This is a genomic window from Streptomyces sp. NPDC037083 (assembly GCF_055606485.1).
On sequence record NZ_JBVJSQ010000003.1, the window covers coordinates 168,471 to 627,322 of the forward strand.

384 protein-coding genes and 6 pseudogenes (2 of these 390 cut by a window edge) are annotated in these 458,852 nt (G+C 72.8%); 214 read left to right on the forward strand and 176 right to left on the reverse strand.

The annotated features are described in order from the left end of the window. Positions 1–847 carry the 5' portion of a LysR family transcriptional regulator gene (locus ACZ7DE_RS09385; RefSeq protein ID WP_470759144.1) on the reverse strand. 38 nt of this gene lie to the left of the window's left edge, so 847 of the gene's 885 nt are visible here — the first part of the coding sequence; the start codon lies at positions 845–847; the stop codon falls past the left edge of the window. A gap of 131 nt (positions 848–978) precedes the next feature. Here ACZ7DE_RS09385 and ACZ7DE_RS09390 point away from each other — a divergent pair, with 131 nt between their 5' ends. From ACZ7DE_RS09390 to ACZ7DE_RS09415, 6 genes are all read left to right on the forward strand, one after another. Beyond that, positions 979–1,650, forward strand: coding sequence for a succinate dehydrogenase (locus ACZ7DE_RS09390; RefSeq protein ID WP_470760065.1), 672 nt, complete (start codon positions 979–981; stop codon positions 1,648–1,650). 1 nt (position 1,651) lies between these two features. Next, complete coding sequence (locus ACZ7DE_RS09395; RefSeq protein ID WP_470759145.1) at positions 1,652–3,598, forward strand: fumarate reductase/succinate dehydrogenase flavoprotein subunit; 1,947 nt, start codon at positions 1,652–1,654, stop codon at positions 3,596–3,598. After that, positions 3,595–4,344 (forward strand): succinate dehydrogenase/fumarate reductase iron-sulfur subunit, encoded by a 750-nt coding sequence (locus ACZ7DE_RS09400; RefSeq protein WP_470759146.1) that lies wholly within the window; start codon positions 3,595–3,597, stop codon positions 4,342–4,344. Before ACZ7DE_RS09395 ends, ACZ7DE_RS09400 begins: the two co-directional genes overlap by 4 nt. 342 nt (positions 4,345–4,686) lie before the next feature. Next, positions 4,687–5,460 (forward strand): GNAT family N-acetyltransferase, encoded by a 774-nt coding sequence (locus ACZ7DE_RS09405; RefSeq protein WP_470759147.1) that lies wholly within the window; start codon positions 4,687–4,689, stop codon positions 5,458–5,460. Next, positions 5,460–6,500, forward strand: a complete 1,041-nt coding sequence (locus ACZ7DE_RS09410) for a lysophospholipid acyltransferase family protein (RefSeq protein WP_470759148.1) — start codon at positions 5,460–5,462, stop codon at positions 6,498–6,500. Before ACZ7DE_RS09405 ends, ACZ7DE_RS09410 begins: the two co-directional genes overlap by 1 nt. 544 nt (positions 6,501–7,044) lie before the next feature. Further along, entirely contained in the window at positions 7,045–8,136 is a 1,092-nt protein-coding gene (locus tag ACZ7DE_RS09415) for an NAD-dependent epimerase/dehydratase family protein (RefSeq protein ID WP_470759149.1), read from the forward strand. Here the strand turns inward: ACZ7DE_RS09415 and ACZ7DE_RS09420 are convergent. Then, positions 8,097–10,472 carry an ATP-binding cassette domain-containing protein gene (locus ACZ7DE_RS09420; protein ID WP_470759150.1) on the reverse strand — a complete coding sequence of 792 codons (2,376 nt, stop codon included), beginning with the start codon at positions 10,470–10,472 and terminating at the stop codon, positions 8,097–8,099. The genes ACZ7DE_RS09415 and ACZ7DE_RS09420 overlap by 40 nt on opposite strands. Positions 10,473–10,950: 478 nt before the next feature. Between ACZ7DE_RS09420 and ACZ7DE_RS09425 the strand changes: the two genes are divergently transcribed. Further along, positions 10,951–13,005, forward strand: coding sequence for an alpha-L-fucosidase (locus ACZ7DE_RS09425; RefSeq protein WP_470759151.1), 2,055 nt, complete (start codon positions 10,951–10,953; stop codon positions 13,003–13,005). Between the two features lie 104 nt (positions 13,006–13,109). Here the strand turns inward: ACZ7DE_RS09425 and rpmF are convergent, their stop codons facing one another. Beyond that, positions 13,110–13,280 (reverse strand): 50S ribosomal protein L32, encoded by a 171-nt coding sequence (rpmF, locus tag ACZ7DE_RS09430; RefSeq protein ID WP_470759152.1) that lies wholly within the window; start codon positions 13,278–13,280, stop codon positions 13,110–13,112. 106 nt (positions 13,281–13,386) lie between these two features. Between rpmF and ACZ7DE_RS09435 the strand changes: the two genes are divergently transcribed. Next, entirely contained in the window at positions 13,387–13,878 is a 492-nt protein-coding gene (locus ACZ7DE_RS09435) for a phosphatase domain-containing protein (protein WP_470759153.1), read from the forward strand. A 198-nt stretch (positions 13,879–14,076) separates the two neighbouring features. On the opposite strand, the gene ACZ7DE_RS09440 is transcribed toward ACZ7DE_RS09435, so the two are convergent. After that, complete coding sequence (locus ACZ7DE_RS09440) at positions 14,077–14,292, reverse strand: dodecin (RefSeq protein ID WP_470759154.1); 216 nt, start codon at positions 14,290–14,292, stop codon at positions 14,077–14,079. 260 nt (positions 14,293–14,552) lie between these two features. On the opposite strand from ACZ7DE_RS09440, the gene ACZ7DE_RS09445 reads away from it, so the two are divergent. The 3 genes from ACZ7DE_RS09445 to ACZ7DE_RS09455 all read left to right on the forward strand — a co-directional run bounded on the left by ACZ7DE_RS09445 (position 14,553) and on the right by ACZ7DE_RS09455 (position 17,944). Beyond that, entirely contained in the window at positions 14,553–16,025 is a 1,473-nt protein-coding gene (locus ACZ7DE_RS09445) for a sugar transferase (protein ID WP_470759155.1), read from the forward strand. A 159-nt stretch (positions 16,026–16,184) separates the two neighbouring features. Further along, positions 16,185–16,820, forward strand: a complete 636-nt coding sequence (locus ACZ7DE_RS09450) for a DapH/DapD/GlmU-related protein (RefSeq protein ID WP_470759156.1) — start codon at positions 16,185–16,187, stop codon at positions 16,818–16,820. Continuing rightward, the gene (locus tag ACZ7DE_RS09455) at positions 16,817–17,944 is read left to right on the forward strand and encodes a glycosyltransferase (protein WP_470759157.1); all 1,128 of its coding nucleotides are present in this window, start codon (positions 16,817–16,819) and stop codon (positions 17,942–17,944) included. The genes ACZ7DE_RS09450 and ACZ7DE_RS09455 overlap by 4 nt, the downstream gene beginning before the upstream one ends. Before the next feature lie 71 nt (positions 17,945–18,015). Here ACZ7DE_RS09455 and ACZ7DE_RS09460 read toward each other — a convergent pair whose 3' ends face one another. Both ACZ7DE_RS09460 and ACZ7DE_RS09465 read right to left on the reverse strand, forming a co-directional pair. Continuing rightward, the gene (locus ACZ7DE_RS09460) at positions 18,016–19,215 is read right to left on the reverse strand and encodes a glycosyltransferase family 4 protein (RefSeq protein ID WP_470759158.1); all 1,200 of its coding nucleotides are present in this window, start codon (positions 19,213–19,215) and stop codon (positions 18,016–18,018) included. A 31-nt stretch (positions 19,216–19,246) separates the two neighbouring features. Further along, positions 19,247–20,227: an NAD-dependent epimerase/dehydratase family protein gene (locus ACZ7DE_RS09465; RefSeq protein ID WP_470759159.1), complete on the reverse strand. Its 981-nt coding sequence runs from the start codon at positions 20,225–20,227 to the stop codon at positions 19,247–19,249. Positions 20,228–20,457: 230 nt separating this feature from the next. On the opposite strand from ACZ7DE_RS09465, the gene ACZ7DE_RS09470 reads away from it, so the two are divergent. The 5 genes and pseudogenes from ACZ7DE_RS09470 to ACZ7DE_RS09490 all read left to right on the forward strand — a co-directional run. Continuing rightward, positions 20,458–21,969, forward strand: a complete 1,512-nt coding sequence (locus ACZ7DE_RS09470; protein WP_470759160.1) for a hypothetical protein — start codon at positions 20,458–20,460, stop codon at positions 21,967–21,969. Beyond that, entirely contained in the window at positions 21,966–23,534 is a 1,569-nt protein-coding gene (locus ACZ7DE_RS09475; RefSeq protein ID WP_470759161.1) for a YveK family protein, read from the forward strand. The genes ACZ7DE_RS09470 and ACZ7DE_RS09475 overlap by 4 nt, the downstream gene beginning before the upstream one ends. Before the next feature lie 80 nt (positions 23,535–23,614). Continuing rightward, positions 23,615–25,066 carry an oligosaccharide flippase family protein gene (locus ACZ7DE_RS09480; protein ID WP_470759162.1) on the forward strand — a complete coding sequence of 484 codons (1,452 nt, stop codon included), beginning with the start codon at positions 23,615–23,617 and terminating at the stop codon, positions 25,064–25,066. A 115-nt stretch (positions 25,067–25,181) separates the two neighbouring features. Then, on the forward strand, positions 25,182–26,729 hold the full coding sequence (locus tag ACZ7DE_RS09485) for a fibronectin type III domain-containing protein (protein WP_470759163.1): 1,548 nt from the start codon (positions 25,182–25,184) through the stop codon (positions 26,727–26,729). Next, positions 26,726–27,148, forward strand: a pseudogene (locus tag ACZ7DE_RS09490) (FAD synthase family protein); the annotation flags it as partial. The gene ACZ7DE_RS09485 and the pseudogene ACZ7DE_RS09490, both read left to right, overlap by 4 nt. Before the next feature lie 15 nt (positions 27,149–27,163). Here ACZ7DE_RS09490 and ACZ7DE_RS09495 read toward each other — a convergent pair. Further along, positions 27,164–27,865: a CDP-alcohol phosphatidyltransferase family protein gene (locus ACZ7DE_RS09495; protein WP_470759164.1), complete on the reverse strand. Its 702-nt coding sequence runs from the start codon at positions 27,863–27,865 to the stop codon at positions 27,164–27,166. 62 nt (positions 27,866–27,927) lie between these two features. Here ACZ7DE_RS09495 and ACZ7DE_RS09500 point away from each other — a divergent pair, with 62 nt between their 5' ends. Beyond that, the gene (locus ACZ7DE_RS09500; protein WP_470759165.1) at positions 27,928–29,364 is read left to right on the forward strand and encodes a glycosyl hydrolase family 28-related protein; all 1,437 of its coding nucleotides are present in this window, start codon (positions 27,928–27,930) and stop codon (positions 29,362–29,364) included. Between the two features lie 39 nt (positions 29,365–29,403). On the opposite strand, the gene egtD is transcribed toward ACZ7DE_RS09500, so the two are convergent. The 4 genes from egtD to egtA are packed head-to-tail and all read right to left on the reverse strand — an operon-like array spanning position 29,404 to position 33,807. Further along, positions 29,404–30,369, reverse strand: coding sequence for an L-histidine N(alpha)-methyltransferase (egtD, locus tag ACZ7DE_RS09505; RefSeq protein ID WP_470759166.1), 966 nt, complete (start codon positions 30,367–30,369; stop codon positions 29,404–29,406). Further along, a complete protein-coding gene (gene egtC, locus ACZ7DE_RS09510; protein ID WP_470759167.1) occupies positions 30,366–31,157 on the reverse strand; it encodes an ergothioneine biosynthesis protein EgtC in 792 nt (263 codons plus the stop codon). The genes egtD and egtC overlap by 4 nt, the downstream gene beginning before the upstream one ends. Next, complete coding sequence (gene egtB / locus ACZ7DE_RS09515) at positions 31,157–32,509, reverse strand: ergothioneine biosynthesis protein EgtB (RefSeq protein ID WP_470759168.1); 1,353 nt, start codon at positions 32,507–32,509, stop codon at positions 31,157–31,159. The genes egtC and egtB overlap by 1 nt, the downstream gene beginning before the upstream one ends. Then, positions 32,506–33,807 carry an ergothioneine biosynthesis glutamate--cysteine ligase EgtA gene (egtA, locus tag ACZ7DE_RS09520; protein WP_470759169.1) on the reverse strand — a complete coding sequence of 434 codons (1,302 nt, stop codon included), beginning with the start codon at positions 33,805–33,807 and terminating at the stop codon, positions 32,506–32,508. Before egtA ends, egtB begins: the two co-directional genes overlap by 4 nt. A 373-nt stretch (positions 33,808–34,180) precedes the next feature. Between egtA and ACZ7DE_RS09525 the strand changes: the two genes are divergently transcribed. Beyond that, positions 34,181–35,062: a TIGR02452 family protein gene (locus ACZ7DE_RS09525; RefSeq protein WP_470759170.1), complete on the forward strand. Its 882-nt coding sequence runs from the start codon at positions 34,181–34,183 to the stop codon at positions 35,060–35,062. Between the two features lie 76 nt (positions 35,063–35,138). Here the strand turns inward: ACZ7DE_RS09525 and ACZ7DE_RS09530 are convergent, their stop codons facing one another. The 4 genes from ACZ7DE_RS09530 to ACZ7DE_RS09545 all read right to left on the reverse strand — a co-directional run bounded on the left by ACZ7DE_RS09530 (position 35,139) and on the right by ACZ7DE_RS09545 (position 38,993). Continuing rightward, a complete protein-coding gene (locus ACZ7DE_RS09530; protein WP_470759171.1) occupies positions 35,139–35,585 on the reverse strand; it encodes a type II toxin-antitoxin system PemK/MazF family toxin in 447 nt (148 codons plus the stop codon). A gap of 105 nt (positions 35,586–35,690) precedes the next feature. Next, positions 35,691–37,172, reverse strand: a complete 1,482-nt coding sequence (locus ACZ7DE_RS09535; RefSeq protein ID WP_470759172.1) for an SPFH domain-containing protein — start codon at positions 37,170–37,172, stop codon at positions 35,691–35,693. Positions 37,173–37,326: 154 nt separating this feature from the next. Continuing rightward, positions 37,327–37,545 carry a hypothetical protein gene (locus ACZ7DE_RS09540; RefSeq protein WP_470759173.1) on the reverse strand — a complete coding sequence of 73 codons (219 nt, stop codon included), beginning with the start codon at positions 37,543–37,545 and terminating at the stop codon, positions 37,327–37,329. A 26-nt stretch (positions 37,546–37,571) separates the two neighbouring features. Beyond that, positions 37,572–38,993, reverse strand: a complete 1,422-nt coding sequence (locus tag ACZ7DE_RS09545) for an amidase (RefSeq protein WP_470759174.1) — start codon at positions 38,991–38,993, stop codon at positions 37,572–37,574. Positions 38,994–39,557: 564 nt separating this feature from the next. Here ACZ7DE_RS09545 and ACZ7DE_RS09550 point away from each other — a divergent pair. Continuing rightward, entirely contained in the window at positions 39,558–40,946 is a 1,389-nt protein-coding gene (locus tag ACZ7DE_RS09550) for a glycoside hydrolase family 43 protein (protein ID WP_470759175.1), read from the forward strand. 105 nt (positions 40,947–41,051) lie between these two features. Here the strand turns inward: ACZ7DE_RS09550 and ACZ7DE_RS09555 are convergent, their stop codons facing one another. Beyond that, positions 41,052–42,173, reverse strand: coding sequence for a PP2C family protein-serine/threonine phosphatase (locus tag ACZ7DE_RS09555; RefSeq protein WP_470759176.1), 1,122 nt, complete (start codon positions 42,171–42,173; stop codon positions 41,052–41,054). A gap of 170 nt (positions 42,174–42,343) precedes the next feature. Between ACZ7DE_RS09555 and ACZ7DE_RS09560 the strand changes: the two genes are divergently transcribed. The 3 genes from ACZ7DE_RS09560 (at position 42,344) to ACZ7DE_RS09570 (ending at position 43,570) form a co-directional block, all read left to right on the forward strand. Next, positions 42,344–42,478, forward strand: a complete 135-nt coding sequence (locus ACZ7DE_RS09560; protein ID WP_470759177.1) for a hypothetical protein — start codon at positions 42,344–42,346, stop codon at positions 42,476–42,478. Continuing rightward, positions 42,475–42,810: a hypothetical protein gene (locus ACZ7DE_RS09565; protein ID WP_470759178.1), complete on the forward strand. Its 336-nt coding sequence runs from the start codon at positions 42,475–42,477 to the stop codon at positions 42,808–42,810. Before ACZ7DE_RS09560 ends, ACZ7DE_RS09565 begins: the two co-directional genes overlap by 4 nt. 85 nt (positions 42,811–42,895) lie before the next feature. Continuing rightward, a complete protein-coding gene (locus ACZ7DE_RS09570) occupies positions 42,896–43,570 on the forward strand; it encodes a formylglycine-generating enzyme family protein (protein WP_470759179.1) in 675 nt (224 codons plus the stop codon). 154 nt (positions 43,571–43,724) lie between these two features. On the opposite strand, the gene ACZ7DE_RS09575 is transcribed toward ACZ7DE_RS09570, so the two are convergent. Together ACZ7DE_RS09575 and ACZ7DE_RS09580 are read right to left on the reverse strand one after the other, a co-directional pair. Then, positions 43,725–44,714, reverse strand: a complete 990-nt coding sequence (locus tag ACZ7DE_RS09575) for a helix-turn-helix domain-containing protein (RefSeq protein ID WP_470759180.1) — start codon at positions 44,712–44,714, stop codon at positions 43,725–43,727. Between the two features lie 65 nt (positions 44,715–44,779). Next, positions 44,780–45,754: an alpha/beta hydrolase gene (locus ACZ7DE_RS09580; RefSeq protein ID WP_470759181.1), complete on the reverse strand. Its 975-nt coding sequence runs from the start codon at positions 45,752–45,754 to the stop codon at positions 44,780–44,782. 243 nt (positions 45,755–45,997) lie between these two features. Here ACZ7DE_RS09580 and ACZ7DE_RS09585 point away from each other — a divergent pair, with 243 nt between their 5' ends. Beyond that, a complete protein-coding gene (locus ACZ7DE_RS09585; protein ID WP_470759182.1) occupies positions 45,998–46,969 on the forward strand; it encodes a TerC family protein in 972 nt (323 codons plus the stop codon). Between the two features lie 36 nt (positions 46,970–47,005). Here the strand turns inward: ACZ7DE_RS09585 and ACZ7DE_RS09590 are convergent, their stop codons facing one another. Continuing rightward, on the reverse strand, positions 47,006–47,953 hold the full coding sequence (locus ACZ7DE_RS09590; RefSeq protein WP_470759183.1) for an FkbM family methyltransferase: 948 nt from the start codon (positions 47,951–47,953) through the stop codon (positions 47,006–47,008). Positions 47,954–48,135: 182 nt separating this feature from the next. Then, positions 48,136–48,699 (reverse strand): NAD(P)H-dependent oxidoreductase, encoded by a 564-nt coding sequence (locus tag ACZ7DE_RS09595; protein WP_470759184.1) that lies wholly within the window; start codon positions 48,697–48,699, stop codon positions 48,136–48,138. A 119-nt stretch (positions 48,700–48,818) separates the two neighbouring features. Here ACZ7DE_RS09595 and ACZ7DE_RS09600 point away from each other — a divergent pair, with 119 nt between their 5' ends. Continuing rightward, positions 48,819–49,484, forward strand: a complete 666-nt coding sequence (locus ACZ7DE_RS09600) for a TetR/AcrR family transcriptional regulator (protein WP_470759185.1) — start codon at positions 48,819–48,821, stop codon at positions 49,482–49,484. 160 nt (positions 49,485–49,644) lie between these two features. Here ACZ7DE_RS09600 and ACZ7DE_RS09605 read toward each other — a convergent pair whose 3' ends face one another. Further along, positions 49,645–50,775 (reverse strand): FAD-dependent oxidoreductase, encoded by a 1,131-nt coding sequence (locus ACZ7DE_RS09605; protein ID WP_470759186.1) that lies wholly within the window; start codon positions 50,773–50,775, stop codon positions 49,645–49,647. A 20-nt stretch (positions 50,776–50,795) separates the two neighbouring features. Continuing rightward, positions 50,796–51,467, reverse strand: a complete 672-nt coding sequence (locus ACZ7DE_RS09610; protein ID WP_470759187.1) for a TetR/AcrR family transcriptional regulator — start codon at positions 51,465–51,467, stop codon at positions 50,796–50,798. A gap of 115 nt (positions 51,468–51,582) precedes the next feature. On the opposite strand from ACZ7DE_RS09610, the gene ACZ7DE_RS09615 reads away from it, so the two are divergent. Together ACZ7DE_RS09615 and ACZ7DE_RS09620 are read left to right on the forward strand one after the other, a co-directional pair. Beyond that, positions 51,583–52,632: a LacI family DNA-binding transcriptional regulator gene (locus ACZ7DE_RS09615; protein ID WP_470759188.1), complete on the forward strand. Its 1,050-nt coding sequence runs from the start codon at positions 51,583–51,585 to the stop codon at positions 52,630–52,632. A gap of 387 nt (positions 52,633–53,019) precedes the next feature. After that, positions 53,020–54,456: a benzaldehyde dehydrogenase gene (locus tag ACZ7DE_RS09620; RefSeq protein ID WP_470759189.1), complete on the forward strand. Its 1,437-nt coding sequence runs from the start codon at positions 53,020–53,022 to the stop codon at positions 54,454–54,456. A 61-nt stretch (positions 54,457–54,517) separates the two neighbouring features. On the opposite strand, the gene trxA is transcribed toward ACZ7DE_RS09620, so the two are convergent. After that, entirely contained in the window at positions 54,518–54,922 is a 405-nt protein-coding gene (gene trxA, locus ACZ7DE_RS09625; protein ID WP_470759190.1) for a thioredoxin, read from the reverse strand. A gap of 143 nt (positions 54,923–55,065) precedes the next feature. On the opposite strand from trxA, the gene ACZ7DE_RS09630 reads away from it, so the two are divergent. Next, positions 55,066–56,484 (forward strand): dihydrolipoyl dehydrogenase family protein, encoded by a 1,419-nt coding sequence (locus ACZ7DE_RS09630; protein ID WP_470759191.1) that lies wholly within the window; start codon positions 55,066–55,068, stop codon positions 56,482–56,484. Between the two features lie 111 nt (positions 56,485–56,595). Here the strand turns inward: ACZ7DE_RS09630 and ACZ7DE_RS09635 are convergent, their stop codons facing one another. Beyond that, on the reverse strand, positions 56,596–57,240 hold the full coding sequence (locus tag ACZ7DE_RS09635) for a peptide deformylase (protein WP_470759192.1): 645 nt from the start codon (positions 57,238–57,240) through the stop codon (positions 56,596–56,598). Between the two features lie 175 nt (positions 57,241–57,415). On the opposite strand from ACZ7DE_RS09635, the gene ACZ7DE_RS09640 reads away from it, so the two are divergent. Then, positions 57,416–58,807, forward strand: coding sequence for a PepSY-associated TM helix domain-containing protein (locus ACZ7DE_RS09640; protein ID WP_470759193.1), 1,392 nt, complete (start codon positions 57,416–57,418; stop codon positions 58,805–58,807). A gap of 72 nt (positions 58,808–58,879) precedes the next feature. Here the strand turns inward: ACZ7DE_RS09640 and ACZ7DE_RS09645 are convergent, their stop codons facing one another. From ACZ7DE_RS09645 to ACZ7DE_RS09670, 6 genes are all read right to left on the reverse strand, one after another. Continuing rightward, complete coding sequence (locus tag ACZ7DE_RS09645) at positions 58,880–59,254, reverse strand: tetratricopeptide repeat protein (protein WP_470759194.1); 375 nt, start codon at positions 59,252–59,254, stop codon at positions 58,880–58,882. Positions 59,255–59,421: 167 nt separating this feature from the next. After that, a complete protein-coding gene (locus tag ACZ7DE_RS09650) occupies positions 59,422–59,913 on the reverse strand; it encodes a MarR family winged helix-turn-helix transcriptional regulator (protein WP_470759195.1) in 492 nt (163 codons plus the stop codon). Between the two features lie 138 nt (positions 59,914–60,051). Continuing rightward, positions 60,052–61,404, reverse strand: coding sequence for an MFS transporter (locus tag ACZ7DE_RS09655; RefSeq protein WP_470759196.1), 1,353 nt, complete (start codon positions 61,402–61,404; stop codon positions 60,052–60,054). 431 nt (positions 61,405–61,835) lie between these two features. Continuing rightward, complete coding sequence (locus ACZ7DE_RS09660; RefSeq protein ID WP_470759197.1) at positions 61,836–62,801, reverse strand: pirin family protein; 966 nt, start codon at positions 62,799–62,801, stop codon at positions 61,836–61,838. A gap of 185 nt (positions 62,802–62,986) precedes the next feature. After that, a complete protein-coding gene (locus ACZ7DE_RS09665; RefSeq protein WP_470759198.1) occupies positions 62,987–63,475 on the reverse strand; it encodes a hypothetical protein in 489 nt (162 codons plus the stop codon). A gap of 25 nt (positions 63,476–63,500) precedes the next feature. Further along, positions 63,501–63,962, reverse strand: coding sequence for an ATP-binding protein (locus ACZ7DE_RS09670; RefSeq protein ID WP_470759199.1), 462 nt, complete (start codon positions 63,960–63,962; stop codon positions 63,501–63,503). Positions 63,963–64,090: 128 nt separating this feature from the next. On the opposite strand from ACZ7DE_RS09670, the gene ACZ7DE_RS09675 reads away from it, so the two are divergent. Both ACZ7DE_RS09675 and ACZ7DE_RS09680 read left to right on the forward strand, forming a co-directional pair. Next, positions 64,091–64,321 (forward strand): DUF397 domain-containing protein, encoded by a 231-nt coding sequence (locus tag ACZ7DE_RS09675; RefSeq protein WP_470759200.1) that lies wholly within the window; start codon positions 64,091–64,093, stop codon positions 64,319–64,321. A 151-nt stretch (positions 64,322–64,472) separates the two neighbouring features. Further along, the gene (locus ACZ7DE_RS09680) at positions 64,473–65,387 is read left to right on the forward strand and encodes a helix-turn-helix domain-containing protein (protein ID WP_470759201.1); all 915 of its coding nucleotides are present in this window, start codon (positions 64,473–64,475) and stop codon (positions 65,385–65,387) included. 136 nt (positions 65,388–65,523) lie between these two features. On the opposite strand, the gene ACZ7DE_RS09685 is transcribed toward ACZ7DE_RS09680, so the two are convergent. Beyond that, positions 65,524–66,342, reverse strand: a complete 819-nt coding sequence (locus ACZ7DE_RS09685) for an SAM-dependent methyltransferase (protein ID WP_470759202.1) — start codon at positions 66,340–66,342, stop codon at positions 65,524–65,526. 203 nt (positions 66,343–66,545) lie between these two features. On the opposite strand from ACZ7DE_RS09685, the gene ACZ7DE_RS09690 reads away from it, so the two are divergent. The 3 genes from ACZ7DE_RS09690 (at position 66,546) to ACZ7DE_RS09700 (ending at position 68,724) form a co-directional block, all read left to right on the forward strand. Next, the gene (locus ACZ7DE_RS09690) at positions 66,546–67,247 is read left to right on the forward strand and encodes a helix-turn-helix transcriptional regulator (RefSeq protein ID WP_470759203.1); all 702 of its coding nucleotides are present in this window, start codon (positions 66,546–66,548) and stop codon (positions 67,245–67,247) included. Continuing rightward, positions 67,244–68,218 (forward strand): threo-3-hydroxy-L-aspartate ammonia-lyase, encoded by a 975-nt coding sequence (locus tag ACZ7DE_RS09695; protein WP_470759204.1) that lies wholly within the window; start codon positions 67,244–67,246, stop codon positions 68,216–68,218. The genes ACZ7DE_RS09690 and ACZ7DE_RS09695 overlap by 4 nt, the downstream gene beginning before the upstream one ends. Before the next feature lie 140 nt (positions 68,219–68,358). Continuing rightward, on the forward strand, positions 68,359–68,724 hold the full coding sequence (locus ACZ7DE_RS09700; protein ID WP_470759205.1) for a cupin domain-containing protein: 366 nt from the start codon (positions 68,359–68,361) through the stop codon (positions 68,722–68,724). A gap of 22 nt (positions 68,725–68,746) precedes the next feature. Here ACZ7DE_RS09700 and ACZ7DE_RS09705 read toward each other — a convergent pair whose 3' ends face one another. Further along, positions 68,747–70,099, reverse strand: coding sequence for a VWA domain-containing protein (locus ACZ7DE_RS09705; protein ID WP_470759206.1), 1,353 nt, complete (start codon positions 70,097–70,099; stop codon positions 68,747–68,749). Continuing rightward, positions 70,096–70,953, reverse strand: a complete 858-nt coding sequence (locus ACZ7DE_RS09710) for an AAA family ATPase (RefSeq protein ID WP_470760067.1) — start codon at positions 70,951–70,953, stop codon at positions 70,096–70,098. Before ACZ7DE_RS09710 ends, ACZ7DE_RS09705 begins: the two co-directional genes overlap by 4 nt. A 123-nt stretch (positions 70,954–71,076) precedes the next feature. Here ACZ7DE_RS09710 and ACZ7DE_RS09715 point away from each other — a divergent pair, with 123 nt between their 5' ends. Both ACZ7DE_RS09715 and ACZ7DE_RS09720 read left to right on the forward strand, forming a co-directional pair. Continuing rightward, positions 71,077–71,655, forward strand: a complete 579-nt coding sequence (locus ACZ7DE_RS09715; protein WP_470759207.1) for a hypothetical protein — start codon at positions 71,077–71,079, stop codon at positions 71,653–71,655. 138 nt (positions 71,656–71,793) lie between these two features. Continuing rightward, on the forward strand, positions 71,794–73,332 hold the full coding sequence (locus ACZ7DE_RS09720; protein WP_470759208.1) for an FAD-dependent oxidoreductase: 1,539 nt from the start codon (positions 71,794–71,796) through the stop codon (positions 73,330–73,332). Positions 73,333–73,402: 70 nt separating this feature from the next. On the opposite strand, the gene ACZ7DE_RS09725 is transcribed toward ACZ7DE_RS09720, so the two are convergent. From ACZ7DE_RS09725 to rhaI, 6 genes are all read right to left on the reverse strand, one after another. Continuing rightward, positions 73,403–74,044: a LutC/YkgG family protein gene (locus ACZ7DE_RS09725; RefSeq protein ID WP_470759209.1), complete on the reverse strand. Its 642-nt coding sequence runs from the start codon at positions 74,042–74,044 to the stop codon at positions 73,403–73,405. After that, the gene (locus ACZ7DE_RS09730) at positions 74,041–75,528 is read right to left on the reverse strand and encodes a LutB/LldF family L-lactate oxidation iron-sulfur protein (RefSeq protein WP_470759210.1); all 1,488 of its coding nucleotides are present in this window, start codon (positions 75,526–75,528) and stop codon (positions 74,041–74,043) included. The genes ACZ7DE_RS09725 and ACZ7DE_RS09730 overlap by 4 nt, the downstream gene beginning before the upstream one ends. Continuing rightward, on the reverse strand, positions 75,525–76,280 hold the full coding sequence (locus ACZ7DE_RS09735) for a (Fe-S)-binding protein (protein ID WP_470759211.1): 756 nt from the start codon (positions 76,278–76,280) through the stop codon (positions 75,525–75,527). Before ACZ7DE_RS09735 ends, ACZ7DE_RS09730 begins: the two co-directional genes overlap by 4 nt. Positions 76,281–76,383: 103 nt before the next feature. After that, positions 76,384–77,814, reverse strand: coding sequence for a rhamnulokinase (locus tag ACZ7DE_RS09740; protein WP_470759212.1), 1,431 nt, complete (start codon positions 77,812–77,814; stop codon positions 76,384–76,386). 5 nt (positions 77,815–77,819) lie between these two features. Continuing rightward, entirely contained in the window at positions 77,820–79,859 is a 2,040-nt protein-coding gene (locus ACZ7DE_RS09745) for a bifunctional aldolase/short-chain dehydrogenase (protein WP_470759213.1), read from the reverse strand. A 114-nt stretch (positions 79,860–79,973) separates the two neighbouring features. Next, positions 79,974–81,134: an L-rhamnose isomerase gene (gene rhaI, locus ACZ7DE_RS09750; RefSeq protein ID WP_470759214.1), complete on the reverse strand. Its 1,161-nt coding sequence runs from the start codon at positions 81,132–81,134 to the stop codon at positions 79,974–79,976. 309 nt (positions 81,135–81,443) lie between these two features. On the opposite strand from rhaI, the gene ACZ7DE_RS09755 reads away from it, so the two are divergent. From ACZ7DE_RS09755 to ACZ7DE_RS09800, 10 genes are all read left to right on the forward strand, one after another. Continuing rightward, complete coding sequence (locus ACZ7DE_RS09755) at positions 81,444–82,961, forward strand: sugar ABC transporter ATP-binding protein (protein ID WP_470759215.1); 1,518 nt, start codon at positions 81,444–81,446, stop codon at positions 82,959–82,961. Next, complete coding sequence (locus ACZ7DE_RS09760) at positions 82,958–84,049, forward strand: ABC transporter permease (RefSeq protein ID WP_470759216.1); 1,092 nt, start codon at positions 82,958–82,960, stop codon at positions 84,047–84,049. Before ACZ7DE_RS09755 ends, ACZ7DE_RS09760 begins: the two co-directional genes overlap by 4 nt. After that, positions 84,042–85,034, forward strand: coding sequence for an ABC transporter permease (locus tag ACZ7DE_RS09765; protein ID WP_470759217.1), 993 nt, complete (start codon positions 84,042–84,044; stop codon positions 85,032–85,034). Before ACZ7DE_RS09760 ends, ACZ7DE_RS09765 begins: the two co-directional genes overlap by 8 nt. 37 nt (positions 85,035–85,071) lie before the next feature. Then, positions 85,072–86,154, forward strand: a complete 1,083-nt coding sequence (gene rhaS, locus ACZ7DE_RS09770) for a rhamnose ABC transporter substrate-binding protein (protein WP_470759218.1) — start codon at positions 85,072–85,074, stop codon at positions 86,152–86,154. Positions 86,155–86,206: 52 nt separating this feature from the next. After that, the gene (locus ACZ7DE_RS09775; protein WP_470759219.1) at positions 86,207–86,527 is read left to right on the forward strand and encodes an L-rhamnose mutarotase; all 321 of its coding nucleotides are present in this window, start codon (positions 86,207–86,209) and stop codon (positions 86,525–86,527) included. A gap of 105 nt (positions 86,528–86,632) precedes the next feature. Next, on the forward strand, positions 86,633–88,057 hold the full coding sequence (locus ACZ7DE_RS09780) for a BNR repeat-containing protein (protein WP_470759220.1): 1,425 nt from the start codon (positions 86,633–86,635) through the stop codon (positions 88,055–88,057). Positions 88,058–88,148: 91 nt separating this feature from the next. Continuing rightward, on the forward strand, positions 88,149–89,180 hold the full coding sequence (locus tag ACZ7DE_RS09785; protein WP_470759221.1) for a LacI family DNA-binding transcriptional regulator: 1,032 nt from the start codon (positions 88,149–88,151) through the stop codon (positions 89,178–89,180). 125 nt (positions 89,181–89,305) lie between these two features. After that, positions 89,306–90,607: an alpha/beta fold hydrolase gene (locus ACZ7DE_RS09790; RefSeq protein ID WP_470759222.1), complete on the forward strand. Its 1,302-nt coding sequence runs from the start codon at positions 89,306–89,308 to the stop codon at positions 90,605–90,607. A 54-nt stretch (positions 90,608–90,661) separates the two neighbouring features. Next, a complete protein-coding gene (locus ACZ7DE_RS09795; RefSeq protein WP_470759223.1) occupies positions 90,662–91,405 on the forward strand; it encodes a PIG-L deacetylase family protein in 744 nt (247 codons plus the stop codon). Between the two features lie 75 nt (positions 91,406–91,480). Continuing rightward, complete coding sequence (locus tag ACZ7DE_RS09800; protein ID WP_470759224.1) at positions 91,481–92,311, forward strand: pentapeptide repeat-containing protein; 831 nt, start codon at positions 91,481–91,483, stop codon at positions 92,309–92,311. On the opposite strand, the gene ACZ7DE_RS09805 is transcribed toward ACZ7DE_RS09800, so the two are convergent. Then, on the reverse strand, positions 92,273–93,904 hold the full coding sequence (locus ACZ7DE_RS09805; protein WP_470759225.1) for a cytochrome P450: 1,632 nt from the start codon (positions 93,902–93,904) through the stop codon (positions 92,273–92,275). The genes ACZ7DE_RS09800 and ACZ7DE_RS09805 overlap by 39 nt on opposite strands. 107 nt (positions 93,905–94,011) lie before the next feature. Between ACZ7DE_RS09805 and ACZ7DE_RS09810 the strand changes: the two genes are divergently transcribed. Next, a complete protein-coding gene (locus tag ACZ7DE_RS09810) occupies positions 94,012–94,626 on the forward strand; it encodes a TetR/AcrR family transcriptional regulator (protein ID WP_470759226.1) in 615 nt (204 codons plus the stop codon). A gap of 246 nt (positions 94,627–94,872) precedes the next feature. Further along, positions 94,873–95,598, forward strand: a complete 726-nt coding sequence (locus tag ACZ7DE_RS09815; protein WP_470759227.1) for a DUF2470 domain-containing protein — start codon at positions 94,873–94,875, stop codon at positions 95,596–95,598. Here the strand turns inward: ACZ7DE_RS09815 and ACZ7DE_RS09820 are convergent. From ACZ7DE_RS09820 to ACZ7DE_RS09840, 5 genes are all read right to left on the reverse strand, one after another. Continuing rightward, positions 95,566–96,843 (reverse strand): lactonase family protein, encoded by a 1,278-nt coding sequence (locus tag ACZ7DE_RS09820; RefSeq protein WP_470759228.1) that lies wholly within the window; start codon positions 96,841–96,843, stop codon positions 95,566–95,568. The two genes, ACZ7DE_RS09815 and ACZ7DE_RS09820, sit on opposite strands and share 33 nt — an antisense overlap. Positions 96,844–97,189: 346 nt before the next feature. Beyond that, positions 97,190–98,443, reverse strand: coding sequence for an FUSC family protein (locus ACZ7DE_RS09825; RefSeq protein WP_470759229.1), 1,254 nt, complete (start codon positions 98,441–98,443; stop codon positions 97,190–97,192). 94 nt (positions 98,444–98,537) lie between these two features. Further along, the gene (locus ACZ7DE_RS09830) at positions 98,538–99,032 is read right to left on the reverse strand and encodes an FBP domain-containing protein (protein ID WP_470759230.1); all 495 of its coding nucleotides are present in this window, start codon (positions 99,030–99,032) and stop codon (positions 98,538–98,540) included. 358 nt (positions 99,033–99,390) lie between these two features. After that, on the reverse strand, positions 99,391–100,032 hold the full coding sequence (locus tag ACZ7DE_RS09835) for a PAS domain-containing protein (RefSeq protein ID WP_470759231.1): 642 nt from the start codon (positions 100,030–100,032) through the stop codon (positions 99,391–99,393). Continuing rightward, the gene (locus tag ACZ7DE_RS09840) at positions 100,025–100,624 is read right to left on the reverse strand and encodes an HD domain-containing protein (protein WP_470759232.1); all 600 of its coding nucleotides are present in this window, start codon (positions 100,622–100,624) and stop codon (positions 100,025–100,027) included. The genes ACZ7DE_RS09835 and ACZ7DE_RS09840 overlap by 8 nt, the downstream gene beginning before the upstream one ends. Positions 100,625–100,786: 162 nt before the next feature. Here ACZ7DE_RS09840 and ACZ7DE_RS09845 point away from each other — a divergent pair. From ACZ7DE_RS09845 to ACZ7DE_RS09860, 4 genes and pseudogenes are all read left to right on the forward strand, one after another. Then, a pseudogene (locus tag ACZ7DE_RS09845) lies at positions 100,787–102,659 on the forward strand (cytochrome P450). A 66-nt stretch (positions 102,660–102,725) separates the two neighbouring features. Then, positions 102,726–103,688, forward strand: a complete 963-nt coding sequence (locus ACZ7DE_RS09850) for a phosphotransferase family protein (RefSeq protein ID WP_470759233.1) — start codon at positions 102,726–102,728, stop codon at positions 103,686–103,688. Between the two features lie 90 nt (positions 103,689–103,778). Then, positions 103,779–105,107 carry an ROK family protein gene (locus ACZ7DE_RS09855; protein ID WP_470759234.1) on the forward strand — a complete coding sequence of 443 codons (1,329 nt, stop codon included), beginning with the start codon at positions 103,779–103,781 and terminating at the stop codon, positions 105,105–105,107. Positions 105,108–105,256: 149 nt separating this feature from the next. Continuing rightward, positions 105,257–105,493, forward strand: coding sequence for a hypothetical protein (locus tag ACZ7DE_RS09860; RefSeq protein WP_470759235.1), 237 nt, complete (start codon positions 105,257–105,259; stop codon positions 105,491–105,493). 209 nt (positions 105,494–105,702) lie between these two features. On the opposite strand, the gene ACZ7DE_RS09865 is transcribed toward ACZ7DE_RS09860, so the two are convergent. The 4 genes from ACZ7DE_RS09865 to ACZ7DE_RS09880 all read right to left on the reverse strand — a co-directional run bounded on the left by ACZ7DE_RS09865 (position 105,703) and on the right by ACZ7DE_RS09880 (position 109,918). Next, on the reverse strand, positions 105,703–106,731 hold the full coding sequence (locus ACZ7DE_RS09865; RefSeq protein ID WP_470759236.1) for an SDR family oxidoreductase: 1,029 nt from the start codon (positions 106,729–106,731) through the stop codon (positions 105,703–105,705). A 116-nt stretch (positions 106,732–106,847) separates the two neighbouring features. Next, the gene (locus ACZ7DE_RS09870) at positions 106,848–107,816 is read right to left on the reverse strand and encodes an SDR family NAD(P)-dependent oxidoreductase (RefSeq protein WP_470759237.1); all 969 of its coding nucleotides are present in this window, start codon (positions 107,814–107,816) and stop codon (positions 106,848–106,850) included. A gap of 370 nt (positions 107,817–108,186) precedes the next feature. Then, positions 108,187–108,843, reverse strand: coding sequence for an HAD family hydrolase (locus ACZ7DE_RS09875; protein WP_470759238.1), 657 nt, complete (start codon positions 108,841–108,843; stop codon positions 108,187–108,189). A gap of 34 nt (positions 108,844–108,877) precedes the next feature. Beyond that, a complete protein-coding gene (locus ACZ7DE_RS09880) occupies positions 108,878–109,918 on the reverse strand; it encodes a PHP domain-containing protein (RefSeq protein WP_470759239.1) in 1,041 nt (346 codons plus the stop codon). A 125-nt stretch (positions 109,919–110,043) separates the two neighbouring features. Here ACZ7DE_RS09880 and ACZ7DE_RS09885 point away from each other — a divergent pair, with 125 nt between their 5' ends. After that, positions 110,044–110,280 carry a hypothetical protein gene (locus tag ACZ7DE_RS09885; protein ID WP_470759240.1) on the forward strand — a complete coding sequence of 79 codons (237 nt, stop codon included), beginning with the start codon at positions 110,044–110,046 and terminating at the stop codon, positions 110,278–110,280. 31 nt (positions 110,281–110,311) lie between these two features. Here the strand turns inward: ACZ7DE_RS09885 and ACZ7DE_RS09890 are convergent, their stop codons facing one another. Both ACZ7DE_RS09890 and ACZ7DE_RS09895 read right to left on the reverse strand, forming a co-directional pair. Beyond that, positions 110,312–110,902, reverse strand: coding sequence for a VanZ family protein (locus ACZ7DE_RS09890; protein WP_470759241.1), 591 nt, complete (start codon positions 110,900–110,902; stop codon positions 110,312–110,314). Between the two features lie 114 nt (positions 110,903–111,016). Continuing rightward, positions 111,017–111,706: a DUF4230 domain-containing protein gene (locus ACZ7DE_RS09895; RefSeq protein ID WP_470759242.1), complete on the reverse strand. Its 690-nt coding sequence runs from the start codon at positions 111,704–111,706 to the stop codon at positions 111,017–111,019. A gap of 727 nt (positions 111,707–112,433) precedes the next feature. On the opposite strand from ACZ7DE_RS09895, the gene ACZ7DE_RS09900 reads away from it, so the two are divergent. Beyond that, a complete protein-coding gene (locus ACZ7DE_RS09900; RefSeq protein WP_470759243.1) occupies positions 112,434–113,387 on the forward strand; it encodes a ribose-phosphate diphosphokinase in 954 nt (317 codons plus the stop codon). 109 nt (positions 113,388–113,496) lie between these two features. Here the strand turns inward: ACZ7DE_RS09900 and ACZ7DE_RS09905 are convergent, their stop codons facing one another. Both ACZ7DE_RS09905 and ACZ7DE_RS09910 read right to left on the reverse strand, forming a co-directional pair. Further along, the gene (locus ACZ7DE_RS09905) at positions 113,497–113,877 is read right to left on the reverse strand and encodes an anti-sigma factor antagonist (protein WP_470759244.1); all 381 of its coding nucleotides are present in this window, start codon (positions 113,875–113,877) and stop codon (positions 113,497–113,499) included. A 189-nt stretch (positions 113,878–114,066) separates the two neighbouring features. Continuing rightward, positions 114,067–114,459, reverse strand: coding sequence for a MarR family winged helix-turn-helix transcriptional regulator (locus ACZ7DE_RS09910; RefSeq protein WP_470760069.1), 393 nt, complete (start codon positions 114,457–114,459; stop codon positions 114,067–114,069). 179 nt (positions 114,460–114,638) lie between these two features. Here ACZ7DE_RS09910 and ACZ7DE_RS09915 point away from each other — a divergent pair, with 179 nt between their 5' ends. Further along, positions 114,639–116,093 carry an aldehyde dehydrogenase family protein gene (locus ACZ7DE_RS09915; protein WP_470759245.1) on the forward strand — a complete coding sequence of 485 codons (1,455 nt, stop codon included), beginning with the start codon at positions 114,639–114,641 and terminating at the stop codon, positions 116,091–116,093. A 43-nt stretch (positions 116,094–116,136) separates the two neighbouring features. Continuing rightward, a complete protein-coding gene (locus ACZ7DE_RS09920; protein ID WP_470759246.1) occupies positions 116,137–117,243 on the forward strand; it encodes an NAD(P)-dependent alcohol dehydrogenase in 1,107 nt (368 codons plus the stop codon). 76 nt (positions 117,244–117,319) lie between these two features. Here the strand turns inward: ACZ7DE_RS09920 and ACZ7DE_RS09925 are convergent, their stop codons facing one another. After that, complete coding sequence (locus tag ACZ7DE_RS09925; protein WP_470759247.1) at positions 117,320–118,288, reverse strand: NADP-dependent oxidoreductase; 969 nt, start codon at positions 118,286–118,288, stop codon at positions 117,320–117,322. 71 nt (positions 118,289–118,359) lie between these two features. Between ACZ7DE_RS09925 and ACZ7DE_RS09930 the strand changes: the two genes are divergently transcribed. Both ACZ7DE_RS09930 and ACZ7DE_RS09935 read left to right on the forward strand, forming a co-directional pair. Then, the gene (locus ACZ7DE_RS09930) at positions 118,360–119,313 is read left to right on the forward strand and encodes a GlxA family transcriptional regulator (protein ID WP_470759248.1); all 954 of its coding nucleotides are present in this window, start codon (positions 118,360–118,362) and stop codon (positions 119,311–119,313) included. A 64-nt stretch (positions 119,314–119,377) separates the two neighbouring features. Next, complete coding sequence (locus ACZ7DE_RS09935) at positions 119,378–120,232, forward strand: hypothetical protein (protein ID WP_470759249.1); 855 nt, start codon at positions 119,378–119,380, stop codon at positions 120,230–120,232. A 25-nt stretch (positions 120,233–120,257) separates the two neighbouring features. Here ACZ7DE_RS09935 and ACZ7DE_RS09940 read toward each other — a convergent pair whose 3' ends face one another. Then, a complete protein-coding gene (locus ACZ7DE_RS09940; protein ID WP_470759250.1) occupies positions 120,258–120,821 on the reverse strand; it encodes a TetR/AcrR family transcriptional regulator in 564 nt (187 codons plus the stop codon). After that, positions 120,818–121,180: a DUF1304 domain-containing protein gene (locus ACZ7DE_RS09945; RefSeq protein WP_470760070.1), complete on the reverse strand. Its 363-nt coding sequence runs from the start codon at positions 121,178–121,180 to the stop codon at positions 120,818–120,820. Before ACZ7DE_RS09945 ends, ACZ7DE_RS09940 begins: the two co-directional genes overlap by 4 nt. Before the next feature lie 92 nt (positions 121,181–121,272). Here ACZ7DE_RS09945 and ACZ7DE_RS09950 point away from each other — a divergent pair, with 92 nt between their 5' ends. The 3 genes from ACZ7DE_RS09950 to ACZ7DE_RS09960 all read left to right on the forward strand — a co-directional run bounded on the left by ACZ7DE_RS09950 (position 121,273) and on the right by ACZ7DE_RS09960 (position 122,822). Continuing rightward, complete coding sequence (locus tag ACZ7DE_RS09950; protein WP_470759251.1) at positions 121,273–121,764, forward strand: GNAT family N-acetyltransferase; 492 nt, start codon at positions 121,273–121,275, stop codon at positions 121,762–121,764. A 127-nt stretch (positions 121,765–121,891) separates the two neighbouring features. After that, positions 121,892–122,356, forward strand: a complete 465-nt coding sequence (locus ACZ7DE_RS09955; RefSeq protein WP_470759252.1) for a pyridoxamine 5'-phosphate oxidase family protein — start codon at positions 121,892–121,894, stop codon at positions 122,354–122,356. A 73-nt stretch (positions 122,357–122,429) separates the two neighbouring features. Then, a complete protein-coding gene (locus ACZ7DE_RS09960) occupies positions 122,430–122,822 on the forward strand; it encodes a VOC family protein (protein ID WP_470759253.1) in 393 nt (130 codons plus the stop codon). Between the two features lie 473 nt (positions 122,823–123,295). Here the strand turns inward: ACZ7DE_RS09960 and ACZ7DE_RS09965 are convergent, their stop codons facing one another. Together ACZ7DE_RS09965 and ACZ7DE_RS09970 are read right to left on the reverse strand one after the other, a co-directional pair. After that, on the reverse strand, positions 123,296–123,592 hold the full coding sequence (locus ACZ7DE_RS09965; protein ID WP_470759254.1) for a DUF4235 domain-containing protein: 297 nt from the start codon (positions 123,590–123,592) through the stop codon (positions 123,296–123,298). Between the two features lie 37 nt (positions 123,593–123,629). Continuing rightward, complete coding sequence (locus tag ACZ7DE_RS09970; protein ID WP_470759255.1) at positions 123,630–124,649, reverse strand: glutathione S-transferase family protein; 1,020 nt, start codon at positions 124,647–124,649, stop codon at positions 123,630–123,632. 2 nt (positions 124,650–124,651) lie between these two features. Here ACZ7DE_RS09970 and ACZ7DE_RS09975 point away from each other — a divergent pair, with 2 nt between their 5' ends. Continuing rightward, entirely contained in the window at positions 124,652–125,779 is a 1,128-nt protein-coding gene (locus ACZ7DE_RS09975; protein ID WP_470759256.1) for a cation diffusion facilitator family transporter, read from the forward strand. Between the two features lie 129 nt (positions 125,780–125,908). On the opposite strand, the gene ACZ7DE_RS09980 is transcribed toward ACZ7DE_RS09975, so the two are convergent. Next, a complete protein-coding gene (locus ACZ7DE_RS09980) occupies positions 125,909–126,358 on the reverse strand; it encodes a nitroreductase family deazaflavin-dependent oxidoreductase (RefSeq protein WP_470759257.1) in 450 nt (149 codons plus the stop codon). 160 nt (positions 126,359–126,518) lie between these two features. Then, on the reverse strand, positions 126,519–127,142 hold the full coding sequence (locus tag ACZ7DE_RS09985) for a LysE family transporter (RefSeq protein WP_470759258.1): 624 nt from the start codon (positions 127,140–127,142) through the stop codon (positions 126,519–126,521). A gap of 575 nt (positions 127,143–127,717) precedes the next feature. Here ACZ7DE_RS09985 and ACZ7DE_RS09990 point away from each other — a divergent pair. Both ACZ7DE_RS09990 and ACZ7DE_RS09995 read left to right on the forward strand, forming a co-directional pair. Further along, complete coding sequence (locus tag ACZ7DE_RS09990) at positions 127,718–128,926, forward strand: cytochrome P450 (protein ID WP_470760072.1); 1,209 nt, start codon at positions 127,718–127,720, stop codon at positions 128,924–128,926. 12 nt (positions 128,927–128,938) lie between these two features. Then, entirely contained in the window at positions 128,939–129,139 is a 201-nt protein-coding gene (locus ACZ7DE_RS09995; RefSeq protein WP_470759259.1) for a ferredoxin, read from the forward strand. Here the strand turns inward: ACZ7DE_RS09995 and ACZ7DE_RS10000 are convergent. Continuing rightward, a complete protein-coding gene (locus ACZ7DE_RS10000; RefSeq protein WP_470759260.1) occupies positions 129,114–129,704 on the reverse strand; it encodes a TetR/AcrR family transcriptional regulator in 591 nt (196 codons plus the stop codon). The two genes, ACZ7DE_RS09995 and ACZ7DE_RS10000, sit on opposite strands and share 26 nt — an antisense overlap. Before the next feature lie 128 nt (positions 129,705–129,832). Between ACZ7DE_RS10000 and ACZ7DE_RS10005 the strand changes: the two genes are divergently transcribed. Both ACZ7DE_RS10005 and ACZ7DE_RS10010 read left to right on the forward strand, forming a co-directional pair. Then, the gene (locus ACZ7DE_RS10005; RefSeq protein WP_470759261.1) at positions 129,833–130,294 is read left to right on the forward strand and encodes a nuclear transport factor 2 family protein; all 462 of its coding nucleotides are present in this window, start codon (positions 129,833–129,835) and stop codon (positions 130,292–130,294) included. 9 nt (positions 130,295–130,303) lie between these two features. Next, on the forward strand, positions 130,304–130,819 hold the full coding sequence (locus ACZ7DE_RS10010; RefSeq protein ID WP_470759263.1) for a flavoprotein: 516 nt from the start codon (positions 130,304–130,306) through the stop codon (positions 130,817–130,819). A 204-nt stretch (positions 130,820–131,023) separates the two neighbouring features. On the opposite strand, the gene ACZ7DE_RS10015 is transcribed toward ACZ7DE_RS10010, so the two are convergent. Then, positions 131,024–131,848 carry a phytanoyl-CoA dioxygenase family protein gene (locus ACZ7DE_RS10015; RefSeq protein WP_470759265.1) on the reverse strand — a complete coding sequence of 275 codons (825 nt, stop codon included), beginning with the start codon at positions 131,846–131,848 and terminating at the stop codon, positions 131,024–131,026. A 469-nt stretch (positions 131,849–132,317) separates the two neighbouring features. On the opposite strand from ACZ7DE_RS10015, the gene ACZ7DE_RS10020 reads away from it, so the two are divergent. Continuing rightward, positions 132,318–134,324: an RICIN domain-containing protein gene (locus tag ACZ7DE_RS10020; RefSeq protein ID WP_470760074.1), complete on the forward strand. Its 2,007-nt coding sequence runs from the start codon at positions 132,318–132,320 to the stop codon at positions 134,322–134,324. A gap of 9 nt (positions 134,325–134,333) precedes the next feature. Here ACZ7DE_RS10020 and ACZ7DE_RS10025 read toward each other — a convergent pair whose 3' ends face one another. Then, on the reverse strand, positions 134,334–135,590 hold the full coding sequence (locus ACZ7DE_RS10025; protein WP_470760076.1) for an arsenic transporter: 1,257 nt from the start codon (positions 135,588–135,590) through the stop codon (positions 134,334–134,336). A gap of 124 nt (positions 135,591–135,714) precedes the next feature. Beyond that, complete coding sequence (locus ACZ7DE_RS10030; RefSeq protein WP_470759267.1) at positions 135,715–138,087, reverse strand: ATP-binding SpoIIE family protein phosphatase; 2,373 nt, start codon at positions 138,085–138,087, stop codon at positions 135,715–135,717. Between the two features lie 287 nt (positions 138,088–138,374). Here ACZ7DE_RS10030 and ACZ7DE_RS10035 point away from each other — a divergent pair, with 287 nt between their 5' ends. Next, the gene (locus ACZ7DE_RS10035; RefSeq protein WP_470759269.1) at positions 138,375–141,464 is read left to right on the forward strand and encodes a glycoside hydrolase family 2 TIM barrel-domain containing protein; all 3,090 of its coding nucleotides are present in this window, start codon (positions 138,375–138,377) and stop codon (positions 141,462–141,464) included. A 110-nt stretch (positions 141,465–141,574) separates the two neighbouring features. Here the strand turns inward: ACZ7DE_RS10035 and ACZ7DE_RS10040 are convergent, their stop codons facing one another. After that, positions 141,575–142,141, reverse strand: a complete 567-nt coding sequence (locus tag ACZ7DE_RS10040; RefSeq protein ID WP_470759270.1) for a cysteine hydrolase family protein — start codon at positions 142,139–142,141, stop codon at positions 141,575–141,577. Positions 142,142–142,393: 252 nt separating this feature from the next. On the opposite strand from ACZ7DE_RS10040, the gene ACZ7DE_RS10045 reads away from it, so the two are divergent. From ACZ7DE_RS10045 to ACZ7DE_RS10060, 4 genes are all read left to right on the forward strand, one after another. Beyond that, a complete protein-coding gene (locus ACZ7DE_RS10045) occupies positions 142,394–144,634 on the forward strand; it encodes a glycoside hydrolase family 9 protein (RefSeq protein WP_470759272.1) in 2,241 nt (746 codons plus the stop codon). Between the two features lie 110 nt (positions 144,635–144,744). Next, positions 144,745–144,990 (forward strand): hypothetical protein, encoded by a 246-nt coding sequence (locus tag ACZ7DE_RS10050; RefSeq protein WP_470759273.1) that lies wholly within the window; start codon positions 144,745–144,747, stop codon positions 144,988–144,990. Between the two features lie 3 nt (positions 144,991–144,993). After that, positions 144,994–145,371, forward strand: a complete 378-nt coding sequence (locus tag ACZ7DE_RS10055; protein WP_470759275.1) for a toxin Doc — start codon at positions 144,994–144,996, stop codon at positions 145,369–145,371. 435 nt (positions 145,372–145,806) lie between these two features. Further along, on the forward strand, positions 145,807–147,447 hold the full coding sequence (locus tag ACZ7DE_RS10060; RefSeq protein WP_470759277.1) for an RICIN domain-containing protein: 1,641 nt from the start codon (positions 145,807–145,809) through the stop codon (positions 147,445–147,447). A 49-nt stretch (positions 147,448–147,496) separates the two neighbouring features. On the opposite strand, the gene ACZ7DE_RS10065 is transcribed toward ACZ7DE_RS10060, so the two are convergent. Next, complete coding sequence (locus ACZ7DE_RS10065) at positions 147,497–148,078, reverse strand: hypothetical protein (RefSeq protein ID WP_470759279.1); 582 nt, start codon at positions 148,076–148,078, stop codon at positions 147,497–147,499. 356 nt (positions 148,079–148,434) lie between these two features. On the opposite strand from ACZ7DE_RS10065, the gene ACZ7DE_RS10070 reads away from it, so the two are divergent. Next, positions 148,435–148,869 carry a protease inhibitor gene (locus tag ACZ7DE_RS10070; protein WP_470759280.1) on the forward strand — a complete coding sequence of 145 codons (435 nt, stop codon included), beginning with the start codon at positions 148,435–148,437 and terminating at the stop codon, positions 148,867–148,869. 288 nt (positions 148,870–149,157) lie between these two features. Next, entirely contained in the window at positions 149,158–149,631 is a 474-nt protein-coding gene (locus tag ACZ7DE_RS10075; RefSeq protein ID WP_470759282.1) for a GNAT family N-acetyltransferase, read from the forward strand. Between the two features lie 269 nt (positions 149,632–149,900). Here ACZ7DE_RS10075 and ACZ7DE_RS10080 read toward each other — a convergent pair whose 3' ends face one another. The 11 genes from ACZ7DE_RS10080 to ACZ7DE_RS10130 form a co-directional block, all read right to left on the reverse strand. Beyond that, positions 149,901–150,464, reverse strand: a complete 564-nt coding sequence (locus ACZ7DE_RS10080) for a GNAT family N-acetyltransferase (protein ID WP_470759284.1) — start codon at positions 150,462–150,464, stop codon at positions 149,901–149,903. Between the two features lie 62 nt (positions 150,465–150,526). Next, positions 150,527–150,736 (reverse strand): CDGSH iron-sulfur domain-containing protein, encoded by a 210-nt coding sequence (locus ACZ7DE_RS10085; protein WP_470759286.1) that lies wholly within the window; start codon positions 150,734–150,736, stop codon positions 150,527–150,529. 17 nt (positions 150,737–150,753) lie between these two features. Continuing rightward, positions 150,754–151,818 (reverse strand): iron-containing redox enzyme family protein, encoded by a 1,065-nt coding sequence (locus tag ACZ7DE_RS10090; protein ID WP_470759288.1) that lies wholly within the window; start codon positions 151,816–151,818, stop codon positions 150,754–150,756. A gap of 159 nt (positions 151,819–151,977) precedes the next feature. Further along, a complete protein-coding gene (locus ACZ7DE_RS10095; RefSeq protein WP_470759290.1) occupies positions 151,978–152,172 on the reverse strand; it encodes a hypothetical protein in 195 nt (64 codons plus the stop codon). Positions 152,173–152,284: 112 nt separating this feature from the next. Then, the gene (locus ACZ7DE_RS10100; RefSeq protein ID WP_470759292.1) at positions 152,285–153,298 is read right to left on the reverse strand and encodes a Ppx/GppA family phosphatase; all 1,014 of its coding nucleotides are present in this window, start codon (positions 153,296–153,298) and stop codon (positions 152,285–152,287) included. 128 nt (positions 153,299–153,426) lie between these two features. Continuing rightward, positions 153,427–154,929: an MFS transporter gene (locus ACZ7DE_RS10105; protein WP_470759294.1), complete on the reverse strand. Its 1,503-nt coding sequence runs from the start codon at positions 154,927–154,929 to the stop codon at positions 153,427–153,429. A 123-nt stretch (positions 154,930–155,052) separates the two neighbouring features. Beyond that, positions 155,053–157,872, reverse strand: coding sequence for an NHLP bacteriocin export ABC transporter permease/ATPase subunit (locus tag ACZ7DE_RS10110; RefSeq protein WP_470759296.1), 2,820 nt, complete (start codon positions 157,870–157,872; stop codon positions 155,053–155,055). A 1-nt stretch (position 157,873) separates the two neighbouring features. Continuing rightward, complete coding sequence (locus ACZ7DE_RS10115) at positions 157,874–160,096, reverse strand: NHLP family bacteriocin export ABC transporter peptidase/permease/ATPase subunit (protein ID WP_470759298.1); 2,223 nt, start codon at positions 160,094–160,096, stop codon at positions 157,874–157,876. Next, positions 160,093–160,899, reverse strand: a complete 807-nt coding sequence (locus ACZ7DE_RS10120; RefSeq protein WP_470759299.1) for a hypothetical protein — start codon at positions 160,897–160,899, stop codon at positions 160,093–160,095. The genes ACZ7DE_RS10115 and ACZ7DE_RS10120 overlap by 4 nt, the downstream gene beginning before the upstream one ends. Before the next feature lie 87 nt (positions 160,900–160,986). Next, positions 160,987–161,202 carry a type A2 lantipeptide gene (locus ACZ7DE_RS10125; protein WP_470759301.1) on the reverse strand — a complete coding sequence of 72 codons (216 nt, stop codon included), beginning with the start codon at positions 161,200–161,202 and terminating at the stop codon, positions 160,987–160,989. Between the two features lie 616 nt (positions 161,203–161,818). Then, positions 161,819–162,232 carry a PaaI family thioesterase gene (locus ACZ7DE_RS10130; protein WP_470759302.1) on the reverse strand — a complete coding sequence of 138 codons (414 nt, stop codon included), beginning with the start codon at positions 162,230–162,232 and terminating at the stop codon, positions 161,819–161,821. 189 nt (positions 162,233–162,421) lie between these two features. On the opposite strand from ACZ7DE_RS10130, the gene ACZ7DE_RS10135 reads away from it, so the two are divergent. Then, the gene (locus tag ACZ7DE_RS10135; protein WP_470759304.1) at positions 162,422–163,855 is read left to right on the forward strand and encodes a S1 family peptidase; all 1,434 of its coding nucleotides are present in this window, start codon (positions 162,422–162,424) and stop codon (positions 163,853–163,855) included. A gap of 174 nt (positions 163,856–164,029) precedes the next feature. Here the strand turns inward: ACZ7DE_RS10135 and ACZ7DE_RS10140 are convergent, their stop codons facing one another. After that, positions 164,030–166,168: a SpoIIE family protein phosphatase gene (locus ACZ7DE_RS10140; RefSeq protein ID WP_470759306.1), complete on the reverse strand. Its 2,139-nt coding sequence runs from the start codon at positions 166,166–166,168 to the stop codon at positions 164,030–164,032. A gap of 286 nt (positions 166,169–166,454) precedes the next feature. On the opposite strand from ACZ7DE_RS10140, the gene ACZ7DE_RS10145 reads away from it, so the two are divergent. Further along, positions 166,455–167,063, forward strand: a complete 609-nt coding sequence (locus ACZ7DE_RS10145; RefSeq protein WP_470759308.1) for a LuxR C-terminal-related transcriptional regulator — start codon at positions 166,455–166,457, stop codon at positions 167,061–167,063. Between the two features lie 234 nt (positions 167,064–167,297). Here the strand turns inward: ACZ7DE_RS10145 and ACZ7DE_RS10150 are convergent. The 4 genes and pseudogenes from ACZ7DE_RS10150 to lanKC form a co-directional block, all read right to left on the reverse strand. Next, positions 167,298–168,920: pseudogene (locus tag ACZ7DE_RS10150) on the reverse strand (ATP-binding cassette domain-containing protein); the annotation flags it as partial. Continuing rightward, positions 168,917–170,635, reverse strand: a complete 1,719-nt coding sequence (locus ACZ7DE_RS10155; RefSeq protein ID WP_470759309.1) for an ATP-binding cassette domain-containing protein — start codon at positions 170,633–170,635, stop codon at positions 168,917–168,919. The pseudogene ACZ7DE_RS10150 and the gene ACZ7DE_RS10155, both read right to left, overlap by 4 nt. 99 nt (positions 170,636–170,734) lie before the next feature. Beyond that, positions 170,735–170,851: a SapB/AmfS family lanthipeptide gene (locus ACZ7DE_RS10160; protein ID WP_054233519.1), complete on the reverse strand. Its 117-nt coding sequence runs from the start codon at positions 170,849–170,851 to the stop codon at positions 170,735–170,737. A gap of 50 nt (positions 170,852–170,901) precedes the next feature. Next, entirely contained in the window at positions 170,902–173,583 is a 2,682-nt protein-coding gene (gene lanKC / locus ACZ7DE_RS10165) for a class III lanthionine synthetase LanKC (RefSeq protein WP_470759311.1), read from the reverse strand. A gap of 206 nt (positions 173,584–173,789) precedes the next feature. On the opposite strand from lanKC, the gene ACZ7DE_RS10170 reads away from it, so the two are divergent. From ACZ7DE_RS10170 to ACZ7DE_RS10180, 3 genes are all read left to right on the forward strand, one after another. Then, a complete protein-coding gene (locus ACZ7DE_RS10170; protein WP_470759313.1) occupies positions 173,790–176,228 on the forward strand; it encodes a SpoIIE family protein phosphatase in 2,439 nt (812 codons plus the stop codon). Positions 176,229–176,278: 50 nt separating this feature from the next. Further along, the gene (locus tag ACZ7DE_RS10175; protein WP_470759315.1) at positions 176,279–176,650 is read left to right on the forward strand and encodes a DUF6479 family protein; all 372 of its coding nucleotides are present in this window, start codon (positions 176,279–176,281) and stop codon (positions 176,648–176,650) included. 61 nt (positions 176,651–176,711) lie between these two features. Beyond that, positions 176,712–176,882, forward strand: coding sequence for a hypothetical protein (locus ACZ7DE_RS10180; RefSeq protein ID WP_470759317.1), 171 nt, complete (start codon positions 176,712–176,714; stop codon positions 176,880–176,882). Between the two features lie 408 nt (positions 176,883–177,290). On the opposite strand, the gene ACZ7DE_RS10185 is transcribed toward ACZ7DE_RS10180, so the two are convergent. Continuing rightward, positions 177,291–179,222 (reverse strand): glycosyltransferase family 2 protein, encoded by a 1,932-nt coding sequence (locus ACZ7DE_RS10185; protein ID WP_470759319.1) that lies wholly within the window; start codon positions 179,220–179,222, stop codon positions 177,291–177,293. A gap of 134 nt (positions 179,223–179,356) precedes the next feature. Here ACZ7DE_RS10185 and ACZ7DE_RS10190 point away from each other — a divergent pair, with 134 nt between their 5' ends. After that, positions 179,357–179,857, forward strand: a complete 501-nt coding sequence (locus tag ACZ7DE_RS10190; protein ID WP_470759321.1) for a metallophosphoesterase family protein — start codon at positions 179,357–179,359, stop codon at positions 179,855–179,857. A gap of 245 nt (positions 179,858–180,102) precedes the next feature. Further along, entirely contained in the window at positions 180,103–181,017 is a 915-nt protein-coding gene (locus ACZ7DE_RS10195) for an aminoglycoside phosphotransferase family protein (RefSeq protein ID WP_470759323.1), read from the forward strand. A gap of 11 nt (positions 181,018–181,028) precedes the next feature. Here ACZ7DE_RS10195 and ACZ7DE_RS10200 read toward each other — a convergent pair whose 3' ends face one another. Then, positions 181,029–182,123, reverse strand: coding sequence for an XdhC family protein (locus ACZ7DE_RS10200; RefSeq protein WP_470759325.1), 1,095 nt, complete (start codon positions 182,121–182,123; stop codon positions 181,029–181,031). 150 nt (positions 182,124–182,273) lie between these two features. Here ACZ7DE_RS10200 and ACZ7DE_RS10205 point away from each other — a divergent pair, with 150 nt between their 5' ends. The 3 genes and pseudogenes from ACZ7DE_RS10205 to ACZ7DE_RS10215 form a co-directional block, all read left to right on the forward strand. Then, positions 182,274–184,262, forward strand: a complete 1,989-nt coding sequence (locus ACZ7DE_RS10205) for a GTP-binding protein (protein WP_470759327.1) — start codon at positions 182,274–182,276, stop codon at positions 184,260–184,262. Positions 184,263–184,336: 74 nt separating this feature from the next. After that, entirely contained in the window at positions 184,337–186,202 is a 1,866-nt protein-coding gene (locus ACZ7DE_RS10210; protein ID WP_470759329.1) for a cellulase family glycosylhydrolase, read from the forward strand. A 48-nt stretch (positions 186,203–186,250) separates the two neighbouring features. Next, positions 186,251–186,679, forward strand: a pseudogene (locus tag ACZ7DE_RS10215) (glycosyltransferase); the annotation flags it as partial. 7 nt (positions 186,680–186,686) lie between these two features. Here the strand turns inward: ACZ7DE_RS10215 and ACZ7DE_RS10220 are convergent. After that, complete coding sequence (locus ACZ7DE_RS10220) at positions 186,687–187,949, reverse strand: YncE family protein (protein ID WP_470759331.1); 1,263 nt, start codon at positions 187,947–187,949, stop codon at positions 186,687–186,689. Between the two features lie 181 nt (positions 187,950–188,130). Here ACZ7DE_RS10220 and ACZ7DE_RS10225 point away from each other — a divergent pair, with 181 nt between their 5' ends. Next, positions 188,131–188,835 (forward strand): TetR/AcrR family transcriptional regulator, encoded by a 705-nt coding sequence (locus ACZ7DE_RS10225; protein ID WP_470759333.1) that lies wholly within the window; start codon positions 188,131–188,133, stop codon positions 188,833–188,835. A 19-nt stretch (positions 188,836–188,854) separates the two neighbouring features. Here the strand turns inward: ACZ7DE_RS10225 and ACZ7DE_RS10230 are convergent, their stop codons facing one another. Next, positions 188,855–190,105 carry a glycosyltransferase gene (locus tag ACZ7DE_RS10230; RefSeq protein ID WP_470760077.1) on the reverse strand — a complete coding sequence of 417 codons (1,251 nt, stop codon included), beginning with the start codon at positions 190,103–190,105 and terminating at the stop codon, positions 188,855–188,857. A 208-nt stretch (positions 190,106–190,313) separates the two neighbouring features. Here ACZ7DE_RS10230 and ACZ7DE_RS10235 point away from each other — a divergent pair, with 208 nt between their 5' ends. Further along, positions 190,314–192,272, forward strand: coding sequence for a ricin-type beta-trefoil lectin domain protein (locus tag ACZ7DE_RS10235; RefSeq protein WP_470759334.1), 1,959 nt, complete (start codon positions 190,314–190,316; stop codon positions 192,270–192,272). Between the two features lie 143 nt (positions 192,273–192,415). Then, entirely contained in the window at positions 192,416–193,285 is an 870-nt protein-coding gene (locus tag ACZ7DE_RS10240) for a hypothetical protein (protein WP_470759336.1), read from the forward strand. A 324-nt stretch (positions 193,286–193,609) separates the two neighbouring features. Here ACZ7DE_RS10240 and ACZ7DE_RS10245 read toward each other — a convergent pair whose 3' ends face one another. Beyond that, a complete protein-coding gene (locus ACZ7DE_RS10245) occupies positions 193,610–193,975 on the reverse strand; it encodes a nuclear transport factor 2 family protein (RefSeq protein ID WP_470759338.1) in 366 nt (121 codons plus the stop codon). A 169-nt stretch (positions 193,976–194,144) separates the two neighbouring features. On the opposite strand from ACZ7DE_RS10245, the gene ACZ7DE_RS10250 reads away from it, so the two are divergent. Continuing rightward, the gene (locus tag ACZ7DE_RS10250; RefSeq protein ID WP_470759340.1) at positions 194,145–194,432 is read left to right on the forward strand and encodes a hypothetical protein; all 288 of its coding nucleotides are present in this window, start codon (positions 194,145–194,147) and stop codon (positions 194,430–194,432) included. A gap of 89 nt (positions 194,433–194,521) precedes the next feature. Here ACZ7DE_RS10250 and ACZ7DE_RS10255 read toward each other — a convergent pair whose 3' ends face one another. Then, a complete protein-coding gene (locus ACZ7DE_RS10255; RefSeq protein WP_470759341.1) occupies positions 194,522–196,273 on the reverse strand; it encodes an ABC transporter ATP-binding protein in 1,752 nt (583 codons plus the stop codon). 174 nt (positions 196,274–196,447) lie between these two features. On the opposite strand from ACZ7DE_RS10255, the gene ACZ7DE_RS10260 reads away from it, so the two are divergent. The 5 genes from ACZ7DE_RS10260 (at position 196,448) to ACZ7DE_RS10280 (ending at position 200,533) form a co-directional block, all read left to right on the forward strand. Then, positions 196,448–197,533: an S-(hydroxymethyl)mycothiol dehydrogenase gene (locus ACZ7DE_RS10260; protein ID WP_470759343.1), complete on the forward strand. Its 1,086-nt coding sequence runs from the start codon at positions 196,448–196,450 to the stop codon at positions 197,531–197,533. Beyond that, positions 197,533–198,162 carry an MBL fold metallo-hydrolase gene (locus ACZ7DE_RS10265; protein WP_470759345.1) on the forward strand — a complete coding sequence of 210 codons (630 nt, stop codon included), beginning with the start codon at positions 197,533–197,535 and terminating at the stop codon, positions 198,160–198,162. Before ACZ7DE_RS10260 ends, ACZ7DE_RS10265 begins: the two co-directional genes overlap by 1 nt. Positions 198,163–198,348: 186 nt before the next feature. Continuing rightward, positions 198,349–199,263 carry an SDR family oxidoreductase gene (locus ACZ7DE_RS10270; RefSeq protein WP_470759347.1) on the forward strand — a complete coding sequence of 305 codons (915 nt, stop codon included), beginning with the start codon at positions 198,349–198,351 and terminating at the stop codon, positions 199,261–199,263. A gap of 190 nt (positions 199,264–199,453) precedes the next feature. Next, entirely contained in the window at positions 199,454–200,149 is a 696-nt protein-coding gene (locus tag ACZ7DE_RS10275) for a L,D-transpeptidase family protein (RefSeq protein ID WP_470759349.1), read from the forward strand. A gap of 213 nt (positions 200,150–200,362) precedes the next feature. After that, entirely contained in the window at positions 200,363–200,533 is a 171-nt protein-coding gene (locus tag ACZ7DE_RS10280; protein ID WP_470759350.1) for a hypothetical protein, read from the forward strand. A gap of 256 nt (positions 200,534–200,789) precedes the next feature. Here ACZ7DE_RS10280 and ACZ7DE_RS10285 read toward each other — a convergent pair whose 3' ends face one another. Together ACZ7DE_RS10285 and ACZ7DE_RS10290 are read right to left on the reverse strand one after the other, a co-directional pair. Continuing rightward, the gene (locus tag ACZ7DE_RS10285) at positions 200,790–202,187 is read right to left on the reverse strand and encodes a S1 family peptidase (protein ID WP_470759352.1); all 1,398 of its coding nucleotides are present in this window, start codon (positions 202,185–202,187) and stop codon (positions 200,790–200,792) included. A 118-nt stretch (positions 202,188–202,305) separates the two neighbouring features. Then, positions 202,306–203,403: a hypothetical protein gene (locus ACZ7DE_RS10290; RefSeq protein WP_470759354.1), complete on the reverse strand. Its 1,098-nt coding sequence runs from the start codon at positions 203,401–203,403 to the stop codon at positions 202,306–202,308. A 25-nt stretch (positions 203,404–203,428) separates the two neighbouring features. On the opposite strand from ACZ7DE_RS10290, the gene ACZ7DE_RS10295 reads away from it, so the two are divergent. The 6 genes from ACZ7DE_RS10295 to ACZ7DE_RS10320 all read left to right on the forward strand — a co-directional run bounded on the left by ACZ7DE_RS10295 (position 203,429) and on the right by ACZ7DE_RS10320 (position 207,960). After that, positions 203,429–204,607 carry a MalY/PatB family protein gene (locus ACZ7DE_RS10295; RefSeq protein ID WP_470759356.1) on the forward strand — a complete coding sequence of 393 codons (1,179 nt, stop codon included), beginning with the start codon at positions 203,429–203,431 and terminating at the stop codon, positions 204,605–204,607. A gap of 227 nt (positions 204,608–204,834) precedes the next feature. Next, complete coding sequence (locus tag ACZ7DE_RS10300; RefSeq protein ID WP_470759358.1) at positions 204,835–205,128, forward strand: hypothetical protein; 294 nt, start codon at positions 204,835–204,837, stop codon at positions 205,126–205,128. Next, positions 205,125–205,343 (forward strand): hypothetical protein, encoded by a 219-nt coding sequence (locus tag ACZ7DE_RS10305; RefSeq protein ID WP_470759360.1) that lies wholly within the window; start codon positions 205,125–205,127, stop codon positions 205,341–205,343. Before ACZ7DE_RS10300 ends, ACZ7DE_RS10305 begins: the two co-directional genes overlap by 4 nt. A 48-nt stretch (positions 205,344–205,391) precedes the next feature. Then, on the forward strand, positions 205,392–206,300 hold the full coding sequence (locus ACZ7DE_RS10310; RefSeq protein WP_470759362.1) for a 5-dehydro-4-deoxyglucarate dehydratase: 909 nt from the start codon (positions 205,392–205,394) through the stop codon (positions 206,298–206,300). Further along, entirely contained in the window at positions 206,297–207,553 is a 1,257-nt protein-coding gene (locus tag ACZ7DE_RS10315; RefSeq protein ID WP_470759364.1) for a glucarate dehydratase family protein, read from the forward strand. The genes ACZ7DE_RS10310 and ACZ7DE_RS10315 overlap by 4 nt, the downstream gene beginning before the upstream one ends. Positions 207,554–207,579: 26 nt before the next feature. After that, positions 207,580–207,960, forward strand: a complete 381-nt coding sequence (locus tag ACZ7DE_RS10320) for a PPOX class F420-dependent oxidoreductase (protein ID WP_470759366.1) — start codon at positions 207,580–207,582, stop codon at positions 207,958–207,960. 74 nt (positions 207,961–208,034) lie between these two features. Here the strand turns inward: ACZ7DE_RS10320 and ACZ7DE_RS10325 are convergent, their stop codons facing one another. The 4 genes from ACZ7DE_RS10325 to ACZ7DE_RS10340 form a co-directional block, all read right to left on the reverse strand. After that, entirely contained in the window at positions 208,035–210,806 is a 2,772-nt protein-coding gene (locus tag ACZ7DE_RS10325; protein WP_470759368.1) for a hypothetical protein, read from the reverse strand. Positions 210,807–211,136: 330 nt separating this feature from the next. Next, entirely contained in the window at positions 211,137–211,550 is a 414-nt protein-coding gene (locus ACZ7DE_RS10330; protein ID WP_470759370.1) for a Zn-ribbon domain-containing OB-fold protein, read from the reverse strand. Between the two features lie 173 nt (positions 211,551–211,723). Beyond that, positions 211,724–212,392: a TetR family transcriptional regulator gene (locus ACZ7DE_RS10335; RefSeq protein ID WP_470760079.1), complete on the reverse strand. Its 669-nt coding sequence runs from the start codon at positions 212,390–212,392 to the stop codon at positions 211,724–211,726. Between the two features lie 115 nt (positions 212,393–212,507). Next, entirely contained in the window at positions 212,508–213,356 is an 849-nt protein-coding gene (locus tag ACZ7DE_RS10340; RefSeq protein WP_470759372.1) for a bifunctional methylenetetrahydrofolate dehydrogenase/methenyltetrahydrofolate cyclohydrolase, read from the reverse strand. 291 nt (positions 213,357–213,647) lie between these two features. Between ACZ7DE_RS10340 and ACZ7DE_RS10345 the strand changes: the two genes are divergently transcribed. Next, a complete protein-coding gene (locus ACZ7DE_RS10345; protein ID WP_470759374.1) occupies positions 213,648–214,475 on the forward strand; it encodes an ATP-grasp domain-containing protein in 828 nt (275 codons plus the stop codon). A gap of 57 nt (positions 214,476–214,532) precedes the next feature. After that, entirely contained in the window at positions 214,533–215,342 is an 810-nt protein-coding gene (locus ACZ7DE_RS10350) for a peptidoglycan-binding domain-containing protein (protein WP_470759375.1), read from the forward strand. Positions 215,343–215,388: 46 nt separating this feature from the next. Here ACZ7DE_RS10350 and ACZ7DE_RS10355 read toward each other — a convergent pair whose 3' ends face one another. From ACZ7DE_RS10355 to ACZ7DE_RS10380, 6 genes are all read right to left on the reverse strand, one after another. After that, positions 215,389–217,722, reverse strand: coding sequence for a SpoIIE family protein phosphatase (locus ACZ7DE_RS10355; RefSeq protein WP_470760080.1), 2,334 nt, complete (start codon positions 217,720–217,722; stop codon positions 215,389–215,391). A 147-nt stretch (positions 217,723–217,869) separates the two neighbouring features. Next, positions 217,870–218,250, reverse strand: coding sequence for a hypothetical protein (locus ACZ7DE_RS10360; RefSeq protein ID WP_470759377.1), 381 nt, complete (start codon positions 218,248–218,250; stop codon positions 217,870–217,872). Between the two features lie 319 nt (positions 218,251–218,569). Further along, complete coding sequence (locus ACZ7DE_RS10365; RefSeq protein WP_470759379.1) at positions 218,570–219,493, reverse strand: MurR/RpiR family transcriptional regulator; 924 nt, start codon at positions 219,491–219,493, stop codon at positions 218,570–218,572. A 100-nt stretch (positions 219,494–219,593) separates the two neighbouring features. Continuing rightward, complete coding sequence (locus ACZ7DE_RS10370) at positions 219,594–221,255, reverse strand: phospholipid carrier-dependent glycosyltransferase (protein ID WP_470759381.1); 1,662 nt, start codon at positions 221,253–221,255, stop codon at positions 219,594–219,596. A 94-nt stretch (positions 221,256–221,349) separates the two neighbouring features. Continuing rightward, positions 221,350–223,266 carry a phosphatase PAP2 family protein gene (locus tag ACZ7DE_RS10375; protein ID WP_470759383.1) on the reverse strand — a complete coding sequence of 639 codons (1,917 nt, stop codon included), beginning with the start codon at positions 223,264–223,266 and terminating at the stop codon, positions 221,350–221,352. A gap of 192 nt (positions 223,267–223,458) precedes the next feature. Beyond that, the gene (locus ACZ7DE_RS10380) at positions 223,459–224,367 is read right to left on the reverse strand and encodes a BadF/BadG/BcrA/BcrD ATPase family protein (protein WP_470759385.1); all 909 of its coding nucleotides are present in this window, start codon (positions 224,365–224,367) and stop codon (positions 223,459–223,461) included. A gap of 319 nt (positions 224,368–224,686) precedes the next feature. Here ACZ7DE_RS10380 and ACZ7DE_RS10385 point away from each other — a divergent pair, with 319 nt between their 5' ends. From ACZ7DE_RS10385 to ACZ7DE_RS10405, 5 genes are all read left to right on the forward strand, one after another. After that, a complete protein-coding gene (locus ACZ7DE_RS10385; RefSeq protein WP_470759387.1) occupies positions 224,687–225,820 on the forward strand; it encodes an ROK family transcriptional regulator in 1,134 nt (377 codons plus the stop codon). Positions 225,821–226,094: 274 nt separating this feature from the next. Then, positions 226,095–227,426 carry an ABC transporter substrate-binding protein gene (locus ACZ7DE_RS10390; protein ID WP_470759389.1) on the forward strand — a complete coding sequence of 444 codons (1,332 nt, stop codon included), beginning with the start codon at positions 226,095–226,097 and terminating at the stop codon, positions 227,424–227,426. Between the two features lie 48 nt (positions 227,427–227,474). Further along, on the forward strand, positions 227,475–228,452 hold the full coding sequence (locus ACZ7DE_RS10395) for a carbohydrate ABC transporter permease (RefSeq protein ID WP_470759391.1): 978 nt from the start codon (positions 227,475–227,477) through the stop codon (positions 228,450–228,452). 30 nt (positions 228,453–228,482) lie between these two features. Beyond that, positions 228,483–229,361, forward strand: a complete 879-nt coding sequence (locus tag ACZ7DE_RS10400) for a carbohydrate ABC transporter permease (protein WP_470759393.1) — start codon at positions 228,483–228,485, stop codon at positions 229,359–229,361. A 6-nt stretch (positions 229,362–229,367) separates the two neighbouring features. Next, positions 229,368–231,200, forward strand: a complete 1,833-nt coding sequence (locus tag ACZ7DE_RS10405; RefSeq protein WP_470759395.1) for a hypothetical protein — start codon at positions 229,368–229,370, stop codon at positions 231,198–231,200. Between the two features lie 169 nt (positions 231,201–231,369). Here the strand turns inward: ACZ7DE_RS10405 and ACZ7DE_RS10410 are convergent, their stop codons facing one another. Next, positions 231,370–232,008, reverse strand: a complete 639-nt coding sequence (locus ACZ7DE_RS10410; RefSeq protein WP_470759397.1) for a nucleoside/nucleotide kinase family protein — start codon at positions 232,006–232,008, stop codon at positions 231,370–231,372. A gap of 56 nt (positions 232,009–232,064) precedes the next feature. Here ACZ7DE_RS10410 and ACZ7DE_RS10415 point away from each other — a divergent pair, with 56 nt between their 5' ends. The 3 genes from ACZ7DE_RS10415 to ACZ7DE_RS10425 all read left to right on the forward strand — a co-directional run bounded on the left by ACZ7DE_RS10415 (position 232,065) and on the right by ACZ7DE_RS10425 (position 235,628). Further along, on the forward strand, positions 232,065–232,460 hold the full coding sequence (locus ACZ7DE_RS10415; RefSeq protein ID WP_470759399.1) for a YybH family protein: 396 nt from the start codon (positions 232,065–232,067) through the stop codon (positions 232,458–232,460). 64 nt (positions 232,461–232,524) lie between these two features. Next, positions 232,525–233,277, forward strand: a complete 753-nt coding sequence (locus ACZ7DE_RS10420; protein ID WP_470759401.1) for a beta-phosphoglucomutase family hydrolase — start codon at positions 232,525–232,527, stop codon at positions 233,275–233,277. Then, on the forward strand, positions 233,274–235,628 hold the full coding sequence (locus ACZ7DE_RS10425) for a glycoside hydrolase family 65 protein (protein WP_470759402.1): 2,355 nt from the start codon (positions 233,274–233,276) through the stop codon (positions 235,626–235,628). The genes ACZ7DE_RS10420 and ACZ7DE_RS10425 overlap by 4 nt, the downstream gene beginning before the upstream one ends. 89 nt (positions 235,629–235,717) lie before the next feature. Here ACZ7DE_RS10425 and ACZ7DE_RS10430 read toward each other — a convergent pair whose 3' ends face one another. Next, a complete protein-coding gene (locus ACZ7DE_RS10430; RefSeq protein ID WP_470759404.1) occupies positions 235,718–236,677 on the reverse strand; it encodes a hypothetical protein in 960 nt (319 codons plus the stop codon). 11 nt (positions 236,678–236,688) lie between these two features. Continuing rightward, entirely contained in the window at positions 236,689–238,161 is a 1,473-nt protein-coding gene (locus ACZ7DE_RS10435) for an APC family permease (RefSeq protein ID WP_470759406.1), read from the reverse strand. 328 nt (positions 238,162–238,489) lie between these two features. On the opposite strand from ACZ7DE_RS10435, the gene ACZ7DE_RS10440 reads away from it, so the two are divergent. Further along, positions 238,490–238,951, forward strand: a complete 462-nt coding sequence (locus ACZ7DE_RS10440; RefSeq protein WP_470759408.1) for a DUF5709 domain-containing protein — start codon at positions 238,490–238,492, stop codon at positions 238,949–238,951. A gap of 7 nt (positions 238,952–238,958) precedes the next feature. Here the strand turns inward: ACZ7DE_RS10440 and sthA are convergent, their stop codons facing one another. Together sthA and ACZ7DE_RS10450 are read right to left on the reverse strand one after the other, a co-directional pair. Beyond that, positions 238,959–240,362 (reverse strand): Si-specific NAD(P)(+) transhydrogenase, encoded by a 1,404-nt coding sequence (gene sthA, locus ACZ7DE_RS10445; protein ID WP_470759410.1) that lies wholly within the window; start codon positions 240,360–240,362, stop codon positions 238,959–238,961. A 50-nt stretch (positions 240,363–240,412) separates the two neighbouring features. After that, the gene (locus tag ACZ7DE_RS10450; protein ID WP_470759412.1) at positions 240,413–240,619 is read right to left on the reverse strand and encodes a hypothetical protein; all 207 of its coding nucleotides are present in this window, start codon (positions 240,617–240,619) and stop codon (positions 240,413–240,415) included. Positions 240,620–240,796: 177 nt separating this feature from the next. Between ACZ7DE_RS10450 and ACZ7DE_RS10455 the strand changes: the two genes are divergently transcribed. Further along, complete coding sequence (locus ACZ7DE_RS10455) at positions 240,797–243,040, forward strand: MMPL family transporter (RefSeq protein WP_470759414.1); 2,244 nt, start codon at positions 240,797–240,799, stop codon at positions 243,038–243,040. Here the strand turns inward: ACZ7DE_RS10455 and ACZ7DE_RS10460 are convergent. From ACZ7DE_RS10460 to ACZ7DE_RS10480, 5 genes are all read right to left on the reverse strand, one after another. Beyond that, positions 242,997–244,085, reverse strand: a complete 1,089-nt coding sequence (locus tag ACZ7DE_RS10460; RefSeq protein ID WP_470759416.1) for a PP2C family protein-serine/threonine phosphatase — start codon at positions 244,083–244,085, stop codon at positions 242,997–242,999. The genes ACZ7DE_RS10455 and ACZ7DE_RS10460 overlap by 44 nt on opposite strands. A gap of 107 nt (positions 244,086–244,192) precedes the next feature. Continuing rightward, positions 244,193–245,089: a Gfo/Idh/MocA family protein gene (locus ACZ7DE_RS10465; protein ID WP_470759418.1), complete on the reverse strand. Its 897-nt coding sequence runs from the start codon at positions 245,087–245,089 to the stop codon at positions 244,193–244,195. Positions 245,090–245,207: 118 nt separating this feature from the next. Beyond that, a complete protein-coding gene (locus ACZ7DE_RS10470) occupies positions 245,208–245,432 on the reverse strand; it encodes a hypothetical protein (protein WP_470759420.1) in 225 nt (74 codons plus the stop codon). A 71-nt stretch (positions 245,433–245,503) separates the two neighbouring features. Beyond that, the gene (locus ACZ7DE_RS10475; RefSeq protein WP_470759422.1) at positions 245,504–246,877 is read right to left on the reverse strand and encodes a type III PLP-dependent enzyme domain-containing protein; all 1,374 of its coding nucleotides are present in this window, start codon (positions 246,875–246,877) and stop codon (positions 245,504–245,506) included. Between the two features lie 144 nt (positions 246,878–247,021). Further along, complete coding sequence (locus tag ACZ7DE_RS10480; protein WP_470759424.1) at positions 247,022–248,686, reverse strand: PucR family transcriptional regulator; 1,665 nt, start codon at positions 248,684–248,686, stop codon at positions 247,022–247,024. Positions 248,687–249,088: 402 nt separating this feature from the next. Between ACZ7DE_RS10480 and bdeA the strand changes: the two genes are divergently transcribed. From bdeA to ACZ7DE_RS10530, 10 genes are all read left to right on the forward strand, one after another. Next, positions 249,089–250,048, forward strand: a complete 960-nt coding sequence (gene bdeA, locus ACZ7DE_RS10485) for a bis(hydroxyethyl) terephthalate hydrolase (RefSeq protein WP_470759425.1) — start codon at positions 249,089–249,091, stop codon at positions 250,046–250,048. Positions 250,049–250,270: 222 nt separating this feature from the next. Then, the gene (locus tag ACZ7DE_RS10490; RefSeq protein WP_470759427.1) at positions 250,271–253,420 is read left to right on the forward strand and encodes a LuxR C-terminal-related transcriptional regulator; all 3,150 of its coding nucleotides are present in this window, start codon (positions 250,271–250,273) and stop codon (positions 253,418–253,420) included. Positions 253,421–253,600: 180 nt separating this feature from the next. Continuing rightward, complete coding sequence (locus ACZ7DE_RS10495) at positions 253,601–254,980, forward strand: RsbRD N-terminal domain-containing protein (protein ID WP_470759429.1); 1,380 nt, start codon at positions 253,601–253,603, stop codon at positions 254,978–254,980. A 336-nt stretch (positions 254,981–255,316) separates the two neighbouring features. Further along, positions 255,317–256,099, forward strand: a complete 783-nt coding sequence (locus ACZ7DE_RS10500) for an ABC transporter ATP-binding protein (protein WP_470759430.1) — start codon at positions 255,317–255,319, stop codon at positions 256,097–256,099. Next, positions 256,096–256,917, forward strand: a complete 822-nt coding sequence (locus tag ACZ7DE_RS10505) for an ABC transporter ATP-binding protein (RefSeq protein ID WP_470759432.1) — start codon at positions 256,096–256,098, stop codon at positions 256,915–256,917. The genes ACZ7DE_RS10500 and ACZ7DE_RS10505 overlap by 4 nt, the downstream gene beginning before the upstream one ends. Further along, positions 256,914–257,810, forward strand: coding sequence for a branched-chain amino acid ABC transporter permease (locus ACZ7DE_RS10510; protein WP_470759434.1), 897 nt, complete (start codon positions 256,914–256,916; stop codon positions 257,808–257,810). The genes ACZ7DE_RS10505 and ACZ7DE_RS10510 overlap by 4 nt, the downstream gene beginning before the upstream one ends. Then, on the forward strand, positions 257,803–258,915 hold the full coding sequence (locus ACZ7DE_RS10515) for a branched-chain amino acid ABC transporter permease (protein ID WP_470759436.1): 1,113 nt from the start codon (positions 257,803–257,805) through the stop codon (positions 258,913–258,915). The genes ACZ7DE_RS10510 and ACZ7DE_RS10515 overlap by 8 nt, the downstream gene beginning before the upstream one ends. Further along, on the forward strand, positions 258,912–260,186 hold the full coding sequence (locus ACZ7DE_RS10520) for an ABC transporter substrate-binding protein (protein ID WP_470759438.1): 1,275 nt from the start codon (positions 258,912–258,914) through the stop codon (positions 260,184–260,186). Before ACZ7DE_RS10515 ends, ACZ7DE_RS10520 begins: the two co-directional genes overlap by 4 nt. Before the next feature lie 167 nt (positions 260,187–260,353). Beyond that, complete coding sequence (locus ACZ7DE_RS10525) at positions 260,354–261,214, forward strand: aldo/keto reductase (protein ID WP_470759440.1); 861 nt, start codon at positions 260,354–260,356, stop codon at positions 261,212–261,214. Positions 261,215–261,466: 252 nt separating this feature from the next. Beyond that, positions 261,467–261,712 carry a DUF5133 domain-containing protein gene (locus ACZ7DE_RS10530; protein ID WP_470759442.1) on the forward strand — a complete coding sequence of 82 codons (246 nt, stop codon included), beginning with the start codon at positions 261,467–261,469 and terminating at the stop codon, positions 261,710–261,712. Positions 261,713–261,785: 73 nt separating this feature from the next. Here the strand turns inward: ACZ7DE_RS10530 and tgmB are convergent, their stop codons facing one another. The 8 genes from tgmB to ACZ7DE_RS10570 form a co-directional block, all read right to left on the reverse strand. Beyond that, positions 261,786–262,772, reverse strand: coding sequence for an ATP-grasp ribosomal peptide maturase (gene tgmB / locus ACZ7DE_RS10535; RefSeq protein WP_470759444.1), 987 nt, complete (start codon positions 262,770–262,772; stop codon positions 261,786–261,788). 17 nt (positions 262,773–262,789) lie between these two features. Continuing rightward, complete coding sequence (tgmA, locus tag ACZ7DE_RS10540) at positions 262,790–262,981, reverse strand: putative ATP-grasp-modified RiPP (RefSeq protein WP_470759446.1); 192 nt, start codon at positions 262,979–262,981, stop codon at positions 262,790–262,792. A 223-nt stretch (positions 262,982–263,204) separates the two neighbouring features. Then, positions 263,205–263,492, reverse strand: a complete 288-nt coding sequence (locus ACZ7DE_RS10545; RefSeq protein ID WP_470759448.1) for a DUF1232 domain-containing protein — start codon at positions 263,490–263,492, stop codon at positions 263,205–263,207. 284 nt (positions 263,493–263,776) lie between these two features. Beyond that, positions 263,777–264,079 carry a hypothetical protein gene (locus ACZ7DE_RS10550; RefSeq protein ID WP_470759450.1) on the reverse strand — a complete coding sequence of 101 codons (303 nt, stop codon included), beginning with the start codon at positions 264,077–264,079 and terminating at the stop codon, positions 263,777–263,779. Between the two features lie 126 nt (positions 264,080–264,205). After that, positions 264,206–266,320, reverse strand: a complete 2,115-nt coding sequence (locus tag ACZ7DE_RS10555; protein ID WP_470759452.1) for a xanthine dehydrogenase family protein molybdopterin-binding subunit — start codon at positions 266,318–266,320, stop codon at positions 264,206–264,208. Then, positions 266,317–267,312: an FAD binding domain-containing protein gene (locus tag ACZ7DE_RS10560; RefSeq protein ID WP_470759454.1), complete on the reverse strand. Its 996-nt coding sequence runs from the start codon at positions 267,310–267,312 to the stop codon at positions 266,317–266,319. Before ACZ7DE_RS10560 ends, ACZ7DE_RS10555 begins: the two co-directional genes overlap by 4 nt. Positions 267,313–267,316: 4 nt before the next feature. After that, complete coding sequence (locus ACZ7DE_RS10565) at positions 267,317–267,892, reverse strand: (2Fe-2S)-binding protein (protein ID WP_470759456.1); 576 nt, start codon at positions 267,890–267,892, stop codon at positions 267,317–267,319. A gap of 118 nt (positions 267,893–268,010) precedes the next feature. Further along, complete coding sequence (locus ACZ7DE_RS10570) at positions 268,011–269,204, reverse strand: hypothetical protein (RefSeq protein ID WP_470759458.1); 1,194 nt, start codon at positions 269,202–269,204, stop codon at positions 268,011–268,013. A 607-nt stretch (positions 269,205–269,811) separates the two neighbouring features. Between ACZ7DE_RS10570 and ACZ7DE_RS10575 the strand changes: the two genes are divergently transcribed. After that, positions 269,812–270,291 carry a roadblock/LC7 domain-containing protein gene (locus ACZ7DE_RS10575; RefSeq protein WP_470759460.1) on the forward strand — a complete coding sequence of 160 codons (480 nt, stop codon included), beginning with the start codon at positions 269,812–269,814 and terminating at the stop codon, positions 270,289–270,291. Between the two features lie 965 nt (positions 270,292–271,256). On the opposite strand, the gene ACZ7DE_RS10580 is transcribed toward ACZ7DE_RS10575, so the two are convergent. Continuing rightward, positions 271,257–271,958 (reverse strand): hypothetical protein, encoded by a 702-nt coding sequence (locus ACZ7DE_RS10580; RefSeq protein ID WP_470759462.1) that lies wholly within the window; start codon positions 271,956–271,958, stop codon positions 271,257–271,259. 186 nt (positions 271,959–272,144) lie between these two features. Here ACZ7DE_RS10580 and ACZ7DE_RS10585 point away from each other — a divergent pair, with 186 nt between their 5' ends. Next, positions 272,145–273,770, forward strand: coding sequence for a serine/threonine-protein kinase (locus ACZ7DE_RS10585; protein ID WP_470759464.1), 1,626 nt, complete (start codon positions 272,145–272,147; stop codon positions 273,768–273,770). A 124-nt stretch (positions 273,771–273,894) separates the two neighbouring features. Here ACZ7DE_RS10585 and ACZ7DE_RS10590 read toward each other — a convergent pair whose 3' ends face one another. The 3 genes from ACZ7DE_RS10590 to ACZ7DE_RS10600 form a co-directional block, all read right to left on the reverse strand. Next, positions 273,895–275,259 carry an FAD-dependent oxidoreductase gene (locus ACZ7DE_RS10590; protein ID WP_470759466.1) on the reverse strand — a complete coding sequence of 455 codons (1,365 nt, stop codon included), beginning with the start codon at positions 275,257–275,259 and terminating at the stop codon, positions 273,895–273,897. Positions 275,260–275,404: 145 nt separating this feature from the next. Next, positions 275,405–278,101 carry a SpoIIE family protein phosphatase gene (locus ACZ7DE_RS10595; protein ID WP_470759468.1) on the reverse strand — a complete coding sequence of 899 codons (2,697 nt, stop codon included), beginning with the start codon at positions 278,099–278,101 and terminating at the stop codon, positions 275,405–275,407. Between the two features lie 68 nt (positions 278,102–278,169). After that, positions 278,170–280,806: a SpoIIE family protein phosphatase gene (locus tag ACZ7DE_RS10600; RefSeq protein ID WP_470759470.1), complete on the reverse strand. Its 2,637-nt coding sequence runs from the start codon at positions 280,804–280,806 to the stop codon at positions 278,170–278,172. A 121-nt stretch (positions 280,807–280,927) separates the two neighbouring features. On the opposite strand from ACZ7DE_RS10600, the gene ACZ7DE_RS10605 reads away from it, so the two are divergent. Beyond that, positions 280,928–281,776, forward strand: a complete 849-nt coding sequence (locus tag ACZ7DE_RS10605; RefSeq protein WP_470759472.1) for a DUF72 domain-containing protein — start codon at positions 280,928–280,930, stop codon at positions 281,774–281,776. A gap of 111 nt (positions 281,777–281,887) precedes the next feature. Here ACZ7DE_RS10605 and ACZ7DE_RS10610 read toward each other — a convergent pair whose 3' ends face one another. Further along, positions 281,888–282,562, reverse strand: a complete 675-nt coding sequence (locus ACZ7DE_RS10610; RefSeq protein WP_470759474.1) for a lipoprotein — start codon at positions 282,560–282,562, stop codon at positions 281,888–281,890. Between the two features lie 196 nt (positions 282,563–282,758). Here ACZ7DE_RS10610 and ACZ7DE_RS10615 point away from each other — a divergent pair, with 196 nt between their 5' ends. Then, a complete protein-coding gene (locus ACZ7DE_RS10615; protein WP_470759476.1) occupies positions 282,759–283,295 on the forward strand; it encodes a cysteine hydrolase family protein in 537 nt (178 codons plus the stop codon). A 178-nt stretch (positions 283,296–283,473) separates the two neighbouring features. Continuing rightward, positions 283,474–284,901, forward strand: coding sequence for an alkaline phosphatase family protein (locus tag ACZ7DE_RS10620; RefSeq protein WP_470759478.1), 1,428 nt, complete (start codon positions 283,474–283,476; stop codon positions 284,899–284,901). A 116-nt stretch (positions 284,902–285,017) separates the two neighbouring features. Here ACZ7DE_RS10620 and ACZ7DE_RS10625 read toward each other — a convergent pair whose 3' ends face one another. After that, the gene (locus tag ACZ7DE_RS10625; protein WP_470759480.1) at positions 285,018–285,425 is read right to left on the reverse strand and encodes a cupin domain-containing protein; all 408 of its coding nucleotides are present in this window, start codon (positions 285,423–285,425) and stop codon (positions 285,018–285,020) included. A gap of 391 nt (positions 285,426–285,816) precedes the next feature. On the opposite strand from ACZ7DE_RS10625, the gene ACZ7DE_RS10630 reads away from it, so the two are divergent. The 5 genes from ACZ7DE_RS10630 to ACZ7DE_RS10650 all read left to right on the forward strand — a co-directional run bounded on the left by ACZ7DE_RS10630 (position 285,817) and on the right by ACZ7DE_RS10650 (position 292,833). Beyond that, positions 285,817–286,524 (forward strand): hypothetical protein, encoded by a 708-nt coding sequence (locus ACZ7DE_RS10630; RefSeq protein WP_470760082.1) that lies wholly within the window; start codon positions 285,817–285,819, stop codon positions 286,522–286,524. 236 nt (positions 286,525–286,760) lie between these two features. Continuing rightward, positions 286,761–288,848, forward strand: a complete 2,088-nt coding sequence (locus ACZ7DE_RS10635; protein WP_470760084.1) for a DUF1996 domain-containing protein — start codon at positions 286,761–286,763, stop codon at positions 288,846–288,848. 200 nt (positions 288,849–289,048) lie between these two features. Next, positions 289,049–290,815 (forward strand): tetratricopeptide repeat protein, encoded by a 1,767-nt coding sequence (locus tag ACZ7DE_RS10640; RefSeq protein ID WP_470760086.1) that lies wholly within the window; start codon positions 289,049–289,051, stop codon positions 290,813–290,815. 61 nt (positions 290,816–290,876) lie between these two features. Further along, the gene (locus ACZ7DE_RS10645) at positions 290,877–292,268 is read left to right on the forward strand and encodes a diacylglycerol/lipid kinase family protein (RefSeq protein WP_470759482.1); all 1,392 of its coding nucleotides are present in this window, start codon (positions 290,877–290,879) and stop codon (positions 292,266–292,268) included. Next, on the forward strand, positions 292,261–292,833 hold the full coding sequence (locus ACZ7DE_RS10650; RefSeq protein ID WP_470759484.1) for a phosphatase PAP2 family protein: 573 nt from the start codon (positions 292,261–292,263) through the stop codon (positions 292,831–292,833). The genes ACZ7DE_RS10645 and ACZ7DE_RS10650 overlap by 8 nt, the downstream gene beginning before the upstream one ends. 6 nt (positions 292,834–292,839) lie before the next feature. On the opposite strand, the gene ACZ7DE_RS10655 is transcribed toward ACZ7DE_RS10650, so the two are convergent. Next, positions 292,840–293,472, reverse strand: coding sequence for a class I SAM-dependent methyltransferase (locus ACZ7DE_RS10655; RefSeq protein WP_470759486.1), 633 nt, complete (start codon positions 293,470–293,472; stop codon positions 292,840–292,842). 142 nt (positions 293,473–293,614) lie between these two features. On the opposite strand from ACZ7DE_RS10655, the gene ACZ7DE_RS10660 reads away from it, so the two are divergent. Continuing rightward, entirely contained in the window at positions 293,615–293,788 is a 174-nt protein-coding gene (locus ACZ7DE_RS10660; protein WP_470759488.1) for a hypothetical protein, read from the forward strand. Between the two features lie 278 nt (positions 293,789–294,066). Here the strand turns inward: ACZ7DE_RS10660 and ACZ7DE_RS10665 are convergent, their stop codons facing one another. Both ACZ7DE_RS10665 and ACZ7DE_RS10670 read right to left on the reverse strand, forming a co-directional pair. Next, entirely contained in the window at positions 294,067–295,773 is a 1,707-nt protein-coding gene (locus tag ACZ7DE_RS10665; RefSeq protein WP_470759490.1) for a C40 family peptidase, read from the reverse strand. A gap of 196 nt (positions 295,774–295,969) precedes the next feature. Further along, positions 295,970–296,305 (reverse strand): helix-turn-helix transcriptional regulator, encoded by a 336-nt coding sequence (locus ACZ7DE_RS10670; protein ID WP_470759492.1) that lies wholly within the window; start codon positions 296,303–296,305, stop codon positions 295,970–295,972. Positions 296,306–296,431: 126 nt separating this feature from the next. Between ACZ7DE_RS10670 and ACZ7DE_RS10675 the strand changes: the two genes are divergently transcribed. The 3 genes from ACZ7DE_RS10675 (at position 296,432) to ACZ7DE_RS10685 (ending at position 298,390) form a co-directional block, all read left to right on the forward strand. Then, positions 296,432–297,307, forward strand: coding sequence for an ANTAR domain-containing protein (locus ACZ7DE_RS10675; RefSeq protein WP_470759494.1), 876 nt, complete (start codon positions 296,432–296,434; stop codon positions 297,305–297,307). Between the two features lie 84 nt (positions 297,308–297,391). Next, entirely contained in the window at positions 297,392–298,000 is a 609-nt protein-coding gene (locus ACZ7DE_RS10680) for a flavin reductase family protein (RefSeq protein WP_470759496.1), read from the forward strand. Between the two features lie 24 nt (positions 298,001–298,024). Further along, complete coding sequence (locus ACZ7DE_RS10685) at positions 298,025–298,390, forward strand: hypothetical protein (RefSeq protein ID WP_470759498.1); 366 nt, start codon at positions 298,025–298,027, stop codon at positions 298,388–298,390. A 16-nt stretch (positions 298,391–298,406) separates the two neighbouring features. Here ACZ7DE_RS10685 and ACZ7DE_RS10690 read toward each other — a convergent pair whose 3' ends face one another. The 4 genes from ACZ7DE_RS10690 to ACZ7DE_RS10705 all read right to left on the reverse strand — a co-directional run bounded on the left by ACZ7DE_RS10690 (position 298,407) and on the right by ACZ7DE_RS10705 (position 308,994). After that, positions 298,407–299,429, reverse strand: coding sequence for an AraC-like ligand-binding domain-containing protein (locus ACZ7DE_RS10690; RefSeq protein WP_470759500.1), 1,023 nt, complete (start codon positions 299,427–299,429; stop codon positions 298,407–298,409). A 314-nt stretch (positions 299,430–299,743) separates the two neighbouring features. Continuing rightward, positions 299,744–301,999 carry an ATP-binding protein gene (locus tag ACZ7DE_RS10695; RefSeq protein WP_470759502.1) on the reverse strand — a complete coding sequence of 752 codons (2,256 nt, stop codon included), beginning with the start codon at positions 301,997–301,999 and terminating at the stop codon, positions 299,744–299,746. 151 nt (positions 302,000–302,150) lie between these two features. Then, the gene (locus tag ACZ7DE_RS10700) at positions 302,151–303,719 is read right to left on the reverse strand and encodes a hypothetical protein (RefSeq protein WP_470759504.1); all 1,569 of its coding nucleotides are present in this window, start codon (positions 303,717–303,719) and stop codon (positions 302,151–302,153) included. Positions 303,720–303,822: 103 nt separating this feature from the next. Beyond that, a complete protein-coding gene (locus ACZ7DE_RS10705; protein ID WP_470759506.1) occupies positions 303,823–308,994 on the reverse strand; it encodes a family 43 glycosylhydrolase in 5,172 nt (1,723 codons plus the stop codon). A gap of 575 nt (positions 308,995–309,569) precedes the next feature. Between ACZ7DE_RS10705 and ACZ7DE_RS10710 the strand changes: the two genes are divergently transcribed. The 3 genes from ACZ7DE_RS10710 to ACZ7DE_RS10720 all read left to right on the forward strand — a co-directional run bounded on the left by ACZ7DE_RS10710 (position 309,570) and on the right by ACZ7DE_RS10720 (position 315,335). Beyond that, positions 309,570–312,944, forward strand: a complete 3,375-nt coding sequence (locus tag ACZ7DE_RS10710; RefSeq protein ID WP_470760088.1) for a pyruvate carboxylase — start codon at positions 309,570–309,572, stop codon at positions 312,942–312,944. 317 nt (positions 312,945–313,261) lie between these two features. Further along, complete coding sequence (locus ACZ7DE_RS10715) at positions 313,262–314,362, forward strand: peptidoglycan DD-metalloendopeptidase family protein (protein WP_470759508.1); 1,101 nt, start codon at positions 313,262–313,264, stop codon at positions 314,360–314,362. Positions 314,363–314,612: 250 nt separating this feature from the next. Continuing rightward, on the forward strand, positions 314,613–315,335 hold the full coding sequence (locus ACZ7DE_RS10720; RefSeq protein ID WP_470759510.1) for an FAD binding domain-containing protein: 723 nt from the start codon (positions 314,613–314,615) through the stop codon (positions 315,333–315,335). Positions 315,336–315,359: 24 nt separating this feature from the next. Here the strand turns inward: ACZ7DE_RS10720 and ACZ7DE_RS10725 are convergent, their stop codons facing one another. Beyond that, positions 315,360–316,406, reverse strand: a complete 1,047-nt coding sequence (locus tag ACZ7DE_RS10725; protein WP_470759512.1) for a DUF6745 domain-containing protein — start codon at positions 316,404–316,406, stop codon at positions 315,360–315,362. A 22-nt stretch (positions 316,407–316,428) separates the two neighbouring features. Further along, positions 316,429–316,755, reverse strand: coding sequence for a hypothetical protein (locus ACZ7DE_RS10730; protein ID WP_470759514.1), 327 nt, complete (start codon positions 316,753–316,755; stop codon positions 316,429–316,431). Positions 316,756–316,929: 174 nt separating this feature from the next. Between ACZ7DE_RS10730 and ACZ7DE_RS10735 the strand changes: the two genes are divergently transcribed. From ACZ7DE_RS10735 to ACZ7DE_RS10755, 5 genes are read left to right on the forward strand one after another with little or no spacing between them, the layout of a single operon-like run. Continuing rightward, positions 316,930–317,886: an STM4015 family protein gene (locus ACZ7DE_RS10735; RefSeq protein ID WP_470759516.1), complete on the forward strand. Its 957-nt coding sequence runs from the start codon at positions 316,930–316,932 to the stop codon at positions 317,884–317,886. Next, positions 317,867–319,000, forward strand: coding sequence for an STM4014 family protein (locus ACZ7DE_RS10740; RefSeq protein ID WP_470759518.1), 1,134 nt, complete (start codon positions 317,867–317,869; stop codon positions 318,998–319,000). Before ACZ7DE_RS10735 ends, ACZ7DE_RS10740 begins: the two co-directional genes overlap by 20 nt. 52 nt (positions 319,001–319,052) lie before the next feature. Beyond that, positions 319,053–319,925, forward strand: a complete 873-nt coding sequence (locus ACZ7DE_RS10745) for an STM4013/SEN3800 family hydrolase (protein ID WP_470760090.1) — start codon at positions 319,053–319,055, stop codon at positions 319,923–319,925. Further along, the gene (locus ACZ7DE_RS10750) at positions 319,922–321,286 is read left to right on the forward strand and encodes an STM4012 family radical SAM protein (RefSeq protein ID WP_470759520.1); all 1,365 of its coding nucleotides are present in this window, start codon (positions 319,922–319,924) and stop codon (positions 321,284–321,286) included. Before ACZ7DE_RS10745 ends, ACZ7DE_RS10750 begins: the two co-directional genes overlap by 4 nt. A gap of 10 nt (positions 321,287–321,296) precedes the next feature. Next, entirely contained in the window at positions 321,297–322,199 is a 903-nt protein-coding gene (locus ACZ7DE_RS10755) for an STM4011 family radical SAM protein (RefSeq protein ID WP_470759522.1), read from the forward strand. Between the two features lie 6 nt (positions 322,200–322,205). On the opposite strand, the gene ACZ7DE_RS10760 is transcribed toward ACZ7DE_RS10755, so the two are convergent. From ACZ7DE_RS10760 to ACZ7DE_RS10780, 5 genes are all read right to left on the reverse strand, one after another. Then, a complete protein-coding gene (locus ACZ7DE_RS10760) occupies positions 322,206–324,233 on the reverse strand; it encodes an RICIN domain-containing protein (RefSeq protein WP_470759524.1) in 2,028 nt (675 codons plus the stop codon). 121 nt (positions 324,234–324,354) lie between these two features. Then, the gene (locus tag ACZ7DE_RS10765; RefSeq protein WP_470759526.1) at positions 324,355–326,400 is read right to left on the reverse strand and encodes a beta-galactosidase; all 2,046 of its coding nucleotides are present in this window, start codon (positions 326,398–326,400) and stop codon (positions 324,355–324,357) included. A gap of 89 nt (positions 326,401–326,489) precedes the next feature. Continuing rightward, entirely contained in the window at positions 326,490–327,827 is a 1,338-nt protein-coding gene (locus ACZ7DE_RS10770; protein ID WP_470759528.1) for an ABC transporter substrate-binding protein, read from the reverse strand. A 101-nt stretch (positions 327,828–327,928) separates the two neighbouring features. Continuing rightward, positions 327,929–328,879 (reverse strand): carbohydrate ABC transporter permease, encoded by a 951-nt coding sequence (locus tag ACZ7DE_RS10775; RefSeq protein WP_470759530.1) that lies wholly within the window; start codon positions 328,877–328,879, stop codon positions 327,929–327,931. 4 nt (positions 328,880–328,883) lie between these two features. After that, positions 328,884–329,810 (reverse strand): carbohydrate ABC transporter permease, encoded by a 927-nt coding sequence (locus ACZ7DE_RS10780; protein ID WP_470759532.1) that lies wholly within the window; start codon positions 329,808–329,810, stop codon positions 328,884–328,886. Positions 329,811–330,047: 237 nt separating this feature from the next. On the opposite strand from ACZ7DE_RS10780, the gene ACZ7DE_RS10785 reads away from it, so the two are divergent. Beyond that, complete coding sequence (locus ACZ7DE_RS10785; protein WP_470759534.1) at positions 330,048–331,091, forward strand: LacI family DNA-binding transcriptional regulator; 1,044 nt, start codon at positions 330,048–330,050, stop codon at positions 331,089–331,091. 216 nt (positions 331,092–331,307) lie between these two features. Here ACZ7DE_RS10785 and ACZ7DE_RS10790 read toward each other — a convergent pair whose 3' ends face one another. Continuing rightward, complete coding sequence (locus tag ACZ7DE_RS10790) at positions 331,308–331,961, reverse strand: lysophospholipid acyltransferase family protein (RefSeq protein WP_470759536.1); 654 nt, start codon at positions 331,959–331,961, stop codon at positions 331,308–331,310. Between the two features lie 326 nt (positions 331,962–332,287). Between ACZ7DE_RS10790 and ACZ7DE_RS10795 the strand changes: the two genes are divergently transcribed. The 5 genes from ACZ7DE_RS10795 (at position 332,288) to ACZ7DE_RS10815 (ending at position 337,924) form a co-directional block, all read left to right on the forward strand. Further along, positions 332,288–332,464 (forward strand): hypothetical protein, encoded by a 177-nt coding sequence (locus ACZ7DE_RS10795; RefSeq protein WP_470759538.1) that lies wholly within the window; start codon positions 332,288–332,290, stop codon positions 332,462–332,464. Between the two features lie 154 nt (positions 332,465–332,618). After that, positions 332,619–334,259, forward strand: a complete 1,641-nt coding sequence (gene pgm / locus ACZ7DE_RS10800; RefSeq protein ID WP_470759540.1) for a phosphoglucomutase (alpha-D-glucose-1,6-bisphosphate-dependent) — start codon at positions 332,619–332,621, stop codon at positions 334,257–334,259. Between the two features lie 178 nt (positions 334,260–334,437). Next, the gene (locus ACZ7DE_RS10805) at positions 334,438–335,286 is read left to right on the forward strand and encodes a PP2C family protein-serine/threonine phosphatase (RefSeq protein ID WP_470759542.1); all 849 of its coding nucleotides are present in this window, start codon (positions 334,438–334,440) and stop codon (positions 335,284–335,286) included. Between the two features lie 50 nt (positions 335,287–335,336). Then, complete coding sequence (locus tag ACZ7DE_RS10810) at positions 335,337–336,326, forward strand: MASE1 domain-containing protein (RefSeq protein ID WP_470759544.1); 990 nt, start codon at positions 335,337–335,339, stop codon at positions 336,324–336,326. 143 nt (positions 336,327–336,469) lie between these two features. Next, positions 336,470–337,924 carry a WGR domain-containing protein gene (locus ACZ7DE_RS10815; RefSeq protein ID WP_470759546.1) on the forward strand — a complete coding sequence of 485 codons (1,455 nt, stop codon included), beginning with the start codon at positions 336,470–336,472 and terminating at the stop codon, positions 337,922–337,924. A 92-nt stretch (positions 337,925–338,016) separates the two neighbouring features. Here the strand turns inward: ACZ7DE_RS10815 and ACZ7DE_RS10820 are convergent, their stop codons facing one another. Both ACZ7DE_RS10820 and ACZ7DE_RS10825 read right to left on the reverse strand, forming a co-directional pair. Next, positions 338,017–338,826 carry an SAM-dependent methyltransferase gene (locus tag ACZ7DE_RS10820; protein WP_470759548.1) on the reverse strand — a complete coding sequence of 270 codons (810 nt, stop codon included), beginning with the start codon at positions 338,824–338,826 and terminating at the stop codon, positions 338,017–338,019. A 128-nt stretch (positions 338,827–338,954) separates the two neighbouring features. Further along, positions 338,955–339,533 carry a hypothetical protein gene (locus tag ACZ7DE_RS10825; protein ID WP_470759550.1) on the reverse strand — a complete coding sequence of 193 codons (579 nt, stop codon included), beginning with the start codon at positions 339,531–339,533 and terminating at the stop codon, positions 338,955–338,957. Positions 339,534–339,713: 180 nt separating this feature from the next. Between ACZ7DE_RS10825 and ACZ7DE_RS10830 the strand changes: the two genes are divergently transcribed. Continuing rightward, on the forward strand, positions 339,714–340,259 hold the full coding sequence (locus tag ACZ7DE_RS10830) for a P-loop NTPase family protein (RefSeq protein ID WP_470760092.1): 546 nt from the start codon (positions 339,714–339,716) through the stop codon (positions 340,257–340,259). A gap of 62 nt (positions 340,260–340,321) precedes the next feature. Here ACZ7DE_RS10830 and ACZ7DE_RS10835 read toward each other — a convergent pair. After that, positions 340,322–340,450 (reverse strand): annotated as a pseudogene (locus ACZ7DE_RS10835) (SAM-dependent methyltransferase); the annotation flags it as partial. 302 nt (positions 340,451–340,752) lie between these two features. On the opposite strand from ACZ7DE_RS10835, the gene ACZ7DE_RS10840 reads away from it, so the two are divergent. Then, complete coding sequence (locus ACZ7DE_RS10840; protein WP_470759552.1) at positions 340,753–341,190, forward strand: ATP-binding protein; 438 nt, start codon at positions 340,753–340,755, stop codon at positions 341,188–341,190. 33 nt (positions 341,191–341,223) lie between these two features. Here ACZ7DE_RS10840 and ACZ7DE_RS10845 read toward each other — a convergent pair whose 3' ends face one another. Continuing rightward, on the reverse strand, positions 341,224–342,483 hold the full coding sequence (locus ACZ7DE_RS10845; RefSeq protein ID WP_470759554.1) for a PP2C family protein-serine/threonine phosphatase: 1,260 nt from the start codon (positions 342,481–342,483) through the stop codon (positions 341,224–341,226). Positions 342,484–343,092: 609 nt separating this feature from the next. Here ACZ7DE_RS10845 and ACZ7DE_RS10850 point away from each other — a divergent pair. Continuing rightward, positions 343,093–345,606, forward strand: coding sequence for a protein kinase domain-containing protein (locus ACZ7DE_RS10850; RefSeq protein WP_470759556.1), 2,514 nt, complete (start codon positions 343,093–343,095; stop codon positions 345,604–345,606). 308 nt (positions 345,607–345,914) lie between these two features. Beyond that, positions 345,915–346,716: pseudogene (locus tag ACZ7DE_RS10855) on the forward strand (VOC family protein). A 258-nt stretch (positions 346,717–346,974) separates the two neighbouring features. Here ACZ7DE_RS10855 and ACZ7DE_RS10860 read toward each other — a convergent pair. After that, complete coding sequence (locus ACZ7DE_RS10860) at positions 346,975–347,298, reverse strand: antibiotic biosynthesis monooxygenase family protein (protein ID WP_470759558.1); 324 nt, start codon at positions 347,296–347,298, stop codon at positions 346,975–346,977. Positions 347,299–347,540: 242 nt separating this feature from the next. Here ACZ7DE_RS10860 and ACZ7DE_RS10865 point away from each other — a divergent pair, with 242 nt between their 5' ends. The 6 genes from ACZ7DE_RS10865 to ACZ7DE_RS10890 all read left to right on the forward strand — a co-directional run bounded on the left by ACZ7DE_RS10865 (position 347,541) and on the right by ACZ7DE_RS10890 (position 353,797). Then, a complete protein-coding gene (locus tag ACZ7DE_RS10865) occupies positions 347,541–348,299 on the forward strand; it encodes an IclR family transcriptional regulator (RefSeq protein WP_470759560.1) in 759 nt (252 codons plus the stop codon). A 115-nt stretch (positions 348,300–348,414) separates the two neighbouring features. Continuing rightward, complete coding sequence (locus ACZ7DE_RS10870) at positions 348,415–349,563, forward strand: PP2C family protein-serine/threonine phosphatase (RefSeq protein ID WP_470759563.1); 1,149 nt, start codon at positions 348,415–348,417, stop codon at positions 349,561–349,563. Between the two features lie 30 nt (positions 349,564–349,593). Further along, positions 349,594–350,409 carry a hypothetical protein gene (locus ACZ7DE_RS10875; protein ID WP_470759565.1) on the forward strand — a complete coding sequence of 272 codons (816 nt, stop codon included), beginning with the start codon at positions 349,594–349,596 and terminating at the stop codon, positions 350,407–350,409. Between the two features lie 535 nt (positions 350,410–350,944). Next, positions 350,945–351,418 carry a carboxymuconolactone decarboxylase family protein gene (locus ACZ7DE_RS10880; protein WP_470759567.1) on the forward strand — a complete coding sequence of 158 codons (474 nt, stop codon included), beginning with the start codon at positions 350,945–350,947 and terminating at the stop codon, positions 351,416–351,418. Between the two features lie 260 nt (positions 351,419–351,678). Beyond that, complete coding sequence (locus tag ACZ7DE_RS10885) at positions 351,679–352,785, forward strand: NAD(P)/FAD-dependent oxidoreductase (RefSeq protein ID WP_470759571.1); 1,107 nt, start codon at positions 351,679–351,681, stop codon at positions 352,783–352,785. Positions 352,786–352,972: 187 nt separating this feature from the next. Beyond that, the gene (locus ACZ7DE_RS10890; RefSeq protein WP_470759573.1) at positions 352,973–353,797 is read left to right on the forward strand and encodes an SAM-dependent methyltransferase; all 825 of its coding nucleotides are present in this window, start codon (positions 352,973–352,975) and stop codon (positions 353,795–353,797) included. 454 nt (positions 353,798–354,251) lie between these two features. Here ACZ7DE_RS10890 and ACZ7DE_RS10895 read toward each other — a convergent pair whose 3' ends face one another. Next, positions 354,252–356,162 carry an acyl-CoA dehydrogenase family protein gene (locus ACZ7DE_RS10895; protein ID WP_470759575.1) on the reverse strand — a complete coding sequence of 637 codons (1,911 nt, stop codon included), beginning with the start codon at positions 356,160–356,162 and terminating at the stop codon, positions 354,252–354,254. A gap of 440 nt (positions 356,163–356,602) precedes the next feature. Here ACZ7DE_RS10895 and ACZ7DE_RS10900 point away from each other — a divergent pair, with 440 nt between their 5' ends. Together ACZ7DE_RS10900 and ACZ7DE_RS10905 are read left to right on the forward strand one after the other, a co-directional pair. Beyond that, positions 356,603–357,286, forward strand: a complete 684-nt coding sequence (locus ACZ7DE_RS10900; RefSeq protein ID WP_470759577.1) for a ScbR family autoregulator-binding transcription factor — start codon at positions 356,603–356,605, stop codon at positions 357,284–357,286. 271 nt (positions 357,287–357,557) lie between these two features. Then, positions 357,558–358,796: a cytochrome P450 family protein gene (locus ACZ7DE_RS10905; RefSeq protein WP_470759580.1), complete on the forward strand. Its 1,239-nt coding sequence runs from the start codon at positions 357,558–357,560 to the stop codon at positions 358,794–358,796. 50 nt (positions 358,797–358,846) lie between these two features. Here ACZ7DE_RS10905 and ACZ7DE_RS10910 read toward each other — a convergent pair whose 3' ends face one another. Then, entirely contained in the window at positions 358,847–359,272 is a 426-nt protein-coding gene (locus tag ACZ7DE_RS10910; protein ID WP_470759582.1) for a BlaI/MecI/CopY family transcriptional regulator, read from the reverse strand. A gap of 223 nt (positions 359,273–359,495) precedes the next feature. Here ACZ7DE_RS10910 and ACZ7DE_RS10915 point away from each other — a divergent pair, with 223 nt between their 5' ends. After that, entirely contained in the window at positions 359,496–360,590 is a 1,095-nt protein-coding gene (locus tag ACZ7DE_RS10915) for a protein kinase family protein (RefSeq protein WP_470759584.1), read from the forward strand. 186 nt (positions 360,591–360,776) lie between these two features. Here ACZ7DE_RS10915 and ACZ7DE_RS10920 read toward each other — a convergent pair whose 3' ends face one another. Then, positions 360,777–361,736: an alpha/beta hydrolase family protein gene (locus ACZ7DE_RS10920; protein WP_470759587.1), complete on the reverse strand. Its 960-nt coding sequence runs from the start codon at positions 361,734–361,736 to the stop codon at positions 360,777–360,779. Positions 361,737–361,905: 169 nt separating this feature from the next. Here ACZ7DE_RS10920 and ACZ7DE_RS10925 point away from each other — a divergent pair, with 169 nt between their 5' ends. Continuing rightward, positions 361,906–362,502 carry a TetR/AcrR family transcriptional regulator gene (locus tag ACZ7DE_RS10925; RefSeq protein WP_470759589.1) on the forward strand — a complete coding sequence of 199 codons (597 nt, stop codon included), beginning with the start codon at positions 361,906–361,908 and terminating at the stop codon, positions 362,500–362,502. 62 nt (positions 362,503–362,564) lie between these two features. Here ACZ7DE_RS10925 and ACZ7DE_RS10930 read toward each other — a convergent pair whose 3' ends face one another. From ACZ7DE_RS10930 to ACZ7DE_RS10940, 3 genes are all read right to left on the reverse strand, one after another. After that, a complete protein-coding gene (locus ACZ7DE_RS10930; RefSeq protein WP_470759591.1) occupies positions 362,565–362,738 on the reverse strand; it encodes a hypothetical protein in 174 nt (57 codons plus the stop codon). A gap of 25 nt (positions 362,739–362,763) precedes the next feature. Further along, positions 362,764–363,120 (reverse strand): PRC-barrel domain-containing protein, encoded by a 357-nt coding sequence (locus ACZ7DE_RS10935; RefSeq protein ID WP_470759593.1) that lies wholly within the window; start codon positions 363,118–363,120, stop codon positions 362,764–362,766. 80 nt (positions 363,121–363,200) lie between these two features. Next, positions 363,201–365,252 (reverse strand): SpoIIE family protein phosphatase, encoded by a 2,052-nt coding sequence (locus ACZ7DE_RS10940; RefSeq protein WP_470759595.1) that lies wholly within the window; start codon positions 365,250–365,252, stop codon positions 363,201–363,203. A gap of 226 nt (positions 365,253–365,478) precedes the next feature. Here ACZ7DE_RS10940 and ACZ7DE_RS10945 point away from each other — a divergent pair, with 226 nt between their 5' ends. The 17 genes from ACZ7DE_RS10945 to hypE all read left to right on the forward strand — a co-directional run bounded on the left by ACZ7DE_RS10945 (position 365,479) and on the right by hypE (position 381,134). Beyond that, on the forward strand, positions 365,479–365,760 hold the full coding sequence (locus ACZ7DE_RS10945; RefSeq protein ID WP_470759597.1) for a DUF6400 family protein: 282 nt from the start codon (positions 365,479–365,481) through the stop codon (positions 365,758–365,760). Next, positions 365,747–366,004, forward strand: coding sequence for a hypothetical protein (locus ACZ7DE_RS10950; RefSeq protein ID WP_470759599.1), 258 nt, complete (start codon positions 365,747–365,749; stop codon positions 366,002–366,004). Before ACZ7DE_RS10945 ends, ACZ7DE_RS10950 begins: the two co-directional genes overlap by 14 nt. 168 nt (positions 366,005–366,172) lie before the next feature. Beyond that, complete coding sequence (locus ACZ7DE_RS10955) at positions 366,173–367,945, forward strand: hydrogenase maturation protein (protein WP_470760094.1); 1,773 nt, start codon at positions 366,173–366,175, stop codon at positions 367,943–367,945. Positions 367,946–368,008: 63 nt separating this feature from the next. After that, a complete protein-coding gene (locus ACZ7DE_RS10960; RefSeq protein ID WP_470759601.1) occupies positions 368,009–369,097 on the forward strand; it encodes an NADH-quinone oxidoreductase subunit B family protein in 1,089 nt (362 codons plus the stop codon). Positions 369,098–369,182: 85 nt separating this feature from the next. Next, entirely contained in the window at positions 369,183–370,967 is a 1,785-nt protein-coding gene (locus ACZ7DE_RS10965) for a nickel-dependent hydrogenase large subunit (protein ID WP_470759603.1), read from the forward strand. Continuing rightward, positions 370,964–371,497 (forward strand): hypothetical protein, encoded by a 534-nt coding sequence (locus tag ACZ7DE_RS10970; RefSeq protein ID WP_470759605.1) that lies wholly within the window; start codon positions 370,964–370,966, stop codon positions 371,495–371,497. The genes ACZ7DE_RS10965 and ACZ7DE_RS10970 overlap by 4 nt, the downstream gene beginning before the upstream one ends. Beyond that, positions 371,494–372,156, forward strand: coding sequence for a DUF5947 family protein (locus ACZ7DE_RS10975; protein ID WP_470759607.1), 663 nt, complete (start codon positions 371,494–371,496; stop codon positions 372,154–372,156). The genes ACZ7DE_RS10970 and ACZ7DE_RS10975 overlap by 4 nt, the downstream gene beginning before the upstream one ends. Continuing rightward, positions 372,153–372,845 (forward strand): DUF6084 family protein, encoded by a 693-nt coding sequence (locus ACZ7DE_RS10980; protein ID WP_470759609.1) that lies wholly within the window; start codon positions 372,153–372,155, stop codon positions 372,843–372,845. The genes ACZ7DE_RS10975 and ACZ7DE_RS10980 overlap by 4 nt, the downstream gene beginning before the upstream one ends. After that, on the forward strand, positions 372,842–374,272 hold the full coding sequence (locus ACZ7DE_RS10985; protein WP_470759611.1) for a hypothetical protein: 1,431 nt from the start codon (positions 372,842–372,844) through the stop codon (positions 374,270–374,272). The genes ACZ7DE_RS10980 and ACZ7DE_RS10985 overlap by 4 nt, the downstream gene beginning before the upstream one ends. After that, on the forward strand, positions 374,269–374,814 hold the full coding sequence (locus ACZ7DE_RS10990; protein WP_470759614.1) for a hydrogenase maturation protease: 546 nt from the start codon (positions 374,269–374,271) through the stop codon (positions 374,812–374,814). Before ACZ7DE_RS10985 ends, ACZ7DE_RS10990 begins: the two co-directional genes overlap by 4 nt. Before the next feature lie 10 nt (positions 374,815–374,824). Continuing rightward, a complete protein-coding gene (locus tag ACZ7DE_RS10995; protein WP_373430421.1) occupies positions 374,825–374,929 on the forward strand; it encodes a DUF6893 family small protein in 105 nt (34 codons plus the stop codon). A gap of 142 nt (positions 374,930–375,071) precedes the next feature. Then, on the forward strand, positions 375,072–375,470 hold the full coding sequence (locus tag ACZ7DE_RS11000; RefSeq protein ID WP_470759617.1) for a hydrogenase maturation nickel metallochaperone HypA/HybF: 399 nt from the start codon (positions 375,072–375,074) through the stop codon (positions 375,468–375,470). Positions 375,471–375,473: 3 nt separating this feature from the next. Next, positions 375,474–376,223 (forward strand): hydrogenase nickel incorporation protein HypB, encoded by a 750-nt coding sequence (gene hypB / locus ACZ7DE_RS11005; RefSeq protein WP_470759619.1) that lies wholly within the window; start codon positions 375,474–375,476, stop codon positions 376,221–376,223. Further along, entirely contained in the window at positions 376,220–378,607 is a 2,388-nt protein-coding gene (hypF, locus tag ACZ7DE_RS11010) for a carbamoyltransferase HypF (protein ID WP_470759621.1), read from the forward strand. Before hypB ends, hypF begins: the two co-directional genes overlap by 4 nt. A 31-nt stretch (positions 378,608–378,638) precedes the next feature. Then, a complete protein-coding gene (locus ACZ7DE_RS11015; protein ID WP_470759623.1) occupies positions 378,639–378,944 on the forward strand; it encodes a HypC/HybG/HupF family hydrogenase formation chaperone in 306 nt (101 codons plus the stop codon). Then, a complete protein-coding gene (gene hypD, locus ACZ7DE_RS11020; RefSeq protein ID WP_470759625.1) occupies positions 378,941–380,068 on the forward strand; it encodes a hydrogenase formation protein HypD in 1,128 nt (375 codons plus the stop codon). Before ACZ7DE_RS11015 ends, hypD begins: the two co-directional genes overlap by 4 nt. Then, the gene (gene hypE / locus ACZ7DE_RS11025) at positions 380,061–381,134 is read left to right on the forward strand and encodes a hydrogenase expression/formation protein HypE (RefSeq protein ID WP_470759627.1); all 1,074 of its coding nucleotides are present in this window, start codon (positions 380,061–380,063) and stop codon (positions 381,132–381,134) included. The genes hypD and hypE overlap by 8 nt, the downstream gene beginning before the upstream one ends. A 60-nt stretch (positions 381,135–381,194) precedes the next feature. Here hypE and ACZ7DE_RS11030 read toward each other — a convergent pair whose 3' ends face one another. Further along, positions 381,195–381,581, reverse strand: coding sequence for a hypothetical protein (locus ACZ7DE_RS11030; RefSeq protein ID WP_470759629.1), 387 nt, complete (start codon positions 381,579–381,581; stop codon positions 381,195–381,197). Positions 381,582–381,902: 321 nt separating this feature from the next. Here ACZ7DE_RS11030 and ACZ7DE_RS11035 point away from each other — a divergent pair, with 321 nt between their 5' ends. The 11 genes from ACZ7DE_RS11035 (at position 381,903) to ACZ7DE_RS11085 (ending at position 397,383) form a co-directional block, all read left to right on the forward strand. Next, complete coding sequence (locus tag ACZ7DE_RS11035) at positions 381,903–384,392, forward strand: molybdopterin oxidoreductase family protein (protein WP_470759631.1); 2,490 nt, start codon at positions 381,903–381,905, stop codon at positions 384,390–384,392. After that, positions 384,389–384,880, forward strand: coding sequence for a hypothetical protein (locus tag ACZ7DE_RS11040; RefSeq protein WP_470759633.1), 492 nt, complete (start codon positions 384,389–384,391; stop codon positions 384,878–384,880). Before ACZ7DE_RS11035 ends, ACZ7DE_RS11040 begins: the two co-directional genes overlap by 4 nt. A 230-nt stretch (positions 384,881–385,110) precedes the next feature. Further along, positions 385,111–385,794: a HemK2/MTQ2 family protein methyltransferase gene (locus ACZ7DE_RS11045; protein WP_470759635.1), complete on the forward strand. Its 684-nt coding sequence runs from the start codon at positions 385,111–385,113 to the stop codon at positions 385,792–385,794. 39 nt (positions 385,795–385,833) lie between these two features. Continuing rightward, the gene (locus ACZ7DE_RS11050) at positions 385,834–386,706 is read left to right on the forward strand and encodes an SDR family oxidoreductase (protein ID WP_470759637.1); all 873 of its coding nucleotides are present in this window, start codon (positions 385,834–385,836) and stop codon (positions 386,704–386,706) included. 214 nt (positions 386,707–386,920) lie between these two features. Then, positions 386,921–389,128, forward strand: coding sequence for a SpoIIE family protein phosphatase (locus tag ACZ7DE_RS11055; RefSeq protein WP_470759639.1), 2,208 nt, complete (start codon positions 386,921–386,923; stop codon positions 389,126–389,128). Positions 389,129–389,380: 252 nt separating this feature from the next. After that, positions 389,381–390,550, forward strand: a complete 1,170-nt coding sequence (locus ACZ7DE_RS11060; protein WP_470760096.1) for a carboxylate-amine ligase — start codon at positions 389,381–389,383, stop codon at positions 390,548–390,550. A 110-nt stretch (positions 390,551–390,660) separates the two neighbouring features. Next, positions 390,661–392,445, forward strand: coding sequence for an N-acetylglutaminylglutamine amidotransferase (locus tag ACZ7DE_RS11065; RefSeq protein ID WP_470759641.1), 1,785 nt, complete (start codon positions 390,661–390,663; stop codon positions 392,443–392,445). Continuing rightward, positions 392,418–394,694 (forward strand): S9 family peptidase, encoded by a 2,277-nt coding sequence (locus ACZ7DE_RS11070; protein ID WP_470759643.1) that lies wholly within the window; start codon positions 392,418–392,420, stop codon positions 394,692–394,694. The genes ACZ7DE_RS11065 and ACZ7DE_RS11070 overlap by 28 nt, the downstream gene beginning before the upstream one ends. 228 nt (positions 394,695–394,922) lie before the next feature. Beyond that, entirely contained in the window at positions 394,923–395,726 is an 804-nt protein-coding gene (locus ACZ7DE_RS11075) for an alpha/beta fold hydrolase (RefSeq protein WP_470760098.1), read from the forward strand. A gap of 8 nt (positions 395,727–395,734) precedes the next feature. Continuing rightward, positions 395,735–397,024, forward strand: coding sequence for a PP2C family protein-serine/threonine phosphatase (locus ACZ7DE_RS11080; protein ID WP_470759645.1), 1,290 nt, complete (start codon positions 395,735–395,737; stop codon positions 397,022–397,024). Further along, positions 397,021–397,383, forward strand: a complete 363-nt coding sequence (locus tag ACZ7DE_RS11085) for an STAS domain-containing protein (protein ID WP_470759648.1) — start codon at positions 397,021–397,023, stop codon at positions 397,381–397,383. Before ACZ7DE_RS11080 ends, ACZ7DE_RS11085 begins: the two co-directional genes overlap by 4 nt. Before the next feature lie 168 nt (positions 397,384–397,551). Here the strand turns inward: ACZ7DE_RS11085 and ACZ7DE_RS11090 are convergent, their stop codons facing one another. Further along, entirely contained in the window at positions 397,552–398,256 is a 705-nt protein-coding gene (locus tag ACZ7DE_RS11090; protein WP_470759650.1) for a GAF and ANTAR domain-containing protein, read from the reverse strand. Between the two features lie 168 nt (positions 398,257–398,424). Next, the gene (locus ACZ7DE_RS11095) at positions 398,425–398,997 is read right to left on the reverse strand and encodes a dihydrofolate reductase family protein (RefSeq protein ID WP_470759652.1); all 573 of its coding nucleotides are present in this window, start codon (positions 398,995–398,997) and stop codon (positions 398,425–398,427) included. 387 nt (positions 398,998–399,384) lie between these two features. Between ACZ7DE_RS11095 and ACZ7DE_RS11100 the strand changes: the two genes are divergently transcribed. Together ACZ7DE_RS11100 and ACZ7DE_RS11105 are read left to right on the forward strand one after the other, a co-directional pair. After that, entirely contained in the window at positions 399,385–400,902 is a 1,518-nt protein-coding gene (locus ACZ7DE_RS11100) for a hypothetical protein (RefSeq protein WP_470759654.1), read from the forward strand. Between the two features lie 174 nt (positions 400,903–401,076). Then, on the forward strand, positions 401,077–402,264 hold the full coding sequence (locus ACZ7DE_RS11105) for a cytochrome P450 (RefSeq protein ID WP_470759656.1): 1,188 nt from the start codon (positions 401,077–401,079) through the stop codon (positions 402,262–402,264). A 121-nt stretch (positions 402,265–402,385) separates the two neighbouring features. Here ACZ7DE_RS11105 and ACZ7DE_RS11110 read toward each other — a convergent pair whose 3' ends face one another. After that, positions 402,386–402,898 carry a hypothetical protein gene (locus ACZ7DE_RS11110; RefSeq protein WP_470759658.1) on the reverse strand — a complete coding sequence of 171 codons (513 nt, stop codon included), beginning with the start codon at positions 402,896–402,898 and terminating at the stop codon, positions 402,386–402,388. Positions 402,899–403,207: 309 nt separating this feature from the next. On the opposite strand from ACZ7DE_RS11110, the gene ACZ7DE_RS11115 reads away from it, so the two are divergent. Next, positions 403,208–404,065 (forward strand): hypothetical protein, encoded by an 858-nt coding sequence (locus ACZ7DE_RS11115; protein WP_470759660.1) that lies wholly within the window; start codon positions 403,208–403,210, stop codon positions 404,063–404,065. Positions 404,066–404,290: 225 nt separating this feature from the next. Here the strand turns inward: ACZ7DE_RS11115 and ACZ7DE_RS11120 are convergent, their stop codons facing one another. Continuing rightward, positions 404,291–405,643, reverse strand: a complete 1,353-nt coding sequence (locus tag ACZ7DE_RS11120; protein ID WP_470759662.1) for an ankyrin repeat domain-containing protein — start codon at positions 405,641–405,643, stop codon at positions 404,291–404,293. Between the two features lie 101 nt (positions 405,644–405,744). On the opposite strand from ACZ7DE_RS11120, the gene ACZ7DE_RS11125 reads away from it, so the two are divergent. The 6 genes from ACZ7DE_RS11125 (at position 405,745) to ACZ7DE_RS11150 (ending at position 411,859) form a co-directional block, all read left to right on the forward strand. Continuing rightward, positions 405,745–406,278 carry a GNAT family N-acetyltransferase gene (locus ACZ7DE_RS11125; RefSeq protein WP_470759664.1) on the forward strand — a complete coding sequence of 178 codons (534 nt, stop codon included), beginning with the start codon at positions 405,745–405,747 and terminating at the stop codon, positions 406,276–406,278. A gap of 205 nt (positions 406,279–406,483) precedes the next feature. Further along, complete coding sequence (locus ACZ7DE_RS11130; protein WP_470759666.1) at positions 406,484–407,359, forward strand: universal stress protein; 876 nt, start codon at positions 406,484–406,486, stop codon at positions 407,357–407,359. 32 nt (positions 407,360–407,391) lie between these two features. Beyond that, positions 407,392–407,529: a hypothetical protein gene (locus ACZ7DE_RS11135; RefSeq protein ID WP_470759668.1), complete on the forward strand. Its 138-nt coding sequence runs from the start codon at positions 407,392–407,394 to the stop codon at positions 407,527–407,529. Beyond that, entirely contained in the window at positions 407,529–409,898 is a 2,370-nt protein-coding gene (locus ACZ7DE_RS11140) for a glycoside hydrolase family 65 protein (protein ID WP_470759670.1), read from the forward strand. Before ACZ7DE_RS11135 ends, ACZ7DE_RS11140 begins: the two co-directional genes overlap by 1 nt. Positions 409,899–410,019: 121 nt before the next feature. After that, the gene (locus ACZ7DE_RS11145; RefSeq protein ID WP_470759672.1) at positions 410,020–410,922 is read left to right on the forward strand and encodes a universal stress protein; all 903 of its coding nucleotides are present in this window, start codon (positions 410,020–410,022) and stop codon (positions 410,920–410,922) included. Between the two features lie 67 nt (positions 410,923–410,989). Then, positions 410,990–411,859: an SCO6745 family protein gene (locus ACZ7DE_RS11150; protein ID WP_470759674.1), complete on the forward strand. Its 870-nt coding sequence runs from the start codon at positions 410,990–410,992 to the stop codon at positions 411,857–411,859. A gap of 201 nt (positions 411,860–412,060) precedes the next feature. Here the strand turns inward: ACZ7DE_RS11150 and ACZ7DE_RS11155 are convergent, their stop codons facing one another. The 7 genes from ACZ7DE_RS11155 to ACZ7DE_RS11185 all read right to left on the reverse strand — a co-directional run bounded on the left by ACZ7DE_RS11155 (position 412,061) and on the right by ACZ7DE_RS11185 (position 420,415). Then, positions 412,061–412,783, reverse strand: coding sequence for a FadR/GntR family transcriptional regulator (locus ACZ7DE_RS11155; RefSeq protein ID WP_470759676.1), 723 nt, complete (start codon positions 412,781–412,783; stop codon positions 412,061–412,063). A 442-nt stretch (positions 412,784–413,225) separates the two neighbouring features. Beyond that, complete coding sequence (locus ACZ7DE_RS11160; RefSeq protein WP_470759678.1) at positions 413,226–413,987, reverse strand: SDR family NAD(P)-dependent oxidoreductase; 762 nt, start codon at positions 413,985–413,987, stop codon at positions 413,226–413,228. Beyond that, positions 413,984–415,027 (reverse strand): zinc-dependent alcohol dehydrogenase, encoded by a 1,044-nt coding sequence (locus ACZ7DE_RS11165; RefSeq protein ID WP_470759680.1) that lies wholly within the window; start codon positions 415,025–415,027, stop codon positions 413,984–413,986. Before ACZ7DE_RS11165 ends, ACZ7DE_RS11160 begins: the two co-directional genes overlap by 4 nt. Before the next feature lie 225 nt (positions 415,028–415,252). Further along, entirely contained in the window at positions 415,253–416,587 is a 1,335-nt protein-coding gene (locus tag ACZ7DE_RS11170; RefSeq protein WP_470759682.1) for an L-fuconate dehydratase, read from the reverse strand. Positions 416,588–416,696: 109 nt separating this feature from the next. After that, the gene (locus ACZ7DE_RS11175) at positions 416,697–417,740 is read right to left on the reverse strand and encodes an ABC transporter permease (RefSeq protein WP_470759685.1); all 1,044 of its coding nucleotides are present in this window, start codon (positions 417,738–417,740) and stop codon (positions 416,697–416,699) included. Beyond that, positions 417,733–419,295, reverse strand: a complete 1,563-nt coding sequence (locus ACZ7DE_RS11180; RefSeq protein WP_470759687.1) for a sugar ABC transporter ATP-binding protein — start codon at positions 419,293–419,295, stop codon at positions 417,733–417,735. The genes ACZ7DE_RS11175 and ACZ7DE_RS11180 overlap by 8 nt, the downstream gene beginning before the upstream one ends. Before the next feature lie 46 nt (positions 419,296–419,341). Then, positions 419,342–420,415, reverse strand: coding sequence for a sugar ABC transporter substrate-binding protein (locus tag ACZ7DE_RS11185; RefSeq protein ID WP_470759688.1), 1,074 nt, complete (start codon positions 420,413–420,415; stop codon positions 419,342–419,344). A 461-nt stretch (positions 420,416–420,876) separates the two neighbouring features. Between ACZ7DE_RS11185 and ACZ7DE_RS11190 the strand changes: the two genes are divergently transcribed. Together ACZ7DE_RS11190 and ACZ7DE_RS11195 are read left to right on the forward strand one after the other, a co-directional pair. Continuing rightward, a complete protein-coding gene (locus ACZ7DE_RS11190) occupies positions 420,877–423,108 on the forward strand; it encodes an alpha-L-fucosidase (RefSeq protein ID WP_470759690.1) in 2,232 nt (743 codons plus the stop codon). A 208-nt stretch (positions 423,109–423,316) separates the two neighbouring features. Next, the gene (locus ACZ7DE_RS11195) at positions 423,317–424,708 is read left to right on the forward strand and encodes an alpha/beta fold hydrolase (protein WP_470759692.1); all 1,392 of its coding nucleotides are present in this window, start codon (positions 423,317–423,319) and stop codon (positions 424,706–424,708) included. A gap of 33 nt (positions 424,709–424,741) precedes the next feature. Here the strand turns inward: ACZ7DE_RS11195 and meaB are convergent, their stop codons facing one another. Genes meaB through ACZ7DE_RS11210 form a run of 3 tightly spaced genes read right to left on the reverse strand, consistent with a single transcriptional unit; the run spans position 424,742 to position 429,737 of the window. Beyond that, positions 424,742–425,746, reverse strand: a complete 1,005-nt coding sequence (meaB, locus tag ACZ7DE_RS11200; RefSeq protein WP_470759694.1) for a methylmalonyl Co-A mutase-associated GTPase MeaB — start codon at positions 425,744–425,746, stop codon at positions 424,742–424,744. Positions 425,747–425,751: 5 nt separating this feature from the next. Further along, the gene (gene scpA, locus ACZ7DE_RS11205) at positions 425,752–427,926 is read right to left on the reverse strand and encodes a methylmalonyl-CoA mutase (RefSeq protein WP_470759696.1); all 2,175 of its coding nucleotides are present in this window, start codon (positions 427,924–427,926) and stop codon (positions 425,752–425,754) included. After that, complete coding sequence (locus tag ACZ7DE_RS11210; protein WP_470759698.1) at positions 427,926–429,737, reverse strand: methylmalonyl-CoA mutase family protein; 1,812 nt, start codon at positions 429,735–429,737, stop codon at positions 427,926–427,928. The genes scpA and ACZ7DE_RS11210 overlap by 1 nt, the downstream gene beginning before the upstream one ends. 634 nt (positions 429,738–430,371) lie before the next feature. Between ACZ7DE_RS11210 and ACZ7DE_RS11215 the strand changes: the two genes are divergently transcribed. After that, entirely contained in the window at positions 430,372–430,608 is a 237-nt protein-coding gene (locus tag ACZ7DE_RS11215; RefSeq protein ID WP_470759700.1) for a hypothetical protein, read from the forward strand. A gap of 134 nt (positions 430,609–430,742) precedes the next feature. On the opposite strand, the gene ACZ7DE_RS11220 is transcribed toward ACZ7DE_RS11215, so the two are convergent. From ACZ7DE_RS11220 to ACZ7DE_RS11260, 9 genes are all read right to left on the reverse strand, one after another. Beyond that, positions 430,743–431,390 (reverse strand): hypothetical protein, encoded by a 648-nt coding sequence (locus ACZ7DE_RS11220; RefSeq protein ID WP_470759702.1) that lies wholly within the window; start codon positions 431,388–431,390, stop codon positions 430,743–430,745. A 213-nt stretch (positions 431,391–431,603) separates the two neighbouring features. Further along, positions 431,604–432,035 (reverse strand): hypothetical protein, encoded by a 432-nt coding sequence (locus ACZ7DE_RS11225; protein ID WP_470759703.1) that lies wholly within the window; start codon positions 432,033–432,035, stop codon positions 431,604–431,606. A gap of 406 nt (positions 432,036–432,441) precedes the next feature. Then, positions 432,442–433,671 (reverse strand): PP2C family protein-serine/threonine phosphatase, encoded by a 1,230-nt coding sequence (locus ACZ7DE_RS11230; RefSeq protein WP_470759705.1) that lies wholly within the window; start codon positions 433,669–433,671, stop codon positions 432,442–432,444. Between the two features lie 356 nt (positions 433,672–434,027). Further along, entirely contained in the window at positions 434,028–434,477 is a 450-nt protein-coding gene (locus ACZ7DE_RS11235) for a response regulator (RefSeq protein WP_470759707.1), read from the reverse strand. Next, positions 434,474–436,087 (reverse strand): sensor histidine kinase, encoded by a 1,614-nt coding sequence (locus ACZ7DE_RS11240; RefSeq protein ID WP_470759709.1) that lies wholly within the window; start codon positions 436,085–436,087, stop codon positions 434,474–434,476. Before ACZ7DE_RS11240 ends, ACZ7DE_RS11235 begins: the two co-directional genes overlap by 4 nt. Before the next feature lie 40 nt (positions 436,088–436,127). Further along, positions 436,128–437,351, reverse strand: coding sequence for a PP2C family protein-serine/threonine phosphatase (locus ACZ7DE_RS11245; protein WP_470759711.1), 1,224 nt, complete (start codon positions 437,349–437,351; stop codon positions 436,128–436,130). A gap of 690 nt (positions 437,352–438,041) precedes the next feature. Continuing rightward, entirely contained in the window at positions 438,042–439,313 is a 1,272-nt protein-coding gene (locus ACZ7DE_RS11250) for a sugar ABC transporter permease (RefSeq protein WP_470759713.1), read from the reverse strand. Continuing rightward, positions 439,304–440,083: an ATP-binding cassette domain-containing protein gene (locus ACZ7DE_RS11255; protein ID WP_470759715.1), complete on the reverse strand. Its 780-nt coding sequence runs from the start codon at positions 440,081–440,083 to the stop codon at positions 439,304–439,306. The genes ACZ7DE_RS11250 and ACZ7DE_RS11255 overlap by 10 nt, the downstream gene beginning before the upstream one ends. Positions 440,084–440,142: 59 nt before the next feature. Then, positions 440,143–441,252: a sugar ABC transporter substrate-binding protein gene (locus tag ACZ7DE_RS11260; protein ID WP_470759718.1), complete on the reverse strand. Its 1,110-nt coding sequence runs from the start codon at positions 441,250–441,252 to the stop codon at positions 440,143–440,145. 306 nt (positions 441,253–441,558) lie between these two features. On the opposite strand from ACZ7DE_RS11260, the gene ACZ7DE_RS11265 reads away from it, so the two are divergent. From ACZ7DE_RS11265 to ACZ7DE_RS11285, 5 genes are all read left to right on the forward strand, one after another. Beyond that, the gene (locus ACZ7DE_RS11265; protein ID WP_470759719.1) at positions 441,559–442,644 is read left to right on the forward strand and encodes an S-(hydroxymethyl)mycothiol dehydrogenase; all 1,086 of its coding nucleotides are present in this window, start codon (positions 441,559–441,561) and stop codon (positions 442,642–442,644) included. Further along, positions 442,641–443,276 (forward strand): MBL fold metallo-hydrolase, encoded by a 636-nt coding sequence (locus ACZ7DE_RS11270; protein WP_470759721.1) that lies wholly within the window; start codon positions 442,641–442,643, stop codon positions 443,274–443,276. The genes ACZ7DE_RS11265 and ACZ7DE_RS11270 overlap by 4 nt, the downstream gene beginning before the upstream one ends. 196 nt (positions 443,277–443,472) lie before the next feature. Then, the gene (locus ACZ7DE_RS11275; protein ID WP_470759723.1) at positions 443,473–443,835 is read left to right on the forward strand and encodes a bifunctional 3-phenylpropionate/cinnamic acid dioxygenase ferredoxin subunit; all 363 of its coding nucleotides are present in this window, start codon (positions 443,473–443,475) and stop codon (positions 443,833–443,835) included. After that, positions 443,832–444,995, forward strand: a complete 1,164-nt coding sequence (locus ACZ7DE_RS11280; protein WP_470759725.1) for an NAD(P)/FAD-dependent oxidoreductase — start codon at positions 443,832–443,834, stop codon at positions 444,993–444,995. Before ACZ7DE_RS11275 ends, ACZ7DE_RS11280 begins: the two co-directional genes overlap by 4 nt. 130 nt (positions 444,996–445,125) lie before the next feature. Then, on the forward strand, positions 445,126–446,259 hold the full coding sequence (locus tag ACZ7DE_RS11285; RefSeq protein ID WP_470759727.1) for an aromatic ring-hydroxylating oxygenase subunit alpha: 1,134 nt from the start codon (positions 445,126–445,128) through the stop codon (positions 446,257–446,259). Between the two features lie 15 nt (positions 446,260–446,274). On the opposite strand, the gene ACZ7DE_RS11290 is transcribed toward ACZ7DE_RS11285, so the two are convergent. Continuing rightward, positions 446,275–447,021 carry an IclR family transcriptional regulator gene (locus ACZ7DE_RS11290; protein WP_470760100.1) on the reverse strand — a complete coding sequence of 249 codons (747 nt, stop codon included), beginning with the start codon at positions 447,019–447,021 and terminating at the stop codon, positions 446,275–446,277. A 202-nt stretch (positions 447,022–447,223) separates the two neighbouring features. Here ACZ7DE_RS11290 and betA point away from each other — a divergent pair, with 202 nt between their 5' ends. Both betA and ACZ7DE_RS11300 read left to right on the forward strand, forming a co-directional pair. After that, positions 447,224–448,894, forward strand: a complete 1,671-nt coding sequence (gene betA / locus ACZ7DE_RS11295) for a choline dehydrogenase (protein WP_470759729.1) — start codon at positions 447,224–447,226, stop codon at positions 448,892–448,894. Between the two features lie 3 nt (positions 448,895–448,897). Then, a complete protein-coding gene (locus ACZ7DE_RS11300; protein ID WP_470759731.1) occupies positions 448,898–449,734 on the forward strand; it encodes a methylenetetrahydrofolate reductase in 837 nt (278 codons plus the stop codon). An 81-nt stretch (positions 449,735–449,815) separates the two neighbouring features. On the opposite strand, the gene purU is transcribed toward ACZ7DE_RS11300, so the two are convergent. Continuing rightward, on the reverse strand, positions 449,816–450,697 hold the full coding sequence (gene purU, locus ACZ7DE_RS11305) for a formyltetrahydrofolate deformylase (RefSeq protein WP_470759733.1): 882 nt from the start codon (positions 450,695–450,697) through the stop codon (positions 449,816–449,818). 217 nt (positions 450,698–450,914) lie between these two features. On the opposite strand from purU, the gene ACZ7DE_RS11310 reads away from it, so the two are divergent. From ACZ7DE_RS11310 to ACZ7DE_RS11330, 5 genes are all read left to right on the forward strand, one after another. Beyond that, on the forward strand, positions 450,915–452,384 hold the full coding sequence (locus tag ACZ7DE_RS11310; protein WP_470759735.1) for an aldehyde dehydrogenase family protein: 1,470 nt from the start codon (positions 450,915–450,917) through the stop codon (positions 452,382–452,384). A gap of 20 nt (positions 452,385–452,404) precedes the next feature. Continuing rightward, positions 452,405–453,496: a quaternary amine ABC transporter ATP-binding protein gene (locus ACZ7DE_RS11315; RefSeq protein WP_470759737.1), complete on the forward strand. Its 1,092-nt coding sequence runs from the start codon at positions 452,405–452,407 to the stop codon at positions 453,494–453,496. Beyond that, positions 453,493–455,502: an ABC transporter permease gene (locus ACZ7DE_RS11320; RefSeq protein ID WP_470759739.1), complete on the forward strand. Its 2,010-nt coding sequence runs from the start codon at positions 453,493–453,495 to the stop codon at positions 455,500–455,502. The genes ACZ7DE_RS11315 and ACZ7DE_RS11320 overlap by 4 nt, the downstream gene beginning before the upstream one ends. 13 nt (positions 455,503–455,515) lie before the next feature. Then, entirely contained in the window at positions 455,516–456,484 is a 969-nt protein-coding gene (locus ACZ7DE_RS11325) for an ABC transporter substrate-binding protein (protein WP_470759741.1), read from the forward strand. A gap of 237 nt (positions 456,485–456,721) precedes the next feature. Beyond that, on the forward strand, positions 456,722–458,852 hold the 5' portion of the coding sequence (locus tag ACZ7DE_RS11330; protein ID WP_470759743.1) for a GcvT family protein. The gene runs 308 nt beyond the window's last position; the window shows 2,131 of its 2,439 coding nt (coding positions 1–2,131); its start codon is at positions 456,722–456,724; the stop codon falls past the right edge of the window.

Here is a 458,852-nt window from a genome sequence, read left to right on the forward strand (position 1 = left end):
CCCGCGGCGGCGCCACGTCACTGCGGTGCGCCAGCGCGATCACCCGGTACAACCCCGGCCGGGCCAGCGGAGTGACCCGCAGCCCCCGACCCGAGCGCGCGGCCACCATCCTCGGGACGACGGCCACCCCGAGGCCGGCCCGCACGAACCCGAGCACCGCGTCCATCTCCCCGCCCTCGACCGCGAAGTCGGGCTCGAAGCCCTCGGCCCGGCACGCGGCCACGGTGAGTTCCCGCAGGTCGTAGCCGTGGCGGAACATCACCAGCCGCTCGCGCTCCAGGTCGGCGATCCGGACGGTCCGCCGGCCGTCTCCCGGCCTGGACGCCTCCGGCGACGACACCACGACCAGGTCCTCGCGCAGCAGTTCCACCGTCGTCAGCGCCGGGGAGGGCGTCGGCAGCGGGAGGACGACCAGGGCCAGGTCCAGGGCGCCGCGGGCCAGCTCCCGGACGAGGTCGTGCGAACCGCCCTCCTCGATCAGCAACCGGATGCCCGGGTAGCGGTCGTGGAAGGCGCGCAGCACGTCGGGCAGCAGCCCCGTGCACAGACTGGGCGTCGCCCCCAGCCGCACCCGCCCGCTGCGCAGCTGCACCAGCTCCTGCACCTCGTAGCGGGCGGTCTCGGTGTCCGCGAGGATCCGCCGCGCCAGCGGCAGCAGCGCCTCGCCCGCGTCGGTGAGGGTGATGTTGCCGCGCGCCCGCAGGAACAGGTCCGCCCCCAACTCCCGCTCCAGCGCCTTGATCTGCTGTGACAGGGACGGCTGCGCGACGTGCACGACTTCGGCGGCCCGGGTGAAGTGCCGGGTCTCGGCGACCGCCACGAAGTACTGGAGCTGCTGGAACTGCATGCCGCCAGCGTACGCCGACGATAGCCATGTCCTATGGAATCGAGGTGCACCATGTCTTGGACCGATGTGGCGAGCCGCCCGTAGCGTCTGCAGACATGGCTCTGGCAACGCGGACGGACCGACGGCCGTCCATGGCGCGCACCGTGTGGGACTCCTCCGTCGGCAAGAAGACAGTGATGGCCGTCAGCGGACTGATCATGCTGCTGTACCTGGTCGTCCACATGATCGGCAATCTGAAGATCTTCTTCGGGCCGGGCGAGTTCAACCACTACGCGCACTGGCTGCGCACGGTCGGCGAGCCGTTCATGCACTACGAGTGGACGCTGTGGCTGGTCCGGGTCGTGCTGGTCGTCGCGGTCGTCGCGCACGCCGTCTCCGCCTACCAGCTCAGCCGCCGTGACATCAAGGCGCGCCCCAGCAAGTACGTGCACAAGAAGCCCCGGGCGAGCTACGCGACGCGCACCATGCGCTGGGGCGGGATCATCCTGGCCCTGTTCATCGTCTGGCACCTCCTCGACCTGACGACCGGCACCGTGCACAGCGGCGGCTTCCAGGAGGGCCACCCCTACCAGAACGTCGTCGACACCTTCTCCACCTGGTACGGCGACGTCGTCTACATCGTCGCGATGCTCGCCCTCGGCCTGCACGTGCGGCACGGCTTCTGGAGCGCCGCCCAGACCCTAGGCGCCGGCAGCCGCACCCGCGACCGCGCCCTGAAGACCGCGGCCGACGTCCTCGCGCTGCTGCTCACGGCCGGCTTCGTCGCCGTTCCCGTGGGCGTCATGACCGGAGTGGTGAGCTGACATGACCTACACCGAATACGTTGTCGGCGAACCCCTCGTCGACACCAAGGCGCCGTCCGGCCCCGTCGGCGAGCGCTGGGACAAGCGCCGCTTCGAGGCCAGGCTGGTCAACCCGGCCAACCGGCGCAAGCACACCGTCATCGTGGTCGGCACGGGCTTGGCCGGCGGCTCCGCCGGCGCCACCCTGGCCGAACAGGGCTACCACGTCGTCCAGTTCTGCTACCAGGACTCCCCGCGGCGCGCCCACTCGATCGCGGCGCAGGGCGGCATCAACGCTGCCAAGAACTACCGCAACGACGGCGACTCCGTCCACCGCCTGTTCTACGACACCGTCAAGGGCGGCGACTTCCGGGCGCGCGAGTCCAACGTCCACCGGCTCGCACAGATCTCGGTCGAGATCATCGACCAGTGCGTGGCGCAGGGGGTGCCCTTCGCGCGGGAGTACGGCGGTCTGCTCGACACGCGTTCCTTCGGCGGCGTGCAGGTGTCCCGTACGTTCTACGCCCGCGGCCAGACGGGCCAGCAACTGCTCCTCGGCGCCTACCAGGCCCTCAGCCGGCAGATCGCCGCGGGCAACGTCGAGTTGCACCCGCGCACGGAGATGCTCGACCTGATCGTCGTCGACGGGCGTGCGCGCGGGATCGTGGCCCGTGACCTGATCACGGGGAAGATCGACACGTACTTCGCGGACGCCGTCGTCCTCGCCAGCGGCGGCTACGGAAACGTCTTCTACCTGTCGACCAACGCGATGAACTCCAACGCCACCGCGATCTGGCGGGCGCACCGGCGAGGCGCCCACTTCGCCAACCCCTGTTTCACGCAGATCCACCCCACCTGCATCCCGCGCACCGGCGACCACCAGTCGAAGCTGACGCTGATGAGCGAGTCGCTGCGCAACGACGGCCGGATCTGGGTGCCCAGGGCCAAGGGCGACACCCGTCCCGCGCACACGATCCCGGAGGACGAGCGCGACTACTACCTGGAGCGCATCTATCCCTCCTTCGGCAACCTCGTCCCGCGCGACATCGCCTCCCGCGCCGCGAAGAACGTGTGCGACGAGGGCAGGGGCGTCGGACCCGGCGGGCAGGGCGTCTACCTGGACTTCGCCGACGCCATCGCGCGTATGGGCCGCAAGGCGGTGGAAGCCAGGTACGGCAACCTCTTCGACATGTACCAACGGATCACCGACGAGGATCCGTACCAGGTCCCGATGCGGATCTACCCGGCCGTGCACTACACGATGGGCGGGCTGTGGGTCGACTACGACCTGCAGACCACCGTCCCGGGCCTGTTCGCGATCGGCGAGGCGAACTTCTCCGACCACGGGGCGAACCGGCTCGGCGCCTCCGCGCTGATGCAGGGCCTGGCCGACGGCTACTTCGTCCTCCCGGCCACCATCAACGACTACCTCGCCCGCAACCCGGGACGCGGCGCCGTGGACGAAGGGCACCCCGTCGTGCAGGAGGTGCTGGCCGAGACGCAGGACCGGCTCAACCTGCTCCTGTCCGTCGACGGCGACCGCACCCCCGACTCCTTCCACCGCGAAGTGGGCGAACTGATGTGGGAGTTCTGCGGGATGGCCCGCACGGACTCCGGTCTGCGCAAGGCGCTGGAGCGCATCCCGCAGATCCGCGAGGAGTTCTGGCGGCGCATCAAGGTGCCCGGCACCGGCGAGGAGTTCAACCAGTCCCTGGAGAAGGCCAACCGGATCGTCGACTACCTGGAGCTCGCCGAGCTGATGTGCCTCGACGCGCTGCACCGCGCCGAGTCCTGCGGCGGCCACTTCCGCGAGGAGTCCCAGACCCCCGACGGCGAGGCGGCCCGCCGGGACGAGGAGTTCTCCTACGCGGCCGCCTGGGAGTTCACGGGAACCGGCCGGGCCCCGACCCTGCACAAGGAAGACCTCGTCTTCGAGTACGTCCACCCCACCCAGCGGAGCTACGCATGAAGCTCACCCTGCGCGTCTGGCGGCAGCGCGCCGCCGACGCCGACGGCGCCATGTCCACGTACGAGGTCGACGGCATCTCGCCCGACATGTCCTTCCTGGAGATGCTCGACACCCTCAACGAGGAACTCATCCTGCGCGGAGAGGACCCGGTCGCCTTCGACCACGACTGCCGTGAGGGCATCTGCGGCGCGTGCTCGCTCGTGATCAACGGCGACGCGCACGGCCCCGAGCGCACCACCACCTGCCAGCTGCACATGCGGTCCTTCGAGGACGGCGACACCATCGACGTCGAGCCGTGGCGGGCGGCCGCCTTCCCGGTGATCAAGGACCTGGTCGTGGACCGGTCGGCGTTCGACCGGATCATCCAGGCCGGCGGCTACATCACCGCCCCCACCGGAGCCGCTCCGGAGGCCCACGCGACGCCGGTGCCCAAGCCCGACGCCGACTTCGCCTTCGAGCACGCCGAGTGCATCGGATGCGGGGCCTGCGTGGCCGCCTGTCCGAACGGCGCGGCGATGCTGTTCACCTCCGCCAAGGTGAACCATCTCAACGTGCTGCCGCAGGGCGCGCCCGAGCGGGAGACCCGGGTGCTGGACATGGTGGCGCAGATGGACGAGGAGGGGTTCGGCGGCTGCACCCTCGCGGGGGAGTGCGCGACGGCCTGCCCGAAGGGCATCCCGCTGGTGTCCATCACGGGCATGAACCGGGAGTGGCTGCGGGCCACGCGCAAGGCGGCCAAGCGGTAGGGCGTCGAGGCGCCGGCATCGAGACGGCCGTCGTCGAGACGGTGCCCGGCGAGGCAGCGGTGGTCGAGACGGCGGTCGTCGAGGTGGCGGTCGTCGAGGCGGCGGTCGTCGACGACGCGGAGAAGAACGTTCGCGGAACAGCGCGGACGGGCGGGACCGGGAGTGGTGCTCATCCCCGGTCCCGTCTGGTTCCCGGGCCCGGACGGAGCGCCTGCCATTCAGCAGCCGCACATCCACGGGTCCCGCGGCGGTCACGCCGAGGCCAGCCGGCCGCGGAAGAAAGCAGGTGCAGTCCCCCGTGCACCGTCCCCATGCTTCTTCCGCCCGGCGCAGGAGACCTCCATGACCGCCATGCCCCTCTCGCCCCCCGCCCTCGCCGTCCCGCCCGGCGGCTCCGGCTACCTCGTGTCGCTCGCGCGCACCGAGGACGACGTCCGCGCCGCGCAGCGGCTGCGCCACCAGGTGTTCGCCGGGGAGATGGGCGCCCGCCTCGACGGCCCGGAACCGGGCCTGGACACGGACGCCTTCGACGCCTACTGCGACCACCTGCTCATCCGCGACAACGCCACCGGCGAGGTCGTCGGCACCTACCGGCTGCTGCCGCCGGAGCGGGCCGCGGTCGCCGGACGGCTCTACTCCGACGGCGAGTTCGACCTCGGCCCGCTCGACGCTATCCGGCCCGGCCTGGTCGAGGTCGGCCGTTCGTGCGTGCACCCCGCCCACCGCGACGGCGCCGTCATCGGCCTGATCTGGGCCGGCATAGCCCGCTACATGACCGACCGCGGCCACGAGTGGCTGGCCGGCTGCTGCTCGGTCCCGCTGGCCGACGGCGGCGCGCTGGCGGCGGCGACCTGGGACCGGGTGCGCGACAAGCACCTGGCGCCGCAGGAGTTCCGGGTACGGCCGCTGCGGCCGTGGACCCCGGACGGCGTCGGCCCGGTCGCCCGCGCCGAGCTTCCGCCTCTGCTGCGCGGCTACCTCCGCCTCGGCGCCTGGGTGTGCGGGGAGCCCGCGCACGACCCCGACTTCGGGGTCGCCGACCTCTACGTGCTGCTGTCGATGCGTCGGGTCAACCCGCGCTACCTGCGGCACTTCCTCTCCCTCGTCCCGGCCTGATGAGCGTCTGGCTGCCCGGCGCGCCCTGCACCCCGCGGGCGTGCGTAACGGCGACGGCGTCCCTCGCGGTGCTGCCGCGCGCCGTGCTGCGGCTCGCGACGGTGGTCGTGCTCGTCCTCCTCGGGGTCGCGCTGTCGCCGCTGGGCGGATGGATACCCGCCCGCGCGGTGCGATGGTGGAGCCGGGCCGTCGTGCGGGGGGCCGGGGTCCGGCTGCGGATGACCGGTGCGACCGCGCCCACCGCCACCGGCCTGCTCCTGGTCGCGAACCACATCTCCTGGCTGGACATCCCGCTGCTGGCGGCCGTGCGACCGGCGCGGATGCTCGCCAAGGCGGAGATCCGGCGGTGGCCGGTGGCGGGTGCGCTCGCCGCGCGCGGCGGTGTGCTGTTCATCGACCGCGACCGGCTGCGCGCCCTGCCCGCCACGGTCGCCCGGATCGCCGGCGTACTGCGCGCCGGGCGGGCGGTCGCGGTGTTCCCGGAGGGCAGCACATGGTGCGGCCGCGCCCAGGGGCACTTCCGGCGGGCGGTGTTCCAGGCGGCGCTGGACGCGCGGGCGCCGGTCCAGCCCGTGCGCATCGCCTACCGGGACCGCGGGGGAGCGGCCAGCACCGTCCCCGCGTTCGTCGGCGACGACCCGCTGCTCGCCTCGGTGTGGCGGGTGGTGTGCGCGCGGGGCCTGGTGGCCGAGGTCGAGGTGCTGCCCGTGCTCGCGCCCGGCGGCCTCCCCGACCGCAAGGGGCTCGCGGCGGCCGCAGGGGCCCGGGTGCTGGGCGTTGCGCACGAGCAGCACGTCCCGGCCCCGGTCGTCCCGCCCGGTGGTGTGCCCGGCCGGGCGGCCCACCCCCTCGACACGGGCCACGGGCACCCGCCGCGCCGCAGACCCGCGGCCGACCGCGACACGCTCCGGGGCGTCGAGGAGCCGGCCCCTCTCCCGGCCGAACGCCGAGAGCCGGTCCAGGTCCACGTCCCGGTCCAGGCGCCGGTACCCGTTGCGGCGGCGGGACCCGCGAGCGGGCGCGAACAGGAACTCCGGTAGGAGACCGGGGCGGGGGCCCGTCCGAGCGGAGTCCGGGACGTGTCCGGGCCCCGGGGGCCGGTGACCGGGTGCCCGAGGGCTCTCCCGGGCGTTCTGCGCGAGCGGGAGCTCCGGCGGGGAGACCGGGGCGGGGCCGCCTCCGGGCCGTGTCCCGCCGGGGGACGGTGGCCGATGCCCCTGCGCTCTCCCGGGCGTTCTGCGTGAACGGGGCCTCCGGCGGGAGACCGGGACGGGGGCCGATTCGGGGCCGTGTCCGGGCGGGGGCCGGTGGCCGGGTGCCGGGGCGCGTCCCGGACGTTCTGCGTGAACGGGTCCTCCGGCGGGAGACCGGGACGGGGGCCGCGTCCGGGCCGCCTCCCGGCCGGGGGCCGGTGGTCGGGTGCGTCGGGGCTCGTTCCGGGTCCGTGCCTGGCCGGCCGGTGGATGCGGTCGGCGTGTGCGTCGAGCGACTGGCCCGCCGTCCTGAACTTCTCCCGGCGTAAGGGGGGTTGCCGGTCGGTCGTGGTGGGATCATGACGCAGCCCGACTTCTGAGGGGAGCGCACGTGAGCACAAGCCCCGCCGGCCGAACGGTTCTCGTGACGGGAGGCAGCGGCTTCGTGGCCGCCCATCTCGTGCGGCAGCTCCTGGAACGCGGCTACCGCGTGCGCACCACCGTGCGCGCCACGGCGAACACGGTGAAGCTCCGGCCCCTGCGCGCCCTCCAGGACGCCCATCCCGGCCGCCTCGACGTGTTCGAGGCGGATCTGCTCGCCGACGGCTCCTTCGACGAGGCGACCAAGGGCTGCGCGGTGGTCTTCCACGTGGCCTCCCCGTTCCTGATGCCGGAGAAGATCAGGGACGGCCGGCGCGACATGGTGGAACCGGCCCTGCGGGGCACGCGCAACGTGGTGGCGGCCGTGAACCGCACGGAGACGGTCGAGCGCCTCGTCCTCACGTCCACGGTGGGCGCGATCTTCGGCGACTACGCCGACGTCCGCGAGATGGACGGGCAGACCCTGTCGGAGAAGTACTTCAACACCACCAGCACGGTGGAGAACAACCCTTACCACTACGCCAAGACCGTCGCCGAGAAGGCGGCCTGGGAGGCCGAGGCGGCACAGGACCGCTGGCGCATGGTCTCCGTGAACCCCGGGCTGATCCTGGGCCCCTCGCTCACCCCCGCCTCGGACTCGGGCAGCCTCTTCCTCCTCGACGAGCTGTTCAGGGGCTACTTCTTCTACGGCGCGCCCGACTTCAGCTTCACCACGGCCGACGTACGCGACGTGGCGGCGGCCCACATGGCGGCGGCGGAACGCCCCGAGGCGCACGGCCGCTACATCGTCGCGGCGCAGGAGATGACCTCCTTCCACCAGATGGCGACGGTTCTGCGCAAGCACCACCCCGGGAACCGGCGTCTGCCCCGAACCGCCCTCCCGCACTGGCCGGTGCGCGTCCTCGGCCCCGCCTTCGGCCTCTCCCAGGCCTACATCCGCAACCATCTGGGCATCCGCTTCCGGGTCGACAACCGCAGAAGCACCGAGGAACTGGGCCTTGTCTACCGCCCGATCGAGGAGACGCTGGTGGACCACTACCGGTCCTGGCGGGAACAACGCGGTCAGGCGCGGCGCCCGGCCGCGAGCGCCCGGGCCAGGTAGGGCGCGGTCGCGCTCCCCCGCGCCCGGGCCGCCGCGTCCGGCGTTCCCGTCACCACGACGCGTCCGCCCGCGTCGCCCCCGCCCGGCCCGAGGTCGATCACCCAGTCCGCGCCCGCCACCACGGACATGTCGTGCTCGACGACGACCACCGTGTTCCCGGCGTCCACCAGGCCGTGGAGCCGGCTCATGAGGACCTCGACGTCGGCCGGGTGCAGTCCGGTCGTCGGTTCGTCCAGAAGATAGAGGGTGTGGCCGCGGCGGCCGCGCTGCAACTCGGACGCCAGCTTGATGCGCTGGGCCTCACCGCCGGAGAGCTCCGTCGCGGGCTGGCCGAGGCGCAGATAGCCGAGGCCCACGTCGAGCAGGGCGGCCAGGCTGCGGGAGACGGCCGGGGTGTCGGCGAAGAAGTCCGCCGCCGACTCCACCGTCAGGTCCAGCACCTGGGCGATGTTCCGCTCCCGGTAGGTCACTTCGAGGGTCGGCGGGTTGTAGCGCGCCCCGCCGCAGTCCGGGCACGGCGCGTACGTGCTGGGCAGGAAGAGGAGCTCGACGCTGACGAAGCCCTCGCCCTGGCAGGTCTCGCAGCGCCCTCCCGCCACGTTGAAGGAGAAGCGGCCCGCGCCGTAGCCCCTGGCCCGCGCCGCGTCCGTGGCCGCGAAGACCTTGCGGACCACGTCGAACAGGCCCGTATAGGTCGCCAGGTTGGAGCGCGGGGTGCGTCCGATCGGCTTCTGGTCGACCGAGACCAGCCGGTCCACGCCGGGCAGCTCGTCGGTGATCTCCCCGACGAGCGTCGACTTCCCCGAGCCCGAGACGCCCGTCACCGCCGTGAACACGCCCAGGGGGACGCGGGCCGTCAACCCGCGCAGGTTGTGCCGGGTCACCGGACCGACCTCCAACCACGCCTGCGGCGACCGTACTTCGCGTACCGGCGCCGCGGAGCGGTGGAAGAGGTGGTGGGCCGTCGCCGACTCCGCGACCGACGCCAGGTCCGCCACCGGACCGCTGTGCAGCACCCGCCCGCCGTGCACGCCGGCCCGAGGGCCCACGTCCACCAGCCAGTCGGCGGCGCGCATCACGTCCAGTTGGTGCTCCACCACGAACACCGAGTTGCCCGCAGCCTTCAGCCGCCGCAACACCGTGAGCAGCGCCCGGGTGTCCGCCGGGTGCAGACCCGCCGACGGCTCGTCGAGCACGTACACCACCCCGAACAGCCCGGAGCGCAGCTGTGTGGCGAGCCGCAGCCGCTGCAGTTCGCCCGCCGAGAGGGTGGGGGCGGCGCGGTCCAGGGAGAGATAGCCCAGGCCGAGTTCGACGACGGGCGCGATGCGGGACTTGAGGTCCTCGGTGAGGACGCGCGCGGGCTCGGAGGTGCCGTCCAGGAGCCGGGCCAGTTCCGCCAGCGGCAGCGCGGCCAGTTCCGCGATCGTGCGGCCCGCGAAGGTCACGGTGAGGGCCTCCGGCCGCAGCCTGCCGCCTCGGCACGCCGGGCAGGGCGCGGAGGTGAGGAACCGCTCCGCCCGGGCCCGCAGGGTCGCGCTGCGGGAGTCCGCGAAGGTCTTCATCACATAGCGGTGGGCGCTCATGTACGTGCCCTGGTAGGGGCGTTGGATGCGGTCGGCCTCCCGCACCGGGTGCACCGTCACCACCGGCTGTTCGTCCGTGAACAGGATCCACTGCCGCTGTCCGGCCGGCAGTTCCCGCCACGGGACGTCGACGTCGTGGCCGAGCGCGTCGAGGATGTCCCGCAGGTTCTTGCCCTGCCAGGCGCCCGGCCAGGCGGCGATCGCGCCCTCGCGGATCGACAGCGACGGATCCGGGACCAGGGACTCCTCCGTGGCGCGGTGCACCTCGCCCAGCCCGTGGCACTCGGGGCACGCCCCGACCGCGGTGTTGGGGGAGAAGGAGTCGGAGTCGAGGCGCTCCGCGCCCGGCGGGTACTCGCCGGCCCGGGAGAAGAGCATGCGAAGCGAGTTCGACAGGTTCGTGACCGTGCCCACCGACGAACGCGAGGTGGGCGCCGAGCGGCGCTGCTGGAGGGAGACCGCCGGGGGCAGTCCGGTGATCTCGCCGACCTTCGGCGCGCCGACCTGGTGGATCAGCCGGCGCGCGTACGGCGCGACCGACTCGAAGTAGCGGCGCTGGGCCTCCGCGTAGATCGTCCCGAACGCCAGCGACGACTTCCCGGAGCCGGACACCCCCGTGAACACGGCCACGACGTCCCGCGGGACGTCGACGTCCACGCCCTTGAGATTGTGCTCGCGGGCGCCCCGGACGCAGACGTGTCCGGGGCGCCCGGACGGGCCGGGGCCCTGCGGCTCGGATGGGCTCGTCATGAGGAACTCCGTACAGGTCTTCGCAGGTCTTCGCAGGCCTTCGCCCGTCGTGCCGGGTTGTCGGACGCGGGCGACGGCGGGCGGGGCAAACCCCGCAAGCCTACGTTCGCGGGGCGGTCGACACCTCGCGACCTGAGCCATGCAGCCCGGGCGTCGGGCGTCGGCCGCCGGGCGCCGGGGGCCGTGCGTCGGGCGCTGTGCGCTGGGCTCTGATCGGGAAGACTTTCGTCAATAGATCCGATGTATCGAGTTGCAGTCGACGTTGCATGAGTGGTCGTTCGGGCTCGGCGCACCTCGTGAGCCTCCCACTTTTCTCCGAACTTTGGGTCAATCTCGTCTCAGCTGTAGACGCGGCCCTCGTCGTTCTCCTATAAATCCATCCGATGTCTTCTGTAGGGTGACGCGGAGCACGGCCCGCCATGCCGGCGTTCCGCTCCCAGCGCCCTGTCATCCCTCCCTTGACACATGGAGCCGCACCATGTCCTCTGCCTCCCTCAGCAGACGCTCTCTGATGAAGGCCGCCGCCCTTGCCGGAGGAGTGGCCGCCCTCGGACTGCCGCAGGCTTTGTGGCCCTCCGTCGCCGAGGCGTACACCGTCCCCTCGAAGATGGACTGGTGGTACCAGGCCCGGTTCGGGATGTTCATCCACTTCGGGTCGTACTCCCAGCTCGGCCAGGGCGAGTGGGCGTTCACCACCCAGCAGTGGAGCAAGGCGAACTACCAGACCCAGGTCACCCAGAACTTCAACCCGACCCAGTTCAACGCCGCCCAGATCGCCGAGCTGGCCAAGAACGCCGGCATGAAGTACCTCGTGATCACCGCCAAGCACCACGAGGGCTACGCGATGTGGGACTCCAACGTCCCCGGCTTCACCGACACCACCGGCACCAAGCTGTACAACCTGCACGACTACAAGGGCTTCCAGGCCGACCCGCTCATGCAGCTCAAGACCGAATGCGAGAGCCGCGGGGTCAAGTTCTGCCTGTACTACTCGATCCTCGACTGGAACCACCCTTCCCAGACGGACCGCCACGACAACGGCCTCACGACGATGTCGTCGCAGGCCGCCCGCACGGGCTACATCGCCGACATGAAGGCGCAGCTCCAGGAACTGCTGGACCGCTACGACCCGGCACTGCTGTGGTTCGACGGCGACTGGTTCAACGAGCCGTCCAGCGCCACCCTGCAGGACTGGTGGCTGGAGTCGGACGGCGTCGACCTCTACAACTGGCTGATCGCCCGCAAGCCCAACCTCATCGTCAACGAGCGGGTCAAGCGGGGCCACCGTCTCGGCGACTACGACGTCGCGGAGTTCGGGATACCCGCAGAGCCGATGGGCCGGCAGTGGGAGCGGTGCGTCACCATGAACGACGCCTGGGGTTACAACGCGTCGAAGGAGAACTCCTACCGATCCGTCAAGGACATCCTCCAGGAGCTCGTCACGGTGGTGTCGCGGGACGGCAACCTCCTGCTGAACATCGGCCCCAAGGGCGACGGCTCGGTCACCGCAGGTTCCCAGACCGTCCTGAACGGCCTGGCCTCGTGGATGGCGACGCACAGCGACAGCATTCACGGCACCAGCGGAAGCCCGTTCCTCAGCGAACCCGCATGGGGGAAGGTCACCAAGAAGAACGGCAAGCTCTTCGCGCACGTCTTCACCTGGCCCACGAACGGCCAGCTCCAGATCCCGGCGGTCGACAACGCGATCAGCCGCGTCTATCTGTTGAACAACCCCTCGGTCTCGCTCTCGTACACCGTCACCGACCAGATCAACGTCACCGTGCCGGCCACCGCGCCGAACGCCGACCTCTCCGTGGTGTGCGTCGAGGTCCAGGGCATGCCCAAGAGGGTCTCGCCGACGGTTTTCCAGAACGTCGGCTACCAAGGCACCCGCGCCGCTCTGGCGCTGGGCGGCTACACCTCCTCGCAGCTGTCCGCCGCCGGTCTGGGGCCCGCCCAGGCCTCCTCCATCCTGGTGCCCAACGGCTACCAGGTGACGGGCTACTCCGGCGACAACTTCACCGGCACCGCCTGGACGTTCACCTCGAACGCCGCCGACCTTCGGACGACCGGCAACAACGACGCCATCGCCTCGCTGAAGGTGACGTTCAACCCGGCCACGTACTTCCGCCTGGGCAACGCCACGAGCGGCCTGACGCTGGACAGCGGCGGCAGTTTCAGCAGCGGCTCGAACCTGAAGCAGTGGGAGCCGGTGGACAGCGCCAATGTCCAGTGGCAGGCGATCGAACTCGGCAACGGCTATTACCGGCTCGTCAACCGCACCAACGGCCTGGTCGCCGACGGCTGGGGCGCCACCAACAACGGCGATCCGGCCCGGCAGGGCCCCTGGAACGGCGGCCCCAACCAGCAGTGGCAGATCACCGACCGCGGCAACGGCCAGTACTCGATCGCCAACCGCAGCACGGGACTGGTCCTCGACGGCGGCGGCATGGTCCCCGCAGGGTCCGTGACCAAGCAGTGGACGTGGACGCAGAGCACCAACCTGATGTGGACGTTCAAGCCGGTCGGCTGACGGGCGAGCCCCTGTGGCATGCCGGCAGTCTTCGTCAGCGGGCGCCCGCCGGCCGGTGGGCGCCCGCTGACGGTAGGGGTGCCGAATCCATCGGGCAGGCCCGTTCAGCCCTCGGGACGCAGCAGGCCGCGTTCGTAGGCCCGCACCAGGTGCTGGGGCACCAGGTGCCGGGTGCCGTCGACGGTGACCGGCACGAGTGACGGCGTGCTCGCCTTCCACTGGGCACGGCGGTGCCGGGTGTTGCTGCGGGACGTCTTCCGCTTGGGGACGGCCATGGGAACCTCCTCGGTCGGCTCGGGGGAGCTGCCAGGAAGCTATATGAAAATGGATCCCATTAGCAATTGGGGTGAGGGGTGCGGTCGGCTGCATAGGGTGGGTGTCGTGAGCGACAGCAGCAGACGGCCCCTGGCCGTGTTCGATCTGGACAACACCCTGGCCGACACGGCCCACCGGCAGCGGTTCCTGGAGCGCAAGCCGCGCGACTGGGGCGCGTTCTTCGCGGCCGCGCCGCAGGACCCGCCGATCCCCGAGGGCGTGGCGCTGGCGCTGGCGAGCGCCGAAGAGTGCGAGGTCGTCTACCTCACCGGCCGACCCGAGCGCTGCCGGCGGGACACGCTGGCCTGGCTGGCCGCGCAGGGGCTGCCGGAAGGGCGCGTCCACATGCGGCGCAACGACGACCGCAGGCCCGCCCGGCGCACCAAGCTGGAGATCCTGGGACGGCTCGCCCGCGACCGGGAGGTGCGCGTCCTCGTGGATGACGACGAGCTGGTGTGCGACGACGCCGAACGCGCCGGTTTCACCGTCGTGAGGGCTCGTTGGGCCGCTCCGTCCGGCGCGCTGAAGCAGGCCCAGGAGGGGGAGGGCCGTACCTGAGGCCCCGGCCCACCTGGGGCCCCTGGCCGACCCGGGGCCCCCGGCCCACCTGAGACCGCTCCACCGAGGCCGCCCCACCTGAGGCCCGACCGCACCCGAGGCCCTGCCGTGCGGGCGGTCTCGGCCGTCGGGGCGGTTTCGGCCGTGCGGGCGGTTTCGGCCGTGCGGGCGGTTTCGGCCGTGCGGGCTTTCCTGCCGTCAGGCCGACTCGTCCAGGCGGAAGCCGACCTTCAGGCCCACCTGCCAGTGCGCGATCTCGCCGTTCTCGATCTGGCCGCGCACCTGGGTCACCTCGAACCAGTCCAGGTTGCGCAAGGTCTGCGAGGCGCGGGCGAGGCCGTTGCGAACGGCCTGGTCGACGCCGTCCGGCGAAGTGCCGACGATCTCCGTGACCCGGTAGGTGTGGTTCGACATCGGGGTGCTCCTCTCGACCGTGACGGCGTCGTCACATGTGCCACGCGTCACTCCACCGTGCCCCAAGCCGGGGCGGAGCGCGAGGCGTCGGTCCCCCTTCCCCTGTTCGTGGCTCTTCCGGCCGGACCACACACGGAGAGGGGTCAAAGTCCTATTTTGGTACCCATCTGATGATATAAGGATCACTTCAAGGGTGTGGTCACGCGTCGGCGGTCCAACGGCTGCGCCCGCGAACTGCGATTGGGGGTTTGAAGGAGACCATGCGGCTGTTCAGAATCCCGATGTCCCGACAGGCGCCGATCCCCGTGGCGCGTCATCCGATCCATCGTCAGCGAACGGGGGCGCTCTGGTATCGCCCGTTCTCGGTATGCGTGGACTTCCTCGCCGCGGCCCTGCCGGTCGCGGCGGCGATCGTGGAGGTCCATGAGCCCCACCCGTTGCGCCTGGCGGCCGTCGCGGCCCTGCTGTGGCCGCTGATCGGCGTGGGAAGCAAGCGGTACACCCCCCTGGCCTGGGGCGACGGGGCCGGTCTCCGGGCGGTGATACGGGACTGGCTGGTCCTGGTCGGCACCCTGGCGACGCTCCGTGTGGTCTGCGGACTCGACAGCGTCCCCGCCGAGGCCTTCACGGCGCTGATTCCGGCGCTCGTCCTCACGGCGGTGTGCCAGATGATGATCCACCGTCATCTGCTGGCCGCCCGCCGCGACGCCCGCGCCCTGCGCCACGTGCTGGTCGTCGGCGAGGCCTCGGCGCTCGACGCCGTGGTCGAGCAACTCGCCCAGCGCACCGACCACGAGTACGTCATCGTCGGCGCCTGTCCGGTGGGCGAGGGCGAGGTGCGCTCCGGGGTCCCGGTGTGCGTACGGCTGTCCTGCGAGACGCCCGAGGCGCCCGAGACGGACGCGGCGGCCGTGCTGGGAGCGGCCGACGAACTCGCGGCCGACCTGGTGTTCGTGGCGCCGGGCCCCTACATGTCCGGCGAGCGGATGCGCCGGCTGTCCTGGGCGCTGTACGACTGCGGCCGCTCCCTCATGGTGCTGCCCGGCATCACCGATGTGGCCCGCCGAAGGGTGCGGCTGACCTCGGCGGCCGGCCTCACCCTGCTGCACATCGCACCGCCCCTGCAGCGCGGGGCGCACACGCTGACCAAGGCCGTCGTCGACCGGGTGGGCGCGCTCGTGCTGATCGTCCTGCTCTCGCCGGTCCTGCTCCTGCTGGCGCTGGCCGTCCTGCTCGGCTCACCCGGCCCGGTCCTCTACCGCCAGACCAGGATGGGCCGGAACGCGGAGCCGTTCCCCATGTGGAAGTTCCGCACGATGGTGGTCGGCGCGGACCGGCTCAAGAGCGGGCTGCAGGCGGAGAACGAGAACGACGGGCACATGTTCAAGATGCGCCGGGATCCGCGGGTCACCCCGGTGGGGCGCATCCTGCGCCGTTACTCGCTCGACGAACTGCCCCAGCTGTTCAACATCCTCTTCGGTCACATGTCCCTGGTCGGCCCCCGCCCGCCCCTGCCCGAGGAGGTCGTCAACTACAACGGGATCGAGATGCGCCGGCTCCACGTGAAACCGGGCCTGACCGGGTTGTGGCAGGTCAGTGGACGGTCGGACCTGTCCTGGCGCGAAACGGTCGCGCTCGACCTGCGCTATGTCGACAACTGGTCGCTGTCCGGGGACATGAGCGTCATGGCCCGCACCGTTCGCGCGGTGCTGGACGGCCAGGGCGCCTACTGAGGACGGCAGGCCCACGGAGGACGGGTGTGACCCCTCGGGGTCACATCCTCCATCCGGGCCAGTCTGCCGACAACACGCAGTGATCGCAGGTGATCCGCCCCCGAGGGCGTGAAGGATCCCGGACGTGGACGTCTTGGGCCCCCGGGAAGGGACACCGTCATGGCACAGAGCACAACCGCACCGACCTCATCCGTACGGACGCCGGCCGTACAGCCCCCGCCCGCACGAAGATCCCTGCGCGGCTTCACCGGCGCCGGATACGACAAGGGGCGCCCCCTGCTCGTCCAGGCCGCCTGGTTCGCCGCTCTCCACCTGCTGTTCGTCAAGTGGTGGTTCCCGGCACGCCTGCGGCCGGCGCTGCTGCGCGCCTTCGGCGCCCGCATCGGACAGCGGGTGCTGATCCGGCGCGGGGTGCGGGTCCACTGGCCCTGGAAACTCGACGTCGGCGACGACGTCTGGATCGGCGAGGACGCCTGGATCCTCAACCTCGAACCGGTCACGATCGGCAGCGACTCCTGCGTCTCGCAGAGCGCACTTCTGTGCACGGGCAGCCATCGCCGCCGTTCCGCCACGTTCGAGTTCGACAACGGCCCCATCCGGCTGGAGCCGGGGAGCTGGGTCGCCGCCCGCGCGGTCGTGCTGCGCGGTGTCACGGTCGGCCGGGACGCCGTGGTGGGCGCCGGCGCCGTCGCGCACCAGGACCTCGCACCGGGTTCGGTCCTCACCACGGGCGGCCGGCCGGCGACGGCCCCGTCCGCGTCCGCCTCCGCCTCCGCGAGGGGAGTCACGGCATGAGACTGGTCCATGTGGTCACGCTCGTCAGCGACGACGGGGCCTTCGGCGGTCCGACGAGTGTGGCTCTCGCCCAGCTCGAGGAGTGCGCCGCACGAGGTCACGACGTGACGCTGGTGTCGCTGTGGCGGGGCAGGGAACGGGCCGCGCGACGCATCGGCGCCGTGCGTTTCGTCTCCCGTCCGGCGCGGCGTTTCGTCCCGGGCCGGGGATGCCTCGGACTCATGAACCCGCGGCTGCTGGCGGATCTGTGGCGGGCCATGGGGCGCGCCGACACCGCTCACCTGCATGCGGGACGCGACCTCGTCTCCCTCGCCGGACTCGTCGTCGCCCGGCTGCGCGGCACCGAGTTCGTCACGCAGACCCACGGCATGGTCGAGCCCCGCACGGGTGTCGTGGCGCGCGTCTTCGACGCCGTGTACGTGCCTCTGCTGCGCCGGGCGCGCTGCTGTTTCGTGCTCACCGAGCGGGAGCGGCGGGCCCTGACCGAGGTGCTGGGCCCCGACGGCCCCCCGCTGGTGTCCCTGCCCAACGGTCTGCGCACGTCCGCCGAGAGGGCGGGCACGCGCTCGCGCGACGAACACGAGGTGATCTTCCTCGCCCGGCTGCACCCGCGCAAAAGGCCCGAGGCGTTCGTCGAGATGGCCGCCCTGGTCCACAAGGAGATCCCCGAGGCGCGCTTCACGCTCTACGGCGCGGACGAAGGGTCCCTGCCCGCGGTGAACCGGCTCGTCGCCGACCGTGGCGTGGGCGAGTGGGTCTCCTACGGTGGCGCGCTGGAGCACTCCGCGGCGCTGGAGGCCTACCGCAAGGCCGCCGTGTACGTTCTGCCGAGCGTGGACGAGCCGTTCCCCATGACGGTCCTGGAGGCCCTGGCCGAGGGAACCCCGGTCGTGTGCACGGACAGCAGCGGCATCGCGGCCGAACTGGCCCGCAGACAGGCCGCACTGGTCACCGACGGCAGTCCGGAGGCCCTGGCCGACGCGGTGGCCCGGCTGCTCGTCGACGAAGACCTGCGCCGCCGGCTGGCCGACGCCGGCCGGCGCGCGATCGACGAGGTCTTCTCCATCCGCGCTGTCGTGGACCAGCTCGAGGACGTCTACCGGAACGGACCGGGACAGGTGTGACATGAGCGCGCGGCCGCCGGCCGCCCCGGATCCGCCCCGGCAAGGGGGGACCGGGGCGGCCGGCGGCCCGTTCAGCGTGCCGGCGTCCGGCTCACCGTGCGGAGGATGTCCTCGAAGCGCGAGGCGCAGTCCTCCAGGGCGAACTCCCGCTCGGCCAGGGCGCGGCTCTCCTTGCCCAGGGCCTCGGCGCGCGCGGGGTCGGCCAGGATCTCCTGGACCCAGGCGCCGGCGTCGTCGAGCGAGGACTCCTGCGGCGGGAAGACCGCCGAGCCCGCCTGACGGAGCAGTTGCGCGGCCAGGTTGTCCTCGGGCATCAGACCGAGGACGGGACGCCCGGCGCACAGATACGACAGCGTCTTGGACGGGACCGAGAACTGCCCGGCGTCCGCCGCGAGGAGAACGACGAGGAGATCGCCCGTGCCCAGCACCTCGGGCAGCCGCTCGTAGGGCTGGAAGGGCAGCAGGGTCAGCTCGACGCCGGCGGCGGCCGCCGCCTCCCTCAGGACGGGCACGGCCGGACCGTCGTTGACGACGACGAGCCTGACCGGTGCTCCCCGGTCACGCAGTCGCTCGGCCAGCCGCACCAGCAGGACCGGGTTGTGCTTGAGGCCCAGCGTGCCGGAGTACAGCACCGTCCGTTCACCGGTCAGCCGGTGCTCGTCCGACCAGGCGTTGTCCCGCGCCACCGGGACGATCTCGTCCAGCGGGGCCCAGTTGGGAATGACGGTGACCTTGTCGGCGGTGCCCCACTGCCGGTGGATCCGCACGAAGGAATCGGCGATCACCACGATGGCCGAAGCCCGGCGCGCGGACCACTTCTCGCCCGCCTCGAAGACCTTGGCCGCGATACCCATCGCCTTCGCGACGCCCTCGGCGGCGAAGCTCTTCAGCGCGACCGCGGTCACGTCCTGGTGCCACAGCACCCAGGGGATGCGCAGCCGCCGAAGCGCGGCGGCCGCCACGACCAGCGTCGGGATGGGCATGTTGGACAGCATCACCACCTCGGGCTTCTCCTGCCGCACCTGCCGGGCCAGTTCGAAGCCCAGCGCCGTCTCCTGACGGAGCCGGTGGAAGTACGCCTCCTTCCTGAGCGCGGTGCCGTCCCCGATGGTGACGAAGCGGAGTCCGGGGGTGTCTCCCGCGAGGTTGCCCTTGCCGGAGACGTAGGCGGTGCACGTCGAGTGAACGACGTCGTGACCACGGCGGGCCAGTTCCCGGCTCAACTGGGCCTGGAACGGATGCCCGCTGTAGTCGTGGACCAGGATCCTCATCTGCTCTCCCTGTCCCGGTGCTCGATCGGGCTCACTGGTGGGAGCGCTTGACCTGGTCGTAGACCCACGCGTAGGTCTTCTCCAGGCCGTCGACCAGGGGGATCGACGGTTCCCAGCCGTGGATCTCCCGGATCAGGGTGTTGTCGGAGTTGCGCCCGCGCACTCCCTGCGGGGCGTCGAGCAGATGGGTGCGCTCGCAGCGGACGCCGGCGATCTTCTCGACGATGTCGACGAGCTGGTTGATGGTCACCAGCTCCGACGACCCGAGGTTGACCGGGACGCCGCTGTCGCCGCGCATGATCATCTGGGAGCCGTGCAGGCAGTCGTCGATGTACATGAACGAACGGCTCTGCAGCCCGTCGCCCCAGATCTCGATCCGGTGGTCGCCGGAGAGGACCGCCTCGGCCACCTTCCGGCACACCGCGGCCGGCGCCTTCTCCCGGCCGCCGGTCCACGTGCCGTGCGGGCCGTACACGTTGTGGTACCGGGCGACACGGGTGACGAACCCGTAGTCCTCGGTGTAGTGGCGGCACATGCGCTCGGAGAAGAGCTTCTCCCAGCCGTAGCCGTCCTCCGGCTGCGCCGGATAGGCGTCCTGCTCCTTGAGCGCGGTGACGTTCGGGTCCGTCTGCCTGTCGGCGGCGTACACGCAGGCGGAGGAGGAGTAGAAGTAGCGCTCCACACCGGCCTCGTGCGCCGCCTGCAGCATGTGGGTGCTGGTGAGCACCGACATCATGCAGGCGGCCTTGTTGTTCTCGATGAAGCCCATGCCGCCCATGTCGGCGGCGAGCATGTACACCTGACGGGCGTCCTGGACGCCGGCGCGGGCGCTGTCCAGGAGTGAGAGGTCGGCGATCACGTTCTCGGCGTCGGGGTGGACCTGGTACCACTCGTGACGGGGCTTGACGTCGATGGAGCGGACGGTCAGCCCCTGGGCAAGGAGGTCGCCCACGAGATGACCACCGATGAATCCCCCGCCTCCGGCGACGACGACGTCGACCTGCTTGCTCATGGCACAACTCCTCTGGGAATCCGGAGATCTGATGTGCGGTCAGTGAGACCTGCGCCGACAAGCAATGCATATTTGTCATGATTTAGGACAAAAGGCGCGCCGTTCGGTTCCGGGTGTCACCCGATGGCTTCGTCACGAGATCGACCCACAAGGATTTAGTGTGTTGAACCTGATGATTTGTGCGCGTCAGCTCTGATTCAGCAGATATGAGCGCTATATATCCTTCGGTGATGTTTCAGCCTAAATACCCGCTCGGCAGAGAGGTCGGGATGCAGGACGCCCGCTTCCGCAGTGTGGCCGGGGTCTTCCTATGGGCCGTGGCGCTGACCGTCCTGCTGCCGGGGCTGATCCTCCAGTCGCGCGGCGTGCACGTGTCGGCCGCACTCGCTGTGCAGGGCGCCGTCGTGGTCCACGCCGGGATCGCCCTCGCCCGTGTGCTCACCGCTCCCACGCTGCGGTTCGTCGCGCTCGGATTCTGGGTCTTCTCCTACATCTGGCTCGGTCTGGCGCCCCTGGCCATGCTCGCCGTCGACACGTACCCGTGGCCCTACCGCACCGGTGAGGGGACCGCGCTCGCGGCGGCGGCGGTCATCGAGCTCGGGCTCCTCGCCTACAGTGCCGGCACGGCCCTCGCCGCCCGACGGGAGCAGGCCCGCGCGGCCACCGCCCCGCCGGGACTCCTGGAACGCCTGCTGTCCCGCCGTCTCGCCCCCTGGCGCCTGCTGGCGCTGTGTGGGCTCGCCCTCGCCCTCGCGGTGCTGGTGATCTCCGGCCAACCCGGACGGCTGGGCGCGTACTTCACCAGTCGTCAGGCCATCATGGAGACCGGCGGCGAGGACGCGACCCTGCGGTCCCTGGTCACCTGGTCGCTGTCCGTGCCCGCGTTCTGGGCCCTGCTGGGCCTGCTGCGCGTACGGCTCCTGCCCGGCGGCGACCGATGGCTGCGCGGCGTCCGCTGGCTGCTCCTGCCGGTGCTCGTCGCCCTCAACGTCGTCGTCAACAACCCCATCAGCAAGCCCAGGTTCTGGGCCGGAATGGTCCTGCTGACCCTGCTGGCCTCGATCCCCGTGCTGTGCCGGCCCCGCGCCTTCCGCCTCATGGCGGCCGGCCTCGTCGCGGCGCTCCTGGTGGTCTTCCCCTACAGCGACTACTTCCGCTACAGCGACCGGGAGGACGTCGCCGTCGTCTCCCTCACCGACCAGTTCACCGGCAACGGCGACTTCGACGCCTTCCAGCAACTGCAGACCGGCCTCGACTACGCCCAGGACAACGGCTTCTCCCCCCAGGGCGTGCTCGGTCCTCCCCTGTTCATGGTGCCGCGCTCGATGTGGCCGGAGAAGCCCGAGGACACCGGCATCACCCTGGCCCGGTTCGCCGGATACGACTTCCACAACCTCTCCGCGCCCCTGTGGATCGAGAGCTACCTGTGGGCGGGCCCCTTCGCGGTGGTCCTCGTGTTCTGTCTGCTGGGCGCGGCCGGACGACGGGCGGACGACGTCTGCCACCGGCTGCGCGAAAGTCCGGGCACCCTCGCGACGCTCCTGGTCCCGGCCTTCGCCTTCTACCAGATGGTCTTCCTGCGCGGCAGCCTGCTCGCCATCGCGGGCCCGCTGACACTCCTGGTGGCCGTCCCGCTGCTGATCAGCACCCCCACCGCCCGGGCATCCCGGTTCCCCGCAACGGCCATGCCGACCGCACCCACCCGTCACGCATCGATTCCCGGAACAGGAGGGCACCCGTGACCGGACCCATCCACATCGACGACCGGTACGACGAGCCGGACCAACTACGCGACCAACTGCGCCGGCTCCTGCGCCACCGCGTCCTCATCGCCCTAGGGATCCTCCTGGGACTGCTGGGCGGGTTGGCCCTCGCCCTGCAGCGCGCCCACACCTACAGCGCCGTCAGCGAAGTCCTCGTGCGCTCCACCGCCGACCCGTTCGGCGCGGTGGGCGTCAGCGCCGACAACCAGGTCAGCATGACCACGGAGCGGCAGATCGCCGGCAGCGCGGCCGTCGCCCTGCGCACGGCGCGCCTCATGGGGCGGCCCGACCGGCAGGCCGCCGCGCTCGGGGACCAGGTGCGGGTCACCAACCCGCAGAAGTCCCAGGTGCTCCGCTTCGAGTTCACCGCCGGCAGTCCCAAGCGCGCGGCGCACGGCGCCAACGCGTTCGCCGAGGCCTATCTCGCCGACCGCAAGAGCCGTAACCAGGCCACGGTGCAGCGGGCCGCCCACGCCCTCGAAGAGCAGATCACCGTGCTCAACCAGCAGCTGGCGGGCGGTCAGCTGGCCGCCAAGACCGCCGCGCAGAACCAGCTCTACACCCTGCAGAAGCGCGTCCTGGACATCCGGTCCCGCGACACCGACGCCGGCGACGTCGTCCGCAGGGCGGTGGCCCCCACCCTGCCCGTGGGACCGGGCCTGCGGACCCTGCTCGCCATCGGGCTGGCCCTCGGTCTCCTGCTCGGCATCGTGCTGGCCTGGGTGCGCTCCTCGCTGGACACCCGCATCCGGTCGGTCGCCGAGGCGCAGGCCGCCGTGGGCGCGCCGGTCCTCGGCATCCTGCCGAAGGAACGCGGCGCCGGCGACGATCTGCTGAGGGTCGGCCGCAGCGAGGGCGTGCGCGCCGAGGCCTACCGGGCACTCGCCTTCCGCCTGCGGCGGATCGCCGCCCCCGCCGGTCTCGGCAAGATCCTCGTCGTGGCTCCCCGGCACGCCGCCGCCGCGGAGGAGGTCGCCGCCAACCTGGCCGCTGCCCTCGCCGACGACGGGGGAGAGGTGCTGCTCGTGGACGCCGCCCCCGACACCTCCGACCTCGTCGCCCGCATGCCGCTGATGCCCTACGAAGCCCCCACCCTGGAGGAGGCGTTCCTCCCGGCCGGGAGCGTCCTCGTCGACGCCGACATCACCGGCCGGCTGGCCTTCTGCTCGAGCGGCGCCACCGGGGCGCACGCCCGGGCGACCCACCGGGCGCTGCCCGACGGCGACTCCTCCACCGTCGTCGTCACGGGACCCTTCATCGGCAACGCGGACGCGCTGGTGGTCGCCCAGCGGGTCGACGGCATCGTCGTCGTCGCCGACCTGGGCGACTCCCGGCGCGACGACCTCCGCCAGGTGAAGGACCTGATCGGCTGCGCCGGCGGACGCCTGCTGGGGGCCGTGCTCGACGCCGGACGCCCGCGGCCGCGTCTCACCCTGCGCCGCGTGCTGGGCCGTCGTCCCAAGTACGTTCCCGCATCGTACGGCGACCCGACGGGCATGGAACTTCCCCTGCAGGACGGCAGCCTCACGGTCTCGCCCCGGTGACGGCGCCCCGAGCGACCGCCCCGCCCCGCGCCGGAGTCCCGAGCGGGGTGGCCGCGGCCGCGCGGGGCGGATGGTGGGGCATGGCGGGCTCCGTCACGAACGCGGTCTTCTCGTTCCTCCTCGTCGGACTGATCACACGGGCCGTCGGAGCGGACGGGGCGGGAGCGATCTTCACGGGCGTCGCCCTGTTCACCATCGTGAGCAGCGCCTGCAAGCTCGGGGCCGACACCGGGCTCGTCCGCTTCGTGCCGCGCGACCTCGCCGTCGACGGCGGCCGAGCGGTCGACGCGCTGCTGCGGGGGGCCGTGCTGCCGGCGGCCCTGGCCGGCGTCGCGGCCGCGACGCCGCTGCTGCTCTTCCCCGCCGTGGCCACCAGGCTGCTGCCCCAACTGCCGCCCGCGGACGCCGTCGCCCTGGTGCGGCTCTTCGGGCTGTTCCTGCCCGCCGCCACCGTGGGCGCGGTCCTGCTCGGCGCCACCCGGGGATTCGGCACGGTGGTCCCGTTCGTCGGCGTGGAACAGATCGGCAAACCGGTGCTGCGGGTGCTGATCGCGGTCCCCGTGGCCTGGTACGTGCCCGGAGTGCTCGCGCTGGCCTCGGCCTGGCTGCTGCCCGCTCTCGCGGGCTCCGTCGCCGCGTGGTTCGCCCTGCGGCGCTGCCGGGCCGGGCACCGCGTCGCCCGTTCCCCGGGGCGCACGCCCGTGCCCTGGCGGACCTTCTGGGGCTTCGCCGCACCCCGCGCCGTCTCCTCCGTGTTCGACATCGGCGCGGTCTGGGTCGGCGTCATCATGCTGTCGGTGCTGGCCACGGCCGGTGAGGCGGGGGTGTACACGGCCGTCGCCCGCGTCGTCACCGCGGGGACCCTCGTCCAGCTCGCGGTCCGGCTCGCCGTCGCACCGGAGATCAGCCGTCTGCTCGCCGTCGACGAGGCCGCCGAGGCCCAGGGCCTGCACCGTGTGTCGACCTGCTGGATCGTGCTCTTCTCCTGGCCGCTGTTCGTCCTCGTGGCCGCCTTCCCGCGGACCGTTCTGTCCGTCTTCGGGCCGGAGTTCGTCGAGGGCGCGCCCGCCCTGGTGGTGCTGTGCGTCGCCTCGATGGTCAACGTCGCGGTCGGCAACGCCCAGACCGTGCTCCTCATGTCCGGCAAGAGCTCCTGGCATCTGGGGATCACCACGGCGGCGTTCGCCGTGCAGCTGACCGTCGGCGTGCTGGCGATCCCGGCCTGGGGCGTGGTGGGCGCAGCCGTGTCCTGGGGGGCGGCCATCGTCGTGGAGAACCTCGCGGCGGCCGTGCTCATCCGGCTGCGGCTCGGCTTCAGGACGGTGGACCGCGGCTACCGCAGCGCCCTGGGCGCCGGACTGCTCGCCTCGGTGGCGGCGACTGCCGTTCATACGAAGCTGGGTGACACTCCGTCAGGACTCGCCGCGGGAATGGCTTTGGGGACTTGTGTATTTACGATTAGTTTGTGGCGATATCGGACGTCGCTGAGCGTGGGCGAGCTGGTCGGAGTACTGCGTCGCCGCGCTGCCTGAAGACCGAGGCGGCGTCCCCTCCCTCGTACCACTCCACCACTGCAATCCGGGGTTTCCCTTGCGCCTGAGAAAGCTTCGTACGAAACCGGTCACGACGGCTGCCGTCGCAGCCTTCGTGTGCACCACCGCCCTGCTCGACGCCTCCCACGCCGCGGCAGCCGGCCGTGATCCCGGGACGCTCGCCGCCGACGCGCTGGCCACCTGGCAGACGGACGGCATCGTCTGGTCGCTCGCCGCCGCGAACGGTGTCGTCTACGTCGGCGGGACCTTCGACTCGATCCGCCCGCCCGGCGCCGCGCGCGGCCAGGGCCAGGTGGCACGCCACAACTTCGCCGCCTTCGACGCCGCCACCGGCAAGCTGCTGCCGTGCGCCCCGTCGTTCACCGGTCTGAGCCACACCGTGCGGGCGATGAAGGCGTCGCCCGACGGCCGGGTGCTGTACGTCGGCGGTTCCTTCAACCGTGCCGGAACCGCCCCGGTGGCCAACCTCGCCGCCGTCGACACCGCCGGCTGCTCCGTACGCAAGGAGTTCCGTCCGGCGGTGTCCGCCCCGGTCCGGGCGATCGAGGCGACGGGCGGCGCGGTGTACCTGGGGGGTGACTTCGTCCGGGTGGACGGCCAGGTCAGGAAACGTATCGCGGCAGTCGCCCCCAAGGGCTCCCTGCTGCCGTTCAAGGCGGACATCGACCAGCCGGTGCGTGCCCTGTCGGCCGCGCCCTCGCACGGAAGGCTCTTCGTCGGAGGCGACTTCGAGTCGGTCAACGGACGGCCGGCGCGCTCGCTGGTCGCCCTGAACCCCGTCAGCGGTGCGACGGTGCTCTCCTACCCGGGCTGGTTCCCGTCCCAGTCGTCGGTGAAGACGATCGCGCGCGACGACAGCCGCTTCTTCGTGGGCGCCGAGGGCCATGGGCCGGGCATCTACGACGGCCGGATCGCGGGCCGGCTCGCCAACGGCACCATGGTGTGGAAGGACACCTGCTTCGGCGCCACCCAGGCCGTGGTGCCCTTCAAGGGAGTCCTCTACAGCGCGTCGCACGCGCACAACTGCAACGAGACGCCCGGCGGATTCCCCGAGCGCGGAGACCGTCAGCATCTCCTGGCGCAGTCCGTCACGGACCGGAAGATTCTGCACTGGTTCCCCGACACCGACGGCGGACTGGGCGAGGAGGTGGGCCCCCGCGCCCTGGTGGTGTCGAAGGGAGTCCTGTGGGTGGGCGGTGAGTTCACCAAGGTCAACGAGCAGTCGCAGCAGGGACTCACCCGCTTCGGCAGCCGCGACACCGGAGCCCCGAAGGCGCCCGCTCTCTCCCTGTCGTCCGCCACGGCCGGCAAGGTCACCCTCGCCTGGCGCGCCACCTGGGACCGGGACGACGCGTCGCTGACATACAGGATCTACCGGGACGGCAAGCTGGTGGCACGCCAGACCGAGCGCTCCACGTACTGGGACCTTCCGAAGATGACCTACACCGACTCGGTGAGCCCCGGCAGTCGGCACAGTTACACCATCGAGGTGACGGACGGAACGAACACCTCCGCGAAGTCCCGCCCGCTGAGCGTGACCGTCCCGAAGAAGGTCACACCGAGAGCGGTGAACGAGGAGACGACCGCGCCGTCGAACGCCACGGAGCCCGTCACGGAGCCCGTCACGGGTGAGGCGCGATGACACGCATCGGGTTCGCGCCGGGGGTCTACGACCTGTTCCACATCGGACACCTCAACATCCTGCGAGAAGCCCGCCGGCACTGCGACCGGCTCGTCGCGGGGGTGACCTCCGACGCCCTGGTCAAGCACCTCAAGGGCAAGCCTCCGGTCGTTCCGCTCGCCGAGCGTCTCGACATCGTCCGCAGTGTGCGGTTCGTGGACGATGCCGTGGTGGAGTGGGACGTCGACAAGCTGAAGACGTGGGCGCGGGTCAACTTCAACGTCATCTTCAAGGGCGACGACTGGAAGGGAACGCCCAAGTGGGAGGAGTTCGAGCGCCGCTTCGCACGGGTCGGCGTCGAGGTCGTCTACTTCCCGTACACCATGCACACCTCCAGCACCCTGCTGCGCGGAGCCCTGGAACTGCTCTCCGCGCAACCGTCGCCGGAGATCCCCTCAGCTCAGCTCCCGGTACCACTTCACGAGGAAGGCGGCCATGAACAGCACGTGGGCCACCAGCAGCGTGCAGTACACCGCGAGGAAGAGGTCCTGGCTCCCCAGGAATAGGAAGCTGAGGCAGGTCAGACCGTAGTCGACCGGCAGCAGCAGCACGGACCGCAGGGCCGGGGGCGGCCCGGCCGGGGCTTCGCCCGGTGTCAGCCGTTTGAGCTTCTCCGTCAGGATCCCTGCGAAGAAGATCACCACGGCCGCGAGCTGGAAGAGCATCGGCGCCAGCAGAAGGACCGGGCTGGGCAGGGCGAAGAACCGGTAGAACGCCACCAGCACCACCAGGTGGAGGGTGACGATCTTGACGCAGTCCAGGACATGGTCGAGCCACTCACCCGTCGGACTCCCCGAGCGCTGACCTCGCGCCAGCTGACCGTCCGCCGCGTCCAGGGCGAACCCCACCGCCAGGGACGCGGCGACGCAGACCGGCATCGCCGGTCCGGGCGGCACCAGGGCCACCGCGGCCAGTGCCGGAAAGGTGAACACGGCCCCGAGGACGGTCAGCTGATTCGGTGTCGCCCCCATCCGGTAGGCCAGCGCGGCCAGGAGGCGGCCGGCCGGACGGTTGACGAACCGGGTGTAGAGCGATGCCCCCTTCGGCGGCTTCTGCGCCGCCGACAACTGCCTGAGTACCTCGGCAAACTCGGTCATTTGCTCCCTTAAACCAGAAAACCGCTGGAAAGAAGGCAATTATGGCAGAACGGGAAGGCGGGATGTCTCGTGTCAGCCGTCGGCAACTTCTGCGTGGCGGACTGACGGTGCTGGGCGCGACGGCCCTCACCGGCCACAGCGCGTCCGCCGCCGCAGGACCTGGAGGCGGCCTCGTGGGACCGGCCGCCGTCGACGCACGCCGGGACCGCTTCTCCGCGGACCTGCGGTCGCGGGTGATCAGTGTGGCCGGCCTCGGAGCGGTGGGCGACGGACAGGTCGACGACACCGCGGCCTTCGAGCTCGCCTACTCGCTCGCGGCCGCCCGGGTCATGCGCGGGGTCGGGCGCACGGTCATCGAGATCCCCGCCGGCGAGTACCTCATCACCCGTCCCCACGCGCTGCTGAACGGCGCCCCTCCGCTCCGGTCGGTCAACGGACTGCGCTTTTCCGGCGCGGGCAAGCGCATGACCACGCTGGTCTTCCGCCCCGCCGAGGGCCCGGGCTCCTTCCTGTGCCGCAACGAGGACGTCTGGTCCAACGTGTCCTTCGAGCGCATGCAGTTCCGCTCGGCCACGCCGGGCGCCTCCTTCTTCAGCTCGTACTCCACCGGGCAGGCCCAGGACTACCGGTTCTCCGAGTGCGAGTGGATGGGGGAGTGGGAGTACGGGCTCGCCCTGGACGGCACGGACACCAACTCCGAGATGCGGTGGGACGCCTGCCGGGTCGGCGGCAGCTACCGCCGGGCCTTTCTGTACTCGGGGGTCACCGGGCGCAGGCAGGAACCCAACGAGCAGGACCAGTTCCTCAACTACTGGTTCACCGACATGAAGGTCGAGTACGAGTGGGGGAACTTCCTCGAGTTCCCCTACGGCGGATCCATCGCCTGTCGCGGCGGCTCCTACATCGTCACCGGCACACGCCCGCAGAGCACCGAGGAGTACGGCACCAGCAGTACCTTCTTCCGCTTCCCGGTCGCCCAGCACCACGACTCGGTGCAGCGGTTCCACGCCCAGGACATCCGGTTCGAGGTGCGCAACCCGGACGTGCGGATCATCGACTGCGAGTGGAAGAGCGGCACGGTCCACTTCAGCGACTGCGACGACACCGGCGTCGCCTTCAAGGACTTCGCCTCCGACGTCCGTCCGCACCGCTACACGGTGGGGCCGAGGGGACCGCTCATCCGCTACGACTCCTGCCAGTTGGTGGGCCGGCACGAGTACCGGACGGCCGGTCAGGAGGAGTCCCTGCCGACCGTCGTCCGCTACGACATGTGTCTGCTGCGCAGCCACGAGACGGGCGCCTTCGTGGTGGCCCAGGGCGTCGACCGACGTGATTTCGTCAGCTTCGTCGACTGTCTGGACACCCCCGCCGCCGACGGCACCCCCGCGCCGGCCGTCCCCGACGGTGCGGCGACGACCCCGAGCACACCGCTCGCGGATCAGGCCGCGCCGCCCGTTCCGGACCCGTCTCCTCCCGCCTCGGCGGCGGCCGGCAGATGACGGGCCGGAGGGCGTGCGCTTCCGGTGCTCAGCGCGCGGTCATGGGCGCACCACGCTCAGCGACAGCGCGAACCGCGCCGCCCGGTCGGTCCACCAGTGCGTCAACTCCATCCCGACGGCGGCCAGTTCCGCGCGTACTCCCTCCTCCCGGAACTTCGCCGACACCTCGGTGCGCAACTCCTCGCCGGCCGCGAACTCGACGGCGAGGTCGAGCGCGGGCACCTTCACGGTCTGCGCCCTCCGGGAGCGCAGTCGCATCTCGATCCATTCGTTGTGCGGGTCCCACAGCGCGACGTGGTCGAAGGCGGCGGGATCGAAGTCGGCGTCCAGCTCACGGTTGACCACGGCCAGGACGTTCTTGTTGAACAGGGCCGTCACCCCGGCCGCGTCGTCGTACGCCGGCACCAGCACCCGCTCGTCCTTGACGAGGTCGGTGCCCAGCAGCAGGGCGTCGCCCGGCGCGAGCAGCGCGCGCACGGAGGCCAGGAACACCGCGCGCTCGGCCGGCGGCAGATTGCCGATCGTGCCGCCGAGGAAGGCGAGCAGGCGCGGGCCCGGGGTGTCGGGCAGCGTCAGGCGCGCGGTGAAGTCGGCGATCAGGGCATGGACGTTCAGCCCGGGCCGTTCGGCGATCAGGGCCTGCCCGGCCTGGGTGAGCGCGCTCTCGCTGACGTCGACGGGCACATAGGTGTCCAGGCCGGTCAGCGCGTCGATCAGGTGGCGGGTCTTCTCCGAGGAGCCCGAACCGAGTTCGACGAGCGTGCGGGCGCCGGCCGCCGCGGCGATCTCGTCGGCGCGGTCCACGAGGATCTCGCGCTCGGCGCGCGTCGGGTAGTACTCGGGCAGTTCGGTGATCCGCTCGAACAGCTCGCTGCCGTGCGCGTCGTAGAACCACTTGGGCGGCAGCGACTTGGGATTCGCGGTGAGGCCGCGGCGGACGTCGTCGCGCAGGGCGGCGTCCGTGGCGTCCTCGGGGAGGGTGCGGGTGATCTGGAACGGGCTCACGTGCCGGTCTCCTCGGGTGGTGCGGATGCCGCGTCCGGGCTCGGGTCCTTGAGCGGGGTGAGCAGGACGTCGGCGCGGCTCGCCACGAGCAGGGTGCGGTCCGGGACCTCCTGCCAGTGCGGATCGTCGTCGTACGGTTCGGACGCCACGACCGTGCCCCGGCCGGGCTCCGCCCGATACCAGAGGGTGTCGCCCCAGGCGGTCGCGGCGATGGTCGCGCCGTCGGTGAGGAGCAGGTTGAGGCGGGAGGCGGGGGCCGCGTCGGCGACCTCCAGGACGGTGTCCGCCAGCGCCTGACCCCCGGTGTCCCCGGCGCGCAGCCGGGCCAGCACCAGCGCCCACACGAACGCCGAGTCGTTGCGGGCCTCCATCGACAGCAGTTCGGCGGCGGGCAGCGCGCCCACCAGCGGCTCCAGCGAGCCCGGCCAGCCGACGACCGCCCCGTTGTGGCTGAACAGCCAGGTCCCGGACGCGTACGGCGCCGCGGCGGCCTCCGCGTCGGCCCCCGCCAGGGTGGCGTCCCGGACGGCGGCCAGCAGCGCCCGGCTGCGCACGACCCGCGCCAGGTCCGCGAAGGACAGGTCCGCCCAGATGGGCCCGGCCCGGCGGTAGCGGGCCGGCACCGGGTCGCCGTCGGCGTACCAGCCCACCCCGAAGCCGTCGGCGTTGACGGTTCCGTACCGCTGCCGCCGGGGCGCCCACGACTGGCGGTACAGGGCGTGCGGGGGCTCCACGAGGATCCGTCCGAGCGGCTGTTCGGGCCCCAGGTAGGCGAGATGACGGCACATCAGACGGTCTCCGAACGGGCCGTGCGGAACCCGGAGAAGATCTGCCGCCGGATCGGGTAGTCCCAGTTGCGGAACGTGCCCCGGCAGGCCACCGGGTCGACCGCGAACGAGCCGCCGCGCAGCACCTTGTACTCGGGGCCGAAGAACACCTCCGAGTACTCCTTGTACGGAAACGCCCGGAACCCGGGGTACGGCAGGAAGTCGCTCGACGTCCACTCCCAGACATCGCCGATCAACTGCCTTACTCCGAGCGGGGATTCACCGGCCGGGTAGCTGCCCGCCGGGGCCGGGCGCAAGTGGCGCTGGCCCAGGTTGGCGTGCTCGGGCGCGGGATCGGCGTCGCCCCACGGGTAACGCGTCGACCCGCCGGTCGCCGGGTCGAAGCGGGCGGCCTTCTCCCACTCGGCCTCGGTGGGCAGCCGGCGTCCCGCCCAGCGGGCGTAGGCGTCGGCCTCGTACCAGCACACGTGCAGCACCGGCTCCTCGGGCGGCACGACCTCGGTGACCCCGAAGCGGCGGCGCAGCCACTGCCCGCCGTCGCGGCGCCAGAACAGCGGCGCGTGGATGCCGTGCCTGCGGATGTGCGCCCAGCCCTCCCGCGTCCACCAGCGTTCCTCGTCGTAGCCGCCGTCCTCGATGAACGCCCGGTAGGCGGCGTTCGTCACCGGGGTCGTGTCGATGTGGAAGGGCGCCACCTCGCGCCGGTGGGCGGGGCGCTCGTTGTCCAGCGCCCAGGGTTCGCCGGAGGTGCCCATGGTGAACGGCCCGCCGGGCACCAGGACTTCGGCCGGGCCGGTGAACAGCGGCACCGGATCGGGGTCGGGGGCGGTCAGGGCCGCCGGGCCCGTGCGGAGCTGATGGGTGATCAGCATGGTCTCGTCGTGCTGCTGTTCGTGCTGCGCGATCATCCCGAAGGCGAAGCCGGCCTCCGTCAGACGGGTGCCGTGGAAGTCGGCCGACTCCAGCACGTCCAGCACCCGGCCGCGCACCTCGGCCGCGTACCGGCGGGCCTCGGCGGGCGGGAGCAGCGGCAGCGACGGCCGCTCGGCGCGCGAGTGCTCGAAGGCGTCGTACAGGCCGTCGATCTCGGGGCGGATCGCCTCCCGGCCGGCCACCGCGCGCAGCAGCCACAACTCCTCCTGGTTGCCGATGTGCGCGAGGTCCCACACCAGCGGCGACATCAGCGGGGAGTGCTGTGCGGTCAGGTCGGGCTCCTCGACGCAGCTCGTCAGCAGCGTGGTGCGCTCGCGGGCCGTGGTCAGCGAGGCGAGCACACGGGTGCGGAGGGTCTCCGCGTCCGGGGCCGGCTCGGCGCTCGGCGCGGGCTCGGTGTCCAGGGCGGGCTCGGTCATGAGCGGAAGTCCTTCCCGTACGCGCGGGTGTCCGTGCCGCGCAGGCGGTCGAGCTGGTCGTCGGCGGGCGTGCGGCCCCTGAGGACGTAGCGGTCCAGGTAGTCCGCCACGGCCGCCACGACGTCGTCGTCGGCGCCGAGGCGTGGCAGGGCGCGCAGAGCCGTGGCGAAACAGGCGACGGCGGTCTCGTGCAGCTCGGGGTCGGCCAGCCCGTACCGGGCCGCGTCGATCCACAGCGGATTGTGCGGCGCCGGCAGCGGCTGGGCCCGCTCGGCGAGCGGTTTCACCGTGCGGTAGGCGATCTCGGCGGCCTCCGGATCCTCGAACAGCGCCGCCGTCACGGCGAGCGGGACGATCCAGCCGTCGTCGCCGGGCTGCGCGTCGATCATGCGCAGCTCCAGGTGGCCGCGCGGTCTGACCGGCGGGAACAGGGTGGTGAGGTGGTAGTCGAGGTCCTCCCGCGTCGGGGCCCCCGTCCGGGTCCACTCCCGGAAGGTGAGCCTGTCGGGCACGTCCCAGGCGCCGCGCTCGCGCCTGACGCACATCACCGGCGCGTCCAGTACGTGCCGGGCCCAGGCGGCGCGCGGATCGCCGTCCAGGGCGGGCCCGCCCGCGCGTCCGGCGCCGATCTCCATCCACAGCAGCTGCCGGGTGGAGCGCCAGCCGGTGGGGGCGCCGCCGAGCATCGGGGAGTTCGCGAAGGCCGCCACCAGCACCGCGCCCAGCGTGTGCGAGAGCCACCAGCGCCGCCCGAACCCCAGCGGGCCCGGCTCCTCGTGTCCGGCGTCGAGGCAGACCTGCACGGAGGCCGAGGTGCACATCATGGCGCGGCCGGACGGGCCGGTGCGGTCGAGGCAGGCCTCCATGGCGTCGTAGCGGGGCTCGTGCAGGAACCTGTGTGGGCTGCGCCAGGGGTCCGTGCCGAGGCCGGCGAGGGCCAGGCCGTGCTCGCTCAGGACCGTGCGGACGGCGGCGAGGTCGGCGGAGACCGTGCCCACGCACTCCATCAGGGAGGCGGCCGGCGGCGAGCTCAGCTCCAGCTGACCGCCGGGTTCGACGGTGAGGGGGGAGCTCAGCGGCACGGTGCGCAGTGCGGCGTAAGCGGTTTCAAGCCGTTCAGGTGTGACGGGGACCTGCGGTGAGCGCAGCTCGTGAACGAGCCATTCCACCTCGACCCCGACGGTGCGGGGCGGGCCGGTCTTGAAACAGATTCCCCTGACCAGCGCCTCCACCTCGGCTTCGGTGAGGGCGGTACGGGGCTCTGCTCCGTCGGTACAGTCGCTGACCGAGTCGGACATGTCGGGATCCTCCTGAGATTCCACCATGCCACCGGTCCGGCCTCGGTGCGGCCGGACCGGCATAGCTCGTTCCACCCAAGACCCTCGATCCGATCCGCACAAGGGTGCACAACGGCACTTTCAGGACCGTGGATCTCGCATTCCGTGTCGATTCCCTGCCGTTTCACTGTCGGTTTCCCGGCGGCTCCGCGCCGACGGGAAACTGTTTCCCGGTCGTTCCCGGCGTACGCGTCAGGGGTTCCCGGCACCGGGAAACTCTGTTGCACGCGATGTCCAGGATCACCCACGATGCGTGCGTGAGCACGACGGGGGAGACGGGCGGGGCACGAGAGCCCGCGGGGCAGGCGTTCATGGAGTCCACGGGGGTGGCGCCATGAGCGCCCGGCTGCGCGGGATCGCCCGGGAGACGGAGGAGATCGTCGCGGCGGGCCGCTACCTCGCCTCCGACGGACGTGAGGTGGCCCTCGCCGCGGCGGTCGAGGAGGCCCGGGCGGGTACGCGCATGCTGGGACCGGGACCGGTCGAGCCACCGGAGGGGTCGGTCGTTGACTCGGCGGCGCAGCCCTTCGGTGGCACGCTCGTCGAGGTCACCGGCGAGAGCAGCCTGGAGGCGGCCCGGCGGCTGGTCGGCGCCGGCCCGGTCGCCGTCCTCAACTTCGCCTCCGCCCGCAACCCCGGCGGCGGCTACCTCAACGGCGCCCAGGCGCAGGAGGAGGCCCTGTGCCGGGCCTCCGCGCTGTACACCTGCCTGCTCGCGGCCCGACAGTTCTACGACCACCACCGCGCCCACCGCGACCCGTTCTACACGGACCGCGTCATCCACTCACCGGGCGTGCCCGTCTTCCGGGACGACCGGGGCCGTCTGCTGGACGAGCCGTACCGGGTGGGCTTTCTGACGGCCGCCGCCCCCAACGCGGGCGTGGTGCTGCGCACGGCGCCGGAGCGCGCGTCCGAGTTGCCGCGCGCGCTGGCCGTACGGGCCGAGCGGGTCCTGGAGACGGCCGCCGCGCACGGCTACCGGCGTCTGGTGCTGGGCGCCTGGGGCTGCGGGGTGTTCCGCAACGATCCCGCGCAGGTGGCGGGTGCGTTTCGGACGCTGCTGGAGAGGGGTGGACGGTTCGGGGAGACCTTCGGGCACGTGGTGTTCGGCGTCCTGGACCGGACGCCCGGCACGGCGGTTCTGGGAGCCTTCGAGGAGGTATTCGAAAAGACTTCCGGGCGCCCGCCCGGTTCGGGAAGCACACGGGACCGGTAGAGCTTGCGGGCCAGTAGGGCCCGCGCGACCTGCGGAGCCCGAGGGACCTGCGGGGCCCACGGGGTCGCGGCGAGGCTCAGGTCCAGCCGTAGCGCTGGTGCAGCCGCTGCCGCACCAGGTTGAACCGCATCCGGTCCAGCGCGCAGGCCTCGCGGCGCATGCCGTCCTCGTGCAGCCTCAGGACACGGTCGACGTCCACCCAGGAGTCCCGCCCGGTCCGGTCCCAGGGTCCGCTGCCGATCGGCACCCACTCACGGTCGCCGTCGTGGCGCTTGCTGGAGAGCTGCACGGCGAGGAAGGTCCCGCCCGCCTCCCGGGCGACGACGAGCACGGGACGGTCCTTGCCCCGGCCGTCGTTCTCCTCGAAGGGCACCCAGGTCCACACGATCTCGCCGGGATCGGGGTCGCCGTCGTGCGCGGGGGAGTACTCGGTGCGCACCCGGCCCACCTCGCGCGGGTCGGCCTCGACGGTGGCGGAGGGGCCGGAGCGGCCCGGAACGTCTGCATCGGTAAACGCGGTCACGGGGGCACCTTAAGGGCTGGCTCCGTGACCGCGTTTCACCGGCGTGGACTCACCCCGGTCCCACCCGCGGGCACACCCGAGGTCTCCCCGCGGGTCGACCGGTGATCACTTCTCCTCGACCGGCACCTTCTGCGAAGGCGGGCTCGCGATCCCGTTGAGCGACGAAGTCCCCTTCGGCGCCTGCCCGTTCTGGTTCATCGAGGCGAGCAGCTGACGGGCCAGACCGAGCCCCGTCCCGCCCATGGTGAGCGCCTTGGCGAACACGTCCGCCATACCGTCCGCGCCGTTGAGCAGCACCATGTTGTCGACGTTGCCGAAGGCGGACGCGCCCGCCCGCACGATCTCCGGCCAGTTCTCGGCGAGTTGCTGGGCGACGACCGCCTCCTGGTTCTCGGCGAGCGCGGCGGCCCGGGCCTTGATGGCCTCGGCCTCCGCGAGCCCCTGCGCCTTCGTCGCCTCGGCCTCCGCCAGACCCCTGGCCTGGGCGGCGGCCGCCTCGGCCTCACCGGTGGCCCGGGTCGCGGCCGCGGTGGCCGCACCCCGGGTCTTGGTCGCCTCGGCCTCGGCTCCGGCGGCCTGTTTGACCCGGGACGCCTCGGCGGCCGCCGCGAGCTCGGTCTCCTTCGCCTTGGCCTGAGCCGCCGAGATCCGGGCGTCGCGCTCGGCCTCGGCCAGCGTGCGCTTCTCGTACGCCTTGGCGTCCGCGGGCTTGCGCACGTCCGCCTGGAGTTGCTGCTCGCGACGGTGCGCCTCGAGTTCGGCGACCCGCGTCTCCTGCACGACGACCTCCTGCCGGGCGGCCGCGTCGGCGAGGGGCCCCGCCTGACGGGCCTTGGCGCCCGCCTTGTCACGCTCGGCCTGGTATCCGGCCTGCAGGATCTCGCTGTCCCGGGTGGCCTCCGCCATCCGTGCGAACGAGGCCTGCTCCGCCTCCGTGGCGAGACGGTTCGCCTCGGCCTGCGCGATGCGCGCGTCCCGCTGCACGGCCGCCGCGTGCGGCATCGCCAGGTTCTGGATGTACCCCGTCGGGTCCTCGATCTCGTGGATCTGCAGCGAGTCCACGATCAGGCCCAGCTTCTCCATCTCCGTACCGCAGGCGGCACGGGTCTGCCCGGTGAGCTTCTCCCGGTCGCGGATCATGTCCTCGACCGTCAACCCGCCCACGATGGAGCGCAGATGACCGGCGAAGACGTTGTGCACCCGCTCCGACATCAGCTTCTGCTGGTCGAGGAAACGCCGGGCCGCGTTGGCGATCGACACGAAGTCGTCGCCGACCTTGAAGATGACCACGCCCCGCACCTTCAGCGGGATGCCCTGATGGGTCACGCAGTCCACATGCAGCTCGGTCTCGTTCAGGTCCAGCGACAGCTTGCGCACCACCTGGACCCCGGGCATCACGAGCGTGCCCCGCCCGGTGACGATACGGAAGCCCATCCCCGCTTCCAGGCCCTCGGTGCGGTGGTTGGAGCCGGAGATGACGAGCGCCTCGTTGGGCTCGGCGACCCGCCACATCATCTTGAACAGACCGATCAGAACGAGCACGGCGACAACCGCCGCACCCGCAACGACGCCGACGACCATCGGCATTCGCCCCCTTTGCATGGTGCCCTTTCGGCACCGAACGAAGGGAGTGTGCGCCTGCCCGAGCCCAGGGTGAAGGCGACGGCGAATCCTTGTTGCAATCTTGACGCTTACGTTCCCGAAGGCTCACGAAGCGACTCTCACCTGGGCCGCAGCGGGCTCAACTGTCGTACGCCCGTGTGACGTAGACCGTCCTGGGCGGCAGGTGCTCCACCACCATCACCACCGTGCCGCACTCGATGCGGCCCGTGCCGTCCGCCGGGTGGGCGAGGAAGTGCTCGGCACCGCCGCGCACCCGAACGATCACCTCGCCTACGAGCCCCGGCCCGATCGTCCCGGTGACCCGCCCCATGAGCCCGACCATCGACGCGTCGTCCATGGTCACAGGGTACGGGCGGAACGCGCTCACCGGGCCGGGGAGTCGGCGACCGCCTCGCCCGGCCACAGCTCGTGCCAGCGCAGCTCCGCCTCCAGCTGCGCGGCGAGCGAGACCAGCAGCGGCTCGCTGTTCGCCGGACCGAGCAACTGCGCACCGACCGGCAGCCCGCCGCCCGCGAAGCCCGCGGGGACGTTGACGCCGGGCCAGCCCAGCACGTTCCACGGCCAGGCGTACGGACACGCGGCGATCATCGCGCGGTCGGTCGCGAATCCGCTCAGATCCAGCATGGCTCCGACGCGGGGCGGGGGAGCGGCCGTCGTCGGCGCGAGGACCACGTCGTACGTCTCGAAGAAGGCGCCGACGCGGCGGTGCAGGACCGCCTCGGCGCGTCGGGCCGCGCGCAGCGGCGCGCCGCCGAGCAGCCGGCCGAGCCGGGCGGCGTCGCGGGTGCGCCGGTCGAGGAGCGTGGGGAAGGGCGCTTCGGCGACCCGCTCCGCGATGCCCGCGGTCGCCCGGGGCACGAAGGCGAGCCCGATCGGCCCGTACGGCGGGTCGGCCTCCTCGACGGTGTGGCCCAGCCCGGCCAGCCTCTCGGCGACTTCCAGGACCCGGGCCCGCACATCGGGCCGCAACCGGGCGGGCGTGGCGGTGAACGGAGGCTTCAGCGCGAGCGCGATCCGCAGCCGGCCGGGGTCGCGGCCCACCGCCGCGGAGGCGTCGACGGCGGGCGGCCGGTGCGGGTCGCGCGCGTGGTTGCCGCTCGCCGCGTCGAGCAGCAGAGCCGCGTCGGCAACCGTCCTCGCCAGGGGCCCGTTGACGGTGATGCCGTGGAAGGACTCGCCGCGCGGCCAGGTCGAGACGCGCCCGCGCTGCGGCTTGATGCCGACCAGATGCGTCCAGGAGGCCGGGATGCGGACGGATCCGGCCCCGTCCGAGCCGAGCGCGGCCGGCACCAGACCCGCCGCCACCGCGGCCGCCGAGCCGCCGGAGGAGCCGCCCGGGGTGTGCTCGGTGTTCCACGGGTTGCGGGTCGCGCCGAAGGCCGGGCCCTCGGTGAAGGGCCACTGGCCGAACTCGCAGGTGTTGGTCTTGCCGACGATCACGGCCCCGGCCGCGCGCAGCCGCCGTACCGCCTCCCCGTCCTCGGCGACCGCCGGGTGAACGCCCTGGCAGCCGAAGGCGGTCGGCTCGCCCGCCACGTCCATGTCGTCCTTGACGGCGACCGGGACGCCGAGCAGGGGCCTGCGCACCCCGGCCGCCAACTCCCGGTCGGCCGCCTCGGCTTCGGCGAGCGCGGCCTCGGCCCGGACGATCCGGAAGGCGTTGAGCGTGCCCTGGCTCGCCTCGATCCGGGCGAGGGTGCGTTCCACGAGCGCGCGCGAGGACACCTCGCCCTCGGCCAGCGCGCGGGCGGCGGCCGTCAGACCTGCGGCACGGTCGGGCGTCATACGGGCACCTCCGGGACGACGATGTCTACCGCACGGTAACCTCTGCCGGCCGACCGACGGAACAACGCGCGGACGAGGGCGAGTTGCCGACGACGGATCGCCGGCGGTCGCCGTCCTCCAGCCGGTGCGTGATCGGCGGATCGCCCGCGGATCACCTGCGCCGCGCTCGGATCACCTGCGGTTCGTACTCGGGTCGCGGGTGCGGCCGGCTCGCGACTCTCGAGGCCGGTCGGCGGATCGCTCGCGGGTCGGCTGCGCATGCGCCCGTGATGTGCCTGTCGTTCCCGCCTGCGCATCGCCCGTGTGCGGTTCGCGGTTCGCCCGGGGCTCGCGCAGGGGCCGCGGGCGTCGGTCGGCGGGCCGGCGGGCGTCGGCCCGGCTGTCCGTCCGTCATGTGGTGTCCGGCCGCGAAGGGGCGGGCGGGTCCGTCGCGCACAGGTGCCCCACAGGCGTTCCGGGTTCCTGCGCAAAGGATTGACGCACTCCTGCCCCACCCCTACCTTCTGATCGACTTTCCGAACTTTGTTCGGGATTTCGGACCTTGAGCCGTAGGAGAGCCGCACCATGACGACCCGCCCCCGCACCCCGTCCCGCCGTTCCCTGCTGCGCGCGATGGCCGCCCTGCCCGCCGCCGCACTCGTGCTCGGCGAGGCGCCCGGCCTGCTCGGCACGGCCCTCGCCGCCGCGCCGCCCGCCGGATCGGCCACCCGGTACACCATCGTCCCGTTCCTCAACAGCAACGACGGCACGGTGAACGTCTACCAGTCCGACGACGCCACCGACTTCCGGCTGGTGCAGTCCTCCGCCTACACCCCGCCCAGCAACCGCATCCGCGACGCGAGCCTCTTCAAGCACGCCAACGGCTACTACTACATCACCTACACCACCCACACCTGGCAGGACACCAGCACCACCATCGGCTTCGCCCGCAGCTCCGACCGCGTCAACTGGACGTTCCTGTACGACTACACGGTCCCGATCGCCAACCTCTCCCGCGCCTGGGCGCCGGAGTGGTTCGTCGACAGCGACGGCAGCGTCAACGTCATCGTGTCCTGCTCGACGACGAACGACGAGTGGATCTTCACGCCGTACCTTCTCAAGGCCACCAACTCCGCCCTGACCACGTGGAGTTCACCAGTCGTCCTGTCCGGCATCGGCGCGAACCACATCGACACGTACATCGTGAAGACCGGCTCGACGTACCACGCCTTCACCAAGAACGAGACGGCGAAGTACATCGAGTACGCGACGGCGCCGAACCTCGCCGGCCCCTACACGATCAAGAAGACCGGCGACTGGGCGGGCTGGGGCAGTTACCGCGAGGGCCCGAGCGTCATCCAGCTCGACAACGGCGGCTGGCGGATCTTCTTCGACGGCTACGGAGACGGCAACTACTACTACAGCGACAGCTACGACGCCTTCGCCACCTGGACCGCGCCCAAGGCGCTGCCCGGCATCTCCGGCACGGCACGTCACTTCACGGTCATCAAGGAGACGGTGACCGGCGGCCCGACCCTGACGAAGAACGCCACGCGCTCCCTGCGCTCCGCCAACTACACCACCCGCTTCTGGCAGGAGCAGTCCGCCCTGCTCAACCTGCCCGTGGTGACCAGCTCCAGCACCACCGCCGAGAAGCAGGCGTCCACCTTCACCGTCGTGGCGGGACTCGCGGACGCGAACGCCTACTCCTTCCGCGACGCGGCCGGCAACTACCTGCGCCACTACTCCTTCCGCGGCCGCTTCGACGCCAACGACGGCACGTCGACCTTCGCGAAGGACGCCACCTTCATCGCGCGGACGGGCTCGACGAGCGGTTCGATCCGCTTCGAGTCGTACAACTACCCCGGCTACTACCTGCGCCACTACAACTACCAGCTGCGTGTGGAACAACCCGACGGCACCGACCTGTTCCGCCAGGACAGCTCGTTCGTGCCGGTGACGCCCTGGGCCTAGCAGGCCCACACCCTCCGGGCAACGGAAGGGGGACGGTTCCGGGACGGTCTCGCCGTCGGCCGTGAAGAACCGGTGCGCCGAACGGGTGTGCGCCGGTCTTCGCGGTCAGCGGGCCGGGGACCGGCGGACGGTCAGGACGGCGACGTCGTCGTGCCGGCGACCCTCGCCCGCGAACGCGCGGGCGTCCTCGTGGAGCACCACGGGCAGTTCGGTGGGGGAGAGGTCCAGGTAGGTCGTCAGTCGCTCGTCGACCGGGTAGAACGCGCCGTCGTCGGCGCGGGTCTCGGTGAGTCCGTCGGTGGTCAGCACCAGCGTCGAGCCGTCCGGGAACGCGAACCAGTCCACGGTGGCCGGCTCGACGGCCAGTTCGGCGAGCCCGAGCGGGACGCTCGTGTCCAGCGACGGAATGGTGACGGCCCCGTCGTGCACCAACCGGGGCGGCACATGACCGCAGTTGACGACCTGCGCGTCCGCCCCAGCGTCGACGCCGACGACGAGCGCGGTGACGAACCGTTCGTCCTCACCGGTCTGTTCGGCGTAGGAGTTGTGCCGGACGACCGCCGCGTCCAGGGCGTCGACGAGCGCCGTGAGCGTCGGCTCGCGGTACGCCGCCTCACGGAAGGCGCCGATGACGGCGAACGCCGCGCCCACGGCGGCCAGTCCCTTGCCCTGCACGTCGCCGATCAGCACCCGCGTGCCCCAGGGTGAGGCGACCACGTCGTAGATGTCGCCGCCGACCAGCCGGTCCTCCTGCACGGGTACGTAGACGCCGTTGACCAGGACGTCGTCGGTGAGCAGGGGCAGCGGGTGCAGGATGTGCCGCTGCATGGCGGCGGCGGTGGAGCGCAGCCGCAGCATCTCGTGCTCGCGCCCGATGCGCCGGTGGCAGGCGTACACGGAGGCGGCGCCCAGGGCGAGGGTGAGCAGCACCAGCAGCGCCCGGTCGAGCCAGCGGCCCCCGTCACCGGCGCGCACCAGCAGGGTGAAGGTCACGAAGAGAGTGGTCCACGCGGCGACGAACTTCGTCTGCTGGACGGTGCACAGCGCCGACGCCGTCCCCGGCAGGAAGACCAGGAGCCCCAGGAGCCACACCTCGGAGCCGGACAGCACGCCGAGGACCTCCACCAGGACGGTCACCGCCAGCACGCCGACGACCGTCTCGGCGTTGCCCGGGGGCTCGATGGCGTCGAGGGAGTCGGCGGCTCTCTTCCGACGGATACCGGTCATGGGAACTCCCGGGCAGACGGTGATCTCTCTGTACCTTAGACAGGCCGCCGTCCCGGCCGCCGCCACGGCGTAGCAGGTGAACAGCCGCGGGAGTCCGGCCGTACCCCTTGTCGAACGCCCGTCCGCCGGAGCGGGGACAACGGCGCCGGCACCCGACTACGGAGTGGTACGTGTTTCTGCGGCCCACGGGCCGCCGCGCGCGCGGCGCCGCACTGGCCGGCGGCCTGGCCCTGCTCTCCCTAGCCACCGGGTGCGGCGGCGATGACGACACCGCGGAGAAGAGCGCGCCGAGCCGCCGGCCGTGACCGCCGCTCCCGCGGCCGGGGTCGTGGCGCCGGCGAAGGCCGAGGTGATCGCCGGGCTGACCGGCTGCACGGCCAAGATCCGCATCGAGGCGGACGAGCTGCGCCAGGGCGTCTGCCACACGAAGGAGGCCGACTACCTCGTCACCACCTTCCCCGAGGAGCAGTACAAGGAGGCGTGGCTGGACGCCGTCCACTTGGGCCAGTACCTGGTGGGCACCCGCCGGGTCGTCAGCGCGCAGCCGAAGATGCTCACCGAGTTCCGGCCCAAGCTCGGCGGAACGATCCGGCAACTGGGCGGAGCGGGCCCGACCCCTGCCCCGCAGGCGCCGTGACAGGTCCGGGCCCTCGCGCGCCTCGCCGGCCTGCCCCGCCGCTGCCGTGCCCACCCGGCGCGGTCGGCGATGAGATCATCTGCTCATGGACGTGGGGGCGCTGGGCCGGACGATGATCGCCGTACCGCCGGGGAGGGTCACCCTCTCGGACCGGCGGACGCAACGCACGTGGACGGTCGACGTGGCGGGCCACCGGCTCGCGGCGCACCCGGTGACCCGGGAGCAGTACACGCGTGTCACCGGCCGGCCCCCGGACGGCCCCGGGTCTGACCGGCTGCCGGTCGAGGGCGTGTCCTGGTGGGACGCCGTCCACTTCTGCAACGCGCTCTCCGCGAGCGAAGGGCTGGCGCCTGCGTACCGGGTCCGGGCCGACGGCGAGGCCGTCGACGTGGACGGCTCGGCCGACGGGTACCGGCTGCCCACCGAGGCGGAGTGGGAGCACGCCTGCCGCGCCGGCACCACGGGACCGCGCTACGGGCCGCTCGACGACATCGCCTGGCACCGGGGGAACTCCGGGGAACGGATCCACGAGGTGGGCGGCAGGCTCCCCAACCCGTGGGGTCTGCACGACATGCTGGGCAACGTGTGGGAGTGGTGCTGGGACCTCTACGACCCCGAGGTCTACGGCGCCTACCGGGTCCTGCGCGGCGGCGGCTGGTTCGACGAGCACTGGAGCTGCCGGGCCTCGGTGCGCCGCCGCAGTCACCCCACGTTCCGCGTGGACGACGTGGGTTTCCGTCTCGCACGGACGATGCGCTGACGGCCGTTCGCGACCAGTGACCTGCGGCCTGCGACCTGTGGCCCGTGACCTGCGCGGCCTGCGATCCGGGATCCGCGATCACGGGGTGGTCGGAGACGGGCCCGCCGACGGCCGCCGGACCCGTCCCGCCGGGGACCCACGAGCGTGGCGGGCGCTAGGAGCGCGACAGCCGCCGCATGGTCAGCGCGAGGTGCAGCCGCAGCCGGCCCTGGGGGGTGCGCACCGGCCACCCCAGCAGATGCTCGGCGTGGGCCAGCCGGTCCTGGAGCGTGGAGTGGTGGACGTTCGCCTCGGCCGCCGCCGCCCGCAGACTGCCCGTGGCCGTGACGGCGTGCAGGGTGGCGAGCAGCCAGGGGGCGTCCGCGGCGGCGGCCTCGAGCACGAGGACGTCCGCGGGGGGCTCGGCCCCCGCTGCGACGAGGTCGGCCAGCAGGGCGAGGCCGCCGAGTTCGTCGGCGTGCACGACCCGGGGGCCGGGGTCCTGCGCGGTCCCCTCCGCGGCGAACCTGAGCGCGGTGCGGGCGGCGGCCCAGGAACGCGGCAGGTCGGCCACGGGCACGGCGGGCCCGACACCGGCCCGGCCGGCGGGAACGGTGTGCGGGGCGTCCGCGGGCAGCACCCTGGGACGTTGGCCGTGAACGGCCAGCGCGCGGGCGGGGACGGCGGGGTCGAGGCCGAGGCGGCGGGCCGCGTGCAGCCGGGCCGGTTCGGCGGCCGTGGCGTCCAGGAGGGTCTCGACCAGGGCGGGATCGTCCAGCGGCGCCCGACCGCGGGTGCGGTCGAGGACCAGGCGTGCCGCGACGGCCGCCCTTTCCAGGATCACGGCGTCCACCACGCCGGGTTGCGCACCGGCGCGTTCCAGCCACAGCGCGGGAGCGCCGCCGGGCGTCAGGGGCGCGGACGGCCAGTCCTTGTCGGGCGGCAGGTCCGTGTCCCGGCGGGTGCCGTCGGCCTCGACCCGGATCCGCACCAGCCGGTCGGCGTCGACGAGCCGCGCGGGCGCCCCGGACAGCACCGCGGCCCCGCGCACCAGCGCCTCCACCCCGGCCCGTGACTCGGCGAGCCGGTCGAAGTAGGCGATGACGCGCACGGCTGCCCCGGCGTCGGGGTCCAGGGCGGTCAGGCGTCCGGCCAGCTCTTTCATACGGACATGATGCGGCACCCGCGCCCCTGCGAGGAGGGCGGCGGCCCCGCCGCATCGGCCGGGTGCTACTCGGCGAGCAGTCGGCGCAGCCAGTCCAGGTGGGCCGCGCGGGCGGACTTCGACAGTGCCGCCTGCGGTGCGAAGCCGTCGAAGCCGTGGAAGCCGCCCGGCCAGACGTGCAGTTCCGCGATCCCGCCGGCCTGCCAGATGCGGGACGCGTAGGTGACGACCTCGTCGCGGAAGGTCTCGGCGGAGCCCACGTCGAGGAAGGCCGGGGGCAGCCCGGACAGGTCCTCGGCACGGGCGGGAGCCGCGTACGGGGAGACGTCCGGGCCGCCGCGCCGCTCGCCGAGCAGGGCCGTCCACCCGGTCTCGTTGGCCGTGCGGTCCCAGACGCCGATGCCGGCCATCTGGTGACTGGAGAAGGTGTCGTTGCGGTCGTCCAGCATCGGACACATCAGCAGCTGCCCGATCGGCCGGGGCCCCCGGCGGTCGCGGAGCAGCAGGGCGAGGGCCGCGCTGAGACCGCCGCCGGCGCTGGCACCGGCGATCACGATCCGCTCCGGGTCCGCGCCCAGTTCCTTGGCGTGCTCGGCCGTCCACAGCAGGCCGGCGTACACGTCCTCGACCGGGGCCGGATGCGGGTGCTCGGGCGCCAGCCGGTACTCGACGGACACCACGACCATGTCGAGGTCACGGGCCCAGTCGAGGACCACGTCGATGCCGACCCGGTTGTTCCCGATCACCATTCCGCCGCCGTGCACGTGGTAGACGACCGGACGCGGCCGGTCCGGGGCCGGCGAGGTCGGGCGGCAGATCAGCAGCGAGATCTCGGGGGAGCCCTCCGGCCCCGGCACGGTGCGGTCCTCGACCTCGAAGGCGCCGCCCGCGGTCAGGTCGAGCTGGGCGAGCAGCTCGATGCCCGGTCCCTGGCGGACGGTTTCGATGTCCTCCGGGGACAGCCCCGGCTGGATCATGTCCTTGATGAGTTCCAGGCCGGCGGCGAGTTCGGGGTCGAAGGGCGGCGGCAGGGACGTCATGGGTTTCTCCTTCACGCGGAACGCTGATGCGCGGCGGGGCCGTGCCGCTCATGTTCGGTGCATCCACCGCCTTCCGGAGCACCGCCGTACGGCGGAACCTGCCCGCCATTCGGCGGGTGACACCGTCCGGGCTCCTGGAGATTGCCAGGACATGACCTTTTGTTCACCGGTGCGGGGTGGAAGGAATCCGGCCGGCGCGACAACGTTTTCCATCCCCCCCCACACAGTCCGGGAGTACCACCGGTGGACGTCTCGACCTCCGTCTGGCTGCTGACCGTCGCGGGTCTCTGCCTGCTCGTCGCCGCCGACTTTCTCATCGGCCGCAGGCCCCATGACGTGTCGGTCCGGGAGGCCGGGGTCTGGACGGTCGTCTGGGTCGTTCTGGCCTGTCTGTTCGGCCTGGGGCTGTTCGTCTTCGCGGGCGGCGGGCCGACGGGCGAGTTCTTCGCCGGGTACATCACCGAGAAGTCGCTGAGCGTGGACAACCTCTTCGTGTTCGTGCTGATCATGGGCAAGTTCGCGGTGCCCACGCAGTACCAGCAGCGGGTGCTGATGGTGGGCGTGCTGCTGGCCCTCGTGCTGCGGGCCGTCTTCATCGCCGCCGGTGCGGCGATCATCTCGACGTTCTCCTGGGTGTTCTACCTTTTCGGCGCGTTCCTGATCTGGACGGCCTGGAAGCTGGTCCAGGACGCGCGCAAGGACGACGAGGCGGAGTACGAGGAGAACAAGCTGCTCAAGGCCGTGGAGCAGCGTTTCGGCGTGGCCGACCGCTACCACGGCACGAAGCTGTGGATCGAGCAGAACGGCAAGCGGGTCATGACGCCGATGCTCGTCGTGATGCTCGCGATCGGGTCCACCGACGTGCTGTTCGCGCTGGACTCGATCCCCGCGATCTACGGGCTGACCGAGGACCCGTACATCGTCTTCACCGCCAACGCCTTCGCCCTGATGGGCCTCAGGCAGCTGTACTTCCTCATCGGCGGTCTGCTGAAGAAGCTGGTGCACCTCAGCTACGGCCTGTCGATCATCCTCGGCTTCATCGGCGTCAAGCTGCTGCTGCACGCGCTGCACGAGTCCGGCGTCCAGGTGCCGGAGATCGGCATCCCCTTCTCGCTCGGCTTCATCGTGCTCGTCCTCGCGGTCACCACCTTCACCAGCCTGCGGGCCGCGCGGCGGCAGGAGGCGCAGGCGTCGCACGACGCCCCCGCGGTGTAGGCGCGGCGACCACGCCACGGTGTGGGCGCGACCCCGCTACGGTGCGGGCGCCGCGTCCGCGCGCATCAGCACGCAGTCGAACTCGATCACCCGTCCCGTGGTCGCCTCCCGCGTCACCGGGTACATGCCGGTGATGCCGAACCCCGCGCCCTCGTACGTGGCGACGGCCTCGCCCATGCCGGGGCTGCCCTCGTACAGCTTGAGCACCGCGACCTCGGACTGCATCCCCACGAACTCCGCGATCCGCTCCCCGGCCCCGGCGAAGACCTCCAGGTCGTAGCCCTGGGTGTCCATCTTGAGGAAGGGGCGCGGTTCGGTGAGGCCGTCCAGCGCCTCGTCCATGACGTCGGCCAGCCGGCGGACGCGGATCTCCTCCGTGTCGGCCTTCGTGAAGCGGCTGTAGCGGCCCTTGCCGTAGTCGCTGGCCGACAGCAGGGAGTTCATGGTCTTCCAGCCGATGTGGATCTCCGCCGTCGTCTCCTCACGGCCCAGTCCGCACTGGTACACGTGCCAGGCGGGGTCGTCCGCGGCGGCCTTCTCCAGCCGGGCGAACGTCTCCGACGTGGGCTCGAAGGACACGATCCGGCCGGTGTAGCCGAGCTTGCGGAGCCGCTTGGCGTACTGGCCGGTGTTGGCCCCGACGTCGAAGACGCAGTTCACGCCGTACAGCTCCAGCATCGCGGTGACGTGCTGGGTGCACAGGTATTCGGCGGCCGCCAGCTGGAGTCTGCGCTCGTCGCGCCGGTCCGGGGCGTCCATGAGGAGGACGGCGCCGGTGTCGCCCAGCCGCACGGCGTCGCCCTCGGCGATCCCGGCCCGCTCGTCTTCCCGCGTCCGCCTGAGGATCCAGGTGTCCTTGCCCGCGCCCGTCGCCAGATACGGACGGCCGCGCCGTGAGACCACCGCCGTACCCGGTCCGAGGTCGGTCACCTGGACGCCGATCCGGGGCATCAGAGCCAGCAGTCGTCGATAGAGGGTCTGCATTCCCCAGCCCTATCAGACGGGACGCCGAGCGGTCTGCGGCTTGAACGACTTTCGTCCCTTCCGACACCCGACCTGCACTCGTCCGGGGTCCGGCTCCGCGCCGGAGCGGCGGCGCACACGGCGAACGGGGCCCGGAGAAGATCTCCGGACCCCGTCCCGCGCCCCTGCGGGCGTCAGGCCGTTCAGGCGGCCGCGACCTCGCCCGCGTGGCCGTGCAGACGGGTCACGACCTCGGTCAGCTGGGCGGCGACCTCGGCGTCGTCCACCGGGTGGGTCTCGGCGAAGCGGGTCAGGGAGCCCGGGATGGAGAGCTTGAGGTCCTCGATCACGTTGCCGCCGGCGATGCCCACGGCCTTGCGGGCCTCGTCCTGCGCCCATACGCCGCCGAACTGGCCGAACGCGGTGCCGACCACGGCGACGGGCTTGCCGCCGAAGGCGCCGGCGCCGTAGGGGCGCGACAGCCAGTCGATGGCGTTCTTGAGGACGGCCGGGATGGTGCCGTTGTACTCGGGCGAGAAGAGCAGGAAGGCGTCGGCGGCCTGGGCGGCCTCGCGCAGCTTGGCGGCGGCGGCCGGGACGCTGCCCTCGACGTCGATGTCCTCGTTGTAGAAGGGGATCTCGGCCAGGCCCTCGAAGAGGTCGACCTCGGCGCCCTCGGGAGCGACCTTGACGGCCGCCTCGGCGAGCTGGCGGTTGGTCGAACCGGCGCGGAGGCTGCCGACGAGCGCGAGGATGCGGACAGACATGGGTTACTCCCAGAGGCTGAAACGGTGCCGTAACGAATCCGGACCGAAGTCCGTTTAATGTTCTAGCATCCCAACCGGACCGCGGTCCAGTTTCATTCCCAGTGCTTTACGCTGAGTTCATGTCCGCCGTTCTGCCCCCCTGTCCCGATCCCGAGGAGACCACCGGCGAGCCCGAGCTGCTGCACTTCGGGGCGTCCGGCGACGAGCCGTGCCTGCGCGCCGACGCCGCCCGCAACCGGGCCAGGCTGCTCGACGCCGCGGCCCGGCTGATCGCCGAGCACGGCGCCGCCGGGGTCACGATGGAGGCGGTGGCGAGCGCGGCGAACGTGGGCAAGGGCACCGTGTTCCGCCGCTTCGGCGACCGCACCGGGCTGCTGACCGCGCTCCTCGACCACTCCGAGCGCAACTTCCAGGCGGCTTTCCTCGGCGGCCCCGCCCCGCTGGGCCCGGGCGCACCGCCCGTGGAGCGGCTGCGGGCCTTCGGCGAGGCGATGCTGAGGCGCACCGTCGACGAGCTGGACCTGCAGCTGGCGGCCGAGCCCGGCCCGGAGCGCCGCTACTCGGTGCCGCCGCGCCGCGTCCATCACGCCCACGTGGTGCTGCTGTTGCGCCAGGCCCTGCCCGACGCGGACGCCGAGCTGCTCGCCCACACGCTGATGGGATACCTGAACCCCGTCCTCGTCCACCACCTCACCCGCCAGTGCGGTCTGCCGCCGGCGCGACTGGAGGCCGGCTGGCGCGAACTCGTCGACCGTGTGACGAGCGGGGAGTCGAGCCGGGAATGACGTCCGTCGGGGAATGACGTCCGGCCGAGGGTGACATCCGTCCGGGGCGACGGCCTGTCGCGGGTGGCGTCGGGTCGGGATTGACGGGCTGCCGCGGGTGGCGTCCGGCTGGGGGCGACGGCCAGGTCGTGCGTGGCGTCCGATCAGGGGCGCCGGCCGGTCAGGGGTGGGCCGTGAACAGGTCGACGACGGCCCGCGGCGCGTCCTCGGCGAACAGGGCCGCGCCGCTGTCGGCGGACGCGGCGGCGGCCGCCGCGCTGCGCGGGAACAGCTTCTCCTCGTAGGCGGCCAGCGCGGCCTCGGGCTCGCCCGGGTGCGCGGCGAGGGCCAGGCCCAGTTCGGCGCCGTCCAGCATCGCGAGGTTGGCGCCCTCGCCCGCGAACGGCGACATCAGATGGGCCGCGTCGCCGAGCAGGGTGACGCCGGGGACGCGGTCCCAGCGGTGGCCGACCGGCAGGGCGTGGATCAGGCGCGGCACCAGCGGTCCGTCGGCGTCCGCGACCAGCGCCCGCAGGCTCTTGTCCCAGTCCGCGAAGTGCTCCAGCACGTACGCCTTCGCCGCCTCGGTGTCACGGAAGTCCACACCGTCGGCCCACTCCTCGCCGACCCGCAGCGCGGTGTGGACGTGAAGGCTGCCGTTGGGTTCCCGGTGGGCGAGGAAGCCCTTGCCGTGGCCGAGCGCGAAGAGGAAGCCGCCGCCGACGACCCCGGCGCTCACCGGGTGGCGCACGTCCGCCTCCAGCAGGTCCGTCTCGACGAACGACACGCCCGTGTACGCGGGACGCGCGTCGGACAGCAGCGGGCGGATCCGCGACCAGGCGCCGTCGGCGCCGACCAGCAGGTCCGTGGTGAAGGCGGCGCCGTCCGCGAGGGTCACCTCGTGCCGCCCGCCCTCCAGCGGCCGTGCGCCGGTGACCTTGGAGCCCCAGCGGACGGTTCCCTCGGGGAGCGAGCCGAGCAGCAGGTCGCGCAGGGCGCCCCGGTCGACTTCTGGGCGCTCGCCGGTCCCGTCGTCGGCCTCGGCGTGACGGACCACGGCGTCCTTGTCGAGGACGCGGACGGCCTGGCCGCCGGGCAGGACCAGGCCCCTGAACCGCTCGTGCAGTCCGGCGGCGCGCAGGGCCTCCTGGCCGGAGTCCTCGTGGATGTCCAGCATGCCGCCCTGGGTGCGGGCGGCGGGGGAGGCTTCCAGATCGAGGACGGTCGCCTCGACGCCGTGCACGTGCAGCACGCGGGCCAGGGTGAGGCCGCCGAGTCCGGCGCCGATGATCGCTATGCGGTGATGTTCCATGGTGAGGTCTCCTTCGTCGGTCATTCGGGTGCGCCGGTCCGCTCGATGCCGCTGATCAGCGTCTGGATCCCCCAGGACAGGCGGGCCTCGGGCGGGCCCGACAGCAGGGGGTCGGCGAGTGCGGCGATGCGCGGGTGGGTTCGCTCCGACGCGCCGTGCACCGCGTGCCTCAGGGCGTCCCAGTCCTCCTGGGAGGCCTCGTCGGTGTGCTCGGCCGCCGTCGCGGTGGCGTGCTGGAGCAGCAGGTCCACGCCCCACGCGGCCTGCGCGTCGGGCACCCCGCCCTCGTCGAGCAGTGCCAGCAGGGTCTCGATCAGGTTCAGGTAGTGCGGGCCGCTGGGCCGGGCGGTGAGCGCCGAGCGGGCGAGGTCCGGATACTCCAGGAGCATCGCGGTGTACGTGGTCAGCACCCTTTCCAGCCGCTCCCGCCAGGCGCCCCCGGCCGGGGCCGGACCGACCGTGCCCAACAGCTCGTCGAGCACGGCGGCGTGCAGCTCCGCCGTGCTGCGGACGTACACGTAGAGGGAGGCGGGGCCGGTGTCGAGCTCCTCGGCCAGGCGGCGCATGGTGACCTTGCGCAGACCTTCGGCGCGCAGCACCGCCACGGCGGCCGCCACGATGCCCTCCCTGGTCAGGGCTGGCTTGGCCGGGCGCTCTCGACGGCTGCGCGGAGTTTCGGGGCGTGCTGTCATGCGCCCAAGATAACGAACATGTTCGTCGCGAACAAGTACGTCACGAACATGTTCGTTGACGGGCCATCGGATCTGGGGTCCCCCGCCCTGAATCCCGGGCGGGGCTTCTGCCAAGATGCCGTACGTCATGGTGCAGATACCGAACACGCCCGCGCCGACGAAGTCGCCGGCCCCGCGCCCCGTGCCCACGAGCGCCGACGTGGCCCGCCTGGCCGGCGTCTCGCGCGCGACCGTCTCCTACGTCCTGAACAACACCAGCGCCGTACGCATCAGCGAGCCCACCCGCCGCCGCGTCCACCAGGCCGCCGAGGAACTCGGATACGTGCCGCACGCCGCCGCCCGCACGCTGCGCGCCGGACACAGCCGCATGGTCCTGATGCCCACGCTGCCCGTCCCGGCGGGCCCTCTCTACAGCCAGTTCGTGCACGACTTCCAGGGGGCGCTCACCCGCCTCGACTACACCGTCGTCCAGTACGGCGCCACCGGTCTGGGCGGCGACGACGCGGCCCGGGCCTGGGCCGAACTCCGCCCGGTCGCCGTGCTGGTGCCCACCCCCGGCATAGGCCCGGACGGGGTCGCCATCCTCAAACGGTCCGGCGCGCGCGCCGTGGTGACCCTCAGCCCCGGGGCGGTCGAGGGCGCCCACGCGCTGCGCCTCGACCACGCCGACGTCGGCCGCAGCGCCGCCGCACACCTCTACGCCCGCGGCCGCCGCCGCATCGGAGTGGTCGTCCCCGAGGAGCGGGGCATGGAGGTCTTCTCCGCGCCCCGCCTGCACGGGGCCCGCGAGGCTCTGCACGGCACCGACGCCACGGTCACCGAACTGCCCCTGGCCTACCGGGAGGAGTCCGCGGCCGCCCTCGCCGCCCGCTGGCCCGGCCTCGGCCTCGACGCCGTGTTCGCCTACAACGACGAGTACGCCATGCTGCTGATGCGCGCCCTGCGGGACGCGGGCGTACGCGTCCCCGAGGACGTGGCCGTGATCGGCGCCGACGATCTGATGCTGGGGCGGTTACTGCGGCCCCGGCTCAGCACCGTCCGGATCACGCTGCCCTCGGGCCGCGACCTCGCCTCGCTGGTGGACCGGGCCGTCCGCCACCCCGGCGCCGCCCCCGAGTCGCACGAGCTGTTCGGGGCCACGGTCGTGCACCGCGAGTCCAGCTGAACCGGAGTCCCGGGGGGAGTGCGTCACGCGCCCGGACGGAGATCGCGACACCGCCGTCACGACGAAGTGCGCTGCACTGCCGACGAGTTGGCCCGTGCCCGTCACCCGAGCGGCTGTCCCGCGTTGCGGCGCCCGCTCCTCTCCGGTCGCGGTGAGCCGTGTCCGCGGTGCACGCTGCAAGAGACCCTCTTTTCCAGCGACATGACTAAGATGTTGCGTGCTCAACCAGATGGGGATGCGTTCGGCCATCGGATGCAGCTCGCCCTGCTGCGCCGGGTCACCGCATCCCGCCATGCCGCCGCCGAACCGGCGGCCACCTGCACGGAACTTCCCCTCCCCCCGGGGAGTGCGGTGAGTCCCCCGCGGGTCACCGATCGGAGAGCCTTCATGCCGTTGCTCGACCCCCAGAACTGGCAGCCCCACCCCCTGTCGGGGCCCCGGTACACCGTCACCGAGCCCGCCACCGGCGACCCGCTGGGCACGGTCGTCCTGGCGGGCGGCGCAGACGTCGGTCCGGCCGCCGAGGCCGCCCGCGCCGCCCAGACCGAGTGGGCCCGCCTCCCGCACTTCGTCCGCGCCGGGGTGCTGCGCAAGGCCGGCGACCTGTTCGCCGCGCACGCCGAGGAACTGCGCGAGTGGATCGTCCGCGAGTCCGGCTCCATACCCGGCAAGGCCGACTTCGAGCTGCACGTCGCCGCCCAGGAGTGCTACGAGGCCGCCGCCCTCGCCTCCCGCCCGGCCGGACAGGTCCTGCCCAGCGAGGCGCCCCGGCTGTCGTACACCCGGCGCGTCCCGGTCGGCGTGGTGGGCGTGATCTCCCCGTTCAACGCCCCGCTGATCCTGTCGATCCGCTCCGTCGCCCCCGCTCTCGCGCTCGGCAACGCCGTCGTCCTCAAGCCGGACCCGCGCACCGCGGTATGCGGCGGACTGTCCCTGGCCGCGGTGTTCGCGCAGGCCGGGCTGCCCGAGGGGCTGCTGCACGTCCTGCCCGGCGGCGCCGAGACCGGCGCGGCCCTGGTCGCCGACCCGCGCGTGCCGGTGATCTCCTTCACCGGCTCCACCGCGGCGGGCCGCGCGGTCGGCGAGGCCGCCGGACGTCACCTCAAGCGCGCGCACCTGGAACTGGGCGGCAACTCCGCCCTGATCGTCCTGGAGGACGCCGACCTGGACGCGGTGATCTCCACGGCCGCCTGGGGCTCGTTCTTCCACCAGGGGCAGATCTGCATGACCACCGGCCGTCACCTGGTGCACGCCTCCCTCTACGAGGAGTACGTCGAGCGGCTCGCGGCCAAGGCCGACGCCCTCGCCGTCGGCGATCCGCACCGCGCTCAGGTCCACCTCGGACCGCTCATCGACGACGGCCAACTCACCAAGGTGCACGGCCTGGTGGAGGCCAGCACACGCGCCGGGGCGAAGCTCGCCGCGGGCGGCACGCACGAGGACCTCTTCTACCGCCCGACGGTCCTCGCGGGCGCCGACGACGACACCCCCGCCTACGCGGAGGAGGTCTTCGGCCCCGTCGCTCCCGTACGCCCCTTCAGCACCGCGGACGAGGCGGCGGCCCTGGCCGCGCGCAGCTCCTACGGTCTCTCGCTGGGCATCGTCACCCGGGACGCCGCCCGCGGGCTCGACCTCGCCGAGCGCGTGCCGACCGGCATCGTCCACATCAACGACCAGACCGTGAACGACGAGGCCGTGGCGCCCTTCGGCGGGGTCGCCGCCTCCGGCACCGGCGCCCGCTTCGGCGGCGACGCCAACCTGGAGGCCTTCACCGACGTGCGCTGGACGACGGTGCGGGGCGACGTGGCGCCGTACCCGTTCTAGAACCCCTTGGGCTCACTCGTCCGAACCCCTCGGGGCTCACTCGTCCAGAACCCCTCGGGGCTCACTCGCCCGGGGCGGCCGGGGAGCCGTCGGCCTCGCTCTTGGCCTGCTGCTCCTCGATGGACCTGCGGACCTCGTCCATGTCCAGCTTGCGCGCCTGCCCGATGACGTCCGTGAGGGCGGCCTCGGGCAGCGCGCCCGGCTGGGCGAAGACGGCGACCCGGTCCCGCACGATCATCAGCGTCGGGATCGACTGGATGCCGAAGGCCTGGGCCAGCTCCGGCTGCGCCTCGGTGTCCACCTTGCCGAACACCAGGTCCGGGTTCTCCTCGGCGGCCTTGTCGTAGACCGGCGCGAACTGACGGCACGGCCCGCACCAGGACGCCCAGAAGTCGATCAGGACGAACTCGTTGTCGGTGACCGTCTGGTCGAAGTTCTCCTTGGTGAGCTCCACAGTGCTGCTCATGGCCTGATTCCTTCTTCCCGGTGCTTGCTGTCAGGTGCTTCCCGACATGGGTGAAGCCGTCCGCAGCAACACGGCCGGCCGATCGCGTATTCCGCGCCCCTACCCGTGTGGCCTCACCGCACACCACCCACCAGACTGACCCCATGACGGAAACGGAAACCAACCTGTACGACGTGGTTGTGCTCGGGGCCGGACCCGTGGGGGAGAACGTCGCCGACCGCACCCGTGCCGCCGGTCTCACCACCGCGGTCGTGGAGAGCGAACTGGTCGGCGGCGAGTGCTCGTACTGGGCCTGCATGCCCAGCAAGGCGCTGCTGCGCCCGGTCATCGCCCGCGCGGACGCCCGCCGCCTGCCCGGCCTGCGCCAGGCGGTGCAGGGGCCCCTCGACACGGCGGCCGTCCTCGCCCGCCGCAACTGGTACACCGGGGACTGGACGGACGACGGCCAGGTCGACTGGCTCAAGAGCATCGGCGCCGACCTCCACCGCGGACACGGGCGACTGACCGGCCCGCGCACCGTGACCGTGGGGGACAGCGTGCTCACGGCCCGCCACGCGGTCGTCGTCGCCACCGGCACCCGCGCCGCCCTGCCCGACCTGCCGGGGCTCGCCGAGGTCGAACCCTGGACGAGCCGGGAGGCGACCAGCGCCCAGTCGGTGCCCGGCCGGCTCGTCGTGGTCGGCGGGGGAGTCGTCGCCGCCGAGATGGCCACCGTCTGGCAGGCCCTCGGCGCGCAGGTCACCGTCCTCGTCCGGGGCAAGGGCCTGCTCGACCGGATGGAGCCCTTCGCCGGCGAACTGGTCGCCGAGGCGCTCACCGAGGCCGGCGCGGACGTGCGCACGGGCACCTCGGTGGCATCGGTGACCCGCACCGACGGCGTCGTGCGGGTCGTCACCGACACCGGCGAGCACATCGAGGCCGACGAGATCCTCTTCGCCGTCGGCCGCGCCCCGCGCACCGACGACATCGGCCTGGAGACGGTCGGCCTGGAACCCGGCTCCTGGCTCGGCGTCGACGACAGCCTGCTCGTCACCGGCACCGACTGGCTGTACGGGGTGGGCGACGTCAACCGCCGTGCCCTGCTCACCCACCAGGGCAAGTACCAGGCCCGGATCGCGGGCGCCGCCATCGCCGCCCGCGCCGCCGGCACGCCCCTGACGAAGACCGAGGCGTGGAGCGCCCACGCCGCCACGGCCGACCACCAGTCGGTGCCCCAGGTCGTCTTCACCGACCCCGAGGCGGCCGCCGTCGGCCTCTCCCTCGCAGAGGCCGAACGGGCCGGACACCGGGTGCGGGCCGTCGACGTCGACATGTCGTCGGTGGCCGGAGCGGGCCTGTACGCCGAGGGCTACCGGGGCCGCGCCCGGATGGTCGTCGACCTGGAGCAGGAGATCCTGCGCGGAGTCACCTTCGTCGGCCCGGGCGTCAGCGAACTGATCCACTCCGCGACGATCGCCGTCGTCGGCCAGGTGCCGATCGCCCGGCTGTGGCACGCGGTCCCGTCCTACCCGACGATCAGTGAGGTGTGGCTGCGCCTGCTGGAGGCGTTCCGGGACAACTGACCTCGAGCCACCGGTTTCACGGCAACCGGGCCGCGGGAGCCGGTCCGCGGGCGCCGGACCGTGCCGGCCGGGCGAGTCCGGTCCCGTTCGACCGGTCCGTCGTGAACCGGATCACGGCAACTCGAAGTTCAGGGCCCTGGCCGCCTCCGACGGGGTCGGCTGGGCCCAGCGTTCCAGCACCGTCTGGTTGGCCGAGAGCGAGCGGAGTTCGGCCCGGTCGAGGTAGAGCAGGCCGTCGAGGTGATCCGTCTCGTGCTGGACGATGCGGGCGGGCCAGCCGCTGAACACCTCGTCCAGCGGCCGTCCGTGCTCGTCCTCGCCGGTCAGCCGGACCTCCCTGTGCCGGGCCACCACCGCCTGGTAGCCCGGCACGCTCAGGCAGCCCTCGAAGAACGCGGCACGGGCCGAACCGACCTGCTCGTACGACGGGTTGACCAGGACCCGGAAGGGCTGGGTCACCCGGCCACGGGCCAGCCGCACCTCGTCCGGCACCGGCGCGGGGTCCTCGATCACCGCGATCCGCAACTCCACTCCGACCTGCGGCGCGGCGAGTCCGACGCCGGGCGCCGCGAGCATGGTGACGCGCAGGGCCTCGACGAACCGGGCCAGGAGGGCCGGGTCGAGCTCTCCGTCGTAGCGCGCGGTGCCGGCGCGCAGGACCGGGTCGCCGGCCGCGACGATGGGCAACGGGCCGCCGGGGGCGAGGAGTTCCTCGATGCGCTCGGCAAGTGGAGCGCGAGGACGGGGAGATGCCATCGGCCCAGCATGCCACGACCGGATCAGGTGTGATGCAGGTCACTCGAAGTGGCGGGAACTCGGCGGTGCCTCGCTCCGACTACTGGTTCGTCACGGCTGCACGGGCGTGGCTGAAAGCCCGCCCCCGTCCACGCCGTTCACCCCGTCCGCCCTTCGCCCCCGGAGAAGCCCGCCGATGTCCACCGCTCCCCCGTCCACCGTGGACGAGGCCCCGCAGTCAGCGGCCTCCGCTCCCGGATCTCGCGGCCCATGGGCCCCGCTGCGCCCGCTGGTTCTGCGTCTGCACTTCTACGCGGGCCTGTTCGTCGCGCCGTTCCTGCTGGTCGCCGCGGTCACCGGGTTCCTGTACGCCGGCGCGTTCCAGGCCGAGAGGCTCGTGTACTCCCACGAGATGACCGTGCCCGTCGGCGACACGAAGCTGCCGATGTCCCAGCAGGTGGACGCCGCCCGCAAGGCCCACCCCGAGGGCACGGTCTCGGCCGTGCGGCCCTCTCCCGAGGACGACGCCACGACCCGGGTCATGCTCGCCGGGGTCGAGGGGGTCGACGCCGCCCATACGCTGGCCGTTTTCGTCGACCCGTACACCGGCGAGGTGCGCGGCGCGCTGGAACAGTACGGCTCGACCGGCGCGCTGCCGCTGCGCACCTGGATCGACGAGTTCCACCGGGATCTGCACCTCGGTGAGAACGGCCGCCTCTACAGCGAGTTCGCCGCGAGCTGGCTGTGGGTGATCGCGGGCGGCGGCCTCGTGCTGTGGTTCTCCCGCCGCCGCGCCCTGCGCAAGGTCCGCGGCACCGGCGGACGGCGACGCTCGCTGGGCCTGCACGGCACGATCGGCGCGTGGACCGCGGTCGGCTTCCTCTTCCTGTCCGCCACCGGACTGACCTGGTCGACGTACGCGGGCGCCAACATCGACGAGCTGCGCACCTCCCTCGGCCATTCCACCCCGTCGGTCTCGGCGGCCGTGAGCGGCGGCGAGCACGCCGGTCACGACAGCGCGTCCGGCAGCGGCGGCGACGCCGAGCACGGCGTCGGCCTCGACAAGGTCCTGGCCGCAGCGCGGGCCGAAGGGCTGGGCGACCCGGTCGAGATCGTCCCGCCCGCGGACGCCTCCTCCGCGTACGTGGTGAAGCAGGTGCAGCGCAGCTGGCCCGAGAAACAGGACTCGGTCGCGATCGACCCGGCCACCGGCGAGGTCACCGACGTGCTGCGGTTCGCCGACTACCCGCTGCTCGCCAAGCTGACCCGCTGGGGCATCGACCTGCACACCGGCGTCCTGTTCGGGCTGGTCAACCAGATCGCGCTGATGCTCCTGGCGCTCGGCCTGGTCCTGCTCATCGTGCTCGGCTACCGCATGTGGTGGCAGCGCGGACGCGGCTCCGCCTTCGGACGGCCGATCCCGCGCGGCGCCTGGGCCCAGGTCCCGCCGTACGTCCTCGTCCCGTTGATGGCGGCGGTCGCCGTGGTCGGCTATTTCGTGCCGCTGCTGGGGATCCCGCTCGCGGGGTTCATCATCGTGGACGTCGTCCTCGGGGAGATCGCGCACCGGCGCCGACGGACCGTCTGAACCCGAACGGCCCGGGAAGCCCGCCTCGTCGGCGCGCTTCCCGGGCCGCCGCCGTCCGGGGTCCGAAGCGACTCAGCTCTGGGGGAAGTCTCCCGACAGCGCCGCCGCGAGACGCAAGTGAGGTCCCGCCTCCTCGTGCCGTCCCTGTCGCTCCAGGGTGCGGCCCAGCATCAGCCGGGCGTAGTGCTCCACCGGGTCACGTTCGACGATCGTCCGCAACTCGGCCTCGGCGCGCCGCAGTTGGGCGGAGTGGTAGTAGGCGCGGGCCAGCAGCAGCCGCGGGCCGGTCTGCTCCGGCACCTCCTCGACCAGCCCGACGAGCACCCGCGCGGCGGCGGTGTACTCCTTCGCGTCGAAGAACAGCTGCGCCCGTTCCCACCGCTCGGCCGCCGGTCCGTGGGCGTAGTACGCGGTGGCGTCGGTCGCGGTGTCGTATGTCGTGTTCACTCGTGACCTCCTTCGAGGCCGACAACCGAGGCTATTGGTTGAATATTCCAGCACCCTGAGCGTGTCCGTGAGGAAGACCGTCAGTCCGGCCCGGCGGCCGCAGCCTCTGCGGCTCCTTCGCGGCCTTCTCCGCCTTCTCGGTCTTCGCGGCCTTCTCCGCCCCCTGCTTACTTCGCCGGCTGCTGTGTCGTCTCGGCGGGGAGGTCGAGCGGTGCGTCGAGCAGGGCCGTCAGCTCGCCGGTGAGGGTGCGGGTGCGGGCGCCGTCCAGGCCCCCGAGCGGCTCCAGCAGCTGCTCCAGCAGTCCCTGGACGACCGTCACCGCGCGCCGGGTCACGTCCTGCCCCCGCTCGGTGAGGGCGAGTTGGACGGCGCGGGGATCGCGCGGATCCCGGGTGCGCTCGATCAGCTCCGCGGCCTCCAGGGCGCGCGCGAGCTTGGAGACGTAGAGCGGCTCCAGGCCGGTGTGGTCGGCGAGACGGCGCTGGCTGGGACGCTCGCCGTCGCGCTGCATGCCGTACAGCGACGCGACCAGCGAGTACTGCGCGTGGGTGAGCCCCAGCGGCGCGACCGCCCGGTCGACGGCCACCCGCCACTTCATGGACAGGCGCCACACCAGGAATCCGGGCGTCGCCTGTTCATGGCCCCTGCTCTCGCTCATGCGCGATACGTTACATGGCTACTATGCCCACGGCTCTCGCCCGGGCCGACCCGGCCTCCGGCTCCCATGGACGGGACGAGCACTACGGAGAGCACTACGGAGCGCACCATTGGTGACCGTCCGGCAACCGCACCTGCGTCAGACCGCTTCCGGCTGCGCCTGGTCCACCGCCGCGGGTTCGCGTTCGTCGGCGACCGGGTAGCGCGGGAGCAGGAAGACGAGGGCCAGCGTGAGCACGCTCACCGCGGTCAGGACGATCAGGGGCCCGGTGTAGCTGCCCGTGGCCTCGGCCGCTCCCTGTGCGAGGACCGGGGACAGACCGACGCCGAAGAGAGCGACGACGCCCAGTGTCATGCCCTGGAGCTGTGCGAAGGCGCGCAGGCCGAAGTAGCGGGCCACCAGGAACGGCGCGACCGAGGACTCCGCGCCCATCACCACGCCGAGCGGCCACATGGCCAGGAGCAGCGCCAGGGTCCCGCCCCGGGCGGCGAAGATCGCGACCGTGCCGGCCACGAGGCATGCCACGAACGGCGCGAAGGTGCGCGCGCTCCTCGAACGGTCGATGGTGACACCGGCGAGGAACTGTCCGACGATCGAGGACACCAGGAGCACCGACAGCGACAGCGACACGGTCGTGGCCGAGTAGCCGCGGTCGCCGAACAGGGAGACGGCGTTCAGCCGCACGCTCATCGCCACCGCTGCGATCATGACCATGACCGCCGCCATGAGCAGCCAGCCCCGGGAGCGCAGCGCGGCGCCGAGCGGCACCCCGGGAAGTTCCTTCCCGCCTCCCGCGGCCGTCTTGGCCCCGCCGTCCTCACGCACCCGCGTCGGCTCGGAGAGCAGGAAGTACTGGGCGGGGAAGACGATCACGAGGATGCACAGCGCGATCAGAAGGTAGGTCTGACGCCAGCCGAAACCGTCGATGGACAGCCGGCACAGCGGGGCCGTGATCGCTCCGCCGAGGCTGGTGGCGGCGCCGATGAGCAGCGAGTAGCCCGATCCCCGGTGGTGGGGGAACCACTCCGCGACGACCTTGTAGAACACGCCCATGATGGCGACGTAGCCGAAGGCGGTGGCGGCGAACAGCGGCAGGAGCAGGAACACGACGTTGCCGCCGGCGAGCGCGGTCGTCGCGGTGAAGAGGGCATACAGCGCGGCGCCCGGCACCGCGACGGCGCGGGCGCCCCAGCGGTCCACCCAGCGTCCGGTCAGCGGCAGGACGAACGGAGCGGCAATGGTCGGGATGGTGAAGATGGTCAGCGTCTGCGACTGCGACCAGCCGAAGTCCCGTGCGACGGGCTCGATGAAGAACGTGATGGTGGAGTTCAGGGCGGCCGGGCTCAGGGCCATGGCCGTCACGCAGGCGATCGCGGCCTTCCACGCGGGCGTGGGGTAGCCCCGCAGGGAGGTCGCGTACTCGCGCAGGGAGTGCGGGCCGCGGTTGGGCCTGTCGGATGCCGTGACGTCGGCGTGAGGGCTCGGGGACATCGTCGTCCTTCCGCGGGCGAGGTGTGACGCACGCCCGCCTTTCTTTCGGTCCGGGGCCGGTGCGGTGTTGCGGGGGAGTACTCCACGGCACCGAGCGGCGTCGGTCGACAATGAACTGTACGGTCCAGTGCATGAGGGGAGTCAAGAGGCGTGCGAGCCTCGGCGAAGTTCTCCGCACCGGCCCCGCGCCCGAACGCATCCAGGGCGTCCCGCACGGCGCGCACGAGCCGACGTGTCGGCCGTGCGGCGAGAGGGCTCAGGGAGCGTTGCTGGTGACGGTGACGGTGACGGTGCCGTTGCAGGCGCGGCGAGTTCGTCGAGCACGGGCGGTGCGCACGGTGCCCGGCCCCCGCGACGGAGGGGTCGCCGAAGGGCCGGCGGCCGAGGCGGCGACTGCTCCCCGGCCGTTCAGCCCGCAGCTTCTTCCCGGGTCAGCGCACCCGTCCCCGCGGTTTGAGCGGCACCTGCGGCAGCTCCGGTGCGCGCAGCGGAGCGCCTTCGTAACCGTGCACCTCGCCGAAACGAGTGCCCGTCGTCCAGTCCTCGCGCGCCTGCTCGATCTCTTTCTGGGACCGTCCGACGAAGTTCCACCACATGACGAGCTCCTCCTCGAACGGCTCGCCGCCGAGCAGCATCAGCCCCGCGTCGGACTCGGCCCGCAGGGGCAGTTCCGTGCGGCCGCAGCCGAGGTAGAGCATGGAGCCGGGGAGGACGGGGACACCGTCCACGTGGACCTCGCCGGACATCGACAGAACGCCGTACTCGAAGTCGGGCAGCAGCGGCAGCCGGACGTCGGCGCCCCGGGCGAGCGCGAGGTCGGCGCCCACGATGGGGGTGTACGCCGTTCCGGGTGAGGTGGAGCCGTCGAGGTCGCCCAGGAGCACGGTGGCCGTGAGGCCGGGGGCGGTGACGGTGGGCAGTGCGGCGTGGTGCTCGAAGCGCGGGTCGGTGTGCCGGTGCGCGTCCGGCAGCGCGACCCAGAGCTGCGCCCCGTGCAGGAATCGGGCATGCGCCCGGGGGCTCTCCTCGGAGTGGCTGATGGCACGCCCCGAGGTCATCAGCCCGAGTTCCCGGGGCCGGATGGTCTGCAGGCTGCCGGTCGAGTCGCGGTGCAGCACCTCGCCCTCGTGCAGCCAGCTGACGGTCTGCAGACCCATGTGCGGATGCGGCGGGACCTGCATGCCGGGTTCGTCGGCGATGTCGTCGGGGCCGTAGTGGTCGACGAAGGCCCAGGCTCCGATCATGCGCCGACCGAGGTTGGGCAGCAGCCGGCGCACCTCGGTCGACTCGCCGAGCTTCACCTGTCGGGGGCTCAGCAGCTCGCGGACGGGTTCTGCGACGACGAAGCCGCGGCCGCCGCACACACTCGCCACGGGCGAGCGGTCAAGGTTGCTCATGCGGTCAAACCTAGCGGTCGTGCGGGGTGCGCGCGGCGGGGGAGGTGGCGCAGGCGGTCGGCTCCCCGGGTTCTTCGCGGCCCCCGTCCTCCGTGGCTATCCCTCTCCCTTTCCTTCTCCTCCCTATCCTTCTCCCTCTCCTCTGTCCTCCGTCGTGCTCGGACCTCGCGGGTCCTCCCGGTCGGTCAGTCGGTGAGGGTCGCGGCGAGTTCCGTGGTGGCCCGTGCCAGCTCGGTGTCCGGTTCGGCGCGCAGCTGACGCAGCACGTCGCGCTGGGCGCGGACGGCGCGATGGGCCGCACGCTCCCACGCCACGTAGTTGCCGGGGTGATGGAGCAGCTTGGGGTAGGCGGCGGCCGTGGTCTCCCACTGCCGTGTGTCGGCGATGCTCTTCAGCAGGCGCAGGATCCCGGCGCGACAGGTGACCTGGGGGAGCCGGACGAGTTCCCAGAGGAAGGGCACCGTCGCCGCCGTCGCCTCGTCGACCACGAATCCGAACTGGCAGATTCTGCGCCGAAGTTGGCCGAGGGCGGAGGAGGCGCTGTCGGCGTCGCCCCGAGCCAGTGTGGTCAGCAGGAAGGGGATGTCCGCGGCGGATCCGGTGGAGTCCTTGATCTCGGGCCACGGAACGTGTCCCAGGTCCGCGAGCGGTGCGGTTCTCTTCGTGGCAGTCATGTCCGGTGTCAGGTGTCGGTCGGGATCAGGGCTGGTGGCGGGTCGGCAGCATGGCCCAGACGGTCTTGCCCGTCGGGAAGCGGCGGGTCCAGCCCCAGTGCTCGGACAGGGCTTCGACGATGCGCAGTCCGCGGCCGTGCTCCAGGAGGGCGTCCCCGGTGTGCGGACAGAGGGGCAGGCTGTCGCTCGGATCGGTGACGGCGCACACCAGGTGGGAGCGGCGCAGGGTGAGTCTGAGCCGCACGTGGAACTCGTCCGCCGAGGTGTGCGGGAGGCCGTGCAGGACCGCGTTGGCGGCCAGTTCCGTGACGACGACGAGCGCGTCGTCCGTGCAGTGGTCCAGGGACCAGCAGTCGAGGGTGCGGTGGGTGAAGTCCCGGGCCTGGGCGAAACCGTCGCGACTGCCCGTGAGGTTCAGGGCGGCGGTTCTGGGCGAGTCGCGCACGGAGACGGACTCGTGGCTCCGGAACTGCGCAGGTGATGACACGGCATCTCCCTGAGACGACGTCAGGACGGGCGGCCAGAAGTGCGGTTGACGACATGGTTATTATCCACGCTGACGATGTCCTCGTGCAATTTCACGGGAAATTGCGCGCACGAAGCGAGGAGAGTGCAGTGCCGTCAGTGCCGAACGGAGTGCGGGCGAGCTCGCTGGGCGCCCGCTGGATCAAGAGCAGTCACAGCAACGCCGAGGGCAACTGTGTCGAGGTCGCGGCCCTGGACGGGGGAGGGGTCGCGATGCGCAACTCCCGTGATCCCGACGGTCCGGCCCTGGTGTACACGCCGGCCGAGGTGGCCGCGTTCGTTGCCGGGGCCAAGGGCGGGGAGTTCGATCATCTCGTGTGAGGTTCGCGTGCAGGCGGCGTGAGGGTCCGGTGCGGACTCGAAGGGGGCCGCCGAGGGGCTCGTCGGAACCTCAATTCCCCTGCCGCGTGCGGCCGGAGGGCTTGGGATGCGATACTGCGGTCTGTCGTCTGCCGGTCCACGGGGAGTCAGGATGTCTGCCGAGTCACCTCGCGTGTCCCGCCTCGAACCGTATCTGAACCGGGCCGAGCCCGCCCCGACCTTGCTGAAAACACTGGTGGGCGTTCAGCTGGCGGGTATCCGGGAGGACGCCGGCCTCTCCCAGGAGCAGGCGGCTCGTTCCCTCGGGTTCAGCCCGGCGAAACTGTCCCGCATCGAGGCGGGCAAGGGGCGCAGGCCTCCCGTGGAGGCGGACGTCCGGGCTCTGCTGTCGCTGTACGGGACCGACGACCACGAGGCCTCCGTGCTGATCCGGCTGCTGCGGCAGGCGGGCGAGCCGGGTTGGTGGCAGCGCTACGACAAACGCCTGATGCCCGAGTGGTTCGACCGGCTGGTCGGACTTCAGGAGGCGGCCACGGCGATCCGCACCTTCGAGATCCAGTACGTGCCCGGCCTGCTGCAGACGCCAGCGTACGCGCGTGCCGTCGTGGAGCGCGGGCTGCCGTCGGCGACGTCACGCGAGGTCGAGCGCCGGGTGGAGCTGCGGACGCGGCGCACCGAGCTGCTGCGGCGGCCGGACCCGCCGCGGGTGTGGGCGATCCTCGACGAGTCGGTGCTGCTGCGGGTGCTGGGCAGCCGTGAGGTGATGCGCGAGCAGCTCGACCGCCTCGTGGAGCTGGCCGCGCTGCCCCATGTCACGATCCAGGTGGTGCCGTTGGACGTCACGCACGCCTCGGCGCCGGCCATACCGGTCACCTATCTGCGCTTCGGCGGCGTCGATCTGCCCGATGTCGTCTATCTGGAGCAGATCCGCAGCGCCACCTTCCTGGAGGACCGGGACGAGACCGAGGAGTACCGCGTGGCCCTGGACAGACTGGCCGACGAAGCGCTCAACCCCCGCGAGTCCGTGGCGCTGTTGGAGGAGACCGCGCGCGGGCGCTACGCCTGACGCCGCGCAAGTGTCGCGCCCGACGGCCAGTGGTCGGCGCGGCTGCGGCGGGGCGCGCAGGCGTTGCGCCCGACGACGTGACGGCCGGCCGCGACGACGGGCCCGCCGCGCTGACCGTCCGCCGTCCCCGGACGCTCTAGACCAGGCGGCCCACGCCGCCGAACTCGATCCACTCCTGGGTGAGTTGGCGGGGCGCGACGTCCGTGTCGGGGCGCCAGGTGGAGACCTCGACCAGGCCCGGGTCGAGGATCTCCAGGCCCTCGAACAGCGCGGCGACGTCCTTCTCCTGGCGCACCCGGCCCCAGTGGCCCTGGGTGGCCTTGTCCATGAAGTCGGTGACGAACTCCCTGACCGCCGGGTCCTCGCTGACCAGCTGACACATCAGCAGGAAGCTCCCGGGGGCCAGGCGTTCGGTCACCCGGCGCACCACGGCCCGGGGTCCGTCGGCGTCGCTGTCGGGGATGCAGTGGAAGACCGAGTTGAACAGCACGGCCACCGGCTGGGAGAAGTCGATCAGGCGCTGGGTGTCCTCGTGGGCGAAGACGGTCTCGGTGTCGCGCATGTCGGCGTGGATGACGGTGGTGCGCTCGTCCTGCTCCAGCAGGGCCCGCCCGTGCACGAGCACCATCGGGTCGTTGTCCACGTAGACGACGCGCGTGCTGGGGTCGACGCGCTGGGCGACCTGGTGCACGTTGTCCTGGGTGGGCAGGCCGGAGCCGTGATCGAGGAACTGGCGGATCCCGTATTCCTGGCTCAGGGTCTTCACGACCCGCTGCAGGAAGCGCCGGTTGTTGAGGGCGAGGACGCGGGTGCTCGGCACGACCTTGTCGAGTTCCTCGCAGGCGGCGCGGTCGGACGCGTAGTTGTCCTTGCCGCCCAGGTAGTGGTCGTACATGCGTGCGGCCGTCGGAACCGTGGCATCGATCCTCGTGGACGGCTGCTTGCCCGGCTGCATCTCTTCTCCCCGGATCCCCGCCGTGCCACGGGCTGGCGCGGCCGACAACTCATCCTAGGGAAAGGGTAATTGGCGGCACCACCCCAACCCCCTTGATCGACGGTTCCCCGAAGGCGTCCTCCCGGCGCTGTCGGCCGGGTATACGGCCGGATCCTCTCTCTGGACTATTCATCCAGCCTCTGGACGTGTGGTCTAATGAGGCCATGGATGCAAGGGACGCCCGGGAATCCGAGCGGGACGCGATCCTGCGCGCGCTGACCCCCGTCGTCGACGGAATCGCGGCGACCTTCGGCCCGGTGTGCGAGGTGGTGCTGCACGACTACCGGCGCCCGGAGAAGTCCGTGGCCGCCGTCGCCGGGGCGGTGACGGGGCGGACGGTCGGCGGCGCGATGAGCGAGATCGGCATGCGGGTCCTCGCCCGCGGCGACGACGCCGTCGACGAGCTGAACTACGTCACCCGCACCCGCGCCGGAAAACGGGTGAAGTCGTCGACGATGGTGCTGCGCGACTCCACGGGCGCGGTGTTCGGCGCATTGTGCGTCAACGTGGACGTCACCGAGGTGGACCGGGTGCAGGGCCTGCTGGCGGCACTCGCGGGGGCGGCGGGAGCACCGGCCGACACGCCGGTGACCACCTTCGGCGACGACATCGACTCCGTCGTCGAAGCCCTCCTCGACGCCCATCTGCTGCGCCAGGACCAGACCTGGGCCGGCCTCGACCGCTCCCGGCGCCTGGCGCTCTTCCGCGGCCTGGACGAACGCGGGGTGTTCGCCGTGCGCCGCGCCGTCGAGCAGATCGCCGCCCGCCTCGGCATCTCCCGCGCCTCCGCCTACCACTACCTCTCCCAGTCCAGAGCCGCGCGCGACGCCGGCGCCGACGACACTCCCGAGGGAGCACACCCGTGACGACCACACCCGCGCCCATCACTCTCGACGACGTGCGTGACGCGGCCGCTCGACTCAAGGGCGTCGCCCACCGCACGCCCGTGCTCCGCTCCCGCACCCTCGATCGGATCGTGGGCGCCGAGATCCTCCTGAAGTGCGAGAACTTCCAGCGCGTCGGCGCCTTCAAGTTCCGCGGCGCCTACAACGCGGCCTCCCGCCTGACCCCCGAGCAGCTCGCCCGGGGCATCGCCGCGTACTCCTCCGGCAACCACGCCCAGGCCGTCGCGCTGGCCGCACGGGAGCTGGGCTCCAGCGCCGTGATCGTCATGCCCGAGGACGCGCCCCGCTCCAAGCGGGCGGCGACGGAGGGCTACGGCGCCGAGATCGTGACGTACGACCGCTACAGCGGCGACCGGGCGGCCATCGCCGAGGCGCTGGCCGCCGACCGGGGCCTGGCGCTGATCCCGCCCTACGACCACCCGCACGTCATGGCGGGCCAGGGCACCGCCGCGCTGGAACTCCTGGAGGAGGCGGGCGAGCTGGACGCCCTGCTGGCGCCGGTCGGCGGCGGCGGCCTGATCGCCGGCAGCGCGACCGCGGTCAAGGGACTGCGGCCCGGCGTCCGCGTCGTCGGCGTCGAACCCGAGGCCGGGGACGACACCAGGCGGTCACTGGAGGCCGGCCGCCGGATCGAGATCCCGGTGCCGCACACCATCGCCGACGGCCAGGCCCTGCACACTCCCGGAGAGCTGACCTTCGCCGTGAACCGGCGGCTCGTGGACGAGATCGCCCTGGTCTCGGACGAGGAGATCCGCGCGGCCATGCGGTTCGCCTTCGAACGCCTGAAGATCGTCGTCGAGCCCAGCGGCGCCACTCCGCTGGCCGCCCTCCTCGCCGGCCGGGTCGGCGCCCTGCCCCGGCGCGTCGGCGTGATCGTCTCGGGCGGCAACATCGACACCGGCCGCTTCGCCGAGCTGTGCGGCGGCGCCTGAGGGGGGAGCGTGCTCCGATTGGCGGCTCCCGGTGGACAGGCGGACCATGGACGTGTGGGGCTCGACCCCACCGGTGACGCCCTGCCGCCGGGGAGACGGGCCCCGGCCGCAGTGCGGAGCGGCCGGAAGGGAGGAGCGTCATGCTGGAGATCAAGACGCTCGACAAGCCGGATGAGCGGCGTGACTTCCCCCGCGGTCACCTCGAAGCCGTCCACCTGTCCGGGTGCGACTTCGCCGTGGGGACCTTCGAACCGGGTTGGCGCTGGACCGAGTCCGTGGCGCCGATCGCGGGCACGAAGACCTGCCAGATGAACCACAACGGCTACGTGGTCCAGGGCCGTATGCACATCCGCATGGACGACGGCGGTGAGCAGGAAGTGGGCCCCGGCGACGTCTTCGTGTGCACGCCCGGACACGACGCGTGGGTCGTGGGTGACGAGCAGGCCATCGTGTACGACTTCGAGGGCCAGACGGCCAAGGAGTTCGCGAAGGCCGACCAGGGCTAGGCCGCAATCGCCCGGGGTACGGCTAGACCGGGAGCAACCTGCCTACCAGGACGCCGAGTTGGTGGGCGTTGCGGCACTCGTGCATCGCGACCAGCTCGGCGTACTCGGGCGCCGCCGAGTCGCCGGTGCCCCACAGGGAGCGCGGCTCCGGGTTCAGCCAGTACAGCCGGCGGGCCCGTCCGGCGAGTTCCCGTGCGGCCGCCAGGTTCGGATCGCTCATGTTGGTGCGCGCGTCCCCGAGGACGAACACCGTCGTCCGGGGGGTCACGGCCGCGCCGTACCGCAGCACGAACTCGCCCAGGGCGACGCCGTAGTCGCTGCTGCCGTGGTAGCCCGTCAGCGTCGCCTCGGCCCGGATGCGCGCGCCGAGCCCCTCCGGGTCGGCGGCGCCGTGCTCCAGCAGCCCCGTCACCTCGTCGATCCGGTTGACGAAGGCGAACACCCGTACCTTGCTGAACTGGTCGTGCAGCGCCTGCACCAGCAGCATGGTGAAATCGGAGAACCCCGACACCGAGCCCGACACGTCGCACAGCAGCACCAGTTCGGGGCGGACCGGGCGCCTGCGGCGCAGCACGGGCCGTATCGGCACCCCGCCCGTCGACAACGAGCCGCGCAGCGTGCGCCGCAGGTCGATCGTGCCCCGGGCGGCCCGGCGGCGGCGCGCAGCCATGCGGGTGGCCAGCTTGCGCGCCAACGGCTGCACCGTCCGCCGCAGTTCGGCCAGCCGGTCCTTGCCCGCGTACAGGAAGTCGACCCGGTCGGCGGTCGGCGCCACCGCCCGCCGGGCGATCTCGTCGCGCCCCCGCCGCTCCGCCACCCGGCGCCGTGCCTCCTCGGCCACCAGGCCACGGAAGGCCTCGATGCGCCGCCGGATCTCGTCCTCGAGCAGCCGGCCGGCGAACCCGGCGCCGCCGCCCCGGGCTCGGACGTCGTCCCGCACGCGCGCCAGCAGCGTCTGCGGGCGCAGCCGTTCGAGGGTCTGGTGCGAGGACCAGCCGTCCGCGCCCGGTGAACTCCCGTAGCCGCCCAGCCCGTCGACGGCCTCGACCGCCAGCCGGCCCAGCGTCGTCTCGTCGTCCGCGGCGAGCGCGGCCGCCAGCCGGTCGCGCAGGTCGTCCCGTTCGCCGGGCTCGTTCAGGGGTGCGCCGACGGCACGCGGGAAGTACAGGTCGAAGACGGTGTCGAACACCCGTCGCTGGTCCGTCGAGTGCAGCAGCGTCGCGGCCAGTCCCTCGCGCAGCAGTCCGCGGTCGGCGAACCCCAGCGCCGCCGCGGCCTCGGCGGCGTCCACGGTCTCGCCGGTGCCGACGCGGACGCCGTGTGCGCGCAGCGCGGCGACGAAGCCGACCAGCCGGTCGGCGACGTCGGCGCTCACCCGGCGTCCAGGTCGAGCTTCGCGCCGGCCTTGAGGATGTCCTCCTGATGCTTGAGGATCACGCCGAGGGTCTCGCGTACGACGCCCTCGTCGAGGCCGTCCGCGCCGAGGGCGAGCAGGGTGCGCGCCCAGTCGATCGTCTCGGCGACCGAGGGCGCCTTGCGCAGGTCCATCGCGCGCAGGGCGCCGACCACCCGGACCACCGACTCGGCCAGCGTCGCGTCGATCCCGGGCACCTTCAGCCGGACGATCCGCCGCTCCAGCTCCTCCTCGGGAAAACCGATGTGCAGGAACAGACAGCGGCGGCGCAGCGCCTCCGACAGCTCCCGGCTCGCGTTGGAGGTGAGGACGACGAAGGGGCGGCGGGTGGCGGTGACCGTGCCCAGCTCCGGGACGGTGACCTGGAAGTCGCTGAGCACCTCCAGGAGCAGGCCCTCCACCTCGACGTCGGCCTTGTCGGTCTCGTCGATCAGCAGGACGGTCGGCTCGTCGCCGCGGATGGCGGTCAGCAGCGGGCGGGGGAGGAGGAACTCCTCGCTGAAGATGTCCGTGCGCGCCTCGTCCCAGGTCTCGTCGCGGCCCGCGCTGATGCGCAGCAACTGCTTGGCGTGGTTCCACTCGTACAGCGCCCGGGATTCGTCGACGCCCTCGTAGCACTGCAGCCGCACCAGCCGGGCCTGCGCGACCTGGGCCACGGCCTTGGCGAGTTCCGTCTTGCCGACCCCGGCCGGGCCCTCCACCAGCAGCGGCTTGCCGAGCCGGTCGGCGAGGAAGACGGTGGTGGCGACGGCGGGCGAGGCCAGGTAGCCGCTCTCGGCGAGGCGGGCGGAGACATCCTCGACGGATGTGAACAACGGGGCCTCCGAGCGGTCGGTGCGGTCAGCGGGCAGCATCCGGCAACTATCTAAGCGCTTGTTCACCGGCTTTGTCATCAGGGTTCGGGGCGGTTGTCGGTGGCGGGCGGTACCTTGCGGATCATGGGTGTGTATCTGGTGAGCGTGGACGCGGTCGAGTGGCTCGGCCGGCACGAGGGCGGCCACGGCGACCTCGCGGAGGCGCTGAACGAGGAGTTGCGGCGGCGCGGACAGTCGCCGTACCGGCCGGGGGAGCCCGCGCGGAAGGCGTCCGGCTGGTTCGAGGAGAAGATGAGTCCGTCCATGGACGGCTTCGCCGCGCTGTGCCGCGCGCATCTGACCCCCGCCGAGGAGGAGACCCTCTGCGGCTGGTCCGCCCTGGTGCCGGTCTCCCTCGACCCGGAGATCTCGCTGCCGATCGCCACGGCGTACACCAATGAGTCGCTGGTCGCCGGCGCGCCGCAGGTCCTCGCGCTCGCGGAGCGGCTGGCCGGCGTTCTCGACCTGCCCCTGGACGCGATACCGGCGACGGGCGGCAACCTCGAACTGACCCTGTGGTTCCTGGACGGCGAGGGGAGCCAGGTCGCGGCGGCCCGGCCCGGCCCGTGGAGCGAGGACCTGGCCACCGCCTTCTACGTGGCGGTGTACCTGCGGGCTGCCCGGTACTCCCTGGACCACGGCTGCCCGATGGTCTACAGCTGACGGACCCCGGCCGCCGGGCCCCACACACCGCCCCGGCGCCTGCGCCACCCCGCAGGGCCGTCTACGGGGGTGCGCGGTCCGGTCCCGCACACCTGTCCGGTGGTGTGTGGCCGGGCCCGGCGCGGGAACTCGTGCGCCATGGACGAGCAGGCCGCCACCCAAGAGTCGTACTGGCTGCAGACCGCCCCGCCCGGTGATCCGGCACCGCCCCCGAAGGGGCCGTTCACCGTGGACGTCGCGGTCGTCGGCGGAGGCGTCGCCGGGCTGAGCGCGGCCTGGGAACTGGCCCGGCGGGGGCGTTCGGTGGCCGTGCTGGAGGCGGACCGCATCGCCGCCGGGGTCACCGGCCACACCACGGCCAAGCTGAGCGTGCTGCACACCCTCGTCTACGACCGCCTGCGCCGCACCCGCGGCCCGGAGGCCGCCAAGCTCTACGCCCGCTCCCAGACGGAAGCCATCCGCCACGCCGCCCAGATCGCCGCCGAACTCGGCGTCGACTGCGAGTGGGAGGACACCGCCGCCTACACCTACGCCGAGGATCCCGGCCGCACCGACGTCCTGAAGGCGGAGGCGGAGGCGGCGCGCGAGGCCGGGCTGCCGGCCGAGTACGTGACCGAGACCGAGCTGCCCTTCCCCGTCGCGGGCGCGGTCCGCGTCGCGGAGCAGGCGCAGTTCCACCCCCGCAAGTACCTGCTGGCCCTCGCCGCCGACATCCGGCGGCTCGGCGGCGCGATCCACGAGCACACGCGCGTCACCGGTCTCGTCGAGGGCGATCCCTGCACGCTGACCGCCCGCTCCCCGGCCGGGGAGACGAAGGTGACCGCCGGATCCGTCGTCGTCGCCACCCACTACCCCGTCTTCGACCGGGCGCTGCTCTTCTCCCGGCTCTCCCCGCGCCGCGAACTGGTCGTGGCCGCGCCCCTGGAGGCGGCGCGCGCCCCGCTCGGGATGTACATCACCCAGGAGCACAACACCCGTTCGCTGCGCACGGCGCCCCTGGAGGACGGCCGCCGGCTGCTCGTGGTGACCGGCGAACACTTCACGCCGGGCGCCGGCGGGGACGTCGAGGAACGGTTCGCCCGCCTCCGGGAGTGGGCGGCGGGACGCTTCGGCGACCTGACCTTCACCCACCGCTGGGCGACCCAGGACAACGACTCCACGGACTCCGTCCCGCTCGTCGGCCCCTTCCACCCCGGCAGCAGGAACGTGTACGTGGCCACCGGCTTCGGCGGCTGGGGCCTGAGCACCGGCATCATGGCGGGCAGCCTGCTGGCCGAACGCATCAGCGGCGGCGCCAGCCCCTGGGACGACCTGTACGACCCGCGTCGCATCGCCTCCGTGGTCCGCGAGGGCGCCGCCTTCCTCAAGCAGCAGGCCGACGTGGCACGGCACTTCGTCGGCGACCGGCTGCCCTCGCCCTCCGGCCCGACCGTCGACCGGATCGCTCCCGGCGACGGCGCGGTCGTCCGCGTCTCCGGGGAGCGCTGCGCCGTCCACCGCGACGCGGACGGTCAACTGCACGCCCTGTCCGCCCGTTGCACCCACCTGGGCTGCCTGGTCGCCTTCAACCGTGCCGAGCAGGCCTGGGAGTGCCCGTGCCACGGATCGCGCTTCGACGTGCGCGGGCGCGTGGTGCAGGGCCCGGCGGTCGAACCGCTGGAGCCCCGCGACCTCTGAGCGAGACCCCGCGACCTCCGAGCGGACCGAATCGCCGAAGCCTCGCGCCCGCCGAGCGGGCGCGGGTGCCTCAGCCGACCAGGATCACCTCCAGCGTGCGCGGACCGTGCACCCCCTCCACCCGGTCGAGCTCGATGTCGCTGGTCGCCGAAGGACCGGAGATCCACGTCAACGGACGCCCCGGGTCGAGGCGTTCGAGCGCCTGCGGCACGGAGGAGACCACCTGGTCCGCAACGCGCACCACGCAGATGTGGTGATCGGGGACCAGGGTGATCCGACGCCGGCCCTGGTCGGGACCGCCGTCCAGCACGATGGTCCCGGTCTCGGCGACGGCCACCGCGCAGGCCGTGACCACGCTGTCCACCTCGTCGAGTTCGTGCGGACCGGCCTCCGCCCGGTCCGCCACGCGCGTGACGTCCGTCTCCGCCAGCCACGCCTCTTCCAGCCCGGGCGGCACGAGCAGGGTCGCCGCCTTCCGCTCGGCGAGCAACCGGGCGAGCACGGAGGACAGTTCACCCTCACCGCACCGGTGCACGACGGCCCGGTAGTCCGCCAGGTTCTCCGCCAGCAGCTCCACCGTCTCCTCGACGCCGCGCTCGCCGTGCTCGCGCAGATAGTCGCGGGCGACGGCGTCCTCGTACGGCGTGTCGTCCTTCGGCACGTCGGCCAGCGCGCGCCGCACCCGGCCCAGGATCAGTTCCCTGCTGCTCACTTCGCCGTCCCCTCTTCCGTCTTTCCGCCGTTCGTACGCTGCCACCAGTCACGGAACGGCTCCGCGGGCACGGCGGGCAGATCGCGCGAGGCGCTCCATGCCTTGCCGGGACCGGGCAGGCTCCGGGGATGCAGGCCGCGCGTGCGGGACGCCATCCGCTGCCCGGCGCGCAGCACGCCGGGGTGGGAGAAGGCCCAGCGCGCCGCCCGCATCGCCGCACGTTCGGCGGCGTGGCCCTTGGCCGGCTTGAGCATCACCTTGTTGCCCGCGCGCGTGGCCGGGCCGCCCTCCACGACGCGCTCCCGCAGGTGCACCAGCACTTCGGGGATGTCGATGGCGACCGGGCACACCTCGTAGCAGGCGCCGCACAGCGAGGAGGCGTACGGCAGCGAGGCGTCGATCTCGCTCGCCGTGCCCCGCAGCTGCGGACTGAGGATCGCGCCGATCGGGCCCGGGTACACCGAGCCGTAGGCATGGCCGCCGGCCCGCTCGTACACCGGGCACACGTTCAGACAGGCCGAACAGCGGATGCAGCGCAGGGCCTGACGGCCCACCTCGTCGGCCAGGGTGTCGGTGCGGCCGTTGTCCAGCAGCACCAGGTGGAAGGTCCGGGGACCGTCGCCGTCCGTCGTGCCGGTCCATGTCGACGTGTACGGGTTCATGCGCTCGGCCGTCGAGGAGCGGGGCAGCGTCTGGAGGAAGACCTCCAGGTCGCGCCAGGTCGGCACGATCTTCTCGATGCCGACGACGGAGATCAGCGTCTCGGGCAGGGTGAGGCACATGCGGCCGTTGCCCTCGGACTCGACGACGACCAGGGTGCCCGTCTCGGCGACCATGAAGTTCGCGCCGGAGATCCCGACCCTGGCCCGCAGGAACTTCTCGCGCAGGTGGAGACGGGCCGCCTCGGCGAGTTCGGCGGGCGTGTCGGTGAGCCCGTCCGGTGCCGGGCGTCCCCACGCGCCCATCTCCGCGCGGAAGATGTCCCGGATCTCGCCCCGGTTGCGGTGGATGGCCGGGACCAGGATGTGCGAGGGACGGTCCTTGCCCAACTGCACGATCAGCTCGGCGAGGTCGGTCTCGTAGGCCCGGATGCCCTCGGCCTCCAGCGCCTCGTTCAGTCCGATCTCCTGCGTCGCCATGGACTTGACCTTGACGACCTCCGTCTCGCCCGTCTCCTTGACCAGACGGGTGACGATCCGGTTGGCCTCGTCCGCGTCGGCCGCCCAGTGGACCGTGCCGCCGGCCGCGGTGACCGCCTCCTCCAGTTGCACCAGGTACCGGTCGAGCCGTGCGAGGGTGTGGTCCTTGATCCGCTTGCCCGCCTCCCGCAGCGCGGGCCAGTCGGACACTTCGGCGACCGCCGCCGCGCGCTTGGCGCGGATGGTGTGCGTGGCGTGCCGCAGGTTGCCGCGCAGGGTCGGATCGGCGACCGCCTCGCGCGCGGCCTTCGGAAACGCCGGCATCCCGACGAACGTCCCGCTCACAGCGCCGGCTCCGCTTCCGTGCTCGCCAGGATCTCCGCGATGTGCACCGGCCGCATGCCGGTCCTCAGCCGGGTCATGGTCCCGCCGATGTGCATCAGACAGGAGTTGTCCGCCGCGCACAGCACCTCCGCGCCCGTGGACTCGGCGCTGCGCACCTTGTCGGCGCCCATCGCCGCCGAGACGTCCGCGTTCTTCAGCGCGAAGGTCCCGCCGAATCCGCAGCACTCGTCGGCCCCGGGCAGCTCGACCAGCTCCAGGCCCTCGACGGCCTGCAGCAGCCGCCGGGGCCGGTCCCCGAGCCCCAGCCCGCGCAGACCATGACAGGTCGGGTGGTAGGTCACCGTGTGCGGGTAGTACGCGCCGACGTCCGTCACCCCGAGCACGTCCACCAGGAACTCGGTGAGTTCGTACGTCTTGGGGACCACGGGGGCCAGGGTGGCGGCGAGCGTGTCCCCACGCCCTTCCGCCCGGGCCCGCTCGCCCATCCGTGGATACAGCTCCCGCACCATCGCCCCGCACGAGCCCGACGGGGTCACGATCGCCTCGTACTCACCGAAGACATCGGAGAAATGACGGGCGAGAGGCTCGGCCTCATGACGGTAGCCGGTGTTGTAGTGCGCCTGGCCGCAGCAGGTCTGAGCCATCGGGAAGTCGACGTCGACACCTAGCCTGGTCAGCAGTTTCACCACGGCACGGCCGGTATCTGGATACAGCGTGTCGTTGACACAGGTCAGGAACAGGGCGACACGCATCGCGGCTCCTCATGGATCGGTCATCGGATGAGTGAAGAGTAGCCCGGCGCAGGGATCCATGGGAGACCCCGGTTCCCCGAGCGGTGGAACCGGGATCTCGGCCTCAGACGAGCCGGGCCTGGGCCGCACGCCAGCGCCCGGTGCCGCCCCGCGGCTCGTAGCGCGTCAGGGGCTGGGTGGCGGCCAGCAGCCCGCGCATGCCGGCGCGGTCGCCGACCAGGCCGTGCGCCCGTGCCTGGACGAGCACGTTGCCGAGCGCAGCCGCCTCCGTCGGACCGGCCACCACCGGCAGCCCGCAGGCGTCCGCGGTGAGCTGGCACAGCAGCGCGTTGCGGGTGCCGCCGCCCACGATGTGCACGACGTCGACGGGATGGCCGGCGAGCCGCTGGGCGTCCTCGATCGCCCGCCGGTGCGCCAGCGCCAGGGAGTCCAGGATGCAGCGGGTGGTCTCGGCGGGCGTGCGCGGCACCGGCTGCCCGGAGGCGCGGCACGCCTCGGCGATCCGCTCCGGCATCCGCCCGGGCGCGAGGAACACAGCGTCCCCCGCGTCCACCACCGACCGCAGCGCGGGCACGGCGGCCGCTTCCCGCAGCAGCCCGCCCAGCTCCGGGTCGCCCCAGGCCCGTACGCACTCCTGGAGCAGCCACAGGCCCATGATGTTGCGCAGGTAGCGGACCGTGCCGTCCAGTCCCAGCTCGTTGGTGAAGTTGGCGGCCCGGCTGTCCTCGGTGAGCACGGGCGCCGCCAGCTCCAGCCCGGCCAGCGACCAGGTTCCGGTGCAGATGTAGGCGAACCGCTCGCCGGTGGCCGGGACGGCGGCCACGGCCGACGCCGTGTCGTGCGAGCCGACGGCCGTCACCGGCACGGGCCCGGTCAGTCCCGTCTCCTCCAGCACCTCCGCGCGCAGCAGCCCCGCCGGGTCGCCCGGCCGCCGCAGCGGCGCGAACAGCTCCAGGTCGATGCCCAGCCGGGCGGCGACGTCGTGGGACCAGTCGCGTGTCCGGGGATCGATCAGCTGGGTCGTCGAGGCGTTGGTCAGCTCGGTGCCCTGTTCGCCCGTCAGCCAGTACGTCAGCAGGTCGGGGATGAGCAACAGCCTCCGTGCCTGCGCGAGTTGGGCAGAGGAGGCGGCGGCCGCCAGCTGGTAGAGGGTGTTGAAGGGCGCGTACTGCAGGCCGGTCGCCGCGTACAGCTCGGCGGCCGGGACGCGTTCCCACACCTTCTCGGCGACGCCCTCGGTCCGCGCGTCCCGGTAGTGCACCGGGTTGCCGAGCAGTGCCCCGTCGGAGTCCAGCAGGCCGTAGTCCACGGCCCAGCTGTCGATGCCGACGGAGTCCACCCGCCCGGCGGCCCGCAGCCCGTCCAGCACCCCCGCGTACAGGGACAGCACATCCCAGCGCAGCCCCTCCGGCACCCGGACCGGCCGGTTGGGGAAGCGGTGCGCCTCTGTCAGCTCCAGCGAGTCCGGGCCGACCCGGCCGACCATGACGCGCCCGCTGGACGCGCCGAGGTCGACGGCTGCGTACGACTTCACGGCCGTCACCGCAGGAACGCGGCTGCCACACCCGCGTCGACGGGGACGTGCAGCCCGGTGGTGTGGGTGAGCTCGCCGCCCGTCAGCGCGAACACGGCGTTCGCGACGTGCTCGGGGAGCACCTCGCGCTTGAGGATGGTCCGCTGCGCGTAGAACTCGCCCAGCTTGTCCTCCTCCACCCCGTACACGGCCGCGCGCTGGGCGCCCCAGCCGCCCGCGAAGATTCCGGAGCCCCGCACCACGCCGTCGGGGTTCACGCCGTTGACGCGGATCCCGTGCTCGCCCAGCTCGGCGGCCAGCAGCCGCACCTGGTGGGCCTGGTCGGCCTTGGTCGCGGAGTAGGCGATGTTGTTGGGCCCGGCGAAGACCGCGTTCTTCGACGCGATGTAGACGATGTCGCCGCCCAGCCGCTGCGCGATCATCACGCGGGCCGCCTCCCGAGACACCAGGAAGGAGCCGCGGGCCATGATGTCGTGCTGCAGGTCCCAGTCCCTGGCCGAGGTCTCCAGCAGCGGCTTGGAGATGGAGATGCCGGCGTTGTTGACCACCAGGTCGACCCCGCCGAAGGCGAGCGCGGCTGCCTCGAAGGCACGGGCGATCTGTTCCTCGGACGTCACGTCGACGGTGACGGCGACGGCCTTGTCGGCGCCGCCCAGCTCCTCGGCGACGGCGGCCGCGTTCTCGGCGTTCAGATCGGCGACGACGACGCAGGCGCCCTCGGCCGACAGCCGGTGCGCGATCGCCTTGCCGATCCCGCTGCCGCCGCCCGTCACGAGGGCCACCCGGGTGGCCAGGGGCTTCGGCTTCGGCATCCGCTGGAGCTTGGCCTCCTCCAGGGCCCAGTACTCGATGCGGAACTTCTCCGACTCCTCGATCGGCGCGTACGAGGACACCGACTCGGCGCCCCGCATCACGTTGATCGCGTTGACGTAGAACTCGCCGGCCACCCGGGCGGTCTGCTTGTCCTTGCCGAAGGAGAACATGCCCACGCCGGGCACGAGCACGATCGCCGGGTCGGCGCCCCGCATGGCGGGGGAGCCGGGCTCGGCGTGCCGCCGGTAGTAGGCGGCGTACTCCTCGCGGTACTCGGCGTGCAGCTCCCGCAGCCGGGCGACCGCGTCCTCCACGGCGACGGTGGTCGGCAGGTCCAGGACGAGCGGCCGCACCTTGGTGCGCAGGAAGTGGTCCGGGCAGGAGGTGCCGAGCGCGGCGAGCCGCGGGTGCTCGGCCCGTGCCACGAAGTCGAGGACCGCCTCGGAGTCGGTGAAGTGCCCGACCTGAGGCCGGTCCTGGGAGGCGATCGCCCGTACGTGGGGGGCGAGCGCGGCGGCCCGCCGCCGGCGCTCGTCCTCGGGCAGCGCCTCGTACCCGGCGACGACCGGCCCGAACGGCTCGGCCTTCCCCTTCTGCGCCAGGAAGGCCTCGGCGGTGCGGATGATGTGCAGCGAGTTGCGCTCGCACTCCTCGGCGGTGTCGCCCCAGGCGGTGATCCCGTGGCCGCCCAGCACGACGCCGACCGCCTGCGGGTTGGCCTCCTTGATCGCGGCGATGTCCAGGCCGAGCTGGAAGCCGGGCCGTCGCCACGGCACCCAGGCGACCGTGTCCCCGAAGCACTCGGCGGTCAGCTTCTCCCCGTCGGCCGCACAGGCCAGCGCGATCCCGGAGTCGGGGTGCAGGTGGTCGACGTGCGCGGCGTCGACCAGCCCGTGCATGGCGGTGTCGATGGACGGGGCCGCCCCGCCCTTGCCGTGCAGGCAGTAGTCGAACGCGGCGACCATCTCGTCCTCGCGCTCGACGCCCGGGTAGACGTCGACGAGCCCCCGCAGCCGGTCCAGCCGCAGCACGGCGAGCCCGGCCTCGGTGAGCGTGCCGAGGTCGCCGCCCGACCCCTTCACCCACATCAGCTCGACGTCCCCACCGGTGACGGGGTCGACGTCGGCGCCCTTGGCGGACGCGTTGCCGCCGGCGTAGTTGGTGTTGCGAGGATCAGCGCCGAGGCGATGCGACCGAGCGAGCAGGGCCTCGGCTTCGGGGTGGGTGGACATGGAGTTTCCTAACTTCTCGAACGTGGGTGAGGGAGCGCCCTGAAGGGGCGCGGGGAACTACGCGACCAGGAACGACGGGCCCGCAGTCGGCGGCGGACGGGCGGCGGCGGACGCTTACGCCCCCCACCCCGCCTGCTCCCCGCCGACCCGCTCGGCGACGATCCTCTCGGCCCACCCGGACCGCCGGTACGCGGCCATCGGCTCGGGGTCCAGCCCCATCTCCTCGCGTACGTCGCGCAGCAGCGGCCGCACGTCCGTGTTGTACGCGTCCATCAGCACGGCGTTGGCCTCCAGCACGTCCCCGCAGGCCTGCGCGGCGGCCAGCGCCGACCGGTCGACCAGCAGCGCCTTGGCCGTGGCCTCCTGCACGTTCATCACGGACCGGATGATCGCCGGGATCTTCGCCTCGATGTTGTGGCACTGGTCGAGCATGAACGCGACGTCGGACGTGAAGCCGCCGCCGCGCACGACCTCGTACATGATCCGGAACAGCTGGAACGGGTCGGCGGCGCCGACCATGAGGTCGTCGTCGGCGTAGAAGCGCGAGTTGAAGTCGAACCCGCCGAGCTTCCCCTCGCGCAGCAGCGTGGCGACGATGAACTCGATGTTGGTCCCGGGCGCGTGGTGTCCCGTGTCGACCACGACCTGCGCCCTCGGTCCCAGCTTCAGACAGTGCGCGTAGGCGGTGCCCCAGTCGGGGACGTCCGTGGAGTAGAAGGCCGGCTCGAAGAACTTGTACTCCAGCAGCATCCGCTGCCCGTCCCCGAGCCGTGCGTACACCTCGGCCAGGCCCTCGGCCAGCCGGTCCTGCCGCTCGCGGAGGTCGTCCTGACCGGGATAGTTGGTGCCGTCGGCGAACCACAGCTTCAGATCGGTGGAGCCGGTCGCGTCCATGATGTCGACGCACTCCAGCAGGTGGTCGAGCGCCTTGCGCCGTACCGCCGCCTCCGGGTGGCAGATGCTGCCCAGCTTGTAGGCGTCGTCCTGGAAGGTGTTGGAGTTGATCGCCCCGAGTTTCACGCCCCGGTCCTCGGCGTGTTTCGCAAGTGCGGAGTAGTCCTCCACCTTGTCCCACGGGATGTGCAGCGCCACGGTCGGGGCCACGCCGGTGAACGCGTGGACCTGCGCGGCGTCGTCCAGTTTCTCCTGCGGGGTCCGGGGGACGCCCTGCTGGGCGAACACCTTGAAGCGGGTCCCCGAGTTCCCGTACGCCCACGACGGTGTCTCGACGGCCTGGGTCTTCAGCGCGGACTTCACCGCTGCGAGGTCGGTCACTTCGGGCTCCTGTGACATCGGTCCGGAAGAACATCCGCAACGGCTTCCAGAAGGGCTTCCGGGAAGGCTGCCGATGAAACGATTCAGAACGGGAAGCTATGAGCCCGTCGGGGGAGTGTCAAGCCCTGCGGCCAGGCGGGTTGTTCGTGACCGCCGCGTGACCTTTGGCTATCGAAAACTTTTCGAGACGTACCCATTGACGTGACATGCCCGCCATGCCTAACGTCCCGGCAATCCAGTTGAAACCTTTCACGACGTCGTGACGGCCCCCGTGGGCATCGGTTCGCGGACGTTGTCGAGGAGCCACCCATGACCCACCCGTCCGACACGGGACCGGCCCCGGTGCTGGCGCTGAGGGACGTAGCCAAGTCCTTCGGCGCCGTACGCGCCCTGCGGGGCGTCTCCCTGGAGCTGTTCCCCGGCGAGGTCCACGCCCTCGCCGGGGAGAACGGCGCGGGCAAGTCGACCCTGATCAAGACCCTCGCGGGGGTGCACCGACCGGACGCCGGCCGGGTGCTGCTCGACGGCGAGCCCGTCGTCTTCCACGGTCCCGGCGACGCCCGCGACGCCGGCATCGCCGTGATCTACCAGGAGCCCACGCTCTTCCCCGACCTGTCGATCGCCGAGAACATCTTCATGGGCCGCCAGCCCCGGCGCGCCCTCGGCCGCATCGACCACAAGGCCACCCACGCGGCCACCGCCGCCCTGATGAAGCGCCTCGGCGTCGACCTCGACCCCGACCGCCCCGCGCGCGGCCTGTCCATCGCCGACCAGCAGATCGTCGAGATCGCCAAGGCGCTCTCCTTCGACGCCCGCGTCCTGATCATGGACGAGCCGACCGCGGCCCTCACCGGCAGCGAGGTCGCCCGTCTCTTCGGCGTGGTGCGCACCCTGCGCGAGCAGGGCGCGGCGGTCCTGTTCATCTCCCACCGGCTGGAGGAGATCTTCGAGATCTGCCAGCGGGTGACCACCCTGCGCGACGGCGCGTGGATCGCCAGCGAACCGGTCGACGGCATGACCGAGGACGACCTGGTCCGCCGGATGGTCGGCCGCGACCTCGACGAGCTCTACCCCAAGCAGGACGTCACCCCGGGCGAGGTCGCCCTCAGCGTCCGCCGGCTGACCCGGGAGGGCGTCTTCACCGACGTCTCCTTCGAGGTCCGCCGCGGAGAGATCGTCGGCCTCGCCGGACTCGTCGGCGCCGGCCGCACCGAAGTCGCCCGCGCGGTCTTCGGCATCGACCGCTGGGACGCGGGCGAGGTCTCGGTGGACGGCCGCCCGCTCACCAACGGCGCGCCCTCCACCGCGATGTCCGCCGGCCTCGCCCTGGTCCCCGAGGACCGGCGCGCCCAGGGGCTGGTGATGGACATGTCCATCGAGCGCAACATCGGTCTGACGGGCCTGCGCACCACGGTGAAGGCCGGTCTGATGGACCGCGGCGCCGAGCGCAGCCGCTCCCTCGACTGGGCGGTCAGGCTCCAGGTGAAGTACGCCCGGATCGCCGACACCGTCAACACGCTCTCCGGCGGCAACCAGCAGAAGGTCGTCCTCGCCAAGTGGCTGGCCACCGGCCCCAAGGTGCTGATCGTCGACGAGCCGACGCGCGGCATCGACGTCGGCACCAAGGCCGAGGTGCACCGGCTGCTGTCCGAACTGGCCGCCGACGGGGTCGCCGTCCTGATGATCTCCTCCGACCTGCCCGAGATCCTCGGCATGGCCGACCGCGTGCTGGTGATGCACGAGGGCCGGCTGGCCGCCGAGCTCCCCCGCACCGAAGCCACCGAGGAAACCGTGATGGCCGCAGCCACCGGGAGGGCCGCCGCATGACGGTGACCACCTCCCACGAGGTCCCCGTCGCCGAGGTGCCGAAGTCCAGCGGCACCCGGCTCGTCGACCGCGTGTTCAAGATGCGCGAACTCGCCATCCTGGTCGTCTTCCTGGTGATGATCGCCGTCACCCAGGCCGGCAACAGCGAGTTCCTGTCCGAGCAGGGCATCAAGGACCTGCTGCTGAACGCGACCATCCTGGTGCTGGTCGCCACCGGCCAGTCCCTGGTCGTCATCACCCGCAACGTCGACCTGTCGGTCGGCTCCACCCTCGGCATCAGCGCCTTCGCCGCCGGCACCTATCTGCACGGCGGCGGCGACCCGGTCGTCGCGATCGCGCTGGCCGTCCTGGTGGGCGTCGGCTTCGGGCTCCTCAACGGACTGCTGGTCAGCCTCGGCCAGGTGCCCGCCCTCGTCGTCACCCTCGGCACGCTGTACATCATCCGCGGCATCGACTCCGTCTGGGTCGGCTCCCGCCAGATCACCGCGGCCGACCTGCCCGACTCCTTCGTCGACTTCGGCTCCGGCGGACTGTCCGCGGTGCCCTGGCTGGCGCTGATAGCGCTCGTCGTGCTCGTGGTGGCCGCCTACTACCTCAAGCACTTCGGCAGCGGGCGCGAGCTGTACGCGCTCGGCTCCAACCCGGAGGCCGCCCGCCTGGCCGGCATCCCGGTCCGCAAGCGGATCCTCGCCGCCTACACCTTCTGCGGGGGCCTCGCCGGCCTCGCGGGCGCCATGTACCTCGCCAGGTTCGGCAACGTCGACTCCAGCACGGGCAACGGCTACGAACTGACCGTCGTCAGCGCCGTCGTGGTCGGCGGCGTGGTGTTCACCGGCGGTTCCGGCAGCGTCTACGGCGCCGCGCTCGGCGCCCTGCTGCTCACCTCCATCAACAGCGTCCTGCCCGCCCTCGGCGTCAGCTCGGTCTGGGTGCTCGCCATCAACGGCGTCCTGCTCCTGCTGGCCATCGCGGTGGACCGGATCGTGGCCGTGCGGGTGGCGTCCGCGCTGAAGAAGAAGTCGGCCGCGGCGAGGACCACCGCCGCCGTGCAGACCCCGATCAAGAAGGGAGACGCGCACGATGCCTGAGTCGCTCACCCGCGCGATCCGCTGGGACACGGTCGTCGGCGCCCTCCTCATCGTCCTGCTGCTGTTCTCCTTCACCTTCGTCGACGGCTTCGGCAACGCGCTGAACCTGTCCTTCCTCATCGGCAACACCCTGCCGATCGCGCTGGTCGCGCTGCCGATGACCCTGCTGGTCGTCTCCGGCGAGATCGACCTGTCGGTCGCCTCCACGGCAGGTCTGTCCGGCGCGGTGATGGGCGCCCTGTGGAACCAGGGCATGACGATCGAGGCGATCATCCCCGTCTGCCTGCTGCTCGGTGTGCTCTGCGGGCTCGTCAACGGCCTGCTGGTGACCCGGCTCGGGCTGCCCTCGCTCGCCGTCACCATCGGCACCCTGGCCGCGTACCGGGGCATCGCGCAGATCGTGCTCGGCTCCGACGCGGTCACCGACTTCCCCACCCAGTACCTGGACTTCGCGGCCGGCCGTCTCGGGGACACCTTCCTGCCGCAGGCCTTCCTGCCCTTCGTGGTCCTGCTCGCGATCGCGGTGGTCGTCCTGCACGCCACCCCGTTCGGCCGCTCGCTGTTCGCGACCGGCGCCAGCGAGGAGGCCGCCCGGTTCGCCGGCATCCGGGTCAAGCGGCAGAAGCTGATCCTGTTCACGGTGACCGGCCTGATGGCCTCCCTCACCGGCGTCTTCTGGGCGCTGCACTACGCCAGCGCCCGCTACGACAACGCCACCGGCCTCGAGCTCTCCGTGATCGCGGCCGTCCTCCTCGGCGGCATCGACTTCGACGGAGGCAAGGGCACGCTCGGCGGCGCGATCGCGGGAGTCTTCCTGCTCGGCGCGGCACAGAACGTGATGAGCCTCCAGGACGTCTCCGCCCAGTCGCAGATCGTCGTCACCGGCGTTCTGCTCGTCGTCTCCGTGCTCGGCCCCCGGGTCGCACGGCAGATCTCCGTCGCGAGGGCGGGCCGCCAGACAGCCGCCTCGACGCCGACGTCGTAACCCGCTCCGCTCACCCTCGTAAAGGACCCACACCATCATGCGCAAGTCATCGCTTCGCCGTGCCTGCGCGGCCCTCGCCGCCGTCTCCTCGCTCGCCCTCGCCGCCACCGCCTGCGGCGGCACCACCAAGGAGGACGTGAAGAACGAGAGCACCGGCGCCGCCGCCTCCGCCGGCAAGGCCGACCCGAACGCGGCCACCAAGAAGGGCCTGACCGTCGGCTTCCTGCCCAAGCAGGTCAACAACCCCTACTTCACCTCCGCCGACAAGGGCGGCGAGGCGGCCCTGAAGGAGCTGGGCTCCAGCTACAAGGAGGTCGGCCCGTCCAGCGCGACGGACACCTCGGGCCAGGTGTCGTACGTCAACACCCTCACCCAGCAGCAGGTCGACGGGATCGCCGTGTCCGCGCAGGACCCGGGCGCGCTGTGCACCGCGCTCAAGCAGGCCATGAGCAACAAGATCAAGGTCGTCACCTACGACTCGGACACCAACCCCGAGTGCCGCAACGCCTTCGTCTCGCAGGCCTCCGCCGAGGACCTCGGCCGCACCGAGGTCCAGCTGCTCGCCGAACAGATCGGCTACAAGGGCGAGATCGCGATCCTGTCGGCCGCGCAGACGGCGACGAACCAGAACGTCTGGATCGACTTCATGAAGAAGGAGCTGGCGGACCCGAAGTACAAGGACGTCAAGCTGGTCAAGGTGGCGTACGGCAACGACGACGCCCAGCAGTCCTTCCAGCAGACCCAGGGCCTGCTCCAGCAGTACCCGAACCTGAAGGGGATCATCTCCCCGACCACCGTCGGCATCAAGGCCGCCGCCCAGTACCTGTCGGGCTCCAAGTACAAGGGCAAGGTCAAGCTGACCGGCCTGGGCACCCCGAACGACATGCGCACCTACGTCAAGAACGGCACCGTCGACGCCTTCGAGCTGTGGGACCCCGCGAAGCTCGGCGCGCTCGCCGCGCAGACCGCGGTGGCGCTCGTCTCGGGCCAGATCACCGGCAAGGAGGGCGAGACCTTCAAGGCCGGCGGCACCACGTACACCATCGGCAAGGACGGTGTGATCAGCCTCGGCAAGCCGACCGTGTTCGACGCCAAGAACATCGACCAGTTCAACTTCTGACCGGCCTCCGGGCCGCCGGTCGCTTCGACCCCCCACCGAGGAGCGGTACTTCATGCAGCGCGTCTGTTTCCTGCTCAAGGTCCGTCAGGACAAGCTCGCCGAGTACCGCGATCGCCACGCCGCCGTGTGGCCGGAGATGCTCGACGCTCTCTCGGCCACCGGCTGGCACAACTACTCGCTCTTCCTCAGGGACGACGGCCTGCTCGTCGGCTACCTGGAGACCGAGGACTTCGCGGCCGCCCGGGCCGCGATGGAGGCCACCGACGTCAACGCCCGCTGGCAGGCGGAGATGGCGCCGTTCTTCGAGTCGCTCGACGGCGTCCGGCCCGACGAGGCGATGAAGCCGCTCACCGAGGTCTTCCACCTCGCCTGACCCCCGACCTTCCCCGCGCGCATCCTCCCGGCGCACCCCGCCCCGCACACCCCGCCCCGCGCACACGCCCCGCTCCCGCTCCCGTACGACAACGGAGTCCCCGAGATGAGACGACGCACCCTGCTGGCCGGCGCCCTCCTCAGCGCCGCGGCGTCCCCCGTTCTGGCCGCCGGCACCGCACGCGCCGCCGACCCCGGCCCCTCGGTCACGAAGAAGACCACCACCCGACTCGACCCGCAGGCCGTGTTCTTCGTGTCGTACGACGGACTGGTCAACAACAACTCGTTCCAGAAGAACGGGCTGCTGACCTACAAGGGCTACCAGTACGCCACCTGGTACACCTCCACCAGGAACGCGGTCGTCGCCCGCCGTGTCCTCGGCGGCGCCACCTGGTCCACGGTCACCCTCGCGCACCGGCTGAAGTCCGACGACTCCCACAACGTCATCTCCATGGGCGTGTCGAAGACCGACGGCCGGCTCCACCTGAACATGGACTCCCACAGCGACGGCTTCTTCTACGTGAAGTCGGTCGCCGGCCTCCTCGACAACCCGGCGACCACCGCCTGGACCTCCGCCGCCTTCGGCGCCGTCCAGACCACCCTCGACGGCCTCGCGCTCACCACCCAGTTCACCTACCCGCAGTTCATCGCCACCCCCGAGGGCAGGCTGCAGCTCAGCTACCGGACCGGCATCTCCGGCAACGGCCGCAACGCCCTCGCCGAGTACGACGGCTCGGCATGGACCGCGCTGGGCGAGTGGTCCAGCTCCACCGGCACCTACACCAGCGAGCACGGCTCCTCGACCGCCCGCAACATGTACCTGCACGGCATGGACTACGACGTCAACGGCCGGCTGCACTCCCTCTTCACCTGGCGCGAGCAGAACGGCGCCGTGATGTGCTCCGGCGGCGGCATCACCAACCACGACACCGGCTACGTCTACTCCGACGACCGCGGCCGGACCTGGCGCAACGACGCGGGCGCGGTCGTGGGCGTCACGGGCGGCTCCGACAAGGTGGCCGTCACGGACGGCGGGCTCGTCGTGGACGCGCTCAACCCCGACCACTCGCTGATGAACCAGGAGAGCCAGGCCACCGACTCCGCCGGCCGGCCGCACGCGATCATCAGCTACGTCCCCGGCCGCTTCGGCCAGTGCACCACCAGCTACGTCAGCGACCGCACCGCCAACGGCCGCGCCTTCCATCTGCGCAAGAACGCCTCCGGCAGCTGGCAGAAGACGGAGATACCGGTCGTCCTCGGCTCGAGCCAGCGCACCAAGCTGGTCCTGGACAAGTACGACAACGCCTACGCGGTCTTCCCCTTCGGCCGGATCGCCGGCGCCTCCAGGGCCTCCGGCCACACGGACTGGAGGCTGCTCTTCGACGGAGGCGGCCTCAACGCCTTCGGCGAGGTCGTCATCGACGAACTGCGGGTCAAGGCCGACAACACGCTGTCGTTCATGTACCAGGAGAAGTCGAGCGGGACGACCCCCTCGGCGCTCCACGTCGTCGACTTCGCGCTGCCCGCATGATTCGCCCGACGACGCGGACGGGGGTGCGGCTGCGTGACGGTAGTGTGAAAGCCGTCCCGCCGTACCCCGTCCACCTGGAGGTCTCCGCCTGATGGCCCAGTCGGTGGGTATCAAGGACGTCGCCCGTGCCGCCGGAGTGTCCGTCGGCACGGTGTCCAACGTCATCAACCGCCCGGACACGGTCGCCACGGAGACCCGCGCCCGCGTGCAGTCGGCGATAGACCGGCTCGGTTACGTCCGCAGCGAGTCCGCGCGCCAGCTGCGCGCGGGGCGCAGCAGGATCATGGGGCTGCTCGTCCTCGACATGGGCAACCCGTTCTTCGTGGACGTGGCCCGCGGCGCCGAGCGGGCCGCCCGGGACGCCGGGCTCGGCGTGATGGTCTGCAACAGCGCCGAAAGCGCCGGCGAGGAGGCCGAGTACCTGTCGCTCTTCGCCGAGCAGCGGGTGCGCGGCGTGCTGCTCACCCCGGCCGACGCCACCGGCCGCAACATCGAGTCCTTCCGCCGGCACGGCATCCCCTTCGTGCTCGTGGACCGGGTCTCCGAGGGCACCGCCGAGTGCTCGGTGTCCGTGGACGACGTGGCGGGCGGCGCGCTCGCGGTCCGGCATCTGGTCGACGCCGGGCACCGCTCCATCGCCTACGTCAGCGGCCCGCCCGGCTTCACCCAGGTCCGCGACCGCCGTACCGGCGCGCTGAACGCGCTCGCCGAGGCGGGCCTCGGCCCGGAGTGCCTGCGCGAGCTGCCCACCGAGCGGCTCGACGTCGCCGCCGGACGCGACGCGGGCGCGCGGCTGCTCGGCCTCGCCGACCGCCCGACCGCCGTGTTCTGCGCCAACGACCTGCTCGCCCTCGGAGTCCTGCAGGCCATGTACGCGGCCGGCGTCGGCGTCCCCGACGATCTCGCCATCGTCGGCTACGACGACATCGAGTTCGCCGCCGCCGCGGCCGTCCCGCTCACCTCCGTGCGACAGCCGGCCGTGACCATGGGGGCGCTGGCCGCCGAGATGCTGCTGGAGGAGACGGAGGAGGAGCCCGGGGGCGGGAAGCGGGCGCACGAACACCGCCGCGTGGTGCTCCAGCCGGAGCTGGTGGTGCGCCGGTCCAGCCTGTCCGCGCGCTGAGCGGCGGTTCAGTACGCGCTGAGCGGCCGTTCAGTAGCGCCTCTTGATCCCCCGGGCCCCGGAGCCGCCCGGACATGTGCTGAACTGGGACGCGGTCCGTCCACCGATCGTCCCGGGAGCCTTCGTTGTCCGTCAGCTACCGTCAGCCCGGCGTCGTCCTCACCGACCGCCGTTTCACCGTGCCCCTCGACCACGCCGACCCGGCCGGGGAGACGATCGGGCTCTACGCCCGGGAGGTCGTCGCGGGCGACAAGGCGGACCAGGACCTGCCGTGGCTGCTCTACCTCCAGGGCGGCCCGGGCTTCGGCGCCCACCGGTTCGTCGGCAGGCCGGCCTGGCTCGGCCGCGCGCTGCAGGAGTACCGGGTGCTCCTGCTGGACCAGCGGGGCACCGGCCACTCCACCCCGGCCAACCGCCAGACGCTCCCGCTGCGCGGCGGCCCGGCCGCACAGGCCGACTACCTCGCGCACTTCCGCGCCGACTCCATCGTCCGCGACTGCGAGCTGATCCGCGCAGAGCTGACCGGCGGCGCGCCCTGGACGGTCCTCGGGCAGAGCTTCGGCGGCTTCTGCACGCTCACCTACCTCTCCACGGCCCCCGAGGGCCTCGCCGCAGCCCTGATCACCGGCGGCCTGCCCGCCCTCGACGCCCACGCCGACGACGTCTACCGGGCCGCCTACCCGCGCATGGAGCGCAAGGTCGCCGCGCACTACACCCGCTACCCGCACGACGTCGAACGCGCCCGCCGCATCGCCGACCACCTCCTGCACCACGAGGTGACGCTCCCGAACGGCTACCGGCTCACCGCGGAGGCCTTCCAGACGGTGGGCATCCTGCTCGGCGGCGGCGAGGGCAGCCACCGTCTGCACCACCTCCTCGAGGAGGCCTTCGTCCCCACCCTCCGGGGCCCGGAGCTGTCCGACGCCTTCCAGGAGGAGATGCAGGGACAGCTCTCCTACGCCGGGCACCCGCTGTACGCCCTCCTCCACGAGGCGATCTACGGCCAGGGCGCCCGGCCCACCGACTGGTCGGCCGAGCGGGTGCGCGCCGAGTTCCCGCAGTTCGACGCGGCGAAGACGCTCACCGGCGACGGACCGCTGCTGCTCACCGGCGAAACGATCCACCCGTGGATGTTCGACGTCGACCCCGCCCTGCGCCCGCTGCGTGAGACCGCCGGACTCCTCGCCGCCCGCACCGACTGGCCGCAGCTGTACGACCCCGCCCGGCTGGCCGCCAACGAGGTGCCCGTCGCGGCGGCGATCTACCACGACGACCTGTACGTGGACACCGCGCACTCCCTGCGCACCGCCCGCGCCGTCCGCGGCCTGCGCACCTGGGTCACCGACGAGTTCGAGCACGACGGCGTCCGGGCCGGCGGCCCGCGTGTCCTGGACCGGCTGCTGGCCCTCGTGCGTGACGAGGTGTGACGTCCCCGTCCCGGTCGGGCCGTGTCGGACCGTGACGCGGCCTATCCTGCGGGCATGACCGAGCCGACGATTCCTCAGCTCCAGCCCATGCCCGAGGACTGGCAGCGCGCCCTGGCCGTGGTGGCGCACCCGGACGACCTGGAGTACGGGTGCGCCGCGGCGATCGCCGGGTGGACCGACGCCGGCCGGGAGGTCGGCTATGTGCTCGCCACCCGCGGCGAGGCGGGCATCGACACGCTCGCACCGGCCGAGTGCGGTCCGCTGCGGGAGCGGGAGCAGCGGGCGAGTGCGGCCGTGGTGGGCGTCTCCACGGTCGAGTTCCTCGACCACCGGGACGGTGTCGTCGAGTACGGGACGGCCCTGCGCCGTGACATCGCCGCCGCGATCCGCCGGCACCGGCCCGAGCTGGTGATCACGCTCAACCACCGCGACACCTGGGGCCGGGTCGCCTGGAACACCCCCGACCACGTCGCCGTCGGCCGTGCCGTCCTCGACGCGGCGGGGGACGCGGGCAACCGCTGGATCTTCCCGGAACTCGTCGAGCAGGGACTGGAACCCTGGAACGGCGTGCGCTGGGTCGCCGTGGCCGGATCCTCGACGCCCACCCACGCCGTGGACGCGTCGGCGGGCCTGGAGCGCGCGGTCCACTCGCTGCTCGAACACCGCGCCTACATCGAGGCGTTGACCGACGAGGAGCCGGAAGCCTACGCGAGGGGGTTCCTGACGGGGGTGGCGCAGTCCGTGGCCGAGCGGTTCGGCGGCCGGCCGGCCGTCGCCTTCGAGCTGTTCGGCCGGTAGCCCCGAGCGGGTGGCCGGGGCCGGGGGCCGAAACGCATGCGCGGGGCTCGGCCGCAGGTCAGTAGGGTGGACGGTATGCGAGACAAGACGGTGGACCGGGCCGGACTGCGCGGCGACTGCGCGAACTGCTTCGGACTGTGCTGTGTGGCCCTGCCCTTCGCCCGCTCCGCGGACTTCGCGATCGACAAGCCCGCCGGGAAGGCCTGCCCCAACCTCGGGGAGGACCACCGCTGCGGCATCCACGCGTCGCTGCGGGAGAAGGGCTTCACCGGCTGCACGGTCTACGACTGCTTCGGCGCCGGGCAGAAGGTCTCGCAGCTCACCTTCGGCGGCCGGGACCGGCGGACCGCCTCGCCGGAGGACGCCCGTCGCATGGCCGAGGTGTTCCCGGTGGTCCGGCAGCTCCACGAACTCCTCTGGTACCTCGCCGAGGCGCTCGCGCTCCCCGCCGCCCGCCCGGTCCACGGCGATCTGCGCCGGGCCCTGGACCGGACCGACGAACTCACCCGGCTGTCCCCGGACGAGCTGACCGCGCTGGACGTCCCGGCGCACCGTCAGGACGTCAACGCGCTGCTGCTGCGGACCAGCGAACTGGCCCGGGCCGGGCTGTCCGGGCGCGGGAAGGAACGACGGGGCGCCGATCTGGTGGGCGCCCGCCTCAAGGGCGCCGACCTGCGTGGCGCGAACCTCCGCGGCGCCTGTCTGATCGCCGCCGACCTCACCGGCGCGGACCTGCGCCGGGCGGACCTGATAGGCGCCGACCTGCGCGACACGGACCTGACGGACGCCGATCTGACCGGCGCGTTCTTCCTGACCCAGCCGCAGCTGACCGCGGCCCGGGGGAGCGCCGGCACCCGGCTGCCGGAGTCAGTCGCCCGTCCCGCGCACTGGACAGCGCGGCGCTGACACCGGCGCCTCGCTCTCCTCGCAGGCCGGGCCGCCGGACGGTGCCGGCGTGCGCCTCTCCAGGTGCATCCGCAGTCCCTCCGGCATCAGCGTCAGCCGTTCCGTGATCCGCAGCCGGTAGGCGGGGTCCGGCCGCAGCTCGTACCGGCGCAGCAGCAGCCCCAGCACCAGCACCGCCTCGTGCAGCGCGAACTGCCGCCCGATGCAGGCCCGGGCCCCGGTGCCGAACGGCTTGTAGGTGTGCGGGGCACGTGCGCGCACGGCCTGGGCGTCGAAGCGGTCGGGGTCGAAGCCTTCGGCGTCCGGCCCCCACACCGACGGGTCGCGGTGCAGCATGGCGGTGAGGACCAGCGCCCACCCGCCGCGCCGCATCGGGTGCTCGCCTCCGAGCACGGTGTCCGCCCGTGCCTCCCTGGCGAACGCGGGCGCCGTCGGCCACAGCCGCAGCGCCTCGTCGAGCACCCGGCGCACATAACGCAGCTTCGCCACCTGCTCGTAGCCCGGCACGGCCGTGTCCCCCCACACCCGGTCGACCTCCGCGCGGGCGCGGGCCGCGATGTGCGGGTTGAGGGAGAGGTAGTGCAGCGCGAAGGAGAGCGCGCCCGAGGTCGTCTCGTGGCCGGCGACCAGGAAGGTGATGACCTGGCGGCGCACGTTCTGCGCCGACAGGCGTTCGCCCGTCTCGGGGTGGGCGGTGTCCAGCATGCGGTCGAGCAGGTCGCCGTCCCCGCCGCCGTGCGCCCGGCGTGCCCGCACCAGGTCGTCGACCGTGCGGTCGAGGTAGGCGATGTCCGCCTCGTTGCGGCGGGTGGCCCGGCGCAGCAGCGCGGGGGAGGGCACGGTGTTGAGGCGCTGCGCGTAGGTGAGGGTGCCCACCATCGCCGTCACGAAGGGGTGCAGTCTGGTGCGCTCGAAGGACCCGAAGTCGTGCCCGAATCCGGTGCGCGCGATGGTCTCCAGGGTCAGTTTGGTCATGTCTCCCGGCACGTCCACGGGCCGGCCCTCGGCGAGCCGCGCGTCCCAGTGGCCGGTGAGCCGTTCCGCCACGTCCAGCATCATCGGGTGGTAGGCCGCCATGGCCTCCCGGCTGAAGCCCGGGGCCAGGACGTCGTGCGCCAACTGCCAGTTCGGCTCGTGGTTGTACGCCGTGAACAGGGCGTCCCCGACCACGGGCCGCAGGTTGGCGATGCCCAGCCCCACGTGCTTGGCGAACCGGGTCTCGTCCGCCATGTCGGCGGCCAGGTCGGCGCCCCACACGAAGACGAACTCCCGTCCGAACGCCTTGCGCCGGAAGATCGGCCCCAGCTGCCAGGCGTAGTGCAGGGTGTCCTGCAGGGGCGTGCGCCTGCTCGCGCCCAGGACGTCGCCGAGCAGCGGGAGCCGGCGCGGCGGATGCGGAATGCGCTCCAGCTCGGGCCAGCCCAGCTCCGCGCCGCGAAACCCCTTCGGCAGGTCGCCCTCGACCGACTTCCCGGCCGTCCCGGTCGCCCCAGCCGTCCCGGCAGCCGCGGTCGTCCCGGCCGTTCCGGTCGTTGTCCGGTCCGTCGCCCCCGTCGTGGCCGCCGTCCCCGTCGTCCCCGTCGTCTCCGCCATGACGCGATCTCCCTTGATGCAGCGGCAGGTTGAGCGTGTTGTACGTGGGTTCAATAACGCGCTCAGTCTGATCCCGTCGCCGAACCGGCGTCAAGTAAGGTGCGGGCATGGCCGCGAACCAGGGCGAGCGCACCCGGCGCCGACTCAGCACCGAGGAGCGCAGGGAGCAGCTCCTGTCGGTCGGCGCGCGCCTTTTCTCGGAGAGCCCCTACGACGAGGTGTGGATCGAGCAGGTCGCGGAGATCGCGGGCGTCTCGCGGGGGCTGCTGTACCACTACTTCCCCGCCAAGCGGGAGTTCTTCGCGGCGGTCGTCGAGCGCGAGAGCGAGCGGATGCTGCGCATGACGGCGGCCGTGCCCGGCGTCCCGGTCCGCGAGCAGCTGGCGTCGGGACTGGACGCCTATCTGGAGTACGTGGAGACGCACGCCCACGGGTACCGCGCCTTCCATCGCGCCGACGCGGCCGGCGACCAGGCCGTGCGCAAGGTGTACCGGCGGGCGCTCGCCGCACAGGAGCGGCAGATCCTGGCGGCGCTCGGCGCCGACCCGGAGTTCGGCCCCGTCTTCGAGGAGCGGCCCGACGTGCACCTCGCGGTGCGCGGCTGGCTGGCGTTCATCACGGCGGTCTGTCTGGAGTGGCTGCGCGGGCCGGAGCTGTCGCGGGAGCAGGTGCGGGAGTTGTGCGCGCGTGCGCTGCTGGGGGTCATCGCGCCCCAGGCGTGAAATTTCCTTCGTTGCGGGATCACGGTCCTCCTTCTGTGCGAGCGCCCGAGGGGGGAGGAGTCTCCTGCTGCCTGCTGCCTGCTGCCTGCTGCCTGCTGCCCGCCGCCCGCCGCCCGCCGCCCGCTGTCGGCGGTGAGCCGTGGGCCGATGCCGATGTCGATGCCGGGGCCCCGGAGGCCGCCCTCGTGGTTGGCGTGACCACGGATCTCCGATAGGTTAGGCAAGGCTTACCTAAGGAGGTTCAGGATGGGCGACAGCCAGAGCTGGGCAGCCGTGCCCGCAGCCGCCGAGCGGGCCCGTTCGGTACTCGCGGCCTCGTGGTCCTGCGCGGTGACCGCGGACGGCGGACGCGAGGAGTTCGTCGGCGCGCACACCGTCGACGAGGACGGGCGGGTGATCCTGCACGTGCCGCAGGACAGCGCCCTGCTGACGGCGGCGATCTGCGCGCCTCGCGGAGAGCCGTCCGCCGTGCTGGAGTTCGCCGACGTCGCCCCCGTCCCCGTGCGCAGCCGTATCCGCTCCCGGCTCTGGCTCGCCGGCTGGTTCACCCCCGAGGACGATCACCTCGCCTTCCAGGCCACCCGTGTCGTGCTCAAACCGCCCACCGGCGCGGTCGTCGTCGCCCTCGACGAGTTCGCCCAGGCCGAGCCCGACCCCCTCGCCACCGCCGAGGCCCACCTGCTCACGCATCTCGCCGACGCGCACCCCGACGCGGTGGAGCGCCTCACCCGGCTGGTCCGGCACGACAGCCTGCACGGTGCGGTCCGGGTCCAGCCGCTCGCCGTGGACCGGCACGGGCTGACGCTGCGCGTCGAACGCGCCCGCGCCCACGGCGATGTGCGGCTGCCCTTCCACGCGCCCGCCGACGACGTCGCCCAGCTCACGGAGCGCATGCACGTCCTGCTGACGCAGGCCGCCGCCGTCTCCTGCCCCCGCGCGCTACAGCGGCAGCGCGCAGACGGCGACGGGTGACGCGAACGGCTCGCCCGCGAGCCGCAGTTCGCCGTTCGCGGCGTCCACGTGGAACACGCTGACCGTGCCGGAGCGCTGGTTGGCGGCGAAGAGCAGGCCGCCGTCGGGCGAGAGGGCGATCTGCCGGGGGAAGTCCCCTTCCACCGGCGTCGTGCCGAGCAGCCGAAGCCGGGCCCCGTCCGCCTCCACCGCGTAACGCGCGAGGCTGTTGTCGCCGCGGTTGGCGAGGTACGCGTACGCGCCGTCCGGGGTGACCGCAGCCTGCGCCGGATAGTTGGTGTCGGCCTTCGAGCCCGTGGACTGCGGCCTCCCGACGGTCAGCCGGCCGCTCGACGGGTCGTAGGCGCACACCGCGACCGTGTCGTCCGCCTCGTCGGCCAGGTAGGCGTACCGGCCGCCGGGATGGAACGTCAGGTGGCGCGGGCCGGCGCCCGTCCGGGTGTGCGCCTGCGCGACCTCCGTGAGCGTCCCGGCCCTGTCGTCCAGGCGGTAGCTGTAGACCGTGTCCGTGCCGAAGTCGACGGCGAGCACATGGCCGCCGTCCGGGGCCGTGATGAACTGGTGCGCGTGCGGCCCCTGTTGCCCCGGCCGGGGAGCCGGACGGGTGTGCGTGACCTTGTCGGTGCGCTCGCCGAGCGCTCCCGAGGCGTCGATCGGGTGCACGGCCACACTGCCCGAGCCGAAGTCGGCGCTCAGCAGCCACCGCCCGCCCGGATGGACCGACAGATGGCAGGTGTGCGCTCCGCCCGTGGCGCGGCTGCCCAGCACCTTCTCGTCGGAGAGCCGCACGGCGGTCACCGCGCCCCGCTCGCGTTCGTTCACCGCGTACAGCGTGTGGCCGTCCGGGTGCACCGCGAGGTACGACGGGTCCGGCACACCGGTGATGGCGCCCCGGCCGGTGATCCGCCCCGAGGCGGGGTCGTACGAGGCGACGCCGACGCCCTTCCCGCCGCCCTCCGCGGAGGTGTAGGAGCCCAGGTAGAGCGGGCGGGGGCCGGGGGCGCCCGACGAGGCGCCCCGCGAGGCGGACGACGACGGCTGCCGGGGAGCGCCCCGCTGCGCCTCACCCGTCTCGGAAGGGCCGCCGGCCTCCGACGGGTCGCCGTCGGCGTCACAGCCGGCCAGCGCCGACGCCGCGGCCGCGCCGCCGAGCGCGCCGACGAAACGGCGCCTGCTCCAGGCTCCCCCGCTCCCGGCTTCCGCCGAAGGGGAACCCCGTCGCGACGCTTCCGTCCCACTGCCCATGCCCGCACCTCAGGTCGTCGTACGCCTCCGCCGTGACAGCCACCTTGACCCGGACCCGCCGTGGAACGCAAAAGCGGACGCCCGGCGCGGGAGCGCGGACGGAGGGGCCGCGGCGCCACCGGTCGCCGTCCTCCGCGGGCCCGCCCGGCGCGTCCTCGAGGTGGTGCACCCGGCCGGGGCGGGCGGCTGTCACGGGTCGAGGCCGGCGCCGAGCCGGTCGCCCACCGGCTGTACGGCGGTCAGGGCGTCGCCCGGGGCCTCATCCCGCGTGTCCTGGCGACATCTCGCGGGTCCTGGTCGGTCCCACGGTCGCCGGCGCCCGCGACGGCCCCGTCCCGGCGCTCCCTCACAGAGGGCGCCCGTCGATCCCCGTACGGTTGCGCCACAGCTGCTCCTGAACGCCCAGGCGCTCGCGCAGCCGGGTGAGCCGCGGCAGGCGTTCACGCTGTTCCCGTGACACCTGGTCCAGCTCCTCCATCAGACGGCGGGAGCGGTGCTCGGTGTCGAGCTCGTCGAGGATGCGGTTCACCTCGGTCAGCACCGCGCCGTGCAACTGCCACTGGCGGGCGTCGTGCTGGAGCTGCTCCAGCAGTAGCTGGGCGAGCTTGTCGCGGGTGGCGGCGGCCTGTCGCAGCTCGGCGGTGAGCCGCGCCTCGGCGGCGTCCGCGTTGAGGCTCACGCTCGTGGTCACCAGCACCGCGAAGCTGACCACCGCGTCGGCGATCTCCGACAGCAGCCGCTCCACGGCCTCACCGGTCTCGGGCGGGAACAGCGGCTGCGGATCGCGCTCCTTGGCGAGGTCGGTGAGGGTGCGGGCGAGCACCCGCAGCACGACCGTGCAGATCTCCAGGGTGTCCAGACCGGTGCGCAGCACCACCCGGTGCAGCAGCCCCTCCCGCACGCGTGGATTGAGCCGCAGGCTGTCCTCGGCCTGCCGCAGGGCGGCGTCCACCTGGACGACGTCGTGGTCGAGACGGCGCGCCTCGTGCAGCCGGGCGGCCGCCTGCTCCACCGGGGTGCGGCCGGCCGCCTCCTCGCCGATGCGCAGCATCAGCTGGCGCAGCCGACGGGCCAGCCCCTCGATCGACTCGCCGGCCTCCTCCACCCACACCGGGGGAGGCAGCAGCAGATTGCAGCTCAGGCCGACGACCGCGCCGATCAGCGTCTCCACCACCCGCGCCCAGGCGGTGTCCCCGACGGTGGTGACGCCCAGCACCAGCATGGCGCTGATCGCCACCTCCGGGACGTACTCGTCGACCCGCACCAGATGCCCCACCCCGAGCGAGGCCACGATCAGCAGCGCGAGGCTCCACCAGGTCAGACCGACCAGGAGGCTGAAGGCGATGGCGACGAGCACACCGGCCACCACCGCGTTCACCCGGCGTACGCCGTTGGTGAGCGTCGCGTACAGGGTGACCTGGACGACGAGCAACGCCGTCAGCGGCGCGGTGAGCGGCAGCGCCTCGGGGCTCAGGCGCAGCGCGATCACATACGCGATCGTGGCCGCGGTGGCGGCCCGCAGTGCCTGGACGACGACGGGCTCCCGGTGGCGCTGCACCAGCCGGACAAGCGGCGCCGCACGCTGACGTACATCTCGCATCCCCAGACCAGTTCCCCTTCCCCACCATGCTCGAACGTTTCTTCAGCCCCGGGATCGGCCGGATGGCCGACGGCCGCGTCGGTCGCGAACCGGCTCAGTCGTACAGCCGGTCGAGGAAGGCGGCCAGGTTGCCCGTGGTGCGGGCGATCTGCTCCTCCAGGGTGAGACTCTCCTCGAAGCGGGCCCCCGCCTCCAGCGCCTTCCTGCCGCGCAGATAGAGGGAACAGGCCAGGTCCGTGCACATGTACAGGCCCACCGAATTTCCCTCGCGGCCCGCCGCGCCCGCCTTGCGGGCCGTCATCAGGGAGACCCCGCCGCCGGGGTGGGTGGTCAGGCACAGGGAGCACATGCTGCGGTGCGCGAAACCGCGCTGCGAGGACGGGAAGCGCAGGGCGACGCCCACGAGTCGGCCGTGCCGTTCGGTGACGAGACAGCTGCGGTCGGGTGCGCCGGGATCGCGCCAGCCGAGGAAGTCGAGGTCGTCCCAGGGCAGCCGGTCGAGATCGCGCGGGACGGCCATCCGGGCGGCCTCGCCCTTGGAGCAGTTGATGAACGAGGTGCGGATGGCGCGTTCGTCGAGTGGCCTCATGGGATTCTCCGGGTGAATGGGTGAATGGGTGAATGGGTGAATGGGTGACTGGGGGATCGGTTGACCGGTCGACAGGTGAAACCTAGATGTCCTAGGTTTTGGCCTAGGGTAGGAAGGCGGCGTGGGGGGACGCCAGTGGTTTTCGAAGAGCGCGGCGGGACCGGCCGTCGGCGCGGAGCCGTGCCTCACGCCCCGCGAGATCCGAGCACGGTGCGGCGCACCCTTGCCCGCTTCGGGGACGCCCCGAGGAGCGGGCACGGCCGAGTGCCGCAGACCGCGGACGCCCGTCCCCGTCCCGTCCCCGTCCCGTCCCCTCCCCGGGCGGACGCCGCGCGGTGAACGCCGTGGTCGACGCGGGCTACTCGTCGCCGGCCGGCGACGGCGGCCACGTACCGGGCGCCAGCACCCCCAGCGCATAGGCCCGCGCGACCAGTTCCGTGCGGTTCGCCGCGCCCCAGCGCGTGGACAGGCGCCGCAGGTGATAGGTCACCCCGTCCGGGGTGAGGCCCGTCTCGCGGGCGGCCCGCGCCGTCGTGGCGCCCCCGGCGAGCAGGGCGAGGATGCGTGCCTCCGCCGCCGTGACCCGGGCCGGGGAGGCCGCCGTGCACGGAGCGGGTTCGCCGAGGACGCGCAGCATCACCAGGAGCGCCGGGGTCTCCTCCACGGTGTCGCCGACCGGGTCCGCCGTGAGCTCCCCGTGCCGTTCCGGGCCTCCGGGGACCCGCCAGCACACCGACACCTGGTAGCGCGAGCGGTGCCGCAGCCGCAGCGCCTCGGCGATCCGCTCCACCTGGGTCGACTCCTGGGGCCGGAACAGCTCCAGCACGTTCCGCCCGCGCAGTCGCCCCGGACTCGTCCCGCACTCCGCGGCCATCGCCGGATTGGCCAGCAGGACCGCGCCGTGCACGTCGCACACCGCGACCGGCACCCACACCCGGTCGAAGAGCGTCAGCGCGCGGTTGCGCCACACCACCGCGTCCCGCTCCGCCCCGTCACCCATGGACGGGATGGGCCGCCTGCCAGGCCAGCCGAAGGTCGGCGCCCTCGCCCAGGTCGGTGAGGAACTCGTCCAGGTCGAGGAACTCCTGCCACACCGGCCGTCCGCCCGCCCGTGACAGCTCCGCCACGATCAGGTCCTCCAGCCCGGGAACCCGCTTGTTCTTCCACACCTTGTCCGCCAGGCTCACCAGCAGGTCCTCCAGCCCGGCCTGCGCGGACCCCCAGGAGGCGTGGGTCGCGGCGAACCGGGCCAGCCCGGGCCTCACACCATGGGCCAGCAGCAGCTCCCGCCCGGCCTCCTCGTGCCGGGAGCCGGGGCCGGACAGCTCCCCGGGATGCAGGGTCTTGCCGATGTCGTGCGTGGCCGCGCCGAACAGCACCGCCTCCCGGTCCACGGGCGGCGCCGGATCACGCCGTCCCACCCAGTCGAGGAGCCGGACCGCGACGTCGTGGACCGCCCGGAGATGAGCCACCAGCCGGGGCGGGGCGCCGACCTCGTCCAGGAGCGCCGCCACCTCCCCTGGCAGCGGACGCAGCTCGGGGTCGGAGGTCTCGTCCAGGGCGATGGACAGCACGGTCGGGACGGTGGTCATCCGCCAAGCCTAATAACCCCCGGCGCACGCCCCTGCAAGCGCTCGCGCGTCCTTCCGACTGGACGAACGTGCAGTCCGGCGGCACGGCCCGCCCCCGCGAGTGGATCACGCTGGAGACCGGTCCGCCCCTACGCCCTTACAGCGAAAGGCAGTTGTCGCGCCATGCCCCCCGCCGCGCCGCGCACCCCCGAGACCCCCACCCCCGAGACCCCCGCCCCCGAGACCCCCGCCCCCGAGACCCCCGCCCTCGAGACCCCCGCCCTCGAGACCCCCGCCGGTGTCCCCGTCGTCGACATCAGCGCCACCGGCCCCGGCAGCACGCCCATCCAGCAGGCCATGGAGCTGATACGGGAGCACGGGCCGCTGCTCGTACGCCGGTTGCCCGGCCGGGACACCCTGTTCGTCGCCGACCTGGACCTGGTCGCCGACCTCGCCGACGAGCGGCGGTTCGCCAAGCACGTCGGACCCGCCCTGGAGAACGTCCGAGAGTTCGCCGCCGACGGCCTGTTCACCGCCTACAACGACGAGCCCAACTGGGCGAAGGCGCACGACATCGTCATGCCGGCGTTCGCGCTCGGCTCGATGCGCACCTACCACCCCGTGATGCTCATCGACGCCTGGGACCGCGCCGCCCGCACCGGGCAGCCGGTGAACGTCCCCGACGACATGACCCGCATGACCCTCGACACCATCGGACTCGCCGGATTCGGCTACGACTTCGGTTCGTTCGAGCGGGACGAGCCGCACCCCTTCGTCGAGTCGATGGTCCGCTGCCTGGAATGGAGCATGACCCGGCTCGCCCGCGTCCCGGGCGAGGACCGCACGGCCGCCGACCGCCTTCAAGGCGGACGCGGACTACCTCGCCCAGGTCGTCGACGACGTCATCGCCGCCCGCACCGGGGGCGACGGCGACGGCGCGGGTGACGACCTCCTCGGGCTGATGCTCACCGCCGAACACCCCGTCGACGGCACCACGCTCGACACCACCAACATCCGCAACCTGGTCATCACCTTCCTGATCGCCGGCCACGAGACCACGTCCGGCGCGATGTCGTTCGCGCTGTACTACCTGGCCAAGCACCCCACCGCGCTCAGGCTCGTCCAGCGCGAGGTGGGGCGCCCTGTGGGGCGACACGGCCGACCCCGAGCCGGCGTACGACGAGGTCGGCCGGCTGACCTACACCCGCCAGGTGCTCAACGAGGCGCTGCGGCTGTGGCCCACGGCGGCCGCCTTCAGCCGGAAGGCGCTCCAGGACACGCTGCTCGGCGGGCGGGTGCCGCTGAAGGCGGGCGATTGCGTGGTCGTCCTCGCGCCGATGCCGCACCGCCGGCCCGTCTGGGGCGACAACCCCGAGCTGTTCGACCCCTCCCGCTTCACACCCGAGGCGGAGCGGACCCGGCCGGTGCACGCCTTCAAACCGTTCGGCACCGGCGAACGAGCCTGTATCGGACGGCAGTTCGCGCTGCACGAGGCGACCATGCTGCTGGCCCTGCTGATCCACCGCTACCGGCCGCAGGACCACGCCGACTACCGGCTCACGGTGAAGGAGACGCTCACTACCATTCCACGCCCGTGGTCATGGTGGCCGCCGGCACCGGCCTCGCCCCGTTCCGCGGCGCCGTCGCCGACCGCACCGCCGCCCTCGCCGCCGGAGGTCAACTCCCTCCCGCTGTGTGCTACTTCGGATGCGACGCCCCGGACGCGGACTTCCTGCACGCCGACGAGCTGCGCGCCGCCGAGGCCGCCGGCGCGCTCTCTCTCCGCCCGGCCTTCAGTGCGGCCCCCGAGGACGGGATGACGTTCGTGCAGCACCGCCTGGCCGCCGAGGCCGACGAGGTGTGGCAACTGCTCGCCGACGGCGCCCGGGTGTACGTCTGCGGCGACGGTTCGCGGATGGCGCCGGGCGTGCGGGACGCGTTCCGTACCCTGTACCGGGACCGCGCTCCCGGCGCCGACGGGGAAGCCGCCGGGGCGTGGCTCGACGAGCTGATCGCGGGCGGACGTTACGTCGAGGACGTGTACGCGGCCGGCTGACCGGGACGGCCGATCCGGACAGCCCGACCGGGAGAAGCCGGCCGGGGAGAAGGGGAGGGGTGCACGGTGACGGACTCCTGGGAACGGGCCCGCGGCATTCTGGAGGCGGCGGGCGTCTCCTCCGGCCGCCTCGCCCGGATCCGCCCGCTCGGCGGCGGCACGTACAACACCGTCGAGGAACTCGGCCTCGCGGACGGCAGTCGCTATGTGCTGAAGGCCGAGCCCACGGCGGTGGGCCTGCGCCACGAGAGCCGACTGCTGGTCGGTGAGGCGGAGTTCTGCCGGCGCGCGGCCGAGGCCGGCGTGCGGGCGCCGCGTGTCGTGGTCCTCGACGGGTCCTGCCTGCTGATGACGCTGTGCCCCGGCGAGCCCTGGGACGATTCCCTGCCGGAAGCCGAACAGACGGTGCTGCGCACGGAGTTGGGTCGTCAGGTCGCCCGACTGCACGAGGTGACCGGGACCGGCTTCGGTTATCCGACCGGCGCGCTCGGCCCGCTTGCCGCCGACTGGCGCACCGCCTTCGAGACGATGTTCGGCGCGGTCCTCGACGACGCCCGCCACTACGGCGCCCGACTGCCCCGCCCCGTCGACGAGGTGGCCGCCGTGGCCCGGTCCGCCTACGGCGCTCTCGACGAGGTCACCGTCCCGCGCCTGGTCCACTTCGACCTGTGGCCGGGCAACATCCTCGTCGACCGCGCCGGCGGACGGGCCCGCCTCGGGGGCATCATCGACGGCGAGCGGATGTTCTGGGGCGACCCCCTCGCGGACTTCGTCTCCCTGGCGCTCCTGGGGGACATCAGGGAGGACGAGGCGTTCCTCGAGGGCTACCGGGAGGCCGGAGGCCGGGCCGCGTTCGGCGGATCCGCCCCGGTGCGGTACGCGCTCTACCGCGCCTACCTGTACCTGATCATGCTCACCGAGACGGTCCCGCGGGCGGTCGGCGCCCAGCACGTCCGCTGGGTGCAGGAGAGGGTCGGACCGGAGCTGCTCGCGGCGCTGGACGAGATCGCCGAGGCGGACGTCTCTTAGCTCACATCGTGAACTAAGGGTTGGGGGAATGTCGCGCGCGCCTTCCCGCAAGGGTATGTTGCAGGCCGGGCAGGGTTCGGAGGGAGCGACATGACGGGGCGGAACGGACGCACGGTACGCGACCTGAGGCGGGCCAACCGCACGGCCGTGCTGCAACGGCTCTACTTCGACGGACCCCTCAGCCGCTTCGAGCTCGGGCCGGCCACCGGGCTGAGCTCCGGTTCCATCAGCAACGTCGTCGCCGACCTGGTCGCCGACGGACTGGTGGAGGAGGCCGGCAGCGTCGACTCCGACGGCGGCCGCCCCCGCATCCTGCTGCGCGTGGCCCCCGGCAGCGGGCACATGATCGGCGTGGACGTCGGCGAGACCCGCGTGCGGATCGAGCTGTTCGACCTCACGCTCACCGAACTCGCCCGCACGGAGCGGCCGTTGGAGCAGTGGCGGTACGAGGTCGACGGCATCGTCGGCCACATCCGGGAGGGCGTCGCCGAGGTGCTGGCGGCGTCCGGCGTCGCCGCCGGGCAACTCCTCGGGGTCGGCATCGGCGTCCCGGGCATCGTCGAGCACACCCCCGAGCGCGGGGCTGTCGTGCACGGCCAGACCATCGGCTGGGACGCGGTCCCGTTGGAGGCGCTCCTGCGTGAGGGGTCCTTCCTGCCCGAGACCGTGCCCTTCTTCATCGACAACGGCGCCAAGACCCTCGGCCAGGCCGAGATGTGGTTCGGCGGCGGGCGAGGGGCGCACAGCGCGATCGTCGTCCTCTTCGGCTCGGGTGTCGGCGCCTGCCTCGTCACCCCGGAGGTGGAGCACGGCCGGGCCGTCGAGTGGGGGCATCTGACGGTCCGGGTCCGGGGCCGCCGCTGCCGCTGCGGCGCCCTGGGGTGCCTGGAGGCGTACGCGGGCGCCGAGGCGCTGCTGGAGCGCTGGCGCGAGCAGGGCGGCCGGCCGCCCCGGGGCGCCGACGAGGAGACCGCGCTGACCGCGATGCTGGCCGCCGCCTACCCCCCGGACGCCGGGGAGCCCACCGACGGAGAGGGCGCCGTCGGCGCAGGGGGGAGCGCCGATCCGGTCGCGCTCGCCGTCCTGGAGGAGACGGCGGAGTACCTGGGCGCCGGTCTGTCCGACCTGATCAACCTCTTCCAGCCCGAGCGCATTCTCATCGGCGGCTGGGCCGGCCTGCAGCTGGGCGCCCGCTTCCTGCCCGCCGTACGCCGCCACGCCACCGCGTACGCGCTGCGTCACCCCGCGCGGAAGGTCACCGTCGAGCTGGGGCGGCTCGGCCCCGACGCGGTCACCGTGGGGGCGGCGATCCTCCCGCTCGCCGACTTCTTCGGCCGCGGCGGGCGCCGCCCCGAGCCCGCGCCGAGCGGCCCGTCGCCGGCCTGGCAGACGGTGCTGGAGGAACGCGCCCCCCGCTGAGCCCGCCGTGCGGCCGGCGTCGCCCCGCGGTGACCTGGCCCCCCAACGTTTCACCGGCCACCGCGGAGGTACTCGCGAGGCGCCCGGACGACCGCCGTCCGGCGATGTCGCCCGCGCTCGGCGCGGCGTGACCGTGAAGGGAGGACGTCGTGGCCGAACACCGTCTCGAAGGCCCGGGCGAGAACGGCACACCGGTCCCGCGCGACCTGCCGGACCAGCAGGCCGACGGGGGAGAGGACCACTGGGACGCCGCCGAGCCCGAAAAGCCGAAGAAGCCCGCCGAGGACGTCCCCGACACCGATGAGGCGGGTACCGGCCGGCAGGGCGCCCCTCAGGCGGACCGCGGCCAGTCCGAGAGCCCCGTGCCGGAGGAGCCGACCGGCTGACAGGCCGGCACCCCGACGGGCCCGACCGAGTACGTCCCGGTCGGGCCCGACCTGTGCCGGCTCACCGGGGACGGCTGACTCACCGGGAACGACCGGTTCACCGAAGACGGCCGCACCGGCGCGCCGACCGCACGGGCCAGGGCCAACAGGCGAACCGGCCGGGGCGAGCCGGGCGCACCGGCCCTCGCCGCACTCGGTGCGCGCCGGCGTCAGCCCACCTTTCGGCCGCGCAGCGGCTCCGTGGCCTCGCCCGCTCCGGCGCGCATGTCCAGCAGGAACTCCTCCAGCACTTCCGGCGCCGTGTGCTCCGGGCGCCAGCCCAGTTCGACACGGGCGCGGGTGCAGTCCATCAGGGGCAGCCGCAGGACCGCGTCGAAGAGGTGCGGCGAGGCCGGGAGCAGGTGCATGCCCCAGGCGGCGGCGATGGCCGAGCGGGCCGCCGTCCGGGGCAGCCGCACCGGCTGGGCGTCGAACATCTCGCCGAGCAGCTTCGCGTCCACGGCCGGCTCCGCGGCCAGGTTGAAGGCGCCGCGCACGTCCGTGCCGAGGGCGAGCCGGTACGCCTGGGCCGCGTCGTCGGTGTGCAGCGCCTGGACCCGCAGCCCGGGGATGTCGGGCAGGAAGGGCAGCAGCTCGGGGCGGGCGAGCCGGCCCGGCAGGAACCTGCCCCCGAAGATGCGCCGTTGTTCGCTCGCCGACTCCCGCTTGAACAGGAACGCGGGCCGCATCCGCACCACCCGGGTCGTCGGCCGCTCCCGCTCGAAGGCGTCGAGCGCCCGCTCCAGGTAGGCCTTCTCCCGGCAGTAGGCGGCGTCCGGCCAGCCGTGCGTGGGCCATGACTCGTCGACCGCGTGGTCCTTGGGGCCCGGCGAGTACGCGCCCACCGAGGACGCGTGCACCAGCACCGGCACGTTCGCGGCGGCCACGGCCTCGAAGACCCGGATGCTGCCCAGGACGTTGGTCCGCCAGGTCACCGCCGGATCATGCGTGGGCTGGAACGCCCAGGCCAGATGCACCACCGCGTCCGCGCCGCGGAAGGCGCCGGCGAGGTCGGCCCGGTCGGAGGACAGGTCCACGGCGGTCCACTCGGTCCTGCGCGGGGACCAGTCCGGGATCCGCCGGGCCAGACCCCGCACCGAGGCGACCTCCGGATCCTCCGACAAGAGCCGCACCACACTCGTGCCGACGTTGCCGGTGGCGCCCGTGACCACGACGTTCATGCCCGTTGCGCTGCTCACCTTCGGCTCCTCTCGGCGCTCCCGTCAGGGCGAGCGACCGAGTACCCCGGCCGTGGCCGGCGTACCGGGCGACGCCCCGGAAGGCGATCGGCGTCCGCCGGGTGGAGCGAGCGGGGTCATCCCCGTGCGGGGAAGGCGTTCACCCCCGTCAGCTCGGCGGACAGCTCCCACAGCCGCGCGGCCTGCTCCGGATCCGTCGCCCAGTCCCTGACGCCGTACCGGTCGCCGTCCGCGGTGGCGGGCTCGGCGATGTCGCAGTCCTCCAGGTAGACCCCGCCCAGCCCGTCGAGCTGCGGGGACGTCGCCGCCCACACCTGGGTGGCGGCGCCCTGCCGCGGAGTCTTGAAGCCCTCCTGGGCGATGACGTTGCCGTCCTCGTCGATCCACCCGCGCTCCACCATCTCCTCCTTGGGGAGGTGCCGCTGCAGCGGAGTCATGATGCCGCCGGGGTGCAGCGAGAAGGCCCGTACGCCCCGGTGCCCTGCCAGCCGGTCGAGATGGACGGCGAACAGCACGTTCGCCGTCTTCGCCTGTCCGTAGGCCTCCCACTTGTCGTAGCCCCGCTGCCAGTGGACGTCGTCCCAGCGGATGCCGGAGAAGTGGTGGCCGCGCGAGGACACCGAGACCACGCGGGCCCCGCCGGGCTCGATCGCGGGCCACAGCCGGTTGACGAGGGCGAAGTGGCCGAGGTGGTTGGTCGCGAACTGCGCCTCCCAGCCGGGCCCGACGCGGGTCTCGGGGCACGCCATGACGCCGGCGTTGGCGATGAAGAGGTCGACGGTGCGGCCGGAGGCGAGGAAGCGCTCGGCGAAGCCGCGCACGCTGTCGAGGTCGGCGAGGTCCAGTTCGTCCACCTCGACGCCGTCGAGCCCGTCGAGGGCTTCCCGGGCGGTCGCGGGGCGGCGGGCGGGGACGACGACACGGGCGCCGGCCCTGACGAGCGCACGGGTGGTCTCCAGGCCCAGCCCGGAGTAGCCGCCGGTGACGATCGCGAGCCGTCCGCCCAGGTCGATGCCGGCGAGAACGTCGTCGGCGGTGCTGTGGGCGTCGAACCCCGAACCGATCTTGTGCTGTGCAGTGCTCATGTCCGAGACGCTATGAAGTGAAGTGCACTCGAAGTCAAGCGCGCCTGCCGCGCCTCGGGGAGTCCGGGCAGAAGAATGCCCCGACCGCGACGGGGGAATCACGGTCGGGGCGGTATGGGCGTGGGTGCGGACGGCGGTCGCCTCTCGGCGAGACGCTCCACAGGGCTTCAGCCGGACGATCGTCCCTGTGGGCAGAAGGTGAGGCCCGGGGACACTGTCCCGTCCACACCCACGGTTTGTTCAACGGGTAACTACCTATGCGTGTTCCCCCGCCGGCCGCAGTATGCAGTGACGTCCGTCACCCTGATCGTCCGTCAGTCGGCGGGGGCCGCCCCGGTGGTCGTCGTCCGGGCCGCCGGTCGCCGGGAGCTCAGGCCAGCGGGCTCGCCGACAGGGACCTCAGGAGGTCGGCGGGATCGTCGTAGACGGCCTCCGCGCCCGCTTCCAGCAGGTCGGCGCGGGGGATGCCGCCGCACAGGACGCCCACGCAACGCACCCCGGCCCGGCGGCCGGCCCGCATGTCCCACACGGTGTCGCCCACGAACACGGCCCGTTCGGCCGGCGCGCCGACCAGTTCCAGGGCGTGCCGCACGGGCTCCGGCGCGGGCTTGCCCTCCTCGACGTCGTCCGCGCTGGCCGTCGCGGCGATGACGTCGTCCGCGTCGATGGCGCTGCGCAGGGCCGACAGTTCGGCGCCGCTCGCCGAGGTGGCGAGCACGACCGTCCAGCCGTCGTCGTGCAGCCGGCGCAGCAGCCGACCGGCGTCCCGCAGTGGCGGCAGCCGGTCGAAGTACTGCCCGTAGAGGGCCTTGTGGGCGGCGCTGAGCCGGGCGTCCTCGTCCTGGTCCCGGTCGTCGCCGAGCAGGCGGGCGACCAGATCGTCGGACCCGAGTCCGACCGCCCGGTGCACGGCGTGCATCGGCACGTCGTGGCCCGCCTGCCGGAAGGCCTCCCACCAGGTGACGACATGCAGGTGGTTGGTGTCGACGAGGGTGCCGTCGACGTCGAACACGGCGGCGCGCGTCATCTCGGTCCTTTCTCCAAAACGTCCGGGTACCACCTCACGGGCCGGCCACGCCCGCCGGCACGCGCCCTTCCCGCGTCCAGGCCAGCAGGTCGTCCAGCGGCCAGGCCGTCACGATCCGCTCCGCGGGCACCTCGCACTCCTCGGCCCGCGCGCAGCCCAGCACCTGCCAGTCGAGCTGGCCCGGCGCGTGCGCGTCGGTGTCGACGGAGAACAGCACGCCCGCCTCCATGGCCCGGCGCAGCAGCCGGCGCGGCGGGTCGAGCCGTTCGGGCCGGCTGTTGATCTCGACGGCGGTGCCCGACTCGGCGCAGGCCGCGAACACCTCGTCGGCGTCGAACTCCGACTCCGGCCGCCCCCGCCCGCTCAGCAGGCGGCCGGTGCAGTGGCCGAGGATGTCGGCGTGCGGATCGCGCACGGCGTTCACCATGCGGCGCGTCATCGCGCGGGCCTCCATCCGCAGTTTGGAGTGCACGGACACGACCACCACGTCCAGCCGCTCCAGCAGTTCCGGCTCCTGGTCCAGCGACCCGTCGTCGAGGATGTCGCACTCGATGCCGGTCAGCAGCCGGAACGGCGCCCAGGTCGCGTTGAGCTCCTCGACCACGTCCAGCTGGCGGCGCAGCCGCTCGGGGGACAGCCCACGGGCCACCGTCAGCCGCGGCGAGTGGTCGGTGAGCACGGTCCACTCATGACCGAGCGCGGCAGCCGCCCGGCCCATCTCCTCGATGGGGCTGCCGCCGTCCGACCAGTCGGAGTGGACGTGGCAGTCCCCGCGCAGAAGGGCCCGCAGCCGGGTCCCCGCGCCGTCCGTCAGCGGGCGGCCGGCCTCCTCCTCCAGCTTCTCCAGGTAGGACGGCACCTGCCCGGCGAGCGCCTCGCGGGCCACCTGCGCGGTCTTGGGCCCCACGCCCTTCAGCGACTCCAGCGTCCCTGCCGCCGCCCGCTGCTCGACCTCCGGCGCGGGCAGTCCCGCCAGTACCCGCGCCGCGGTGCGGAAGGCCCGCACACGGTAGGTCGGCGCCAGGGACCGCTCCAGCAGGAAGGCGATCCGGTCCAGAGCCTCGACGGGATCCATCGCCACCTCCTGGCTCCAGAGTTCCCCAGCCGCGCCTCGACCGCACGACGAACGGAACCGTTCTTTCCCGGCGAGGGGCAATCCCGATGATTCGTACTGGCCGGTTCCGATTTACCCTCTATGTCATGACCGAAATCGCGAGCCTTCGTGTCTCCCGGCCGCGGATCATGGTGCTCGGGGTGCAGCCGGGACGTGTGCCGTTCCGCATCGTGGAAATCGACGCCGAGGTGGTCGGTGAGGCGAGAGACGTGACCGACGTCCTCGAGATCGCCGCCGCGTACGGCATCACGGTCCATGATCTCGACGACCCGGACACCGTGCGCTGGGTGGGCGGGGACAGGTACACCTGGAAGCCGCACTGACCGGCCTCCGGGTTTCGTGCCCCGCGCCCCGTTACGCGCGCCGCTCCCGCGCGTGCACCGCGCGGCTCACCCGGCGTCCCAGGAGCAGGTAACCGATCAACGCCCCCGTGGTGTTGAGGATGACGTCGTCGATGTCGAAGGCGCGTCCGGTCACCAGCGCGCCCTGGGCGAACTCGACCAGCAGCATGACGGTCGCGGTCAGCAGCAGCACGCGCAGCATCCCGCGCGCCCGGGGCGCGACGACCGGCACCAGCACCCCGAAGGGCACGCCGAGCAGCAGGTTCCCGCCGATCTGCTTCACGGCGTCGCGCAGTTCCGGTTGATCCAGGTAGGCCCGCAGCGAGTCTCCCGGACGCAGGTTGGAGTGCACCAGCGCCGTGGAGGCCGGCGACGGCTCCAGGGTGATCCGGGCGAGTACGACGGCGAACGCCACCATGAACCCGAAGGCCAGCAGCATCGCCAGCAGCCGGAGCGGGAACGGCAGCGGCCGGTGATCGGCGTCTGCCTTCCCCGCCCTGCTGGGCTTCTCGGGCCTGCCCCGGGGGGCGGCGGGTTCGGGTTCGGCGGTCTTGGCGGTGCGCAGGCGGAACGCGGTGAGCGGACGTAGCGCTGCACGGGCCATTCGGTCCTCCAGTCTTCAACATCCCCTGAGTGATAGGGCGGTTACCCGCGAAAGGCCCAGGAATGCGGGCGGCCTTCCCGGCCCCGCCCACGTCGCCGCGCCCGGCCGCCGGTGTCAGGTGCCGTAGGACACCTTCACCTCCTCGAAGCCGAGGGAACGCAGCAGCCCCTGGAGCATGTCGGTGGTGTTGGTCTCGGCGCGCGCGGTCAGCTCGCTCTCCTTGGCCGCCTCGCCGATGTGCTTGACGGCGAGCTTCTGCACCGCCTGCTCACCGCCTGGGTTGTCCGAGAAGAGGTCGCCGAGGCGGTCGAAGAGACCGCGCTGCTTGGAGACCGCGTAGGAGCGGTCGGGGTCGAGCGCCGGCTTGCCGAGCTGGGCGTGCGGCAGCCGGAGCGTGGCCGAGGTGCGCTCCTCGTCGACCGTCACGTTCTTGTCGCTGACCTTGCCGAGGTCGACATAGGCGTCCACGGTGCCCGCCCCGACGTACAGCGTGCGGGTGCCGCGGATCGCGTCGGGAAGGTACTTGGCGTCCTTCTCCAGGTCCACGACGACCTGGAAGTTGCCGGAGGCGGCGTCGTAACGGCTCATGTCCTGGATGGACTTGAGCAGGGCGGGGCCCGAGCGGTCATGGGTCTCGGTGCCGAAGAAGTCGCGCAGTCCCGGCAGCAGGCTCAGCCGGATCCCCGCGAACATCACGACGAGGACGACCACGACGGCGGTGAGCACCTTGGCCCAACCGGGCATACGACCGGTCTGACGCCGGGTGGGCTTGGTGTCCTTGGTGGGCTCGATGGAAGTCGTCATGCGGACAGCCCTCCTTCCTACCTGACCGGATTCCCGTCAATTCCCCCGTCAGACCGGTCCGTTGACAATCTGTGACAGGAGGGGACCGCGCAGCTCGCGGATGATCACCGCTGCGGCCCGCCCGGTCGCCGCCGCAGTGCGGCAACCGCGTGACCCCGGGCGCGCGGCCGGACCGGGCCGCAACCCGGCCGACGTGCTACTTCCGGGCCGCCTCGCCGAGGTCCGGTCGGGCCTGGGCCAGCGGGCCGTCTCCGACGCGGGCGCGCCGGGGGTGACCGGCGCGAACTCGACCGGAACCCGACGCCCGACCCGGGCCGCGAGGAAGCCGATGCATGGACACAGGGCCACGAGAAAGCCGTCGGCTGACGCCGGCCCCGAGGACGTGCCACCGCACCCGCGGGTGGCGAGCGCCCGGCGCCGGTGACCGTGCCGCACGGCGGCTGCGGATCTTCTCCGAACCCGGCTCGGCCCCGACCCCCTCACCCGGTTGGCCCATCCGGCCGGCCGTCCCGGCCGTCCGAGGGCGGCTGTCCGACGGGCGGCTTTCCGATCGGTCGCCCGGCCGGTGCTGAACGGCACCGGGCGGCACCGGGCGGCATCCGGTGCCACCGGGCTCCGCAGGGCGGGGCGCGGACCGCGGGGGTAGCCCTGCGGGTGGGGGAAACGGGCCTGGTCCGTAGCATGAGAGCTCCCGCCCCGGCCGGACATGATCAGCGAGGAGCCGATCGTGCGAGACATCTCCGTGTTCAGCGGCAGTGCCCACCCCGAGCTGGCAGCCGAGGTCTGTGCCCACCTCGGCGTGCCCCTGAGCCCCACCCGCCTCAGCCGGTTCGCCAACGACTGCCTGGAGGTCCAGCTCCAGGCCAACTGCAGAGAGCGTGACGTCTTCCTCGTCCAGCCCCTGGTCCGGCCCGTGCAGGAACACCTCGTGGAGCTGCTGCTCATGTGCGACGCGGCCCGGGGCGCGTCGGCGGGCCGGATCACGGTCGTCATGCCGCACTACTCCTACGCCCGCTCCGACAAGAAGGACGCCCCCCGGATCTCACTGGGCGGGCGTCTGGTCGCCGATCTGATGGCCGCGGCCGGCGTCCACCGCGTCCTCACCATGACGCTGCACTCGCCCCAGGTGCACGGCTTCTTCTCGATGCCCGTGGACCACCTGCACGCCCACCGGGAACTGGCCGCGCACTTCCGCCGCTACGACCTCACCCGCACCACCGTGGTCTCGCCGGACCTCGGCAACGCCAAGGAGGCCGCCGCCTTCGCCCGGATGATCGGCGCCCAGGTGGCGGCGGGCGCCAAACAGCGGTACGCCGACGACCGGGTCAGCATCAGCGCCGTGATCGGCGAGGTCGCCGGGCGGGACGTCATCGTCCTCGACGACGAGATCGCCAAGGGCAGCACGGTTGTGGAACTCCTCGACCGGCTGAGGGAGTTGGAGCCACGGTCGATACGGGTGGCGTGCACCCACGGGCTCTTCGCGGCCGGCGCCCTGAAACGGCTGAGCGAACAGCCCGACGTGCTGGAGATCGTGTGCACCAACACGGTTCCGGTGCCCGTCGAGGAGCACACCGACAAACTGCGGGTCCTGTCCATCGCCCCCGCCCTGGCGGAGGCCGTGCGCCGCATTCACAACGGTGAGTCCGTCAGCGCCCTGTTCGACGCGGAGTGCGGCCACTAGCGGGGGCGCGCGGCCCGGAGCGGGGCCGGCCGGGCGGACCGTGCGGCAGGCCGGACAGGGCACGGCAGGCCGGGCGGGCAGGGGGATCGGGGAGCGCTTCCGAGCGCCGTCATAACGTGCCGGTCGTGGCCCCGGGCCGTTCCAGGGCCGCGTCGAGCGTCGTGGCGGGCGGCAGCAGCCGGGACAGTCCGGTGGCCCGCAGGATCCGCAGGGTGAGCGGGTGGGCGCAGACGAGGTGCAGATGACCGCCGCGGTCGAGGATCCGCCCGCGCGCCCGGTACAGCAGGCGCAGTCCGGAGCAGTCGAAGAACTCGATCCCGGTCAGGTCGATCACGATCCGCGGTGCGGGACCGGCGGTCGCCTCGTCGAGCAGCGGGCCGATCTCCGTGGCCGCCACGAGGTCGATCTCGCCGTGGAACTCCAGCACCGTGAATCCCCGGTCCTGGCGGATGCGCAGATGCGGGGTGTCCGCCGCGGGTTCCTGCTGCACGACGACATCGCCTCCAACCCGCTCCACCGGTCGGGAGCTTCCAACGGGCGGGGAGCATGCAGCAGTTCCCCGCTCCAGCAAGTTACCCCCGATGGAGTGAATTCCAGCATGTTCGATTGACATATGTCTTCGAAATGCAACCGAGTCTGGCCGAGTTTTTTCGCGTCGTGAGCGAAGGGGGGCGCGGCGCTACGACAGCGCGTGCCACGCCTTGGACAGAGCCGCCCGGAACTGCTCCGTCTGGTGTGCCGTGAGCTCCCGCACCATACGCTCCTCCAGCTCCCGTACCGGCCCGGCGTGGCGCTCCAGCAGTGCGCGGCCCTCGTCGGTGAGCAGGATCAGCAGTTCGCGCCGGTTACGGGGGTTGCGCTCGCGCCGGATCAGGCCGCGCCCCTCCAGGGAGCGCACCAGATCGGCGATGGACTGGGCGGTGACGAAGGAGTCCCGGGCCAGCTGGGCGGCGGACAGTCCGTCGTGCCGTTCCAGCACGGTGAGCGCCGTGTACTGCAGGGCCGTGATCCCGGACGGTCTCACCAGCTCGTCCAGGTGGGAGCGCACGACCAGCTCCACCTGCTTCACCATGTAGAGCAGGGACGGGGGCGTCCTCTGCGGCTGGGACGCGGATGCTGCTGTCTGGGTCGTGTGGGTGCCGGCCATGACCGCGAGCGTAGACCATTGACAGGAAACCTGTCCGTAATGAGACTGCGAACCAACAGGAATCCTGTTTGTTGAAATCTTGGCGACGATGCTGAGGAGTGGCGATGACCACCTTCGAGACCGACCCGGGCAAGCTGTTCGTCGGGGGACAGTGGCGCGAGGCCGCGGACGGAGCGCGAACCGAGGTGGTCGACCCGTCCCGGGGTGCGGTCGTCACCACCGTCGCGGAGGCGGGCGCCGCCGACGTGGACGCCGCCGTGCGGGCCGCCCGGCAGGCCTTCGACGCCGGACAGTGGTCCGGCCTCAGCGGCCGGGAGCGCGGCCGTGTCCTGCTGCGCGTGGCCCAGCTGATCCGCGAGGAGGCCGACGAGATCGCCCGGCTGGAGAGCCTGGACGTCGGCAAGCCGATCACCCTGGCGCACGCCGTCGACGTCACCAACGCGGCCAACGACTACGAGTACTTCGCCTCTCTCGCCTTCAGCCTGGACGGCGCCAACCGCGACACCCCCATGAACGCCCTCGCCTACACCCGGCGGGGCCCGATCGGCGTGGTCGCCGCGATCACCCCGTTCAACTTCCCGCTGATCCTGGCCGGCTCCAAGATCGCCCCGGCTCTCGCGGCCGGCAACACGGTCGTGCACAAGCCCGCCGACGAGACCCCGCTCAGCGCCCTGTACATGGCGGGGCTGCTGCAGCGGGCCGGCGTCCCCGACGGCGTCGTCAACGTCGTCACCGGCAGCGGCCCGGTCGCCGGCGAGGCGCTGCTGCGCCACCCCGGCGTCGACAAGATCGCCTTCACCGGTTCCACCGCGATCGGCCGGCACGCCGCGAGCATCGCCGGCGAGAACCTCAAGCCGGTCACCATGGAGCTCGGCGGCAACGCGGCGCACATCGTCTTCGAGGACGCGGACCTGGAGAAGGCCGTCGGCGCGGTCATCAAGGGTTTCGTCTTCAACACCGGACAGTTCTGCATGGGCGGCCCGCGTCTGCTCGTGGCCCGCCCGGTCTACGGCACCCTGCTGAACATCCTCGCCGAGGCCGTCCCCGGCGTGCCGGTCGGCGACCCCCGGCAGCCGGAGACCGTCGTCGGCCCGATGGCGGGGGAGAAGCACCTGCGCAAGGTCGAGGAGTACGTCGACCTCGCCCGCAAGGAGGGCGCCCGCATCGTCTGCGGCGGCGAACGCCTCGACCTCGACGGCGGCTACTACTACAAGCCCACCGTCATCGCCGACCTCGCCAACGACTCCCGTGTGGTGCAGGAGGAGATCTTCGGACCCGTCCTCACCGTCCAGCCCTTCGACGACGAGGACGAGGCCGTCGCCCTGGCCAACTCCACGCCGTACGGCTTGGCTTCGGGCGTCCAGACCGGAAACCTGGCCCGCGCCCACCGCGTCGCCGACCGCCTCCAGGCCGGCATCGTCTGGGTCAACGACTGGGCGATGCTCGACCCCGCCGTCCCCTTCGGCGGCGTCAAGGACTCCGGCTTCGGCCGTGAGTACGGCCCCGAGGCGCTCCACTCGTACACCAAGGTCAAGTCCGTCGTCGTCTCGCTCGACTGAGTGCGCCCGCCGAAACGCCTGCAAGAACAAGGGAGTTCCATCGATGCCCATCACCACCCGCGCCGCCGTCGTCGAGTCCGCCGGAGCGCCCTTCATCCTCTCCGAGGTCGTCCTCGAGGACCCCGCCCCGCACGAGGCGCTCGTCCGGCTCGTGGCGACCGGGCTGTGTCACACCGACCTCGGCGTGGCGAGCGGCGGTCTGCCGTTCCCGCTGCCCGGAGTCCTCGGCCACGAAGGCGCGGGGGTCGTCGAGGCGGTCGGCTCCGCGGTCACCGGCGTTGCCCCCGGCGACCACGTCGTGCTGTCGTTCACCTCCTGCGGCGACTGCCGCAACTGCCACGGCGGCCATCCCGCCTACTGCGCCGGATGGCTGCCGCTGAACCTCCTCGGCGGTCGCCGCGCCGACGGGACCAGCACCCTCAGCCGGGACGGCGAGGCGCTGGGCGGTCACTTCTTCGGCCAGTCCTCCTTCGCCGAGCGGGCGCTGGTGGACGAGCGCAGCCTCGTCAGGGTCGACCCCGACGTACCGCTGGCCTCGATCGCTCCGCTGGGCTGCGGAGTGCAGACCGGCGTCGGCGCCGTCTGGAACGTGCTGAAGCCGGAGACCGGCAGCACGGTGGTCGTCCTCGGCGCCGGTGCCGTCGGTCTCTCGGCGGTCATGGCGGCCGCCCTGACCCCGGCCACCTCGATCATCGCCGTCGACAAGGTCGCCGAACGCCTGGATCTGGCACGGGAGTTGGGCGCCACCCACACCATCGACACCGGCCAGGCCGCTCTCGGTCAGGCCGTCGCGGAGATCACCGGCGGACAGGGCGCCGACGGTGTCGTGGAGACCACGGGCAGCACGGCCGTCCTGCGTCAGGGCGTCGACGCGCTCGCCGCCCGCGGCACCCTCGTCGTCGTGGGAGCGCCGCCCTTCGGCAGCGAGGTCGCCCTGGACGTCAACGGACTGCTGGGCGGCAAGCGGGTGGTCGGACTCACTCTCGGCGACAGTGAAACGCAGACCTTCATCCCGGCCCTGGTCGACCTGGTCAGGACGGGCCGGCTTCCGCTGGACCGCCTGATCGGCACGTACGCCTTCGCGGACATCGGTCAGGCGGTCCAGGACATGACCTCGGGCAAGACCATCAAGCCGGTCCTGACCTTCTGACGGCCCGCCGGTCGCCGGCTCGCCGCCGGCACGCCGCCGGCCCGTCATCCGCTCATGCCGTCATCCCCTCATCCCGTCAGTCCACGGTGAGGACCAGCTTCCCCGTGGTCCGGCCGGTGTCGCCGAGCCGGTGCGCCTCGGCGGCATCGGCGAGCGGGAACGTGCCCGCGATCGTGGCGCGCAGCAGGCCCGACTCGACCAGCCCGGCGATGGCGCGCATCCCGGCCCGGTCCGCGTCCACGAGCATCCGCACCGCCCGCACCCCGAGCCGCTCGGCCTCCTCGTGGAACTCGTCCGAACCCACCGGGAGGATCGACACCACGATCCCGCCCGGCCGCAGCACGCCCAGTGACCGCACCGAGGTGTCGCCCCCCAGGGTGTCGAGGACGACGTCGACGTCCTTCACGGCCTCGGTGAAGTCGGTCTCCCGGTAGTCGATCACCTCGTCGACGCCGAGCTCGCGCAGGAAGCCGTGCTTGCCCGCGCTGGCCGTCCCGATCACGTACGCGCCGCGCGCCTTGGCGATCTGCACGGCGACATGTCCGACCCCGCCCGCCGCGGCGTGGATCAACACCCGCTGCCCCGGACCGAGTTCGGCGGTCTCCACCAGCGCCTGCCAGGCGGTCAGCGAGACCAGCGGCAGCGCGCCCGCCTGGACGTGGTCGATGCCCTCGGGCTTGTGCCACAGGGCGCGGACGGGGGCGATGACGTACTCGGCGTGCGAGCCGTGCCCGAACGGGTACGGCAGCATCCCGAAGACCTCGTCGCCGGGCGCGAACGCGGCGACGCCGATGCCGACGGCCTCCACCGTTCCGGAGACGTCCCAGCCCAGGACGAAGGGCGGCTCGCCCAGGAACCCGCCCGTGGCGCGGTGCTTCCAGTCGGTCGGGTTGACGCCGGCGGCGCGCACCCGGACCAGTACCTCGTTCGGACGCGGCGCGGGGCGCGCCGCCTTCACCTGCTTCAGTGCCTCGGGACCGCCGAGGACGTCCTGACCGATGACGCGCATGGTGTTACCGGAGCGCGACGTGTTCACAGTGCTCATGGTGAACCAGCCTGCCGGGCCCGGCCCGGCCGGGAAATGGCATGATTGCCAATATCCGATAGAATCGTGCCATGCCCATCGGAGACCCGCACCGTGTCGTCGTCCTCGCCCTCGACGGCGTCTACCCCTTCGAGCTCGGCATCCCGAGCCGTATCTTCGGTGCCGCCGACGGTCACTACGAGGTGCTGACCTGCACGGTCGACGGCGGTCCGGTGCGCACGAACGCCGACTTCACGGTCGGCGTGGAGCACGGCCCGGAGGCGCTGGAGACCGCCGACACGGTGGTCATCGCGCCGGTCGCGCCCGATCGGGTGACGGAGCACCTGCCGGACGGGGTCGCCGAGGCCCTCGTCAGGATCCGTCCCGAGGCGCGCATCGTCTCCATCTGCACCGCCGCCTTCGTCCTTGCCGCGGCCGGACTGCTCGACGGCCGCCGGGCGACCACCCACTGGCATGTGGCGGACCTGTTCCGCCGTATGCACCCGCAGGTCGACCTCGATCCGGACGTCCTCTTCGTCGACGACGACCGCGTGCTGACCTCGGCCGGAGCCGCCTCCGGCGTCGACGTCTGTCTGCACCTCGTCCGCAAGGACCACGGCAGCGAACTCGCCAACAAGGTGGCCCGCCGCTGTGTGGTGCCGCCCTTCCGTGACGGCGGCCAGGCGCAGTACATCGAACAGCCCGTGCCCGAGACCGGCGCGGCCGGCACGGCGGCGACCCGCGCCTGGGCCCTGGAGCGGCTCCACGAGCCCCTCACCCTCGCCGACCTCGCCGCGCACGCCCGGATGAGTCTGCGCACCTTCGCCCGCCGCTTCCACGACGAGGTCGGCCTGAGCCCCGGCCGCTGGCTGATCCAGCAGCGCGTCGCGCACGCCCGGCACCTGCTGGAGGCCAGCGACCTCTCCGTGGATCAGATCGCCGGCCGCGTCGGCTTCGCCACCGGAGCCTCCCTGCGCCAGCACCTGCACACCGCGATCGGGGTCTCGCCGCAGGCGTACCGCAGGACGTTCCAGACGGCCCGCTGAACGTTCGCGGCCGCCGCGCCGTCGAAGGGGCGGCAGGAGAGGGTGACCGAAGGGGAGGGCGGACATGCGCAGAGGGTTCGTGGCGGTGACGGCGGCGATGCTCGCCGTCGTGGGATGCGGCGGGGACGGCGACGAGGGGGGCCTGGTCATCGACCATGGGCCCGCGGCGTCCCCGTACGCGGGCCCGCTCGACATCGCCACCGAGGAGTTGGACGAGGACACCCCTCAGGCCGCCCTCCGCGCCTCGGGCGCCGCGGGCCGGGCACTGGAGTGCGACGGGGAGATCCTGCGCGGCGCCGGCCCCGACGGATGGGGGAGGGGCGACGGCGGCGACAGCCCCGAGGAGGGGCTGCGGCTCTACTTCGACATGTTCGACCCGTCGGGACCCCGCTCCGGATTCCGTGTGGAGCGCGAGGAGGCCGACCGCGTCCTGTACTCGTACGACGTCGGCGGCCGCACCAAGGTCGCGGTCGTCGTCGCCCGGGACCAGAAGGACCGGCCCGGCTGGGGCCCGGAGACCGAGGCCTCCTGCGACCCGGCCGAACTCCCGGCGAGCGTCACGGACTCCGGCGAGGAGGAGGTCTGGACCGACCGTGCCGGGAAGCGGGTGCCGACCACGACGCTGAGCAGCCACGCGGGTGCCGAGCACTGCGGCTGGCAGAAGGCGCACTTCCTGGGAATGGGCCGGGGCGAGGAGTACCGGCAGTACGTCCGCGACCCCGGCGGCCTGCTCGAAGGCGAGCAACTCACCGCCCCGTACGACGGTGACGTCCCGTTGCCCGCCGACGCGCACGACACCGGATACCGTTACGGGGACTGGCAGTTGTGGCTGACCGACGACCCTGCCACGGCCTATGTCCGCACGCCCGACGCCGTCGAGGCCTGGCCCCGGGCGAAGGCGCCGGTGGCCTGCAAGTGACGCCCGGCCTGCAAGTGACGGCCGCTCAGCGGCTCGCGTGCAGCGCGACCAGCAACTGCCAGACCTGGTCGGCGATTTCGCCGGGGGTGCCGTCGAGATCGCCGTGCAGCCAGTCGGCCAGCACCCCGGCGAAGGTCGCGGCGACCGCCGAGGCGACCAGGGGTGCGTCCGCCGCTCCCGCCCGCTCGCGCTCCCGCAGGCTGTACGCCCGCAGGTCCCGGTGGAGCACCCGGCCGAGCGGTCCGCCGCCGCCCGGCGCCAGCAGCGTGCGGTAGAGCGCGGCGTGCGGGGTCAGCGAGCCGAAGAACTCCGCCAGCGCGGCCGGCGCCCGGACCGGATCCGGCCGCCCCCGCCAGGCGTGCAGCGCCTCCACGGCCTCGCGCACGACGTCCGCGCAGGCGTCGACGGCCAGGGCCTCCAGGTCGGGATAGTGCACATAGAAGGTGGCCCGCCCTACACCGGCCCGGCGCACCAGCGCGGCCACCCCGACCTCCTCCAGCGGCCGCTCGGCGCACTCCTGGAGCAGCGCGGCCCGGAGCCTGGCCCGGGTGCGGGCGGCCCGCGGGTCCTCGGGCGCGCCGCGCGTCACTGTGCGACCAGGACGGCGGCCAGGGCGAGCGCGCCGGGCAGGGCCTGCGCGAAGAGGATCCGCCGGTTCGCGGTCACCGCGCCGTACACGCCCGCGACGATCACGCAGGACAGGAAGAACACCTGCGCCCTGAACCCGGTCGGCTCGGCCGCGACCAGCCCCCACACCAGGCCCGCCGCGAGGAACCCGTTGTAGAGCCCCTGGTTGGCCGCCATCGATGCGGTCCGCTTCGCCAGGTCGGCGTCGAAGCCGTGGAACGACATCCCCGCCGGCTTCTGCCACAGGAACATCTCCATCACCAGGATGTAGAAGTGCAGCGCGGCTACCAGCACGACCAGCACGTTCGCCAGGATTTCCATGATCTCCCTCAACTTCTTGGACAGGTGCCCATCATAGCGGGACACCTGTCCAGGAAGTCCAGATGTCAGAGGCGGTCGCTAACCTGCCGCGCATGACCGATCACGAGACGAGTGACTCGCGGGCGGACGTCCGCACGGCCCTTCCGCAGGACATACCGGGGCTCGTCGCCTCAAGCTCCGCGCTCTTCGCCGAGGACGCCGGCAGCCGCGACCCGAGCGTCGACGCCGACTGGCCGCGCCGGCACGGCGCAGCGTCCTTCGCCGCCACCCTCGACGACCCGTCCCGCCTGGTGCTGGTCGTGGAACACGGCGGACAGGTCGTCGGCCATCTCACAGGGACGGTTACCGAACCCTCGGCGATGCGGCCGGTGAAGTCCGCCACCCTCGTCGGCATGTACGTGCGCCCGGCCCACCGCAGGGGCGGGGCGGGCGCACGGCTCGTCGGGACCTTCCTCGCTTGGGCCGCCGAACAGGGTGCCCACCAGACCGAGGTGACCGCTTATACGGACAATGTCGACGCCCTCCGCTTCTACGAGCGTCACGGCTTCGCCCCGCGCTCCCTCACGCTCCGCCGCTCGCTCTGACTCCCGTCAGGCAGCACGAGGTCCCTCTGTGGTCCTCTGCCGCTCCGCGCGGCGACGCGGGGGAAACCGTCACCTCCCGGTCGGCGGAACGGGAGCGTCGGGAGGGCGGGGCGCTCACACTGGGATCATGACGCCAGTACCCGTACGCCCCGCGAAGCAGCGCAAGCTCGACACCCTCCACCGGCTCGAACACGACGTCGACGCGTGGGTCGCCACGGCCGCCGAGGACGGCACGGCCCCCTATCTGGTCCCGCTCTCCTTCGTCTGGGACGGTGCGACCCTCCTCTTCGCCACCCCCGCCACCAGTCCCACCGGCCGCAACCTGCTGGCCACCGGCTTCGCCCGCATCGGCGTCGGTCCGACCCGGGACGTCGTCATGATCGAGGGCACGGCCGTGGCGGTGTCGCCCGCCGAGCTTCCCGAGGAGGACGCCGAGATCTTCGCCGGCAAGACCGGCTTCGACCCGCGCGAACTGTCCGCGCCCTACCTCTACTTCCGGGTCCTCCCCGGCCGGATCCAGGCCTGGCGTGAGGCCGACGAACTCCAGGGGCGGGAACTGATGCGGGACGGGCAGTGGCTGGTGGCCGACTGAAACGGGGGTATCCGCAAGGTCCGGGGACGGGATACGCCCGCCCCGGCCCGGACCTCGCGGAGGAGACGACGACATGGCATTGGTGAAAGCGGGCGTCGTGGTGCTCGACTGTGCCGAGCCCGAGAAGCTCGCCGAGTTCTACAAGGGGCTGCTCGACGCAGAGGAGACCGACGCGAGCGCCAACCGCGTGGAGATCAGGGGCGCCGACGGCACCCGCCTGGCCTTCCGGCGCGATGTGAACGCCACCCCGCCGAGCTGGCCCCGCCCCGAGAACTCCCTCCAGGCCCACCTGGACTTCATCGTCGACGATCTCGACGAGGTGGAGCGCAGGGTCGTGGGTCTGGGCGGCCGCCCGCTGGAAACCAAGGGCGCCCCCGGCCCGCACGAGGAACGAGGCTACGCAGACCCGGCCGGCCACTCCTTCACTCTCCGCCTCGAACCCTCCACAGCCCCGAAGCAGGGTTAGAGCCGAGCCGGACCCGGGCCCCATCGCAGACCCTGACGCCCCGCCGAAGGACCATTGCCCCTACTGCCCCCATGCCCAGCCTCCGACGCCGTCCGGCCCTTCGGTCCGGGCGGCGTCGGGCCGGACCGGGGCACGCTGCGCGGCGGATGGGCGGACGGGCTGAGGGGCCGAGGAGTAAATGGGCCAAGGGGGCGCGAGACCGAACCCGGGCCTGCCCCGCCATCCCTGGCCCTGCCCCGCCCTGAGCCGGGCCGGGCTGCCCGCAGCGGGGGAGGCCGTCCACCCTCTGGTCCACCCCCTGGGATCCCCCCGACTGACCCTGGCAACGCCCCGCCCCGCCCCGCCCCGCCCCCGCCCGGCGGCGGTCGGCGGCGGGCGGCCGCGCTCGCGACACTGGGCGCCCAGCGTCGCGAGCGCGGCCGCCCGCCCCCGGCTATCCCGGCCCCGTCCAGGAGACGACCGCGGCCGGTGCCTCAGTCCCGGCCGCCCTTCTCCTTGGCGGGCCAGACACCCGTGGAGCGTTCGATCGCCTTGGCGCCGGTGCGGTCGGCGGCGCTGCGGGCCGCCGCGAAGATCGCGCCCTGCACCGCCGCGGCCAGCAGCACCTCGCCCCAGCCGCGGTCGCGGTCCAGCGCGTCGGGGGCGTCGTCCTCGTGTCGGATCATCTTCCACGCCTTGCGGAACGCGAGGCCCGCCAGCGCGCCGCTGGCCCAGCCGAGCGCGAAGCCCACGGGCTGGTAGACAAGGGGGAGTTTCCTCTTCTTGGACACGTCGGTCTCACTCCTTCTGTGATGGGCGGACGGGGTCTCAGGGCCGTCCCGGGGCCGGAACCTGTTCGTCGGCGCGCACCGGCCCGGGCGGTGTTCCGTCGCCGAAGGGGTGGCCGCCGAGTTCCTCCCGGTGGTGCGCGGAGCGCCAGCCGGCCAGGTCGGGGCCGAGGGGGACGATCCGGGTCGGGTTGATGCCGGTGTGCACCTGGTAGTAGTGCCGCTTGATGTGGTCGAAGTCGACGGTGTCGCCGAAGCCGGGCGTCTGGAAGAGGTCGCGGGCGTACGCCCACAGGACGGGATTCTCCGCCAGCTTCCAGCGGTTGCACTTGAAGTGACCGTGATAGACGGCGTCGAAACGTACCAGCGTGGTGAAGAGCCGGATGTCCGCCTCGGTGATCGTGTCGCCGACCAGGTACCGCTGCCCGGTCAGCCGGGAGGCCAGCAGTTCCAGCCGCCGGAAGACGTCCGCGCACGCCTGCTCGTACTCTTCCTGCTCACTGGCGAAACCCGCCCGGTACACCCCGTTGTTGACGTCCTCGTACACCCCGGCCATGACCGTGTCGATCTGGTCGCGCAGCCGCTCGGGGTAGAGGTCGGGTGCGCCGGGACGGTGCAGGGCCGTCCACTCGGTGGCCAGGTCCAGGGTGAGCTGCTGGTAGTCGTTGGTGACCAGCCTGCCGCTGGGCACGTCCACCATCGCCGGCACGCTGACCCCGCCCGGGTGCTCGCTGTCCCGTCGCTCGTAGGCCTCGCTCAGGTAGCGGATGCCGAGCACGGGGTCGCGGCCGTCCGGATCGAGGGTGAAGCGCCAGCTGCGATCGTCCTGGATGGGGTCGGCGATCGCCATCGACAGCGCGTCCTCCAGACCGAGGAGCCGCCGGGAGATCACCGCCCGGCTCGCCCACGGACAGGCACGGCTGACCACCAGACGGTATCGGCCCGCCTCGACGGGCCAGCCGTCGCGGCCGTCCGCGGTGATCCGGTCGGTGAAATGACTCTTTGACCGTTTGAACGCCGTGTGCCCGTACGCGCTGTTGTCGTCGCCCCCGCCGCCCATGCTTGCCTCCTGGTGATGATGCGTTTCCTGCTCAACGCGTTCCCCGATTTCCGCCGACGGCACGGTGTGAGCGCCATCGGCCGGGGCAAGCGGCGAACGTGACCGGGACACCTTCCACACGGAACGACCATCGGACAGCAGAAGAGACGACGCGCGGGAAAGGAGATCGCAGTGCCGAAGGGAAAGCCGATCGGAGGACGCGCGTCACGATCCTGGTGGCTCTCGCCGCCAACCTGATCATCGCCGTCGCGAAGGCGGTGGGCGGCCTGTTCGCGGGCTCGCCCGCGCTGCTGTCGGAGGCCGCGCACTCCGTGGCCGACAGTCTGAACGAGGTCTTCCTCCTCGCCGCGCTGCGCCGCAGCCGCCGCCCCGCCGACCGGCGCCACCCCTTCGGCTACGGCAAGGAACGCTTCTTCTGGTCGCTGCTCGCCGCCGTCGGCATCTTCGTCATGGGCGGCTGCTTCTCCTTCTTCCAGGGCATCGAGGCCCTGCGGTCGGGCGCCGACGAGACGATGAGCGGCTATGTGGCCGGCCTCGTCGTGCTCGGCGTCGCGTTCCTGGCCGAGGGCGTCTCGCTGCTGCGGGCCCTTCACCAGGTGCGCAAGCAGGGCGGGCGGGTCGCCGGCCTGCGCGACCCGGCCCTGCGCACGGTCGTCGCCGAGGACGGCACGGCGGTGCTCGGAGTCACCCTGGCCGCGATCGGGATGGCGCTGCACATGGTCACCGGGCAGGTCGTGTGGGAGGCCTCCGCATCCCTGGCGATCGGCGCGTTGCTCGTCTACGTCGCCTACGGGCTCGGCCGCGAGGCCCGCGACCAGCTCATCGGCGAGGCCGCCGACCCGGAGACCGGCGGGCGCATCCGCGCGCTCCTCGACGCCCAGCCCGAGATCGACAGCGTGGAGGCGCTGTTCACCATGAAGATGGGCCTCGACTCGGCGCTTGTGGCGGCCCGTGTCGACCTGATGCCGGGCCTGGACAGCGAGCGCGTGGAGGAGGTCGCCGTGCGCATCAAGCGCTCGATCGCCGGCGTGATCCCCGAGGCGGACCAGATCTTCCTCGATGTCACTGATCGTCCCGCGCGCGAGGCAGAGGAAAGCCCCGCCGCGACGGGGGAACGCGGCGGGGCCTGACAGTCGGCTGCCCGGTGCGAACGCCTTCATGCGTCCCGGCCGACAGATATTTCTACGAAAATCTCGGACCGAAGCCCTCCGCGCCGGCGGAGGGCTTCGGCGCACCCGGACACGGCGTCCGTGATCCGCTCAGCTGCCGTCCACCGGTTCCACGACGAACACCGGGATCTCCCGGTCCGTCTTCTTCTGGTAGTCGGCGTACGGCGGATAGGCGGCGACGGCTCGCTCCCACCACTCGGCCTTCTCCGCGCCGGTGACCTCACGGGCCGTCATGTCCTGCTTCTTGGGCCCGTCCTGGAGCTCGACCCGAGCATCGGCCTTGACGTTGTGGTACCAGACCGGGTGCTTGGGCGCGCCGCCCAGGGAGGCGACCAGGGCGTAACGGCCGTCGTGCTCGACCCGCATCAGCGGCGTCTTGCGGATCTTCCCGCTCTTCGCACCCCGGGTGGTCAGCAGGATGACCGGCAGACCGGAGTCCCGCAGCGTCGTGCCCTCCGTGCCGCCGGAGCGCTCGTACAGCTCCACCTGCTCGCGCACCCACTGCGTCGGGCTGGCTTCGTACTCGCCTTCGAGAGGCATGGCATCCGTCCCCTTCGTCATGTCGTCCTCGTCGAACGTCGCGTCGTCCGCGCGCCGTACTCGAACTCCCGTGCTTCGACCCGGTGCTTCGACCCGCGTTCTCCGACTCGCGTCGTGCACAACACCGGTACCCGCGTGATTCATCCGCATGGCGTCAGGCCTAGGCCACCATCCGCACGGCCAGCACCGTCATCACCGCGCTCGACGCGAGGGCCGTCACCAGTCGCCCGCGGTGTCCGGTCAGGGCCCGGCCCAGCAGCGCGCCGCCCCCGGCCAGCAGGACCTGCCAGCTCGCGGACGCGACGAAGGCCGCGAGCACGAAGACGCCCTGTTCCAGCGGGCGTACGGGATCCTCGGCGCCGGCGCCGAGGACGAGCGCGGCGAAGTAGACCACGGTCGTCGGGTTGAGGAGGGTGATGCCCAGCAGGCTCAGGTAGGCCCGCCCCGGGCTCGGCGCAGGCGGCACGGCCCGGGTGCTGAGCCGGTGGGCCCGGTACTGGCGCAGCGCCGTCACCGCCCCCCGCGTCGCCAGCGCGAGCAGGACCAGGGCCGAGGCCCAGCGCAGCGGCGTCAGCACCGGCCGCAGCACGGCGGCGACGGCCGCGCCGCCGACCGTGGCGACCAGGGCGTACAGCCCGTCGGCGGTGGCGACGCCGAGGGCGGCGCACACCCCTGTGCGCAGGGATGTGCGGGCGGTGAGGGAGACGAGGTAGGTCGCGACCGCGCCGACGGGTACGGCGATGCCGTATCCCGCGACCAGGCCCGCGACGAGCGCGGCCGTCACGATCGCGCGGTGTCGGGCCTCCGGGGAGCGCCGGGCTGCTGCTGGACCGGCACCGGCAGAGCGGCGGCGGACGTCGGCAGCAGGAGGGCTTCGTAAGTGGCCATGGCCGGATCCTGCGGGTGCCCGCAGGTCGACCGCAACCGTTTTTCGTCGGCCGCTCCCAGCCCGACCCCGAAGCCGCTTGCGAAGCCGCTTGCGAAGACGTCACGGATGTCCCCCGATGCCGCTGCCGTGGGCCTCCCGAAGCTGTCCGACGTCTCCCCGAGGAGGTGCTCGGAGCGAACGGTTCCGGCCGCATCGCCCCATTCGTCGATCTGGCCGAACTCTGCGTCGTCTTATAGGTGCCTGGGCCATCTAATGAAGATCGGCAGGACGCACCCCTCCTCTGCGAGGTCACCATGACGGACACCAAGGTCACCCCGGACACCGAAGACACGACGAACGCCCGAGACGCCACGGACACCCAAGAGACCGCGAACGCCCAGGACACGCCGAACACGGAAGACACGCCGGACGGCAAGTCCACGGCGCACGGCCGGGTCACTGCACACAGGGCGGAGGCAGAGGCAGAGGGGATGGCAGGGCCCGGGCCGGGGTCGGCGTCCGTCGCCTTTCCCCAGGACCGCACCTGTCCCTACCGGCCCCCCGCCGCCTACGACCCCCTGCGCGCCTCCCGTCCGCTGGCCCGCGTCACCCTCTACGACGGCACCACCGCCTGGCTGGTGACCGGTCACGAGGCGGCCCGCGCCCTGCTCGCCGACCCGCGGCTGTCGACCGACCGCACCCGCCCCGGCTACCCGATGACCTCGCCGCGGCTGCGGGCGCTGAAGGGCCGCCGGGCCGCCCTGCTCAACGTCGACGACCCGGAACACCACGTCCAGCGCCGGCTGGTGGTGGCGAGCTTCACCCTCAAGCGCGCCTCCGCTCTGCGCCCGGCCATCCAGCGCGTCGTCGACGAGCGGATCGACGCCATGCTCGCCCAGGGGCCGCCCGCGGAACTCGTGAACTCCTTCGCGCTGCCCGTGCCCTCCATGGTCATCTGCGAACTGCTCGGCGTCCCCTACACCGACCACGAGTTCTTCGAGGAGCAGTCGCGACGGCTGCTGCGCGGCCGGGACCTGCAGGAGGTGAGCGGGGCACGCGACAGGCTCGAGGTCTATCTCGGCGCGCTGGTCGACCACAAGCTCGAGGCGCCGCCCGGCGACGGCGTCCTCGACGCGCTGGTCCACGAGCAGATGCGCGAGGGTGCGATCGACCGCGAGGAGGCGGTCGCCCTGGCCACGATTCTGCTCGTCGCCGGGCACGAGACGACCGCCAACATGATCTCCCTCGGCGTCCACACCCTGCTCCAGCACCCCGAGCGGCTGGCCGAACTGCGCGCCGACCCCTCGCTGATGCCGGCGGCCGTCGAGGAGTTGCTGCGGATGCTGTCCATCGCGGACGGACTGCTGCGGCAGGCCACCGAGGACGTCGAGGTGGCCGGGACGACGATCCGGGCCGGGGAGGGCGTGGTCTTCGCGACCTCGGTCATCAACCGCGACGAGAGCGTCTTTCCCGCACCGGACGCCCTCGACTGGCACCGCTCCGCCCGCCAGCACGTGGCGTTCGGCTTCGGCATCCACCAGTGCCTCGGCCAGAACCTGGCCCGTGCCGAGCTGGAGATCGCCCTGAGCACCCTGTTCGCACGGCTCCCCGGACTGCGTCTGGCGGTCCCGGCCGAGGAGGTCCGCTTCAAGCCCGGCGACACGATCCAGGGGATGCTGGACCTCCCCGTGACCTGGTAGGAGGCCACCGGCATGGACATCCACATCGACACGGACGTCTGCATCGGCGCCGGCCAGTGCGCCCTGGCCGCGCCGAGCGTCTTCACCCAGGACGACGACGGCTTCAGCACCGTGCTGCCCGGCCGCGAGGACGGCGGTGGCGACCCGATGCTCCGGGAGGCGGTGCGGGCCTGCCCGGTCGGCGCGATCAAGGTGTCCGGGACGACGGGCTGACCTCCGCCGGGTCCGGCCACCGGTCCAGCAGCAGCCTCGCCGCCTCGCGCGCCTCCGCCGCCGGGGCGGCGTCGCCGCTGATCCCCGCCGTCACCATCGCGCCCTCCGCCAGCAGGAACAGCACGCCGCTCAGCGCCGGCGGCAGTCCGGCGTCGGCCACCAGGGATCCGAGGTAGTCCCGGAACGCCCGCTTGTGCGCGCGGACCTGGCGGGTCACCCGCTCCGAGGTGGCGCCCAGCTCGCCGTACGCGTTGATCCACGCGCATCCCCGGAAGTCGGGCTCGGCGAACCACGCCTCCAGCCAGTCGAACACGGCCACGATCCGCTCGCGGGGGTCCTCCCGCAGCGCGACGGACTCCGCGAGCCGTCCGCGCCAGCGCACGTCCCGCCGTTCCAGATACGCCTCCACCAACTGCTCCTTGGCCGGGAAGAGTTGGTACAGGCGCTTGAGCGACACCCCCGAAGCGCCACGGACGTCGTCCATGCCGACGGACTGCACGCCCCGCCCGTAGAACAGCTTCTCGGCGGCGTCGAGCGCCTGCTCGCGGGCTGTTGCGCTGTCCATGGGCGACCACCGCTCCTCTGCGTTCCTTGACGCACTCTGGGTTCCTTGACGGGAGAACGTTCGTTCTCTACGTTAGCAGCCATGATGGAGAACGATCGTTCTCCGCACGTCGTGAGTCAGGAGACGCCATGTCGGACGCCCGCCCGCCCCTGCCGCCCTTCACCCGGGAGACCGCGGCGCTGAAGGTGCAGGCCGCCGAGGACGCCTGGAACACCCGGGACCCGCACAAGGTCGCGCTCGCCTACTCCGAGGACTCGGTCTGGCGCAACCGCGACACCTTCCTCACCGGCCGCGCCGCGATCGTCGACTTCCTCACCGCGAAGTGGGCGGGCGAGCGTGACTACGCGCTCCGCAAGGACCTGTGGGCCCACGACGGCCACCGCATCGCCGTCCGCTTCCAGTACGAGTCGCGCGACACGGCCGGGCAGTGGTGGCGCAGCTACGGCAACGAGCTGTGGGAGTTCGACGAGCGCGGTCTGATGACCCGGCGGGAGGCGAGCATCAACGACGTGCCGATCGAGGAGGCGGACCGCCGGATCCACGGTCCGCGCCCGGAGAGCGAACGCGGTCTGTCCTTCCCGCTTGAGTAGGGTTCCCGGGTGACCGAACAGGACGAACAGCCGCCCTTCCTCTACCTCGTGGTCTGCGCCGCGGGCGTCGCCGCGGACGTCGGCAGGCTGATCGCCGCCGCTCAGGAGCGGCGGTGGCAGGTCGGGGTCATCGCCACGCCCCTGGCCATGAACGGCTTCTTCGACGTCGCCGCCGTCGAGGCGCAGACCGGCCGCCCGATCCGATCCGCCTGGCGGCGCCCGGGCGATCCGCGGCCGTTCCCGGAGCCCGACGCGGTCGTCGTCGCCCCGGCCACCTTCAACACGGTCAACAAGTGGGCGGCCGGCGTGGCCGACACCCTCGCCCTGGGCACCCTGTGCGAGGTCGCCGGGCTCGGCGTCCCCGTCGGCGTCCTGCCCTGTGTGAACGAGACCCTCGCCCGGCACCCCGCCTACCAGGAGAGCCTGATACGGCTGCGCGCCATGGGCGTGCGGTTCGGGTCCGGGTACGACCGGGCCGCGGGCGAGGAGTTCGGCTGGGAGCGGGCGCTGGACCTGCTCGGGTGACCCGGCGGGGCGCCGGACGCGCAGCCGCCCGACCGGGTCCTCCTCTGCGAACCCCACGGCTGGGTCCGTCGGGGAGGTCCCCCTCGAGCCGGCGTCGGCGCGAGCCCCGCGCACACGCACCGAGCGGGAGCCGGGCGGCTACCCCGGCCCGGACTCCCTGTCCGCCGCGTCGTTCTCGCGGGCCGGCCGCGCGAGGGGGCGCGGCTAGTGGGGTCCCGGTGACGCGAACTCCGTGCCGCAGGGGCCCGCCCCCTCGCTCTCCGGCAGGACCACCCGCTCCCCGCTCATCGACAGCGTGCGGTAGTACCCTCCGATGCGCTCGGCCGACCGGCCCGCGTAGTGTCCGATGAACGACCGGCGGAAGCGGTCGCCGCTGCGGTTGGGGCCCGACCCGTGCACCAGGCTGCCGTTGAAGAACAGGACGTCGCCCGGCGCCATGTCGACCGCAACCGCGGCGAGTCCGGGCGGCGGCGGCACGTACTCCCGCGCGAACGACACGTCCGCGTCCGCCTGCTCCGGACAGAACAGATCCATCCGGTGCGTGCCGGGCACCACTTCCAGCCCGCCGTTGTCCCGGTCGATCACGTCGCAGGCCAGCCAGGCCGCCACACAGGTGCCCGGCTCGACCCGGAGATAGAAGTTGTCCTGGTGCAGTGCCTGGCCCCGGGCGCCCGGCGGCTTGAAATAGAACATGCTCTGCGCGGCCAGCGCCTCCTCGTCGAGCAGCACCTCCACCACCTCGCGCAGGCGCGCGTCCAGCAGGACCCGCCGGGCGAGCGCGGAGATCTCGTGCGGCTGCATGACCCTCGGGTAAGCCCGCAGCGGATCGGCGTCGCCGGGGCGCGGCTCGAAGTGCCCGGGCAGCGGGCGTCCGGCCGCGTGCAGCGCCCCGAACTCCTCGCACAGCGCTTCGACTTCCCCTGTCCCGAACAGACCCCGCACGACGGTGAAGCCGTCCTCCCGGTACTGCCGCAGCCCCGCCTCGTCCAGGATGGGAACCCCGGCGGCGTCGATGCCCGTCACTGTCATGCGTGCCCTCCTCGGTCCGCTTCTTCCGACCCCGCCACGCTAGAGCCTGACCGGCGGCCCAGTCGGGGGAAAACGCCTCCGGGTGCGTTTCGGGGCGGAATGCGCCCGGCAATTCCCTTGGGAAAGCCCCGCCGAAAGGGGTGCCAAAAGGGACACCGTTACCGTGACCGCCCCACGGTGCGATCTCGTGTTGACGTTTCGTCAAAACTTCTCGGCCCGCGGGCAATGGCTGAAACCGCGAGATCTCTTGTTCCTCCTGGTCCGGCTGTGCGAAGGTGTGGCTTGTCGGCGCACGGACAATGATTTCTGCACCGTGCGCACGAGGTGCCTCCCGTTCACACCCCCCACGCTCCAAAAGGGCTGTCCCCGCGGACGCCAGAAGCACCGAACCCCGTGCGAGCCGATCCCGCCCATGGGCGGGATCGCATACCCGATGGTATGGACTTTATGCCGCATGCCCCCGGAAGGAATGCAGACCGTGAATGACGCAGGCCTGTCGAATTCCCCTTCGACGCGCCGCTTCGACGCGACGGACGAACAGCTGAGCTCGGAGCTGAAGAAGTGGACGGGAGCGTCGCCCGCGCTGCATCCCGTCGGTGAGCTGCTGGACCGGCACTGGGAGGCCGCCTTCGCCTACGCACGGCTGTGCACCGACGGCGAGCGCGCGGCCGGCATGCTCACCACGGCCGCTTTCACCCGGCTGTTCGGCGAGACCCTGCGGCAGAACGGGCCGACGGCCGCGTGGCGCCCGCATCTGCTGGTCACCGTGCGCCGCATCGCCGCCGAGTGGGACGCCGACGGCCGCCGGGACCTGCTGCACCCCGCGCTGCGCTCCGAGGGCGAGGAGGGCGACCGTGCGGCCGCGCTCATGCTGCCGCCCGTCAACCGGCGGATGCTCTCCCGGGCGTTCCAGCGCCTGCCCCAGGCCGCCCGATGCCTGCTGTGGCACACCGAGGTCGAGGCCGAGTCCCTGGCGGTGCCGGGCGGCCTGCTGGGCCTGGAGGAGGACGGCGCCCGCGTCGAACTGCGCCGGGCCCGCGAGCGGCTGCGCGAGGAGTGCCTCCAGGTGCACCGCGAACTGGCCACCGACGACGAGTGCCACCGCTACCACCGGCTGCTGGACGTCACCTGCCGCCGCGGCGGCGTCGACCTCGACCCCGACCTGCGCGCCCACCTCCAACGGTGCCGCCACTGCGCGCACACCGCCGACCAGTTGACCCAGTTCGAGGGACTGCTCGGCGCCGCCCTGGCCGAGGGAATCCTGGGCTGGGCGGCCGCGGCCTACGTCGAGGTCAGGGTGGCCGGCGACGCCGAGGCCGCCGGTCCGGCCGCCGGGAAGCCCCGGGGATACGCCGGCGAGGCCTTCACCGACGGGGCCCTGGCCCCCGCCGCGGCCGCCGCGCCCGACGCCCCCGGGGAAGCGGCCGCGAAGCCGCGCGTCGGACTGCGGGCGGGCGCGCTGTCCAGGATCGGGGCGCGGGCCGCCGGAGCCGTCTCCCGACCGGGCCCCGCGGCCGACGCCGACTCCCGCCCCGGCTCGCCCCGTTCGGTCCAGAAGGCCGCCCGCCGGGCCCGCCGCCGCAACCTGACCGCCGCCGTGCTCACGGTGAGCGGGCTGGTGGTCCTGCCGCTCGCGGTGTGGGCCGTCGTCGGCAACGGGGACGAGACCGCCTCGGTCACGGACGACGAGGCGGCGAGGGCCCCGTCCGCGGGGACGGACACGGCCACCACCGACCCGTCGTGGGCCGGCGCCGGCGACGACGCCCAGGGCACCGTGCGCGGTCGTCTGCACAACGTCGCCTCCGGGCTGTGCATCGGCATCGTCGGCGCCAAGGCCGTCAACGGCGCCGAGGCCGAAGTGGCCGCCTGCTCCTCCGCGGCCGGCCAGCAGTGGTCGTACGAACCGGACGGCCTGCTGCGCAGCGCCGCCGACGCCGGCCTGTGCCTGGACTCCCGCCTCGGCTACTCGGTCCGGCTGGCCCCGTGCGCCGGCACCGGCCAGCCGGATCCCAGGAACGTCCGTTACGACTTCACCCTTCAGGGCACGCTCGTCCCCCGTTCGGGCCAGAACCTCGCGCTGGCGCCGGCCGCCACCGACGGGTCGGGCGCCCTCGTGCTGAAGAACCGGGTGGACAGCGCCGCCCAGCGCTGGGTGATCGACACCTCGAAGCCCGACGCGCAGATGCAGTTCGTCAACTGGGGAGCCGACAGCTCTCCCGCCGAGTCCGCGGCGCCGGCGCCCACGCCCAAGGCCGCGAAGCCCTCCGCGCCCGGGCCCGCCCCGACGCCGTCCGCCGCCTCGACGTCCACACCGCCGACGAGCTCCTCGTCCGGTTCGGACGGCACGTCCTGCTCGTACCACCACCCGGACGCCTGCTCGTGGGGCGGCCGTCCGGGCCCGTCCGGCGGCTACGGCTACGGGGGGTACGGGGGCTACGGGTACGGGGGGTACGGCTACGGCGGGGGGCGTCGCTGACCGGAACGGTCAGACGCCGACGACCTGGAGCGAGACCCACAGCGCCGCCACGGCCGGGATCAGCGCGGCCGGCACCGTGAGCAGACCCAGGCGGGTGAACTCCCCGACCCCGACGCGCTCCTCGCGCTCCTGCACCACGCGCCGCCACAGCAGCGTCGCCAGCGATCCGGCGTAGGTGAGGTTGGGGCCGATGTTCACCCCGAGCAGCACCGCGAGCACCGCCCCGGTCCCGGCCGGGGCGGCGAGCGGCACGAGCACCAGCACCGCCGGCAGGTTGTTGATCAGGTTCGCCAGGACGGCGGCCAGCGCGGCCACGCCCAGCAGCGCGAGCAGACCGGAGCCGTCCGGCAGGACGTGTCCCAGCGCACCGGCGAGCCCGTTGTCGACCACCGCGCGCACGACGATCCCGAGCGCCAGCACGAACGCGAGGAACCCCGGCGCCGCGGACCGCACCACGGCGACCGGTGTCACCCGCCGCCGGGCCAGTGCCCGCACCGCCATGACCAGGGCGCCCGCCAGGGCGGCCCACGCCGGCTCGACGCCGACCGCGGAGGCCACCACGAACCCGACGAGCGTGCAGGCGACGGTGATGAGCGCGAACAGCGGCAGTTCGGGGGCCGGACCGTCGTCGGCGGCTGACTCGGCGGCGGGCAGGTCGTCGGCGAAGAACCGCCGGAAGACCAGGTACTCGGCGCCGACCGCGACCACCCAGGGCAGCGCCATCAGGGCGGCGAACCGGGTGAAGCTCAGCCCGCTGGCGGTGAACGCCAGCAGGTTGGTGAGGTTGGAGACCGGAAGCAGTAGCGAGGCCGTGTTCGACAGGTGCGCGCACGCATAGACGTGCGGTCGCGAGCGCACGCCCATCCGGGCGGCGGTGGCGAACACCACCGGCGTGAGCAGCACCACGGTCGCGTCCAGACTCAGTACGGCCGTGACCAAGGAGGCCAGCACGAACACCGCGGTCAGAAGACGCCGGGGGCGGCCCGCGGACCGACGCGCCATCCACGCCCCGCACGCCGTGAACAGTCCCTCGACGTCGCACAGGTGAGCCAGGACCAGTACCGCCGCGAGGAAGCCGACCACCGGCCCGAGCCGTTCGGCCTCGTCCAGCGCGTGCTGCCACGACACCGCCCCGAGGGCGACCGCCACGGCCGCCGCGGGGACGGCGACGAGGGCCTCCGAGCGGCCGGCGGGGCGCACCACGGCCCACACCAGGGAGGCGGCGAGCAGGCAGACGGACAGGGCTTCGGCGAGCGGGGTGTTCAGGGAGTGCTCCGGGGGCGGGGTGGTGGTCGGGCCCGCCCATCGAACTGGTCCGGGTGTCCGTCCATGAAAACACGCCCGGGTAAAACGCCCGCCAAGTCGTCGGGGCGGCCGCGGCGAAGCCCGCTCAGTCCTCCTCGAACAGGCTCAGCTCCGCCCAGATCGTCTTGCCCTCGGTGGTGTGCCGGCTGCCCCAGCGCTGGGTGAGCTGGGCGACCAGCAGCAGACCGCGGCCGCCCTCGTCCCAGGTCTTCGCCCGGCGCAGGTGCGGGGCGGTGTGGCTGTTGTCGGACACCTCGCAGATCAGCGTCGCCGTGTCGTGGATCAGGCGCAGCCGGATCGGACGGGAGCCGTACCGGATCGCGTTGGTGACGAGCTCGCTCACCACCAGCTCGGTGGTGAACGACGCCTCGCTCAGCTCCCAGTGCGACAGCTGCCGGACGACCTGTCTGCGGATCGGCGCGACCAGCGAGGGGTCGGCGGGGATGTCCCAGGTCGCGACCTGGGCGGCGGGCAGACCCCGGGTGCGCGCCAGCAGCAGGGCCACGTCGTCGGCGGAGGCGCCGCCGGGCGGCAGCAGGGCGTGCAGGATCCGGTCGCAGGTCTCGTCGAGGGAGTCCGAGTGCGCCGCCAGCGCCTCGCCGAACAGCCGGTGACCGGCCTCGGCGTCCCTCTCGCGGGACGCGATCAGACCGTCGGTGTAGAAGGCGAGCACACTGCCCTCGGCGACCTCCAGCTCGGCCGATTCGAACGGCAGGCCGCCCACGCCCAGCGGGGGACCGGCGGGCAGCTCCACCCGCCGGGGCGAGCCGTTCGGCCGGAGCACCACGGGCGCGGGGTGACCGGCCCTCGCGAGGGTGCAGCGCCGGGACACGGGGTCGTACACCGCGTACAGACAGGTCGCGCCGACCTCACCGGGGCTGCCCTCGTTCCCGGCCTCCTCGGACAGCCTGACGACCAGGTCGTCGAGGTGGGTCAGCAGCTCGTCGGGGGCGAGGTCGATGTCGGCGAGGGTGCGCACCGCGGTGCGCAGCCGGCCCATGGTGGCCGAGGCCTGGATCCCGTGCCCGACGACGTCCCCGACGACCATGGCGACCCGCATCCCGGACAGGGGGATCACGTCGAACCAGTCGCCGCCGACCCCGGCGCGGGCGGCCGGCAGATAGCGGGAGGCCGCGTCGACGGCGGCGGTCCTGGGCAGGCTCCGCGGCAGCAGGCTGCGCTGCAGGGCGAGGGCCGTCTCGCGCTCGCGCGAGAAGCGGCGGGCGTTGTCGATGCAGACGGCGGCCCGGGCCGTGATCTCCTCGGCGAGCAGCACGTCGTCCGGGGAGAACGGGTCGGGCCGGCGGAACCGGGTGAGCACGGCGACACCGAGGGTGACGCCCCGCGCCCGGATCGGCACGGACATCGTCGAGTGGACGCCGATCTCCCGCACCCGGGCGCCGCGTACCGGGTCCCAGGTCAGCCAGGCGTCGAGATCGCCGCTGGGCACGGTGCCGACGATGGTGCGCCCCGCGACCAGCGAGTCCGCCTGCGGCGACCCCGCCGGGTAGGCCTGCGCCTCCCCGGGCTTGGCCACGGCCTCCGGTGTGCCCGGGTTGATCGAGTGGTGCGCGGTGCGGCGCAGGCTCAGCGGCGGGGCGAACCGGCTCGGTGGGTCCCCGCCGTCCTGCGGGTCGAGCAGATCGACGCTGACGAAGTCGGCGAGCGCCGGTACGCAGACCTCCGCCAGCTCCTGGCACGTCCGGGTGACGTCGAGGGTGGTGCCGACGTGCACGCTCGCCTCGTTGACCAACTGGAGCCGTTCGCGGGCGAGGTAGTTCTCGGTGAAGTCGTGGGCGGCCAGACACACGCCCCGCACCCGGCCCGCGCCGTCGGTGACCGGCGCCATCCGGGCGAGCCAGGCGTGCGCCCGGTCCTCGCCGCCGGTCTGCGTGTACATCTGCACATCCCGCGCCCGACCGCTGGTGAGCACGTGCAGCATGTGCTCCTCCAGCTCCGTGCTCTGCGGCCGGCCGCCGATCTCGGAGAGCCGCAGGCCCTGGATCCGCCCCTCGGGCAGGCCGATCACCTCGCCCATCGCGTCGTTGATCCGGCGCAGCCGCAGACGTTCGTCGTAGACCGCCACGGCACAGGGGGACTGGACCAGCGCCACCGAGGACAGGTGGTCGTCCGGGGAGTCGGGGCCGGTCCCGGTGAGCGGGGTGACGACGAGCCACCGCCCCGGGCCGCCGTCCTGGGGCGGGGAGTGATGGGCGAGCAGCCATACACTCAGCGGCCGGCCGTCACGGTGGCGCAAAGTGACCGTTCCGTCCCAGCGCGGGCCGGTGGGCACGGGCGCCGTCTCGGCCAGCAGTTCTGCCGCGGGCCGGCCCACGACCTCGGACGTCTCCCAGCCCAGCAGGGTTCGGGCGCCCTCGTTCCACCCGATCAGCGTTCCGGCGTCGTCGATGACCGCCCGGGCCGTCGCAGCCTCGTCGAACGGGTACTCCGGGCTCATCTCGGCACTCCATCGCGGACACTCACAGTGAACGGGCACGTCACTTCCGTTCCAGCCTAGTGCGTTCCGCTCGTGCGCGGACGAGAACCCCCGGGTGACGGCAGAGCAGCGGCTGCCTCGCACGGTCAAGGGGCAAAACCGGACGATCTGACGGGGGCGGCGCCGCGGCGGCCCCGAGGGCGCGGAGTCCCCCGCGCCCTTGACGGGCATGCGCACCCCGTCGTCAGATTCTGTTTGCAATCGATCAGTTGTGAGTACTTCTGGTTCCTGATGAGGGAGAGCCGGCCATGACGGTCACTCGCAGATCGGTCCTTCTCGCCTCCGCTGCCGCCGCCCCGGCCGCCGGAGCACTCCTCGGCGCCGGGGCGGCGCAGGCCGCCGAGGCGTCCGCGAGAGACTCCGGCCGCCGCACGGTCGCGCTGCGCGACGGCTGGCGCTTCGCACTGGTCGATCCGGGCGGGATCACCGACCCGACCGGGCAGTACGCGGACGCCGCCGCTCCCGGCCACGACGACTCGGCGTGGCGCCGGGTGGCGGTCCCGCACGACTGGAGCATCGAACAGACCCCCACCCGGCAGAACGGCACGACCAGCGGCACCGGCTTCTTCCCCGGCGGCCTGGGCTGGTACCGCCACGCCTTCACCCTGCCGCCCGCGTACGCCGGCCGACGGGTGTCGGTCGAGTTCGACGGCGTCTACATGGACGCGTACGTGTACTGCAACGGCGTCGAGGTCGGCCGCCACCCCTACGGCTACACCGGCTTCGCCTTCGACCTCACCCACCTGCTGCACACCGACGGCGAGACCGAGAACGTGATCGCGGTCAAGGTGCAGAACCGGCTCCCGAGCAGCCGCTGGTACTCCGGCAGCGGCATCTACCGCGAAGCCCGCCTGGTCGTCACCGAGCCCGTACACGTGGCCCGCTGGGGCACCCGCGTCACCACCCCCGAGGTCACCGACGAACGGGCCGTGGTGCGCGTCGCGACCACCGTCGCGAACGACTCCGGCACGGACGCGGACGTCGAGGTCGTCTCCCGGATCCTCGCCCCGAGCGGCCGCACGGTGGCCCGCACGTCGTCCACGCTCGCCGTGACCGACCGGGCCACGGCGACCCATGAGCTCACCGTGAACGATCCGAGGCGGTGGGACTTCGAGACCCCGCACCGCTACACCCTGCAGACCGAACTGCGCGTCGCCGGCCGCGTCACCGACACCTACCGCACCCCCTTCGGCATCCGCACCTTCCGCTTCGACCCGGACGAGGGCTTCCACCTCAACGGCGCCCACACCAAGATCAAGGGCGTCGACCTCCACCACGACCTCGGCGCACTCGGCGCCGCGGTCAGCGCGGACGCCGTCCGCAGACAGATGACGATCATGAAGTCGATGGGCGTCAACGCCCTCCGCACCTCGCACAACCCGCCCTCGCCGGAGATGATCCGCGTCTGCGAGGAACTGGGCATCGTGATGCTGGTGGAGGCCTTCGACTGCTGGAAGACCGGCAAGACGCCGTATGACTACGGGCGATTCTTCGACGAGTGGTGCGAGAAGGACGCCACCGAGATGGTGCTCGCCGCCCGCAACTCGCCCGCCGTCCTGCTGTGGTCCATCGGCAACGAGATCCCCGACTCCACCTCCACCGCCGGCCTCGCCATGGCGGACCGCGTCATCGCCGCGATCAGGGCAGCCGACGACACCCGCCCGCTCATCATCGGCTCGGACAGGTACCGCACCCCGCCCGCCAGGGGCTCCGCCGCCGACCTGATGCTCGCCAAACTGGACGGCCTCGGCCTGAACTACAACACCGCCAAGTCCGTCGACGCCCTGCACGCCGCCTACCCGCACCTGTTCCTCTTCGAGTCCGAGTCGTCCTCGCAGACCTCGACCCGCGGCGCGTACCAGGAGCCCGAGCACCTCAACACCGGCGAGAACCACACCCCCGGCAGACGGGCGACCTCGTCCTACGACAACAACCTCGCCTCCTGGACCATGAGCGGCGAGTACGGGCACAAGAAGGACCGCGACCGGAAGTGGTTCGCGGGGCAGTTCCTGTGGTCCGGCATCGACTACATCGGCGAGCCCACGCCCTACGACGTCTTCCCGGTGAAGGCATCCTTCTTCGGCGCGGTCGACACGGCCGGCTTCCCGAAGGACATGTACCACCTCTTCCGCAGCCAGTGGGTCGACGAGCCCATGGTCCATCTGCTGCCGATGACCTGGAACCACGGGGCGGGCGACACGGTCGAGGTGTGGGCGTACTCCAACGTCGACACCGTCGAGCTGTACCTCAACGGAAAGTCCCTCGGGGCACGCCGGTTCGACAGGAAGAGGACGGTCGACGGCCGCGCCTATCTGGAGACCACCGAGGCCACCGCAGACGACAAGACGTTCACCACCGGCCCCTATCCGGGCAGTTACACCAGCCCCAACGGCAGCGCGGGCAAGCTGCATCTGACGTGGCGGGTGCCCTTCGCGCCCGGCGAACTGAAGGCGGTCGCCCGCAGGAACGGCCGGACGGTCGCCACCGACGTGCTGCGCACGGCCGGCGCCCCGCACTCCGTACGCCTCACCGCGGACCGCGGGTCCCTCCCGGCGGACGGGCGTTCCCTGGTCTTCGTCACCGCCGAGGTGGTCGACGCGCGCGGCACCGTCGTGCCCGACGCCGAGCACCTCCTCTCCTTCGAGGTGACCGGCGGTTCCCTCGCCGGTCTCGACAACGGCCGGCAGGAGAGCGCGGAGCGCTATCAGGCCGCCACCCGCACCGCCTTCCACGGCAAGGCCCTCGCCATCGTGCGCTCCGGCACCGCTGCGGGCGCCCTGAAGGTGACCGCGCGCGTGGAGGGACTGCGCGGCGGCGCCGTCACCGTGCACACCACGCGCGCCCGCTCGACGGCGACCACCCCGGCCGCCGCCTTCGCCCCCGAGCCGCCGGCGCCCGTGAACCACCCCTACGCGGACGCCGGTTACTCGGGCCGGCCGGACACCCTGCCCGCCGCCATGCTGGACGGCGACCCGGCCACCGGCTGGTCCAACAGCTTCGCCAAGGCGGCCACGGCGCTGCTGCCCGCCTTCGGCGGCGCCCGGCCGCAGGACTGGGTGTCGGTGGACTACGGCCGCACCCGTGTCTTCGACCGGGTGGAGCTGTCGTTCACCGTCGACGCCGCGCACAGCCTGCCCGCGTCGGTCGACGCCGAGGTCTGGGACGGCCGGCGGTACGTGCCGGTCACCGGCGCGGCCGTCGACTGGGCCACCGCCTCGGACGCGCCGACGGCCCTCACGTTCGCTCCGGTGCGCGGCACGAAGCTGCGGCTGAGGCTGACCAGCAGCGCACCCGGCACGGCACACGGGGCGGTCCGCATCACCCGGTGGGAGGCGTGACGGCATGAGGGGGTGACGGCGCCGCCGGCTGAGACGTCCGACCCGCGCGCGGACCGTGTGACGCCCCGGGCCCGGCCGATCCGGACGGGTCGGGCCAGGCCCGGGGCGTCTCAGCCGGGCCCTACCGCCTCGAACGTCACCTTCGCGGTGTCCACGGTGCCCGCGCTGCGGCCGGGCGCGCTCTGCCACGACCAGTACAGGTTGGTGTGCGCCACCACCTGCTCCGGCGGCGGCGCGCCGTACTCGGTGAGGTCCTCCGTGGTGTGCGCGTCGCCGACCAGCGTCACGTCGTAGCCCCGGACGAAGGCGCCGTGCAGGGTCGAGCGGATGCACGCGTCCGTCTGCGCCCCCGTGACGACGACCCGGCCCACACCGTGCCGCGCGAGGACCGACTCCAGCTCCGTGTCCTCGAAGGAGTCGAAGTAGGCCTTGTGGACGAGAGGTTCGGACTCCAGGCGGACCAACTCCTCGACGTACCGCCAGTCCTCGCTGCCGCGCACCAGCTGGTCGTCGGAGTGCTGCACCCAGACGACCGGCACGTCCTGCGCGCGGGCCGTGCCGATCAGGGCGGCGATGTTGGCGATCACCTCCTCCCGGCGGGGCGCACCCGCCATCACGCCCCGCTGGACGTCGATGACGAGCAGGGCGGTGCGGGGCCGGTCGGGCAGGGTGGTCATGGCGACCTCCTGTTCGTCGTGGTGCGCGCGGTGAGCCCCGGCGGGCTCCGGCGCACGGGTCCTCGGACGACCCACGGTAGGACGCACCACTGACAACGGGGCCCTGAACGCATCTGCCGCGCATTGCACCGCACCGCCAACTACCGTCACGCGCGCCGCGGTTGTATTCTGCGACCCCGCCTTGGGAGCGCTCCCATGTGATGCCGCCGGATGTCGCGCGGAGCGTCCCGCACTCCACCGAGGAGCCCGGACGTGAAACGACGCAGAACCACCCTGCTGGCCCTCGCGGCCCTGCTGGGCGCGGCGCTCACCGCACTGCCCGTGCAGACCGCAGGCGCCGACGAGGTCGAACAGGTCAGGAACGGCGGCTTCGACGCCACCGCCGCTCCCTGGTGGACCAGCAATGTCACCGCCGGCCTCTCGGAGGGGCGGCTGTGCGCGGACGTGCCGGGGGGCACCGTCAACCGCTGGGACTCCGCCGTCGGCCAGGACGCGATCACCCTGGTGAAGGGATCGTCGTACCGGTTCTCGTTCCGTGCCTCGGGAGTGCCCGCGGGGCACGTGGTAAGGGCGATCGTGGGGCTCGGCGTCTCCCCGTACGACACCTGGTACGAGGCGACGCCCGTGCTGGACGAAGCGGGCGGCGCGTACTCCTACACGTTCACCTCGCCGGTCGACAGCGCTCAGGGCCAGGTCGCCTTCCAGGTCGGCGGCAGCGCCGATCCCTGGCGGTTCTGCCTGGACGACGTCTCGCTGCTGGGCGGGGTGCCGCCGGAGGTGTACGAGCCCGACACCGGTCCCCGGGTGCGCGTGAACCAGGTCGCCTATCTGCCCGCCGGACCCAAGAACGCCACCCTCGTCACCGACGCCGCCGCCAAGCTGCCCTGGCGGCTGAGGAACAGCGCGGGGACGACGGTCGCGCACGGCTGGAGCGTGCCGCGCGGGCTCGACGTCTCCTCCGGGCAGAACGTGCACTCCATCGACTTCGGCTCCTACCGCAAGCGCGGCACGGGCTTCACGCTGGTCGCCGACGGCGAGACCAGCCGCCCCTTCGACATCGGCGCGGCCGCCTACGAGAAGCTGCGTCTGGACGCGGTGAAGTACTACTACACGCAGCGCAGCGGCATCGCGATCCGCGACGATCTGCGGCCCGGTTACGGCAGGGCGGCCGGCCACGTGGGCGTCGCCCCCAACCAGGGCGACACGAACGTCCCCTGCCGGCCCGGCGAGTGCGACTACCGGCTCGACGTCAGCGGCGGCTGGTACGACGCCGGAGACCACGGCAAGTACGTCGTCAACGGCGGCATCGCGACCTGGGAGCTGCTGAGCACCTACGAACGCTCCCTCCACGCCCGTACCGGTCACCCGGCGAAGCTCGGCGACGGCACGCTCGTCCTGCCCGAGAGCGGCAACAAGGTGCCCGACGTCCTCGACGAGGCCCGCTGGGAGCTGGACTTCCTGCTGAAGATGCAGGTGCCGGACGACCGGCCGCTCGCCGGCATGGCCCATCACAAGATCCATGACGCGCAGTGGACCGGCCTGCCGCTGCTGCCCTCCGAGGACCCGCAACAGCGCGAACTGCACCCGCCGACCACCGCGGCGACCCTCAACCTGGCCGCGACGGCCGCGCAGGCGGCCCGCCTGTACCGCCCCTACGACAAGGCCTTCGCCGCGAAGGCGCTGTCGGCGGCGCGCAAGGCCTGGACGGCGGCACTCGCGCACCCCGCCGTGTACGCGGACCCGGCCGACGGCACCGGCGGCGGCGCCTACAACGACGACGACGTGACCGACGAGTTCTACTGGGCGGCGGCCGAGCTCTACCTCACCACCGGGGAGAAGCAGTTCGCCGACCATGTGCAGAGGTCGCCGGCGCACACCGCCGACGTCTTCGTCCCCTACGGCTTCGACTGGTCCCGCACGGCGGCCGCCGGCCGCCTCGACCTCGCGACCGTCCCGAACCGGCTGCCCGGACGCGACAAGGTGCGCCGGTCGGTGGTCCGGGGCGCCGACAAGTACCTCGCGACGCTGGTCTCGCAGCCCTACGGCATGCCCTACGCGCCGGACGGCAACCGCTACGACTGGGGCTCCAGCCACCAGGTCCTCAACAACGCCGTCGTCGTCGCGACCGCCTACGACCTCACCGGAGCCTCGAAGTACCGCGACGCGGCCGTCCAGAGCATGGACTACGTGCTCGGCCGCAACGCGCTGAACATCTCGTACGTCACCGGATACGGTGAGGTCCACTCGCAGCACCAGCACAGCCGCTGGTACGCCCACCAGCTCGACCCGAACCTGCCGGGCCCGCCTGCGGGAACCCTGGCCGGCGGAGCGAACTCGAGCATCCAGGACCCCTACGCGCAGAGCAAACTCCAGGGCTGCGTGGGCCAGTTCTGCTACATCGACGACATCCAGTCCTGGTCCACCAACGAGACCGCGATCAACTGGAACGCGGCCCTGGCCCGGATGGCGTCCTTCGTGGCGGATCAGGGATAGGCCGATTTCGATCGCGAGCGAGCAGGCTCGGACACCCTTCGGTACCGTGCGGTCATCAGTGTGACCTGGTGATATTTACGAGTAAGTACCCGCGCGGTACCGTGAAGGGCATGCCAGCCCTCAACGTGGAATTCAGCGATCGCGAGCTGGAGGACCTGCGGCAGATCGCCAAGGAACGCGGCACGTCGATGAAGGCACTCGTCCGGGAGGCGGCCGCGGCCGACATCGCACGGCACCGGGCGCTCCAGGAAGGCGCGGAGGCCTTCCGCCAGTTCTTCGCGTCCCACGCCGACGAGTTCGCGGCGGCCTTCCCCGACGACGAACCCACCGCCCGGAGCGAGGGGCAGGTCGCCTGACCGATGACGCCCGTCATCCACATCGACGTGCCCTGGCTGCTCCAGCGTCACGAAGAGGTTCTGCCGGAGCAGCCCACCATCAACGACTTCTCCGCGCTGGTCGCCGCCGTCGCGCGGCACCGCGTCGACCCGCCCAGGCTCGGCGTGGACTCCGACCCGGCCTGGCGGGCCGCGGCGCTGCTGCACACGCTCACCCTGCTCAAGCCGCTGCCCTCGGCCAACGCCCGCTTCGCGTGCGCCACGGCGGTGGCGTACATGTTCACCAGCGGAGCCGGCATCGACCCGCCGTACGGCGCGCTCGTGGACCTCGCCCGGGACCTGCTCGACGGCAAGACCGACGTCTACGGGGCGGCCGACCGGTTGCGGTCCTGGCAGATATAGGCGCCGGAAGGGTCTCGGGCCGCCGGCCGAGGGCGGGAGGAACAAGGCCGGCGGCCGTTTCGCGCAGGAGAGCCGCCGTCCTGCGCGGGGCCTCCGAGGAAGTGGCCGGTTCCAGCCAACTACGCGGCCCGGCGTCCGGGGAGCGTGCGCGGACCTCCGCCGCGTGCGCGTGTTTCACACGGGGCGCAAGTAAGGATTCCGGCCGGAATGCCGACGGCCGATGAAAAGGCGCGACGTGCGGCGGGAGTTGATTGCGCTTATCGACATTCCATCAATAGGCGAAGCTTCGACTCCCGTCTTGTTGCCCGCGACTCAGTTGTGCAAAGGTGAACCACCCGTGCGGGGGGTCATGGCCGGGTCCCCTGCGTTCGTCGGCGGAGGCGAATTCGCGCTCCCTGCCGCACCGAACAGGTACGTACCAAAGGAACTCGCTCAGTGCCCACCGCTCAGCCTCCTCTTCCGCCCTACCCCCCGCCGGGCGGAGGCCCCGGAGAATCCGACGAGTCCCTCGCCGCCGGGATACGCGGCGGCGCGGACAGTGAGGTCGCCCAGTCCACCGCCCTGCTGATCGCCCGGCACTGGCGGCCGGTGCACGAGTACGCGGTCATCTGCCTCGCCACTTCCGGAAGCGCCGCGTCCATGCTGACCGCGGCCGTCTTCCACCAGGCCTTCGACCGGCTCAAGCTGGGCGAGCCGGGCACCGCGCTGCGCCCCCGGCTGCTGGTGAGCGTGCGGGACACGGCCCGGCTGTGGTCCGCCGACGAGGGCCTGTCCGGCGTCCTGCCGGTGCTGCGCAAGCCGGCCGGGGCCCGCGGGATGCGGACCGCGAAGTCCCTGGTCCCGGACAACCGGGTGCTGGCGGAGCGCTCGTTCCAGGGTCTTCCCGCGGTCGCCCGCTGCGTCCTGTGGCACGTCGAGGTCGAGGCCGAACAGGTCACCGTCGCCGCCGCTCTGCTCGGCATGGACACGGACACCGTGTCGGCCGTTCTCGAAGAGGCCCGGGACAAGCTCCGCGAGGGCGTCGTGCGTGCCCACCGGGACCTCGCGCCGAGCAAGGACTGCCGCTTCTACAACCGGCTCCTCGACGTCCCCATCCGGCGTGGCGGCGACCTCCTGCCGGACGTGCGGCAGCACCTGGACGAGTGCCGCTACTGCCGTTCCGCCGCCGAACAGCTCGGCCACTTCGAGGGCGGCCTCGGCGTGCTGCTCGCCGAGGCCGTGCTCGGCTGGGGCGCCCGCCGCTACCACGACACCCGTCCCGGCCGCGCCAAGCAGCAGACCGTACGCCTCAAGGGCTCGGCACGGCACCGTGGCGGCGGCGGCGGCTCGCGCGGACGGCGCGGCAACCTGCTCTCCCGCATTCCCTCGCCGCGCCGACGGTCGACCGGGTCGTCGATGTCGCCGCGCGCGCTGTTCACCGGCGTCGGCCTGGCCTCGGCCGGACTGCTGACCACCCTGCTCGCCGCCGGCATGTGGTCGGACGACGGCGGCGCCGACCCGGCCGCCTCCACCAGCGGCAGCGTGCCCGGCACCGACTCCCAGGCGGCCTCCGCCTCGCCGACGGCCCCCGGCACCGCCCAACTGCCCACCCCGCCGCGGCAGACCCGGCTGCGCAACGCGGCCGCCGACCTGTGCCTGGACATCCGGGGCGAGGCGAAGGCCGGCGCCTCCGTCGAACTGGACGCCTGCTCGGCCGACGGGACGCAGCAGTGGTCGTACGCCGAGGACGGGCAGCTGCGCAGCGCGGCTCGGTCCGACCTGTGCGTGGACTCGCACGCGGACGCCGGCGTGGTCATCCTGGGCGCCTGCGCGGACGCCACCGACGCCCGTGCCGACGACGTCCGCTACGACCTCACCGTCCAGGGCGAGCTGCTGCCCCGCTGGGACGACGCGCTGGCGCTCACCCCGGCCGGCGAGAACGAGGGCGCCGACCTCGTCGTCAAGGTCCGCGACCACTCCGCGGCCCAGCGCTGGCTGACCGACGTCGCCTCCGCCGCTCCCGGTTCCCTCGAGGTCACCGGCACGGACGCGCCGCCGTCGGCACAGCCGGTCGACCTCGCGGACGGCACGGTCTGAGACCGGGACGTCCGGCTCTGCGCTCCCGGCTCCCGCAAAGGAGCCGGCGTCACCCTTCTTCGTCCTCGGGGGCGTCGGCGGGCTGATCCGCCGTCTCCTCCCGGTCGGGGGTCGCGTCCGGCCCCTGGGCCCGCACGCGCCGGACGTGTTCGAGGGACTCCCGCAGTTCGGTGAGCCAGTCGTCGGTGTGGCGCTGGACCAGGCGGACGCACCAGGCCAGGGCGTCGCTGCGGCTGCGGGCCACGCCGGCGGCGATCAGGGTGTCGAGCACCTGGCGCTCGGGCTGCCGCAGCCGGGTCATCACGGGTGCGGCGACATGGGTGAACAGGGCCCGCTCCCCGTCGCACACCGCACCCCAGGACACCTTCCGCCGGAACCGGTGCTCCGCGTCGCGGGCCACGGCCATCCGGGTCTCGCGGGTGCGTTCGCGGAACTCCTGGATCCGGGCGTCGACGGCCGCCCGGCGTTCGGCGGCCGGGGCGCCCTCGGCCAGCCGCGGGGCGGCGACACGACCCACCACGGTGATCTCCTCGCGATCGGCCGTGACCTCGGTCAGTTCCTCGAAGAGGCCGTCGGGCAGCCGGCCCTCGAACCAGCCTCTCAGCTTCTCGGTCTGCTCTGTCGTAATCATGTAATCACGATTACTCCGCAGGTAGGTGAACACAAGGGGTCGACCAGGAGTCCGCCGAGAGCGGAACGGGGGAGTGCGGCGCGCCCGTGAGGGCGCTGAGCGGAATGTTTCAGGCCGATTAACGAAGCTATGAAAACCGGTCATCGAGTCGATCGAAGGGATCATGTAGCGCTTGTTTTCGGCGTTGGAACGTTCGAATTCCGTGACTTCACGCCACTGTTTCAACACGCAAGGTTACTGAAACCCATGGGGTCGATGTGAGATTCGGCGGCGAACTCGGCAGACTCGCGCTCGCCGCGTTCGGCACCGATCGTCCGGGCCGGCACACCCCCGAATCGAGCGGAAGGATGCACACAATGCGGAACACCGCGCGCTGGGCAGCGACCCTCGGCCTCACGGCCGTCACCGTCTGCGGATCCCTCACCGGACCCGCGCTCGCCGCCCCGGCCGCAGCGCCGACCTCCCTGTACGCCCCGTCGGCACTCGTGCTGACGGTGGGCCACGGAGAGAACGCCGCCACCGTCAACGCGGCCCGGGCCGTCACCCTGAGCTGCGCGCCGACGCCCTCCGGCACTCACCCGGCTCCCGCCCGCGCCTGCGCCGAACTGCGCGCGGCCGGCGGCGACTTCGACGTCCTGGCGGCTCCGGGCGGCGCCATGTGCACCAAGCAGTACGACCCGGTGGTCGTCACCGTCGACGGCGTGTGGCAGGGCAAGCGCGTCACCTTCGAGCGCATGTTCGCCAACGAGTGCGTGAAGAACGCTGCGGACAGCAGCCTCTTCGCGTTCTGAGACCGGGATCGCGTGGTCCCCGTGGACGCCAAGAGAGGCTCGTGACGTGGGGAGTGCGAGCCCCTGACGCGAGGGACCACCGTGATCTCGCACCCGGAGGCCGGACGGGCGGAGTGGGGCCCCCGGCCGGCCTCCGGGCTTGTCGCTGTCATCCCCCGAGGCCGGGTGGCCCGGCCTCGGGGGAGGGCACCGGCCAGGGCGGGGCGGGAACAGGCGGCGCGCGCCCAGGCCTGCGTACAACGTGCCCCACCCGTGCGGACCTTCGCCTGTGGCGGCCGGGCGCCTGCCATGATCGTCATCATGGGGATACGCATCGCACCGGCCGCGGTGGCCGACTTCCACCAGGTCCTGACCGATCACTCCCGTTACTGGGGGGAACGCGACCTTCGGTCGCTGCACCTTCTGGCCCTGGTCCAGGAGTTCGGTTCCACCTGCTTGGTCGCCCGGGCCGAGGACGGAATCCGCGGGTACGTCCTCGGGTTCGTCACTCCGGACGGCACCGGGTACGTGCATCTGATCGCCACGCGGGACGATGCCCGTGGCACCGGTCTCGGCCGTCGCCTGTACACGGCGTTCGCTGAAGCAGCGGAACGACACGGTGCGCGGAGGTTGAAGGCGATCACGTCGGTCGAGAACACCGGCTCGATCGCCTTCCATCGCAGCCTCGGCTTCGACACGAAGATCGTCGACGACTACAACGGTCCCGGCCGGGCCATGGCCGTCTTCCGCCGAGAGCTGCCGCTCAACGTCTCGCGGGCCTGATCCGCCGACGGGCGCCGGTCATCGCTCCCCAGGCCGTCAGACGCGGGACGATCGTGGCTCGTGGCGCGTGGAGATCTGGCGGGCGAGCAATGGCCGCTGCTGGAGCCGTTGTCGCCGAGCGCAGGAAGCTCGGCCGCCCGCTTTCACCGTGTCGCAGGTCCGGGCGGATGCCAGGGAACCGATCACCTGGGACCTCAACGGAGACTCCACGATCGTGCGGCCCGCCGGCACGCCGCCGGTGCGCGTGAATCTCGCGGCCCGCCACGGGGCTACCGCCCCCGTTGCCGTCGTATACGAGTGGCTGTGACGTACCGGTCCGACGACAACTCGAACACCCGTACCCGTCGGCCGCAGGTGGGATTCACGGTCTCACGGACCGGATGCATCCCCAGTTTGGTCATGATCCGTTCGGAAGCGTCGTTGCCCACTTGAGCGATGCTGACGAGCCGCTCCAGCCCTCGTTCCTCGAACCCGAACCGTACGGCGGCCGCAGCGGCCTCGGTGGCCAGGCCCTGCCCCCAGTGGGAACGTCCCAGCCGCCAGCCGACCTCGACCGCCGGCAGCACCTCCGGCAAGAAGCCGGGCACCGAAAGACCGGTGAACCCGGCCAGCTCGCCAGTGGACCGGACCTCCACGGCGAACAGGCCGAAGCCCTGCGACTCCCACTCGCTCTCCCATGCCTGGATTCCGCCGCGAGTCTGCTGCTCGTCGCGGACGCTGCCGTCACGGATCCACCGCATGACCTCGGGGTCGGCGTGGATGGCAGCCATGGGCGCGACGTCTTCCTCGCGCCAGCGACGCAGGACCAAACGGGGAGTCTCCAGCGTGACCATCCTGTCATTCTGGACGACAGGTGGGCCCTCCACCATCCTCACCAGGCACTTTCGGCAACGCTCTAGGGCTGCTTCCGCTCCCGTTCCCGGTGGCTGGTGTCGCACCAGGGGTAGCGGCGGCTGCGCCGGCAGGTGCACAGGGCCACCCGGAAGCGGTCGGAGGCCACTGTGGTGCCGTCCTCCAGTTCCACCTCGACCGGGCCCTCGACGAGCAGCGGGCCCCGGCGCTGGACGCTGATCCGACAGGGCCTTTCAGCAGGGGTGTTCGGCACGGAAGACCACCAGTTCCTCAGGAGATGCGGGCTGTCTCGGATGTGGGGCGTCCGCCGGGCCCACCGATCCCGGGCCCACCGGTCCCGGGCCCGCCCAGCGGGGTCCGCAGGGACGACTCGCCCGAGCGCCAGGCGGTGAGCAGGCGGTCGGCGAGGCGGTCCTCCAGGAACCCGGTGACGTCGAGGCCGAAGACGATGTCCGCGGCCAGATGGGGTTCGTCGGCGAGCAGACCGCCGATCACGTCCTGTCGTACGACCTGCTCGTGGACCGCGTCGGCCTCGACGTGCTCGTCGTAGAAGTGCTCGGCGGCGGGGCCCGCGTCCGTGCGGCGCATCGCCTCCGCGAGCCGTCGGGAGCCGGGCGAGGACGTGATCTCCACCGCCGCGAAGTGGCCCACGAGGGCGCCCCTGAGCGTCCGGTGCAGCCCCAGGAGGGACATCAGGTTGACCGTGGCCAGCGTCTCGGCGCACGCGGCGTCCAGGTAGCGGCCGTAGGACGTGTCCAGACCCAGGTCCGTCATGAGATCCGCGAACAGCTGTGCGTGGACGCGGTCGGGCCGGCCGCCGCCCCACTCGTCGAACTCCACCGCAGCCATCGCCGCCTTCGCCCGCCCCCACAGCCGCGGCAGCACCCAGGCGTGCGGGTCCGCCTCCTTGAGGTGGTACAGGGAGCGCTGCGCCGCGTACTCGCGCACCTGCCACAGCTCGCCCTCGGCGGACAGGAAGTGACTGACGCCGGCGCCCTCGACGGGCTCGACGAGCAGGTCCGCGAGCGCGTCGTCGACGGACGCGTGCACCGGGGTGTCCTCGCGCAGGGCGGTCAGGAACAGGTGCTCCATCGCGGCCCGCACCCGCAGCAGGTCGGGATCCCACTCGCGCTCCGGGGCCACCCCGGCGAACCCGCGGTAGTGCAGCTCGTAGCAGAGGTACAGCGCCAGCTGGAGGTCGTCGCCGTACGGGGACGCGGCGGCGACCGTCTCGGCCGGCGGGAGCGGCCCTGCGTCCGAAAGATACGCGCGGACGGCCGCGGAGACCGGGCCGCGGGCGGTCGGCAGCCGTGGTCCTCGGGGGTCGTGTGCCATGCCGGCCGGGTACCCCGCGCGACTCGGACCACCCACCCGCGTATCGCGCACCCCGCCGGGACACCCACCCGACTGCCCCCGCCGAGCTGCGAAAACCCGGCACCCGGCGCCCCCACCCGAGCATGCTGACGCGCCTCGCGGGCCTCCGGGCTGCCCGGATCAGTCGCCCCGGGATTCCTCCTGGGCGCGTCGGTTGGTGGTGAGGGCGTCAGCGGCCTCTGCCCTGTGCCGGCTCCGCTCCCTCTCCGAGTCGTCGACGCGCTTCTCGGCGTCCTCTATCTCCCGCAGGACCTCCTCCAGCGCGGTCCGGGGGCGGTCGTGACCGGCGTCGGGGTGCTTGTCGTGGTCGGGCACGGTGGGTTCCTTCCGCTGTGCTGTGCTCGATGGCGCTCGCTCGTTGGATGGTAGGCACCGGGTGTGGGCGGGTGTGGGCCGGGGGCGGCGGGGCGCCGGTGGGCCTCCCGGGTCAGACGCCGTGTTGCGCGAGGCGCAGCGGCACGGGCTCGGACGGCGCGTCGTCCTCCTTGTCGGTGAGCCTGGAGACCTCGGCCCACCAGGCCGGGCCGTCCTCCAGGTGGCGCAGCATGACGCCCTCGCGGATCGCCCACGGGCAGACAGTGACCGATCTCAGCCCGGTCAGCTTCATGGCCGTGTGGCCGATCACCGCACCGGCCAGGCTCTGTGCCGCTCTGGGTGCGGAGATGCCGGGCAGCCGGGATCGCTCGGCCGCGGGCAGGGCGGCCAGTGTGTCGATGGCCTCGCCCAGGTCGCGGCGGCGCAGGGTGCGGTCCATGAAGGGGCCGTGCCGCCCGGGCGCGGCCCCGCACAACCGGCCGAGCTGCTGGAAGGTGCGCGAGGTGGCCACCGCGGTGCGCGGGCCCTCCCACCGGATCCGGGCGGCGACGTCCCGCAGCTGGTGGCGGATCCTGCGGCGTGCCGCGCGCAGGAGTTCCGGCGTCGGCGGGTCCACCTCGGCGAAGAAGTCGTGGGTGAGCCGGCCCGCCCCGAGGGGCAGCGAGGCGACGAAGTCCGGCAGCCGGCCCCGGCCGAAGGCCACTTCGAACGAGCCGCCCCCGATGTCCAGCAGGGCGAGCGGCCCGGAGCGCCATCCCATCCAGCGCCGGGCTCCGAGGAAGGTCAGCTCGGCCTCCACCTCTCCGGGCAGCGTGCACAGCGCGACGCCGGTCCGGGCCCGGACCGCGCGCAGCACCTCGCGCCGGTTGGGGGCCGCGCGCACCACGGCGGTCGCGAAGGCCAGCGGGCCGGTCGCACCCCAGCGGTCCGCGGTCCGGGCAGCCGCGGCGACCGCGGCGACGAGCCGCTGCACGGCTTCGTCCGGAATCGGGTCGCCGGGCGCCACCTGCTCGGACAGCCGCAGCCGCCACTTCGCCGTGTGCACCGGCAGCGGGACCCCGCCCGCCGCGTCCGCCACCACCAACCGGACGGTGTTCGACCCGACATCCAGCACGCTGATTCTCATGGACCGCGAGTACCCAGGGGTAAACCTTCACACTCCGCGCACGGCCGCACACGCGGCACGCCCGAGGGGCCGCCGTCCCCTCGGGCGGCGGCCCCTCTCCCCGGTGCGGTGCTCGATCCGAGGACCCGTCACATGTGCACCACCGGGGCCGCGTCCGCGTCCTGCTCGGGCACGCCGCGGCGGAAGAGCAGGAACGCGATCACCGCGCCCGCCGCGAAGAAGCCGGCCGACCACCAGAAGGCGGTGGTGTAGCTCTCGATGGTGGCCTGCGCCCGGACCAGCTGGTTCGTCGGGTCCTTGCCGGCCAGGTAGTCGGTCGCGGCGCTCGCGGCGAGCGTGTTCAGCAGGGCCGTGCCGATCGAACCGCCCACCTGCTGCATGGCGTTGACGGTGGCGGAGGCGACGCCCGCGTCCTCGGCGGCCACCCCGCCGGTGGCCAGCTGCATGGCGGGCGGCATGACCAGGCCCAGACCGAGGCCGATGATCACCAGCTGCGGCAGTACCGCGCTCAGGTAGGCGGAGCCGACGCCGATCCCGGTCAGCCAGGCCATTCCGCCCGCGGCGATCGCGAAGCCCAGCGGGATGACCGTCTTCGGGCCGAGCCGCGGCACCAGGGCCGTCGTGCCGAACTGTGCCGCCACCATGAGCGCCCCGACCATCGGCAGGAACGCCACACCCGTCTTCGTGGGGCTGAAGCCGAGGTTGAGCTGCAGGTAGTAGGTGAGGAAGAGGAAGACGCCGAACATGCCCGCGCCGGAGATCAGCACGGCGGCGAAGGAGGCCGCGCGGTTGCGGTCGAGCAGGATGCGCAGCGGCAGCAGCGGGTGCGCGGCGCGCGTCTGCCACCAGGCGAACGCCGTGAGCAGCACGCCGCCCGCGATCAGGAAGCCCCAGGTCAGCGCCGAGCCCCAGTCGTGCGTCTCGGCGTTGGAGAAGCCGTACACCAGGGAGAACAGGCCTGAGGCGACCAGCACGGTGCCGGGCACGTCCAGCTTGGAGTTCTCGGCGTCGCGGTGGTTGGAGAGCAGGGTCCAGCCGCCCGCGAAGGCGAGGACGGCGATGACGACGTTCACATAGAGCGTCCAGCGCCAGTCGAGCGCGTCGGTCAGGACGCCGCCGAGCAGCAGGCCGACGGCGCCGCCCGCACCGGCGATGGCGCCGTACACGCTGAACGCCTTGGCGCGCTCCTTGGCGTCGGTGAACGTCGTGTTGAGCAGGGAGAGGGCGGCCGGAGCGAGAAGTGCGCCGAAGGCGCCCTGCAGCGCGCGGGCCGTCACCAGCATCTCGAAGTTGGTGGCGGCGCCGCCGAGCGCGGAGACGGCGGCGAAGCCGACGACACCCACCAGGAAGGCCGTCTTGCGGCCGAAGAGGTCGGCGGTCCGGCCCCCGAGCAGCAGCAGGGAGGCGAACGCCAGCGCGTACGCGGTGACGATCCACTGCCGGTTGCCGTCGGAGAACCCCAGGTCGGCCTGGGCGGAGGGCAGGGCGATGTTCACGATGGTGGCGTCCAGCACCACCATCAGCTGGGCCAGTGCGACGACCGCGAGGATCCACCACTTCTTCGCGGATGCCGCGGACTGCTCCGGTCCGGCGCCCGTGCGGGTGCCGCCCGTCAAGGTCTTCGGAGACATGGGGAACCACTCCAGGGACAGGGAAGACAAAGAAGACGTAAACGAAACGGTTTCGTACACGTCGAGGCTAGACCAGTTTCAGCGAAACGGCAAAGTTTCGTTAGTGAGGGGGCTCGGCAGGCCCTACGCCAACTGCCGCCGCACCAGCTCGTGCAGCCGCCCGCCCGTGTCCGCGAGGAGCTGGGCCGGCGGACCCTGCTCGGCGACCTTGCCGTTCTCCATCACGACGACCCGGTCCGCGTCCATCACCGTCGACAGACGGTGCGCGATGACGACTCGCGTGGCGTTGAGCTTGCGGGTGCTCTCGATGACCGTGCGCTGCGTCTCGTTGTCGAGAGCGCTGGTCGCCTCGTCGAAGAACAGGATGCGCGGACGGCGGATCAGCGCCTGGGCGATCATCAGGCGCTGCCGCTGACCGCCCGAGACCGACCCGCTGCCCGAAACGATCGTGTGCAGCCCCATCGGCATGCGCCTGATGTCCTCCGCGAGCCCCGCCATCTCGGCGGCCGCCATCGCCTCCTCGGGCGTGTAGGCCTCCGTCCCGCAGATGACGTCCAGCAGGGAGCCGGTGAACGGCTGCGCGTGCTGGAGCACCACGCCGCACTGCCGCCGCACCGCCGACTGGTCGAGCGCGGCCAGGTCCTGGCCGTCGTACAGCACGCTGCCCGACACGGGCTTGTCGAAGCCGATGAGGAGCCTCAGCAGCGTCGACTTGCCGCAGCCGCTCGGGCCGACGATCGCCACGAACTCGCCCGGCCGCACCTCGAAGGAGACGTCGTCGAGGACGAGCGGACCGTCGTCGGAGTAGCGGAAGGACAGCCGGCGCGCCTCGAGCGCGCCCGTCAGCGGACCCGGCCGGGTGTTCGACGTGCGGACCTCGGGCGTGGCCCGGAGCACCGGCCGGATCTCCTCGAACAGCGGCAGCGCCGCCACCGCCGAGACGAACGCGCCGGTCAGCGACGTCACCGCGGTCAGCAGCATCGTCATCGACGTGTTGAAGGTGAGGAAGTCCGCCGCCGACAGCGCACCCCGGGCCGGACCGGCCAGCAGCATGAACATCAGCAGGGAGCACAACGGCAGGTACACCGCGCCCAGCACCGTGTTGAGGTTCTTGATCCGGCCGAGCCGCTGCTGCAGCTCACGGCTGCGCGCGAACTGCGCCGCCCACGCCGCGTAGGCGTAGTTCTCGGCCGCCGCCACCCGCAGCTTCGGCAGCCCGCGCAGGGTCTGGAACGCCTGGTTGTTGAGCTTGTTGGAGAGCACCACGAGCCGCCGCTGCCAGCGCACCTGCCACAGCCCGAGACCCAGGAACACGGCGGCGATCACGACGAGCATGCCGATCCCCGCCAGTGCCATCGGCACGCTGTACCAGAGCAGCAGGCCCAGGTTCACGGCCCCGACGGTGACCGACTGCGCCACCGACGGACCGAGTCCCGCCAGCAGCCGCCGGATCGCGCTGATGCCCATGGCCGCGCTGGCCAGCTCGCCCGTGGACCGCTCGGCGAAGAACTTGGTCGGCAGCCTGAGCAGCCGGTCCCACACGGCCGGTTGCAGCGTCGCCTCGATCCGGCCCTCCATCCGCAGGATGGTCAGGTTCTGCAGCAGCATGAACGCCGCCGCCACCACGCTGCTGACCATCACCGCCACGCACACCTGCACGATCGGCTCCTGCAGGGCCCTCGGCACGTACTCGCCGAGCACCTTGCCGGTCGCGATCGGCACCAGCGCCCCGATCGCCACCGTCACCAACCCGCTGAGCAGCAGGTTCGTCAGGTCCCTGGCGGAGCCGCGCATGCTGAACCGCAGCAGACCGAGCGGGCCGAGGCTCCGTTCGGGCAGCGGCCGGTAGAACATCACGGCCCGCGGTTCGAACTCCTCCGCGTTGGCCTTCTCGACCGGGGTCTCCCGCCCGGTCGAGGGATGGACGGCGACATAGCCGCCGCGCCGCCACAACAGCGCGACCGGCGCCCCGGACAGGGCGCGATGACCGACCAGCGGTCCCACGTCGTCCCGCCACCAGCGGCCGTCCAGCCGCACGGCCCGGGCGCGGACCCGCGAGGCGAGGGCGACCCGTTCGACCGGGTCCAGCCGGTCGCTGTCGGCGCCCGCCTGCGCCGGCTCGGCCAGGGTGATCCCGGCGGCCCTCGCGACCAGTGCGCAGGCGGCGAAGGTGGCGTCCGCGTCGGCGGACGTGGTGCGCTGTCCCGGCTTCCTGCCGATCGACGCCAGCAGCGTCCGGTCGGCCTGGGCGCGCACCGCCTCACCCGCCTCGATCCCGGCGGCCGTACGCGTCTCGTGGGTGCGCTCCAGCTGTTCGATCCAGCGGTCCAGCGTGGTCAGCAGCCGGTACTGCTGGTCGACCATGGACTGCCACACCGCGGGGTCCATCAGCAGGTCGGCGGCCGCCTCCGCGCCGTACAGCGAGCCGTACTGCACACTGCCCGGCGGGACCTGCATCCAGAACACGTCGTCGTCCGTGACCTCCGCGGCCGCCCGCTCGGTGGCCATCGGCGCCTGGAAGAGGATCGACAGGCCGCGCCCGACGCCGAGGGCGAGCGCGTACTCCAGGGGGCTCGAAGTCGGCGGCACGTACTGGGGGTTGCCGTACTCGTCGTAGGACCAGGTCTGGGTGCTCGCGGGCTGGTACAGCTCGCGCAGCCCGACGCGGTGCACGACGCAGTCGCGCAACGGGCGTGCGACGAGGGTGTGCTGGGGTCCGGCAACCGGGCCCAGCAGCAGCGCGCCCGCCTCCAGCCGGCCCAAGTGGTACCAGTGGCCCTGCTCTTCGGCGTCCACCGCGAACAGGTCCAGCCCGCCCGACGCGACCAGCCACAGCACCTGCGGGCCCTCCAGGTCGAGGCGGCCCAGGCCGGCGCAGTCGATCCGCGTGCCCAGCTGTCCCAGCGCGGCGAGAACGACGTCGCCCTCGTGTACGGCCGTCATCTCAACGCTCCCTGACCAGGGCCGCGTACGAGCCGCCGCGTGCCACCAGTTCCTCGTGCCGCCCGCGCTCCACGACCGTCCCGTGCTGGAGGACGACGATCTCGTCGCTGTCGCGCACCGTGCTGAGCCGGTGGGCGATCACCACGCACGCACAGCCGCGCCGGCGCAGGTTGTCCATCACCGTCTGCTCGGTCTCCGCGTCCAGCGCGCTGGTCACCTCGTCCAGCACGAGGATGCTGGGCCGGCGCACCAACGCCCTTGCGATCTCCAGGCGTTGACGCTGCCCGCCGGAGAAGTTGCGGCCGTCCTGCTCGACCTTGCTGCGGATGCCGCCGGGCCTGCGCATGACGACGTCGTACAGCGCCGCGTCCCGGAGCGCGTCGACGACGGCGTCGTCGGGGATCGACGGGTCCCACAGCGCCACGTTGTCGCGGACCGAACCCTCGAAGAGGAACACCTCCTGGTCGACGAAGGAGACGGAGGAGGCGAGCGCCCCGCGCGGAATGTCCTCCAGACGCTGCCCGTCGATGCGGATCACGCCCTCCCAGGGCGCGTACAGGCCCGAGATCAGCCGCGACACCGTCGACTTGCCGCTGCCGGAGCCCCCGACCAGCGCCACCTGCCGGCCGGGCCCGACGGTCAGGTCGAAGCCGGTCAGCAGCGGCTTGTCCAGCGGGCTGTAGCCGAAGGTGATGTTCTCCAGCTCGACGTGACCCTGCAGCCGGCGCGTGGACTCCGCGCCGGTGCGACGGTCGTACAGCGGGTCGGCGCGGAAGTTCTCCACGTCCTTCAGCCGGGCCACGTCCGCCGCGAAGTCCTGGATCCGGCCCGCGACGCCGTTCAGGCGGGTCAGCGGGGCGGTGAAGCGGGTGACCAGGGCCTGGAAGGCGACCAGCAGGCCCACCGAGATGTGCCCCTCGATCGCCCGCATGCCGCCGATCCACAGGATCAGCGCGCTGTTGAGCGTGGCCAGGGTCGGCGCGACCACGCCGAGCCAGGCGCTCGGCACCCCGAGCCGCTGCTGTTCCTCCAGCGTGGTGGCGTGCTGCCCGGCCCACTTGCGGAAGTAGCCGTCCTCGCCGCCGGTCGCCTTCATCGTCTCGATCAACTGCAGCCCGGTGTAGGCCGTGTTGGTCAGCCGCGCGTTGTCCGCGCGCAGCTTCGCCGTACGCGTCGCGCGCATCCGGATGACGATCCGCATGGCCACGATGTTGAGCAGCGCCACACCGATGCCGACGTAGGTCAGCTGGGGGTCGTAGGTATGGAGGAGGACCGCGTAGAGGACGACCACCACCGCGTCCACGCCCGCCGAGGCGAGGTCGCGGGCCAGCGTCTCGGCGACCGCGTCGTTCGACTGCAGGCGCTGGACGAGGTCGGCCGGACTGCGCTGGGAGAAGAAGGTCACCGGCAGCCGCAGCAGATGGCGCAGGAAGCGGGCGCTGGACAGGGTCGAGGAGATGATGCGGCCGTGGTGCAGGTTGGCCTGCTGGAGCCAGGTCAGCGCGACCGTCAGGGCCACGCAGGTGCCCATCGAGGCGAACAGCACGGTCAGCAGCGAGGTCTGACCGCCGATCAGGAACATGTCGATGTAGGTCCGGCTCAGCGCCGGCACCGCCGCGCCCACCAGGACCAGCAGCAGGCTCGCCAGCACGGCCGCCGGCATCGTGCCCGCGGTGCCGCGCAGCCGGGCCGGCATCGCGCCCAGTACACCCGGCCTGCGTCCGCCCCGCTCGAAGTCCTCGCCCGGTTCCAGGACCAGCACGACGCCTGTGAAGCTGCCGTCGAAGTCCTCCATCGGCACGAACCGCCGGCCCTTGCCGGGGTCGTTGACGAACACGCCCCGGCGGCCGAAGCGCCGGCCGAGACCCTCGTAGACGACGTAGTGGTTGAACTCCCAGAAGAGGATCGCGGGCGACTTCACTCCGGCGAGGGCCGCCAGGTCCATCTGCATGCCCTTGGCCGTGAGTCCGTAACCGCGGGCCGCCTTCAGCAGGTTGCTGGCCCGCGAGCCGTCGCGGGACACACCGCACGCGATGCGCAGCTCCTCCAGCGGGACGTGCCGGCCGTAGTGGCCGAGGACCATGGCCAGGGAGGCCGCCCCGCACTCCACGGCCTCCATCTGGAGAACGGTGGGCGTGCGGACGGTCTTCGTCCGGCTCTTGGGGACCGTGCGCCGCGGCGGCGCGGCCCGGCGGCGGCCGCGGGTCTGCTCGGCAGTGGTCACGGCAGCAGCCAATCGACGGGACGCTGGTCGGCCAGCCGGATCGAGCCCGTGGCCATGGTCATGGAGTCGAGCGCGTACGGCGGTCCCTGCGCCGACGACCACGTGTAGCCGCTCTTCGTCGTGGCGGACCTGTCGAGGCGGACCAGGACCGCCACCGGCCGGCCGTCCTCGGTGAACTGCTCGCCGAGCTGGCTGTCACCGAGGAACGCGGAGATCTGCTGCGCCGACTGGGCCGTGCGGTCCACCGACTTCACATGCCCGCGCAGCACGCCGTACTCCTGGGTCGGCACGGTCTGCACGGTCAGGTCGACGGCCGCGTCGGCGGGGATGGAGGCCGCGTTCTCGGCGGGGACGTACACCGTCGCGTAGAGCGGGTCGTCGGCGTCGGCGACCTTCTCCACGGCGGCGACGTTCGCGCCGGTGGAGATGATCTGCCCGATGGTGGCGGCCAGGGCGGTGATCCGGCCCGCGGCGACCGTGCGCACGACGGTGTCGCCGTCGGCGGTGCGCACCTTCAGCACGGGGGCGCCGGCGGGCAGTCGCCGGCCCTCCTTCGCGAGGACCGCGGTCACCTGGCCCGCGGCCGGGCTCTGCAGGATGTAGCTGCCCTCGCCATGGGTGAGGACGGCGGGCGCGCTCACCGTGGAGGTGACCGAGCCGGTCACCGCCCACACGGACGCGGCCGCGATGACGACCACGGTCATGGACAGCACCAGCCAGCCCTGCGGACGCGCGAAACGCACCGGCAGGTCGAGTTCCTCCGGCGACTGGAGTTTGGCGAGGGCCTGTTGGCGGAACTGCACGGGACGTACCTCGGGAGTTTCAGGACGCCGACGAGTCCCGGAGCCGGTTGACGGCTCCGGGACTCGCGGGGGTCACGAAGGGTGCGATCAGAGACCGGCGACCAGGTTGGTGACCGGGGCCGTGTTCAGGCCGGTGACACCCTCGACCGTGCCGACGGCCGTGTTGACCAGGCCGGAGACCGGGGCAACGCCGTCCACCAGACCGGTGACGGTGCCGACGGCGTTCACGGACAGACCGCCGGAGACGTTGTCCAGCTCGGCGTCGGAGATCTCGACGGTCTCAACCTGGGGGGTGGAGTTCATGGTGGAACTTCCCTTCACATGGATATCTCATAAGGGGGGAGCGGCCCCCTCTGGGGACAGATGACGGCCGCGGCCACGGGGTCCGCGGCTTCCCGTCTCCGGGAGGCCGCGGCGGCCCTGCAGTGCGATGGATCAAAGCAGGTTTACGGCCGACGCATCCAATCAATCACCCGTCTCACCTGGGCACTTGCGTTACAGCAGCGTCAAACCGTGCAGGTGCGCCCACGCCTTGTGGCCGACTTCTTCACACCTCGGCCCACGTTCGCTCGGATGAGCGCCGGGCGCCCTCGCGGCGAATCAGACACTCCTGCCCCAATGACGTGGCGGCCGCCGCCGAGTTGTGCAGAACCCCCGCTCGCGGTGACCCGGTTGAGCATTCGCTGTGCAGATTCTCTGAAGCGGGGATTCCCCTCCGGCTGAGCACGTTTCGTCGCCGTCCGACCACGAACGGTGCTCGCGGGACGGGGCGCCGTCTGCTTGCGGGAAAGGCGTGCCGCGCGCCCGGGGGAAAGGGGCGCGGGGCCTGCGGGAAGGGGTGCGGCGCCTGCGGGAAGGGGTGCGGCGCCTGCGGGAAGGGGTGCGGCGGGAAGCGGGAAAGGGGGTGGCGGGGAGCCGTTCAGCCCAGCAGCGCGTAGACGGTGCTCGCACGGGCGGCCAGTTCCCCCGTCCGCTCGGCCGTCAGGGTGATGTCGGCGAACGCCATGCGGCGGCCCAGCTTCGTCAGCACCGCTCGGATCAGGACATCCGAATCGGTCACCGCGCGCTGGAACGACGTGGACTGCTGCACCGTCGTCATCGGCCCGTACGCCCCACGGGCGGCCGAGACGGCGATCACGACGGCGGTGTCCGCGGCCGCCATCAACGCCTGCCCGCAGAGCCCTCCGCCCTCCCGTGCCAGCGACCCTGACCAGGGAAGACGCAGAAGCGCGTGATCCGGGCCGAGGTCCAGCACGGACAGCCCCAGATCGAGTACCCAGGGCGCGAAGTTGTCGGAAAGGATCTTGTCGGCTTCGGCGGTCGTCATCGTCATATGGGCGATTGTTCCCCGGGTCGCCCGGTAGGACGCGGGTCATGGCCGATTCAGCGTTGAGCAAAGGAAGTTGGCAAACGCGATTGAACGCGTCGCGCGCCGGCTGCGTACCCAAGGCCAACCAGGCGCCGCTGTACGGAGCTGCCGACCCCGGCAGCCAGACCCCGTCCCCCCAGGAGGTCGAGTTTTTTGAGTCACAAGCGAGTTACGAAGCGCAAGGCCATCTTCGCCGCAGGCGGTGTGGCCGCGCTCGGAGCGGCGGCCATCCTTCTTCCCCAGGCCAACGCCTCCCAGGACGGCGGCTCCGACAAGGCCGCCTCGGTGAAGACCCTGAAGGCGGGCGACGCGTCGGAGCTCGCCTCGCAGCTGGAGCGCCTGCTCGGTGACGCCTTCGCCGGTTCGTACTACGACACCGCCGGCCAGCAGCTCGTCGTCAACGTCGTCAACGTCTCCGGCGACAAGAACAACGTCGTCGCACAGGCGGAGAAGGCGGGCGCCAAGGTCCGCGAGGTCGAGAACAGCACGGCCGAGCTGGAGGCCGCGGCGAAGACCCTGAAGACGAAGGCGACCATCCCGGGCACCGCCTGGGCCGTCAACCCCAGGACGAACCAGATCCTGGTCACGGCCGACTCCACGGTCACCGGCGGCAAGTGGGACCAGCTGGAGTCGACGGTCAAGACCCTCGGCACGGGCATGGCCACCATCCAGAAGTCGGCCGGCACCTTCAAGACCTTCGTCGCCGGCGGCGACGCGATATTCGCCGGCGGAGCGCGCTGCTCCCTCGGCTTCAACGTGACCGCGGGCGACGGCTCCCCGGCCTTCCTGACGGCCGGTCACTGCGGGGTCGCGGCCGAGAAGTGGGCCGACTCCGAGGACGGCCAGCCGATCGCCACCGTCGACCAGGCGACCTTCCCCGGGAACGGCGACTTCGCGCTTGTGAAGTACGACGACCCGAACACCCAGGCGCCCAGCGAGGTCAACACCGGTCAGCAGACCGTTGCGATCAGCCAGGCCGCCGAGGCGACGGTCGGCACCCAGGTCTTCCGGATGGGCAGCACGACCGGTCTCAACGACGGCCAGGTGCTCGGCCTCGACGCCACGGTGAACTACCCCGAGGGCACCGTCACGGGCCTCATCCAGACGAACGTCTGCGCGGAGCCCGGCGACAGCGGCGGCTCGCTCTTCACCCAGGACGGCCAGGCGATCGGCCTGACCTCCGGCGGCAGCGGCGACTGCACCGTCGGCGGCGAGACCTTCTTCCAGCCGGTGACCACCGCCCTCGAGGCGGTCGGCGCGACCCTCGGTGACGGCGGCGGCATCGGCGCCGGTGACGCGGTCGGCGGCGATGAGGCCGGTGCGGGCGACCAGGCAGGCGGCCAGGAGGCCGGTGCCGGTGACCAGGCCGGCGGCGAGGAAGCGGGCGCGGGCGACCAGGCCGGCGGCGAGGAAGCGGGCGCCGGTGACCAGGCCGGTGCGGGCGAGCAGGCCGGTGGCGAGGAGGCCGGCGCGGGTGACCAGGCCGGTGGCGAGGAGGCCGGCGCGGGCGACGGCGCGGCCAACGGCCACGGCAACGAGGACCAGTCGGGCCTCGAGGACGGCTCCGGGGTGACCGAGACCCACTGATCGCCTCCCGGCGATCGTCCACCGAACCGACGCACGCTCGAACGGTCCGGCCCTCCGGCGGGAGGGCCGGACCGTCGTGCTTCCCGCCGACGCCGACCTCGGCGCCAGTGCCGGAGGCCGGCGCCGGCGCCGGTGGGGTGCCGATCCCGGGCAGGGCCGTCGGGTGACGTTCCGTCAGTCGTCCGCGAGCGGCCGCAGCAACAGCAGCGCGACGTCGTCCATCCGCTCCTCCGCCGCCGCGTAGAGCCTCACCAGCTCGTCGGCCACCTCCTCCAGCGGACGGTCCCCGGCCGCGGCGAGCCGCCGTCCGAGATCCGCGACCGCGTCCTCGATGTCCACGCCCGGCGTCTCGATGAGCCCGTCCGTGTAGAGGGCGAGGACGCAGCCGGCGCGCAGTTCGACCTCCGTCGTCGGATACGTCGCCGAGTCGTCGATGCCCAGCAGCGGGCCGCCCGCGAGGTCCAGGACGCGCACCCGGCCGTCCGGCCGGCGCAGCAGCGGCGGGGGATGCCCCGCCCGGGCCATGACCGCCCGTCCGCGGGCCGGGTCCAGACGCAGGTACAGACAGCTCGCGAGCAGGTCGGAGCCGAGGTCGATCAGCAGCCGGTTGGTGCTGCGCATGACCTCGCCCGGTTCCTGTCCGACCGTCGTGTACGCGCGCACGGCGGTGCGGATCTGCCCCATCAGCCCGGCCGCGGTCACGTTGTGCCCCTGCACGTCCCCGATCACGGCCGCCGGGAGCGGCAGCGAGGGCACCAGGTCGTAGAAGTCGCCGCCGATCTCCATGCCCCGGGTGGCCGGCAGATAGCGGGCGGTCGCCTCCAGGCCCGCCAGCGACGGCAGCGAGGGCGGCAGCAGGGCGGCCTGCAGCCCGTGCGCCAGCTGATGCTTGACGTCGTACAGCAGGGCCCGGTCCAGGGCCTGCGCGATCAGCCCCGCCAGACTGGCCAGGACCGCACGCTCGTGGGTGGAGAACGTGCGCGGTTCGCCGTAGGCCAGCACACAGGCGCCCACCGGGCGGCCCGACGCGATCAACGGCAGGTAGGCCCAGGCGGCGAAGCCGTCCGGCTCGTCGTGCTGGGCCGGATAGAGGCGCTCCAGCTGCTGCCGGGAGTCGAAGAACGCCGGGACGCCGTGGGCGACGACGTGCGCGCCCGGGGCCGGGGCGGTCAGCGCCATGCCCTCGAACCGCTCCACGGTGTGCGGGTCGGGATAGCCGTGGTGGCCGAGCACGTGCAGCCGGCCGGTGCGGGCGCCGAGCAGCGCCAGGGCCCGACTGCCCACGGCCGGGGCGATCTCGTCCGCGACGAGTCCCACCACGTCCTGCACGCTCACCGTCTCGGTGAGCGCCCCGGCCAGGCTCAGCGCCTGCGACATCGACACGAGCCGGGTCGGCGCGTCCCCGGACCGGGGATCGGCCGGCCGCATCTCCGACACGGCCCGGGCCCGGCTGATCCGCACGCTGATCCCGGTGGTGCTCGGATACAGCCGGAACGACAGCCACTGCGACGGCGGTCGCAGCGCCACGAACGAAGTGGCGTCCTGACTGATCAGCGCGGCCCGGTAGCGCTCCTCGTACACGGGGTCGTTCAGCCACGGCACGGTCGCCCACAGCTGGGAGCCGAGCAGCCCGCTCACCGGCACGCCCAGCAGTTCGGACGCGGCGCCGTTGGCGAAGCCCACCCGCCCGCTCAGATCCAGCGAGCACATCCCGTACGGCAGCCGGGCCACCATCCGGGCGGCCTCCAGCGAGCCGAGCGTCTCGGAGACACCGCCCGGCCCCGCGTCCAGCAGATCCGACTCGGCGCTCACCGCGCGGTTCTGCGCCGCGGCCCGCTCCAGCCGCAGGGCCAGCCGCTCGCAGGCCGACGTCAGCTCCCTGCGCTCCCGGTCGGACAGCTCCGCGGGGTGGGAGCCGGGCCAGGTGAGAAAGACCGCGCCGTACACCCGGGACGCGGTCGCCACCGGCAACGCGGCCAGCGCGAACGGGTACGGCAGGACGACGGCGATCCGCGGGTAGCGCCGGGCCATGTCCTCCTGCCCGCCCACCCACACCAGCCGCCGCTCGCGCGCCGCCTCGGCGACCGGGATCGGCGCGCTCAGCCCCACCCGCTCCCAGGGGGCGGCGAAGGACCGCGGCAGCCCCGCCATCACCGCCATCTCCAGCACCGGCTCGTCGGCCGGGCGCAGGTACACCGCGCCGGAGTGCGCGCCGACGGCGTCCATCATCGACGTCAGCGCCAGCGAGAGCAGCGGCCGGCCGACCGGCGCCCATGCGGCAGCCGGCGCCTGGCCGGACGTTTGCTCGGGCACGGCGACCACCTCCTCGCCCGGCGCCGCGCGGGTCAGGCCTCAAATCTGCCCCCTGGCGACGCGACGCGCACGGCGAGCGGCCCGCCCGCCGAATGCCCTCTCGTACCCCGTCGGCTCCTGCCCATGCCCCCTCGGTCGAAGCGCACCGCGGTGTACGACCGCCCCGCGTGCGCCCCCGCGCACCCTGATGGCTGGATCTTCGCGCTCATGAACCGTCCCGAAGGCCGAACAATGGGCACGCGCTCAACACCGAGAAACCTGCGTACGGTGAGTCGAAGGGGCGGCAGTGATCCGGGTACTTCTGGTGCATGACGCGTGTCTGGTCAGATCGGTCCTCGCACAGTGGCTGTCGAGAGAGCCCGACCTGCGGGTGGACGACGTCCCGTGGCGCAGCGCGGCCGGCCGCCTCGGGGCGGTGCGGCCGGACGTGTGCGCCGCGGACCTCGACTGCTCCGACACGTACGGCATCCCGCCCCTGGGCGACCTGCGTCCACGGGGCGTGGGTGCGACGCCTCCGCGGCTGCTCGTGCTCGCCAGCGCGAGCAGGCCCGGCCTGCTGAAACGAGCCCTGGAGGCGGGGGCGCTCGGCTATGTCGACAAGGCGGGCACACCGGAACAGCTGCTGCGCGGCATCCGCAAGGTCGCTCAGGGGGAACGTTTCGTCAACGACTCGCTGGGGTTCGGCTTCCTCAAGGCCTCCGAGATGCCGCTGACCCGCCGTGAACTGAGCGTGTTAACCCTCGCCGCCGAGGGCGCCTCCATCGCGGAGATCGCGGGGAGCCTGCACCTGTCCCACGGGACCGTGCGCAACTACATGGCGGCGATCACCCGCAAGACCGGCGCCCGCAACCGTGTGGACGCCATCCGCATCTCCCAGGGGCAGGGCTGGCTGTGAGCCCGCTCCGGTCTCCCACGACCCGACGAGATCGCGGTACAGGTCCGAGGTCCGCACCACCTCGTCGTGGGTCCCGCACGTCGTGCGCGGCCCGTCCATGACCAGCACCCGGCCGGCGCGCCGGGCCGAGCTGACGCGGTGCGCCACGACGACCAGGGTGCCGCCCGGCCGGGCCGCGAAGGCCCGTTCGGCACGGGCCTCCGCCTCCGGGTCCAGGTGGCAGGTCGCCTCGTCGAGGAGCACGAGCGGCGCGTGCGACAGGTACGCGCGCGTGAGGGCGATCAGCTGGCGCTCACCCGCCGACAGCGCCGCCGGATCCACCGCCGCCCCCGGCCCGCCCAGCGCGTCGACCAGGGGGGCCAGTCCCACGGCCGCGGCTGCGGCCAGCAGCTCCTCCTCGGGCACGGGGTCCGGCCGCAGGTGCGTGAGGTTCTCGCCGAGGGTGCCGCTGAAGACGTACGCCTCCTGCGGGATGAGCACGCGCAGAGCGGCGGCGTCGCCGCCCGGCACCGGACGGCCGTGGATCCGTATCCGCCCGCGCGCCGGTTCCAGCAGACCGGCGACCAGCCCGGTCAGCGTGGACTTCCCGACCCCGCTCGGGCCCACGACGGCCAGGTGCGCCCCGGCGGGCAAGGTGAGCGTGAGGTCGTCGACGACGGGCGCGGAGGCGGGGCCGTAGGCGAAGGTGAGCGAGGTCAGGGAGAGCGCGGGGGACACGGCGCGGGACGGGGCGGAGCGGTGCGGCGCGGAGCAGTGCGGGACGGCCTCCGCGTCCCGCGGTTCCCGCGGCTCCGCGTCCGCCGGTACCGGTGTCGGGGTCGGATCGCGATGACGGGGGACGGTCCGGTCCGGGCCGTCGGGCGGGCGGGGCCCGGGCCCGCCGGGCGGGGCCAGCCGGCGCAGGACGACCGTCAGGCGGGAGCCGCTCGTGCCCAGCCCGTGGATGAGGCTGGTCAGAGCCGGGAGCAGGGACTGGGTGACATAGGCGAGGGCGCCGACCAGCGCGCCGGGGGTGACCCCGTGCGCCAGGAGCCAGGGCGCGCCCGCGAGCAGCAGCACCAGCGGCAGGTGGCCGCCCAGGGCGAGGCACGCCACCCGGGCCACGCCCCAGCGGGCCAGGGCGCGCGCCGCCCGCAGCTCGGCTTCGACGAGGACGCCGGTGTCCGCAGCGATCCGTTCCTCCGCGCCGGCCGCCGTGACGTCGCGCAGCCCGGGACAGACGGCGCCCAGGTTCGCCGCCAGCGCCTCGTCGGCGGCGAGGAACGCCTCCTGCCGTCCGGCCAGCGGACGCAGCGTCAGCGCGAACAGGGCCACCGCCGCGGCGAGCGGAGGCGCGACCACCACGAGGAGCGGCGGGGCGAGCGAGCACAGGCCGGCAAGCGCGCCGGCGGACGTGAACACGAACGAGCGCGAGACCATCACCAGGCCCGCGAAGGTGTCCCGGGCGATCTCCACCTGCTGGGTGAGCCCGGACAGCGCCCCGCCGTCCGCCTCGCGCACCCCCCGCTCCACCACCCGTACGACCAGCCGGTCGCGCAGCGGTTCGACCAGCTCGGCCACCGCCCCGTACACCCGCCCGGTGCCGTAGGCGCCCAGGAGCACCCCGAGCGCGGCCGGCGCGAGCCAGGCGAGTCCCACCGCGGCCCGCCCGGCGAGGAAACCGTCGTCCAGCGCCCGTGCCAGGGCGTACCCGAGCAGGAAGGTCTGCCCGGACTCCAGCACCGACCAGCCCGTCAACCGCGCCAGAGCCCGGCGGTGGTCCTTCAGAAGGCGAAGCCCGCGGGCTCGCAGTCCCGGGGCTCGAGGTCCCCGGGCCCGAAGCCCGCCCGTGCCGTCGGTGCCATCGGTGCGGCTCATGCCCGTGCCTCGCCGTCCGCCCCCGCGCCGAACACCGCGCGGTATCCCGCGTCCCGCCACAGCTCGCGGTGCGTCCCCACCGCGCGCACGCGCCCCCCGTCCAGCCAGGCCACGGCGTCGGCGCGGGCGGCCGTGGCGGCGCGGTGGGCGACCACCAGGCGGGTGGCCGTCGTCGCGCTGCCGAACACGGAGTCGGTGACCTGCCGCTCGGTGATCGTGTCGAGGCTGGAGAGGGCGTCGTCGAGGATGAGCAGACGGCCGCCGTGGGCGAACGCGCGGGCCAGGCCCAGACGTTGGGCCTCGCCGCCGGAGTGCGGGGCTTCGGCGCACGCGGTGGCGTAGCCCTGCGGCAGACGGCGGACGAAGTCGTCCGCGCGGGCGGTGCGGGCAGCCTCCCGGACCCGGGCGGGGGAGGGGGCGCGGGCGGGGGGACCGAGCGCGATCGTGGCCTCGATGGTCGCTCCCAGCAGGGCGGGGCGGTCGAAGGCCTGGGCGATCGCGGCGCGCAGTTCGGACCGGGGGAGCGCGGTCAGCGGGACGTCGTCCAGCAGCACCTCCCCGGCGTCCGGGTCGGCGAGCCGACCGGCCAGCGCGGCCAGCAGCGACTTTCCGGCGCCCGAGCGGCCCACCAGGGCGAGCGTCGTCCCGCCCGGAACGACCAGGTCGACGTCGTCCAGCACGGTGCGGTCGCCGCGCCGGGCGGTGACCCCGCGCAGCTCCAGACGGCCCGGGCCCTCCGGCGGCAGCCGCCGGTCGCCGTGGGCGGGAGCCGGTTCGCCCAGGACCTCGCCCAGGCGGGCGGCCGCGGTCCGGGACCGGACCAGACCGGAGAGCTGCCCGACCAGCACGCCGACGCCGGTGGCGAGGACCGCGTAACGGGAGGCGGCGAGGACGCCGCCCGGCGACAGCCGGTGCCCGGTGAGCAGCAGACCGGCGACGGCGACGACCCCGAGGTGCAGCAGCGGCGCCACGGCGACCGCCTGCGCGGCGGCCCGGCCCTGGACCCGCCACATGCGCAGACCGGCCCGGGACAGCTCGGGCAGCGGACGCAGAATGCGGGCCGTGTCGCGGTCCGCCGTACCGGCGGCGCGGATCGTGCGGGCTCCGGCGACCGCCTCCGCGAGCGCGGCCGCGATCCGCCCCTGCGCCCGCTGGTAGTCCGTCACGCAGGCCGAGGTGTCGCGGGCGAGGGTGCGCAGCAGGAGCGTCAGGACCGGCGCCCCGGCCAGGAAGACGGCCGCGAGCCACGGGTCGACGAGGGCGAGCGCCACCACCGCGCCGACGGGGCCGGCGAGCGCGGCCAGCAGCGCGGCGCGGGCGCCGGGCGCGGTGCCGGCCTGGGCGGCGTTGCCGACGACGCGCGCGACGAGGTCCCCGGCGCCGAAGCGGTCGGCGGCGCGCGGACCCACGGCCAGGACGTGGCCGGTGACGCGGCGGCGCAGGAAGGCGGTCGTCCGGGCGTCCAGGGTGCCGGCGAGCACGGTCTCGCACGCGTCCAGCAGGGTCAGCAGCAGGACGAGGGCGGCGCAGTACAGCACCCAGCGGGTCGCGGGGCCGTGGGCGACCAGAAGGTCGAGGGTCCGGCCGAGGGCGGCGGGCAGCAGCAGCGCGGCGCCGGTCGTCCCCGTGCTCACCAGGCACAGGGCCGCACAGCGTCCGGAGCTGTGCCGGGTGGCCGCGGCCAGCAGCTCACCGGTCGTCCGGTCCATCGGCATCCGCTCCCGCACGTGCGTCGAGGTTCCCGGGGAGGCCGGACCCGGGCGGCCCCCTCCGTGAGGAGCGGACCGCCCGGGGCCATCAGCGCTGCGCGCGGGTCACAGACAGAGCAGGACGCTCGCCGCGCTGATGCAGGACAGCAGGCTGACGGTGCTGTTGCCGCCGCCCCCGGTGTGCTCGTCGGATTCCATCGTCTGCAGGTCGAGCAGGGCCATGGTGTGTCCTTTCGTCGGTTGGATACGTCGTCCCGTGGGGACGGGTTGCGTCACGACTCCGCCGGTGGCCGGGGAGCCGCGTCATCGGGCCGCCGGTGCGGCGGCGGGAGGAACGGCAGCTGGGCGCGGACGCCCACGCCGTCCGGGTCGAGGGCGGCGGCCAGGGCGAGCAGACAGCCCGCGGTCCCGGTGCCGAGGTCCATGGACAGCCGCATCATCTGGTGTCCGGGGAAGGCCAGTTGGCCCTGGTAGGGCATCGCGAACCAGCCCAGCGCGTCGATCTGTTCGTCGAGCCGTGCCCGCGTCGCTCCGGGGGCGGTGGTGCGGGCCAGGTGCAGGATCATCCCGGCGCGGCCCTGGAAGAGGCCGGGCTGTGCGTAGAAGCGGGAGGTGGCGGCGGTCAGGACGCCGGCCCGGGCCCGCTCGAAGTCGCCGTCGGGGTCCGGGAGACGGTCCAGGCAGTCGTCGAGCACCATCCCGACCCCTACGCTGCCGTCCCCGAGGTAGGGCAGCGTCCGCCATCCCTCGTCGACCTCCAGCGAGCCGCCCGCACGTTCCACGCAGGCCGCCAGGTCCCGGCGCAGTGCGACGTCCGCAGCCGCCAGCAGCGTGCGGTCGCCGCTGTCCTCGTACTGCCTGAGCAGGAACAGGGCCGGGCCGCTCGCCCCCCGCAGCAGGCCGGCCCGCCGCCGGGGCGCGTCCGGCAGGGGTTCGGCGAGACGTCGTACGAGGACGGCGGCGGCCTCGGCGGCCCGTTCGCGCAGCTCCGGCTCTCCGGTCCGGCGGGCCAGGTCGCCGAGGACGAGCCCCAGACCGGCCAGGCCGCCGTGCAGGTCCGAGGACAGGTTCTGCCACCGCTCGCGCAGGATGCCGTCGACCAGGTCCAGCGCGCGCTGCCGGTGTCCCAGCAGTTCCAGGACGTGGGCGACGCCCGCCAGGCCGTCGTACAGCCCGAGCGGGGTGCCCGCCGGGGCCGGGGCCGTGCGGTCGAGGAGCCAGCGTTCGCCCTCGTCGTAGCGTTCGGCGCCGGTGGCGGCGAGCGCGTACAGCACGCCGGCGGCGCCGTGCGCCAGGCCGAGTCCGCCGCCGTCGGAGAACTGGGCGACGTCCCCGGGGAAGAGCCGGTCGTCGCGCTCCGGGGTCGCCGAGGCGAGGATCGCCTTGACCATCGAGTCACGGCTGTGCGGCCAGTCGCCGGGCTCCACCCGGAAGGCCGGCGCGGACGGGAGACGCGCGGGCCGGGCCGGCGCCGCGGACCCGGCGCCGTCCGCCTCAGGCGCGCTGCCGGAGACGACGCGGGTGATCTCCTCGACGGCCGCGTCCAGGAACTCCCGCGGCACGTCCGGGAACTGCTCGGCGATCACCTCGGCCAGATGGGCCGCCTTGGCCCGGTCGACCACGAACAGCGTGGTGACGGGCAGGAACAGGGCGAGCCGTAAGCACGCCAGTGCGTACCGGTCGACGTCCGTGCCCCGGCGGTCGGGCGGCGCGAAGAAGCCCGGGTGCGCCACGACCTGGCGGCCGTTCTCCTCGACCGGGGCGGCCGCCTCGAAGTCGATCAGATGCACCGACTCCTCGTCGGGCGCGACCATGATGTTGAAGACGTGCAGGTCGTTGAAGACGATCCCGCGCGCGTGCACCTTCTCCACCGCCCGCTCCACGGCAGCGTGGACGCGTACCGCCCACGCCGTGTACGCGGCGACGGCCGCCGGATCGGGGTCCGGGCACAGCAGCGGGTGCCGTTCGGCGAAGAAGGAGTTCAGCGGACGTCCCGGGACGAGGTCCATCACCAGGAAGCGGTGGTCGCCGAGCAGGAACCAGTCGCGGACCTCGGGCACCACCCCGGTTCCCGCCACCGCCTCCAGCGCCCGCTTCTCCCGCTCCAGCCGGGCGATCGCGTCCGCCCCGTCCGACGCCAGCCCGGCGTGCGGCCGGCCCTCCTTCAGCACCACCTTGCACCCGTCGCGGGTGTCGGTGCCCGCGTACACCCCGCCGCCGTTGGAGAAGTGCAGCGCCTTCTCGATGCGGTACGGCAGCTCGCCCACCGTGGTGGTGTTGCGGGCCGCGAGGTGTGGCTCCAGGAACGCCGGCAGGGTCACCCACGGCGGCACCTGGAAGGACGGCGCCCGACGGTCGGGCACCAGCTCTCCGGCGCCGTCGCGCACCGCCGGCACGAGCGAGCCCCGGTCGTCGACGACGAACATGCGCGCGAAGGCGCCGTAGCGGACGTAGAGCGGGCCGTCGTGCCAGCGCAGGTCGGTGAGGATGTACGGGCCCTCGAAGCCCTCCAGCAGGGCGCCCAGCTCCCGCAGGACCGTGTGCAGCTGCTCCTCGTCCGCCGGGTAGACGGTGACGAACTTGCCGCTCGTGTCGCGGCCCGCGTACTTGGTGTTGCGCAGGTGCAGCAGGTGCGGGCCGGGGACGAACTTGAAGGGGACGCGGCGCGCGACGCAGTAGTCCCACACGATCGCGGCGATCCGGTCCGCGTTCGCCCGGGTGGCCGAGGCGTGGATCTTCCAGCCCTGGGCCGGACCCGCGGCCGGTGAGCCGTCGGCGGCCGGCGGCGTCATCGTCAGCCAGTCGCCGATCCGCGCCGACGTCCAGCCCTCGGGGACCGGCCGGCGCGCCGTGTCGAACACCGGCGCGGTCCCGGACCCGCCGGTGTTCAGCCGGTCGGGCGTCTCGTAGAAGTGCGTGTCCGCCAGCGCGTACACCTCGTACCGCTTGTCCATGCGTCCCCCTCCGTGGGCCCGACGAAAGCCTCGCAAGCCGGGAAGGGGGCCGACAGTCCCGCCTGTCACGAGACCACCGTGCGGAACGCATGCGTCAAGACATGTTCGGTTCGTTTCGAGCACGCCCCGCGCGGCACCCTGTTCCGGCCTCCCTGAAACGGCCTCAGGGGCTGCGCGCGGACCCCGATGGCGCTCTAATTGCGGACGTGGTCAGTGAGGGTGCCGCGGAGCGCAGAACGGGGCCTTCGCGTGCCGAAATCGCCCTCAAGACGATCACCGCCGGTCCCGTCTCGCCCGAGCGGGTGCGCCGCACCCTGGAACAGGCCCTGGTGTTCGCCGGCGCGGCGCTCGCCGCCGTCTACACGACGGACGAGGACGGCGACCTGCTCCGGCTGGCCCAGTCGGCCGGCGTCCCGCGCACCCTGTACGGGCTGCTCGAGAGCTACCCGCTGGACGGCCGCTCGCCCGCCGCGGACGCCCACCGCACCGGCCGGCCGGTGTGGCTCGGCCCGGCGGAGCTCGCCGCCTGCCCGGAGGCGCGGCGGATGCCCGCCCGGGACGTCCATCTGGCCGCCCTGCCCGTGCGCGGCGGTGGCTGTCTGCTCGCCCTCGGCGAGCGGCCCGGCGGCTTCGACGCCGACGACCGCGCCTGCCTGGAACTCGTCGCCGAGGCCGTCGCCTTTCCGGCCCCCGCCGCCCCTGTCGAGGGCGAGGCACTGCGCGCGGGCGACTTCAGCCTGGCCATGGACACCGGCCGGGTCGACGTCGGCGACGAGATCCTGGAGCTGTTCCGGATGGCCCGCGCCGACTTCGACGGCCGGGTGGAGACCCTCCTCGGGCGCGCCGTCCCGGAGGACCTGCCCTCGCTGATGTCCGTCGTCGAGGCCGACCACATGTCGATCGGCGAGCGCGAACTGGAGTTCCGCGTGCTCCAGCCCTCCGGGCCGCCGAAGTGGCTCAGGCTGCGCGGCCGGCTGCTGCCCGGCGGCGACGGCCGCCCGGCGCGGCTGGTCGGCACCGTCGCCGACGCCTCCACCCTGCGGGACGAGGTCACCGACGTGGCCCGCGTCCAGCGGCTGGCCGCCGCGCTCGCCACCGCGGGGACCGTCCGCGACGTCAGCCAGGCCGTCGTCGCCGCCCTGCGCAAGCCGCTGCGGGCCGACCGGATCGCGCTCGCCGAACTGGAGAACGAGCGGCTCGTCGTCACCGTCCTCGACCCGCCCGAACCCGAGTTCTGGCCGCAGCTGTGGCAGCTGGAATGGCGCTCCGAGTGGCCCGACGCGCCCGTGCGGACCATGCCCACCCTCGCGGCCGCCCTGCGGGAGGGCCGCGCCCGGATCTGGCCCGCCGGCACCCCCCTGGAACCGGCCCTCGCCGAGGTGGGCCCGGGCGGCCTCGCCGTCCTGCCGCTGTCCGCCGGGGGCCGTATGGCCGGCGCCTGCCTGATCGGGTGGGACGAGCCCCACCACTTCGGACCCGACGAGCGCGCCCTGCTCACCGCCTCCGCCGGCCTCGCGGGCGAGGCCCTGACCCGGGCCCACGCCTTCGACGCCGAGCACGAACTCGTCGGCATGCTCCAGCGCCAGCTGCTTCCGCGCCGGCTGCCCGTGCTTCCGGGCGGGGTCGCCGTCGCGCGCTATCTGCCCGCCACCGCGGGCCTCGAGCTCGGCGGTGACTGGTACGACGTCATTCCGCTGCCCGACCACCACGTTGCCCTCGTCATCGGCGACGTCCAGGGACACAGCGCGGCCGCCGCCACCCTGATGGGGCAGATGCGCACGGCGCTGCGCGCCTACGCGGCCGAGGGCCACCCGCCGGACGTGGTCGTGGCGCACGCCAACCGGCTCCTGCTGGAACTGGAGACCGACCTCTTCGTCACCTGCTGCTACGTCGACGTCGGCATGGAGGACGGCACCGCCTGGTGCGTCCGGGCCGGCCACCCGCCGCCCGTGCTGCGCCACGCGGACGGCTCCGCCGACATCGTCGAGACCGACGGGGGACCGCCCCTCGGCGTCCTGGCACGGGCCGAGTTCCCGATGACCCCGCTGCGGCTGTCGCCCGGCGCCGTCCTCGCCCTGACCACGGACGGCCTCGTGGAGTCCGCCGACCTGGACATCGACACCGGCCTGCAACGGCTCGCCCACGGTCTGTCCGTCTCCGACCCCGCCCACCTCGGCCTCGTCGCCGACGCGCTGCTCGGCGGCGCCCACCGCGGCGACGACGTCGCGCTGCTCCTCATGCGCTACGACGGCATGGCCGTCAAACCCCTGCGCGAGGGCTGGACGGTGTGGCGCGTGCCCGAGGCCGCCCGGCACGCCCGCCGCTTCACCCGGCGCACCCTGCGCGCCTGGGGCGTCACCGACGCCGGGATGGACGCCGCCCTGCTCGTCGTCTCCGAGCTGGTCACCAACGCCCTGGTGCACACCGGCGGCCCGGTCCGCCTCGACCTCACCCTGATCGACCGCCGGCTGCGCGTCGCCGTGACCGACGCCTCGGCCCGCACCCCCGTCAAGCCGACGAACCTGGGCTGGGAGGCCACCGGCGGGCGCGGCATCCTCCTGGTCGAGGCCATGTCCGACGCGTGGGGGACCGTGCCGGTCAGCGGCGGCAAGCAGGTGTGGAGCGACCTGGTGCTGCCGGGCTGAGCCGCCGGGCCGCGAGGTGTCCGGGGGCGCGGGCAGGGTACCCGCCGTCCATGGACACCTTCGCCTCCGCCTACCTCGCGGCATCCGGAAAGTCCGTGCTGGCCGCCGTCGCCTTCATCGTCGTCGGGATCGTGCTCGTGGGCGGCCTGATCTGGGCCTTCCGGCTCGGCATCAAGGTCCGCAGCCGGGAGCCCGCGCCGCCGAAGCCGCACGAACAGCCACGCATGCCCGCGTCCGGCCGGGCTCACGAGAGCCGGACACGCGAACCGAACGAGATGCCGCGGGCGACGGACGACAGCGAACGTCTCACGCCCCACGAGCTGCGGCCCACCGGCGGCCGGGACAGCGCCGACCAGCAGCGTCCCCGCTGGGAGCAGGGCTCCGGCGGCTCGTTCGGCAGCGGCGGCCCGGGTTCCGGCTGAGCCGCCCCCACGCTCTGCCGCCGGCAGGGCGCAGAAGGAAACAGAAGGGTGTTGAACCGTCGTGACCGCGCAGACCGAGGAGAAACCCGCGACCCGCCGACCCGAGACGGGATGGGCCAGAGCCCGCCGTCTGCGCCGGGCCCCGGCGGCGCCGCGCACCTGCCTGCCGGCGGTGGCGGCGCCCGGGAAGCGGTCCGGCCCGGACTGGAACATCGTCAGGGGCGAGGACTGACCGGCGTCCGACGAACGGGCGAACGGGCGAGCGCGGGCCGACGACGAACGGGCGAGCGCGGGCCGACGACAGGGACCGGGCCGGAGACCTCCGGCCCGGTCCCCGCGCGTTCCACCGCTCACCGCGGACCGGTGCCGGATGAGCGCGGTCCGGTGAGCGCGCCCCGGCGCCCCCGGGACTGCGGCCCGGCGGAGGCGCCGCCCACCGGTTGGTCGCGCGGGAGCGCGGCGTGGCTCTCGGCCGCCGGCGCCGGCGCGACTTCACGAGCGGCCTCGCCGAGACCGTCGCCCGGTACCGGCGGCACCGCCACCGGTCGGACCCCCCCGAGCGGCAGCGCCGGGCGTCCTAACCCTGAGCCGGCTGCCCGCGCGCCGCCCCGCCGACCACGGCCGGCGGTCCCGGTCGCGCCTACCTCCTTCGTGCCGTGGCCCTGCCGAGCGCCCGGTACAGCGCGCGGCGCACCCTGCGGGCCAGTCGCCGTGCACCGCCCGGCTGGGGTGACGGCACCACGAGAACACCGTCCGGCCCGACGTGCAGGGCGAAGGGCAGCTCGTGGAAGCGCGCCCCCTCCGTGCCGGGGGTCAGGCACACCGTCGTCAGCCAGGTCCGCCCCGTCAGGTCGCCGGCCGGCAGGACGGCCGTCAGCCGCCCGCCCGGCGAGAGCGTCCCGAAGACCTCGCGTGTGCCGCCGTACCTCGTGTCCGTCAGCCGCAGCAGCAGATCGGCGGTCTGCGGCACATGCAGGGGAAGGGTCACGTGGAGCCGGTCCTCGGTGACGGTCACGTCCCCGGCCGACACCCGCCCCAGGCCGAGCCGCTGCGTCGCGTGGCCGACGTCCAGCGCGAGGCTCGCGTACCGGTCCGTCCAGTACGGAAGCACCACGCGGCCCGCGACGACCCCGGCGGGCGGGGCGGGGCGGCCGTGGCGGGGCGCCGGGCCCAGCCGCAGCTCCTTCGTCCAGCCGCCCAGGCGCACGCGCACCCACACGTCCCACAGGCCCTCGCCGGGCGCGCTGCCGCTGACCGCGGTGGCCGGGTCGAGGACGGCGGTGGCCCGCAGGACGAGCCGCACCCCGGCGCCGTCGCTGACCGGCACCGTCTCCCGGACCGCCTCCACGGGCTGGAAGTACTGCGCAGAGCTGGTCCGCTCCCGCAGCAGCAGGTCGGGCGCGGCCCGCTCGAACCGGCTCACCGTGTCCGCGCCCAGCCACCGCACCGCCTCGGCGACGTCCCGCGGCGGCCACTGCGCCGAGCCGGCCGCCGAGGGGAAGCCCATCGGTTCGCCGTCGTGGGTCAGTTCGGCGGTGAAGGCGATCCGCAGCGTGCCGTCCCGCCACGTCACGTCCCGCGGCTCCACGGCGAGCCCGACCCCCGTCTCCCACTGCGCGAGCGCGACGACGTCGTCGTAGCGTCCCTCGGCGGCCAGCGCGGCGACCACCCGCTGGGCCGGCTGCAACGGCGCCGCGACCCCCGGCCCGAACCGCTCGACGACGACCCCGTGGATCTCCGTGAACAGCTCCCTGCGGTACTCCTCCGACAGGCTCAGGAAGCGCCGGCCGCGCAGCCGCTCGACCATCTCCACGCGCAGCCAGCGCCGGAACAGGCTGTCGCGCAGCGGACCCGGGTCGGTGTACCGCTCGACGACGTCGAGGGCCTCCCGGAGGTTCTTGAAGTACCCCGCCGGGTCGAACCGCTGCAGGCTCACGTTCGCGTCGTCGTCCCGCCGGACGTGGTAGTAGCAGACGTAGTCGCCCAGCACGCAGACGTTGCCCGCGCGCAGATAGGCCTCGGTGACGAAGACATGGTCCTCCAGGCGGCGGCGCCCCTCGGGAAAGCGCAGCCCGGTGCGCTCCAGAAACGCCCGGCGGACCATCTTGTGCGGGGTGAGGCTGTCGATGAGCGGCGCGTTCGCGACGGTGGCGTGCGGGCGGTTCGTGCGGAACAGCTCCACCGGCACCGCCCGTCCCTGCCCGGCCATCTTGCCGACGACGACGTCCGCGTCGTTCGCCGTTCCGTAGGCGTACATCCGCTCCAGGGCCTCGTCGCCGAGACGGTCGTCGTCGTCGACGAACATGACGTACTCGCCCCGGGCGGCGTCGATGCCGACGTTGCGGGGCCTGCCCGGCCAGCCGGAGTTCTCCTGGTGGACGACGTGGACCCGGGGGTCCTGCGCGGCGAGCGCGTCGAGCCGGGCCGGGGTGTCGTCGGTGGAGCCGTCGTCGACGAAGATCACCTCGTACTCGTCCGGCGGGAGCGACTGGCCGAGCAGCGAGGCGACGCAGTCCTCGATCCGGGGACCGGTGTTGTACACGGGGACGATGACGCTGACCTTGACCGGCATCGGGCTCCTGGCCCCCTTGCTGAATCGCTCTGCCGCGCGCGGGACGGCGGGTGCGCGTGGCCCGATGCTAACTCCGTCGCCGACGCCGCACCTGTCCTGATTCGTCCCGGTCACGGTTTTCGTATGCTGACGGCGTGCGCCTGCTGCTGATGTCCGACACCCACCTCCCCAAGCGTGCCAAGGCGCTCCCCGCCGCACTGCTGGACGAGCTCGCGCGGGCGGACGTGGTGATCCACGCGGGGGACTGGGTCGACACCGCCACCCTCGACCTGCTGGAGCGCCGCAGCCGCGCGGTCCTCGGCGTGTACGGCAACAACGACGGGCCTGACCTGCGCGCCCGGCTGCCCGAGGTCGCCCGCGCCGAACTCGGCGGAGTGCGGTTCGGCGTCGTCCACGAGACCGGCCCCGCCCAGGGTCGCGAGGCCCGCTGCGCCGCCCGGTTCCCCGACCTCGACGTCCTGGTGTTCGGCCACAGCCACATTCCCTGGGACACCACGGCCCCCGGCGGACTGCGACTGCTCAACCCGGGCTCGCCGACCGACCGCCGTCGTCAGCCGTACTGCACGTACCTGACCGCCTCTGCGGCCGGCGGCCGCCTCACGGACGTCGTCCTGCACCGGCTGCCACCGCGCTGAAACGCCGGTTCACCGGGGTGGAGGTGGGGAGCACGGCGGGCAAAGGGCCGGGCCGCTCCCGGGCAAAGGGCTCGGGGGCGGCCCGGTACTTGCGAGTGTGCGTTGCCTCAACGGACCTCCTTCCTTCGTGAGACGAAGGGCAGAGGACGTGCGTCTCTGTCCGTGTGGGGCGCCTACCCGTCCCTGGGCGTTCCACACACGAAAAATCGATGGACCTTGCCACTGGCACGCGGTGACATGGGAACGTGCTGATCGACGCCACGCTCGTACACCGTCTGCTGAGCGCGCAGTTCCCGCACTGGGCCCGCCTTCCCGTCACCCCCGTGCCGAAGTCCGGCATGGACAACGCCACCTTCCGCCTCGGCGACGAACTGTCCGTACGTCTCCCGCGCCACGCGCACTGGACCGGCCAGGTCGCCCGGGAGCAGCGCTGGCTGCCGCGCCTGGCGCCCCTGCTTCCGCTGCCCGTCCCGGAGCCGGTCGCCCAGGGCGCGCCGGGCGAGGGCTACCCCCATCCGTGGTCGGTGTACCGCTGGCTGGAGGGGGAGACGGCCACCACCGAGGCGGTCGCCGACCCGGTGCGCACCGCGCTCGACCTGGCCGGATTCCTCACCGCCCTGCAGGCCGCCGATCCCGCCGGAGGCCCCGGCCCGCAGCAGAGCAACGCCTTCCGTGGCGTGCCCCTCGGCGACGACCGTGACTCGATCGCCCACGAGGACCGGGTGCGGCCCAAGATCGCGGCGCTGAGGCAGAGCGGCCTGGTCGACGCCGACGCCCTCACACAGGTGTGGGAGGCGGCACTCGCCGCGCCGGCCTGGGACAGGCCGCCCGTGTGGATCCACGGCGACCTCGACGCGGGCAACCTGCTGCTGCGCGAGGGACGGCTCGCCGCGGTCATCGACTTCGGCACCCTGGCCGTGGCCGACCCGGCGGTGGACCTGCAGCTCGCGTGGAAGTTCCTGCCCGCCCGGGCGCGTGCGGTGTTCCGCGAGGCGGTGGGCGCCGACGACGCCACCTGGGCGCGGGCCCGGGGCTGGGCGCTGGCCGGGTCGCTGCCGGTGCCGGAGGACCCGTTCTTCCGCGACCACCCCGCCAGGACCACCGCCGCCCTGCACCACCTGGAACAGGTCGTCGCGGACCACCGGGCGGACGCGGCCTGACCCGGCGGGCCTCAGCGATGCACGGGTCCCGTCGTCGAGGTCAGGGGAGCGCCGCTGCCGCCCCAGCGCAGGGCGACGATCTCGGCGGCCACGGACACGGCCACCTCCTCGGGCGTACGGGCCCCCAGGTCCAGCCCGACCGGTGAGCGCAGCCGGGACAGTTCGCGCTCGGTGAGCCCGGCCTCCACGAGCCGGGCACGGCGTTCGTCGTGCGTACGGCGACTGCCCATCGCCCCGACGTACGCGGCGGGCCGCCGCAGCGCCGCCTCCAGCAGCGGGACGTCGAACTTCGGGTCGTGGGTCAGGACGCAGATCACCGTGCGCGCGTCGGTGTCCGTGCCGCGCAGGTACCGGTGCGGCCACTCCACGACCACCTCGACGCCAGGCGGGAAGCGCTTGGGCGTGGCGAACACCGGGCGGGCGTCGCACACCGTGACCCGGTAGCCGAGGAAGTCCCCGATCCGGGCCACGGCGGCCGCGTAGTCGATGGCGCCGAACACCAGCATGCGCGGCGGCGGCGCGAAGGAGTGCAGGAACACCGGGACGGCGTCCTCCCGGCGCTGACCGCGCGGCCCGTAGTGGCGCATCGCGGTGGCGCCCTGGGCGAGCTCGCCGCGTGCGTCGGCCGTGACGGCCGCGTCCAGCCCGTCGGTGCCCAGGCTGCCGGAGGTCCGGTCCGGCCAGACGGCGAGGGACGCCCCGCGGGGCGCGGGACCGTCGACGACCGTGGCCACGGTCACCGGCTCGCCCGCGGCCACCGACTCCGCCACGGCGCCGAACGTCGGGTCGAGGCCGGGCGAGACGGCACGCACCAGCAACGTGATCTCGCCGCCGCAGGTCAGCCCGACGGCGAACGCGTCCTCGTCGCTGTACCCGAAGGTCTCCAGACGGGCCGCCCCGTCGGCCACGACCTCCTTGGCCAGCTCGAACACCGCGCCCTCCACACAGCCCCCGGACACGCTGCCCACCACCTCGTCGTCGGGCCCCACCGCCATCGCCGCGCCCGGCTCGCGCGGGGCGCTGCGGCTGACGGCGACCACGGTGGCGAGCCCGAACGGCACACCGGCGGTGTACCACCCGTTCAGCGCCGGGAGAATGTCGCGCATGTCCGCACGTTAATCCGTTGCGGCCGCGCGCGCCGGTCTGCTGCACTGCGGATGACCACTCGCCCGAGGATCCGGGAGCACCGATGCGCACTTCGTTCATGTCCACCCAGCAGGAAGGAACGCCCCCCATTCCAAAGGACATGACACTTCGTGCACGTGCTCAACCTCGGGATCCTCGCCCACGTCGACGCCGGTAAGACCAGCCTCACGGAGCGGCTGCTGCACTCCGTCGGAGTGATCGACGAGATCGGCAGCGTCGACGCCGGCAGCACGCGGACCGACACCCTGGCGCTGGAACGGCAGCGCGGCATCACCATCAAGTCGGCCGTCGTCTCCTTCCGGGTCGGCGACGCCACCGTCAACCTGATCGACACCCCCGGTCACCCGGACTTCATCGCGGAGGTGGAGCGGGTGCTCGGCGTGCTCGACGGGGCGGTGCTCGTCGTCTCGGCCGTCGAGGGAGTGCAGGCGCAGACCAGGATCCTGATGCGGACCCTGCGTCGGCTGCGCATCCCCACCCTCGTCTTCGTCAACAAGATCGACCGGCGCGGCGCTCGTGACGGGGGCGTCCTGCGGGAGCTGACCGAGCGGCTGTCGGCGCCGGTCGTCCCGATGGGCGCCGTCACGGGGCTCGGCACGGCCGGGGCCGCCTTCACCGCCGTCCGGCCCGCCGTCGAAACCGCCGTGGACGTCCTCGCGGACCACGACGACGCCCTGCTGTCCGCGTACGTGGACGGCGCTCTCACCCGCGAGCGCGTACGGGCGGCCCTCGTCGCCCAGACCCGCCGCGCTCTCGTCCACCCGGTCTACTTCGGTTCCGCCATGACCGGCGCCGGGGTGCCCGAACTGATCGAGGGCGTCACCGGGCTGCTGCCGCCCGCCGACGGGGACCCGCGGGCCCCGCTCTCCGGCACGGTCTTCAAGGTGGAGCGGGGCCCGGCGGGCGAGAAGATCGCCTACGCCCGCCTGTTCTCCGGGGCGGTGCGCGTCCGCGACCGTGTGCCCTTCGGCGGCGACGGCCATGGCCGTGGCGGCGAGGGCAAGGTCACCGCGATCAGCGTCTTCGAGCAGGGCACGGACGTACGCGACGAGGAGGTGGCCGCGGGCCGGATCGCCCGGCTGTGGGGCCTCGCCGGGATCCGCGTCGGCGACGGGCTCGGCGCGCCCCGCGAGGAGCGGCGGCGTTTCTTCGCGCCGCCGACCCTGGAGACGGTCGTGGTGCCGGGGCCGGACACCGACCCGCGCTCCCTGCACCTCGCCCTCACCCGGCTCGCCGAGCAGGATCCGCTGATCGGCCTGCGCCACGACGAGGTCCGGCAGGAGACGTCCGTGTCGCTGTACGGGGAGGTGCAGAAGGAGGTGCTCCAGGCCACCCTCGCCGACGAGTACGGCCTGCGGGTCTCCTTCCGTGAGACGACGCCCCTGTGCGTGGAGCGGCCGGCCGGCGCCGGAGCCGCCGCCGAGTTCATCGGGAAGGACGCGAACCCCTTTCTCGCCACCGTCGGCCTGCGCGTCGACCCGACCCAGCCGGGCAGCGGGGTGCGCTTCGGCCTGGAGGTGGAGCTGGGCGCCATGCCGTACGCGTTCTTCAAGGCGGTGGAGGACACCGTCCGCGAGACGCTCGGGCAGGGACTGCACGGCTGGCAGGTGACCGACTGCGCCGTCACCATGACCCACTGCGGCTACTGGCCCCGCCAGAGCCATGCCCACCAGGGCTTCGACAAGAGCATGTCGAGCACGGGGTACGACTTCCGCGGCCTGACCCCGCTGGTGCTGACCGAGGCGCTGCGCCGGGCCGGCACGCGAGTCCATGAGCCGATGCACCGGTTCCGTGTGGAGGCCCCGGCGGACACGCTGGGCGCGCTGCTGCCGGTGCTCGCGGCGCAGCGCGCCGTGCCCCGGACCACGGACACCAGGGGGGCGCGGTGCGTGCTGGAGGGAACGGTGCCGGCCGCCCGGGTGCACGGCCTCGAACAGCGCGTTCCCGGATTGACCCGGGGCGAGGGGGAGTGGGAGAGCGGCTTCGACCACTACGCGCCCGTGGTCCACGGCACGCCCCCCGAGCGGCCGCGCACCGACAACAACCCGCTGAACCGCAAGGAGTACCTGTTGCGGGTGGCGGGACGGGTCGCCAACTGAGCTGACGGAGCAGCAACTTACTCGGGGGTCAGAAGGTATTGACGGTGTCCGGAAATCACCGGACTGTAGTGGACATGCCGAATATTCGGGCACGTCTGCTCGCTGTTCTGGTTGTCCTCTGCGGACTCTGCGGCTACCTGACGGTGGCGGGCTCCCCGACCGCCACCGCCGCCGCCACGATCCCCGACTCCCTCCCCTTCGACGGCACGGCGCTCACCGTGTCGGGCGGCCGATTCGTCGACGGCAACGGCCGCGAGGTCGTCCTGCGCGGCTACAACGTCTCGGGCGAGACCAAACTCGCCGAGAACAAGGGCCTGCCCTTCGCCTCGGTCGCCGACGCCAGGAAGTCGGCGACGGCCCTGCGCGCCCTCGGCGGCGGCAACTCCGTCCGCTTCCTGCTCTCCTGGGCCTACGCCGAACCGGTGCGCGGCCAGGTCGACACCGCGTATCTGGCCGCCGCCACCGACCAGATCCGCGCCTTCCTCGACGCGGGCATCCGGGTCTACCCGGACTTCCACCAGGACCTGTACTCCCGCTGGCTGTTCGACCCGGACAGCTGGTACACGGGCGACGGCGCCCCCCGTTGGGCGGTGGACCTCGGCGACTACCCCGACGAATCCTGCGGGATCTGCTTCCTCTGGGGTCAGAACATCACCCAGAACGGCGCGGTGAAGGCCGCCCAGCACGACTTCTGGCACAACGCCCACGGCCTCCAGGACTCGTTCCTCGCCATGGCCCAGAAGACCATGACGTACCTCCGGCAGAACCTGACCGCCGAGCAGTTCGCGGGCGTCCTCGGCTTCGACCCGTACAACGAGCCGTACGCCGGCGCCTACGACTCCGGCCAGACCAGCCGCACCTGGGAACGCGACCTGCTGTGGCCCTTCTACGTGAGGTTCCGGGCCCGGATGGACGCGGCCGGCTGGCAGGACAAGCCCGCCCTCGTCGAGCCGAACCTCTTCTGGAACGGCAACGTCAGCAAGGAGGAGGGCGGCCTCCTCGACGCGGGCGCGCTCGGCTCCCGCTACGTCTTCAACACCCACTTCTACGACCAGAAGGCCATCTCCGGCATCCTGATGTGGGGCAAGGCGCAGGACGGCCAGTACGTCACCGACTTCGCGACCGTCCGCGACCGCGCCTCGGCCGCCGGGACGACGGCGATCGTCAGCGAGTTCGGCCACCCGCTGGCCGGCACGGTCTCCGACAAGGCGCCGACCGTCCTGAAGGCCATGTACCAGGCCCTCGACTCCCGCGTGAAGGGCGCGAACTGGTGGACCGCCCCCGCCACCTCCGGCCCGGTCCTGTCCGGCTCGCAGTGGCAGTGGGACATCTACCACGGCCGCCACCACGAGCTGATGAACGACAACGCCGACAAGGTGCTCACCGCCGGCGACGCCTGGAACGACGAGGACCTCTCCGCGGTGCGCATGGACGACGGCGGTACGGCGACCCTCCGCCAGGACGCCCGGCTCCTCGACCGGGTCTACCCGAGCGCCACCTCCGGCACGACCCTCGCCTTCACCTACGAGGACCGCTCCCGCGACGGATCCACCACGCTCACCTGGAACCCCGTCCCCGGCTCCCTGCCCAACACCGCCCAACTGGTCGGCTCCGGCCAGTACGGGCTGCTGGTGTGGCGGTCCAACGGCGCCGCGGCCCCCACCGAGCTGCACCTGCCCGCCTCCTTCCCGACCGCCGCCACCACGGTCGTCTCCGACCTCGGCGCCGTGTACGCCCCGCCGGCGTACACGAGCACCACGAAGGTCGCCGCGGCCGCCGAACCGGGCGGCGCCGGCAGCCGGCGGCTCCTGCTCAGCGCACCCGACCAGGGCGCCGTGCACTACGCACTGGTCACCAACGGCGCGACCAAGCCCTCCGCGAGCCTGCTGGCCGCCGCCCGCACCGAGCTGTCGGCGTGGACGGCACAGAAGGTGGGATAGCCGCCGTTTGACCCTCCCCTCACGTCAGGGTCGAGACTCGACCCTGACCGGGCGCTGCGCGCGGCCGGGCTGCGCGGCATCCTGCAGACCGGCAGCGCCGGGCTCGCCGCCGACGGCGACGACGTGCTCTCACCGTCGGGGACGTGCCCCACGCGCTGCTGTTCCCCCGTACGGCCGCGGTGGTCCACCACGCCGGAGCGGGCACCGCGGCGGCGGGACTGCGGCGGCGGGGTGCCCGCGGTCCCGGTGCCGGTGACGGCGGACCAGCCGTTCTGGGCCGGGCGGCTGGCGGCACTCGGCGCGGCCACCGCGCCCCTTCCCTTCCGGTCCCTCACCGCCGGCATGCTCGCCGACGCCCTCGACCGCGTCGTACGGGATCCCTCGCACACCCGCTGCGCCACGGCCGCGGCGCAGCGCGCGGCGACCGAGGACGGAGCGGGCGCGGTCATCGAGGCGGTGGAGGAACTGGCCGGTTGAGGGACCGTCAGCTGCCGGCGCCGGTCCAGTCGGCGGCGACGTGGCCCAGCCGGACGCGCTGCGGATGGTCGCCCACCGGCACCGAGAGGATCTTCTGCCCGGTGGCGAAGTCGATCGCGGTGACCTGGTCGGCGCCGCTCTCGGAGATGACACAGCTCCTGCCGTCGCCGCTGACCGTGGCCCAGTACGGCTTGGAGGCGGTGACCAGCGGGCCCTCCTGGAGGGTGGCGCGGTTGACGACCGTCGCGTAGTCGTCCATCGTGCCGGCGACGCACAGCTTGGCGCCGTCGGGGCTCATGGAGAGGCCGTGGTGGCGCGAGTCGTTGACGAAGGTGGTGCGGTCGTCGCTGGTCGCCGCGTTCTTCGGCAGGGTCTTCGTCCGGGTGATCCGATCCGTGGCGAGGTCGTACTCGAAGAAGCCGTTGAAGAACGAGACCTGGAAGTACAGCTTGGACTCGTCCGGTGAGAACACCGCCGGGCGCACGGCGTCCGAGTAGTCCGTCAGGCCGATCGCGTCCAGCCGCTGCCGCATGTCGATGACCTTGACCTGCTGGTACGTGGTCGCGTCGACGACGGTGATGCGCCGGTCGCCCTTCGTGAAGTCCTGCCAGGGCGCGTCGAACGAGGTGTTCACGTCGCCGATCGACATGTTGTAGATGTACTTGCCGTCCTTGGTGAAGATGTTCTCGTGCGGCTTGTCGCCGGTCTTGAACGAGCCGACCTGCTTGCCGGTGACGATGTCCAGGACGTGCACCGTGTTCGAGATCGACGCGGAGACCGCGACCCGCTTGCCGTCGGGGGAGACGGCCATGTGGTCCGAGCGGTAACCGGACACGGGGAAACGCCAGTTGATGTTTCCGGTGGCCAGGTCGATCGAGACCACGTCGGCGAAGCTCGGCCGGGAGACGACCACCGACGCGCCGTCCGGCGTGCTGTACATGTCGTCGACGAACTGGTCGTGGCCCTCGCCGACCCCGTTGCGGATGGCCTGGAAGTAGATCCACTTGATCGGGTCGGCGTTGATCGCCGCCATCCGGGCGTCCTTGTCGGGGATCACGTTGATCCGGCCCACTTCGGCGAAGTCACCGCTGGACTTGATGACGTCCGCGGTGCCTTCCCAGTTGTTGCCGACGAAGAGCACCTCGCGCAGGGCGGCGGGGGTCGAGGCGTCGGAGCCGGCGGTGACGGCGGTGGCGGCGGCCGGGGCGGTGACGGTCAGGACGAGGGCGGCGGCTACGGAGCAAAGGTGCCTGGATCTGACAGCAGGCATGGCTGCTCTCTCCTCTGGGTGGCTGAAGGCGTGGGGGCAGGGCGGAAGGCCGCCCGAATCTGAACACCGGTGCGTTCAGAGTTGACTTACTGGAAAGTAAGGAAGGGGTGCCCTTCGCCACAAGACTCCGTACACGACAAAATTGGCGGTGGGGGAGCAGGGGAACCACGAGGGAGGGCCAGTGACGGGCAGGCTCAGAGCGCCGACCGGCCGGTACGGCGGCAAGACCGCCGAGCAGCGGCAGGCCGAACGGCGCGGACGATTCCTGGACGCGGCGCTGCGGCTGTTCGGCGGCACGCCGGGCTACCGCGGCACCACGGTCGCGTCGCTCAGCGAGGCGGCCGGCCTCTCGACCCGCCAGTTCTACGAGGAGTTCCGCACCCTCGAAGACGTCCTGGCGGAATTGCACCTGCAGGTCAACGACTGGGCCGAGGAGGCCGTCCTGGCCGCCTTCGCCGGCACGCAGGACCTGCCGCTCGCCGAGCGCGTCACCGCGATCTTCCGCGCCTACGCGGCCGACGTCACCAGCGACCCGCACCGGATCCGCATCACCTTCGTCGAGATCGTCGGGGTGAGTCCCCGCCTGGAGGAGCAGCGCCTGGCCCGCCGCGCCCGCTGGGTCGACCTGATCTGCGCCGAGGCGACGGCGGCCGCCGACCGCGGCGAGGCGGCCCGCCGCGACTACCGCCTGGCGGCCGCCGCCTTCATCGGCAGCGTCAACGGTCTCCTGCACGACTGGAGCGCGGGGTGGGTGGACGCGACGCTGGACGAGGTGGTCGACGAACTGGTCCGGCAGCTCCTGGGAATCCTGCGGCCGGCGGGCTGGGAGCGCACGGGTTCCCAGAGCCCCCCGTGCGGATCACGCGGGCTCCCCGATCCGGCCTGAACCGGACGAATGGCCGGACCTAGACGCCGCCGGGCCGGGCGGACGACAGCCGCCCCACCGCCTCCACCACCCGCTCCACACCGTTCTCCGCACGCACCCGGGCCCCCAACTCTCGGGAACGCTCGCGGTGTTCGGCCTTTCCGGTGGCCCGCAGCAGCGCGTCGGCCAGGGCGTCGGCGGTCAGGCGGCGCAGCGGCAGCGAGGCCGGGGCCACCCCGAGGGAGACCAGGCGGCCGGCCCAGAAGCTCTCGTCGAACTGGATCGGCACCGGCACCGCCGGCACTCCGGCGCGTACACCGGCCGCCGTCGTGCCCGCCCCGCAGTGGTGGACCACCGCGGCCGTCTCCGGGAACAGCAGTGAGTGCGGCACCTCGTCCACCGTCAGCATGTCCTCGCCGTCGACGGCGAGGCCGGCCCAGCCGCGCTGGATCACGCCGCGCAGCCCCGCCAGCCGCAGGGCCCGGACGATCTCGGTGCTCAGCCGCCGGGGGTCGGGCACGGTCGCGCTGCCCAGACCGACGAAGACCGGCGGCGGCCCCGCGTCCAGGAATCTGCGGAGCGTGGCCGGCAGCTGCGTCTCGCGGTCGTGGGGCCACCAGTATCCGGTGACGTCCAGCTGCGCACTCCAGTCCCGGGGGCGGGGAACCACCAGCGGGCTGAAACCGTGCAGGACGGGTCGGCCGCCCCGCCGACGGGCGGACAGGGCGCCGCCGAAGCGAGGTGTGGGGGGCAGTCCCAGCCGGGTCCGCAGCGCCGGCAGGGCCGGGGCGAAGGCCCGCTCGACGGCCAGCCCCACGCCGCGCGCGGCGAGCCGGTTGCCGGCCGCTCCCCAGGAACCGCCGCCCAGCAACGGCGGAGCGAACTCCCTGGTGGGGGCGACGGGTTGGAGGTGGAGATCGAGGCTCGGCAAGGAGAGGCCCTCGGCGATGGTGTGGCCCAGCGGGGCCACGGAGGCCGACAGCAGCAGGACGTCAGCGGTCCGGGCGGCGGCCAACAGGTCGTCGGCCATCCGTCCGACCAGGGCCCGGGCCATCCGGGCCACCCGCAGCAGCTTGCCCGGACCGGTCGCGCTGCGGTGCAGCCCACGGCCCCGCTCGGACTCCAGCTCGGCCCGCGGGTCCACCGGCAGGGCGTGGAAGCCCACCCCCGATCCCGCCACCAGCGGAGCGAACCGCGCATGGGTGACCAGGGTGACCTCGTGCCCCGCGCGCACGAGTGCATGGCCCAGCCCCGTGAAGGGGGCCACATCGCCCCGGGATCCCGCCGTCATGATCGCCACTCGCACGACGGACAGTATGGCGGCGCGCCCCGGGCAGGGGTAAGGCCCCCACGAAAGCAGCCACTTGGACGCGGCGGGGCCTCGCCACTTCTGTCACGGCCGTTGACTTCACCCTCGGCCGCCTCTAACTTCGGCGCGCACCATGTTCGGTTCACCGATCCATGTTCGATATTTCGAAGTTCGAATCCGGAGCCGCCGCATGCTTCCCCCACCCCGCTCCAGCCTCGTCCGGCGCCGCAGGTCGGCCGCCGCCCGCGTGTTCGCCCTCCTGTTGACGGCGGCCGCCGCCCTTCTGTTCGCCCAGCCGGCGCCGGCACAGGCCGCGACCTCCCGCCAGATCGCCGTTCCCGCCGCCCCGATGGGCTGGGCCTCCTGGAACAGCTTCGCCGCGAAGATCGACTACAACGTCATCAAGCAGCAGGTCGACGCGTTCGTCGCATCCGGTCTGCCGGCGGCGGGATACCGGTACATCAACATCGACGAGGGCTGGTGGCAGGGCACCCGCGACAGCGGGGGCGACATCACCGTCGACGAGTCCGAGTGGCCCGGTGGCATGAGCGCCATCGCCGACTACATCCACGCCAAGGGCCTCAAGGCCGGGATCTACACGGACGCCGGCAAGGACGGCTGCGGCTACTACTACCCGACCGGCCGCCCCGCCGCCCCGGGCAGCGGCAGCGAAGGCCACTACGACCAGGACATGCTCCAGTTCTCCAGGTGGGGCTTCGACTTCGTGAAGGTCGACTGGTGCGGCGGCGACGCGGAGGGCCTCGACGCCAGGACGACGTACCAGGCCATCAGCGACGCGATCGCCAGGGCCACCGCCACCACCGGCCGTCCGATGACCCTGTCGCTGTGCAACTGGGGCCGGCAGAACCCCTGGAACTGGGCGCCCGGACAGGGAGCGATGTGGCGGACCAACGACGACATCATCCTGTTCGGCGACAAGCCGTCCATGACCAACCTGCTGACCAACTTCGACCGGAACGTGCACCCCACCGCCCAGCACACCGGCTACTACAACGACCCGGACATGCTGATGGTCGGCATGGACGGCTTCACCGCCGCCCAGAACCGCACCCACATGAACCTGTGGGCCGTGTCCGGCGCCCCGCTCCTCGCCGGCAACAACCTGGCCACGATGACGACGGAGACGGCGGACATCCTCAAGAACCCCGAGGTCATCGCCGTCGACCAGGACGCGCGCGGCCTGCAGGGAGTCAAGGTCGCCGAGGACGCCGGCGGGCTCCAGGTGTACGGCAAGGTCCTGGCCGGCACCGGCAAGCGCGCCGTGGTGCTGCTCAACCGCACCTCCGCCGCCGCGAACATCACCGTCCGCTGGTCCGACCTGGGGCTGACCAACGCGTCCGCCACCGTCCGTGACCTGTGGGCCCGCGCCGACGTCGGCACCTTCGGCACGAGCTACACGGCCAACGTCCCGGCGGGCGGCTCGGTCATGCTCACCGTCACCGGCGGCACCGAGGCGTCGGGCAGCACCTACGCCGGCACGTCGGGCTTCTCCGGCGTGGCCGTCGGCAGCACCGGCCTGAAGGTCGTCGACGTCGCCTACACCAACACCGCCTCCACCGCCCGCACCGCGACCCTGCGGGTCAACGGCCAGACCGCGACGACCGTCTCGTTCCCGCCGACCGGCTCCACGCAGGGCACGATCACCCTCCAGGTCGCCCTCTCGAAGGGCTCCGCCAACACGCTCACCTTCACGGGCGCCCCGGCCCTCGCCGACATCACGGTCAGGCCGCTGCCCGGCGCGAACGGGAACCTCGTCACCGGCAAGCAGTCCGGCCGCTGCCTGGACATGTTCGACTCGACCATCTCCAACGGCACACAGGCCGAGCTGTGGGACTGCAACGGCGGCTCCAACCAGGCCTGGACGTACACCTCCCGCAAGGAACTCGTGGTGTACGGCAACAAGTGCCTGGACGCCTACAACCACGGCACGGCCAACGGCACCAAGGTCGTCGTCTGGGACTGCACCGGGCAGAACAACCAGAAGTGGAACGTCAACGCCGACGGCACCATCACCAACGTCAACGCCGGCCTGTGCCTCGACGCGTACGGGGCGGCCACGGTTAACCGCACCCCGATCGTGCTCTGGTCGTGCGGCGGCGCCGACAACCAGAAGTGGACCCTGAACTGACGGACCGGGCGGGGGCCCGACCGACACGCCGGGCCCCCACCCCCTGACATCGGTCGGGGCACAAACGCGACCGGGGACGTGTGACGGCCGACGGGGCGGGGCATCCCTCCTGCCTGGCGATGCACGGGGGCAAGGGGGGAACCATGCCGGACACGAGCGAGACCGTCGCGGGCGGGACGGACGAGACGGGCGAGGCGGGCCGGGCAGGCGGCGCGGGCGAGCCGGGCGGGACGGCCGACGCCGTCGCCGCGGACGAGCCGGCGGCGCCGGCCCGGACCAGGAAGGTTCGCGTCCGGCGAGCGGTGTTCCGGTTCGTCATGGTCGCGCTGATCCTGCTGCTCGCCGGCCGCACCTACGAGGAGACGGCCGTCTCTCTCGCCCGGTCCGACGGTTCCCTGGACACCGCCGGGGCGACCGTCACGGCGCTGACCTCGCACACGTCGTCCGGCTACTCGGGCACCGGACAGGACGGCGGCGGCGTGTACAACGTCTACACCGAGTACACGATCGAACTCGCCCTGCCGGAAGGACGAAAGACGGTCGACAAGGTCCACGACGTGAACGCGAGCGAGCTGTGGGAGGGCAAGCGGGTCGTGGTGGGCCTGTGGCACGGGCGGGTCGTGGAGATCGACGGCCATGACGTGTGGCGGGGCTGGCACTTCGGCCCGCTGGACGTCACGCTGATCGTGCTGATGCCGATGATCACCGCCTACCTGGTCGGCCTCGCCGTCGCGGCCGCCGCGCTCCTGGCGGCATGGACCGGCCGGGTCCGGCTCGGGCGGGACGACCGCTTCGGGCCCTGCGCGCTCGGATGCGTCGTCGGCATGACGGCGCTGCTCGCGCTCCTGGTGAACGCCGCGTTCGGGAACGTCCTCCCGTACTGGCCGGCCGTCCCCGTCGGCCTCGCGACCGTGGCGGCCCTGGCCAGGCTGGGCGCGGTGATCCGGCGGGAGGGGCGCCTGCGGACCGAAGGCGCCCTGGGCGGCGCCGGGAACACGTCGGCGTCGGACTGAGCGGCCGCGGGCTGCCGGCAGGCTCGCGAAGCGGACCGGCCGGCGTCCGGGCGCCTCGAGGCCGACCGGCTCACCGGGTCCGGCCGCACCGCGATCCACGTGCGCGCGGCGACGGACGAGGCGGGCGGGAGCGCGCCGCTCGCAGCGCCGTCCGCAGCAGAGCGACGGGCAGCGCCACGGGCAGGGCGACGGTGACCCGACGGCCCGTCGCCCTGGCCGGCGCCGTCGGCCGGGAGCGGGCCGGACGCGACCGTCCCAGCCGTGCCGTCACCGAGAAGGTCCAGGTCGGCCGGGAGGAGACCTGGACCCCGGCGGTCCTCCTCCCTACTCGTCCCATGCCTGGATCAGCGTCTGCTCGACGATCTTGCCGTCGCGCAGCGTGATCATCGACTCGGCGAGCACCCGCACGCCGTCCGCGTACCGGCAGGACTCGCTGTAGGCGGCACGGTCGCCCTGGACGATGCACTCCTCCAGGGTGTGGGTCATGTCCCTGCTGTAGACGTCCTCGAGCAGCCGGCCGATCTCGTCCCGGCCGTGCAGCACCGTCGGCCGACTGGGTTGCGAGTTGTGGTCGACGACGCGCAGCTCCGCGTCGTCCGCGTAGAGCGACAGCAATGCCGCCGCGGTCTGTCCTTCCACGCCCCTGCGCAGGGTCTCGGTGTCGAATGCGGAGCCTGCCGCGGTGCCCATGGTGACCTCCTCCGAGGGCCGCGTCCCAGGGGAGCGGGCCGCCGGTCCCTCACCTTCGAGGCTCCTCCCGCCCGCGGGGGTCGGCAAGCGCAGCCGGTGCGCTCCACCTGTCGGGTGAGCGTGGGCGGTCGCCCGTGTCCGCGAGGGCGTCCGGGGCGTTGCTGAGAACATGATCTCCACTCGACGCATCGCCGCTCTCGCTGCTCTCGCCGCCGGCCTCACGGGTCTCGCGGCGCCCATGGCGAGCGCGGCCGACGCCCCGGCCGCCGGCCGGCTGAACCCGATGACCACGCTGGACGCGCTCGTCGCGGACCAGATCCCGGAGGAGCACCGGGCCGAACTCCCGCCCGTCTCAGGGCAGCTGGGCGAACTCAACAAGGTGACCCAGCTCGGGCAGCTGAACGAACTGCACCAGGTCACCGACCTCGTCGCCCCCGTGACCGGGCTGCTGGGCTGAGCGTCGTACCTCTTCCTCTCCTCGCGGGGGCCGTCCGGACGACCGGACGGCCCCCGCACCCGTGCGGTCGGGCCCCGACGCCGGCCGGCTCAGTCGGTCGTCGCGAGGAACTGGGTCGCCGCGAGTTCCGCGTAGAGCGGGTCGCCGGTCACGAGTTCGCGGTGCGTGCCCACGGCGCGGACCCGGCCCGCGTCCATGACGACGATCCGGTCCGCCATCGTGACCGTCGACAACCGGTGGGCCACGACGAGGACGGTCGTCGTGCGGGCGACGTCGGCCACGGTGTCGCGCAGCGCCGCCTCGTTCACCGCGTCCAGCTGCGAGGTCGCCTCGTCGAGCAGGAGGAGCCGCGGGCGGCGCAGCAGGGCGCGGCCGATGGCCACCCGCTGACGCTCACCGCCGGACAACTTCGTCCCGCGATGCCCGACCAGCGTGTCCAGCCCCTGGGGCAGGCGCGCGACGAGGTCCTCGAGACGGGTCGTCTTCAGTACCTCCCGCACGGTGTCGTCGTCCGCCTCGGCGTTTCCGAGCATCAGGTTGTCGAGGAGCGAGCCCGACAGGACGGGGGCGTCCTGCTCCACGTAGCCGATGGCGGACCGCAGGTGCGCCAGCTCCCAGTCGGCGACGTCGCGGCCGTCGAGGGTGATCGTGCCGGACTCGGGGTCGTAGAACCGCTCGATGAGCGAGAACACCGTGGTCTTGCCCGCGCCCGACGGTCCGACGAACGCGGTCATGCCCCGGGCGGGCACGGCGAACGTCACCCCGTGGTGGACGTACGGCAGGTCGTCGGCGTAGCGGAAACGGACGTCGGTGAAGGCGAGCGAGGCCGGTTCGGCGGAGGCGGGCAGGGGAGCGGGCCGGGAGGCCGGTTCGGCGGGCAGCCGCAGGGCCTCCTGGATGCGGCCCAGGGCCGCGGAACCCGTCTGATACTGGGTGACGGCGCCCACCACCTGCTGGATCGGCGACATCAGGTAGAACACGTACAGCAGGAAGGCCACCAGTGTGCCGATCTGGATGGCTCCCGTCGCCACCCGCGCCCCGCCGACCGCGAGCACCGTGATGAACGCCGTCTGCATCGCCAGTCCCGCCGTGTTCCCGGCCGCGGCCGACCACTTGGCCGCCCGTACGCTCTGCCGCCAGGACTCCTCCGCGGCCGCGTGCAGCGTCGCCTCCTCACGGGGCTCGGCGCCCGACGCCTTCACCGTGCGCAGCGCGCCCAGCACCCGCTCCAGCGAGGCCCCCATCACCCCGACCGCGTCCTGCGCGCGACGGCTCGCCCGGTTGATGCGCGGCACGATGACCCCGAGCACCGTCCCCGCGCACACGATCACGGCCAGCGTGACCCCCAGGAGCACCGGATCCACCAGGCCCATCATCACGACCGTGGCGGCCAGCGTGAGGCCGCCGGTGCCGAGGCCCACCAGCGAGTCGGTGGTGACCTCGCGCAGCAGTGTCGTGTCCGAGGTGATGCGGGCCATCAGGTCGCCGGGCTCACTGCGGTCCACCGCCGTGATCCGCAGCCGCAGCAGATAGGACGACAACGCCCGACGCGCCCCGAGGACCACCGACTCGGCCGTCCGCCGCAGCACGTACGAACCCAGCGCGCCCACCGCCGCGTTGGCCACGACGAGGGCCGTCAGGGCGAGCAACGCGCCGGTGATCGCGCGGTCATGACCCAGGTCGTCGATCAACTTCCGCGCCACCAGCGGCAGGAGCAGCCCGGTGGCGCCGGTGACGAGCGAGAGCACCGCCCCCACGAGCAGGGCCCGGCGGTGCGGCCGCACGTAGTCGAGCAGCAGCCGCCAAGGGGGCCGGTCGCCGGCGGTCTGGGCGATGGTCACGGGACTCCTCGAGGGGGTTCGGTCGGAGCCACCAGGCTACGTGGGCGGCCGCGGCGCGTTGGCCGGAAGCGTGCGTTCCGGACGCTTCCCGGCCCCGTCGTCCGTGCTCCGGACGATCAGTCACGCGTAGGGTCGGCACCGGGACGGACGACCACCGAGGAAAGGGGCGGCAGCATGCCGCAGGAAGTGCGCGGAGTGATCGCGCCGGGCCGGAACGAGCCGGTGCGGGTGGAGACGATCGTGATCCCGGACCCGGGTCCGGGTGAGGCCGTGGTGAAGATCCAGGCCTGCGGGGTCTGCCACACGGACCTGCACTACAAGCAGGGCGGGATCAACGACGAGTTCCCCTTCCTGCTCGGCCATGAGGCGGCCGGCGTGGTGGAGTCGGTGGGCGAGGGCGTCACCGACGTCGCTCCGGGCGACTTCGTGATCCTGAACTGGCGGGCCGTGTGCGGGCAGTGCCGTGCCTGTCTGCGCGGACGTCCCTGGTACTGCTTCGACACCCACAACGCCGAGCAGAGGATGACCCTCACCGACGGCACCGAGCTGTCCCCGGCCCTCGGCATCGGGGCGTTCGCGGAGAAGACCCTCGTGGCGGCCGGGCAGTGCACGAAGGTCGACGCGTCGGTGTCGCCGGCGGTGGCCGGACTCCTGGGCTGCGGCGTGATGGCGGGCATCGGCGCGGCGATCAACACCGGCGGCGTCGGCCGCGGAGACTCGGTCGCGGTCATCGGCTGCGGCGGGGTCGGTGACGCGGCCGTCGCAGGGGCCAGGCTGGCGGGCGCGGCGAAGATCATCGCGGTCGACATCGACGACCGCAAGCTGGAGAAGGCACGCGGTATGGGCGCCACCCACACCGTGAACTCCAAGGAGACCGATCCGATCGAGGCGATCCGCGAACTGACCGGCGGTTTCGGCGCGGACGTGGTGATCGAGGCGGTCGGCCGCCCCGAGACGTACAAGCAGGCGTTCTACGCCCGCGACCTCGCCGGCACGGTCGTCCTCGTCGGCGTGCCCACGCCCGAGATGAAGCTCGAACTGCCCCTGCTGGACGTGTTCGGCCGCGGCGGGGCGCTCAAGTCGTCCTGGTACGGCGACTGTCTGCCCTCCCGTGATTTCCCGATGCTGATCGACCTGCATCTGCAGGGCCGCCTGGACCTCGGCGCGTTCGTCACCGAGACGATCGAACTCGACCAGGTGGAGCAGGCGTTCGAGCGGATGCACCAGGGAGACGTCCTGCGTTCGGTGGTGGTGCTGTGATGACCGCGCGCATCGAACGCCTGGTCACCTCGGGACAGTTCAGCCTCGACGGCGGCACCTGGGACGTGGACAACAACGTGTGGATCGTCGGCGACGACCACGAGGCCGTCGTCATCGACGCCGCCCACGACGCGGCCGCCATCGCGCAGGCCGTCGGCGACCGGCGGCTGACGGCCATCGTCTGCACCCACGCCCACAACGACCACGTCGGCGCCGCCCCCGCCCTCGCGGACCTCACCGGCGCGACCATCTGGCTGCACCCCGACGACCTTCCGCTGTGGAGGCTCACCCACCCGGACCGCGAGCCGGACGCCCACCTCGCCGACGGCCAGGTCATCGAGGCCGCCGGCGTCGACCTGACGGTCCTGCACACCCCCGGACACGCGCCCGGTGCGGTGTGCCTGTACGAACCGGGGCTCGGCGTCCTGTTCACCGGCGACACCCTCTTCCAGGGCGGCCCCGGCGCCACCGGCCGCTCCTACTCCCACTTCCCGACGATCATCACGTCCATCAGGGACCGGCTGCTCGCCCTCCCGCCCGAGACGAAGGTGCTGACCGGGCACGGGGACACGACGACCATCGGCGCCGAGGCGCCCCACCTGGACGACTGGATCGCCCGGGGGCACTGACGCACGGCGCACGGCGTCGCCCCGCCGCCGGCCCCCGCCATCGGCGCGGGGACCCGGCGGACGACGCCGTCCCGGCCGGCCGGCTGCGCCCGGCCGGGTGACCGCCGCCGAAAGACGACAGAAGACGTCCGGTTTTCCCGGGACCCTCGAGGCGACACCACTCGCACGGGAAGAGGGAGGCCGGACATGTCTGGGCCGCTGGAAGGCAAGGTCGCACTGGTCGCGGGGGCGACCCGGGGCGCGGGACGGGGCATCGCCGTGGAACTGGGGGCGGCCGGCGCCACCGTCTACGTGACCGGACGCACCACCCGCGACCGGCGCTCCGAGTACGACCGCCCCGAGACGATCGAGGACACCGCCGACCTGGTGACCGAGGCGGGCGGCCACGGCATCGCCGTTCCCACCGACCACCTCGACCCCGACCGGGTGCGCGCCCTGGTCGACCGCATCGCCGGCGAACAGGACCGCCTCGATGTCCTCGTCAACGACGTCTGGGGCGGCGACAAGCTCTTCGAATGGGACACCCCGGTCTGGGAGCACGACCTCGACAACGGGCTGCGGCTGCTGCGGCTCGCCGTCGAGACCCACGCCGTCACCAGCCATCACGCCCTGCCGCTCCTGCTGCGCCGGCCGGGCGGGCTGGTCGTCGAGATGACCGACGGCACCGCCGAGTACAACCGCGACACCTACCGCGTGAACTTCTTCTACGACCTCGCCAAGGCGTCCGTCCTGCGCATGGCGTTCGCCCTCTCCCACGAGCTCGGGCCCCGCGGCGCGACCGCCGTCGCGCTCACCCCCGGCTGGCTGCGCTCGGAGCTGATGCTCGAACAGTTCGGCGTGGAGGAGGCCAACTGGCGCGACGCCCTCGATCGCGTCCCCCACTTCGCCATCTCCGAGACGCCCCGCTACGTCGGCCGGGCCGTCGCCGCGCTCGCCGCCGACCCCGGCGTCGCCCGGTTCAACGGCCGGTCCCTCTCCAGCGGGGGCCTCGCCCAGGAGTACGGCTTCACCGACCTCGACGGCAGCCGACCGGACGCCTGGCGCTACCTCGTCGAAGTCCAGGACGCGGGAAAGCCGGCCGACACGGCGGGCTACCGCTGAGCCGTCGCTCGTCCCTGGGGCCGCCGGCGACCGGGCCGGCGGCCGGCCGTAGGCTGCCCCTCCGAGGCCGGGGCGGACGTTAGTTCACCGTTTCGTCACAGCCTGCGTCGCAGTACAACCGCCGCCCGCGTAGAGCGGTCTAGAACTGCGAGATCGCCACCACGTACCACGTGCCAGGGAGAGGGCAACCATGGGGGACATACGCAGACGAGGGGTCGTCGCGCTCGGGGTCACCGGGCTCGTCGCGCCGTTGACGCTCGCGCTGGGCGCGGCGCCGGCCCAGGCCGCCAGTTGTACGACGCAGGCCGGCCCGTATCAGAAGCAGGTGGAGAAGTTCCTCGGCCGGCCCGTCGACGGCAGGCAGTCGAGCACCGACTGCAAGGCCATCCAGGCCTTCCAGAACAAGCACGGCATCACCCCGAACATCGGCTACGCAGGGCCGGTCACGTGGGGCGTGATGGACCTCATGAACAAGCAGAAGGCGGTCGGCAGCAACCCCAACAGGTCTGGCGCCTGCCCGACCAACAAGGGCCGCATCGCCTGCGTCAACCTCACGCTGCAGATCAGCTGGATCCAGGACGGCAGCAGGCTCGTCTACGGGCCGGTCCCGGTCCGCACCGGCCGCAACGGGTACGAGACCCGCACCGGCCTGAAGAAGATCTACTGGCGCCACCTCAACCACGTGTCGACCATCTACAACGTGCCCATGCCCTACAGCCAGTTCTTCGACGGCGGGCAGGCCTTCCACTCGGTCGGCGTCAGCATGTGGAACCCCCCGGGCTCCCACGGCTGCGTCAACATGACGTCGACGGCCGCCAAGAAGTACTGGTCGCTGCTGAAGAACGGCGACGACGTCTTCGTGTACGGCCGCAAGCCGGGCACCTGATCCCCCTCGGGCCCGTGAGACGGCGCGGACGCCCGGCGTGTCCCGGGCGTCACGCCCTGGGCGCGCCCGCGCGTGGACCGCGGTCGAAGACGGGCGGGCCGGAACTCCGACGAAAGGGTTGACAGAGGACGTGACCAGCAACACGTCCGATATGTCCGGTTGATTCGGGATGACTCACGCGGCCTTCACGTCGGACGCCCTAAGATTCACATCATGTCCACCACTGTTGAAACCCTCTCCGAGCGATCGGCTGCTGAGGTCAACGAGGAGATCCGGGCCCTGTGGTTCCGGTCGGGCGGGACACTGAGCGTCGAGCAGCGCGAGGAGTACCAGCGGCTCGTCCTGGAGTGGGCCGCCGCTCCGCAGACCGTCGAGGCGGCCTGACGGTCACCCGACCGCGGGGCCGTCCACGGGAGCCCCGCCCTGAGAACCACCGGGCGCACGGGAGCCCTCCCCGCACCGCCCTCGGGCCGTCCTCCACGGTCTCGTCGTCCACTCGTCCTTCGCATGCCGTCCGCATGCCATGCCGTCCCAGGACCGGCACTCCCACATGATCCCGCCGACCGGCGCCCGCCGGGCCGGGCGGGTGTGGCGATCGCCACACCCGTTCGCCCCACCCGGTTCCGGCGCTCGGACGAGGTCATCCCCAGGTCGCCGAGTAGTAGCGCTGGTACGCCTTGCGGTCCTGCTCCGCGCGGATGTAGCGGGTCGCCACCAGGGCGACCATGCTGCCCGCGATGACCAGCAGACCGGGGCCGATGTTCCTGGGGTCGGTGAGTCGCGCGGCGAGGGACACGCTGTCTCCGACGCCCGTCACCGGAGTCGTCGAGCCGGGGGACGCGGAGCCCGGGGCGATCGCCGCCTGGGTGGGGGAGCCGGACGGCGCGGGATCGGCCGACGAGGTCGGCGTGCCGCCCTGCGCGTTGTCGGACGGCGCGGCCACGATCAGCTGAACGCCGAGCTGGGCCAGCGCCTTGGTGACCGGCTGGAAGAAGGTCGTCCCCCCGGTCTTGCAGTCGCCGCTGCCGCCCGAGGTGACGCCGAGGGCGATGCCCTCGGAGAACATCGGGCCGCCGCTGTCGCCGGGTTCGGCGCACACGTTCGTCTCGATGAGACCGCTGACCGTGCCCTCCGGGTAGTTCACCGTCGCGTCCAAGCCGGTGACCTGGCCGTCGCGCAGCCCGCTGGTGCTGCCGCTGCGGAACACCCGCTGGCCCACGGCCGCGTCACCGGTGCCCGTGATGCGCACCCCGTTGCCGTTGCCGATCGCCACCACGTCGGCGCCGTCGCCCGCCTTGCCGCTCGCGTACTGCACCAGGGAGAAGTCACTGCCGGGGAAGTTGGAGTTGACCGTCTGGCCCACCTGCTGCTTGGCCTGGTTGTCGGCGAACCAGGTCGAGCCCGTCGGCCCGCAGTGCCCGGCGGTCAGGATGAAGTCGCTCGTCCCGTTGGTCACGTTGAAGCCGGCCGAACAGCGTCCGCCGGTCGACAGGATGGGCTGTGCGCCGTTGATCCGGGTGGTGAACTCGCCGCCGGTGCGCTGCATGCGCACGAAACTGCCGATGCCGGCGGCCGTGTCCGTCAGCCGCGACCAGTCGGAGGCCGACACGGTGCTGTCGGCCTGCACGACGACCTGGTTGGTCCGGTAGTCCATCACCCATGCCGTACCGGGCACCTTGGGAGCCGACCGCAGGGTCGCCGCTGCCGACTTGAGCTCGTTCATGCTGTGCGAGACGACCTTCGCCTCCACGCCCGCCGCCCGGACGGCGTCGGCCGTCGCGTCGTCGGTGACCGCGACCACCGGACGTCCGTCGGAGCCGAGCCAGGTGCCCGCGGTACGGGCGGTGCCGAACTTCTCGACGAGAGCCGCTCCCGGATTCGTGACGACGGACTCGGCGGAGCTGCGCGGCGTCACCGGTGCGGCGGGCGGCTCACTCGCCATGGCCGCCTGCGTGACCATTGCCCCTCCCAGGAGGAGTCCGCCGACCGCCGCCAGCCGGGTCACTCGCCGGACGGTCCGTCGTCGTACGTGCCTCATGCATGGCTCCCGAAACCCTGATCGCGCGGTCTCAACACCGCGGGGCTCTCCGGTCGTTGAGCGCCCTCACCTGGATACGTGCCGGGGCCCGGCAGCGTTCAGCCCGGGAGCGATCACCTCAGGGGCGGCGGGCCACGGCCTCCGGAAGTGACGAGGTCGACGGGCTCGGTCGTCCGGCCATCTGGACGCCCGAGTCGACCGGTGTCGCCCGTCCTCCCGATTCCGCCGCCGGGCCGAGTCGCGCCCAGCTCCGTTCGTCGCCCCAGACGGCCGCCGCGCCGGTGTAGGGGCGCAGCAGCGCGGTGAGCCGGGGGTCGCCGTGGCCGTTGAGTTCGTCGGAGGCGACCTTGCGGGCGATTCCGGCGAGGAAGTCGGCGAGCTGCACCCGCGGGTCGAGCCGCGCGACCACGAGGCGGATGCCGGCGAGCCGGATGCCCCGCCGTCGGGCCGCCTCCTCGATCCAGGCGATCCGCTCCGGAGTGAGCATGTTCTGCCGGTCGTGCGCGAGACGGACGGGACGGCCGCCGGCGCTCCAGTGGGCCGCCGTGTGCACGATGGAGGGGAGCAGCGGATTGAGGACGGGGGTGAGCACGAACGGCCCGTCCTGGATGCGGGCGCGGTAGGACAGCGCGCGGGACCGTTGTCCCGAGAGCCGCGAGAGGGTCTGCGCCGCCCGTGTCCTCGGATATCTCCGGCGCAGTTCCTCGACCGTGTGGAAGAAGTGGTCGACGGGCACGTCCGGCGGCCCCTCGTGGCGTACCCGCAGCAACTGGTTGGCCGCCGCGAGGAATTGCGTCCATTCCGCTGCCGTGAAGGTCCGCCGGCCCTGCCGGAAGAGGGACACGGCCGTCTCCGGGTCGTCCAGCAGCAGGTCGACGGCCCGGTCCACCACGAAATAGGCCTTCTCCACGAGATGCACATGGGCGTGTCCGGACAGCGGACCCGACGGTGACAGCAGCCATTCCAGGACCGATCGGTGCTTCTCCCGGAGCAGATGGTTCGCCTTGTACTCCTCGGCCGGCGAACGGATGCGATCGCGGATCTCCTGCACGTGACCGGCGGCGGACTCGGCCGGCAGCAGCACACTGGCGTGGGCGAACACGTCGGTGTTTCCGCCGGTGAGGTTCTCCCCGTCCGAACCCGACTCGTCGCAGGCGACCTCGGGGATTGCACCGGCGTCCGCCGCACCTGTCCCGTTCACATGATCCCAGGTCACACCACAGCCCCCTATCTTGTGCCCCATGACCAGCATCCCGCACAAGACGCATGGTGAGGCAAACCCTTTAAAGGCGCTGACGCTGGAGCAGCTCCGCTGCCGTACGAGCATGAAATGGCGCACGTACCCGGACGACGTGCTGCCGTTGTGGGTGGCGGAGATGGACGTGCCGCTCGCCGAGCCGGTGGTCCGCGCGGTGACGCGGGCGCTCGAGCTCGGTGACACGGGCTATCCGGCGGGGACGGCCTACGCCGAGGCGCTGGCCGTCTTCGCCGCCGGGCGGTGGGGCTGGGACGGGCCGGCGGTCGAGCGGACGGCCCTCGTGCCCGACGTGATGCTGGGCGTCGTCGAGATGCTGAAGCTGGTGACCGGTCCCGGTGATCCGGTGGTCGTCAACCCGCCCGTGTACCCGCCGTTCTTCTCGTTCGTCGAGCACCTGGACCGGCGGGTGGCCCAGGCTCCCCTGGGCCCGGACGGACGGCTCGACCTCGACGTGCTGGAGGAGGCCTACCAGCGGGCCGTCGCGGGCGGCGGGCGAGCCGCGCACCTGCTGTGCAGCCCGCACAACCCGACCGGCACCGTGCACACGGCCGGGGAACTGGCCGCCGTCGCCGCGCTCGCCGCACGGTACGGCGTGCGGGTGGTCGTCGACGAGATCCACGCGCCGCTCACCGCGGTGGGAGCCGACTTCGTGCCCTATCTCGCGGTGCCCGGCGCCGGGAGCGGGCTGTCGCTGATGTCGGCGTCGAAGGCCTGGAACCTGGCCGGGCTCAAGTCGGCCCTGGCCGTGGCGGGTCCCGAGGCGGCCGCGGACCTGGCCCGGATGCCCGAGGAGGTGGGCCACGGACCGAGCCACCTCGCCGTCATCGCGCACACGGCCGCCCTGCGCGAGGGCGCGGTCTGGCTGGACGCCCTGCTGGCCGGCCTCGACGACAACCGGCGGCTGCTCCGCGCCCTGCTGGCCGAACACCTGCCCGGCGTCGGGTACCGGCCGGGCGAGGCCACCTTCCTCGCCTGGCTGGACTGCCGGGCACTGGGCCTCGGCGACGATCCGGCCGCGGTCTTCCTCGAGCGGGGCCGGGTGGCCCTCAGTCCCGGTTGCGACTTCGGCACCGGAGGGGCCGGGCACGTTCGGCTGAACCTGGCGACCTCGCCGGAGATCCTCACCGAGGGCGTCCGGCGGATGGCGGCCGCCCTGCGCTGATCCGCAGGTCCTGCGGTCCGGTCGCCGCCCCGCCGGATCCGTTCCGGCGGGGCGGCGACGTGGTGAAGAGGCGTCCGGCGGCGGCGGTTCCGCGGCCCCTCCCGTCACGGTCCGGCCATGTCCCGGCCATGTCTTGACATACGGCTGAAACCATTCGTAGCTTGGGCGCTCAATTTAGATTCGTGAAGCCGGTTCATGGATGTGAACGGAGGTGCTTGGAGGTGCTCATGGGCGATCGCCGGCAGGTCCTTGGTGGCTTCCAGGACGGCAACGCCGGCATGTACCTCACCGGCCCCTACAACATCGCCACCTTCGACCAGGCCCTCGGCAAGGACAGGTTCGAGGTGGTCCAGGCCCCGCCGGACCGGCCGGAAACGACGTCCATGAAGGACATCCCCACCGAGATCGAGGAGGCCGCCCGCCTCGACGGGGTGGGCGAGTTCCGCATGCTCTGGCAGGTGATCCTGCCGCTGTGCAAGCCCGCGCGCTCGGCGTCGCCGGCGTCCTCGGGTCCGTCATGATCTGGGACCAGTACCTGCTTCCCCTGACCGCCTCCAAGGACCCCACCGACTACTCGGTCACCGTCGCCCTGTCCATCCTGCGCACCGACCCCGAGGTCGGCTCCGGCGTCGTCCTCGCGGGCGCGGTCATCGCCCTCGTCCCCAGCCTGATCGTCTACCTGCTCCTGCAGCGCTCGCTGGTCACCGGCATCGCCGCCGGAGCCACCAAGGGCTGACGCGTCCGGTACAGACCCCCACGCCATCCACGTAGTCACGAGGGAGACATGAAGTTCCAAGGAGTGCTGTTCTTCCCGGTCACGCCGTTCGCACCGGACGGCTCGCTGGACGGGGAACGGCTCGCCCGGCACATCGAGGCCGGTGTCTCGGCGGGCGCTGGCGGGGTGTTCGTCGCCTGCGGGACGGGCGAGTTCCACGCCCTCACCCCGGACGAGATCGAACACGCCACCCGGGTCGCCGTCGAGACGACCGCCGGACGCGTCCCCGTGCTGGCGGCCGCCGGCGGCCCCGTCCCCGTCGCCCGCGACCACGCCGAGCGCGTGGCGCGCGCCGGCACCGACGGCATCCTGCTGCTGCCGCCCTACCTGGTCACCGCTCCCCAGCGGGGCCTGGTCCGCTATGTCGAGGAGGTCACCGCCGCGACCGACCTGCCCGTCGTCTTCTACCAACGCTCGACCGTCCGGCTCACCGAGACGACGGCCGCCGAGATCGCGGCCCTGCCCAGGGTCGTCGGGCTGAAGGACGGCATCGGCGACGTCGAGCGGATGCACCGCGTCGTGCGCGCGGTGCGGGCCGTGCCGGGCGCCGAGGACTTCCAGTTCTTCAACGGCCTGCCCACCGCCGAGATGACCGCCCCCGCCTACCGGGGCATCGGCGTCGGCCTCTACTCCTCGGCCGTCTTCGCCTTCGCCCCCGAGATCGCCCTCGCCTTCCACCGGGCCCTGGCGGACGGGGACGACGACCTCGTCACCCTCCTCCTCGACGTGTTCTACGGCCCCCTCGTCGCCCTCCGCGACGAGGTCCCGGGATACGCCGTGTCCCTGGTCAAGGCCGGAGTGACGATCCGCGGGCTCGACGTGGGCGGCGTACGCGCGCCCCTGGTCGATCCCGGCCCCGAGCACATCGCCCGGCTCGCCCGGCTCATCGGCCGAGGACTGGAGGCGGTCGCCGCATGAACACCTCCGCCACGCGCATCCGCGAACTGATCGTCACGCCCATCGCCTTCTCCGACCCGCCGCTGCTGAACTCGGCCGGCGTCCACGAACCGCTCGCGCTGCGCGTGATCCTCCGACTCGTCCTGGAGGACGGCACGGTGGGGCTCGGCGAGTCGCCGGGCGGCGAGGCGCGCCTGGAACGGCTGGCGATCGCCGCGAGGACGGTCGTCGGCATGGACGTCTTCGACACGACCGCCCTCGCCGCCGCGATCGACGGGGCCCTGCTGCCGGCCGTGCCCAGCTCCCACGAGCGCGGGTGGACCACCTCGGCCGTCGAGGTCGCCTGCCTGGACGCCCAGGGCAGACTCCTCGGCCGGCCCGTGAGCGACCTGCTCGGCGGACGGGTGCGCGACTCCGTGCCCTTCGCCGCCTACCTCTTCTACAAGTGGGCCGAACACCCCGCGCTCGACGGCCGGCCGGCCATCGGCGACGACTGGCCCGAGGCCCTCGACCCGGACGGGATCGTCGAACAGGCCCGGCTGATGCGACAGCGCCACGGCTTCCGCTCGTTCAAGCTGAAGGGCGGGGTCTTCCCGCCGGACGAGGAGATCGACGCGATCAGGGCGCTGGCGCAGGCCTTCCCCGGGCAGCCCCTGCGACTGGACCCCAACACCGCCTGGACGGTGGAGACGTCGACGTACGTCGCCCGCCGGCTCGACGGCGTGCTGGAGTACCTGGAGGATCCGACGGCGACCATCGGGGGCATGGCCGAGGTCGCGAAGAACTCGCCGCTGCCGCTCGCCACCAACATGTGCGTGATCGCCTGGGAACACCTCAGGCCGGCCGTCGAGCAGAACGCCGTCCAGGTGCTCCTCACCGACCACCACTACTGGGGCGGACTGCGCCGCACCCGCGAACTGGCCGCCGTCTGCGAGGCGTTCGGGATCGGCCTGTCCATGCACTCCAACTCGCACCTGGGCATCAGCCTCGCGGCCATGACGCACGTCGCCGCCGCCATCCCGAACCTCGACCACTCCTGCGACACCCACTATCCGTGGAACGGCGGCGACGACGTGATCGTCCCCGGCGTCCTGGAGCTGAAGGACGGGGAGGTCGCGGTGCCGACCGGGCCCGGCCTCGGCGTGGAGCTGGACCTCGACGCCCTCGACCGGCTGCACCGCCGCTACCTCGACTCCGGGATGCGGCGGCGCGACGACACCGGCTACATGCGACGCGTCCGGCCGGACTACGAGCCGACGCTGCCCAGGTGGTGACGCGACCCGCTGCCTAGACTGCGGACATGGACGAGAAGGCGATCGACCGGCTGGCCGCGGGCAAGTACCTGCTGATCACCAGCTATCGGAAGAACGGGACCGGGGTCGCCACCCCCGTGTGGGTGGTGCGCGACGGCGACGCGCTCGGGGCCTGGTCGGCCGCCGACGCCTGGAAGGTCAAGCGGATCCGGGCCCGCGGCGACGTCCTCGTCGGCCCCTGCGACGTGCGGGGCAACCCCACCGGCCAGCAGGTCCCGGCGACCGCCTCGATCTGCGACGCGCAGACCACCGCCCGCTACCGCGCGCTGCTCGCCCGCAAGTACGGCGTCCTGGGCCGGCTCACCCTGCTCGGCAGCAGGCTGCGCCGGGGGCTGGACGGCACCGTGGGGATCCGCATCACCCTGTGAGCGCGCAAGGGGAGGGGGCACGGACCGTCCGGTCCGTGCCCCCTCCCTCACCCGCGGCGCCCGGGCGGGGCGCGTCAGGGTGCGTCCACGACCGTTCCGGTCGCCGTCGGGGTGTCCGGCAGCGGCTCGCCCATGTCGTCCGTCAGAGCCAGACGGGCCGACTCCTCGGGCTCGGCCACCTGGTCCTTCACCGTCGGAATGCCGAACTCGGCGCTCGTGGCCCCGGCCGCGACGTCCACACCGACGTACATCTCCACCTGGGACAGCGGGACCTCCGGGTCGGGCTGCCGACCCGAGACGTCGGCCAGCCACTGCGGGTCCACGTCCTTGGTGGACAGCTCGGCCCCCTCGGTGACCGGCATCAGCGGCAGCGAGAACGACAGGGGTACCTCGGCGGGCTCGGAGAGCGAGATCCGCCAGGTCAGCGGCTCGCCCTCGGTCGCCCGCACGGCGGGCGCCAGGGTCACCCTCGGCGCCGGGTCGTCGTTCTGCGCCGTGACCCCGCCCCGGAAGGAGCCGACGACCGCGCCGCGCACGGCCTTCACGAGCAGGTCCCGCGCCTCGTCGTTGCCGAACAGGGTGTCGCCGTTCACCGCGACCGGTACGTCGATCGGGGTGACTCCGGGCCGGACCGTGAGCACCTTCTCCGTCGGCTCGCCGGTCTGCGGGTCGAGGACGTAGAAGCGGGCCTTGCCGGCGCCGTGTCCGGACACCTGGACCGGGACGCGGTAGGTGCGGGTGCCGGAGTCGCCCTCCTTGACCGTGAGCCGGCCGATGTCGATGCGCGGCAGCGCCGCCGCCTTCACCGCGGGCATGCCGGGCGCCCAGCCCCAGGCGTCCATGAACCATCCCTTCCCCGACGCCGAACGCGGCGTCAGAACAAGGGACTTGACATGCCCGAGGTCGAGTCCGGCGCGGGTGGCGGCGGTCAGCGGCACCCGCAGCTCGCGGGCCCAGTAGGAGGCCGTGCGGGAGGAGCCGGGCAGCCCGTCGGCCGTGACCCGGCCGAGCTCGGCGCGGCGGCCTGCGGTGTCGGTGACGGACACGTCCCAGCGGGTTCCGGTGGTGTTCGGCGGCACGAACACGCGCAGCGCGAGGCTCCTGGCGCCGACCAGGGAGACCGGAACGCGAGAGGTGATCCTCGTCGGCCTGCCCGGCGCGGACCACTGCAGGGCGACCGCGCTCTTTGCGCTGTCCTTCTCCAGGTCCCACCACCCGAAGTGCGGTGACCTTCCCGGGGTGTTCTCGTCCAGACAGGCCTTCGCCGGGTCCGGGTCGGCCCAGCACACCCGGCCGCCGGTCACCTCGACCCCGCCGTCGGGCACGAAGCCGCCCGTGCGCCGGGCGCCGACCGCGTGCGTCAGGACGCGAGCCGGGTCGGCGGAGGGAGCACGCAGCCCCGTGCCGTCGAGCAGCGGGCGGACCCGGTCGTCGCCGCCGACGAACAGCCGTGCCGCGGCGGCGATGTAGGTCGCGCCGGCCCGGTGCTGCTGGTCGGCGGTCAGCCGGGTCGGGGCGCCCGTCGAGCAGACCGGGTCCCGGTCGTCGGGGTCGTCGTAGAAGTCGTCCCAGGCCGGGGCCTCGGCCTGACCGGGGGTCCATTCGCTGTTGAAGTAGTTGTGGTTGGCGCCGACCACGTAGACGGCGCTGTGCAGGGCGGCGCCGCGGCTGACCCCGCGCGTGCCGTCGAGGTACGTCTCGCCCTCGAGGTCGGAGACGTCGCCGTCGCAGCCGGGCAGGATGGTCGCGGACGGGACGTCGGCCACCGGATTCTGGCCGAAGATCGTCGGTCCGACGAGCACGGTGCCGCGGATCTTCCAGCGGACCGGACCCCGGTAGCCGTCCTGGGCGGCGGGCGGCGGGTAGAGGCTGTCCATCGCCGCCCGGTTGACGCCCTCGCCGCCGCGCGAGTGGCCGACGAGCAGGACCTTGGAGAGGTCGGCCCGGGGTGCGTCGCGCACCACGGCCGGAGCGGCGGCCGGGTGCGCCGCCCAGTCGGCCCACCTGGCCAGGTGTCGGCGGACCAGCGACGAGCGGCCCTGGGCTCCGGCGTCCTCGGCCGCCCAGTCCTGGCCGTTGATGCCGTTGGCCGAGATCGAGACGGTGACGTACCCCTGGGACGCCAGCAGACGCTGATCCTCGAGGTAGCCCTTGTGGCTGGGGATCTGCTTCATCCCGGCCGGGCAGGGCCAGTCCCCGGTCACGTCCTCCTCGGCGCCCGGCTTGTAGCAGGTGGAGTGACGGCCGTGCAGGAACAGGGCGAGCGGCCGCTTGCCGGTGGCTCCCTTCGGGGCGACCACGAGGGCCTTCATCTCGACGGGTTCGGCGTAGCCCGGCAGCTTCACGGGCGCCAGGTCGTACTCGCCGGACGTCGTGCGGTAGGAGCCGGGTCTGCCGGGGTCCACGGAGTTCGCCGGGGCCCGGGCCGGGAGCTGACGGGCGGCGAGGGAACGCCGTCCCGCCTCGGGGGAGTCGCCGGCGGGCGCGTCCAGCCGACGTCCGCTCGCGAGTACCCGCAGGTCCTTCAGGGGGGCGGCGCCCGTGTCGTCGAGCGCGAGCCGGAACGTGCGGCCGTCCCGGCCCGGCTCCGGTACGCCGAGCATTCGCTCGCCCGCGTGGAACTCCACCCGGGCGTCGCCGGCGGGCACCGGGCGGGGCGAGCGCCACACCAGCTCACGGTCGGCGCCCTCGCCGCCGATCTGCCACCCCGGCGGCAGTCCGCTGTCGGCGGAGGTGGTCAACGGTCTTGTCTCGGAAGGTTGTCGGGCTTGTGCCAGTCCCGGTGTTCCCGCCAGGGCCGCGAGCGCGGCCACGGCGGTGACACCTATTCGCCGGGCACGGATCAAGGTCCACTCCTCAGCACTCGGAGTGCGGGAGCCCCGTCCGTACCGGGAGCCCCTCGCACCCCGGAGGAAGCGAAACGGGATCTGTGGGTTGCCTGTGACGACGGACTGTGCCCGCGCAGGACAAGAATCCGGACACGGGGAGGCGGGACACGGGGCCCTCGGACGCCGAACTCCTCACGCTCACACGGCAGTCGGCGCCGGCAGGGCGCGAGGACGGCCGCCGTGTCCGGCTGCGGGGTCCGGCGCGGCGGCCAGTCCGGTCAGCACGGGCGCGGCCACGGCCGCCGCGGCGGCGACCAGCCCTCCGGCCCCCGGCGCGGTGGGGCCCGGTCAGTGCCAGGCGCGGTACGGCTCGTCGAGGAGCTGGAAGACGGGCTCGCCCCGCACCGGGTCCTTGACGGTGGACAGGCGGACGCGGTCGCCGCTGTGGATGCCGATGAGCGGGCCCATGACCCGGCCGCGCACGACGAATCCCTCGGCCATCTCGACGAGGGACACATTGCGCGCGGCGGGGGTGTTGCGGTTGACCACGGTGGCGTGACGCACCGTGCCGGTGCCCTCGCTGCGCTCCGTGCGCAGGTCGCTGCCCTGGCAGACCGGACACAGGAGCCGGTGGTACATCGCGGTGCCGCACCAGGTGCAACGCTGGAAGAGGATCGTGTCGCCGTCGGCGGTCGCGCGGTCGAGGAGGCCCGCCGCGGAGCCGGCGGCCTGCTGGACGACGTTTCCTGAGTGGTGGTACACGCGGGTCAACTCCCTGCACTCGGCCGGAATCCACGTGCGCGGCTCACCCGTGCACGCACGTGCCCGGTTCACCGTGCCACCGTGCACGCCCACAGAGTATGGCACTCAGTGCCACGCGTAAAGGCACTGCGTACCCCTAAATGTGGAGGAGGATTCAGGGGCGAATCACGTGGTCAGTCGCGCCCGAGGGTCGTCTCGAGCTCCTGCACCACGCGCCACAGGGGCGCCCCGCGCCGGGAGACGACCACGACGACGTCCTCCGGCCGCTCGACCAGGGGCGGCGGCGGGGCCGAGCCGAACGCGGACTGCACGTAGCCCAGCGCGTGGTCCACGGTCGCGGTCGCCTCGCCCTGTCCGTCCGAACGCAGCCAGGAGCGCAGCGCGTTGTTGTGGGCGGCGACCACCGCGGCCGCGATCACGTCGGCGTGGAGGTCGCCGTCGGGGCGGCCGGTGAAGCGGCCCCGCAGGTACTCGGCGAGGGCGCGCTCGTAGCGCCAGACCACCGACAGCTCGTACGCGCGCAGCCCGGGCACCTGCTTGGTGAGCCGGTAGCGCTGCACGGAGAAGGAGGGGTTCTCCGCGTACATCAGCAGGACCAGCCGGGCGGCGTCGCAGACGCGCCGCACCGGCTCGTGCTCCGCCGCGCTCGCGGCGAGGAACGCGGTCATGTCGGCCAGGCACCGCTCGTGGTCGGGGAAGACCACGTCCTCCTTGGACGGGAAGTAGCGGAAGAACGACCGCCGGCCCACCCCCGCGAGCGCCACGATGTCGTCGACGGTGGTCTGTTCGTAGCCCCGCTCGAGGAACAGCCGGAAGGCCGCCGCGACCAGGGCGTCCCGCATGGGCGGCTTGGCCTCCGCCTTGTCAGTGGCGCTCATGGACGGAACGTAACACCTGAGCGGCGCCGTGGCACTCAGTTCCCTCCGAAGGGGACCGAGTGCCCAACGGGGCGCGGCGTCACATCCGCTCGGCCGCCTCCACGACGTTGGTCAGCAGCATCGCCCGCGTCATCGGCCCGACCCCGCCGATCGGCGGCGCGAAGGACCCGGCGACATCGCTCACGTCCGGGTGCACGTCGCCGAGGATGCCCTCGACCGTGCGCGTCAGACCCACGGACAGCACCGTCGCGCCCGGCTTGATCCAGTCGGGCCTGACCAGGTGCGCCACTCCGGCCGCGGCCACCACCACGTCCGCCTCCCGGGCGTGCGCGGCCGTGTCCTGGGTGGCTTCGTGGCACAGGGTGACCGTGGCGTGCTCGGTGCTGCGGGTCAGCATCAGCCCGAGCGGCCGGCCCACGGTGACGCCGCAGCCGATGACGCAGAACTGCTGCCCCGTGATCTCCACGTGGTTGCGACGCAGCAGGTCGATGATGCCGCGCGGGGTGCAGGGCAGCGGCCCGGGGATGCCCAGCACCAGGCGGCCCAGGTTCGTCGGGTGCAGACCGTCGGCGTCCTTGACCGGGTCGATCAGCTCCAGCACGGCGTGGGTGTCGATGTGGGCGGGCAGCGGGAGCTGCACGATGAAGCCGGTGCACGCGGGGTCGGCGTTCAGGCGCAGCACGGCGGCCTCGACGTCGGCCTGGGAGGCGTCGGCGGGCAGTTCGACCCGGATCGAGGCGATGCCGACCTGCGCGCAGTCGCGGTGCTTGCCGCCGACGTAGGAACGGCTGCCCGCGTCGTCGCCGACCAGGATCGTGCCCAGCCCCGGGGTGATGCCGCGCTCCTTCAACGCCTGTACGCGGAGGGCGAGTTCGCTCTTGATGTCGGCCGCGGCGGCCTTGCCGTCGAGAAGTGTTGCGGTGGTCACGGGAGTCGACGAGCCCTTCGGGAGAAGACGACGGTCCTTTCATCGTACGACCCGCCCGACCACCCCGGCCCACGAGTCCCGTCGGCCCGGGCCGACGCGTCCGCCCCGGCCGCCCGGCGCTGTCGCCCCCCGGCCGTCCCCGCCCGCAAGTCCCACTCACCTCAGCCTCGACCTGGCCCGCCTCACGTCGTCCCCGCCCCTGCCGTCCCGTCTGCCCGTCCCCGCCCCCGAAGGGCGGCCTCGTCTGGCGTAACCTTTCCGCACCGCTTCGCAGCCCACCGGGAGACCCGCATGTCCGCCGCACGCCCCCGTCTCCTCTACGTCACCGACCTGGCATATCCGGCGCGTGGGCGCCGCTACGGCGACGAGGACGTGCTCCTCTCCTCCCGGCTGCGCGCGGAGTTCGACCTGGCGCTGTGCCACCCGCTGGACGCGACCGCGCTGATGGACGCCTTCGACGGCGTCGTCGTCCGCAACAGCGGTCCGGTCCTCGGGTACCGGAAGGAGTACGACGCCTTCCGGGAGCGGGCGCTCCGCGACGGCGTGCGCGTCTACAACCCGCTCACCGGCCGCGCCGACATGCTCGGCAAGCAGTACCTCCTCGACCTGAGCGCCGAGGGCTTCCCGGTGATCCCCACCGTCGGCCGCCCCGAGGACCTGCATCTGCTGCCCGCGGCCGAGCGGTACGTCGTCAAGCCCAGGCTCGGCGCCGACTCCCTGGGCCTGCGCGTCGTCGGCCCCGACGCCCTCCCCGGTCTGGCCGACGGCTCCACGCTCGTCCAGCCGTGCGTCGACTTCGCCTACGAGGTCTCCTTCGTCTTCGTCGACCACGACTTCCAGTACGCCCTGTACGCCCCGCACCCGGACCGCCGCTGGCAGCTCGAACCGTACGCGCCCACCGTGCGCGACCTGGAGTTCGCCCGTCGCTTCATCGACTGGAACGACCTCGCGCACGGCATCCAGCGCGTCGACGCCTGCCGTGCCCCCGACGGCGAACTGCTGCTGGTGGAGCTGGAGGACCTCAACCCGTACCTGTCCCTGGACGCCCTCGACGACGCCGGGCGGGACGCCTTCGTCGCCGCCGTGATCCGCTCGCTGCGCCGCTTCCTCGACGGGTGAACCCCGCCGCCCGCACGCCCGTATCTCCCTTGGGGGACCAACGGGAGGGAGACGAGCGTGCCGACACCGGAGGAACCCGGACAGCCGCACGAACGCCCGGTCCTGGAACCCATCCGGGTCCTGCGACCGCGCAACACCGACGCCCTCGCGGAGCTGTTCCGCGAGATGACCGAACTGACCCATGACGCCGGCGCCTACGAGGCGATCCCGCTGCCGCCCGAGCCGGTCGCGGTCGAGGGGGAGACCGAGGAGCTTCCGCCGGTGGGTCCCCGCACGGCGACCCTGGCGACGCCGCGCGGCGGCCGGGACTGGGCGAGCGAGCGCGGCGGCCCCCGGCCGCTGCCCGGCGGCGACGGGCGCCACGGCAGCGGAAGACGTGCGGTGGGGCGGCGCCCCGTGCCCGCGCCGACGCCGGACGGCACGCGGGCCCGCGCCCGGGCCCGCGACGACTCCGGTGCGGGCCTGCGTCGCGGCGCCATCGCGGTGGGCGTGTGCGCGGCGGCCCTCGTCGGCTTCGCCTGCGCGCTCCTGCTGCCGGGCCGGGGCGGCGAGGCCGCGGCACAGACGGCCCCGGCGACGCCGCCCGCCGCGCCGCCCGCCTCCGCGAGCGCCTCGGCCGACCCGGACGGAGCCGGCACCCTGCGTGAGGGGGACAGCGGACCCGAGGTGACCGATCTCCAGCAGCGGCTGCTGCGCATCCCGAACGTGTACGAGGGCGGCTCCACCGACGGCCGTTACGACACCGTCCTCACCGAGGCCGTGGCCCGTTTCCAGCTCTGGTACGGCATCCGGGGCGACGAGACCGGCGTCTACGGCGACGACACCCGCCGTGATCTGGAGTCCCGCACCGCCTCGGGCGCCGGATGACCGCGGAGGCCCGGCGCACGGGAGGCCCCGCGGCGCGTGGGCGCCGCTAGCGCTCGCCGTCGAAGGGGACCTGGATGTCGCAGACGCAGACGTCGTCGCGGCCCTCGGGGTCCAGCAGCGCGCCGAGCAGCCGCTCCAGCGGGGCCGGGCCCGCCCCGTCGCGCAGCGCGGCGACCCCGGCGAGCCGTTCCAGGCCCCGGTCGATGCTCTCGGCAGGCCGTTCGACCAGACCGTCGGTGTAGAGGAGCAGACGGTCGCCGGGTTCCAGGTCGACCTGCGCCTCCTCGTAGCGGGGCGTGTCGGTCGCGCCGAGCAGCATCCCGTAGGGGCGGTCGAGGTAGCGCGCCCGGCCGCCGCGCACCAGCAGCGGCGGTGGATGCCCGGCCTGCGCCCACACCAGCCGGTGCTCGCGCCGGCTGTAGCGGGCCAGGACCATGGTCGCCGAGCCGTGCGGGTCGCGGGAGTGCAGCAGCAGGGCGTTGAGCCGGGAGAGTGCGCCGGTCAGCGAGGAGCCCGTGATGATCATGCCCTTGGCGGTGAAGCGCAGCAGGGCCATCGCGGCGACGGCGCCCATGCCGTGCCCGGCCACGTCGCCCACCACGAACAGTGCGTCGCCGTCGGGCAGTTCGATGGCGCTGAACCAGTCGCCGCCGACGTTGAGGCCGGCCTGCGCGGGCAGATAGGCGATGTCCACCCGCAGTCCGGCCAGCTCGACGGGCTGCTTCGGCAGGGGCAGCAGCGCGTCCTGCAGCCGTGCGGCGACGGTGCGTTCGGCCTGGAGCACCCCGTGCTGGGTGAGCATCGCCCGCTCGCTGGCGACGAGGGCGAGTTCGGCGCTGCGCTGCGCGGTGAGGTCCTGGACGAAGCCGTGCACCTCGACGGGCTCGCCGTGCGCGTCCGGCACGGCCTCGGCGACCATCCGCAGATGCCGGACGCCCTCACGGGTGACGATGCGGAACGGCACGTCGCAGGGCCGCCCGTGGCGCACCAGCTCGCCGACGGCGCGGGCCAGCACCGGCACGTCCTCGGGCAGGCCGAGGCGGGGGAGGCCGTGCAGCGGGACGACGCCCCGGGCGGGATCGCGCTCGAAGATGGCGAACACCTGGGAGGACCAGTTCGCCTCGCCGGTGACCAGGTTCCACGTCGCCCAGCCGAGCTTGCCCAGCCGTTGGACGTCCGCCAGCCGCTGTTCCTGCCGGTCGGAGGGGTCGTGGCGGACCCAGCTGACGACCAGGCCGTCGCCCAGTCGCGTCGCGCGCGCCGTGTACGTGGCCAGTTCGCTGAACCCGGCCACCAGCTGATGGCGGGCGAACGGCTCGCTCTCGTAGGGCTCTTCGCCGCTCAGCGCCCGCAGGAGCCCGCGCCACAGCGGCTCTTCGGCGATCTCCGGCCAGCACTCCAGGAAGCGCAGGCCGACCAGGTCACGTCCGCTGCGGCCGAGGGCGTCGGAGGCCATGCCGGTCGCGGCGTCGACGCGGAAGTCCTCCACGTGCCCCGCCCCGGAGCCCAGCGGGGCGAGCAGCACGGCGGCGACCGGCAGCCGGTCGAACACCGTCTGCACGGCGTCGGCGGCGGCCCCGGGGGTGGTCGTCCTGCGGGTGCCGAAGACGCGCAGCGGGCCCGTGCACAGCTGGGCGACGGCCAGCAGGTGTTCCCGGATCCGGGGGGTGAAGGCGCCCTCGCGCCGGCACAGGACCCCCAGCGCGACGTCGGCCGGCTCGGCGGTCGTCAACGGCAGCCAGGCTCGCGACTGCCAGCGCTGCGGCGGATCCCCGATCAGCAGGTAGTGCTCGGCGTCCTTCTCCGGGGTCTCCAGCCAGCGCGGCTGGTCGGCGCGCAGGGCGTCCAGCGCGGCGATCCCGCTCATCGGGGGCACCCGGCTCCACTGGTCGGCCAGGGTGTCGTCGATGCCGGCGTGGCCGAGGAGGGTCAGTCCGCCGCCGGGTGTGCGTGCGTAGATCATGACGGCGTCGGCGCCCATGTCCGCGGCGAGCTGGTCCAGCAGCAGGCGGGCCAGGTCGTGCGGGGTGCCGACCCGGACCAGGGCCCGGCTCAGACGGCCCAGGGCGGCGGCGTCGATCTCGTCGGCGAGGGAGGCCGGCACGGTGTCCGGCCCGGTGGCGCCGGTGGGAGCGGGCGGCGGTTCGTCGTGGGGTGCGGAGGCGAGGGCGCCGAGGGTGATCCAGCACTCCTCCAGCAGCGTCCGCCGCCCGGACGCCGCCCGCTGCTGCAGCTCCTCCTGCGCGGCCTCCGGCGAGCAGCCGCGCTGCGCCATCAGCGCACCCTTGGCCCGCTCCAGCACGGCCGAGGTGGCCGCCAGCTCCTGCAGTCGGTCCATCTCCGCGCGCTGTCGTGCCACCACCCGGGTCAGCGCGGCCATGTCGGGCACCCCGCCGGACTCCGCGGGCAGGGCGGGTTCGCTCGTCACGCCTTGAGCATGGCACACGGACGTGGATTCGATCGGGGTCTTGCGACAACGCCCCCGCCAGGAGCGATGCGCCCCCGGCGGTGGACCGGACCCCGTGTCTCAGCGCCCTGCGTTCTGCTCCGCCAGCGCCTGGGAGACAGCGCGGACGCTGCGGGCGATGTGCTGCAACTGCATCACCTCGGCCGCGTACATCTTGATGGTGTGTTCGATGACCGACTCCTGCAGTCCGAGCCGGGGCAGGTCGGCGCGGGCGGTCTGCAGGGCGGTGCGGGCCACCCGGACCTCGTTCTGGACCTGGATCTGCGCATGGCGGGCGAGCAGTACCGGATGGCGCAGCAGAGCGGGGTAGCTCGCGTAGCGCGCGGGCACCAGTTCGCGCAGCCACTTGGCGGCCGAACGCTCCCAGTCGTAGCTGCCGGGAGTCTTGACCTGGCACGGCCAGTCCGGGCTGATGCGCGTCGTCGTCAGGGTCATGATCATCGCTTCCGGGTGTGTGGCGTCGTGACGGTGGTCCGACGGTTCGGGGCGGCCCCGGTCTAGGGGATGACCGGGGCCGCCACGGGCGCTCGCGCAAGCGATGCCCCGAACACCCTGGGCGCCGACGTGGGTAGGGACGGCGGCTTTCGGGTGCCCGTACAGGAGCCCTTCGCGGGCGGGTGCGGCCGTGAGCAGTATTTATATATGCCGTCGCCTTTGCAAGACGTATGAAAACATTCATGCGCGAAATGCCCGCAGTGATCCCTTTGGTCTTTTTCGTCGAGGGGGTGGGGGAGGAGAGGGCGGGCGAGGGTTCGGCCGGTCATTCCCTGAGGAAGAACTGGTGCTGCTCGGCGATCTGCTCGTATTCCTCCAGTCGCGCCTGGGTGCGCTCGGGGCCCGCGTCCGTCATGGCCTGCAGCAGCGCCGCGGCCATCACGCCGGGAGCCGCGTAGGAGTCGAAGACCAGCCGGGACCCGGTGCCCGAGGCGAAGGTGACGTCGGCCTCGTCGGCCACCGGCCCCAGCGCCAGGTCGGTGATCAGCGCGACCTTCAGACCGGCGCTGCGCGCGACCCGCACGGCGGTCAGCGTCTCCTGCGCGTGCCGGGGCATCGAGAACGCCAGCACCCAGGTCCCGCCCGCCTCCCGGGACTGCAGCAGCGCGTCGTAGGCGACGCTCCCGCCCCGGGTCACCAGCCGGACGTCCGGGTGGACCCGGCGGGCGGCGTAGGCGAAGTACTCGGCGAGCGAGGCGGAGATGCGCAGCCCCAGGACGGTCAGCGGGGCCGACTGGGAGAGCCGCCGCCCGATGTCGATGACATGGTCCGGGTCGGCGAAGTCGCGCCGCAGGTTCTCCAGGTTCTCGATCTCCGCGTCGACGGCCGCCTGCAGTTCGTTGCTGCGGTTCACCTCCGCCGCCGCCGGGCCGCCGGCCAGGGCGCCCAGCGCGATGGACTGGAGCTTCTCCCGCAGGGCGGGATACCCGCTGAAGCCCACCGCCGCGGCGAACCGGGTCACCGAGGGCTGGCTGACGCCGACCCGGTCCGCGAGGTCGGTGATCGACAGGAACGCCGCCTCGGTGATGTGCTCGATCAGATACTGGGCGATGCGCCGTTGCCCCGGGGACAGCTGGGGCCCGTCGAAGAGCGCCCTGAGCCGTGAGGTCGGCGACGCCTCCGTCTCCGGCCCGGTCCTGCCCGAGGTGATCGCGGATGCCTGTGCGCGTGCCTGCTGCGGCGATGGCACCGGTGCGCCTCCTTTGTCTTCCACGAAGCTCAACATAGCTCAGGGACCGGGCCGGACAGGGCGGGCGCGGACACCCCTCGACACCCCCGGTGATCGTGGCTTACCGCCGGTACAGGGTGATCGAGTGCCCGACCTCGTCGACCGGCCGGCTGGAGCGCAGCAGCGCCGCCAGTCGGCCCGTCGCCTTGGCCGCGGCGGAGTCCGACACGACCAGCAGTCCGTGCACCTTCCGCGCGGGCACCCGCCGTGGATCGCGGGCCTCGATGCCGTAGTAGGCGGGCACCCCGCTGCCCTTGTAGACGAGCCACACCGGTTCGCCCGGGTACCGGCCGTGCAGCCGGTCCGCCAGTCGTCCCAGGTCCTGGCCCCAGTCCACGTTCGAGTCGTGCAGCCGCAGATGCGTCTTCGCCGTCCCGCCGAAGGCCTCGTTGGAGTAGGGCAGGTAGTAGGGGAACGTCCGCAGCGAGCTGACGGCGACGAACGCGACCAGCACCGCCGCGATCACCGGCGTCTTCCGCCGCCGCCGCGCGGCCGGCAGACAGCCCGCGGCCACCGCGAGGAACATCGGCAGGAAGACGGCGTACCGGGTGCCCAGGTCCCGGGCCCCGGTCATGGCGGAGGCCAGCAGAACGGCGGCCGGGACGAGCACGTAGGGCGCCGCGGGCCGCAGCCGGGGCGCGACGAGCAGCGCGACCGTCCCGGCCGCCCACAGGGCGAGCATCCCCAGCGGGGTCTTCACGACCAGTGCGACCGGCAGGTAGTACCACCGCGCCCCGGCGTACTCGTGCCCGAACAGGAAGCCCTGCCAGTCCTGGTTCTCCAGGCCGAACTGGATCCGCATGCCGTCCCGGTACGCCTCCGGGAAGGGCAGCGCCCGGACGAGGAGCCCGCGCAGACCGTGCACCACGGGCACGTGCACCGACCGCGGGTCCCAGCGCAGCCGCGGATCCACCACGAGATACGCCGCCCAGACGACGGTGACCGCGACCACCGCCACCACCCCCGCCCCCAGCAGGGCCTTCCGCACCTGTCGGGGACGCCGCGACCACACCGACAGCGCCGCCAGCCCCATCACCACGGGGACCGCGGGCAGCGTGCTCATCCGGGTGGCGAGCGCCGCGCCCAGCGCGGCCCCGGCCAACGGCAGGTACAGACGCGGCGCTTGCCGGCGAGCCCGCCACAGCAGCCACGCCGACGTCAGCACGAAGCCCGCCGCGGACACGTCCAGTGTCGCCAGCGAGCCGTGCGCGACGAGGTCGGGGCACAGGGCGTACAGGGCGAGCGCCGTCAGCGCGGGTCCGGGGCCGGCCAGGTCACGCGCGAACGCGAACACCACCAGGCCGAACAGCAGGGTCAGCGCGATCACCGGCAGCCTGGCCCACAGCATCAGCCGCCAGGGGTCGTTGCCGGAGCCGTACAGCAGATGCCGGCCCGCGTCCTCCTGGGCGCCCGCGAACGGGGCGTCGACGTGCGGGTGGGCGAAGGCCACGCCGACGGCGATCACCAGCTTGCCCAGCGGCGGGTGCTCCGGGTTGTGGCGCACGCGGTGCTCGTGCAGGTACTCGGCCGCCGTGGCGACGTACACCGGCTCGTCGATGGTCGGGGTCTGCTGCACCGCGGCGGTGACCATCGCGACGGCCATCTGGACGAGCAGGACGACCGCCAGGAGCGGCACGAGCAGGCGTCGGCGGGCCGGCGGGGCGGGCCGCGCCGCCCCCGCGGCAGGGGTGTTCTCCAGGACCGGGTCCGGTTCGCGCGCCATCGTCCACCCCGCGGTCACACCGTCGGGCGGCGGCGGGAGCGATCCGCACGGGCCGCCCGGGCCCGCTGCGCACCGGCTCCCGCCACGCGGGGCGTTACCGCTTCAGGAGTCGTACCGACAGACCGTCTGCCGTGTACACGGGTACGGCCCGCAGGCGGTCGGAGTTCAGCGCGACACGGTCGAACCGACCGCGCAGCGACGAGGCGTCGATCACCGGGACGACCGTCCCCGCGGCCGGCGGCCGCTCGGCGTCGAGGCGCAGCGACAGCACCGAGCCCCGCCCGAGCCGGACCCGCCCGGACACCGTGAGGGCGGGCCCGTGGTGTGCGCGCAGCGTCAGATCCAGCGCCGCGCCGGAGCCCTGGGTCCACGCGCCGCGCACCCGCACCGGCGCGCCCGCGCGCAGCGTTCCGCCGGTCAGCCGCACATCGCCCTGGCCGAGGGCGTTCGCGTGCCCGGCGACGACCACGCCCTGCTCCACCACGGTGCCGCCGCGGTAGCGGTTGTGGCCGGTCAGGGTGAGCGTGCCGGAGCCGCGCTTGGTCAGGCCGCCCGCGCCGTCGATGTCGTTGCGCCAGGCGTCGGCCGCGTGGAAGCCGTGCTTCGTCGCGTCCAGGGTGACCGTGACGTCGCAGTCGAAGGCGCCGTAACCGTCCGCCGCCGCGAACAGGTTGAGCCGGCCCCACTGCTCGAAGCCGTCCAGCAGCACGTACCCGGACGGCAGCGCGGTCGTGCGCAGCACCTCACGGCGCTGGGCCGCGGTCAGGTACGGCTGCCGGGTCTCCAGCAGCACCTCGGCGCCCTTGGGCACGGTCAGGGGCTCCTCGCGCCCCTGCCGGGTGAGGACGTACGTCAGCCGCGGCGCGACGGCGCGGGCGTTGGCCTCCCGGTCGGCGTACCTGTCGGAGGCGTCGGAGTGCGCGTGGGCGAACAGGGTGTCGGCGGTCGTGCCGGTCTTCTCGGTGAAGTAGGCCAGAGCCTGGGCCCGGGCGGCCGCCTTGAGCTCGGCGTTGGCCGGGTCGGCGAGCGTGGCGGCGGCGAGCGCGGTGGCCATGACGCGGCCGCCGATGACGTCGACGGTGGAGTGCATGCCGGAGACGATCCGGGTGTGGCTGAGTTCCAGCGCGCGGGTCACCAGCTCCTGGAACCGCTCGGGGACGGCGTACGCGTACGCCAGCGAGGCCAGGTGGAAGGCGTTGGTGTGGCCGCTCGGGAAGCCGCCGTCGTCCGTGGGGGAGGTGCTGCGCTGGCGCAGCAGCTGCGGGACGACGACGACCCCGGAGTCGTAGACCGGGTAGCCGAGCGCGTCGGTCCTGCCGGTGTCGACGACCTGGCTGTCCTCGTTCATGCGCCACGGCCGCGGGTACTGGAAGGCGTACTTGCCCGGGTTGCCCGAGGCGTACGGGCCGCGCACGGTGTCCACCAGCCTGGCGACCTGGCCGAGGTCGGAGTCGTACGAGCCGGCGCCGAGCGCGGAGCCGGCGGGCGCGCCGACGGGCACGGCGTCGTCGATCTTGGTGGCGGGCGTGGTGTCCGGCGCGCTCGTGATCGAGGTGACCGCCTTGGCGCCGGCCCGGTACAGGTCCGCCAGGGGGCCCAGGCCCCCGATCATCGCGTAGCTCTGGTGCTGGCGGTCGTAGACGAACGCCTCCTTGCCCTGCGCCTCCGTGCGCGCCCGGGTGACCGCGGCGCAGTAGCGCATGTTCGCGCGGAGCGTCTCCGGCCGCAGCGGGGCGCCGGTGTTCCAGGCCGAGCCGGTCTTCCACACGTGGGCGAACCCCCCGAGCACCCGCACCACGGCGTTGGTCTCGGGTGTGAGGTTGGCCAGGACGTTCGTCTTGTAGTCGTCGACGAACGGGAGCGCCGCGGTGGCGGCCTTGGCGTCGGCGGCGCCCAGCCACGAGACCAGCGTCGGGGCGGCGACCAGGGCCGCCGACCCTCCGAACGACGCCTTCAGAAAGCGCCTGCGGTTCACTGCCGAGGGGGAGGAGAGCCCGGCGGATGACGGCATGGGTGTGCCTCTCATGAGTTCTTCGGCCGTGGGGCCAGAGGGAAGAGGTGCGAACATGTGCGGCTCGTGGGCCTTTTGACGACTTGTGAGCCGGACGACGTGTCTGAGCGAAGATCTACGGCCGGGCTGTGTCCGGTCCGCGATGGTCCGGCGACCGGTGCGTGGCGCGGAGGTGAACGTGGGGTCGGCGGCTCACAGAAGCGAACGCGCCAGCGCCACCGCTCCCTCGACCGGCGCCACGGTCAGCGGCCGCGGCCGCGCTCCCGGCACGGCCGTCTCGAGCGCGGCGGTGAACGCCTCGTACAGCTCGGGCCGGCCGAGCACGGTGCCGCCGGCCACCACCACGTCGTCGACCGGTACCCCGCGCGCGGCGAGCCGGACGACGAGCGCGGCCAGGGCCGCGGCGGCCTCGGTGATCACGGTCGCGGCGAGCGCGGAGCCGGCGGCCGCGGCCGCGAAGACGACGGGGGCGTGCCGCCCCCACTCCGCGGAGACGTCCGTGGCGCTCTCCAGGGCCGCGCCGAGCGCCGGGACCTCGGCCACGCCGAGGGAGGCGATCAGGCCGGCCGCGAGGGCGTCGGGTTCCTCGCCCCGGTCATGAGCGGCCCACACCGCCCGGGCCGCCTCGCGGACCATACCGGCCGCGCCGCCCTCGTCGCCGAGGACCGCGCCCCAGCCGCCCACCTGGACGACGGTGCCGTCGGACAGCCGGCCCACGGCCACCGAACCGGTGCCGGCCACGAGGCCGACGCCCTTGTCCAGCCCTGCGGCCGGAACGAGCAACTCGGCGTCGCCCACGACATGCGCGGGGACGCCGAGCAGTTCCTGCAGCGCGACCCGGATCCGCGCGCACTGCAGGGGGGTCTCACAGGCGTGCGCTCCCACGGCGAGCGCGGACGGGTACGCGCCGGCGGGCAGCGCCTCGTGGACGAGGCCGGCCAGCCGGCGCGCGGCGTCGTCGGGGTCGTGCGGCCGCCAGCCGCTGGTGGCGCGGACGTGGTCGGCCACGACGTCGTCGCCCGCGACTGCGCGCAGATGCGTCTTGGTGCCGCCCACGTCGACGCCGACCACGACGGGGCGCGGAGGGGGAGAGTCCTGCACGGATCCTCTTTCGTCGATGCGCTGAAAGCTGCGACGGCGGGCGAACCGTGACCCTGGTGGTGACCTGGTGAACTAGGGAAGCCCCGGGACGGGCCTCTGACGAAGCACGGCAGGCGTATACCGTGAAGTTCGTTAGGAAGTTAACTAACGAAGTACAGTGCGTCAAGAGGAATCGCGCACTCGACCACCGGGCAGCCTGTGACGGCCGCCGCGGAGCGGGAACGCGCGACGTCGGTGCATCCCATCGCCGGCAGCCCGCCGAGACCGTCGACCGGGCGCGCGGCCCTGTACCCGTGTGGGGGAATCTGTGGAACTCGACGTGGTTGAAGCCCCCCGCCTGACCGAGAGCGCGAGCGCCGTGTTCGCCGTGCTGGCCCAGGCGGGGAGCGCGACCCGGCCGCAGCTCGCGAGCCTGGCGGGGCTGTCCAAGCCCACGGTGTCCTCCGCCGTGGCCGAGCTGGAGGGCGCCCGGCTCGCCACGCACTCCGGCACCGCCTCCAGCGGCACCGGCCGCTCCGCCGCCGTCTACTGCCTGGGACCGGCCGCCGGCGCCGTGCTGGCCGTCGACCTCGGCCCGGCCCTCACCCGGGTCAGGGGCTGCGCCCTGGACGGGGCCCTGCTCGCCGAGGCCACCGCCTCCCGCCAGGACGCCGCCGACGCCGTGCGCGAGGCGCTGGCCGCGCTGCCCGCCGGCGTCCCGCTGCGCTCCATCGTGGTCGCCGTGGGCGACGTCCTCGCGCGCGACCGGCAGGGCAGCGGCATGCGCCCCGCCACCGCCAAGGCCGGACCGGTCTTCGACGCCATGGCCGTCGCTCTGCCCCCCGGCGTCCCCGTCCACCTGGAGAACAACGTCAACTGCGCCGCCCTCGCGGAGCTCCACGAGGGCGCCGCCCGTGGCCGCCACACCTTCGGCTACCTGCGGATCGGCGTGGGCATCGGCCTCGGCATCGTCGTCGGCGGCCAGGTGCTGCGCGGGGCGAACGGCGCCGCCGGAGAGCTGGCGCGGCTGCCCTACCCCTGGGACGACGGCCGCGAGCCGCGTCAGGAGGCCCTGGAGGAGTACATCGGGGCCCGCTCCCTCCTGCGCCGGGCGAGCACGGCCTGGCAGGCCTCCGACGGGCCGTGCCCGCGCACCACCGAACGGCTCTTCGTCCTCGCGGGGCAGGGCAGGCCCGCGGCCCGCGCAGTCGTCGACCGCCACGCCGTGGACGTGGGCCGCCTCGCCGCCGCGGTGACCGCCGTGCTGGATCCCGGCCTGATCGTGCTGGGGGGCAGCACCGGCGCGGATCCCCAGCTCCTGCCCGGTGTGCGGGCCGAGCTGGCCCGGCTGAGCTGGCCCACCGAGGTGGTCAGCAGCACGGTCGGGGATTCGGGCACCGTCGCGGGCGCCGCACGCCTGGCCGTCGCCCGGGGAGTCCAAACCGTGACCGATGCCGCGCGGGCTAAGGATTGACGGCCTCCGACTCGGTCTGCCAATGTCCGGACAAGCGCTTTCTAAGTCGGTCGGGACACCGGCTTGGGGTGAGCGTCCCGCCCGTACACGAAGATGTACGGCAGCCGCACGAGGGCGTGCTCGTACGGTGACGGCCCGCAGGCCGGGGAGCGCACCCGCAGGGACGCCGCGGCCGGGCGAGGCCGCGCCTCCGGAGAGCACGCATCCAAGCTCCATGCACCCGTGCCGCAGCGACCGGCCCGGAAATCCGTCACGCACATCCAGGGAGGACCCGGTGGGTCACCAGCTCTCACGCAGAACCCTCTTCCGTACCGCAGGCGGACTTGCCGTCGCCGGCGCGCTCGGCAGCTCGCTCGCCGCCTGTTCCGGCGGCACCGGAGCCGGCAGCACCAGCAGCAAGCTGACCATGACCTGGTGGGGCAGCGACGACCGTCACGCGGCCTACAAGAAGGCGCTCGCGACGTTCCAGAAGGCCAACCCGAAGATCAAGATCCAGGAGACCTACCAGGGTTACGACGGGTACTTCGACAAGTTCAACACCAACGTCGCCGGCGGCAGTGCCCCCGACCTGATGCAGATGGACACCGCGCTGGTCGCCCAGTACGCCCGCAAGGGAGTCCTCGCACCGCTCGACGAGTACGTCGGCAAGTCCCTCGACCTGACCGGGTTCTCCAAGACGCTGCTGGCGAACGGCACCGTCGACGGCAAGCTGTACGGCGTCCCGTCCGGCATCGGCGTCAACCAGCTCACCGTCAACCGCAGCGGCCTGGAGAAGCTCGGCCTGAAGCTGCCGGACCGCGAGTGGACCTGGGCCGACCTGAAGTCGATCTCCCAGCAGGTCCACAAGAAGAGCGGCGGCAAGATCTACGGCGTCGACGACGGCGGCGGCTCCACCCTCCAGTGCTTCGAGGTCTTCGCACGGGAGAAGGGCCAGACCTTCTTCTCCGACGACGGCAAGAAGGTCGGCTTCACCGCCGACACCCTCCAGGAGTGGTGGGAGTACTGGGCCGAGATGCGCAAGACCAACGCCTCCGGTCCGCCCGCGCTCACCTCGGCCGCGCACAACGACCTCACCAAGAACGCGGTCGTCATCGGCAAGGCGCTGTTCACCTTCGACTCCGGCGTCTACGGCGCGGGCGGCTCGATCACCGACGCCCAGCTGGACTTCCTGCCGACCCCGCAGGGCGACTGGTCCGGTGCCCGCGAGGGCAACTTCGTCAACGGCGGTGTGCTGCTGAGCGCCACGGCGAAGAGCAAGCGGATCGCCGACTCCGTCAAGATCATCACGTTCATCGCGCAGGACGACTCCGCGATCAAGGACTTCCAGCTGCTGCGCGGCATCCCGCCGACGGAGAAGGCCCGCAACCTGATCTCGGCGGGCCTGACCGAGACGGACAAGCTGAACATGGCGAACGCCGACTACATCTCCCAGCGCGTCGCGAAGGCGACCAACGCGCTGCCCAACCCGGTGCCGCCGCCGCAGGGCGCCGACCAGGTCTGGGACCTGCTGTTCCAGTCCAACCTCGCCGTCGCCTTCGGCAAGAAGTCCATCAAGGCGCAGCTCGGCGAGTTCTTCGACCAGGCGGCAGGCATCCTGTCCGCGTAGCGCGCGCGGAGCACTTGGAAACACCGGGAGAGGGCCAGGGAGATGAGTATGACCACCGCGAAGACCGATGAGGTCGTGAAGGGGGCGCCGGCTCCGGCCACCCCGTCCGACCAGCGGGAGCGCGACCGTATGCGGCGCCGTCTCGCCCGAAAGCGGGGCGGAGGCTGGTGGCCCTACGTCTTCCTGGCCCCCTGGTTCGTCGGCCTGTTCGGCCTGACGATCTACCCGATGCTGGACTCGCTGTACCTGTCCTTCACCGACTTCGACCTGCTGACGCCCGCGCAGTGGGTCGGAACCAAGAACTACGAGCGGATGTTCGCCCACGACCCGGTCTTCTGGGACACGGTGCACGCCACGCTCCTGTACGTCATGGTGTCCGTTCCGCTGAAGCTCGCCCTCGCGCTCGGTGTGGCGATGCTGCTCAACCGGGACCTGAAGGGCATCGGCCTCTACCGGGCCGCCTTCTACCTGCCCTCGCTGCTCGGCGGCGCGGTGGCCGTCGCCATCGTGTGGCGTCAGGTCTTCGGCGGCGACGGTCTCTTCAACGACTTCCTCGCCTGGTTCGGCATCGAGGGCCAGGACTGGATCTCCAGCCCCGACACCGCGATCTACACGCTGATCCTGCTGGCGGTCTGGCAGTTCGGCACCCCGATGGTCATCTTCCTCGCCGGTCTCAAGCAGCTGCCCAGGGACGTGTACGAGGCGGCGGCGATCGACGGCGCCGGCCCCGCGACCCGGTTCTTCAAGATCACCCTGCCGCTGCTGACCCCGATCGTCTTCTTCAACGTCGTCCTGCAGATCATCGACGCGTTCAAGACGTTCACCCCCGCCTTCGTCGTCAGCAACGGCACCGGCGGACCCCTGAACTCCACGATGCTGTACTCCCTGTACCTGTACAAGAAGGGCTTCACCGACCTCCAGATGGGATACGCCTCGGCCCTGGCCTGGGTGCTGTTCCTGGTCATCGCAGGCTTCACGGCGGTCAACTTCATCGCCAGCCGTTACTGGGTCCACTACGACGACTGACGCCTGACGTCCGAGCGAGGAGTCCTTCCCATGTCCGCCATCACCCCGAACGCGTCGCCGCTGCAGAAGCTCCGCTCGGCCACCGGCGCCCGCCGCATCTTCATCCACACCGTGCTCATCGGCGTGGCGATCGTCATGCTCTACCCGCTGCTGTGGATGCTCAGCAGCTCGATCAAGCCCGACACCGAGATCTTCACCCACCCCGGGCTGATCCCGAACAAGCTCAACCCGCAGAACTACGCAGACGGCTGGAGCGGCTCCGGCAACTCCTTCTCCCTCTACATCACCAACTCGCTGATCGTCACGATCGGCGCGGTGATCGGCAACGTCGTCTCCTGCTCATTGGCCGCCTACGCCTTCGCGCGCTTCGAGTTCCGCGGCAAGAAGGTCTGGTTCGGCCTGATGCTCGGCACGCTGATGCTGCCCACGCAGGCCGTCCTGATCCCCCAGTACACGATCTTCTACAACCTGACCTGGATCAACACCTACCTGCCGCTGATCGTGCCGAAGTTCCTCGCGGTGGACGCCTTCTTCATCTTCCTGATGGTCCAGTTCATCCGCTCCATCCCGCGCGAGCTCGACCACGCGGCCATGATGGACGGCGCCAACCCCTGGCAGATCTACTGGAAGATCATCCTGCCGCTGATGAAGCCGGCCCTGGTCACCACCACCATCTTCACCTTCATCTGGACCTACGACGACTTCCTCCACCAGCTCGTCTACCTCCAGCAGAACGACAAGTTCACCGTCCCCCTCGGGCTGACCCTGTTCCTGGACCAGACCAGCGGCTCCTCCTACGGCGCGATGTTCGCCATGTCGACCCTCGCCCTCCTGCCGACGCTCATCTGCTTCCTCATCTTCCAGAAGAGGCTGGTCGAAGGCCTGGCGACCTCGGGCATGAAGGGCTGATCCCGCGTGCACCTCCTCCACCAGCGCGGCCCGCTGCACGACCTGCCCGACACCCCCCAGGCGTACGACGCCGTCCTCGCCGACGTCACCGAGCAGGCGCTGCGGCGGATGACGCCGGAGGGAAACCTCGAACACCCCGACTGCGTCGACGACGTCGGCGACACCTCCCTCGGCATCACCTCCCTGCTCACCCTCGCCTGGCAGCGCACCGGGGACCCGCGCCTGCCGGACGCCGTGCGCCGCAGCCTCGCCTTCCACCTGCGCGAGCGGGTCTACCGGGAGGACAACCCCGGCTACCCCAACCTGAGGGTGCGCGGCTCCGGGCTCCCGTACGCGCGCTACACCCTGGCGGCCGGCGCCCACCCGATCGGCGACTGGCCGAGCACGGTGTGGGCACTGCTGCAGGCCGTGAACGTCCTCGACACCGCCGACGGCCTGGTCGACGACGAGCAGCGGGCCGAGCTGCTGGACGTGGCCCGGGGCTACTGGAGCTGGCTGACCGAGGCGACCTTCTTCAATCCGCAGGAGGCCGGCAACCAGGCGATCGGCTGCGTGGTGGGCGGCCTGATGCTGGCCCGGCGCCTGCCCGCCGCCGAAGGGGCCCGGATCCGCGCCCGCGCGCTCGCGCTGTACAGCGACGAGATCCGCGCCCACCGGGTCCGCGACCGGGGCGCCCTGCTGCCCCCCGAACACGGCGGCGCCTACGACAACAACTACGGTCCGATCTCGCTGTCCTTCCTCGCCCAGGCCCACCGGGTCAGCGGCGAGGAGATCTTCGCCGAGGACGGCGACGCCCTGGCCCGCTACCTCGACGCCCGCCTCACCGTCGGCGGTTTCGACAACGGCGGCCCCCGCTACAGCGAGCAGCACTCGGCCTTCGAGTCGGTCCTCGGCCTGCGCTACTTCGGCGCACGGATCGGCTCCGACCTGGGCCGCTACCGGGGCGACAGCCGCTGGGCCCGGCACGCGTGCAAGGCGGACGGCGGGGTCGACGGGCACTTCGCGTGGATGCTGGTCTGGCAGATCCAGGACACCGCCCGCTGGCACCGCGAACCGTCGCCGCGACCGGCACGTCACCAACTGCGCGCCGGCACGGTCTCGGTGGCCTTCGACGACCGGATGACTCCGGCGGTGATCGAGGCGGGCGGCACCTACCTCCTGGCCGCCGCCGTCAACCGCCAGCACGGGTTCGGCCCGGTCACCGACGGCTTCCTGCTGTGCCGCCCGATGGGCGCGGTCCGCGTCCGCGACGTCCGCGCCGAGGGCCTGAGCGCCAAGCTGGTCACCAAGCCGGTCGTCGGCCGCGACCACGTCCTGCGGTACGTGCGCTCCCTGTACGTCACCGACGGCACGAGCCTGTGGACGACGGTCGCCGTGGAGCGCCTCGACGGGACGCCGTACCTGCTGGCCGGCCTGCCGTACGCCGAGGACGACGGCGACCGGGTCCGCCGCACGGCGTCGGCCGCCGTCTCCTCGCCGGGCGCCCTGCGTCTGACGCACCCCGGGGCGCCGGGCCCGGACCACTTCGACGCCCGCGCCGAACTCACCCAGGAACAGGCCGCCTTCGCCCTCGCGGCCGATCCGCGCGGCTACGGCAACCCGGACGAGGGCTGGCGTCATCTGGTCAGCTCCTCGGCCCTGGAGGCCGGGCCGCTCCCCGGCGCGCCGGACGACCTGCACGTGTTCGCGGTGCGCTACGGCTGCGAGGAGCCCTGGGCGGTGTCGGTCGAGCGGACCGCGGAGGGCCTGACCGTGCGCGCGGACGCGTTCACCGCCGTCCTCGGGCCGGACGACGCCCACGGCGAGCCGCGGCTGACGCTCCGCGCGGCCGGCGGCTGAGGGCCGTCCACCCGGTCGCCGGGCACCGCGGCGACCAGGTCGGACAGCGGCGGACCCGGCTCATCGCCCCACCGCCGCACCTGCTCCGTCCGCCCGTGCCCGGGCGCGGACACGCCGTCACGGGCGCAGTGGAGGCCGGCGGGCGGATGCTCCCGGGGCGGCCCGGACGTCACAGGGGCCAGGGCACCACCAGATCGGCCCGGTCCCGGGTCGCCGCCACGAGTGCGGCGTTGCGCTCGTCGCTCCGGTGCACCCAGGCCACCGCCTCCTCGTGGCCCTTGCCGAACTCCTCGTGCCGGGCGACCAGTCGGCGTACGCGCTCGGCCTCGTCGCTCTCGCAGAACCACACCTCGTCCAGCGCGGACCGCACCCGCGCCCACGCGCCCGTGCCGAGGAGGAGGTAGTTGCCCTCCGTGACGACCAGCCGGGCAGTCGGCGCGACGGGCACGGCCCCCGCGACCGGCTGCTCCAGCACCCGCTCGAAGCCGGGGGCGTAAACGACGTCGTCGCCGCCCGCATCCTCCCGCAGCCGCCGCAGCAGCGCCGCGTAGCCCGCCGCGTCGAAGGTGTCCGGCGCGCCCTTGCGGTCCCGGCGCCCGAGCCGGTCGAGCTCGACGTCGGCCAGGTGGAAGCCGTCCATCGGGACATGCGCCACCCACGGCTCGCCCGTGCCGTTCAGTTCGCGCACCAGGCGGCGCGCGAGAGTCGTCTTGCCCGCGCCGGGGCTGCCGGCGATGCCGAGCAGCGCGCGCCCGCCGTCCCCGGCGAGAGAACGGGCCCGCAGCAGCAGATCATCGAAAGTGAGCACACAGCAGAGTGTCGCAGTCTCCTGGAAGGAGACCCGCAGAGAGAGGAGGACGACCTTTGCCCGACGACGAGACACAGATCCGCACCCTGATCACCCGCTGGGCCGACGCCGTCCACCGCGGGGACCTCGACACCGTCCTCGCCGACCACGCCGACGACCTGGTCCTGTACTACGTCCCGCCCCCGCACGCGGGCATCCGGGGCCTCGCGGCCTATCGCGCCCTGTGGCCGCCGTTCTTCGCCTGGCAGGCCGAGGGGGCGCGTTTCGACCTCGACACCCTCGACGTGACCGCCGGTCAGGACGTCGCCTACGCCCACGCGCTGCTGCGCTGCGGCACGCCCCGCGAGCTGGCCGAGAACCCCGCGCTGCGGCTGCGCCTCACCTTCGGCCTGCGCAAGGAGGGCGGCCGCTGGCTGATCGCGCACGAGCACCACTCGTTCCCGCACGAGTGACAGCCCGCAGATGTGGCGGGCGCCACACCGTTGAGCGGGCCGATCCCGGGGAACGGGAGCCTGTATGACGACGACTCTCGGTCTCCCCGAAGCCATCCAGGCCTGCCTCTTCGACCTCGACGGGGTCGTCACCCGCACGGCGGTGGTCCACGCGGCCGCCTGGAAGGAGACCTTCGACGCCTTCCTGCGCGAGCGCGACGGGGACGGCTTCAGGCCGTTCGACGCGGGCGACGACTACGACGAGTACGTCGACGGCCGCCCGCGCGCCGACGGCGTACGCGCCTTCCTCGCCTCCCGGGAGGTCCGACTGCCCGAGGGACACCCCGACGACCCACCCGACGCGCAGACCGTCCACGGCCTCGGCAACCGCAAGAACGAACTGCTCCTGGAGAAGATCCGCACCCAGGGCGTCGAGGCCTACGACGGCACCCTGAGCTACCTCGAAGCGGCACGCGCGCGGGGACTGCGCACGGCGATCGTCTCCTCCAGCGCCAACGCGCGGGACGTACTGCGCTCGATCGGCGCCGAGGACCTCTTCGACGTACGGATCGACGGCGTCGTCGCGGCGGAGCGGGACCTGCCCGGCAAGCCGCGGCCCGACACCTTCCTCGCCGCCGCCCGCGACCTGGGCGTCGAGCCGGCCCGGGCGGCCGTCTTCGAGGACGCGCTGGCCGGCATGGACGCCGGGCGCGCCGGGAACTTCGGCTACGTCGTGGGCGTCGACCGCGTCGGGCAGACCGACGCGCTGTACGCGCACGGCGCGGACGTCGTGGTGAAGGATCTCGCGGACCTGCGCGAGCGGGGAGGGCGGGCGTGACCACCCACCGGGCGTACACCGTCGAGCCGTGGTGCGTACGCGAGTCGGAGCTCGACCTGGACGTCCTCGCACAGAGCGAGTCGGTGTTCGCGCTGTCCAACGGGCACGTCGGCTGGCGCGGCAACCTCGACGAGGGCGAACCGCACGGTCTGCCGGGCACTTATCTCAACGGCGTCCACGAACTGCACCCGCTGCCCTACGCCGAGGCGGGCTACGGCTATCCGGAGTCCGGGCAGACGGTCATCAACGTCACCAACGGCAAGATCATCCGGCTTCTGGTCGACGACGAGCCGTTCGACCTGCGCTACGGACGCCTCGTCAGCCATGAGCGGGTGCTCGACCTGCGGCGGGGCGTGCTGGAGCGGACGTGTGAGTGGACCTCGCCGGCCGGGTCCACCGTCCGGGTGCGCTCGACCCGGCTGGTCTCGCTCACCCAGCGGGCCGTCGCCGCCGTCGCCTACGAGGTGGAGGCGGTGGACAGCCGCTCCCGGGTGGTGATCCAGTCCGAACTGGTCACCAACGAGAGCCTCCCCGACCCGAACGGCGACCCGCGCGCGGCCCGCGCCCTGAAGTCGCCGCTGGAGCCGGAGGAGGACGTGGCCGTCGGCCGTCGGCTGCGGCTCGTCCACCGCACCAGGCGCAGCGGGCTGCGGGTCGCCGTGGCCGCCGACCACACCGTCACCGGCCCCGAGCGGACCACCCTCAGCGGCGAGAGCAACGTCGACGTCGCCCGTCTCACCGTCACCTCCGTGCTGGAGCCCGGCGAGCGGCTGCGCGTGGAGAAGCTCGTCGCCCACGGCTGGTCCGGCGCCCGCTCCCGGCCCGCGATGAGCGACCAGGTGGAGGCGGCCCTCGCGGCGGCCGGACACAGCGGCTGGGGCGGCCTCCTCGAGGACCAGCGCGCCTACCTCGACGACTTCTGGTCCCGTGCGGACGTCGAGGTCGACGGCGACGAGGAGATCCAGCAGGCGGTCCGCTTCGCCCTCTTCCACGTCCTGCAGGCCGGCGCGCGCGCCGAGCAACGGGCCATCCCCGCCAAGGGGCTGACCGGTTCCGGGTACGACGGCCACGCCTTCTGGGACACCGAGACCTTCGTGCTGCCCCTGCTCACCTACACGGCTCCCGACGCCGTCGCGGAGGCCCTGCGCTGGCGGCAGAGCACCCTGCCCGCCGCCCGGGAGAGGGCCACGCAGCTCGGGCTGGCGGGCGCCGCCTTCCCCTGGCGGACCATCGAGGGGTCGGAGGGGTCGGCCTACTGGCCGGCCGGGACCGCCGCCTTCCACGTCAACGCCGACATCGCCGACGCCGTCGTGCGGTACGTCGCGGTGACCGGGGACACCGAGTTCGAGCGCGCCACGGGCGTGGAACTGCTGGTGGGGACCGCCCGGCTGTGGCGCTCGCTCGGCCACCACGACGCGCACGGCGCCTTCCACATCGACGGCGTCACCGGCCCCGACGAGTACAGCGCGGTCGCCGACGACAACACGTACACCAACCTCATGGCCCGGGCGAACCTCCTCGCCGCCGCCGACGCCGTGGAGCGCCATCCGCAGGAGGCCGTCCGGCTCGGCGTGGACGAGGAGGAGGGCGCGGCCTGGCGGGACGCCGCCGAAGCGGTGTACCTGCCCTACAACGACGAACTCGGCGTCCACGAACAGCACGCCGGATTCACCCGCTACCAGCACTGGGACTTCGACGGCACCCGCGCCGACCAGTACCCCCTGCTCCTGCACTTCCCCTACTTCGACCTGTACCGCAAACAGGTGGTCAAGCAGGCCGACCTGGTGCTGGCGATGTACACCTGCGCGAGTCACTTCGACGAGGAGCAGATCGCCCGCAACTTCGCCTACTACGAGCCGCTGACCGTCCGCGACTCCTCCCTCTCGGCCTGCTGCCAGGCCGTGATCGCCGCGCGGGCCGGCCACCTGGACCTGGCCTACGACTACACCACCGAGGCCGCGCTGATGGATCTGGCCGACCTGGAGCACAACACCCGCGACGGACTGCACATCGCCTCCCTGGCCGGCACGTGGACGGCCCTGGTCGCGGGGTTCGGCGGGCTCCGGCGCGACGCCGACGGCCTGCGCTTCGCCCCCCGGCTGCCGGAGCGGATCGGCCGGCTGGCCTTCAGCGTCCAGTACCGGGGCCGGCGGCTGCATGTGGAGATAGGCCCGGACAAGGCCGCGTACACCCTGCTGTCCGGGCCGCCGCTGACGGTCCATCACCACGGTGAGCCGGTACGGGTGAACGGCGACGGGCCCGTCGCGCGCACCCTGCCGCCCACACCGGCCCGGCCGGTGCCGCGGCAGCCGCGGCACCGGGGGCCCCAGACCCGCTTCCCGCGGCCCTAGGCGGAGGAGGGGCGGGCCGGCGGCGGATCTCCGCGCCGCCGGCCCGCCCTCCCCGGGCCGCGCGCCCGAACCGGGTCCGCTCGGGCGGTTCAGTCGCCCACGCCCCACTCCTTGCGCCACCTGACGATCTGCTGCGCCGGATCGCCGGTGCAGGACCAGGGGGCGCGGGTCGCCCGGCGGCCGAGCATCCCCAGCAGCGGCCCCGCCATGTCCGCGGCGCCCGCCGAACAGGCGGCGTGGGCCAGGTGGTTGACGTCGCGCAGCTCGCCCGGGGCGACCGGGCCCTCCTTGCGGCCCGTGATCCAGCGGTCCCAGGTGCGTCGGACGTCGCCGACCGCCCCGTCGTCGTCCCAGTGCCGGCCGAGGCCCAGGGGGACGGAGCGGCCCTCGGCGGTGGCCAGGGAGTGGCGGTACTCCTCGACCCGCGCGTACTGGACCAGCACCGGGAGCGGGCAGCCCGGCGGGGCCACGCCGGCCGCGTCGCGGGCGAAGTCGTACATGAGACCGTGCGAGCCGTGCCAGCGGGCGGAGTAGTAGTGCAGCACCTGAAGGTGGCCCTCCATGCTGTACGGGTCACGCCGGTGCAACTCGTCCCACCAGCGAGCCAGTTCCCGCCTGCGCACTCCGGAGGGGTAGAGCCGGGCCACCGAGATCAGCGAGATCCACGGCGTCGGGTCGTCCGGGTAGGTCTCGGCCGCGGACAGACAGGCCAGCACCGCGCCGTCGACGCGGCCGCGCTCGATCGGCACGCCCCGGCCCGCTGCGATCGCCAGGTCGAACGCGCGGGCCGTCTCCGTGGCCGCCCGCAGCACCAGCGCGTCGGCGCTGTGCGGCTCGGCGGCCAGCCAGGTCTCCACCGTGGAACCGTCGGCACAGGCCTGCGCCAGCATCCGGACCCGGTGGCCCCGGGCAAGCCAGTCGGGGCCGGTCGCGCGCAGCAGGTCCCGAATCCCCTGCCAGCGGCCGACGGCGACGTCGTGCCGGACGGAGGAGAGGGCGACGTCCCCGCAGTCCGGGTCGAAAACGGGAGTGAAACGGTCCCGCGCCATCGTGTTCCTTCTCAGAAGTCGGTCGAGAGACCGTCATGGGCGGCGAGGTGCGCGGCGGGGCGGGCACCGGACACGTGGCCGGTCGCGACGGTCCGCGAGGCGTCGAGCCGGGCGGGCCGGTAGTAGGCGCTGCCCTGCCGCCGGTACCAGAGCATCGGCACCAGCCCCACGGCCAGGCCGCCGATGCCGACGGCGACGGCGGCGGGCTCCAGCTCACCGAGCGACTCCGCGAAGATCCAGAACATGAACAGGGCGCCGAACAGCGGCCACAGTCCGCCGAGGACGAAGTCGGCCGCGGACCTCAGCAGCGTCCCGCGGTAGGCGACGACCGCCGCCAGGCCCGCCAGACCGTAGTAGATCGAGATCTGCAGGCCGATCGCCGCGATCGCGTCGGCGAGGATGTCACCCACCGAACCCAGCGCGTTGGAGGCGACGAACAGCACCATCGCCACCGCGCCCACCGCCGCGACCGCCGCCCACGGCGTGTTCCAGGTGCGGTGCACGCGCCCCAGAGCGGACGGCATCGTACGGTCGCGGCCCATCGCGAACAGCGAGCGGGTGACCTGGACGAGGGTCGTCTCCAGCGCGGCGACGGTGGACAGCAGCACGGCCACGATCAGCAGCTTGCCGCCCCAGCCCGGCCACACCTCCTCGCCCAGCGCCGCCAGCACGTTCGCGCCGTTGTCCTCGATCCGCTGCGAACTGAGGACGACGTTCACCGCGACGGTGAAGACCTCGAAGAGGAGGAAGACGACGCCCAGGCCGATCAGTTGGGCGAGACCGGACGTCCGGCGGCTGCCGCGGGTCTCCTCGCCGAGGTTGCTCGCCACGTCCCAGCCCCAGTAGTAGAACGCGGCGACCAGCGCGCCCGAGGCGAAGCCGGAGACACCGTCGAAGTGGCTGAAGCCGAGCCAGGACCAGTCGAACGGCAGCGAGTTGTCGGTGTGGACGAGGGCGAGCACCGCGAACAGCGCCAGAATCGCCAGCTCCACGCCCGACATGACCAGCTGGGCGCGCACGGTGAGCCGGGTCCCGCCCAGCACGACCGCCAGCATCACCAGGAACCAGGCGGCGCCGACGACGGTGGACAGGGCGGTGTCGTCGGCGAGGCCCTCGTCGAACAGGGCGAGTGTCATCGACCCGGCCGGCAGCGACCCCGCCACCATGAAGACGGTCGCCGAGACCACCACGGCCCAGCCGCTGACGAAGCCCAGGAAGGGGTGCAGCGTGCGCCCCACCCACGAGTAACTGGCCCCCGCGTTCACGTCGATCCGGCCGAGCCGGCCGAACGCCAGGGCGATGCCCAGCATCGGTATCGCGCAGTACAGCAGCGCCGCCGGACCGGCCAGGCCCACGGCGCCGGCCAGGACCGCCGTCGTTGCGGCGATGGAGTACGCCGGGGCGCTGCCGGCGATCGCCATCACCACCGAGTCGAAGGTGCCCAGCACGTTCGGCTGGAGCCCTCTTCCGGTGCTGTTGCTCATCGTTGCGCTGCTTTCCTTCGTGCACACCGCCCGGGGCGAAGCGGCCCGACGGCGTATGGGGGGTGGGGGGTGGAGCGCCACCGCGGCTCGAGAGGGACGACCTCGGGAGACGTCGGCGGGGAAAAGCGCGGCGGAACACCGTTCCAGCACTGCGTGCGCGAACGGTCACACCGAGTGTGCGAGTGACTATAGCCCGAACGGTTGAGCTTTCAAGATTGACGGACGGGTAACGTGCACGCCCGCCCACGCAGGTGACATGTGTCGCGATTGGAGCGGCCCGCACGGGAAACGCGGACGGGGAAGAACAGCAGGCAGGCAAGGAGGCACCATGGGCACGCAGTCCGAGGCGATGGGCGACGACGTCTACCAGCCCACCGGAACCAACGAGGAGCAGGAGGACGCGGCCCCGCTCGACCTCCAGGACGCCGTCGACGAGCGCACCTACGACGACACCCTGGACGAGGGCTACTCCCCGCCGGAGAAGCCGCTCGGTGTGACCAAGTACGGCACCACCGCGGCCGAGCAGCACGAGGGCGAGAGCCTGGACCAGCGGCTCGCCCAGGAGGTGCCGGACACGGCCGAGCCCGCCGGGGACGGCGTCGGAGACCTCGCCGGCGGCGAGGGCGAGCCCGTCGATCCCCAGGCCGGCGACCGGCGTGCGGGCCGGCTCGTGGCGCCCGACGAGGGGGCCCACCCGGACGCCGTCAAGGAGGAGATCGCCCGGGACGTGGGCGTGGACGGCGGGGCCGCGGGCGCGGAGGAGGCCGCCGTCCACATCGTCGAGGAGTGAGGCCCGGTCAGTCCCCGATACGGTCCAACTGCCGTAGCCGGTTGGTGGCGTCGAGCGCGGCGACCTTGTACGACTCCGCGAGCGTCGGATAGTTGAACACCGCGTTGACCAGATAGTCGACGGTCCCGCCGCAGCCCATCACGGACTGCCCGATGTGGATCAGCTCGGTCGCTCCGGTGCCGAAGCAGTGCACGCCGAGCAGCGTGCGGTCCTCGGGGGACACCAGCAGCTTGAGCATGCCGTGCGCGTCGCCGATGATCTGCCCGCGGGCCAGCTCGCGGTAGCGGGCCACGCCCACCTCGAACGGCACCCGCTCCTCGGTCAGCTGGTCCTCCGTGCGCCCCACGAAGCTGATCTCCGGAATGGTGTAGATGCCGATGGGCTGCAGGCGATGCATCTGCCCGACGGGTTCCCCGCAGGCGTGGTAGGCGGCCGCCCGGCCCTGCTCCATCGCGGTCGCGGCGAGCGCGGGGAACCCGATGACGTCACCGACGGCGTAGATGTGCCCGACCGACGTGCGGTAGTGCTCGTCGACCTCGATCCTGCCGCGCCGGTCGGCCGTCAACCCCGCCTTGTCCAGGTCGAGTTCATCGGTCAGGCCCTGTCGGCCCGCCGAGTACATCACCGCGTCCGCCGGGATCTTCTTGCCGCTCTCCAGCACGGTCAGCGCACCCCGCGGATGCCGTTCCACGGCGGCCACGGTCTCCCCGAAGCGGAACGTCACCGCCAGGTCCCGCAGGTGGTACTTGAGCGACTCGACGACCTCGACGTCGCACATGTCGAGCATCCCGGCCCGCTTCTCCACCACCGTCACCTTGCTGCCGAGCGCGGCGAACATGGACGCGTACTCCATGCCGATCACCCCGGCGCCCACGATCACCATCGACTGCGGCACCCGCTCGACGGTCAGGACGTTGTCGGAGTCGAGGATCGTCCGCCCGTCGAACTCCACGCTGTCCGGCCTCGCCGGCCGCGTCCCGGTGGCGATCACGATGTGATCGGCGCCGATCAGCCGCTCCTGGCCGGTGATCTCGCGCAGGGCGACGGTGTGGTCGTCGACGAACCGGCCGGTGCCGGCGAACAGGGCGACGTGGTTGCGCGTCAACTGACTGCGGATGACGTCGATCTCCCGCCCCACGACGTGCTGGGTGCGGGCGGTCAGGTCGGCGACGGTGATGTCCTCCTTGAGCCGGTAGCTCTGTCCGTACAGGTCGCGCTGGGTGAGACCGGTGAGGTAGAGCACCGCCTCACGCAAGGTCTTGGAGGGGATGGTGCCGGTGTGGAGGGAGACCCCGCCGACCATGTCGGGGCGGTCGACGACGGCGACTCGGCGGCCCAGTTTGGCCGCGGCTATGGCGGCCTTCTGACCGCCGGGACCTGATCCGAGGACGAGCATGTCGAAGTCGGGCACCCTCCGCAGTCTGGCAGGGCGGGGGGTGCGGGGAAAGAGCGTCGGGGGTTCTAGGGCAGGAGCTTCTCGATCGCGCCGGGGCCCTCCTCGGCGAGCTTGCGGCGGGCCCACTCGAGATTGCGCGGGGTGAGGTCGCGGCCGGTGGCGAGGACCATGTCCTCGGCGGACACCTCGGTGCCGGTGCGGGTGTGGAGCAGGTTGTCCGGGGTTGCGCGCTCCGGGGAGGGCCGGGCGGCGCCGGGCTGTGACGTCGGCATGATGTCTGCTCCTCGCGTCCGAAGGAATGTACTAACACCATTCATCCTGGAGCCGCACCCTGCAATCCCGATCATCCCGGCCCGAGATGCCGCGATGATCGGCCGGGCGTCTAATGGGCTGTGTCGGGGCGCCCCCAACCCTGCGGCACACCGCCGCACGGCAGGAAGGCCCAGGTCATGGAACCCACCGCAGCCGGGAAACCCCAACGGGGGGGACTGCGAAGGCTCGGCGCCTGGTGCGCCCACCACTATCTGATCGTGATCATCGTCTGGCTGGTCGCGCTCGTCGCCCTCCAGGCGGTCAGCCGCGCCGTCGGCGGCGTGTACGAGGACAACTTCCAGCTGTCGGGCGTGCAGTCCACCGAGGGCCTGGACGTGCTCGAGAAACACGACCCCCAGGCCGGCGGCTACAGCAGCCAGATCGTCCTGCACGACGACCAGGCCGTCACCGGGCTGAGCTCCCCGATGTCCACCACGGTCGGCGACCTGCAGAAGCTGCCCCACGTGCTGTCCGTACAGAACCCGCTGACCCAGACCGCGACCAAGGTCGGACCGGTGTCGGGCGACGGCAAGACCGCCTACATCACCGTGCGGTTCGACGAGCAGCCCTCCACCCTCGGCGACGGCTATCTGACCGGAGTCGACCAGGCCGTCCAACCGCTGCGCGCGGCCGGCGCCGACGTCGAGTACGGCGGTTCGCTCGGCGAACTCGCCCGCCCCGCCGCGGACGACCGGGTCAGCGAGCTGATCGGCTTCGCGGTCGCGATCGTCGTCCTGCTGGTCGGCTTCGGCAGTGTCATCGCGGCCGGACTGCCCCTGGTCACCGCGCTGATCAGCGTGGTCGGCGGGCTCGCCTGCCTCGGGCTGCTGGCCGCCGCCTTCACGTTCGCGACCGTGTCGCCCACCCTCGCCACCATGATCGGGCTGGGCGTCGGCATCGACTACGCCCTCTTTCTGACCACCCGGCACCGGCAGAACCTGATGGACGGCGCGGATCCCGCCGAGGCCGCCGGACACGCCAACGCCACGAGCGGCCGCGCCGTGCTCGTGTCCGGTACCACCGTGATCATCGCGCTCTTCGGTCTGTACGCGTCCGGGGTGTCCTTCATCGGCAAACTGGGACTCGCCGCGGCCATCACGGTCGTCTCCGCGGTCGCCGGCGCCCTCACCCTCGTCCCCGCCCTGCTCGGGCTGATCGGCCGCCGGATCGACCGCTACCACGTGCGCAAACCGGTCGCCGAGACCGACGCCGAACCGGGCGCCGTCCCGCACGGCACCTGGCACCGCTACGCCAGGCGCGTCGAACGCAGACCCTTGCAGTACCTCGGCGCAGGCGTCGCCGTCATCGCGATCCTCGCGATCCCCGTCTTCTCCATCCAGCTCGGCCACATCGGCGACGGCGCCGACCCGACGTCGTTCACCGACCGGCGGGCCTACGACCTGATGACCGACGCCTTCGGCCCCGGCTCCAACGGCCCGCTCACCGTCGTCATCGACCAGACGTCCGTGCCGTCCGACAAGCGCTCCGACCTGTCCGCCCAGGCGACGAAGACCCTGGACGCGGTGCCCGGCGCGGCCACGGTGACCCCGCTGACCCCCACCAGCGACGGCGACGTGCTGCTCGCCACCGTCTACTCCGAGAAGTCCCCCCAGAGCGCCGACACCACCGACCTGACGAACCGGCTCGTCGACCGCACCCTCCCCGACGCGGTCTCCGGCTACGACGCCAAGGGCTACGTCACCGGCACCACGGCCGCGCAGGTCGACTTCCGCGACATCGTCGCGAGCAGACTGCCCCTGATCATCGGGGTCGTCGTCGCCCTCGCCTTCCTGATCATCCTCGCGGTGTTCCGCGGCCCCCTGGTCGCCCTCAAGGCCGCCGTCCTCAACGTCCTGTCCATCACGGCCTCCTACGGCGTCGTCGTCGCCGTCTTCCAGTGGGGCTGGGGCGGGCCCGCGCTGGGCGTCAACGGCAAGGTGCCCATCGAGAGCTATGTGCCGATGATGATGTTCGCGATCATCTTCGGCCTCAGCATGGACTACGAGATCTTCCTGCTCTCCCGCGTCCACGAGGCCTGGCTGCGCACCGGCGACGCCAAGGACGCCGTCGCCCACGCCCTGGAGATCACCGCCCGGGTCATCACCTGTGCGGCTCTGATCATGGTGAGCGTGTTCTCGGCGTTCATCATCAGCGACAACATCGTCGTCAAGATGCTGGGCCTCGGCCTCGCCGTCAGCGTGCTGATCGACGCCACCGTGGTGCGGCTGCTCATGGTGCCCGCGGTGATGACGCTGCTGGGGCCGCACGCCTGGTGGACGCCCCGGTGGCTGGACCGGATCCTGCCGCACATCGACGCCGAGGGCGACGCGGAGAGCCTCAGCGGTCCGCCGGACGCACCGGCGCGAGGACGAGCATCGTGACGTCGTCCCGTACGCCGGGGGAGTGGCGCAGCACGTCCGTCCACACCCGGTCGGCCGTCGTCGCGGGATCCGCTCCGGCGGCGAGTGCGGGCAGACGGTCCAGGAGCGGATAGAACGCCCCCGCGGAGTCCCTGGCCTCCGAGACGCCGTCGGAGGCCAGGAAGAGGCGGTCGCCGGGGCGCAGCGGCAGGACCACGGCGGTGAGCGGAGCGCCCGACAGCCCGAGCCCGAGCGGTGTCCACGGCACCACGTCCAGCTCCACGGCCGTGCCGTCGCGCAGCAGCACCGGCGGCGGATGACCGCAGACGACGACGCGCACGGCGTCCGCGTCCGGCGTGAACTCCACCAGGACCGCCGTCGCGAACAGCTCGGCGTGCGCGACCCGTGCCCCGTCCACGACCAGCCGCCGGTCCAGGCGTGCCGCCACCGACTCCAGGTCCTTCTGGTCGAGCACCGCCTCCCGGAACGCCCCCAGGATCGAGGACACCGTGGCGACCGCCGCCAGCCCGTGCCCCTGCACGTCCCCCAGCACCGCCCGCACCCCGTGGGCGCTCTCGCGCACGTCGAAGAAGTCGCCGCCCACCAGCGTCCCGCGCTCCGCCGTCCGGTACAGGCCTGCGCAGCGCACCGGCCCGACCCGCTCGGGCACCGGCGGCACCAGAGCGTTCTGGGCGGCCTCGGCGATCGTCCGTTCGAGGTCCATCTGCACATCGCGCCGCCTGCGCACGAACGACACGAACACGCTGAGCACGGCGACGAAACAGGTCGTCAGCAGGTCCGCCTGACCCGGCTGGTCGAGCTGGAACGCCGGCACGTTGAGCATCACGATCACGGCCGCGCCGAGCAGCCCGGTCGCCACGGGACCGTACGACAGCACGGCCAGCGGCGGGATCGCGCCCAGCGCGAACCCGATGTCCAGCGGCTCGGGGCTGGCCAGCGTCACCGCGCAGACGCCCGCGACCAGGACGAGCGGCAGAGCCCGCACCCACAGCGGCGGCGGTGCTCCCCGCAGCCAGCCCCGCCGCTCACTGTCCAGTCGTCCCACACCCCCACGCTCCACCCCGGCACGGGCGGGCGCACGCCGAGACCGCGGCGGACGCGACGGAAGAACCTGTGCGGCGGAGCGACCTGTCGCAGGGAGGAGAGCGGCCGTCAGCGGCCGTCGGCGGCGCCCTTCAGCAGGGCCTCCGCGTCGGCCAGTATCTCCGTGACGCGCAGTCCGAAGGCGGCGTCGCAGGGGTGGCGGCGGCCGTCGCGGGCCGCGGCGAGCAGCTCGTCCACGGCCCGGGAGAGGGCCGAGGCGGCGTCCGGGCTGTCCTCCGGGAGACGGGTCACCCCGGCCGTGCCGCGGAGCTCGACGCTCGCGCCCACCGCCCCGGGCGGGGCCGTCAGACTGAGCGTCAGGGTACTGGAGGCGCCCTCCACGTGGTCCAGGACCACATGGACGGTGTCACCGGGGCCGTGGGCCGCGGCCGTCACCCGGCGGACGTCGCCGAGCACCGGCAGCAGCACCGACAGCGCGTGCGGGCCCACGTCCCACAGGGCGCCCTTCTCCCCGCGCCAGGGCGTGGCGAACGGGCTGTCGCCCTCCTCGTGGAAGACGTCCCCGAGCCATTGCGCGTGCGCGGTGAACCACTCTCCGGCGTCCGCCTGTTCGGCGATCCAGGCGCGCGGCCCGGGCACGAACCGGGTGGTGAAGAAGACGACCGAGGCGACCCGCGCCTCCTGCACGGCCCGCACCACGGCTCGCGCTCCCGCCACCGTGGCGGCGACGGGCTTGTCGAGCAGCAGATGACAACCGGCCGCGGCGGCGCGCACCGCGAGCCGCGCCTGGACGTCCGGGGGCAGAGCGACGGCCACCGCGTCCACGTCCGCGAGGAGGGCGTCGACGTCGTCGTAGGCCCGTGTCCCGTGGCGGTCCGCCAGTTCCTTCGCGGCCTGCGGGCGGCGGCCCCAGACGCCGGTGAAGTCGAGCCCCTCATGGGCGTGCAGGACGGGGGCGTGGACCATCCCGGCCCAGGGGCCGGTGCCGAGCAGACCGATGCGCATACCGCTGACTCTCCCTGCCGTTGCCGATATGGCGAGCGTGGGCGAGCCTTGCACACGCAGGGCGGGGCGTGCACGCCGCATCCGCTCTCGGACCGGGGCGTGTACGTCGGCTCCGCCGTCAGGCCGCCTGGGCCTCGTCGTCCGTGCTCGTCCCCGCCGCCTTGTGCGCGGCCGTGCCTGCGCCCGCGCCCGTGGAGCCGCCGGGTATCAGGCGGAGGTGACGCCGGCCCGCGGCATGGCGGCGCTTGGCCCGATCCGGGACGAGCAGGCGATCCTCGACCCGGTCCATGACCCCCAGCAGGACGGACAGCAGCGGCAGCAGCAGTACGGCGACCCAGAGCATGGCTTTCTCCTCGACAGGCGACTGGATGCCGGGTGCTCCGAATCGCGCGGCTGATGCCTGCCGGAACGCGCTCAGCGGTGAACGGGCGCGGCGAAGCCCGTCAGCAGGGCGTCCGCCTGGGCCAGACCGCTCTCCTCGGAGATCTCCCGCACCGTCTGCGCCGGCCGCACCATGGCGAACGCGACCCGGTCGGCGTCGAGGAGGAAGCCGTACACGGCGGGCCTCGGCAGACTGTTGTACGACCAGTGCGCCGAGAAGTAGTACCCGCCCGTGTCGTGCAGCACGATCACGTCCCCCTCGGCGAGGGCCGGCAGCGGCCGGTCGTGCGCCACCACGTCCCCGGCGAAGCAGAGCGGGCCGGCGACGTCCTGCCGTACGAGGGGCGTGCGCTTGGGCGAGCCGTCCGGGCCGTATGCGGACACCCGCAGCGGCCAGGCCTCCGGCATGAAGACGGTCCGGGTGGCCACCTGGCCGCCGGCGTGAGTGAGGGCGACCCGGCGCCCGCCGGCGTCCTTGACGTACTCGACCAGGGCCGCCGTGAAGCCGTTCTTGGCGATCAGGGAACGGCCGAACTCGGTGACCACCTGGTAGCGGCCGTCCAGCAGGGCCGGCTCGGCGGCGCTGAGCGCGGCCGCGTACTCCGCGTACGTGGGCGTGACGGTGTCGTCGGCGAAGTTCACCGGCAGCCCGCCGCCCAGGTCGAGGCTGGTCACCTGGCGGCGGCCGACGTACGCGTTGATCTCCTCGGCGAGCCGGTGCGTCGCCGCGAGCCCCTCCGCGATCAGCGGCAGCGGGCAGCCCTGGGAACCCACGTGGGCGTGCAGCCGGGTCAGCCACGGCCGCCGCGCGAACGCCTCGACGACCCGGGCGCGGGCGCCGGGGTCGCGCAGGGCCACGCCGAACTTGGACGTCGCGGTAGCGGTGCTCATCGCGCCGATGGACCCCGCGCCGACCTGGGGATTGACCCGCAGCCCGAGCACGGACGCGCAGTCCGCGGGGCGCAGGGCGTCGATCCGCTCGAGCTCGTCGAGGTTGTCCGCGTTGAGCGCGACGGCCAGGTCGAGGGCCTCGCGGATCTCCTGACGGGTCTTGGCCGGCGAGTCCAGCACGATGTGCGCCGGGGCGAACCCCGCGTCCAGCGCCAGCCGCAGTTCGCCGGGGCTCGCCACCTCGCAGCCCATGCCGGCCTCGGCGAGCAGCCGCAGCACCGGCACCAGCGAACAGGCCTTGGCGGCGAACGTGTGCAGGACGTCCGGCACGTGCGCGAACGCCCCGTGCAGCGCGTCGACGCTGTCGCGCACGCCCCGCACGTCGACGAACCCGGCCACCGGCCGGTCCTGCGCGATCAGCCCGTCCGCGACGGCCTGACGGACGGCGAGGGCGACGGGGGAGGGCGAGGTCCGGCGGCTCGCGGGGGTTTCGTGGTTCTCGGTGGGGAGCGGCACGTTCGTGGTCTCCTTCGGCGCGCGCGGGCGGTGGGGCTCGGCGTCACGACGGTGCGTGACAACTCCAGGTTCGCCCCGCCCACGGCCGCGCGTCTTTGGGGGACCGGACAAAGACCACCGGATCCTTCGTGCGCTCGCACGAACTCACAGCTCGGGAGGGAGCGCCAGGCGAACCGCGAGGGTCAGCAGCAGCCGGGTGTCGGGGTCGTCCAGGTCCACGCCGTGGCGCTCCCGGACCCGGCCCAGGCGGTACCGGAGCGTGTTGGGGTGCACGACCAGGCGACGGGCCGCCTCCGGGACGTCGCCCCCGGCGTCGAGGTACGCCGCCAGCGTGCGTACGAGGTCGCCTCCCGCGGCCAGGTCCGTGCGGATCAGCTCGTGCACCGGCCCGCCGCCGGACTCCCACACCGGCCGGGCCGCGTCCAGGATCCGCAGCACCTCCAGCGACGCGCCCGCGCCGGCGGCGTCGGCGTGCCGCGCGGGCCGGGGCCGTCCGGCGGCCAGTGCCCGTAGCTCCCTGTCCCGCAGCGCCCGGACGACGAGGGCGGCCCGCCCGTAGGACAGCGCGGCCCGCTCCGGAGTGACGACCGGGCCGACGCCCAGCCACACCGCGGGCGAATCCGGCAGCGAGGACACCACCGTGGCGAGGTCGCGCACGACGGCCGCGACGGCGCTCTCGTGGTCCGCCGCCGAGGCGTCCCCGGTCAGCAGCAGCGCCAGCCGGTCGCCCTCGCGCAGGACGCCGGTACCCGGCCGGTGCGCCGAGACCTCCAGGACCAGCACGTCCAGGGCCCGGTCGTCGGCCCTGCCGCCGGACCGACGTTCGGCCACCACCACCGCGCACGGCGCGTCCGCGGCCAGCCCCAGCGACCAGGCGTGGGTGCGCCCGTCGCCCAGACCGTGCAGCAGACCGCGCAGCGCGGCCTCCCTGCGGTGTGCCGTGCCGCTCTCCCGCAGCCGCTCGCGCACCAGCAGCGGAGCGGCCAGCCCGGCGGCCGTGCGCAGGTACCGGGCGGCGTCCGGGGCCAGGGCCGCGCCGTCCGCGGCGGCCCAGATCGACCCGAGGATCTCCCGCCCGCTGCGCACGGCGACGACCAGCCGCTCCGGGCTGTCGCCGTCGGCGGCCCGGTGGATGACGTCCTCGGAGGTCCACAGGGCGCGCAGCAGTCCGCTGCGGCGCAGCTCGGCGACGCGCCAGTCGGGAACCCGGCCGCCGAGGATGGCGGTCCGGCGCAGCGGGTCCGCGCCGGGGCCGGTGGCGGAGTGGGCCAGAACCCGCAACCGGGTGTCCTCGATCGTGATCGACCCCTTCACGTACTCCGCGACCCGCGCGGCCAGGGCGGCGAGGGAGGGCGCCGCCTCGGGACCCCGTGGGCCCCCCTCGTCGTCGGCCCGGCCGGCCCGCACGTACGACAGCGCCGACCTCAGCAGCGCGGCGGCCCCGGCCCAGTCGGCGCCCTCGGCCCGGGCGAGCAGGGCGATGCCGCTCTCGCGGGCCGCCGCCACCGCCTCCGCCTCCGCGTCCTCCTCGCCCGGGTCGCCCAGGACGACGGCGCAGGCGCCCCGGCGGGTGGCCTCCCGCACGGTCTGGGCGTCGGGGGCGGCGCCGACCGCCAGCAGCAGGGCTCCCTCGCCCGCCGGACCCTCCCCGTGCGGGCCCAGGTCGTCCAGGCCGACGGCGATCCGCCGCACCACGGTGCCGGGGGAGGCCGGCGCGCACAGCAGCCGCACCGCGTCGCCGTCCTCGAAGGCCAGCAGGGCCCGCAGCGTCGCGCCGGCCTCCCCCGGGTCCGGGTCCTCCTCGTTCATCCGACGCTCCCGCTCTCGTCCTACGACGTGCCTCGTGACGACGTGCCTTGTGACTGTGCCTCGTGACGACGTGCCTCGTGACCGCGTACCGGTGGCCCGTGCCCGGTGTGCCCTGACTGGTGTGCTGTGCCTGGTGTGCGTGTGCCTGCGTGCTCGTGCCCGTGTGCGTGTCCTCCCGCCGACGATAGGCGGCCCGGGCGGTGACGCCCGCACCGCCGGCCGCGGATCGTGCGGCGGAATCGCGAGACCGGTGACATCGCCGATCCCCGCACGCCCGTCGCGCCCCGACAGTGGCACCGCCAGTCCATCGGCGGCTCCCGTCGGGGGCGGCGGCCGGACCCGCCCGTGCGGTGTCCCGCGGCCGTGCCCCGGGCGTCCGCCCCACAGAGAGGACGACTCCTCGTGCAGCAGCAAGCACGCACCGGCGCGGACCGGCGGACCGCTTCCGGCACCCCCCACGCCTACGGCACCCCCCACACCACGCCCGGCAGGTCCGGCAGGCTCGCTCGTCTCGCGACGGCGATCGCCGCCGCCGTCGGACTCGTCACCCTCGGCGACCCCGGCGCGCACGCGGCGGACAACCCCTTCGAGCGGGGACCGGCGCCGACCACGGCGAGTATCGAGGCGTCGCGCGGCCCCTACGCGGTCTCCCAGACCACCGTCTCCCCGCTCGCCGTCACCGGCTTCGGCGGCGGCACGATCTACTACCCGACCAGCACCGCCGACGGCACCTTCGGCGCGATCGCCGTCTCGCCCGGTTACACCGGCACCCAGTCCTCCATCGCCTGGCTGGGGCCGCGGCTGGCCTCCCAGGGCTTCGTCGTGTTCACCATCGACACCCTCACCACGCTGGACCAGCCCGACTCCCGCGGACGTCAGCTGCTCGCCGCCCTGGACCACCTCACGCAGGTCAGCTCGGTGCGCTCCCGCGTCGACAGCGGCCGCCTCGGCGTCATGGGGCACTCGATGGGCGGCGGCGGCAGCCTGGCGGCCGCCAAGAGCCGGCCCTCCCTCCAGGCCGCGATCCCGCTCACGCCCTGGAACGTCGACAAGACCTGGCCCGAGATCAGCACACCCACCCTGGTCGTCGGCGCCGACGGCGACACGATCGCCCCCGTCGCCACGCACGCCGAGCCGTTCTACTCCACCCTGCCGTCCTCCCTGGACCGCGCGTACCTGGAGCTGAACAACGCCACCCACTTCACCCCGAACTCGTCGAACACCGCGATCGCGAAGTACAGCGTCTCGTGGCTGAAGCGCTTCATCGACAATGACACCCGCTACGAGCAGTTCCTGTGCCCGCTGCCGCAACCGGGCCCGACCATCGACGAGTACCGGGGCAACTGCCCGCACTCGTCCTGAGTCGGCAGGGCGCTCCCGGCACGGGGACGGGCACGGACCGGCAGGCCGCCGCTGTGCCCGTGCCCGCGGCGCGACGGCGGCCGTTGGGCGCCCGCACAAGGAACGTCCCGCCCGTCGCTCACGAAAGTCCTGGTCGCGGGCGCCTGACGGGGTGCACCGACACCGCCGTCGGCTCCGTCGCGAGGCTTCCACCGCGCGCGGCGCGTACGTAACGTCCGGCGCATGAGCGGACAGACGATCACCGGCGGCGGTGTGCGGGTGGTGACCGGCGAACCCGGTTGCGGCCGTACGACGTTCCTGGACCGTGCCGCCCATGCGTTCCCCGCCGGAGCCGTGGTCCGTGTCGAGGCCGACCCGGCGACGTCGGCCGTACCGCTGGGCGGCCTGCGCGCACTGCTGCGCGCCCTCGGCGCACCGGCCGGGGCGCGGGCGGTCGCAGACCCGCCGAGCGCGGTCCTCCTCGCCGCGTTGCGCGCCGCGTCCGTCAGGGCGCCCCTCCTGGTGTGCGCCGACGACGCGCACCTGTGGGACGCCTCCACCCGGGCCGCGCTGGGCCGCGCCGCCGTGCACCTGCGCGGCGACGGCTCCGTGAGCGTGCTGCTGAGCGTGGCCGGACACCGCGCGCCCGACCCGGAGTTCGCAGCGCTGCCGGTGGTCCGCGTCGGCCCGCTCCCCCCGGCGGAGGCCGCCGCCCTCGTGGACGAGGCGACGGGCTGGGCCGTCGACCGCGCGGTCCGCGACGAACTCGTGGCCGACGCCGAGGGCAACCCGGCGCTGCTGCTGGCCATGGTCCGGCGGCTGTCACCCGCCCAGCTCCGCGGCCATCGCGCGCTGCCGCGCCCGCCGGCCGGAGCCGAGCTGCTGACCGGCCTGATCGGCGGCGCGCCGGCCGGGTGGACGCCCGCCCAGCAGGATCTGCTGCTCACGGTCGCGGCGGCGGTGCGGGACACGGACACGGACGACGACCCGTGCGCCACCCGGATCGACCTGAGACTCGCCCTCGGGGGAGCGCGACGCCTCCTGGCGACCCGCCCCGACCGAGAGCCCGCGGCGCCCCACGAACCGCCGCAGAGACCTTCGTACGGACCGCCACACCAACCGCCGCAGAGAGCGCCGCACGGACCGTCGCGGGATCCGCTGCCCGATGTGCTCGCCCTGCTCGACGGCGACGTCGGCTTCCACAGTGAAGTGCTGCGCCGCGCGGTGTACGCCGGTGCGCTGCCGGAGCGCCGTCGCGCCGCGCACCACGCCCTCGCACGGGAGCTGGAGGACGCGGGGGCCGACGCGCTGCGGGTGTTGCTGCACCGGGCGTGGTCCACGCCCGCTCCCCGGCAGGCGACGGCCGTGGAACTGGCCCTGACCGCGGGCGATGCCGCCCACCCCGCGTCGCCGGGCCTGCGGTGCGCGGCGTTCGCCCGCGCCGCCGAACTGGCCGAGGACCGCGCCCGGCGCGCCGAGTGGTGCACGGCCGCGGCGGAACAGGCCCTGCTCGGCGGACGCACGCACCGGGCCCTGCGATTGCTCGACGCGGCCCGGGACGACGCGGCTCCGGTGGCGGTCCGCGGCCGCGTCGAGCTGGTGCGCGGCATGACGGTGCTGCACGACGGACCCGTCGACGAAGCGCGGGCATCACTGCTCCTGGCCGCCGGTCTGCTGGCCGCGTCCGACCCGCGGCAGGCGCAGACGGCGCTGCTGGCCGCCTCGGACGCCGCGTGGGCCGCGGGCGACGCCGCCGGATGCGTGCACGCCCTGGGCGGCGGCGGGGACGACGCCGTCCCGGACCGGCAGGGGTCCGGGCGCGACGGAGGGCAGCCACGCGCCGGCGGGCCCTCGCGCCCGCCCTCGCCGGTGAGGGAGAGCCAGGGCGAGGGCGAAAGCGCCCTCCTGCCCGGCTACAGCACCGGAGTGCGGGCCCTCATCGAGGGGAGGTTTCCGCAGGCGGCGGGGCCGTTGCGGCGGCTGGTCGCGGACGTGGAGCGCACGCAGAGCGCGGACGAGCCGGAACCGGAGCCGGCGCTGCGCGCGGCGGCGGCCGCCCTCATGCTGGGTGATCTCGTGGCCGCACGGCGAGCGGGGGCACAGGCTCTGGCCGTCGCCCGTACGACCGGTGCAGCCGTGGCTCTTCCGCGGGCCCGCGAATACCTCGCCTACGCCGAACTGCGCGCCGGACGGCACGCGTTGGCCAGGACCCATGCGGAGGAGGGGCTGCGGGCCGCCCTGCGGACCGGACAGCGCAACAGGGCCGCTCACCACCACGCGGTGCTCGCCCTGGCGGCGTCGATCGAGGCCGGTCCGGACCAGGTCGCCGTCCACGCGGGCGCTGCGCTGGCGACCGCCCGGCAGCACGGACTGGTCCAGGCCGCGACGCTGGCCGAATGGGCGACGGCCCGCGCCGACCTGGCCCGCGGGCGGCCCCGGGAGGCCGCCGACCGGCTGGGGCCGCTGGTGCGCCCGGGGCCACGGCGGGGGCACTTCGCGGTGTGGATGCTCGCCGTGCCCTGCTTCGTGGAGGCGGCCGCCTCCACCGGCCGCGCCGACGCCGGCACGGCCGGGAGCCGCGGAGGCCTCGGGAGCCGCGGAGGCCTCGGGAGCCCCGGCGGCCTCGGGCGCGCCGGCGGCCTCGGGCGCGCCGTGTCCGTCGGGGCGGCCGGAGTCGTCGGAGAGGCCGGGTTCGTCGGGACGGTCGGAGTCGTGGGGGAGGCGGGGGTCGTCGGGGCGGCCGGAGTCGTCGGAGAGGCCGGGTTCGTCGGGACGGTCGGAGTCGTGGGGGAGGCGGGAGTCCTCGGGGAGGCGGGAGTCGTCGTGGAGGCGGGGGGCCTCGACGTCGTCGGCGTCGTCGAGGAGTTCGCCCGGTGGGCGGGGTTCGGCGCCGACCCCCAGGCCCCCGCCCAGCTGCTGCGCTGCCGCGCGCTGCTGGCCCCGGCGGACCGTGCCGACGCCCTGTACCGTGCCGCCCTCGATCTTCACGACGCGGCCGGCGGCGGGGACTTCGAGCGCGCCCGCACCGAACTGCTCCACGGCAAGTGGCTGCGCCGGCGCCGCCGACCGCGCGAGGCGCGCGACCGCCTCGGCGCCGCTCTGGTGGGATTCGAGCGCTGCGGCGCCCGCGTGTGGGCGGACCAGGCACGCGCCGAGCTGCGGGCGGGCGGCGCCGCCCCGGCCGGCCGGGCGAGCGACGCCGGCCTGTCCGGACTGACGCCGCAGCAACTGCGGATCGCCCGTTGCGTCGCCGAGGGCGCGACCAACCGCGAGGTGGCTCTCACCCTCTCCGTCAGCACCCGCACGGTCGACTACCACCTGCGCAAGGTCTTCGCGGCGCTGGGCGTGCGCTCCCGCGTCGAACTGGCGCGCATGGTCGACAGGTCCCGGTAGCCCGCCCGGCCGGCCGCTGCCCGCCCGGGCACGACCCGCCCGGCCACCGCCCGACCACTCCCGACCGGCTGTTCACTCCGAAATCAATCGTGCACACCCCTAGGGACCGACCGGACGGTATGCCATCCTTCGTGGGCAGGACGAGTCGACGGCGCAACACAGCCCCGGGGAAGGACCGCGATGCATCACGCCCTACGGTCACGGACCGCGTTTCGCCCCGCAACGGCCCCGCCGTCGGCGCCCGCACTGCGGTCGCACCCGCATCCGCGGCTCGGACGGTCGCTCATCGACGCCGACGCCCTGCGGGTCCTGCACCGAGCGGCCCGGGTGCTCCTGGCGGACCTGCCCGATCTCACCGACCGGCTGGTCGCCGCGATCCAGGAGCAGGAGCCCGCCTACCGCGCGGCGGTGACGAGCGATCCCGGCGCCACCTGGCAGGAGGTGCACCGCTCGCTGCGGCACAGCGTGTCCTCGCTGCTCGACCCGCGCGGCAGCCGGGACGCGGCCCGCCGGTGCTCGTGGAAGATCGGCGCGACCCGCGCGGAGCAGGGGCTTCCGCTGGACGCCCTGCTGCACGCGTTCCGGCTGGGAGGGTCCCTGGTGTGGCAGGGCCTCATCGAGGAGACCTCCCGGACCGCTCCCGAGGACGTGCGGCTGCTCGTGCACGTCGCCGCCGACGTGTGGGCCTTCGTCGACGAGCACTGTTCCCTGGTCGCCGACGCCTACCGGCAGGCCGAACGACAGCTCGCCTGGCGTCGGGAGAACCGGCTGCGGCTGCTGGCGGGCGCGCTGCTCGACGGCGCCTGCCGGATCGCCGACCTGCCGGAGACCTCCCACGCGCTGGACCTGCCCGAGGAGGGCCGTTACGCGGTCGTGGCGGTGACCGGCGGCGGCCCGTCCGACGGCGCCGGCGCACGGGCCGCGCTCGCCCGCGGCACCCGCGTCTACTGGCACACCGGGGTGGAGGTGGACTACGGCATCGTCCTGCTGGGCGATGACGAGAAGGCGGACGAGGGCGGATACGGGCACGAGGACGGATACGGGCACGGGGGCGGGAGCAGGTCGGCTCGCGGGGGCTCGGGTGACGGCGCCCGTCCCACGAGCGGGCCGTCGGCCGTGCCACCGCTGTGCGGGGGCGCGCGGGCGGGCGTCAGCACCGCCGTGTCGGGGCTGGCCGCCGTCGGGGACGCCCGCCGTCTCGCGGACACCGCGCTGGACATGTGTCCGAGCACCGGCGGCACGGTCCGGCTGACGGAACACCTTCCTGCCGCGCTGGTGCTCTCCGCCCCGGACCTGGGCACGGCGCTGGTCGAGCGGGTGCTCGGGCCGCTCGGCGACCTGGAACCCGCCGACGAGGCGGTCCTCCTCGACACCCTGGCGACCTGGCTGGCCTGCGACGGCTCCGCGCAACGGGCGGGGGAGCGGCTGTACTGCCACCGCAACACCGTCCTCAACCGCCTGCGCCGCTACGAGCAGCTGACGGGCCGCTCCCTGTCCCGGCCCGCCGACCTGGTCGAGATCAGCCTCGCCCTGACGGCCCGGGGCCTGCGCACCCGCTGAGCGGCCCCCGGCTCATCGCTCTCCACCGCCGGCGCCTCGCCCGCTTCCCCCCTGGTTGCCCTTACGCCACGGGGGCCGCCTCCGGCACCGTCCCCCTCCGAACCGGTCCCTGCTCCTCCTCCGGACGAGAGCGTCCGCGTCCCTGCTTCCTCCCACCGGGGGGAACCCCGGCGTCCGCCTTCCGCCCCCTGGGCGCGCGCACAAGTCCCCCGACCCGCCGTTGGGTCGGCGCAGCGAGCCCGCCCGAGCGCCTGTACCGCCCCTCGTCGCCCGTGCTGTCGTGAGCTCCCCTTCCCAGACACTCCGTGCCCGCCGGCACGGACCCGAGGAGCCGCGATGCCCGAAGCACCCCCGCAGGAGCGGCCCGCCCTGCACGTCGAAGGCCTCGACGTGACGTACGGACGAGCTCTGTCAGCCCTGCGTTCCGTGTCCCTGACCGTCCCGCACGGCGCGGTGGTGGCGCTGCTCGGCGCCAACGGCGCCGGCAAGTCCACCCTGCTGCGGGCGGTGTCGGGCACCCTGCGTCTGCACCGCGGCGCCGTCACCGCCGGCCAGGTCCGCTACGGGGACACCGTCCTGGACGGCCGCGACCCGGTCGCGGCGGTGCGGGCCGGCGTCGTCCAGGTCCCCGAAGGCCGTCGGGTCTTCGCCGGCCTGACCGTCGAGGAGAACCTGCGCGCCGGCGGCCTCGGCCTCGGCCGGCGGGCGCCCGACCAGGTCCGCGAGGGCCAGGAACGCGTCCACACGCTGTTCCCCGTCCTCGCCGAGCGCGGGCGTCAGCAGGCCGGGCTGCTGTCCGGCGGCGAGCAGCAGATGCTCGCCATCGGCCGGGCCCTGATGGCCGCTCCCCGGCTGCTGCTGCTCGACGAGCCCTCCCTCGGCCTGGCCCCGCGCATGGTGTTCCGGATCGCCGAGGTGATCCGCGAGATCAACGCCCAGGGCACGGCCGTCCTGCTGGTCGAGCAGAACGCGGGCATGGCGCTGTCGCTCGCCGACCACGCCCACGTCCTGGAAGTGGGCGAGATCCGACTGTCCGGACCGGCCGACGACCTCGCGCGCACGGACGCGGTGCGCCGCCTCTACCTCGGCGACCCGGCCGGCGACCAGGGGGCCGCGTGAAGCTCCGCCCCACCGTCGGCGCCGCTGCCGACCGTCTCCAGCCGCCGCCGGAACTGAGCGTGCGCGACGTGACCGTCCGCTTCGCCGGCCTGACCGCCCTGGACGCGGTGTCCTTCACCGTCGCCCCGGGATCCGTGCACGCCCTGATCGGCCCCAACGGCGCCGGGAAGTCGACCTGCTTCAACGTCCTGTCGGGTCTGTACCGCCCGGTGTCCGGGCAGGTCCGGCTCGGCGACACCACGCTGACGGGGCTCGCCCCGCACCGGATCGCCGCCCTCGGCGTGGCCCGTACCTTCCAGAACATCGTCACCACCGAGGGCACCGTCGCCGACAACCTCATGCTCGGCCGGCACGCCCTGTCCCGCGCCGGGTTCGCCGCGACGGCCCTGCGTCTGCCCGGCGTCTCGCGCGAACAGCGCGCCCATCTCGACCGGGCCCGTGAGATCGCCGAACTCACTGGCCTGGCCGACCACTTCGACACTCCGGTCGCCCTGCTGTCGTACGGCGACCGCAAACGCGTGGAGCTCGCCCGCGCCCTGTGCCTGGAGCCGCGGGTCCTGCTGCTCGACGAGCCCGTGGCCGGCATGAACGGCGCCGAACGCGCCCGCACCGCCGAGGCGGTGGAGGCCGTGCGCGCCCGACTCGGACTGTCCGTGCTGCTGGTGGAGCACGACATGGGCCTGGTGATGCGACTGGCCGACGAGGTCACCGTCCTCGACTTCGGCCGCCGCATCGCCCACGGCACCCCCGACGAGATCCGCCGCCACCCCGAGGTGCTGCGCGCCTACCTCGGCACGCCAGGAGAGGACCCCGCATGACCGCCCTCCTCGACAGCGTCCTCGCCGGCCTGGCCCTGGGCGCGGTCTACGCCCTGGTCGCGCTCGGCTTCGTCGTCATCTTCAAGGCGTCGGGCGTGCTCAACTTCGCCCACGGATCGCTGCTGCTGTTCGGCGGCTACCTCGTCGCCGTCCTGCACGACGACCTCGGCTTCCCCGCCGCCCTCGCGGTGGCCGTCCTGGCGACCGCCGCACTCGCCGGCGCACTGGACCGGCTGCTGCTGCAACGCGGCGACCCCGACCCCGGGGCCGCCCACGTGCAGACCATCGTCACCATCGGCGTGGACATCGTGCTGCTCACCGACCTGTCCCGGCGCATCGGCGGCGACCTGCTCACCCTCGGCGACCCCTGGGGCGACTCGGTGACCCGGTTGGGTTCCGTGACCGTCGCCGACAGCCGGCTCGCCGCGATCGCCGTCGCCGCGATCGCCATCGGCGCCGTCTTCGCCCTGTTCCGGTTCACGCCCTGGGGCCTGGCCCTGCGGGCCGCCGCCGAGGACACGGAGGCGGCCGCCCTCATGGGCGTACGGCTGACCCGGGTGCGCATGCTCGCCTGGTGCCTGGCCGGCGCGCTCGCCGCGCTGGCCGCGGTGTTCCTCGCCGCGTTCCCCGCGCCAGGACTGGAACGGACCACCGGCCAGATCGCCCTCAAGGCCTTCCCGGCGGCGATCCTCGGCGGCCTGGCCTCCCCGCCCGGCGCGTTGGCGGGCAGCCTGATCATCGGTCTGACCGAGGCCCTCGCGGCGGGCTACCAGTCCGAACTGCACGTGCTCGGCGAGGGGTTCGGCGACGTCGCCCCCTACGCCGTGATGGTGGCCGTCCTGCTGGTGCGGCCCACCGGACTGTTCGGCGCGAAGGGAGCCACCCGTGTCTGATCGCATCCCCAAGGGCGCCGCCGTCCTGCTGACCGCCCTCCTGCTGTGCGCGCCGCCCTTCTACCTGGACGCCTTCTGGCTGCGCATCGGCCTGTTCTCCATGGCCGCCGCCATCGGCGCCGTCGGCCTCGGCCTGCTCGCCGGCACCGCGGGCCAGCTCTCCCTCGGGCACGCCTTCTTCCTCGCCGTGGGCGCGTACGGCTACACCTGGCTGGCCGGCGAACCCGGACCCGGGCTGCCGCCCGCGCTCGCCGTACTCCTGGCCGTCCTGCTCGCCGGAGCGGCGGGCGGGCTGTTCAGCCCCGTCGCCGGGCGGGTGCGCGGCATCTACCTGGGCGTCGCCACGCTCGCGCTGGTCTTCCTGGGCCACCACGTCCTGCTCACCGCCGACTCCGTCACCGGAGGCTTCAACGGCCGCTCCGTGCCCCCGCTGACCCTGGGCGGGTTCTCCTTCGCCGCCGACGACGGGGCCCTCGTCGTCCTCGGCGTGCCGTTCGGCGCCGAGGAACGCCTGTGGTTCCTGGGCCTGGCCCTGCTGGCCGGCACCTGGTGGACCGCGCGCGGCCTGCTGCGCGGGCGCCCGGGCCGTGCCCTCGCGGCGCTGCGCGACAGCGAGACCGCGGCCGCCGTGATGGGCGTCGACGTCGCCCGGTACCGTTCGGCGGCCTTCGTCGTGTCGTCGATGTACGCCGGCCTGGCCGGAGTGCTGCTCGCACTCGCGTTCCGCCGGGTCGTGCCCGACTACTTCGGGCTGGCCCTCTCGGTCGACTACCTGGCGATGATCGTCATCGGCGGTCTCGGCTCGGTGGCCGGCGCCGCCGCCGGCGCCTTCTTCGTCACCGCGCTGCCGCTGCTGATGACCCGCTACGCCGACCAGCTGCCCCTGGTGACCGCGCCCGGCGCCGCCGACGGAGGGGTCGGCCCGACCGAGGCCGCCCGCTATCTCTACGGCGCGGCGATCGTCCTGGTCCTGCTGTACGCCCCCGACGGACTGCACGGCCTCGTCCGCCGTCTCCGCACCCGTCTGCGCCCCGCCTCCCCGGCCCCGGCGCCGACGACCCGTCCACCCGCCTCCGCCGTCCGAACCAAGGAGCACACCCCGTGAACCGCACGCACCACAGACACCGCGCCCCCGCCGTCCTCGCCGCCGCGCTCGCGGCCCTCCTCGTCGCGGCCACCGGCTGCAGCTCCAAGGCGGACGGCAGCGGCGGCTCCGAGGGCGCCGACGGCGTCAGGACCGGCCCCGGGGTCACCGAGAAGACCGTCAGGCTCGGCGCGCTGACCGACCTCACCGGCCCGTACGCCACCCTCGGCAAGTCCATCGTGCAGGCCCAGCAGATGTGGGCCGACGAGACCAACGCCGACGGCGGGGTCTGCGGCCGGAAGGTGGAGATCGTGGTCAAGGACCACGGCTACGACGTCCAGAAGGCCGTGACCGCCTACGCCGACCTGGCGCCGGACGTGGTGGCGCTGCCGCAGGTCATCGGCTCGCCCGTCGTCGCGGCCCTCCTCGACGACATCGAGCGCGACCGGCTGCTCACCTTCCCGCAGGCCTGGGCGGCCTCCCTGCTGGGCAAGGACTCCGTCCAGGTCATCGGCACCACCTACGACCTCGACATGATCGCCGCCGTCGACTTCCTCACCCGGACCAAGGGACTGGCCAAGGGCGACGCCGTCGGCCATGTGTACTTCGAGGGCGACTACGGCGCCAACGCCCTGGAGGGCTCCACCTGGGCGGCGAAGCGGGCCGGCCTGAAGATCGTCCCGCAGAAGATCAAGGCGACGGACACCGATCTGTCCGCGCAGGTCTCGGCGTTGCGCAAGGCAGGCGTGAAGGCCGTCCTGATCAGTGCGGGCCCCGCCCAGACGGCCTCCCTGGCCGGCGTCGCCGCCTCGCGCGGCCTGCGCGTCCCCGTCGTCAGCAACGCGCCCGGCTTCGCGCCGCAGCTGATGAAGACCCCCGCCGCACCGGCGCTGCTGGCCATGCTGCACGTGGTGAGCGCGGCGCCCGCCGTGAGCTCGGACCTGCCCGGCGTGCGGCGGATGGTGGCCGCCTACGGGAAGAAGTACCCGGACTCCCCGGTCGACTCCGGGGTGCTGTCCGGCTACAACGCCGCCCGGCTGCTGGGCGCCGACCTGAAGAAGGCCTGCGCGGCCGGCAGTCTCGCCCGCGAGGACGTGGTGAAGGCGCACCGCTCGCAGAAGAGCGCCGACACCGGACTCGGCACCCCGCAGGACTTCTCCGACGTCTCCCGGCCCGCCGCCCTGTCGGCCTATGTGCTCAAGCCCGACGCGAAGGCGGTCGGCGGCCTGGTGCGCGAGGAGGACGCGCACCAGGCGCCGGGCGTGACGCAGTATCTGGCGAACCGGCCCTGACCCTGCCCGGGTGATTCAGCGGCCGTGCTGCTGAATGCGTTCGCTTATCTCCATTGGACCCGCGGCCGACGGCGGGGCCAGGCTTGAGGACGTCCGGTGCGCCGCGATCACCTTCCGGTGCACCGGACGACCCGTGCCCGCCCGCAACCGAAAGAGGCCGCGACCCCATGCAGACCCGCCGCATCGGTGACCTGGACGTCAGCGCGATCGGTCTCGGCGCCATGCCCCTGTCGATCGAGGGCCGACCGGACGAGACCCGTTCCCTGGCCACCATCCACGCCGCACTGGACGCCGGCGTGACGCTGATCGACACCGCGGACGCCTACCACCTCCACGCCGACGAGGTCGGCCACAACGAGACCCTGATCGCCAAGGCCCTCGCCTCCCACGACCGCGGCGCGGACGTCCTGGTCGCCACCAAGGGCGGCCATCTGCGCCCCGGCGACGGCAGCTGGACCCTGGACGGCAGCCCCGCCCACCTCAAGGCGGCCTGCGAGGCGTCGCTGCGCCGGCTCGGCGTGGAGGCGATCGGCCTGTACCAGTTCCACCGCCCCGACCCGCGGGTCCCCTACGCCGACTCCGTGGGCGCGATCCGCGAACTCCTGGACGAGGGCAAGATCCGCGCCGCCGGCATCTCCAACGCCGACCCCGACCGGATCAGGGAGGCGAACGACATCCTCGGCGGCCGGCTCGTCTCCGTGCAGAACCAGTTCTCCCCGCGCTTCCGCTCCAGCGAGCCCGAACTGCGCCTGTGCGACGAACTCGGCATCGCGTTCCTGCCGTGGAGCCCGCTCGGCGGCATCGCCCGCGCCCGTGAACTGGGCTCCTCCTACGCGCCGTTCGCCCGTGTCGCCGAGGCCCGCGCGGTCAGCCCGCAGCGTGTCTGCCTGGCCTGGATGCTCGCCAAGTCGCCGGTGGTGGTGCCCATCCCGGGCGCGAGCCGCCCGGAGACGATCGTGGACTCCCTCGCCGCGACCGATCTCGTCCTCACCGCCGACGAACTCGCCGAACTGGACGCCGCCGTCTGACCCGACCGCCAGGAGGACCGCCGCTGGCCGTCCACGGCGCCGTCCGGAAGTCCGCCCGAGACACCGGCACGTACGACGCACTCCTGTCGCCGGGCGGCGCGTGCCCGGACGCGCACAAGCGTCCGCACGACGGACGGTCCGGGTGGGCGTCCGTGGCCGGATCCTGACCCTGGCGGGTGACATGACCCACTGACAGGCATGAATCGCCCAGGTCCGGGCACACGCAGCGCAAAACAGGAGAGAGGGGCGCTCGTGATCGTTCCGGACCCGAAGATCGCCAGGACGTTGCTGACCCGGTACGCGACCCTGAGGATCGCTCAGGCGGAGAGGGAGACGCCGCAGGCGGCTCGTGAGCTTCAGGACGTGGCCTACACCTTGTGCGTGCTGATGGGCACGTCCGACGTCCACGAGGCGGTCGCCGCGGCGGACGCCCTGCTCGAGTCGGCGGCTGCGACGCCCGCGAAGGACTCGGAGAACGGACTGTCCCTGGCGGTGTGAGGGCGGCCCGAGGGCCGGCCCCGGGCGCGGCGGTGCTCCTTGCTCCTTCGAGCCACCGCCGCGCCCGGGTGCGTCAGGAGGCGGCGGAGCCGCACCGGTCGGCGTGCCGGGCGCCCCGCTCCGGGGGAGAACCGGCCAGCCATTCCGCGATGGTGCGGGCGATCGGCTGTCCGGTGTCGACCTCCACGAAGCCGAACTGGCCCGACTGGTTGCACTCCAGGAACCACCAGGTGCCGTCGGCATCCTCGGCGAAGTCGAAGGCTCCGTAAGCCAGTTCCGCCTCGCGCAGATACCTCCGCACGGACTCGGCGAGGCGCGGCGGGACGTCGGCGGCCCGCCAGGGCGTGGTGGACGGCGAGAAGCGCACGTCCACCACGTCCGGGTCGCCGCCGGGGACCGTGTCCTTGCGGGCGGCCAGGAGACGGTCCCCGACCGCGGTCAGCCGTATGTCGGCCCGCTTGGCCACCCGGCGCTGCAGCAGCGTCGGACCGTACGCCACGGCGGCGAAGTCCGCGCCCGGCGGCACCCGGGTGGTGGGCACAGCGCGCGGCGGGTCCTGGGGATGCGCCCCGGAGACCGGCTTGACCACCAGGTCCGGGTAGCGGTCCGCGAACTCGCGCGCCGCCTGCGGGAACGTGGTGATGAGGGTGGCCGGCACCGGCAGGCCGCTGCGCTGCGCGAGCCGGAGCTGCCAGGGCTTGTGCCGGGCGCGCACAGCCGCGTCCGGGTGGTTCATCCAGCGCGTGGCGGTGCCGCGGAGCATGCCGTACAGCGCCTGCGAGGCCTCCTCCGTGAGCCACGCCGACGGTTCGGGCGCCCGGGCCGCCGGGGCGCCGGGCCGGCGGACCCACACCGACCTGAGCCCGTCGAGGCTCACCAGCCGCCCGGCGGACGACAGATGGCCGCGGAAGGCCCCGTGCACGAACTCGCCGGAGAGTGCGACGGAATGGGTCAGGTCGGCGGGATCGAGCCGGACGACCGGGACGCCGGCGGCGTTCAGGTGCACGACCACCATGTCCGCCGTGACGTCTTCTTCACAGGTCAGGATGAGCACGGTCATGTGATGTCGGCCCGTGTTCAGTCGTCGAAGTGGGTCTTGGAGCCCGCCGTCGAGGTCGTGGTCCCGAGTTCTCTCAGCAGGGCGTGGTCACGAGCGGCGATCCGGCCGTCGAGGAGTACGTTCAACTGCAGTCCGTGGTCGTAGGCGTACGGAGCGGCGTACTCCAACTCCGCCGCAGGGCGTGCGTAGTTGAGCGCGAACGGTTTCATCGTCTCTCCCTCGTCGGTACTGCTTCGATCAAGCGGTGCCGCTGTGCGACGTCACTCGGGCCCGCTGCGTGGTGCTGGATGGATGCGACCTTCAGTCACTTATACGAGTCGAACGGGTGGTTGGTTTCCTTACTCTCCGTGATCATCGGGGAGTTGGGCACCGAGCAGGGCGTGGAACAGGGGAGATCGGGTCGAGCGGGGGTGAAAACGTCTTCCCGGACGCTCACTCGGGGAGGTGTTCGGGGGCGTTTTCGGGCGCGCGGCGCAGGGTGCGCAGGGCCAGCAGCAGGACGCCGATGTCGTCCAGGTAGACGGGGTCCGGGAGGGCGTCCGCCGGAAGCACGAAGTACAGGACCGCCCCCCAGAACACCCAGCGCGGGCCGGTGGGAAGTCCCGCACGTCGCAGGCCCCGACGAGCCCGGACCAGACGTACCAGCACCGCGGCGGCCACGGCGAACACGGCGGCGGCCGACACCGCCGCGACGACGACGAGCGTGGTTGGCGCATCCACGGGCCCTCCCGAATTGGTCCGTCGCGCGGCGTCTGTTCTCTTCGTCCTTCTTCGTCCGGACCCTGGCGCGTGGTCCCTGTCTGTCGATTTCCCCGCTTTCGGCTTCCGGATTCCCGATTCCCGCCGGATTACCGCATCGGACGCGTCTCACACGGGTGGCGCGTCCGAGTGGCGCAGTGCGCCGGGCGGCCCCGGTCATGGGGAGCGTCACGTCGTGTGTCGCAGCTCCGGGGCGCAGGGGCGACCGCACCCTTCAGAGAGAGCCCAGCATGATCACCCGCTCGTCACAGTCCCTCCCGGACCGTCCCCCTCTCACCGGCGCCGCGTGCGCGACCGCACCGTTGCCCCCGGTGGCGCCAACCGCCCCCGTACCGGATCCGGAAGCGGCCGCCCGCGTGCCCGCCGAGGCCGGTCCCGCCCACCCCGATCCCGTCGGCGGCCTCCTCCACGCAGCCGCGGCCCGGTCGCTGGAGGACGTCGCCCGGCTCGTCGCCATGCTCGAAACAGTCGGAGGAGGGCACGGCCGCGGCGCCCTGCGGGGCGGACGGCGGCGCGGCCGCCAGCCCGGTCCGCTGCCGCGCGAGCATTCGGTCGGGCGCGGCCCGGTCCCCGGTCGGGCGCGGCCCGGTCCCCGGTCGGGCGCGGCCCGGTCCCCGGTCGGTCCCCGGTCGGTCCCCGGTCGGGTGACGGCCGGACGCAGGTCGGGCGTCCGCTCAGTGGCCGGCCGGACCGGGTCGGCGGGCCTCCAGCAGGCCCGTCAGCACCCGGTCGGGGGTCAGCGGCAGTTCGCGCAGGCGGACGCCGGTGGCATGGTGGACGGCGTTGCCGATGGCGGCCGCCGTGCCCACGATGCCGATCTCGCCGATCCCCTTGCCGCCCAGGGGGTTGAGATGCGGATCGTCCTCCTCGATCCAGTGCGCCTCGATGTCGGGCACGTCGGCGTGGGCGGGCACGTGGTAGGCGGCGAGATCGGATTCGGGGAAGTCGCCGAAGGCGGCGTCCATCGTGCTGCCCTCGGTCAGCGCCATGCCCAGACCCATGGTCATGGCTCCGACGAACTGGGATCGCGCGGTACGGGGGTTGAGGATGCGGCCCGCCGCGTACACCCCGAGCAGTCGGCGCACTCGTACCTCGCCCGTCACCGCATCCACGGCGACCTCCGCGAAGTGCGCCCCGAATGCGTGCCGCGCGAAGGGGCTTTCGGCGTCGGCCGCCCCTTTGGTGTCGGCACGCACCTGCAACCCCGGTTCGGGCAAGGGGCCCTGATGTCGTGCCAGCTGCTCGGCGAGCCGTCCACAGGCCTCGTGCACCGCCCAGCCCCAGGAGGCGGTGCCGGATGAGCCGCCCGCCAGCGGCGCCGCCGGCAGGTCGCTGCAGCCCACCCGGATCCGCACCCGCTCGAGGGGGACCTCCAGGGCGTCGGCCGCGATCTGCGCCAGCACCGTACGGGCGCCGGTGCCGATGTCGGCGGCGTTCACCTCGACGAGGAACGACCCGTCCGGCAGGGCCCGCGCCGCCGCGGTCGACGGATACACCTGGACCGGGTACGTGGCGGCGGCCACGCCCGTCCCGAGCAGCCACGGGCCGGCGGACCGGGCCCGCGGACGGGGATCGCGGCCGTCCCAGCCGAACCGGCGGGCGCCCTCGCGCAGGCACTCGACGAGATGGCGGCTGCTGAACGGCCGGCCGCTGTCGGGCTCGACGTCCGGCTCGTTGCGGATCCGCAGCTCGACGGGGTCCATGCCGAGCGCGTCGGCGAGTTCGTCCATCGCCGACTCCAGGGCGTACATGCCCGGCGCCTCGCCGGGGGCGCGCATCCAGGACGGCGTCGGCACGTCCAGCCGGACCACACGGTGCGTGGTGCGGCGGTGCGGGGCGGCGTACATGACGCGCGCCGGGAGCGCCGCGTACTCGACGAACTCCTTGATCCGTGACGTGTGCGTGGTCACCTCGTGCACGAGGGACGTCAGCCGGCCCTCAAGGTCCGCGCCCAGGCGCAGCCGGTGCAGGGTGGGCGCCCGGTGACCGACCGAGGTGGGCATCGTGCGACGGGGGAACACCACCGTGACCGGACGCCCGGTGTGCCGTGCGGCCATGGCGGCGAGCACCACGTCCGGACGGGGCGTGCCCTTGCTCCCGAAGCCGCCGCCGACATGCTCGGCGACGACCGTGATCCGCTCCTCCGCAAGCCCGAACAGGCCGGCGAGCGCGGCGCGTACGGCCGTGGTGCCCTGGCTCGAGGTGTGGACCGTGAGCCGTTCCCCGTCCCAGTGCGCGGTGCTGGCGTGCGGCTCCATGGGGTGGTTGTGCAGGGGCGGCACCCGGTATCCGACGTCGACCCGGACGTCGGCGTCCGCGAAGGCCCCGTCGGGGTCGCCCTGTTCGCGCTCGCCCGGATACGTGCCGTTGATCTCCTCGGGGACGTACGCCTGCGGATGCCCGGCGTCGAGCGTGACGTCATGGGCCTGTTCGGCGAAGGCGACGCGCACCGCCGCGGCACCCGCCCGCGCCGCTTCCGGACTGTCGGCCACCACCAGGGCGACGAACCAGCCCCGGTGCGGCACCTCGGGGTCCTGCAGCACGGCGAGGGTGGCGTCGTCCGGCTCGGCGAGACGGGGCGCGTTGCGATGGGTGAGCACGTCGACGACGCCGGGCAGCGCCAGCGCCGCCGCGACGTCGACGTCGGTCACCCGGCCCCGCGCCACCGTGGCCGGCACGGGCCGGGCGAACAGCCGCCCGGGGAGGGGGTGTTCGGCGGCGTAGCGGGCGGTTCCGGTCACCTTCTCCCGGCCTTCCCGCCGCTCGGCGGGGGCGCCCACCGCGGTCATGAGTCCTCCTCCTGGGGCACGAGCCGCGACAGGACGTCGACGGCGAGGCCGCGGGCCAGCGGCACCTTGTAGGCGTTGTCGCGCAGCGGCCGGGCCGCGGACAGCTCCAGATCGGCGGCCCGTTCGAACGCGGCCCGGGTGGGAGCCGCACCCAGCAGCGCCTCCTCGGCCCGCCGTGCCCGCCAGGGCCGGTGCGCCAGCGCCCCGAAGGCGATCCCCACGTGCGCGACGACGCCGTCGGCGACCTCCAGGACCACGGCGACGGAGGCCAGGGCGAAGGCGTACGAGGCCCGGTCCCGCGCCTTGCGGTACGCGGACGGCAACCCGGCCGAGGCGGCCGGCAGGAGCACGGCCGTCACCAGCTCGCCGGGCTCGATCACCGTGTCCCGCTCCGGACGCTCACCGGGCAGCCGATGGAAGCCGGCCACCGCCACCCGGCGCACGCCCGCCGTGCCGTACAGCTCCACCTCGGCGTCCAGCGCCGCCAGGGCCACGGCCATGTCCGACGGATGGGTGGCGATGCACTGCTCGGAGTGCCCGAGCACCGCGTGGTCACGGTGGACGCCGTCGCGGGCGCCGCAGCCACTGCCCGGCTGCCGCTTGTTGCAGGGCTTGGAGACGTCCTGGAAGTAGGGGCAGCGGGTGCGCTGCAACAGGTTGCCGCCGGTGGTGGCGGCGTTGCGCAGCTGACCCGAGGCGCCGGCCAGCACCGCCTGCGACAGGGCGGGCCACCGGTCGCGGACCCGCGGGTGGGCCGCGAGGTCGCTGTTGCGCACCAGGGCCCCGATCCGCAGCGAACCGTCCGGCAGCTCCGTCACCCGGTCCAGCGGGAGCCGGGTGACGTCGACGAGCGCGGTCGGGCGTTCCACCCCGAGCTTCATCAGGTCGACGAGGTTGGTGCCGCCGCCGAGATAGCGCGCGCCGGGGTGCTCGGCGAAGGCGGCGGCGGCCTCCGCGAGACTGCCGGCCCGGACGTAGGCGAAGGGTTCCACCGGATCACGTCCTCGGGTCGTGGCTGTGGCCGGTTCCGGTCACGTCCTCCACGGCGTCGACGATGCGGGGGTAGGCGCCGCACCGGCAGAGATTGCCGCTGAGCCGTTCGCGGATCTCGTCCCGGTCCAGGGGGACGGGTCGCCCGGACGGCGCGGCCGGGTCCGTGACGTGCGAGGGGTGACCCGCCTCGGCCTCGGCGAGCATGCCGACCGCCGAGCAGATCTGGCCCGGAGTGCAGTACCCGCACTGGAAGGCGTCGCGCTCCAGAAAGGCCCGCTGCAGCGGGTGCGGCCGCTCCCCGTCGCCGGACAGGCCCTCGACGGTCGTCACGTCGCAGCCGTCCAGCGCGACGGCGAGCAGCAGACAGCTGTTGACGCGCCGCCCGTCGACGAGGACCGTGCAGGCCCCGCACTGACCGTGGTCGCAGCCCTTCTTCGCCCCGGTGAGGTCCAGGTCCTCCCGCAGCACGTCCAGCAGGACGCGTCGGTGATCGACGGTGAGGGTGTGCGGTTTGCCGTTGACGCGCAGGGTGGTGTCGGAGCGGTGGAGCGATGACCGGGGGCCGTGCTCGCTGCCCATGTCCTGGTCCCTTCCGGGGCGGTCCGTGTGCCGTGAGGACCGCGTATCCAGAGTGGGGAAGGTGACACGTCCTGATGCGTCCCGATGCGGAACGGATCGCGCCGAGGACGCCGGGGCCCTACCGCTCGACGGCCCTGGGCGCGTCGTCGCCGCCGTCGGCGACCGTCCGGTGCGGCTCCGCCGACTCGCCCGAGGCGACGGTGGACGCGGTCTGCACCGGGAGCAGACCCCTGGTCGACTCCTTGAAGCGCTCCAGGGTGCGGCCCAGCTGCTGGAAGGGCGAGCCGGCGCGCCTGGCGGGCGTCCGCACCGGCTCCCCGGCCTCCGCGGCGGCCTCCCGGTACGCGGTGAGCGCCTCGTGGGCGTGCTCCGCGGCCTCCCGGTACAGGTCCCGGGACTGCGTCATCGCCTCCAGCGCCTCCTTGTACATCGCCACGAGCTTGCGTTCGCGGGCGAGCTCCTCCTCCAGGGTCAGCAGCTGCCACTGTTCCCGCAGCGCCGTCAGCGCCGCCTCGGCGCCCTCCGGCAGCGGCCTGGTGAGCGCGGCGAAGCGCTGAACGGCGTCCAGCAGCTCGGTGGGGTGCGTGCCGTCCAGGAACACGCTGCGCACCGAGAAGTCGGCGGCGTCGTAGTCGGCCGGGGCCGGTGAGCCGGGCAGCACCAGCGCGCCGCCGCGCGGCACCTCCACCCCGGACTCCTTGAGGGCCCAGTTGACGGTGCGCAGCTGGTGCGGGGCCGCCCGGTGCTCGACGACCCGGTGCTGCAGACCGGGCGGGAGCAGCGGGACCAGCGAGCGCCGGCCCCGTTCGTCGGGCGTCATGGCCTCGTGGACGACGAGATGCACCGTCCAGGTGTCCCGCAGGGCGCCGCGGAGCGTGCGCCGCAGTTCCTTGTCGTCCGCGGGCAGCGGGTTGACGTCGAGGAAGCGCTCACCGGTGACGGTCTCGTGCCCCCACAGGGCGTCCGCCTCCCAGGGCCAGAACATGCCGGCGGGCGACGGCCATCGCAGGTCCCACGGGCGCTCCGCCTCCGCCGTCAGGGTCCACTCCTGGCCGCGGCCCGACCACTCGGCGAGGGTCAGCCGGGCGCGGACGGTCACCTCGTCCTCCACCAGCCACCGGGCTTCGAAGGCCAGTTCCCCTTCGGGGTTGTCGGCGTCGGGCAGCTCCTTGAAGTCCTGGAGGGTCCCGGCGTCCTTCGACGCCCGGAGGTTCTTGCGCAGGACGTCGGGCGCGGTGGGGCCGGTGTGGCGGCCTCGGGTCTGCCACACCGTGGAGGGAGTCGTGGGCGGGACGGTCGCGGAGATGAGCATGAGTCCATTCGTGAGGGCGGGCGACGACGTGGCGGCGATGTGCGAAGGCCAGTATCGCGCGCCGCGGGGCGTGGGCGATCAAGCGGGTGGGCGGCGCGGGCGCCCGAGAGCGTCCCCGTCCAGGTGCGCCTTCCCCGGCGCGAGAGGCGTCACTCGTACCGATCCGGGTGACCGCGTGCCGGGTGTGCGTCACTCGTACGGGGTGTGCGCCGCGCACCACGGCCGACGGCCTCGCACCCATGGGCCCGCAGGCCCCGGGAACCGAGAATCGGATCCTGTGGACAGGGCCCGCCCACCATCCGCGTCGGGGCGAGCCCTGTCCGCGCGCCTGTCCGAGCCCATCGCACGCGGGCACGCACGCCTTCTTCACGCACGCGCGTGCGTACGCACCAGCGCGTGCCGGTGCTTCCCTCCCGGCCGTCGCCCACGGTTGCGGAGACCAGGCCCGTCGGCCTTCGGCGCGCCTCACCCGGCGCATGCCAGTGGAAAATGCCAAACCCGTCGCTTTCGGCGGCCGCATTCCGTAGCCTCGGGGGCACCCGAACCACCCAGCGCCGCACCGCACTTGATTCGCTCCAGTCGACAACGCGCCGAAGGGACACCGGTCATGGCCGTCGAGGCCGAGGTTCTGAACGAACTGCAGAGGCTGCGCGCCCGCGTGCCGCAGCTGACGGGGGCGTTGGCGGCCAGCACCGACGGCCTCGTCCTCGCCCAGGACCTGCCGGACGTGCAGCCGGAAGGGCTCGCCGCGCTCACCGCCGCGGCCCTCGGCGTCGGGCGCCGGATGGTCGACCTCTCGTCCCGCGGCGAGTTCCGCGAACTGCTGGTGCGCGGAGCCGACGGCTATCTCGCGACCTACGCGGCCGGGCCGTCCGCCGTCCTGACGCTGCTCGCCGACGACCGGGTCAACGTCGGACGCCTGCACCTGGAGGGGCGGCGCAGCGGCGTGCGCATCAGCGGGCTGCTGGCCGCCGGGTTCGACGGCGACCGACCCGTCGCCGGCGGGTCCGACAGCCTCGCGCACCCGCCCCGTACCCTCGGCGCCCTGCCCATCCGCATCCCGCCACAGTCCCGGTACCGGCCCTGAGGGGCCCTGCTACGGCCTTGCTGTCCGTACGGGACGATCGACCCGCGCGCGCTGGACGCCGTGCGCGAGGCCGGTTACGCCTATGCCCGGCAGTCCGGGTAGAGACCGTTGCGCCCGCCGGTCTCTCGGCGCGCTGCCCATCCGCATCCCGCCACAGTCCCGGTACCGGCCCTGAGGGGCCCTGCTACGGCCTTGCTGTCCGTACGGGACGATCGACCCGCGCGCGCTGGACGCCGTGCGCGAGGCCGGTTACGCCTATGCCCGGCAGTCCGGGTAGAGACCGTTGCGCCCGCCGGTCTCTCGGCGCGCTGCCCATCCGCATCCCGCCACAGTCCCGGTACCGGCCCTGAGGGGCCCTGCTACGGCCTTGCTGTCCGTACGGGACGATCGACCCGCGCGCGCTGGACGCCGTGCGCGAGGCCGGTTACGCCTATGCCCGGCAGTCCGGGTAGAGACCGTTGCGCCCGCCGGTCTCTCGGCGCCCTGCCCATCCGCATCCCGCCACAGTCCCGGTACCGGCCCTGAGGGGCCCTGCTACGGCCTTGCTGTCCGTACGGGACGATCGACCCGCGCGCGCTGGACGCCGTGCGCGAGGCCGGTTACGCCTATGCCCGGCAGTCCGGGTAGAGACCGTTGCGCCCGCCGGACCCCCGGCGCGCTGCCCTTTCGGATTCCGCGGAAAGTCCTGGTAGCGGCCCTGAGGGCCTTGCTACGGCTTTGCGGCGGTCCGCGTAGAGACCGCTGCTTCCGCCTGACCTCCGGCGCGCTGCCCTTCCGGGTCCCGCCGACAGTCCTGGTACAGGCCTTGAGGGCCTTGCTACGGCCTTGCGGCAGACCGAGCCGAGACCGCTGCGCCCGCCTGGCCTCCGACGCCCCGCCCCTCCGGGTTCCGCCGACAGTCCCGGTGCCGCGCTGAACGATCACGGCGCCGTCCTGCGGCAGGCCTGAGGAAGACGGCGGTCGGGTCACACCCGGCCGCCCTCCGCTTCACCGCGCCCGCGCCGGGCGGGACCGCGCCGTCGGCCCCCGGTCCGGTCCGGGCCGGCACCGGCGCCCGAGGAGGGCGCGCTGAACCCGCCGGGAACGAGACGCGGCGGCCCCACGCTCGGCGTCGCCGGTCCGGACGGAACCGGCCGGCCGGCAGCCTCCCGACCCGCGCCCTGGCCGGGGCCCGCGCCCTGGCCCACACCCGCGCCTTGGCCTGGGTCCACGCCCTGGCCCGGGCCCGGCCCCCTGCTCGGGTGGGCCCCCGCCGCCGGGTCCGGGACGCGGGGCGGCGGTGGAACCGCCCGGCTCAGCACGCGCGCGTGCGGCAGCAACGAGGCGCACGCGGAACAGACTTCGGTGAGCGTCCACACCTGACCGACCGCCGGGTCGTGCCGCAGGACGAGGACGACCGTGCCCCCGCAGTTCACCCGCGTCCCCTCGTGCAGCGCGCACCGCTGGCGGCGGCACCAGCAGGCGGCGTCGTGATGCACCGCCGCCGCGCGGGCGTGCGCGGCGGCGTGGGCCTCCGCGAAGCGGCGCAGGGCCGCGAGGTCCCGGGAGCGCGGCGGCATCGCGCACGCCGAGGAGCAGGTGACCGAAGCCGTCCGGTCCCGGTGCCCGACCACGCGGATCGTCCAGCAGCGGCCCGGGCGGCGGGACAACGGGGCGTCAGGGTGCATGAGAGCCAAGGCACATGTCCTTCGTGGGGAGGGCGATGAGAGAGGGGAGCGGTCCCGGCGTGGCTCCGGTACGGCTCGCCGGAAGTGACCTCGCTCACAGCATGCCCGTGGGCCCGCGGACCATTCGCGCTGTGCCCCCTCTGGCCGACACACCGCCTGTCGGTCGCTACCCCTAAGCTCCCCTCCATGAGCACAGGGGAACCCCACAGACGCGTCGTCGACGGCCGCTTCGAGCTGCTCCAGCGGCTCGGCGGCGGAGGCATGGGACTGGTGTGGCGCGCGCACGATCTGGCGCTGCACCGGGACGTGGCCGTCAAGGAGGTGCGGCCTCCGGATCCGGACCTCGCCGAGTACGACCCCGAGGGCGCCCGCACGCTGCGCGAACGCGTCCTGCGGGAGGCCCGCGCGCTGGCCCGGGTCCACCACCCCAACGTCGTCACCATCCATCACATCGTCGACGGCGGCGAGAACACCTATCCGTGGATCGTGATGGAGCTGGTCGAGGGGGGCTCCCTCCAGGACCGGCTGCAGCAGGGGCCGATGCCCCCGGCCGAGGCCGCGCGCCTGGGGCGCGAGGTGCTGTCCGCGCTGCGCGCCGCGCACGCCGTGGGCATCGAGCACCGTGACGTGAAGCCCGCCAACGTCCTGCTGCGCCGCGACGGGCGGCCCGTGCTCACCGACTTCGGCATCGCCGCCGTCCGGGAGTCCGCCAGTCTCACCGCCACCGGCGCCGTCATCGGCTCGCCCGACTTCATGGCCCCGGAGCGGGTGAGCGGCAAGGAGGGCGGTCCCGCCGCCGACCTCTGGTCGCTGGCCATGATGCTGTACGTCGCCGTGGAGGGCAGCCACCCGCTGCGCAGGGCCAGCACGCTCGCCACGCTGGCCGCCGTGCTGGGCGAGGACGTGCCCGCCCCGCGCCGTGCCGGGCCGCTGACCGGCGTTCTCGGCGCGCTGCTCGTCCGGGATCCGCAGGCCCGCCCCGACGCCGCGGAGGTCGACCGGATGCTGGCGGCCGCGATGGGGCCCGCACCGGACCCCGCCCCGTCGGCGCGGCCCGCCCAGCCGACGTCCTACCCGCTCGCCCCGCCTCCGCTCGCCCCGCCTCCCCAGGCCCCGTCCCCGCTGCTCCCGCCACCGGTCGCCGACGTCACGCCGACCGTGCCGGACGCCGGACCAGGGCCCCGGGCGCGCCGCACCCGCGTCAGGGCCGTCGCCGGGGCCGTCGCCGCCACGACCCTGACGGGCGTTCTGGTGTGGACGCAGCTCCCGCACACGAAGGACGCGCCGAGCGCCTCCGTGTCGCCGAGCGCCCGCCGGACGCCGAGCGCCTCCTCGGACGGGGTCTCGGCGGAGAAGGTCGACCTGCTCAGCGGGGACGGCGTCGAACGGGCCGTGGCGAAGCTGACCGCCGCCATGGGCGGATCGAAGGTCACCAGCCTCGTGGTCTACGAGGAGTACGCCATCGCCGACGCCCCGGTCGACGGCCGTCCCAAGCTCTACGACCGCTACATGTACCGGGGCGGGGACGTCGCGGTGAAGGACGGGCCGGGCGGCACCGTCATGAACGGCGCGGTCCCCGTCGACCTGAACGACTACGACTGGGACGCCGTGTCCGCGCTGCTCGCCAAGGCCGGCCGGACCCTCGGCGTCCCCGAGCCGACCAGCCGATACCTGGTGATCACCCCGGCCTCCACCGTCTTCGACACCGACCCGTCGATGAGCGTCTACCTGTCGGACGACTACGGCAGCGCCTACCTGCGGGCCGACGTGCTGGGCCGGGTGATCGAGACCCACCCGCGCGACGACGGCTGACTCGACCGGGGCCGCCGCCCGCTGACGGTCCTGGCCGTCGGCGGGCGGGGGAGGCGAGGAGAGGCGGCCGGGGGCGTCGCCCCGGCCGGGCTCGGAGGGTGTCCGTTCCGAGCCCCCGCGGTGCTCAGGCGCCGCTCTCCCGGAGCATGTCCTCGCGCTCGACGATCTTCACGCGCGCACGGCCCTGCGGCTCGCCCAGCGCCTTCTCGGCGGCGTCCAGCTTGTACCAGCCCTCCCAGGTGGTGAAGCGGACCTCACGCTCGGCGAGGAAGGCGTCCACGGCCTGCGGCTCGGGCGAAAGCGGCGTGTGCAGACGGCCGTTGGCGTGGTCGTCCAGCAGGTTCGACACGGTCTCGTTGGCGTCGCCCTTCGTGTGGCCGATCAGACCGACCGGGCCGCGTCGGATCCAGCCGGTGACGTAGGTCGACTGCAGATGCGCGCCGGACTCCTCGATGACCCGGCCGCCCGCGTCCGGGACCGTGCCCGACTCGAGGTCCCAGGGCAGCTTCGGCAGCTTCTCGGAGAGGTAGCCGACCGCCCGGTAGACCGCGGTGACGTCCCAGTCCTTGAACTCGCCGGTGCCCTTGACGTTGCCGGTGCCGTCGAGGGCGGTGCGCTCGGTGCGCAGGCCGACGACCCTGCCGTCCTCGCCGAGGATCTCGGACGGCGACTCGAAGAAGTGCAGGAACAACTTGTGCGGGCGCTCGCCCACGTCGCGGATCGCCCAGTTCTCGAGCGTCTTGGCGACCATGTCGGCCTGCTTGTTGCCGCGCCGCGTCGCGATCGAGCCGTCGTCGTAGTCGATGTCCTCGGGGTCGACGATGACCTCGATGTTGGGGGAGTGGTCCAGCTCCCGCAGCTCCATCGGCGAGAACTTCGCCTGCGCGGGACCGCGCCGGCCGAAGACGTGGATCTCCAGCGCCTTGTTGGCCTTCAGGCCCTCGTAGACGTTCGCCGGGATCTCCGTCGGCAGCAGCTCGTCCGCCGTCTTGGCCAGCACGCGGGCCACGTCGAGGGCGACGTTGCCGACGCCCAGGACCGCCACCTTCTCGGCCTCCAGCGGCCAGGTGCGCGGGACGTCCGGGTGACCGTCGTACCAGGAGACGAAGTCCGCGGCGCCGTAGGAGCCGTCGAGCTCGATGCCGGGAATCGACATCTCGCGGTCGGCCATCGCGCCGGTCGAGAAGATCACGGCGTCGTAGAAGGCGCGCAGGTCGTCCAGGTTGATGTCGGTCGGGTAGTCGACGTTGCCGAAGAGGCGGATCTGCGGCTTGTCGAGGACCTGGTGCAGGGCCGTGATGATGCCCTTGATGCGGGGGTGGTCCGGGGCGACGCCGTAGCGGATCAGGCCGAACGGGGCCGGCATGCGCTCGAAGAGGTCGATGGAGACACCCGGGTCGGCGGCCACATCGGACTTGAGCAGCGCGTCGGCGGCGTAGATCCCGGCGGGGCCGGCTCCGACAATGGCTACCCGCAGGGGGCGGGGCATGATCAGGTTCCCTTCGAGTGGCGACAGATCGACTCGGGGGAAGCCTAAACTGAGGCATACCTAACCCGGTACGCGGGTCCGGTCTATGGACTCATAAGCATCATTTATGAGCGAGGGCGCGCCGGGTGCGGCGCCCCGACCGGCCTCACGGCAGGGGCTGTTCCGCCCAGATGACCTTGCCCTTGGGCGTGTAGCGGGTGCCCCAGCGGTCGGTGAGCTGCGCCACGAGGAACAGGCCGCGTCCGCCCTCGTCGGTCATGGCCGCGTACCGCAGGTGCGGCGAGGTGCTGCTGCTGTCAGAGACCTCGCAGATCAGGGTGCGGTCGCGCAGCAGGCGCACGCCCACCGGCGCGCTGCCGTATCGGATCGCGTTGGTCACCAGCTCGCTCAGGATCAGCTCCGTCGTGAAGGACAGGTCCTCCAGGTCCCAGTGCGCCAGTTGCCGGACCACCGCCGCCCGCACCTCGCCGACCGCGGCCGGATCCACCGGCACGTCCCACTCGGCGACCCGGTCGGCGCCCAGCGCCCGGGTGTGCGCCACGAGCAGCGCGATGTCGTCGTTCGGGCGGGCAGGCAGCAGGGCGTCCAGGACGCCCTGGCAGATCTGCTCCGGCGTGCTCCCGGAGCCCCGCTCCAGAGCGGTGCGCAGCAGCTCGAGACCGGTGTCGATGTCGCGCTCCCGGTCCTCCACCAGCCCGTCGGTGTACAGCACCAGCCCGCTGCCCTCGGCCAGTTCCAGCTCGATCGTCTCGAACGGCAGCCCGCCCAGTCCGAGCGGGGGCCCGGCCGGCACCTCGAGGTACTCGACCCGGCCGTCGGGGTGGACCAGCGCCGGCGGGGGATGGCCGGCGCGGGCGATCGTGCAGCGCCGGGAGACCGGGTCGTAGACGGCGTACAGGCAGGTCGCCCCGGACACCGGCGCGTTGACGGCGTCGTCCGCCTCGTCCTGGTCGATGCGCCCGACCAACTCGTCCAGCAGTCCGAGCAGTTCCTCGGGGCCCAGGTCCAGGGCGGAGAAGTTGTGGACCGCGGTGCGCAGCCGGCCCATGGTCGCCGCCGCGTGCAGGCCGTGGCCCACCACGTCGCCCACGACCAGGGCGACCCGGGCCCCAGGCAGGGGCAGCACGTCGAACCAGTCGCCGCCCACGCCCGCCTGCGCGGGCAGGTACCGGTAGGCGATGTCCAGGGCGTTCTGCTCGGGCAGCGTGCGCGGCAGCAGACTCCGTTGCAGCGTGACGGCCATGCCGTGCTCGCGGGTGAAGCGGCGCGCGTTGTCGATGGAGATCGCGGCCCGCGCCACCAGCTCCTCCGCGAGCACCACCTCGTCCGGGTCGAACGGGTCGGGCCGCTCCGAACGCCAGAAACTGACCACGCCCAGGGTCAGCCCCCCGGCCCGCACGGGCACGGTGATCAGCGAGTGGATGCCGAACTCGACCACCTGCTCGGTGCGTTCGAGGTCCTGGGCGCGCCAGCCCGGCGCCTGGGCGAGGCGCGCCTCGATGACGGCCCGGGCCTCGCGCAGACTGCGCGACTGCGGCGCGGTCTCCACGAACCGGATCCGCTCGCCCACCGCGTACAGCGGGGCGCCCTTGCGGATCGCGCTGACCGCCGTGCGCCGCAGCGCACCGCGCGCCTCCGGCTCCTCGCCGTCCAGGACCGCGTCGAAGAGGTCGACGGTCGCGAAGTCCGCGAACCTCGGCACGGCCAGCTCCGTCAGCTCCTCGGCGGTGCGGGTCACGTCCAGGCTCGTCCCGATGCCCACGCCGGCCGCGTACAGCATGTCGAGGCGCTCGCGGGCCGCCTCCGCCCGGCCCGACAGGGCGCGCAGCTCCGTGGAGTCGCGCAGGGTGGCGACGCTGCCCGCCGGCCCGCCCGCCAGATCGGTCGGCCGCTGGTTGATGGCCAGCAGCCGCTCCCCGACCAGATGCACCTCGTCGGTGACCATCCGCCCGGACGCCAGCAGTTCGGCGGTGCCCCGGTCGAGCCCCAGGTCGAGGACCTGCCGGCGTTCGGCGTCAGGAGGCAGGTCGAGCAGGCGCTGCGCCTCGTCGTTGGCGAGCAGCAGATCACCCTCGCCGCCGACGATGATCACGCCTTCGCGCACGGCGTGCAGCACGGCGTCGTGGTGCTCGTACATGCGGGTCATCTCGCGTGGCCCCAGACCATGGGTCTGCCGCAGCAGACGGCGGCTCACCAGGGCCGTGCCCGCCGTGGCGAGGGCCAGGGCGGCGGCGGCGCTGGCCAGGACCAGGGGCAGTTGACGGTTCGCGGTGCCGCCGACGTGCGCGGTGGTGATGCCGGACGACACCAGGCCGACCACCTTCCCGTCGGGAGCCTTCACCGGCACGACGGCCTGGACCAGCCGCCCGATGGTCCCGTCGATCTCCTCGACCACGACCCCGCCGTCCAGCGCGGGCTGGATGTTCCCCACGAACTTCTTCCCGATGCGGTCCGGCTTGGGGTGGGTGTAGCGGATGCCTTCGGTGTCCATCACGACGATGAAGTCCATGTCCGAGGCCTCGCGGGCGGCCTCGGCCCGGGGCTGCAGGACCGCCGTCGGATCCGGGCCGACCAGCGCCTGCGCCGTGCCCGGCGCGTTGGCGAAGGTCTGCGCGACGGCGAGTGACCGGTTGCGGGCCTCCTGGGTGGTGTCGTGCCGCACCTGGAGCAGCAGCGCCACCACGGCGGCCACCACCAGCAGCAGCACGATGACCACCTGCAGGACGAACACCTGCGCGGCGAGACTGCGTCCGCCCAGCGTTGATTCGGGTGTACGACTGACCAGCGGGCCCCGGGGACGACGGGCCGGCCGGGCATCCGTGCGCCCCAGGAGTCGGACCATGTGCCCATGTCTACACTGCCCGGCGGCGTGAGGCGAGAGGCGTCACACAGGGTCACAGGACGCGTCTCTCATGCTCGCCATGGGTGATCTTCGGGGCCGTCGCGCCGGGTGGCCAGCAGCAGGGCGATGTCGTCGGGCCGGTCGGCGGCCTGCCCGGCCAGCGCGGTGAGCCCGTCCGCGACGTCTCCGAGGGAACGCCCGGACGGGGTACCGGCGGCACCTGCCCCGAAGGCGACGGCGCCGGCCGCCGAAGCCCCCGCGGGGCCGCCCTTCCCGGCGGGGGGAAGCCCGGGCGCAGCACCGGCCTCGGCCAGCGCCCTGCGCAGCGCCGCGATGCCGTCGTCGATGTCGTGGCCGGGCCGCTCGACCAGCCCGTCCGTGTACAGGGCGAGGATCGCTCCCGGTTCCAGCCGCAGTTCCGTGACCGGGTAGTGCGCCCGTGGGTCCACCCCGAGGACCACTCCACCGGGCAGCTCCACGACCTGGGTTCGGCCGTCGGGGTGGCGCAGCAGCGGCGGCAGATGCCCGGCGCGGGCGGCCCGGGCCAGGCCGGTGGCCGGGTCCAGCCTGACGTAGCAGCAGCTGGCGAACTGGCCGGGGTCGAGGTCGATCAGCAGGTGGTTCGTGCCGCCCATGACCTCGTCCGGGGGCCGGTCGCCGAGCGCGAACGCGCGTACGGCGCTGCGCAGCTGCCCCATGGTGGCCGCCGCCTGCACCCCGTGCCCCTGCACGTCGCCGATGACCAGGGCCAGACCGTCCCCCGCCTCCACGACGTCGTACCAGTCCCCGCCCACGTCCATGCCCTCGGTGCCGGGCAGGTAGCGGCCCGCGGTCTCCACCTGCGCGTGCTGCGACAGCCGCCGCGGCAGCAGCGCCTGCTGGAGCCCGCGGGCGAGGGCGGCCTCGGTGTCGTAGCGCCGGGCCTTCTCCATCGCGTGGGCGATCAGGCCGGCGAGCGCGGTGAGCACCGTGCGTTCCTCGGAGCCGAAGCTGCGCGAGCGGTCGAAGCCGAGGATGCACGAGCCGACCGGGCGGCCCGAGGCGATCAGCGGGAGGAAGGCACGCGCGCCCTCCTCCGCGTCGAGTTCGATGCCCGGGTACGCGTCCGAGAGCTGCTGCATGGAGTCGAAGAAGAGGGGCCGGCCCGTGGTGAGCGTCTCGACCCCGGGCAGCCGGGCGTCCAGGCCCACCCCTTCGAACGGGGCCAGGAACCCCTCGGGGAAGCCGGACTCCCACGCCAGGTACAGATGCCGCTCCTGGAGCAGGTAGATGGCCAGCCGGCGGCCGCCGAACGCGGGCAGCAGCTCCTGCATGACCACCGCCGACACCTGGCGGGCGGTCACCGCCTCCGTCAGCGCGATGGCCAGGACGATCGGCCGGTAGAACGGGGCCGCGGACACGGCGGCGTCCGGCGCGGAGGCCTCCGGGTCCGGGAGTTCGGGGGCCGCCTCGTCCGGCACGCGGTTCGCCGGGACCGCCGTGCAGGTGACGAGGTCGGCGCCGGGGTACAGGGACACGCGCAGCCAGTCGCCCTCGTACGGACGGCCGTCGGCGGGCCGGCCGGTGGCCGCGGGGAGCCGCACATGGAAGTGCGCCGGCTCAGGCGACAGCAGGACGCCCCGCAGGTGCTCCTCGAAGGTGGGCTGGTTCAGCCAGGACACGGCCTCCCACAGCGACCGGCCGACCAGCTGGTCCCGCGGCACGCCCAGCAGCCGCCCGGCCCGGGGATTGGCGTAGACGACGAACCCCAGCCGGTCCAGGCAGAACACGCCCTCCGGCAGCAGGTCGGCGGCGCCGTCGGCGAGGGCGCCAGGGCCGGGGTCGAGGAGGACGCCGGCGACGGGGCGGGGCGTCGTCGGGGAGGCGGCCGGGGCGTCGGCCGGCAGGCCCTTCGCGCCGGTCGTCTCCCACAGCTCCAGCAGGCGCAGCCCGCCGTCGACGGTGCGCATGCGGACCGGCAGCGGCGGGGGCCGGCCCTGCGCCGTCAGACGGAACAGGCCGGGGAGCCGGTCGGCGTCCATCGGGTCGACGCCGCGGGCCAGGGCGTCTAGCGTGCCGGCGAACCCGCCCGGCGGCAGGCCGAGCAGGGCGAGCGCCTGCGCGTCCACGGTGACGACGCCGGTCGCCGGCTCCCACGCGAACCGCCCGACGCGCCCGGGGGCAGGGCCCGCGACCGGCGACCGCACGCACAGCGGCTCGTCGTCCCAGGTGACGGCCCCGCCGTCCGCGGCCAGCCGCAGCAGGGCCGCTCCCAGACGGTCGGCCACCGCCGTCAGCCGCCCACGGTCCGCCGGCACCTCCGCCGCGTCCGCCGTGGCCGGGCGCAGAACGGTCAGCACCCCGAAGGAACGGCCGTCAGCCCCGACGGGCACGTGCAGGGACCCGAACTGGAAGGGCAGCCCCGCGGCGAACTGCGGATAGCGGCGCATCACCTCCGTGGCGTTGGCCAGCATCACCGGCACGCCCGTCCGGTACACGTCGGCCACCGGGAAGGGCCGGTCGACGTTCACCCGCCACCAGGGGCGGAACAGCGGACCGGGCAGCCCCGCCAGGACCGCCAGGCGCAGCTCGTCGGGCGTGCGGGAGCACAGGTACACGCCCCCGGCGCTGCCGCCCGCCGCCCGCAGCGCGTCCGCCACGGTGCCGGCCAGCAGCGCGGGCGGCGGTCCGGACGGCTTCCGCTCGTCCCCGGCGCTCCCAGTCATCGGCCCTACCTCGTCCGTGCGCCGCCGCGTGGGCGACACAGCAAGAATGCGCCACATCCGACCGTATGCGCATCCGCGCGCGGTCGCGGGAGAACCGGCCCGGGCGGGGTATCCGCCCGCCATGAGCGAGATTCTGGTGGGCGCGTGTTCGTGGACGGACCGGGCGCTGGTCTCCAGCGGCTGGTATCCGCCCGGCCGGCGCGACGCCGAGGGCCGGTTACGTCACTACGCCGAACGCTTCCCGGTCGTGGAGGTCGACGCGACCTATTACGCGCTGCCCGTCGAGCGCACCAGCCGGCTGTGGACGCAGCGCACCCCCGGGGACTTCGTGTTCGACGTGAAGGCCTTCTCCCTGCTGACCGGCCATCCCACCCGGCCCGCCGTGCTGCCGCCCGGCCTGCCCGACGACGTCCGCGGTCCGAAGGCGCTGGACGAGGTGTGGCGCAGGTTCGCCGACGGCATCGAGCCGTTGCGGGAGACGGGCCGGCTGGGCGCCGTCCTCTTCCAGTTCCCGCCCTGGTTCCGCCCCGGCGAGCGTGCCCGCGCGTTCCTCGAGCAGTGCGCCGAGCGCACCGCCGGGTGGCCGGTGTGCGTGGAGTTCCGGCACCCGCACTGGTGGCGGGGCGAGCGGCAGCGGCGCGCCACCGCCGAGCTGCTGCGCTCGCACGGGTTCGCCGCGGTCGCCGTCGACATGGAGCAGTCCCTGGCGTCCGCGGTGCCGCCGGTCACGCCCGTCACGAGCGGGCGGCTGGCGGTCGTCCGGCTGCACGGGCGCAGCCCGGCCTGGGGCACCGGCAGCAAGGAGGACCGGTTCCGGCACGAGTACACCGACGACGAGCTGGGGGAGTGGGTGCCGAGGGTGCGCGAGCTCGCCCGGCGGGCCCGGCAGGTGCACGTGCTGTTCAACACCTGCTGCGGCGACGCCGCCGTGCGCGCCGCCGAGAGGATGCGCGAGCTGCTCGGCCACTGACCGGAACAGGGCCCGGGCGGGCGGCGGCCGCCGGAGCCCGGGACCGCCGCGGGCGGCGGCCGCCGGGGCCCGGGACCAGCCGGGCGGCGGCCGCCCGGGCCAACGACCGGCTCAGGCGGCGGTGGTGTGCAGGGTGCTCTTGGCGAGCTCGTACGCCGGGAGCATCGCCTCGTGCTCCCCGGTGTCCAGCCCGCCGAGGTGCAGCACGACCGGGCCCTCGGGCGTGGTGACGGCCAGGGCGTGCTCCGTCTTGCTCTCCTCCAGGAGCTCGCTGGTGGTGACGTACTCGACTTCGGCGCCCGTGACGTCGCCCGCCTCGAACGTCCGGTAGGCGGCCTTGGACGCCCCCTGCTCGGCGGCCACGAACTCCTCCAGCACGGTGCGCGCGTCGGCGTCGCCGGGCTCGCCGGTCCACACCCGCAGGAATCCGATCTTCCCCGCGGGCTTGGCGTCGATCTCGCAGGCCATGGTGACCGGTCCCTGACGCAGGAGCGCGTCGGCGAGCTCGCCCAGGTCGCCGGTCGCGGCGGCCTCCTTCTCGGCGTCGACCGCCTTGGCCTTCCAGAACTCCGCGACGTCGAAGGTGACGGGGAGTTCGCAGGCGGACCCCGAGGCCCCGACGGAGCCGCCACGCTGGGCGACCTTCGCGGTCGTCCTCGGCGCCGCGCCCGCCGCGCCGTCCGAGTCGTCCTCCGCGGCCGCGCATCCCGTCATCAACCCCGTCAGCAGGGCCGCCAGCGTCAGCCCCCGCCGCACGTTCCCCACGTTCCCCGCCCCAAAGCGCACCGCTGAGTCTCCTCTCGACGCCGGCCCGATACCGGCGGAGCACTGTAACCGAGGGGGCCGTGGCCTCCGCCACCGAGATTCGCCACCAGGCCCCACCGCCGGCCGTCCCGCAGGGCGCGAATGCCGCGCACCCGCTCTCTGACGCGGACGAGTGATGTGCCGTCACATTCGCGCCCGACCGGGAACCCATAGCGGCATGAGCAAGACCGCGCTGATCGTCATCGACATGATCAACACGTACGACCACCCGGACGCCGACCTGCTCCTGCCGTCGGCCCGCAGAGTGGTCCCGGTGGCCGCCGCTCTCCTCGACCGGGCCCGCCGCGCCGACGTTCCCGTCGTCTACGTCAACGACAACTTCGGTCAGTGGCGCTCCCACCACGGCGAACTGCTCGACAAGGCCCTCACCGGACCGCACCGCGACCTCGTCGAGCCGCTGCGGCCCGACGAGGAGGCGCTGTTCGTCGTCAAGGCACGGCATTCGGTCTTCTTCGAGACGCCGTTGTCCTACCTGCTCGACCAGGAGGGCATCGGTCATCTCGTCCTGTGCGGTCAGGTCACCGAGCAGTGCGTCCTCTACTCGGCCCTCGACGCCCACATCCGGCACTTCGAGGTGACCGTCCCCCGTGACGCCGTCGCCCACATCCACGCCGACCTCGCGGACGCCGCGCTGACGATGATGGAACGCAACATGGGCGCCCGGGTGTGCGACAGCGCGGAGCTGTGGACCTGAACGGACCGGCGCCGCACGGCGGCTGACGGGCCGTCGCCGCCCGTCGGACGGCCCGTTCGGCGCCGGGCCCCCGCGACCTCCGGTTCCCCGGCCCGGGCGGAGCGCGAGCGCCGACCCGCCCCGCGCGGGCACGGGCCGGCCTTCCCATCGGTACCTTCGCTCACCAAGGGGCACACACATGGCCGAGTTGACCCGCCGCAGACTCCTGGGCTCGGCCGCGGGAGCGCTGGGCGCCGCCGCGGCTCTCACGCTGCTCCCGCCGAGCGTCCAGAAGGCCGTCGCGGCCGGCCGGCCCCGCCGCGGCTCGCTCGCCGACGTCGAGCACGTCGTGCTGCTGATGCAGGAGAACCGCTCGTTCGACCACTACTTCGGCACCCTGTCCGGCGTGCGCGGCTTCGCCGACCCCGAGGCGCTCACCCTGGACACCGGACGGTCCGTCTTCCACCAGCCCGACCCCGAGAACCCGAGGGGCTACCTGCTCCCCTTCCACCTGGACACCCACACCTCCAGCGCCCAGGCCATCCCGTCCACCAGCCACGCCTGGTCGGTGCAGCACGACGCGTGGAACGGCGGCCGGATGGACCGCTGGCTGCCGGCCCACCGCAAGGCCGACGGCGCCAACGGCCCGTACGTCATGGGCTACTACACCCGCGAGGACATCCCGTTCCAGTTCGCGCTCGCCGAGACCTTCACCCTGTGCGACCACTACTTCTGCTCGGTCCTCGGCCCGACCTGGCCCAACCGCCTGATGTGGATGACCGGCAGCATCGACCCGGACGGCGACCGGGGCGGCCCGGTCGTCCGCAACTCCGCGCCGACTCCGTTCAGCTGGACGACGTACGCCGAACGGCTCCAGGCGGCGGGCGTGAGCTGGAAGGTGTACCAGCAGGAGGACGACTACGGTTGCAACCTGCTGGAGCAGTTCGCCGCGTTCAGGGACGCGCTGCCGGGCTCGGACCTGTACGAGCGGGGTGTACGGCCGCAGCCGGAGGGCGCCTTCGAGGACGACGCGCGGGCCGACCGGCTGCCGACGGTGTCCTGGATCATTCCGCCCGGGCGCCAGTCGGAGCACCCGGACTTCCTGCCGGCGGCCGGCGCGGACTTCGTCGCCTCGAAGATCGAGGCCATCGCGGCCGACCCGGCGGTGTGGGCCAAGACCGCGTTCATCCTGAACTACGACGAGAACGACGGCCTGTTCGACCATGTGCCACCGCCGACCCCGCCGGCCGGCACGCCCGGAGAGTTCGTCGGGGGGCTGCCGATCGGGGGCGGCTTCCGGGTGCCGGCGATCATCGTCTCGCCCTGGACCGTGGGCGGCTGGGTGGCCTCCGAGGCCTTCGACCACACCTCTGCCCTGCGGTTTCTGGAGACCGTCACCGGGGTCGCGGAACCCAACATCAGCACCTGGCGGCGCTCCGCGTTCGGGGACCTCACCTCCGCCTTCCGCTTCGGGTCGGCCCAGCCGCTCGCGCCGGCGCTGCCCGACGACACGGCGCAGCAGCTGCTGAAGGCACAGGAGGAGGTCGCCACCCTGCCCAGGCCGACGCTGCCCGGCGCCGAGCAGACGTTCCCCACCCAGGAGCCGGGCAGCCAGCCGCAACGCTGATCCCGGCCGCGTGGGCGGCGTGGGCGGCTCGGACGGCCCGGGCGGTCCAGGGCGCTCCTGGCGGCCGCGTCCCGTTCCGATCGGGACGGGACGGGACGGGACGGGACTTGCCCGGCTCAGCCGCGGGCGACCGCCTTCGGCGGTTCTGCGCGCGTAGACAGCGCGGCGCCCTGCGGGAGGAAGAACATGGCGCAGATGCGCAGGGGCTCCGGCCCGCGGTTCTCCGCCATGTGCACGCCCTGCGGACCGACCGGCTCGACGATGCAGCCCCCGGCGGGTGTCACGCACTCGGAGCCGTCCGACAGGGTCCGGGTCAGCACGCCCGCCGTCACCACGGCCACCACCCGTCCTTCGTGGTAGTGCCAGGGCAGCGACCCGCCCGGCGGAATCTCGTAGTCCGCCACGACGACCCTGGTGTCCTCCGGGACGGCCAGGGCGAGCCGTTCGGTGAGGAGGCCTTCGGCGAGCAGGGCCGGCACGGGTTCGACGGCGGGCCTGGCCTCCACGGGCGGCCGGCGGGTCACGCGGCGGTCGTTCTGAGGCAGGGGGCCGGGGGCGCCGGGGCCGGTCGGGCCCATCGTGCGACATAACCTGGCCGGGGGCATGTTCCGCTGGTCAGTGCGTTCCACACGGGTGACAGTAACCCACCCGAGTTACAGCGGGGTGACCGGGAGTCAGGAGGCGCCCCGGTGGCCGACCCGCGCGTCCGGTCCGAAATGTGAGGTAGACGGCCCCCGTCCGAGTAAGCCTCGCGGGCCGTCTCTGCGTCTTCCGAAGCGTGACTCGCACGAAACATCGTGCGACGAGTGTGTGGGAGAGACCTTGAGCATCCTGCGTCCCGAAGTGGAACGGCCGCGCGACCGCGTCGGCGGCGAACCCGGTGACGGCCGCGCCGAGGGCGCGCCGCGCGGCGGCGTGCTCTCCGACGCGGCCGGGTTCGTCGGCCGGACGCTGCGGGGCGAGTGGTACGGCATCGTCGTCGACCCGCTGCGGCAGCTGCGCCGCCGGGGACCCGCCGCGCTGTTGCTGGCGTTCGTGGCCTGCGTCGGCGTGATCTTCTTCCACGCCGTCGCCCAGCACCCCGCGGGAGCGACGGCGGTGCGCGCCGTCGGCGGGGTCCAGGGCGACCTGCCCCTGTGGCTCGCCCTGTTGCGCACCCCGGTCTCCCTGTACGTTCCGGCGCTCGATCTGCCGGTGTGGGCGGGCATCACCCAGCTGTTCCTCGCCTTCGCCCTGGCCGAACTCGCCCTCGGCCGCCGCCGGACCCTGCTCATCGCCTACGGCTCCACTCTGGCGGGCACCCTCACCGTGCGGGTGATGCTGGCGATGGGGCCCGGCTGGTGGGGTCTCGGTCTGCCGCCCGAGGCCGGCCAGGTGCTCGACACCGGCCCGTCCGCGGCCGTCGTCGGACTGTTCACCTATCTCTCGGTCGTCCGCCACGCGCCCATCGTGTTCACGCTCACCGGCGGTTCGATGGTGTGGGAGTCGATCGCCAAGCCCAACCTCGCGGGCCGCGAGCATCTGATCGCGGTGGCCGCGGCCCTCGTCATGGGCCTGTTGCACGAGCGTGCCCGCCGAAGGAGGCGGGCCCCGTCCTCGTTCTGCGATGCTCCGACGAGATGACCGGGGACCTGGTGCGAAGGGGCGGACCACGGCGGTTGTCTGAGATGTTGCTATGAATTCGTGGGGCGGTTGAACACTCCCGCGTCCGGCTCCGTATAGGGCCGGGGGATTTCCTGTCCATGGCCGCCCACGAAGCGTAGGAGCACTCCTTGGTACAGAACAGGCGCAGACGCCCGACGGGCGGACGACGCGCGACCTTCCTGGCTGTGGCGCTGATGCTCGGCGGCGGCGGCCTGATGGCGGCGAACGTGTACGCCTCGGCCACCGAGGACGGTTCCGAGGGCAATTCGACCCGGCGGGCCGGCAACAGCGCCGTCACCGTCGACTGTCCGGACGTCGGCAGCAAGCTGACCAGCGTGCCGGAGGGGGCCTCTGCCGAGGTCGACCGCGAACTGGCCCTGCTGGACGAGCAGATCGCCGCGGCCTACCGCCAACTCCAGGAGTCGGCGCAGGCCATGCAGCAGGACGCCGGCTTCGCCGACAACGCGGTCATGAACCCCCTGAAGGAGAAGCGCGCGGCGACCATCGAGCGCATCGCGGTCGCCATCGACCGGGTCGGCGACCGCCCGGAGGGTCTGGAGTCCCTCGCCGCCTGCACCCTGCGCGCCTCCGACGACCAGGCCGACCAGGGCGCCGACGGCAACGGCGACGAGAAGCAGAACGGCGGCGACGGCCAGAACGGCGACGGCCAGAACGGCGACGGCCAGAACGGCGGCGAGGGCGGGCAGGGCAACGGAGGCCAGGCCGGGAACGGGCCGGTCGCCGCGGACTACGCCGACATCAACTCCGTCCAGCCCGCGCAGCAGACTCCGGACCCCTCCTCCGGCCCCTCCCGCGGCACCTTCACCACCAGCTGCGGAGTCAACGCCAACGGTCTGTTCAACTCGGACAACGTGATCGTCGCGCCGGGCGTCTCCAACGGCGCCCACCACTTCCACGACTACACCGGCAACCAGTCCAACAACGCCTTCGCCTCCGACGACGACCTGGCCAAGGCCGAGACGAGCTGCGTGGACCAGGGCGACAAGTCCACCTACTACTGGCCCGTCCTGCGCCTGCAGAACGGCGAACAGGAGCAGGACGCGGGCAGCCCCGGCGGCGGCATCGAGGGCAACGCCGGAGAGATCGTCACCGCCAAGGACGTCACGCTGACCTTCGTCGGCAACCCGCGCTCCAAGGTCACCGCCATGCCCCGGCTGCTGCGCATCATCACCGGCGACGCCAAGGCCTTCGTCAACGGCACGGCCAACGCCAACGCATCCTGGAGCTGCACCGGGTTCGAGGACCGCCAGCTCAAGGACAAGTACCCGCTCTGCCCGGCCGGCAGCGACGTGGTGCGCACGTTCCGCTTCCAGAGCTGCTGGGACGGCACCAACATCGACAGCGCCAACCACCGCACCCACGTGGCCTTCGCCGCCGCCGACGGCACCTGCCCGAACGGCTTCGAGGCCGTGCCGCAGCTGGTGCAGCGCATCGTGTACGACGTCGACGCGCCGAGCCTCCAGGACGGCGGCAGGACGACTCCGCTGTTCGCGGTGGACTCCTTCCCCGAGCAGCTGCACAAGCCGGTGACGGATCACGGCGACTTCATCAACGTCTTCGACGAGAACCTGATGCGGGACATGGTCGACTGCATCAACGAGGGCCGTACGTGCGGCGCGGGCAAGGACCCGGGTTCGGACGACGGCGCCGGCAACGGCGACGACAACGGTTCCGGTGACAACGGAAACGGCAACGGCGACGACAACGGTTCCGGAGACACCGGAAACGGTGACACCGGAAACGGGGACGCCGGCAACGGTGGTGCCGACAACGGCGGTGCCGGGAACAACGGAGACGGCGACGCCGACAACGGCGGAGCCGGGGACGACGGTTCCGGCAACGGCGGCGGCAACGACTCCGGCAACGGCAACGCCGACGGCACCGGGGACAACGAAGACACCGGGAACAACGGGGCCGGCGGGGGCGCGCAGCAGTCGTCGCAGGCGCCCGAAGCGCCCGCGAGCGCGACCACCGAGCCGCGCGTCTACACGAAGCCCTCGCCGAAGGCGGCCACCTCGGCGCCCGCCGCCGGCGCGGGCGGCGAGATCGGTACCCCGGCTACGGCTCCCGCGGACGCGGCCGCCGCCGCGCCCGCGCCCTCCTCCGAGCAGTCGCAGCCCCCGGCCGACACGGGCGTCGGCTCCGTCTCCGGCGGGACCGAGCCCCAGGCGGTCCAGGGCGGTCTCGCCGAGACCGGCGCCAACCTGTGGCCCGGCGTTCTCGGAGCGCTGCTGGTGATCGGCGGCTTCGTCGTCCTGCGCCGCAACACCCGGCGCAACTGAGCCCAGGCCGTCAGGAACAGGGGCCCGTCGCACCGCGCCGGGCCCCTGTTTCGTGCGGTCCTTCGCGGGCGACCCCGAACGGGTGCTCCCGCCCCCATGACCTCGCCCCGGCGCCGGACGGCGCGGTATACGTCGCTCCGATCGCGCGCGACGATGGGAGACCCATGGAGCACACGCCGTCCACGCAGCACACGCCGTCCATGCACGAGAAGCCGTCCACGCAGTTCCACGACTACGACTACGACCTCGGCGACCACGGCCGGCCCGTGACCACCGGTTCCCCCGAGGCCCAGCTGTGGTTCGACCGCGGACTCGTCTGGTCGTACGCCTTCCACCACGAGGAGGCCGTCGCCTGCTTCGAAGCGGCCGTCCGCGCGGACCCCGACTGCGCGATGGCGCACTGGGGCATCGCCTACGCGCTCGGCCCCAACTACAACAAACCGTGGGAGTTCTTCGACGACCGGGACCTGGCGCGCACCGTCGCCCGCACCCACGCCGCCGTCGAGCTCGCCCATCGGAAGGCCGCCGCCGCCACCCCCGTCGAACGCGCCCTGATCGGAGCGCTGCGCGCCCGCTACCCGCAGACGCGCCCCACCGAGGACTGCTCGGTGTGGAACGAGCCCTACGCCGACGCCATGCGGGCCGTCCACGAGCTGGCCCCCGAGGACCTCGACGTCGCCGCCCTGTACGCCGACGCCCTGATGAACCTCACCCCCTGGCAGCTGTGGGACGGGCGCACGGGCGAGCCCGCCGAGGGCGCCCGCACCCGGGAGGCCAAGGCGGTGCTCGAGCGGGCTCTGGCCGACCCGGCCGCCGCCGCGCATCCAGGCGTCCTGCACTTCTACATCCACCTCATGGAGATGTCCCCCACCCCCGAGGCCGCCCTCCGGGTCGCCGACCGGCTGCGCGGACTGGTGCCCGACGCCGGACACCTCCAGCACATGCCCTCGCACCTGGACGTGCTGTGCGGCGACTACCGCCGGGTGGTCACGGACAACACCGCCGCCATCGCCGCCGACGAGAAGTACCGGGCCCGCTCGGGGGCGATGAACTTCTACACGCTCTACCGGTCGCACGACTACCACTTCAAGATCTACGGAGCGATGTTCCTCGGCCGCTTCGACACCGCCCTGGAGACCGTGGACCGGCTGGAGGCCTCCATCCCGGAGGAACTGCTCCGCGTGCAGAGCCCGCCCATGGCCGACTGGCTGGAGGGGTTCCTCACCATGCGGTTCCACGTGCTGATCCGCTTCGGCCGCTGGCAGGACATCCTCGACGTGCCGCCGCCCGCCGACCCGGTCCTGTACAGCGTGAGCACGGCGATGCGCCACTACGCCCGCGGGGTCGCCCTCTCCGCCACCGGCCGCGTCCCCGAGGCCGAGGACGAGCGCGCCCTGTTCCACGCGGCGGCCGACCGCGTGCCCGAGACCCGGATGCTGTTCAACAACACCTGCCGGGACATCCTCGCGATCGCCTCCGCGATGCTCGACGGCGAACTGGAGTACCGCAAGGGCGATCACGACCTCGCGTTCGCGGCCCTGGAGCGGTCCGTCGCGCTGGACGACGCCCTCCCGTACGACGAGCCCTGGGGCTGGATGCAGCCCACCCGTCACGCGTACGGAGCCCTGCTCCTCGAGCAGGGCCGGGTCGCGGAGGCCGAGGCGGTCTACCGGGCCGACCTCGGACTCGACGACACGCTGCCACGCCCCTCCCAGCACCCCGGGAACGTCTGGTCCCTGCACGGCCTCCACGAGTGCCTGGTCCTGCTGGGCAAGGAGGCGGAGGCGCGGATCGTGGCCCATCAGCTGAAGTTCGCCGCCGCCCTGGCCGACGTACCCGTCCGGGCGTCCTGCTTCTGCCGTCTCGACACCGCCGACGGCACGAGCGCCGCCCCCGTGAACGCCGGCGACACGGGCGCCCACGGCGGGACCGAGGTCACGCCCGGCTGCTGCGCCATGGACAATTGATCGAGATCGTCGGCGCTGTCGGCGGACAAGAGGGGGCCTCTCGGAGCATGGCGGGCGCACGGTGAACGAGACACGTAGAACGAAATGGGCGCTGCCGCACATCGGCCCGGCCCAGCTGGACGCCGTCGCCCGCGCACGGGGCTGGGCCCGGCTCGCGCTGCTGCTGGTGTTCGGCTGTGTGGCGGTGGTGATGGCGGGCGTGGGATCCGGCGGCTGGCTGATCCTGCTCGCCGGATTCGCGCTCCTCGCGCTGGCCGGGGCCGGCGTGTGGTGGATGCTGGCGCACCGGGGCGGAGCCCGGCTGCTCGGCGGTCTGCTGGCCCTCTCCGCGCCCGTGGGCGTCCTGGTCCTGTACGCCCTGTCCGGGCTGTGGCCGGTGGCGGCGGGCGCGCTCGCGCTGTGGGCGGGGGCTCTGGCCTCGGCCCGCGCCTCGTTGCGCAGTGTGCGCCGCCCCAAGGGCACGCACGGGCGCAGGACCCCGCCGCCCCGCCGACCGGTTCTGATCATGAACGTCCGCTCGGGCGGCGGCAAGGTCGTCAAGCACGGGCTCGTCGAGCGCGCCGAGGCGCTCGGCGCCCGGGTGGTCGTGCTCGGCGCCGACGACGCCTACACCGACCCGGCCGAGGAAGCCCGGCGGGCCGTCGCCGAGGGCGCGGACCTGCTCGGCGTCGCCGGCGGCGACGGCACCCAGGCGCTGGTCGCGGCCGTGGCCGCCGAACACGACGTGCCCTTCCTGGTCGTCGCCGCCGGCACCCGCAACCACTTCGCGATGGACCTCGGCCTCGACCGCACCGATCCCGTGCGCAGCCTCGACGCCCTCATCAGCGGCGTCGAACTGCGCGTGGACCTCGGCGACGTCAGCGGACGCGCCTTCGTCAACACCGTCTCCTTCGGGGCGTACGCGGAGATAGTGCAGAGCCCCGACTACCGGGACGCCAAGGCCGCGACCGCCCTCGACCACCTGCCCGACCTGCTGCAGGGCGACACCGGCCCGACGCTGGACGTCCGCACGGACGACACCCATGTGCACGCGCCGCAGGCCCTCCTGGTCAGCAACAACGCCTACGCCCGCGCCGACCCGCTCGGCGGCGGCCGCCGGCCCCGGCTGGACACCGGGCTGCTCGGGGTGATCGGCGTCAGGGTGGAGGGCGCCGCCCAGGCCGCCGAGCTCGCCCTGCTCGGGGAGCGCGCGGGCAGCATCACCTCGGTGACCTCCCGGCGCGTCGTCGTCGAGGCGGACCGGGAGCGCATCGCGGTGGCCGTGGACGGCGAGGCGCTCGAACTGGCCACTCCCGTCGTCTGCACGGTAAGGCCCGCCGCGCTGCGGGTCCGGGTGCCCCGGCACCGCCCCGGCGCGGCCTACGCGCCCCCCACGGTCGACTGGCGGCGCGTCTTCCGCCTCGCGCTCGGCCATCCCGACCCCCACACGATCAAGGAGGCCTACGATGTCTGACGGCAGCCCGAAGCTGTCCACCCTGCACCTGGTCAGCGACCTCGCCACCCTGGACCAGGCCCTGTACGAGGCGGTCACTGTGACCAGGACGCCCACTTTGGACACCGCGCTGCGCCGGCTGTCGGCCGCCGCCGACCACTCCAAGCTCTCCTTCGCGGTCGCGGCCGCACTCGCCCTGCGCGGCGGCCGTTCGCGGCGCGCCGCCGCCCTGGGAGTGGCGGCCATCGGCGTCGCCTCGGCGAGCGCCAACCTGCTCGGGAAGAAGCTCGTACGCCGTCCGCGTCCGCACCGCGCCGAGGACTCGCCGTTCCCGGGCAGGCATGTGCCGATGCCGCAGTCCGCCTCGTTCCCGTCCGGGCACACCGCCTCGGCGGTCGCCTTCGCGGCCGCCGTCGGCCCGGCCCTGCCGGTCGCCGCCGTCCCGCTGGGCCTGCTGGCCTGCGCGGTGGGGTATTCGCGGGTGCACACCGGCGTGCACTACCCGGGCGACGTCGTGGCCGGCGCGTTGCTGGGCACGGGTTCGGCGGCGCTGGTGCTGGCGCTCGCCGCCCGCAACCAGGGCTGAGAGCCCCTAGCGTCCGGCGCAGTGGAGGAAGAGGTGCGGCTCGGGCACGGCCTCGGGATGGTCGGGGGTGAACAGCACGTTCTCCTCGGCCAGCACGGTCAGGCCGGCCCCGGTGGCCAGGTCGACGAGGTCGTCGCGGGCGAAGCTGGTCACCCGCACGGGTTGCCCCATGAAGACGGCGGCGACGCCCTCGACGTCCACCGGCACGGTGGCCAGCACGAGGCTGCCTCCCGGCCGTAGTGCCCGGGTCAGCCGGCCGACCAGGTCGGCCTGTTGCGCGCGGTCCAGCTGCAGCAGCGAGAAGTACACGCAGACGGCGTCCCACGTGCCCTCTTCCAACGGCAGTTCACGCGCGTCCACGCAGCGGAACTCGGCCTCCGGCACCTGCCGGGCGGCCAGCTCCACCATGACGGGGGAGACGTCGACGCCCAGGACCCGGTGGCCTGCCCGGGCGAGGGTCTCGGCCGTCGGCCGCCCGGTGCCGCTGCCGACGTCCAGCACGCGGCTGCCCGCCGCGAGCCGCCCGAGCAGCCACTCCAGGGACCTGCCGTGCGCCTCCGAGTGCGCGAAGGCCGTCTCGTACGCGGGCCCCAGCGCGTCGAACACCCGCGCCGCGCGCCGCCCGTCGTCGTCCGTCACGCCGGCCTCCCCGCCGTGTGGCTCAACTCAGCCCATCCGTTTTTCACTACCGTAAGTAACATGTTCCAATCCTCCTGACGTGGATCCTACTGGTGAGTAGCCACGCCGCCCCGGTAACCGTCGTTTCGTTCGGAGGACCTCCATGCCCTCTCCCGAGGACGCCCTGCAAGAGTCCCGTGCCGCGTACGAGGAGCATGCGCGCACCTGCCGTCAGTGTCACTTCGACATGTCGCCGTGCGCGGTCTCGAAGCTTCTGCTGCGCGCCTACAACAACGCCAGAAGGGCCCAGGCGCGCGCCAACTCCGCGGTGGGCTGAGGGAGTCGGCGGCGCACCTGGGGGCGGCCGCGGCCGCGACGAGCGCCTGCTCGGCGGCACGTCCGCCCCTCAAACGCCTCGACGGCGCCGGGCACGCCCGGCGCGGCCCGAGCGCGAGCGGTGTGACGCCGTGCAAGGAGTACGAGGCCTGCGAGGACTACGGCGTCCCGCTCGCGCTCGTCGTCATGCGGGTGTCGGAACGACTGCCGGGGCCCGCTGCCCCGCCCGGGCGCCGTGGCGGGCGTCGTCACAGGATGTCGTGACAGGTCCCACCCGCCTCAGGCGGGTCGAACGGCGCCGCGCAGGGCGCCCTCCCCGAACGGCAGGATCGCCTCCTCGCGGATGTAGGCGCCCGGCCCCGGGGCGTGGATCATCATGCCGTTACCGGTGCACAGTCCGGTGTGGCTGAGGTCGTCGAAGAAGAAGACCAGGTCGCCGGGGCGAAGATCGGCCAGGCTGATCCGGGTGAACGCCTTCGCCTGGTCGATGGCGGTCCGGGGCAGTGTCACGCCGGCGGCCTTCCAGGCGGCCTGGGTCAGGCTGGAGCAGTCGTACGACTCCGGCCCGGTGGCACCCCACACGCACGGTCGGCCCACCTGTGCCCGGGCGAAGGCGAGAGCCTTGTCGGCCTTTCCCAGATACGCCGATCCGGTCGTGCTCGTGGTGACGTCGGTGGGGGCGGCGACCGGCGGGCCGGCGGGGGCCGTCACGCTCGCGGCGACCTGGGTGCCGGAACCGACGGTCACCACGTCCCACGCGGGTACCGTGACGCCGGGTTCGGAGGCCGGGTAGCTCGGGGCGGGCGCCACGACGGGTGCGACGAAGCCGCCGGACTCCAGTGGCGCCGTGAGGAGGAGTTCGGGCGACCCGTAGCCGGACGGTGGTGTGGTCGGCCCGAGTTCCGAGGCCGGGTAGGCGGGTGCGGTGGTGAGGGGTGCGGCGGCGGGCGCCGGGTAGCCGGTCTGGGCTGCGGGCAGGCCGAGGTCGGGCATCAGGATGCCGGACGGCGGTGTCATGGGACCGAGTTCGTCCGTCGGGAGGCCGGACGGCGGTGTCATGGGACCGAGTTCGTCCGTCGGGAGGCCGGACGGCGGTGTCATGAGACCGAGTTCGTCCGTCCGGATGCCGGACGGGGGTGTCGTGAGGCCGAGTTCACCCGTGCTGAGGAGGGCGTCCGCGCCGGTGGGCGAAGCCGTCCCGGCTGCGGGCCGGCCCGCCCAGGCGGCTGTGATCTCCGCACGGAACGCCTGCTGTTCGGCGGTGTCCCAGGGCTGCTGGACCGGCTGCGACTCGGCCGGCCCGGCCTCGGTCGCCGGCAAGGATGCCGTGGCCGGGGCGGCCGCGGGCAGGGCCGGCACGGGCTGGGCGACGGCGCGGGCCAGGATGTCCCGGGCCGCGGTGAGCTTGCGCCCGATCCGCTCCTTGGTGTTCTTGAGCGAGGCCTGCCGGTCCGCGGCAGCGGCGGCGGGCGGAGCGGCGGCAAGGGCGGGGAGGGCGGCAGTGGCGGCGGGCGCGGCGGGGGCCAGCGCCTTGGGCTCCGCGCGGCGGGGCTCGGGGACCGCGGGCAGCGCGGCGACGGCACGTCCGGTGAGCTCCGGCACCTGTCGGGTGGCCGCCTCCAACTCGCGTACCACGGCGCTCTCTGCGGGGCGCGCCGGCGCGCTCGCGGCCGGGGCCGGTCGGGCCGGGGCGGCCGGGCGGCGATCGGCCGGCAGCACAGCGGCGATGGTGGGACCGATCTGGTCACGGGCCATGTCGAACCACTGCTTGGCCACCGCGTCCAGCGAGGGGTCGGACGAACCGCGGCCGCGGCCGCCGGCGGAGGGGACCGTCCTGCGGGAGAGGTTCGACATCGCGCGCGTCGCGTTGTAGGTGCCCGTGTCTGTCTCGGCCCGGTCGTAGAGCGAGCTGACCCGCTGCTGGATCTCCGCCCGACTCGGCTCGTCGCCGCTGCCTGGGGAACGCGGGCTGCGATCGGTCGCCATGGAAGACGTACTCCTTCCGTGCTCCGTCGCCGGTGGGCGGCGGAATCCGGGCGACCCCTGTTGCGGGCGCCTCAAGCCCCCTGCCCTGAAGGGCAGTCGAACGGCTTGGGCGTCAACTTAGCCAACTTGTGTGCCTGACGTGAAGATTGAGGTCTTAAATGTCCGATACGTATTCGTGACCTTCGTCTCTCGTTCGTTACTGCGCCCCGGTATCGGGGTAACGGCTGCGGGTCGCTTCGTCCTGCGCCAGCAGGGAGAGCAGCGCCGCCACGCTCAGTCCTGCCTCGGCGGGATGGCGCAGCACCTTGCCGGGCTCGATCCGGTAGGTGTTGCCGCGCCCCTCCCGGGTGTGGGAGAGGTAGCCGTCCTGTTCCAGCTCGGCGATGATCTTCTGGACGGCCCGCTCGGTGAGCCGGCAGTGTGCGGCGATGTCCCGGATGCGAACGCTGTTGTCGTCCGCGATGGCGGCGAGCACGCGTGCGTGGTTGGTGAGAAACGTCCATCCGTTGTGTGACTCGGGCACCACTTCCATGAGGCAATCCTACGGCCAGGGATTCACGTATTCAAAAGCAGGAACTTCATTTCATGTATTGGTTGACGTGCGACCGGGTGGAGGGAGAGTCTTGATGTGACCAGTGGAGTGACCGGGGAGGCGGTCATGCCGAATCCTGCCCATGACGCGAACACCGGAGGCGTGGAGGTCCGCCGGACGGCGGCCGGGAAGAGCGGCGTCCGCCCTGGTCGGCGAGCCTCCGGCGCCGCGATCGGGGTCCGTCCGGACGGTGACCGGGTCGTCGTCGCGGTGCGGGGGGAACTCGACCTCGACGCGGCCGACCAACTGGAGCACGCCCTGCGCGTGGCCCTCGGCACCGCCGCCGGCGGAGTCGACCTCGAGCTCCACGGCGTCGCGTTCTGCGACTGCTCCGCCCTGAACGTGCTCCTGGGGGTGCGCGAACGCGGCCTGAAGGAGGGGAAGACGGTCACGGTGCGCACAGCCGGTCCGGCGGTGGCACGACTGCTGGACCTGACCGGCACCGGGACGCTGTTCGACGCCCCGCGCCCCGCCGACGGCGACCGCCACGGCGGCGGCGACCACGGCGGCGGGGCGGCCGACCCGGCGAAGGGCGCCCGCAGGCCGGCCGAAGCCCGGCACGGGGGAGCCCCGCACGACCGGGGCGACCTGCACGACCTGCACGACCCGGGCGACCTGCACGACCCGGGCGTCGTGCACGATCTGCGCGTCGAGGTGGTGCAGTTGCGGCGCGCCATGCAGACCCGCCCGGTGATCGACCTCGCCCGCGGCATCCTCATGGCGTCCTTCGGCCTCGGCGCCGAGGAGGCCTGGCGGGTCCTGGTGCTTGCCTCCCAGAACACCAACACCAAGCTGCACCACCTCGCCCGGGACGTGGTGTGCGCCGTCCAGGGCGGCCCGCCGGCGGACGGGGTGCAGGAACAGGTCGCCGCGGCCGTGGCCAGGGTCAGGTCCGAGGCGGCCCCGGTCCCGCCGGACATCGGCGACCGGATCGACGGCTGACGACCCCCGTATCGACGGCTGACGACCCCGGCGGCCGGGGCCCGGCGCCGCGGCCGGGTCCCGCGTCGGGTAGAACTGACCGACATGCGCGTTGACTACGATCCCGGGTCCCTCGGCTCGGGAGCCTTCTACCGGCTGCTGACCGCCGTCGTCGTCCCCCGACCGATCGCCTGGGTGTCGACCCTGGCCGCGGACGGCACCACCGCCAACCTCGCCCCGCACTCGTTCTTCACCGTCGCGTGCACCGACCCGCCGATCGTCCAGTTCACCTCCGTCGGACGCAAGGACTCGCTGCGCAACGCCGAGGCCACCGGCGAGTTCGTGGTCAACCTCGCGCCCGAGCAGCTCTTCGAGCAGATCAACGCGACCGGTGTCGACTTTCCCGCGGACGAGGGCGAGTTCGACGCGGTCGGCATCGAGCGGGAGCCCTCGCTGCGGGTGAAACCACCGCGCGTGGCCGCCTCGCCCGTGGCCCTGGAGTGCAGGCTCCACTCGACTCTGCGCATCGGCAACTCCACGCTGGTCCTCGGCGAGGTGGTGCACGCGGCCGTGCACGAGGACGTCGTCGTCGACGGCCACCCCGACATCCGACGGCTGCGGCCCCTGGCCCGGCTGGGCCGGGACGAGTGGGGCACCGTCGGCGAGGTCCGCGACCTGGCGCGCGTCGCCTACCGTGACTGGCCGCCGTCCTGAGCGCTCCGGTCCTATGCTCGGACCATGACGAGACCGGTGACGAAGTGCGACGGCGTCGAGGGATCATGGCGTTCGCTGTGGTCGAGCGGATCGGCGCTGTCGATCGCCTCGGTCGACTCGTTCCTGTCCGTCGGCTCGGTGGGCAGTTGCCTGTCGGTCGCCTCCGTCGGCAGCTTCCTGTCCGTGGGGTCCGTCGGCTCCGCCGCGTCGCTGGCGTCCGTGGGCTCGTGGCTCAGCGCCGGGTCGGCGCTGTCCGCCTGCTCGACGGGTTCCGTGCTGTCCTGGCGCTCCCGCGGCGGCGTCCGTGTCCTCGCCACCGCGGCGGCCACGATCACCGGGGCGGCGCTGCTGTACACGTGGACGTCGGGCCGCAGCCGTGCCGCGCGGTGACGCGAGCCGCTGACGATCAGACGAGCTCCGCTCCGGAGCGCATGCCGCCCGCCCCGGCGCCCAGCCGCCCGGCCGGGACCGGACCGTTCCGCGTCCCGCGCCACTCGCGCGGGGAGAGCCCGTACGCGGCCCGGAAGACCCGGCTGAAGTGGGCCGGGTTGGCGAAGCCCCACCGCTGGGCCACCGCGGACACGGTGGGGACCGTGGCGTCGGACCGGGCCAGCTCCCGGGCGCACCGCTCCAGGCGGCGCTGCTGGATCAGCCGGGCGACCGTGACGCCCTCGCCCTCGAACAGCCGGTGCAGATAGCGCACCGAGATGTGGTGCGCAGCCGCCACGGACTGCGGGCAGAGGTCCGGGTCGCCGAGGTGCCGGTCTATGTGGTCGCGCACGCGCAGCACGAGGTGGTCCACCGGGTCGGCGGCCGGCGCCGGGACGCGCCGGGTCCGCTCGTCGACCAGCGTGACGAAGAGGTCGACGACGCCCGAGGCCAGCCTGGCGGCGACGGCCGGGGCGCAGGGGGGTACCGAGGCGGTCAACGAGGTCAGGAAATTCACCAGCAGGGCGCCGAGCCCTTCCCCTCCGGCGATCGCGGTCCCGGTCACCCGCCGCAGATCCTCCTCGGGCAGGCCCACCGCCCGCCGGGGCATGTACACCGTGTGCGCGGTGAAGCGCCCCGGAAAGTCCAGTGAGTACGGCCGTGCCGTGTCGTAGACGACGAGGTCGCCCTCGTCGGCGAAGGCGCGCCGGCCGTCCTGGACCAGCGTCGCCGTGCCCGTCCGCTGGACGCCGACGGCCACGTGGTCCGCGGCCGCGGACGCCTCGGCGATGTGCGCGGCGGTGCGGCTCACCCGGTGCGCGACGGCGTCGATCGTGGAGATCCGCAGACAGCCCAGACGATCGGTGCGGACACGGCCCTCGAACGGGCCGTCGTCCCGCGCCGTGACGGCCATCGGCACCAGCGCTCTGCCCAGCGCGTCCCGCCAGTAGGCGAGCCGCTCCCCGTCGGGAACCGAAGCAGTCGTCAGCACCAGGGCCACCGGGCCCTCCTCTCCAGCCGTGCGAAACCGGCGGAGAGTGTTGGACGGCGGCCCGTTCTCCCCGCCGCCCCCAGCCAAGCAGCGGCCCACGGCGGGAGCCAGGCAGGAAGCAGGCAGAAACGCGGACGGCGGCGAGGTTCGCCGTGTGCCGTGCGCGGTCCGCCGTGCGCCGAGGGAACAGCGCGATGCACTGAGGGACAAGACGCGGGGGCGGACGTCGGCCAAGGATGGGGACACGGCGAGGGGCCTCGCCCGTCGTGGCGCGGGCCCGTCCGCCCCCGGAGCGCGGCGTGCCCGGGGACGGACGGGCGCAGTCAGGGCGCGTCGAGACGGGCGAGGACGCCGTGGGCGTCGACGACGCTCTGGGGATCGGCGTCGAGGCCGAGGGAGAGACAGCGGGCGACGGCCTCGCGGGCCTCGGACAGGCGTCCGGCGGACAGCAGCGCGTTGCCCAGGCTGACGAGCTGGCGGCTCTCCATCGCGGTGTTCGCGCTGCTCCGGGAGATCGCCACGGCGGTGCTCAGGTGGCCGACGGCCTCCGTCCACCGCTGCATCACGACGTGACAGGCGCCCATGGCCGAGTGCAGCTGGCCCCGGGAGAAGTCGGCGATGTGGCGGGGTATCCGGTCACCGGCCCGGTCCAGGAAGCCCAGGGTGTCGCGGTGCGAGGCGAGGGCCTCCTCCAGCCTGCCCGCGTCCTGCAGGACCATGCCGAGCCCGTGCCGGGCCTGCAGACTGCCCGGCAGGTCGCCCATGGCTTCGAACACGGCGGCTGCCCGGTGCAGGTCGGCGGCGGCCGTGACATGGTCGCCGAGCCGGCGCAGGGCCGCGCAGCGGTACATGTGCGCCCAGGCCTGCTGCCGAGGATCGGCGGCGCGCTCCGCGGCGGCGAGGGCCTCGGAGGCGCGGTCGAGGCTGTCGTGCGGTCGGCCCTCGCAGGTGAGCAGCGCCCAGGCGTGGTAGTTGAGATGCGTCGCCTCGAGGACCGGGTCGTCCAGCGCCTGCGCGCTGTGGGCGGCGGACCCGAAGACCTCGGGCCAGTGCCCCCAGAAGATCCACTGGTCGGAGAACCAGTGCAGGGCCTCGGCCACCTCCACCACGGTCGCGTGCTCGCCCGCGGCGAAGGCGGCGCGCAGCGCGGTCAGCCAGTTGACGCCCTCCGCCTGGAGCCATGCCCGCGCCCGGTCCGCGCTCGACAGGTCGACCGTGCCCTGCCAGGTGGGCGGCGGCGGGCCGTGGTCCGGCTCGAACCAGCGGCCGGCCACCACCGTGGTCTCCAGCAGCCAGCGGTACAGCGTCGAACGGGCCAGGTCGGCGTCCCGCGCGTGCTCCTCGGCGTCGAGTCGGCTGCGCGCGTACAGCCGCAGCAGGTCGTGGAGCCGGTAGCGGTCCCCGCTCGCGCCCAGCAGCCCGGCCTCGACCAGTTCCTCCAGCGCGTCCTCGGCGTCGAACAGCGCCTGGCCGGTGAGCTGTGCGGCGCCCGGGGCCCCGGTGTCCGCTCCGGGGACCAGCGCCAGGCGCCGGAACAGGCGGGCGGCCGAGGGGGTCAGCTGACGGTAGGACAGGTCGAAGGCGGCCGCGACGCGTACGTCGCCCGCGGCCAGTGCGTCCAGGCGTCGCTCCTCGACGGCGAGACGGTCCGCGAGTCGACGGACGGTCCAACCGGTGCGGGTGGCGAGCCAGTTGCCGGCCACCCGCAGCGCGAGGGGAAGATGGCCGCAGCGTTCGGCGACGTCGTCGAGGGCGCCCGGATCGGCGGCCGCGCGATCCTCGCCGACGAGGGAGGCCAGGAACTCGGCGGCCTCGGCGGGGTGCAGTTCCCCGAGCGGCAGTCGGTGCACGCTGTCCAGCCCGGTCAGCATGCGACGGCTCGTCACCACCACCATGCTCGCGCCGGCGGCCGGCAGCAGCGGGCGCACCTGGCCCTCGTCCCGGGCGTCGTCCAGGACCAGTAAACAGCGCCGTTCGGCCAGCAGCCGCCGGTACAGCGACGGATGTCCCTGCGGCCCGGCCTGGGCCAGGTCCCGGTCGGAGACGTGGAGCGCCTTCAGCACGCCGAGCAGGAGTTCGGCGGGACCGGGCCGGTCGTCGTGCGTGCCCCGCAGGTCCAGGACCAACTGCCCGTCCGGGAAACGGGCGGCGAGGTCGCGGGCCGCGTGCAGGGCCAGCGTCGTCTTGCCGGCCCCGGGCGCCCCGGACACGGCCACCACCACCGGCTGCGCGGCGGCCTCCTGCTCCGCGAGGGCCGCGAGCCGCGCCAACTCCCGTCCCCGGCCCACGAAGTCGTCGACGCCACGCGGAAACGACCGCACGCCCGCCGGGCTGTAGCCCCCGGTGCGTCCGGCGCGCGCCGCGGTGAGCAGCCGTTCCCGCACCGCGTCGTCCAGGCCCAGACCGTCGGCGAGCGCGGCGACCGTCCGCCGCTGCGGAGCCGACCGCCGGCCCCGCTCCAGGTCCCCGATGCCCCGCACGCTCACGCCCGACGCCTCCGCCAGACCCTCGATGGTCTGCGACGCCGCCAGTCGCAGCTCCCGCAGCAGCGCCCCGAACTCCGCCCGCTCCCCGTCCAACCCGCCCCCTCCACCCGACACGCCCCGCCGTCGCCCCCGAGCATGATCATCGGAATTCTAGAAGAGGCGGACCACTCCGCCCCCGTCCCGACCGGCATCCGGACGGTGGGCCGGCGGCGGGCCGCCGGCACGCGCGCGTCGTCGCGGGTCGTCACCCGGGAGGCAGGGCGGTCACCAGGCGGCGGATCGTGGACACGTCCAACGCCGGGTTGGCGGCGGCATGGTGGGCCAGTTCCTCGTCGTCGAGGAGCCGGGCCAGCCGGGACCCCGGGAGGTTCGGGTGCCGGGCGAAGGCGGCTCGCACGGCGGGGTCCGGATCCCGGGTGAGCCGTTCCACGGTGTGCGGCGCGGTCCCGGGGTCGCGAGCGGCCAGGGCGCGGACGGCCGGGTCGTCGTCGGCGGCGTGGACGGCGAGTCCTTCGCTCGGGAAGCCCGGTCGGGTGAGGAGGCGTTCGCGCTCGACGCCCCTGCACTCGAGAAAGCCGCGCAGCAGCAGGCCGGCCGGGGGGTTCGGGTGGTTCCGGGCCAGCAGGACCCGTACGCCCAGGTCGTCGTCGGCGGCCAGTCGGGACACCAGGTCCGGCGGCAGCGCGTGCTCCCCGGCGGCCCGTCGCCGCAGCAGCGGGTGAGAGGAGAGGGCGTCCCGGCGGACGTCCTCGGGGTCACGCGGCGTCAGGGAACAGTGGTGGAGGAGGCAGTCGTCGTCCTCGGACACCTCGTAGTCGATGGCGGATCTCTCCTCCTCGCTCCACGCCGGGTGGACGGAGACGGCCAGACGCACCCGTGGATCGGGGTCCGCGGCGAGGGCGGCGCGTTCGTCGGGGCCGAGGTCCAGACGCCGGGCGGCCGTCCGGCGCACCGTGGGGTCGGCGTCCCCGACGAGTGCACGGCGTTCGGCGGGCTCCAGGTCCGGTCGGTCGGCGATCTCCCGCCTGACGGAGGGGTCCGGATCGGCGGCCAGGAGGACCACGACGTCGTACGGGAGGCTGGGGTTGCCTGCGATCATCGACCGGTCCTCCGGTCCGGCCGGGGCGGTGAGGACGCCGTCCACGACGGCCCTGCTGAGCGCCTGGTGGAGCAGGACGTCGGTTCGGCCGTGGCAGGAGTGCGGGGGCAGGACGCTCTCCACCCAGGCCGGATCCTCCTCCCGCGCGTTGCGCTCGGCCCTTTCCCTCACCTTCTCGTCGGGGTCGGCCAGCAGGGCGGCGCGTGTCCCGGCGGGGAGGGACCTCCACGAACCGGTCCCCCAGAGACGGACTTCCGCCACCGGGTGCGTCGGCATCGCCCGGCGCAGCCCGGCGGAGATCTGCCGGTGGAAGGAACCGCCGAGGAGTTCGTCCTCGTAGGCGGTGATCATGTGGACGACGGCGTCGTCCGGCAGCGGCGCGGGGTCGGCGGCACCGGTCGGCCCGGGCCCTTGGGCGAGGTGGGCGCGTACGAACCAGTCCGGGTCCTCCAGCAGCCGCGCCCGCTGGTGCGGGTCGACATGGGGATTGCGGGCGAAGAAGCTGCGGGTGTGGGCGTCGGGGTGCTCGATCACGGCGTCCACGACGGCGTCGGGAAGGACCCGGTCGCGGCACAGCACCATCCGCACCGCGAGCGGAGCGTCCGCCAGCAGCCGTTGCAGGACGTCCACCGGCGTGGCCGGGTTGAGCGCGAGTCCGGCGAGGCGTCGGGTCGGCAGATCGGCGTCGGCCCAGATCCCTTCGGGCGTGCGCATGTGCGGGTCCCCCCCCGTGCAATGCCGTGGGCCCCCTGCGGTGGCAGGGGGCCCACGGCGCTGACCGTCCGGCACGAGCACGAGCACGCGCCGGCTCGGTTCTCTAGCGGTGCCGCAGTCCGACCGTGACGACGCCGGCGACCTTCGTCATGACGCCGCTGTCGTGCACGACCTGTCCGCCGGCAGTCTTCCAGATCCTGATGTGGAAGGTGTCCGGGCCGTCCGTGGCGGTGACGCGGAAGCTGTAGCCGCTCCTGCCGTTGACGGTGCCGGAGCCCTGGAGGACCGCCCGGGAGCCGGACACGACGAGCCAGTCGAGGCGGCCGGACCGGAACTTCAGGGGAGCCGGCTTCTTCAGGTCGAAGGTGACCACGCCGGCCGGGGCCGTGCCACCGGGCAGATATCCGGCCGACAGGGAGAAGACCGGCTTGCCCCGGGTGGCGAGGACACCCGCGCCCGTCACCGGCCCGGCCGCCCGGTCGTACACGATCGCTTCGGGCAGCCTGGTGACGGCCGTGGCACCGTCGTCGTCCTTGACGGTGATCTCCGGGCGGTAGATGCCCGCCGCGGTGTACACGTGCTCGGCGCGGCAGCCGGACGCGGTGACCGTTCCGGCGGCCGGCTTGCCGCCGTCCTTCCAGTCGACGGAGCAGGTGTGGGTGTCGGAGGCGCCCGGGTCGGTGAAGCGGGCGGTGACGACCGCCCGCCGGCCGACCGGCGCCGGGGAGGACGGACCGGTGGCGGAGGTGATCGAGGGCGCCGCGTTGGCCACGGTGACGACGGCCGTGTCGGTGCTGCGGCCGCCGGTCAGGGTGAGGGTGAACGCGCCGTCGTCGGTGCAGGTGACCGTCGTGCGGGCGGCGGCCGGGTCCGCGACCTCGCAGGGCGCGCCCTTCGGCGCCGTCCACTGTGCGCCGCCCGCCCCGGAGAGCGTGCCGTTCAGGGCGATGGCGGAGCCCTCCACGCCCTGGGCGTCCGGTCCGGCGTGCACGACGGTGACCGGGTCGACGCTGGTGAGGGTGGGCACGACCTTCTTGATCAGTCCGTCGGCGTCGAACTCCAGCTTGTCGACGGTGGTCTCGCGGTGGGTGCCGTCACCTCCGGGGATCGCGAAGCGGTGGTAGGCGATGTACCAGTCGTCCGTGCCCGGCACCTGGACGACCGAGTGGTGGCCGGTGCCCAGGATGCCCAGCGAGGCGTCCTTCTCCAGGATCACGCCCCGCTTGGTCCACGGCCCGGCGGGGGAGGGGCCGGTGGCGTAGGCGACGCGGTAGTCGGCGTCGCGGGTGTCGTTCTCCGACCACATGAAGTAGTAGGTGCCCTGCCGCTTGACGACGAACGTGCCCTCGTTGTACCCGCTGGGCGTGATGTCCTTGACCTTCGACGTGTCGATCGAGGTCATGTCGCCGTTGAGCGGGACGACGTACGCCCGGCCGTTGCCGAAGTACAGGTACGACTGGCCGTCGTCGTCGGTGAAGACCGCCGGGTCGATCATCTGGCCGGTGAACTGCCCGGCCTTGAGCAGGGGCTGTCCCAGAGCGTCCTTGAAGGGGCCGGTGGGCGAGTCGGAGACGGCGACGCCGATGTTGGCGTCGGCGCAGAAGTAGAAGTAGTACTTGCCGTTCTTCTCGGCGATCGCCGGCGCCCAGGCCCTGCTGTCCGCCCAGCTCACGTCGGGCCCCAGGTCGAGGATGACGCCGTGGTCGCTCCAGTGCACCAGGTCGGTCGACGAGTACGCCTTGAACTTCGTGCCGCTCCAGCCCTCGAAGCCGTCGGTGGTCGGGTACATGTAGAAGGTGTCGCCGAAGCGGACGATGTTCGGGTCCGCGTTGAGACCGGGCAGCACCGGGCTCTTCATGACCAGCGCGGACACGGTCCAGGTGCGCTTCTTGCCGTCGGAGCCGGTCACCTCGTACGTCACCGGCCTGCTGAAGTCCTGGACGCTGCCGGAGGCGGGGCTGATCGCCGCGCCGTGGGCGAGGGTGAACTCCGGCGCCAGCCGGGTGAGGTCGGTGCCCTCCTTCGTGGGCAGGGTGATGCGGCTGCCGGCGTTGTCGACGAGCGCGTCGACCTTCAGCGAGGGAGCGGTCGCCCGGGCGATGCCCGTCGTGTTGCCGCTGAGCTCCATCACCTCGGCGGCTGTCAGCGCCCGTCCGTAGATCCGGAAGTCGTCGACCTCACCGCCGAAGTACGGGTCGGGGGCGTACATGGAGCGGCCGATGTAGCCGCTGTAGTCCTTGTTGGCGTCGTACAGCTCCGACGGCTCGATGGTGACGCCGCTCGCCCGGGCGGCCTCGACGCCGTCCACGTACAGGACCATCGTGTCCGCGGAGCCGTCCAGGGTGACCGTGACGTGCCGCCACGAGCCGGCGGTGAGCTGCGCGCCGGCCGTCAGCTTCGACTCCGCCGACCAGCTCGCCTTGGTGATCGCCGAGTAGAGCTTCGAGGAGCCGTTGGAGGGGCTGGCGAAGAGATACCTGTCGCTGTCCGGGCCCAGCCCGAACAGCCACTGCCAGTTGCTGCCGCCCTTCCACTTGGCGTACGTCGACACGGTGACGCTGTCGGCGCCCTTCAGCACGCCGTTCGGGATCTTCACGTACGGCGAGTCGCTCCCGCCGGACATGCTGAACGAGCCGCCGTCCACGCCGGTGCCGAAGGCGGGCGTGCGGACGTAGGTGCCGTGGTAGCCGTGGCCGCTGGAGTCACGGGCGATGTTGCCCGACGTCTCGTCGAAGCCGTAGTGCAGGAGCAGGTCGGCGGGCACGTCGGCGCCCTCCGTGGAGACCGTCACCTCGGCCCGCACGGGCAGCGCGGCGCCGTCCGGCAGACGGCCCGTCACGGTGAACGTCCCGGTCTGCGCGTACGCCGAGGCGGGGACGTCGTCCCAGTTCACGGCCACAGGACGGTTCACCCCGTCGGCGTACGCGGCGATCACGGTGGCGGGCAGCACCGGGGCCTGGCCGACCCGCGTCTTCACCGGCACGTCCTCGACGGCCGTGACGAGCTGGTCCGGCTGGTAGGCCCGCAGCAGGCGGTCGTACTCGGCCTGGGTGACCGGCAGGACCGTGCCGTGCCGTGGCTTGGACGGCAGGTCGTAGCCGGTGGACGGGGTCCAGACGCCGGAGGCGAGGTCCTTCGTCTCGAACGGGATGTAGCCGCGGCCGCCGAACTCGTCGAGGAACGCGTACCACTTCTCCTCGGTGTTGGACTTGAACACCAGCGGCCCCTCGGCCGCGTTCATCGCGCCCTTGCCGATGCCCTCGGCGACCGCGTTCCAGGACAGGTTCAGCAGCGAGTCGCTCTTCTCCTCGAAGATGAACTTGCTGTTGGGCGTGGAGGAGGAGTTGTTGCGCTCGTCCTTCGACAGCCGGAAGTAGGTTCCGTCGTGCTGGATCACCGTGGAGTCGATGACGGAGTAGCCGCGGTCGATCCAGACCCTGGGCTCGCTGAAGGTGTAGAAGTCGCGGGTGGTGGCGTACATCATCCGGTTGTAGGTGTCGCCGGAGTGCGAGGCGTTGTCGTACAGCTTCGACGCCCAGAAGACGACGTACTCGCCGAGCCCGGAGTCGTAGTACGCCTCCGGCGCCCAGGTGTTGCCGGCGCTGTCCGGGGAGACCTTCACCAGGCGCTGGTTCGTCCAGTGGACCAGGTCGGTGGACTCCCAGACCATGACGGACTTGCTGCCGGTGCGCTGGGCGGCGTCCCAGTCGCCGTTGCCGTAGATCCTCAGGTCGGTGGCGATCTGGTAGAACTTGTCGCCCTCGGGGGAGCGGATGATGAACGGGTCGCGCAGGCCCTTCTCGCCGAGCGTGGACGTCAGGACGGGCTTGCCGTCGTTCAGCTCCCGCCACTTCAGCGGGTCGTCGCCCTTGCTGAGCGCGGCGTAGAGCTGCTCGCCGTCCGCGGTGCCCTCACCGGTGAAGTAGCTGAACATGTAGCCCTTGAGGGCTTCCTTCACGGGGAGTTCGGGGACCTCGGCGGTGAAGGTGCGGGTCGCCGTGGCGTCGCCCTTGGCGACGGTCGCGGTCAGTTCGACGGTGGTGGCGCCGGCGCCGTGGGCGGGTCGGTGGACCACGCCCTCGGCGGAGACGACGTCCGGTCGCGCCGACGACCAGGTGACGGTCGTGTCGTAGGCCCCGGTGGCCGGAAGGGTGAGGTTGCCGCGCACGTCGTCCAGGTTGTGGACGGTCAGCCCCTCGGCGGCCTGCCGGGCGGCGGTGCGGTCGTCGAAGGCGGCGAGGACCGTCACGTCGAAGCTCCTGCTCGCGGTGACGGTCCCCTTCTTCAGGGTCGCGGTGAGGGTGGCGTGGCCGTCGGGCTCACCGGCCGCGGGGCGGGTCACCTTGCCGGTGTCCGAGACCAGGGAGGTGTTGTCGCTGGCCCAGCTGATGGTGGAACCGCCGGCCGTGCCCGTCCCGGGCAGGGTCAGGTCGCCGGTGACGGCACTGGTGTCGCCGAGGGTGAGTGCGGCCTTGTCGTCCGCGACGCCCTGCGTGGCCACGGGCAGTGCGAGCTGCTCGACCTCGCCGGCGTTCAGGGCGCGGTCGTACACGCGGAAGTCGCGCATGCTGCCCTTGAACAGCCGGTCGCCGGTGTAGACCGACTTGCCGATGGCGTTGGCGGTGGTCGTGCCCGAGCCGATCGCGCCGGGGGTGATGGTCACCGAGGTGTTGCGGGCGACTTCGACGCCGTCCTCGTACAGGACGCCGGTGGTGCCGGTCTGGGTGTAGGTGACGTGCTTCCAGACGGCGCGGGTCAGATTGCGGCCGTCGGCGGGCTTGGTGTTCTGCTCGGTCGACCAGTTGCCGGTGGCGACGGAGGTGCGGAAGGAGTTGCCCGTGGTGAACAGGTAGCCGTTGCCGGTGCCTGCGCTGGTGTTGCCGAAGCCGTACAGGAAGTACGGGGTGGCCTGGCCGGCGTCGATCTTCACGTCCATCGCCACGCTGATCGACGTCATGCCCTTCATCACGTCGTTCGGGACCTTGACGTAGGTGTCCGAGCCGTTGAAGGAGAGTCCCTGACCGGACGACGACCAGTCGGCGGTGCCGTTGACGGTGCCGTTCAGGCCGTGGCCGGAGGCATCGGGGACCGTCGTGCCGGAGGCGCCGTCGAGCTTGTACCAGAGCGCCAGACCGTCGGTGACGTCGGCGGCCTCGGTGGCCTGGACGGGAGTCGCCGCCCCGACGAGGCCCACGAGCAGCGACACGGCGGTCAGTGCGGCCAGTCGTCCCGCCCCGTGACTCGCGCGGCCTCGGAGTCGATGTCTGTGCGCCATGGGGGACCGCCGTTTCAGCCGTGTGACGTGATGTTGCAGGAGTGTCAAACGGTGTACATGGCCGCGTCAATACTTTTCGAACGATGTCCGGCAGGTCGAACGGGTGGGGATGTCGGCCAAAGGGTCTCGCCCGGCGCGGAGTTGTGACCCCGGTCGGGCGGTGGGCGCCGACCGCCGGCGCGGCACGGCCGTCGGGGCGCGCCGACGCCCGTCCGCCGGATCAAGGCCGCCGAGGGGAGGTCGGCTCAACAGCGTGCCCGGGCAGGGCTGTTCGGCCGGTGCGATCAGGCGGCGAAGCCGGGGACGCCTGAGGTGCCGGTGACGACCTGCGGGCCGTGCGGACGGCGCATCAGAAACGTCCAGGTCAAGGGCGTCCGCGACGGCCTCACCCGCGGGGCCGCCGGCAGCCTCCGGACCCGCCTTCCGGCCGCCGTCGCCCGGTGGTGGCCGGCCCCTACGGGTACCCGGCGGTCCGATCGAGCGACACACTTCGGTGAGTGGCCCTCCTCACATGGCCATACGGGGTCCTCCCCGACACGATGGTCCTCGTCACCGCCAGGCTGAAGGGGTCCCCGATGTTCCGCAAGGTGCTGGTCGCCAACCGTGGTGAGATCGCGATCCGTGCGTTTCGCGCCGGCTATGAGCTGGGCGCGCGCACGGTCGCCGTCTTCCCGCACGAGGACCGCAACTCACTCCACCGGCTGAAGGCCGACGAGGCCTACCAGATCGGCGAGCCCGGGCACCCGGTGCGCGCCTATCTCTCCGTCGAGGAGATCGTCGCCGCCGCGCAGCGCGCGGGCGCCGACGCCGTCTACCCGGGCTACGGGTTCCTCTCCGAGAACCCCGAACTCGCGCGCGCCTGCGAGGAGGCCGGCATCACCTTCGTGGGGCCGGACGCCCGCACCCTCGAACTGACCGGCAACAAGGCCAGCGCGGTGGCGGCCGCCCGCGCGGCGGGCGTCCCGGTGCTCGGTTCCTCCGCGCCCTCGAACGACGTCGACGAACTGGTCCGGGCCGCCGAGGAGATCGGCTTCCCCGTGTTCGTGAAGGCGGTCGCCGGCGGCGGCGGGCGCGGCATGCGCCGCGTCGAGGACCCCGCCACCCTGCGCGAGTCCATCGAAGCGGCGTCCCGCGAGGCGGCCTCCGCGTTCGGCGACCCCACCGTCTTCCTGGAGAAGGCCGTCGTCGACCCCCGCCACATCGAGGTGCAGATCCTCGCCGACGGCGCGGGCAACGTCATCCACCTCTTCGAGCGCGACTGCTCGGTCCAGCGCCGCCACCAGAAGGTCATCGAGCTGGCCCCCGCGCCCAACCTCGACCCGGAGCTGCGCGACCGCATCTGCGCCGACGCGGTCCGCTTCGCCCAGGAGATCGGCTACCGCAACGCCGGCACCGTCGAGTTCCTCCTCGACCCCGCCGGCAACCACGTCTTCATCGAGATGAACCCGCGCATCCAGGTCGAGCACACGGTGACCGAGGAGGTCACCGACGTCGACCTGGTCCAGGCCCAGCTGCGCATCGCCTCCGGCGAGACCCTCGCCGACCTCGGCCTGTCGCAGGAGACGATCACCCTGCGCGGCGCGGCACTGCAGTGCCGCATCACCACCGAGGACCCCGCCAACGGCTTCCGCCCCGACACCGGCCGCATCAGCGCCTACCGCTCCCCGGGTGGTTCGGGCATCCGCCTCGACGGCGGCACCACGCACGCGGGCACCGAGATCAGCGCCCACTTCGACTCGATGCTCGTCAAGCTCACCTGCCGGGGCCGGGACTTCCAGACCGCGATCGGACGGGCCCGGCGCGCGGTGGCCGAGTTCCGCATCCGCGGTGTGGCCACCAACATCCCGTTCCTGCAGGCGGTCCTGGACGACGCGGACTTCCAGGCCGGACGCGTCACCACGTCGTTCATCGAACAGCGCCCGCACCTGCTCACCGCGCGGTCCTCGGCGGACCGCGGCACCAAGCTGCTGACCTACCTCGCCGACGTCACCGTCAACAAGCCGCACGGCGAGCGCCCGGAACTGATCGACCCGACGGCCAAGCTGCCGGCGACGCCCGACGGCGAGCCGCCCGCGGGCTCCCGCCAGCGCCTGATCCACCTCGGCCCCGAGGGCTTCGCCCGCTGGCTGCGCGAGTCGCCGACCATCGGCGTCACCGACACCACCTTCCGCGACGCCCACCAGTCCCTCCTCGCCACCCGGGTGCGCACCAAGGACCTCCTCGCCTCGGCCCCCCTGGTCGCCCGCACCCTGCCCCAGCTGCTGTCCCTGGAGTGCTGGGGCGGCGCCACCTACGACGTCGCCCTGCGCTTCCTCGCCGAGGACCCCTGGGAGCGGCTCGCGGCCCTGCGCGAGGCCGTCCCCAACATCTGCCTGCAGATGCTCCTGCGCGGCCGCAACACCGTGGGCTACACGCCGTACCCGACCGAGGTCACCGACGCGTTCGTGCAGGAGGCCGCGGCCACCGGCATCGACGTCTTCCGCATCTTCGACGCCCTCAACGACGTCGGCCAGATGCGCCCCGCCATCGACGCCGTACGGGAGACGGGCACGGCGGTGGCCGAGGTCGCCCTCTGCTACACCTCGGACCTGTCCGACCCGAACGAGCGCCTCTACACCCTCGACTACTACCTGCGGCTCGCCGAGCAGATCGTCGAGGCCGGGGCGCACGTCCTCGCCGTCAAGGACATGGCCGGGCTGCTGCGCGCCCCGGCCGCCGCGAAGCTGGTGTCCGCGCTGCGCCGGGAGTTCGAGCTGCCGGTGCACCTGCACACCCACGACACCGCGGGCGGCCAGCTCGCCACCTACCTGGCCGCGATCCAGGCGGGCGCGGACGCCGTCGACGGCGCCGTGGCCTCCATGGCGGGGACCACCTCGCAGCCCTCGCTGTCGGCGATCGTCGCCGCGACCGACCACTCCGAGCGGCCCACCGGCCTCGACCTCCAGGCCGTCGGCGACCTGGAGCCGTACTGGGAGGGCGTCCGCAGGATCTACGCCCCCTTCGAGGCGGGCCTCGCCTCCCCGACCGGGCGCGTCTACCACCACGAGATCCCCGGCGGACAGCTCTCCAACCTGCGCACCCAGGCCGTCGCGCTCGGCCTCGGCGACCGCTTCGAGGACATCGAGGCGATGTACGCCGCCGCCGACCGCATCCTCGGCCACCTGGTCAAGGTCACCCCGTCCTCCAAGGTCGTCGGCGACCTCGCGCTGCACCTCGTCGGCGCCGGAGTGTCCCCCGAGGACTTCGAGGCCACGCCCGACCGGTACGACATCCCCGACTCCGTCATCGGCTTCCTGCGCGGCGAACTCGGCACCCCGCCCGGCGGCTGGCCCGAGCCGTTCCGCAGCAAGGCGCTGCAGGGCCGCGCGGAGGCCAAGCCGGTCCAGGAACTGAGCACCGAGGACCGCGAGGGACTGGAGAAGACCCGCCGCACCACGCTCAACCGGCTGCTCTTCCCCGGCCCGACCCGCGACTTCGAGACCCACCGCCAGGCCTACGGCGACACCAGCGTGCTCGACAGCAAGGACTTCTTCTACGGCCTGCGCCCGGGCAAGGAGTACGCCGTCGACCTCGAGCCGGGCGTCCGGCTGCTGATCGAGCTTCAGGCCGTCGGCGAGGCCGACGAGCGGGGCATGCGCACCGTCATGTCGTCCCTGAACGGCCAGATGCGGCCCATCCAGGTACGCGACAAGGCGGCGGCCTCCGACGTCCCGGTCACCGAGAAGGCCGACCGGGGCAACGCCGGGCATGTCGCCGCCCCGTTCGCCGGGGTGGTCACCCTGGCGGTCGCCGAGGGCGACGAGGTGGAGGTCGGCGCGACGATCGCCACCATCGAGGCGATGAAGATGGAGGCCACCATCACCGCGCCGAAGGCCGGCACGGTGGCGCGGCTGGCCATCAACCGCATCCAGCAGGTGGAGGGCGGCGACCTGCTGGTCGTCGTGGAGTGAGCCCGGACGCCGCCGGCGGTCACCCGCCGGCGGCGAAGGCCCGCGCCCTCTCCTAGTCCTGGCCTCCCCTCCGTGCTCCCCTTCGTCCTCGTCCGGTTCCGGCCTGCCGGTCACGTCGGCCTTCACACCGTCCGGTTCGACGCCCGTGCGCCGCGCTTTTCACCGCCCCCGCCGACGGCCCCGGCGCGATGTGCCCGTCGGGGCAGCGGGTCTGCCCTCACGGCCGGTGACGTGCGGGCGGCCGGCGGCTAGCCTCCGCCCGTGGACAACAGCACCTCTGAGCAGTGGTCGTCGACCCGTCGTCGGGACCGCGCCGCGTGAGCGACGAGCAGACCGTCGAGACACCTCCGCAGCAGACTCCCGCCGCCCCGCGCCCGCAACCCCCGCCCGCGCGCCGACGGGGCCCGGGCCTCTTCACCGTTGTGGTCCTCCCCGGACTGCTCACGCTCTCCGCCGTCGCCGGGGTCCTCGCACTGACCGGCGGGTTCCCCGACGACTGGACGGAGCAGGAGAACACCCAGGAGACAGGCGCCGGAGGCGTGAACGCGACCTACGGCCCCTGGCTGCGCAAGTCGGCCGAGGCCTGCACGGTCGTCACCCCGTCCGTTCTCGCCGCCCAGATCGACCAGCTCACCGGCTTCACCGACGACGGCGCCACCGCCGGCGCGCAGGGCATCGCCGCCTTCACCCCCGCCGGCTGGCGGACCTGGGGCAAGGACGACGACGGCAACGGGCGTTCCTCGCCGCACGATCCGGCCGACGCCATCATGGCCCTCGGCCGTCAGGACTGCTCCCTGGCCCGGAAGATCACCGAGCTGAGAACGGACGGCGCCGTCAACGGGGACCTCGTGGACCTCACCCTCGCCGCGTACGCGGTCGGCACGGACGACGTGGCCGAGGCGGGCAGGGTTCCCGCCGAGGCGACGACGTACGTCGGCGAGGTGAGATCCCGGCTCGCGACCTACGCGGACTTCGACAAGGAGGACGCGAGCGGCATCGCCCCGGCGAACGCCATCCTCGCCCCGCCCACCGCGACCCTCACCGTCACCTCCCCCTACGGCTCCCGCAAGCACCCCCTCACCGGCGTCACCAAGCTCCACACCGGGGTGGACTTCGGCGCGCCCCAGGGCGCCCAGGTGTCCGCGGCCCGCGACGGCCGCGTCGTGTTCGCGGCCATGACCAGGGCGTACGGCAACCGCGTCGTCGTCGACCACGGCCTCATCGACGGCAAACGCCTGGAGACGACGTACAGCCATCTCTCCGCCCTGGAGGTCACCGTCGGACAGGCCGTGCGGACCGGCGACCCGATCGGCCGGGTCGGCTCCACCGGCCTGTCCACCGGCCCCCACCTGCACTTCGAGGTGATCTACGACGGCTACTACGCCGACCCCCAGCCCTGGCTGGCGCCGAACGGCTGAGCACGGACGACCGGCCGGCGGGCGGCTCGGCAGGCAACGGCCGGGCACCGGACGGCTCGGCGCCGGACGGGAACAGCTCAGGGCGTGGGGGAGCGGGACCGACCGCACGACAGGGTCACGTCGCGCGGGGTGCCGCCATGAGCCCTGTATGCGCCCCCGCGTGCCTGGGCAGAATCCGTTCTGCCATTGATCATGCGGGGAGCGAGGGACACGGTCCCCCACAACTTCCAGGGAAGGCAGGTCGGTTGTCGTGCAGTTGCGTCTTCCCTCCTCCATATCCGAGGCACGGCGCTGTCTGGCCGAGGGAGCGGTGCCGATCGGCGGCGCCACCCTGGTGTGGGCCGGCTGGCAGCGGGACGGCTTCCCCGAGCAGGCCGTGTCGCTGCGCAACCTGCCCGAGGCCACCAGGGTCGCCCCTGGGGAACTGGGCGGGGCCGTGCTGCTGCACCGCGTCGACGCGACCGTGCCCGAAGTGCTGCACCGGGCGGCCTCCCAGGTGGGCACCGGCGCGGTGCGCCGGGCCGCCACGGTCGGCGGCAACATCGTCGGCAGCACCCTGCGCTGCCTGCTGCCGGCGGCGCTCGTCCTCGACGCCCGGGCCACCGTCCTGGAACCCGAGGGGGTCCGCGAGACCGACCTGGCCGAGCTGCTGGCGAAGCGTCATGTGCTGCTCGCCCTGCGCTGGCACACCCCCCTGGCCAGCGGATACCGCAAGCTCGAGGGCGAGGCGGGCGGCCCGCCGCCCCACGTCGTGGCGGTGGCGGTGCACGCGGAGGGCGACGCTCCCGGCCGGCTGCGGGTGGCCGTGCGCGACGGCTACGAGGTGCTCAGCGAGAGCACGCCGTACCACGCCGACGCCGAGCAGGTCCTCCAGGCCCTCGCGGGCACCGACCTGGCCGGTCTGCCCGCGCACGCCCGGGACGCGCTCCGCGGCGAGGTCACCGACGTGCTGGCCCGCGCCGCCGGAGCGTGAGGACGGGCCGCCGGACGCCTCGGCTCACGTCTCCCGCACGGGCGCGTACGCCTCCGGCGCCAGCCCGAACGTCCAGGCGACGCCCGCCCGTGCCGTACGGGTCGACGGCGGTACCCGCAGCCAGTAGGTGCGCCGTGTACCGTCCGGCTCCGGTGTGGAGTTGAGGACCTCGACCATGACGACGGCCTCGTCGTCGTCCAGATCGATGCGCCACAGCGTGCCCGTCTCGTCCCGGTGGACGGGGCGGGCGCCGGAGTCCGCCAGATAACGGTCGTACCCGTAGTACTCCAGCATGACGCGGCGCAGTTCCGCGTTCTCCTCGGCCCGGATCCGCTCGGGAGTGAGCTGGGGCAGCTCCGCGAGGAAGCCGGCCGGCACCGGCATCCCGCGCCAGGCGTGCAGGGCGAAACCGTCGGGGTACGCGAGCGCCGGACCGTCACCGTGGTCGAGCCGCCCCGCCTCGTCGCGGTGCAGGGCGACGGGCCGTTCGCACACCACGGCCACCCGCGCGAACGGCCACCACCAGCCGGCGCTGCGGCTCACCGCAGCCAGACCTTCGAGCGGGCCCCGGTCGGTGGGGAACGCGGCGAGCCACGGCGCGTCGTGCTGACCGAGCACGGCGTCCAGCAGCACCAGACGGACCCGCGCGGCCTCCAGTCCCGTGTCCGTTCCGGTCAGCTCCTCCAGCACCCCGGCCCTGATCCGGTCGACGAGCGCCTGCGTCGAGGCCCACAGCCGGCCGCCGGTCGCCGCCCAGTGCTCCGCCCAGCCCGCCGCGCCCAACTCCGTGTGCAGCCGCCGCCGTTCACGTGCCCAGGGGAGGCTGCGGACCGCATCGCGCACACTGGGGCCCGGCTCCGCCAACGCCCGGACCAGCGTCACCGCCTCGCGCGGCGAACCGGCCCACACCACCTCCTGCGGCTCCTCGAGCCCCGCCTGCCGGTAGGCCAGGCGGACCCCCGCCTCGGCGGCGGCGCGGTCGGCCGCGGCGACGGCCGACGCGCACGCGCGCCAGGCCCGGACGCTCTCCTCCCACGAGACCGCGCTCTCCTGCAGGTCCATCGTCGTCATCCGTCCCTCGCCCGCCTTCGGTTCAGTCCGCCACGATCCGCACGGACCCCGGCACGTACTCCCGCTGCCGGATCACCCGGTACCACCCCTTGGGCAGCGCGATCGCCGCGTGCTCCTCGTGCACCACCCGGCCGCCCTGGGGCAGATGCAGCAGCAGCGGACCGAACGGCCCCGGCTCCCGCACCAGATCCCCCGGTCCGACGACGGCGTGGGCGTGCCCGGTGACCTCGCCCAGCGCCAGCACCAGCCGGCCCCGGGCGTCCCGCCGCTCCCTCGGCGCCGCGGCCACATGCGGCGGCACCGCCTCCCGCGTGACGGGCACGATCAGCACGTCTCCCTGCCGGTACACGGCTCTCCCCTCCCCGCCGGGTGCACCGCGCACCGGCCCCATGACCACGACCGTACGGGCCGCCACTGACAACGCCCCCGAACGGAGGCCCCGCCGAGCAGGGTTGTCAGTGCCTGTTGGTAGAACTGCGGAACCATCACGGACCGCACACCTTTCCTCCTCGGGAGCAGCCGTATGACCATCGGCCACCACCTCGACGCGCTGCACGGGCTGCCCGCCTGCACCTTTCCCGGCGCCGAGCACAAGCCCCGGCCGGTCGAACCGGACGCCGTCGCCTGGCGCGTCAGCAGCGACGTCTACGACGCGAACGAGAACTGGACGGACGCGTTCGCCCGCTTCTGCTCCGCCGTCGACACCACCCGCGTCCAGGCTCTGATCGTCGGCGCCTGGGAGGAGGCCTACGACACGGACCCCACCCCCGTCATCGAGGCGCTGACCGCCGCACGGGACCGGTTCCCCGCGCTGCGGGCGGTGTTCCTCGGCGACATGGTGATGGAGGAGTGCGAGATCTCCTGGATCAACCAGACCGACGTCACCCCGCTCCTGGCCGCCTATCCCCGGCTGGAGGAGCTCGGCGTGCGCGGCGGATCGGGGCTGGCGTTCCCCGCCCTGAGCCACGGCGCGCTGCGCAGGCTCGTGATCGAGGCCGGCGGCCTGCCCGCGGAGGTCGTGCGCGGGGTCGGCGGCAGCGACCTGCCCGCGCTGACCCACCTCGACCTGTGGCTGGGCACCCCCGACTACGGCGGCGACAGCGAGGCCACAGACCTGGAGCCGATCCTGTCCGGCGCCCGGCTGCCGAGCCTGCGCCATCTGGGGCTGCGCAACAGCGAGATGCAGGACGCGGTGGCCGCAGCGGTCGCGTCCGCCCCCGTGGTGGCCCGTCTGGAGGTGCTGGACCTCTCCATGGGCGTCCTGACCGACGAGGGCGCCGCCGCGCTGCTCGGCGGGCAGCCGCTCACCCACCTCAAGAAGCTCGACCTGCACCACCACTACCTGAGCGAGCCCCTCGTGGAGCGGGTCCGGCAGACGCTGGAAGGCGCCGGCGTCGAGGTCGACCTCGACCGTGGCGACGCCGAGGAGGACTCGGACGACGACGGCACGGTGTGGCGCTATGTCGCCGTGGGGGAGTGACCGGGGGCCGCGCCTGGCGGTGGTCGGCAATCCCGAGAACCGCCGGGTCGCCCTGTTCGAGGACGCCGTGCGCGCGGCCGGCCTGCCCGCCCCGAGGGTCGTCGCCTGGACGGACGTGCTCCGCCGCGGGGGAGCCGACTTCGCCGACGACGAGACCGTCCGGATCGACTCACCCGGCGAGAACCCGGAGGTCGACCGGCTGTTGCGGGGCGTCCAGGACCCCACCGGCGTCGAGGGCTCGGCCCGCTGGTACGCCCGCTTCACCGCCGCGGTGCGCGCACTGCACGGCGGGGTCCGCCTGAACGACCCCGACGACCTCGCCGTGCTGTTCGACAAACGGCTCTGTCACGGCGTCCTCGACGCGGCGGGCGTGCCGGTTCCCGCGTCACCCACGTCGGGCCCGCGGGGCATCCCGGTGCGCGGCTGGGACGACGTGCGCGCCGCGATGCGCGAGCACCGGATGCCCCGGCTCTTCGTGAAGCCCGCCCACGGCTCCTCCGCCTCGGGCGTCCTCGCCGTCGAGTCGGGCGGCGGCGGCCGCATCAGAGCCACCACCTCCGTCGAACTCGCCGCCGACGGCCGCCTGTACAACTCCCTGAGAGTGCGCCGCTACGAACGCGAGCAGGACATCGCGGCCATCGTCGACGCGCTCGCCCCGGACGGGCTGCACCTCGAACGCTGGCTGCCGAAGGCGTCCCAGGAAGGCAGGGCGGCCGACCTCAGGGTCGTGGTCGTGGCCGGCCGTGCCACCCACGCGGTGGTCCGCACCAGCCGCTCGCCCCTGACCAACCTTCACCTCGGCGGCCGCCGGGGCGACCTGGCGGCCGCACGGCTGGCCGTCGAGGCGGCCGGCGCCCGCTGGGCCGACGTGCTGGGCGTGTGCGAGCGGGCCGCGGCCTGCTTCCCGCGCACCCTGTGCGTCGGCGTCGACCTGCTGCCGGCCGTGGGCTGGCGCAGAGCCGCGGTCGGGGAGGTCAACGCCTTCGGCGACCTGCTGCCCCGGCTCACCGGCCTGCCCGGCAGCGGCGCCGAGGGCCTCGACACGTACGGGGCCCAAGTGGCCGCCGTCCTGCGTGACTTCGCACCGCACAGAACAGGAACACCGCATGCCTGAACCGGACGCCGACGAGCCGCACCCGAACGGGCCCGCCCTGCACGAGCCGGACATGAAGGGGATCGTGGGCAGTCACGACCTCCTCCTCGTCACCCTCGACACCCTGCGCCACGACGTCGCCGTCGAGCTGGCGGCGGCGGGCCGCATCCCGAACCTGGCCCGTCATCTGCCCGGCGGCCGCTGGGAGGAGCGGCACGCCCCGGGCAGCTTCACCTACGCCTCCCACCAGGCGATCTTCGCGGGCTTCCTGCCGACCCCGGCCGCTCCCGGACCGCACCCGCGACTGTTCGCGGCGAGCTTCGCGGGCAGCGAGACCACCGCGGACGGAACCTACGTCTACGACGCCCCCGACCTCGTCTCCGGCCTGGCCGAGGACGGCTACCACACCGTCTGCATCGGGGGAGTGGGCTTCTTCAACAAACAGGGCCCCCTGGGCTCGGTGCTGCCCGGCCTCTTCCACGAGTCCCACTGGACACCGGAGTTCGGCGTCACCTCCCCGCACTCGTTCGAGAACCAGATCCAGTGCGCCGAGGACGTCGTACGGCGACTCCCCGACGAACAGCGGCTGTTCCTCTTCGTCAACGTCTCCGCCCTGCACCAGCCGAACTGGTTCCACCTGCCCGGCGCGACCCGCGAGGCGGGCGACAGCCGGGCGACGCACGCCGCCGCGCTGGAGTACGTGGACCGGCACATCGGACGGCTCTTCGCCGCCGCGAGCAGCAGGCGCCGCTGCTTCGCCATCGTCTGCTCCGACCACGGCACCGCCTACGGCGACGACGGCTACACCGGCCACCGCCTCGGCCACGAGTGCGTGTGGACCGTCCCTTACGCGCACTTCTTCCTCGAGCCTTCGAACGCCCCGGCGAAGCCCGCGAAGGACCACGTGAACGACCCCGCACCCCGCCCGACGGAGGACGCCCGATGACCACCGCCGAGCCGCTCACCGGCGTCAGCCCGTACCAGCACTACGTCTACGCCTACCCCCACAAGACGGCCTACCGTCCGCTCGCCGACCGCCCGCACCTGCGAGAGCTCTGGGCGGCCGAGCCGAAGGACGCCCTCTCCCTCTACCTGCACATACCGTTCTGCGAGGTCCGCTGCGGCTTCTGCAACCTCTTCACCCGCGTCGGCGCGCCCGACGGGCTGACCGGCGCCTACCTGGACGCCCTGGAGCGGCAGGCGACAGCCGTGCGGGAGGCGCTGGGGGAGTCGGACCGGGTCCGCTTCGCCACGGCGGCCTTCGGCGGCGGCACGCCCACCTTCCTGACCGCCGCCGAGCTGGAGCGCCTCTGCGACATAGCCGAGCACCGGATGGGCGCCGACCTGCGCGCGGTCCCGCTGTCGGTCGAGGCATCGCCCGCCACGGCAACCGCCGACCGCCTCGCCGTCCTCGCCGGCCGCGGCGCCACCCGCCTCAGCCTCGGGGTCCAGAGCTTCGTCGACACCGAGGCGCGTGCCGCCGTCCGCCCGCAGCGCCGCGCCGACGTCGAGGCGGCCCTCGGCCGCGTCCGGGACGCCCGCATCCCGGTCCTCAACATCGACCTGATCTACGGCATCGACGGCCAGAACGAGCACACCTGGCTGCGCTCCCTGGACGCGGCCCTGGCCTGGCGGCCCGAGGAGCTCTACCTCTACCCGCTCTACGTCCGCCCCCTCACCGGGCTCGACCGCCGCGGCCCCGGCCCGAAGCGGGCCGCCGGCCGGGATCCCGCCTGGGACGAGCAGCGACTGCGTCTGTACCGCGCGGGCCGCGACCACCTCCTCGCACGCGGCTACACCCAGCAGTCCATGCGCATGTTCCGGCGGGCCGACGCCCCACCACAGGGCGCCGACGACTACGCCTGCCAGACCGACGGAATGATCGGCCTCGGCTGCGGCGCCCGCTCCTACACGTCCGGCCTGCACTACTCCTTCGACTACGCCGTCGGGATGCACCAGATCCGCGGCATCGTCGACGACTACATCGCCGGCGGTCCGGACGACTTCGCCCACGCCCAGGTCGGCCACCGCATGAACCCCCGCGAGGCGCGCCGCCGCCACGTCCTGCAGTCCCTGCTGCAGGCCGAGGGCCTGTGCCTCGACGACTACCGTGCCCGCTTCGGCGGCGCGCCCGCCGACGACTTCGGCCCCGAACTCGAGCGCTTCGCCGACCGCGGCTGGCTGACCGACGCCGACCCTGCGCGCCTTCGCCTCACCCCCGAAGGGCTCGCCCACTCCGACGCCGTCGGCCCCGAGCTGTTCTCCCCGGCCGTGCGGAGCGCCATGGCCGCCTACGAGCGCAAGTGAGACGGCCGCCATGGATCTGACCCTGCTCTACCGCGGCCCGCTCGCCTCCTGCGACTACGACTGCCCCTACTGCCCGTTCGCCAAGCGACGCGACCCGGCCGACGCGCTGCGCGCCGACCGCGCCGCCCTGGAACGGTTCGCCGCATGGGCTGCCGACCGGACCGACGACCGGCTGTCGCTCCTCTTCACGCCCTGGGGCGAGGCCCTGGTCCGCTCCTGGTACCGGCGCACTCTGGCCGACCTCTCCCGTCTCCCGCACATCCGCCGGGTGGCCGTCCAGACCAACCTCAGCTGCCGCACCGACTGGCTCTCCGGGGCCGACCCCGCCACCCTGGCCCTGTGGTGCACGTACCACCCGGGCCAGACACCGTACGACCGCTTCCTGGCCAAGTGCCGCGATCTGACGGACCGGGGCGTCCGCTTCAGCGTCGGCGTCGTCGGCCTGCCCGAGCACCTCGAGGCGGCCCGTCGCCTGCGCGCGGACCTGCCCGAGCACGTCTACCTGTGGATCAACGCCGCCGAGGGCCATGTCTACGAGGACGCCGAGGCCGACCGGTGGACCGCACTGGACCCGCTGTTCCCCTACAGCCGCCACCCGCACACCAGCGCCGGACTGCCCTGCCGCACCGGCGAGTCCGTGATCTCGGTCGACGGGGACGGCACCGTCCGCCGCTGCCACTTCGTCCGTGCCGAACTCGGCAACCTCTACGACGGCTCGTACCGCGCCGCGCTGCGCCCCCGCCCCTGCCCGCTCGCCGTCTGCGACTGCCACATCGGATATGTGCACCTGGAGACGCTCCCGCTGTACGACGTCTTCGCGGGCGGCGTCCTGGAGCGCATCCCGGCGACCGCCCCCGCACAGCGCTCCGCCCGCATCACGACGATCGCGATGCGGGCGGAGACAGCCGACTAGCGGGCGCTACGGGGTCACGTCCGTGACCCTCCAGCGCTGGTTGGAACCGGAGTTGGCCAGCCAGGTCGTCACGGCCGCGCCCTCGTTCGTCGCCTGGCCGCCGACCTCCAGGAGACGTCCGGTGGCCACGTTGACCAGGGTCCACGTGCCGTCACCGGTGGTCGACATGATCCACTCGGTGGCGGGGTCCCGCTCGCCGGTGTCCGGCTCGACCACGGGCACGTTGTCCCGGACGGCGAGGCGCCTGCCCTCGGCCGGGTTGGCGAAGACGTAGTGCTGGCGGGCGCCCTTCTTGCCGTACCGAGCGTCCAGCTGCCACTTCTGCGCGGTGGTGCCGTTGGCCGAGCCGATGACCAGGTTCGTGCCGTTGGCGGCCACGGTCACCGCCTTGCCGCTCTGCACGCCGGTCAGCGTGTAGGAGTGACCCTTGCTGAACAGGCCCGCGTTCTTCGCCACGCCCGAGACGCCCTTGACGGCGAAGGAGGTCACGGACTGGGCGGGCACCGTGTAGGTGGCCCTGCCGTCGACGACCTTGACCGGGGCCTGCCGCTTCAGCTTGCCGTCGGCGCTGGTCACCGTCGGCGTCACGGTCGCGTTGCCCTTGACCGTGCGGAACTTGGACAGGTCGATGGTGACCGTGCGGGGCGCGGTGGTGGAGTTGACGTGGACGAGCGAGACGCCCTTGCCGTCCTTGGTCACGGCGGCGGCGCTGGAGGTGTCGTCCACCTTGATCAGCTTGTCGCCGGGCTTGATGAAGTGCGTGAAGTTGCGCGCCGTGTCGAACTTGGTGTTCGTGTGGATCGGGCACGACTGCAGGGTGTCGGACTTGGTGCAGCTGAACGGGAGCTGGATGGATCCCCAGTTGCCGCCCTTGGCGGACTCGCCGCCCGGCTTCATGTTGTCGTAGTCCTCGACCGGCTGCCAGAACACCCAGGCCGTCGGCTCCAGTTCGCGCAGGTCGTTCACCATCTGCTGGGCGAGCCCGAGACCCGGACGCATGTCGGTGAAGCTCTGCCCGTCGCCCCAGTCGCCCTCGACCTCGCTCATCCACAGCGGCTTGTGGGCGGCCTTGGCGAGGTCGCGCACGGTGGTGCGTTGCCCGGTGCCGTAGGTGTGGACGTTCATCTGGCCCACGAGGTCCCTGGAGGCCTGCGAGTAGGAGTTCCAGTTCGTCGCGAAGATGCCCGGGTTGGTCTCGTCCATCGCCGATATCTCGGCCTTGACCTTGGCCTTCTTCAATGCCGGCGCCAGCGCGGCGAGCACCTTCTGCTGGAGCTCGGGGCCTATGTGCGCGCCCTCCTGACGCCCGCCGACGGGCAGGCCGTCGGCGCCGAGGCGGGTGCTCCAGTAGCCGGTGTTGGGCTCGTTGAACGGGTCGATCGTGTCGACCTTGATGCCCTCGGCCTTCTCCAGCCGCTTCGTCGCACCCGCCAGGTAGGCGGCGAAGTCGTCGACCGAGTCGTTCCTGAGCTGGTCGGCGTTGGCGTTGAACCCGCCGGAGACGTATCCGCTCTCGGTCATGAACCACGGCGGGGAGTTGCTGAACGTCTCCCAGTGGTCGATGTCGTTCTTGATGCGCTCCACCCACCAGCGCTGGGTGGCGTCGGCGTTCTTGTTCCAGTCGGCCGGGTCGTCCGCGCTCCACCAGTCGGTGTCCTCGCGGGTGGTGCCCGCGGGCGCCTTCCACCAGCCCTCGACGGCGCCGCCGGCGCGCAGGTAGTCCTTGACGTCCGGAGCGTTGCCGCCGCCGATGTTGTAGCGGGCGATGTTCAGCGCGAGCCCGTCGTCGTCGAACAGCAGCTTGGCGAGCTTCTCGCGGATCGCCGGGGGATAGTCGCCGGTGGCGTTGGCGAACCAGACCAGGCTGGTGCCCCAGCCCTCGAACTTCTGCTGCTGGTACGAGGGGTCCGGCGTCACGGTGACAGCGGCCTCGGCGTGCGCCTGCACGGGGACGCTGAGCAGCGCGGCCCCGGTGGCCAGCGCGGTGAGTTCGGCGGCCCCGAGGGTTCGTCTGCTGCGGATACGGCGTGCCATCTGTGCTCCCAACTGCGGTGCGGTCGCTGTGGTGGGCCCCTTCCGCCGAGCGGGCGGAAGGGGATGGCCCCCGGCACGGGTCAGGCCGTGCCGGGGAGTCGTGGGGGTGCGGGCGGAGAGGTCAGACGGCGGGCCGGCGCAGCACGGCGACCTCACGCGGCCCGAGGACGAGGGAGCCCTCCGCGTCGCGGGCGCCGACCAGCGCCTCGCCGTCCAGGCCGGGCGCCGCCACCGTCTCGTCGGTCCGGTTGACCAGGAACAGGAACCGTTCCCCGGCGCCGCGCCGGACGGTCAGCTCGACCGATCCGCGCACCTGCGGGGGGAGTTCGCTGCGCACGCCGGCCGGTTCCAGCAGGCGCGGCAGCAGAGAGCGCAGCCCGTCGACGCCGAGCCGGGTGGAGACGTAGGAGGCGGAGCCGCCGCCCGTGGTCCGCCGGGTGACGGCGGGACGTCCGGCGTACACGCCGCCGCGGTAGCGCGTCAGGACCTCGGTGTCGCCGTCGACGACCGTGATCCGGTCGGTCCACAGGGTGCCCCAGGTGGAGTCGTCCAGCTCCACGCTCTCCCCGGCGAGCAGCGGGCCGAACTCCTCGATGCGGATGCCGAGCAGGTCGCGCAGCGCGCCGGGGTAGCCGCCGAGCCACACATGGTCGTTCTCGTCGACGATCCCGGAGAAGTACGTCGTGACGAGGTGACCGCCCTGCTCGGCGTAGCAGGTGAGCTCCTTGGCCAGCTCCGCGGGCACCACGTGCAGCACGGGCGCGACGAGGACCTGGTGACGGGAGAGGTCGGCGCGGGTGGTCACGAGGTCGGCGCGGACGCCGAGGGCGAGGAGCGCCGAGTACCAGTCGAGGGCCTCCTGCCGGTAGTCCAGCAGCGAGGTGGGGTGCGAGTCCTGCTCGCTGGCCCACCACGACTCCCAGTCGTAGAGGATGCCGACGGCCGCCGCCTCGCGTTCGGAACCCGCCACCGGGGCAAGGGCCTTGAGCGTGGCGCCGAGGCCCGCCACCGCGCGGAACAGGTCGCTGTCCGCACCGGCGTGCGGGACCATCGCCGAGTGGTACTTCTCGGCGCCGGCGGCCGACTGCCGCCACTGGAAGAAGCACACCGCGTCGGCTCCGTGCGCCACGTGCAGCAGCGAGTCACGGACCAGGTCGCCCGGCCGCTTCGCCACGTTGACGGCCTGCCAGTTGACGGCGCTGGTGGAGTGCTCCATCAGGAACCAGGGCCGGCCGTTCGCGATGCCGCTGACCAGGTTCGCGGAGAAGGACAGCTCGTCGCGGTCCTGCGGGCCGGGGTGGACGTAGTGGTCGTTGGAGACGAAGTCGATCTCGGCCGCCCAGTCCGGGTAGTTCATGCCCTTCGTGCCGCCCATCACCATGAAGTTGGTGGTGACCGGCACCCGGGGCGTGATCTCCCGCAGGATTTCGCGCTCCGCGACCAGGTGGTCCTTCAGCGCGTCGGAGGAGAACCGCTTGAAGTCCAGCTGCTGAGTGGGGTTCGGGTGGGAAGCTGCCAGCCGCGGCGGCAGGATCTGCTCCCAGTCGCTGTAGCGCTGCGACCAGAACGCGGTGCCCCAGGCGTGGTTGAGGGCGTCGAGGGTGCCGTAGCGGGCGCGCAGCCAGAGACGGAAGGCGCGGGCCGCGTCGTCGGAGTGGTCGTAGACGTTGTGGCAGCCCAGCTCGTTGGAGACGTGCCAGGCGACGAGGGCGGGATGGTCCTTGTACCGCTCGGCGAGCTTCCGGACCAGGCGCAGGGCGTGCTCGCGGAAGACGGGCGAGGTGGGCCGCCAGTGCTGGCGGGCGCCCGGCCAGAGCGTCTCGCCGTTCGCCGTGACCGGCAGGATCTCGGGGTGGGCGGTGGTGAGCCACGGCGGCGGGGAGGCGGTGGCCGTGGCCAGGTCGACGCCGATCCCGCCCGCGTGCAGCAGGTCCATGACCTCGTCGAGCCAGCCGAAGTCCCAGGTGTCCGGACCCGGTTGGATGCGGGCCCAGGAGAAGATCCCCACGGAGACGACGTTGACGCCGGCCTCCTGCATCAGGCGGACGTCCTCCTCCCACACGTCCCGGGGCCACTGCTCGGGGTTGTAGTCGGCGCCGTAGGCCAGACGCGGGGCGGGGTCACCGTCCGCCCCGCGCGGCATGCGGGAGTGGAGGGTGGAGATCATGGCGGTCCTTCCGAAGGTGGTGCACGGGGGCGGCGCGGCCCGGGTGCCGCGCCGCCCGGCGTCTACTGCGTGCCTGCTGCTTTCTCCGACTACTTCTCGATCGTGAAGCCCTGCTCCTCGCCGTACTTGATCGAGGCCTCCTGCCAGGACTTCAGGCCGTCCGCCAGCTTGGTGCCGGAGACGTAGGACTTGCCGACCGTGTCGTTGAAGATCGAGTTGGCGTACTGCTGGAAGGGCAGGTACGACCAGTCGTCGGCGACGTTTGCGGCGGACTCGGCGAAGATCTTGTTCGCCTCCTGTCCGCCGAAGTAGTCGAACTTGGTGTTCTGGAACTCGGGGGACTTCAGCTCCGCGACGGTCGCCGGGAAGGCGCCCTGCTTGACGCGGGTCTGCACGCCGTCACCGGAGTTGGCGTACTCGACGAAGGCGTAGGCGAGTTCCTTGTTCTTGCCCAGCGCGGGCAGCGCGAGCGAGCTGCCGCCGTTCTCCGCGCTCGCCTTGTCGCCCTTGGTCCAGGCCGGCATGGGGGCCGCGCGCCAGTCGCCCTTCGCGCCCGGCACGCCGGTCACGAAGTTGGCGGGCATCCAGGCGCCGGTGGTCAGGGTGGCGATGGTGCCGTCGCCGAGGCCCTTGTACCAGTCGTCGGTCCAGCCGTTGATGGGCGCGAGCAGCTTCTGGTCGATGAGCTTCTGCCAGGTGTCGGTGTACTTCTTGGCGCCCGCGTCCGCGAAGTCGATCTTCACCTTGGTGCCGTCGACCTTGTACGGACGGGAACCGGCCTGCCACAGCATGCTGGTGGTGAAGCCCGCGTCGCCGGCGTCGTTGGCGATGTAGACCTTCGGGTCGGCCTTGTGCAGCTTGGCCGCGGCGTCGACGTACTCGTCCCAGGTGGTCGGGACGGCGATCTTGTACTTGTCGAAGACCTTCTTGTTGTAGAACATCGCCATCGGGCCGGAGTCCATCGGCAGGCCGTAGACCTTGCCGCCGTCGCTCACGGCGTTCCACGGGCCGGGGGTGTACTTGGACGCCAGCTTGTCGGCGCCGAACGGGGCGAGGTCGCTGAGCCCCTTGGTGAGGGAGTACTGGCCCAGCGCGAAGTACTCGACCTGCGCGACGTCGGGCACGCCCTTGCCGGCGGATATGGCGTTCGACAGCGCGGTGTAGTGCTTGTCGCCCGACCGCTCGCTGACCAGGTTGATCTTGACCTTGGGGTACTTCTTCTCGAAGTCGGCGGCGACCGTCTTCAGCGTGGGCTCCCAGGCCCACACCGTGACGCTGCCGCCCTTCTTCAGGGCCGCCTGGATGTCCGAGGCCGAGACGGCCTTCTGGTCGGAGCTGTCGTCCGAGTCGCCGCAGGCGGTGGCGCCCAGGGCGAGGGTCGACAGGAGGGCGAGGCCGCGCAGCAGGCGGCTGGTCTTTCTGCGCATGAAGGTGCTTCCACTTCTTCGTGGGTGGGACAGGTGAGGGTGGGGGTTGCGCAAACGCGGGGCTGAACGTGGGGTTCGGGGGCGGCCGGCGGGCCGCGGGGTCACTCCTTGACGCTTCCGGCGGCGAGACCCGACTGCCAGTACTTCTGCAGCAGCAGGAAGGCGGCGATCAGCGGCACGATGGTGAGCAGCGAACCGGTGATGACCAGGTTGAAGATCACGTCTCCGCCGATGGTCTCGGCCTGGGAGTTCCAGACGCTCAGGCCCAGGGTCAGCGGGTACCAGTCCGAGTCCTTGAGCATGATCAGCGGCAGGAAGTAGTTGTTCCAGGTGGCGACCGTGGTGAACAGCAGCACGGTCACGATGCCCGGGGCGAGCAGCGGCAGGGCGACGGTGAAGAAGGTGCGCGCCTCGCCGGCCCCGTCGATGCGGGCGGCCTCGAGGAGTTCGGTGGGGATGGCCTCGGTGGCGAAGACCCACATCAGGTACAGGCCGAACGGCGAGACCAGCGACGGGATGACGACCGCCCACGGGGTGTCGGTCAGGCCCATCTTGCTGAACATCAGGAAGGTGGGCACCGCCAGGGCCGTGCCCGGAACCGCCACCGCGCCGATGACCGTGGCGAACACGCCGCGCTTGCCGGGGAAGTCGAACTTCGCCAGCGCGTAACCGCCCAGGACCGCCAGCAGCGTGGCTCCGCCCGCACCGAGCACCACGTACATCAGGGTGTTGAGCAGCCAGCGCGTGAACACGCCGTCGTTGTACGTGAACGTGTCGCGGATGTTGTCCCACAGGGCGAAGTCGTGCGCGAACCACAGTCCGTTGGAGTCGGCCAGGCCGGACTGGGTCTTGGTGGCGTTGATGACCAGCCAGACGAGCGGCACCACGGTGTATACGACCACCAGCGAGGCCAGCACCGTCAGCAGCAGGCTGCGCTTGGGACGTCCGGCGGTGTGCTTGCGGGGGCTGCGCAGCCGGGGCGGCGCGCCCTTGCCCGGGCCGGCGGGCTCGGCGGACGCGGCCGGGGAGGCGGTGGTGAGAGGGCTGCTCATCGGGTCACGCTCCCTTGCGCATGCCGCGCAGCTGCACGACGTAGGCGATCAGCATCGTGATCAGGCCCATGATGATGGCCACCGTCGCGGAGTAGTTGTGCTGCTGGCCGTTGAAGGACAGCGAGTACGTGTAGAAGTTCGGGGTGTAGTCGGTGGTGATGGCGTTGCGCGCCAGCGGCCGCAGGATGTTCGGCTCGTTGAAGAGCTGGAAGCTGCCGATGATGGAGAAGATCGTCGCGATGACGAGCGCCCCGCGGATGGCCGGCAGCTTGATCGCGGTGATGACGCGGATCTGGCCGGCGCCGTCGATCTCGGCCGCCTCGTAGAGCGAGTGCGGGATGACGCGCAGCGCCGAGTAGAAGATCAGCATGTTGTAGCCGACGAACTCCCAGGTGACGATGTTGCCGATGGAGGCCAGCACCAGGTCGGGGGAGAGCGGGTTGGGCAGCGTGACGCCGAACGCCTCGTTGATGTCACCCACCAGGCCGTACTCCGTGCCGTACATGAAGCCCCACATCAGGGTGGCGACCACGGCGGGCACCGCGTACGGCAGGAAGATCGTGATGCGGAAGAAGCTCTTGCCGTAGAGCCGTCCGCTGTCCAGCGCCAGCGCCGCCAGCAGGGCGATGCCGAGCATGATCGGCACCTGGACCGCGAGGAAGAGCGAGACCCGGCCCAGCGAGGCCCAGAACTGGTCGTCCTTCAGTGCCTGGGAGTAGTTGTCCAGGCCGACGAACTGGTTTCCGCCGATGAGCTGGTTGCGGAAGAGGCTGAGATGGATCGAGTAGGCGATCGGGGCCAGGAAGACCAGGGCGAACACGGCCACGAAGGGACCGATGAAACCCCACCCTGTCCAGGAGCGGCGGTCCCGTTTCGCCGGAGGAGGTGCCGGCCGCGGCTCGGCGGCCACCGGCGGTTGCAGCGTCGTCATGTCGATCCTCGCTCGTCCAGTCCTGGAACCGGCGGCGGTGCGCGGAGATCTCCGACCACCCCACCGCCACCATGATGTTTGCGTAAACATCGGCCACGCAAGAGCCTGGGCGAGCTGTTATGTTTACGTAAACATCTGATGGCGGCATGTCTACACTGCCCCGATAACCATGGTCAAGGGTCCTCTGGGGAGACCGTGGCACCTGCGCCGACAGAAAGGTGGGCACACCGAGTGGACATGGCTGAAAGAGCGCCGGCGAAGACACCGAGACGCCCACGGGCCACGGCCTCCATGGCGGACGTCGCCCGGCTGGCCGGCGTGTCCTCCCAGACCGTCTCCCGTGTCTCCAACGGGTACGCGGGAGTGAACGAGGAGACCCGGCAGCAGGTGCTCGCGGCCATGAAGGAGCTCGGCTACCGGCCCAACAGCGCCGCCCGCGCCCTCAAGCGCGGGGAGTTCCGCACCATCGGCGTCATCACGTTCACCTTGTCGACGACCGGCAACGTGCGCACGCTGGAGGCGATCGCCACCTCCGCGGCCGCCGAGGGGTACGCCGTGACGCTGCTGCCGGTGGCCGTTCCCACGTCCGACGAGGTGCGCGGCGCGTTCTCCCGGCTGGAGGAACTGGCCGTCGACGCGGTGATCGTGATCATGGAAGTGCACCTGCTGGACGCGGCGACCGTCAAGCTGCCGCCGCACGTGCAGGTGGTCGTGGTCGACTCGGACGCCGGCGATCACTACACCGTCGTCGACACCGACCAGGCCGGCGGCACCCGGACCGCCGTCCAGCATCTCCTGGACTTGGGCCACCGCACCGTGTGGCACCTGGGCGGGCCCGAGGGCTCGTTCGCCGCGCAGCGCCGCGCGGACGCCTGGCACGCCACCCTCACCGAGGCAGGCCGCACGCCCCCGCCGCTGGTCCGGGGCGACTGGTCGGCGGAGTCCGGCTACCGGGCCGGTCTGGAGCTGGCGGCCCGCGAGGAGTGCACCGCCGTCTTCGCGGCCAACGACCAGATGGCCCTCGGCCTGCTGCGCGCCCTGCACGAGCGCGGCCGCCGGGTGCCCGAGGACGTCAGCGTCATCGGCTTCGACGACATCCCCGAGGCAGGCTCCTTCCTGCCTCCGCTCACCACCCTGCACCAGGACTTCGCCGAGGTCGGCCGCCTCTGCGTCCAGGCCGTGCTGCGCAAGATGCGCCCGGACGGCTCCGAGCACGGCACGACACTCGTGCCCACCCGTCTGGTCCTGCGCGACAGCACGGCGCCGCCCGCCGACGGGTAGCGGCGGTCGCGGGTGCGCGCGGTGTCGCCGGTGTCCCCGGTCTTTCCAGACTTCCCAGTGTTCCCGGTCTTCCCGGTGGCACGGGTTCGACGGGTCTGACGGGTCCGACGGGCTCTTACAGGTCCCGCCGGTCGCACAGGTCCCATCGGCTCACGCCTCTTGCGGGTGCCGGTGCGGGATGTCGTGCGTGCGCCGCCCGGCGTGGAGCGGCCGCGGCTACCTCGGGTGTTCGCCCACGGCGCGGGCCGCCGTCCGCCAGGCCGCGGTGACGGCGAGGCGGGCGGCCGTCGTGCCGCGCTCCGTCTCCGTGGGCAGACGCAGCGGCGCGCCCAGGTGGACATGGCAGTGCGGACGCCGGACCGGGGCCGTCAGGGCGCCCGCCAGCTGTTTGGCGGTCGATCCGGAGGCGATCCGCCGGGCGCCCGCGTGGCCCACCGGCACCACCAGCGAGCCGGTCGCCTGCGCCAGGCGGGCCAGTCCGGTACGGAACGGCTCGGGCGGGGTGGCCGCCGCGTCCCGGCGGCGCGGCAGCCCGCCCTCGCCGTAGAGCAGGACGTGCCGGCCACCGGCCAGGGCCTCTGCGGCGGCGTCCAGGGCGAGCGCGGCGTGCGCCGTCCGACGGTGGACCGGAATGTGCCCGCCGCGCGTGAGCGCCCTGCCGAGCAGCGGGACGCGCCACAGTCCCGCGGTCGCCATGACCACCGGCTCCAGCTCGAAGCGCCGCAGCGCGGTCATGACGACGGCGGGGTCGGCCATGGAGTCGTGGTTGGCCACGAAGATGGTCCCCGCGGGCAGACGCAGCTTGATCTCACTGGTGACGGTGAGCCGCCCGAAGAACGGCGTCAGGGCGATGACGGCACGGCTGAACACGAGGGAGCCTCCGGTTGGGGCGGGACGGAGCCCCAGTGTCGTGGTGCGGGGACGGCCACGCCTGAGTACGGCTACTCAGATTCCGGCCCGGCGTCGAACACCTGCGAAACGGACCGGTGTTCGGCGCCCGGTCCGGGGCATCCGGAGAACAGCCACACGCAAGACACACCGGCACCAGGAAACGACCACACCGACGACACGACCGTGCCGACCGCACCGACGACACGACCGTGCCGACACGACCGTGCCGACCACGCGGACGGCACGACCGGACCAGGACACGACCCCACACCGAACGAAGCCGACACCCCGAAGGGACGGACCCCGTGCTCGCCATCATCTCGGCGGTACTGTTTTTCATCGCTTTTCTGATCAACGCGGCGGAGATCTCCACCAACGACACCTTCACCTCCACCAATCTGATGCTGATCGGCCTGAGCCTGCTCGCCCTCCACGTCGCGGGCATCGGCAGCGGCTGGTCGGTGCGCGGCCGCCGCCGCTGACGGCACCCGGGCCCGGACCCGGCGCACCGGGCCGAACGCGCCGCTAGCACCGGACGCACCGCCCGGAAACCGGGCCCGTACTCGCGGACGGCCGCTCTCACAAGGAAAGATGGGACCGTAAGGCAACGGTCAACCGATGTGGAGGAGCGGGCACATGCAGCACGAGCGAGCGGGCCAGGCGGCCGGCCCCGAGGATCTCGTCGACGTCGCCCGGCTGGTCACCGCGTACTACGCGCTGCACCCGGACCCGGCCGACCCGGCCCAGCGCGTGGCGTTCGGCACCTCGGGGCACCGCGGATCGTCGCTGAACACGGCGTTCAACGAGGACCACATCGCCGCGACCAGCCAGGCCATCTGCGAGTACCGCGCCGCCCGGGGCACCGACGGCCCCCTCTTCCTCGGCGCCGACAGCCACGCCCTGTCCGAGCCCGCCCGGGTCACCGCGCTGGAGGTGTTCGCGGCCAACGGCGTGACGGTGCTCATCGACAGCGCCGACGGCTACACCCCGACGCCCGCCGTGTCCCACGCGATCCTCACCCACAACCGGGGACGCACCGCCGCCCTCGCCGACGGCGTGGTCGTCACCCCCTCGCACAACCCGCCCGGCGACGGCGGCTTCAAGTACAACCCGCCGAGCGGCGGCCCGGCCGGCTCGGACGCCACCTCCTGGATCCAGGACCGCGCCAACGAGATCATCGCGGCCGGCCTGAAGGACGTACGGCGCATCCCCTACGCCCAGGCTCTCGCCGCGCCCACGACCGAGCGCTACGACTTCCTCGGCACCTACGTCGCCGACCTGCCGAGCGTCCTCGACCTGGACGCGATCCGCGCCGCCGGCGTCCGTATCGGCGCCGACCCGCTGGGCGGGGCCTCCGTCGCCTACTGGGGCCGGATCGCCGAACAGCACCGGATCGACCTGACCGTCGTCAATCCGCTCACCGACCCGACCTGGCGTTTCATGACGCTCGACTGGGACGGCAAGATCCGCATGGACTGCTCGTCGCCGTACGCGATGGCCTCGCTCATCGACCAGCGCGACCGGTTCGGGATCGCGACGGGCAACGACGCCGACGCCGACCGGCACGGCATCGTCACCCCCGACGCGGGCCTGATGAACCCCAACCACTACCTGGCCGCCGCCATCGCCTACCTCTACGCGCACCGCGAGCAGTGGCCCGCCGGCGCCGCCGTCGGCAAGACCCTGGTGTCGTCGTCGATGATCGACCGCGTCGCCGCCGACCTCGGGCGCCGGCTGGTCGAGGTGCCCGTCGGCTTCAAGTGGTTCGTGGACGGTCTGGTGGACGGCTCGCTCGGCTTCGGCGGGGAGGAGTCCGCCGGTGCGTCGTTCCTGCGCCGCGACGGCTCCGTGTGGACCACGGACAAGGACGGCATCATCCTGGCGCTGCTGGCCTCCGAGATCACGGCGGTCACCGGCAGGACCCCGTCCGAGCACTACGCCGCGCTGACGGAACGCTTCGGCGCTCCCGCCTACGCCCGTATCGACGCGCCCGCGACCCGCGAGGAGAAGGCGCTGCTGGGCAAGCTCTCGCCCGCCCAGGTCACCGCCGACACCCTGGCCGGTGAGGCGGTCACCGGCGTGCTCACCGAGGCCCCGGGCAACGGCGCGTCCATCGGCGGCATCAAGGTCACCACCGCCAACGCGTGGTTCGCCGCCCGGCCGTCGGGCACGGAGGACGTCTACAAGATCTACGGCGAGTCCTTCCGCGGCGCGGACCACCTGCGCCGGGTGCAGGAGGAGGCCAAGCAGGTCGTCGACGCGGCGCTGGGCGGCTGAGCCCCGGCCCGGCGGGGCGTCGGGGACACCGGCGGGGCGGGCTCGGGAGTCCTGTCCCGCGGGCCGCGCCTCGGGGCCGCTATCATCCTCTCAGGTAAAACGTGAGGTTTGTCCGATGAGGTGTGGTTCCCAGAGGGAGCCGTCCTCCCGACGAGCTGCCGTCCCGCCGGAGTGATCGATGTCCCGCAAGCGCCCCACGGAGGACGGCGACGAGCTGCTGGCCAGGCTCGGTTCACTGACCGCGCAGGCGCGTGAACGCGCGGAGCAGCAGCGCTCCCGCGTCGAGCTGGCCCTGGCGCTCCAGCGCGGGATGCTGCCCAGGGACCTGCCTACCGCCCCCGGATTCCGCCTGGCCGTGCAGTACGCGCCCGCCTGCCACGGCCTCAACGTGGGCGGCGACTGGTACGACGCCTTCGCGATGCCGGACGGGCGCATAGGCCTGTCCATCGGCGACGTGCAGGGCCACAACATAGAGGCGACCGCGTTCATGGGCCAGGTCCGGGTCGGACTGCGCGCCCTCGCCTCCGTCACGAGCGAGCCGGGCGAGCTCCTCGCACGGACCAACGACCTGCTCCTCTCCCTCGGCAGCGACCTCTTCGCCACCTGCACCTTCATGCGGCTCGACCCCGCCACCGGCGTCCTGGAGAGCGCCCGGGCCGGGCACATCCCGTGCGTGTGGGCCACCGCGGACGGCAAGTCCGGCGTCGCCGAGGACGAGGGCGGACCGCCGCTCGGCGTCCTGGAGGGCACGGACTACCCCGTCACCCGCTACCGGCTCACCAAGGGCGGAGTCTTCGTCCTGCTCACGGACGGCGTGGTGGAGGGGCCGACGCTGAGCGCCGAGGAGGGTCTCGACCAGGTCGTACGGCTCGCCGGCATCGCCGCCGTCGCGGGCATGGCGGCGGGCTCGCTGGCCGCCTCGGTGATCAGGGGCGCCGAGCGCGTCGGACACGAGGACGACGCGGCCGTCCTGGTCGTGCGCCACGACGGGCTGACGGGACCGGAGATCCCCCGCGTTCAGCCATAGGGCCGGACACCGCGCGTCCCGCCTCGCCGACAGCGCCCCGCCGGTGTCTGATGGCTGCTGTGGTGGGTACCCCGGAACTGCGCCGAGCGGCCGTCTTCGTCATCCAGACGCTGGCGGTCGCCCTCTGTTACTACGCGGCCGGGCAGCTGGGGCTCATGCGGGAGCTCGTCGTCGAGGGCGCGGTCTTCACCCCCATCTGGCCGCCCACGGGCGTGGCGGTGGCCTGTCTGCTGATCTACGGGATCCGCTGCTGGGCCGGCATCGCCCTCGGGGCCCTCCTGGTCATCATGTCCCTGACGTCGCTGCGCCCCGTGGTGATCGGCAACCTGGTCGGCAACACCGCCGCCCCGGTCTGCGCGTACCTCATGCTCCGCAAGGTGGGCTTCCGCAACGACCTGGCCCGCTTACGGGACGGGCTCGCCCTGGTCTTCATGGGAGCCCTCACCGCCATGCTGATCAGCTCGATCACGGGCGTCGGCCTCCTGCTGCTCACCGACAAGATCGCCGGGCACAGTTTCTGGCCCGTCTGGCTGGCCTGGTGGGTCGGCGACGCGATGGGCGTGCTGATCGTCACCCCGGTCCTGCTCGTGCTGTACACGATCCAGCGGCCCCTGCGCCTGTCCCGCTGGAAGGAGGCCTCGGGCCTGGCCCTCATCACCTGTGTCCTGGTCCCGCTGGCCACCCACAGCCGTATGAGCCTGCTGTTTCTCGTCTACCCCCTGCTGATCTGGGCGGCACTGCGGTTTCAGCTCGCCGGGAGCATGCTGTGCGCCCTGTTCACCTCGGTCCTCGCCACGGTCGCCGCGACGGACGGCGTCGGAGCCTTCGAACGCCTCAACCGCATCGAGGTGATGATCAAGCTCCAGGCCTTCAACGGGACGATGGCCCTGACCGCGCTGCTGCTCTCGGCGGTGATCGTGGAGCAGCGCAACACCAGACGTTCGGTGGAACTGGCATGCCAGGAACTGGTCGAGGTGCTGGAGCACCTCACCGCCGGCGAGGTGCCGCCCGGCCGGCCCCCGAAGGACACGGAGATCTGACCGGCCCGAAAGGGCGCGGCCGGCCCCGTCCCGAGGCCCGGGCGCCGCGGTCCGTCCGACGTGATTGTCAGTGCCTGCGCCTACGGTTTCTGCAGTGGGATCCGCCGGAACGGCCGCGGGTCCTCCCTGGGGAGGGGTGTGTCATGTCTACGGGGTCCAGCAGTGTCTCGACGACGTACCTGGAGCTGTCGCAGGACGGCGGCGGCGCGCACAAGTTCTACGAAGTGGTCGTCGACGGCACGGTGGTGACGGTGCGCTACGGGCGGATCGGCGCCTCCGGTCAGGTGCAGACGAGCACCTTCCCCACGGCCGACAAGGCCCGCGCCGCCGCCGCGAAGAAGGTCGGGGAGAAGGTCCGCAAGGGATACGCCCCGGCGGTCGCCGGACAGCGCGCCCCACGCCCGGTGACCCGCCGTCAGGTGACCTCGGCGCCGTCCACCGCGCGCGCGGTGGCTCCCGTGCTCTGGCGGTTCCGCACCGGCTCCTCGGCGTTCGGCATCCACGTGGACGACGACCGCTGCTGGGTCGGCAACCAGGCCGGCGACGTCTACACGCTGGACCACGACGGCGGCGTCCTCGCCCGCTTCAGCCTGCCGGACGGCGTGAAGTGCCTGGTCGCCGACGACTTCTGGATCTACGCCGGCTGCGACGACGGCAAGGTCTACGACCTGTCCTCGAAGCTGCCCTTCGCGGCGTACGACATCACCGCCGACGTGGACATCTTCTGGCTGGACATCCACGAGGGCGTCCTGAACGTCTCGGACCGGGGCGGCCGGCTCACCGTGATCGACCACGAGGACGAGCACCAGTGGGCCCGCCGCAGCCAGGGCGAGCACGCCTGGATGGTCCGCGCCGACGACCGCGCCGTCTACCACGGTCACCACCGGGGCGTCACCGCCTACGCCCCCGACGGCGGCGGCGAACTCTGGCACACGCCCACCCGGGGCGGGGTCCTGTTCGGCTGGCAGGAGGAGGACGCCGTGTACGCGGGCACCGCGCACCGGGTGGTCCAGCGGCTGTCGAAGGCGACCGGCGCGATCGAGGCCACCTACGGCTGCGACAGCGCGGTGTACTCGTGCGCCACCTCGCCCAGCGGGCGGTTCGTGTTCGCCGGCGACGCGTCGTCGTCCGTCTACTGCTTCGACCGGGACGGCACCCGCCTGTGGAAGCTCGGCACGGGCGGTGGATCGGCCCTGTCCATGCAGTACCGCGACGAACGGCTGTACCTGGTGACCACGGACGGCTCGCTGGTGTGCGTGGACGCGAGCGAGACGGCCATCGAGGCGGCGCAGCAGGGCACGGTGCCGGTGGCGCGGGACGTCAAGCTCGCCGCCGCCCTGCCGACGTACGCGCCTGCCACGGCGGTGAGCGCGGTGGCCACGGTGGAGCGTGCCCCCGCCGGCGCGATCGTCGTCGAGTGCGTCCAGAGGGCCGGACGCGTTCGTGTGCACGTGGTCTCCGAGGGCTACGACTCCGCCTGGAACGTCCAGTTCCCGCGCGAGATACGGGAGCCCGGGGCGCGTTACGTGGTCGACGCCCTGCACCCGGCGGCCGGCGGCTTCTACCGGGTGCGCGGCGACATCCGGCGACTGCTGTGACGGCGGGCGCCGTCCGGCGGCGGATGCGGCCGGCATCCGCCGCGCCGGCCCCGACCGGGGCGGCGCGGCGGGAGCCGTGAGACGGCTCGACGTTACGGCTTGCGGGCGAGGCCGCCGTGTTCGCCGATGACGGCCGGGGCCGGGGAGTCGGCCTCGGGGCGCCAGAGGGGGACCGAGACGACCCCCGGGTCCAGCAGTTCCAGACCGTCGAAGTAGGCCGTGATCTCGTCCACGGAGCGCAGGTTGTACGGGACGGCGCCGCTTTCGTTGTAGGCGTCCTGCGCCTGCTCGAAGACCGGGTCGATGCCCCGCGAACCGTCGTTGATGGACAGGTAGCTGCCGGACGGCAGCGCGGCCATCAGGCCGGTGACGATGGCCCGGGCCTGGCCGTGATCGGCCACATGGCCCAGGATGTTGCTGAGGATGAGCGCGGTGGGGCGGGTGAGGTCCAGCGTCTCGGCGGCGGCCGCCAGGATGCGCTCCGGGTTCGTCACGTCGGCGTCGACGTAGGCGGTCGCGCCCTCGGGGGTGGAGGTGAGCAGGGCGCGGGCGTGGGCGAGGACCAGCGGGTCGTTGTCGACGTAGACGATCCGCGACTCGGGTGCCAGGCGCTGGGCGACCTCGTGGGTGTTCTCGGCGGTCGGCAGGCCGGTCCCGACGTCGAGGAACTGCTGTATGCCTGCCTCGGAGACCAGGTACGTGATGTTGCGGCGCAGGAAGGCGCGGCTGCTGCGGGCGATGGTGACGATCCCCGGGAAGACGGCGGTGTAGGCGTCGCCTGCCGCCTCGTCCACCGGGTAGTTGTCCTTGCCGCCGAGCCAGTAGTTCCAGATGCGGGCCGAGTGCGGCACCGACGTGTCGATGTTCTGGTGCGCCGCTGACGTGGTCACAGGGTCGGTCATGGTCGTCGTCCGTCTTTCAGCAGAGGCGTGAGCGTTTCTGGCCACAACTTACGTCCCAACGGCCCTTTCGCGTACAACAGTTCACATTTTCGGTCGGTTCGAACGGTGCTCTCGCGTAACAGAGCGGCTCAGTGACCGCCTGAAGGACGGTCGCAGCCGGTGTGGTCGGGGTAGCCGGCGAAGGCCTCCGTTCGCGTGGTCTCACGGTTCATGGTGCCTTCCAGGCACAGCGGGCGCGCGTCGACGAGGAAGCCCACCCCGGTGGGGCCGTTCTGGTACGACCGCACGTTGCCGGCGGCGTAGCCCAGGCCGGTCAGTGCGCCGAGGGTGCTCTGCGGGGTGAAGTCGCCGCGCTCGCGCAGCGGTTCCAGCGCCTTCCCGATCCGCTCGGCGGCCGCGAGTCCGTCGCAACGGCGCTGACCGTGCAGGGGGATGGGGACCATGAAGCCGTGGTTCTCGGCGTAGTGGTCGGTGGGTGGCGTGGCGGGGGCCGAGGCGGTCGCGCTCGGCGTGGGCGATGCCGTGGGGCTCTCGCCGGGGCACGGGAAGTCCACCGTCGCGCCGGGAGTACTCGCCGTGGCCCGCGAGGAGCCGCCGGTCCCGGCGTCGTCCTGGGCCCGCTCGGTTCCGCATCCCGCCGCCAGCAGGGTCAGCGCGGCCAACAGCGGTGTCCCGAGCCGGATTCCGGCGCGTCTGATCTTCGTCATGCGCCGATCATCGCGCGTGCGGCCGTGCGCGTCATGAGTCGTCGTACTCAGACGAGGAGCCCACGGCGGCGGGCGGTGGCGCGGCGCCACCACCGGCAGCGGCACCCCCGTGCGGCGCAGGCCGGATGCGCCGAGGCGACCACGCCGGACGCCGCCGGGGTCGTCGGCATCGCCGGTAGTCTGACCGCCGTGACTGTGGGCACCCCAAAGACCCGGCTGATCGTGCTGCGCGGCAACAGCGCGTCGGGGAAATCGTCCGTGGCGGCGGGTCTGCGCGCCAGGTTCGGCCGGGGCCTGGCCCTGGTCGCGCAGGACAACCTCCGTCGGGTCGTGCTGCGTGAGCACGACCGGCCCGGCGCGGCCAACATCGGACTGATCGACGCCGTCGCCCGCTACGCGCTGGACGCCGGATATCACGTCGTCGTCGAGGGCATCCTGTACGCCGACCGCTACGCGGCCATGCTCGAGCGGCTGCGGGCCGACCATCTGGGCCCGACCCACGGCTACTACCTCCATGTGCCGTTCGCCCAGACCCTCGTGCGGCACGCCACCAAGCCGATCGCCGACGAGGTCGGCGAGGCGGAACTGCGCGAGTGGTACCGCGACCTCGATCTGCTGCCCGGCGGCGTCGAGACCGTCATCGACGCGGGGAGCAGCCTGGCACGGACTGTCGACCGCGTGATGCTGGAGACCGGCCTCGACCGACTTCCCGCCCGGGAGTGCTGACCACCGCGCGCGTTGCCACGTCCGGCGCCGTCGTGCGACGGCGACGGGTCAGGGCTTGATTTGCCGACCCCGGTCCAGAGGCTGACCTCGGCCCACGGGCCGACCTCGGCGTCCGTGGCCTCGACGGAGGCGTCCGGGCGCCGGCCGTGGCCGACGGTGACACCGGGGTCGAGCAGGTCGAGCCCGTCGAAGAGGGACTGTCACCGTGACCAGTCCGAGGGCGCCTTGACGACGCCGCCACACCGCTACCGGCATTCTGAAATTATCAGACAGTCAGTTGCAGCTTGAACTTCATTGCGAGCATGATTACTTGTGTGAACCGTGCCGCCGAACACGAGCGTTCCCCCATCAAGCTCCTCCATCCGTACAGGAGTTGGATAGCCCGGGCATTCGCGGCGCAGGGCCCGCCAGGAACACCCCGTCCTTCTGGGCCCCTTGCTCACCTTCCCCGGCCTCTGGCTGCTGCTCCCGCCCCCCACGGAAGGCGTCCGCCGTGTCCCCCCACGCGACTTCCCCCCAGCCCTTGGACACCTGGAGTCCGGACCGCACCCACTGGCTCGAACTGCCCGCCCAGCGCTCCAGCGTCTCGGTGGCCCGCCGCCTGATGAACGCCCGGCTGACGGCGTGGCGACTGCCCGGAGAGCTGTGCGCGGACGCCGTCCTGCTCGTGTCGGAGCTGGCAACCAACGCCGTACGGCACACCGTCGGCACCCTGTTCCTGTGCGGTGTCGGACTCGTCGAGGGCGGATGTCTGCGCCTGGAGGTGCACGATCAGGACCGTTCGACGCGCGCTCTGCCCCACTGCGAGCCCGGCCCCGACGACGAGGGCGGGCGTGGACTGCTCCTCGTGGAGCAGCTCGCCCAGGCCTGGGGAGTCGACCGGTCGAGACTCACCGGCGGCAACGCGGTGTGGGTGACCCTGACGGCCTGAGCCGTCCCCGGGCGGGGACCGGTCGCCGGCGGTTCAGCAGCCTGCCGGGATGAGTTCGGCCAGCAGAAGGGTGCGGTCGTCGCTGCCGGCCCCTCCGGACGGGGTGTGCAGGAGCCGGCGGCACAGCGCCGGCAGGGCGTCCGGCCCGTCGCCGCCCGTCGACTCCACGGCGGCGGCCGCGTCCACACTGCGTGCGAGACGGGTGATCTCCTGGTCTATGTCGGCGTCGCGGGACTCGACCAGACCGTCGCTGTAGAGCACCAGAAGGGCCGGGTCCGGCACGCTGAGCACGGTCTCCTCGTAGCCGCCCGCTCCGAGCCCCAGCGGCAGACCCGACCCGGTGAGTGTGACCGGGACCGTCCGGCCGTCCGGGCCGCGCAGCAGCGGGGGAGGGTGGCCGGCCCCCACCAGGGTGCAGGTGTGCCGGCGGGCGTCCCACTCGGCGTAGATGCAGGTCGCGAAGGAGATGCCGGGACAGTCCCCGGCGAGTGCGTCGAGCCTGCCTATGAGGTCGGCGGCGGGGATGTCGAGCCCTGCCAGGGTCCGCACGGCGGTGCGCAGCTGGATCATCGCGACGGCGGACTCCGGACCGTGCCCCATGGCGTCCCCGACGATCAGACTGACCCGGTCGCCGGGCCGCTTCAGCACGTCGGACCAGTCACCGCCGACGAGGCTGCCGTGCCCCGCCGGCAGACAGCCGTGGGCGGTGCGGCAACCGGCGAACTCCTGTGCCGTGCCCGGCGGCAGGCTGTTGCGGATGGCCAGCGCGGTGCGCCGCTCGCGCTCGTAGCGCCGCGCGTTGTCCAGCGCCACGGCCGCCCGTGCGGCCAGCGCCTCGACGGCCGCCACGTCCGCCGGTGTGAACGCCGTCCGGCCCGGTCCTCGGGTGCAGGTGACGAACCCGATCGCCACCTCCCGCAGCCGCAGCGGCACGACGAGGAAGGAGGCCACGCTCAGGAGGTCGCCGGTGCGGGCCTCGCTGTCGCCGGAGGCGATGAGCCGTTCACAGGTGTGCGGATCGACCGCGTCGAGCACCTGCGCCTGTCCGGCGGTGAGCGCGCGGGCCTGCGGCGTCTCCCGGGGGAAGGCGATCATCTCGCCGACCGGCAAGGCGGCCTCCCAGTCCTCCAGGGCCCCCGGGCCCACGCGCAGCGCCGTGCGACGGGCCTCGAAGCGGGGCGTGTCGGCGCCGACGTGGGAGTTCTCCTCGACGCGCCAGCGCTCCAGCAGGTACACCGAGGCCGCGTCGCAGAAATCCGGGGTCAGGGCGTGCACGAGGTGGCTGCCGGTCATCCGCAGATCGAGTTCCGAGCCGATGACGTCGGCCGCGGGAGAGAACGCCGACCGGCGGGGCGAGGGCAGGGCGGCGGACGTGTCGGCGGTGCGGCTGCGCGGTTCGTTCCGCAGGGTCGTGCCTTTCCGGTGGGGGTGCCGGCCGCGCGGCGTGGGAGGGGGAGGCCGCGCGCCCGTGCGCAACTATATGATGGCGCGTCAAGTTACCCGGTCGGGACACGAGTTGCGGCAGCTAGCGGAGCAACCCGCCGCGGACACCGGGGAATCCCGCACTCGGACCCGCCTGCGTCCGGTCGCCCCTGCAGACGCTGTGCTCCGGCCCGTTGCCGGTCGTCGCGCGCAACCCGCCTGCCGTGGTGACGACTTGTCGCGGACGGCTTCGGGCGAGGTGACCTTCGGCACATCAGCAGTCTTCGGACGTATCACTGGTCTCGCCGTGCACTTGTTGCTCATGGCGCACTGTTCCCGCAGGGCAAGCACGTGTCACCCGATCTCTGACAGGGCGTCATCACACTCAACGGAAGGGGAAGACAGGCTGAACGCCCACCCTCGGGCAGGTGGCCGCGGTCGCCGGGAGGCGGTTCGTGCGCCGCCGCAGCCTCTACTCTGATGTCGGACCCCCACAGGGCCTTCCCCCGCAGCGTGGGCGGGACTCCCGCCCGGCACCACCGAGAACAGGCGGCCGAGGGCATGAAACCACTGCGCCCAGAAGACCCCCGTCAGTTGGGTCCCTACCTCCTCGTGGCCCGGCTGGGAGCGGGCGGGATGGGCCGGGTCTATCTGGCGAGGACGCCGGCCGGCCGCTCCGTCGCGGTCAAGGTCATCCGCCCCGACATGGCGCAGGACAAGAACTTCCGTATCCGGTTCCGGCGCGAGGTGGCGGCCGCCGCCGCGGTCGGCGGCACCTACACGGCACGCGTGGTGGACGCCGCCCCCGACGACGACACGCCGTGGCTCGCCACCGCCTACGTGCCCGGTCCCACGGTGGCGGAGGCCGTCGCCGAGCACGGGCCGCTGCCGGTGGAGACTGTCCTCGCGCTCGGCGCCGGCATCGCCGAGGCGCTGATCGCCGTGCACGCCGAGGGGCTCGTGCACCGCGACCTCAAGCCGTCCAACGTGCTGCTCGCCGAGGACGGCCCGCGCGTCATCGACTTCGGCATCGTCCGGGCCCGTGACGGCTACGAGCTCACCGGCTCCGGAGCCCTGTTCGGCTCCCTCGACTACATGTGCCCCGAACAGGCCACCGGCGATCCGATGGGACCGGAGGGAGACGTCTTCTCCCTCGGCTCGGTGCTGGCGTTCGCCGCCTGCGGACACCCGCCGTTCGGCGCCGCCGTGGGCGCGGCACTGCTCTATCAGGTGGCACACGGCTCGGCCGACCTGTCCTCGGTGCCCGAACCGCTGGACAAGATCATCAGCCTCTGCCACGCCAAGGATCCGGCCCTGCGCATCAGCCCCGACCGGCTCTCCGCGGCCTGCGCCCCCGCCGGCGCCGAGCACGTCCTGACGGAGGGCTGGCTGCCCGCCCCGGTGGCCGCCATGATCGCCGACCGCAGGACGGCCGCGACGGACCTCGACGACCCCGTGCGAACCGCGCGGCCCGCGCCCCCAGCGCGGTCGGCCCCGGACGGGCCGTCCGTCGCCGTCGCGCCGTCAGCCCCCGACGCTGCGCTCCACCCGGAGCCGTCCGCCCCGGACCGGTACGGGGCGGACCCGGCCACGGCGCGTCCGTCGGCGTACGGCGGCGCCCACGGCGGGGGCGGCCCGTACGGCACGCGGCGCCCCCGCGAAACCGGTGACGCCGGAGGGGACTGCCCTACCGGCGCGGTCGACGCCGGCGGAAGCACGCGGCCCGCCGCCGGGCCCCCGGAGGGAGAACTCTTCGCACCCCCGGAGGATCCGGCGCCGGAACGCTCCGCCGCGCCCGCGCCCGCGCACCGCCGTGCCCCCGTCCGCCCAGGTGTCCCCAGGCGTGCGATCCTCGCCGTGACCGCCACCGCGGGCACGGCACTCGCCGGGGGCGCCGCCATCGCGGTCCGGGGCAGGACGGGACAGGGGCGAACGTCGCGCCCGCTCGGCCCGCCGCCCGAGCCGACCTGGGTCTACCGCGGCGGCCCGCTGCTGCAGGCCCCGGCCGTCTTCCACGACGGCACGGCACTCTTGAAGACCCGCCCGGGCGACATGATCTGCCTCGATCTGGCGAACGGCTCCCGGCCCCGATGGGTCTACCAGGGCATCAGCGTCTCGCCCAGCCCGGTCCTGTTGACCTACGGCGCCGCGGTCGCGCTCGGCACCGGCGCGACGGTGATCGGCGTCGACCCGGCCGGCGGCGAAGAGCGGTTCACCCTCGACTTCGGCCAGGACTTCGAGTTCACCCAACTGCTCGGCGGCTACGACGACCAGGCCGTCTCGGTCCTCGGCGCCAAGCTCCAGCGCCGGTCGGCGGAAGCGGGTGTGGCGACCTCCACCAGCGCCGTCTTCGGCGTCGATCTCGGGGCGCGCGAGGCCGTCGTCATACCGGTCGACCCGCAGGACGTCGGCATCCCGCTGACGCCCGTCATCACCGACGACTACTTCGTCTACGCCGACGGACTGCGCAACGTCGCCGTCCGCAGCACCCGAGACGGCGGCGGCCTGCGCTGGCGGCATCAGGTGGGCTACGACCTGCGGCCGGGCCTGGCGGTGCTCGGCGGGACGGTCTTCGCCGTCGGCTCCCAGCTCATCGCCCTCGATCTGGCGACCGGAAGGCTCCGCTGGAAGGCGAAGGCCGAACGCGGCATGTTCGCCTCCCTCGGAGCGGGCGGCAGCACCCTCTACGCCACCGGCACCGACCCCTCCGGCGTCCACGCCTTCGACGCGGCGGACGGCTCCCGGCGCTGGTTCTGCGAGACCCCCCGCCTCAACGTCGACAACCCGATCGTGGTGGGGGCGCACGCCGTCTACGTACCGGCCTTCGAGAACCGACACGGCTTCTACGCAGTCGACACCGCTTCCGGCCGTCTGCTGTGGAACTTCACCGACGGCCGCGAGACGGGCGTCAACGACTGGCAGCTCGCGTGCGACGGCGCCGGACACCTCGTGGCCCAGCACTTCGACAGGGTCTACGGACTGCCCGTCACCTGAGCACCGACGCCGACGCCGGCGCCCCGGGCTCCAGGCACTCGCCGTCTGCCGTCTGCCTTCGGCAGTCCTCCCTCCGGCAGTCCTCCCTCCGGCGTCGGCCCTCCGGCCTGCTCGGCCACCGTCGGCCAGAGGCCTCGAATCCGGCGTGACCTGCCCATGCGCAGGACGCCGGCCCCGCCAGGCGCGCGCGACGGGCGGTCGGTCGGGCACTCGGCCGGAGCTCGGCCGCACGCCGAATCCGCCGACGCGCGAGCGCCGGTGCCGGATGGCACGCTGAGGAAACACAGGATCTGCGAAAGGGAATCGTCGTGATCACCACCGACCTCACCCCCGGTGCCCCCCTGCTGGATCGACCTCGGCGCACCCGAAGTCCGGGCCGCCGCCGCGTTCTACGGCGCGGTCCTCGGCTGGGAGTACGAGCCCATGGGGGGCGAGGGGGAGGAGATGGAAGGGGGGATGTTCCGCAAGGACGGCAAGATCGTCGCCGGACTCGGCAAGCTCACCGAGGAGGGTGCGCGTTCGGCCTGGATGATCTACTTCACCGTCACCGACGCGGACGCCACGAGCCGGGCCGTGGAGCAGGCGGGCGGCACGGTGCGAGTGGCGACGAGGGATCTCGGCGAGTGGGGCCGGATGGCGCAGTACAGCGACCCGGCCGGGGGCCAGTTCGCCGTCTGGCAGCCGGGCAAGACCCAAGGCTTCGAACTGGCGGACGAGCCGGGCTCGCTCTCCTGGACCGAGCTGTACACGAGCGACGCCGCGGCCGCCAAGGAGTTCTACGGCGGTGTTCTGGGCTGGCGGTTCAGCGACATGGCGCTGCCGGGCGGCGGGGGCACGTACTTCCTCATCACCCCGGAGGGGCTTCCCGAGGAGCGCATGCAGGGCGGCCTGATGGAGCTCGGCAAGGAGAACCTCTTCCTGACGGGCGGACGGCCCTACTGGCACCCGGTGTTCGCCGTCGCCGACTGCGACGCGGCGGTCGCCGCCGTCACCGGCAACGGCGGCACCGTGCAGATGGGACCCGAGGACGCGGAGGGCGTCGGCCGGCTGGCCGTCTGCCTCGATCCGTCGAACGCGGACTTCGTGGTGCTGGCTCCGGCCCGCAGCTGAACCCGGCGAGGACCGACCGGCGGCGCGGCGACACGGCCGTCCGCCGCGGCGACCGGGAACCGGCGTGCCCGATCGCCGCGACGCTCGCCCGGTCGCCCGGCCGTAGAGCCCGCCTGCGTGTCTGCCTGCGTCCGTGGATGCCCGGCTGAGTCCGTGCGTGCCCGGCGGGCCGGGCAGTGCGTGGCGTATCGCGCGGCGCTTGGTGGGCGGCGGTCGGCGGCGCGTGGAGCCGTCCTGCCGGTCCGCCGCCCGAGCGGGCTACTCGCTCTTGGGCGCCGCCTGCTGGGCCACCTCGAACGACCAGAGGGTGGACCCCGAAGCCGCCGGCTTGGCCCGTTCCCCCTCCGGGCCGCCCCGGTGCGCCGCCTTCATCGGTCCTTCGAGCCACGCCTGGAACGACTCCTCGTCCCGCCATCGCGTGTAGACGAGGTAGGAGTCGGTGCCCTCGACCGGGCGGAGCAGCTCGAACCACTCGAATCCGTCGGAGTTCTCGACGGCGTGGGCCCGCGCGGCGAACCGCTTCTCGAGGGTCTCCCGCTGTTCCGGCGGCACGGTCAGTACGTTGATCTTGACTACGCTCATGGCCCCATCCTGCCTCCCCGGCCGCCGGGACGCCGGACCGCCCCTCCCCGGCCCTCGCGCCGCGCACGGCTTCGCGGCCGGGGGAGCGGAGGGCTCGGAGGGCTCGGAGGGGGAGCGAAGGGGGATCGGAGGGGGATCGGAGGGGATCGAAGGCGGAGCGGAGGGGGAGCGGAGACGGGCCGGGAGGTCTCGTCGGCTCGGTGCGCCTTGCCTGCGACGGGCGCCAGGCGCACGCTGTCCTTATGAGCGCGCAGGAGGGCCCCACGCTCATCGCCTCCGTGCAGCGAGCCTTCCGTCTGCTGGAGGCGGCGAGCGCACACGACAACGGCGCGCCGGCGAAACAGCTGGCGCGCGAGGCGGGGCTGCCCCTGGCCACCGCCTACCACCTGCTGCGCACCCTGGTCCATGACGGCTACCTGCGAAAACTCCAGGACGGCGGATTCATCCTGGGCGAGAAGCTACGGACACTGCACACCACGGGACGCGCGCAGGCGCTGCTCAGCCGGGTCCGCCCCACGCTCGCCGCCCTGCGGGACGAGTTCGCGACCGCCGCCTACCTCACCTTCTACGAGGACGGCGAGATCAGGGTCGCCGAGATCGTCGACGGGCCGCGGGCGCCCCGCGTCGACCTGTGGGTCGGGTTCGAGGACGCGGGGCACGCCACCGCGCTCGGCAAGTCGGTGCTGCGCGAGCTGGACGAGGACGCCCGCAAGGACTACCTCTCCCGGCACCGCCTCGCCGACCTCACGCCGAGGACGATCACCAGCGCCCCCGAACTGCTCCGCCAGCTCGACGCCTCGCCGGTGGCTCCCGCGGTCACGGACCTGGAGGAGTACACCCTCGGCACGGTCTGCGTCGCCGTGCCCGTCTACAGCGGTGACACGCTCGGCTCGCTCGGCGTGTCCCTGCCGGCCGACCGGCGGCCCCGGATCGAGGAGGTCCGGGCCCGGCTCCTCCCGACCGCCGACCGCGTGACCAGGGGTCTTTCGCTCTCCTTCTGATCGTTCACTATCTGAAATCCTGCTCCTTGTGAGCGCCCGGGCCGAACCCGTTTCCTAAAGGGAAACGGACATTTCAGAAGTCCCTCGGCGCACAGGTGAGGATTGCGGACCCAGCATGAGTCAGGCCCGGAACCATGGTGACGACCACTTCCCGACGCGGCTGTTCGGAGGTCGGCCGGCAGGCCCACTGCTGCCCGTCCTGATCGTTTTCGTCCTCGTGCTCGTCGGCCTCGTCGGCGGGGCGGGGATGATCTGGCTGCCGTTGCTGGCGGCCGGGCCCGCGCTGGCCGCGACCACCAACGGGCCGCGCGGCGTCCTGTGCGTCGGTCTCCTCGCCGCCGGTCTCGGGGCGGCGGTCGGCGCCCGTGACGGCGCCTCCTGGCCCGAGCTGGCGGCCGTGCTGACCGCGCTGACGGCGGTCACCTCGGCGAGTGCCCTGGCCGGCGCCCTGCGTTCGCGCCGGGAGCGGGTCCTCGCGGCCGTCCGGTCGGTCGCGGAGGCGGCCCAGCACGCGCTGCTCAAGCCGGTGCCTGCGACGGTGGGTCCCTTCGAGGTGGCCGTGCGCTACAGCGCGGCGGCCGCGGAGGCCCGGATCGGCGGGGACCTGTACGCGCTGGTGCCCACCCCGTACGGCGTGCGGATGATCGTGGGCGACGTGCGCGGCAAGGGGCTGCCGGCCGTGGGGACCGCCGCCCTCGTCGTCGGCGTGTTCCGCGAGGCCGCCTACGACGAACCCGATCTCCTGGCGGTCGTCGACCGGATCGAGCGGAGTCTCGCGCGCAACCTCGGGGGCGACGACTTCGTCACCGCCGTGGTCGCCGGGTATCCGCGGCCGGGGCAGCTGGAAGTGGTGAACTGCGGGCACGCGCCGCCCCTCCTGGTGCGGGAGTCCGAAGAGGTGGTGGCGGTGGAGGCGGCGCAGCCGGCCCCGCCCCTCGGGCTGCGCGCCCTGACCGGCCAGATCCCCGGCCTGCAGGTGCTGCCCTTCGCCGACGGCGACCAACTGCTGCTCTACACGGACGGGGTCATCGAGGCCCGGGACGGCGAGCGCGCGTTCTATCCGCTCGTGGAAGGACTCACGCGCCATCTGTCCGACGAACCGGCGCGCACGCTGGACGCGATCCACGACGAACTGCTGGCGCATGTCGGCGGTCGCCTGCACGACGACGCGGCGCTGCTGCTGATCCGCAAGCCGGCCTGCGACGCGCCCTCGGTTCCTCAACTGACCGATCGGGGAACGCTGTTGGGGGACCGCTGCGGGTGATCGCCGTGGCGGGTGCTGCAGACTGTGCCCATGACACGCATGAGGAAGTTCGCAGCCGCGCTGTCAGCCGCCTCGGCCGCGCTGCTCGCGACATCCCCCACCGCCTCCGCCGGCCCCGTCGGCGCGCAGACCCCCACCGCCTCGACGTCTTCCACCCGGCACGCGCCCTTCGTCCGGGAGGACTTCGACCGTCTTCCCCTCGGTCCGGTGACCGCCGGACGCGGCTGGACCACCGACGCCTCCGCAGGCTCGCTCACCGTGGAACCCGGGTCCACGGGACACGGCCGCGAACTGCGGCTGCACACGGAGGGCAACGGCCGTGCCTTCCTCGTGTTCTCCGGCCTCGCTCCCGCCGGGAACAGCTTCTGGGCCCGTCTGCGGCTGAGGGTGGACCAGTTCCCCACGGCCCCCGACTGGGCGCACTGGACCATCGCGGAGGCCTCCGGTTCCGACGACCCCACGCTGGTACGCCCGTTGGGCGGCCAGTACGTCCCCACCTCGCGGGCGAACTTCTGGGGAGTCGGGTCCGACCTGGGCCGCACCGGCGACTGGACCGCCTGGAAGACCTCCGCCCCGGCCGCGGCCGGGGCCTGGAGCTGCGTCGAGTTCCACCTCGACGCGACCGACAACCGCGTCACCGTCCATCTGGACGGCGTTGAGCAGTCCGAACTGACGGTCTCCACGAAGGTGCACGGCGGCACGGCGGACGACTTCGTCTTCCCGCACTTCGACACGCTCAAGCTGGGCTGGCAGCTGTACCAGGCCGGTCCCACGCCCGCCTCGTACGACGTCCGCATGGACGACGTGGCGCTGAGCCCCCGGCGCGTGGGTGGCTGCGCCCCCTGACACGAGGTCGGTTGACACGAGGTCGGTTGACACGAGGTCGGTCCCGCCCCCGCGTCGCCGGGCGGATCGGCCGACGGGCCCACCTCCGCGTCCGCCCTCACCGGACGGGCGACGGCCGCCGCGTGACGGGCCCGGAAACGGCGCACATCGTGCCGACGGCCGGCACCCTCCCACCCGTCCTCGCCGGGCCGCGCTGACGCGTTCCGGCGCTGACGCGTGCCGACGAGCATCGGCGGGGGCGTCGCGCATCGGCGGGGCACCGCACGGCGCCGCGCCGGTGACGGCCCGGTCCGCGGGGTGCGCGTCCTCGCCGACGCCCCTCCGCCCGCGGTCCGTTCGCCGGGCGGAACGTGACCGCGTCGTCGCGACCTCAGCTCGCGGCGCACCCCGCCGCAGGCGCTGAACCGGGGCGAGACGCACCCCACAGGCGCCCGGGCGAGACGCACGTCACAACCGCCCGGCCGGGCCGCCCGTCACATTCCGCCGACGCGTTCCGTCAGTGCTGTGCAGACGTCGACACGGCTAGGAGATCAACATGGAAGCGCGTCTCAACCTCTACGGCAACCCCGTCGCGGTCACCCTCCTCAAGCACTTCAACGCGGCGGGCAGGGCCGTCACGGACTCCACGCTGCCGGCCACGATCCGGGACCTCGTGCTGCTGCGCGCGAGTCAGATCAACGGCTGCGGCTTCTGCACCGACATGCACACCAAGGACGCCGTGCACGCCGGGGAGACCCCGGTACGCCTCGCTCTGGTCGCGGCCTGGCGCGAGGCCACGGTGTTCACCGACGCCGAGCGGGCCGCCCTGGAACTGACGGAGCAGGGCACCCGTATCGCGGACGCGGCGGGCGGCGTCCCCGACGAGGTGTGGGCGAACGCCGCCAAGCACTTCGACGAGGAGCAGCTCACCGCACTGGTGGCGACCATCGCCGTCATCAACGCCTACAACCGCCTGAACGTGATGGTCCGCCAGCCCGCCGGCGACTACCGGCCGGGCCAGTTCGGCTGACGGGCGCGGCCGCGCCCACGAACGCCTCACGAACGCCGTACGAGGGCGGGCGGCGACGGCGGCTCTCCGGTCACCGGTTCACGGTGGCCGGGGAGCCGCCGTCGTTCCGGTTCCTGCCAGGGCTTCACGGAACGTGCACACCCTGCCACGTTAACTTTAGGATTCAAGCGCTACGCTCGTCGCCAGTCCGAGCGGCCGAGGAAGCCCCCACGCGACCGCTCGCCTCCCCCCCCATGCACCCCCATGCACAGGAGACTCGCGTGCGCGACGGCGACGTAGTGGTGATCGGCGGCGGCTACGCGGGCGTCCGCCTGGCGAAACGACTGGACGCGACGGCACGGGTGACGCTGGTGGACCGCAAGGAGGTGTTCTTCCACCGGATCGCCTCCCTTCGGGCCGGGGTGCGTCCGGAGTGGTCGATCACCCCCTTCATCCCGTACGACCGGCTGCTGCGCGACGGCCGGATGGTCGTGGGCAAGGCGGTCCGCATCGACACCGCCGAGCGACAGGTCGTCCTGGCGACGGGCGAACGACTCCCCTATGACGTGGTCGTGATCGCCACCGGCGCCGACTACCCCGAACCGGCTCGCTTCACCGGCACCACCGCCGAGGAGACCATCAAGTCGTTCGCCGACCACCAGCACAAGGTGGCCAACGCCCAGCACGTCCTGGTGGTCGGCGGCGGCCCCTCCGGTGTCGAGCTCGGCGCGGAGATACGCCTGGCCAGGCCCGACGCCCGGGTCACGCTCGCCCACGCCGGACCTGCGCTGCTGCACGGCACGGGCAGCGAACGCGCCGGCCGCAAGGCACTGGCCTGGCTCGAAGCCCACGACGTGGAGGTCCGGCTCGACACGTTCATGTCCCCCGGCAACGACTTCGGCACCTACCGCGACGCGCGCGGCAGCGTCATCGAGGCCGACCTCTCCTTCTGGGCCACGGGCACCACCCCCAACACGCTCTGGCTGCGGCTGGCCGGACACGGCGACTGGCTCACCGCGAGCGGCCACGTCAAGGTCGACCGCAGGCTCAGGGTCCAGGGGCGGCCGGAGGTCTTCGCGGTCGGCGACGTCAACGACGCCACCGAACTCAAGATCACCCCCGCCGCGCTCGCCCAGGCCGACCTCGCCGCCCACAACATCCGCACCTACCTGCACAGTTCCGGCAAGCACCGCAAGGAGCCCCGCCTCTATCGGCCCCTCCAGCGCACCCCGCTCATCGTGCCCTTCGGGCACGCCGACGGACTCACCCTGCTGCCCGTGCCGGGCGGCGAGAGCGCCGTGCTCGGCAGCCGCACCTCCGTACTGGCCAAGGCGAAGACCCTCATGACCCCGTACATGCGGCGCCAACTCGGCTACACCGCGACCTGACAGCGCTCTGCCGAGGCCGGAGCACCCCGCGTGCGCGAGGCCGCGGCGGCCGGCCCGCGCGGGAAGCGCCGACTGGCCGAAAGTGACGCCGGACGGCAGCGAGCGCCCTCAACTGGCCTGCGTCGAAAGAAAGTTCGCCTAGTTTGGTGAACCTGATCACCGACGTACCCGTGCAGGAGGCTTTGCTGTGTCGGACTCCCCTTCCCATACCGCCGTTACGGCCGCGACACCCGGCCGGATCGACACGTCCAAGCCGCACTCGGCCCGGTTCTGGAACTACTTCGTCGGAGGCAAGGACAACTACGAGGTCGACCGCGAGATAGGCGACCAGATCAAGGACATCTTCCCCGGCCTGGTCGACGTGGCGGTCACCAGCCGGCACTTCCTGGGGCGCGCGGTGCGCCATCTCGCCGTCGAGCAGGGCATCCGCCAGTTCCTGGACGTCGGCACCGGTCTGCCCACGGCCGACAACACCCACCAGGTCGCACAGCGTGTCGCCCCGGACGCCCGGATCGTCTACGTCGACAACGACCCCGTCGTCCTCGCCCACGCGCACGCCCTCCTGACCAGTACCCGGGAAGGCAGGACCGCGTATCTGGACGCCGACCTGTACGACCCGGAAGCCGTACTGGCGGCCGCCGCGGGCACGCTCGACTTCTCCCTTCCGGTCGCCCTGATGATCCTCAACACCCTGGGCCACGTCGCCGACTACGAGCAGGCGGGTGACCTGGTACGGCGGCTCATGGCGGGCCTTCCCTCGGGCAGCCACCTGGTGATCAGCGACAGCACGGCCACCAGCGAGGGCATGATCGCCGCGTCGGAGGCCTACAACGCCAGCGGCGCCGTTCCCTACTACGTGCGCTCCGTCGACGAGATCCGCGGCTTCTTCGACGGGCTGGAGCTGGTGGAGCCCGGGATCGTCCAGGTGACGAAGTGGCGTCCCGACCCCGATGATTCGGCCAACTTCGCCGCCGAAGTCGACGCCTACTGCGGCGTGGGACGCAAGCCGTAGACCAGCCCGGAGTAGCTCGGACGAGCTCGGACCGCGGCCCCGGGCGCCGAGGGCCCGCCCCCGTCCGGAATCGGGATCACGAAGACCAGAACGTGCGGGCTTCGGGCTTGCGGGCGTGCGGGCTTGCGGGCGGCAGCGCCGGGTGACCGGGGTGAGCGGGATGGCCGGGGTCGGAGCCCGGCAACTCGGCGAGCGCCGGGGGCAGATGGGCGAGGCGGACGCCCTCGGGCGCCCTGCGGGACGGCCCTCGACACGGGCGCCCTGCGGGACGGCCCTCGACACGGGCGCCTGCTTCCTCGACACCGTCGGCGAGCACGGCGACGGACGCAGCGGTCAGGTCATCGGCAGTCCGCTGCGCGCTCCCTCGCGCGGACGGGCGCGGCAACGCCGGCCGTGGCGACGAACCGATCCGCCGCAGGCCCACCTCCGTTGTCGACCGTGGAGGGGCGTGGTCTCAGACCGCGCCGTTCTGCAGGAGGGGCAGTGCGTCGAGGTACTCGGGCGGGTGGTCGAAGGCCCGGGTGAGGGTGGTGAGGTGGGGCTGCAGGCTGTGGGTGAGGTCGTCGATCGCGGTGGGGAACCGGTGCACGTGATGGGCGGCGATGTGACCGTCGGCGAGCAGGATGCCGGTGTGCGGGGCCAGTTCGGTGAGCAGGTGCAGGGCCGTGAGCTCGCCCAGCAGGCCCCGGGTGGGCTGATGGGTGGTGCGGTCGAGGGTGTCCAGGAGGGCGTCGGCCGCCTGGAGGGCGGTGTGGGCGCGGGCTCTCTGGAGCGCGGGGCCCGAGGCCGTGTTCCAGCGGCCCTGGGGATCGTGGGCGGGGCCGTTGCGGAGCGCGCTCCGGGCCTGGGCGTGGAAGGCGTGTTCCGTGTGGGCGAGCAGGTTGCGCAGGAAGCGGGGGTTGGTGAGCTGGGGCGGGCCCGGGTCCTCGACGGGCGGCGCCGGCGGGTGGTGCAGGAGTTCGGCGGCCGCCTTGGTGGAGATGAGGAGGTTGTCGCCCTCCGCGGTGATGGTCCCCTCGATGTACTCGGGGAAGCCGGCGAGGTGGTTGGCGGGCAGGAGCCCCTGCGCTCCGCAGCGTTCGCGGGCCTCGAGGGCGATCGTGCGCGCCTGCCAGGTGATCCACGCCTTGGCCAGCGCGATGAGGCGTTCGAGGTGGGCGCGGTCGTCGGCGGTGTGGTGGGTCCACGCGGTGGTGAGGGAACGGTGCAGCAGGGTCATCGCATAGGTCGTGGCCACCGCCTGCAGAAGCCGGCCGTGGTGGGTGCGGTGCGCGTTGACCGCGACGCGCTGCCCGGGCCGCGCTCCGCTGACGTGGCGCTGGTCGCCGTAGCGGACGGCGATGGCCAGAGCGGCGCGCGAGGCGCCGACGGCCGCCGCGCTCATGCAGAGCTTGCCCGCGGTGACGCGCGCGATGGAGGTGAGGAACCGCTTGCGCCGGTTGCCGAGGCTGCTGGTGAAGGCGCCGTCGGGGCCGAGGCGCCCCTGCTCGCCCTGAAGGAGGGCCTGTCGGGGGAGGGGCAGGTGGTCGAACGAGGTGAGGCAGTGGTCGACGGGGGCGTTCGGGCGCAGCGGGAGGGGCTCGACGGTCACGTGGGGGAGGGGCCCGTCGTGGTCGGTGAGCGGCGTCAGGAAGAGGAAGATGCCGTGGTCGCGGCCGTCGATCAGGAGACGGGCGGCGACGACGGCGGTCTTGGGGCCGCCCAGGGAACTGGTGTTGGGCATGAACTTGGCGGCGCCCGGGTGGGGCGTGTGCAGGACGAAGCCGCCGGTCCCGGGATCGAGGCGGGCCGTGGTCTCCAGCGCGGTGGCGTCGTTGCCGTGGTCGAGTTCGGTGCACAGGAACGTGCCGATGCGGCGTAGGGAGGTGAACTCGCCCAGGTCCCTCGACGGCTGGTCGTCATGGTCGAGGATGCTGCCGAGGAAGAGGTTGTAGTGGATGCTCGCGACGGTGGTGAGGCCGCCGCCGCCGTCGACGATGGCGGCCCATTCGTGCAGGGCGGTGAGGAGCGCCGGGTCGGTGGCGAGGGACACGGGGTCGTCGAGCGTGTCGTTGACCAGACGCAGCCAGGCGTAGGACTGCGCGGCGCGTTGCTCGGGCGTGACGCCGGGCCGGTGGCGGAAGGTGTCCCGGGCTATGAGACGCCGCCACGGGGCGTGGACCCGCTCCTGGTCGCCGTCCTGGTCGAAGAGCAGTCGGGTCAGCTCGCGGGCGGTCGCCGCCTCCTGCTGCGCGGTGTCCTCGTCGCGCCCGCCGGGTGCGTCCGGGTCGGGAGACGGCCCGGGCGGGGAGGCCTGCTCCGGACCACGGTCGGCTCGGCGCGGACCGGTGGGGCGTTCTCTGTTGTGGAATGCCAGAAGGGCCATGACCTCTCCCCGTCGGTCGCAGATCCGGAACCCTGTACGTCTGGATGCGCAGTGAGCCAGAAGATACGGACCTACCGGTTTTGTTATCAAGTCAGAAATCGGCAAAGCGTGGATCTTGTGAATGGCGGGATTTGAGGGGTGCCCGTGCCGAAAAGCCGCCCCTGAAGCGGCAGTTGCCCCTGAGGTTCGAGGGAACGGCGAGGCTGGGGAGTCCCTGGTGCGCAAGGGAGGCGAGGCCTGTGGTGTTCTGTCCCGTCCGCGGCGGCGACGCCGAACTCCGCCCGCGGAGCCCGGGATCGACGCGTGCGATATGGCTGACGCGGCCCCGTGGGCAGGGTCGACGCGGGAGTGGGGGCGGGGCTTCGGCGAAGTGGCACGGCACAGACCTGTCGGTATATTTTCCGGAGCCGAAATCGCGGGAGCTACCTCGGAGGTGAGGCGTGGCGCTGCAGGAACGGGCCGTGCGGACGAGACGGGCCGTCCTCGTCGCTGCCGCGGCGGTGTTCGCGGAAGTCGGATACGAGGCGGCGACGATCGCGGAGATCCTCGCCCGGGCCGGCGTGACCAAGGGGGCGTTGTACTTTCACTTCTCCTCCAAGGAAGAACTCGCCCAGGCCGTGCTGGCCGGTCAGCTGGGGGCGATTCCGGCCGTCCCGGCACGGGAGTTGACGCTGCAGCAGGGGCTGGACGAGGCGTTCGTCCTGGCGTATCTGCTGTCGGTGGGCGATCCGCTGGTGCAGGGCAGCATCCGGCTCACGGTGGACCAGGGAGCTCCGAGCGATCGACTGGACCGGCAGGCCCCGATGCGCGGTTGGATCGCGCGCAACGCGGAGCTGCTCGGGCGGGCGAAGGACAAGGGGGAACTCCTGCCGCACGTCGACGTGAACGCGGCCGCGAGGATGTTCGTCGGCGCCTTCACCGGCGTACAGGTGCTCTCCAAGATCATGACGGGGCACGCGGACCTTCCGGAACGGGTGACGGACCTCCAGCGGCACCTGATGGCCGGGGTCGCGGTGCCCGCGGTGCTGCTGCAGCTGGACACGGCGCCGGACCGGGGGGCCCGGGTCTACGAGGAGGCCGTGGAGGCCGGTTGGGGCACGGCACAACCCCAGGCGGCGGTCTGATCGCCGAGGCGGCGAAGTCCCGGCGGCGGTACGGGCAGCGGTGAGGCGACGGCCGGGCTCTGCGGGGGAGGGGCCCGCCGGCGGCCGGTCGGGGCGCTGGAGGGGCGTGGGGTGAGAGTGGTTGGGCGCGGTGCGGCGCGGGGAGGGGTGTGAGGTGAACGGTTGTCCGGGGCGCCGTCGTGTGTTCCCCGGCGGGAGGGCGGGGCGAGCCCCCTTCTCCTGGGCGAGCGGCCCTGCCGATGTGTGCGAGACGAACTCGGGGAGTACGACCATGGATACGACTGCCTGTCCCTACGCCCTCGACGTGACCGGGCGTGACCTGGCGGGAGAGGCCGCGATGCTGCGGGCCAAGGGGCCGGCGGTCCGCGTGGAGCTGCCCGGGGGCGTGGTGGCCTGGGCGGTGGTGCGCCAACAGTACGTGGAACGGCTGCTGACCGATCCCCGTGTGTCGAAGGACGCGCGCCTGCACTGGCCGGAGTTCATCGAGGGAAGAATCACCGAGGACTGGCCGCTGTACCCGTGGGTGGCGAACGAGAACATGCTCTTCGCCTACGGCGCCTCGCACACCCGGCTGCGCCGGTTGGTGGCGGGGGCGTTCACCGCCCGCCGCTCGGAGGCGATGCGGCCGCGGGTCGCGCAGATCGCGGCCGAACTCGTCGACGGCCTCGCGCCCGCGGGCCGCGAGGGCACGCCGGTGGACCTGCGGGCCTCGTTCGCGGAGCTGCTGCCGATGCGGGTGATCTGCGAACTGTTCGGGGTGGAGCAGGGCGAGGACACCGACGCCCTGTGCGCGGCACTGCACACGGTGTTCGGCACGACGATCAGCGGACAGGAGGTCGAGGCGGCCCGGCTGGAGGCCTTCGTCCGGCTGTCGGAGCTGGTGAGGGCCAAGCGGGCCGAACCCGGCGACGATCTGACGTCCCTGCTGATCCAGGCGCGTGACCAGGACGACCGGCTCAGCGAGGAGGAACTGCTGGGCACCCTCTTCCTCATGATCGCCGGAGGGCAGGACACCACCGCCGCGCTGATCACCAACGCGGTGGGGGCGCTGCTGCTGATGCCCGAGCAGTTGGAGCACGTCAGGGCGGGCCGGGCGACCTGGGAGGACGTGGCGGCCGAGACGATGCGGGTGCACACCCCCGGGGCGTACTCGCCGATGCGGTTCGCCGTCGAGGACATCGACCTGGACGGCGTGCTGATCCGCAAGGGGGAGGCCATCCTCGTCTCGTTCGCCGCGGGGGGCCGGGATCCCGAGCGCTACGGGCCGCACGCCGACCGCTTCGACGTGCTGCGCAAGGACCGCGACGGTCTCGGCTTCGGTCACGGGCCGCACCGCTGCATGGGGGCGCCGCTCGCCGGTGTGGAGGCGGAGAGCGCCTTCGCCGCGCTCTTCGAGCGCTTCCCCCGGATGGCACTGGCCTGCCAGCCCGAGGAACTCCTGCCCATGCCCAGCTTCCTGATGAACAGCTACCGCTCGCTGCCCGTCCTGCTCGCCCCGTCGCCCGCCTGAACGGGGCGCTCGCGGAGGGCGGCGGGGCGCGAACGTACCGGCCGGGCGGTCTACTTCGGTGGGCGCCGATCGCCCGCGGGGGCCCTCCGGTCGTCGTCGAGCAGGGCCCGCAGGAATTGCTCGTCCCCTGGGCGCAGGCCGGCGACGAATCGCGCGAGGACGGTGTGGCGGTCGGCGTCCCTGTCCAGTTCGGCGAGCATGCGGCGGGCCGTCATGCCGGGCGCGTCCTGCACGGGCGCGTAGGCGTAGCCCCGGCCGGCCCGGGTGCGGGTGACCGCGCCCTTGGCGTACAGGCGCGTGAGGATCGTCGTCACCGTGGTGCGGGCCAGATCCGCTCCGAGAGCCGGCTGGACCGCGGCCGGCGTCAGGGGCGCGTCGGCGGCCCATAGCGCGGCCAGGACGCTCGCCTCCAGTGCGCCCGCGGGCCGACGGCCCGGCCGCTCCCCGGCCGCCCCGCCCTCGTCGCCCTGGGGCATGGGAACGCTCCTCGGCTCGCCTTCCGTCCACCGCGCGGCACACCGTCTACGCGGTTGTAGTCGGAAGAACTCTAGCCGAGCGCCGTCACTCGGCTTCCGGAAGGACGTCCCGGGGCCCGGGAAATGGGGCCCGGGACCTGCGACCTGAGGCCAGGGACCCGGGGTCGGTGACCCTGGCATGATCGACAGTCGTCCGTTTCTCGCAGTCAGGCTGGAGCCGCCCATGGATGAGACCGCGTCACGACATGCCGCGCGGATGTCCGCGTACGCGGCCGTGGGCACACGACTGTCCCTGTTCAGCGACCGCCGGCTCGGGCAGGCGGTGGCCGCGGCGCCGCGCCTCGGCTCCGGCATCGGCGGCAGGTCGGCCGAGATGGAGGTCGAGGGCAGACGGGTGTTCGTCAAGCGGGTCCCGCTGACGGACGTCGAACTGCGGCCGGAGCACGTGAGGTCGACCGCCGACCTGTTCGGACTTCCGCTCTTCTACCAGTACGGCGTGGGGTCGGCCGGGTTCGGCGCCTGGCGCGAGCTGGCCGCGCACCTCATGACCACGGGCTGGGTGCTGGGGAACGAGTACGCGGGCTTCCCGTTGCTGTATCACTGGCGGGTGCTGCCGGACAGCGCCCCGGCCGGCTTCGCCGACGCGTTGGGAGGCGTCGAGGCGGCCGTCGCGCACTGGGAGGGCTCGTCGGCCGTGCGCCGCCGGCTGGAGGCCATCGAGAGCTCCTCCGCCAGCCTGGTGCTCTTCCTGGAGTACGTGCCGCACACCCTCGCGGCGTGGCTCGGCGAGGCCGGTGTCACCGGCGGGCGAGGTCCGGACGGCCGGTCGCCCCACCTCTGGGCCGAGGAAGAGCTGCTGCGCGGCACGGAGTTCATGAGCGCGCGCGGACTGGTCCACTTCGACGCGCACTTCGCCAACCTGCTCACCGACGGCCGTCAGGTGTACTTCGCGGACTTCGGGCTCGCCTCGAGCCGTGCGTTCGAACTGTCCCCGGCGGAGCGCGCCTTCCTCACCGACCACCTGGCATACGACCGCTCCTACGCGCCGAGCCATTTGCTGCGCCATCACCTGCCCGACGGGGTGCGCGGCGGCGTCGAGCACGACGTGTTCCTGCGTGCGTGGCTCGACGGCGACCGGCCCGAGGGTTTCCCGGCCGACCTGGGCGCGCTCGTCGACCGGCACGCCGCGCACGCGGTCGTCCTCGGCGGGTTCTTCCGCGGACTGGTGACCCGGACCAAGCGGACCCCGTTCCCCGCGGCCGAGATCGAACGGGCCCTGGCTTGCCGGGCGCCCGTCGGCGGCGCGCCCGTCGGCTGACGGCCGCGACCCCGGTCGGCGACAGGAGCCCGGCCCGCCGCGGAGGCCGGGCCGTCCCGCCGTCGACGGAGAGAACCTGGCCGTTGCCGTCGCCCGCTGGGGTCGGCGCATGCGCGGCCTCCGCGTCCTCAACGGCCGGGAGCCCGCGCGGGGTTGCCGGGCGCGCGGGCCGGTGCCGGTGCGGGGCTACTTGGCCTCGACCCGGCCCACGGCGTGCGGGCCGGAGGTGAGCGCGTCGCGTGCCGTCTGCCAGGCGGGGTCCTGCGGGTAGAGCTGTGTGCGCAGATAGGCCCAGGTCAGCCGCTGGAGGGCGGCGACGCGCCCGGGGTTCTCGTCGGTCGTCTCGGCGACGTCGTATCCGGACACGCCGCCGAGTCCGTGCTCCGCGTCGAACAGGGTGAGCAGGGTCTTGGGGCCGGGGGAGAGCAGGTACGGGTCGGCGTGCCACTGCGGGCCGAGGACGGTCAGGTGGGCGGAGTCGTCCTTGTCGCCCGCGACGACGAGCGTGGGTGTCGTCATCCGGGAGAAGTCCGTGGTAAGGAGGAAGCCGAAGTGCTCGGCGGCGGTCGCGGTGAGGGCGTCGCCGCCCCTGCCGGGTGCGGCGAGCAGCACGCCGGCCTTGATCCGCGGGTCGGCCAGGCTCACTTCCGTCGAGTCGTCCGGGTCGGTGAGCCGGGCGCCCAGCAGCAGGCTCGCGGTGTGTCCGCCCATCGAGTGCCCGGCCACGGCGACCCTGTCGGGGTCCAGCCGGCCGGGCAGTTGGGGGACGGCCGCCTGGAGCGCGTCGAGTCGGTCCAGGACGAGCCGCATGTCCTCGGCCCGCGATCGCCAGTACAGGGGAGCTCCGGGAGTGCCGGGGTCCAGCGTCAGCGAACCGGAGCTCAGATGCGTGGGCTGGACGACGACGAAGCCGTGCGCCGCCCAGAAGTCGGCGAGCGGGGCGTAGCCGTTGAGCGAGGAGAGGTGATGGGAGTGGCCCTGGCCGTGGGAGAGGAGGATGACCGGCAGGTCGTCCCCGGTGACGGGCGCGGTGACGCGCAGTTGGAGGTCCACGGGCCGGCCGGGAGCCGGCAGTGTGACCGGACTGACCGAGACGACGGCGGTGGGCGGGCTGAAGAGCTCGGCGGAGTAGGCCGGTTCACTCATGGCGTGTGATGTCCCTTCGGGGGCCTCGACTGCCGGAACGCGTGCGGCCGGCGGCGGGGAGGCGGGCAGGAGAGAGCGCCCGGCTTCCGATAGACTGAAGCGGAACGCTGTTCCGTTTAATATACGGAACGCTGTTCCGTTTGGTCAACGGCGTGGGAAGGAGAGCGTGGTGCCCAGAGCGAGCCAGTCCGGGGAGGAGCCGGTCCGCGGCAGGCGGGCCGACGCGCAGCGCAACCAGCAGACGCTGCTCGCCGCCGCGGCGGCGGTGTTCGTCGACTCCGGCGTCGACGCGCCGATCCGTGAGATCGCGGCCAGGGCGGGCGTCGGGACGGGGACCCTCTACCGCCACTTCCCGACCCGGGCGGACCTCGTCGTCGCCGTATACCGTCACCAGGTCGAGGCCTGCGCCGAGGCCGGCCCGAGGCTGCTGGCCGACAACGCCTCACCGCTGGCCGCACTCCGCCTGTGGGCCGACCTCTTCGTCGACTTCCTGGTCACCAAGCACGGACTCGCCAACGCCATGCAGTCCGACAGCAGCGGATTCGAGGCGCTGCACGCCTACTTCCTCGACCGCCTGGTGCCCGTCTGCGCGCAGTTGCTCGACGCGGCGGTCGACGCCGGCGAGACCAGGTCCGGCACGCAGGCCTACGAACTGATGCGGGGCATCGGCAACCTCTGCATCGGCCACGACGGCGACCCCCGCTACGACCCCCGCCGACTGGTCGCACTCCTGCTGGACGGCCTGCGGCTGCCAGGGCCCTCCTGAGCCGGTGCTCGGTGCTCGATGCATCGGCCCCGTCCCGGCGCGCGGCGGCGCCGGTCAGTGGGTCAACGGGTCAGCCGGTGCCTCCGTCCGCCGCGGCGGAAGCGGATCCCGGCGTACACGAGGTCGGCGACGAGGACGAGCGCGCCGATGATCAGCAGGTAGAACAGCCCGTCAGCGGCGAATCCGATGATGCCCAGGACGAGGGCCACGAGGATCAGGAACAGGAACAGGCTCATTGGCTCTCCCGGCGGTCTCGGCCCCTCAGCGCCTGGCGAGGCGTCGCTCGCCGCCGACGCCCGGCGCGTATTCCAGTGCGTAGTGCGCGAAGACCTTCGGCTCGTCCTTGGCGAGCAGTTCGCCGTCGAGGTCGATCGCCGGGGCCTTCTTCACCGCGTTCTTGTCGTGGGCGACCCTCAGATAGCCCGGACCGACCGTCGCGCCCAGCAGGGGCACGAACACCAGGCGGCGACGGGTGGGCAGACCGACCGTCACCGTGGCGAAGGAAGGGCTGTCCGTCCCGGTGTCCACGTAGACGGACTCCAGAACGCCGATTTTGTGCCCCTGGGCGTCGACCACGTCGTGGCCGCGCCATTCACGGATGTCGCCGGCTTGGAACATGAAAACCTCCGCAGGCCCGGGTACCCCCGTTCACCCCTCCGATGCCCGTCGGGAACCCGCCGAGCGGCGCGGGCCGCGGCTCACTGCGGCCGGGCCATCAGGACCGCGACGTCGTCCTGGGCGGGAAGGGGCAGCATCTGGTCGAGGACGTCGTCGCAGAGTTCGGGCAGCGGCCGGCCGGGCCGGCGCAGGGCCCGTGCGAGCCGGTCGAGGCCCTGGTCGAGGTCCCTGCCGCGGGCTTCGATGAGACCGTCCGTGTACAGGACGAGCAGCCCGCCGGCCGGCAGCGGGACCTCCTCCGTGTCGAACTGCCGGCCGCCCGTCCCCAGCGGCGTCCCGGGCGAGGCGTCGAGGAAGCTGATGTCCCCGCCGGGCGTCACCACGGCGGGCGGGGGGTGACCGGCCCGGGCGACGAGGCAGCCGCCGGAGGCGGGATCGTGGACGGCGTAGACGCAGGTCGCCATCTGGTCCTCGCCCATGTCGGCCACGACGGCGTCCAGCGAGCGGAGCATGTCGGCCGGATCGATGCCGAGCCGGGCGAGCGTGCGCACCGCCGCACGGAGCTGGCCCATGATCGCGGCGGCGTGGATGCCGTGCCCCATGACGTCGCCGATGACGAGCCCGGTCCGCTCCTCGGGCAGCGCGATGACGTCGAACCAGTCGCCGCCGACGTCGTGTTCGCTGGCCGGCAGGTAGCGCCCGGTGAGCTCCAGACCGGGGACGGCGGGCAGCGCGCTGTTCGTCAGACTGTGCTGCAGGGCGAGGGCCGCCGCCCGCTGCCGGGTGTACATGAGCGCGTTGTCGATGTTCAGGGCGGCCCGCGCGGCCAGCTCGTCGATGAGCACGCAGTCCTGTTCGTCGAAGGGCTCACGGCTGCGCAGCCGTGTCACCACGACTGCGCCGAGCACCTTGCCCCGGGCGACCAGGGGAACCAGCCGCGCCGAGCCGAGGCTCATGAGGTAGGCGCGCAGCTCGCCGGCCCGGGGGTCGGTGACCAGCGCCGGAACGTCGGACCGGTACAGGTTCGTGGGGCGGCCGTCGGCGATGACGCGTTCGTAGAGCGAGCCGCGCGCGAGCCGGGAGGTCATGCCCGGGAGCAGCTTGGCCGTCGGAGCCGCGGGGTCGGGGAAGAGGGCGGCCATCCGTCGGATCAGGCCGCGCGTGGCGGCGGTGGACTCGTCCGGGGCGATGACGTCTTCGAGGAGCTGCACGTCGGCGGAGTCGGCGAGCTGGGGCACCAGCATCCGCGCGATCTCCTCGGAGGTCTGCCGCAGGTCCAGGGTGGTGCCGACCCGGGTGCCGGCCTCGGCCAGCAGCGCGAAGCGTCGTCGGGCGCGTTCGGCGTCGCGTTCGGCCTGCTGGCCCTCCGTGATGTCGATGAGGGAGGCGATCAGCCCCAGGGTCCGGCCGGCGCCGTCGAGCAGCGGGGCGTAGGAGCACGACCAGGTCCGTTCCCGGCCGGGGTCGGCCGGGGTCCGGCCGGTGCGGCGGACGTCGACGACGGCCGTGCCCCGGTCCAGCACCTCCCGCATCGTCTGCTCCAGGGCCACGGCGTTGACGCCCGGCACCACCTCCGTGAGCCGCCGGCCGAGGTGCTCGGCGGCCGAGACGCCGTTCATCCGGGCGAGCGCGTCGTTGACCCGCAGGAAGCGCAGATCGGCGCCGAGGGTGGCCAGACCGATGGGGGACTGGCTGAAGAGGCTCTCCAGGGCCGCCAGGGAGTCGCGCATGCGCAACACCTGGGAGGTCTCCACGGCGATCAGCAGGGCCCCGGGCCGGCCCTGCGCGTCGGCGGCCGGCACGATCCACGTCTCCATCGTCACCGGATGACCGTCACGGTGGCGCACCGACAACGTGCCGACGACCGTCTCCCCGCCCTGGACGCGATGGGTGAGCTGGTCGGCGAGCTCATGGTTGCCCTCGGGGACCAGCAGACCGGCCGCGGGCCGGTCGAGCACGTCCTGCGGCCGGAACCCGAGCAGATCCTGGGCGGCCAGCGACCACTCCACGATGCGACCCTGCCCGTCCTCCCGCCACAGCGCGATCGGCAGCAGCTCACGCAGCACGCCCGCGTAGCCGACGGCCCCCGAGGGCTGTTCGGCCGGCCGGCCCTCCCGGTGGGGAGCGTTCATCGCTTGACCGCCCCGGAGGGCAGGATTGCACACAAAAACACCATATCCGGAAGAGGAACCTCCTGAGCCGGGCCAAGGCCACGCAGCGCCCCCGCCGCCGGGGTTTCCGGGAGCCGCGCGGCCTCCCAGGTCACGGGCCTGTCGCGGCGTCCCAGGTCGCGGACCTGCTGTGACTTCTCCCACCTGCTCTTGCCGCGGCGAGGAACGCCTGCCTACGTTCGGTCGCATGTCGCCCCATGGCCCCGCCCTTCCTGGCGAACCGGAACGCCCGGACACCGACCCGCTGGTCGAGCTGTCCGTCGACCTGAGTTCACACGAACTGCTGCGGCGTGCCCACGTCCTGGACGCCCTGGGCTCCGACTGGGACCCCGTCGCCGTGCTGCGCGACGAGGAGGCGGCGTACGAGCTGCTGTACTCCGGCCTCAGCGCGGAGCAGCAGCGCGTGTACGACGAGCTGGTCGCGGCCGGCGTCCTCCCGGCTGGAGGGGGCGGCCATGCTGCCCCTTGACCCGCAGGCCGACGTCGGGCGCCGCGCCTGGGTCGCCTGCCCGAACTGCGACGACCGGCGCGGGTGCACCCCCTGCGAGCAGGGGCGCAGCTGCTCCGAGCACTGGCGCTACCTGCTCTCGAACGCAGGCAGCCTGCTCCACCTGCAGTGCCGCTCGTGCACCCACATCTGGACGCACGAGACCCACTTCGGCGCCACCCGCACCCCCTGGGAACGGATCACCAGCGGCCTGCGGCGACGGTGATCCCCGCTCCTCACCGACCCGGCCGTCCGGGCCGGTGAGGCCGGACGGCGGATCGCTGCCCGCTTTCGGATGACCTCGCCGTCTGTCGTCGTGGACGACGGACCGCCCCGGCCGAGGATCGCGGTCGGCGGACATCCCTGCCTGCCGTCCGTCCGCCCGGAGGCAGCCGTGCACATCCTGCTCCTAGCCAGCGCGTTCAACAGCCTCACCCAGCGCACCCACGCCGAACTGCGCGACCGCGGCCATACCGTGGCGGTGGAACTCGCCCTGCCCGGCAGCCCGTTGGCCAACGCCGTGCGGCGCCACGCGCCGCAGCTCGTGGTGGCGCCGATGCTGAAGACGGCGATCCCCGAGGAGGTGTGGACGGCGTACACCTGCCTCGTCGTCCACCCGGGGCCCGTGGGCGACCGTGGGCCGTCCTCGCTGGACTGGGCCATCCACGAGGGCGTCGACCGGTGGGGCGTCACCGTCCTGCAGGCCGACGGGGACATGGACGCGGGGGACGTCTGGGCCTCGGTGCCGTGCCGGGTCCCTTCGGTGTCCAAGAGCGAGCTGTACCGGGGCGAGATCGCCGACGCCGCGCTCGAGGCCGTCCTGCTCGCCGTGGAGCGCTTCGCCGGCGGCACTCACGTTCCGCGCAGCCAGGCCGCCTGCTCCGCCGAGGCCCGCCCGCGCCCGTACCTCGACCAGAGCGTCCGGCGGATCGACTGGGCCGAGGACCGTACCCAGGACGTCCTGCGCAAGCTGCGCGCGGCGGACTCCCAGCCCGGTGTGCTGGACACGCTGCTCGGCGCCGAGTGGTACCTCCACGGCGGTCACCCCGAGAGCGTGCTGCGCGGCCGCCCGGGCGAGCTGCTGGCCACCCGGCACGGGGCGGTCTGCCGGGCCACCAGGGACGGCGCCGTGTGGATCCCCGAGCTGCGTCCCCGGCGCGGGCCCGGGCAGCCGCCCACGTTCAAGCTGCCCGCGGTGCGGGCCCTGGGCGACCGGCTGCCGCCGCTGCCCGAACACACCCCGCCCCCGCCGTCCGGGACGCAAACCCGTACCTGGACGGACATCCGCTACCGGGAGGAGGGCGACGTGGGCTTCCTGTCGTTCTCCTTCCCCGGCGGCGCCATGAGCACCGAACAGTGCCGACGCCTGCTCGATGCCTACCGGGAGGCGTGCGCGCGGCCCACGTCGGTGCTGGTGCTCGGCGGCCAGCGGGACTTCTTCTCCAACGGCATCCACCTCAACGTCATCGAGGCCGCGGACGACCCCGCCGCCGAGTCCTGGGCGAACATCAACGCCATCGACGATCTGGTCGAGGCGGTCCTGAGGACGACGGACCGGCTGGTGGTCTCGGCGGTCTCGGGCAACGCCGCGGCGGGAGGCGTGATGCTGGCCCTCGCGGCCGACGAGGTGTGGTGCCGCTCCGGCGCGGTGCTGAACCCCCACTACCGTCTGATGGGCCTGTACGGCTCGGAGTACTGGACGCACACCCTGCCGCGCCGGGTGGGCGGCGCGACGGCCGAGCGGCTCCTGCGCGAGGCCCTGCCGGTGAGCTCGGCGAGCGCCCTGCGCCTCGGGCTCGTCGACCGGGTGGTCGACTGCGGTCCCGACGCGTTCGCCGAGGAGGTCGGCGCCCTGGCGGCGAGGCTCGCGTCGCTTCCGGCGACGGCGTCACGGATCACCGCGAAGAAGACCGATCTGGACCTGCTGGAGAGCGCGACCCCGCTGGCCGGTTTCCGCGAGCGGGAGCTGGCCCGGATGCGCCGGACCTTCGACGACCCGGAGGCCCCGTACCACGCGCTGCGCCGTTCCTTCGTCCACAAGGAGCGGCCGACGCGCACTCCGCGGCACCTCGATCCGGTCGCGGTTGCGCAAACCGGCCGCACCCCCTCCGGCGCCGATGTCACCGGAACGGCCCTCGATGGCATCTCGTCACGGCCGAACGGCTGATACGAAGAAAGACGACGGCCGAAATGCAGGCCTTCATCCCTTACCTCCCCAGGAGGCGGTCCCATGACTGAGGCGACGCCGGGCACGGTCGGCGCTGCGGAAGCAGACGGCGCGTCCACCGACGAGACACCCACGATCCACATTCTCTGGATCAACGCGGGGCTGAGCTGCGACGGCGACTCGGTCGCGTTGACAGCGGCCATGCAACCCAGCATCGAGGAGATCGTCCTCGGTGTGCTCCCGGGCCTTCCGAAGATTGCCGTCCACTGGCCGCTCATCGACTTCGAGTGCGGTCCGGTCGGCGGCTCGGACACGTTCATCGAGTGGTTCTTCAAGGGGGAGCGAGGCGAGATCGACCCGTTCGTGCTGGTCGTCGAGGGCTCCATCCCCAACGAGGCGATCAAGCCCGAGGGCTACTGGTGCGGCTTCGGCGACAACCCGGAGACCGGCCAGCCGATCACCACCAGCGAGTGGATCGACCGGCTCGCCCCGAAGGCCCTGGCGGTGGTCGCCATCGGCACCTGCGCGACCTACGGCGGCATCCACGCCATGGCGGGCAACCCGACCGGTGCGATGGGCGTGCCCGACTACCTCGGCTGGGACTGGAAGTCCCACGCCGGCATCCCCATCGTGTGCGTCCCCGGCTGTCCGATCCAGCCCGACAACTTCTCCGAGACGCTCACCTACCTGCTCTACCAGGCGGCCGGCGCCGCCCCGATGATCCCGCTGGACGACAAGCTGCGTCCCACCTGGCTGTTCGGCGCCACCGTGCACGAGGGCTGCGACCGCGCGGGCTACTACGAACAGGGCCAGTTCGCCCTGTCCTACGACTCGCCGACCTGCCTGGTCAAGCTCGGCTGCTGGGGGCCCGTCGTCAAGTGCAACGTGCCCAAGCGCGGCTGGATGAACGGCATCGGCGGCTGCCCGAACGTCGGCGGCATCTGCATCGCCTGCACCATGCCGGGCTTCCCCGACAAGTTCATGCCGTTCATGGACGAGCCCCCCGGGGCCAGGGTCTCGAGCGGCGCCAGCGGCGCGTACGGCGCCGTGGTCCGCAAGCTGCGGTCGATCACGGCCAGGACGGTCGACAAGGAGCCCAAGTGGCGCCGCACCGGCGACAAGATCACCACCGGCTACCGACCCCCGTGGTGAGCGTCCGCCGCGAGTAGACCGCTCCCAGCTTCGTGCAACCCCCACACCCATGTACCTCCCGCGCAACGAAGGGCACGGCACACAGATGGCACCGAAGACGAAGGCGGCCGGCGACGGCAGCGGCCTGGTGGAGATGGCCTGGGATCCGATCACCCGGATCGTGGGCAGCCTGGGGATCCACACCAAGATCGACTTCAAGCAGAAGCGGGTCGCGGAGTGCTACAGCACGTCGTCGGTCTTCCGCGGCTACAGCGTCTTCATGCGCGGCAAGGACCCCCGCGACGCCCACTTCATCACCAGCCGCATCTGCGGGATCTGCGGGGACAACCACGCCACCTGCTCGGTGTACGCGCAGAACATGGCGTACGGCGTGAAGCCCCCGCACCTCGGTGAGTGGATCATCAACCTCGGCGAGTCCGCGGAGTACATGTTCGACCACAACATCTTCCAGGAGAACCTGGTCGGGGTCGACTACTGCGAGAAGATGGTCAGGGAGACCAACCCCGGCGTCCTGGAACTCGCCGAGCGCACCGAGGCCCCGCACGCGGCCGAGCACGGCTACCGCACGATCGCCGACATCATGCGCTCGCTCAACCCCCTGGAGGGGGAGTTCTACCGCGAGGCGCTCCAGGTGAGCCGCTACACGCGCGAGATGTTCTGCCTCATGGAGGGCCGCCATGTGCACCCCTCCACGCTCTACCCGGGCGGCGTCGGCACCATCGCCTCGGTCCAGCTCTTCACGGACTACCTCAGCCGCCTGATGCGCTACGTGGAGTTCATGAAGCGCGTCGTGCCCCTGCACGACGACCTGTTCGACTTCTTCTACGAGGCGCTGCCCGGGTACGAGGAAGTGGGCCGCCGCCGGGTCCTGCTCGGCTGCTGGGGCGCGCTCAACGACCCCGAGTACTGCGACTTCACGTACGCCAACATGACGGACTGGGGCCGGCGGATGTTCGTCACGCCCGGCATCGTCGTCGACGGCAAGCTCGTGACCAACGACCTCACCGAGATCAACCTCGGCATCCGCATCCTGCTGGGCAGCTCCTACTACGAGGACTGGCAGGGACAGGAGCAGTTCGTCACCCACGACCCGCTCGGCAACCCGGTGGACCCGCGCCACCCGTGGAACCAGCACACGATCCCGGCCCCGCAGAAGCGCGACTTCGACGACAAGTACAGCTGGGTCATGTCGCCCCGCTGGTTCGACGGCAAGGACCACCTCGCCCTGGACACCGGCGGCGGCCCCATCGCCCGTCTGTGGTCCACGGCCCTGTCCGGCCTGGTCGACATCGGGTACATCAAGGCCACCGGCCACAGCGTGGTCATCAACCTGCCCCGCACCATGACCAAGCCGGAGACCACCTTCGAGTGGAAGATCCCGAGGTGGTCCAACGCGCTGGAGCGCAACCGCGCCCGCACCTACTTCCAGGCGTACTCCGCCGCCGTCGCCCTGCACTGCGCGGAGAAGGGCCTGGAGGAGGTCCGGGCCGGACGCACGCAGACCTGGGAGAAGTTCGAGGTCCCGGACGAGGGCATCGGCGTCGGCTTCACCGAGGCCGTCCGCGGCGTCCTCTCCCACCACATGGTGATCCGCGACGGCAAGATCGCCAACTACCACCCGTACCCGCCCACCCCCTGGAACGCCAGCACCAGGGACACCTTCGGAACCCCGGGCCCGTACGAGGACGCCGTGCAGAACACCCCCATCTTCGAGGAGAACACCCCGGACAACTTCAAGGGCATCGACATCATGCGCGCCGTCCGCAGCTTCGACCCCTGTCTGCCCTGCGGCGTCCACATGTACGTCGGGGGCGGCAAGACGGTGAAGTCGATGCACGTGCCCACCGGCCTGAGCGGACTGGGCGGATGAGCGCGGGGACCGCCGCGGCGCCGGCGAACGCGGAGCAGACCGGACGCCGTGTCGAGGAGGTGCTCGACCGGCTGGCGGCGAGCGGCGACCCGGCCGCCGCCGCGGCCGCCGAGGAACTCGTCCGCTCCCTCATGGACTTCTACGGCGCCGGCCTGGCCCGCATCCTCCACCTGCTGTCCGGCGCTCCCGGCGACCCGTCGTCGGCACTGCTGGGCGACGAGCTCGTCGCGAGCCTGCTCGTCCTGCACGACCTGCACCCCGAGGACCGCGACACCCGCATCACCCGGGCCCTCGACAGCCTGCGGGACCACGCCCTGGAGGCCGTGGGCTTCGACGAGGAGAGCGGCGCCCTCACGCTGCGGGCCCGGGCGGCCGGCGGCTGCGGGTGCGGCTCCGGCGGGGACGCCCGACAGGCCGCGGAGGCGGCGCTCGCCTGCTTCGCACCGGAGGTCAGGGCCGTCGACGTACGAACCGCGCCCGCGGAGCCCGCGCTCCTGCAGATCGGCACGGCGCCGACGGGGGCCCGATGACGGCGTCCCCGGCGGCGCGCACGCCCGGACTGCGGAGGTTCCTCGCCGAGAGACCTCCGCAGCCCGAACGGTGCGAGCTGTGCGCCGTGACGGTGGAGGCGGACCACCGTCATCTCGTCGACACCGAGAAGCGCGCCCTCGTCTGCGCCTGCACCCCCTGCGCGCTGCTGATGGAACAGCCGGGCGCCGCCGCGGGCCGCTTCCGCACGGTCCCGGCCCGCTATCTCACCGACCCCGGGCACCGCCTCGACGACCACGCGTGGGAAGCCCTGCAGATCCCGGTCGGCGTCGCCTTCCTCTTCCGCAACGCCGCGCTCGACCGGCTGGTCGCCCTCTACCCGAGCCCGGCCGGAGCCACCGAGAGCGAACTCGACCCGGCCACGTGGGCGGCGGTACTCGGCGGCAGCCGCCTCGCCGAAGTGCTCGAACCCGACGTGGAGGCGCTGCTGCTGCGCCGCACCGACGGCCGCTTCACCTGCCACCTCGTGCCGATCGACGTCTGCTACGAACTCGTCGGCCGCATGCGCCTGTTGTGGCAGGGCTTCGACGGCGGAGCCGAGGCCCGCGCCGCCCTGGACGCGTTCTTCACGGACGTCACGCGACGCGTCCGGACCCTGGACGAGGCGGGCCTCCCGCTGGATGAGGCGGTGCGTCCGTGACGGAGTTCTCCTTCGCCTGCACCGGCGTGCGCGCCGACCGGTACGCCGCCGGACCGACCCTGGTCTTCCGGCTGCGCGTCACCGCGGCCGGCGACGCACGCGTGCACGCCCTCGCGCTGCGCTGCCAGATCCGCATCGAACCCGCCCGCCGCACCTACGAGCCCGCCGAGGCCGACGGCCTCGCGGACCTCTTCGGCGAGCGCTCACGCTGGGGCAGCACGCTCCAGCCGGTGCAGTTCGCCCACGTCTCCCTGATGGTCCCCGGCTTCACCGGAGCGACCGAGACCGACCTCGTCGTGCCCTGCACCTACGACATGGACATCGCCGCCACCCGCTACCTCGCGGCCCTCGACGGCGGAGAGGTTCCGCTGCTGATGCTGTTCTCCGGCACCGCGTTCACCGGAGAGGGCGGTTTCCAGGTCGAGCCGGTCCCGTGGGACCGGGAGGCGGCCTTCCGGATGCCGGTCGCCACCTGGCGGGAGATGATCGAACAGCACTTCCCCGGCTGCGGCTGGATCCGGCTGCCCGGCGACACGATGGACGCCCTCCTCGCCTACCGCTCCCGGCACGCCCTGCCCTCCTGGGAGGCGACCCTGAGGGCTCTGCTCGACGACCGCGCCGCCGCCGAACCGCCCGCGAGGGACCCGTTCCGCGCGCTCACCGGCACCACCGGAAGGACCGAACCGTGACCGTGACCGGGTTCGCCCCCGAGACGGAGGAGCGGTTCGCCCTCGCCCGGCAGGTGGCCGACGCCGTCCTCTTCGAGGGCTATGTGCTCTACCCGTACCGCGCCTCGGCGGCGAAGAACCGGCTGCGCTGGCAGTTCGGCGTGCTCGTGCCGCCCGGCTGGGGCGCCGACTGCGAGGAGCACGACTTCCAGCACACCGAATGCCTGATGGAGCCCAGGGCGGGCGCGACCCTCTCGGTCGAGATGCGGTTCCTGCACGCCCGACGGCGCACGGTGCAACGCATCCGGCCCGACGGCGGTTTCGACGACGTCGCCGAACTCCGGCTCGACGACCGGGTGCTGGTGCCCTGGGACGAGGGCGGCGAGGAACGGGTCGAGGTGGTCGCGCCGGTCGACGAGCTCCTCGGCGACGGCGTCACGCACCCCTTCCACCGCCCGGCCCGCGAGGACACCGAACCGGTGCTGGACGCGGCCGGCCACACCGTGGGCCGACTGGTCCGGCGATGCGAGGAGATCAACGGCGCCATCCGGCTGTCGGCCCGCGAACTCGACGGCCCCTACCGGGTCATGCGGCTGACCGCCGTCGTCGAGAACACCAGCGACTGGACCCCCGCCGACGGCCGCGGCGCCGACCGGGACGCGGCGCTGCCGCACTCCCTGGTCGCCTCGCACCTCCTCATGGCCCTCAGCGCCGGATCGTTCCTGTCGATGACCGATCCCCCCGAGTGGGCCAAAGGCGCGGTCGCCGCCTGCCGCAACCTGCACACCTGGCCCGTGCTCGCCGGCGAGCCCGGCCGCGCCGACCTCGTGCTGTCCTCGCCGATCATCCTGGAGGACCATCCGGCCATCGCGCCGGAGAGCCCAGGGGCGCTCTACGACGCCACCGAGATCGACGAGATCCTCGCCCTGCGCACCGCGGCCCTCACCGACGAGGAGAAACGCGAGGCCCGCGGCACCGACGAGCGGGCGGCCGCCGTGATCGACTTGGCGGACTCCATGCCGCCCGAGGTGCTGGAGCGTCTGCACGGGGCGGTGCGCAGTCTGCGCGAGGTGACCGGCCCCGCCCCCGTCGCCGCGCACCTCGGCTTCCCCGACGAGCACGGGGTACAGCGGCCGGACACCCCCTGGTGGGACCCCGCGAGCGACGCGGGTTTCGACCCGGCCCGGGACCGCGTGGTCGTCGACGGCCGGACGGTCGGCCAGGGCAGCCGCGTCGAACTGCACCCGGGCCTGCGGCGCACCGACGCACAGGACGTCTTCCTGCGGGGCCGCGCCGCGCGGGTCGAGGCCGTGCTGCACGACGTCGACGGCGGGGTGCACCTGGCGGTCACGGTCGAGGGCGACCCGGGCGCCGACATCCGCCGCGAGCAGGGACGCTTCCTCTACTTCCAGCCCGACGAGGTCACCCCCCTGGAGGAGGACGCATGAGCCCTCCTCCACCGGCGGGCCCGCGGACCCTCGTCGCGGGCATTGGCAACGTCTTCCTCGGCGACGACGGCTTCGGCGTGGAGACCGCCCGCCTGCTCGCCGGGCGCGACCTGCCCGGCCGCACCGAGGTCGTGGACATCGGGGTACGGGGGGTGCACCTCGCCTACCAGCTCCTGGACGGCTACGACACCCTCGTCCTCGTGGACGCCACCGCCCGCGGCGAAGCCCCCGGCACCCTGTACGTCATCGAACACGACGTCGGCGCCGGGAGCCCCGCGCCGGGCGTTCCCCCGCTGGACGGCCACCGGATGACCCCCGACACCGTCCTGGCGCTGCTGGGCGCCCTCTGCGCCGGAACCGGCGCAGAGCCACCACGGCGCGTCCTGGTCGTCGGATGCGAACCGGCCTCGGTGGAGGAGGGCATCGGTCTCAGCGCGCCGGTCTCCGACGCCCTGCCGGAGGCCGTCCGGCTGATCGAAGAACTGCTGCGTGACGGCGAGCCGTCCGTGGCGCAGAGCCCGACCGCTGAGGCTTCGACATGAGGAGAGACGGATGAAGAAGATCGTCATCGGTGGAGCGGCCCTGGCCGCCGTGGTCGCCGTCTTCGCCGAGGTGTTCCCCGACATCAGGCGCTACCTGCGGATCCGACGGATGTGAACCACGGCCGCCGGCCGGTGTGGGTGTGTTGCGTCGAACGGTGTACCTCCCGGCCGGTGACGGCGTGCCGAGCCGTGCGAGCCGAGTGAGCGCGCCTCTAATGAAGGCCGAGTGGAGGCCTGCTGCGGAGGGACGGATACCCGTGCACGAGATGTCCGTCGCGCTGGCCGTGGTCGACCAGGTGGCAGAGGCCGCCACCAGGGCCGGGAACGTCACGGCGGTGCGAGCGGTGCGGCTGCAGGTGGGCGAACTGGCCGGCGTCGTACCCGACGCGCTCGCCTTCTCGTTCGAACTGGCCTGCTCCGGAACGCTGCTGGAAGGTGCCGAACTGGTCACCGAAGCGGTTCCGGGGCGGGCCCGCTGCGCGTCCTGCGCGCGCGAATGGGCCGTCGGCATGCCGCCCCGGCTCACCTGCCCCGGGTGCGGCGGGACGCGTACCGACCTGCTCGCCGGCCGGGAACTGCAGATCCTCGACGTGCACTGGGAGGACGGCGGTCCTTCCCCCGTGCCCACCCGTGAACCGATCTCCGAGGAGCGCTGAACCATGTGTCGTGTCGTCGACCTGCGGCAGGCCGTACTCGCGAAGAACGACTCGAGCGCGCAGGAACTGCGCGCCCACCTCGCGGCCCGGGGCACCGCGGTCGTCAACCTGCTGTCCAGTCCGGGCAGCGGCAAGACCGCGCTGCTGGAGCAGGAACTGCTGCGGGCACGGGAACGGTCCGTGCCCGTCGCGGCGCTGAGCGCCGACCTCGCCACCGAGAACGACGCGGTCCGCCTCGCGCGTTCCGGCGTCCCGGTCAAACAGGTGCTCACCGACGGACTGTGCCACCTGGAAGCGGGGATGCTGGCCGGACATCTCGACGGGTGGCTGCCCGACGACGCCCGGCTGCTGTTCGTGGAGAACGTCGGCAACCTGGTCTGCCCGGCCTCCTACGACCTGGGGGAGACGCTCAGGGTCGTCCTCGCCTCCGTGACCGAGGGCGAGGACAAGCCGCTCAAGTACCCCACCGCCTTCGGCCTCGCCCACCTCGTCGTGGTCACCAAGACCGACATCGCCGAGGCCGTCGAGTTCGACGAGGCCGCGTTCCGCGCGAACGTGGAGCAGGTCAACCCCGGCGTCGAGGTGGTCCTGACCTCGGCCCGCCGCGGGCGGGGCGTCGGCGCGCTGCTCGACCGGGCCATGGCGGCCGCGGACGGCGCCCCCGTCCACTCGCCCGTCATGGCACGGCCGGCCCACCACCACGGACACACCCGTGCGGACGCCGTCGGCCCGACGGCGCACACCCACCCGTGAGCGGTCCGCAGGCCCGGGCCGCCCTCGCCGAGCACACCTCGCTGCGCCGCCGGGTCACGGTCCGGGGCGTGGTGCAGGGTGTGGGCTTCCGGCCCTTCGTGTACTGCCTCGCCACCGAACTCGCCCTCGCCGGGCACGTGGCCAACACCGCGCAGGGCGTCGTCGTCGAGGTCGAGGGCCCCGCCCCGGCCGTGGCCCGGTTCTGCGACCGGATCGCCGCCCAGGCGCCCCCGCTGGCCCGCGTGGAGTCCGTCCACCACCAGGACGTGCCCGTCGTCGGCGGCGCCGGGTTCTCCATCCTCGCCTCGTGCGCCGACGGACCGGCCCGCACCCTGGTCTCCCCGGACGTCGCCACCTGCGCCGACTGCCTCGCCGAGCTGGCCGACCCGGCGGACCGGCGCCACCGCCATCCGTTCGTCAACTGCACCCACTGCGGCCCCCGCTTCACGATCGTCACCGGCGTGCCCTACGACCGGGCCGGCACCACCATGGCCGGCTTCGCCATGTGTTCCGACTGCGCCCGGGAGTACGCGGACCCCGCCGACCGCCGGTTCCACGCGCAGCCGGTCGCCTGCCCGGCCTGCGGGCCGCGTCTGCGGCTGATCGCCGGACGGGGGCAGGCCGGGGCTGCCGAGGGGACGGATCCGGTCGCCGGGGCGCGCACCCTGCTGGCGCGGGGCGCGATCCTCGCCGTGAAGGGCCTGGGCGGCTACCACCTGGCCTGCGACGCGACGAACCAGGCGGCGGTCGCCCGCCTTCGACGCCGCAAGGCGCGCGGGAACAAGCCGTTCGCCCTCATGGCCAGGACCGTGGACGACGTCCGTCACCTCGTGCGACCGAGCCCGCAGGAGCGGAACCTGCTCGAAGGCCGGGCCAGGCCGGTCGTCCTGATGAGACGGCGGCCCCGGCCGTCGTACGCCGCAGGGGAGGCGCGGCTCGCCGAGGCCGTCGCGCCCGGCAGCCCCGACCTCGGGGTGATGCTGCCGTACACGCCCCTGCACCATCTGCTGCTCGGCCTGCCCGGCGACCCCGACGGCCCCCGGCTGCTCGTCATGACCAGCGGCAACGTGTCCGGTGAGCCGATCGTCACCGACGACGCCGAGGCGCTGGAGCGGCTCGCGCACCTGGCCGACGCCTGGCTCGCGCACGACCGGCCGATCCACGTGCCGTGCGACGACTCCGTGGTCCGCGTCTGCGACGGGGAGCCGCTGGTGATCCGCCGCTCCCGTGGCTACGCCCCGCTGCCGGTCTCTCTCCCGGCGCCCGTGCGGCCGGCTCTCGCCGTCGGCGGAGACCTGAAGAACGCCTTCTGTCTGGGCGAGGGCCGCCGCGCCTGGCTGTCGGCGCACATCGGCGACATGGACGACGTCGGCACGCAGCGGGCCTTCGAGCACGCGACGGCACAGCTGGAGTCCATCACGGGCGTGCGGCCCGAGACCCTGGTCCGCGACCGGCATCCCGGCTACCGCTCCGCCCGGTGGGCCGAGCGGAACGCGGGGCGGCGGTCCGTCGCGCAGGTCCAGCACCATCACGCGCACGTGGCCGCCGCGATGGCCGAGCACGGGCTGGACGGCGGTCGGCCGGTGATCGGCGTCGCGTTCGACGGCACCGGCCACGGCGACGACGGCGCCGTGTGGGGCGGGGAGTTCCTGATCGCGGACTACGACCGCTTCACCCGGTTCGGGCACCTCGCGTACGTCCCGCTGCCCGGTGGAGACGCCGCGGTGCGCAGGCCGTACCGCATGGCCCTGGCCCATCTGATGGCGGCCGGGCTCGGCTGGTCCGACGACCTCGCCTGCACGGCCGCCTGCCCACCCGATGAACTCCGCCTCCTGGCAAGACAGTTGGAGCGCGGACTGAACTGCGTTCCCACATCCAGCATGGGCCGCCTGTTCGACGCCGTGTCCTCGCTCGCCGGTGTGTGCCACCGGGCCGGATACGAGGCGCAGGCCGCCGTCGAGCTGGAGGGCGCGGCCCTGCGCGCACCCGCCGACGACACCACCGCCTACGCCTTCGCCCTGCACGGGCCGGAGGAGAGCCGGGGCGGAGCGGTCCGGGCGGATCCGGCGCCCGTCCTCGCTGCGGTCGTGGACGACGTGCGGGCGGGCGCCGATCCAGCCCTGATCGCGGCTCGCTTCCACCGGGGTGTGAGCGCTCTCGTGCACCGGATGTGCGTGCGGGCGCGGAAGCGGCACGGGCTCGACACGGTCGCGCTGACGGGCGGCGTGTTCGCCAACACGCTGCTGTCCTCGGCCTGCGCGGCCGCCCTGCGCGAGGACGGCTTCACGGTCCTTCGGCACCGGCTGGTGCCGCCCAACGACGGTGGTCTGGCGCTGGGCCAGCTGATGGTGGCCGCCCGTGCCACCCCCGCTCCCACCGACTGAGCAACGCGCGACCGACAGCGAGGAGAGGCTCATGTGCCTGGCGGTACCCGGCAGAGTGCTGGACATCGAGGAACGTGACGGCACCCGGATGGCCACCGTCGACTTCGGCGGTGTGGTCAAGGAGGTGTGCCTGGAGTATCTGCCCGACCTCCAGGTCGGCGAGTACGCCATCGTCCACGTCGGCTTCGCCCTGCAACGGCTGGACGAGGAGTCGGCGCGCCAGACGCTCGAACTCTTCGCCGAACTCGGCATGTTGCAGGAGGAGTTCGGCGACGCCTGGGAGATGGCCGCGGCGGAGGCGGGCGACGAACCGCTGGAAGAGGTGCGCAAGCAGTGAAGTACATCGACGAGTTCCAGGACCCGGAGCTGGCACGCAGGCTCCTCGACGACATCCACGCCACGGTGACCAGACCGTGGGCGCTGATGGAGGTGTGCGGAGGGCAGACCCACAGCATCATCCGTCACGGCATCGACCAACTCCTGCCCGAAAAGGTCGAGTTGATCCACGGCCCCGGCTGTCCCGTCTGTGTGACCCCGTTGGAGGTCATCGACAAGGCGCTGGAGATCGCCTCCCGACCCGAGGTGATCTTCTGCTCCTTCGGCGACATGCTGCGCGTGCCGGGAACGGGCCGGGACCTGTTCCAGGTCCGCGGCGAAGGCGGTGACGTGCGCGTCGTCTACTCACCGCTCGACGCGCTGCGGATCGCGCAGCAGAACCCGGACCGCGAGGTGGTGTTCTTCGGCATCGGCTTCGAGACGACGGCCCCGCCCAACGCCATGACGGTCCATCAGGCACGGAAACTGGGCGTCCCGAACTTCAGCATGCTGGTGTCCCACGTCCGCGTCCCGCCGGCCATCGAGGCGATCATGTCCTCGCCGAGCTGCCGTGTGCAGGGCTTCCTCGCGGCCGGGCACGTGTGCAGTGTGATGGGCGTGGGGGAGTACCCGGACCTGGCGGAGCGCTTCCGCGTGCCGATCGTCGTGACGGGTTTTGAACCACTGGACATCCTCGAAGGGGTGCGCCGGGCGGTCCGCCAGCTGGAGCGCGGCGAGCACACCGTCGACAACGCCTACGCCCGGGCCGTCCGCCCGGAGGGCAACCCGGCGGCCCGGGCCATGCTGGAGGACGTCTTCGAGGTCACCGACCGGGCCTGGCGCGGCATCGGGGTGATTCCCGACAGCGGCTGGCGGCTGTCGCCGAAGTACCGCGACCACGACGCCGAGCACCGCTTCCGCGTCGACGGCATCCGGACGCAGGAGCCCGCCGAGTGCCGCAGCGGAGAGGTGCTGCAGGGACTGCTCAAGCCGCACGAGTGCGAGGCCTTCGGCACCCTGTGCACCCCCCGTACGCCGCTCGGGGCCACCATGGTCTCCAGCGAGGGCGCCTGCGCGGCGTACTACCTCTACCGGCGGCTGGACACGCCCGCCGCCAAGGCCCGGGAGGCGACCCCCGTTGTCTGACACGACTGACCTGCCCGCCCTGGACATCGAGGGATGGACCTGTCCGGCTCCGCTGCGCGAGCGGCCCCGCGTCGTCATGGGCCACGGCGGCGGGGGAGTCCTCTCCGCCGAACTCGTCCAGCAGATCTTCGCGCCCGCCTTCGGGGGTGAGGTGCTCGCCCAGATGGGTGATGCAGCCGTCCTGTCCCTGGGCGGTGCCAGGCTGGCGTTCTCCACGGACTCCTACGTGGTGCGGCCGCTGTTCTTCCCCGGCGGCAGCATCGGTGACCTGGCTGTCAACGGCACCGTCAACGACCTCGCCATGAGCGGCGCCCGCGCCGCGTACCTCTCCTGCGGGTTCATCCTGGAGGAGGGCGTCGAGCTGGACGTGGTCGCGCGGGTGTCCGAGGCGCTGGGCGCGGCCGCACGCACCGCCGGCGTGGAGGTGGCCACCGGCGACACCAAGGTGGTGGAGGCCGGACACGGCGACGGGATCTTCATCAACACGGCGGGCATCGGTGTGGTCCCGGCGGGCGTCGATCTGCGGCCCCAGCGGGTCGTTCCCGGCGACGTCGTCATCGTCAGCGGCGCCATCGGCGTCCACGGCGTGGCGATCATGAGCGTGCGGGAGGGCCTGGAGTTCGGCGTGGAGATCGAGAGCGACTGCGCGGCGCTCGGCGGTCTGGTCGACGCCATGCTCGCCGTCACCCCTGATCTGCACGTGCTGCGCGATCCCACCCGGGGCGGCCTGGCCGCCGCGCTCAACGAGATCGCCCTGGCCTCCGGCGCAGGGGTGGTCGTCCGGGAGCGCGACGTGCCGGTCCCCCCGGCCGTGGCCAACGCCTGCGCCATCCTCGGCCTGGACCCCATGTACATCGCCAACGAGGGCAAGCTGGTGGCCTTCGTCCCGCGCGAGCACGCCGACGCGGTCCTCGAGGCCATGCGAGCCCATCCGCTGGGCACGGGCTCCGTGATCATCGGGGAGGCCGTCGAGGCGCATCCCGGCATGGTCGTGGCCCGGACCGGCCTAGGGGGGACACGGGTGGTCGACCTGCCGATCGGGGAGCAACTGCCACGGATCTGCTGAGCGGCCCTCGCGGACGGCGGGCCCCGCGCAGGAGGCCGGCCGTCCGCGCCGCACGGCACGCTAGTGGCTTCGGCGTCCGGACGGCGGGTCCTGCGGGTCCACGCCGGTCGTCGCCGAGGCGTCCTTGGTGCCGCTGGGGCGCTGGGAGCGGCCGCGGGGCCCGGTGTCGCGCCGGCCCTTCTCGGCCGCGTCGCCGTACTCCTCGCCCCGTGCACTGCGGCTCTCGACCGTGTCTCCCGGCACGGACTTGGTCTCCTTCGCGGACTTCGTCCGGCCCGGGCCGCGTCCGCCGGCCTGCTCGGCCGTCCGGAAGGAGCGGTGGGCGCTCGGGTTGTCCTGCTGACGTGTCTCGTCCACGTCGGGCGACCAGCCGTGCTGCCCGGTGCCCTCGTGGCGGCTGGGGCCCTTTCCGTGCGGGGGTTCGGACGAACGTGGTTTCTTCGACATGGTCCGGCCTGCCAGTTCGTAGTCGGTGGGGACGCCTGTGGTGCGTCGCCGCGATGGCTAAATTATCCCGTCTTAGAACAATTCGGGCATGCGGTGAGGTCGCCGGGTCCGACGGTCCGGGCCCGGCGGTCGGGCGGCGGCGGTCCGGCGGCGGCGACGGTCCTCGTCCAGGGTCTCCGAGGCGGCGGGCCGGTCCCCTTCCCGGCCCGGGCCGCCGCCGTTGAGCCCGTCGCGCTGCCGTGCCCGTTACGCGATCGGACCGCGGGGTACCGGGTGACGTACGGCGCGCCGGGTGTCGCCGGCGGGCCCTGGGAGGCCGGCATGGGTGCTTCGATCGACCGGATCGCACGGCCCTGGGGCACCCGTACCCCGTACGGCTGCCACCAGCCGTGGCCCACCCGGGTGGACGTCCACCTGGAGGCGGGCGTCGAGCCGGGCCATGTCCAGCGGTGGGTGCAGGCGGCGTCGATCCTGCATTCCGACGGGGACGCCATGGACATCGCCGTCGTGGACGGGCGCATGGTCGGCGTGCGCGGCCGGGCGGACGACCGCGTCAACCGCGGCCGCCTGGGACCCAAGGACCTCTTCGGCTGGCAGGCCAACGCCTCGGCGGACCGCCTGACGAACCCGCTGGTCCGCGAGAACGGGCGCCTGGTGGCCTGCGACTGGTCCACCGCGATGGAGCGGATCGTCGCCCGTTCGCGGGAGCTGCTGGACGAACGCGGCCCGGGGTCGATCGGCTTCTACACCTCCGGCCAGCTCTACCTGGAGGAGTACTACACGCTCGCGGTGCTGGCGCGGGCCGGCATCGGCACCAACCACCTCGACGGCAACACCCGCCTGTGCACCTCCACCGCCGCCGAGGCGCTGAAGGAGTCCTTCGGCTGCGACGGGCAGCCGGGCTGCTTCGACGACTTCGACCACGCGGACGTGGTCGCGCTGTTCGGGCACAACATCGCCGAGACACAGCCCGTGCAGTGGATGCGTCTGCTCGACCGGCTCGAGGGCGGCGACCCGCCGCGCATCGTGTGCGTCGACCCGCGCCCCACCCCGGTGGCCCGCGAAGCCGCCGTGCACCTCGCCCCGCGGGCCGGCACCAACGTGGCCCTGCTGAACGCGCTCCTGCACGAGATCATCCGCACCGACCGCGTCGACCACGAGTACGTCGACAGGCACACCGTCGGCTTCGAGGAACTGGCGGCCCGGGTGAAGGAGTGCACTCCGCGGTGGGCGGCCGGGATCTGCGACGTGCCGGCCGCGTCGATCGGCGAGGCGGCGGAACTGCTCGGCACCGCCGACCGGCTGCTGTCCACGGTCCTGCAGGGCGTCTACCAGTCCCACCAGGCCACCGCGGCGGCCGTGCAGATCAACAACCTGCACCTGATCCGCGGCATGCTGGGCCGGCCGGGCGCCGGCGTGCTGCAGATGAACGGGCAGCCCACCGCCCAGAACACCCGCGAGTGCGGCGCCGACGGCGACCTGCCCGGATTCCGCAACTGGCAGAACGACCGCCATGTCGCCGACCTGGCCCGGGTGTGGAACGTCGAGCCGGAGACCATCCCGCACTACGCCCCTCCGACCCACGCCCTGCAGATGTTCCGCTACGCAGAGCAGGGCTCGATCCGCATGCTGTGGATCAGCGGCACGAACCCGGCGGTGTCGCTGCCCGAGCTGTCCCGCGTCCGCTCGATCCTGCGGCAGCAGCGTCTCTTCGTCGTCGTGCAGGACCTGTTCCTCACCGAGACCGCCCGACTGGCCGACGTGGTGCTGCCGGCCGCGACATGGGGCGAGAAGACGGGCACCTCGACCAACGCCGAACGCACCGTGCACCTGTCAGAGAGGGCGGTCGAACCGCCCGGCGAGGCGCGAGCCGACCTCGACGTCTTCCTCGACTACGCGGCCCGCATGGACTTCCGCGACAAGGACGGCGGCCCGCTGATCACCTGGCACGACCCCGAGTCCGCCTTCGAGGCGTGGAAACGCTGCAGCGCCGGCCGGCCCTGCGACTACACCGGCATCACCTACGACAAGCTGCGCGGGCGCAGCGGCGTCCAGTGGCCGTGCCACGAACAGGCCCCGGACGGCACGCCACGTCTCCACACCGACGGGATCGGCTGGGCCCACCCCGACGTCTGCGAGAGCTACGGCAAGGACCTGGTGACGGGCGCGCCGGACGACGCCGTCGAGTACCGCTCCCTCAACCCGGACGGCAAGGCGGTGATCCGGGCGGCCGCCTACCTGCCCCCGCACGAGACCCCCGACGCGGAACACCCGTTCCAGCTGACCACCGGCCGCACCCTGTACCACTTCCACACCCGCACCAAGACCGCGCGGGCGCCCCAGCTGAACGCCGCCGCGCCCGACGTGTGGGTGGAGGCGTCGGCCTCCGACGCGGCGGCCCTCGGGCTCGGCGAGGGCGACCTGGTGGAGGTCGGCACGCGCCGCGGCGCCCTGCGCGGCCGGCTGCGGGTCACCGGCATCCGGCCGGGCCTGCTGTTCGTGCCCTTCCATTACGGCTACTGGGACACCGGGGCCGGGTACGGCCCGGAGGGCGACACCCCCGGACGCGCCGCGAACGAGACGACCGTCACCGACTGGGATCCGGTCTCCAAGCAGCCGCTGTTCAAGACGGCCGCGGCCTCGCTGCGCCTGGTGGAACGCGGGGCCGGGCGCGTCTCGCCCGCGCCGACCACCGCGGCGTCGGCCCCCTCCCGCGCCGAGGCCGCTCCGCCCACCGCCGGCGGACCGGACGCCCTCGCCACCGAGACGGCCGGGTCTCCCCGGGACACGCGGGGGAGGGACCCACGGTGAACGGCGTCAACCTCACCCTGCGCGCCCTGCACCACGGCGAGAAGCACCTCGCCAGGCACCTCACGGCGGTGGCCGAACGCCATCGCTGCGAGCACGAGGTCCACCACGTCGCCACCGACCTCTCCGCATGGTCGCGCGATCACGTCGTCCGCCTCGCCGAGACCGCCCGCGCCCGCGGCGTCCGCCTCGGCGACCCCGCCGGGGCCCCCGCGCCCGGCGTCCTGTCGGCCCTGCGGGAGAGAGCCGCCGAGGCGGTGGCCCATCGCCCCGAACCCGGGCTGCTCCTCCTGCGGGACCTGCGGGAGCTGCACCTGAGCGCGGCGGAGAACTCCCTGCACTGGGAGATGCTCGCGCAGGCCGCGCAGGCCGCCGGGGACGTGGAACTGCTCGCCGTGGTCTCGCGATGCCACCCCGAGACGCTGCGGCAGATGCGCTGGACCAACGCCATGATCAAGACCCTCGCCCCCCAGATCCTGACGAGTTCGTGAGGGCAGCCGTGCCGCGCCCCGATGCCCCCGGAGGCGTCGCCGCGCCGGTGAGCCCATCCGTGCCGGACCCCTGCGGCGAGGAGGCCGCCACACCGCGCGCCGGTGGTGATCCTGTCCCGGGCGGGACGTGAGGGCATGTGGGGGACGTGTGTGGATCACCGGTGGCTGGGCACCCAGGGGGCGGAACGCCGCGCCCCCGTCGTGGAGCGCCTTGCGGAACGGAGAATGCGATGACGGCGGATGCATGGGCGCTCGAATCAGGGGCTCCGGCCCTCACCCCACCGGGCGTGTACGCCCCTCAGTGGGACACCAGGCTGCTGACGCGCGCCCTGGTCCGTGAGGACATCGGCGCGGCCACGGAGGTGCTGGACCTGGGAACGGGCTCCGGTGCGCTCGCCGTGCACGCCGCACGGCTGGGCGCCCGGGTGACGGCGGTCGACATCTCCCGGCTCGCCGTGCTGACCGCACGGTTCAACGCGCTGCTGGCCGGCCAGCGGGTCCGCTTCCGCCGCGGCGACCTCACCGCCGCCGTGCCCGGCCGGTCGTACGACCTGGTCATGAGCAACCCGCCCTATGTGCCGTCGCCCGCCGCGGCGCTGCCGCGCCGCGGTATCGCCCGGGCCTGGGACGCGGGCCGCGACGGCCGCGCCTTCATCGACCGGATCTGCGCGGAGGCGCCCTCGGTCCTCAACCCCGGGGGTGTTCTGCTGCTCGTGCACTCGAGTCTGTGCGACCCCCGGGCCACCCTGCAGCGCCTGGCGGACGTCGGACTGCGCGCTTCGGTCACCGACCGGGCCACCGTGCCCTACGGCCCGGTGCTGCGTGCCCGGGAGCGCTGGCTCGTCCAGCAGGGCCTGCTGGACGGCGGCGGGAGCCGTGAGGAGCTGGTGGTCGTCCGCGCCGAACGCGCCTGACCCGCTGCGCGACGACACAGGAGCAAGGAGGAATCACCCGTGACCGACGACCCCACCCGCAAGCACCCCCGCCCCGACTTCCCGGACCAGGGCCAGGAACATCCCGGCTGGACCGGCCCCATGGACCCGCCGCCCGACCACGGTGAGGACTCCTACCAAGGCAGCGGGCTCCTGCGCGACCGCAAGACGGTCGTGACCGGCGGCGACTCCGGCATCGGCCGGGCCGTGGCGCTCGCGTTCGCCCGCGAGGGCGCGGACGTGCTGTTCACGCATCTGCCCGAGGAGGAGAAGGACGCGCGCGACACCGCCGCCCTGATCGAGGACGCGGGCCGCACGTCCGTCGCCGTGCCGTGCGACATCCGGGCGGAGGACCAGTGCGGGCGACTGGTGGACAGGGCCGTGGAGGAGTTCGGCCGCATCGACGTCCTCGTCAACAACGCCGCCTACCAGATGTCGCAGCCGGAGGGCATCCAGGCCATCTCCACGGAGCAGTTCGACCGTGTCGTGCGGACCAACCTGTACGGCATGTTCTGGCTCTGCAAGATGGCGCTGCCGCACATCCCGGCCGGCGGTTCGATCATCAACACCACGTCGGTGCAGGCGTACAAGCCCAGTCCCCACCTGCTGGACTACGCGATGACCAAGGGGGCCATCGTGACGTTCACCCAGGGACTCGCGCAGATGGTCGCCGAGCAGGGCATCCGCGTCAACGCCGTGGCCCCCGGCCCGGTCTGGACGCCGCTGATCCCGGCGACCATGCCGGACACCGCCGAGTTCGGCAAGCAGGCCCCTCTGGGGCGTCCCGCCCAGCCGGCCGAGATGGCGCCCGCCTATGTCTTCCTCGCCTCACCCGGGGCGAGTTTCATCACGGCGGAGATCCTCAACGCCACCGGCGGCACCCCGTTGCCGTGACGCGGCACGACACCGGCGCCGCCTTCGCCGTCCGGGGGGCCCGCCCGGGCCGGACGCCCGCACCGGACGGTGTGCCGAGCGCCTCGGACGGGCGTAGCGTCCTCGTAGGGGCGCATCCGGGCGCGTCCGGCCTGCGTCCGCCGCGCCCCCAAGGGAGCGGAGAGCGGATCCGGGCCGTCCGGAGACCCTCCCCTCCCGATGCTGGAGGTGCCTCGTGACCAGCGCGGGCGATCCGGCCGTCGACGACGGCGAGCTGGAGGCCGAGTTCGCGGAGACCGTGCGCCGCACCGGCGCGTCCATCGGCGCCCTCTACCTCCTCGGACCGGACGAGCAACTGTTGCGTCTGGACCTGCTGTGCGGAGCCCCCGCCGAGTTCGCCGCACCCTGGACGCGCGTCCCGATGGCCGCTCCGGCGCCGGTGGCCGAGGCCGTCCGCGAGGACCGGATGGTGTGGGTGGGCAGCCAGGAGCAGATGGCCCGCTCCTACCCGCGCACCGCGATGGTGCTTCCCTTCCCGCTGGCGCTGGTCGCCGCGCCCGTCACCGGCGCCCGTCGGTGGGGTTCGCTGCTGCTGATATGGCCGGCCACCCGGCCGCCGTACATGACCGGACGGGAGAGGGGACACATCGCGTCCAGCTGCCGGCGGCTGGCGAGAGTGCTGGAGGACGCCGCCGAGCACGGACGGGCCCCGGCCCACGGCGACGGACCCCGCGTCGTCCCCGCCGCCACCGGCCGCCGGTCCCGCAGTCCGCAGACGGCCGCCGCCGACTTCGTGGAGCGGCTGCCCGGCGGCAGCTGCGCCCTGGACCTGGAAGGTCACTTCACCTACGTCAGCTCCGGCGCCTGCGAACTGCTGGGCTGTGAGGCCGGGCTGCTGCTGGGCACCCTGCCGTGGCAGTCCCTGCGCTGGCTCGACGACCCCACCTACGAGGACCGCTACCGGGCCGCGGTGCTCAGCCGGGAGCCCGTGACGTTCACCGCGTGCCGCCCGCCGGGCCACTGGCTCGACTTCCATCTCTACCCCGACGCCAGCGGCATCAGCGTCCGTATCGTGCCCAGCGGTGCGCCGCTCCCCCTCTCGGCGGAAGCCGCACGCACCACGCGCGAGGTGACGCCGGCCCCCGTCGGCCGGCTCTACCAGCTCACCCACCTGGCCGCCGCGCTGACCGAGGTCGTCGGCGTCCAGGACGTCATCGACCTGGTCGCCGACCAGATCATGCCCGCGTTCGGCGCCCAGGGGCTGGTGCTGTCCACCGCCGACGCCGGCCGGCTGCGGATCACCGGCCACCGCGGTTACGCCTCCCAGACCATCGAGCGTCTCGACGGGCTGCCGCTCGACACCGATTTCACACCGGCCGGGCGCGCCCTGAGCAGCGGCATCCCCGCGTTCTTCGCCGACCCGGGCGAAATGCGGCGCACCTATCCGGAGGCGTCGCTGGTCAGCGGCAAGCAGGCGTGGGCCTTCCTGCCGCTGATCATCTCCGGCCGGCCGGTGGGCTGCTGCGTCCTGTCCTACGACGAGCCCCACACGTTCCCGGCCGAGGAGCGCGCCGTGCTGACCTCGCTCGCCGGGCTCGTCGCCCAGGCCCTGGACCGCGCCAGCCTGTACGACACCAAGCACGATCTGGCCCACGGCCTCCAGCAGGCGCTGCTCCCGCGCACCCTGCCCCGGATCACCGGGCTGCGGGTCGCCGCCCGCTATGTGCCCGCGACCCGGGGCATGGACATCGGCGGAGACTTCTACGACCTGATCCGGCTCGGCGACTCGGACGTCGCCGCCGTCATCGGCGACGTCCAGGGGCACAACGTCGCCGCCGCCGCCCTGATGGGCCAGGTCCGCACCGGCGTCTACGCCCACGCCACCCTCGGCGCGTCCCCCGACCAGGTGCTCGCCAGGACGAACCGGCTCCTCGCCGACCTCGCGCCCGATCTGTTCACCAGCTGCCTCTACGCCCACCTCGACCTCGCCCGGCGACGGATGACCCTGGCCGACGCCGGTCATCCGCCGCCCCTCCTCCGCCTCCCCGACGGCGGCGCCCGGCCGGTCGACCTCTCGCCCGGACCGCTGCTGGGCATCGACCCCGACGCCGAATTCCCCCTCACCGAGCTCCCGTTCACCCCGGGCATGATGCTCGCCCTCTACACCGACGGTCTGGTCGAGACGCCGGGCATCGACCTCGACGACTCCATCGCCGGCCTCGCACACCATCTCGCCGAGGCCGACGACCGGGATCTGGAGCTGCTGATCGACGACCTGCTGACGAAGGGACGCGCCATGGGACAGCGCACGGACGACATCGCGCTCCTGCTGTTGCACGACGTGTCGGACCGCCCGGACCTGCAGGACCGACCGGGCCTGACGGACCTGACGGACCTGACGGGCCTGACGGATCGGCCCGGTGCCGGTGCGCCGGGCCGCTGACGGCGGCGTCGACCCGGCGTCGGGCAGCGGCCCCGGAGCGGCCCGGGCGACGGGCAGGGCCCGCGCGTGCACCGGCGGGTGCTGTATTCAGCGTTCCCGCGCTCGTCTGAGAGGCGTCCGCGCCAGAAGAGCAGGCTGTGGTTATGAGGCGGTATGTGGGGAACTCGGCTCCCGCAATCAGCCGGTGACCGCCCAGTACGGGTCCGACCGCCGAACGGGCGTCCGGGCATATCCCGAGGAGCGAACGTGAGCATGCGTATCGGTGTGGAGGAAGAGTTCCACGTCCTGGAGGTGGAGAGCGGGCTGCTGGTGCCTCGCGCCGACGATGTACTGCGACGGCTTCCCAAACGGACCTTCACCACCGAACTGCACCAGTCGATCGTGGAGTCGAACAGCGGCGTGCACACGTCACTGGACGACCTCCACGCCGACCTCACCGAGACGAGACGCCGGCTCGACAAGGAGGCCGCCTCGTCGGGGCTGGCCGTGATGGCCGCGGGCACCGCCCCGCTGGCGCCGGCCGCCTCGGCGCAACCCACCGCCGACGCGCGCTACCTCCACATGAGCGAGGAATACCGCAAGGTCGCCGACGAGCAGCTCATCTGCGGCGCCCAGGTGCACGTGGACGTGCCCGACCGCGACACGGCCGTCCGCGCGATGTGCACGGTGGCGCCCTGGCTGCCCGTGCTGCTGGCGCTCTCCGCCAGTTCCCCCTTCTGGCAGGGGGCCGACACCGGGTACGCGAGCTGGCGCACCATGGTCTGGCAGCGCTGGCCCACCGCGGGCCCGCCCGGCTGCTTCCCCAGCGCGGCCGAGTACGACGCCGCCGTGCAGGACTTCGTGCAGACCGGAGTGATCAGCGACCCGGGAATGATCTACTACGACGTCCGTCCCTCCGCCCACCTGCGCACACTCGAACTGCGCATCTGCGACGCCTGCCCGCGCGCGGAGACCGTCGTGCTGATCGCCGCCCTGTTCCGCGCCCTGGTGACCGAGGCCCGCGAGCGGCTGCGCGCCCGGGGCGGACCGGTCTGCCCGGGCCGCCACGAATGGCTGCGCGGCGCCTCCTGGCGCGCCGCCCGGTCCGGTCTCGAAGGCGCGCTCGTGGACCCCGAGACCCACCGTGAGGCGCCCGCCCCGCAGGTCCTGCGCAAGCTGCTCGTCCGGCTGCGTCCCGCACTGGAGGCCCACGGGGACTGGCAGACCGTCCGGACGCTGGCGCGGCAGGCGCTCGCCGACGGAAGCGCCGCGCACCGCATCCGCCGCACGGCGCGCGACGAGGATCTGCTGGCCTGCGTCGACATGCTCGTCGCCGAGACGCGCGGCGAACGCGGACAGCGCACGGCACCCCGGTCCGTCACCGCGGGCGGACCGCGCTCCGGCGCCGGCCGCCGGGCGCTGCCGGAGGCCGTCATCCGCTGACGGCCGCCTCCACCGGCGCATGTCTCTCACCTAACCGCTCAGAAGGGGTTTTTCATGTCCAGCAGCACGGCTCAGGCCTATGCCGGTAAGGAGAAGGGAGGCGACACGCCATGTGCGGTTTGAGCGGAGAGATCCGCTTCGACGGCAGGCGCCCTGATCCGGCGGCCGTCGGACGCATGAGCGAACGTCTCGCCGCTCGTGGGCCCGACGGCCAGGGAGTCTGGACGCGCGGCGCGGTGGCGCTGGGGCACCGACGGCTGAAGATCATCGACCTGTCGGACCTCGGGGCCCAGCCCATGACGGACGCCGCGGGCGAGGTCACGGGAGTCTTCAACGGCTGCGTGTACAACTACCGGGAACTGCGCGAGGAGCTGCGGGGCCTCGGGCACCGCTTCGAGTCGACCTCCGACACGGAGGTCGTGCTCAAGGCCTACCGCCAGTGGGGAACCGCCTGCGTCGAGCACTTCTACGGCATGTTCGCCTTCGCCCTCGTCGAGCACCGGACCGGCCGCGTGGTGCTGGCCCGCGACCGTCTGGGCATCAAGCCCCTCTACCTGTCCCGGACACCCGGCCGGCTGCGGTTCGCCTCGTCGTTGCCCGCCCTCCTCGCCGCCGGAGACGTGGACACCTCGCTCGATCCGACGGCGCTGCACCAGTACCTCAGCTGGCACGCCACGGTCCCGGCGCCGCGCACCCTCCTCAACGGCGTGCGCAAACTGCCCCCGGCCACCGTCCGCGTCGTCGAGCCGGACGGCGCCGAGCGCGACCACCGCTACTGGCAGCCGTCCTACACGCGCCGGGCCGAGCACGCGGGCATGGGCGCGAACGAGTGGCGCGACGCGGTGCTGGAGGCGCTGCGCACGGCCGTGCGGCGCCGGATGGTCTCCGACGTCCAGGTCGGCGTCCTGCTCTCCGGCGGCCTCGACTCCAGCCTCATCGTCGCCCTGCTGGCCGACGAGGGGCAGCGTGACCTGATGACGTTCAGCGTCGGCTTCGAGTCGGAGGGCGGCGAGGAGGGCGACGAGTTCCGGTACTCGGATCTCGTGGCCCGGGAGTTCGCCACCGACCACCGCCGCCTGATGGTGCCGTCCGACCGGGTGTCGACGGCCCTGGACGGCGCGATCGCCGCCATGAGCGAGCCGATGACCAGCCACGACGTCGTCGCCTTCTACCTGCTGTCCGAGCAGGTGTCGAAGGAGGTCAAGGTCGTGCAGAGCGGGCAGGGCGCCGACGAGGTGTTCGCCGGCTACCACTGGTATCCGGAGCTGGCCGCGGTCGACCGGGAGGACGAGCCCGAGCAGTACGCCGCGACGTACTTCGACCGGCCGCACGCCGACCTCGCCCGCATCCTCCAGCCGCACATGCTGGCGCGCGAGGACGTCTCGGACCGCTTCGTCCGCGAGCACATGGCGACGCCGGGGGCACAGACCGCGCTGGATGCGGCTCTCCGGCTGGACACGCACGTCATGCTCGTCGACGACCCGGTCAAGCGGGTCGACAACATGACCATGGCCTGGGGCCTGGAGGCCCGCGTGCCGTTCCTCGACCACGAACTCGTGGAGCTGGCCGCGGCCTGCCCGCCGGAACTCAAACTCGCCGACGGCGGCAAGGGCGTCCTCAAGGAGGCGGGCCGCAAGCTCCTGCCGCGCGAGGTCGTCGACCGCCCCAAGGGCTACTTCCCCGTCCCGGCGATCCGTCATATGGCCGGTCCAGTACTGCAGCGCGTGCGGGAGGCGCTGCAGTCCCCCGAGGCCACGCGGCGCGGCCTGTTCCAGGAGGCGTACGTGGCCGAGCTCCTCGCCGCCCCCGACGCCTGCCGGACCAGGCGCGGAGCGAACGCCCTGTGGCAGGTAGCTTTGCTGGAGATATGGCTGCAGACGCACGGAATCAGGTGACCTACGATCGGGGCAGCCGGACCGCGCACGGTACGGCGTCCGCCCAGGCGCCCCTCGACGCCCGGACGGTGACGTTGGGGGCGACCCGCACGCCCCCCGCGGACGTCTCCTCCGCGGACGCCGACCCGCGCGCCGCCGCGTACGCCGCAGCCCCGGTACCGGTGCCGCTGCCCGACGCGGCCGGCCCACGGGACGCCGTGAGCCGACTGCGCGCCCACGGCTGCTGGTACCCCTCCGCGGACGCCGACGGCGCCGAGACCGCCTTCATCTGCGACCGGGGAGGCGTCCCCCAGCTCTGGGCCGGGCCGGTCGACGGCGGCGACGTAAGGCTGCTCGACTCGTCGCCCGACCCCGTCACGGAGGTGGCCTGGTCGCCGGACGGCCGCTGGATCGCGTACACCACCGCGCCGGGCGGCGGCGAGCACTCTCGGGTGCTGTGCGTGCGTCCCGACGGCACCGGCCGGCGCGTCCTGGCCGGGGCCGACCCGGACAGCACCGCCTACCTGGGCTGCTGGGCGCACGACGGCTCGGCCCTCGCCGTCACGGTCGCCGCGCCGGCCGTCCGCCCCCGCGGCGACGGCCCCGGGCGGCAGCCGGCCGACGGCCCGGGCGACAGCCCGCCCGAAAGCGCCCTTCCGCCCGCCGGCTGGGCGGACCGGGGCGGGTCCGCGACGCTCCTCGGCCAGGTGGCGTACGACGCCGCGACGGGAGCGGGACCGGAGCCGGGCGCCGCGTGGCCCGGCGCGACGGCCGCGGCGGGAGCCGTGCGCCCCGACGGCGGACTGTCGGTCTACCTGATCGATCCCGACGGTCACGACTCGCCCGCGCTGCTCACCACCGAAACGCACGCGGCCACCCTGCGGGCCTGCGACCTCAGCCGCGACGGCGCGCTGGTGCTGCTGCGCCGGGGGCCGCGCGGCCGGCGCGAGGCCGTCGTCAGGCGCACGGACGACGCGGCGACGACCTTCGCCCTGCCGGTCGCCGACGGCGACCCGTGGATCGGCAGGTTCTCTCCCGACGGGCGGACGCTGTGGCTGCGCAGCAACGTCGACCGGGAGTACGCGGCGCTCCTCGCGGTGGCTCTCGACGCCGACGGCGCGCCCTGCGGCACGTCCGTCGTCGCGGAGCGGCCGGACAACGACCTGGAGCTTCTGACCCTGGCCCACGACGGCCGCACCGCGGCCCTGGCCTGGAACGTCCAGGGCGCGAGCGAGCTGGAACTCGTCGAGACCACCCCGGCGCCGCGGCTCAGCGGGCGACCCGCGCCCGACGGCGCGGGCCCGGCACGGCCCGTCCCCCTGCCCCACGAGGTCGTCACCCGCGTCACCGCGGCCGGCGCCGGGCGTCTGCTGCTCGCGGTGTCGGGGTCGCAACGCCGGCCCGGCGTGTGGTGGGCCCACGAAGGCGTGTCCCTGCTGCGCACCCCCTGGTCCTCGCTGGACGAGGACGCCGTCCCGCCGGGCCGTCCGCCGGTGCGCCCCGTCCCCGTGCGTCTGACGGCGCGGGACGGGCTGCCGCTGAGCGGCTGGTACTACAGGGCGCCCGGACGTCCCCCGGGCGAGCCGGCGCCCTGCGTCATCCACCTGCACGGCGGCCCCGAGGAGCAGGAACGCCCGGTCTTCCATCCGCTCTACCACGAGCTCACCGGGCGCGGCCTGGACGTGTTCGCCCCCGACGTCCGCGGCTCCTCCGGCCACGGCCGCTCGTTCGTCGACGCCGACCTGGGGGCCGGCCGCTTCGCCGCGCTGGACGACGTCGCCGACTGCGCGGCCCACGCGGTCACCGCGGGCCCCGCCGACCCGACGAGGCTGGCCGTCATGGGGCGCTCCTACGGCGGCTATCTGACCTTCGCCTCACTCGTCTGGCACCCCGAACTGTTCCGCACCGGGGTCGCCGTCTGCGGCATGTCGGACCTGCTGACCTTCTTCTCCGGCACCGAGCCCTGGCTCGCGGAGTCGGCGGCGCACAAGTACGGCCACCCCGAACACGACCGCGAGCTGCTGCGCGCCCTGTCGCCGATGAACCGCGTCGACGCGCTGCGGGTCCCGCTGCTGGCCGTCCACGGCGAACACGACACCAACGTGCCGCCGCAGGAGTCCCACCAGTTCGTACGGGCGGCACGCGAACGGGGTGTCCCCGCCGAACTGCTCACCCTGCGCGACGAGGGCCACGACTTCCTGCGCGCGGACAACCGGCGGCTGTTCCGCCGCAGCGCCGCGGACTGGCTGGAACGCCACCTGCGCCCATGACCCACGCATCCGAAAAAAGGCACGCGTAGAGCGCGGACCTCGGGGTAATCGGAGCGAGTCGGCAGGAGACGGCGCCATGCCTGGGGAGGTCGGGCGCCGCCTCCTGCCCCTGCGTCCGCCCCCACGCCCCGGCGGAGTGGCGCGGCCACCGGGGGCCGAAAGCGGGCCCGGCCCGGCCCGGCAGGACGGCGTACGGGAGCGGGGAACGGTGATGGCAGGATGACGCGCATGGATATCCGCCGCAGGAACAACGTCCGGATCACCGGCCGCCCGGACGGACCGGTGGTCGTGCTGGCCCACGGGTTCGGCTGCGACCAGAACATGTGGCGGCTGACGGTGCCCGCGCTGGCGGAGCACCACCGGGTCGTGCTGTTCGACTACGTCGGTTCGGGCAGATCGGACCTGACCGCGTGGGACGAGAAGCGGTACTCGGCCCTCGAGGGCTACGCACAGGACGTCGTGGACGTCTGCGAGGAGCTCGACCTGCGCCGGGCGGCCTTCGTGGGGCACTCGGTGAGCGCCATGGTCGGCGTGCTGGCCGCGCGGGCGGCGCCGGAGCGGATCGGATCGTTGCTGATGGTGGCCCCGTCCCCGTGCTACGTCGACTCCGACGGCTACCGCGGCGGCTTCAGTGCCGAGGACATCGACGAGCTGCTGGCGTCCCTCGAGTCGAACTACCTGGGCTGGTCGACCACGATGGCCCCGGTGATCATGGGCAACCCCGAGCGGCCGGAGCTGGGCGAGGAGCTGACGAACAGCTTCTGCGCCACCGACCCGGACATCGCCAGGGTCTTCGCCAGGACCACGTTCCTGACCGACTCCCGGGACGACCTCAAGGGCGTCACGGTGCCGACCCTGGTGCTGGAATGCGCCCAGGACGTCATCGCCCCCCGGGAGGTCGGCGCGTACGTGCACGCCCAGATCCCCGGTTCCACCCTGGTGACGCTGCCCGCCACCGGGCACTGCCCGCAGCTGTCGGCGCCCGAGGCCACCAACGCGGCGGTCCTGGACTTCCTGCGCGGCCTGCGGTGATGTGCCCCATGGGAGACAACGCCGAGTCCTACGGCGCGGAGGACGCCACGTCGACCGATGCGGCGTTCACCGCCCTGTTGGAGGACAGTGTCGAGGACCTGTACGAGTCGGCGCCCTGCGGGTATCTGTCCACGCTGATGGACGGCACCATCGCCAAGATCAACGCCACGCTGCTGGGCTGGCTGGGCCTGGAGCGCTCGGCCGTGGTGGGCCGCATGCGGTTCAGCGAGCTGCTCACCGTGGGCGGCAGGCTGTACCACGAGACGCACTTCGCGCCGCTGCTGCAGATGAAGGGCGAGATCAGCGGCATCGCGCTGGAGATGAAGAAGGCCGGCGGCGGCCGCCTGCCGGTCCTGGTCTCCTCCGCCGTCAAGCACGGCAGCGAGGGCGAGCCGCTGCTGATCCGCACGACCGTCTTCGACGCCTCCGACCGCCGTGCCTACGAAGAGGAACTGCTGCGCCGCAAGCAGGAAGCGGTGCGGGCGCACCAGCAGGCGGAAGCCGACCGGGCCCGTCTGAAAGAGGCCCTCGCCGTACTGCAGCAGTCGCTCCTGCCGGCCACCCTGCCGGCGGTGCCGGGCGTGGAGACGGCCACGTACTACCACACCGCCGCCCCGGACCGGCTCGGCGGCGACTTCTACGACCTCTTCGCCGCGGACGGCGCCCGCTGGGCGTTCTTCCTCGGCGACGTCTGCGGCAAAGGGCCCAAGGCCGCGGCGGTCACCTCCCTGACCCGGTACACCCTGCGGGCCGCGGCGCTGCACGACCCCGACCCGGTCACCGCGCTCACCACCCTGAACACGGTGCTGCACGAGCGCTACACCGGCGGGGACCCCCGCTACTGCACCGCGATCTTCGGGATCCTCACCCCCGACCCGGACACCGGGCGCGTCGCCGTCCGTCTGGCCTCCGGCGGCCATCCGCCCGCCCTCGTCATCCGCGGCGACGGTGAGACGGACTTCCTTCCCACACCCGGAGGGCTCCTCGTCGGCGCACTGCCCGAGGCATCCTTCACCCCCGCCACCACCACGCTCGGCCCCGGTGACACGCTCCTGCTGTACACCGACGGCCTGACCGAGGCGCGCACCGGACCCGACCGCGCCGCCCTGTACGGCGACGGAGCCCTGCGCGACTTCGTCGAAGGCCACGCCGGCGCCTCACCCGATGAGATGGTCCAGGCGCTGAGCGGCCTGCTGGAGGGCCTCGGCGACGGAGTCGACGACGACACCGCGCTGCTCGCCATAGGGGTCCCCGGCACCCGTCCGCCATCCCGTCCCGCAACCGATCACCCGAGATGAGTACTGTGAAGATCGCCGCCCGCGACGCGGAAACCGGCCCCGTGCTGGAGATCGTCGGTGACCTCGACTACGCCACCGCCCACACGCTGAGCGACCGCGTCGCCCGGACAGCCCTGCGTCCCGGCCAGCGCCTGGTCCTGGACCTGTCACGGCTGGAGTTCTGCGACTCCAGCGGCATCACCGCCCTGATCGCGGCGCGCAATCACGCGGCGGCCGCCCGGGCCGACATCGCTCTGGCCGCGGTCCCGGACAACACCCTGCGCATTCTGCGCATCGTCGGGCTCGACCAGGTCTTCACCCTCCATCCCGACGCGCAGTCCGCCACCGACGCCCGGTCCAGCTCGACGCCGCCCGGATGACACCCCCCGGGCGTGGCCCGGAAACGAAGCCTGACCAGGAATCGGGTGTGAGGGAGCTGGGACAGGGGACTTGGTGAGCATGCTGGGTTCAGCGGCATACCCATGGGGCTGACCCGGTCCAGGCTTCTCTGGTTCAGACAGCGTGCCGGGGGAGCCGCCCCTCCGGCGTCACGAGAGACGGCCCCGTTCGCAGATCAGGCGGGCGACTTCGCGGAGCTTGACGTTGTTCTCCTGCGAGTAGCGCCGCAGCACGTCGAAGGCCTGCTCCTCGGAGAGGTGCATGCTGCCCCTGAGGATCCCCATGGCCTCGCCGATGACGTGGCGGGTGGCGACGGCCTGTTCCATCTGGGCATGGGTGCGGGCGCTCGAGAAGGCGACCGCGGCGTGCGAGGCGAGCAGCCAGCCGGCCAGCTCACTGACCTCGGTGAACGCGCCGGGTTTGCGTGAGTAGAGGTTCAGCGCGCCGAGGTCCTCGTCGTCGGTGAACAGCAGGAAACCCATCATGCTGCCCACGCCGAGCGCATGGGCCAGCGGAGCGTACGCGGGCCAGCGCTGCTGCTCGGCCGTGAGGTCGGCGATGCGGAAGACGCGCTCCCCCTGCGTATGGCGGGCGACGTCGAAGCAGGGCCCTTCGCCCAGCCGCTCCTGCAGCCGGTCGCTTTCGACGACCAGCTGGTCGGTGGGCGCGAGGGTCTCCGCCTTCGTGGCGTGCAGTACGAGAATGCCGGCCTCGTCGCAGCCCTCCACCAGCTCGGTGGCCGATGCGGTGATCCGCTCCAGCGTGGCGCCGACCGACTCCTGCGCCGAGAGGTCCCTCGCCATCGACGCCATCTGCTGGGCGAACAGGCCCCAGTCCACACCGTCCTCCACCATTCGACCTCCTTGAAGAACACCTCGTACCCAGCTTGGCACGTGGTCTCACCGCGGTGCCGATGACGGGTGCAGACGAGGAGAACGGGGGACGACGGGAATAAGCCGGGCACAGTCCGCCCCGGCGCCCCTCGGCGCGGCAGCGGGGCCGGGCGGTGCTCGGGACCGACGTCAGCGCACGACGTCGAACACGTTCTTCTGCAGACCGTTGGCGTAGGCCTGGTGCTCGACGAGCTTCAGCTTCTGCGCGTCCTTGTCCGTGGCGCTGAACAGCCGCTTGCCCGCCCCGAGCAGAAGGGGGAAGACGAGCAGGTGGTAACGGTCGATCAGGCCGGCGTCCGAGAGGGACTGGTTCAGGGAGGCGCTGCCGTGGACGATGATCGGGCCGCCCTCGCCCTCCTTCAGCGCGGCGACGTCGTCGAGAGAGCGCAGGATCGTCGTCTCGCCCCAGTTCGACACCAGGTCGTCCTCGCCGAGGGTGGTGGAGACGACGTACTTCGGCATAGCCCTGTAACCGGCGAAGTCCTCCATGTCGGGCCACACGGGGCTGAACGCCTCGTAGCTGACCCGGCCCAGCAGCATCGCGGTGGCCTCCTGCTGTTCCCGGCCCTTGATCTCGAACGCCTCGGGCAGGAACTCGACGTCCTTGAAGGTCCAGCCGGCGTTGCGGTAGCCGGGCTCACCGCCCGGGGCCTCCACGACGCCGTCGAGCGAGATGAAGGCGGTGCTGATCAAGGTACGCATCGTGGGTTCCTCGGTGTCTCGTGTCGGTTCTCAGCGGATTCGGTCGGTGCACGCTCGGCCCGTGTCCGCGGGCTGCGGCGCACCAAGCATGATCTCTGACCACCGGTCACGGCGAAACTCATCGGCCGCCACGCGGTGAACCGGCGACACTCGTCGCTTCAGCCCCGCGGAGGCGCTCGCATGCGGCGGCGGTCCAGGGGACGGCGGCGCATCCAGATCCTCGGATTCGACGGGATACCGCTGCCGAATCCGCAATGCCCCGCTCCGACGGGCCCATGGGGCGCCCCCTCGTAGTCCCGGCCGGAGGCCCGCGCTCCTTGACGCAGTGTCAGGCGGGCGTCGAAAATCCGAGGCCGACGGGTCCCGGTCCCGGGCAGGATGCCCTGTGTGAACCATCTCCTGTGCGGGCTCGCCGCCAACCCCGCCCTGTCGTCCGAGCTGGTGGGCCGGCTGATCGCGGTCGCGGACGACGACATCGCCTTCCACCTATCCGGGCGGGCGGACCTCAGCCGCGCCCAGGCGGTCGCGCTGGCCTCGCGCGTCGAGGACAGCGGTGTGCGGCTCGCGTACGAGGGCCTGCTGACCGCCGCCGACGTCGATCCCGCCGCACAGCCCGGCACCGCCCTCGCCCTGCTCGACGAGCGCGCCGGCGACCCGGAGTGGGCGCCTCTCCTCGCGGCGGATCCGAGCCCGGAGCGCCGGGAGAAGCTGGCCGCCTGCCCGGGTCTGCCGGCCGACGTGGTGGAGGTGCTCGCCGCGGACCAGGACGTACGCGTCGTCGCGGAGCTCGCGTTGTGGACCGCACCGGACATGGCCGCCAGGCTGGCGAGCCATCCGCACACCGACGTCCGCCGGTCGGTGGCCGCCAACGAGGCGACGCCGCCGGACGTGCTCGCCGCGCTCCTCACCGGCGAGGGACTGCCTCCGGCGCGGCGCTGCCTGGTCTGCGACGTGGAGGCGACGCCGTTCGTGCACGCGTCGTCGTGCCCCCGGCCCGACTGTGAGCTGCCTCCGGGCGCCTCCTGCGACGGGTCCCACGAATTCGCCGTACACGGCATACGGCATGCGGCGCTACAGAACCCGGCCACACCCGCCGAAGCCGTCGTGGGCTTCGCGGACCACCCGTCGACGTACCTGCGCTGGGCGCTCGCCGGCCGCCCGGAACTGCCCCCCGCGGTGTACCGGCGGCTGGCCGTGGACGAGGTTCCCGGGATCCGGGCCGACCTCGCCGAGAACCCGGCGATCGACGCCGACCTGATCCGCACACTGGCCGACGACCTCACCCACGACGTGCGGCGCAGGCTCGCCCACAATCCACGCGTTCCGCTCGACGTGCTCACCCGGCTGGCGGGCTCCGCCCGGATCGGCGCCACCCTCCTGCCGCGGATCGCGGCGGCGTCCCCCGCCGAGGTGCACGACCTGCTCCGGTCCCCGAACCCGGCCGCGCGCATGCTCCTGGCCCAACGACGCGATCTGCCGCCGCACATCCGCGACGTGCTGGCCGACGACCCCGACGCCAAAGTCGTCAAGTCCATCGCGCCGCACCCGGGTCTCACGGAAGCACGCCTGCGCGCCATGGTCGACCGGCTCGGGGTCCAGGTCCTCGCCAGGGTGGCGGCCAACCCCGACGCGAGCGCGGTGCTGCTGGAGAGCCTGACCCGGCACGACCCGCCGGTGCCGAAGGCCCTGCGCGAGGTCGCCCGGCACCGGAACGCGACGGCGCCGGCCCTGCTCGTCTGCTTGGCGGACAGCCACGCCCGGCCCCTCGCGGCCGGCCATCCCGCCCTCCCGCCGCCGGTCATCGTGGACCTGCTCACGGACGACGACCCGCGGGTGGCGGAGGCGGCGGTCGCCAACCCGTCGCTTCCCCCGGCCGTGATGGCGGATCTCGTCCCGCGGCCGTGACCGACGAGGGGGCCGGCCGGCCGTCACCGTGAACGGTTTTGCGGCCACGTCCGCAGAGCAAGATCAGGAGGATGTGTTCGGCTCGAACGAGGAAGCGAAGAAGGGGGAGGCGTGTCGTTCCCGGCCACGAAAAGGAGCGCGCCGGTTCCCTCGGCGACGCTCAAGGAGGAACCCGTGGCCGTCATACCCACGACAGAGATCGACATGTTCGCGACCTCGGACCGGCCCACTCGCTACGAGCAGTACCGGCGCCTGCGGGAGCTGGGCGGCGTCGTCCGGCTGCGCGAACCGGACGTGTACGCGATCACACGGTACGACGAGGTGAAGGCCGTGCTCGCCGACCACGACGCCTTCCTCTCGGGCGAGGGCGTGGGATTCAATCCCGATGTCAACCGGATCATGCGGGGCGTCACCCTCGTCAGCGACCCCCCGGAGCACGACGTGCTGCGCTCCGTCGTCGGGGCGGGGCTACGGCCCGGACCCCTGCGGGCGCGCAGTGAGGAGATCGCCGGCAAGGCGCGCGACCTCGTCGCCGAAGTCGTCGCCCGGGGCGAGATCGACGGCGTGACCGAGCTGGCCCAGGCGATGCCGATGCTGGTCATCCCCGACTACCTCGGACTGCCCGAACGCAATCGCGAACACCTCTACGCGTGGGGACAGGTGGGCAACGACCTGCTGGGTCCGGTCACGGAACGCACCCCGCACAACATGGAGATGACACAGCGTCTGTTCGCCTTCGCCCACGAGCTCGCGGCGAACAGGGAACTCGCGCCCCACAGCCCCGGAGCCGCCATGCTCGATGCGGCCGATCAGGGCGTCATCGCCAAGGAGAAGTGCCCGCTCCTCCTCGTCGACTTCATCGGGCCGTCGCTGGAGACCACGGCCGCGGCCATCGGCCATCTGCTCGTCCTGTTCGCCGAGCGCCCGGACCACTGGGCCGCGCTGCGCGCCGAGCCCGCTCTGGTGGCCTCGACGATCAACGAACTGCTCCGGCTCGAGACTCCCGTGCGGGGCCTCACCCGCGTCGCGGCGCGCGACACGGAGCTGGGCGGGGTGACGATCCCGCAGGGCGCCCGGGTGTGGGCGCTGTTCGCCTCCGCGAACCGTGACGAGCGGAAGTGGGAACGCGCGGACGAGTTCGACCTCCGCCGCAATCCGCTCGACCATCTCGGGTTCGGGCACGGCGCGCACAACTGCGTCGGCCAGGGCGTCGCCCGCATGGAGCTGCACGCCCTGATCCACGCGCTGCTCGAGTCCGTGGAGCGTTTCGAGTTCACCGGCGACCCGGTGATCGCGCAGAACACGATCCTTAACACGTACGCAAAGGTCCCCGTCCGGCTCGTCGCGAGCAGGGCGACGTGACGGGCGGCCGCGCCGCGGTGGGCGGGGCGAGCCCGGGGGAGGGGTCTGTCCGAGGGCCCTCCGCCGGGAGACGGGGCCGGCGCGTGGGCCGGTTCGGCGGATGTGGCGCGGGCGAGCCGGCTCAGCGGACGTAGGCGTCGCACAGGCCTCGCACGGCGGGCGGCACGGGCGACTGGTGGGACCATCCGCACACGGTGCCCAGGTCGTACGTGGGCCGCGGCCGCGGCCGGGGCTCGACGGCGTGCGGCGTGCCGGCGCGGTGGCGGGGCGGCGCCGCAACCGTGGACGGCTGCCGGGAACGCGGGGCCGCGGCGGGCCGGTGCGGCGCGGGACGTGCCTGCGTGCCGGTGCGCGGTCGAGCCGGAGCCTGGGGGCGCGGGGGCCGGAGCCCGGCGGCGCCGGTGGAGCGCCGCTGCGCGCCGTGCCGGTGCCGGGCGTGCCGCTGCGGCGTCCCGGTGGGGGACGTGGCGACGAGGGCAGTGAGGGCGGAGGCCTGGCCGGGGGCCGGCAGGAGGGAGGGCGTGCGGGCGGCGGCCGGGGCCGGACGCGGCGGGGCGGCGGAGGGGACGGCCACACAGCCTCCGGCGAGGACGACGGCGGCCAGGGCGGCGGCGAGGACGAGGGGACGGCGCATGCCCCCAGGGTGACGCCCGAGCGCGGGCCCGGCGGTGCGTCCCCGCGGGCGATCACCGGCACGGGTGACATCCCGGGCGGACTTCGTGACCGGCCGGGATCGCCGAGGCGCCCGCGCGCCGCGCGCACGACGGTCACGCGATCGGTCGACGCGGTCGGCTCAGGCCCGTCCGGGCGGGTTTGGCGGACGCCGGGACCAGGAATCGCTACAACACCGGCAGTCGCGCCGCACTCCTTCTCCTGATCAGCCGTAACGTTCCTGCCGGTGTCCCACCACCGCGCCCTCGGGCCTACCTTCGGGAGAGCAGTTGTGGTCGATCTCGGCTTCGTGGGCCCCAGCCGGCCCGCCAACGACTACCGGTTCCTGAAAGTCACCGACGGAGACACCCCCAACATCGCCATGGCGGTCCGCATGGTCTCCATCGACACCCCCGAAACCCACTACGGCGGCGCCCCGGACACTGCCCAGGCCACCCTGGAGCGCACCAGGACGCGCCTGCTGGACGGCACCTACGACGCGCTGCCGCAGGACCTGCGCGACCACCTCGTCTCGCGGATCACGCCCGACGCGGCCGAGCGCCATCAGGCGGCCGGCCAGGCGGCGGCCGAGGCCCACACGGCCATGGTGGACGCCCGTCTGGGCCGCCCGGACGGCTCGCAGCGCAAGATGGCGGTGATCGCCACCGGCGAGCTCGTCGAGGCGAAAGGCCGCCTCCTGGCCTACACCGCGCCCTGGTTCACCGGCAGCGCCTCCGATCCGCTGCCGCCGCGCGACGACCCCCGGCGACGCACGTTCAACCTGGACATGGTGGCGCTCGGGTGGGCGGCGACCTTCCTCATCTACCCCTCGATTCCGCCGGCGAAGGACATGAACCTGCTGCTGGACGAGGCGGACGCGGCCTGGACACAGCAGCTCGGCGCCTGGGAGCGGTTCGGGCGGGACCTGCTGCTGGGATACGAGTACCGGGCCTGCATCAAACTCGGGGCCGGGCAACTGACGGATCCGGCCGACGCGATCGGCCAGGCCTATCAGCGGGTGTGCGTGGACCTGCGCACGCTGACCGAGGTCGGCCTGTACGGCTACCACCAGGTACCGCCCCCGCACCGGCTGTGGATCTGGGCGACCGACCTGGAGCGGGCGCGGGAGGACCTCCCGATCACTGCCTGAAGCGGCCGAGCCCGCCGCCGGGCTCCCCGGCCGGCGGGCCGGCGGGCCGAGCCGCGACGGGTCACTCGCGACCCCGGGGGGCGCGCCCCTCGCTCCGGCCCGAACCGACGGCGTTCCCCGGCGGCCACACCGGGTTCACCGAGGCTCCCGAGGCCTTCGCCGCCCGCCTGAGGACGGTCGTCGGCGCGGTCTGAGCCGCGGAACAGGGCGCCCAGCGACCGGACGTCACCCGGCCGCGTGCCGGTCGCCGTGTGGGTGGCTCCACGCCCGCAGCGCATGGGCCCGGTGGTCGTGCTCGAAGCCCTCACCGAGGGGGCCCACCCGCTCGGCCGCCTCGGCGGTACGGGGGTCGTCGCGCAGCGCGAGGCCGTAGGCGGCCTCCAGGCGCACCAGTCGGTTGTCCTCGCCGAGCAGCGCCACCAGGGCGTCGGCGACGGCGGGCGTGCGGTCCGGTGAGCCGGCCAGGGCCACCGCTGCCGCACCCCGCGCCTCGGGGTCCGGGTCCTCGGCCAGGAGGAGGAGCGCCCGGACGACCTCGGGGAGGAGAGCGTCGTCCTCGATGCTCGCCGTGCACGCTCTGACGCGGACGAAGGCGTCCGGGTCCCGCATGAGGGCGAGCAGGGCGGCCCTGGCCGCGGGGGTGCGGGCGCCACCGTCCGGGGAGAGGACGTAGGGCACTTCGCGGCGGACACGCGGATCGGGATGGCCGGCGTGGCGCAGACCGATGGCCTCCTGGTCGCGATGGTCGTACTCGCTGAGGACGTCGAGGACGCCGGCGAGCAGGCCCCCGTCCGTCTCCTCGGCCGCCCAGGCGGCCAGGAGTTCGCTGTCCTGCTTCTTCTGGTGGGCGTCGAGGCCGACGACCGTGCGCCTCCTCAGGTACTCCACCACGAACCGGCGAGGCGCCAGGTCGGGGTCGTGGCGGTGCGCCACCAACGCGGACCAGGTCTCGGGGCTGCGGCGCCAGGTGAGGATCCAGCAGACCGTGGACCAGTTCACATGGTCCTCGTCGGGCCCGCCGACGGCGCGGGCGATCAGCTCATCGACGGGCGGCAGGACGCGCAGGGCCCACTCCAGCGTGGCCAGGACGGCGGCGTGCCCGGCCCGAACGACGAGCCCGCCGAGCGAGACCTGTTCGACCCAGTAGTACTCGTCGTCCTCGACCCGGAGGGTCGCGGCGGGCCCCCGAGCACCCGTCCTGCGGCCCAGCTCCTCGACCGCACCCGTCTCGTACCAGCTCCGGGCCAGAGCGAGAAGCCGTTCACCGGCGGCCTTTGAAAGCCGTTCCGCGGGCTCTTCTCCCAGCACGGCCGACACGACCGCCGGCGAGCCGCCGTCGACGGCCCGCCACAGCGGCGTCGTCCCGTCCGGCAGCACCCGGTCGGGATCCGCACCGCCGTTCACCAGCGCCTCGGCCACCCGCGCGTCGTACGCCGCCACGGCCGCGCACAGCACCGGAAGCCCGTCGCCGTCCACCGTGTCGGGATCCGCGCCCCCGTCCACCAGGTCCCGCACCGCCTCGGCGTCCCCCGCCCGGACCGCTGCCCGGAGCCGACCCCCGAGTCCGCCCTCGCCCATGCCCCCAGCCCTTCTCCCGTGACAGCGGGCCGCCGGAACGGACCCGGGAACGGGATCCTCGGCAGCCTATCCCGGGGCCGATGCCGTGTGATGCTGGCGCCATGACGGATCGACATGAGGCGGATCGGGGCGAGGTCGCCATAGTCCGCAGGACAGGCCGGACAGGCCGGACAGGCCGGACCTCGGCCGGCGACGACGGGCTGGCCGCGCTGCTGGCGGCCTACCACCTGCGGACGGAGAGCGAGAAGGGCGAGGCGGTCGACGACGTGGACGGGCTGCCGGAGCGCTACCGCGCGGAGGTCTCGGACCCCTGGACCGCGTTCGCCGACGACGTCGTGCTGCTGGCCCTGAGCGGGGAGAGCGCCGTGGGCTGCCTCGTGCTGACCGCCCCCGCCGACGGGCGGTCGGAGATCAAGAGACTCTGGACGGAGCCGGCGTTCCGGGGCCGGGGCATCGCGTCCGGCCTGCTCGGAGCCGCGCTCGCGCACGCCGAGGCGAACGGCGTGGCCACGGTGCGCCTGTCGGTGTGGAGCTGGCGGACCGGCGCCATCGCCCTGTACGAACGTTTGGGCTTCGGCGTCACCGAGTCGTGGGACGAGCGCGATCGACTGGTGTGCATGCAGCGCACCGTCTGAGCCGGCCCGCCCGGGCGGGCCGAGGCCGTGACGCCGGGCGACGACGGCAGTGCCCCGGACGCCCGGCAGACCCCTCGGGTACGGCATCGGCGCGATCCATGGGCCGAACGTCCCCGTCGAGGGGCCGATCCGCCCCTCCTGCGGCCCGTCGGCCGGTGCGACCGTGAAAACGGACCCCTGTGCGGTACGGAAGGCGGTGGGGACGATGACACTCCCCCTGGTCGTGGGCGTCGACGGATCCGACGCGAGCCTGACGGCGGTCGACTGGGCGGTGGACGAGGCCGCCCGGCACGGTCTCCCGCTGCGGCTGGTGCACGCCTCGCGCTGGGAGCGGTACGAGAGAAGCGTGCCCTCCACCGGCGTCGGCCGGCCGTCCGAGCGTGTCCTCGCGGAGCATCTCGTGGGCTCCGCGACCGAGCGCGCCGAGCGGCGCAACCCCGAAGTCAAGGTCAGCGCCGACATCGTCCCCGAGGAGGCGTCCGAGGCTCTCCTGCACGCGGGCAACAATGCGTTCGCCCTGGTGACGGGGGTGCGCGGGCGCGGTGAGCTGACGAGCATGCTCCTCGGCTCGGTGGGCCTGGCGGTGGCGGCCCGCGCGCACTGCCCGGTGGTGGTGGTCCGGGGCGACAAGGCGGGCCTGTCCGGCTCCCACGAGCGGATCCTGCTGGGCGCGGGCGAGCCCGGGACCGGCGCCGACGCCGTGCGCTTCGCGTTCCGCGAGGCCGAGACACGCGGCTGCGACCTGGACGTCGTACGCGCCTGGCGCTGCCCCGCGCACGAGAGCGCCGAGGATCCCGCGCTCGCGGACGAGCCGGCGCGCCGGCACGAGGAGCGGGCCTCTGCCCTGCTCGACACGCTGCTGCGGGACGCCGTGGCCGAACACCCGGGCGTCCGGGTGCGGCGGGCCACGGTCGAGGGACCGGCTCACGGCGTCCTCGTGCGCCGCTCGGCCGCGGCCGACCTGGTGGTCGTCGGGGCCCGGCGCAGGCACGGTCACCTCGGGCTTCAGCTCGGGCGGGTGAGTCACACCCTGCTCCACCACGCGGACTGCCCGGTGGCGGTCGTACCGCAGACGGTGTGAACTCGGTGACAGCCGGCCCGGAAGGGGGAGCGATGACGTCCGCCCGGTCCCGAGACGTGCTCGTGCCCGCGCTGCGGGACGCCGAGACGCCCGAACCGGACCGCTGCCGCGGCGCCGCCGTAGCCGTCGTGTCCGACCCGACCGTGAGGCCCGACGCGGGGGCAGCGTGATGACGGGCTGGACGTGGGAGTACGACGGGTACGACCCCGCGGACGAACGCACAAGGGAGTCGTTGTGCACGCTCGGCAACGGCTACTTCGCCACCCGGGGGGCGCTGCCGGAGTGCACTGCGGACGACGTGCACTACCCCGGCACCTACGTCGCCGGCTGTTACGACCGGCTCACCACCGACGTCGCGGGCCGCCGGGTGGAGAACGAGGACATGGTCAACGTCCCGAACTGGCTGCCGCTGCGGTTCCGTCCCGCCGGACGGCACTGGATCACCCCCGACACGGCCGAAGTGCTCGACCACGGTCTGGTGCTGCACCTGGCCTCGGGCCTGCTGGAGCGCCGGACCCGGTACGCGCTCGGCCCGGGGCGGGCGCTGGCGGTGCGGCAGCAGCGGTTCGTGCACATGGCCGACCCCCATCTGGCGGCCCTGCACACCGAGTTCACCGCCGAGGGCTTCACCGGGGATCTCGACGTGGAGGCGGCGCTGGACGGCGGCGTCGCCAACGCCGGCGTCGCGCGCTACAGGGATCTCGACGGCCGTCACCTGACCCGGCTGCACACCGGGTCCGCCGGGCCGGACACGGTCTGGCTGCGCTGCCGGACCCGCACCTCCGACGTCCGGATCGGCATGGCGGCCCGGCTGGACGCCGACGCTCCGGTCACCGACCGGCACGATGCCTCACGCGTACGCCAGAAGGCGCGTCTGGGTCTGCGTCCCGGCGCGACCGTCACCGTCGACAAGACCGTCGCCCTGCACACCTCCCGCGATCCCGCGATCAGCGACCCGCTGGACGCCGCGATCGACCGGGTCGCAGCCGCGCCCGGCTTCGACGAACTGCTCGAAGCGCACCTGACGGCCTGGGACCAGCTGTGGCGACGGGCGGAGCTGGACGTCGCCGGGGAGGCCGGGGACATTCTGCGGCTGCATCTCTTCCACGTCCTGCAGACCCTCTCCCCGCACACCGCGGACCTGGACGTCGGCGTGCCGGCCAGGGGCCTGCACGGCGAGGCGTACCGCGGCCATGTCTTCTGGGACGAGCTGTTCGTGCTGCCGTACCTCGACCTGCGGTTCCCCGAGGTCTCCCGCGCCCTGCTCCGCTACCGTCACCGCCGTCTCGACCGGGCCTGCGCCGCCGCCCGCGCGATCGGCAGGCGCGGTGCGCTGTACCCCTGGCAGAGCGGCAGCGACGGGCGCGAGGAGACGCAGGAACTCCACCTCAACCCCCGGTCGGGACGCTGGCTGCCGGACCACTCACGGCTCCAGCGGCATGTCGGCTCGGCGGTGGCGTACAACGTGTGGCAGTACTGCGAGGCCAGCGGGGACGCGGAGTTCCTGCACACCAAGGGCGCCGAGATGCTGTTGCAGATCGCGCGGTTCTGGGCGGACTCGGCCACCTGGGACGAGGATCTGGGCCGGCACCGCATCCTGGGCGTGATGGGCCCCGACGAATACCACGACGCCTATCCCGACGCACGGCGCCCCGGACTCGACGACAACGCCTACACCAACGTCACCGCCGCCTGGGTGCTCGCACGCGCCCTCGACGTGCTGCGGAGTCTGCCGGAGCCCCGGCGGCGCGAACTCGCCGAGCGCACCGGTCTGGACGACGGCGAGCTCGAACAGTGGGAAGACGTCTCGCGCACCCTCCACGTGCCGTTCCACGACGGCGTCGTCAGCCAGTTCGAGGGCTACGGCGACCTCGCCGAACTCGATTGGGAGGCCTACCGCGAGCGGTACGGCGACATCCGGCGCCTGGACCGGATCCTGGAGGCGGAGGGCGACACCGTCAACCGCTACAGGGCCTCCAAACAGGCCGACGTCCTGATGCTCGGCTACCTCTTCTCACCGGCCGAACTCCGGGACCTCTTCGGCAGGCTGGGCCATCGCATCGACGACGACGTGTGGCGGAGCACCGTCGACCACTACCTTCACCGCACCAGTCACGGCTCCACCCTCAGCGGCCTGGTCCACGCCTGGGTCCTGGCCCGCGCGCGGCGCACCGAGGCGTGGACCTACTTCCAGGAGGCCCTGCGCGGCGACATCGCCGACCTGCAGGGCGGCACCACCGGTGAGGGCATCCATCTGGGGGCCATGGCCGGCACGCTCGACCTCGTCCAGCGCGGGCTGACGGGGCTGGAGACGCGGGCGGGGGCGCTGTGGCTCGATCCGGCGCCGTTGCCGGAGCTGTCGGCCTACGGGTTCTCCCTCCGGTACCAGGGGCACTGGGGCGTCCGGCTGCGTCTGGAGCGCGGAGCGCTGCAGGTGACGGTGCCGCCGTCCGACCGCGAGCCGATCGACATCCGGCTGCCGGACCGGGCGGTCTGCGTGCGGCCGGGCGAGACGTGTCACCTCCTTCTGTCCGGCTGACGGAGGGCGCCACGCGCAGGGGCCGGACGGCCCCCGGAGAGGACCGGGCAGCCTCTCCCCGCGAACGGGCCGGGGCGTGACGCTGGTGGCGGACGACAGACAGAGCGATGGAGGTGCCGAAATGCTTCGACCCGTGATCGCGGGAGTCGACGGATCCCCCGAGAGCCTGGCCGCCGCCGCATGGGCGGCGCGCGAGGCCGAACGACGGGACCGGCCGCTGCACCTGGTGCACGCCTGGGACTGGCATCCCCGCCAGGAGGAGCGCGAGATCGCCGGCGCCGCACAGCGGCATCTGGCCCGGCGTTCACTGCGCCGGGCGGAGGAACGGGTGCGCGCCGAGTGCCCCGCCGTCCGCCTCACCGACGAGCAGGTCGACGGCCCGGCCGTGGACGCGCTGGTGAAGGCGGCGGACCAGGCGGACGTGACGGTCCTGGGATCTCGCGGGCTGAGCGGCTTCACCGGGTTCCTCGTGGGGTCCGTCGCCCTCGGTGTGGTCGCGCGGGTGACGCGTCCCGTCGTCCTCGTCCGGGCGGGCGAGGAACCGGCCGACGAACGCCTGCCGACGGCCGACGAGACCGCTTCGACGGACACCGGATACCGGGACGTCGTGCTCGCCGTCGACCTCGACGAAGCCTGCGACGAGGTCATCGAGTTCGCCTTCGAGGCGGCCCGGCTCCGGCACGCGCGGCTGCGCGCCGTGCACGCCTGGCACACGTCCGGCCCGAGAGGCCTCGGCTCCGGTGACGTCGGCCTGTTGCAGGACTCCTGGCAGGGCGAGGAGTGGCTGGGCTTCCTCCGGGCCGTGCTCCAGGTGTGGTGCGACAAGTACCCGGACGTGGAGGTCCTGGAGACGGTGGTGGACGACAGGCCCGCCACCGCGCTCGTCCGGGCGGCGACCGGAGCGAGCCTCCTCGTCGTCGGCCACCGCCTCGCCGAGCGCCCGATCGGCCCGCGCACCGGCCCGGTCACCCACGCCGCGATCCACCACGTCGGCTGCCCGGTGGCCGTCGTCCCCCATGTGTGACCCCGGTCCACGGGTTCGTCCGGCCCCGGGGGCAGCTACATAACGACCAGTCGGTACCCTGCTGTGCATGACTACTGCCGCCCTCGAGCCGCGTGCCGGTCGACGCTGTAACCAACCGCTCAACTCCCTGCACGCGACGCACTACTTCTCGCCTGATCTAGGGCGTGAGCTGGGCGCGCTCGGGATCACCCGTCCGCGGGCCGTCAACTTCGCCGCGCGGGCGGCCGCACTGGGGGCGGTCGGCGCCGGCACGGTGACGGCGACCTTCTACAACTACAAGCACGAGCTCGTGGCCCGGCACGTGCCGGCGGTGTGGTCGATCGCCGGCCCGGCGGACGTGCTCGCGGCCCGCGTGCGCGCCGCCGACGCGACCCTGCGGCGGCTGCTGGGCGAGGAAGCCGTGGCGTCCGCGGAGATGGCGGAGGCGGCGCGGCTGGCGTTGCGTGCCGCCGAGGCCTGCGAGCGCGGCGCCCGGCCCCTGTACTCGGCGCACGCCGACCTTCCGGTTCCCGACGAGGCGCACCTCGCCTTCTGGCACGCGGCGACCCTGCTGCGCGAGCACCGGGGCGACGGCCACCTGGCCGTGCTGATGTCCGCGGGCCTCGACGGGCTGGAGGCGATGGTGACCCACACCGCCACGGGCAGGGGTATGAGCCCGAAGTGGGTGGCGGCCACCCGCGGCTGGACCGAGGACGACTGGAACGCGGCGACGGCCCGGCTGCGGGACCGCGGACTGCTGGACGGCGCCGGCGAACTCACCGAGCGGGGCGTCGCGCTCCGCGAGGAGATGGAGCAGGAGACCGACCGGCTGGACCGGGCGCCCTACGAACACCTCGGCGCGGAGGGCGTGGCACGCCTGACGGCCCTCGCGGCGACGTTCACCCAGGTCGCGGTGGCCGCGGGCGCGTTCCCGGCGGATCTGGTCGGCAAGGCGTGACGCGGCCGGCCTGACCGCTCGTCGGTTCCGCCGCTCCGCCGCTCCGGCGGGCGGGCGGACGACAGGCGGACGGGACGGACAGGCGGACGGACCACAGCGGTGGCGCCCGGAGCCTGCCGGCGGCCTGCTCACCCGGCCGCCCGCCCCCGCTCCGGGCTTGTGGCACGGCTGCGCGCCGGGGCGGCCGTGCGCAGCCGCGCGTCACGTGTGCGCGGTCGCTCCGAGGGCGAGGGGCCGGCTGGAGCGCAGGTGTTCCTTCAGCGCCTGCGCGGTGTTGCTGATGTGCAGCAGCGCCGCGGCCTGGCTGAGGGTGCTGTCGCGCGTGGTGAGGGCCGCGTAGATCGCCTCGTGCTCGGCGAGCGTGCGGCCCGCCGCCTGGTCGTCGACCAGGCCACGCCAGATCCGTGCCCGCAGGGTGCGGCCGGAGACGCCCTCCAGCAGGGTGAGCAGGGTTTCGTTGCCCGTCGCGGCGACGACCGCGCGGTGGAAGGCCGCGTCGTGCGCGTTGAGCAGTTCGACGTCGTCGCGGGCTTCCCGCATGGCGTCCAAGTGGCTTTTGACCTCGGCCAGTTGGTCGTCGGAGATGCGGGTGGCTGCAAGGCCGGTGGCGGCCGGTTCGAGGAGCCGGCGGACCTCCATGAGGTCCTGGAGTGCGGCCGAGTCGCCCTGCAGCAGCTCCACCGCCCCGCCCAGCCCCTCCAGGAGCAGGCTGGGCTGCAGGCTGGTGACGTAGGTGCCGTCGCCCCGGCGGACCTCCAGGACCCGGGCGACGGCCAGCGCCTTGACCGCCTCGCGCGCCAGGTTGCGGGAGAGGCCCAGCTGGGCGGCCAGGTCCGGTTCCGGCGGGAGCTTGGATCCCGGCGGCAGGGCGCCGGTACGGATCAGCTCACGGATCTGCTCGATGGCCCTGTCCGTCAAAGACACTGCGAACTCCTCTCCCGACCGCTTGCCCCGGGCACGTCCGATCTGGTCGGACCCCAGGCCCGGAGGACGTCCCGGAGCCCGTCGGGCAGGGGCCGCCCGTGGAGTTCCGTGTTCCGCCCGACCTGTTCCTGAGTCCGCATGCCGAGAGTGACACCGATGATACTGGGGCGGGTGCGGGGCAGGACGATCGCGGCGCCGGGCAGCCTGGTCCCGGGGGCCGCGCGGACCCGGCGTTCGCCGGGGCCCGGTCGACCGGGGCGGGCGGAGCGTCCCCGTCGCCGCGCGCAGCAGCACGGCGTCCGGGGTGCGGAAGGCGGCCTCGGCCCGCCGAGACCGCCTTCCGTCGTCGGGGCGTCGGCCGGGGGAGCGGCCGACGCCCCGACGGGCACGGTCGGCGCCGGCGCCGCGCGGACGCCGGACCGCACCGGGTCGAGGCCGTCGGTCATCGGCCGAGCCATCCGCCGTCGACGGGCAGGACGGTGCCGTGGATGTAGGCGGCGGCGTCGGAGGCGAGGAAGACGGTGGCGCCGGTGAGGTCGTCGGCGGTGCCCCAGCGTGCGGCGGGGATGCGGTCGAGGATGGCTTTGTTGCGGGCGGGGTCGTCCTGTAGGGCTTGGGTGTTGTCGGTGGCGATGTAGCCGGGGGCGAGGGCGTTGACGTTGACGCCGTGCGGGGCCCATTCGTTGGCGAGGGCTTTGGTCAGGCCGGCGATGCCGTGCTTGGCGGCGGTGTAGCCGGGGACGGTGATGCCGCCCTGGAAGCTGAGCAGCGACGCGGTGAAGATGATTTTGCCCTGGCCGCGGGCGACCATGGCCGTGCCGACGGCCCGGGTGAGGGCGAACTGTGCGGTGAGGTTGACCTGGAGTACCGACTCCCAGTCGGTGTCGGTGTGTTCGGTGGCCGGTGCGCGGCGGATGGTGCCGGCGTTGTTGACCAGGATGTCGATGGGCCGCCGGCGTCCGGCGAGGTCGGCGCCCAGGGCGTGGACGGCGGCGGGGTCGGCGAAGTCGGCCCGGATCGCCTCGAACGCGCGGCCGGCGGCGAGCACGTCCTTCTCCACCGCGCTGCCCGACTGCTCGAGTGTGGCGCTGACGCCGATGACGTCGGCTCCGGCCTCGGCGAGGGCGCGGGCCATGGCCCGGCCGATGCCGCGCCGGGCGCCGGTGACGACGGCGAGCCTCCCGGTGAGGTCGAAGAGGCTCATGCGAGGGCTCCCGTGGTGTCGTTGCCGCAGTCCAGCAGGATCTTCATCACGTCTGCGCCCGCTTCCAGGGCTTCGAAGGCGGCGGGTGCGTCGGTGAGCGGTACGACCTTGGTGATGAGGCGGTCGGCGGGGATCGTGCCGTCGGCGACCAGGGCCACCGCCTGTTCGAAGTCGGCGCGGGTGTACAGGCGGGCGCCGACGAGGGTGAGTTCGCGCCAGAAGAAGCGGTGCAGGTTCACCTCGCGGGGGCGGGGGTGGATGGCGACCAGACACAGCCGTCCGCGCACACCCAGGGCCTCGACCGCGGTGTCCACCCCGGCCGCCGCACCGGACACCTCGAAGGCCACGTCCGCGCCCGCGTCGCTGGTCCAGTCACGTATCAGTTCGGGTATGTCGTCCAGGGCCGGGTCCCAGGCGGTCAGGCCCAACTCCTCGGCGAGTGCGCGCCGGTGGGTGCTGAGTTCGGCGACGCGGACGTCGGCGCCCCTGGAGCGGGCGACCAGGGCGATGAGGATGCCGACGGGGCCGCCGCCGACGACGAGGACCCGTTCGCCGTCTTGGACGTCGGCCCGGGCGACGTCGTGGACGGCCACGGCGGTGGGTTCGACGAGTGCGGCCCGGTCCAGGGGGACGGATTCCGGGAGGCGGATGAGGGTGGTGGCGGGGACGGTCCAGCGCTGCTGCATGGCGCCGGGGGAGTCGATGCCGATGAAGTCGAGGTTGTGGCAGACGTGCCGGTGGCCGGCGCGGCAGGCGGGGCAGGTGTCGTCCCAGCGCAGCGGCATCACGGTGACCGCGTCCCCGGGCGCCCAGCCCTCGACGTCCGCTCCGACGCGTACGACACGGCCGGACATCTCGTGTCCGAGGACGGCGGGGGTGCCGACCCGGGCGTCCATGTCGCCGTGGAAGATGTGCAGGTCGGTGCCGCAGATCCCGACGTAGGCGGGGGCCAGCTCCACCTCGCCGGGACCGGGGGAGCCGACCTCGGCCGGGGCGGTGTCCAGGGTGCGGGCAGCCGTATAGCGGACGGCGAGTGTCATCGTGTTCTCAGGGTCCCTTCTGCGCGGACGCCGATGGTCAGCGGCAGGTTGACGTGGATGCGGATGCGGGCGGTGACGATCCCCGAACGTGAGGCCGGGGGAGCGGGCGGCGCGGTGGAAGCCGACGCGGCCGGGCGCTTCGACCGGGCGGGCGCGGGGGCCGGCCGGCGAGGGGCGGCGGAGCCGGGTCGCCCTCGGGCGGCCGGCGTCCACCGGGCGGGGGCGTCAGACCCGTGCGGACCACACGGGGCCGTCGGGGTACGTGTACTCCTTGAGGGACTCGGGGTGCATCTGTGCGCCGAGTCCGGGGAGGGCGGGCGCGAGGTAGTGGCCGTCGGCGATGCGCACCGGGTCGACGAAGTGTTCGTGCAGGTGGTCGACGTACTCGATGACGCGGTCCTCGACCGTGCCGGAGACGGCGACGTAGTCGAACATCGACAGGTGCTGGACCATCTCGCACAGGCCGACCCCGCCCGCGTGCGGGCAGACCGGCGCGCCGAACTTCGCGGCGAGCAGCAGGATCGCGAGGTTCTCGTTGACCCCGCCGACCCGCGCGGAGTCGATCTGCACGATGTCCACCGCGCCGGCCTGGAGGAGCTGCTTGAAGACGACCCGGTTGGCGATGTGCTCTCCGGTGGCGACCTTGACGGGGCTCACGGCCCTGCGGACGGCGGCGTGACCGAGGATGTCGTCGGGCGAGGTGGGCTCCTCGATCCAGTACGGGTCGTAGGGGGCCAGTTCACGCATCCAGTCGATGGCGGGCTGGACGTCCCATCTCTGGTTGGCGTCCACGGCGATGCGGATGGAGTCGCCGACCGTCTCGCGGGCGGTGCGCATGCGCCGTACGTCGTCCTCCAGGGACGCGCCGACCTTCAGCTTGATCTGGGTGAAGCCCTCGGCGACGGCCTCGCGGGCGAGTCGGGCCAGTTTCTCGTCGGAGTAGCCGAGCCAGCCGGGGGTGGTGGTGTAGGCGGGGTAGCCGCGCTCCAGGAGGCGGGCGATGCGTTCCTCGCGGCCGGGTTCGGCCCGCTCGAGGATCTCCAGCGCCTCCTCGGGGGTGAGGGCGTCGCTGAGCCACCGGAAGTCGATCTGGGCGACCAGCTCCTGGGGCGGCATCTCGCCGAGGAAGCGCCACACGGGCTTGCCGGCGCGCTTGGCCGCGAGGTCCCAGGCCGCGTTGACGACGGCGCCGGTCGCCATGTGGATGGCGCCCTTCTCCGGCCCCAGCCAGCGCAGTTGGGGATCGTGGACCAGCGAGCGGGAGAACCCTCCGAGGTCCGCGCACACGTCGTCGACCGAGAGGCCCACGACGTGGGGCGCGAGGGCCGCGATCGCGGCGGCCTGGACGTCGTTGCCGCGGCCGGTGGTGAAGGCCAGGGCGTGGCCCTCCAGGCCGTCGCCGGCGTCGGTGCGCAGGACGACGTAGGCCGCCGAGTAGTCGGGCTCGGGGTTCATGGCGTCCGACCCGTCCAGGTGCTCGGACGTGGGGAAACGTACGTCGAGGACGTCCAGAGCGGTGATACGGGCGGATGCCGGCGGCGGAGACGCGACGGAGGGCATGGCTACTCCTGTGGGAGCAGGGGACCAACGGCCCCTGCGACGAGATGGGGAACGACGGGGGAGTCCGGCGCCCGTGCGGTCCGAGCGGACCGGCCACGGCCGCCCGAAGTCACTCCTGGACCTTTCCGCCCGTGATACGCGAGATCATCAGCGCGACCAGGATGATCAGGCCGTTGAGGGCGCCGATCCACTGGGCGGGGACGCCTGCGAGGGTGAGGACGTTCTGGATCATGTAGAGCAGCAGGATGCCGCTGAAGGCGCCGAACATGGTGCCCTTGCCGCCGTTGAGGCTGATCCCGCCGATGACGGCGGCGGCCATGACGGTGAAGATGTAGCCGTTGCCCTGCGCGGAGGCCACCGAGGCGAGCCGCCCGGACAGCAGCAGCCCGGCCAGGGCGGCGAGCACGCTGCCGGTGACGATGACGATCCACAGCACCCGGTCGGTGCGGATGCCGGCCGCCTTCGCCGCGTCGACGTTGCCGCCGATGGCGTACAGCGAGCGGCCGAAGCTGGTCCAGCCGAGGACCACGATGGCGACGGTGAACAGCACCAGGCAGATCCAGATGGACGCGGGCACCGAGAACCATTCGGCGGTGCCCGGATAGAGCATCGACTCCGGGAGCTGGAAGAAGGTCTGCCCGCCGGAGATGCCGGTCAGGACGCCGCGCAGGACGATCAGCATGCCGAGGGTGACGATGAAGCCGTTGAGGCCGAAGCGGATGATCAGCAGGGAGTTGACCACGCCGACGAGTGCGCCCACGGCGAGCGTGACGGGGATCGACCACGCGCCGGGCAGGAGCCCGAGTCCGTGTCCCGCACCGGTCGGCACCACCAGCCAGGCCGCGACGCCGGGGGCGAGACCCATGGTGGACTCGAGCGAGAGGTCCATCTTCCTGACGATCAGGATCATCGTCTGGGCGAGGACCAGCAGGGCCATCTCGGACATGGTCTGCAGGACGTTGACGAGGTTGTCGGCCTGCAGGAAGACCGGGTTGACGATCTGGCCGACGATCGCGATGACGACGATCGCGGGGACGAGCGCGAGGTCGCGGAGCCGGGCCAGCGGTATGCGGCCGCCGAGCAGCACGGTCCGCCCGGCCCCCGGCTGGGCGGCCTTCGGGGCGGTGGGGTCCGCGAGGACGGTTTCAGGCATGGAGGTCCACTCCTTCCATCGCGGCGACGAGGTCGTGGTCGTGCCAGCCGCGGGCGATCTCCGAGGTCACCCGGCCCTGGAACACCACCAGGACCCGGTCGCACATGCGCAGGTCGTCGAGTTCGTCGGAGGCGATGAGCACTCCGGTTCCGGCGTCCGCGGTCTCCTCGACCTTGCCGAGGAGGAACTCCTTGGAGCGCACGTCCACGCCCGCGGTCGGGTTGATCAGGACCAGCAGCCGCGGGGAGTCGGCGAGGGCGCGTGCCATGACGACCTTCTGCTGGTTGCCCCCGGACAGAGCCGAGACCGGCAGGCCGGGGCCGGGCGTCTTGATCGCCAGCTTCTCGATCATGCCCTCGGCGAGCCGGTCCCGGGCGCGGCCGCTGATGAACCCGTTCTTGCCGAGCCTGCGCGGCACGGACAGGGTGGCGTTGTCGGCGATCGACATGTCGGGGACGAAGCCCTGGCGGTGCCGGTCCTGCGGGACGAACCCGGCGCCCGCGGCGAGCGCCGCGGGCACGCTGCCCGCCCGGGGCCGGGTCCCGGCTATCTCCACCCGGCCGCCGGCCGGGGCGCGCAGCCCGACGACGGTCTCGGCGACCTCGGTACGACCGCTGCCCGTGGCTCCCGCGAGCCCGACGATCTCGCCCGCGCCGACCCGGAACGTCACGTCGTCGAAGGCGTCGCCGCTCAGACCGTCCACGTCGAGCGCCGCCGTCGCGTCCGGGTCCAGGGAACCGGCGCGTTCCGCACCACGGTCCGCCGCCGCCTCGCCGGTCATGGCGGCAACGAGTTCGGCGCGGGGGATCTCGGCGACCGGCGCGGTCAGGATGTGGCGGGCGTCCCGGAACACCGTCACCATGTCGCAGATCTCGTAGATCTCCTGGAGGTGGTGGCTGATGAACAGGAAGGTCACGCCCTGGCGTTGCAGGTCGCGGATGCGGTCGAAGAGCCGGTTGATGGCGGCGCCGTCGAGCTGGGCGGTCGGTTCGTCGAGGATGATGAACCGGGCGCCGAAGGACAGCGCGCGGGCGATCTCGACGAACTGCCGCTGCTCCACGTCGAGATCACCGGCCGGGGACTGCGGATCCACCTCCACCGACCAGGTCGACAGCAGTTCCTGCGCCCGGCGCCGCAGACTCCGCCAGCTGATGAGCCGGCCGCGGTGGTGGTCGTGCCGGTTCAGGAAGAGGTTCTCGGCGACGGTCAGGGTGGGGATGATCGTCGACTTCTGGTAGACGCAGGCCACCCGTCGGCGCCAGGCGTCGCGGTCCGCGAGCCGGGGGGCCGGGCGGCCGCCGAAGGCGACCGCTCCCTCGTCCGGTGCCTGCAGCCCGGTGAGGACCGACACCAGGGTCGACTTGCCGGCCCCGTTGCGGCCGACGAGCGCGTGGGTCTCGCCGGGCCTGATGGTGATCCGGGCGCCGTCCAGGGCCACCGTCGGACCGAATCGTTTGACCACGCCCGTCGCCTCGACGACGGGCGGGCCCGCCGGGGCCCGTCCGCCGCGCGCCGGGGCGGACGCGGGGGTGACTGCTCGCTCCCCGTCGCTCATCTCAACCGCCTTGTGTCCGTGAGTCGTTGTGTGAACTGGTGGGCCGTCAGCCGAGGTTGTTGCCCCACAGCGAGGTGTCGGTGCTCTTCAGGCTGGCGACTCCGCCGTAGGTGCCGCCGTCGGCGGTGACCAGCGGCGCGGAGAGCTGGTCCTCCAGCAGTCCGTCACGGACCTGGATGACGGTGCTGCCGTGATCGGTCCTGCCGGGCTTGAACGTCTTCCCGTCGATCGCGGCCTTCAGGTAGTACAGGGCGTACTTGGCGTAGAGGTCGGCCGGCTGGGAGACCGTGGCGTCGATCTTGCCCGCGCCGATGGACTTGAGCTCCTCGGGAATGCCGTCGTTGGAGACGACGAACACGTGCTTCTTGTCCGCCGGGTCGACCAGCAGGCCCTTCTGCTTGAGTACCTGCAGGGTGCCGGCCAGGGCGAAACTGGACTGCATGTAGATGCCCTTGATGTCCGGGTGGGCGGTCAGGTCCGTCTGGAGCTTCTGCGCGGCGACGGCGCCGTCCCAGTTGGTGGCCTCACCGAACACCTTGATGTCCGGGTAGTTCTTCTTCATGCACTCGTTGAACGCCTCGGTGCGGTCACGGCCGTTGATGGAGTCGAGTCCGCCCTCCAGCATCACGACCTCGCCCTTGCCGCCGAGTCTGGTGCCCAGGTACTGGCATGCCTTCTCGCCGTACGCCCGGTTGTCGGCGCGGACGACCATGTAGACCTTGCCGGTGTCCGGGCGGGTGTCGACGGTGACGACCGGGATCTTCTTCGCCTCCATCTGCGCCAGGGTCGGCGCGATGGCGGCGGTGTCCTGCGGGGCCATCGCCAGCCCCTTCACACCCTGGCTGATGAACGTCTGCGCGTTGGCGGTCAGCTTGGCGACGTCGTTCTGCGAGTTGGTGGTCTTGAGCGAGACGCCGAGCTCCTTGGCGTACTCCGGCGTGTACTTGATGTACGAGTTCCAGAAGTCGGTGTCGGAGCGCGGGTAGTCGACGCCGACCAGTGGTGCGCCGTTCGACGAACCCGCGGTGCTGGAGCCGCTGCCGCATGCGCTGATCAGCGCCAGTGCGGACATGACGGCGGCGGCGGAACAGAGAGCGTTTCGAGCGTTTCTGAGTCTCATCGGCAGGTCCTCGCGCTGGTCCCGAAGCGGGAGATATTTCGCATGAGCGACAACTGTGCGTCGCCGCCGCGAAGAGATGGGATGTTTATAGGCGTCGCGACGGCGAGCTGTCTAGGTGTCGATGGGAAATTCCCTAGAGATCTAGGCTGATCTGCGGTGTTGGCGCGGGGGTTCATGGGGGTGGACGTCTTGATCCATCCCATCAATCGCGCTGATGGTGGGAGTGCCTCGCCGAGACGTCAATGGGGAAACATGCCATGTATCAGGAGGACGCAACCATCGGAAAGCATCATGAAAACGGCAAAATGCCTGGTCGGCTGAGTCTTTTCATCCCTGCACGCCCGTTGACATCCCGAGGACACATGGTCGACCTTCATGCGTAACGATCGGCGCCCACGGACGCTGCTGGTCGCGCCGACCCCGTCCTCCCCTGTCTCCTCTTCCGCATCAGGGATGTGTCAATGGCGAGTTCGATCAACAGACGCCGGTTCCTGGCCGGTGCCACGGCGGTGGCCGCGTCGGCCGTCGTCGGAGGCGTCTTCGGCGCCGGCGTCGCGCAGGCGGCCCCCGGCACGTACACACCCGACTGGAACTCGGTCGACCAGCACCCGCCGGCCCCGGAATGGTTCCAGGACGCGAAGTTCGGCATCTACTTCCACTGGGGCGCCTTCAGCGTTCCCGCCTTCGACAACGAGTGGTACCCGCGCAGCATGTACCAGGCGGGCAGCAACGCCAACCGGCACCACCTCGCCGCCTACGGCCGGCCGTCGGCGTGGCCGTACCACAACTTCATCAACGGGGCGCAGGACCTGGCGGGCAACTTCGTCAAGTTCGCACCGAAGCTGAAGTCGGCCGGCGGCAGCTTCGACCCCGACGAGTGGGCGCAGTTGTTCGTCGACGCCGGCGCGAGGTTCGCCGGTCCCGTGGCCGAGCACCACGACGGCTTCTCCATGTGGGACAGCCAGGTCAACGAGTGGAACTCGGTGGGCAAGGGACCGGGACTGAACCTGCTGAAGCTCTTCTCCACGGCCATCCGAGCCAAGGGCCTGAAGCTGCTGGTGGCCATGCATCACGCCTACCACTTCAACGGCTTCTACGAGAACGTCCCGGCCCAGACGGACCCCAGCCTCAGGAAGCTCTACGGGCAGCTGGGTGCGGCTGCCGAGAACCAACTCTGGTACGACAAGCTCAAGGAGGTCGTCGACCGGGCCCAACCCGACATCCTCTGGCAGGACTTCAAGCTGGACGCCGTCGACGAGAGGCAGCGTCTGAACTTCCTGTCGTACTACTACAACCAGGCCGACAGCTGGGGCCGCGAGGTCGTCGCCACCTACAAGGACGGCATGAACGGCAAGGGCGAGGTCTTCGACTACGAGCGCGGCGGCCCGGCCGAACTCACCGCCCCCTACTGGCTGACCGACGACAGCGTCTCCAGCTCCAGCTGGTGCTACACACAGGGCATCGGCTACTACACGCTCACGCAGATGCTGCACTCGTTCCTGGACCGGGTCAGCAAGAACGGCAACATGCTGCTGAACATCGCGCCCATGGCCGACGGCACCATCCCCCAGGACCAGAAGAACATCCTGCTCGGCATCGGGGACCACCTCAAGCGCTTCGGGGAGTCGGTGTACGCGACCCGCGCCTGGAGCGCGTACGGCGAGGGGCCGACGAAGATGGGAGGCGGCTCGTTCACCACCCCGCACGCCGGTACCGCGCAGGACATCCGCTTCACCCGCAACAAGGCGAACACCGTGCTGTACGCCACCGTCCTCGGGTGGCCGGGCGGCTCCCTGACGATCAGGACGCTCGGCTCGAACCGGATCGACCTCTCCTCGCTCGCCTCGGTGAAGCTCCTCGGGAACACCGCCGGGGCCTACATCGACCTGCCCACGCCGACGCAGAGCGCGTCCGGCCTCACGGTCGCCCTGCCGTCATCGGCGCCCTACAGCGCCAACGCCTACGTCCTGAAGCTCGCCTTCTCCGGCACGATCCCGGCCCTGCGGCCGCTCGCCGGGGCCCTCGTCTTCAAAGACGTGAACTACTCCGGCGCCGCCGCCGCACTCGCCCTCGGCGACCACGGCGCGGACGCCCTGGCTGCGTCCGGGCTGGGAGTGCGCACCATCTCCTCCCTCCGGCCCGCCCCCGGGTACCAGGTGATCGGCTACTCCGGCGACGACTTCACCGGCACATCGTGGACCTTCACCGCCGACAACCCCGACTTGAGGGCCACCGGCAACAACGACCAGATCGCCTCGCTCAAGGTCCAGTTCAACCCGGCGACGTACTTCCGGATCACCAACGTCACCGACGGTCTCGCCCTGGACGGCGGAGGCGACGTGCCCTCCGGGTCCGACCTCAAGCAGTGGACCTGGGACGGCAGCCCCAACCTGCAGTGGCAGGCGGTGGCCGTCGGAGGCGGCTACCACAAGCTCGTCAACCGCACCAACGGCATGGTCGCCGACGGCTGGGGCGGCACGCTCGACGGCTCCCCGGCCAGGCAGGCGGCCTGGAACGGCGGAAGCAACCAGCAGTGGACCATCACCCACCGCGGTGAGGGCCGCTACTCGATCGCCAACCGCACCACCGGCCTCGTCCTCGACGGAGGCGGCAACGTCGCCTCGGGCTCCGTCACCAAGCAGTGGACGTACGGCGCCAGCACCAACCTGCTGTGGACCTTCACCGCCCTGTGACCGGTACCGAACGGGACGGCGGCCGCGGGAGCGGGCCTTCTCGCCCGCCGCCGCGGCCGCCGGGGCCGGGCTGCGACGGAGTCCCGGAGGGGGACGATGTTGTGCACTGTCTTGACTGCTGCAACAAATAAGCCCTACGTTTTCGCTCGGTCATTCAGTGCACTGAGCATCTCGTCCGGCCCCACCCCCCCCACAAGGAGCCGCCACCATGCCCGCCGGTACCCGTCCCCGCGCCTTCCGCACCCGCCTGCGCATCGCCCTGGCCACGCTGGCGTCCGCAGCACTCGTCACCGTGCCCGTCCCGGCCTCCCAGGCGGACTCGGCGGACGCGACCCATCTGACCGGCACCCTCGCCGACGGCGCCACCTGGATCGCCGACGTCCCCGACCGCTGGAACGGCACCCTGGTGGTGTTCAGTCACGGCTTCGGCCCCACGGTCGCCAGGAACGCACCCACCGAGGCCGTACGCACCGAGTTGCTCGCTCGCGGCTATGCGCTGGCCGGATCGTCGTACGACCCCCATGGCTCGATGTGGGCCCTGGAGAGCGCCGAACGCGACCAGTTCGCCACGCTCGACGCCGTCACCGCGAAAATCGGCGCACCGCGGCGCACGCTGGCCATGGGCAGTTCGATGGGCGGGCTCGTCAACGCGCAGATGGCCCGGGACGGCGGCGGACGCATCGACGGCGCGCTCGGCCTGTGTGGCCTGGTCGCGGGCGCCACGGACCTGGACAACTACCAACTGGACGCCGAGCACACCATCGCCCGCCTGCTGCTGCCCGGACAGGACGTCGAACTCGTACGGTTCGAAACCTCCGCCGAGGCCTCGGCCACCGCCGACCTGCTCGCCAAGGCGGTCACCGCCGCCCAGAGCACCCCGCAGGGCCGGGCCCGGATCGCGTTGGCCGCGGCCTTCCTCAACCTGCCAGCCTGGGCCTCCGGACAGGACCGGCCCGCACCGACCGACTGGGCGGGCCAGGAGGAGCAGCAGTACGCGTGGTTCGCGCAGGGCATCCTGTCGTTCGTCGAAGGCGGCCGGTACGCCGTGGAGCAGTCCGTGGGCGGCAACAACTCCTGGAACCAGGGCGTGGACTACGCCCGTCTGCTGGCCGGCTCGGTACACGCTCCCCAGGTCCGCGCCCTCTACCAGGCGGCCGGTCTCGACCTGCGCGCCGACCTGCGGACGCTGACGCAGGGCGCCTCGATCACCGCCGATCCCGCCGCCGTGCGCACCGCGCGGCAGACGTCCTCCGCGGGCCAGGGACTCGAGGTGCCCCTGCTCGACGTCCACACCACCGCCGACAACCTGGTCCCGGTGGAGCAGGAGAGCCGCTTCGCCGACCGCGTGCGCGCCGCCGGCGACGGCGCGCTGCTGCGGCAGGCGTACGTCGAGCGGCAGGGCCACTGCACGTTCACCACGGCCGAGACGGTGTCCGCCCTCCACGCGCTCGAACACCGCGTCAGCACCGGCCGCTGGGACGACGCCGCGACCCCCGCCGCCCTTCAGCGGTCCGCCACCGCACTCGACCTGGGAGGGGCGGCCTACGTCTCCTACCGCCCGGCGCCGCTGACGGTCGGACGCACTCCCACCCGGCACTGACCCGCCTTCGGGCCCCGCACACCCGGCGACCCGTCAGGACCGGGGCGTACCGGAGCCGTCGGACGCGGTGAACACCTCCAGGATGCGCTCGGCGGCCAGGGTGGCCGTGAGCTCTCCGTCCCGGACCTGCTGTTCGAGCACGGGTGCCAGAGCCCGAACGGAAGGGTCGCCGTGCAGACGGCCGAGCAGTTCGTCGCGGACCATGCTCCAGGTCCAGCCGACCTGCTGGTCCCGCCGCTTGGCGGCCAGGCCGCCGGTGGAGTCCAGCAGGGTGCGGTGCTGCTCCAGACGGTCCCAGACGGTGTCCAGGCCCGCGGACTCCCGCGCGCTGCAGCTGAGCACGGGCGGCGACCACGCCGCGTCCTTGCCGTGCATCAGGCGCAGCGCGCCGGCCAGTTCGCGGGCGGCGGCGCGGGCGTCGCGCTCGTGCGGACCGTCCGCCTTGTTGACGGCGATCACGTCGGCCAGCTCCAGAACACCCTTCTTGATGCCCTGCAACTGGTCGCCGGTGCGCGCCAGGGTGAGCAGCAGGAAGGAGTCGACCATGTCGGCCACCGCGGTCTCGGACTGGCCGACGCCGACCGTCTCGACGAGGACGACGTCGTAACCGGCCGCCTCCATCACCACGATCGACTCCCGCGTCGCCTTGGCGACCCCGCCGAGCGTGCCGGCGGTGGGGGACGGCCGTACGAAGGCCGCCGGATCGACGGCCAGGCGCTCCATGCGGGTCTTGTCGCCGAGGATCGAACCGCCCGTACGGCTGGACGACGGGTCCACCGCGAGCACCGCCACCCGATGCCCGAGCGAGGTGAGCATCGTGCCGAACGCGTCGATGAACGTCGACTTGCCCACGCCCGGCACTCCGCTGACGCCGATCCGCCGGGCCCGGCCGCTGTGCGGGAGCAGCTCGGTCAGCAGCTCCTGCGCCAGCGCCCGGTGCTGGGGCCGGGTCGACTCGACGAGGGTGATGGCGCGCGCGATGATCGCCCGCTTCCCGTCGAGTACGCCCTTCACATATGCGTCGAGGTCGATCGCCATGGGCTTCAGAGGTCGTGCCCGAGGTCGTCCGACAGACGCTTCACCAGGTCGTACGCCGCGTCCGGGATGACCGTGCCCGGCGGGAAGACGGCCGCCGCGCCCATCTCCAGCAGCGTGGGCACGTCCTGCGGCGGAATGACGCCGCCGACGACGATCATGATGTCCTCGCGCCCTTCCTCGGCCAGCTGCTCGCGCAGGGCCGGCACGAGGGTGAGGTGGCCGGCGGCCAGCGAGGACACCCCGACGATGTGCACGTCGGCCTCGACGGCCTGGCGCGCCACCTCGCCCGGGGTCTGGAACAGCGGGCCGACGTCCACGTCGAAGCCGAGGTCGGCGAAGGCCGTGGCGATCACCTTCTGGCCGCGGTCGTGCCCGTCCTGCCCCATCTTGGCGACCAGGATGCGCGGGCGCCGGCCCTCGGCCTCCTCGAAGGCGGACACCAGGTCGCGGGTGCGGTCCACGGACGGGGACTCCCCTGCTTCGTTGCGGTACACGCCGGAGATCGTACGGATCTGGCTCGCGTGGCGCCCGTACACCTTCTCCAGGGCGTCCGAGATCTCGCCGACGGTGGCCTTCGCGCGGGCGGCGTTCACGGCCAGCTCCAACAGGTTGCCCCCGCCCCCCGCGGCCCGGGTCAGCGCGTCGAGCGCGTCCCGGCACGCGGTCTCGTCCCGCTCCTCGCGCAGCCGGCGCAGCTTGTCGATCTGCTGGGCGCGGACGGAGGAGTTGTCGACCTTGAGGACGTCGATCTGCTCGTCGGTCTCGACGCGGTACTTGTTGACGCCGATGACCGGCTGACGTCCGGAGTCGATGCGCGCCTGGGTGCGGGCGGCGGCCTCCTCGATGCGCAGCTTGGGGATGCCCGCGTCGATGGCCTTGGCCATGCCGCCCGCCTGCTCGACCTCCTGGATGTGCTGCCAGGCGCGGCGGGCGAGGTCGTGGGTCAGCTTCTCCACGTAGGCGCTGCCGCCCCACGGGTCGATCGACCGGGTCGTGCCGGACTCCTGCTGGATCAGCAACTGGGTGTTGCGGGCGATGCGCGCCGAGAAGTCGGTGGGCAGCGCCAGCGCCTCGTCGAGGGCGTTGGTGTGCAGCGACTGGGTGTGACCCTGGGTCGCCGCCATCGCCTCGACACAGGTACGCGTGACGTTGTTGAAGACGTCCTGCGCGGTCAGCGACCAGCCGGAGGTCTGCGAATGGGTGCGCAGGGACAGCGACTTGCTGTTCTGCGGGTCGAACTGCCGCACCAGCTTCGCCCACAGCAGCCGCGCCGCACGCAGCTTGGCGACCTCCATGAAGAAGTTCATGCCGATCGCCCAGAAGAAGGACAGTCGCGGCGCGAACGCGTCCACGTCCAGGCCGGCTTCACGGCCGGCGCGGATGTACTCCACCCCGTCCGCGAGGGTGTACGCCAGCTCCAGGTCGGCCGTCGCGCCCGCTTCCTGGATGTGGTAGCCGGAGATGGAGATGGAGTTGTAGCGGGGCATCCGCTGCGAGGTGTAGGCGAAGATGTCGGAGATGATCCGCATCGACGGCTTCGGCGGGTAGATGTAGGTGTTGCGGACCATGAACTCCTTGAGGATGTCGTTCTGGATGGTCCCGGCCAGCTTCTCCGCCGGCACGCCCTGTTCCTCGGCCGCCACGATGTACAGCGCGAGCACGGGCAGCACGGCGCCGTTCATCGTCATCGACACCGTCATCCTGTCCAGCGGAATCCCGTCGAACAGCTGCCGCATGTCGTAGATGGAGTCGATCGCCACGCCCGCCATGCCGACGTCGCCGGTCACCCGGGGGTGGTCGCTGTCGTAGCCCCGGTGCGTCGGCAGGTCGAAGGCGACCGACAGACCCTTCTGCCCGGCCGCGAGGTTGCGGCGGTAGAAGGCGTTGGACTCCTCGGCGGTGGAGAAACCCGCGTACTGGCGGATCGTCCACGGCTGGTTGACGTACATCGTCGGGTAGGGGCCGCGCAGGTACGGGGCGACACCCGGGTAGGTGCCCAGGAAGTCCAGGCCCTCCAGGTCCTGCCCGGTGTACAGCGGCTTGACGTTGATGCCCTCCGGGGTCTCCCAGAGCAGGTCGTCCCCGCCGGCCGCCTTCTTCACGGCCGTACGCCACTCGTCGGCGCCGCCGTCGGCGGCCGGGGTCCCCAGCTCGATCCCGGTGAAGTCGGGGATTCCCATCAGGACACAACTCCCATGCGGTCAAGGGTGGCGGACAGCACGGCGACGGCGTCACAGCCCGCGAACACGTACGCGTCGACACCGGAGTACTGCCCGGGGCGCCCGGCGAGGAACACGTGCGAGGCGCCGGCGGCCCGCAGCCGTGCGGCCTCCGCCTCGGCCTGCTCCTCGTACAGCGTGTCACTGGAGCACAGACAGACCTCCGTGGCCCCGCTGTCCTCGAAGGCGCCCTCGCTGACGGGCTCGACGCCGCCCGCCTGGAAGAGGTTCGCGGCGAAGGTCAGCCGCGCGGTGTGCGCGGCGGCCGGGCCCATCGCCGCCAGGTAGATCCGCGGCCGGGCGCCGGTCGCCGCGAGGTGGGCGTCGGAGCGCGCCCGCAGCGCCTCGAAGGCCTCGTCGCGGCGCACCCTCGGCAGCCCGCCGGAGCGCGGCTCGGGCGCGGCCTCGCGCACCACCGGCTTCTCGGCGAGGAACGGGAACTCGCTGACGCCGGTGATGGGCTCGCGCCGTTTGGCGAGCCGGGCGCTGCGGGCCTGCCAGGTGTCGGCCAGGTCCTGGCCGAGGCGTCCCGAGCGCAGGGCGGCCGCCTGGCCGCCCGCCCGCTCGATCTCCTGGAAGAACTCCCAGCCCGCGTGGGCGAGTTCGTCCGTCAGCCGCTCCACGTACCAGGACCCGCCGGCCGGGTCGATCACCCGGGACAGGTGCGACTCCTCGATGAGAATCGTGGAGGTGTTGCGGGCGATGCGGCGCGCGAACGCGTCCGGCAGACCGAGCGCGTCGTCGAAGGGCAGGACGGTGACGGAATCGGCCCCGCCGGTCCCCGCGGCCAGCGTGGCGATGGTCGTGCGCAGCATGTTCACCCACGGGTCGCGGCGCGACATCATCACCGGCGAGGTCACGACGTGCTGGATCTGCGCGCCGGCGCTCGGCGCCCCGCACACCTCGGCGACCCGGGCCCACAGCCTGCGCGCGGCCCTCAGCTTGGCGATCGTCAGGAACTGGTCGGCGGTCGCCGCGTACCGGAACTCCAGTTGGCGACAGGCCTGGTCGACACTCAGCCCGGCCGAGGTCAGGTCCCGCAGATACGCGACACCGGTCGCCAGCGAGGCGCCGAGCTCCTGCGCGGCCGAGCCGCCGGCCTCGTGGTACGCCAGCGCGTCCACCGTCATGGCCCGCAGTCCCGGATACCGCTCGGCGCACAGCCGGGCCAGAGCGGCCGCCGGAGCGAAGTCACCGGCCCGACCGGTGCGGGCCTCGTGACCGAGGGGATCCGCGCCCAGATTGCCGCGCGCCACGTCCTCGGCGACGCCCCGCTCCTCGTACAGCCGCAGCAACTCCCGTGCTGCCGCTTCCACTTCCGCGCCCGCATCGAGGGCGACGGGCGCCAGGTCGAGATAGACGCCGTCGAGGACCTGCCCGAGAGAGGTCGTCGGGATGCCTCCCTCGCCGACGACCAGCCAGAGGGAGGTGACACCGTTCTCCAGGTCCGCGAGCACGGCCGCGCCGTCGGCAGCCGCGTGCCGCTGCCGTACGTCCCACCCTCCTTCGGTGTTCCCCTCGGGCCTACTGCCCCGTACAAAGGGGGCGAACCCGGGGTAACCCGGCTCGGGCGCGGAATCGCGCGCGGTGTAGAGGGGACGGGTGCGCAACCCGTCCTCCAGGGCGGTGGACAGGGCTTCCTCGGCTTCGGCGCCCTCGACGTCCTTGCCCGACTTGCGCAGCACGCCCGCGATGAGGCGCTGCCACTGCTCGTGGGTGGCGTCAGGGAACTCGCCGGCCAGCTCAAGCCCGTCGTCAGGCAGGACCGTCATGCTCGGATGCTAGGCCAGAGACGGAAGAGAAGAGCAGGGGGCACGGCTGTGACCTTGCCCTCCCGGGGATTGTGACCCGGCCCTCCCCCTGCCGCCCTTGAACCCCGGACGGATCGCGTACTAGGGAAGACGGGCGTGTCGGCCGGGGCGAGCGGACATACCGACCTGCACAGCACAGCACAGCACGGCGCACCACGGCACGCCACGGCACGGGCGCCGCATGGCGCGGTGGCCGGGGGCGGGGCAGGCATCGGGCCGGGACGCGCACGCGCCGCACCGCGCCGAGCCCGGAACCTGACGCACTGGTCACCCGCGCCGACCGACTTGTGCAGAACGTCGAAGTGCGACCCACGGGTTTGTACACATACGGCTCATGACGGGCCCCCCGGAGAATCCCCTACGCTGACCTCATGCGTCAGCCACTCCCGAACCAACGGGCGGCTGACGGGAGTTGGGAATCGCCCGCACCGTGAAAACGGCGTGTCAGGCTTCCTGCACGGCGGCTGCCCGGCCCCCACTTCCCACGATCCAGCGCCACCACGCAGCACATCGGTCGAGCCTGCCCGCCCGGAATCCTCGCCGGACGCCGGCGGGCAGGCCCCGATCCTCGGAAGGCCCGGCAATGACACTGCACATGGACGGCACAGCAGTCCTGATCCTGCTGGTCGCGACGGCGGCGGCGGTGGTCGTGTACCGCCTCAGGGACCAGGCCGCGACGGGCGGCGGCCCGCACGCACGCGATCTCGTGGGCGCGATCTGCGTCTGGGGGACGGTGGTCGCCGCGTTGGTGGCCCTGTTCGCGTTCTCACCCCCGGCGCCCACGGACGGCGACTCACGGGCGCCGACGAAGACCACGTCCTCCGCCCCGTGAGTTCCGCGGGCCCGCTCGGCGGGGAGACGCCGGCTGCCCCTCGTGCGCGGCGGAGTCGCCAGGGGCGGCCGCTCGTCGGCGTGTGCCGCCGTCACCCGCGTCCCGTGTGCGCGGGGCCGGCGACCTGGCGGGCGTCATGCGTCGGAGGACGCGGACTCCTTCTCAGCCTGCGCCCGGGCGGCCGATTCCGCCGCGTCGGCAACGGTGTAGAACACGGAGGAGCCCTGCTTGGAGCGCTGTGCCTGGGCCTTCGCGACGAGGCCTTCAAGCGTGGTGCGCACGACGGTGGTCTTGACGGTGCGGTCCGGGTGGGTCTGACCGAGGGCGGTGGCGACCTCAGCCGCCGAACGAGGTTCCTTCTGGTCGGCGAGGTGTTGGCGGACCAGGTCGACCAGGGTCGGCTGCGCGGCCGGCGCGGTTTCCTTCTTGGCGGTGCGCTTACGGGCGGCCGGCTTCTCGGCGGGGCGGGCGGGCTGCGGGGCGGCCTTCTTCGGCTTGGCCCGCTTGCGCGCGCCGGACGCGGCGGTGGCCTTCTTGCGCGGGGCGGGCACCGGGACGCTCTGCGCGGGCTCGACCGTCCTGACCGGTGTCGGCGCCGAGTCGATGGCCTGCTGGATGCTGACCAGTACGGCGTGGTCCCGCTCAAGCGCCGCCAACTGCTCCTGAAGGGCGGCGATTTCGGCGCTGACGCGTTCCTGTTCCTTGGTGTTGCGTTCCAGGTCGGCGGTCACCTGAGCGGTGTACTGCGAGGTGAGTTCATTGGCGGAAGCGTTCTCGGACATGAAACACACGACCTTTCCTCGATACGAGGCGGCAGACGACGGGACTGCCCCACGCACCGCCCCGGCGGGACGCCGGCCCTGCGGGCCTGGACCCGTCGTTCAGCGGCGACAGTTCCCTGAGTACGGCACTGTTGGAGAGATAGTACGGACAACTGGACTAAATGGTTCCTCGAGTGCGCCGGGGGAGCGGTCCGCCGTCGGCTCTCGCACCCTTCAGGAGGGCTTGCCCAGGGACCACCCCGACACGTCCGCGAGCCGGCCCCGCCACAGGGGCATGTGGACAGGCCTGCCCGTTCCGGCGGCGCCGGTGGCATCGCGCAGATGAATCCACTGGGGAAGCCGTTGCGCGCCGGGATGCCCGTGCTTGTCGGCGACCGCTTGGTCCACCTGTTCGGGAAAACGCTTCAGCAACTGGGCGCCGGGCCCGTCGAAGCTGCGCAGACTGCGCGCCCATTCCGCGGTCCACGCCTCGTGGGAGATCAGGTCCCCGTGGAGGAAGCCGCCTCCGATGACGAGTGTGATCGGCAGGGAGGCATGGGCATCCTGCCCGATCAGCCGTACCAGCATCTGGAGTTGGACGTCCTGCACCGGCTCGGTCACGACCGGGGCGGCCGGCTGGTGGAGAGGATCGTGTTCGGTGGTCATGGCCGGCGGTCCTTCACATGTCGGGGGCAGGACGAACGTCTCCTGCCCGCACTGTCCGCGGCCATGTCCAACCGCCCTCGGGCCCCGGACCTCGGAGAAACCCGTGCGGGAAGACGCGGACACCGGACACGGCTCTTCGAAACCGGTTCCCTTTCCCTGAGGCGGAGCGATGTGCCCTCGAAGTTGACGGCCTGGCGGGCTTTCCGCGGGGCACATGACCGGGCGCAGGTCGACAGTCGTGACTTCCGTGCTTCCGGTACTTCCTCTCGCGCTGGTCCCTTTTCGGTGCCGGATCATCCTGAAGGCCCTGTGGTGGACCGTCGTCGGGCCACCGGCGTCACCCGTGTCACCCGCGTCTGCGCCCTCGCCGCGGCGGACGGCCGCCCCCGCCTCGGTCCTCGGCCGGTCACAGCCGCAGGACGATCAGGGCGGTGTCGTCCGTGGTGCCGGTGGAGGGCAGCAGCTCGGCCAGGAGTGCGTCGGCCACGGGCTCGGGGGCGGAGTGCCGGTGGCGGGTGAGGGAGTCGGCGAGCCGGGCCAGACCCATGTCGATGTCCTCCCCTCGGCGCTCGATCAGACCGTCGGTGTACAGGACGAGCGTGCTGCCTTCGACGAACGGGACCTGCGCTTGAGGGCGGGGCAGGTGTTCGGGGCGGGCGGCGAGCGGCGGGTCGGTGGCCTGGTCGAGGAAGGTGACGGCGCCGTCGGGGTGTACGAGGGCGGGCGGCGGATGACCGGCGCAGCTGTAGGCGATGGTGTGACTGCGCCAGTCGATGAAGGTCGTGACGACGGTCGTCGCCTCGGCGCCCTCGACGAAGCGCGCGTACAGCCCGAGGGCCTCCAGCGCCTGGGCCGGGCCGTCGGCGACGCGGCAGGCGGCGCTCAGGGCGCTGCGCAGCTGACCCATCGCGCAGGCGGCGGCGAGGCCATGGCCCACGACGTCGCCGACGGCGACCGCGAGGTTGTCGCCGGGCAGATCGACGAGGTCGTACCAGTCGCCGCACACGTTGAGCGCGCCGACGGCGGGCCGGTAACGCACGGCCGCCTCGTGCGGCCCGGTCGGGCCGGGCGCGGGCAGCATCGCCGCCTGCAGGGCCAGGGCGACCTCGCGCTCACGCGCGTGCGCCTGGCGGAGCCGCTCGTTGACCGCCTGCAGTTCCCGGGCCCGGGTGTACAGCTCGCCCTCCAGCGTGCGGGCGCGGGTGCCGCCGCTCGAGCCGCCGCGGGCCTGAATGAGCTCGGTCACTTCCTCCACCCGGTGCACGACCAGCGTCACCTGGCCGTCGGGGCCGTGGACGGGCGCGTTCACCGGGCTCCAGTAGTGCTCCTGCCACACGCCGGGCTGCTTGGGGTCCTCGATGTCGTAGCGGAGCAGCGCCATCGTGTCGCGCTCGCCCGTGTCGACCACCCGCAGCATCGACTCCCGGGTCTCGCGCATGCCGGCCGCGGCGGGGTCGTTCGGGTTCTCGGGGAAGACGTCGAAGATGTAGCGGCCCACCAGCTGCTCGCGGGTACGCCCGGCCAGCCGCAGGAAGTCGTCGTTGGCGTCGGCGTACACCAGCTCGGGCGTGAGCAGCGCCACCATGCCGGGCAGGGCCCGGAATACCGCCGCATAGTCGATCCGCGGTTCCGTCATGTCCTGCCCGCCTGCCTCGGTACCGAGCGTCACTGTGCGTTTCCACAATAGAAGGGACAACGCGGAAGAACCTGGTTAATGCGCCCCTCCCTCCCCCTGGACCTCTCCAACGCTCCCGCGCGACGGCGTGCGGACCGCCCTGGTCGGGCGACCCGCGTCCCGCCGGACGACCGGACGGCCGGCGGACCATTGGACCAGCGGGCCGGTGGGCCGAAAGACCGGCGACCGGCCGACCCGGCGCGGACCGGAGGCCCGACCGGAGACGGAAAGGCCGTGCGAGGGGGCCGTGCGAGGGGCCGCCTCCCGGTCGGTGGACGCACTCCCTGGGGAATCCCCGGGAAACCGTTCCGGTGAATTCAGGCGCCGCTGCGGGGCAGGCGTACGACCTGGACGAAGAAGTCGTCGATCTGACGGACCGCGGCGATGAACTGGTCGAGGTCGACGGGCTTGGTGACGTAGGCGTTGGCGTGCAGCCGGTAGCTGCGCAGGATGTCCTCCTCGGCTGCCGAGGTGGTGAGGACGACCACGGGGATGTGGGACAGTTCCGGGTCCGACTTGATCTTCTCCAGGACCTGACGCCCGTCGTACTTGGGCAGATTGAGGTCGAGCAGAATGAGGTCGGGCCGAGGCGCGTCGGTGTGCTCCGCGCGCCGGTAGAGGAAGTCCAGCGCCTCTTCGCCGTCCCGCACCACGTGCAGGGTGTTGCCGATCTTGTTGTCCTCGAAGGCCTCACGGGTCATCAGCTCGTCGCCGGGGTCGTCCTCGACCAGCAGGACGTTTATGGGAGTGGCGGAAGGGGTGGTCATGTCAGCGCCTTCTTAGCGGTGGGGGAGCCGGGGTCGTGCGTCGCGGCGGCGGCGGACGGGAGGGTGAAGCAGAAGCGGGTGCCCTCGGTGTGACCGGTGTCGAGCCAGATCCTGCCGCCGTGGTACTCGACGATCTTCTTGCACAGGGCCAGGCCGATGCCGGTGCCCCCGTAGGCGTCACGGCTGTGCAGCCGCTGGAAGATGACGAAGACCTTCTCGGCGAACTGCGGGGGAATCCCGATGCCGTTGTCCGTGACGCACAGCCGCCAGCTGTCCGGGAGCTCGGGGTCCGGCTCGCAGGTCACGCTCACCTGCGGGGGGCGGTCCGGATGGCGGAACTTGAGGGCGTTGCCGACCAGGTTCTGCCACAGCATGGTCAGCAGCGTGGGGTCGCCGACGACTTCGGGCAGGTGGTCCGGCAGGTCGACGCGAGCGCCGGACTCCTCGACGGACGCCGTCAGATTGGCGAGCGCCTTGGCGAGGGACCGGTCGAGGCCGACGGGCAGCTGCGCGTCGTTGACGCGACCGACCCGGGAGAAGGTGAGCAGGTCGTTGATGAGGACCTGCATGCGTTTGGCGCCGTCGACGGCGAAGTCGAGGTACTGCAGGCCCCGTTCGTCGAGGGTGTCGCCGTAGCGCTTCTCCAGCAGCTGGCAGAAGGAGGCGACCTTGCGCAGCGGTTCCTGCAGGTCGTGGGAGGCGACGTAGGCGAACTGCTCCAACTCCGCGTTGGAACGACGCAGTTCGACGGCCTGGGCGTCCAGGTCGGCGGCCTGCGCGGTGAGGGCGTCCCGCTGGCGGCGGGAGGCTTCCAACTCGGAGACGATCTGCTGGCGCATGCCCTCGACGTCCGTCGCCACCGCGGCCAGGTCCGCCGGTCCGCCGCCGGTGATGACATGGTCGAAGTCACCGTCGGCCACCTGTCGCGAGGCCCTGCGCAGCGCCGCCAGCGGGCGGGTCACGAGCAGCCGCACCAGTACCGCGAGCGTGAGCCCCGTGAGCAGGAAGACGACCACCATGCCGCTCAGGACGGCGTTGCGCACCCTCCGCTCGTGCGACAGCTTGGCCCGGCCGTCGCGGACGGCCTGTGCCAGATCCGCGTCCTGCTCGGTCCACAGGGCGCGGAGGCGGTCGAACGACGCCTTGCCGCGGTCCGCGGTGCTCTGGTCGAGGGTCCGCGGCCGGCCCGGCGTGACGGAGGCCGCGAGCGGCTCGGCGAAGTCGCTCCGCCAGTCGGCGGCGCTCTGCTCGACCGCCTCGAGGTCGGCGAGAAGGGCGGGGCGGTCCGAGATCAGGGCGCGAAGACGGGCGGCCGCGCGGGCCTCGTCCTGCTTCCCCCTGGTGTAGGGCTCCAGGAACTGCCGGTCGGCGGTGCCCGCGTAGCCCCGCACCCCGGTCTCCTGGTTGACCAGGGCCGCCTGCAGCCGGTACGCCTCGGTCTGGGCCGGCTGGACGCGCCGCAGCAACTGGTCGCTGACCTGCGCCGTCCGGTCCAGCAGGTTCGCACCCACCACGGTGCCGACCGCCACGACCAGCATCATCAGCGCCAGGGCCAGGTAGAACCAGCTCTGCACCGTGAGCCGGCGTCCCGCCCAGGCACTGCCCGCCATGTCCGTCACCCTTCGTTCCGACACCGCTCGCCCCGTTCGTTCATTTCCAGCACAGGTGGACCAGCGCCACGTCGTCGGCCAGTCCGCCCTGTGACTCGGCCAGGGCCCCCACCCGCTCGATCAGTCCGTCGACGAACGGTTCCGGCGCCAGACCCGCTCCCTCCCGGGCGAGTGACAGCAGTCCGGACTCGCCCAGCCGCTCGTGGCCACGGCCGACGTGCCCCTCGAACAGGCCGTCGGTGAACAGCACCACCCCCGCGCCCGCCGGCACCTCCACGTCCGCCATCGGCCACCGCGCCCCACCGGGTATCACTCCCAGCGCCGGACCGCCGGGCGGCTCCGCCCACTCGACACCGCCGCCGGTGCGCAGCAGCACACCGTGGTGGCCGGCCCGCACCATCCGGGCGCGCTCCTCTCCCGGCACGGCGGTGAGGCTGATGAGCGTCGCGAAGACGTCGCTCCGGGCGCGCTCCGCCAGCAGGATCTCCTCCAGGCGCTCCACCTGCTCGGGGCCGGTGACGCCGCAGAACACCAGCGTGCGCCAGGCGATCCGCAGCGCGACGCCCAGGGCGGCCTCGTCCGGCCCGTGCCCGGACACGTCCCCGACCAGTGCGTGCACCGTGCCGTCGGGGCTCTGCACGATGTCGTAGAAGTCACCGCCGAGCAGCGCCTGTGCCCGCCCGGGAAGATAGCGGGCCACGACGTCGACGTCGCCGTCGCGCAGCAACGGCCGTGGCAGCAGGCCTCGTTCGAGACGGGCGTTCTCCTGCGCCTGCATCTGACTGGCCTGCAGCGCCACGGCGGCCTGTTCGGCCTGCTTGCGCTGAATCGCGTAGCGCACCGCCCGCCCGAACAGCTCGGGCTCGACCCGCCCCTTGACCAGATAGTCCTGCGCACCGCCGGCGACCGCCGCGAGTCCGGTCAGTTCCTCGGCGAGTCCGGTGAGCACCACGATCGCCACCTGGTCGGCGTGCGCCTTGACCCTGGAGACCGCCTCCAGGCCCTGCGCGTCCGGCAGATGCAGATCGAGCAGCACGCAGTCGGGTGTCCCGGTCGCGAGCACGTCGACGGCCTCGGCCATCGAACGCACCCACCGCAGACGCATCTTCAGTGCGCTGTCGGCGACCAGCTCCTCCACCAGCAGGGCGTCGCCGGGGTCGTCCTCGATCAACAGAACGGACGGCTCCCGCCAGTCCCACTCCGCGACGCCGTCCCCCCACGCCCGTGACGGCAGCTCGGCGTCCCCGGCGTGCGACGACTTCATGGCCCCGACCTTCCCACCCGCATGCGCCGCGTTTTCCCGTGATGTTGTCGAACGACAACATTCGAGAGGATACCCGTACCGGTGAGTCGGCCCCGGCGCGCGCACGAAGATGTTCTGCTGCGCGGTCGGTCACCCGCGTCCCTTCGGTCAACGAGCCCTACTTTCACGGCAGTTCGCCGCGAACGCAAGCCGAGGGTCCGGCCGCGGACACGCGCGGGGCACAGGACGGTCGACCGCCACCGGGCGCCCACGCCCGCCCCGGCCGCCGCCGCTCCGGCGCGCAGCGAGGATCCGGACCGGAGACACACGCTTCGCCCTGAAGCGGCCATGGGCCGCGAGTCGCGGGGGAGGAGGGGCGGGGGACGGCCGGATCGGCGGCCGGGTGGACGACCGGGGCGGCGGGGGAGGCATACGGGCATACGGGAGTGCGGGAGTGACGGCCCGACGACGCCCGTGACGGGCGTCCGCGGTCCGTCGGTCGGGTTCGCGGTCCGTCGGTCGGTCGGCCCGGGCCGGGCGCCCGTAGAGCCGGGCGAGCGTCGCCGTCCCCGTCGCGCCGTCGAAAGGCTCGGCCGATGGTGTGCCGCCGTCGGACCGAGCGGTCCGGCCCCCCGGCTGTCGGCCCGGCTGTCGGCGGCCAGGCCCGCCCCGTCGTGGGATGGCTCGTGGCGGCCCCGTGTCGAGTCGAGGTCAGGGAGGTCCGGGTGAGGCCGCGGCGCGGCGCGCCAGCGAGTCGAAGACGACGGCGATGTACAGCACACCACCGGTGACGATGAACTGGATCGGGGGCTCGACGCCCAGCAGCGCCATGCCCGAGCTGATCGACTGGATGATGAGCACACCCAGCAGCGCGGACCAGGGCGAGCCGCGTCCGCCGAACAGGCTGGTGCCGCCGATGACGGCGGCGGCGATGGCGTTGATGAGCAGCATGCCCGAGCCCGGGGCCTGGCTCGCGGAGGTGAGTCGTGAGGCGAGGAACAGGCCGCCGACCGCCGCGAGCGTCCCCGACACCATGAAGACCGCGATCCGCACCCGCGTCACATCGACGCCGGCCCGCCGGGCCGCCTCCGTGCCGCCGCCCAGCGCGAGGATCTGCCGTCCGTAGGGCGTGCGGCGCAGGAAGAGGTCCGAGGCGACGATGACCGCGAGGAGGATCAGAAGGGCCAGCGGCACGCCTTCGAACCGCCTGAGCACGTGGACGGCGGCGAACGCGACGAGCGCGAGCAGAGCGGTGTGCACCCAGATCCGGCCCACCGGCCGGTACGGCATTCCGGCGGCGCTGCGACGCCTGCGCTCGCGGGAGGAGACGAGGAAGTACGCGGCGGTGGCGAGCGAGGCGAGGCCGTAGGTGGCGACGGCGGCGTCGAAGTAGCGGCTGGTCAGTATGGCGACCAGCCCGTCCTCGCTGAAGTTGATGGAGGTCTCAGTGCCCAGCAGGTAGAGCATCACGCCGTTCCAGGCCAGCAGGCCAGCGAGCGTGACGACGAACGCCGGCACGCCGATCCTGGCGAAGGTGAACCCGTGGACGGCCCCGGCGGCGGCGCCGCAGATCACCGCGATGATCACGGCGAGCCATTCCGTCATCCCGAGGTTCACGTTCAGCGCCGCGAACACGGCGCCCGCCAGACCGGCGAGCGAGCCCACCGAGAGGTCGATCTCGCCGATCAGCAGCACGAAGACGATGCCGACGGCGATGATGCCGGTCCCGACGATGTCCACGCTGAGCACGGAGAGGTTGCGCGGCGAGAGGAAGTTGTGGTTGAGGCTCTGGAAGACCGTCCAGATGACGGCGAGGGCGAGGAGGACGGGGACCGGGCCGAGGTCGCCCTCGTGCAGTCTGCGGCGCACCGTGTGAACGTGCGCGCCGAGGCGCTCGGCGTACCGGCGTCCTGCGGCGCCCCGGTCGTCGGCGGGCTCGGCGTCGGCGGTGTGCGCCCGGGGCCGCCTCCCCCTCACGGCCACGCCTCTTCGGGGCGGCTGGTGCGGTGGGCGACGGAGTTGTCCGCGGCGCCGGTGATGGAGGAGATGATCTGTTCCTGGGAGGTCGTGTTCACGTCGAAGAGGCCGTTGTTGCGTCCGAGGCGCAGGACGGCGACCCGGTCGGCGACGGCCTTGATGTCGCCCATGTTGTGGCTGATGAGGAGGATCCCGAGACCCTGGTCGCGCAGCTCCTCGATGAGGTCCAGGAGCTGGCCGGTCTGCTCGACGCCCAGGGAGGCGGTGGGCTCGTCGAGCAGGAGCAGTCTGGGCGCGCCGAGGAGCGAGCGGGTGATCGCGACGACCTGCCGCTGGCCGCCGGACAGGGCGGCGACCGGCATGCGCACGTCGGGGATGCGGATGGAGAGGGTGTGCAGCAGATCGCGGGTGCGGCGCTCCATCTCCACCTCGTCGAGGACACCCAGCCGGTGGATCTCCCGGCCCAGGAAGAGGTTGCCGACGACGTCGAGGTTGTCGCACATCGCGAGGTCCTGGTAGACGGTCGCGATACCCAGCATGTGGGCGTCCTGGGGGCGCCTGATCTGGATGGCGCTGCCCTGCCACTCGATCACGCCCTTGTCGGCGGGACCGACCCCTGAGATCACCTTGACGAGGGTGGACTTGCCCGCGGCGTTGTCACCCATCAGGGCGACCACCTCCCCGCCGCTGATCTCCAGTTCGACGTCCACCAGCGCCTGGACGGCGGCGAACCGCTTGGAGACGCCGCGCAGTGCCAGCAGGGGCTGAACGGGCACAGGGCCCCTCCTTCCGTCTCCGGGGACAGTTCATCGGGTGCTCGCCGCTCATCGGCCGTTCACGGGGTCAGTCCGGCCCTGGCGCAGGCGGACCGGAGATCGGGAGTGCAGATCTGGTCGTAGGTGTACATACCGTCTTTTATCAGAGTGTCCTTGATGTTACCGGCCGTCACCGGCACCGACGGCAGCAGGACCGCCGGGATGTCCTTGGTGGTGGCGTTGTCGACCGCGCCGGTGGCGATGGACGAGACCGGCTCGTCGCGCCCCAGGGCGACGGCCATCTCGACGGCGGCGTCGGCGGCGGGCTTGAAGGGCTTGTAGACGGTCATGTACTGATCGCCCTTGACGATGCGCCGCACGGCCACCAGGTCGGCGTCCTGTCCGGTGACCGGGGGCAGCGGCCTGATCTCGGTGGCGTTGAGCGCGGAGATCACCGCGCCGGCGAGACTGTCGTTCGCGGCCAGGACGCCGTCGATGCCTTCCGCGCCCAGGGAGGCGATGGCGCTCCGCATGTCGACGAAGGCGTTCTCGGGCCGCCAGCCGACGGTGTCGTAGGACTTGGCGATCTTCACCTTGCCGTCCAGGACGGAGAGTGCCCCCCGCTCGAACCAGCCGGCGTTGGGGTCGGTCGTGGCGCCGTTCATCATGACGATCTGGCCGCCGTTCGCCTTCGGGCCCATCGCCCTGAGGAGCGCTTCGCCCTGCAGCTTGCCGACCTTCGCGCCGTCGAAGGTGATGTATCCGGAGATCGGGCCCTGTGCGAGCCGGTCGTAGGCGACGACCGGGATGCCGGCCCGATGGGCGTCCTCCACCGCGGGGCGCAGCAGCTGGGGGTCGACGGCGGCGATGATCAGGACGTCCACACCACGGGTGATCATGGACTCGAGTTGTTGTCGCTGCACCGCCGGGTCGGGGGTGGCGGCGACGGCCGCCGTGCAGCTCGGGCACATCTCCTTGAGCTTCTTCACGATCAGGGGCTTGTCGAACTGCCCGAAGCGCGACGCTCCGCCGCCCGGGAGCAGGAGGCCCACGGTGAGGCTGTCGTCACCGCCTCCGTCGTCCGTCGTGCAGGCCCCGGCCAGGGTCAGGGCGGCGGTGATCGCGATCGCCATGGACGCGCGGGCGAGGGACCTGCCTTTCGCGGCCGGCCGGCTGACACCGAGACCCATCGTCGGTTCCTTAGAGCATTGTCAGATTTAATCCTGAAATAGGTGTTTGCAGTCAAGCGTAGCCAAGCCGTCGCTTTCATTCTGTTTCGGGAGGACTTGCGCAGCAGGAAGCCCCGCGCAGGCCCCGTGCGGGCCCCGTCCAGGCCCCGTGCAGGCCCGCTCAACATGTCCGGTCGTCGAGGTGCGGCGGCGCATGCCGAGTCCTTGACCCGGGGTCGGCGCTCCACGATGCTGTGTTGCGGAACATGAGGTGTGTGCCGCAATGAGCAACACCGTCCCCGATCTCGTATCAGCCGAGGAGTGGCCATGGCTCACCAGGTCCGTGCTGTCGTCGCGCGGGGCAAGGGCGCCCCCGTCAGCCTGGAGACGATCGTCGTGCCCGACCCCGGCCCCGGCGAGGCGCTGGTGAGGGTCGAGGCCTGCGGGGTCTGCCACACCGATCTGCACTACCGCGAGGGCGGCATCAACGACGACTTCCCCTTCCTCCTCGGCCACGAGGCCGCGGGGGTCGTGGAGTCGGTGGGGGAGGGGGTCGCCGACGTCGCGCCCGGCGACTTCGTCATCCTCAACTGGCGTGCCGTCTGCGGCCGGTGCCGGGCCTGTCTGCGCGGCCGGCCCTGGTACTGCTTCGAGACGCACAACGCCCGGCAGAAGATGACCCTGCTCGACGGCACCGAACTCACCCCGGCGCTGGGCATCGGCGCCTTCGCCGAGAAGACCCTGGTCGCGGCCGGCCAGTGCACCAAGGTCGACCGGGCCGCGTCGGCGGCCGCCGCCGGCCTGCTGGGCTGCGGCGTGATGGCGGGCATCGGCGCGGCGATCAACACCGGCGGCGTCGGGCGCGGCGACACCGTGGCCGTCATCGGCTGTGGCGGCGTCGGGAACGCGGCCGTGGTCGGGGCGAGCCTGGCCGGCGCGGCGAAGATCATCGCCGTGGACGTCGACGACCGCAAACTGCGGACCGCGAGGAAGCTGGGCGCGACCCACACCGTCGACGCCCGCGAGAGCGACGTCGTCGAGGCGGTCCGCGAGCTGACCGGCGGGTTCGGCGCGGACGTGGTGATCGAGGCGGTGGGCCGTCCGGAGACCTACCGGCAGGCCTTCTACGCCCGCGACCTCGCCGGCACGGTCGTCCTGGTGGGCGTGCCGACCCCGGAGATGAAGCTCGAACTGCCGCTGCTCGACGTCTTCGGCCGGGGCGGGGCCCTGAAGTCGTCCTGGTACGGCGACTGCCTGCCCTCCCGTGACTTCCCGATGCTCATCGACCTGTATCTGCAGGGCCGCCTCGACCTGGACGCCTTCGTCACCGAGACCATCGCCCTCGACGAGGTCGAGAAGGCCTTCGAGCGGATGCACGAGGGGGACGTCCTGCGCTCGGTGGTGGTCCTGTGACCGGCGACGCCCGCATCGAACACCTCGTCACCTCGGGGACGTTCTCGCTGGACGGCGGCACCTGGGACGTCGACAACAACGTGTGGATCGTCGGGGACGACACCGAGGCCGTGGTCGTCGACGCCGCACACGACGCCGAGAGGATCGCCGAAGCCCTCGGCGGGCGTGCCCTGCGCGCGATCGTGTGCACCCACGCCCACAACGACCACATCGACGCCGCACCCGCGCTCGCCGCGCGCACCGGAGCCCCGATCCTGCTCCACGGCGACGACCTGCCGCTGTGGAAGCAGACCCATCCCGATCGCCTGCCCGACGGCGAACTGGCCGACGGCCAGGTGCTGACGGTCGCGGGCGTCGAACTGACCGTGCTGCACACGCCCGGCCACGCCCCCGGCGCGGTCTGCCTGTACGCGCCGGCCCTGACGGCCCTCTTCAGCGGCGACACGCTCTTCGCGGGCGGGCCGGGGGCCACGGGACGGTCGTACAGCCACTTCCCGACCATCGTCGAGTCGATCCGGGATCGGCTGCTGACGCTGCCCGGCGCCACGGTCGTTCATACCGGCCACGGTGCGACGACCACGATCGCCGCGGAGGCCCCGAGCCTGCCGGAGTGGATCGACCGCGGTTTCTGAACCCCTTCCCCAGGGCCCCCGTGCGGCGCCCGTACCACCTGTTTCCGCAGGTGGTGCGGGCGTTTCGAGCTGCGCTCGGGAAAGGTGGCGGAGCCGTGCGATGCGGGCCCTTGGACGCCTTGACAAGGGTTCGAGGCCGCCTCCAGACTGATGTTGCGCTTACCGCAATCCGTTTCGCTATACGCACCGAGGTGTCATGATGATTCCCGCGTGCCGTCTCGCGGATCTCCCGCGAGGTGAGGCCTTCCGGCTCGACATCGATCCGCCGGTCTCGGTGTTCCATACCGATGACGGCGAGGTCTTCGCCATCGACGACACCTGCACCCACCAGGACGCCTCGCTCGCCGACGGCTGGCTGGAGGGCTGCGAGGTGGAATGCCCGCTGCATGCTTCGAAGTTCGACCTGCGGACCGGCGCCGTCGACGCGCCGCCCGCGAAGCTCCCGGTCCGTACGCACGGCGTCCTCGTCCAGGACGGCATGATCTACGTCCGGGTGTCCACCGAGGCCCCCAACCTGCCGCCCTGCGTCACGGCCAGACTCGCCGGGGGACCCGCGTGAGGACCGTGGCCGTGGTCGGCGCCTCGCTCGCCGGCCTGTCGGCGGCGCGCTCACTGCGCAAGCAGGGCTACGACGGGCGGCTGGTCGTCGTCGGCGACGAAGCCCACCGCCCGTACGACAGGCCGCCGTTGTCCAAGGAGTTCCTGGCCGGCGCCCTGGGCGAGGCGGACCTCGCGCTGGAGACGGACGACGAGGACCTGCGGGCGCAGTGGGTGCTCGGCGCCCGCGCCGTCGGCCTCGACCGCACCGAGCGCGCGATAGCGCTCGCCGACGGACGGCGGATCCGGGCCGACGGCGTCGTCGTCGCCACCGGTGCGGCCGCGCGCACCCTGCCCGGCGCCCAGGGCCTGGCCGGAGTGCACACCCTGCGCACCCTGGACGACGCCCGCGCCCTGCGGGACGAACTGGCCCGCGGCGGACGGCTCGTGGTGATCGGCGGCGGGTTCATCGGCGCCGAGGTCGCCTCCACCGCCCGCGCCCTGGGCCTCGACGTGACGGTCGTCGAGGCCGCCCCGACACCCCTGGCCGGACCGCTCGGCCAGGCCATGGGCGCCCTCGTCGCCGCCCTGCACGGAGACCACGGCGTACGCCTGCTGTGCGGCGTGGGCGTCAAGGGGCTCGGCGGGGAGAGCAGGGTCGACGCCGTCCTGCTGGAGGACGGCCGCAGCATTCCCGCCGACGTCGTCGTCGTCGGGGTGGGCGCGTCCCCGAACGTCGCGTGGCTGGCGGGCTCCGGCGTCGCGCTGGCCGACGGCGTCAAGTGCGGTGCCGACGGCCGCACCAGCCTGGCCGGCGTGGTCGCGGTCGGCGACTGCGCCAACTGGTACGACCCCTGCGCGGGGGCCCACCGCCGCGTCGAACACTGGACCGGCGCGCGCGAGCGCCCCGACGCGGCCGTCGCCGCACTGCTGGCGGGGGGCGCGCTGGAACCGGGCGTGCCCAGGCCGCCGTACTTCTGGTCGGACCAGTACGGCGTGCGGATCCAGTTCGCCGGTCACGCCGCCGGCGCCGACAGCGTGACGGTCGAGGAAGGCGCCGAGGACGACCGCAACGTGCTGGCCGTCTACTGGCGTGCCGGACGTCCGGTCGCCGTGCTCGGAATGAACCAGCCGCGGATCTTCACCCGTTGGCGCAAGCAGATCGCCGCCGCGACGTCTTGACACCGCCACCGCGGCATCTCATGCTGCGGTTGCATATGACGCGCAGCGTTGCTCCACACACAACGCCGTCCGGAGTCGCTCTTCCCGGCGCGTGACCGACCCCTCCACGACGTCTCCCGAGGAGTGCACCGTGACCTCGACCAGCCTGCCGGACAGCCTGATCGCCACCCTCCCCGGCTCCTCCTACACGGATCCGGGGGTCTTCGCCCAGGAGCAGGAGCGCATATTCGAGACCATGTGGTTCTGCGTCGCGCGCGCCTCCGAACTGGCGAAGCCGGGCGCGTTCCGCACCGTCGACGTGGGCCGCGAGTCCATCCTCGTGACCCGCGCCCGCGACGACTCGATCCGCGCCTACTTCAACGTCTGCCGCCACCGCGGCGCCAGGATCTGCACGGAGGAGACCGGAGAGGTCAAGCGGGCCTTCCAGTGCCCCTACCACGCCTGGACGTACGACCTGAACGGCAAACTGGTCGCCGCGCCCAACCTCACCAAGATGCCCGACGTCGGCCGCACCGAGTACGGCCTGGTGAGCGTGGCCGTCCGTGAATGGCTCGGATATGTGTGGGTCTGCCTGGCGGAGAACCCGCCCTCCTTCGAGGAGGACGTCGTCGGCGAGGTCGTCGGCCGCCTCGGCGACGTGGAGTCGATCGGCCGCTACGACATCGACAACCTCTCGGTCGGCCGGCGGATCGTCTACGACGTCGCGGCGAACTGGAAGCTCATCATCGAGAACTTCATGGAGTGCTACCACTGCGCGACGATCCACCCCGAACTCACCGAGGTGCTCCCGGAGTTCGCCGACGGCTACGCCGCCCAGTACTACGTCGGGCACGGCGCCGAGTTCGGCGAGGAGGTCCAGGGCTTCACCGTCGACGGCTCCGAGGGCCTGGACCGCATCCCGGGGGTGTCCGAGGACCAGGACCGCCGCTACTACGCGATCACCGTCAAGCCGCAGGTCTTCATCAACCTCGTGCCCGACCACGTGATCTTCCACCGGATGTACCCGGTGGCGGTGGACCGCACGGTCGTCGAGTGCGACTGGCTCTACCTCCCGCACGTCGTGGAGAGCGGCAAGGACGTCAGCCGGTCGGTCGAGCTCTTCGACCGGGTCAACCGCCAGGACTTCGAGGCCTGCGAGCGCACGCAGCCCGGCATGGGTTCGCGGATGTACGCCAAGGGAGGCGTCCTCGTGCCCAGCGAGCACCACATCGGCGCCTTCCACGACTGGGTGACCGAGCGGCTGGAGGGCAGGCGGACCCCGTAGCGGTCCCGGCGGGGCTCAGCCCAGGAAGCCCATGCGGTGGCTGATCTCCTCCGCGCCCTTGAGCAGGATCGGCGAGAGCTCGTGCAGGCGCTCCTCGGTGAGCCGGTACGAGGGGCCGGAGGCGCTGAGCGCGGCGATGACCTCGCCGTCCCGGTTGCGGACGGGCGCCGCCATGGCGTGCAGGCCGATCTCCAGCTCCTCCAGGGTCCAGGCGTAGCCGCGTTCGCGGGCCTCGGCGAGGTTCTTCTCCAGCTTCGCCTTCGCCGTGATGGTGTGCGGGGTGACCTTCTTCAGGCCGGCCTCGGACAGCAGCGCGGCGCGTTCCTGGGCGGGCAGGTGCGCCAGCAGGATCTTGCCGCTCGACGTGGCGTGCAGCGGGGTCAGCTCGCCGACCCAGTTGTGCGCGGTGACGGCGCCGGGACCGCGGACCTCGTAGAGGTTGATCGCGTACTGCTCCTGCATCACGGCGATGTTGACCGTCTCGCCGATCTCCTCGGCGAGACGCTCGCAGACCGGACGGCCCTGCTGTGTGATGTCGATGCGTCCGGTGACCGCGCCGGCCAGGCGGACGATGCCGAAGCCGAGCCGGTACTTGCCGCGCTCGCCCGCCTGCTCCACCAGACCGCGCGCCTCCAGGGCGCCCAGCAGGCGGAACGCGGTGGACTTGTGAACGTCGATCTCGGCCGCCACCTCGCTGACGCCCGCCTCGCCGCGCTGGGCCAGGATCTCCAGGACGCTGATGGCACGGTCTACCGACTGCACTCCGCCGGACTGCGCACCGGTTGTTTCGGTGTCTGTGCTGTGGTTGCTCACAGCGAAACTATACGCGCAGTAAACAACGCCGATGCAAGTAACAGCGCCGACATCATGGCGCAGCAAGTTGCGCGCCTCGCAACCTAGTGCGTATAGCGCTACTCGTATTAGCATGCCTCGCGTATCTATGGCGCGAGCGAGACGAGGCACCATGGCTCCCCTGCACTACGACTTCGTCATCGTCGGCGGCGGATCGGCCGGCAGCGCACTGGCGAACAGGCTCTCCGCGGACCCGGCGAACCGGGTGCTGGTACTGGAGGCGGGCCGGTCCGACTACCCGTGGGACGTCTTCATCCACATGCCCGCGGCGCTGACCTATCCGATCGGCAGCCGGTTCTACGACTGGAAGTACGAGTCCGAGCCCGAACCCCACATGGGCGGCCGGCGCGTCTACCACGCGCGCGGCAAGGTGCTCGGCGGCTCCAGCAGCATCAACGGCATGATCTTCCAGCGCGGCAACCCCATGGACTACGAACGCTGGGCGGCCGACCCCGGCATGGAGAGCTGGGACTACGCGCACTGCCTGCCGTACTTCCGCCGGATGGAGAACTGCCTCGCGGCCGACCCCGACGACGAGTTCCGCGGCCATGACGGCCCCCTCGTCCTGGAACGCGGCCCGGCCACCAACCCCCTCTTCGGCGCCTTCCTCAAGGCCACAGAGGAGGCGGGCCACGCCCCGACCGACGACGTCAACGGCTACCGGCAGGAAGGGTTCGCCAGGTTCGACCGCAACGTCCACCGAGGACGCCGGCTGTCGGCCTCCAAGGCCTACCTCAAACCGGCCATGAAGCGTCCCAACCTCACGGTCAGGACGCGCGCCCTCGTCACCCGCGTCCTCTTCGAGGGCAAGAAGGCCGTCGGCGTCGAGTACCGGCGCGGCAAGGGCGCGCTCCAGCAGGTGCGCGCCAAGGAGGTCGTCCTCTGCGGCGGCGCGATCAACTCGCCTCAACTGCTGCAGCTCTCCGGGGTCGGCAACGCGCGGGAACTGAGCGCCCTCGGCGTCGACGTCGTCCACGACCTGCCGGGCGTCGGCGAGAACATGCAGGACCACCTGGAGGTGTACATCCAGTACGCCTGCAAGCAGCCCGTCTCCATGCAGCCGTACCTGGCGAAGTGGCGCGCCCCGTTCATCGGACTGCAGTGGCTCTTCCGCAGGGGCCCGGCCGCCACCAACCACTTCGAGGCCGGCGGCTTCTGCCGCAGCAACGAGGACGTGGCCTACCCCAACCTGATGTTCCACTTCCTGCCCATCGCGGTCCGCTACGACGGCTCCGTGCCCGCCGGCGGCCATGGGTACCAGGTGCACGTCGGTCCCATGTACTCCGACGCCATCGGCTCGGTGAAGATCAGGAGCAGGGATCCGCGCGAACACCCGGCGCTGCGCTTCAACTACCTCTCCACCGAACAGGACCGCCGCGAATGGGTCGAGGCGGTCCGCGTGGCCCGCAACCTCCTCAACCAGCCCGCGCTCGCCCCTTACAACGGCGGCGAGATCTCGCCGGGCCCGTCCGTCGAGACGGACGAGGAGATCCTCGCCTGGGTCGCCAAGGACGGCGAGACCGCCCTGCACCCGTCGTGCACCTGCAAGATGGGCACCGACGAGATGTCCGTCGTCGACCCGGAGACCATGCGGGTGCACGGAGTGGAGGGCCTGCGGGTGGTGGACGCCTCCGTCATGCCCTACGTCACCAACGGCAACATCTACGCCCCGGTGATGATGATCGCGGAGAAGGCCGCCGACCTGATCCTCGGCAAGGAGCCGCTGCCCGCCTCCAGGGCCGTGTACTACCGCCATCGCGACGCCCACGAACAGGCCGGGTAGACGTTGGCCGCCGCAGGACTCCGGGCGCTGCTGGATGGCGCCCGCTACGAGGTGCTGCCCGCGAAGGCCACCGAGGACAAGGTCCTCGCCCACGTCCCGCGCGACGTCGTCGTCACCGTGACGGCGTCCCCGGCCAAGGGCCTGGCGCCGACCCTCGACCTGACCGGGCGGCTCGCCGCGCACGGCTACCGCGTCGTCCCGCACGTGCCCGCCCGGCTGCTGCGGGACGACGTCCACCTGAAGGACGTCGTCGACCGCTTGCGCGCATCCGGCGTGGACGACGTCTTCGTCCCGGCGGGCGACGCCGACCCGCCCGCCGGCGCCTACGACGGGGCGCTGCCGGTGCTGCGCCGACTCGGCGAGCTGGGCAGGCCCTTCGCCCACGTCGGCGTCACCGGCTACCCCGAGAGCCATCCGCTCATCCATGACGACGTCACCGTCCAGGCGATGTGGGACAAGCGCGAGCACGCCACGTACATCGTGAGCAACCTGTGCTTCGACCCGCGCGTGCTGGCGGAGTGGATCGCCCGGATCCGGCGTCGCGGCGTCGTCCTGCCCCTGCGTCTGGGCGTCGCGGGACCGGTGCAGCGGGCCAAGCTGCTGTCGATGGCGACGAAGATCGGCGTGGGGGAGTCGACGCGCTTCCTGACCCGCCACCCCTCGTGGTTCCTGCGCTTCGCCGCGCCCGGCGGGTACTCACCCGAGAGGCTGCTCGCCCGCACCGGACAGGCCCTCACCGCCCCCTCGGCGGGAGTGGCGGGCCTGCATCTGTTCACCTTCAACCAGATCGCCGAGACCGAGCGCTGGCGCCGGGCCGTGCTGGAGCGGCTCGGGGGCTGAGGGACGCCGTATACGACTCGCCCATGCGGTGGGGGCAGACCGGAGATTCCGGCCTGCCCCCACCGCATACGATGCGCGCACTCAGCGGAAGACCACCGTCCGGTTGCCGTCCACCATGACGCGGCTCTCGCTGTGCCACTTCACGGCGTGGGCGAGCACCTGCGCCTCCACGTCCCGCCCGACCGTGACCAGTTCCCCGGGGTCGAGGGAGTGGTCCACCCGGACCACGTCCTGCTCGATGATCTGCCCCTCGTCCAGGTCGGGCGTCACATAGTGCGCCGTCGCGCCGACCAGCTTCACCCCGCGGTCGTAGGCCTGCTCGTAGGGGCGGGCGCCCTTGAAACTGGGGAGGAATGAGTGGTGGATGTTGATGGCGCGGCCTTCGAGCTGCTTGCACAGGTCGTCGGAGAGGATCTGCATGTAGCGGGCCAGCACCACCAGGTCGACGTCCAGCTCGCGCACCAGCTCCAGCAGGCGCGCCTCGGCCTCGGCCTTGGTGTCGCGCGTCACCGGAACGTGGTGGAAGGGGATGCCGTAGGTCTGCGCGAGCCCCTCGAAGTCGCGGTGGTTGGAGACGACCGCGGGGATCTCGATGTTGAGGGCCCCGGTGCGCTGCCGGAACAGCAGGTCGTTCAGGCAGTGGCCGAACTTCGACACCATGATGAGCGTCCGGGTCGGGGTCGCCGCGTCGCGCAGCGTCCAGGAAATGCGGTGGGCCTCGGCGACGGGGCCGAATCGGTAACGCAGAGTTTCCAGGTCCGCGTGGGGATCGGAAACGTCGAAGTGGACCCTCATGAAGAAACGGTCCTGGAGTCGATCATCGAACTGCTGGCTTTCCAGGATGTTGCCGGAGTTCCGTACGAGAAAGCCGCTCACTGCGTGGACCAGGCCCGCCCGGTCGGGACAGGAGAGGGTCAGGACGTACTCGCGGCCGTATTGCGGGCGAGGGGACTCAGGGGACACGTCGGCCTCCGTCGGTGCGTAATGCACAACATGGTGAGCGATACGCAACATGGTCGGCTCGGGGCCGCTCGCGGTCAAGGGCGGCCGGGGAACTGCTCGCCGGGCGCAATCGTCATCAGCCAACCTCTTGACGTGTGTCTGGACATTCGCCAGGGTGTTCCACCACAAGCAATTGGATGCATGATGCGCAACGCATTTCGTATGAAGGGCAAGGCGCGTGGCAGACCTGTATGTGGACGGCGAATGGTGGGACCCGGTGGCCGGCGGCCGTCGGGAGATCCGATGTCCCGCTGACGGCACTCTCGTGGCGACCGTGTCGGAGGCGACGCGCGCCGACACCGAGACGGCGATCGCCGCCGCCCGCCGGGCCTTCGACACGGGCGCCTGGCCGCACACCCCCGAGCGCGAACGCGGCGCGCTCCTGCTGCGCACCGCCGACCTCCTCGAGCGCGACGCGAAGGAATTCGCCCGGGCCGAGTCGCTGGACACCGGCAAACGGCTGGTGGAGAGCGAGTACGACATCGCCGACGTCGTCTCCTGCTTCCGCTACTACGGCGGGATCGGCGGCACCGACGCCGGCCGCGTCATCGACACCGGCCGCGACGACGCCGTCAGCCGCGTCGTCTACGAGCCCGTCGGCGTGTGCGGCCTGATCACCCCGTGGAACTACCCTCTGCTGCAGGCCAGTTGGAAGGTCGCGCCGGCCCTCCTCGCCGGCAACACCGTCGTGCTCAAGCCCAGCGAGCTCACGCCCTCCACCTCGATCCTGCTGATGCGGGCGCTGGAGGAGGCCGGGCTGCCGGCCGGCACCGCCAACCTCGTCCTGGGCGCCGGACCCGAGGCGGGCGCCCCGCTCGCCGAGGACCCCGCCGTCGACCTGGTGTCCTTCACCGGCGGCCTGGAGACCGGCAGACGGATCATGGCCACCGCCGCGGCGACCGTGAAGAAGGTGGCACTGGAACTCGGCGGCAAGAACCCCAACGTGATCTTCGCCGACGCCGACTTCGAGACGGCCGTGGACTTCGCCCTCACGGCCGTCTTCCTGCATTCCGGGCAGGTCTGCTCGGCGGGCGCCCGCCTGATCGTCGAGGACGCGCTGCACGACCGGCTCGTCGAAGAGGTGGTGCGGCGCGCCCGGCGGATCCGTCTCGGCGGCCCCTTCGACCCCGAGGCCGAGACCGGAGCGCTGATCTCCGCGCAGCACCGGGAGAAGGTCGAGGCGTACGTCGCGGCGGGCCTGGCCGAGGGCGCGGTGCTGCGCTGCGGCGGCGAACGCCCCTCGGACCCGGCCCTCGCGGACGGCCACTTCTACCCGCCGACCGTCCTGGACGAGTGCCGCCAGGACATGCGCGTGGTGCACGAGGAGTCCTTCGGACCCGTGCTCACCGTGGAACGCTTCACCGACGAGGACGACGCCGTACGCATCGCCAACGACACCGAGTACGGACTGGCCGGAGCCGTCTGGACCCAGGACGCGGGCAGGGCCCAGCGGGTGGCCCGGCGGCTGCGCCACGGCACGGTGTGGATCAACGACTACCACCCCTATGTGCCGCAGGCGGAATGGGGTGGCTTCGGACACTCGGGCGTGGGCCGGGAGCTGGGACGGACCGGCCTGGACGAGTACCGAGAGCCCAAGCACATCTGGCAGAACATCCAACCCCGGCCGCAGCGCTGGTTCCGCGGCTGAACGCCGAAATGAGGTCGATCGTGACCCCCACACAGACCGAGGTGCCGCAGCGGCGCGGCACGCCCCAGGACTCGGACGGCACTCCGGTCATATCCGTGCGCAATCTGTGGAAGGTGTTCGGGCCGAAGGCCGACCGGGTGCCGGGCTCCGAGGAGCTGTGCGGCCTCACCCGCCGCGAGCTGATGGACCGCACAGGCTGCACCGCCGCCGTGAGGGACGTGAACTTCGACGTCTCACCGGGCGAGGTGTTCGTCGTCATGGGCCTGTCCGGCTCCGGCAAGTCCACCCTCGTACGCTGTCTGACCCGGCTGATCGAGCCCACCTCCGGTGAGGTCGTCTTCGAGGGCAGCGACATCCGCGAGGCGGACGGCAGGCGCCTGCGCGAGCTGCGCCGCCGCAAGTTCTCCATGGTCTTCCAGCACTTCGGGCTGCTGCCCCACCGCCGGGTGGTCGACAACGTCGCCTTCGGCCTGGAGATCCGAGGCATGAGCAGGGCCGAGCGCACCCGGCGCGCCCTGGAGGTCGTGGAACTCGTCGGTCTCGCCGGCTACGAGAACTCCTACCCCGACCAGCTCTCCGGCGGCATGCAGCAGCGCGTCGGCCTCGCCCGGGCCCTGGCCGGCGACCCGGACGTGCTCTTCTTCGACGAGCCGTTCTCGGCGCTCGATCCGCTGATCCGCCGGGACATGCAGAACGAGGTCATCCGGCTGCACCACGAGGTCGGCAAGACGATGGTGTTCATCACCCACGACCTCTCCGAGGCCCTGAAGCTGGGCGACCGCATCCTGATCATGCGCGACGGCAAGATGGTCCAGTGCGGCACCGGCGACGAACTGGTCGGCGCCCCCGCCGACGACTACGTGCGCGAGTTCGTCAAGGACGTGCCGCGCGGCGATGTCCTCACCCTGCGGTGGATCATGCGCCCGCCCACGGACGGCGACGCCCTGGACGGGCCCGAACTCGGCCCGGACGTCGTGGTGCGGGAGGCGACCCGCGCGGTGCTGGCGGCCGAGAAGCCGGTCAAGGTCGTCGAGAACGGCGAACTGCTCGGCATCGTCGGCGACGAGGAGATCCTCGCGGTGGTCGCCGGGCGGGAAGGCGACATGCGATGACCGTCGCCATGGAGAAGCCCGAGAAGACGGACCCGGCGGACGTCGCGGAGAAGACCGCACCCGTCGCGAGCGCGCGCAAGGTCAGCCGGGCCGCGGTCGTGGCCGCGATCCTCGTCGGCTGGCTGGTGCTGTTCGCCCTGCTGCGCGGGAAGCAGACCCTGTCCCTGGCCGCGGCGGACCTCACCGGTCTGCACCGCTGGTTCAACGACGTCAACGACTCCATCGGGGCCAACCGCAACTCCAACCCGCTCTTCCTCTACTTCTTCAACGAGATCCGGCTGGTCATCGACAACCTGGTGACCTTCATCCAGGACCTGATCTCCCAGCCCTCCGCCGGCCGTCCCGTGCCGCAGATCGGATGGCTCGGCGTGGTCGGCCTCGCGGGCTATGTCTCCTGGGCCGTGGGGAACTGGCGGGTGGCGCTGCTGGCGGTGGCCGGGTTCACCTTCTTCGGGCTGCAGGGGCTGTGGCAGGAGAGCATGGACACCCTGGCCCTCACCCTCTCCGCGGTGTTCGTGGCGCTGTTGTTCGCGATCCCGCTGGGTGTGTGGGCGGGGCTGTCCGACCGGTTCAACCGGATCGTGACCCCGCTGCTGGACCTCATGCAGACGATGCCGACCTTCGTCTACCTGGCCCCGCTGACCCTGTTCTTCCTCATCGGCGGGGCCTCCGCGACGATCGCCACGGTGATCTACGCCGTCCCGCCGGCGATCCGCATCACCGCGCACGCCATCCGCTCCGTACCGGAGACCACCGCCGAGGCGGCCGACTCGCTGGGCGCGACACGGTGGCAGGCCCTGGTGAAGGTCCTGCTGCCGATGTCGAAGCGGACCGTCGTCATGGGCGTCAACCAGTCCATCATGGCCGCCCTCGCCATGGTGACCATCGCCGCCCTGATCGACGCACCCGGACTCGGCAAGACGGTCGTCCAGGCGCTGCAGTCGCTCGACGTCGGGACGGCCTTCAACGCGGGCCTGGCCATCGTCGTCATGGCGATCGTCCTGGACCGGGTCACGACGGCGGCCAGCGCCCGTGCGGAGGCGGCCCGGCACTCGAAGAACCGCTTCCTCGCGTGGCGAAGGCCGCTCCTGGTCGCGGGTGCGGTCGTCACGGCGGTCCTGGTCCACATGTCGCACACCTACCTCTGGGCGGCCGAGTTCCCCGGCGACGGCGGGGTCGGCAGCTCCATCGCGCGCGCGGCCGACACCGCGACGACCTGGGCGCAGGACAACCTGTCGGGCCTGACCAACGCCTTCCGCGACGCCCTCACCAACGGCCTGCTCAACCCGTTCCAGTCGCTGCTCACCGACTCGCCCTGGTGGCTGGTGACCGCCGTCCTGATCGGGCTCGCCGTGGTGGTCGGCGGCCTGCGCGCCGGGCTCACCACGGTCGTGTGCGCGGGGCTGCTCGTCGGGACGGGCATGTGGTCGGACGCCATGACGACGCTGGCGTCGACCCTGGTGGCGACGGTCCTGGTGATGGTGCTGGGCATCGCCTTCGGGGTGTGGATGGGGCGCAGCCCGCTCGTGGACCGGGTGCTGCGTCCGAGCCTGGACGCAGCACAGGTGATGCCCCCGTTCGTCTACCTCGTGCCGTTCCTCGCGCTGTTCGGCGCGACGCGGTTCACGGCGATCGTCGCCGCGGTCGTCTACGCGGTGCCCGTCGCCATCAAGATCATCGCGGATGGTGTGCGGGCCGTGCCCGAGACCACCGTCGAGGCGGCCACCGCCGCCGGATGCAACACCTGGCAGATCATCACCAAGGTCCAACTGCCGATGTCACGCGGTGCCCTGACCCTCGCCACCAACCAGGGCCTGATCTACGTGCTGTCGATGGTTGTGGTGGGCGGCCTGGTGGGGGCCGGCGCCCTCGGCTACGACGTCGTGGCCGGGTTCTCGCAGGGAGAGCTGTACGGCAAGGGGCTGGCGGCAGGGCTCGCCATCGTACTGCTCGGAGTCATGTTCGACCGGATCACTCAGGCAGCGGCGCGACGCGCGAGCGCTTAAGGAGCACGACACCATGGCAAGACACTGGCGAGCCGGCGCGGCCGGCCTGGCTGTCCTCGGCCTCACCCTCACCGCGTGCGGAGGGGCGAAGGTCGAGAGCAGTTCCTCGGGTTCGGACAGTTCGAGCGGCTCCGGCAAGTGCGGCGCCTTCAACCTCGCCGTCAACCCGTGGGTGGGCTACGAGGCGGACGCGGCGGTCGTCGCGTACGTCGCGCAGCGCGACCTCGGTTGTACGGTCACCAAGAAGGACCTCAAGGAGGAGATCGCCTGGCAGGGCTTCGGGACGGGCGAGGTCGACGCTGTCCTGGAGAACTGGGGCCACGACGACCTGAAGAAGAAGTACATCACCGACCAGAAGACCGCCGTGTCGGCCGGCTCGACCGGCAACAAGGGCGTCATCGGCTGGTACGTGCCGCCGTGGCTGGCGAAGGCCCACCCGGACATCACCGACTGGAAGAACCTCAACAAGTACGCGGCCGAGTTCAAGACCTCCGAGTCGGGCGGCAAGGGCCAGCTCCTGGACGGCGACCCGTCCTACGTCACCAACGACGAGGCGCTGGTCAAGAACCTGAAACTGGACTTCAAGGTGGTGTACGCGGGCAGCGAGACCGCGCTCATCCAGGCCTACCGCAAGGCCGAGAAGAACAAGGAATGGGTGATCGGCTACTTCTACGAGCCGCAGTGGTTCCTGTCCGAGGTGCCGTTGGTGAAGGTGAACCTCCCGGCGTACAAGACGGGTTGTGACGCCGACGCGGCGAAGATCGCCTGTGACTATCCCGTCTACGACCTCGACAAGATCGTCAGCGCGAAGTTCGCCAAGTCCGGCAGTCCCGCCTACGACCTGGTGAAGAACTTCAACTGGACGAACGACGACCAGAACACCGTCGCCAAGTACATCGCGGTCGACAAGATGACGCCCGACGCGGCTGCCAAGAAGTGGGTCGAGGCCAACCCCGACAAGGTCGAGGCCTGGCTGAAGTAAACACCGGCTCCCAGACGGTCGAACACGCCCGGCGGGCGGTGCACACCTGTGTGCGCCGCCCGCCGGGCATCGCCGTTTTCCGGCCCGTGTCCGGGCCCGCCGGCCCCCCTGTTCCGCGGCGTCACGGACCTCTTGACACCCCCTCCCCGCGGCGGGCACATTGAGTTGCGCAACCTGAAGCATGTTGCGCAGACAGCAACCGAACCGGTCGAGCCGGTTTGATTCGGAGGTGCGGCGATGGCGGGACCCCGAGTGGTGATCATCGGAGCGGGCGTCGTGGGAGCGGCCCTCGCCGACGAGATCTCCGCGCGAGGCTGGACCGAAGTGACCGTGGTCGACCAGGGCCCGCTCCCCGCCACCGGGGGATCCTCGTCGCACGCCCCGGGCCTGGTCTTCCAGACGAACTCCTCCAAGACCATGACCGAGCTGGCCCGCTACACCGTCGAGAAGTTCTGCTCCCTCGACGTCGACGGCGAGCCCTGCTTCCTCCAGGTCGGCGGCCTCGAAGTGGCCACCACCCCCGAGCGCCTCACCGAACTGCACCGCCGCCACGGCTGGATCGCCGCCTGGGGCGTCGAATCGAGGCTGCTCACCGCCGACGAGTGCGTGCGGCACCACCCGCTCGTCGACCGGGAGAGGATCCTCGGCGGCCTCCTCGTCCCCACCGACGGCCTCGCCAAGGCCGTCCTCGCCGTCGAGGCCCAGATCCGCCGGGCCACCGAGCGCGGTGTGACCTTCCTGCCCCGCCACGAAGTCCTCGACGTCCGGCAGGCCGACGGCCGCGTCACCGGCGTCCTCACCGACCAGGGCGAGATCGCGGCCGACGTCGTCGTGTGCTGCGCCGGCATCTGGGGCCCGAAGATCGCCCGCATGGCCGGCATGAACCTGCCGCTCACCCCGCTGGCCCACCAGCTCGCCTGGACCGGCCCGATCCCGGCCCTGGCCGGCCAGACCGAGGAGGCCGTCCGCCCGATCCTGCGCCACCAGGACGCCGACCTCTACTACCGCGACCGCTTCGACGGCATCGGCATCGGCTACTACGGGCACCGGCCGATGCCGGTCTCCGCCGACGACATCCTCTCCGTGGACGAGGCCGAGGCCATGCCGTCGGTCATGAAGTTCACCGAGGAGGACTTCGAGGACGCCTGGACCGAGACCCGCTCCCTGCTCCCCGCGACGAAGGAAGCGAAGGTCGAGGAGGGCATCAACGGCCTGTTCTCCTTCACCACCGACAACTTCCCCCTCCTCGGCGAGTCCCCGGACGTCAAGGGCTTCTGGGTCGCCGAGGCGGTGTGGGTCACCCACTCCGCGGGCGTCGGCCGGGCGATGGCCGAATGGCTGGTCGACGGCTTCTGCTCGTCGTTCGACCTGCACGAGTGCGACGTCAACCGCTTCGAGCCGCACCAGCTCTCCCCGGAGTACGTCCTGACCCGCGACTGCCAGAACTTCGTCGAGGTCTACGACATCCTCCACCCCCTCCAGCCCTCGGGAGAACCGCGCCCGATCCGCACCAGCCCCTTCCACGACCGCCAGCAGGAGCGCGGCGCCTTCTTCCTGGAGGCGAACGGCTGGGAGCGCCCGCAGTGGTACGAGGCCAACGCCTCCCTCGTCGAGGGCCGCTCCATCGCCACCCCCGACGACTGGGCGGCACGCTACTGGTCGCCCATCGTCGCGGCCGAGGCACAGGTCACCCGCGAGACCGTCGCGATGTACGACATGACGGCCCTCAAGCGGCTGGAGGTCACCGGGCCCGGCGCCGCCGCCTTCCTGGAGCGACTGGTCACCGGCAGGGTCGCCAAGTCCGTCGGCTCGGTGACGTACACCCTGCTCCTCCACGACGACGGAGGCATCCGCAGCGACATCACCGTCGCCCGACTGGGGCCCGACCTCTTCCAGGTCGGCGCCAACGGCAACCTGGACCTGGACTGGTTCGCCCGCCGCCTCCCCGCCGACGGCTCGGTCCAGGTCCGCGACATCACCCCCGGGACCTGCTGCATCGGCCTGTGGGGCCCGCTCGCCCGCAAGGTCCTGCAGCCCCTGACCGACGAGGACTTCTCCAACGAGGGCCTGAAGTACTTCCGGGCCAAGCGCGCCCACATCGGCTCGGTGCCCGTCACCGCCATGCGGCTGTCCTACGTCGGCGAGCTCGGCTGGGAGCTCTACACCACCGCCGACCAGGGCCGGAAACTGTGGGACACCCTGTGGCGGGCGGCCGAGCCGCTCGGCGGCATCGTCGCCGGACGCGGCGCCTTCAACAGCCTCCGCCTGGAGAAGGGCTACCGCTCCTTCGGCACCGACATGACCTACGAGCACGACCCCTACGAGGCGGGCGTCGGCTTCGCCGTCAAGCCCGACAAGGACGACTTCG

Excerpts from the sequence above, each read along its gene's own strand:
- ACZ7DE_RS09390 (WP_470760065.1), top strand. The coding sequence starts at position 979 with ATGGCGCGCACCGTGTGGGACTCCTCCGTCGGCAAGAAGACAGTGATG.
- ACZ7DE_RS09395 (WP_470759145.1), top strand. The coding sequence starts at position 1,652 with ATGACCTACACCGAATACGTTGTCGGCGAACCCCTCGTCGACACCAAG.
- ACZ7DE_RS09400 (WP_470759146.1), top strand. The coding sequence starts at position 3,595 with ATGAAGCTCACCCTGCGCGTCTGGCGGCAGCGCGCCGCCGACGCCGAC.
- ACZ7DE_RS09405 (WP_470759147.1), top strand. The coding sequence starts at position 4,687 with ATGACCGCCATGCCCCTCTCGCCCCCCGCCCTCGCCGTCCCGCCCGGC.
- ACZ7DE_RS09410 (WP_470759148.1), top strand. The coding sequence starts at position 5,460 with ATGAGCGTCTGGCTGCCCGGCGCGCCCTGCACCCCGCGGGCGTGCGTA.
- ACZ7DE_RS09420 (WP_470759150.1), bottom strand. The coding sequence starts at position 10,472 with ATGACGAGCCCATCCGAGCCGCAGGGCCCCGGCCCGTCCGGGCGCCCC.
- ACZ7DE_RS09425 (WP_470759151.1), top strand. The coding sequence starts at position 10,951 with ATGTCCTCTGCCTCCCTCAGCAGACGCTCTCTGATGAAGGCCGCCGCC.
- rpmF (WP_470759152.1), bottom strand. The coding sequence starts at position 13,280 with ATGGCCGTCCCCAAGCGGAAGACGTCCCGCAGCAACACCCGGCACCGC.
- ACZ7DE_RS09440 (WP_470759154.1), bottom strand. The coding sequence starts at position 14,292 with ATGTCGAACCACACCTACCGGGTCACGGAGATCGTCGGCACTTCGCCG.
- ACZ7DE_RS09445 (WP_470759155.1), top strand. The coding sequence starts at position 14,553 with ATGCGGCTGTTCAGAATCCCGATGTCCCGACAGGCGCCGATCCCCGTG.
- ACZ7DE_RS09450 (WP_470759156.1), top strand. The coding sequence starts at position 16,185 with ATGGCACAGAGCACAACCGCACCGACCTCATCCGTACGGACGCCGGCC.
- ACZ7DE_RS09455 (WP_470759157.1), top strand. The coding sequence starts at position 16,817 with ATGAGACTGGTCCATGTGGTCACGCTCGTCAGCGACGACGGGGCCTTC.
- ACZ7DE_RS09460 (WP_470759158.1), bottom strand. The coding sequence starts at position 19,215 with ATGAGGATCCTGGTCCACGACTACAGCGGGCATCCGTTCCAGGCCCAG.
- ACZ7DE_RS09465 (WP_470759159.1), bottom strand. The coding sequence starts at position 20,227 with ATGAGCAAGCAGGTCGACGTCGTCGTCGCCGGAGGCGGGGGATTCATC.
- ACZ7DE_RS09470 (WP_470759160.1), top strand. The coding sequence starts at position 20,458 with ATGTTTCAGCCTAAATACCCGCTCGGCAGAGAGGTCGGGATGCAGGAC.
- ACZ7DE_RS09480 (WP_470759162.1), top strand. The coding sequence starts at position 23,615 with ATGGCGGGCTCCGTCACGAACGCGGTCTTCTCGTTCCTCCTCGTCGGA.
- ACZ7DE_RS09495 (WP_470759164.1), bottom strand. The coding sequence starts at position 27,865 with ATGACCGAGTTTGCCGAGGTACTCAGGCAGTTGTCGGCGGCGCAGAAG.
- ACZ7DE_RS09500 (WP_470759165.1), top strand. The coding sequence starts at position 27,928 with ATGTCTCGTGTCAGCCGTCGGCAACTTCTGCGTGGCGGACTGACGGTG.
- egtC (WP_470759167.1), bottom strand. The coding sequence starts at position 31,157 with ATGTGCCGTCATCTCGCCTACCTGGGGCCCGAACAGCCGCTCGGACGG.
- egtB (WP_470759168.1), bottom strand. The coding sequence starts at position 32,509 with ATGACCGAGCCCGCCCTGGACACCGAGCCCGCGCCGAGCGCCGAGCCG.
- egtA (WP_470759169.1), bottom strand. The coding sequence starts at position 33,807 with ATGTCCGACTCGGTCAGCGACTGTACCGACGGAGCAGAGCCCCGTACC.
- ACZ7DE_RS09525 (WP_470759170.1), top strand. The coding sequence starts at position 34,181 with ATGAGCGCCCGGCTGCGCGGGATCGCCCGGGAGACGGAGGAGATCGTC.
- ACZ7DE_RS09535 (WP_470759172.1), bottom strand. The coding sequence starts at position 37,172 with ATGCCGATGGTCGTCGGCGTCGTTGCGGGTGCGGCGGTTGTCGCCGTG.
- ACZ7DE_RS09540 (WP_470759173.1), bottom strand. The coding sequence starts at position 37,545 with ATGGACGACGCGTCGATGGTCGGGCTCATGGGGCGGGTCACCGGGACG.
- ACZ7DE_RS09545 (WP_470759174.1), bottom strand. The coding sequence starts at position 38,993 with ATGACGCCCGACCGTGCCGCAGGTCTGACGGCCGCCGCCCGCGCGCTG.
- ACZ7DE_RS09550 (WP_470759175.1), top strand. The coding sequence starts at position 39,558 with ATGACGACCCGCCCCCGCACCCCGTCCCGCCGTTCCCTGCTGCGCGCG.
- ACZ7DE_RS09555 (WP_470759176.1), bottom strand. The coding sequence starts at position 42,173 with ATGACCGGTATCCGTCGGAAGAGAGCCGCCGACTCCCTCGACGCCATC.
- ACZ7DE_RS09570 (WP_470759179.1), top strand. The coding sequence starts at position 42,896 with ATGGACGTGGGGGCGCTGGGCCGGACGATGATCGCCGTACCGCCGGGG.
- ACZ7DE_RS09575 (WP_470759180.1), bottom strand. The coding sequence starts at position 44,714 with ATGAAAGAGCTGGCCGGACGCCTGACCGCCCTGGACCCCGACGCCGGG.
- ACZ7DE_RS09580 (WP_470759181.1), bottom strand. The coding sequence starts at position 45,754 with ATGACGTCCCTGCCGCCGCCCTTCGACCCCGAACTCGCCGCCGGCCTG.
- ACZ7DE_RS09590 (WP_470759183.1), bottom strand. The coding sequence starts at position 47,953 with ATGCAGACCCTCTATCGACGACTGCTGGCTCTGATGCCCCGGATCGGC.
- ACZ7DE_RS09595 (WP_470759184.1), bottom strand. The coding sequence starts at position 48,699 with ATGTCTGTCCGCATCCTCGCGCTCGTCGGCAGCCTCCGCGCCGGTTCG.
- ACZ7DE_RS09600 (WP_470759185.1), top strand. The coding sequence starts at position 48,819 with ATGTCCGCCGTTCTGCCCCCCTGTCCCGATCCCGAGGAGACCACCGGC.
- ACZ7DE_RS09605 (WP_470759186.1), bottom strand. The coding sequence starts at position 50,775 with ATGGAACATCACCGCATAGCGATCATCGGCGCCGGACTCGGCGGCCTC.
- ACZ7DE_RS09610 (WP_470759187.1), bottom strand. The coding sequence starts at position 51,467 with ATGACAGCACGCCCCGAAACTCCGCGCAGCCGTCGAGAGCGCCCGGCC.
- ACZ7DE_RS09615 (WP_470759188.1), top strand. The coding sequence starts at position 51,583 with ATGCCGTACGTCATGGTGCAGATACCGAACACGCCCGCGCCGACGAAG.
- ACZ7DE_RS09620 (WP_470759189.1), top strand. The coding sequence starts at position 53,020 with ATGCCGTTGCTCGACCCCCAGAACTGGCAGCCCCACCCCCTGTCGGGG.
- trxA (WP_470759190.1), bottom strand. The coding sequence starts at position 54,922 with ATGAGCAGCACTGTGGAGCTCACCAAGGAGAACTTCGACCAGACGGTC.
- ACZ7DE_RS09630 (WP_470759191.1), top strand. The coding sequence starts at position 55,066 with ATGACGGAAACGGAAACCAACCTGTACGACGTGGTTGTGCTCGGGGCC.
- ACZ7DE_RS09635 (WP_470759192.1), bottom strand. The coding sequence starts at position 57,240 with ATGGCATCTCCCCGTCCTCGCGCTCCACTTGCCGAGCGCATCGAGGAA.
- ACZ7DE_RS09640 (WP_470759193.1), top strand. The coding sequence starts at position 57,416 with ATGTCCACCGCTCCCCCGTCCACCGTGGACGAGGCCCCGCAGTCAGCG.
- ACZ7DE_RS09650 (WP_470759195.1), bottom strand. The coding sequence starts at position 59,913 with ATGAGCGAGAGCAGGGGCCATGAACAGGCGACGCCCGGATTCCTGGTG.
- ACZ7DE_RS09655 (WP_470759196.1), bottom strand. The coding sequence starts at position 61,404 with ATGTCCCCGAGCCCTCACGCCGACGTCACGGCATCCGACAGGCCCAAC.
- ACZ7DE_RS09660 (WP_470759197.1), bottom strand. The coding sequence starts at position 62,801 with ATGAGCAACCTTGACCGCTCGCCCGTGGCGAGTGTGTGCGGCGGCCGC.
- ACZ7DE_RS09665 (WP_470759198.1), bottom strand. The coding sequence starts at position 63,475 with ATGACTGCCACGAAGAGAACCGCACCGCTCGCGGACCTGGGACACGTT.
- ACZ7DE_RS09680 (WP_470759201.1), top strand. The coding sequence starts at position 64,473 with ATGTCTGCCGAGTCACCTCGCGTGTCCCGCCTCGAACCGTATCTGAAC.
- ACZ7DE_RS09685 (WP_470759202.1), bottom strand. The coding sequence starts at position 66,342 with ATGCAGCCGGGCAAGCAGCCGTCCACGAGGATCGATGCCACGGTTCCG.
- ACZ7DE_RS09690 (WP_470759203.1), top strand. The coding sequence starts at position 66,546 with ATGGATGCAAGGGACGCCCGGGAATCCGAGCGGGACGCGATCCTGCGC.
- ACZ7DE_RS09700 (WP_470759205.1), top strand. The coding sequence starts at position 68,359 with ATGCTGGAGATCAAGACGCTCGACAAGCCGGATGAGCGGCGTGACTTC.
- ACZ7DE_RS09715 (WP_470759207.1), top strand. The coding sequence starts at position 71,077 with ATGGGTGTGTATCTGGTGAGCGTGGACGCGGTCGAGTGGCTCGGCCGG.
- ACZ7DE_RS09720 (WP_470759208.1), top strand. The coding sequence starts at position 71,794 with ATGGACGAGCAGGCCGCCACCCAAGAGTCGTACTGGCTGCAGACCGCC.
- ACZ7DE_RS09735 (WP_470759211.1), bottom strand. The coding sequence starts at position 76,280 with ATGCGTGTCGCCCTGTTCCTGACCTGTGTCAACGACACGCTGTATCCA.
- ACZ7DE_RS09745 (WP_470759213.1), bottom strand. The coding sequence starts at position 79,859 with ATGTCCACCCACCCCGAAGCCGAGGCCCTGCTCGCTCGGTCGCATCGC.
- ACZ7DE_RS09755 (WP_470759215.1), top strand. The coding sequence starts at position 81,444 with ATGACCCACCCGTCCGACACGGGACCGGCCCCGGTGCTGGCGCTGAGG.
- ACZ7DE_RS09760 (WP_470759216.1), top strand. The coding sequence starts at position 82,958 with ATGACGGTGACCACCTCCCACGAGGTCCCCGTCGCCGAGGTGCCGAAG.
- ACZ7DE_RS09765 (WP_470759217.1), top strand. The coding sequence starts at position 84,042 with ATGCCTGAGTCGCTCACCCGCGCGATCCGCTGGGACACGGTCGTCGGC.
- rhaS (WP_470759218.1), top strand. The coding sequence starts at position 85,072 with ATGCGCAAGTCATCGCTTCGCCGTGCCTGCGCGGCCCTCGCCGCCGTC.
- ACZ7DE_RS09775 (WP_470759219.1), top strand. The coding sequence starts at position 86,207 with ATGCAGCGCGTCTGTTTCCTGCTCAAGGTCCGTCAGGACAAGCTCGCC.
- ACZ7DE_RS09780 (WP_470759220.1), top strand. The coding sequence starts at position 86,633 with ATGAGACGACGCACCCTGCTGGCCGGCGCCCTCCTCAGCGCCGCGGCG.
- ACZ7DE_RS09785 (WP_470759221.1), top strand. The coding sequence starts at position 88,149 with ATGGCCCAGTCGGTGGGTATCAAGGACGTCGCCCGTGCCGCCGGAGTG.
- ACZ7DE_RS09795 (WP_470759223.1), top strand. The coding sequence starts at position 90,662 with ATGACCGAGCCGACGATTCCTCAGCTCCAGCCCATGCCCGAGGACTGG.
- ACZ7DE_RS09800 (WP_470759224.1), top strand. The coding sequence starts at position 91,481 with ATGCGAGACAAGACGGTGGACCGGGCCGGACTGCGCGGCGACTGCGCG.
- ACZ7DE_RS09805 (WP_470759225.1), bottom strand. The coding sequence starts at position 93,904 with ATGGCGGAGACGACGGGGACGACGGGGACGGCGGCCACGACGGGGGCG.
- ACZ7DE_RS09810 (WP_470759226.1), top strand. The coding sequence starts at position 94,012 with ATGGCCGCGAACCAGGGCGAGCGCACCCGGCGCCGACTCAGCACCGAG.
- ACZ7DE_RS09815 (WP_470759227.1), top strand. The coding sequence starts at position 94,873 with ATGGGCGACAGCCAGAGCTGGGCAGCCGTGCCCGCAGCCGCCGAGCGG.
- ACZ7DE_RS09820 (WP_470759228.1), bottom strand. The coding sequence starts at position 96,843 with ATGGGCAGTGGGACGGAAGCGTCGCGACGGGGTTCCCCTTCGGCGGAA.
- ACZ7DE_RS09825 (WP_470759229.1), bottom strand. The coding sequence starts at position 98,443 with ATGCGAGATGTACGTCAGCGTGCGGCGCCGCTTGTCCGGCTGGTGCAG.
- ACZ7DE_RS09830 (WP_470759230.1), bottom strand. The coding sequence starts at position 99,032 with ATGAGGCCACTCGACGAACGCGCCATCCGCACCTCGTTCATCAACTGC.
- ACZ7DE_RS09835 (WP_470759231.1), bottom strand. The coding sequence starts at position 100,032 with ATGGGTGACGGGGCGGAGCGGGACGCGGTGGTGTGGCGCAACCGCGCG.
- ACZ7DE_RS09840 (WP_470759232.1), bottom strand. The coding sequence starts at position 100,624 with ATGACCACCGTCCCGACCGTGCTGTCCATCGCCCTGGACGAGACCTCC.
- ACZ7DE_RS09855 (WP_470759234.1), top strand. The coding sequence starts at position 103,779 with ATGACGGGGCGGAACGGACGCACGGTACGCGACCTGAGGCGGGCCAAC.
- ACZ7DE_RS09870 (WP_470759237.1), bottom strand. The coding sequence starts at position 107,816 with ATGAGCACTGCACAGCACAAGATCGGTTCGGGGTTCGACGCCCACAGC.
- ACZ7DE_RS09875 (WP_470759238.1), bottom strand. The coding sequence starts at position 108,843 with ATGACGCGCGCCGCCGTGTTCGACGTCGACGGCACCCTCGTCGACACC.
- ACZ7DE_RS09880 (WP_470759239.1), bottom strand. The coding sequence starts at position 109,918 with ATGGATCCCGTCGAGGCTCTGGACCGGATCGCCTTCCTGCTGGAGCGG.
- ACZ7DE_RS09885 (WP_470759240.1), top strand. The coding sequence starts at position 110,044 with ATGACCGAAATCGCGAGCCTTCGTGTCTCCCGGCCGCGGATCATGGTG.
- ACZ7DE_RS09890 (WP_470759241.1), bottom strand. The coding sequence starts at position 110,902 with ATGGCCCGTGCAGCGCTACGTCCGCTCACCGCGTTCCGCCTGCGCACC.
- ACZ7DE_RS09895 (WP_470759242.1), bottom strand. The coding sequence starts at position 111,706 with ATGACGACTTCCATCGAGCCCACCAAGGACACCAAGCCCACCCGGCGT.
- ACZ7DE_RS09910 (WP_470760069.1), bottom strand. The coding sequence starts at position 114,459 with ATGGTGAAGCAGGTGGAGCTGGTCGTGCGCTCCCACCTGGACGAGCTG.
- ACZ7DE_RS09915 (WP_470759245.1), top strand. The coding sequence starts at position 114,639 with ATGACCACCTTCGAGACCGACCCGGGCAAGCTGTTCGTCGGGGGACAG.
- ACZ7DE_RS09920 (WP_470759246.1), top strand. The coding sequence starts at position 116,137 with ATGCCCATCACCACCCGCGCCGCCGTCGTCGAGTCCGCCGGAGCGCCC.
- ACZ7DE_RS09925 (WP_470759247.1), bottom strand. The coding sequence starts at position 118,288 with ATGAGCACTGTGAACACGTCGCGCTCCGGTAACACCATGCGCGTCATC.
- ACZ7DE_RS09930 (WP_470759248.1), top strand. The coding sequence starts at position 118,360 with ATGCCCATCGGAGACCCGCACCGTGTCGTCGTCCTCGCCCTCGACGGC.
- ACZ7DE_RS09935 (WP_470759249.1), top strand. The coding sequence starts at position 119,378 with ATGCGCAGAGGGTTCGTGGCGGTGACGGCGGCGATGCTCGCCGTCGTG.
- ACZ7DE_RS09945 (WP_470760070.1), bottom strand. The coding sequence starts at position 121,180 with ATGGAAATCCTGGCGAACGTGCTGGTCGTGCTGGTAGCCGCGCTGCAC.
- ACZ7DE_RS09950 (WP_470759251.1), top strand. The coding sequence starts at position 121,273 with ATGACCGATCACGAGACGAGTGACTCGCGGGCGGACGTCCGCACGGCC.
- ACZ7DE_RS09955 (WP_470759252.1), top strand. The coding sequence starts at position 121,892 with ATGACGCCAGTACCCGTACGCCCCGCGAAGCAGCGCAAGCTCGACACC.
- ACZ7DE_RS09960 (WP_470759253.1), top strand. The coding sequence starts at position 122,430 with ATGGCATTGGTGAAAGCGGGCGTCGTGGTGCTCGACTGTGCCGAGCCC.
- ACZ7DE_RS09970 (WP_470759255.1), bottom strand. The coding sequence starts at position 124,649 with ATGGGCGGCGGGGGCGACGACAACAGCGCGTACGGGCACACGGCGTTC.
- ACZ7DE_RS09980 (WP_470759257.1), bottom strand. The coding sequence starts at position 126,358 with ATGCCTCTCGAAGGCGAGTACGAAGCCAGCCCGACGCAGTGGGTGCGC.
- ACZ7DE_RS09990 (WP_470760072.1), top strand. The coding sequence starts at position 127,718 with ATGGCAGGGCCCGGGCCGGGGTCGGCGTCCGTCGCCTTTCCCCAGGAC.
- ACZ7DE_RS09995 (WP_470759259.1), top strand. The coding sequence starts at position 128,939 with ATGGACATCCACATCGACACGGACGTCTGCATCGGCGCCGGCCAGTGC.
- ACZ7DE_RS10000 (WP_470759260.1), bottom strand. The coding sequence starts at position 129,704 with ATGGACAGCGCAACAGCCCGCGAGCAGGCGCTCGACGCCGCCGAGAAG.
- ACZ7DE_RS10005 (WP_470759261.1), top strand. The coding sequence starts at position 129,833 with ATGTCGGACGCCCGCCCGCCCCTGCCGCCCTTCACCCGGGAGACCGCG.
- ACZ7DE_RS10015 (WP_470759265.1), bottom strand. The coding sequence starts at position 131,848 with ATGACAGTGACGGGCATCGACGCCGCCGGGGTTCCCATCCTGGACGAG.
- ACZ7DE_RS10020 (WP_470760074.1), top strand. The coding sequence starts at position 132,318 with ATGCAGACCGTGAATGACGCAGGCCTGTCGAATTCCCCTTCGACGCGC.
- ACZ7DE_RS10030 (WP_470759267.1), bottom strand. The coding sequence starts at position 138,087 with ATGAGCCCGGAGTACCCGTTCGACGAGGCTGCGACGGCCCGGGCGGTC.
- ACZ7DE_RS10035 (WP_470759269.1), top strand. The coding sequence starts at position 138,375 with ATGACGGTCACTCGCAGATCGGTCCTTCTCGCCTCCGCTGCCGCCGCC.
- ACZ7DE_RS10040 (WP_470759270.1), bottom strand. The coding sequence starts at position 142,141 with ATGACCACCCTGCCCGACCGGCCCCGCACCGCCCTGCTCGTCATCGAC.
- ACZ7DE_RS10050 (WP_470759273.1), top strand. The coding sequence starts at position 144,745 with ATGCCAGCCCTCAACGTGGAATTCAGCGATCGCGAGCTGGAGGACCTG.
- ACZ7DE_RS10055 (WP_470759275.1), top strand. The coding sequence starts at position 144,994 with ATGACGCCCGTCATCCACATCGACGTGCCCTGGCTGCTCCAGCGTCAC.
- ACZ7DE_RS10065 (WP_470759279.1), bottom strand. The coding sequence starts at position 148,078 with ATGATTACGACAGAGCAGACCGAGAAGCTGAGAGGCTGGTTCGAGGGC.
- ACZ7DE_RS10070 (WP_470759280.1), top strand. The coding sequence starts at position 148,435 with ATGCGGAACACCGCGCGCTGGGCAGCGACCCTCGGCCTCACGGCCGTC.
- ACZ7DE_RS10075 (WP_470759282.1), top strand. The coding sequence starts at position 149,158 with ATGATCGTCATCATGGGGATACGCATCGCACCGGCCGCGGTGGCCGAC.
- ACZ7DE_RS10080 (WP_470759284.1), bottom strand. The coding sequence starts at position 150,464 with ATGGTCACGCTGGAGACTCCCCGTTTGGTCCTGCGTCGCTGGCGCGAG.
- ACZ7DE_RS10090 (WP_470759288.1), bottom strand. The coding sequence starts at position 151,818 with ATGGCACACGACCCCCGAGGACCACGGCTGCCGACCGCCCGCGGCCCG.
- ACZ7DE_RS10100 (WP_470759292.1), bottom strand. The coding sequence starts at position 153,298 with ATGAGAATCAGCGTGCTGGATGTCGGGTCGAACACCGTCCGGTTGGTG.
- ACZ7DE_RS10105 (WP_470759294.1), bottom strand. The coding sequence starts at position 154,929 with ATGTCTCCGAAGACCTTGACGGGCGGCACCCGCACGGGCGCCGGACCG.
- ACZ7DE_RS10110 (WP_470759296.1), bottom strand. The coding sequence starts at position 157,872 with ATGACGGCCGTACACGAGGGCGACGTCGTTCTCGCCGCGCTGGGACAG.
- ACZ7DE_RS10125 (WP_470759301.1), bottom strand. The coding sequence starts at position 161,202 with ATGAACTCCACCCCCCAGGTTGAGACCGTCGAGATCTCCGACGCCGAG.
- ACZ7DE_RS10130 (WP_470759302.1), bottom strand. The coding sequence starts at position 162,232 with ATGACGATGACGACCGCCGAAGCCGACAAGATCCTTTCCGACAACTTC.
- ACZ7DE_RS10155 (WP_470759309.1), bottom strand. The coding sequence starts at position 170,635 with ATGCCGATGGACCGGACGACCGGTGAGCTGCTGGCCGCGGCCACCCGG.
- ACZ7DE_RS10160 (WP_054233519.1), bottom strand. The coding sequence starts at position 170,851 with ATGGCCCTGCTCGACCTGCAGACGATGGAATCCGACGAGCACACCGGG.
- lanKC (WP_470759311.1), bottom strand. The coding sequence starts at position 173,583 with ATGGACAAGCGGTACGAGGTGTACGCGCTGGCGGACACGCACTTCTAC.
- ACZ7DE_RS10175 (WP_470759315.1), top strand. The coding sequence starts at position 176,279 with ATGGACACCTTCGCCTCCGCCTACCTCGCGGCATCCGGAAAGTCCGTG.
- ACZ7DE_RS10185 (WP_470759319.1), bottom strand. The coding sequence starts at position 179,222 with ATGCCGGTCAAGGTCAGCGTCATCGTCCCCGTGTACAACACCGGTCCC.
- ACZ7DE_RS10200 (WP_470759325.1), bottom strand. The coding sequence starts at position 182,123 with ATGCGCGACATTCTCCCGGCGCTGAACGGGTGGTACACCGCCGGTGTG.
- ACZ7DE_RS10210 (WP_470759329.1), top strand. The coding sequence starts at position 184,337 with ATGCCGAATATTCGGGCACGTCTGCTCGCTGTTCTGGTTGTCCTCTGC.
- ACZ7DE_RS10220 (WP_470759331.1), bottom strand. The coding sequence starts at position 187,949 with ATGCCTGCTGTCAGATCCAGGCACCTTTGCTCCGTAGCCGCCGCCCTC.
- ACZ7DE_RS10230 (WP_470760077.1), bottom strand. The coding sequence starts at position 190,105 with ATGACGGCGGGATCCCGGGGCGATGTGGCCCCCTTCACGGGGCTGGGC.
- ACZ7DE_RS10235 (WP_470759334.1), top strand. The coding sequence starts at position 190,314 with ATGCTTCCCCCACCCCGCTCCAGCCTCGTCCGGCGCCGCAGGTCGGCC.
- ACZ7DE_RS10240 (WP_470759336.1), top strand. The coding sequence starts at position 192,416 with ATGCCGGACACGAGCGAGACCGTCGCGGGCGGGACGGACGAGACGGGC.
- ACZ7DE_RS10245 (WP_470759338.1), bottom strand. The coding sequence starts at position 193,975 with ATGGGCACCGCGGCAGGCTCCGCATTCGACACCGAGACCCTGCGCAGG.
- ACZ7DE_RS10250 (WP_470759340.1), top strand. The coding sequence starts at position 194,145 with ATGATCTCCACTCGACGCATCGCCGCTCTCGCTGCTCTCGCCGCCGGC.
- ACZ7DE_RS10260 (WP_470759343.1), top strand. The coding sequence starts at position 196,448 with ATGCCGCAGGAAGTGCGCGGAGTGATCGCGCCGGGCCGGAACGAGCCG.
- ACZ7DE_RS10265 (WP_470759345.1), top strand. The coding sequence starts at position 197,533 with ATGACCGCGCGCATCGAACGCCTGGTCACCTCGGGACAGTTCAGCCTC.
- ACZ7DE_RS10270 (WP_470759347.1), top strand. The coding sequence starts at position 198,349 with ATGTCTGGGCCGCTGGAAGGCAAGGTCGCACTGGTCGCGGGGGCGACC.
- ACZ7DE_RS10275 (WP_470759349.1), top strand. The coding sequence starts at position 199,454 with ATGGGGGACATACGCAGACGAGGGGTCGTCGCGCTCGGGGTCACCGGG.
- ACZ7DE_RS10280 (WP_470759350.1), top strand. The coding sequence starts at position 200,363 with ATGTCCACCACTGTTGAAACCCTCTCCGAGCGATCGGCTGCTGAGGTC.
- ACZ7DE_RS10285 (WP_470759352.1), bottom strand. The coding sequence starts at position 202,187 with ATGAGGCACGTACGACGACGGACCGTCCGGCGAGTGACCCGGCTGGCG.
- ACZ7DE_RS10295 (WP_470759356.1), top strand. The coding sequence starts at position 203,429 with ATGACCAGCATCCCGCACAAGACGCATGGTGAGGCAAACCCTTTAAAG.
- ACZ7DE_RS10300 (WP_470759358.1), top strand. The coding sequence starts at position 204,835 with ATGGGCGATCGCCGGCAGGTCCTTGGTGGCTTCCAGGACGGCAACGCC.
- ACZ7DE_RS10305 (WP_470759360.1), top strand. The coding sequence starts at position 205,125 with ATGATCTGGGACCAGTACCTGCTTCCCCTGACCGCCTCCAAGGACCCC.
- ACZ7DE_RS10310 (WP_470759362.1), top strand. The coding sequence starts at position 205,392 with ATGAAGTTCCAAGGAGTGCTGTTCTTCCCGGTCACGCCGTTCGCACCG.
- ACZ7DE_RS10315 (WP_470759364.1), top strand. The coding sequence starts at position 206,297 with ATGAACACCTCCGCCACGCGCATCCGCGAACTGATCGTCACGCCCATC.
- ACZ7DE_RS10320 (WP_470759366.1), top strand. The coding sequence starts at position 207,580 with ATGGACGAGAAGGCGATCGACCGGCTGGCCGCGGGCAAGTACCTGCTG.
- ACZ7DE_RS10335 (WP_470760079.1), bottom strand. The coding sequence starts at position 212,392 with ATGCGGGACGCCCTGGTCGCGGCGGCCTTCCGGCTGTTCCTCGAGCGG.
- ACZ7DE_RS10345 (WP_470759374.1), top strand. The coding sequence starts at position 213,648 with ATGTCCGCCGCACGCCCCCGTCTCCTCTACGTCACCGACCTGGCATAT.
- ACZ7DE_RS10355 (WP_470760080.1), bottom strand. The coding sequence starts at position 217,722 with ATGGCCGCGCTGACCCGGGTGGTGGCACGACAGCGCGCGGAGATGGAC.
- ACZ7DE_RS10360 (WP_470759377.1), bottom strand. The coding sequence starts at position 218,250 with ATGATCATGACCCTGACGACGACGCGCATCAGCCCGGACTGGCCGTGC.
- ACZ7DE_RS10370 (WP_470759381.1), bottom strand. The coding sequence starts at position 221,255 with ATGGCGCGCGAACCGGACCCGGTCCTGGAGAACACCCCTGCCGCGGGG.
- ACZ7DE_RS10375 (WP_470759383.1), bottom strand. The coding sequence starts at position 223,266 with ATGCCGTCATCCGCCGGGCTCTCCTCCCCCTCGGCAGTGAACCGCAGG.
- ACZ7DE_RS10395 (WP_470759391.1), top strand. The coding sequence starts at position 227,475 with ATGACCACCGCGAAGACCGATGAGGTCGTGAAGGGGGCGCCGGCTCCG.
- ACZ7DE_RS10400 (WP_470759393.1), top strand. The coding sequence starts at position 228,483 with ATGTCCGCCATCACCCCGAACGCGTCGCCGCTGCAGAAGCTCCGCTCG.
- ACZ7DE_RS10420 (WP_470759401.1), top strand. The coding sequence starts at position 232,525 with ATGACGACGACTCTCGGTCTCCCCGAAGCCATCCAGGCCTGCCTCTTC.
- ACZ7DE_RS10430 (WP_470759404.1), bottom strand. The coding sequence starts at position 236,677 with ATGGCGCGGGACCGTTTCACTCCCGTTTTCGACCCGGACTGCGGGGAC.
- ACZ7DE_RS10435 (WP_470759406.1), bottom strand. The coding sequence starts at position 238,161 with ATGAGCAACAGCACCGGAAGAGGGCTCCAGCCGAACGTGCTGGGCACC.
- ACZ7DE_RS10440 (WP_470759408.1), top strand. The coding sequence starts at position 238,490 with ATGGGCACGCAGTCCGAGGCGATGGGCGACGACGTCTACCAGCCCACC.
- ACZ7DE_RS10450 (WP_470759412.1), bottom strand. The coding sequence starts at position 240,619 with ATGCCGACGTCACAGCCCGGCGCCGCCCGGCCCTCCCCGGAGCGCGCA.
- ACZ7DE_RS10455 (WP_470759414.1), top strand. The coding sequence starts at position 240,797 with ATGGAACCCACCGCAGCCGGGAAACCCCAACGGGGGGGACTGCGAAGG.
- ACZ7DE_RS10465 (WP_470759418.1), bottom strand. The coding sequence starts at position 245,089 with ATGCGCATCGGTCTGCTCGGCACCGGCCCCTGGGCCGGGATGGTCCAC.
- ACZ7DE_RS10470 (WP_470759420.1), bottom strand. The coding sequence starts at position 245,432 with ATGCTCTGGGTCGCCGTACTGCTGCTGCCGCTGCTGTCCGTCCTGCTG.
- ACZ7DE_RS10480 (WP_470759424.1), bottom strand. The coding sequence starts at position 248,686 with ATGAACGAGGAGGACCCGGACCCGGGGGAGGCCGGCGCGACGCTGCGG.
- ACZ7DE_RS10490 (WP_470759427.1), top strand. The coding sequence starts at position 250,271 with ATGAGCGGACAGACGATCACCGGCGGCGGTGTGCGGGTGGTGACCGGC.
- ACZ7DE_RS10495 (WP_470759429.1), top strand. The coding sequence starts at position 253,601 with ATGCATCACGCCCTACGGTCACGGACCGCGTTTCGCCCCGCAACGGCC.
- ACZ7DE_RS10500 (WP_470759430.1), top strand. The coding sequence starts at position 255,317 with ATGCCCGAAGCACCCCCGCAGGAGCGGCCCGCCCTGCACGTCGAAGGC.
- ACZ7DE_RS10510 (WP_470759434.1), top strand. The coding sequence starts at position 256,914 with ATGACCGCCCTCCTCGACAGCGTCCTCGCCGGCCTGGCCCTGGGCGCG.
- ACZ7DE_RS10525 (WP_470759440.1), top strand. The coding sequence starts at position 260,354 with ATGCAGACCCGCCGCATCGGTGACCTGGACGTCAGCGCGATCGGTCTC.
- tgmB (WP_470759444.1), bottom strand. The coding sequence starts at position 262,772 with ATGACCGTGCTCATCCTGACCTGTGAAGAAGACGTCACGGCGGACATG.
- tgmA (WP_470759446.1), bottom strand. The coding sequence starts at position 262,981 with ATGAAACCGTTCGCGCTCAACTACGCACGCCCTGCGGCGGAGTTGGAG.
- ACZ7DE_RS10550 (WP_470759450.1), bottom strand. The coding sequence starts at position 264,079 with ATGCTCGCGCGGCAGCGGACCGGGCTGGCGGCCGCGCCGCCGTCCGCC.
- ACZ7DE_RS10555 (WP_470759452.1), bottom strand. The coding sequence starts at position 266,320 with ATGACCGCGGTGGGCGCCCCCGCCGAGCGGCGGGAAGGCCGGGAGAAG.
- ACZ7DE_RS10565 (WP_470759456.1), bottom strand. The coding sequence starts at position 267,892 with ATGGGCAGCGAGCACGGCCCCCGGTCATCGCTCCACCGCTCCGACACC.
- ACZ7DE_RS10570 (WP_470759458.1), bottom strand. The coding sequence starts at position 269,204 with ATGCTCATCTCCGCGACCGTCCCGCCCACGACTCCCTCCACGGTGTGG.
- ACZ7DE_RS10575 (WP_470759460.1), top strand. The coding sequence starts at position 269,812 with ATGGCCGTCGAGGCCGAGGTTCTGAACGAACTGCAGAGGCTGCGCGCC.
- ACZ7DE_RS10580 (WP_470759462.1), bottom strand. The coding sequence starts at position 271,958 with ATGCACCCTGACGCCCCGTTGTCCCGCCGCCCGGGCCGCTGCTGGACG.
- ACZ7DE_RS10585 (WP_470759464.1), top strand. The coding sequence starts at position 272,145 with ATGAGCACAGGGGAACCCCACAGACGCGTCGTCGACGGCCGCTTCGAG.
- ACZ7DE_RS10590 (WP_470759466.1), bottom strand. The coding sequence starts at position 275,259 with ATGCCCCGCCCCCTGCGGGTAGCCATTGTCGGAGCCGGCCCCGCCGGG.
- ACZ7DE_RS10595 (WP_470759468.1), bottom strand. The coding sequence starts at position 278,101 with ATGGTCCGACTCCTGGGGCGCACGGATGCCCGGCCGGCCCGTCGTCCC.
- ACZ7DE_RS10600 (WP_470759470.1), bottom strand. The coding sequence starts at position 280,806 with ATGACTGGGAGCGCCGGGGACGAGCGGAAGCCGTCCGGACCGCCGCCC.
- ACZ7DE_RS10605 (WP_470759472.1), top strand. The coding sequence starts at position 280,928 with ATGAGCGAGATTCTGGTGGGCGCGTGTTCGTGGACGGACCGGGCGCTG.
- ACZ7DE_RS10615 (WP_470759476.1), top strand. The coding sequence starts at position 282,759 with ATGAGCAAGACCGCGCTGATCGTCATCGACATGATCAACACGTACGAC.
- ACZ7DE_RS10620 (WP_470759478.1), top strand. The coding sequence starts at position 283,474 with ATGGCCGAGTTGACCCGCCGCAGACTCCTGGGCTCGGCCGCGGGAGCG.
- ACZ7DE_RS10635 (WP_470760084.1), top strand. The coding sequence starts at position 286,761 with ATGGCGGCGAACGTGTACGCCTCGGCCACCGAGGACGGTTCCGAGGGC.
- ACZ7DE_RS10640 (WP_470760086.1), top strand. The coding sequence starts at position 289,049 with ATGCACGAGAAGCCGTCCACGCAGTTCCACGACTACGACTACGACCTC.
- ACZ7DE_RS10650 (WP_470759484.1), top strand. The coding sequence starts at position 292,261 with ATGTCTGACGGCAGCCCGAAGCTGTCCACCCTGCACCTGGTCAGCGAC.
- ACZ7DE_RS10660 (WP_470759488.1), top strand. The coding sequence starts at position 293,615 with ATGCCCTCTCCCGAGGACGCCCTGCAAGAGTCCCGTGCCGCGTACGAG.
- ACZ7DE_RS10665 (WP_470759490.1), bottom strand. The coding sequence starts at position 295,773 with ATGGCGACCGATCGCAGCCCGCGTTCCCCAGGCAGCGGCGACGAGCCG.
- ACZ7DE_RS10670 (WP_470759492.1), bottom strand. The coding sequence starts at position 296,305 with ATGGAAGTGGTGCCCGAGTCACACAACGGATGGACGTTTCTCACCAAC.
- ACZ7DE_RS10675 (WP_470759494.1), top strand. The coding sequence starts at position 296,432 with ATGCCGAATCCTGCCCATGACGCGAACACCGGAGGCGTGGAGGTCCGC.
- ACZ7DE_RS10680 (WP_470759496.1), top strand. The coding sequence starts at position 297,392 with ATGCGCGTTGACTACGATCCCGGGTCCCTCGGCTCGGGAGCCTTCTAC.
- ACZ7DE_RS10685 (WP_470759498.1), top strand. The coding sequence starts at position 298,025 with ATGACGAGACCGGTGACGAAGTGCGACGGCGTCGAGGGATCATGGCGT.
- ACZ7DE_RS10700 (WP_470759504.1), bottom strand. The coding sequence starts at position 303,719 with ATGCGCACGCCCGAAGGGATCTGGGCCGACGCCGATCTGCCGACCCGA.
- ACZ7DE_RS10705 (WP_470759506.1), bottom strand. The coding sequence starts at position 308,994 with ATGGCGCACAGACATCGACTCCGAGGCCGCGCGAGTCACGGGGCGGGA.
- ACZ7DE_RS10710 (WP_470760088.1), top strand. The coding sequence starts at position 309,570 with ATGTTCCGCAAGGTGCTGGTCGCCAACCGTGGTGAGATCGCGATCCGT.
- ACZ7DE_RS10725 (WP_470759512.1), bottom strand. The coding sequence starts at position 316,406 with ATGACGACGATGGACCTGCAGGAGAGCGCGGTCTCGTGGGAGGAGAGC.
- ACZ7DE_RS10735 (WP_470759516.1), top strand. The coding sequence starts at position 316,930 with ATGACCATCGGCCACCACCTCGACGCGCTGCACGGGCTGCCCGCCTGC.
- ACZ7DE_RS10740 (WP_470759518.1), top strand. The coding sequence starts at position 317,867 with ATGTCGCCGTGGGGGAGTGACCGGGGGCCGCGCCTGGCGGTGGTCGGC.
- ACZ7DE_RS10745 (WP_470760090.1), top strand. The coding sequence starts at position 319,053 with ATGAAGGGGATCGTGGGCAGTCACGACCTCCTCCTCGTCACCCTCGAC.
- ACZ7DE_RS10750 (WP_470759520.1), top strand. The coding sequence starts at position 319,922 with ATGACCACCGCCGAGCCGCTCACCGGCGTCAGCCCGTACCAGCACTAC.
- ACZ7DE_RS10755 (WP_470759522.1), top strand. The coding sequence starts at position 321,297 with ATGGATCTGACCCTGCTCTACCGCGGCCCGCTCGCCTCCTGCGACTAC.
- ACZ7DE_RS10760 (WP_470759524.1), bottom strand. The coding sequence starts at position 324,233 with ATGGCACGCCGTATCCGCAGCAGACGAACCCTCGGGGCCGCCGAACTC.
- ACZ7DE_RS10765 (WP_470759526.1), bottom strand. The coding sequence starts at position 326,400 with ATGATCTCCACCCTCCACTCCCGCATGCCGCGCGGGGCGGACGGTGAC.
- ACZ7DE_RS10770 (WP_470759528.1), bottom strand. The coding sequence starts at position 327,827 with ATGCGCAGAAAGACCAGCCGCCTGCTGCGCGGCCTCGCCCTCCTGTCG.
- ACZ7DE_RS10775 (WP_470759530.1), bottom strand. The coding sequence starts at position 328,879 with ATGAGCAGCCCTCTCACCACCGCCTCCCCGGCCGCGTCCGCCGAGCCC.
- ACZ7DE_RS10780 (WP_470759532.1), bottom strand. The coding sequence starts at position 329,810 with ATGACGACGCTGCAACCGCCGGTGGCCGCCGAGCCGCGGCCGGCACCT.
- ACZ7DE_RS10785 (WP_470759534.1), top strand. The coding sequence starts at position 330,048 with ATGGCTGAAAGAGCGCCGGCGAAGACACCGAGACGCCCACGGGCCACG.
- pgm (WP_470759540.1), top strand. The coding sequence starts at position 332,619 with ATGCAGCACGAGCGAGCGGGCCAGGCGGCCGGCCCCGAGGATCTCGTC.
- ACZ7DE_RS10805 (WP_470759542.1), top strand. The coding sequence starts at position 334,438 with ATGTCCCGCAAGCGCCCCACGGAGGACGGCGACGAGCTGCTGGCCAGG.
- ACZ7DE_RS10810 (WP_470759544.1), top strand. The coding sequence starts at position 335,337 with ATGGCTGCTGTGGTGGGTACCCCGGAACTGCGCCGAGCGGCCGTCTTC.
- ACZ7DE_RS10815 (WP_470759546.1), top strand. The coding sequence starts at position 336,470 with ATGTCTACGGGGTCCAGCAGTGTCTCGACGACGTACCTGGAGCTGTCG.
- ACZ7DE_RS10820 (WP_470759548.1), bottom strand. The coding sequence starts at position 338,826 with ATGACCGACCCTGTGACCACGTCAGCGGCGCACCAGAACATCGACACG.
- ACZ7DE_RS10825 (WP_470759550.1), bottom strand. The coding sequence starts at position 339,533 with ATGACGAAGATCAGACGCGCCGGAATCCGGCTCGGGACACCGCTGTTG.
- ACZ7DE_RS10845 (WP_470759554.1), bottom strand. The coding sequence starts at position 342,483 with ATGACCGGCAGCCACCTCGTGCACGCCCTGACCCCGGATTTCTGCGAC.
- ACZ7DE_RS10850 (WP_470759556.1), top strand. The coding sequence starts at position 343,093 with ATGTCGGACCCCCACAGGGCCTTCCCCCGCAGCGTGGGCGGGACTCCC.
- ACZ7DE_RS10860 (WP_470759558.1), bottom strand. The coding sequence starts at position 347,298 with ATGAGCGTAGTCAAGATCAACGTACTGACCGTGCCGCCGGAACAGCGG.
- ACZ7DE_RS10865 (WP_470759560.1), top strand. The coding sequence starts at position 347,541 with ATGAGCGCGCAGGAGGGCCCCACGCTCATCGCCTCCGTGCAGCGAGCC.
- ACZ7DE_RS10870 (WP_470759563.1), top strand. The coding sequence starts at position 348,415 with ATGAGTCAGGCCCGGAACCATGGTGACGACCACTTCCCGACGCGGCTG.
- ACZ7DE_RS10875 (WP_470759565.1), top strand. The coding sequence starts at position 349,594 with ATGACACGCATGAGGAAGTTCGCAGCCGCGCTGTCAGCCGCCTCGGCC.
- ACZ7DE_RS10880 (WP_470759567.1), top strand. The coding sequence starts at position 350,945 with ATGGAAGCGCGTCTCAACCTCTACGGCAACCCCGTCGCGGTCACCCTC.
- ACZ7DE_RS10895 (WP_470759575.1), bottom strand. The coding sequence starts at position 356,162 with ATGGCCCTTCTGGCATTCCACAACAGAGAACGCCCCACCGGTCCGCGC.
- ACZ7DE_RS10905 (WP_470759580.1), top strand. The coding sequence starts at position 357,558 with ATGGATACGACTGCCTGTCCCTACGCCCTCGACGTGACCGGGCGTGAC.
- ACZ7DE_RS10910 (WP_470759582.1), bottom strand. The coding sequence starts at position 359,272 with ATGCCCCAGGGCGACGAGGGCGGGGCGGCCGGGGAGCGGCCGGGCCGT.
- ACZ7DE_RS10915 (WP_470759584.1), top strand. The coding sequence starts at position 359,496 with ATGGATGAGACCGCGTCACGACATGCCGCGCGGATGTCCGCGTACGCG.
- ACZ7DE_RS10920 (WP_470759587.1), bottom strand. The coding sequence starts at position 361,736 with ATGAGTGAACCGGCCTACTCCGCCGAGCTCTTCAGCCCGCCCACCGCC.
- ACZ7DE_RS10930 (WP_470759591.1), bottom strand. The coding sequence starts at position 362,738 with ATGAGCCTGTTCCTGTTCCTGATCCTCGTGGCCCTCGTCCTGGGCATC.
- ACZ7DE_RS10935 (WP_470759593.1), bottom strand. The coding sequence starts at position 363,120 with ATGTTCCAAGCCGGCGACATCCGTGAATGGCGCGGCCACGACGTGGTC.
- ACZ7DE_RS10940 (WP_470759595.1), bottom strand. The coding sequence starts at position 365,252 with ATGAACGCTCCCCACCGGGAGGGCCGGCCGGCCGAACAGCCCTCGGGG.
- ACZ7DE_RS10945 (WP_470759597.1), top strand. The coding sequence starts at position 365,479 with ATGTCGCCCCATGGCCCCGCCCTTCCTGGCGAACCGGAACGCCCGGAC.
- ACZ7DE_RS10950 (WP_470759599.1), top strand. The coding sequence starts at position 365,747 with ATGCTGCCCCTTGACCCGCAGGCCGACGTCGGGCGCCGCGCCTGGGTC.
- ACZ7DE_RS10960 (WP_470759601.1), top strand. The coding sequence starts at position 368,009 with ATGACTGAGGCGACGCCGGGCACGGTCGGCGCTGCGGAAGCAGACGGC.
- ACZ7DE_RS10965 (WP_470759603.1), top strand. The coding sequence starts at position 369,183 with ATGGCACCGAAGACGAAGGCGGCCGGCGACGGCAGCGGCCTGGTGGAG.
- ACZ7DE_RS10970 (WP_470759605.1), top strand. The coding sequence starts at position 370,964 with ATGAGCGCGGGGACCGCCGCGGCGCCGGCGAACGCGGAGCAGACCGGA.
- ACZ7DE_RS10975 (WP_470759607.1), top strand. The coding sequence starts at position 371,494 with ATGACGGCGTCCCCGGCGGCGCGCACGCCCGGACTGCGGAGGTTCCTC.
- ACZ7DE_RS10990 (WP_470759614.1), top strand. The coding sequence starts at position 374,269 with ATGAGCCCTCCTCCACCGGCGGGCCCGCGGACCCTCGTCGCGGGCATT.
- ACZ7DE_RS10995 (WP_373430421.1), top strand. The coding sequence starts at position 374,825 with ATGAAGAAGATCGTCATCGGTGGAGCGGCCCTGGCCGCCGTGGTCGCC.
- hypB (WP_470759619.1), top strand. The coding sequence starts at position 375,474 with ATGTGTCGTGTCGTCGACCTGCGGCAGGCCGTACTCGCGAAGAACGAC.
- ACZ7DE_RS11015 (WP_470759623.1), top strand. The coding sequence starts at position 378,639 with ATGTGCCTGGCGGTACCCGGCAGAGTGCTGGACATCGAGGAACGTGAC.
- ACZ7DE_RS11030 (WP_470759629.1), bottom strand. The coding sequence starts at position 381,581 with ATGTCGAAGAAACCACGTTCGTCCGAACCCCCGCACGGAAAGGGCCCC.
- ACZ7DE_RS11035 (WP_470759631.1), top strand. The coding sequence starts at position 381,903 with ATGGGTGCTTCGATCGACCGGATCGCACGGCCCTGGGGCACCCGTACC.
- ACZ7DE_RS11045 (WP_470759635.1), top strand. The coding sequence starts at position 385,111 with ATGACGGCGGATGCATGGGCGCTCGAATCAGGGGCTCCGGCCCTCACC.
- ACZ7DE_RS11060 (WP_470760096.1), top strand. The coding sequence starts at position 389,381 with ATGCGTATCGGTGTGGAGGAAGAGTTCCACGTCCTGGAGGTGGAGAGC.
- ACZ7DE_RS11065 (WP_470759641.1), top strand. The coding sequence starts at position 390,661 with ATGTGCGGTTTGAGCGGAGAGATCCGCTTCGACGGCAGGCGCCCTGAT.
- ACZ7DE_RS11070 (WP_470759643.1), top strand. The coding sequence starts at position 392,418 with ATGGCTGCAGACGCACGGAATCAGGTGACCTACGATCGGGGCAGCCGG.
- ACZ7DE_RS11075 (WP_470760098.1), top strand. The coding sequence starts at position 394,923 with ATGGATATCCGCCGCAGGAACAACGTCCGGATCACCGGCCGCCCGGAC.
- ACZ7DE_RS11080 (WP_470759645.1), top strand. The coding sequence starts at position 395,735 with ATGGGAGACAACGCCGAGTCCTACGGCGCGGAGGACGCCACGTCGACC.
- ACZ7DE_RS11085 (WP_470759648.1), top strand. The coding sequence starts at position 397,021 with ATGAGTACTGTGAAGATCGCCGCCCGCGACGCGGAAACCGGCCCCGTG.
- ACZ7DE_RS11090 (WP_470759650.1), bottom strand. The coding sequence starts at position 398,256 with ATGGTGGAGGACGGTGTGGACTGGGGCCTGTTCGCCCAGCAGATGGCG.
- ACZ7DE_RS11095 (WP_470759652.1), bottom strand. The coding sequence starts at position 398,997 with ATGCGTACCTTGATCAGCACCGCCTTCATCTCGCTCGACGGCGTCGTG.
- ACZ7DE_RS11110 (WP_470759658.1), bottom strand. The coding sequence starts at position 402,898 with ATGCGCCGTCCCCTCGTCCTCGCCGCCGCCCTGGCCGCCGTCGTCCTC.
- ACZ7DE_RS11120 (WP_470759662.1), bottom strand. The coding sequence starts at position 405,643 with ATGGGCGAGGGCGGACTCGGGGGTCGGCTCCGGGCAGCGGTCCGGGCG.
- ACZ7DE_RS11125 (WP_470759664.1), top strand. The coding sequence starts at position 405,745 with ATGACGGATCGACATGAGGCGGATCGGGGCGAGGTCGCCATAGTCCGC.
- ACZ7DE_RS11130 (WP_470759666.1), top strand. The coding sequence starts at position 406,484 with ATGACACTCCCCCTGGTCGTGGGCGTCGACGGATCCGACGCGAGCCTG.
- ACZ7DE_RS11135 (WP_470759668.1), top strand. The coding sequence starts at position 407,392 with ATGACGTCCGCCCGGTCCCGAGACGTGCTCGTGCCCGCGCTGCGGGAC.
- ACZ7DE_RS11140 (WP_470759670.1), top strand. The coding sequence starts at position 407,529 with ATGACGGGCTGGACGTGGGAGTACGACGGGTACGACCCCGCGGACGAA.
- ACZ7DE_RS11145 (WP_470759672.1), top strand. The coding sequence starts at position 410,020 with ATGCTTCGACCCGTGATCGCGGGAGTCGACGGATCCCCCGAGAGCCTG.
- ACZ7DE_RS11150 (WP_470759674.1), top strand. The coding sequence starts at position 410,990 with ATGACTACTGCCGCCCTCGAGCCGCGTGCCGGTCGACGCTGTAACCAA.
- ACZ7DE_RS11160 (WP_470759678.1), bottom strand. The coding sequence starts at position 413,987 with ATGAGCCTCTTCGACCTCACCGGGAGGCTCGCCGTCGTCACCGGCGCC.
- ACZ7DE_RS11165 (WP_470759680.1), bottom strand. The coding sequence starts at position 415,027 with ATGACACTCGCCGTCCGCTATACGGCTGCCCGCACCCTGGACACCGCC.
- ACZ7DE_RS11170 (WP_470759682.1), bottom strand. The coding sequence starts at position 416,587 with ATGCCCTCCGTCGCGTCTCCGCCGCCGGCATCCGCCCGTATCACCGCT.
- ACZ7DE_RS11175 (WP_470759685.1), bottom strand. The coding sequence starts at position 417,740 with ATGCCTGAAACCGTCCTCGCGGACCCCACCGCCCCGAAGGCCGCCCAG.
- ACZ7DE_RS11180 (WP_470759687.1), bottom strand. The coding sequence starts at position 419,295 with ATGAGCGACGGGGAGCGAGCAGTCACCCCCGCGTCCGCCCCGGCGCGC.
- ACZ7DE_RS11185 (WP_470759688.1), bottom strand. The coding sequence starts at position 420,415 with ATGAGACTCAGAAACGCTCGAAACGCTCTCTGTTCCGCCGCCGCCGTC.
- ACZ7DE_RS11190 (WP_470759690.1), top strand. The coding sequence starts at position 420,877 with ATGGCGAGTTCGATCAACAGACGCCGGTTCCTGGCCGGTGCCACGGCG.
- ACZ7DE_RS11195 (WP_470759692.1), top strand. The coding sequence starts at position 423,317 with ATGCCCGCCGGTACCCGTCCCCGCGCCTTCCGCACCCGCCTGCGCATC.
- meaB (WP_470759694.1), bottom strand. The coding sequence starts at position 425,746 with ATGGCGATCGACCTCGACGCATATGTGAAGGGCGTACTCGACGGGAAG.
- scpA (WP_470759696.1), bottom strand. The coding sequence starts at position 427,926 with ATGGGAATCCCCGACTTCACCGGGATCGAGCTGGGGACCCCGGCCGCC.
- ACZ7DE_RS11210 (WP_470759698.1), bottom strand. The coding sequence starts at position 429,737 with ATGACGGTCCTGCCTGACGACGGGCTTGAGCTGGCCGGCGAGTTCCCT.
- ACZ7DE_RS11215 (WP_470759700.1), top strand. The coding sequence starts at position 430,372 with ATGGACGGCACAGCAGTCCTGATCCTGCTGGTCGCGACGGCGGCGGCG.
- ACZ7DE_RS11220 (WP_470759702.1), bottom strand. The coding sequence starts at position 431,390 with ATGTCCGAGAACGCTTCCGCCAATGAACTCACCTCGCAGTACACCGCT.
- ACZ7DE_RS11225 (WP_470759703.1), bottom strand. The coding sequence starts at position 432,035 with ATGACCACCGAACACGATCCTCTCCACCAGCCGGCCGCCCCGGTCGTG.
- ACZ7DE_RS11230 (WP_470759705.1), bottom strand. The coding sequence starts at position 433,671 with ATGACGGAACCGCGGATCGACTATGCGGCGGTATTCCGGGCCCTGCCC.
- ACZ7DE_RS11235 (WP_470759707.1), bottom strand. The coding sequence starts at position 434,477 with ATGACCACCCCTTCCGCCACTCCCATAAACGTCCTGCTGGTCGAGGAC.
- ACZ7DE_RS11240 (WP_470759709.1), bottom strand. The coding sequence starts at position 436,087 with ATGGCGGGCAGTGCCTGGGCGGGACGCCGGCTCACGGTGCAGAGCTGG.
- ACZ7DE_RS11245 (WP_470759711.1), bottom strand. The coding sequence starts at position 437,351 with ATGAAGTCGTCGCACGCCGGGGACGCCGAGCTGCCGTCACGGGCGTGG.
- ACZ7DE_RS11260 (WP_470759718.1), bottom strand. The coding sequence starts at position 441,252 with ATGGGTCTCGGTGTCAGCCGGCCGGCCGCGAAAGGCAGGTCCCTCGCC.
- ACZ7DE_RS11265 (WP_470759719.1), top strand. The coding sequence starts at position 441,559 with ATGGCTCACCAGGTCCGTGCTGTCGTCGCGCGGGGCAAGGGCGCCCCC.
- ACZ7DE_RS11275 (WP_470759723.1), top strand. The coding sequence starts at position 443,473 with ATGATGATTCCCGCGTGCCGTCTCGCGGATCTCCCGCGAGGTGAGGCC.
- betA (WP_470759729.1), top strand. The coding sequence starts at position 447,224 with ATGGCTCCCCTGCACTACGACTTCGTCATCGTCGGCGGCGGATCGGCC.
- ACZ7DE_RS11320 (WP_470759739.1), top strand. The coding sequence starts at position 453,493 with ATGACCGTCGCCATGGAGAAGCCCGAGAAGACGGACCCGGCGGACGTC.
- ACZ7DE_RS11325 (WP_470759741.1), top strand. The coding sequence starts at position 455,516 with ATGGCAAGACACTGGCGAGCCGGCGCGGCCGGCCTGGCTGTCCTCGGC.